Here is a 461373-nt window from a genome sequence, read left to right on the forward strand (position 1 = left end):
CCCGCAATGGTGCGAAATCCATCACGTCACCGAACACTCACGGGGCGGGCCCACCCATACCGACAACGGCGTCCTGCTGTGCTGGTTCCACCACCGCACCCTCGACACCGGCAACTGGCAGATCCGCGTGCAAGACGGCATCCCCTATGTCCGCGGACCCTCCTGGTGGGACCACACGCGACAATGGCGACCCGCCACCAAATCCCCCACCCGCACACGCGACCACATCGCCCTGCGCACCTGAATCCACGCGAGCCGGGTCACGCCGACGCGGTACACCGATATGGCTTTGCCGGTGACGCCCTGGTTGCTCACCGTCGTCGTGGCTACAGTGGGCGCAGGAGGCAACATGTCAGTGGACGACCGAGACATCCGGCCTGGATCAGAGCTCGACCTGGCCATCGAGCGCGCGCTCGAGGGAGCCAACCTCCGCGCGGGCGGTTCGGAGGGCTCGTCGGCAGCCGTGTCGCTCGAGGACCGGGAGCCCTCTGCAGTGGAGGCGGGTGGCGCGATCGGCGCCATCGACGGCGACTAGGTGTGTTGCTGCCCCGCACGTTGCAGCTCAGGACATGGTTGACGGCGCGGCGTCGCGTGGAGGTCAGGTAATCTCGAGCGCATGTCGAGTCCTGAGGCATCCAGGAAAGGGGCTATCGGTCACTCCGTTAGCCCCGGGAACCGCTGAGTTCCGAGCTCCGTAGAGCACATCGCCCGGTGCGATGGGGCTGTTCGTGGTGACCACGCGTCCCCGTTCGCCTTGTCTCCGGAGCTCTCAATGCCTTTCGTCCTCTATCTGCTCGCGCTCGTGGTCTTCGCCATGGGCACATCCGAATTCATGCTGTCTGGGCTGGTGCAAGACATCGCCGCCGACTTCGACGTCCCGGTCGGAACCGCCGGCACCCTCACCTCTGCGTTCGCAGTGGGCATGGTCGTCGGGGCTCCCTTCATGGCCGCCATCACCCGCCGATTGCCCGTGCGCGGCAGCCTGCTCGCCTTCATCCTGCTCTTCGCTGCAGCACACATCGTGGGAGCGACCACTTCGGACTTCACCGTTCTCGTCGTCACCCGCATGGTGGCGGCGTTCGTCAATGCCGGGTTTCTCGCCGTGGCGCTGACTGCCTCGTCGAGGCTCGTCGGGCCGACGAAGAAGGGCCGGGCGGTCGCCGTCCTGCTTGCCGGCACAACCGTCGCCACCGTGGCGGGCGTGCCCGCCGGCGCAGCGCTCGGCGCGGCATGGGGATGGCAGTCGACCTTCTGGGCGATCGCGGTCCTGTGCGTACCTGCCGTCGTCGGCGTCGCGATCGGCTTCAACCCGCGATTGGCCGGCGCGACCGACGAGGAGCGTGTCCCCGAGCTCACATCAGAGCTCGCGCAACTGGCGGCGCCTCGCCTCCTCGTGGTGATGATCCTCGCGGCCCTCGTCAACGCGGGAACCTTCGCTGCTCTGACATTCCTGGCTCCGGTGGCAACCGACGTCGCCGGACTCGGGCGCTCGTGGGTTCCGATCGTGCTGGTCCTCTTCGGCATCGGATCGTTCGCGGGTGTGATGATCGCCGGCCGGCTCTCTGATCGCCGGCCCCGGCCGGTACTCGTCATCGGCGGCGCCCTGCTCATCGTCGGGTGGGTGGGACTTGCCGTCACCTCATCGAGCCCTACGGCATTCCTCTGTCTGGTCTTCGTGCAGGGCGTCCTCAGTTTCGGAGTCGGCAGCACACTGATCACCCGCGTGCTCTACGCAGCCGGCGCTGCACCGACGATGGGCGGCTCTTACGCGACCGCCGCGCTCAACGTGGGTGCCGTGGCTGGACCGATCGCAGGTGCCATGGCTCTGACCACACCGCTCGGCCTCACGGGACCCGTCTGGGTGGCGGCGATCGCCTCAGGGCTGGCACTCCTCATCGCGATACCGGCAATGGGACTGATCGCACCCCGAGGCATCCGAAGTGACGGACTCGCCGAATCGCGCCCGTGATGGTTCTCGGACGCCTACTACCGGTCGAATTCCTAAACGGACGCCGCACCCCTCCACCCCAACGCCCACGCCGCGCAACGCCCCTTCATTCACATGGGCTCGGGGCGGGGAAGGGCGCGGAGATCATCGATCGCCCGTGTGAGGTCCGCCGGATCACGCCCGAGGTCGGCGAGGACATCCGCCGCGGACTCCGAGAACCCGCGAGAGTCGACGTGCAGGCGGGCAACGCCGGGGACGAGACCCTTCTCGTTGACGACCCACTCGCCGGCCGCCGCGTGCCAGGCATGCGCGATGAACATCACCGCGGTCGTCGCGCAGAGCGCCACGTAGGCCACATCACCGCGCTTGGCGCCCTTCGCCGCGCCGTCCAACAGGAAGTCCACCTGCCAGAGGTTGCGGAACATCGCCGCTCGCAGCGCGGCCGGGTAGGGCGTCATGAGAGTCCTCAGTTCGGAGAGGAGGCCCTCGGGGTCTTGCAGCGGGATGGCCACAGCCACCTCGCCGGCGTAGGCGACGTCCAGGAACCCGAGAGGATGACCAGGCTGCGCGAAGAACCCGAACTCCCCCGCGCGCGCCCGGTGACACTGCTCGCGGACGCGGCCGATGTCTCGCAGGATCCAGTCCACATCGGTGCCCTCGACCGAGAGCCACCCGCCGCCGTCGACCCACGGACCCCAGCCGCCGGGTGGCGCGATCTCGACTCGACGGCCGACCCAACGGTGCGCGAGAACCGCGAGAGCGTCGACATCGAGCAGTTCCCGGTCGTAGTAGACCCCGAGATCGACGTCGGAATCAGGCCGGTGGGCTCCGCGGGCCCGGCTTCCGCCCAGAGCCACTGCTCGCACTCCGCGCACCGCCACGAGTTCCTCCGCCATCTGTCGAAGGCGGCCGTCACTGATCACCTCAGCAACGATATGCGGACTCTCGCTCGCGGCTACCGAGCGGGTGTGGTGAGCACGCGCTTCAGGTCGTCGAGCTCATCGACCGACATGCCGCCGGTACCGAGATAGCCGGCGGCGTCGCCGTGCTCGGATGAGACCCAGTCCATCGCGGCCTCGATGGCAGACGCCGGCGACTCCGTTGCGAGCGTCTTGAGCCTCGGCGTCAACGGCACACCCATGCTCGTGATGAGGGCAGTGAGCGTTTCGGCCAAGCCCCCGGCGAGGTTCTTGCCGGTCTGGATGTAATCGTCGACGATCACTTCCCGCGGCGTGCCTGCGACGAGGAGCAACAGGGCGGCCGCAAGGCCGGTGCGATCCTTGCCGGCTGTGCAGTGGAAGAGCACGCCGGGTCGTTCGGTCTCTGCGGCATCGATCACCGCTCGAGCCAGTTCCGCGAATTGCGGTGCACTGCCGGCGAGGATCGCCAGGTAGAGCTCCTCGAGAGTCGGCACCTGATCCACGATCGCGGTGAGCTGTTCCTCGGACAGGACGGTGTCGTCGTTGGTGGGCAGAAGCTTCTGCACCATCTCGTCCATCGCGCCGCCTTGCACCGGCAGTGGGAGGAAGCGGACGCTGCCATCGGTGGGGAGGCGGTCGGCCGCCCTCGCGCGCTCTCCATCGGTGCGCAGATCGACCACGGTACCGATGTTGAGGTCGGTGAGCGACTGCAGCCCGTCGTCGGTGAGTCCTGCGAGCGCGTCCGAGCGGAACACGGTTCGCGGAGTGATGGTGCCGCCGTCATCCGCGGGAAGGCCGCCGAGGTCGCGCGAGTTGTACGTCACTTGCAACACGGCCTGCTCAGACATGAAGGCTCCTCCCCCTGGTGTGCCCTCAGCGTATCGATCTGTCACCGTGCGACCGCACCGCCACCGGCGCTGTCACGGGCGGACGCGGAAGCTGCGTCCCTCGAAGCTGACGACGTCCCCGAGCTGCAGCTGGCGCCCGCGGCGGCGGTCCACCTCGCCGTTCACGCTCACATAGCCGTCGATGATGGCCTCTTTCACGTTCCCACCGGAGTCGAGGACACCGGCGAACTTCAGGAACGGCCCGAGGCGGATGGTCTCACCGCCGATCGAGACGTCGTCGATCGGCTGCGCATCGGTCATCCCCGAATGCTAGCCGACCAGGATTCTGCCCCGAAGCCAGGCGTCCGAGACCGATTCGATCCCGCGGGCCTAGGACGGCGGGGGCTACAGCGGGAGGGCAGGACCCCGCGTGCGAAGGACCTGCCCTTCCGACGCGCGCTGCCGAGGTCAGCCGAAGCTCAGCCAGGTGCCATCGAGCTCGGCGTAGCCCTGCGGGCGCTGCGACCAATCGCACACGCCGTCGGGGAACACCGCCGACAGGCGCTGCCACTGTTCGTCGCTCATCGCCGGATAGTCGGCACGCTCGGCGTCGGTGAGCGCGCACTTGAGCCCGTCGGCCAGCAGCGGCATGCCCGCTTCGGCCCGTGGCTGCGAGTGGAACGGATAGAGCTGGTTGCACGCCGTCGTCGGGTCGTCGTAGTCCAGCACCTCCTCGATGAAGCCCATCTGGGCGTCGAAGCATCCGTCCACCAATCCGGCAGGCCGAGCCGCGATCGTGCGCTCGCGGTCAGCGGGACCGCCCGCCGCCTCGATCGCATCCAGCCACGCCTCGAGCTGGTCGAGCGCGGCAGCACGCATCGCCGCAGTGTTGGCCGGGATGTTCGCCCCGGTCCAGCTCACGTGCGTGCCGGCGTCACCGTGGGCGGCCAGCATCCGTTCCCGGATGATCGCCGAGCGGTAGCGCTCGTGGAAGTCGCCGGTCGGATCCGTGTAGTTGCGGATCTCGATCACGGGCGTCCACTCCAGGCCGCCCGTCATCATGTTGACGCGGCCGGTCTCGTAGGCTCGCTCGATCGCTTCGACACTGGCCTCCGAACGCTCGGTGGTGCGGGCGCCGTCGACGTCCATGCCGCCGATGCGCTCGTTGAGCGACACGAACTGCTCGACCGTGATCGCACCCTCGTGCAGGGCGTTCCAGCCGTACTGCACGCCGACGTTGTCGGGCTCGACGCGCAGGCCACGGCCCTCGGCATCCGTTCCGTACACGTTCTTCACCATGTCGGCGATGGTGCACCGCAGCCCCTCGGGGTTCGACGGCGACCAGCGGTCGGCGACCGGGATCGCGGCGTTGCATCCCCGGTTGGGGTCGTCGACGCCGTCGAAGAACGTGAACCCGAAGCACGTCCCCGAGAGGGCGTGCCCTGTGACGGCGACCTTCTGCGCCTCGGTCCATCCGGCACCGGCGGGCGAGTTCCAGTAGTTCTGCAGGCCGCGGCAATCGTGCCCGCCGATCGTGGTGGACCGCTCGTCGGGGTAGCCGATCTCGCCGAGCACGCCGTCGAGGATCCCCGGGTAGTTGTTCGACAGCAGCAGCTGCTGCATCGTGCCGGCCGACCCGCCGGAGCCGACCGTGTAGGTCACAGGACCGAGCTGCTCGACCACGTGCTCCTTGACCATCATCGCCGTCTCGGCGCTCGTGACGTCGTTGCAGTTCTGCGCATACACATTGAAGGTCGCGGATGCCACGGCATATCCGCGGCTGAGGAACAGGTCGTTCTGCACGCCGCCCGTGCTGCTGCCCTGCCAGTAGCCGACGCCGCACGCGCCGCCGAACGTGTAGGCGAGCCTGCCGTTCCAGCCGGGCTCGGCCTGCACCGGCGAGGGCTCGGGCGTACCGGGCTGGTGCAGCATCGCGGTCTCGTACACGGCCCGGTTGATGGTGCCGCGTTCGATGCGCACCACGTACGGCACGCTCACCCCGTCGACCGTCGCCGTCGCCACATCGGCCGGTACCGACCCATCCGTCGGATACGCCACGAACTGACCCGCCGTCGTGCGGTAGCTGTAGCTCACGACGGGCGCGGCGACGTGGCAGTCCTCGTCGACCGCCCCGAGATTCCACGGCGCCCCCGACGCGGTGCAGTACATCGGATGCTGCGGCCCGGAGAACACCGGACCCGTGATCGGGTGGTTCTCGACCTCGAGCGACGTCTGCACCTGACCGTTCTTCTTCGTCACCGTGATCTCGCTCACACCGAGCGGAAGATCGTCGACGAGTCCGACCAGGCTGCCACCCAACGGCTGGAACGACTCGGTCACATCGACTCCCGCCGCCACGATGCGGAAGTCGCGACGGGCACCCGTCACCGAGACGAGCGCGTCGCCGCCCGAGACCGAATCGGCGCGCCCCGACAGCACGTCGATCTGAACGGGCTGCGCCGCATTGCCCGCGGCGGGGGCGAGCAGCAGCCCCGCCATCAGTGCACCGGATGCGGCGAGCACGCCGACCCCGAACGCGCGCGCCCTGTACCTGGATCGCTTCATCGAATCCTCCGACATCGTCGTCAGTGGAGCGGCCCCATTGCCGCCCTCACGCCACAGAGTAGAACTCTGTGTGACGCTCGTCAATGAAAGATCAACTATCGGAGAGGCGCCGACTCGTCACGAGCTCGCGCGCCTCGGCGTCGATGCTGCCGACCACCCCGCGCACGTGCTCCTCGGCGGGCCGACCCAGCCGGTTGTACAGCTGCATCCACGCGCGACGCACCGCCACGCGGGGCCACCCCGTCGGCACCAGCTCGGCCGGCATCCCGGTGTCGAGCACACGGAACGCCTGCCACCCCAGCATGAGCCGGGTGCGCTCGACGAACGCCGCGACGGGGGACGTGGCATCCGTCGCCGCCACAGCCGCCGCGAACTCCTGGTACTGCTCTGCCACGGCCTGCAGGTCCCACGCCGACTGCGGGCCGCCCTGGATCGAGGTCTCGAGGCTCGCGCGCATCGCGGTCACATCGGCGATACCCAGCTCACGCAGCTGCGCCATCGCCTCGCCGGCGTGGTCGAGCGGCGAGAGCCATACGCCGTCGTAGAGCGGCGCGAACCCGAGCCACTTGAGCCTCGACCGCGCGAGATGGCGCGTGGACCGCTGCGACTCCGGGATCGAGAACGCCAGCACCGTCCACAGTCCGTCCCAGGCCGGCTCCTCCACACCGAAGGTGTCGAGCCAGGACGCCTCTTCATCGACGATGGATGCCGCGCGCTCGGTGAGGCGATGCGTCGTGCGCCGGCCGGTGCGGTCCGCGACCAGCAGGCCGCTCTTCGACATTCGGGCGAGAGTGGCGCGGGCCGCCGCCTCTTTGAGCCCCAGATCGCCGAGCACCCGCACGAGCGCACCCGTCGGCATCGGCTCGTCGATGTGCCACCAGTAGTCGCCGAAGATCGTCAGCACGTGCCGCACCGGAGACGCGCGGCGGATCCCGGGCCCGCCGGGCCCCTCGTCGGCGAGAGTCATGGCCTACATCATGGCACCCGCCGGATCCGGGCCGGCGGTCAGTGCGCCATCGCGGCGAGAGCCTCCGGATCGATCGTCGCGATCGAGCGGGTGTCCTGGAAGGCGCGGACGCCCTCGATGCCCTGCTCCCGGCCGAAGCCGGACTGCTTCATACCGCCGAACGGGGCGCGCAGGTCGAGACGGGTGGCGCCGTGGTCGTTGACCCACACGTACCCGCACTCCAGCTGCGAGCCGACGCGCTGCGCGGCCTCGGGCGACCCCGTCCACACCGACCCGCACAGGCCGCCCCACGTGTCGTTCGCAAGCCGCACCGCCTCGTCCTCGGTGTCGAACGGGATGATCGGGATGACGGGACCGAACTGCTCCTGCGTCACGACGCGCAGCTCGAGCGGAGGGTCGACCACGAGCGCGGGCCGCACGAAGTTGCCGCCGGCGAGGTCGCCGTCGGGCATCGAGCCGAACTCACGGACGTCCGCTCCGGCATCCTTCGCCTCCTGGATGATCTCGTCGACGAACGCCTTCTGCGCAGGCTGATGCAGCGGGCCCATCGTCGTGCCGTCGTCGAGACCGTAGCCGAGGACCGTCTTCTCCAGCCGTTCCGTGAGTCCCGCGACCACCTCGTCGAGGCGGGACCGGTGCACGAAGACGCGCTTGGCGTTCATGCAGATCTGCCCGGTGGTGTCGTAGATCGCCGCGAACAGCCGGTCGTGGTGCGTCTCGTCGAGGATCGCGTCCTCGAGGAAGACCGCGGCGTCGTTGCCGCCCAGCTCGAGCGTCACCCGCGTGAGGGTCTTGGACGCCATCTCCATGATGCGCTTGCCACCGTTGACGGAGCCCGTGAAGCACACCTTCGCCACGTCGGGGTTCTGGATCAGCCCCGCCATGTTCTCGTCCTTGCCGGTGACGACGTTGAGCACGCCGGGCGGCAGCTTCTCGGCCACCCGCTGCACGACGCGCGTCGTCGCCAGCGGCGCCGAGGGCGGCGGCTTGACGATCGCGGTGTTGCCGGCGAGCAGCGCGTGCGGGAGCGAGGCGCCCAGGATGGCGATCGGCCAGTTGAACGGCACGATCACCGTCACCACTCCGAGCGACTGGTAAGAGACCTCGGTCGACACCGGGATCGCGCCGGGCACGACGGGCAGCGTCTTGGACGCGTCCACCTCGTCGACCAGCATGAGGGCGAGGTTCCACCGGATCTCGAACACGAGCGCGTCGACCCACGCCTCCATCCGCACCTTGCCGTTCTCCTGCGACAGGATCGCGGCGTCCTCATCGCGCTCGTCGGCGATGCCGGCGACCGCCTCGGTCATGAGTCGCGCCCGCTCCTGCGGACTCAGCGCCGTCCAGGCGGGGTAGGCGGCCTTCGCAGCCGCGACCGCATCGGCCACGTCGTCCGGCGATGCCGCCGCCGCCTCGCCGACGATCGCGCCCTTCTTGCCCGGGTCCGCCACCGCCAGCACATCATCGGTGAACCGCTCTTCACCGCCGATGAACAGTCCCGTCCGGACTCCGGTCTCCGTCGCAGTGCCGCTCATGGCACGACCACCTCTCTGTGCGTCTGTTCGCCCGATTCCAGGGTGCATCTTCCATGCGTGCGAATCAAGATTGTCGACGATATTCGCGTGAATCTCGTATGAAATACCCTGGCCACCGGATAGTGTCGGAGCACGGACGACGGCGTCGAAAGGGGACAGCAGAGATGACGGATGCCGCGGCGACGGAGGCGGAAGAGGCCACCGGACGCCTCGACCTCACGCAGCAGATCCGGGACGCCATCCTGGACGCGCAGTTCGCTCCCCACCAGCGTCTGATCGAAGCCGATCTGAGCGAGAAGTACGGAGCGTCGCGCGCGGCCGTTCGAACGGCCCTGCTCAATCTCGCCGGCGAGGGCCTGGTCGAAAGGCTCCCCAACCGGGGCGCGCGCGTGCGAGCGATCAGCGTCGATGAAGCCATCGAGATCGTCGAAGTGCGCATCGGGCTCGAGACGTTGTGCGCCCGCAAGGCGACCGAGAATCTGACCGATCAGGATGCCGCCGAGCTGCGCAATCTGCGCGCCGCGATCGAGGTCGCCGTGACGACCGGCAACCTCGTCGAGTACTCGCGGCTCAACCAGGAGCTCGACCGGCGGATCCGCGACCTCAGCCGCCACGCGACGGCGACGCAGCTGCTCGAGCGCCTGCGCGCGCAGTCCGCGCGCCATCAGTTCCGGCTGGCTTTCCATCCCGGCCGGGCCGCGCGCTCGGCGCCCGAGCACATCGCGATCATCGACGCGATGCTCTCGCGCGACCCCGACGCCGCCGAGGCCGCGACCCGCGCGCACCTCTCGGGCATCGTCGACGTGCTCCACGGCATGGAGTGACGCGGCGAGACGCCGCACGCACCGCACGCCTGGACCCACACGAAGGAAGGGGCGACCGGATGCCTCCGGCCGCCCCTTCTTCATGTCTTCAGCTCATTCGCCCCAGGCCTCGGCCGGCGCGTAGCCGCTGCCGTTGTACTTGACCACCTGCAGCGACGAGACCGCCGGCTGTCCGTCCTCGGTCGTGTCGACCGCGGTGCCCTCGAGCATCAGCGGCGCCTGGAAGTCCGAGATCGTGCGCAGCTGCTCCATGAAGTCCTCGCGGGTCGGCTCGGTCATCTTGGCGAAGACCTGCTCGAGCGTCGCGCCGATCATGTAGCTCCACATGCAGTGCGGGAAGGCCGGCACCTCGGGGTAGTTCGCGTACTCGGCGAGGCTGTCGAGGAACGCCACGACGTCCTCGTCCTCGGCGTACGCGGGGCTCTGCGGAGCCTTCGCGAACGACACCGTGTACACACCGGGGAACGCGGTCGCCCCGCCGGGCTCGAGGATCGCTCCCGGGCTGGACGTGTTCGACGGCAGGAACCAGCTGGGCAGCCAGCCGAGCTCCTGCGTCTTCTGCAGCGACGAGATCACCAGCGGCGTGATCGACATCGCGTTGAAGAACACGTCGGCGTCGGTCGCCGCCAGCTCGGTCAGCTGCGCGTCGACCGAGGCGTCGGTGGCCTCGTACGTGAGCTCGCCGACGATCTCGATGTTGTCGGCGCCTTCGATGGCCGACTTGAAGCCCTCGACGTAGCCCTCGCCGTAGTCGTCGTTCTGCGACAGGATCGCGACCTTGTGGTCTTCACCCGAGGTGGCCAGCAGCTCGCCGAAGGCTTCGCCCTCGTTCTGGTAGATCGGCACGAAGCCGAGCTGCCACGGGCTCTCCTCCGCATCGCTGAAGATCGGGTCGCCGGTCTGGATCAGCACCTGGGGCACCTCGTCGGCGATCGCCGCCTCGCGCCACGCGCGGTTGGTCGGCGTCCCCAGGCCCGAGGTCATCGCGAACACGCTGCCCTTGAGCTGGTCGTAGTTCGCCTTGGCCTTCTGCGGGTCGTACTCGTCGTCCAGCGCCTCGATCTCGACGGTGCGGGTCTGGCCGTCGCCGAACTCGACGCCGCCCTCGGCGTTGCGGGCGCCGAAGTACGCGGTGATGCCGGCGACCGTGCAGGTGCCCGGCCCCGCGGTCGGACCGCTGAGCGGAGTCGTGATGCCGAGGGTGATGGACGAGTCGGTGATGCCGGGGCTCGCGGCCGCTTCGCCGCCCCCGTCTCCGCCGCCATCGCCACCCCCGCCTCGGGCGCATCCGGCAGCGAGGACGGCGATGACGCCGATCCCCGCGACGACCGAAGCGATCCGCATCCTCTTGCGGTTGATGCTCATGGGTCCTGCCTCTCTCTTGGTTCTGACTGTGTGGTGTGTGGCTGTGTGGTCGGCGACTCTGCGACCGGCGAGTTCGTGGTCGGCGGCTCTGCGACCGGCGAGTTCGTGGTCGGCGAGTCCGAACGCGGCGCCGACGGGCCCTTCCCCGACGAGTGCTGCCCCGACGAGCGGCGGCGGCGCCACAGTCTCGGAAGCGAGACGAGACCGCCGGGAAGGACGAAGAGCACGACGAGCAGGATCGCTCCCTGCAGGACGGCCGTGATGTTCGGATCGATGATGTTCGTGATCTGCGGCACCAGCACGTACCACGCGCCGCCGAGCAGCGAACCGAGGATGCTTCCCGCGCCGCCGATCACCATCGAGGCCAGCAGCTCGATCGAGTGCCCGAAGTGCAGCGTCTCGGGGGACGTGTACTGCACGACCACCATGTAGAGGAAGCCGCTGACGCCGCCGATGAGCGAGGCGATCGTGAAGGCGAGCACCTTGTAGCGGTACGGCGAGACGCCCATGGATGCCGCGACCGCCTCGTTGCCCTTCACGATGGCGAAGGCGCGCCCGTACTTGCCCCGTACCAGGTTGCGGGTGAGCAGGAACGTGATGCCGCCGATGAGGAAGACCAGGTACAGCTGCCACTGATCGTCGTACAGGCCCGTCCATTCCGGGGCATCCGTGAATCGCGCGGAGGTGCCCTGCGAGCCGCCGGTGAAGTCCGACAGCCGCTTTGCCAGTGGCACTCCGACGATGGGAAGGGCGATCGTGACCATGGCGATGGCAAGGCCGCCCAGCCGGGCGGCGGCGAGGGCGATGAGCAGTCCGACGACGGCGGGCACGAGGCACGCCAGCACGAAGACGAGCACGACGTTCCAGTCCTGGTCGACGCCGTACGCGGTGACGTACGCGCCCAGCCCGACGAAGAAGATCTGGCCGAGCGAGACCTGGCCGGTGTAGCCCATGACGACGTTGAGGCCCAGAACCGCGACGGCGAACACCCCTATGCGCGCGATGGTCTGGTTCGCGAACTCCGGCAGCAGCAGGGGCAGCACGAGCAGCAGCACCACGATCAGCGCGACGCCGGTCCATTGCACCCAGGGCTTGGAGAAGAAGCCGGATGCCGCGGCGGGGCGGGTGCGATTGAGATCCGTTGTGGTCGACATCAGACGCGCACCACCGCTTTCCGGCCGAAGAGGCCCTGAGGCCGGATGATCAGCACCACGAAGATGAGGATGAAGGGCACCGCGATCTTGAGGTCATGCCCGATGAAGGGCACGTAGACGGCGGCGAGGTTCTCGAGCACGCCGATGAGCCAGGCCGCGACGACGACGCCGACGGGACTCGACAATCCGCCCAGGATGCAGGCGGCCAGCGCGTACACCAGCGCGGAGTCCATCATTCCGGGGGTGAGAGTGAGCTGCGGAGCGACCAGCACGCCGGCGACCGCGCCCAGCACGGCCGCGAGGCCCCAGCCCACCATGAGGAGGCGTCCGACCGGCAGCCCCGAGAACGCCGAGGACTGCGGGTTGATGGCGACCGCGCGCAGCGCCAGTCCGAGCTTCGTGCCGATGAACAGGGCCTGCAGCACGCCCATCATCGCCACGATCACGATGAACGTCCCGAGCGAGCGGACGCTGATCACCGCGCCCGCGATCTGCAACGTCTCGAGCGGGAACAGCGATGGGAACAGGCGGTTGTTGTAGGTCCAGATCCACGCGCAGATGCCGGTGATCAGGGTCAGCAGGCCGATCGTCACCACGACGGCGGTGTCGGGGTCGCCGCCTTCGAAGCGGCGGATGAGGTAGCGCTCGATCACCGCGCCGAGCAGGAAAGAGAAGACGATCGCCACGAGGATCGCGACGATGAGCGGTACGCCCCAGCCGTAGACGGCCCACGCGACGTAGGCCGACAGCACCGCCATGCCGCCCTGGGCGAAGTTGATGAGGCCGGTGGCCTGATTGACCAGCACGATCGCGAGCGCGAGCGCCGCGTAGATCGAGCCGGTCGACAGGCCGTCGACCACGAGCTGGATGAAGGTCCCCATCCGTCAGCCTCCCAGGTACGCGCGGCGGATCTCGTCCATGCCGCGAAGCTCGGCGGACGTGCCGGTGAGCACGCTGCGGCCGGTCTCGAGCACGGTCGCGGTGTCGACGAGCGTGAATGCCAGATTCGCATTCTGCTCGACCACGAGCATCGCGATGCCCGACTCGCGTCGCAGCCGGCCGATCGCGTCGTACACCGACCGCGCGGTGCTGGGCGCCAGGCCGAGCGACGCCTCGTCGAGCATCATGAGCCGCGGCTTCGCCATGATCGCCCTGGCCACCGCGAGCATCTGCTGTTCGCCGCCCGACAGCGCCGAACCGTTGGACCGGATGCGCTCCTGGAGCTGCGGGAACAGGTCGAGGCAGTAGTCGATGTCGGACGCGATGCCTTTGCGATCCTTGCGGAGGTACGCGCCCACCTTGAGGTTCTCGCGCACAGTCAGATCCGACAGCGTGCCGCGTCCCTCCGGCACATGGGCGATGCCGAGGGCCGCGACCTGGTCGGGCCGGAGCCCCCGCAGGTCCTTGCCGTCGAAGCGGAGCGTGCCCGTCGAGCGGACGGCTCCCGAGATCGCGCGGAGCGTCGTCGTCTTGCCGGCGCCGTTCGCGCCCAGGATGCCCACCGCCCCGCCGTCCGGGACGGTGAGCGACACGCTCTCCAGCACCTGGATGGGTCCGTACGACGCGGTCAGGTCGACGAGCTCAAGCAGCGTCATCCGCGGCGTCCTTTCCGATGTAGGCCTCGATGACGCGCGGGTCCGCCTGCGCCTCGGCCGCGGTGCCCTCCATGAGCTTGCGCCCGTGGTCGAGGACCATGACGCGATCGGTGAGCGCCGAGATCAGCCCCATGTTGTGCTCGACGATGATCACGGTGATGTCGGCATCCCGCACGCGACGCACGGTCTCGATCAGCGTCTCCACCTCGCCGTGCGGCAGACCGGCCGCCGGCTCGTCGAGCAGCAGCAGCCGAGGCTTCATCAGCAGCGCGCGGCACAGCTCGACGCCTTTGTGCAGGCCGTGCGACAGCTCGTCGGCGCGCGTGCCCGCGGCCCAGCCGAGTTCGTGCGCCTCGAGGAGGTCCATGGCCTCGGCACGCAGCTCACGTTCGGCGCGTGCGGTGCGCGGCAGGCGGAGCGACCACTCCGCGGGGCCGCCGGGCAGCCGGCTGTGGGCACCCAGCAGCACGTTCTCGAGCACGGTTTCGCGCAGCTGCAGCGCCGGGTGCTGGAACGTGCGGGCAAGTCCGTGCCGTGCCAGCGTCGCCGGCCGCGCGCCGCGCACTTCGGCGTCGTCGATGCGAATGGATCCGGAACTCGGCCGGTAGTGGCCGCTGATGCAGTTGAACAGCGAGGTCTTGCCTGCGCCGTTCGGTCCGACGAGGCCGAAGATCTCGCCGGGAGCGACCTCGAACGAGACCTCCTGCAGGACCTTCACGCCGCCGAAGTGAAGGTTGACGTCGCTCACCGTCAATCGCGCGCCCATGCTGCCCTTTCGCTTCGTTGCGTCGTCGCGGTCGACGACATCGCCGCCCAGCGGCGTCGCGTCGACAGGGGACTCGAGTCCTCCCCTGCTGGGAAAACTACGGACCCCCAGCCAGATTGTCAACGATTTTGGTGTGAACCGCGCGACTGTGCGCGAATTGTGACCGTTCCGCTCCCGCGACGCCGCGAGGTGCTTGTTCGATGGTCGCCCCGCACCTCGCTCGCCGCATCCCGTAGTTCCGTTCAACGGAATCTTCCACCAGCCATTAGAAACCTCGACCTACGCTGACCGCAACGAACAGGAGGGTCGACGATGACCAAGACGATGACCGAGACGGGCACGGAATCACTGGCCCAGGCGATCGAGCGTGCGGGCAGCCCCATCGAGCTGCTGCGCAACCAGAACTGGCCGGCATTCACCTTTCCGGTGGCGCCCGAGTTCACCAACTGGCGGGACGAACAGCGCGCATGGAGCACCACGGTCGCGCTCATGGACCAGTCGCACCATATGACCCAGCTGTTCCTGGACGGAGCAGATCTCATCGCCGTCCTCAGCTCGATCTCGCCGAACACGTTCGCGACCTTCCGGCCGGGTGTGGCGAAGCAGCTGATCTCGGTCAACCAGGACGGCTACATCATCGGCGACGGCATCCTCTTCTACAACGCCGAGGGACCGGAGGGCCTGGTGCTCATCGGCCACCACATCCTCATCGACTGGGTGCGGTTCAACATCGAGAAGGCGCAGGACGCCGGCAAGGACGTCCGCTACCGCCTCGAGGCGAATTCGCACATGCGCCAGGGGCCGCCGACGTTCTACCGTTACGAGCTGCAGGGGCCGAAAGCCGACATCGTGATGGAGAAGATCTTCGGCGGGCCGCCCCCCGAGATCAAGTTCTTCCACATCGGCGATGTCACCATCGCGGGACGCCCGGTCAAGGCGCTGCGCCACGGCATGGCGGGTCAGCCCGGCTTCGAGTTCTACGGACCGTGGGAAGACAACGAGGTCGTGCTCGAGGCGATCCTCGAGGCAGGCGCCGAGCACGACATCCGACGCGTGGGCGCCAAGGCCTATTCCTCGTCGCCGCTCGAGTCGGGCTGGGTGCCGACACCGTTCCCCGCGGTGTTCGACGAAGACTTCGCCGAGTACCGCGAGTGGCTTCCGGCGGCCCGCATCGGCTCGGTCGCGGGGTCGCTGCACTCCGACGACATCCACGACTTCTACATGACCCCGTTCGACATCGGCCTCGGGCGCTCGGTGCGCTTCGACCACGACTTCCACGGTCGTGAGGCGCTCGAGCGCCACGCCGAGAACCAGCAGCGTCGCAAGGTGACACTGCTGTGGAACTCCGAGGACGTCGCCGCCGTGGTGCGCTCGCAGATCGAACCCGGCACGCCCGCGAAGTTCCTCGACTTCCCCAAGGCCCGCTACGGGCTCTACCAGATGGACGAAGTCCTGCGCGGGGGCGAGCGCGTGGGGATCTCGACGGATGCCGGATACGTGGCGTTCGACCAGCTGTACATGTCGCTGGCGACCCTCGACACCGGCATCCGCGACGGCGAAGAGGTCGAGGTGGTGTGGGGCGAGGACCCCATCTCGCGCAAGGACTCGGTGGACCGTGTCCATCGGCAGGTTCGCATCCGCGCGACCGTCGCCCCCGCGCCGTTCCACGACTACGCCCGCACGGTCTACCGCTCCGATTCCTGACCCCCGGTCGTTGAGCGAGCGGAACGAGACGAAACGCCCCGACGTTCCACTGAACGGAATTGCGGGTTAGCATGGCGGCGTCATCGAGGAGGATGCCGTGGCACGAGGATCAGCCGGCGAGTCGGTGCTGCACCGGCACTTGCGCGTGCTCGAGACGTTCGACGCGTGGCATCCGTTCCTCACGCTCAGTGAGATCGCCGACGGCGCCGGCATCCCGCGCTCCAGCGCCCACCGGCTGATCGCCGAACTGGAGCAGGAGGGCCTGCTCGAGCGCCTGCCCGACCGGACCTATCGCCTGGGCGTGCGGCTGTGGGAGTTCGCCAGCCGCACGCCCGGCGCCCTCGGCCTGCGCGAGATCGCACGGCCGTGGCTCGGCGCGGTGCACGAGCGGGTGCGTCAGCATGCGCAGCTCGGCGTGCTCAGCGGGCGGGACGTGCTGTTCATCGACCGGATGTCGACGCGCGACGCCGTCATCAACGCGACGCTGATCGGCGGCCGGATCCCGCTGCACGCGTCCTCGAGCGGACTCGTGCTGCTCGCGTACGCCGACGCGTCGGTGGTCGCCGACGTCGTCGCCCACGGTCTGCGGGTGTACACCGAGAACACCATCCGCACCGCGGCCGAGCTGCGCCAGCGCCTGCGCCAGGTGCGCAGCGACGGGCACGCGGTGGCCGACGGCTTCATCCACCTCGAGTCGAGGGGAATCGCGGTGCCGGTCAACGGCCCCGGCGGCACGGTGTACGCAGCGATCGGCGTGGTCATCCCCAACGACGGCTCGTCCGCGCATCCGTACGTCGAGCTGCTGCGTCGCGCAGCCGCCGGCATCTCGCGCGACCTCGCCGCCGCCTACCGGCCCGATGTCGACGAGCGCACCCACGGCATCCGCTCCGTGGTGAGCGGATCGCGGCGATCGCTCGAGTACTTCGAGAGCCTCGAGACGGACCCGCACGACGCCGGCGTCCTGCCAGACGAACTCGTCGAGCCCGTGAGCGAGCTTCGATGACCGCCGCATCGATCACGAGGATCGCCGTGCTCGGGCTCGGGGAAGCGGGCCGACGCTACGCGAGCGGTCTCGCCGTCGCCGGCGCCGAGGTCCGCGGCTTCGACCCGGCCCACGAGCTCGGTGCGCCCGAGGTCGCACAGTTCGCCGACCTCGGTGAGGCCCTCGAGGGGGCTGATGTCACGCTCAGCCTGGTGAGCGGCCGGGTTGCGGCATCCGTCGCCCGCGACGCCCTGCCGCACCTGCGACGGGGCGCCGTCTACGCCGACCTCAACACCGGTTCGCCCGAGGTCAAGCAGCGGATCGCCCGGCTGGCCGCCGACCGCGACGTGCTGATGGCCGATGCCGCCGTGCTCGCGCCGGTCGTGCGCGCGGGACACCGCACGCCGATGCTCGCGAGCGGCCCGGGTGCGCGGGCACTGGCCGACCGGCTCGCGCCCTTCGAGGTGCCGATCGAGGTGCTGGACGGGGATGCCGGGGAGGCGGCGAGGCTGCGGCTGCTGCGGAGCGTCTTCATGAAGGGGCTCGGGGCCCTCGTGATCGAGTCGCTGGACGGAGCGCGCGCGGCCGGCTCGGAGGACTGGATGCGCGAGCAGATCGCGCGCGAGCTCGGGCCCGACGGCGACGCGCTCGTTCGCCGGCTCGTCGACGGCACGCATCGCCACGCGTCGCGCCGCGCGCACGAGGTGCGCGACGCGCTCGCGATGCTCGAGTCGACGGGGAGCTCGGCCGACATGACCCGCGCGACCCTCGCGTGGCTCGAACGCCTCGCGGCAGACGACGACGCACGCTGAGCGCGCCGTGACACGGCGATGCCCGCCCGCGGAAGCGGACGGGCATCGTGGCGTCGAGCGCGGGCTCAGAAGTCCGGGCCGCGTCCGTCCGGTGCGACGTACATCGTCGCGAGTGCGCTGAGGCTGCCCGGTGCGGCGGGGTCGTAGGCGAAGATCGACGACGTGTCGGGCTGCAGCCGGTCCTCAGCGGGGCCGTACGTCATGTCGCCGTTGAGGCCGAGGTAGCTGACCTTGTCGAGCTCGACCATCGCGTTCATGATGCCGGGCCCCGACAGGTCACCCAGTTCGACGGCCTTCTCGAGGATCGTCGACGCGGTGATGGCCTGCATGAAGCCGTACACGTTCTGCATCGTCGGCGTCGTGCCCAGCTGCTCCGTGAGCAGCTCGATGCCCTCGATCGAGGTGTCATCCAGGTTGCCGGCGAGTCCCGTGATGAGGAAGTTCTCGGCGAGGTAGCCGGCGATGTCGGTGTCCTTGAACGACTGGGCGATCGCGAAGAACTCGGCCAGCCACACCGGCGCGTAATCGAGCTGCGTCGCGGCGGCGACGAGGTTGGGCACGTTGTTCGTGGCGCCGCCGAAGACGACGACCTCGCACTGGGCGTTCTTGAGCGTCTGCACCTGCGCGGTGAACGCGGTGTCGGTGGGCGCGAACTCGGTCTTGGGTCCGAGCGTGAACCCGAGCTCCTCGCTCGCGTACTCCAGCGCGATCTGGCGCGCCTCGCCGGACTGGTCGGCCTGGATCATCGAGCACACCGTCGAGTCCGTCGTGATCTGCCCCTCTTCGAAGAGGTAAGACAACGTGTTCCACGTGTTCGACTGGTACGAGGTGAACGTCATGCCGAGGTTGGGCTGCTTCGTGAACCGCGAGCTCTGCGTCGAGGGCAGCGCCACGGCGTCGTCCTGCTCGAGGATCGGCAGCAGCGCCTCGGTCGAGGCGTCTCCGAGCACGCCCGACAGCATGACGACCTGATCCTTGATGCGCTGATACTCCTGGACGGCCAGCTGCGGGTTGTACTGGTTGTCGGCGGTGATCACCTCGACCGGGTACTCCCCCGCGATGCCGCCCTCGGCGTTGACGATGTCGTAGTACGCCTGCTGGCCGGCGACCTGTTCGTTGGACGAGGGCGCCAGCGGGCCGCTCAGCGCGGTCATCTGCCCGACATGGATCACCCCGTCGGACATGTCGAAGCCGGGGACCGTGGTCAGCTCCTGGGCTTCTTCGGGGGCATCGCCGGTGGGGGCGGTCTGGACGGCGCACGACGTCAGCAGCAACGCTGCTGCGGCCATGCTGAGGACGCCGAGAGTGCGGATTCTCACGAGCTGGGTCCTTCCTTCTGTGTGGTGGATTCCCCTGGTGCGGGGTCGGATGCCGCGGCCCGCGCGGCGGGCGCGCGCGGGGCGCGTGCGGGTCGGTGGAAGAACGAGATCAGTCCGCCGCGGCGGAACAGCAGGAAGACGACGATGAGGATGCCGTAGACGATCAGGCCGAAGCCCGACACGCTCACCCCGCTCTGCTCCCCCGGCTTCGCGATGAACGGGAGGTAGTCCGACAGCCAGATCGCCATCACCGGCACGAGGCCGATGAACAGGGCTCCGAGAACCGGTCCCCAGATGCTGGCGAGCCCGCCGATGACGATGATCGCGACGTACTGGATGGACAGGTCCAGGCCGAAGTTCTCGGGACGGATGTACTGCAGCTGCACGCCGAGGAGCCCGCCGGCCAGGCCCCCGAGCACCGACGAGACGATGAAGGCGTTCATCATCGACGGCAGCCGCCGCACGCCCAGCACCTCGGCGGCGAGGTCATGGTCGCGGATGGCCTGCATGGCCCTGCCCGAGCGCGAGCGCACGATGTTCGCCGTCGCCAGCAGCACGAGGGCGAGGATCACCCAGCACAGGATGAACATGCCCTGCTCGCGAGTGAGCAGGAACGGTCCGATCTGCAGCGAGGTGAAATCCAGCGGTCCGATCGCGACGGGCGCCGTCACCACGGTGCCGTTGAGGCCGCCGGTGAGCGCCGGCAGGTTGCGGGCGGCGTAGATCCCGATGTACACGAGCCCCAGCGACACGATCGCGAGATAGGGACCGCGCAGTCGCAGCGCGAACGGCGCGACGAGCGCACCGAGCGCCCCGGCGAAGAGAGCGGCCAGCGGCAGCCACAGCAGGAACGGCAGACCGAGCTGGCCGCCGAGCACCTGCCCGCTGAACGCCCCGGCGCCCACGAAGAACGCGTGCCCGAGCGAGATCTGGCCCGCGTAGCCGGTCAGCAGATTGAGGCCGGTCGCCGCGATCGCGGCGATGGCAGCTGTGGTCAGCACGGTCAGCACGTAGCTGTCGCCGATGTTGAGAGGCACGGCGAAGATCGCGACGACGAAGACGATCGCGAGGATCTTGGCGGTCAGCGTGCCGAACAGCCTGGGGGCGCGTGCCCGTGTGCTGCGGCCGAGCACGGCGTCGGCCGAGCCCGGGTCGGCGGAGTTCGCTTCTGCGTGGGGAGCGGCGGTGGTCATGCGCGTCTGATCTCCTTGCGTCCGAAGAGGCCGGCGGGCCGGATGAGCAGGATCACGAGCATCACGAGGTAGGGCACCACGTCGGCGAAGCCCGACCCCCAGCTCTCGGGCACGAGCGACACCGCGAACTGCTGCACGACGCCGATGATGAGGCCGCCGACGACGGCGCCCAGCGGCGATTCGAGCCCGCCCAGGATGATGACCGGCAGAGCCAGGAACGCGTAGACCTCGAGGCCGGGCCTGACGCCGCCGCCCACCGTCGTCGAGAGCACGACGCCGCCGAAGGCTCCGAGGGCCCCGGCGATGCCCCACGAGATGCCGAAGACGAACCGCGTGCTCACCCCCTGCGCCATGGCGGCCTCGCTGTCGATGGCGGTGGCACGCAGGCTCAGCCCGATGCGCGTGAACCGGAAGAACAGGAAGAACGCCAGCAGCAGGACGGCGGTGATGGGGATCAGCGTCGCGTCCCGGGCTGTGATGCCGATGCCGGCGACGCGGATCACCTCGAGCGCCCACGGGTCGTCGAGGTTGAGGGAGTCGCCCGGCCAGATCGCGGTGACGATCGGGGCCACCGCGATCGTGATGCCGAAGGTCACCAGCAGCGCCGCGAAGTGGTCGGTGACGCGGTGCACGACGAGGGCCTCGAGAAGCACCGCGAAGACCGCGACCGCCGCCATCGCGATGACGACCCCGACCCAGAACGGGAGCCCGGCCTGGTGGATCAGCGCGTAGGCGAGGTAGGCGCCGAGGATCACGAAACTGCCCTGCGCGAGATTCAGGATGCCGGAGGCCCGCGCCACGACGACGAAGCCCAGGGCCAGCACGGCGTAGAGGCATCCGAGCGCGATACCCGAGACCAGTGTCTGCAGGAAGTCGGTCATCGGCGGGCCCCCTTCTTCGCGAGGCGCTTCGGGATCTTCAGCGCGATGGTCCCCGTCACGGTGGGGTCGTCGACCTCTTCGGACTCGTCACCGAGGTAGGCCGCGATGACGCGCGGGTCCGAGATCGCCGCGCGCGGCGATTCGATCGTGATGGTCGTGCCGAAGTCGAGCACGAGTGATCGGTCACCGAGGCGCGTCACGAGGCCCATGTCGTGCTCGATCATCACGATGGTCAGATCGAGCTCACGCTTGGCCACCAGGATCCACTCGGCGAGCTCATCGGTCTCTTCGTCGTTCATGCCTGCGGCCGGCTCGTCGAGCAGGAGCAGTCGCGGCTCGACGGCGAGCGCTCGCGCGAGCTCGATGCGCTTCTTGATCCCGTAGGGCAGGTCGCGGATCGGCCGGCTGAGGTAGTCGCCGAGGCCCATCAGATCGATGAGCGGCTCGCACGCCTGCCGAGCGATCGTCTCTTCGCGGCGGGCCCGGCCCCACCACACCGCCCCGCTCAGCACTCCGGAGCGCATCAGGCGCTGACGGCCCAGCACGACGTTGTCCATGACATCCATGTGCTCGAACAGCGCGAGGTTCTGGAAGGTCCGGGCGATGCCGAGGTCGGCCAGCGCCGTGCGCTTCGCCTCGAGCAGCGAGCGCCCGTCGAACGACACGGTGCCCGAGGTGGGGCGGTAGATGCGGCTGATCACGTTCAGCAGCGACGTCTTGCCGGCCCCGTTGGGACCGATGACGGTGAAGAACTCGCCCTCGGCGACATCGAAGCTGATGCCGCGGAGGATGTGGAGTCCGCCGATCGACAGCTCGAGATCGCGCACCTCCAGCAGCGGCGGAGGGGCGGGTGCCGGAGCGCTCATGCGACCTCCTCCGATCCGAGTCCCAGCAGCAGTCGCTGCAGCCCCTCGTCGGAGCGCAGGTTGGCCGCGGTGTCCTCGTGGATGATGCGGCCGTGCTCGAGGACGTAGCCGCGGTCGGCGACGGCCAGCGCCATCGTCGCGTTCTGCTCGATGAGCAGGACGCTGGTGCCGGCTTCCTGGATCGCGCGGATGGCGTCGCCGACGAAGGTGACCAGTTTGGGCGAGAGTCCGAGCGTCGGCTCGTCCAGCACCAGCAGCCGCGGCGACGACATCAGCGCACGAGCCACCGCGAGCATCTGCTGCTCGCCTCCCGACAGCAGTCCTGCCGCTTGATCACGACGCTCCGCCAGGCGCGGGAACAGCTCGAACATCTGCTCGCGATTCGCGCGCAGCTCGGCCCCGCGCACCGTGACGCCGCCCATGTCGAGGTTCTCGCTGACGGACATGCCGCCGAAGATGCGCCGTCCCTCGAGGGTCTGCGCGACGCCGTGCCGCACGATCGCCCGCGGGGAGCGGTGCGCCAGATCCTCGCCGAAGCTGCGGATCGAGCCTGCCGCGATCGACCCGCCCTGCGCCGGCAGCAGCCCGGTGATCGCGCGCGCGAGCGTCGACTTGCCGGCGCCGTTCAGCCCCATCAGGGTGACGACCTCGCCGTCTCCCACCCGGAGGTTCACGTCGCGCAGGGCCGTGATCGAGCGGCCGTACCGCACGCTCAGGCCGGCGACATCCAGCGCGTCCTGGGTCGTGGTGCTGTCGTCCTTGCCCACTGTCATCGCTTGCTCCCGACGGCGATCTCGTCGAGGTCGTGGCCCACGACGAGGCGGCCCGCGAACCCCTTGCCCGCCTGACGCCAGCGCGAATCCGCGTTGTCGCCGGGCGCGAGGTGGTTGAGGACGAGGGTGCCGGCACCGGCGGCGGTCGCGACGCCGCCGACGTCCTCGATCGTGGTGTGCGATTCGATGAGGTGACGCAGCGTCGCCTCGGCGGCCGGCGTGCGTGGCTCGGGAAAGCGCGCTTCGGCCCATTGCCGGTCGATCACCTCGTGCACCAGCACGTCGGTGCCCTGTGCGAGTTCGATGAGGTTCTCGGACGGCGCGGTGTCGCCCGAGAACGTGATGGATCCCTCGTCGGTGTCGAAGCGGAAGGCGAACGACGGGAAGACCGGCGAGTGCTCCACGAGCGTGGCGGTGACCCGCACCCGCGAGTCCTCGTGCACGGGGATGGGGCTGATGCGCGGCATCGGCGCATGATCCACCGGTCCGGCGGCGCCGGCCGGCAGCGCGATGTCGTGCGGTGCGAACGCGGCACCGGGGTCGACGCCGCCGCTGCCGCGGAGCCGCTCGTTGAGATCCGCCGCGAACCCTTCGATGATCCGAGCGGTCATGGCCACCGTGCCCGCGGTCGGCGCGTCGGGCGCGATCACTGGTGGCTCCGGCCGATCCCCGAGCACAGGCGGCAGCCCGCCGCGATCGCCGGGGCCGTAGACGGGCACCGGTCGCGACGGGTCATTGACGCCGTTCCACATGCCGTTGATGACGAGCGAGGCGTACTCGGCCAGGTGGTCGGAGTGCACATGGGTCAGGAAGACGCCGGCGAGCCCGGTGAGCGGCCGTGCGCTCGGCGCCGTGGAGGTGCTGAGCTGAGCCTGCGCGACGCGCCCGAGCGCGCCGTGACCGAGATCGACCAGATAGAAGGCGTCCCCGACCACGACGGCCGACGAGACACCGGCGCGGTCCCCGTAGAGCGTCGGACCGCCGGCCGTGCCGAGAAGCACCAGCGTGGTGCCGGCGCCGCGGGGCCGCTTCATCGGAGATGCCGCGAGTGCGGGTGCAGCTGCTGCGCCGGTCGTCGCGACGGCTGCGAAGCCCGCCAGTGTCGACACCCCTGCGGCCTGAATGAGATTGCGGCGCGAGAAGGTGAATCCACGAACGTCGTCTTGCATGGGGTTCCTCTCATCATTGAGATGGCTGACATCATTATCAGGCAACCTGAAAAGCAAATCAAGAGATCCCGCCGGATCGACCCGCAGGATTCCACTCAGCGGACGAAGGCGCTGTGCCCCGTCAGGGCGCGGCCGACGATCAGGGTGTTGACCTCACGTGTGCCTTCGAAGGTGTACATCGCCTCCGCATCCGCGAAGAAGCGCACCACGTCGTGATCCAGCAGCACGCCGTTGCCGCCGACGATCTCGCGCGCGAGCGCCACGGACTCGCGCAGCCGGTCGGCCGCGACGAGCTTGATCAGGCTCGGCGAGACGTCATCGTCGATGGGATGCGTGGTCGTGCGCACCGCGAGCGCGAGCGTCTGCGCGATGTTGGCGACGATGCGCACGAGCTTGTCCTGGATGAGCTGGAATCCTGCGATCGGGCGCCCGAACTGCTCGCGCCGCTGCGCGTACTCGACCGCCGCGGCGTACGCCCCCAGCTGCATGCCCGCCGCACTCCACGCGATGTCGGCGCGCAGCGAGCGGAAGGCCCGGTTGATGTCGCGGAAGCTCTCGATCCGCGGCAGCCGGCGCTCCTCGGGAACGACGACGCCGTCCAGCCGGATGTCGGCGTTGTGCACCATGCGCGCCGCGCCCTTGTGCGGGATGACCGAGCGCTCGACGCCGGGCGTGCCGGAGGGGACGACGAACGCGAGCACGCGATCCCCGCCCTCCTCCCGCGCCACGACGACGATGTTGTCCGAGATCGTGGCGTTGCCGATCCAGCGCTTGGCGCCGTCGATCACCCACCCGTCCTCGGTGCGTCGTGCCGTGGTCGACATGCCGCCGGCGACATCGGATCCGTGGTCGGGCTCGCTCAGGGCGAAGCATCCCGTGAACGAGAAATCCAGGATGCTGGGATCCCAGGCCGCGATCTGCTCCGGGCTCCCGCCCGCGTGGATCAGCGTGCGGAACATGCCCACCTGGCCGCCGTACGTGATCGACATCGCGAGGTCGAGCCGGCACAGCTCGAGTGTCACGAACCCGCGGTACAGCGGACGCAGGCGGCCGTTCGCGCCGAGCAGCTCGGGATCGTCGAGCAGATGCAGGTCGGCCAGGGGCCGGCGGAAGTCGGCGAGCGACTCGCCGCTCTCCCAGCGCTCGACCAGCACCGGCCGCACGTTCTCGTCGAGGTAGGCGCGCAGTCGTGCGAGCTTCGCCCGCTCGGCCGGCGCGAGGTCGTCGGCGAACCCCAGCAGATCGCCCGGATACTCCAGCGCGGGGCTCGTCATGCCGGCGCCGCCCCGTCGAGACCCAGCAGCCGGACGGCGTTCTCCTTCAGCACGAGCCGCTCGACCTCTTCGGGCAGCTCGAGACCCGCGAAGTCGCGCAGCCACCGATCCGGCGTGAGCGCCGGGAAGTCCGAGCCGAAGAGCATCTTGCGCTTGAGATAGGTGCGGGTCGCGCGCACGAGGGCGGGACTGAAGTACTTCGGCGACCAGCCCGAGAGATCGATCCAGACGTTTGCCTTGTGCGTGGCGATCGAGATCGCCTCGTCCTGCCACGGCACGCTCGGGTGCGCCATGATGATCGACAGTCCCGGATGCCGCGCCGCGACGTCGTCCAGCAGCATGGGGTTCGACAGGCTCAGGCGAAGGCCGAGTCCTCCGGGCACCCCGGCACCGACACCGGTCTGGCCGGTGTGGACGACGATGGGCAGCCCGAGCTCCTCGATGGCGCCGAACAGCGGGATGAAGCGCTCCTCGGAGGGATCGAACCCCTGCACGGTGGGATGGAACTTGAATCCGCGGACTCCCAGCTCGGAGGCCTGCCGGCGCAGCTCGTCGATCGCGGCCTCGCCCTGCAGCGGGTCGACCGAGCCGAACGCGATGAGCGTGTCGGCGTTGCGGGCGGCGCCGGCGGCGATGTCGTCGATGCTGTTTGGGGCGTGCCCGGAGTTGGTGGTGGCATCCACCGTGAAGACCACCGCCATCATGTCGCGCTCGCGGTAGTACTGCGCCGTCTCGTCAACGGTGCGCACCGGCTCGGAGCTGCCGAAGTAGCGGTCCATCGCCTCGCGCTGCTCGGGCGACGCGCCGAAGCGGCCGCTGTCGTCGACCTGGATGTGGACGTGCGTGTCGATCGCGCGAATGCGCTCGAGGCCGGTCATGCGGATCCCTTCTGTGCGGTGTCCTTGAGGGCGGTGTCCTTGATAGCGCGGTCCTGATGGGCGCGGTCCTGATGGGCGCGGTCCTGATGGGCGCGGTCGCCCACGACCTCGGCGCGCAGGCTGCCGACGTCGACCTTTCCGGTGGGCGTGCGGTCCATCGACGCGCGGAACAGGATGTGCCGCGGGCGCTTGTAGCCGGCCAGCAGGGTGTCCACGTGGGCGAGGAGCTCATCGGCCGAGACGTCGTCGGCGCGTTCGACGACGGCGGTGACGATCTCGCCGAACCGCGGGTCCGGTGCACCCAGCACCACGACGTCCGCGACGGCGGGATGCGTGAGCAGCGCCTCCTCGACCTCGAGGGGGTATACCTTCTCGCCGCCGGTGTTGATGACGCCGCTGCCGCGACCGAGGAACTCGATGTGCAGGTCGTCCTCGACCCGCACCCAGTCGCCCGGCACGACGTGGCGGACGCCGTCGATCACGGGAAAGGTCTCGGCCGTCTTCTCGGGATCACCGTGGTAGCCCAGCGGCAGGGCGCCGCGCTGGGCGAGCACTCCGAGCGACCCGGGCCGGTTCTGCACCTCGTTGCGATGCTCGTCGAGCACGACAGCGGTCGGGAACAGCCGCGGACGCCCAGGGAGGTCGTCCACGCCGGTCGTGGTCGTCACGGCGAAACCGCCGCCCTCGGTGGAGGCGAGCAGATCGAAGATCGACAGGTCGCCGAGGGCGTGGAGCCGGCGCTTCGATTCAGGGCTGAAGCGCATGCCCGAGCTCATCACCGACGTCACGGTCGGCAGGCCGACCCCGAGCCGCTCGGCAGCTTCGACCAGCGGGATCGTGACAGCATCCCCCGCGACGATCACCCGCGTCGCGGCGGCCTGGTTCGCGAAGCGCAGCGCGGCCTCGGCATCCAGCCGTGCCGAAGACGTGACCAGCACGGTGCCGCCGAGGGTGAGCGTGTTCATCGACGTGGTCAGCGCGGTGCCGTGCATGAACGGCGCCAGCGGCAGGTTGACGATGTGCGGTGTCGCCGGATCGCTCGCGACGGCCACTGCCTCATCGAGCGTCTGCGGCCACGGCAGATCGCTGAGCGAATAGGTGGCGAACATCTGCACCTCGAACATGTCCTGCTCGTCCCAGCGCACCGCCTTGGGTCGTCCGGTCGTGCCGCCGGTGTAGATCCACAGCTCGGTGCCGTCGGGCGTGGCCTCGGGGAGCGGGTCCTCGCCGGCGACGGCTTCGGTCCATGGGATGCCGGGGGGTGGCGGCGTCGCATCGTCGACGATGGCCACCAGGGTGACATCCGCCGCGGCCCGTTCGACGGCCTCCGCCGCGACGCCCGAGAGCGAGGTCGGATGGATGAGGACCTTCGCCTGCGAGTCGTCGAGCAGCGCGGTGACCTCCGCCGCCCGGAACCGGAAGTTCAGCGGCACCGGCGTGATGCCTGCGGCCAGGCAGGCGAAGAACGTGATGAGGAACTCGGGGCGGTTGTAGAGCAGGATCGCCACCCGGTCGCCCGGCACGACCCCGCGTGCGGCGAGCGTGCCGGCCAGCGCGCCGGCTTCGCGGGCGAAGCGGGCGTAGGTCCAGGTCTCGCCGTCGATCGTGCGGATCGCGGTGCGGTCGGGCAGAGCGCGCGCGACCGCCTGCCACAGGTCGGCGTAATGTCCGCGCATGCTCAGCCCTTCGAAGGACCCGAGTGCTGCGCCTGAGCCGCGAGCTGCCCGTGCCAGGCCTCGTCGATCTGCTCCGGGCTCCAGCCCCCGTCCTGATCGAGCGTACGCAGCACCGCCGGGTGCGCGTACAGCGTCAGCCGGTCGCCGCCGATGCCGATGGCCTGTCCGGTCACGTCGGCCGCGGCATCCGACGCCAGCCACACGATCAGCGAGGCGACGTCCTCGGGGGTTCCGAGCGCGTGATCGCGCCGGTACTCGACCGGGATCGGGGCACCCCCGACGTAGTCCTCGTACACCTGGGCGTAGGCGGGGATGGTCGCCGTCATCGGCGACAGCGCGGTCGGGACCACGGTGTTGGCGGTGATGCCGGCGCGCGCGAGCTCGAGCGACCACGTGCGGGCCATCGCGACCAGGCCTGCCTTCGCGGTGGCGTAGTTGGTCTGGCCGAAGCTGCCGAACTGACCCGCGGGCGACCCGATCAGGATGATCCGCCCGCCTTCGCCCTGCTCACGGAGATAGGTGGCCGCAGCCCGGCCGCACGTGAACGATCCGCGTAGGTGCGTCGCGATGACGGCGTCGAAGTCGTCGTCGCCCATCTTCCACAGCACACGGTCGCGCAGCACGCCGGCGTTCGCGACCAGGATGTCGAGCCGGCCGAACTCGTCCACCGCCGCAGCGACGAGCGCGTCCGCCGTCTCGGTGGGTCCGACCGGTCCGACCGACGCGACGGCACGGCCGCCGGCGGAGCGGATGTCGGCCACGGTCTGCGCCGCGGTCTCGGCGTCGACGTCGTTCACGACGACGGCAGCCCCTGCACCGGCGAGAGCGAGCGCGTACGCGCGGCCCAGGCTGCGGCCGGCCCCCGTGACGATCGCGACCTTCCCGTCGAGCCTCACTTCGGCCTCGGGTAGCGGGGCGCTCACTTGTAGTACCTCAGGACGAGCTCGGCCACGCAGGCCGGCTTCTCGACGCCCTCGATCTCGAAGGTCACCGGCACCTCGACCTGCCAGCCGCCCCCGATGTCGGTGACCGACTTGATGTGGCCGTGCACGCGCACGCGCGCGCCGACGGGGACCGGCGCAGGGAAGCGCACCCGGTTCATGCCGTAGTTGATGCCCATGCCGACGCCCGTGACCTTGAAGATCTCGCGCATATGCGGCACCACGAGGCTGAGGGTGAGCAGCCCGTGCGCGATGCGTGTGCCGAACGGCGTGGATGCCGCGAAGTCGGCGTCGAGATGAATGGGGTTGTCGTCGCCCGAGACCTTGGCGTACAGGTTCACCTCGTCCTGCGTGATCTCTCGCCAGCTGGAAGGACCGAAGGTCGCCCCCTCGAGATCGGGCAACTCGTCGATCGTCACGGAGACAGCCGTAGCGGTCATGACACTCCTCTTTCGCATCCTCGCGTCGCGCAGCGCGCGCAGCCCTCGTCGGCTTGATTCTCAGGTTACCTGAAACAGCACGCCGGCGCACCCGTTCCTTTCCACCACATGGAAGCCGGCGGCGGCCGCCTAGGATGAGGCCGTGACCGCAGAGCGTACAGATCGTTCACGCGACCGCGTGCAGAGCATCGAACGGGGCATCGCCGTGCTCCGCGTCTTCGACGGCCGCCCCCCGCAGCTGTCGGCCGGCGAAGTGGCGGCGCGGGCGGGCCTTCCGCGCCCGGTCGTGCGCCGCATCCTCCTCACGTTCGAGCACCTCGGCTATGTGCGCGGCGACCGGGGCGTGTGGGGGCTGACACCGCGCATCCTCGAACTCGGCGCTGCCTACTTCGCGGACTCGTCGCTGCCGGTGATCGCCCGGCCCGCGATGGAGGACGTCGTGCAGCAGCTGCGCGAGACCTGCAGCCTCGGGGTGCTGAGCGGCGTCGACGTGATCCACGTCGCCCGAGTCGAAGACCACCGGCCGCTGCCCGGCTCGGTCCGCGTGGGTGAGAGCCTGCCGGCCTCCGCGACGGCCATCGGCAAGGTGCTCCTCGCCGCGCTCGACGACGCCGCCCTCGACGCAGCGCTGCCGCTCATCGACTGGGAGCCGCACACCCCGCACACGATCTCCGACGCCGCGTCGTTCCGCGACCGGATCCGGCTCGTGCGCGAGCGCGGCTACGACATCTCGATCGAAGAGCTCAATCCGGGCATGGTCGCGGCCGCAGTGCCGATCCTCGTGAGCGGCACCGCGGTCGGGGCGGTCGGCGTCTCGTCCACGACCGTGCGCCAGGACGAGGCATCCCTCGCCCGCGACGCGGTGCCGCTGCTGCGCACCGCCGCCCAGCGCATCGCGCAGGGCTACCTCGGCGCGAACCCGCACCTGCACCGGACCGCGGTCGCGGGCGCCGTCGGCTGATCCCTCAGAACCGGATGCCGCCGCGGATGTTGCGTCCTTCGACCATGTCGCGGTAGCCCTCGTTGATCTCGTCGAGCGTGTACATACGCGTGATGAGCTCGTCGAGTTTGAGCTGGCCGGCGTCGTACATCTGGATCTGGCGCGGAACGTCGGCGCGCGGGTTGGCGTGCCCGTAGATCGTGCCCTGGATGCGCTTCTGATAGCGGGTGAGCTCGAGCGGACTGATCGGGATGCTCGTCTCGCTGTCGGGCGCGATGCCCGTCACGACCACGACGCCGCCCTTGCGGATCGCCGACACCGCTTGGGCGACATGCGCACCCTCCACGACGCTGACCGAGACGATCGCGCGATCGGCGCCCTGCCCGTTCGTGACCGACCGCGCGTAGTCGGCGGCCTCGTCCATCGTGGCGAATGCGTGCGTCGCCCCGAGCTGGAGCGCCTTCTCGAGCTTGAACTCGACGGGGTCCACGGCGATGACCGACACCGCGCCGGCGTGGTGGGCGCCCTGCACGGCGTTGATGCCGATGCCGCCGATGCCCATCACGATCACGACGTCGCCGGGCCGGGTCTCAGCCGCGTAGACCGCGCTCCCCCACCCCGTGCCGACACCGCAGCCCAGCAGCCACATCTTCTCGAGGTCGGAGCCTTCGGGCAGCTTGATCGCCGAGTCCACCGACACCAGCGTGTACTGCGAGAACGAGCCGACCTGGCACATCTGCCCGATCGGGGTGCCGTCCGGCAACGCGAAGCGGTAGCTGTCCTCGTCGTCGAAGCGGTGACCCGCGAGGAGGTAGCGGCCGCGATCGCACAGGTTCGTCATGCCCGTGGTGCACCAGCGGCACTTGCCGCAGCTGGGGATCCAGGTGAACACGACGGCGTCGCCGACCTCCCAGCCGGGGGTGTCGGGCCCGACGGATTCGACGATGCCGGTGCCCTCGTGCCCGCACACCATGGGCAGATGACCGGCCACGCTGTCGCCGGTCATCATGTGGTAGTCGGAGTGGCACATGCCCGCCGCGACCATGCGCACGCGGATCTCGTTCTGCCGCGGATCGCCGACCTCGACGTCGGCGATCTCGAACTCCCCAGGAGCCTGACGGACGATGGCGGCGCGGGACGTGATGGGCATGATCCTCCTTCGGAGCAGTGCGGGTGAGCGTCGTCGCTCATTATCAGGTTACCTGTAATTGACATGCCACGTCGAGGGCGATCCCGACCGGAGGCGGACTCAGCGGAAGATCGAGGTGCTCTCGCGGTAGTTCTCGATCGCCTCAGGTCCGAACTCGCGGCCGAGGCCCGAGTCCTTCACGCCGCCGAAGGGTGAACCGAGATCGGGCCGGTAGCCGTTCAGGCCGATCGATCCCGTCCGGACGCGCCGCGCGACTGCGAGCGCGGCGTCCTCGTCGGCGCTGAAGACCGCACCGCCCAGGCCGTAGCGCGTCGCGTTGGCGATACGGATCGCGTCGTCGACATCGGCGTACGGGTGCACCGTGATCGCCGGCCCGAAGATCTCCTGCTGCGCGATCATGCTGTCGGGGGCGGCATCGGTGATGATGCGCGGGGCGAAGAAGTGTCCCACGTCGTTCGGGGCGGCGGTGTCGCCGGCGAGCACGGTCGCACCGTCGGCCTGCGCCTGCTCGACCATGCCCGACACGCGTGCGAGCGCGCGTGCCGAGACCAGCGGACCCACCTCGGTGGCGGCATCCTGCGGGTCTCCCATCCGCAGGTCGCGCGCGAGGTCGACCAGCGCGTCCACGATCTGGCCGTAGCGGGATGCCGGAGCCAGCACCCGTGAGAGCGAGACGCAGTTCTGCCCGGTGTTGGCGAACGAGGCGACCCGCAGGCCGGCGATCACCTGCTCGAGGTCGGCGTCGTCGAGGATGATCGCGGCCGACTTGCCGCCGAGTTCGAGCGTGGCGGGGATCAGCCGCTCCCCCGCCGTCGCGGCGATGTGCCGGCCGGCGGCGGTCGAACCCGTGAACGCGACCTTGTCGACGCCGGGGTGCGCCACCAGCGCACGGCCGGTCTCGGCGCCGCCCGAGACGACGTTGATGACCCCGGGCGGGAGTCCGATCGTCTGCGCGGCGACCGCGAGGTTGAAGATGTCGAGGGGCGACTCGGCGGCCGGCTTGATCACGACGGTGCATCCGGCGGCCAGCGCGGGTCCCAGCTTGAGCGTCGTCGAGGACTGAGGGTGGTTCCACGGCACGATGAGCGCGGCGACGCCGAGCGGCTGCCGCAGGTGCAGCGACGACCCGTCCCGGTCGACGTTCGGGCGCACCTGCTCGCCCTCGAGCCCGCGCGCCAGGCGCGCGTAGTAGCGCAGGTGCTGCACGGGCCGCATGCCGTTCATGAAGCGTGCGACCGAGATCGGCTGCCCGATCTCGTCGGTGACGAAAGCGGCGGTCTCGGCGGCACGCGCCTCGAGCTCGTCGGAGAGGCGGTCGATCCAGTCCCCGCGCTCGGCCGGAGACAGACGCGGCCAGGGACCGCGATCGAACGCCGCGCGGGCGGCGAGCACCGCCCGATCGACATCCTCCGCGGTGCCGTCGGGCGCATGGCCGATGAGCGATCGATCGAAGGGATTCTCGACGGCGATCAGCTGGGAGCCGGTCGACTCCGAGAACTCTCCGGCGGCGAAAAGGCGTTCCTGAACCTGCGTTGCTTCGGGCACGGCGTCAGGCTAACACCGCCCCTCCGACCTTGTCACGCATTGCGACCACGCGACCGCAATGCGTACACTCGAAGACAGCGGTCTCCTCCGCGCACGTTCGCCGACGACGATGAGGATGCGATGACGCACCTGCGCAGCAACATGTCCGACACCTCCGCGCTGGGAATCGCCCGGCGGGCTCAGTGGAAGGCGCTCGGCATCGGCGCCGACGAGCTGACCAAGCCCAAGATCGCGATCGTGAACACGTCGTCCGATCTGGCGGCCTGCTATGCGCACCTCGACGACATCGTGCCCGTGCTCAAGGAGGAGCTGCGCGCGCTCGGCGCACTGCCGTTCGAGATCCGCACCACGGCGCCGTCCGACTTCGTCACGAGCGTGGGGCGCGCGGGCCGCTATATCCTGCCCAGTCGCGACCTGATCGTGAACGACATCGAGGCCGTCGTCGAGGGCGCGCGGCTGGACGCCATGATCTGCCTCAGCTCGTGCGACAAGACCACGCCTGGGCACCTCATGGCGGCGGCACGGCTGAACATCCCGACCGTCGTGATCGCGTGCGGCTACCAGCACAGCGGACTGGCCGAAGGCCGCGAGGCCGACGTCGAGGAGGTGTTCCTGCTCGCTGCGCAGGCCGCCGTCACGGGTGAGGCCAGGGACGACCTCGCCGAGCTCGCCGACGACGCGATCCTCGGCCCCGGCGTCTGCGCCGGGCTGGCCACCGCGAACTCGATGCACATCGCAGCCGAGGCGCTCGGCATGGCAGTACCCGGATCCACGCCGGTGCGGGCGAACAGCGAGCGCATGTGGGATGCCGTGCGCCGGTCGGCCGCGGCGCTCATGTCGGCCATCGAGAACGGCATCCGCCCCCGCGACATCATCACCGCCGGCTCGGTGCGGAACGCTGCCCGCGTGATGCTCGCGATCGGCGGGTCGATGAACACGATCAAGCACCTGCAGGCGGTCGCCGTCGAGGCCGGCGTCGACATCGACGTGTGGGAGACCTACCGCGAGCTCGGCCGGCAGACGCCGCTGCTGTGCTCGGTGCGCCCGAACGGGCCGCGACTCGTCGAGGAGTTCGAGGATGCCGGCGGCGGTGCGACGATCATCCGGGAGCTGCTGCCTCTGCTCGACGGGGACCAGCTGACGATCACGGGACGCACCCTCGCCGAGAACGCCGCCGGCGCCCGCCCCGCCGACGGCGAGATCATCCGCACGGTCGCCGACCCGTTCGGCACCGATCCTGCCATCACCGTGCTGCGGGGCACGCTCGCCCCCGGCGGCGCCGTCGCCAAACGGCCTGTTCCCGACACCGGGCGCAAGCGCTTCACCGGGCCGGCCCGCGTGTTCGCGAACCGCGAGGAGGCCATCGCCGCCATCTCGAACGGACGCCTGCGCCCGGGCGACGTCGCGGTGATCCGGGGCATCGGCGTCTCCGGCGGTCCGGGGATGGGGCTGACGTCGGCGTTCATCTTCGCGCTGCACGCCAAGGGCCTCGCACAGAGCGTCGCGCTGGTCACGGACGGCCAGTTCAGCGGCCTCGTCAACCAGGGCGTCACGATCGGCGAGGTCTCCCCCGAGGCCGCGGCCGATGGACCGCTCGGTCGCCTGCGCGACGACGACGTGATCGACATCGATCTGGGTGCGGGCACCGTGGATCTGCTCGTGAGTCCCGAGGAACTGGCGGCGCGCGCGCCGTTCGCACCGCCCGCCGACCTCGATACCGGCGGCGGCTATCTCGACCAGTACCGCGAGCTGGTGCAGCCCCTCGCGTGCGGGGCCGTGCTGTGCCCCCGGCCCAGCAGCGCGTGTCATCCCGGCACGGGCGAGGCATCCCTCACGTCGACAGCAGCCACCGCAGGAGGAACCCGATGAGCGACCCCACCGTCCACCTTCCCGCCCGTGACGTTCCGGTCCTCGGCGAGTACGACGTCGTCGTCATCGGGGGCGGCCCCGCCGGGATCATGGCGGCCACGGCCGCCTCGCGCTCGGGGCGCTCGACGCTGCTCATCGAGCGGTACGGCTTCCTCGGCGGCGCCGGCACGATGGGCGGCCTCAGCACGTTCTGCGGCCTGCACGCCCGCGTCTACGGCGAGGACGTGCGGGTGATCCGCGGCTACACCGACGAACTGCTCGACCGGCTCGAGAAGCTCGACGGACTGAACGCGCCGCACCTGTCGGTCGACAATCGCATCATGGCGCAGGCGTTCGACATCTCGGCCTACAAGATCGCGGCCGACGACCTGGTGCTCGCCGGCGGCGCCGACCTGCTCTTCCACGCGAGCGTGCAGGGCGTCGTCATGGACGACGCGCGCCTCGCCGGCGTCGTCGTCGAGTCGAAGTCGGGCGCGGGCGTCGTGCGGGGGCGCTTCTTCATCGACGCGTCCGGGGACGGGGATGTCGCTGCCTGGGCCGGCGCACCGTTCGAGCGGTCACCGCACCTGCTCTATCCGTCCCTGATGTTCCGCATCAACGGCGTCGACTTCGTCGAGGCCGGCGAGGCCTGGAAGACCATCCGGCGCCTGATGGAAGACGCCGAGGCCGCGGGCACCCACCGCTTCCCCCGCAAGAAGCCGATCGTGCGGCCGCAGCGCAACCCGCTCGAGTGGCGCTCGAACCTCACGCAGCTCTCGAACGACGACGGCTCGGCGATCGACGGCACCGACGTGCGTCAGCTGACCCTCGGCGAGATCCAAGGGCGGCGCCAGGTGCGCGAGACGTTCGACTTCATCCGGCAGGTGACGCCCGGGTTCCAGGACTCGTACGTCGTCGACATCGCGCCGCAGATCGGCATCCGCGAGACCCGGCGCATCGTCGGCCCGTACCAGCTCACCGAGGACGATGTTCTCGGCTGCGCCGACTTCGACGACACCATCGGCGTCAACGGCTGGCCCGTCGAGGCGCACGTGCAGGGCGACGTCGAGTTCCGCTTCGCGCCGGCAGACTCCCGCGGCTACAACCAGCTCCCCTTCCGGATGCTGCAGCCCCAGGGTGTCGACAACCTGCTGGTCGCGGGCCGCTGCGCGTCGATGACGCAGCTCGGCCAGTCCTCCGGCCGGGTCACCGGTCCCTGCTTCGTCATGGGCCAGGCCGCCGGCACCGCGGCCGATCTCGCACTGGCCGGGAACGGGGCATCCGCGGCCGTCGACGTCGCCGAGCTGCAGCGACGGCTCGAGCGCGACGGCGCCTATCTCGGCAGCAGCCTGCCGGTGCAGGCGGCCGAGCCCGTCGAGATCACGCGCTGAGATCACGCGCTGAGATCACGCGGAGAGCGGCACCCGGCGTTACCCTGAACGCGGGGGCGAAGGGGCCGGATGGAACACACCAACTTCACATACGTCATCAAGCAGGTGGAGCTCGCCCTGCGCCCGTACATCGAGGGCGCGTGCGCCGCGGCCGGCATGACGACCGCGCAGTACACGGCGCTCACGGTGCTGGAGCGCCGGCCCGGCATCACCAGCTCGGAGCTGGCGCGACGTTCGTTCGTGCGCGCGCAGACAATGGCGCAGACGATGGACCCGATGCTGGAGACGGGCCTGGTGCGGCGCGAGCGCGACCCGGAGCACGCCCGGCGACTGCTGCTCTACCTCACCGACACCGGGGCCGCGGCGATCGCGCAGGCGCGGCCTCGCGTCGACGAGCTCGAGCAGCTGCTCATGAGCGAGTTCACCGACGAGGAGGGCGCGGCGTTCGCGGACTATCTGCGTCGCGTACGCCACGCCCTGCGCTCGGGGACCCCGGCCCTCGCGGAGAAGAGCTGACCAGACGGCTCGATCGGCTGCTCAGGCCGTCGCGGTGCGCAGACCGTACACGGACTCGTGCCACGGGATCACGAAGCGCTTGGCCTCGTTGACGATCAGGTACAGCACGAGGCCGATGAGCGACAACAGCAGGATCAGGGCGAACGTGCGCGCCGCGTCGAGAGAGTTCATCGCGCGCACGACCATGGCGCCCAGCCCCTCACTGCCGCCCAGGTACTCGCCGACGATCGCGCCGATGGTGGCCAGCACGATCGCGACCTCCATGCCGGCGAACAGGTAGGGCTGCAGGCTGCGCAGCTCGAGCTGCGTGAACGTCTGCGCGCGCGTCGCGTTGAGGCTCGTCATCACCTCGTGCTGGCCGCGCTCGACCGAGCGCACCCCCAGCAGCACGTTCAGCATGACCGGGAAGAACGCCAGCAGCGCGGCCAGCAGGATCTTCGAGGTCATGCCGAACCCGAACCAGATCACGAACAGCGGGATGAACGCGACCTTGGGCGCCACCTGCGCGATCACGATCAGGGGGCGGATGCTGACCTCGAGCCACGGGAGCTTGCCGAGCACGACGCCCACGATGATCCCGAGGACGACGGCGATCGAGAACCCGGCGAGGATCTCGATGACCGTGATCCCGGCCTCCTCCCACGTGGCGGGGTCGGTGACGAGCGTCACGAACGCCGCTCCGACGTCCGCCGGCGGCGGGAAGACGAACGGGTTGACGTTGCTGATCGTGACGAACAGCTGCCACGCGATGATCAGCAGGATGACCAGCGACGGCGTGACGATCCAGGGCAGCAGTTTGGCCATGCGGGTGCGCGGCACGTCATTCCTCCTCGTCGAGGTCGTGCCGGAGGGCACGCACGATGTCGTTGAACTCGGGCGTCGTCTGCAGGTCGACCGTCCGGGGCTTCTCGAAGTCCACCGGCAGGATCTGCCGGATGCGTCCGGGCCGGGGCGTCAGGTGCACGACGCGGTCGGCGAGGAACACCGCCTCGGGGATGTCGTGGGTGACGAACACCACCGTCGAGTTCGTCTCCAGCACGATGCGCTGCAGCTCGAGGTTCATCCGCTCACGGGTGAGCGCGTCCAGCGCCCCGAACGGCTCGTCCATGAGCAGCAGATCGGGCTCGGTGCTGAGGGCTCTGGCGATGGCGGCGCGCTGCCGCATCCCGCCCGAGAGCTCACGCGGGTACGAGTTCTCGAAACCCGCGAGCCCCACGAGGCCCGCGAGCTCGGCGGCGCGTGCGCGCCGCTCCGCCTTGCGCACGCCGCGGATCTTGAGCGGCAGCGCGATGTTGTCGAGCACGCTGAACCACGGGAACAGGTTGCTCTCCTGGAACACGAACCCGAGCCGCGTGACGGCGGATGCCTCGACCCTGCCGTCGCGCCACAGCTGACGGCCGTCCACGGCGATGGTGCCGCTGCTCGGCGCGAGCAGGCCGCCGATCATGCGCAGCAGCGTCGTCTTGCCGCATCCGGATCTTCCGATCAGGGCGACGAACTCGCCGATCCTGATGTCGAGGTCGATGCCCGACACCGCGTGGGTCACGCCGGCCTTGGTGTGGAAGTCCCGCCCGATCCCGCGGATCTGCAGCCGTGGGATGGGACGGTCGACCTCGGTGTCGGTCACGGGCGGAGCGAGAGTGTCGTTGCTCAAGGTGGGGGCCTCTCTTCGTCGGATGAGGATCACTCCGCGGGCAGCAGCTCGTCAGTGATCCAGTCGGTCGGGTCCTGTCCGCCCTCGAGCATGCCGGCGTCGACGTAGGCGTCATAGGTCGCCTGCCACGCGTCGAGGTTGTTCTCGAGCAGGCTCGCCTCACCAGACTGGTCCACCCACGTCTCGGTGGTGTAGACCTCGAGCGCCGCGGTTGCGACCGCGTCGTCCTCCAGTGCGGGGAATGCCCAGTCGCCGCTGTCGCGCAGCGTCTTCAGCACGTTCTCGAAGTCGTTCGGGGCGTCGTCGATGACGTCTTGCACCGCCTCCCGGATGGCCGCGAGGAAGGCCTGGATGTTCTCCGCCTTCTGCGGGTCCTCGATGTTGGACGCGGTCGTGAGCCAGGTCTGGATGTCGGGGGCCTCGCTGAGACCTGCGTCGTCGATCACCGCATCGTCGTTCTGCGCGCCGATTCCGATCGACGTGTCCAGGCTCACGATGTAGCCGTCGAGCTGACCCTGACGTACCACCTCGAGTGTCGCGGCCGTGACGGGAACCGCCTGCCGGGTCACCGAGTCCTGCGGAATGTCGGCAGCGCCCAGCGTGAGGTCGAGAATCTTCTCGCTCGTGCCGCCGACTGAGCCCATGCCGATGGTCTTGCCCTCCATGTCTTCGGGCGATTCGATCGGCGCGTCCTCCACCGACACCATGCGCAGGTTCGACTTGTACGCCATCGTGCCGACCGACCGGATCGGCTGCCCGTCCTCCATGGCGGGGAACACGTCCACGGTGCTGGCGCGCGTGATGTCGGCGGCGCCACCGAGCAGCGATTGGATCGCGGCGGAGGTGCCCTGCACCGGCTGCAGCTCGACATCGAGGCCGTGCTTCTCGAAGTAGCCGCCCGAGTACGCGAACATCTCGGGGGTGAACGTGAAGGACTCCAGCGGCAGGAAGGTGACGACCGTCATCGGCTTCAGCTCGGCGGGCTCGTCGCCTCCGCCGGCGGAGGCGGTGTCGGGCGTGCCGCCGGCGCAGCCGCTCAGAGCGAGGGCGCCTGCGGCGAGAAGTGCCGCCGCGGTGCGGATGATGCGCCGGCGAGACCGGGTTGCCGGGTGTGCGGTTGCCGTGGTCATATCTGACTCCTGTGTCGGATCTGCGTCCCCGCCGTTGCGGACGACGGCCTCGAGTCTTGTCAGTGCCGTCCGCGCTCTCCAGCGGGCTTTTCACTCATCGAAAGGGTGTCTCCGGCTCGTGTGAGGACGGCGACGGTTCCGGCATCCCCGTCCACGCGTACGAGGTCATCGGTGCGCACCGTGACGACCGGATCCGGCAGTGCTCCCACCACGGTGGGCACGCGCGTCACGATCGCGCCGAGGGCCGCCTTCGTGGTCATCACCGTGAACACCATCGCCGCGGGGGCGGTGCCGAGCAGACGGGTGCTCTGGAAGAACCCCGACCACCCCGACGACCCCTTCGCACCCGGAAACACCAGCACCTTGCCGGTGAAGCATACGCCGAACAGCTCGTGGCGCGGCTCGATGACGGTGCCCGTGGCGACGTCGATGCCGCCGAATCCCGAGATCGGCTCGCTGGTCACCAGGGCCGGCGCCTCGACGACGCCTCCGACGATTCCTCGCCCCTGCATCAGGATCATGCCGACAGTGCCCCGTGCCAGCGACCGGTGATGGCGGCGTCGATGCACTCCTGCAACGTGCCGAACCAGGCCTCGATGCCGAGGATCGCGGGCAGGTAGTGCGCCTGCTTCGCCGAGTCCGTCGCGAACACCCGCGTTCCGGGAGGCGCGGCGCGCGACATCGCGGGGCACGAGTCGGTGAGCACCTTGCCGCCGGCCGCCGTGATCGCGCGCGTGTAGCCGCTGCGGTCCGCGACCGAGCGCAGGGCCCGCGGCGTCATGACCCACAGCTCGGTGCCGGCGTGCAGGCGGCGCCCGTCGAGCAGCTGCGCGATCTCGGCCAGCTGGTCGAGCGACGCGTGCGGGCATCCGAGGAGGATGAAGTCCACGTCGTCGCTGTCGCCCTGACTGTTGAGCGCCTCGTACACCTCGCGGCGTGCCGCGCGGTCGTAGACGAGCGGCTCAGGCACGGCCGCGCCGCCGAACGCCGCGTCGAGGTCGGGCGCCTCGGGCGTGACTCCGGGCAGGTGGTACAGCTCGACCCCGCCCGAGGTCGCGGCCGCCGCGCCGAAGTGCTTGAGGTCCGCGAGGTCGGGCTGCCCGAGCGCACCCACCACCGCGGGTCGCGCCTCCTGCACCACGTCGCCCACGAAGTACCCGAGCATCCCCCAGTCCTGGAAGCTCTCGACGTCCACATCGGCGCGCACCAGGTGCGTGGCCGAGCGCTGGGCCGGATCGTGGTTGCCCCAGTAGGGGATGCGGCCGGTCAGCGCTGCGGCGCCGGTGGAGGCCGCGCCCTCGCAGTTCGTGCGGGCGCCCAGCACCGAGTTGCAGTAGACGACGGCCGAGGACTCCATCCACGCGCAGTGCTCGCCCCGGACCGGCAGATTGCCCACCTGGTAGGGCGTGCATGTCGCCAGGATGTTGACGCCCCGCTCGCTCACGAAGGCCTCGGCGTCCTCCTGCAGCGCGATGGACGAGTCGGGGTACGGGGTGAGTCCCGACGCATCGGTGCCGAACCCGTGCTGCAGCTGACACGTCGGCACCTTCATCCGCGGGATGTCGAGATCACGGTCGCAGTCGAGGTTGGTCACGGCGTACACCCGCGACCAGCCGCCCTCGGCGAACAGTGCCGCCTTCGCCGGAGACGGCTGCGTCATGGTGCCGGCGACGTTGCGGGTCTCGACGAGCCGCTCCGCCCCGAGCGCGTCGGCGTATCGGATGAGCAGGTCCATCGCCGCGGCGACCGCGTCGCCCTCGGCGCCGTCGCGCATCCGCTTCTCGTCGTCGGTCAGCAGCATGAGGCGCTCCCGTCAGTGGCCGCCGTCCGGCAGTTCGACCCGCTCCAGCGCGTACGGCGTCGGCTCGAGCGCCGTCGACATGATGGCCTCCATCACCCGCGTGGGCACCAGGCAGTCGGCGCAGGCCTCGGCCGTCGCGTCGATGCGCACCACGATGCGGTCCTCGGCGGTCGGCTCCCAGCTGAGCAGGTAGCCGTCCGCTGCCATCATCTCGGTGAACGGCGCGAGCGCGGCATCCACGTCCTTCTGCTTCGTCGCCTGCGGGCTGGTCGACTCGGTCATGAGCGGGCTCCGATCTTGCTGTACGAGTACGGGTTCTCTCGCGGCGGGTTGAGGGTGAACACCTCGACCACCGCCGAGACGCCCGCGTTGTCGGCGCCGGCGACCATGATCTGGATCGAGGTGGGGTGGCTCAGCACCCGTACGAGCGACGGATCGTCGGTGGCGCTGGCGGTATCGGGCATCGAATCCGGATGCTGCGACGACAGGCGCCACCTGCTCTTGCGCGACAGCGCGTCCTTGCCGACGGCCGAGAGCTCGTCGCGCGTGCGGGTGGCGTGCGCGAAGACGAACTGTCGCAGGTCGTCCTTGCTCCAGCCGGCCGTCGCGAACACGTCCGCGTGCTCGGGGGTGAGCACGAGCAGCGCGCTGGTGTACTCGTGGATGAGCGCGCCGGTGCGTCGGACGGTGTCGGCGAGGTCCAGCGCCAGCTGCTCGGGCTCGCTGGTGTGACGCGCCTCGATGTGCACGACCGAGCGGATGACGTACGCCGTCACGACGCTGTCGGACGCGTCGAAGCCGTAGTCCGTGTGCAGCGGCGCCCACGGGCTCTGCTCCTCGTTCTCGGCGATGCACGCCGAGTACTTCGCGGGTGTTCCCTGCGTGGCCTGGTCGAGGCGGTGCGGCTGCAGGCCGAACACGTTGATGCAGCCCAGCCGGATGGCGCGGCCGATCGTGGCGTTCGCGCGGAAGCCCGAGCCGAAGATGTTGCCCTGGCTGTTGAGGCCGATCTCGTCGCGGATGGGCCCGTTCACGACCAGGAACGGCGCCGTGCCGGTGGTGGACTGCCAGATGCCGCGCGCCGGGTGCGGCTCCTGCGCGATCGCCTCCCAGGCCGCCACGACGACCGGGAAGTACTCGGGCAGGCATCCCGCCATCGCCGCATTGATCGCGGCGAGACGCACCGTGAGGCTGCGGTTCAGGTGCGGGATGGTGAACAGCACGTCCGCGCTGTCGTGGGGCACCGTCGCAAGGAAGCGCTCCAGGTACGACTCCGTCACCGGGACGACGGGCAGGCCGTCGGTCCAGTCCTTGGCCCAGTAGTACTCCAGCACCTCCCGCACGCGGTCGGCGTCGACATCCGGTGCCGTCGTCACATCAAGGGTCGTCGACATGTCAGTCCTCCACTCCCAGGATCCGCAGTACTTCGGGCAGCGCCGCCAGCGCCCGCTCGCGCACCTGCTCGGCGGTCAGGCTGGCCATCGGGTGCGCCACGGCGTGGAAGTCGAAGCCCGGAAAGCCCTGAACAGCCGCCATGGCCCGGCCCGACATCAGGAACGAGTCCGACGTGATGCTCACGGTGGGCACGCCGGCGCGTTCGAGCAGGATGCCGTCGGCCACGGTCGCGGCGCTGCACGATCCGCAGTCGCCGACCGCCGTGATGACGACGTCGCACTCGTCGGCGATCCGCTCCAGCAGTTCCGCGGTGGCCGGGGTTCCGAAGTAGTCCTTCGTGTACAGCCGCGTCTCGCCCGCGCCGTACCGGCTCTGCAGCTCCGCGCCGATCTCCTCGAGCAGCAGCGTGGCGTTGGGCTTGGTGTTGTCGAGCAGCCCGATCCGCAGGCCGTTGAGCGTGACCGGGCGCGGGGAGAGCGTGCTCTCCTGCCCGGCCTCGTCGGTGCCGGTGGGATCGAGAAGCAGTTCGTGTATCGCCATGGCGAGTGCCTTCCGTCTTCGAACGTCGCGTCACTGTGACACGCGGCATCCGGGACGGTCCCCTGTGGTTTCCATACAGCGAAAAGCCGCGTCGCCGCCGGCCCAGCGGCACGGGATGCTGGAGACCGCAGCGCGCGCGGCCCCGGCCCGCGCGCACGGGACGAAGACGCCCAGGACGAAGACGGAGACAACGTGTCCACACCGCACTACAGCGACCTCTGGCAGGCCATCGCGCAGGCCGAGCCCGACCGTCCGGCCGTCATCACGCGCGACGAGACGGTGACGTACGGGCGCCTCGCCCGCGAGGCCGGGGCACTGGCTCGTCATCTGGTCGAGCGCGGGGTCGGCCAGGGGGACGCGGCGGCGATGCTGCTGTACAACAGGCCCGAGTTCCTCGCGTTCATGTGGGCATGCCTGTCGATCGGCGCGGCCCCGGTCGCGATCAACTACCGCTATCGCGCGGGCGAGGTGCGCGAGCTGCTGCAGGACTGCGAGACGAGGGTCCTGCTGACCACCACGTCGCTGTCCGAGATCGCGCACGACGCGAGCGACGGGCTCGACGTCCAGGTCGTCGAGATCGACGACGGTGACGGCGTGCACGGCGACGCCGTCGACTACGCGGACGTGATCGCCGCCGGCGGCGCCCTGCGGACCGTCGCCCCGCGCGGCGCCGAGCTGCGGCTGTACACCGGCGGCACGACGGGCCGGCCGCGCGCCGTGGTGTGGGACATGGACACGCTGCTCATCGCACGCCGGCAGTCGACATGGGGCATCATCGGCCTCACTCCGCCCGACGACCTCGACGGTGCGATCGCGATCGCCCTGGATCCGCAGACGCCCCGCGTGGTGACGCTGCTGCTGCCGCCGCTGCTGCACGGCACCGCCCAGTCCACGACCATGGCGACACTCGCGCTGGGCGGCACCGTGCTCATGCACGCCGCGCCGCGCATGGACATCGACGAAGCACTGAGGCTCGCACTCGCTCACCACGCGACGCGCATCGTCGTCGCCGGCGACGCCCTCGCGCTGCCGCTGGCCGAGGCCGCCGAGCGCCTGGGAACCGGGCTGCTCCACGTGCGCATGGTCATCAGCTCCGGCATGCGGTTCAGCGACGAGACCAAGCGGCGGCTGCACGCGCTCGGCGAGCTCACGATCGTCGACATGCTGGCCTCCAGTGAGGGTGGGCCGTTCGCGTTCGGCATCACGAACGGCGAGCAGGATCTGCCCACGCGACTGACCATGACGCCGGGCACCGTGCTGCTGGATGAGGACCTGAACGAGATCCAGGCGGATGCCGGTGCCCTCGGCATCCTGGCCTTCCGAGGGGTGCTCCCGAAGGGGTATCACGGCGACCCCGAGCGCACGGCGCAGGCGTTCCCCACGATTCGCGGCCACCGTTACGTGATGCCGGGCGATTGGGCCCGCGCCGACGGGACCGGCGGCATCGAGCTGCTCGGGCGGCTCAGCGCCGTGGTGAACACGGGTGGCGAGAAGGTGTTCCCGGGCGAGGTCGAAGAAGCGCTGCTCGCGCACCCCGCGGTGGACGATGCCGTCGTGTTCGGGCTGCCCGACTCCAGATTCGGCGAGGCTGTCAGCGCGATGGTGGCGCCGCGACCGGGTGCCACGATCGACGTGCCCCAGCTGCTCGCCTCGGTGTCGGAGCGCCTGGCGGGCTACAAGCGCCCGCGGCACCTGTTCGTGCGCGAGTCGCTCGAGCGCACGCCGACCGGCAAGGTGGAGCTGGCGCGCGTGAAGGCCGACGCGGCGAGCGAACTGGCCGCACGCGAGCCCGCGGCCCGCGCCAGCTGACTCACGCGTCGGCCAGGCCGAACCCGGCGGCGACGAGGGCGCGCGAGATCGACGTGGCGGTCAGCCGCACGAGGTGGATCACGTTCTTGGCGTCGACGCCCTGCTCGTCCAGCGCGAGCGACACCGCCGCCACGACGCTGCCGTCGGCACCGCGCACCGGGGCGGCGAAGCCGACGTGCACCTCGTCCACCTGCCGGTCGCTGACGGCGAAGCCCGTCCGCCGGATGTCGTCGAGGACGCGACGCAGGACGTCCGCGTCGGTGTAGGTGCGCGTCGTATAGGCGTCCAGGCCACGCGCCATGACGGCATCCTGCACCTCCACCGGTGCGTGGGCGAGCAGGACCATCCCGATCGCCGTCGCATGGAGGGGATACCGGCCACCGACGAGGGGGCGTCGGACGGGCCGTCTCGGGCTCTGGAAGCGCTCGATCGAGACGAGCTCGAGACCCTCGCGGATCGCCAGATGGCAGGCGTAGCCGGTCGTCTCGTACAGGTCCTGCATGTACGGGCGTGCGAGCCGCTGCAGCCCCACCGACCGCGGCGCCATGGACGCGACCTCCCACAGGCGCAGCCCGATGTTGTAGCGGCCGTCGGCGTCGCGTTCGAGCGCGCCCCACTCGGCGAGCCGCTGCACGATGCGGTAGCACGTGGCGATCGGCAGGCCGGTGCGACGGCTGATGTCGGACAGGGTCTGGCGCACGCGCCCACCCTGGAAGGTGCCGATGATGCTCAGCGCGCGATCGATGACGGAGCGGGGCGGACCGGCCGGATCGCCCCGCTCCGTCTCGTCATCGGGCGCGGTAGTTCTGTCGGGCATATGCCGAGTATGGCGCCGGCTGCACCGTCGCGCGGATCTGGACCTGCCGGTGCGGCTCGACCGCCGGCTTGAGCGAGTTGGGCTCCTCGCCCCACACCACGACGACGTCCGTACCGGGCTCGGCGTGCTCGGCATCGACACTGGCGAGCGAGACGAACGCGTGCTCGTTGGTGATGTAGCCGCAGTCGTGCGAGATGCCCACATCGGCGCCGTCGCGCAGCACGCGGTCGACCTGGTACTGGCCGTAGCGGGCCTTGGGGAACTCGAGGTACTTCGCGGGCAGGCCCGGCTCGAGGAGCGAGCGCTGCGCCGCGGCGACGTCGTCGGCGTCCCATACCAGCGTCACCTTCACTCGCTGCGCGGCGGCCGCGTGCTGCTCCAGGGCCGCGCGTCCGATGAACTCGTGGTCGAACGACACGCTGCGCCCGTATCCGAGGTCGTACGGCGTGAGGTAGTAGTCCTCGATGTCGTCCGAGACGAAGCTCCCTGCCAGCGAGCCGGCGCGCGTGGCCGGCAGCCACGCGAGGTACTCGGCCGACGCCTGCCCGGTGAAGATGGCGGGGAGCGGAGACGGCACCCACGCCGACTCGAGGTTCGCCGACGAGTACGCCTTCGCACCCACGCGCACGAGCCCGAACTCCTCGCCCGCGGCCAGGATGGCCTCGCGCACGACTTCGCCGTCGGCCCACGGTCCGAAGAGCTCGAAGCCGGGCTGCCCTGCCATTCCGTGCCGCAGGGAGCGCACGCGGACGCCGGCGATCGCGAAGTCCGCCATCCCGAAGAACTTCGTGGCCGGCACCGGGGCGCCGGTGAGCTTCTCCATCAGCGCGAGCGCGTTCGGACCCTGCAGCTCGTAGCGATAGAGCGTGGGGTCGCCCTCGCGCACCAGCGAGCTGCCGTCGCGCTCGAACGCGACGTCGTAGCCTCCGGTCTCGCCGTGGAACTGCAGCCAGTCGATCACCATGTGCCAGCCGACGAGGTCGTACGAGTCCTCGTCGAGGCGGAACAGGATCGCGTCGCCGATCAGGTAGCCCTCGTGGTTCACCGCGATGAACTGCTTGGCCGAGTTCACCGCGAAGTTCGCGAAGCTGTTGACCCCGACGTCCGAGAGCAGGCGCAGGGCATCCGGGCCCGAGACGAAGAGGTCGGTCATGTGGTGGGACTGGTCCAGCAGTGCCACCGATTCACGCCAGGACCGCTGCTCCGAGCGCCAGTTGGTGAACTCCGGTGTGACGGGGAACACCGTGGGGCGGGCCGGCGCGTTGCGCAGCAGCTCGACGGCCCCGCCGGTTCGGGCGATCGCCTCGGCGACGGACTCGGTCATGTGAACTCCTTCGGTCGGAGTCCACCGTAGTAAACGCTGGATAGAGAACAAGGCCTGAAAGATAATCATTGATTATGACCGTCGAAGGGATGCTTAGCCGATGGACCTGAACCTCATCCGCGTGTTCGTGGCGGTGTACGAGTCGCGCAGCCTGACGACGGCGGCACGGCGGCTCTACGTCACGCAGCCCGCGGTGAGCCAGGCGCTCGGCCGGCTGCGGCGCGAGCTCGACGACGCACTGTTCCGGCGGGCCGGCCGGACCATGGAGCCGACGCCGTTCGCCGACGCGGTCTATCCCGGCTTCCGCGAGGCGATCGCCGGCATCGACCGCACGCTCGACGCCGTCCACCGCTTCGACCCGGCGGATTCGCGCCGCCTGTTCCGCATCGCTCTGTCGGAGCTGGGCGAGATCGGATGGTTCCCCTCGATCCTCACCACGGTGCGGGCCGAGGCGCCCGACGTGCGCCTCGAGGTCGTGACCCTCGATCCGGCGTCCCTTCCGGACTGGCTGGCGCGCGGCACCGTCGACCTCGCGATCACGACCGCGACGATGCCGGCCGCATTCGATCGGGTGCTCGTGAAGTCACAGCCCTATGCCGCCGTGATGTCGACGCGCAATCCACTCGCCGGCGGCACGCTCGACCTCGACACGTACGCGCAGGCGGCGCACGTCACCGTCGCGAGCGATTCCGGCCGGCCGATGCTCGAGGCCGCCCAGCGTCGCGCGGGCGTCGTGATCCAGCCGCAGGTCGCGGTGTCGCACTTCGCGACGCTTCCTCCGGTGCTCGCGGCCGATCCCGGACTGGTCGCCACGCTGCCCGACATGATCGCGGCCGGGTGGGCGCAGACCTGGCCGATCTCGCTGACGCCGCTGCCCTTCGACATGCCGCCCGTCGAGCTCTACCTCTATCGCCGCGCGACCAGTCAGCAGACCGGCGCGCTCGACTGGCTCTTCTCCACCGTGGCCCGTGCCGTGCGCGGCTCGACGGGCCAGTTCTTCGTGATCCACGGCGACTCCGGCGCGACGCCGCGTTGACGGAAGCAGCACGCACGGATGCCCCGGCTCGGCCGTGGTCGACAGGCCGGGGCATCCGGTCTCCCGTCAGTCCGTCACGCAGGTGAAGCTGGACGCGGCGGCCGGGTCAGTACCGGTGTACTTCGGCCACGCCGGATACTCGCACATCGGACGCGTGCGTCCCGCGGTTGCGGCGTTCGCGTCGACGCTGACGAGGTTCTCGGGCGCCTGCCTGTTCTCGACCCAGTCCATGAGTGCAGGAAGGGCGTCGTAGGTCGCGGAGTACGGGCCGAACCCGTGCGAGAACCCGGGCATCTCGTAGTACCGCAGGAAGCCGTCGAGCTTCTTCTCGCTGAATGCCGACACCTGCCTTTCGTAGAACGCGCGGGTGTTCTCGGGCAGCACGCCGTCATCGGCGAGCCCGGTGGTGAGGATCATCTTCCCGCCGCGCCGGGCGAAGGCCGACAAATCGACGGACGTGCTGTCGAGCACCTCGCCGACCTCCTGGATGCGATCCGACCACTCGTCGAGGTCGAACGTCCGCACGTCGTAGCCAGGATCGCGGGTCACGATGTTGGTGGCGATGGCACTCAGCACCGAGTAGTGGAAGGCCTCTTGTCCGCTCGCCGGATGCGCCGGCTGAGGCACTGTGCCGAGGGTGAAGCGGTCGTATGTGCCGCCGTAGTAGATCGGGCTCGCCGGAACGATGCTGTTCCCCTCGATGGCGAACCCGAGGTCGTGCTCGCTCGCGATGGCATCTGCCGTCTCGATCTGCTCGTCCGACAAACAGGTGTCGCCGCCGTCCGCTCCGTCGGGACAGCGCAGCGTCGTGATGTCGAACGTCTCCAAACAACCGCCGGTGTCTGAGATGACGCCATCCTCGAGGCCGTCGAGGCCGTCGCAGGTGTCGTACACGGACTGCACGATGAGCTGCGTTTTCGCGGGGTTGAGCCAGCCGGCGCCCCCGTCCCGATACAGGTTGTCGCGGAACGTCGCGCCGATCCCCGCGTGCATCATCGCGACGTTGTAGGCGGGCGTTCCGGCGACGACACCGTCGTAGTCCTCGGGATACAGACCTGCGGCATTGATCGCCTCATGACCGCCCTGCGAGAACCCGATGAAGTAGAAATAGCGCGGCTTCGTCTTGTATGTCTCCTTGATGAGCGCGACCGCCGCATCGTGCGTCTTCTTGATCGAGTCCGTGCCGTAGTTGACGAGAGCCTCGTCATTCAGCCCGAAGGAGGAGTCGAATCCCGCGCCCTTGTGGCCCCCGTCGGACCCGAGGGTCACGAAGCCCTGCTCGAGGGGCGACGGCTGACCCGCTGGCTGCAGGCGGTATGGTCCGAGCCCGGTGACGAGGCTGCCGTTGTAGCCGCCCCCGCCCATCTGCAATGCGCGCTGATTCCAGTTCGCCGGGAGGTTGACCTGGAACTCGATCGGCGGAGCCTCGGGATCGACGGGATGGATGTCGCCGACCACACGGCAATGCCCGCCGCCCTCGTCGACCCACGTGGCGCTCGTGACCTCGGCGCCGGTGGTGGGCAGCTCGATCTTGCGATCGGGCATCGTGAGACCTGCCAGTGCGGCGCACTTCTCCGCGGTGATTCCGGGCCGGTCCCGGTGGGTTGCGGGATCCAAACCCGCCCCCGCCGTCAGCATGGTCGCTCCGAGCACGAGGGCTCCGATTGCGGCCGTCGTGATCGTGATCCTTCTTCGCATGACAACTCCTCACTGAGTTCCACTGCGGGCCTTCATAGCCCCGCGGCCGAGCCTAGGGCGGATGCCACGCAAAATCGTTAACAATTCTGGAGATGAGAGTGGTCTCACCTTTCGCACTGGTGCACGAAGAAGGCGGGGCCGGATGCCGCAGCAGCCGTCGCTCATCGAGCGAATGGAGTTATCCACAGGTTCGACGGTGAGTCTGCCGAATGTCGGGCGTATCTCGTACATTTGTTCTATGACAGATCACCTCGCTCCCCTCGCTGCGGCGGTGGATTCCGCGCGCGGAGTGTGGGGCGAGCAGGCGATCGAGTCGCTGCCGCCCGGCGCGTTGATGAAGCTGATGGAAGGGCTGTCCGAGGCACAGCGGCTGCTCGACGCCGGCAGGGCGCGCGTCGCGGCCGAGATCGCCCGGCAGTCGCGACCCGAGCTCGGGCCCGCCGGGCTGGCGAAGACGCAGGGCTTTCGCAACCCCACGGCGCTCATCGCCTCGGTGACCGGCTCCGGTTCGGGCGAAGCGTCCCGGCTGGTGAAAGTCGGCGAGGCCACCGCGCCGCGCATGACACTGTCGGGCCAGCAGAAGCCTGCCCGCCACCCGTTCGTCGCCGAGGCGCTGGCGGCCGGGCGCATCGGCTCCCCCGCCGCGAGCGCCATCGTCACCATGCTCGACCGGGTCGCGTTGCGCGCCGACCCTACGGCCATCGCCGAAGCCGAACGCACCCTCGTTGAGAAGGCGCCGGGACTGGGGGCCGACCAGTTCGCCAAGCTCGTCACCCGCGCCGAGGCGTTCCTCGACCCCGCCGGCGTCACCCGCCGCGAAGACGAACTGCGCGCCGACCGGGCCACCCACATGTACGAAGACCGCCACGGCATGCTCGTGGTCAACAGCAAGTTCGACCCCGAGCACGCCGCTCCCGTCAAGGCCTATATCGACACGTACGTCACGGCCCAGCTCGCCGCGCAGCGGGATGAGAACGCACCGGATGCTGCGCGCCCGACGATCCCGCAGATGCAGGCCGACGCGCTCACCCTTCTGGCTGCGCATGCGCTCGGCTGCGCGAGCAGTGACCTCCCCGTCCAGGGCGCCACCGTGGTCGTGCGTATCGACCACGCCGACCTCGTGAACGAGACCGGATACGCCGCCATCGACGGGCTCACGCAGCCGGTCTCGGTGGCCACCGCGCGGCGCATGGCGGGTGGTGGCGGCATCATCTCCTGCGTCCTCGGCAGTGAGAGCGAAATCCTCGACTGGGGACGCCGTAAGCGCCTGTTCACCGAGCCGCAGAAGCTCGCACTCGTCGAACGGGACGGCGGCTGCGCCATGTGCGGCGCCCCACCCTCTCATACCAAGGCCCACCACCTCAGATGGTGGGCCAGGGACGCTGGACCCACAGACCTCTCCAACGGGGTACTGCTCTGCGAGTCCTGCCATCACCGGATCCACGACAACGGCTGGGACATCCGCATCGCCGGCGCCGGAACTCGTGCAAAGGTCTGGTTCCTCCCACCCGCACACGTCGACGCCGCCCGAACCCCTCGCCTCGGCGGCCGGGCCCGCTTCGACTACGCCGCGTAACCCGTGTGCAGTTGAGCGAGCGAGATGAGCCGAACCCCCAGCCCGCTCGTTGAGCGAACGATGGACCTATGCGGCCGGAGGATCTGCGGATCGCGCCTGCACCCACGCGGCCGGAGGATCCGCTGATCGCGCCTGCACCCAGGCGGCCGGAGGCTCCGCCCGACGCGCGAGCGGCGAGGGGATGGAGCGTGGGGACGAGACGAAATGCCCCGAACCACCGGTCGACACCACGCTCAGGGCGTTCGCCTCTTCGCTGCGGTCCGCGCCCGACGACCGGGGGCGACAGTCTCCCCCACACGGCCCTCGGTCCTGAAACGAAGGGCGGATGCCTCGGCCCGCGGCTTCGCCGGGTCGAGGCATCCGCCCTCGTTCGTATGGTCAGGCAGCGCCGGTGGTGCGCCAGCCGCCGTGGTACTCGGTGCGGGCCGTCTCGGCGTACGGCACGGGGCTCACCACGGCGCGCACGGCGATCTGCTCGTGCGGCTCGACGGTGGCCTTGCCCGAGCCGCCGTCCGGCTCGCCCCACACCACGCGCACCTCGGCGCCGATCGGCACGTCGCGGTCGACGGTCGCCAGCGACAGGCCGCGCTTCTCGTTCGCCGTGACGCCGGTGAACAGCGACAGACCGACGTTGTTGCCGTCGGCGTCGATGACGGCGTCGTAGTTCGATGAACCGTAGTTGGCGTTCGGCAGGTCGAAGAACTGGTAGCCGGGGCCCTCACGGTCGATGACGGAGGCGAGGATCTTGGCGAGGTCCTCGTCGTTCCACGCCAGCGTGACCTTCTTGCGCTGCTGCTCGGGCTCGATCTTCTCCAGCGCGTCGCGGCCGATGAAGTCGTGGTCGAACTTCACGAACGACCCGTAGCCCAGCTCCCAGGGGTTGAGGTAGTAGTCCTCGATGTCGTCCGACACGAACGAGCCGGCGAGCGCGTTGATCGCCTCGTAGCTGTTCGCGGGCAGCCACTCACGGTATGCGCGCTCGGCCTCGCTGGAGTAGATCGCCGGCAGCGGCGAGGGGATCCAGCCCGACTCGAGCGTGTTCGACGAGTAGGCGCGCGAGCCGCACGGCTCGATGCCGAACTCGCGACCGGCCTCGAGGATCGCGTCGCGGATCTTGCCGTGCTGCTCGTACGGACCCCACAGCTCGAGGCCCGGGGCGCCGGCCATGCCGTGACGCAGGGTGCGCACCTGCTCGCCGGCGATGGTCATGTGCCCCATGTGGAAGAACTTGACCTTGTCGACCGTGCCGCCGGCGAGCTTCTCGATGATCGCCCACGCGTTCGGGCCCTGGATCTGGAAGCGGTAGTACTCGCGGTTCACCGCGGCGCCGTAGGGGCGCGACGGGGAACGGTCGTCGTAGCGGGTCTCGACGTCGTAGCCGCCGGTCGCGGCGTGGAACTGCAGCCAGTTCGCACCCGGCGCGCGGCCCACGTACACGTAGTCGTCCTCCGCCTCGCGGAAGAGGATGCCGTCGCCGATCACACCGCCGTTGGAGGCGGTGGGCACGAACTGCTTGGCCGTGTCGACGGCGAAGTTCGCGAACGAGTTGATGCCGGTGTCGCTGAGCAGCTTCAGCGCGCCGGGTCCGGACATGAAGAAGTTGACCATGTGGTGCGACTGGTCGTAGAGCACGGCGGCTTCGCGCCAGGCCTTCTGCTCGCGCCGCCAGTTGGAGAACTCGGCGGGAACGACGGGGTAGATGTACGTACCCAGCTGCGAGTTGCGCAGCAGTTCGACGGTGTTCCCGGAGTCGTCCAGCAGCTCCTGGAGGTTCTCGGCCATGTAGGTCTCCTCGACTTCCTTGTCTTTCACGTGCATGAGATCGTACGGGCCTCGAATACCTATGTACAGAGGGAAATTTCCCGTCGCCAAGATTGTAGACATAATCTTGACCATTGCGCCAGAGGTGTGGTTCGCTGGGGCCCATGTCAGACAGCGCCAACACTCTCCTGGTCGTCAGCGCGCACGCCGGAGACTTCGTCTGGCGGGCCGGTGGAGCCATCGCGTCCGCGACGATGCGCGGCGAGCGCGCCGTGGTCGCTTGCCTCTCCTACGGCGAGCGCGGTGAGTCCGCCAGCCAATGGCTGCAGGGCAAGAGCCTCGACGAGATCAAGGCGATCCGCCGCGGCGAGGCCGAGGCGGCGGCAGCCGCCCTGGGCGCAGAGATCGAGTTCCTCGACATCGGGGACTACCCGCTCGTCGAGTCCCGAGAGTCGGTCTCGCGGCTGGTCGACGTGTACCGGCGCGTGCAGCCGACCATCGTGCTGACCCATACGCTCCACGACCCCTACAACGGCGATCACCCGGCGGCCGCCCGCATGGCGCTCGAGGCCCGCGTGCTCGCCCAGGCGATCGGGGTGGCGAACTCGGACGGCTCGTTCCCGACCAAGGACGACATCATCGGGGCGCCCCCGGTCTTCTTCTTCGAGCCGCACCAGCCCGAGCAGTGCGACTTCACCCCCAACGTCCTCCTCGACATCACCGACGCCTTCCCCCGCAAGCGCGCCGCGATGGAGTGCCTGCCCGCACAGAAGCACATGTGGTCGTACTACACCGACCTCGCCGTCCGCCGCGGCGTGCAGGTCAAGCGCAACGCCGGCCCGAATCTCGGCCTGCCGCACGAGACCATGGGCGAGGCGTACATGCGCTACTTCCCCCAGGTGACCGGGGTCCTTTCATGAAGGCGGTGCGCGCATGACCGGCCCGGTCGTCGTCACCGACATCGAGAGAGCGGATGCCGCGACCGCGGCCGCGCTCGGAGTGCACGGCGTCGCGACCGTCCACGAGGCCATGGGCCGCACGGGCCTCGTCGGCCCGGGCATCCGCCCCATCCAGGACGGCGCGCGCATCGCGGGCACGGCCGTCACGGTGCTGTGCTGGCCCGGCGACAACCTGATGATCCACGCGGCCGTCGAACAGTGCCGCGAGGGCGACCTCCTCGTCGTCACGACGACCTCGCCCTCGGTGGACGGAGCGTTCGGCGAGCTCTTCGCCACCGCACTGCAGGCCCGCGGGGTGCGAGGTCTCGTCACGACGACCGGCGTGCGCGACGTCGTGGATCTGCGGGCGATGAGCTTCCCGGCGTGGTCCGGCGCAGTGTTCGCCCAGGGTACGGTCAAGGCGACACCCGGCTCGGTCAACGTGCCGATCGTGGTCGGCGGTGTCACCGTCCACCCGGGCGACGTCATCGTCGCCGACGACGACGGCGTGCTGTGCGTGCCGCGCGCCTCCGCCGCAGACGCCCTGACGGCGTCGGACGCACGCGTCGCCAAGGAGGAGGCCGACCGCCAGGCGTATCGCTCGGGCGAGCTGAGCCTGGACCGCAAGGGTCTGCGGGGTCTGCTCACCGACCTCGGCGTGACGTACGTGACGCAACGCGAGCACCTCTCGGCGGCCGGCGATGAGCCCCGCTGACCCGAGCTCTGCGGATGCCGTGCGCGACGGCATCCGGTGCATGCTCATGCGTGGCGGCACCTCGAAGGGCGCGTTCTTCCTGGCGAGCGATGTTCCGGCCGACCCGGCCGCGCGCGACGACCTGCTGCTGCGGATCATGGGCACGCCCGACCCGCGGCAGATCGACGGGATCGGCGGCGCCCACCCGCTCACGAGCAAGGTCGCGATCGTGGCGCCGTCGACGATGGACGGCGTCGACATCGACTACCTGTTCCTGCAGCTGGGCGTCGAGCAGGCGACCGTGGCAGACGCGCAGACGTGCGGCAATCTGCTGGCCGCAGTGGGACCGTTCGCCGTCGAGCGTGGTCTGATCGCTGCGACCGGCGAGCGCACCACCGTCCGCATCCGCCTGCTCAACACCGGCGACATCGCGACATCGCAGTTCGCGACCATCGACGGGCGTCCCGACTACGACGGCGAGCCCGGCACCGAGGGGACCGTCGCGATCGACGGCGTGCCCGGGTGGGCATCGGCGATAGACCTGGAGGTCGGCGGCGGCCCCGAAAAGCCGCTGCTGCCGACCGGGCGCGCAGTGGACGAACTCGACGGGCATCGCGTCACGCTCATCGACAACGGGATGCCGGTGGTGCTCGTCCGCGCGGATGAGCTCGGCGTCACCGGCGTCGAGTCGCCGGCCGAGCTCGAAGCGGACGCGGCCCTCGCCTCCCGCGTGGAACGGATCCGACTCGAAGCCGGCCCGCTCATGGGACTCGGCGACGTCTCGGGCCAGACCGTGCCGAAGGTGATCCTCGCGTCACCGGCGCGCGGCGGCGGGGCGATGTCGACGCGGGCCTTCATCCCGGCGCGCGTGCACACCTCGATCGGCGTCCTGATGGCGGCATCCGTCGCCGCGGCCGTGCAGGTTCCCGGGACCGTCGCCTTCGAGATCGCCGCTGACTCGGGCGCCGACGTGAGCGGCGGGACCACGCCCATCGAGCATCCGGGCGGCACCTTCCCCGCGCGCGTGCACGTCACCCGCGACGCCGGTGGCACGTGGCGCGCGACGTCACTGTCGCTGCGCACCGCCCGCAGGCTGTTCGACGGCGTCGTGTTTCCGCGAGCGCGCCGCTAGACGGCATCCGTCCCTTCCCGTCCAGCGCAGATCCCAGACCCGTCACTATCGTCACCGTCAGAGAGGACGCCCCATGACCGCTCACACGTCGTTCGACGTCGCCCACCTCGCCAACGTCGAGCTGCTCACCCCCAAGCCCGCCGAGAGCCGCTGGTTCTTCGAAGAGCTCCTCGCGATGCGCGTCGTCGCCGAAGAGGGCGACTCGGTGTACCTGCGCACGTGGGACGAGTACCAGCTCTACACGATCAAGCTGACGGCGTCGGATGCCGCGGGCATCGGTCGCACGTCGTTCCGGGCCTCCTCCGCCGATGCCCTGGAGCGCCGGGTGGCGGCGATCGAGGCGGCCGGGCTCGGCGAGGGATGGGTGGACGGCGAGGTCGGCACGGGTCGCACCTTCCTGTTCCGCGACCCCGACGGCCACTCGATGGGCATCTACTACGACACCGAGCGCTATGTCGCCGGCGACGAGGATCGCCCGGCGCTCAAGAACCAGGCGTCACGGTTCCCCGGTCGCGGCGTGAACGCCCGGCGCCTCGACCACATCAACTACCTCGCGAAGGATGTCGAGGCCAACGGCGAGTTCCTCGCCACCGCACTCGGCATGCGCGAGTCCGAGCGGATCCGCCTCGACACCGGCAAGTTCGCCGCGTGGTGGTTCCACTTCTCGCTGAAGTCATACGACGTCGTGTACTCCGACGACTGGACCAAGCACGGCAACCGCCTGCACCACATCGCGTTCGCGCCCGACACGCGCGAGGACATCCTCAAGGCCGCCGACATCTTCCTCGAGAACGGCATCCACATCGAGTCCGGCCCGCACAAGCACGCCATCAACCAGACGTTCTTCCTGTACGTGTGGGAGCCGGGCGGCAACCGCATCGAGTTCGCGCAGGCCGGCGCGCGCCTCCTGCTGGACCCCGACCAGCCCGTCGTGGAGTGGTCCGAGGCCGAGCGCAAGAAGGGTCAGGCCTGGGGCATGAAGACCATCGAGACGTTCCACACCCACGGCACGCCGCTCGTCTGACCGGCTCCGGCGTCCGCCAGGACCCTCAGGCATCCGTCGACGGACGAGACCGTGGGTGACTCCCACGGTTTCGTCCGTCAGTCGTCGGCCTGCGAGCGCGGGACGGGCCCGGGCGCGTCTGGCTCTGGGATCAGGACGGTCGCGAGGCTCACACGGCGCTGACCGTCGCCGCGCTCCGAGAGGTAGGGGGCGAGGAGCTCCGACAGGCCGGCCTGGATGGCGGCGAGCCCCGGGGCGTCGACATAGAGGGGGACGCGCCCGAACCCGACGAAGTCCCTCAGCGACGGGTCCGCCCCGTCGACGAACCGGTCGAAATCGGCCGAGACATCTCCGAGGAACGCGAGGAACGCCGACCGCAGTTGCGCATCGCTCATGGCGCGCAGTTCGGTCTGGTCCACGTGCGCCATGCGGTCGCCGAGCGCCAGCGTCCGCTCCACCGCGCCGCGCACCTTCCGTTCTTCGGTGACGGTCAGGATGCCGGCATCCACCAGGGTCGCGACGTGCCGGTACAACGTCGCCTGAGTGACATCCGGGAGCGCCGCGCGCAGCTGCGCCGTCGTCAGGCTGCGCCCGCCGAGCTGCTGGATGATCCGCAGCCGCACCGGATGCATCACGACGTCGGCGATCGAGGAGTCGTCGGCCACTCGGGCCTCCCATCCATTATTATCAACGTGATAATGTTCTCTTCGTTAGAACGATTCTACTGATGATGAAGGTGCAGCCGATGACGACACAGACAGCGATGAGCGATCGCATGCGGGGTGCGCACGCGCCACGGCCGGTGATCGAGGTGAGCGGCCTGACCAAGCGCTTCGGCGAGGTGCCGGCGGTGAGCGACGTCAGCTTCTCGGTGAAGAAGGGTCGCGTGACGGGTTTTCTCGGTCCGAACGGAGCCGGCAAGTCGACGACCTTGCGGATGCTTCTGGGCCTGACCCGCCCCGACGCGGGAACGGCTCGCGTCGACGGCCGCGACTACCGCGACCTCGCGTCTCCGCTCCGCACCGTTGGCGCCGTCCTCGACATCGCCGGCACGCACCCGAGGATGACGGCCCGGTCCCACCTCCGCACGTACTGCGCCCTCGCCGGGCTACCCGGCCACCGTGTCGACGCGGTCCTCACCGCTGTCGAGGCTCAGGGGTTCACCGACCGCCGGATCGGCACGTTCTCGACGGGGATGCGGCAACGCCTGTCACTCGCGACGGCATTACTGGGCGACCCCCGGGTGCTGGTTCTCGACGAGCCGTCCAATGGGCTCGACCCCGCCGGTATCGCCTGGCTGCGCGGCTTCCTGCGGGACTTCGCCACCGAGGGCGGCGCCGTGCTGATCTCGAGCCACCTGCTCAACGACCTCGAGCACAGCATCGACGACGTCGTGCTCATCGAACGCGGTCGCGTGTCATGGGCCGGCGCGCTGGTCGAGCTGCTCGCCACGAGCTCTTCCCTCGAAGCGGCCTTCCTCCACCTCACCCAGAAGGGCGCACACCGATGAATGCGATCCACGGCGAGTTCGTTCGCCTCTTCTCGACCCGGCTCCCGCTGTGGGCGATCCTCGCAGCGGCCTGCGGCGGCGCGTTCACGGGCATGCTGGCACTGATCGGGCCCGAGAACTCGACGACGCCGATGCCCGGCATCGACACCGCGGAGGGCGCAGGCCTCGTCGTCGGCCTGGGCACCCTCCTGCTGTTCGTGCCCGCGCTCATCGGCACCATCGCGATCACCGCCGAATACCGGCACCGCACGATCGGCACGACCTTCCTCACCGTCCCGCGTCGCGGCCGGGTCCTCGGGGCCAAGCTCGCCGTCTACACGGTGCTCGGCCTGCTCTACGGGCTGGTCGCATCCACGGTGTCCGGCGTCTCGCTGACCGCGGCGGCCTCCATCCGCGGCGTCGATCTCGGAGTCTCGAACGAGGACCTCGTGGTGACGCTTGCCCAGCTGGCGCTGGCATCGGCCGTCTACATGCTGCTCGGCGTCGGCATCGGCGCCCTCGCGCGCCACCAGTTGCTCGCGATCGGGATCGTGCTCGGCTACTTCTACTTCCTCGAGCACGTCCTGATGCTGATCCCCGGGGTCAACGCGGTCTACCCGTTCCTGCCCGGAGGGGCCACGGCATCCCTCACCCGGTTCACCTTCCTCAGCGACGCCATCGCGGACCAGACCCCGCTAGGCGGAGCACCGCTGGCCTCGCCTCTGCTCGGCGCGGCGATCCTCCTTGCCTACGCTCTGCTCGCCGCGGTGATCGCCGTCGCCGCGCCGCTCCGGCGCGACCTGAGCTGACGACCGAGTGCCGAGAATCGGCCCCGAGAGCTCGCGCCCGGAGAGCCGGGCCGCGATGAAACCGCCCGGGATCAGCGCCAGACGTCGGCGGCGATGTCGACGACCTCGCGCACCTTCGCCCACTGCTCGTCCTCGGTGAGGACGTTGCCCTCCTCGGTCGAGGCGAAGCCGCACTGCGGGCTCAGCGCGAGCTGCCCGAGCGGAGCGAACTTCGAAGCCTCGTCGATGCGCTGCTTGACGGCATCCACGTCCTCGAGCTCTCCGCTCTTGGACGTGATCAGGCCGAGCACCACCGTCTTGTCACCCTCGGGGAGGAACCGCAGCGGCTCGAAGCCGCCCGCGCGCTCGCTGTCGTACTCGAGGAAGTAGCCGTCGTACGCGGTGTTGCCCAGCAGCTGCTCGGCGACCGGCTCGTAGCCGCCCGACGAGATCCAGGTGGAACGGAAGTTGCCGCGGCACACGTGCGTGGTGACGACGAGATCGTCGGGCTTGCCCTCGAGGATCCGGTTCAGCATGGTCGCGTAGCGCTCGGCGATGCCGTCGGTGCGGATGCCGCGGTCGCGGGCTTTCTCGAGTTCGACGTCCGAGCAGAGATAGGCCCACGCGGTGTCGTCGAACTGCAGGTAGCGCGCGCCGGCGTCGTAGAAGGCGGCCACCGCGTCGCGGTACGCCTGCACCAGGTCGTCGACGATCGCCTCGCGGCCGTCGTACGCCGACTCGGCGATGTGGCCGGGCTCGAGGCGGAAGTCGAGCACGGTCGGTGCCGGGATGCTGAACTTCGGAGTCGCCCCGGTGGTGCGCTCGAGCAGGCTCTTGAGCGAGCGGAAGTGCTCGAGGAACGGGTGGCTGTCGCTGAACCCGATCTTGTCGCTGATCTCGATGCCGCGAGGGCGGGTCTGCACCCCCTGGAACTGGATGCCGTGATCGAGCTCGACGATGTCGACGCCGTCGAGCAGCCCGAAGAAGTCGAAGTGCCACCACGAGCGACGGAACTCCCCGTCGGTCGCGAGCTTCAGGCCGGCGTCGGCCTCCTGCACGACAAGCTCGGCGATCGCCGTGTCTTCCGCGACGCGGAGTGCATCGGCATCGATCTGGCCGTCGGCGAAACGGCGGCGGGCTTCGGCAAGGGCGGTCGGGCGGAGGAAGCTGCCGACGATGTCGGCACGGTACGGCGGCGTAGACACCATGCGAGGCTACTCGATGCCTTCCGGCCACGCGAACGGCGCGTCATGGCCCGTCACCTGACGTCTTGGCCTTGCCGACCCGTCAGAACACGTACTCCATGAGGTCGACGCCGAGCGTGCGGAACGCGTCGTGCGCGCGCATCCGGTGGTAGATCGACAGGTCGTCGAAGCACACGATGAGCGCGTACGAGACCCCGGCCCGCGGCCCGGCGAGCACGCCGGCCTCGACCCGGATGCCGGCATCCCGCCCCGTCTTGTTGATGAAGAGCAGTCCGTGCTCGTCGTTCTCGTGCGAGAACGGGTCGAGACCGGTCGCGGATGCCACGAGGGACAGGTCGTGATTGAGGCTCAGCCACTCGGCGACCTGCGCGCTCACACCCGGCGACACGACCTGCGAGTTGACGAGGGCGGCGAACACCTCGGCGAGCTCGCGTGCGGATCCGAGCGCGAAGTGCGGCGCGTCGTCGGGACCGCGCTCGTCGCGGAAACGGTCCAGCAGCGCCGACCGGGCGAGCCCGAGCTGCTCGATGCGCGCGCGTACCGCGGGCAGACCCACACGCGCGAGCAGCGCGTTGGCGGCGAGAGCGTCGCCGGTGGATGCCGTCAGCACCGCGAGATCCGACAGCGGCAGCGCCGGCGCCTTGAGATGCTGCCACACCCCCGCCACGGTCACGGTGTCCAGCTGTGCGCGGTCGATGATCTCGAGCGGCTCGAGCTGCCCGGACTCGAACGCCGCGGCGACTTCGATCAGGAGCGGCACGACACCGAGGCCCGCCACCGGAAGCGTGACGAAATCGTCACCGGCGAGCACCGACGTCCCGCGATCGAGATCGGTGATGCGCACCGAGATCTTCGCTCCGGATGCGGCGAGATCGTCGAGCGCCTTCAGCGTCGACGTGAACGATCGGCGTCCGGCTGCCGCCCTCCTCGGCACCCTTCTGCTGGTGCTTCGTCGCGACCCCCGCAGCGACTCCGCATCCCTTCTGGGCTCAGTGCCCACGGGTTTCCCTTCCGGTTCTGTGTCCCCAGGTGGTCTCGGGTTCGGGGTGGTTCAGCGGGTCGAGGTCACCAGATGGTGACGCGCTGATCGGCGTCGAGCCAGAGCGCGTCCGACTCGGTGACACCGAAAGCATCGTAGAACGCGTCGATGTTTCGCACGATCTGATTGCAGCGGAATTCGTTGGGCGAGTGCGGGTCGATCGTCAGCAGGCGGATGGTCTCGGCATCGCGTCCCTTCTGCTGCCAGATCTGGCCCCAGCTGAGGAACAGCCGCTGCAGGCCGGTGTACCCGTCGATCTCGGGGTCACCGGCGCGTTCGGCGTGGAGCTGATACGCCTTGATCGCGATGCCCAGGCCGCCCAGGTCGCCGATGTTCTCACCGATCGTGAGCGCACCGTTGACGTGGTGCTCGTCGGCGAGGCCCTGCGGCACGAGGGCGTCGAACTGCGCGATGAGGTTCTTCGTGCGGTCCTCGAACGCGGTGCGGTCGGCGTCGGTCCACCAGTCGCGCAGCGATCCGTCGCCGTCGAACCGGCTGCCCTGGTCGTCGAAGCCGTGACCGATCTCGTGCCCGATCACGGCGCCGATTCCGCCGTAGTTGGCGGCCGCGTCGCGGTCGGCCTCGAAGAACGGGTGCTGCAGGATCGCGGCCGGGAAGACGATCTCGTTCATCAGCGGGTTGTAGTACGCGTTGACCGTCTGCGGCGTCATGTACCACTCGTCGCGGTCGATCGGCTGGCCGACCTTCGCGAGCTGCCGGTCGTGCTCCCACACGTGGGCGCGGCGCACGTTGCCGACGAGGTCGTCCGCGGCGATCTCGAGAGTGGAGTAGTCCTTCCACTTCACCGGGTAGCCGATCTTCGGCGTGAAGGCGTCGAGCTTGGCGAGCGCCCGCTCGCGGGTCTCGGGGCTCATCCACTCGAGGTCGGTGATCGACTGACGGTAGGCCTCGATCAGGTTCGCGACGAGTTCGTCCATCGCCTCCTTCGCGGCCGGCGGGAAGTGACGCTCGACGTACACACGGCCGATGGCCTCGCCCATCGCGGCCTCGGCGAGGCTCACGCCGCGCTTCCAGCGCTCGCGGTTGACCGGCACACCGGTCAGCTGCGTGCCGTAGAACGCGAAGTTCTCGGCGACGAACTCCTCCGACAGGAACGCGGCACCGGAGTGCACGACGGCGAAGCGCAGCCACGCCTTCCAGTCGTCCAGGCGGTCTTCGGTGAGCAGCGAACCGAGGCCCTCGAAGAAGCTCGGCTGATACACGTTGACCTCGGCGAACGCGTCGGCGTACTCCTTCGCGACCCCTTCCAGCCACGGTGCGAGGTCCGCTCCCGCGAGCGTCAGCAGGTCGGCCCACGGCATCAGGTTGTACGTCTTGACGGCATCGCGGCTGGCGACGTTGTCCCAGTGGTGCGTGGCGAGCTCGGTCTCGAGCGCGAAGATGCGATCAGCGGATGCCTCGGCCTCGGGCACGCCGGCCAGCTCGAGCATCTTCTGCACGTGCGCGCGGAAAGCGGTGCGGGTGGGCTCGAAGTTGTCGAGGCGGTAGTAGCTCTCGTCCGGCAACGACAGTCCGCCCTGGATGAAGAACGGCACGTAGCGCTGCGGGTTGCCCGGGTCGGGCTCGACGTAGAGGTGGATCAGCGCAGCGACGCCGTCACGCTCGAACTCGCCCGTGGTGCGCAGGAAGCCCGCGATGTCGGTGATGGCGTCCACGCGGGCGAGGACGTCCGCCAGCGGTGCCGCCCCGAGCTCCTCGATGCGCTCGGTGTCCATGAAGCTGGTGTAGAGATCGCCGATCTTGCGGGTCTCGGTGCCGGCTTCGGCATCCGTGGACTCCACCACGATCGCATGCACGTCCTTCTCCGCCTGCTCGGCGATCAGGTGGAACGAACCCCACCGCGCCTTGTCGTCCGGAATGTCGGTGCGGTCGAGCCACGCGCCGTTGACGTGGCGGAAAAGATCGTCCTGAGGGCGGATCTCGGCGCTCAGCTCATCGAGCGCGAGACCGGAGCGGGGGGCGTCGGTCATGCGTTCCAGGATATGCGCCCGCCAGAGTCGCTACGGCCGGGCCTCGTAGGCTCGGGAGTGTGACGAGTTCGCCAGACACGCTGAACCGCGACATCCTGCGACTCGCGGTCCCCGCGCTGGGTGCGCTCGTCGCCGAGCCGCTGTTCCTCATCGTCGACTCGGCACTGGTCGGGCACCTCGGTGTCGAGCCGCTCGCGGGCCTCGGCATCGCCTCGGCGGTGCTGCAGACGATCGTCGGGCTCATGGTGTTCCTCGCGTACTCGACGACTCCGGCGGTCGCGCGCCGCTTCGGCGCGGGCGACCCGTCGCGGGCGGTGTCTGTCGGCATCGACGGCATGTGGCTGGCGCTCGGCATCGGCGCCGTGCTGGCGCTGGTGGGGTACCTCTCCACTCCGGTGCTCGTCGGATCGTTCGGCGCCTCGCCCGGGGTCGCCGAGCAGGCCGAGACCTACCTCGGCATCTCGATGTGGGGCCTGCCGGCGATGCTCGTGGTGTTCGCGGCCACCGGCCTGCTGCGCGGCATGCAGAACACCGTCACGCCGCTGTGGATCGCCGGGCTCGGCTTCGCCTCCAACGCCCTCCTGAACTGGCTGTTCATCTACGGCTTCGGCTGGGGCATCGCGGGCTCCGCCGTCGGGACGGTGGTCGCGCAGTGGGGCATGGTCGCCGCGTTCGTCGTGGTCGTGGCGCGGCTCGCGCGCCGGCATGAGGCATCCGTCCGTCCTCAGCGCGACGGCGTGCGGGGCTCGGCCCGCGCCGGCGGCTGGCTGTTCGTGCGCACCGTGTCGCTGCGCATCGCCCTGCTCGCGACGGTCGCCGTGGCGACCGGCCTGGGCACCGACGAACTCGCCGGATGGCAGGTGGCGTTCACGATCTTCTCGACGGCGGCGTTCGCCCTGGACGCGCTCGCGATCGCCGCGCAGGCGCTCATCGGCAAGGGCCTCGGCGCCGAAGACACGCACACCGTGCGGCGGGTGCTCGGCCGAACGGTGGCGTGGGGCGCGTGGTTCGGCGTCATCGTGGGCGCCGCCATCGGCGCGCTCTCGGGCGTCATCGGACTGCTGTTCACGGGGGATGCGGCGATCGCGGCCCTGGTGCAACCCGCGCTCATCGTGCTCGCGGTGGCGCAGCCGGTGTGCGGCATCGTGTTCGTGCTCGACGGCGTGCTCATCGGCGCCGGCGACGCGAAGTACCTCGCGATCGTGGGCGTGCTGAACCTGGTGCCGTTCGTGCCGGCGCTGGTCCTCGTCGCGGTGCTCCACCCCGCCGGCGCGGCGGGGCTGGCGTGGCTGGCCGTCGCCTTCTTCGGCGTCTACATGCTCGCGCGGCTGCTCACGCTCGGCTGGCGGGTGCGCGGATCGGCCTGGATGACGGCGGGAGCCTGATTCGTCAGCCGGTCACGCCCAGCGGCGGCACCACTCGTACATCACGACGGCGCCCGCGGCGCTGGCATTGATGGAGCGCGTCGAGCCGTACTGGGTGATCTCGACGACACCGGATGCCGCGGCCACCGCCTCGGCAGAGAGCCCGGGCCCCTCCTGCCCGAAGAGCAGCACGCAGGCCTCGGGCAGCTCGGCGTCCTGCAGCGGCACGGAGCCGGAGACGTTGTCGATCGCGATGATCGGCAGGGACGCGGCATCCGCCCACGCCTTGAACGACGCGACGTCCTCGTGGTGGCGCACGTGCTGGTACCGGTCGGTGACCATCGCGCCGCGACGGTTCCAGCGCCGGCGGCCGATGATGTGCACCTCGGCGGCGAGAAACGCGTTCGCGCTGCGCACGATCGACCCGATGTTCATGTCGTGCTGCCAGTTCTCGATCGCCACGTGGAACCCGTGGCGGCGGGTGTCGAGGTCGGCGACGATGGCGTCCATCGTCCAGTACCGGTATTCGTCCACGACGTTGCGCGCGTCGCCGTGCGCGAGCAGTTCGGGATCGTAGCGGGGGTCGTCGGGCCAGGCTTCCGCTCCGCCCGGCCACGGCCCGACTCCGACCGGCAGAGTGGGCTCGGGGGTCTCGTCCGGCGCGTTCGGGGCGGGCGCGTTCACCGGTTCAGGCTATCGGCGCCTGACCGGCGCGGGTCCGCCGGCCGGGGCCGACCCCGCGTTTCGAATCGCGCACTTTGCAGTCTCCGACCCCGTGGAAGTGAAAAGTGCGCGATTCGAAACGGGTCAGGGCCGCGCGACCCGGGCCCGACGAAACGACCGGAACGGATATTTCGGTGTACCGAAATATCCGGTAGGGTTTCGGCATGCCGAAAGATTCCGGGATCATCGCCGACCCGACCGCGCGTCCGTCCCGGCGCGAAGGCGTCTCGACCGTTCCGCGCGTGGCATGGCTGATCGGCCCTGCACTGGTGGCGGGCGTCGCCTACCTCGATCCCGGCAACGTCGCCAGCAACATGACCGCCGGAGCGCGCTACGGCTACCTGCTGGTGTGGGTCGTGGTGCTCGGCAACGTCATGGCGTGGCTCATCCAGTACCTGTCGGCCAAGCTCGGCATCGTCACCGGGCGCAGTCTGCCCGAGACGCTCGGCATCCGGATGCGCAACCGCTGGGGTCGGCGCGCGTACTGGCTGCAGGCCGAGCTCGTCGCCATGGCGACGGACATCGCCGAGGTCATCGGCGGTGCCGTGGCGCTCAACCTGCTGTTCGGGGTACCGCTGCTGTGGGGCGGTGTCATCACCGGAACCGTGTCGATCGCCCTGCTGCTGATCCAGTCGCGGCGCGGAGCTCGGCCCTTCGAGTTCGTCGTGATCGGCCTGCTCGCCATCATCGCGATCGGCTTCTCGTTCGGCGTGTTCGTCGCGCCGCCCGATCCGGCGGGCGTCGTCGGCGGTCTCGTCCCCCGGTTCGAGGGCACCGACTCGGTCCTCCTGGCGGCGTCGATCCTGGGCGCCACGATCATGCCGCACGCGATCTACGCCCACAGCGCCCTCGCGAGGGACCGCTTCGCTCCCCCTCGATCGCACGACTCCTCTCCCGGCGCCCGCATCGAGATCCCCCTCGAAGAGCTGCGCGGCATCCCGACCCGGCGACTGCTGCGCGCGACGAAGTGGGACGTCACGATCGCGATGCTGATCGCGGGCACGGTGAACCTGTGCATCCTGCTGCTCGCCGCGGCCAACCTCGCCGGCGTCCCGGGGACCGACTCGCTCGAAGGAGCTCACGCGGCCCTCGCCGCCGGTCTCGGCCCGCTCGTCGCGACACTGTTCGCCGTGGGTCTCTTGGCCAGCGGCCTGGCCAGCACGTCGGTCGGCGCCTACGCCGGCGCCGAGATCATGCACGGACTGCTGCACATCCGGGTGCCCCTTCTGGCTCGGCGCCTGGTGACGCTGATCCCCGCGCTTGCGATCCTCGCGATCGGCTTCGATCCGACCGTCGCCCTGGTGCTCAGTCAGGTCGTGCTGTCGTTCGGCATCCCGTTCGCCCTCATCCCGCTCGTCGCCCTCACCGCCAAGGCCGACGTGCTGGGTGGGTACCGCAACCGCGTGTGGACGACGGTCGCCGGGGTCGCGGCATCCGTCTTCCTCATCGCCCTCAACGCGATCCTGCTGTGGCTCGTCCTCACCGGCGCGTGAGGCCGCCGGTACCCTGAAGCGTGCCCTCCCCCGCCATCGACGACTATCTCAAGACGATCTACCACCACACCGAGTGGCAGACCGAGCGGATCACGCCGTCGCAGCTGGCCGCGGAGCTGGGGCTCGCACCGTCCAGCGTGACCGAGATGGTGCGCAAGCTCGCCGCCCAGGGTCTGGTGACGCATCGGCCGTACGGGCCCATCGCGCTGACCGAGGCGGGAGAGCAGCGGGCGGCCGCGATCATCCGCCGCCACCGCCTCATCGAGACGTGGCTCGTCGGCGAGTTCGGGTATGCATGGGACGAGGTGCACGACGAGGCCGAGGTGCTCGAGCACGCGATCAGCGACCGGCTGCTCGAGGGCATCGACGAGCGCCTCGGACGCCCGCGTTTCGACCCGCACGGCGATGCGATCCCGGATGCCGAGGGCCGTGTCCACCGCGAGCCGTTCGTGCTGCTCGGCCAGGCGCCGGCAGGCCACGTCGGACGCGTGCTGCGGGTGAGCGATCGCGATCCGGATCTTCTCCGGGCCGTCGAAGCGGCGGGTGTCGCCGTCGGCGCGACGGTGACCGTGACCGATGCCGGCAGCATCCGCGTCGACGGCGCCGACGTCCCGCTCCCCGAGGCCGCCACGGCCGCGGTATGGCTCAGCACCTGACCCCTTGACGCGGGCTCTCGGCGGGAGGACAATCCGCGGTGGGGGAGCCCTGGGGAGGGCTAATCATTCACCGCTCGTCATCGACGGACTGAGCGAGAACGCGGTCGTACCCGATCGGCCGCGCCGACATGCCCACCGCTTGGCGACGAGCTGCATGACAGCGCCTGCTCGTCGACGACGGCGGCGCGCATGGAGGGGAACATGTTCAGGAAATCACTGGCGATCGCGGCTGGGGCCGTGCTCGTCGCAGCGGGGATGCTGGTCGCGCCGGCAGCATCCGCCGACATCACCACCGGCAATGCGAAGACCGAGTGTCAGTCCGCCGGCTTCGGCGACGGAGTGAAGCTCAACACCGGCGCGGACGGCGTCTACGACTACGGCACCGCAGGGCAGCCGTGGGAACCGGACGACATCGTCGGCCTCACGCTCCACGTCGAGATCGTGGACGACGTCATCTCGTGGAACTCGAACACATTCATGGACGCAGTCCTGGTCAAAGCGGGTCCCGCATACGACGTCTTTCCGGGCGGGTTCGAGGGAGAGGGTCTGACCCCCTCGAGCGGGCAGGACATCAGCCACGTGACCTGGTGCTTCGGCGAAGCGCCGCCCGAGTCGCTCTCGGTCAGCAAGACCGTCGTGACGACGTACGATCGCGCCCACCACTGGGATCTCGACAAGTCGGTCGCACCGGCTGAGGTCTGGCTGTATGCACCCGGCGGCGTGGGATCCGGCGAGGCGCAGGTCGACTGGCAGGTCGACGTGACCTACGGCGGATACACCGACTCGGGTCACACCGTCTCGGGCGTGATCACCGTCCTCAACGACGGAGCAGGCGCGGCGGCGGTCACCGGTGTGACCGACACCATGACGATCGACGGGAGCCCCGTGGGCGTCGCCGTGGATTGCGGCATCGACTTCTCGCTCGACATGGTGTTCCTCGAGCCCGGCGGCGAACTCGTCTGCACGTACTCGCAGGCGGTCACCGGACAGGTCGAAGGCTTCAACACCGCGAGCGCGACGACGCTGCTCGGCAACACCTACACGTCGGGCGACGAGCCGATCACGTGGGGTGCACCGGCGAACGAGTCCGACGAGTCGGTCACCGTGACCGACGTCAGCGAGGTCGGCGACGTCACGCGCGAAGACACCTTCACGGCTCCCACCGGCGGCTCGATCCTGTACTCCCACACCTTCATGTGGGAGGACTTCGAGGTGTGCGGCGACTACGCGTACGACAACACGGCGACTCTCACGGGCGACGGCGGGACGGTGCTCGAGCAGATCACCAAGACGGTCGACGTCCACGTGCAGTGCCTGATCTTCGACGGCGAGACCGCCTGGGCGGCGAACGCCGGACCGGGCACCCTGTCGTACAACAAGAAGGGCGGCGGCAACTGGGCCACCTACGTCCAATACCCGAACACGGCACCGGTCGTGAAGGTCTACGACGTCTACGCCGGGCAGACGATGCTGGCCGGCACGGTGACGGTGACTCCGATCGGAGGCGGCAAGGTCACCGTGACCGCCGACCTCATCGGCGACTGGGAGTTCGCGGACGCGGTGTCGAACATGAAGATCCAGACGTACTCGAACGCCCCGAGCGGCAACCCGTCGCCCGGCCAGTTCGCCTACAAGACGACCTGCACCATGGACCCGTGCACGTCCGGGGCCATCCCGGTGGCCAAGTTCTACGGCATCCACCTGGATGTCGGGATCTGGATGCCCGACCCGGTCTTCGGACCGTGACGCCGCGCCGGTGACGGCTGCCCGCTGTCGGGCCTGCCGTCACCGGCCGTACACAGCTTCGGATCCGCAGGTGCGGATTTCCGGCCCGGCACGCCGCAGGCGAGGCCCCCGACCCAGCGTGTCGAACGACCCGCCCGCACCTGCGGATCCGAGTGTGTGTGTGAGAGGCCGCCGGAGCCGTCAGAAGAACCCGCCGCCCGGGCTCAGCCGGAGGCTGGACCGGCGGCCGCCTTCTCGAACGGCCAGTGCACACCGGTCGCGGACTCGGCCACGTCCCACAGCCGCGCGGCGATCTCGGCGTCGCGGGTGATTTTGGGCGCCGTGCGGCGGCGGGGCGCGCCTCGGGTCCCCGACGCCGGGCCCCAGAACTCCCCGCCCTGCACCTCGGGGTCGACCAGGGCCCGCACCAGCGGCCACGCGCCGTGCTCCTTGGACTGGGCGACGGCGGCCTGCAGGTTGTCGCGGAACCGCTTCATGCGGGAGGGCTCGTTCACCCCGGCGATGCCGGGCGTGCGACCGCCGGTGGAGTAGCCGGGGTGGGCGACGACGCTCGCCACGGGCACGTCGGCCGCCCGCAGCCTGCGGTCGGCCTCGAACCCCAGCGCGGCCGTCGCGACCTTCGACTGCACGTACGAGCGCCACGCCGTGTAGCGGTCCTCGAGGTGAGGGTCGACGGGGTCGTACGGGCTGATCCGGGCCGACATGCTGCCCACCCACACCATCCGGCCGGATGCCGCGGCCAGCGCCGTCAGCAGCTCGCCGCCGAGCGCGAAATGCCCGAGGGCGTTCGTCGCGAAGACGACCTCGTGACCGTCGATCGTGGTCTCACGGGCACGCGGAGCGTGAACGATCCCCGCATTGAGGAGGACGCCGTCGAGGCCGCCGCGGCCCCGCACGCTCGCCGCAGCGGAGCGCACCGAGCCCAGGTTGGACGTGTCGAGGATGAGCGGCTCGGTGGCGTCGGGCGCGGCCTCCGGGACCCGGCGCCGGATCGCCGCGCGCGCCGCCGACAGGCGGTTCGGGTGCCGGCCCGACATGAGGACGGATGCCCCGGCGCGCACCAGCTGCTCCGACGCGAAGTAGCCCAGCCCGGCGTTGGAGCCGGTCACCAGGTACACGCGGCCGGAGAGGTCGGGAAGGCTCCGGGGGTCCCAGGTCACGGCTTCGACCCTACGCCCGCGACACCTAGTCTTGACGCATGCGCACCCGTGCCGAGATCGAATGCTGGCTGACCGACATGGACGGCGTGCTGGTACATGAGAACACACCCGTCCCCGGGGCATCCGCTCTCCTCCAGCAGTGGCGTGATCAGGGCGTGCCGTTCCTCGTGCTGACGAACAACTCGATCTTCACGCCGCGGGATCTCTCGGCCCGGCTGCGGGCCTCGGGGCTGCTGGTGCCGGAGGAGTCGATCTGGACCTCCGCGCTGGCGACGGCGGACTTCCTCAAGTCGCAGATGCCCGGCGGGACCGCGTTCGTCATCGGCGAGGCGGGCCTGACCACCGCCCTCCACGAGGCCGGATTCATCATGACCGAGACCGACCCCGACTACGTCGTCGTGGGCGAGACGCGCAACTACTCGTTCGAGGCGATCACCAAGGCCATCCGCTTCATCGGCGGGGGTGCGCGCTTCATCGCGACCAACCCCGACGCGACCGGCCCGTCGACCGAGGGCGTGCTGCCCGCGACGGGCGCGATCTCGGCGCTCATCACGAAGGCGACGGGCATGGAGCCGTACGTCGTCGGCAAGCCGAATCCGATGATGTTCCGCTCGGCGATGAATCGGCTCGGCGCGCACTCCGAGAACACCGGCATGATCGGCGACCGTATGGACACCGACGTCGTCGCCGGCATCGAGGCGGGCCTGCACACGGTCCTGGTGCTCACCGGGATCAGCGACTCCGCCGAGATCCAGCGCTACCCCTTCCGTCCCGATGAGGTGCTCGACTCGGTCGCCGACCTGCTCGACGGTGAACCAGTGGAGTCCGAAGACCCCGAGCTGCTCTGACCCCGCTGCCGTCGCCGCCGGCCCCCACCGCCGGTACGCGAGCCGTCGCGCATGGCTGCGTCGACCGCGTGCGGAGCGACCGTTCGCGAGCGTTCGCGCCGCCGGCGTCGGCGGGCCCCGGTAAGTTCATCGCATGGGTGCGCTCGACGACGGCGAAAGAGTGGAAGCGACGGATGCCGCGGCCTGGCGTGCGTGGCTGGCCGAGCATCATGCGACCTCGAAGGGCGCCTGGCTGATCCGGCCACGTCCGGGCTCCGGGCTCGACCTGATCGGCTATGAGGACGCGATCCTGCAGGCGCTGTGCTTCGGGTGGATCGACGGCCCGGTGCGCTCGTTCGACGAGCTCCGCGGAGGCCTGTGGTTCGCGCCCCGGCGGCCGACCAGCGGCTGGGCGGCGACGAACAAGGTGCGGGTGGCGAAGCTCGAGGCCGAGGGCCTGCTCACCGACGCCGGCATCCGTGCGATCGAGATCGCCAAGGCGAACGGCTCGTGGAGCGTGTTCGACAACGCCGACCAGCTGCGGGAGCCCGACGACTTCGCGGCCGCCCTCGATGCGGTGCCGGACGCGCGCACGGCCTGGGATGCGTTCCCGCCCTCGACGCGCAAGATCGGGATCTCGCACGTCGACATGGCGCGCCGCCCCGAGACGCGTGCCTCGCGCATCGCGAAGCTCGTGGCCGACGCCGCCGAGGGACGGAGGCCGCGATGAACGAGCTCGAGCAGACGCTGGTGCTGTCGCTCTCGGCCGTGGTCGTGCTGACGACCCTGGTGATCGTCGCGTGGCAGCTGTGGCGCGGCCGCGGGCGGGGCGACGACGACTGACGCCTTCGATCGTTGAGCGCGGCCCCGGACTTCGCGACTACTGCGGTTCGAGTCCGAGGTCGTCCAGGTCGATCGCGGCGAGCCACTGCAGCCCCTCGGCCTCGACGGCTGCCTGCGCCCCGGTCTTGCGGTCGACGATGACGGCCACCGCGACCGGCTCGGCGCCCTCGCGGCGCAGCGCCTCGACGGCCTTGAGCGCCGACTGACCGGTGGTGGAGGTGTCCTCGACGACGACGACGCGCTTGCCGGCGACATCCGCTCCCTCCACCTGGCGCCCGCGGCCGTGGTCCTTGGGCTCCTTGCGCACCACGAAGGCGTCGAGGGGGGCGTTCGTGCGTGCGGACTCGTGCATCACGGCGTTCGCGATCGGGTCGGCGCCGAGCGTCAGGCCACCGACGGCGACGATGCCGTCGACGTCGCGCACGAGGTCGAGCATGATGCGGCCGATGGCCGGAGCGGCACGGTGATCGAGCGTGAGCTTGCGCATGTCGACGTAGTACGTCGCCTGCTTGCCGCTGGAGAGCGTGAAGTCGCCGTGGAACACCGCCTCCGCCTTGATGAGCGCGATGAGGTTCTGGCGATCGAGCTCGAGCTCGGACGTGGAGGCGACGGTCATGTCTCCGAGTCTACGGACGGGGTCTGCGGTGGCCCGGCGCGCCCTCCCACGTCGGCGGCGGCGAATAGGCTGGAGCAATGCGCCTGGCCACGTGGAACGTCAACTCCATCCGCGCCCGGGTCGACCGCATCGTCGACTTCGCGGTGCGCGAGCACATCGATGTGCTCGCGATGCAGGAGATCAAGTGCAAGGTCGACCAGTTCCCGTTCGACCGGTTCGAAGAGGCCGGCTTCCACGTCGAAGCGCACGGCTTCTCGCAGTGGAACGGCGTCGCGATCGCCAGCCGCGAGCCCGTCACCGACGTGCGCACCGCCTTCCCCGGCATGCCGGGGTTCGAGAAGGGACACACCGGGACGGATGCCCCGCTCGAGGCGCGCGCGCTGGGCGCGACCGTCGGCGGTGTCGAGGTGTGGAGCCTCTACGTTCCCAACGGCCGCTCGCTGGGTGACCCGCACTTCTTCTACAAGCTCGAGTGGCTCGAAGCGCTCCGCGAGTACGTGTCGGGCACTCTGGCGTCGCAGCCCGACCTGCCGCTCGCCCTCGTGGGCGACTTCAACATCGCCCCGACGGATGCCGACAACGGCGACCCCGCGGTGGTCCAGGGCTTCTCGACGCACGTGTCGCCGCCGGAGCGCGAGGCGTTCGCGGCGCTCGAGAGCGCGGGCCTTCACGACGTCGTGCGCCCGCTCGTGCCGTCGGGCTACACCTACTGGGACTACAAGCAGCTGCGCTTCCCCCGCAACCAGGGCATGCGCATCGACTTCATCCTCGGGTCGCACGCGGTCGCCGACGCGGTCGCGGGCGCGGCGATCCACCGTGACGAGCGCAAGGGCGAGGCGCCGAGCGACCACGTGCCGGTCGTCGTCGACCTCGACTTCGACGACGCGGACGACGACGACCGCCCGATGATCTTCTGACCGCCGTCAGGAACCGGTGGGGTCGGGGGTGCAGCCCCGCGGCTCGGAGTTGCCGCTGATCGTGAAGTCCTCGCACGTCAGGAAGTGCTCCTGGTTCAGGCCGAGCACGAACGACGCGATCGCGATCGCGAGCACCACGACGGCGATGAGCCATTTGGTTCGGCGGCGGGTCTCGGACGCGAAGTCGGGCCACACCACACGCACGAGCACCCACAGGGTGAACGGAATGCCGAGCAGGACCGCCAGCAGCGCCGCGAGATCCACGATCGCGACCGCCAGGTCGGTGGTCTCGCCCGAGATCACGAAGTTGAGCACCAGCCAGACCGTGGGCAGCAGAAGCACGAACGCACGAGCGAGCCTTCCTCCCACGGGGCGCCGCTCGACCAGCACGAAGACGAAGGCCGCCGTCGATGCCGCCCACAGCCCGAGGATGTCGTCGAAGAAGATCTCGCCCCACGCACCGAGCGTGAACGCCGGCCACCACGCGACCGCGGCGATGCCGACCATCACGACGCCGACCGGAACGTCCCGCCGTCGACGGGATGCCGGCTCCGGATGCGGGTGGCTCACAGCCGCACGCTAACGCGTGTGGCCGCGGCATCCGTCCCTCCACGCCGACACCGATTGCGAACTTTTTTCACCGGCCGCGTCATGAACGCGCCCGGATCGCGTCTTGACGTACGGAGCGCGTGCTCCACCCGAACCCGGGACCACCCCTCACCAGGGGTTTCCCAGCACGCATCGCTAGCCTGGCGCCGATCCGCGCCGCCGGTGAACGAGTGAGCCCGAACACGCCGCCCGGCGAGGAGAAGACGTGACCACCCCGAACGCCGCCGTCAGCGACGACTCGCTCCTCGAGCCGTCCGACGACGACCTCGTCGAAGCCGCGCGCGGCGGGGACGACTCGGCGTACGCGACGCTGTGGCAGCGTCATGTGGCCAGCGGGCGTCGCGCCGCCCGTGCGGTGAGCCCGTCGGTGGACCCGGATGACCTCGTCTCGGAGGCGTTCACCTCGATCCTCGCGACGATCCGCGGCGGTGGCGGGCCGCGGGACGGCTTCCGGCCCTACCTGTTCAGCACGATCCGCAACATCGCCGCATCCTGGGGCCGCCGTTCCAAGGAGCAGCCGCTCGACGATCTGGACGAGCGGCCGGCGGATGCTCCCGTCGATCTGGCCGAGGCCGTCGCCGATCGGTCGGTGCTGGCGCAGGCGTTCCGTGAGCTTCCGGCGCGCTGGCGCACCCTGCTGTGGTACCTCGAGGTCGAGGGGATGAAGCCCCGCGAGGTCGCACCACTGCTCGGCATGTCGCCCAACGCCGTGTCGGCGCTGGCCTATCGCGCTCGAGAGGGCTTCCGCCAAGCGTGGCTGCAAGCGCACATCAGCGATCCGCGCCGTCCCGCTGAGTGTCGTTGGGTGTGCGAACTCCTCGTCGCGCAGGAGACCAAGAAGGCGGTGCGCCGCGCCGACCGCAAGCGACTCGACGCGCATCTGCGCGAATGCCAGGCGTGCCGCATCGTCGCGGCCGACATCGCGGACGTCTCGCACAAGCTGCGGATGATCCTGCTCCCACTCGTACTCGGCGGTGCTGGGACCGTCGCGTATACCGCCGATGCCACTCCGGCCGTGGCACTGGCGGTGACCGGGACGCCCGTCTGGGGCGGCGCGTCCGGAACCGGGGGACGCGGCGGGGGGGGCGCCGGGGCGGGTGTGGCCGGCGGGGGGGGCGCCGGCACCACTGCCCTCCCGATCGTGGGGATCGCCGGTGGCGTCGCCGCCGCCGGCCTGGCGGCCGCGGCCGCCGTGGTCATCGCGATCGCCCCGTGGAATCCTCCGGCCGATGAAGGTCCCGCCACGGCCGATGTCGGCGCACCGGCGGTCTCGGACGACGCGCGCGAACCGGCGGACCTCGAGACCGACGACCTCCCCGCGGAGGCCGCGCTGCCGGCGCCCGATCCGGCCCCGCCGGTCAAGCCCGTCGTCTTCCCCGAGGAGGGCACGACACCGGATGCCGCAGCCCCGGCGCCCGCTCCGGCTCCGGCTCCGGCTCCCAGCCCGACACCGACACCCGTTCCACCGCCCGCACCGACCCCGACTCCGACGCCCACCCCCGAGCCGCCCGCACAGACGGCGGCGCCGGCGCTGGACGCGCAAGACCCCGACGCCACGGTGCCGGGGGCCATCACGGGGACCGGCGTCCCCGGCGCCCTGATCGAGGTGATCGACGAGCGCGGTGCGGCTCTGGCCGAGACGACCGTCGGCGAGGACGGCCGGTTCCGCGTCGAGATCCCCGCGGATTCCCTCCGCACGGGCATGACCGTGCACGCGGTGCAGACGGCGCCCGGCCTGCTCGCCTCGGCGGCGAGCGCGCCGACCGGACCGTTCCTGGCGCCCGTACCGACGGTCACGTCCGACGACGGCACGCTGGAAGCCCTGCTGGTCGACGCGGACTTCGATGGCGCGGCCGACGACATCTTCCTGCTGCTGGACGGCGTGTCCGGCGAGACCGCCGTCGTGTCGGTCGACGGCACACCGACGGGCAACCGGCACGTCCTCGAGGACGCGCCCCTGCGCCGGGTCGTGTACGACATGGCTCCCGGCGAGCACGTAATCAGCATCCGGTATCTCGATCCCGCCACCGGCCTGCTCGGCCGCCGTGCCGACGTCACGATCGTCGCGATCGCTCCGACGGCCTGACCCTCCGGACCGGCGCTCGAGCAACGCCTCCCCCGTGAGACGGATGCCGGCGCCCCGCGCACTCCGTACCGTTGAGGTATGTCCGACCACCCGCCCGCGCGCGTCACGCACCGGCCGCCACCGAGTCCCAGCGATCTGCGCAACGACGTCTGGCTCGCCGGAGCGCTCTTCGTCGGCGCCGTTCTCAGCGCCGCGCTCGGGAACGTCGTCGGCTTCTTCGGCTCGGAGGACGCGCCCGGCCTGCAGTGGGCGCTCGTCTACGCACTCGGCATCACCGCTCCGCTCGCCGTGCGGCGCCGCTACCCGAACTCGGTGGCCGTCGTCGTCGCGCTCGTGTTCTTCGTCGGCATGTCGGCGCGCGTCCCCGAACTGTACGTCGGCAACATCGCGGTCTTCATCGCGATGTACACCGTCGGGGCGTGGGTCGATGACCGCCGCCGCGCGGCACTCGTGCGGGTCGCGGTGATCGTGGGCATGTTCGTCTGGCTGCTCGCGACGACCTTCCAGGCGGCGATCGACCCCGGTGACGGCGGGCCGTCACGGGCGGGCCTCTTCTCGCCGTTCGCGGCGTACATGCTCATCCAGTTCCTCGTGAACGTGGCGTTCTTCGGGGGCGCGTACTACATGGGCGACCGGGCGTACGCCGCGGCGCTGTCGCGGGCCGCCCTCGAGGAGCGCACGCGCGAGCTCGAGCGCGAGCGCGAGGTGACAGCCGCACAGGCAGTCGCCCTCGATCGCGTCCGCATCGCACGCGAACTCCACGATGTCGTGGCGCACCATGTCTCGGCGATGGGCGTTCAGGCCGGCGCAGCCAGGGCCGTCCTGGAGAAGGATCCGGATGCCGCGCGCACCGCACTCGTCTCGGTCGAGGCATCCGCTCGCTCCGCACTGCACGAGCTGAGGCAGCTGCTCGAGACGCTGCGCACCCCCGCCGGCGACTCCGAGGGCGGTTCGACGGTGCACGTCTCGGGCCTGCCCGATCTGGTGCGCCACGCGAACGCGAACGGACTGCCCACGACGCTGACGGTCGTCGGCGATCCCGTCGAGCTGCCCGACGTGGTGCAGGTGAATCTGTACCGCGTCGCGCAAGAGGCGCTGACCAACGCGCGCCGCCACGGCGGGCCGGATGCCACGGCGGACGTGCGGCTGCGCTACGGCGCCGACACGATCGAGCTCGAGATCTCGAACACCGGGCGGTCGGCGCTCGTGATGCGGGCGGGGCTCGGGCTCGTGGGCATGCGGGAACGCGCGATCGCGTCCGGCGGTACGCTCGACGCCGCTCCCCGCGCGCGCGGCGGGTTCCTCGTGCGGCTGCACGTGCCACTCGGCGCGCCGGCCGAAGCCGCCACCGGAGCCCGTTCGTGAGCGGCTCGCCGATCCGGGTGCTCCTGGTGGACGACCACGCCGTGATGCGCGCCGGGTTCCGCATGATCCTCGAGTCCGCCGGCGACATCGTCGTGGTCGGCGAGGCGTCGACCGGTGCGGAGGCCGTGGCTACGGCATCCGCTCTCCGTCCCGACGTGGTGTGCATGGACGTGCAGATGCCCGACATGGACGGGATCGAGGCGACGCGGCGCATCATCGCCGACCCCACCGCCTCGCCCGCGATCGTGGTCGTGACGACGTTCGACCGTGACGACTACCTCTTCGACGCCCTCGCCGCCGGCGCGAGCGGCTTCCTGCTGAAGAACGCCGGCCCCGAGGAGCTGATCTCGGCCGTGCGCGTGGCCGCGGCCGGCGACGCCCTCCTGGCCCCGGAGGTGACCCGGCGCGTGATCGCCCGCTTCGCCCGACCGCCCCACTCCCCAGCCGCAATCGGTCGCCCCGACCCGCCGGTCGTGACGAGCGAGCCCCGTGCGGTCGGGACGAACGGTGTCGAGCTGACCGACAGGGAGACGGAGGTGCTGCGGCTCGTGGCGCAAGCGCTGAGCAACGCCGAGATCGCGCGGCGGCTCTACATCGGCGAGGCCACCGTCAAGACGCACGTGTCCAACGTGCTGCAGAAGCTCGGGGCACGTGACCGAGTCGCGGCGGTGGTGTACGCCCACCGCCACGGCCTGGCCTGACGCCCCGTGGCGGCCGGGACGACGGATGCCCCGGCCCGTGGCCTGCGAGAGGCGCACGGTCGGGGCATCCGATCGGGAGGAGGTCAGGCAGCGACGGGCACCTGCGCGTAGCGGTCGACGAGTGCACCGAAGGCCTCGAGGTAGCCGACGAGGAACTCGGCGGTCTGGTCGTTGGTGACCTCACCGGACTCCGCGAACAGTCCCGGGCTCGCCTGCACGTAGCCCTCGGGCTGGCCGAGTGTCGGGGAGTTGTAGTGGACGAGGATGGCCTTCAGGTGCTGCTGGGCGGCGGCGGTGGCGATGCCACCCTGAGAGGTGCCGATCACGGCGGTGGGCTTTCCGTTGAAGGACATCCGACCATACGGACGTGCCGACCAGTCGAGGGCGTTCTTGAGCACGCCAGGGATCGAACGGCTGTACTCGGGCGTCACGATGATGACGCCGTCGACGTCCTCGATCGCCTGCTTGAAGTCGCGGGCGACCTGGGGGAAGTCTCCGTCATGGTCGGGCGAGTAGAACGGCAGGTCGGCGATCGGGATCTCGACCAGGCGCGTCCCCGCGGGGGCGAGACGCTCGAGGGCCTTCGCGAGACGACGGTTGATCGAATTCGACGAGATGCTGCCGACGATGTAGCCGATGGTCCGGTCGGTCATGTGTTCCTCCAGATAGAAAAGGTCCCCGGCGGGGACCACCGTGGACATTCCATTTCCATGCAAGAACATGCACATGCGGTCTATTCCCGCGCATGGAACCCCATCCCCTCCCCTGGGCGGAGCAGAGTCCGTCTCCAGGGGGAGGTCCTGTCGGGCACGGCTGCCTAGCCTGGTCTCGACAGGCTCGACCACCGGGCGGAGAGGAGACGCGATGCTGCAGCTGAGCGGTATCACCAAGAGCTACGGCGGACGCCGCGTGCTCGACGACGTGTCGTTCGAGGTGAGGCCGGGGCGCCTGACCGGGTTCGTCGGGGGCAACGGCGCGGGCAAGACCACGACCATGCGGATCGTGCTGGGGGTGCTCGCTCGCGACGGCGGCACCGTGACGCTCGACGGCACCGAGGTGACGGCATCCGACCGCCGCCGTTTCGGCTACATGCCCGAGGAGCGCGGCCTGTACCCGAAGATGAAAGTGCTCGAGCACATCGTCTATCTGGCGCGGCTGCACGGATTCTCGAAACCGGATGCCACGGCCCGCGCGACCGCGCTGCTCGAGCAGCTGGGGCTCGGCGAGCGCCTCGAAGACAACGTCGAGACCCTGTCGCTGGGCAACCAGCAGCGCGCCCAGATCGCAGCCGCACTCGTGCACGATCCCCAGGTGCTGATCCTGGACGAGCCGTTCTCGGGCCTGGATCCCCTCGCGGTGGACGTGGTGGCCGGCGTGCTGCAGCAGCGCGCGGCGGAGGGCGTCGCGGTGCTCTTCTCCTCGCACCAGCTCGACGTGGTCGAGCGCCTGTGCGACGACCTCGTCATCATCGCCGGCGGCACGATCCGCGCGGCCGGCCCCCGCGACGCGCTGCGCGCGCAGCACTCGACGCGCCGGTTCGAGCTCGTCTCTGCCGGCGACGCCGGCTGGCTGCGCACCGAGCCGGGCGTGGACGTGCTCGACTTCGACGGCGGCTACGCGGTGTTCGACGCCGACAGCGACGAGACCGCCCAGCGCGTCCTGCGCCGGGCCGTCGCGCAGGGCGACGTCGCGAGCTTCGCGCCGCAGCATCCCACCCTCGCCCAGATCTTCAAGGAGGTGATCCAGTGAGCACCACGACCACCACGCGCACGCCGGCGGTCAGCGCCCCGAGCTTCGCGCAGAGCACGTGGCTCGTCGCCGAGCGCGAGATCGGCACGAAGCTGCGCAGCAAGTCGTTCCTCATCTCGTTCGCCATCTTGTTCGCGCTCGCGCTCGCGGGTGTCATCTGGGCAGGCTTCGCGGCGAGCGACACCTCGGGCACGCCCGTCGCGGTGACCTCGGACGCGCAGGAGCTTCTGCCTTCCACGGCCGGCCTGGACATCACTGAGGTCGCCGATCGTGCCGATGCCGTGGAGCTCGTCACGGCGGGCGATGTCGACGTCGCCATCGTGGGAGACACCTCCTCGCCCACCGGCTTCACCGTCATCGCCGAGAGCGACGTCTCGTCGTCGCTGCTGCTTGGTCTGTCCGTGCCACCGACCGTCGAGTTGCTGGACCCCTCTGGCGCATGGAACGTCCTGGGCTATGTCGTCGCGATCGCCTTCGGCGGGATCTTCTTCTTCGCAGCGCAGACCTTCGGTCTGACGATCGCCCAGAGCGTCGTCGAGGAGAAGCAGACCCGCGTGGTCGAGCTGCTCATCTCGGCCATCCCGACGCGGGCATTGCTGGCGGGCAAGGTCATCGGCAATACCGTGCTCGCGATGGGCCAGATCCTCATCCTCGCCGCGATCGTCGTCGTCGGTTTGACGATCACCGGGCAGGCCGAGCTTCTTCAGGGGGTCGGCGCCCCCATCGCATGGTTCGCGATCTTCTTCCTGCTCGGCTTCATCCTGCTCTCGGCGCTCTTCGCCGCTGCAGCGGCGATGGTGTCGCGCCAGGAGGACATCGGCTCCACGACGTCGCCCCTGCTCCTGCTCGTCATGGCGCCGTACTTCATCGTGATCTTCTTCTGGAACAACCCCGTCGTGCTCACCGTGATGTCGTACGTGCCGTTCTCGGCACCCGTGGGCATGCCGATGCGCATGTTCCTCGGTCAGGCGCAGTGGTGGGAGCCGCTGCTCTCGCTCGTGATCCTCGCTGCCACGTGCGTCGCGGCGATCCTGGTGGGCGCGCGCATCTACGAGAACTCGCTGCTTCGCATGGGCGCCCGCGTGAAGCTCACAGAGGCGCTGGCCCGCTGACAGCCGTTTCGAATCGCGCACTTTGCAGTCTTCGGCCCCAGGTCGTGCAAAGTGCGCGATTCCAGCGCCGGCGGGATTCGGACGTCGCATCGACAGCGCGAGATGCGGCGTCGATTTTCCGCCAGCGCTCGACGTGCGCCATCGACAGCCTGAGAGCATGCCAACAGTGCGACTCAAGCTCCCCGGTTCGTTTTTTCGAGTCGGATGGTCCAGCGTTCTCGTCCAATTCGCGGAGCAGATCGCGCTCACCGCGGCGCCCCTTGTCGCCGTCCTCCTCTTCGCGTCGACACCCACGGAGACAGCACTCCTGCAGGTGGCGCACACCCTGCCGTTCCTGCTCTTCGCCATCCCCGTCGGCCTCATCGTGGACAGGACCGCTCACAAGACGGTGCTGATCGTCTCGGAATCACTGCGCGCCGTCACATTGGGCGTTGTTGTCGTGCTCCTCGCCCTCGACGCGCTCACCTTTCCCGCGCTCGTCGTCATCGGATTCGTCGGCGCCATCGGGACCGTGGCCTTCAGCGTCACCGCTCCCGCAGTGGTGCCCCAATTGGTCGCACGCGACCAGTTCACTCAGGCGAATCGGTGGCTCGAGCTCGGGCGCAGTGCGGCGTTCATCGGCGGACCAGCGGTCGCCGGTCTGCTGGTGTCCTGGACCGGAGCCCCGGGGTCCTTCGTCGCAGCGGCGGCCCTCTGCGTGTTCGGCGTGCTCTTGCTCATGCGCTTGCACCTGCGCCGAGAACCGGCGGCCGATGCTCGCCCGGTGCTTCGAGCGCTCAGAGAGGGTGCCGGCTTCGCGTGGTCGAATGCTCTGCTCAGACCGATCATCGTCACCTCGTTCGCATTCAACGTCGGCTGGTTCGCCGTTCAAGCCGTGTTCATCGTCTACGCGATCGACAACCTCGCCATGGGATCCGAGGGAGTGGGTGTGACCCTTGCCGTCTACGGGCTGGGGATGGTGATCGGGGCAGGCCTCGCGCCGGCGATCACACGGCGGCTCCTGGTCGGCCGGGCAACCCTGCTGGGGCCGGTCTGCGGGTTCGCCGCTTCCGCGGCGCTGACTCTCACACTCCTCAGCCCGACACCAGTCCTCGCCGGACTGGCCTACTTCCTGCTGGGGCTCGGCCCGACCATCTGGGCCATCACGACGACGTCCATCCGTCAGGCGGTCACTCCGATGCACATGCTGGGCCGCGTTTCCTCGCTCCTCGTGATGGCGTCCTACGGTGCTCGACCGTTCGGCGCCGCCCTTGCGGCAGTGGCGAGCGCGCTCTGGGGCAGCGCCGGGGCACTACTCCTCGCAACGGTTCTCTTCGCCGCACAGTTGGCCTATGTGGCGCGGTCGCAGCTGGTGCGTCTTCACGCACTGCCCGTGTGAACAAACGGACGATCGCGGACGCCTCAGTTCCGGGCCGCGGCTCGCCCCGCGTGCCCGCCGAGCGCGTCTGCCGCGCGCACGAGCGCGAGGTGGGTCAGCGCCTGCGGAGTGTTGCCGGCGTGACGGCCCGCTTCGACGTCGTACTCCTCCGACAGCAGGCCGAGGTCGTTGGCCAGCGAGCACAGGCGGTCCATGAGCGCACCGGCGTCGTCGGCGCGGCCGCTGCTCGCGTACTGTTCGACCAGCCAGAACGAGCAGGCGAGGAACGGATGCTCGCCGCCGGACAGGCCGTCGACATCCGACTCGGTGCGATACCGCCGCACCAGCCCGTCACGCATCAGGGTGCGCTCGATCTCGGCCACGGTGCCCAGCATGCGCGGATCGTCGTACGCGCAGAAGCCCACCTGCGAGATCAGCAGCAATGACGCGTCGACCTCGGTCGAGCCGTAGTGCTGCACGAAATGCCCGCGCTCGGCGTCGTAGCCCTCGCTCTCGACCTCGGCGCGGATGCGGTCGCGCATCTTCTCCCACGTCTCGGCGTCGCCCTCGAGCCCGTACTCCCGCACCGCCCGCACGCCTCGGTCCAACGCGGCCCAGATCATCACGCGGGAGTGCGTGAACATGCGCTCCTCGGCGCGGATCTCCCAGATGCCGTGATCGGGCCGGTCGATCCACTCGATCACCTGCGTGAGCAGCGCACGCTGCAGCGGCCACGAGAACGAGTCCTCTTCGACTCCCGCCGCACGTGTCGCCTCGAGGGCGACCATGACCTCGCCGATCACATCGGCTTGGTACTGGTCGACCGCGCCGTTGCCGATCCGCACCGGCGAGGCTCCCTCGTAGCCGGGAAGGCTCGTGATCTCACGCTCGGCGAGGTCGCGCTCACCGGCGATGCCGTACATGATCTGCACGTCCGCGGGGTCACCGGCGATCGCGCGCAGCAGCCACCCCCGCCACCGCTCGGCGGCGAGCGTGAAGCCGTGCTCGAGCAGAGTCTCGAGCGTGAGCGCGGCATCCCGCAGCCATACGTACCGGTAGTCCCAGTTGCGCGAGCCGCCGAAGTCCTCGGGAAGAGACGTGGTCGCCGCCGCCACGATGCCGCCGGTGCTCTCGTGTGTGAGCGCCCGCAGCACCAGCAGCGACCGCACGACCGAGTCGTGGTGCGGTCCGTGATGATGGATGCGGTCGGCCCAGTCCTGCCACCACGCGCGGGTCGCGGCGAGCGAGCGGTCCACGTCCAGCGGCTCGGGCACCTCATGGTGCGACTTGAACCACGTGAGCGACAGGTCGACGACCTCACCGGCACCGACGGGAATCCGCGCCTGATGGGCGTGATCGATCGGACGAAGGGGCGCACCCCGCAGCACGAGGGCGTGGGGTCCGGCGATCGCGAGGCCGGTCAGCGGCACCCCCGGCACCTGGCGAACCCACGGGATCGCACGCGCATAGTCGAAGCGCAGGCGCACCGTATCGGTGAAATCGACCGTGCCCGAGATCCCGACGATCCGGCGCACGATGTCGACGCGATTGCCGTCGATCGGCATGAAGTCGTGCACCTCGGCGACACCCTCGGCGGTCTCCCATCGCGTGACGAGGATGAACGTGTCGCCGTCGTAGCGCCGGGTGCTCGTCGCCTGCGGGTCGCTCGCGCGCAGGCTCCAGCATCCGTGATTCTCATCTCCGAGCAACGCCCCGAAGACCGAGGGCGAGTCGAAGCGCGGCACGCAGAACCAGTCGATGCTCCCCTCCCGCGACACGAGCGCCGCGGTGCGGCAGCTGCTGAGAAGGGCGTAGTCCTCTATGGGTGACGGCATCGTCCCGATTGTGGCAAACCCGCGCACCGAAGGACAGCAGCCGGCAGACATCCGCTTCGAATCGCGCACTTTGCAGGCTTCGACCCCGAATACCCGCGAAGTGAGCGATTCGAAACGACGCCCCGGTAGGTTGGGCGGCATGGCGACCGAGACCACGCTTCTGATCCTGGGCGCCACGGGCGACCTCACCTCGCGGCTGCTGCTGCCCGCGCTCGGGCAGCTGCTGACTCTCGAACCCGACCGGCAGGTCCGCCTACGCGGCTCGGGTATGGAGGACTGGGACGACGCCCGGTGGCGCGAGACGGTGCGCACCGCGTTCGCCTCGGGCGGCTTCGAGGAGGCGTTCGACCGGGTCTCAGAGACCACGTACGAGCAGGCCGACATCACCGCGCCGGCCGACCTCACCCGTCTGCTGTCCGATCCCGGCGCGCGCATCGCGCTGTATTTCGCCGTGCCGCCGGCGGTCGCCGCGGCGGCGTGCGAGGCGCTGGCCGGCGTCACGATCCCCGACGGCACGGTGCTCGCCCTGGAGAAGCCGTTCGGCGTCGACGAGGCCAGCGCACGAAAGCTCAACGAGACCGTCGCACGGCTCGTGCCCGAGGAGCAGGTGTTCCGCGTCGATCACTTCCTCGGCAGGTCGACCCTGCTCAACGTGCTGGGCGTGCGGTTCGCGAACCGCGTGTTCGCCCCGGTGTGGTCGGCCGAGCACATCGAGTCCGTCGTGATCCGCTATGACGAGACCCTCGGACTCGAAGGGCGCGCCGGGTACTACGACCGGGCCGGGGCGCTGGTGGACATGATCCAGAGCCACCTCCTGCAGGTGATGGCGGTGCTCACGATGGAGCCCCCGGCAACGCTGCACGAGCGCGATCTGCGCGATGCGACGGGCGCGGTCCTGCGCGCGACGCACGTGTGGGGCGACGACCCCGTGGCCTCGTCGCGACGGGCGCGCTACACGGCTGGAACCGTCGGCGACCGCGAGCTGCCGGCGTACACCGACGAGCCCGGCGTCGACCCGGCGCGCGGCACCGAGACGCTCGCCGAGCTGACATGCGAGGTGCGCACCGACCGCTGGGCGGGCGTTCCCATCACGTTGCGCTCGGGCAAGGCGCTCGCCGGCAAGGACGGCGAGATCGTCCTCACGTTCCGCCCCGTCAACCACGTGCCGGCCGGTCTCACCGGCCTCGCGCCGGGGTCGGTGCTGCGCTTCTCGCTCGGTCCGGACCGCATGGAGCTCGAGCTCAACGTCAACGGCGGCGACGACCCGTTCGAGCTCGAGCGCGCGATCCTCGAGGCCGACCTCGGCGCCGGCGCCCTCAAGGCGTACGGCGAGGTGCTGTCGGGCATCCTCGATGCCGACGCCGCGCTGTCGGTGCGCGGCGACGCCGCCGAGCAGTCCTGGCGGATCGTCGACCCGGTGCTCGCCGCGTGGCGCGCCGGCGACGTGCCGCTGGACGAGTACCCGGCGGGCACCCTCGGGCCGGACGGGTGGCCGCGCCTGCCGTGAGCTGCGCCCTCACCCGGAGGGGTCGGGTCAGCCCGAGACAGGTCCGCCCGACATCACCGAGATAACGTTGCCCGCGGGGTCGGTGAACCACGCGATGTCGGGCCCTCCCTCGAAGCCGCGCGAGATCCCCTTCTGGTCGGTGCCGTAGTCCGGATCACTGTAGATCTTGGTCACTACTCCGCGGGAGTTGAGGTCGTCGACGGCAGCCTCGACGTCGTCGACCGCGAAGTTCAGCACAGTGAAGACGGCGGGCTCATGGTCGGGCTTGGGGTACACGAAGATGTCGCCGCCTCCGGGCAGCGCGATCGTGAAGCCGCCCACGTCGTCCACGGTGACGGCGAGTCCGAGGGTGTCGCGGTAGAAGGTCATGGCCTCGTCGACGTCGGGTACGGCGAAGCTCGAGAACGGCCGGTCTGGTGAGAACATGTCCGCCTCCAATGGTCGGTGTCGGGATCAACCATCCTCCTGGGCGAGGAGCGTGTCCAGGGCGTCGCGCGCAGCCGTCCGATCCGCAGGCGTTCGTCGGAGGTCGGCTCGGTCCGGTGACGGGCCGCTCAGCGTCCGGCAGGTGGATTGTGGTCGGGGTGGAACGCGAAGAAGAGCGAGTACGTCTCGCCGTCGGCATCCGGCCCGCGTTCCTTGAACTCCTGGGCGAGGTCGTAGAGCCGCTGCTGCAGCTCGGCCTTGTGCTCGTCGTTGAGCTTCAGCCCCAGCCACGTCGTGTCGAGGTCCTCGTCGTCGAGGCCCTCGATCTGCTGCAGGAAGGTCTCGACGAGCACCGCACTTCCGCGGGGCATCGACGTGCGCCACGAGAGGCCGGTGGCCCGGTACGGCACCTCGCGCGCCCCCTGTGCGCCGGCGCGCTCGGCCTCGGCGGCGAGGTAGCCGGTCGAGACGAGGGTGCGCACGTGGTGGAGCATCGTGCCGGGGTTCACGCCGAGAAGCTCGGCGAGCTCTTTGTTGGTGCGCGATTCGAACGCGCACAGCCGCAGCACGCGCAGCCGCAGCGGCGAACTGAGCGCCTTCATGCGTGCTTCGGCCTCGGGATCGCCGGGGCGGAGCTCGATGCGCTCCTCGTGAGACTTCCCCATGCGCCGAGCCTAGCGAACCGATTGACAAGTCTCAATCAGTGGCGCACACTGATTGACATGTCTCAATCAGAGGAGCCGACGGACGTCGCCGGCGTCGACACCGGAGTCCTCGCCGAGGCCCGCGCGGAGGCCATGACGCCGGTGTCGAGAGCGAGTGCCGAGGACGCCGTCGAGGCGGATCAGGATGCCGCGGCCACCGCCGGTGCGGCTTCCGAGCCGGCTGGACCCGCCGCGCCCAAGGGCTCGCTGTGGCGTGACCGCAACTTCCTCACGATGTGGAGCGGCCAGGCGCTCAGCCAGTTCGGCGCACAGATCACCGAGTTGGCCCTCCCCGTGCTCGCCGTGCTCACGCTGCAGGCGACGGAATGGGAGGTGGGCCTGCTCGGCGCCGCACAGGTCGCGGCGTTCCTGATCGTCGGACTGCCTGCGGGTGCGTGGATCGACCGCATGCGCAAGCGGCACGTCATGATCTGGGCGGACGTGATCCGCGCCGTCGCTCTCGCACTGCTGCCGCTCCTGGCCGTCCTCGGGGTCCTCGAGATCTGGCACATGATCGCCGTCGCCCTCGTGATGGGCATCGCGACGGTGTTCTTCGACGTGTCGAACCAGAGCATCATCCCGTCGCTGGTGCGCACCGACCAGATCGCCGAGGCGAACGGCAAGCTGCAGTCCACCGAGCAGCTCGCGGGTCTGGCCGGGCCCGCCGCCGGCGGCTGGCTCGTCGGCGTCCTGGCCGCCCCGATCGCGATCCTCATCTCGGTGGCCACCTACATCGCGTCGTTCATCGCCCTGCTGTTCACCAAGGACCACGAGGTGCGCCGCGCTCCCGAGGACCATCAGCCCCTCCACAAGGAGATCGGCGAGGGGCTCTCGTGGGTATTCGGCAACCCGCTGCTTCGCCGCATCGTCGGCACCACCGGCATGGCGAACTTCTTCGGCACCATCGCCACGACGCTGCTGCCGATCTTCGTGCTGCGCGAACTCGGGCTGACCCCGGCGATGCTCGGCATCGTGTTCTCGCTGTCGGCGGTGGGCGGACTGCTCGGCGCGATCGCGACGCCGCGCATCGTGGCCCGGATCGGTGAGGCCCGCGCCATTCCCCTGAGCGCGATCGCCTTCTGCCTCGTGCCGTTCTTCCTTCCAGCGATCTCGCTCGTGCCGGCGCTGGCCTTTCCGCTGCTCGTGGCGCAGTTCTTCGTCATGAGCTTCACCGTGCTGCTCTACAACATCACCCAGGTCACGTTCCGGCAGCGCATCACCCCGCGGCGGCTGCTGGGCCGCATGAACGCCTCGATCCGCTTCGTCGTGTGGGGCGTCATGCCGATCGGCGCGCTCATCGCGGGCGCCCTCGGCACCTGGATCGGCACCGTCCCGACCCTGTGGATCGCCGCCACGGGCGAGCTGCTGGCGTGCCTCTTCGTCGTGATCGGGCCGTTCTGGGGCATGCGCGATCTGCCCGACGTCACGGAGGAGGCGCCCTCCGGCGCCACCACGTGAGCGCGAAACCCAGGCCCGGCACGTGCGCAGGGCGCGCGCCGGGCCTGGCCCGCGCGCCCGGCGGCTCGGTGCGACGCGTCGGCGGCCGGACGGGTATGGGATCGTCCCGCTCCCTACCCGGCGGGCAATCATCGCGCAACCACTGCCGTGAGGGGGCTCGGCGTGATTGGGTGGCACCATGACGGCCCGCATTGTCTCCATCGGCACCGCGGTCCCGGCCGCGCGCATCGGGCAGGATGCCGTGCGCGAGCTCTTCGCGTCGCAACCGGGTGTCGATCGGCTCACGAGGCGGCGCATCCAGGGCGCGTTCGGCGCCTCCGCGATCGAGCATCGCCACACCGTGCTGGGCGAACTGGCGGGCCTGCCGCCGACGCCCGGCGCCCCCGAGTTCCTCGACGCTGACGGCACCTTGCGTGCCCCGACGACGGGCCCGCGCAACGACCTCTACACCGAACTCGCGCCCGGGCTCGGCGCCGAGGCGGCGCGCAATGCGCTGACGGATGCCGGGCTCGCGGCATCCGCCGTCACCCACGTCGTGACGGTGTCGTGCACGGGCTTCTTCGCCCCGGGCCCCGACTACCGGCTGGTGCGGGATCTGGGGCTGCCGACCACGACCGAGCGCTACCACCTCGGGTTCATCGGGTGTGCGGCGGCGCTGCCCGGACTGCGGCTGGCCTCCCGGATCACCGACTCGCAGCCCGACGCGGTGGTGCTCGTGGTGTGCGTCGAGCTGTGCTCCCTGCACATCCGCGCCTCGGCCGACCCCCAGCAGATCGTCGCGGCGTCCGTGTTCGGCGACGGCGCCGCGGCCGCGGTCATCGCGGGGCCGACGGCGGTGCAGGATGCCGGCGGCCTGGATCTCGACCGTTTCGGCACCGCGCTCACCGACGAGGGTGAGGACGACATGGTGTGGACGATCGGCGACCACGGCTTCGAGATGGTGCTGTCGGCCGAGGTGCCGCGCATCATCGGGCGCGAGATCCGCGCCGCCGTGGACCGGTTCGTCGGCCCCGACGCCCCGGACGCGTGGGCCGTGCACCCCGGCGGTCGCAGTGTGCTCGATCGCGTCGAGGCGGGGCTGGACCTGGATCCGGCGGCCCTCGACGCCTCCCGTGCCGTGCTGCGCGAGTACGGCAACATGTCGAGCGCGACCATCCTGTTCATCCTGCGCGGGCTGCTCCACGACGACACCCTGGCCGAGGGCGCGAGAGTCGCCGGCCTGGCGTTCGGCCCGGGGCTCACCGTGGAGTCGGCGCTCATGACCCGCCGCCTCGGTCGCGGACGCGCATCGGGCGACGATGCGGTGCGCCGTGGCCTCGCCGAGGCGGCACCGGCCCTGGCTGCGCGGGCATGAGCCGGACGGCGGCCCGGGTGGTGGGAGCACGGCGATGAGCCTCGCCGTGCGCGACGACACGCTCGTCGAGCTCATGGACGACCCGCACTGCGACCCGCGGCGGCTGCGGGCGACGCTGCGGCGCTTCGGCACCGTGAACCGCCTCGTCTCGGGATGGGGCACCGTGTACCGCACCCGGCTCAGGCCGCATCTGGCGGCGCTCGGCCGACCCGCCCGCGTGCTCGATCTCGGCTCCGGCGGCGGCGACCTCGTCGCGCGCCTCGCGGGCCTGGCCCGACGCGACGGCCTCGACGTGCACTGGACGGGTGCCGACCCCGACCCGCGCGCCCACGCCGTCGCGACGGAACGCGAGGTTCCGCCGGCCGTCGCCTTCCGGTGCACGGATGCCGCCGCCCTCGTCGCCGCGGGCGACAGCTTCGACGTCGTGCTGTCGAACCATGTGCTGCATCATCTCGGCCCGGAGCTTCCGGCGTTCGCGACGCAGTCGCTCCAGCTCTCGCGCGGCCTCGTGCTGCACGGCGACATCGAGCGCAGCGGCTTGGCGTACGGCCTCTACGCGGTCGGGATCACGCCCTTCGCGCCCGGAACCTTCCTGCGCACCGACGGCCTGCGGTCGATCCGGCGCAGTTTCACGCAGGACGAGCTCGACCGTGCGCTCGGCCCTGGTGGGCCGGGCACGTGGCGGGTCGAGCGGCCCGCGGCGTTCCGCCTCCTGGCGGTGGGGGACGGGCGTGGCTGAGGTCACGGGGATGGGCCGCGGCATCCGTCCCCTTCCGTCGTCCCGTGACCGCGCTCGGGTGGCAGTTGCTGCGGCATCGGCGCCGCGGTTGCGACACGAACTGCCTCCCGAACGACGCCGGTCCGACGCTCAGGTGGCAGATGCCGCGGATTCAGGCGCACGCAAGGGACGCGAGCTGCCCCTCGAACCGATCGACGTGGGGGGCGGGCGTGGCTGAGGTCACCGTGGTCGGTGCGGGGCCGGTCGGGATGCTGCTCGCCGGCGAGCTCGCGCGCCGCGGCATCGAGGTCGATGTGCTCGAACGGCGGCCGGCATCGGGGGACGGCTCTCGCGCGATCGGCGTGCACGCCCCGGTGCTGGCCGCGCTCGAGGCATCCGGGGTTACCGAACGACTGCTCGCCCACGCCGTGCGGGTGCGCCGGGGTGAAGCCCGCTCCGGTGGCCGGCTGCTCGGAGTGGTGCGGTTCGACGAGTTGTCGACGCGCTTCCCGTTCGTGGCGACACTCCCCCAGGCGGCGACCGAGGCCGTGCTGGCCGACGGCGCGCCCGAGCCGCTCCGCGGCGCCAACGTGATGGCGGTCCTGCCGGGCGCCGACGGCGTGCTCATCCGCACCGGCGTCCTCGGCCGGCCCGTCGAGCAGACGAGCGGGCTCGTGGTCGTCGCATCCGGATCCGGCGGGCGTGATCTCGCCTACCGGGCCGGTGCGGTGCCGGTGCGCGAGTACCGCGACCGGTACGTGATGACGGATGCCGAGACAGGCCCCCGTTCGGACGGCGAGGTCGCCGTGGTGCACCTCGACTCCGTCGGCGTGCTCGAGTCGTTCCCGCTCCCCGACGGACGGCGGCGGTTCGTCGCGTGGGATCCGCCGGGCCGCGATCCCCGCCCCGACGCCCTCGTCGCACGCATGCGCACGGCACTCGAGGTGCGGGAGGAGAGCGCGGCGTCCGCTGTGACCGAGGCGACGGCGTTCGGCGTGCGCCGGGTCGTCGCGCCCCGCATGCGCAACGGGCGGGTGTTCGTGATCGGGGATGCTGCGCACGAGGTCAGCCCGATCGGAGGGCAGGGCATGAACCTCGGCCTGCTCGACGCAGCGACGCTGGCCCCGCTGCTGGCGCAGTGGGTGCGAACGGGCGCAGCGCCGGAACCGGACCTGCGCCGGTGGGAGGCCCGTCGTGTCGCGTCGGCGCGGACGGCCGCGCGTCTCGCCGCCGTCAACACCGCGCTCGGCCGTGCGCTGCCGCGCGGCCTCGACCCGATCCGGCGGACCGCGGTGCGCTCGATGCTCGCGCCGCCCGTCGCCCGCCTCTTCTCCCACGCCTACGCGATGGGCCTCGACGCCGACGCCTGACCCGCCCCGGCCCCGCGGCGCGGTGGCCGCGCGGCGTCGTCGGTCCTGAGTCGAAGTTGAGAAACCACACGCAGGTTGAGAAACCACGCGCCGGGGCGAGTATCAACCTCTACGCGGTTTCTCAACCTCAAGTGGCGCGCGACGCGACGCGCGGCCCGACGTGGCGCGGCGGCGCGGCGGCACGGGGGCGTCAGGCGGCGAGGGCGCCGCCGGAGGCGACGAGCTGCGCGGCGAGCAGCAGCGCCGCGAGCATCACGAGGCGGAAGAGTGCGCGCGAGGGCGGACGCACCATCGCCCTGACGACGGTCACGACAGCCACGAGTGCGACCCCGGCGAAGAACGCCCATGCGATCGACGGAACCGCCACGAGGGCTCCGCCGGCCGAGCCGAGCAGCACCGCGACGGCACCGGCGATCACGCCGAGCGCCGCGATCACGGCCGACGCCCGGGCGCCGAGCCGGTGCGGCAGCCCGCGCACGCCGGTGCGCTCGTCATCGTCCAGGTCGGGCAGCACGTTGGTCAGGTGCACGGCGCCGCCGAGGGCGGCGCCCGCGATCCAGGCCCACCCGGCGGCGAAGGCCGGCTCCGGCGCCGACAAGGTCGCGAGTGACGGGAACACGCCGAAGCTCACCAGGAACGGCGCGATCGACAGTGCGGTGGATTTCAGCCCGGCGTTGTACGCCCACGCGGAGCCGAGCGTGAGGGCATGTGCCGCCAGCATCCGCCATCCCAACGGCGCCGACAACACCAGCGCGAGCGTGAGGCATACGGAGGCCGCCACCCACGCTGCCGGCAGGCTCACGTCGCCGCGGGCGAGCGGCTTGTCGGTGCGGCCGACCGCGCGGTCACGGGCGGCGTCGAGGGCGTCGTTCGAGATGCCGATCGACAGCTGCCCGGCGAACACCGCCATGGTCAGCAGGGCCAGACGCCAGGCCTCGAGCCCGATGGCGATGCCCAGCGCGAGCGCCAGCGCCGTCACGACCAGCGTGGGCCCGGGGTGCGATGACCCCCACAATCCCCGGACGGTGCGCACGCTCGATGCTCTCACGCCACGGTCCGGTCCAGGTTTCGCAGCATCCGCCGCCCGCAAACCTGCGCAACCCGGACCGCACCACGAGCGCGCATGCCGCAGACCCCGCTCGGCCACGCGCACGACGCTGCGGTACAGGTTTCGCAGCCTCCGCCGTTCGCAAACCTGCCCAACCCGGACTGCACCACGAGCGCGCATGCCGCAGACCCCGCTCGGCCACGCGCACGACGCTGCCGCGCCACGGTCCGGGTTTCGCAGCCTCCGCCGCCCGCAAACCTGCGCAACCCGGACCGCACCACGAGCGCGCGTCCCGCAGACCCCGCTCGGCCGCGCGCACGACGCTGCCACGCCACGGTCCGGTCCAGTTTTCGCAGCATCCGCCGCCCGCAAACCTGCGCAACCCGGACCGCACCACGAGCGCGCGTGCCGCAGAGGGCTCAGTCGTCGAGCAGCTCGGCCTCGATGACCTCGTCCTCCTCGACGGGAAGGTCCGGCGAGGGCGCGGGGCCCTCGCTGACCAGCGTCAGCCCCGAGCCGTCGGCCGCGACGTCCACGCGCACGACGTCTCCGTCGCGCACTCCGCCCCCGAGGATCGCCATCGCGAGGCGGTCCTGGATCTCGGACTGGATCAGCCGGCGCAGCGGCCGCGCCCCGAACACCGGGTCGTAGCCGCGCTCGGCCAGCCACGCGCGCGCGTCGGGCGTCACGGCCAGAGCGAGGCGGCGGTCCTTCAGGCGCCGCTGCAGCGCGAACACGGCGAGCTCGACGATCTGCGCGAGGTCGTCCTCGGTCAGCGCCTGGAAGATCACGATGTCGTCGAGGCGGTTGACGAACTCGGGCTTGAACGCCTGGCGCACGAGGCCCTGAACCTGCTCGCGCTTCTGCTCCACCGACAGGGTCGGGTCGATCAGGATCGGCGAGCCGAGGTTCGAGGTGAGGATCAGCACGACGTTCGTGAAGTCGACCGTCCGTCCCTGTCCGTCCGTGAGCCGTCCGTCGTCCATCACCTGCAGCAGCACGTCGAAGACCTCGGGGTGGGCCTTCTCGACCTCGTCGAGCAGCACGACCGAGTACGGCCGGCGACGCACGGCCTCGGTCAGCTGACCGCCCTGCTCGTAGCCGACGTAGCCGGGGGGAGCGCCGACCAGCCTCGAGACGGTGTGCTTCTCGCCGTACTCGGACATGTCGATGCGCACCATGGCGTGCTCGTCGTCGAAGAGGAACTCGGCGAGCGCCTTCGCCAGCTCGGTCTTGCCGACGCCGGTCGGGCCGAGGAACAGGAACGAGCCCGTGGGCCGGTTGGGATCGCTGATGCCGGCACGAGAGCGGCGCACGGCATCCGACACCGCCTTCACCGCGGCCTTCTGCCCGATGAGCCGCTTGCCGAGCTCGGCCTCGAGGTGCAGCAGCTTCTCGGTCTCGCCCTGCAGCAGGCGACCGACCGGGATGCCGGTCCATGCGGCGATGACGGCGGCGATGTCTTCGTCGGTGACCTGGTCGTTGACCATGCGGTCGCCGGCGGGCTCTTCGCGCTCGGCCTCGACGAGTTGACGCTCCAGGGCAGGGATCTCGGCATAGAGCAGCCGTGACGCCTTCTCGAGGTTGCCCTCGCGCTGCGCGCGGTCGGCCTCCATGCGCGCGGCGTCCAGCTTGGTCTTCAGATCGCCGACGCGGTTGAGCGACGCGCGCTCGCGCTCCCAGCGGCCCTGCAGTTCCCCGAGCTTCTCCTGCTCGGTGCGCAGCGTCTCGCGCAGTGTTGCGAGCCGCTCCTTCGACGCGTCGTCCTTCTCCTTCTTCAGCGCCAGCTCCTCGAGCTTCAGCCGGTCGACGTGGCGGCGCAGCTCATCGATCTCGAGCGGCGCCGAGTCGATCTCCATGCGCAGGCGCGACGCGGCCTCGTCGATGAGGTCGATGGCCTTGTCGGGCAGCTGACGGCTCGGGATGTATCGATGCGAGAGGGATGCCGCGGCAACGAGCGCGGCATCCGCGATGGCGACCTTGTGGTGCGCCTCGTACCGCTCCTTGAGTCCGCGCAGGATCGCGACGGTGTCTTCGACGTTGGGCTCGCCGACGTAGACCTGCTGGAACCGGCGCTCGAGCGCGGCATCCTTCTCGATGAACTCGCGGTACTCGTTCAGCGTGGTCGCGCCGATCATTCGCAGCTCGCCGCGCGCGAGCATGGGCTTGAGCATGTTCGAGGCGGCGACGGATCCCTCGCCGCCGCCGGCGCCCATGAGCACGTGCAGCTCGTCGATGAACGTGATGATGCGCCCGTCGGACTCGGTGATCTCTATGAGCACGCTCTTGAGGCGCTCTTCGAACTGGCCGCGGTACATCGCGCCGGCGACGAGTGCCGAGATGTCGAGGGTGACGAGCTCTTTGTCCTTCAGCGACTCGGCGACGTCGCCCGCGACGATGCGCTGGGCGAGCCCCTCGACGACGGCGGTCTTTCCGACGCCGGGCTCGCCGATGAGGACGGGGTTGTTCTTGGTGCGGCGGGTCAGCACCTGGCTGACGCGCCGGATCTCGCTGTCTCGCCCGATGACGGGGTCGAGCTTGCCCTGGCGGGCGCGGTCTGTGAGGTTGATGCCGAACTGCTCGAGGGCGCTCTGCGCGTCCTCCTGTCCGGGCTGCGGGGTGGCGTTCATGTGTCTCCTGAAATCTGCTCACGTTCAAAGTTGAGTCGTGATGACTCAAGTTTACCAGGCAGTGGATGCCGCGGCAATGCGTCGAGCGCAACGCACATCATCCGCGGGCGATCTCCTCCCGCGCATCCGCGTAGGCGCGGCGCAGCGTCTCGCTCACCCATTCGCCGCCGCGGTACAGATTCGCCGCACCGATGTCGTCGACCACGCCCCCCGCGGTCAGCTGATGGATCACGCGCTCCTCGCTCGCCACGATCTTGAGCGAGGCATCCGCTGACGCCAGCTCGTGGGCGTACCGCCGCAGGACCTCGATGAAGGCGAGCCCCACCTCGTCGGTGCCGCGCAGCCGCACGATCACGACGGCGCCGCGCGAGTCGGCACCCACCCGCGGGAGCTGCCGCTCGAACGTCGGTGCACTGGCGAAGAACAGGCTGCCGTAGGGCTGCAGCACCAGGACCTCGCCGGGACGGACGGATGCCGGCGGGTCGGACTCGCGCAGGCGCCCGTCGTCGGTGATGTGCACCTGACGCACCCGCACCCGGTTCGACTGCTGGGCCACGAACATCACGATCCCGAGGCCGACTCCGACGAGCACCGCGAACTGCAGCGGGATGATCAGGGTCAGCACGAACGTCACCGCCATGATCGTGGTCTGCAGGGCTCCGCTCTTGACAACCGAGAACACCCGGCTCGGCTTGATCGCCGAGATCCCCACCACGATGAGCAGCGCGGCGAGCGCCGGCATCGCGACGAAGGCGACGAGGCCCGACGCGAGCAGGATCACCAGGGCCATGACGCCGCCGGCGAAGACGAGCGACCAGCGCGTGCGCGCACCGGCGGCGACGATGAGCGCAGACGCCGACATCGACCCGCCGACCGGCATGCCGCGGAAGACCCCGGCGACGACGTTCCCGACACCCTGACCGATGAAGTCGCGAGAGGCATCGGCGGGCTTGCCGTCGGGAGTGGGGATGCCGGCCGAGACGCCGGCACCCTGCACCAGTCCCACGAACGCGAGCGAGACGGCGGGGATCGCGAGGTACACGATGTCGTCGAAGCTGGGAAGGACGGGAGCGGGGAGCCCCCGGGGCACGTCGACCATGTCGTCGAGGACCACCACGGGGCCGGCCACCCACGCATTGAGCAGCCATGCCGCGATCGAGCCGAGCACGACCGCGACGACGAGGCTCAGGCTGCCGACGCGCGTGGGCTGCAGCACCACGATCGCGAGCACCGTGATCGCCCCCACGACGACGGCGGGGATGCTCCACTGACCGATGTGGAGGAGCAGGTCGATCGTCTTGACGATGCGGTTGGCGCCCTGCGCCGCATATCCGGTGAAGTTCGACAGCTGCCCGAGCACGATGTTGACGCCGACAGCCGTGATGAACCCCGTCATGACCGCTGTCGGCACGAACCGCACCAGACGCCCGGCGCGCGCCAGGCCCGCCACGATCATGACGACGCCGGTCAGCATCGCGAGCGTGTAGAGCGCGCGGTCAGGGTCGGGTCTGCTCTGCAGGTCGGCGTCGGCCACGACCAGCGCCATCGCGCCGGTGGCCTGCACCGCCATGAACGTGCTGCTGGTGAAGAACGCGGCGCCCACCATGCCGAAGAGGTAGCCGTAGAGGCCGGCGAGCGGGTTCACGCCCGCGAGCAGGCCAGAGGCGAGGCCGTCGGGCACGCTCTCCACACCGAGTGCGATGCCCGCCTTGACGTCTTTGCCCAGAGTCTCGCGCGAGAACCACGTCTTCGGATTGAGGCCCATGGGCCCACGGTAGCGAAGCGCTCACGCCGAAGGCCGCCCTGCGCCGGCGTCCGGCCGGGTCAGCGGCGGTTTTCACACGACCTGCGTGATGTGGGCATCCTCGCCGTTCCCGAAGTTGGATAGCGCCGCGCGGAGTGGCACCCGACCCCACGCCGAGTGCGCTCGACGCTCCGCCGGCGAATCGAACGGCCCCGTGCCGACACGAAGGGAACCTCGCATGACCGACACCGACACCACCGTCACGGGATGGGTGGGATGGGGCGTCTTCGCCGCCGTCGTCCTCATCATCTCGGGCATCATCGACGCCTTCCACGGGCTTCAGGCACTCATCGGGCCCGATACCGCCTATTTCCTCGGCGAAGCCGGCCTGTTCTCGCTCGACATCCAGGCCTGGGGATGGTGGCACCTGATCTCGGGTCTTCTTCTCCTGCTCGTGGGCATCGCGCTTCTCGGCGGAGCGACCTGGGCACGCGTCATCGCGATCATTCTGGTGACGCTCAACGCCGTCGGTCAACTGACGCTCATGGCCGCCCAGCCGTGGCTGTCGATCGCCGTGCTGGCGCTCGACGTCCTCGTGATCTACGCGCTCACCGTGCACGGGCGCGAGCTCAAGGCTCGCCGCAGCTGAGCCGTCAGGCCACCGGCTCGAGAACGGATGCCCCGACACGCGCTTCGGCGGATGTCGGGGCATCCGCCATCTCTCGCTCGTCGGTCGTGCACGAGAAGCGGGCACGGTAGGCCGTCGGCGTCGTGCCCAGCACGCGCGCGAAGTTCTGGCGCAGCACCGCGGCCGATCCGAAGCCGCTCTCGTACGCGATGCGGTCGAGTCCGAGATCCGTGGATTCGAGCAGCCGCTGGGCGTGGATGATCCGCTGCCGCGAAAGCCATGCCGCGGGCGTGGCACCGAAGTCCGCCTTGAAGCGGCGCGCGAACGTGCGCGGGGACATGTGGGCCTTGGACGCGAGCTGCTCGACCGTGAGGTCGAGGCGCAGATTGTCGAGCATCCAGTCCGTGACCGGCGCGAGCGACAGCGATGTGGTGGCGGGCAGCGGCTTGTCGATGAACTGGGCCTGGCCGCCGTCGCGCTGCGGGGGCACGACCATACGGCGCGCGATCTTGTTGGTCAGCTCGGCGCCGAGCTCCTGCCGCAGCAGGTGCAGGCAGGCGTCGAGTCCCGCAGCGGTGCCGGCGCTCGTGATGATGCGGCCGTCCTGCACGTAGAGCACGTCCGGGTCGACGTCGACCTTCGGGTACATCTCGGCCATCTTCTGCGCGTACATCCAGTGCGTCGTCGCCTTGCGGCCGTCCAGCACGCCGGCGGCCGCGACGACGAACGAGCCGCTGCAGACGCTCAGCACCCACGCATCCCGGGCGACGGCGTCACGGATGACGTCGAGCACCCGCTCATCGGTGCGCGCCCAGTACTGGTGCGGAACCGGCGACACGACCACGAGGTCGGCCTCGTACGCGAACGCGAGGTCGTTCTCGACGTTGATCGAGAAGCCCATCTTCGACGACACCGCTCCGGGTTCGGGCGTGACGATGCGGAAGTCGAAGTTCGGGATGCCGTCGTCCGAGCGATCCAACCCGAACGCCTCGCAAGCGACACCGAACTCGAACGGCGCGAAACCATCTTGGACGATGCAGGCGACGGTCTTCATGGGCGGTTCTCCCGACGTGGCAGTTTTCATACGATGTGTGTCCATCCTGCCACTCGTGGCAGTCATGACGCAAGCGTAGCGTTTCTGCCATGTTCATCGCCATCGCCTTCGCCGTACTCTCCGCCTTCGCGCTCGCGTCGTCGGTCGTCGCGCTTCGCACCGACGGCCACCGCCGCATCCCGACCGACCGTACGCGCCTCCCCTGACACCGCTCCGCGACCCTAGACTCGCGGCGGACGACTCCCTCGAACTCGCCCACGCCCGACGCTTCGCTTCCGGCTGCACCGCCCCCCGGTGCGGCGTACAACGTCCCTTCGCGGCAGCTCGAGCCGACCGAGCGCCCGGCCCGCAGCCCGCTCGGCATCATCGCCTTGGTCGTCGGCATCATCGTGCTGCTCACCTCGACCATGTCGCTCGTCGTCCAGGCGTCCATGCTCCGCACCGGCGACTACGCGGCGATCGGCGCGATCCTCGGCGTCTTCGCCCTCGTGCAGGGGGTGCTCGCCCTGGCGGCGATCGTGTGCGGCAGCATCGGGCTCGCGATGCGCGGACGTGCCAAGGGCACCGCGGGCGTGGGGCTCGGCATCGGCGTCACTGCCCTGTGGGCCGTGCTGGGCAGCGTCTTCTACGGCAGCCTCGTGCAGATGCTCGCGTGATCACGCGCTGACGCGCTCGTATACCTCGATCATCGCCGCGGTCCGCGAGGACTGGCGGAACCGCTCGCGGATCGTGGGGTCGGGAACGGCCGGTGCGCCCGCGGCGATGTCGGATGCCGCGGCGCGCAGCGCGTCCGCGAGCGCGTGCACCGAGGCATCCGCGATCCCGTTCGGGAACGCCTCGCCGACCGGCCAGTACCCGTCGCCGAGCTCGGCTGCAAGGTCGGGGTCGCTCACGACCGACGGCGTACCGAGCGCCGCGGCCTCGAAGATCGTCATGCCCTGCGTCTCGAAGCCGATCGAGGTCTGCACCACGGCGTCCGCGCGCGCGATCTTGCGAAGAGTCTCGGCGTACGGCACCCGTCCCGCGAAGACCACCGTCGCCCTCGGACGGAGCTTCTCGATGAGCCGGCGTGCGGCGCGCAGCTGACCCCCACCCCCGATCAGCTCGACCTCGGCGTCGACACCCGAGGCGGCGACCGCCTCGAGGAACGGCAGCAGACGCTTCTCGGGGCTCATCCGCCCGAGCCACACGAACCGCGGCCGCCCCTCCCTTGCGAAAACACCAGCCCGCGACGCCGACACGCCGGGGACGGATGCCGCGGGCCGGCGTGTCGCGTCACCGACTGGTGTTTTCGCATCGGGACGGGCCGGGGCGGGGCGGCGGCCGTCGGAGCGGCCGGCATCGGGGTGGGCCGGCTCGGGGTGGGCCGGGTCGGGGTGGGCCGGGTCGGGGTGGCCGGCATCGGGATGGGCCGGGTCGGCGAGGATCCCGTCGAGCAGGTCGTCGTCGATGCCGTTCCAGATCACATCGACCGCCGGTGCGGACTGCGGGACGACACCGTGCTGCTCGAGGCGGCGTGCGAAGTGCGCCGACGGCGCGGTCACGGCATCCGCCCGCTCCGCGAAGCGGCGCAGGTACGACCAGCCGTCCCGGCCCGGCGTCGATTCGGACGCGACGCCCAGCACGCGACGCTGCCACGCGTTCAGCACGCGCAGCACCAGCTTCGGGAAGGGAGCCGTCGCCTCGATGCCCACGTCGAGGCGGTTGTGCATCGTGTGGACGATCGGGGTGCGGTGACGCCGCGCGAAGCGATACCCGATGAGCGCGCCCCAGAAGTCGGCCTGGACGTGCACGACGTCGACCGGCGGGCGGCCTTGCAGCGCGGCATCCACCCATCGGTCCGTGCGTCGGCCCGGCCACGACATCGAGTACTCGCGATCGAGGGTCACCGGGATCGACGGGACGTCGAGATACGCCGAGTCGGCGGGGGCCGACCGGCCGCGTGGTACGTGCATCGCCGGCGCGACGATCGTGACCGTGTGACCGGCCTTCTCGAGGAAGCGCCGCTGCAGCCTCATCGAGACCTGCGCCCCGCCGAGCGTCTCGGCGTGCTGGTCACCGAACATCACGACGTGCACGGGCGCCTACTCGGGGAGGGGTTCGTCGCGGTACAGCGCTTCGAAGGTGTCGAGCGTGCGACGCATGTCGTGCACCTTGACGCCCTCGAGCGAAGCCCGCTGCATGCGCAGCCGCTCCTCGGGCGCCTGCGTGAGGACGGCGGTGATCTTCTCGGCGAGATCCTCGACGTCGCCGGGACGGAACAGATAGCCGTTCTCGCCGTCGTGCACGAGGTGCGGCAGCGCGACGGCGTCGGCGGCGACGATCGGCAGTCCCGACGCCATCGCCTCCATCGTTGCGATGGACTGCAGCTCTGCGATCGACGCGATCACGAACGCGCTGGCGCGGGAGAGGAAGCCGCGCAGCTCTTCGTCCGTGGTGTGACCGTGGAATGTGACGCGTCCGTCGAGCCCGAGCTGACCCGCGAGCTCTTCGAGGTTGCGGCGCTGGTCACCGTTGCCGACGATGTCGAAGGTCACATCCAGCGCGGGATCCAGTGTCGCGAGCGCGCGCAGGATCACGTCGATCTGCTTCTCGGTCGTGAGCCGGCCCACGAAGACGAGGCGGTGCGCGTCGCGGGGCGTGAGGTCGGGCGTGTAGTTCGCCGCCTCGATGCCGCAGCTGATCGGGATCACGCCCTCGATCGCGATCGTCCGCTCGAGGAAGTCCGCGGCGCGGCGCGTCGGCGTGGTCACGGCGCGTGTGAGGTCGAAGGTGCGCTTCGCGTCGTCCCACGCGAGCTTGATCGCGATCTTGTCGAGGAACGGCGGCAGCGTCGTGAAGTCGACGATGTTCTCGGCCATCACGTGGTTGGTCGCGACCACCGGGATGCCGCGCTTGTGCGCCTCGCGGGCGAGACCGCGGCCGATGACGATGTGCGACTGGATGTGCACGACGTCGGGCTTGACCTCGTCGAGCACGCGGCGGGCGTAGTGCTTCGACATCCACGGCAGCACGAAGGTGAGCCAGTCGTGCGGGGGCCAGCGCCACGACGGCAGCCGGTGGATCGTCATCCGGCTGCCCTCGATCACCTCGGTGAAGGTGCCGTGGTTGCGGTGCCCGGCGCTGGGCGCCATGACCTGCACGTCATGGCCGCGGACGACCAGGCCGGCGGCGAGGCGCTCGGCGAACCGCGCGGCCCCGTTGACGTGCGGAAGGAAGGTGTCGGCGCCGATCAGGATCTTCAGCGGGCGCGCCGACGGACTCGTCGGCCGGGCCTCGGCGGGTAGGTCGGCGGGCGTCGCAGGATCGGTCACGGGATGGGGGCCTGTCTCTGACGGCGGGGGCGCGGCGGTGGGGTCGGTGACGCGCGGATCCACTGTACCCGAGGGGGATGCGAAGCCCCGGGAACGCGCAGGCTCGCCCCGTACGCTGGTGGCATGCCCCGTCTTCAGGCCGATGCCGACCCGAATCTGTGGGTCCCGGTGACAGAGTCCCTCGGCTTCCGCGGCCGCCGGCACCGCAAGGCGGCGATCCGGATGCTGCTGACCCAGGCGAGCGGCGCGCTCGGCGGCGAAGCCCGCCCGGGCAGCGGCGTCGCCGCGTGGGCGATGAGCCAGGCGGCGCCGTTCCTGATGCGCAAGGCCGCGGGACGCGTGCTGGTGTGGGTGTGGAAGGCCGACGCCGAGCTGGTCGTGGCGATGGCGCAGCTGCAGCAGGCGACGATCGAGCTGCGGACGGCCCGCGCCATGATGCCGATGGAGTACGACGACACGCAGTCCTTCCGCAACCCCTTCCTGGGCGTCGGCGAGAAGCTCGAGATGCCGCTGCCGCCGGATCCGCGCCAGCCTCCGTTCGCGACCTACACGTGGGACATCGGGACGCATTTCGTCACGCTCACCGCGGTCTGCTCCGATCGGGAGCGCTTCGGCACCGTGATCGGCTCGGTCGACGACCTGGCACGCACGCTGCGCGTCAACGACGACCTGACCCTGGGCGAGTCCCCCGAGGTGCTGCGGATCGAACCCGGTCACTGATCCGGCGACGGCGGCACGAATGCCGCTAGCCTCGGGATCGACATCCAGGAGGCGCCGTGCAACGACCACTCGCCGGGCTCACACGGAAGAACGTCGGCCGCGAGCTGCTCGCGGGCGTGACCCTGGTCGCGATCGCGATCCCGCTCAACATCGGCTACGCCCAGATCGCAGGCCTGCCGCCGACCGCGGGCCTCTACGCCCTGGTCGTCCCGACCATCGTCTATGCGCTGGTCGTCTCGTCACGGCAGCTGGTGGCGTCGCCGGATGCCGCGGCCGCCGCCCTCGTCGCCTCCTCGATCGGCGGCCTGGCAGCCGCGGGGTCTGCCGACTACGCGACCATGGCCCTCGCGCAGGCGATCATCTGCGGCGTCATGTTCATCCTGATGTCGGTGTTCAAGCTCGGCTTCCTCGCGAACTTCCTCTCCAAGCCGATCCTGATCGGCTTCGTCGGAGGCCTCGCCCTCGACATCCTGGTGTCGCAGATCGCAAAAATGCTGGGGATCAGGATCGACTCCGGCGGCGAGTTCGTCGAGAAGACGATCGGCCTCGTGACCGGGCTCGGCACCCTGAACGTCTGGTCGCTGCTCATCTCGGTGGGGTCGATCGCCATCCTGCTGATCGGTCGCCGCCTGCTGGCCGTGGTGCCGTGGGCGCTCGTCGTGATGATCGTCGCCACGATCCTGGTGGTGGTGACGGATGCCGACGGCGCCGGTGTGGCGGTGCTCGGGGAGGTGCCCGCCGGGCCGCCTCAGCTCACGTGGCCGATGCTGTCATGGACCCAATGGCTCGCACTCGTCCCGTCGGCGCTCGCCCTGACGATGGTGACCGTCGCCGAGGGACTCCTCGTGATCCGCTCGTACGCCGAGAAGCGCCACTACCCGACCAGCCCCAACCGCGACCTTCTCGCGTTCGGGGTGGGCAACATCGCCGCCGGCGCGAGCGGCAGCTTCGCGATGGGCTCGTCGACGTCGCGCACCGCCGCGATGGATCAGGCAGGGTCCCGCACGCAGCTCCCGTCCTTCGTCCTGGCCGGAGGCACGCTGCTGCTGCTCCTGTTCGGCACAGCGCTCCTGGCCGAGATCCCCTCGCCCGCCATCGGCGCGATCGTCGGGGTGGCCGTGCTGCCGCTGCTGGGCATCCGTGAGTTCCGCGAGCTGTGGCGTCTGGACCGCTTCGAGTTCTGGATCGGCGTGGTCTGCTTCCTCGCGACGCTCTTCATCGGCGCGATTCCCGGCATCCTCGTGGCGTTCGTGCTGGCCCTGGTGAACATGGCCAAGCGCGCCGCCAACCCCGCGATCGACGTCCTTGCCGCCGACGGCGAGCCGAGCGGCTCGCTGCTCGCCGACGCACCCGCCGGCTCGGTGACGGCGCCGGGCGTCGTCGTCGTCCGGATGGCGGCGCCCCTCTTCTTCGCGAACGGCGATGTGTTCGGGACCGCGGTCAAATCCGCCGTGACCAGCGCTCGCGACAGTCAAGATGTGCACCACGTCGTGATCGACCTCGAGGCCGTGACAGACGCCGACGTCACCGGGGCGGAGGCGTTCGCGGCGCTGCGGGACTGGCTCGATACCAGCCAGGTGTCGCTCGGCTTCAGCCGCCTGCGCGCCGATGCGCGGCCTCGCCTGGAAAGACTCGGGATCATCCGCGACGGCGACGCCGTCTATCCGACCAACCGCGCGGCCGTCGCCGCGCTCACCGAGAAGTAGGAGGCATCCGCCATGGGTTCTGTCATCGGAGACATTCTTCCCCTCGCGCTCGGTGTGGCGATCAGCCCGGTGCCGATCATCGCCGCGATCCTGATGCTCCTCTCGCCGAGAGCGCGCGCGACCGGCACGGGGTTCCTCCTCGGGTGGGTGATCGGCATCGTCGTGGCGGTCACGGTCTTCACGCTGCTGTCGTCGGTGCTGCCGATGGGCGACGAGGACGCCTCCCAGCCCATCAAGGGGGTCGTGCAGCTCGCGCTCGGCGTGCTCCTGCTCCTGCTCGCGCTGCGCCAGTGGCGCGGGCGACCGAAGCCGGGCCAGGAGCCGGCCCTGCCCAAGTGGATGCAGGCGATCGACACCATCACATTCCCGAAGGCGCTCGGCCTGGGCTTCCTGCTCTCGGCCGTGAACCCAAAGAACCTGCTGCTGGCGGCGAGCGCCGGCGTCACCGTCGGCGCGGCGGCACTCGACGGCGGGTCGACCGCGCTCGTGATCGCCGTGTTCACGCTGATCGGGGCATCCACGGTCCTCGTCCCCGTCGTCGGCTACCTGGTGGCCGCCGACAAGCTGCGAGGGCCGCTCGACGCGCTGCGCGGCTGGCTGGCCAAGGAGAACGCGGTCATCATGGCGGTGCTGCTGCTGGTCATCGGCGTCGCGGTGATCGGCAAGGGCATCGGCAGCTTCTGACGCCACCGGCTCCGCGCCCGGTTACGGTGGATGGCGTGATCTCTCCCGCAGTCCGAGCCGACCACGATCAGGTGCTTCTCGAGGGCGGCGTGTTCCGGATGGGGTCCGAGGACTTCTATCCCGACGAGCGGCCGGTCCACGAGCGCGAAGTCGCACCGTTCTGGATCGACCGCTACGAGGTCACCAACGAGCAGTACGCCGCGTTCGTCGACGACACCGGCTATGTCACCGTCGCCGAGCGGGCCCTCGATCCGGCCGACTTCCAGGGCGCCGATCCCGCCGATCTGGTGCCGGGGGCCATGGTCTTCACGCCGACACCCGGCCCCGTCGACCTGCGCGAGTGGCGCAACTGGTGGCGGTGGCAGCCGGGCGCCCACTGGCGCCGGCCGTTCGGACCGGAGTCGTCGATCGACGGCAGGCTGCGGCATCCGGTCGTGCACATCGCGTTCGAAGACGCGACCGCGTACGCGCAGTGGGCGGGGCTGCGCCTTCCCACCGAGGCCGAGCACGAGTACGCCGCGCGCGGCGGGCTCGACGGCGCGCGGTTCGCGTGGGGCGACGAGGCCTACCCCGGCGGCGTCGCACAGGCGAACTCGTGGCTCGGGCGCTTCCCCTACGACAACCAGGGCGTGGGGGATGCCGCACCCGTAGGCTCCTACCTTGCCAACGGCTTCGGCCTGTACGACATGACCGGCAACGTGTGGGAGTGGACGAGCGACTACTACACACCGCGCCACCTGCGCCTGTCGGACACCCCGGTCGATGCCGGCAAGCGCACCAACCTGCTGGCCGCCGCGAGCGCCCAGGAAGGGTTCCCGGCGATTCCCCGCCGCGTCCTCAAGGGCGGCTCGCACCTGTGCTCGCCCGACTACTGCCTGCGCTTCCGCCCCGCTGCGCGCTCGCCGCAGGCCGAGGACACCGGCATGTCGCACATCGGTTTCCGCTGCGCGCGCGACGCCTGACTCTCCCCCCTCCCCCGAGCGAGGGCGCCTTCTCGGTGCACCGGACGGGAATCGCGCCGCACCTCTAGCCAGCGCACCGGCGGAACTGTTTGGATCAGGAGGTACGCCGCAACCTCGCCGCTCGACAGGAGCCCCTCATGGCAGACAAGCCCAACATCCTCATCATCTGGGGCGACGACATCGGGATCTCGAACCTCAGCGCCTACTCCGACGGGCTCATGGGATATCGCACGCCCAACATCGACCGCGTGGCGAACGAGGGCGTGAAGTTCACCGACTACTACGGCGAGCAGAGCTGCACGGCCGGCCGCGCCGCCTTCATCACCGGGCAGAACCCGTACCGGACCGGCCTGACGAAGGTCGGGATGCCGGGAGCCGACGTCGGGCTGCGGCACGAGGACCCCACCATCGCCACCGCACTGAAGGCGCAGGGCTACGCGACCGGCCAGTTCGGCAAGAACCACCTCGGCGACCGTGACGAGTTCCTGCCGACGGCGCACGGATTCGACGAGTTCTTCGGCAACCTCTACCACCTCAACGCCGAGGAGGAGCCGGAGCACCCGGACTACCCCACCGACGAGGAGTTCCCGGGATTCAACGAGCGCTTCCGCCCGCGCGGCGTCATCCACTCGTGGGCGAACGAGGACGGCACGCAGCGGATCGAAGACACCGGGCCGCTCACGAAGAAGCGCATGGAGACGTGCGACGAGGAGTTCCGGGATGCCGCGGCGGACTTCATCCGCCGGCAGGCCGAGGACGACACCCCGTTCTTCGTGTGGTTCAACTCGACGCACATGCATTTCCGCACCCACACCAAGGAGGAGAGCAAGGGCCGGGCCGGACGCTGGCAGTCCGAGTACCACGACACGATGCTCGACCACGACGACGTCGTCGGCAGCCTGCTCGACCTGCTCGACGAGCTGGGGCTCGCCGAAGACACCATCGTCATGTACTCGACCGACAACGGTCCGCACATGAACAGCTGGCCCGACGCCGGCATGACGCCGTTCCGCAACGAGAAGAACTCCAACTGGGAGGGCGCCTACCGGGTGCCGTGCATGGTGCGCTGGCCCGGGCACATCCCCGCGGGCACGACGCTGAACGGCATCGTCAGCCACAACGACTGGTTCGTCACGCTGCTCGCCGCAGCCGGCGACACCGACGTCGCCGAGCGGCTCGCGAGCGGTACCGAACTCGCCGGCTCGGAGTACAAGGTCCACCTCGACGGGCACAACCAGCTCGACTACATCACCGGCAAGGCCGAGATGAGCCCGCGCCGGCACTTCTTCTACGTCTCGGACGACGGCGATCTCACCGCGCTGCGCTTCGACAACTGGAAGATCGTGTTCCTCGAGCAGCGGGCGCCCGGCACCCTCAACGTATGGCTCGAGCCGTACACGGAGCTGCGTGCGCCGAAGCTGTTCAACCTGCGCACCGACCCGTTCGAGCGGGCCGACATCACCTCGAACACGTACTTCGACTGGATGCTGGATCGCGTCTTCCTGTTCGTCCCGGCGCAGGCGTACGTGGCACGGATGCTGCAGACGCTGGTGGAGTTCCCGCCCCGTCAGGAGCCCGCGGCGTTCAACCTCGACCGTGTCATGGAGAAGCTGAAGGCGACCGCGGGCAACTCATAGGGCACACTGTCCACGTGGATCCTGCTTTCGGAGCGAACCTGGGGTGGACGCTCGGCGCCCTCGTCGTCCTCGCGATCAACGTCGTCGCGCTGATCGTGATCCCGCGGGGGCGCAAGCCCACCGCGGCGATGTCGTGGCTGCTGCTGATCTTCCTGCTGCCCGTCGTCGGCATCGTGCTGTTCCTGCTGATCGGCAACGTCAAGCTTCCGAAGAAGCGGCGCGCCGAGCAGACCCGCGTCGACGGGATCATCCGCGCCGCCGTCGACCGGGCGGGTCTGGACGCCCCCACCGACGACGAGCCGCGCTGGTTCCGGCGGGTCGTGCAGCAGAACCAGGCGCTCACGGCGCTCCCGGCGACCACCGGCAACGAGGCGACCCTGTACGGCGACTACCAGGCGTCGATCGACGCGATGGCGGCGGCGATCGATGAGGCGCAGCATCACGTGCACGTGGAGTTCTACATCGTCGGGTTCGACGACACCACGCGCGGCTTCTTCGCGGCGATGGAGCGTGCCGTCGCCCGCGGTGTCACGGTGCGGGTGCTGCTGGACTACATCGCCTCGCGCAAGGTGACCGTGAGCGACGCGACAGTGGCCGAGCTCGACCGCATCGGCGTGACGTGGGCGTACATGCTCCCCGTGCAGCCGTTGAAGGGCAAGTACCAGCGCCCCGATCTGCGCAACCACCGCAAGATCGTCGTGGTCGACGGCCGCGTCGGCTTCCTCGGCTCGCAGAACCTCATCGACCGCACGTACGACGCGCCCAAGAACATCAAGCGCGGCCTCAAATGGCAGGAGCTCGTGACGCGCGTCACCGGCCCCACCGTCGCCGCGATCGACGCCGTCTTCCAGTCCGACTGGCTGATCGAGACCGGCGAGGAGCTGACCGCCGAGCGCGTGCCCGTCGGTCAGCTCGATCGGTCGGCCTCGCCGGACGCCCTGCTGTGTCAGGTGGTGCCGAGCGGCCCTGGTTACGAGACCGAGAACAACCTGCGGCTGTTCCTGTCGCTGATCCACGGGGCCACCGAGAAGGTCATCCTGACGAGCCCGTACTTCGTGCCCGACGAGGCGATGGTGTACGCCATCACGACCGCGTGCCAGCGGGGCCTGGAAGTCCAGCTGTTCGTGTCGGAGATCGGCGATCAGGGCCTGGTCTACCACGCGCAGCGTTCGTACTACACGGCGCTGCTCGAAGCGGGTGTGCGGATCTTCCTGTACCCGCCGCCCTTCATCCTGCATTCCAAGCACTTCTCGATCGACGACGACATCGCGGTGATCGGCTCGAGCAACATGGACATCCGGTCCTTCAGCCTCAACAGCGAGGTCTCGCTCCTCGTGCGCGGCGCGTCGTTCGTAGCGGCGATGCGCGAAGTCGAGCAGGGCTACCGCGACGCGGGGCGTGAGCTCACGCTCGAGGAGTGGCGCCGGGAGCCCGCGAAGGCGACCTTCCTCGACGGCGTCGCCCGGCTCACGTCCGCGCTGAACTGACGCGGACGGTCCCCCGGCCCGCTGAGAGCGGGCCGCTGCGGCATCCGTCGTCAGATCTTCTGATCCTGCCTCGGGATCACGACCTCGCGGATGATCAGGAGGATCGACGCCATCACGGGCAGCGCGAGGAGCACCCCGAGGATGCCCATGAGCGTGCCGCCCACGAGTGCGCCGATCAGCACGAGGGCCGGCGGGATCGAGATCGCGCGGTTCATGACGCGCGGGCTGACGACGTACGACTCGAGCTGGATGTAGATCAGGTACGCGACGCCGAAGATCAGCGCCTGCACGGGGCTCGTGAAGAACGCGACGGCGGTGGAGAGCACCCAGAAGATCACCGATCCGAACAGCGGGATGAGGGTGATCACGAACGCGATCACGGCCATCAGCGCGGGGAACGGCAGTCCGATCAGCAGGTGCAGGACGAAGACCACGCCCGCGTTGATCGACGACAGGATCACCGACCCGATGAGCGAGCTGCCGACGGACGCCGTGATGCGCTCGGTGAGGTCCTCCACTCGCGGGCGGCTGCGCGCCGGCGACAGCGCGTACATCGCGCGCTTGGTCGCCGCGAGCGATGCCAGGAAGTACAGCGTCAACGCCACGACGATGAAGCCCGCCGAGATGCCGCCGACGATCCCGGCGCCGACGGCGAGCACCCCCCCGCCGAGGAGCGCGATCGTCGACGGCGACGCGATCCAGTCCGAGAGCTGCGCAAGACCGGCCAGCGCCGCTGCCTGCGCCTCGGGCGTCAGTCGCGCGAACCATTCCGAGTCGGGGAGAGCGGCGATCGCCTCGGGGAGGGCCTCGACGAGTTCGATGATCTGCGCGATGACGGGAGGGAGCACGAAGACGAGAAAGGCCGCCATCAACAGCGCAAACCCGCAGAAGACGATCGCGATCCCGGCACCGCGATGCACCCCGCGGCGTTCGAGCAGCCGCACGATGGGGTCGAGGGCGACGGCGAGGAAGATCGCCAGGACGATGTAGACGAGGATCGTCGAGATCGCACCGAGTGCGGAGCCCAGCAGCAGCGCGCCCAGCACGCCGAGCGTGACGAGGAAGCCGGTCGCGAGCGGCCGGTCGAGCCCGGCGAGGACGCCGGCGAACCGGCGCGGGGGCGAGACGTCGTCGTCGGGGGTCATGCCCTCATGATCGCGGCATCCGCCGCCTTCACACCGCACCACGCGGAGGATCGGCGGCGGAGAAGTTCACCTTCCTTTCACGCGGATCAGGGGATGCCGAGCGGAAGGCCGACCGCTAGGTTCATAGCAGCGGCGGGCATTCGGCCCGTCCTGACGATTGGCACCTCGCACATGGGCTTCTGGGATCTCTTGCTCTGGATCTTCTCGATCTTCGTCTTCGTCGCTTATCTGATGGTCGTGTTCTCGATCATCGGCGACATCTTCCGCGACCATTCGCTGAACGGCTGGCTGAAGGCGCTGTGGATCCTCTTCCTGATCTTCGTGCCGTTCCTGACGGCGCTCGTCTACCTCATCGCCCGCGGTGCGGGGATGCAGAAGCGCTCCATCGCGCAGGCCGAAGCACTGCGCTCCGCGCAGGACGCCTACATCCGGCAGGCCGCCGGCGGCGGCGGCGGGACCAGCGCCGCCGACGACATCACCAAGGCCAAGTCGCTGCTCGACGCGGGCGCGATCTCACCGGCCGAGTTCGACGCGTTGAAGGCCAAGGCGCTGGCGGCCTAGCCCGCGCAGGATCAGGAGGAGACATGACGACATTCGACTACGGCCCCATCGAGTTCTACGCGGTCGCGTTCGACGGCGACCGGCCTGGACCGGCGGTGCTCAAGGCGGTCGACGACCTCGTCGCCGCCGGCACGGTGAACGTGCTCGACCTGGTGTTCGCACGGCGTTCGCCCGAGGGCGAGCTCGAGATCCTGGAGCTGTCGGACACGATCGATGACGGCGACGTCCCTCCGCTCGACATGGCGGGTCTGGCCGGCGAGGACGACATCGCCGAGCTCGCCGCAGGGCTCGAACCGGGCACGTCGGCCGCGATCATCGTCGTCGAGCTGCTGTGGGCGAAGGCCTTCGCGTCGGCGCTCTACGACGCGGGCGGCGCTGTCATCGCTCGCGAAGGCGTGCCCGCACCGATCGTGAACGCGTTCCTCGCCGAGCACGCCGACTGAGCCGAGAAGGATCAAGGAGGAAGACATGCCACTGAGAAGATTCGGACGCCCCGGACTCATCGGGATGGCCGCCCGCACCGCGGTCGTGGCCGGTACCGCCACGGCCGTCTCGGGCGGAATCCAGCGCCGCCAGCAGGACAAGGCCTACCAGGCGCAGGAGGCACAGGCCTACGAGGCTCAGCAGCAGCAGGCCGCGATGCAGGAGGCGGCCGCGCAGGCAGTGGCTGCTCAGCAGGCCGCCGCACCGGCGCCTGCTCCGGCGGCCCCTGCCGCGGGCGACGACATGATGGCCAAGCTCACGCAGCTCGCGCAGCTGCACGCGCAGGGCATCCTGTCGGACGACGAGTTCGCCGCCGCCAAGGCGAAGCTGCTGGCCTGACCGGCCGCTCACGCTCGACGAGGCCGCGCCCTACGGGGTGCGGCCTTCGTCGTCTCGGCGCTCGCCACCCGCCGACAAGGCGTCGATCTTCGCCATGAGCTCACGCACCTGCGCCCGGGTGGCGGGTTCCTGATCGTCGTTGCCGCGCCCGGCACGCTCCAGCACCCACGACGCGAGGGTCGCGGTGATCACACCCGCCAGCGCGACACCGCCGAACATGAGCCCGACACCGACCCAGCGCCCGGCATCCGTCACCGGTGTGTAATCGCCGAAACCGGTCGTGGTCACGGTCACGCAGGCCCACCACAGGGCGATCCCGAACGTCGTGATCGTGGCGCCGGGCGCATGACGCTCCACCTCGAGTACGGCGAGCGACGAGATGTAGATGAGGATCGCGGCAGCACCCGCCCCGTACACGAGGATCTGCGTGCGAAGAACACGTCCCGCACTGGGCCGCAGTCCCGGTACGCGGGTGAGCACACGCAGGAGCCTCACGAGCCGCAGCACCGGCACCAGGGCGAATGCCAGTGCGGACAGGTGGGATCGGAACCACTGCCACTTCTGCCGCGCGAGCATCAGCCGTACGAGGTAGTCGACGATGAACATCGCCCACGTCACGAAGATCACGACCGTGGCGACCATGCGCACCGGACCCGTCAGATCCGCGATGACGCGCCACGAGTAGGCCACGAGATACAGCAGCGACGCGACCATGAGCGCCGTCCGGGTGTGCTGGTGCCAGGTCGACTCGTCCACAGGCGCATCATCCCGCATGCCACGCGGCGCGTCGCGAACGGCGCGCGGGGTGAATCGGCCGCTAGGGTTGCGCCATGACCGGCACCTCCGCCGCCTCTCCGCCCGAGGCGCCGCTCACCGTGGGCCGGCTGGCGCTGCTGTCGATCCCTGCTCTGCTGATCGGCGTGCTGTCCGCGCTGTCGCTGTGGGCCCTCGAGGCACTCGCGGGACTTCTCGAAGACACGCTCTGGACCAACACTCCCGGCGCCCTCGGCATCCAGCCCGACAACCCCTGGTGGATCTTCACCGTCCTGACCTTCACCGGCGTGGCCGTAGGGCTCGTGGTGTGGCTGGCACCTGGGCACGGCGGTCCCGACTCGGCCACCACCGAGCTCGAGCCGCATCCGCTCAAGCTCTCGGTGCTCCCCGGCCTGGCCATCGTGCTCATGCTGGGGCTGGCCGGCGGCGTGAGCCTAGGTCCAGAGAACCCCATCATCGCGATCAACGTGTCGCTCGCCGTGGCGTTCGTCGCGCGAATCGCCAAGGCGGTGCCGCCCGCGCTCGTGGGTGCGCTCGCGATCGCGGCCACGATCGGCGCGCTGTTCGGCACGCCCGTCGCGGCAGCCCTGGTCTTCACCGGCGTGGTCAGCCAGTTCCGGGCGAAAGGCTCGCTGTGGGACAAGCTGTTCCTCCCCCTCGTGGCCGCCGGCGCCGGCTCGATCACGACCCATTTCGTGGGCGGCGGACTCCAGACGATGCAGCTCGGCGCCCCCTACGGCTCGCCGCAGCCGCTCGACCTGCTCCTCGGAGCGGTCGTCGCCTGCCTCGCGGCGGCGTTCGCGCTCGTCGGGGTGTACCTCTTCCCGCTCGTGCATCGCGCGTTCCGCGCGCTGCGGCATCCGATGCTCTACATCGTGGCCGGCGGGATCGTCCTGGGGCTCCTCGGCATGCTCGGCGGACCCATCACCCTCTTCAAGGGCCTCGAGCAGAGCGCTGAGCTGCTCTCCCACCCGGACGACTACTCGCCCGGTGAGCTGACCGTGATCCTGCTCGTGAAGCTCGCGGCGCTCGTCGTCGCGGCATCGGCCGGTTTCCGCGGCGGCCGCATCTTCCCGGCCGTCTTCATCGGCGTCGCCGCCGGGATGCTGGGCGGCGCGCTGCTCCCGGCGCTGCCCTTCGGCCTCGCCGTGGCGTGCGGGGTGCTCGGGGTCGTCCTGGCGGTCGCGCGCGACGGCTGGATCGCGCTCTTCGTCGCCGTCGCGGTCGTCGGCGACGTCACGGTGCTGCCGATCCTGTGCCTCATCGTGCTTCCGGGCTGGCTCACCGTCACGTGGGCGCGCGAGATGCTGATCACCCCCGACGACCTGGCGCGCGAGCGGGGATTCGATCCGGCAGGATCAGTCCGCTGAGCCGGGCCGGGCGTCCTGCTCGAGCGCGGCACCGTTGCGGATGAACAGCACGATCCACGTGAAGACCAGGATGCCGGCCACGAGCTCGACGGCCGTGAGTGTGTAGTAGCCGACCGCGAACAGGACAGCGAGCACCAGCGTGACCGCGAGGAACAGCCACCCGAGGACGACGAAGGGTCGCGGCATCCCGGTGATCCACGTCGGAAGCCCGATCACCAGCACGCCGAACGCGACCACCATGCCCGAGGCCACGCCGGTGTGGACCGCGAAGAACTGGTCGACGGGGAACACCCCCACCAGGCCGAGGAACACACCGACCACGATGAGGCTGACCCGCACGCGACCGATGCCCTTGGGGTTGCCCGTCGGGATGCCGCGCGTGGCGTAGCGCGCCAGCGTCGTCACGAGGAATCCGGCGACGATGATCGTGATGTTGAACGCGAAGGCAGACACGTTCGACGACATGCCGAGCGCGCTGAGGTTGTCTTTCCACCAGTCCGGATCGCTGGCCGTGAGCATGCTCGCCATCACCCCGAACACGAGGAAGACCGCGAGCACCACCGCCAGCAGCTGCAGGTCCATGTGGGTCGCCGAGAAGAACGAGACGTAGCCGCTCATCGCGGCGGCCGCGCCGGAGAGGATCAGCACGGGCAGCGCGAACACTTCGGCGCCGATGAATGCGTGCTCGAGGATGACCGCCAGCAGCGTCCAGCCGAGCAGAGCGATGACCCCGTGCGCGAACGAGAGGGCGGCCAGGTCGAGGTAGCCCAGGATTCGTGCGCGGGGGGCTTCGCCGCGCACCCGCAGCAGGATCCTGCCGGCGATGACCGACAGCATCGCGGCGATGCCCGAGGCGATCGCGGCGAACTGCCCGACCGATCCCGGTCCGGCGATCGGCGCCGCCTGGAAGCCGAACGCGACCAGCGCGACGAGCGCCACGAGCACGAACGAGGTCGCGCCGACGGCGAGCGCGAGCGACTCGAGCGATCGCTGGCTCGACGTGTCGAACACTCCGGGATTGACCGGTTCGCGGCGCTCGGCCGCCGAGTCGAGGGAGGTCTGCGTCATGGCCGTCTCCGTGACGGGGCGAGGGGTGGGGCTGCGGATGCCGCGGCTGCGGCGTTCGCAGTCGTCGCGGAGTGATCGCCCGAGAGCCAGCGCAGCCACAGTGCGCCAGGATCGCCCTCGAGGACGAGCGCCCGCACGACCAGGGTCAGCGGAATCGAGAGGATCGCGCCGAGCGGTCCGATGATGAAGGTCCAGAACACGACGGAGAAGAAGCTCAGCGTGAGGCTCAGATCGACCGCGTCGCTGACGAACTTGGGCTGCACGAGCACTTGCAGCACGACGTTGACGACGCTGTAGATCGCGATGACGGCCAGCAGCATGGGCCAGCCGCCCACCACGAAGGCGAGCACGGCCGGCGGGATGAGCCCCAGCACGAAGCCGATGTTGGGCACGAAGTTGGTGACGAACGCGAGGATCGCCCACACCAGCGGCGCGGGCACGCCCAGTGCCCACAGCGCGAGGCCGTCGATGACGGCCACGATCGCGCCGAAGCTCGCGTTGACGACGTAGTAGCGACGGATGCCTGAGTTCAGGTGGCCGATCCGCGCCAGGACGGGCCGCTGCTCGGCGCCGAAGAGGCGATCGGCGCTGCGGTAGCGCGCAGCGTCCGCCGCCATGAAGATCACGTAGGCGAAGACGAAGAACAGGGCCGTCGCCACGGCGAGGATGGTGCCGCCGAGGCTCGACGCCAGATCGACCAGGGTCCTCGGATCGAGCACCGCCGCTGCGGCATCCGTCGCCTCCTGAGCCAGGCCCGCCGACGCGAGCCAGGCCAGCAGCTCGTCCACGTTGGCGCGCAGCTCGTCCACGTAGTCGACCACCAGGCGCGCGAACTGGGTGCCGGCGAGCCACAGCAGAGCAGCCATGCCGATGAGCACGAGGTAGGCGACGACGATGACGGCGGTCGTGCCGCTCCACCGCGGCCAGCCGCGCCGTTCGAGCGGCCGGCGCACCGGCTCGCAGATCACCACGAGGACGATCGCCAAGGCGAGCGGTCCGAAGATGTCGCGTGCGAGGAACACGCCCGCCAGCACGACCACCGACGCGGCGAGCCCCAGCAGCACGCGCAGGCTCGGCGAGAGCAGAGGCGGCGGTGCGGCGGGCGCGGCGCGGGTCACGAAGCCAGGCTAGGGCCAGGGTCGGTCGTCGGCACCCGGACGCGCGGAGGCGACCCGGCTCAGCCTGCCGCCGGGAAGACCTGCGACCAGTCGTCGCGCACGCTGACCACCGCGAAGCCGTGCGCCGTCGCCACGTCGAGCGCCTTCTCGGCACCCTTGTCGTAGGGCGCGTCGCCGCGGCCGGTGTCGTCGTCGTGATGGATCAGCAGGCTCAGGCTGCGGGGGTTGCCCTGCGCGAACCGCAGCATGGGGATGTCGCCGTTCGAGTTGCCGGCCGCGAGGATCGGCCGGCGACCGGTGCGCATCCAGATGCGCACCGGCTTCTCGGGCCCGTCGTCGAAGAACGACAGGGCCTTGCCGTAGCGCACCACGTTGGCCTCGGCGTCGTACTCCAGCGACAGCCCCGTGCCGATCACGCGCTGCACCGGGATGCCGTAATAGTCCATCGTCATCGGGCGCATGAAGTCGCGCTCGCCCCCCGACACGATGTACGTGCGGAAGTCGTGCGAGTCGAGCAGCCGGATCAGCTCGACCATCGGCTGGTACACGGTGTGCGCGTACGAGCTGCCGAGCGTGAGGTGCCGCGCCTCGCGATAGAACGCGGCGACGGATGCCTCGTACTCCTCGACGCTCACGCCCGTGCTCGACTCGGCGACCGCCGCGATGAGCAGGCCCAGGTCGGCGTCGTCGCCGGCGTAGTGCTTGTCGACCGCCGCGCCGAGCCACGCGTAATCTCCGCTGACGGCGGCGCGGTAGGGCTGGCGCTCGGCGAGCGAGGGATCCGCGGTCGCGGCGAGCTTCCACTGCTCCAGCAGGTAGTGCAGCTGCGTGGGCATCGGCTTCTCCGTCCAGAGCGTGCCGTCGTTGTCGAACACCGCGACCCGGCCCTCGTGGGGCACGAAGTCCGGCGACCCTTCGTCGGTGACCGCGGCGACGAACTCGAGGAGCGCGGCACGGGTCGGTGTCTCTCGCCACGAAGGCAGGATGTCTGTCACGGATGCCGTCCCTTCTGCCCGCTTCCGGATGCGTCGGCGAGCGCTTCCTCGACCGTAGCGTGGACCCGGCCCTGCTTCTCGAGGCCGGCGTACCAGATCGTCTTGCGGGCGACGCGGCTGGCGGCCTCGGGCAGCCGAGCGAGGTGCAGCGCGATGCCGAGCTCCTCGAGCTCGCTGTCGAGGTCCTCGAGGATGTCGAGGACAGTGATGCTGAGCACCGTGAGGCGCTCGGCATCGAGGATCAGCGCCGTCACGGCGGGGTGCTGCGACGCGGTCAGTGAGAGGATCGCGCGCTCGTTGGGCTGCGCGTTCGCGGTGTACATCCCGCGCCCGAGGTGGATGGCGATGACTCCCGGCTCGCGGCCGACGATCGACAGCTCCGGGGTGTTCACCTCTTTCAGCACGAGGACCAGTGTCACGACGATGCCGACCGCGAGCGCAGGCAGCAGCCCCGCGCTGAGGCCGAGCACGGCGACGCTCGTCGCGACCCAGAAGTCCATGCGGCTGATGTGGAACCACCGCACGAGCTCCGGGATGTTGATCAGGCCGGCCACCGCGACGAAGACCATCGCCGCGAGCGTGGCCTCGGGCAGCATGCTGAGGACCGGTCCCAGGAACAGCGCCACCAGGACGGCCAGGCCGACGGTGACGAGCGTCGACACCTGCGTCTTCGCGCCGGCACCCTGATTCATCGCACTCTGCGAGAAGCCGCCCGCCGCCGGCATGGCGGCGAAGAACGCCCCGGCGACGTTGGCCGCACCGACGGCGAGGAGTTCCTGGTCGCTGTCGATCTGCGGTTCGCCCTTGCGTCGAATGCTCCGCGCGACCGCGGCCGATTCGAGGAACGACATGACCGCGATCGCCAGCGCGCCGGGGACGAGGGAGACGGCGTGAGAGAAGTCGGGGATGCCGGGCAGGGGCAGGCCCGACGGCACCGCATCGATCAGCGCGATGCCGGCAGAGGCCGTGACCCCGAAGGATGTCAGCAGGATGCCTCCGGTCACCACGATCAGCGCGCCCGGGACCCTCGGCGCAAAGCGCTTCAGCGCGAGCAGCACGAGGATCGAGGCCACCGACAGTGCGACGGTCGGCCAGTTGACGCTCTCCCACGCGCCGCCGACGGCGATCAGGGCGTGGATGAAGCCCTGGCCCGAGACATCCGTGGACTCGCCGAGCAGCTTCGGCACCTGCCCGACGGCCACCGTCGCGCCGACCCCGATCTTCAGTCCGAGCGCCGTCGCGCCGCTGATGTTCTCGACGAGAGATCCGAGCCGGAAGAGCCTGGCGAGCGCGAGGCACGCGCCCACCAGGAGGGTGAGCATCATCAGCGAGCCGAGGGGGTCCTCGGACCCGGCTGCGACACCCGCCGACACCAGCGTCGTCGCCGTCAGCGTCGCGATGGTCGAGGTCGTCGACACGCTCATCGCCCGGCTCCCGCCAAGGAGCGCGTAGACCAGCATCGGCACGATGCACGTGTACAGACCGACCTGCACCGGCAGGTTCGCGATGGTCGCATACGCCATCGCCTGCGGCACGACGACCGCTCCCGCCGACAGTCCGGCCAGCAGATCGGGGCCGATCCACGCGCGGCGATAGCCGGTCAGCGTGGGAAGCAGCCGGCGAGGCCGTGGCGCGGTCGTCGTCACAGCCCGAACCTACCGGCCGCCGCGAGCCGCGGCATCCCGCCGCTCGCGGTGATTTCGCGAGCCGTTCCCTTTTGCCGCCGCCGCGCACTCGCTAGCGTCGAGGTGGCGCCGCTCCCTCGCGCGGCGATCCAGGCGATAGGAGTGACGATGGCCAAGGAGTTCACCGGGACGATCAACCTCGACGTGCGGGACTCGGTCCCGGACTGGTCGCCGTACGAGCTGCCGCGCGCACCCGAGGGTGCACCGAACGTGCTCGTGGTGCTCTACGACGACACCGGCATGGCGTCGTGGTCGCCCTACGGCGGCCGCATCAACATGCCGACGCTGGACCGGCTCGCCGAGAACGGCCTGACCTACACGCAGTGGCACACGACGTCGATCTGTTCGGCCACACGCTCGACATTCCTCACCGGGCGCAACCACCACGCCAACGGCATGGGGGTGATCATGGAGGCCACGAACGGCTTTCCCGGATACTCCGGACGTCTGCCGAAGGAATGCGCCACGCTGGGCCAGGTGCTGCAGGACAACGGCTACTCGACGTTCTGGGTCGGCAAGAATCACAACGTCCCCGAGGAAGACCTCTCATCCGGCGGCAGCAAGTCGCAGTGGCCGCTCGCGATCGGCTTCGACCGCTTCTACGGCTACCTCGGCGGGGAGACCAACCAGTGGTACCCCGATCTGGTGGAAGACAACCGGTTCATCGAGCAGCCGTATACACCGGAGGAGGGCTACCACCTGTCGAAGGACCTCGCCGATCAGGCCATCCGGATGATCCGTGACCAGAAGGCGTCGAACCCGTCGAAGCCGTGGTTCACCTGGTACTGCCCCGGCGCGAACCATGCCCCGCACCAGGCACCGCAGGAGTACATCGACAAGTACAAGGGCATGTTCGACGACGGCTACGACGCCTATCGCACGTGGGTGCTGGAGCGCATGGTCGACCGCGGCATCCTTCCCGCCGACACCGAGCTCACCGAGTTCAACCCGCTCCCCGACGACGCGGCGAATCCCGCCGACGACGTCAAGCCGTGGGATTCGCTGTCCGACGATGAGAAGCGACTGTTCAGCCGCATGGCCGAAGTGTTCGCCGCCTACAGCGAGTACACCGACGTCGAGATCGGACGGGTCATCGACTACCTCGAAGAGTCCGGCCAGCTCGACAACACGCTCATCTTCTACTGCGCCGACAACGGAGCGTCGGGCGAAGGCAGCCCGGACGGTTCGGTCAACGAGAACAAGTTCTTCAACGGGTTCCCCGACGACCTTGCCGAGAACCTGTCGATGATCGACAAGCTGGGCGGACCGGAGGCGTACAACCATTACCCGACCGGGTGGGCTGCGGCGTTCTCGACGCCGTTCAAGATGTTCAAGCGCTACGCGCAGTTCTCGGGCGGCACGTGCGACCCGATGATCGTCCACTGGCCCGCCGGGATCAAGGCCAAGGGCGAGATCCGTCACCAGTACCACCACTCGGTCGACGTGGTCTCGACCATTCTCGATGTCATCGGGATCGATTTCCCCGACGAGTACCGCGGGGTGAAGCAGCGGCCACTGCCGGGAGTGTCGATGAAGTACTCCTTCGACGCGGCTCCGGATGCCCCCACCGAGAAGCACGTGCAGTACTACTCGATGCTCGGCACGCGTGGCATCTGGAAGGACGGCTGGAAGGCGTCGACCATCCACGCGCCGTTCACCCCCGGCCGCTTCGAGGATGACCGCTGGGAGCTGTATCACGTCGATGAGGATCGCTCCGAGTCGAAGGACCTCGCGGCGGAATGCCCCGAGAAGCTGGCCGAGCTCATCGAGCTGTTCGACAAGGAGGCCAAGGAGAACCACGTCTACCCGCTGGACGGCCGCCCTGCACTGGAGCTGGCGACCACGCCCCGGCCGGTGCCCGAGCCGCCGCGCACCCGCTACATCTACTACCCGGGGGCCACGGCGGTTCCCGAGGGCGTCGCCGTCAGCGTGCGCGGCCGCTCGTTCAAGATCATCGCGGACGTGGTCGTCGAGGAGGGAACGCAGGGCGTGATCTTCGCGCATGGTTCGCGCTTCGGCGGTCACACGCTGTTCATCAAGGACAACAAGCTCAGTTACGTGTACAACTTCCTCGGCATCCCGCCGGAGCAGACGTTCACGTCCGGCCCGTTGACCGCGGGACCACACGCGCTCGGGATGGAGTTCATCCGCGAGAGCGCCGGTGAGCATGGCGAGTCGATCGGGACGGCGAAGCTCTACGTCGACGACCAGGTCGTCGCCGAGGGGCCGATGCGCGCGCAGGTGGGCAAGTTCACGCTGTGCGGCGACGGCCTGTGCGTCGGCTTCGACAGCGCGGATGCCGTGAGCAGCCAGTACGCCAACCCGTTCCCCTTCACGAACGGGAAGCTGCTCGGCGTGGGTATCGACGTCAGCGAGGAGCAATACCTCGATCTCGAGCTCGAGGCTCAGGCGGCATTCGCCCGCGAGTAGTCCGGGCGGACGAGACAGCAGGTTCCGAGGGGGCCGGATGCCGCGGCATCCGGCCCCCTTCCTGTCAGGCGCGGGGAGGGTGGGCGGCGAGCCACTCCTTCGCGGTGCGCTTGGGCACCTTGAGAAGCCACGCGTCCGTGATGACCTCCCGGAGCAGGTCCGGCTCGATCGTCTCGAGCCGGACCAGCACGGCCGGGTAGCCGTCGAAGTGCGGGATCGTGAAGAAGACGTCGGGGTAGGTCTCGAGCAGGGCTTCCTTGACCTGCGGCCCGTCGACCCTGACGCCGACGACGACCCCTGCCGGCCACGACCGCCCGAGCGCGGCGAGCTGCTCGTCGTCGCGATGCGTGGCTCCGCGTTCCCACACGAACATGCCCGCGGGAGTGCGCCACGAGGCGCCGCCGCGGTGTCCCTCCACGCGCTCCTCGGCACCCGGGAGCGCCACCGCGATGGCGCGGACATCGTCGAGAGTGGCCACGCCACCATCATCGTTCCCGGGTCGCCGTGACGAAAGAGCGACCGTGGAGCTTGGAAAGCCGCTGTGGTGTACTGGCATGAGTTGCCCCGACGCTCTCGAACGGATCCCCTGACATGAGCCGCAATCGACGACTGTCCCTCCGGCGCGCGGTGGCCTCTGCTGTCGCCGTCCTCATGGCAGCCACCGGTGCCATAGCCCTCGACGCGACGCTGGCCACGCCGGCCCATGCGGCATATCCCGACACGTTCAACCCGTTCAGCATGAACGGCGGGTTCACGGTCTACGCCCGCGAGGACGCGCTGCTGCTGAACCAGGAGACAGAGGGCAGCATCGCCGTCGGCGGCACCGCGACCGTGCAGGGCTCGAGCGGCACGTACTCGATCATCCACGTGGCGGCGGGAACGGGCGACTACACGCTGCCGACCGTCGACGGCGACCCCACGAGGTTCCTGGTCGGCAGTTACGACGAAGCCAGCACCGGCATCCTCGCCATCACGAGCGCGGGCACCACCGAGCCGTCGCTGCACGGCGACCTCAAGATGGTCGAGCGCGACGGACCATGGCAGCCGTTCGCGCGTGCCGACTGGCTGCGGCTCAACACCGACCCCGCCAACCCCGACCAGACGCCGCTCATCGATGCCACGAGCCAGCAGTACCCGGCGGATGCGTCACCACCCGCGGGAGCGGTCGGCGGCGGCAGCATCTACACCTCCGACACGTCCGGTACGGCGGTCGCGGATTATGTGGAGGCCAATGCCGAGGCCTCGTACGCGGCGGCCGCCGATTGCCTCGCGGGCCTGCCCACGGGCGCGGGCCACCCCGTCGGTGTGGCAGAGGATGCCGGGTCGCGGGTGGTGCTGGAGCCGCTGAGCCCGGATCAGCCGAACATCGTGGACTATGCCGACATCGCCGGAACCGCGCTGATCCAGTACTCCCCCGGCCCCACCCCGGGCCTGGCCAACCCCCTGATCATCCAGGTCGCCGCCGGGACCACCGAGGTGACGGGTGCTCGCTCCGATCCCGCGGGCAGGTACTCCCCGTACATCCTGTGGGATCTCTCCGCCGTCACCGGGCCGGTCTCGGTCACCGCCGCCGAGGGCGGACGCATCGACGGATCCATCTACGCGCCGACCGCCGACGTGACCGTCACCGCGGCGCCGCTCGAGGGCCAGGTGCTGGGCCAGAACGTCACGATCGCGGGCGGAGAGGTGCATTCTTACCTGTTCGCGGGTCAGCTCAGCTGCACCGCGGACAGCGGCAGCTTCGCGGTGCGCAAGTCGCTCGATGGGATCGAACCGGCTGAGCTGCCCGCCGGCACGACGTTCACCCTCAACTACACCGCCACCGAACCGGACAACACCGTGGTGACAGGGACGTTGGAGCTGCCGGCCGACGGCAGCCCGGTCGCGGCGGGGGCACAGTTCCCGCTGGGCACGAGCATCGAGTTCGAAGAGATCGCGCCCGAGAGCGTGCCGGGCTTCGAGTGGGGGACGCCGACGATCTCGCCGAACCCGCTCATCGTCGGAGCGGGCACCGCCGAGATCGTCGTGAGCAACACCGCGACGCCCGTCGTCGAATCCGGGACCTTCAGCGTGTCCAAGACGATCGAGGACGTGTCGGGCGGCGCCGGCGGCGACCCGTCGCAGGCGACCGTCCCCGTCACGTGGACCGCGGTCTACGACGGCGTCGACATCGGCGCAGGGACGCTGGACGTGCCGTTCGACGGCACGCCGGTCGCCGTCGGGCAGGACTTCCCCGTCGGCACCGAGATCAGCCTGACCGAGGATCTCTCGGGCATCGACCCGCCGGCCGGGTACGAATGGTCGGGCGTCGCCTGGAGCCCCGGTCAGACGTTCACGATCGACGAGAACGGCGCAGTGGTCGCGGTCGGACTGACGAATGCGATCTCGCCGGTGGACGAGCGCACGATCACGATCGTGAAGTCGGCGGAGGGCGAGGCATCCGATCCCGCCTACGGCTACACCGTCACCTACAACGTGGACCCGCCGGGAACGCGCAGCGAGCCGGTGGACCTGCCCGTGGGCGACCACGTGACGATCCTCGACCTCGAGACCGGCAGCGAGACCCTCGACCTCGCCGAGCAGGTGCCCACGCTGAACGGTGAGCCGACGGATGCCTCGGCCTGGGCCGAACCGGTGTTCATCGTCGACGTCGACGGCGTGACGACCGAGTACCCCTCCGGAGGGTTCGACCAGATCGTCGAGATCCCCCTCGGAACCGAGGGCGATGTCGTGATCGAGGTCGCGAACAGCCTCAACGAGGGCACATTCGCCCTGTCGAAGGCGTTCGAGGGCGAAGCCGGCGAGAACCTCCCGCCGGGTACCGAGTTCTCGGTCGAGTGGACCGCCACCACCCCGCTCGGCGGCGTCTCGAGCGGCGTCGTGCGGCTTCCCGCGGACGGCACGCCGGTGAGCCCCCTGGATGAGAACGGAGAGCCTCTCACCTTCCCGTACGGCACCGTCGTCACATTCACAGAACTCGAGCCGCCGCGCCTGCGCCACGTCGCGTGGGGCGATGCGACCTTCGATCCCGCTCAGCTCGTGATCGGCGCCGGCGGGGAGCCGACGGTCTCGTCGACGCTCACGAACAGCGCCGTGGTGACGACGGGCACCTTCCAGGTCGCCAAGGACCTCGTCGGCATCGAGGCTTCCCAGCTGCTCGTCGACTCGTTCACCATCGAGTACACGGCACTGGTCCCCGGTCAGGGGCTGCTCACGGGCAGCTTCGAGATCCCCGCCGACGGCACGCCGGCAGGACCGGTCGATGAGGCGGGCGATCCCCTGGAGTTCCCGGTGGGAACGATCGTTCGCCTCGACGAGGCGGCTCCGGATGCCTCGGCCCTGCCGCCGGGCAACGAATGGGCGGGCACGACCTGGAACCCCGGCCACTTCCTCATCGTCGGGGCGGACGAAACACCCCTCGTCGAGGTCACCAACACGGTCGAGCACCTGACGCGCTGGGCGGTGACGAAGGTCGTCGACGGGGATGCCGCGAGCGGCCTGCCCGCCGGCACGACGTTCCCGCTCGAGTGGTGGTGGGACCACGTCGCCCAGCCGGACGTCGCGCTCGAGCCCGGCGTCCCGGTCTACTCGCCGTACTTCGCGGTCGGGTCGATCATCCAGGGCCGTGAAGGCGCGCTGCCCAAGATTCCCGGCATCGAGTGGGGCGACCCGGTCTGGACGGTGAACGGTGAAACGCTGGTGCCGGATGCCGACGGCATCGTGACGCTGCCGATGGAACTGGTGCGCGACCAGGACCTGGCAGAGCTCACGCTCACGAACACCGGCGATGCACGTGATCTGCCCGCCACCGGTGGTGGCGGCATGTCACCGCTGCTGCCTGCGGGAGCGATCGCGGTGATCCTCGCCGGCCTCGGCATCGTCCTGGCACGACGGCGCGTCAGGATCAGCTGACGTCGCCGGCACGGGTGCGCTCGCCTCAGCCCTCGAGGGGGTCGACAGCGAAGGTGAATGCGCGACCCTGACGGAAGGGCTCGACGAGCTCGAAGTTCTCGAAGGCGATGCCTCCGGGAATCGGGGCCTCGCTCATCCAGTAGGTGTACCGACCGTTCACCTGCGCGACCAATCCGGGATCCGGATCGGCCGCGCGCCAGGACTGCCTCGCGCGGGCGCCCACGTAGTGCCAGTGCTCGCGCGTGCCCGGGGCGTAGACCGCACGGTGCGGTGCGGCCTCATCGGGCGTCGCCGACACGATCACGGCGTCGCCGTCGCGCGCGAGGTCGTCCAGGCCGAACGCGGCATGGTCGGCGAAGTGGACGTCGCGATACTCCGGCCACAGCGCGGATGCCGTCACCTCACGTCCCTCGAGGTGCAGCGTTCGCAGCCGCGCCCAATTGCCCATCGTCGCGGTGAGCACGCAGGCATCGAGCGCGGCGGACGTGTCACGACGGTAGGTCGCGACCGAGATCTCGTGCGGCCGGTCCGCACGGAAGACGGCGCGCACCCACACGTCCGCGCCGTTCGCGAACGGTTCCACGAGCACATCGACGGTCAGCGTCTCGATCCCGTCGGCGACGGCCACTCGTCCGCGCGAGGGGTCACGGGTGTCGCGGGGCGTCGCATCGGCGGGGTCGTCGGCCGACCACATCCGCAGCCCGGGCAGATCGTCGAGACGGCTGCGTTCGAGCTCGGAGTACCCCCGCTCGGTCGTGCCGGCAGGGATCGGTTCGACCGCGATGAAGTTGAGCAGACGCTCCCTCGGCTGCTCGAGGTACGGGGTGTAGACGCGCAGCAGCCCGCGGGGTCCCGACAGGGGATGCAGCCCGAGCTGCATGCCGTCCGGGTGCCCCCAGCGCGGCTCACGCGGACCATCGGCGGCGGCCGGACGCAGCCAGCCGCGCTCCGTCACGGCCTCGGCCCACTCCCGGCCTTCCGCATCCACGGGCATCGCTCGGCTCACAGTCCTTGGACGCGACCGGCGAGGTTAACCTTGATGCCGATGCGGTCGAACATCGCGGCCTTCGCGATCAGCGCCTTGTCGGCGGTCTCGGCGTCGGGTGCATAGACGAGCTGGGCGTGGTTGGCCTTGTGGCGCGCCATGAACTGGTCGCGGCTGACGTCGTGCAGCACCACGTGGGCGATCGGCCACTCGGGGTTGGTCGCGTCCTTGCGGCGCTGCGTCTCTTCGGCCGGCAGTTCGATCACGGTGCCCCGGAAGACATCCGCCTGCAGGATGCCGTCGGCGATGAACACGCGCGACAGCACGATCTCGCCGGGCTTCGAGACGCCGTTGATCGTCGAGCCGCCCGCGGGGAAGAAGACCGGATGCTGCCGCCAGCCCTCGGCCTTGTCCCAGCCGCCCAGGTGCGAGGCCGGCACCGACCCCGAGATCTCGTACACCCACACGAACTGGCCGTTGTAGTCCTCGCCCCAGCGCACGTCGTGGAGCGTGTTGTCGGGGAGCAGTCCCATCGCGCGCCACACCCGGTCGGTCACGAGCGCGTCGACCGCGACGCCCTCGTCGGCCTCGTTGAAGTGCGGGAACGCCCGTCTTGCGAACAGCTCGCGTGAGCCGTCGCGAGAGAGCACCGGCGGCCGCTCGGTCGAGTTGAGCATGCCTTCGGCGAGGTCGGATGCCGGAACCAGATCCTTCAGACCCTGCTGATACTGGATGCCCACGGCGTCGAGCCCGAAGTCGTCGGCGATGCGCAGCGCCGCAACATACATCTTCATCTGCCAGCGCACCTGCGACTCGGTGAGCTCGGTCGCCTCGTCGGTACCGAAGCGGAACACCATGCCGCGATCGGTCAGCCAGTCGCGTGCCGCGTCGGCCTCGGCATCCGTCACCGTCAGCATCTCGGCGTACAACGCCGACTGCGAGAGACGCTCCTTGTAGATGCCGGTGCTGTTGAGCAGCTCGTCGTCGAAGATGGCGTTGTACATGCCCATGCAGCCCTCGTCGAAGACGCCGATGATGGCCTTCTCGGTGAGCAGCTGATCGCCGAGAGCGCGGCCCAGTTCCACCTCGGGGGTCGGCGGCAGGTCGCCGAGCGGGCGCACATGCGAGGCGTCGTGCGTGATGCGGCCGGTATCGGTCCACTCCTTCAATCCTGCCGCGAACCAGTCGTCGGTGAAGTCCACCGACCAGATGGTGGCGTAGTCCTTGCCCATCTTCGTGAGCCCGGCGTTCAGCCCGAGGAGTCCGACGAGGCCCGGCCAGTCACCCGCGAAGTTCGCGACCGTGAGGATCGGACCCTCGTGGGTGCGCAGGCCCGCCAGCACGTGGTGCGAGTACTGCCACACGGCCTCGGCGACGATGAGCGGCGCGTCGGCGGGGATCGTCTTGAAGACCTCGAGCCCCATGCGCTGGCTCGAGATGAAGCCGTGCCCGGACTCGGGGTCGACATCGTTCGCCCGCACGACCTGCCAGCCGAGATCGTTCAGCACCCGCGTCACGCCGGCCTCGAGCTCGACCTGCGTCGGCCACCCCGCGACGTTGGCGGATTCGCGCAGGTCGCCCGACGCGATCAGGTACGCGGTCCGCGCGGGGGTGCTGCGCCGCTCTCGAGGGGTGGGAAGGGTGTACGTCATGTCGTCTCCTGGAGTGGGTGGTCGGTGGTCACGGCGACGCGAGTGGTGAAGCTCTCGCCGGCCGGCAGTCGAAGGGGGCCGGATGCCTCGTGCCCGTGCACGACGAGGCGGTCGATGTCGAGGAGTCCGCCGTCCACGTGCACGGTGACCCTCCCGGGGGCGATCTCGACGCGCCCCCATGCCTCACCGGCGGTGAACAGCGCGCGCAGCTGGGGCGCGGCAGGGGCGAACGAGAGCGTGCGAGCCGGAGCATCCCATTGCACTCCGCTGACGGCGAGCAGCAGTCCCCACGACGCGAGTGAACGGGCGTAGTGGTTGCCGCATTCGATCTCGTTCCACGGGCTTCGGGTGCGGCCGTCGTATCGGGCGCGCAGAGTTCGTTCGATCAGCAGGGCCTCGTCATCCAGCCCGGCATAGACGAGGGATGCCGCGACCTGGTGCTCGACGCCGGTCCACACCTCGTCGGAATAGACGAAGGGGATGGCCGGACGTCCGCCGCGCGGCCACGACGCCAGCAGCAGTCCTCCTTCATCGCCCAGCGCGTAGACCCGCTGCGTGCTCTCGTGCGTGGTCAGGTCGGCGCGGAAGTTGTGCCGCACGACGGCGCCGAGCGCGGAGCGCAGCCGCTCCCGCGGGACGAGATCGCCCAGTCCGTTGGTCCACGCGTGGAACTGTCCGAGCAGCTGGTCGGAGAGCACGCCCTCGCCGTACTGATAGCGGTGCGCGTCGGCGTCGTCGATGACTTGCCGGTAGTACTCGCCGTTCCACAGGAGCTCGTCCATGCGTCCGGCGACGCGCTCCGCACGCGCGAGCCAGTCTGTCGCACGATCGGTCTCGCCGAGGTGGGCCGCCATCCGAGCTCCCGCGCGGAGCGCAGCGGCGAAGAATCCGTTCGCGAGGGGCTCGGTCCCGTGGAACTCGATGTCGTACGTGTTGTGCAGCTCTCCGCTCAGCAGGCCGGAGGCGGGCTCGCCACTGCCGGCGCCCCACTCCCGGATCGCGTACTCGAGACTGCGCGCTGCCGAGGGCCAGAGCTCACGCAGGAACTCGTCGTCTCCCGAGAAGCGCCACTCGCGATGCAGGCGCAGGAACGTGCCGAGCTGCCCGTCGACGGCGGGACCCATGAACCACGACGGACCGCCGAACACGCGGTTGGAGCGGAACTTCTGCGCCCCCGCGTCGTCGGTCTCGAGCAGGAACTCCACGCGGCGAGCGCTGCGCTCGAGGGACGGGAACAGCCACGCCGCCGTCTGTGCGTACGACCAGACATGCGTGCAGGTCCCCTCGCACGACCCGCCATGATCGAACGAGCCCTCCCATGCGGCGAACACCGGACCGGCGCCCAGCTCGGGTGCCGGCGACTCCACGACGAAAGCGGTCGTCGACCTCAGGGCCGCGATGTTCGCGCCCACCGCATCGGCGATCACCGGGTCGAGGGTGCCGCCGTAGAGCGCGTCGACGAACGCGAGGGTACCGGACTCGAGCGTTCCGAGCTCGCGATGGAGATGGGATGCCGCGCCCCACGCGTCCGGCCAGAGGGTCGCGTAGTGGTTGCGCACGACACCTTCGTCGTCGCGGCCGTCGGGCACGATATGCCCGCGCCACGAGCGGTGCCGGTTCGGGAAGCTCCACGCGAGGACGAACTCGAAGTCGCGGGTCTCGCCCGGCGCGAGCTCATGCACGATGCCGAGCGAGCCGGTGCGCAGCCGCGGCAGCTTCTCGAACAGCTCGGCCTCGGTCATCTCGCCGGCGGAGGCGGAATCGGCGAACAGGCCGCGGGGGCGATCCTCGAGGGTGAGTCGTGGCTCCGGCTGCAGCATCCCGTCGTCCGAGAGGTCGTTCCAGAAGAGGCGCGGGCCATCGGGCCAGAAGCCCGTGACCCACTGCGGCTTGGCCGTCGTCGAAACGTCGGTCGTGGTGAGGCTCAGGGTGCCGTAGCCGAGGTCGTCCGCGGGCAGGTCGATGCCGAAGTCGAGGCCGCGCACGCCGCCTTCGTCGCGCCACCGGACCGTCTGCGCGGCGCGCATGCCGAACGGCCCCTCGCCGCGGCCGGCCGTGTGGCTGACGCTGCCCACGACCGTGACATCGACGGCGCGCTCGCCGGGATTGCGCACGCTGTACCGCAGCACCGCGGCCGGGATGCCCGACGCGTCGGGATCCAGCGGGACGAGCGGAGTGAAGGCGCGCAGCGACACCTCCACGGGCAGGACGTCGTCGTCGAACTCGATATCGACCACCGGGTACTCGCCGAACATCGTCGCGCCGCGCAGTCGCGGCAGGCCGGCCTGCCGCTCGAACGGGAACCCGGCATCCCAGTCCCGCCGGCCCGTGGACTGCGCTTCGAGGACACGCGTCACGGCCTCGCCGCCGCGTGGCGCGGCGTGGATGGCGAAGAACGTGTACGGATTGACGCGTCCCTTGTCGGGGAGATTCTCGAGCTCCCAATCCCGCAGCTCTCCGCGCGCGCCCAGCGACACGTTGCCGGTGCCGATCCCGCCGAGCGGGAAGGCGGCGCGTTCGGAGGTGTGCGGGATGCCTCGCGCACGACGCGTCATGTCGATCCTCCTCGATCGGGTCACGGTGCCGGTACAGCGTCCACTGGGACTCGGCTCACTCTAAACGAAATCGATTTCATGATCAACCGCGCGAAACCGGCCCGATCATGAAACGCCGTGATCAGGGACGCACGGCGGCGCGCGCGGCGTGCAGCTCGTTGCGCAGGACGACGGTCCGCGCCGGCTGGTCGTCGCCGTTGATCCGCTCGAGCAGCATCTTCGCCGCCGTCACACCCATGTGCCGCGCGGGGAGCCGCACGACCGTCACCGCGCTGGGTGACAGCGTGGTGAACGGCAACGATCCGACGACCGCGACACCGATGCGCGGCGGCGTCAGGTCGTGCTCCGTGAGCACCTGGATCGCCCCGACGCCCAGCAGGTTGTTGCCGGCGACGATCGCGTCCGGAGGCTCGGGCAGAGCGAGGAGCTCCTCCATGACCTCACGGCCACCGTCGACGCGGAACGTCGAGTAGCGCAGCAGCTCGTCGGCGTCGACGTCGGGGAAGTGGCGGGCGAGCACGGCGCGGTAGCCCTGCGCGCGCTCGTACGCGGTCTCGATGTGCTGCGGTCCGGTGATGCACGCGATGCGGCGATAACCCGCTTGCACCAGGTTCTCGGTCGCCGCCTGACCCGCCGTGCGGTTGGCCATGACCACACCGTCGATGTCGTAGCCGGTGCCACGGTCGACCGCCACGACCGGGCGGTCGATCGCCATCAGGTCGTCGAGGTTGGTGTGATCGGACGCGGCGGCCAGGATCACTCCGGCCATGTGCTCCGAGATCGCGATCTGCAGGTACGTCGCCTCTTTGTCGATGTCGGCGTCGGTGTTGCAGAGCACGACCGAATAGCCGGCCTGCGATGCCACATCCTCGACACCACGCGCCATCTCGGTGAAGTAGGGGTTCTCGATGTCGGGGATCACCAGCGCGATCACCTCGGATGCCTGCTTGCGCAGCGTGCGCGCCGTGCGGTTGGGTGTGAACCGCAGCTGCCGGGCGGCTTCGCGCACCGCGAGCGTCTTCTCATCCGAGACGCCGATGCCGTTGAAGACGCGCGAAACGGTCGCGGGCGACACGCCCGCGAGCTTTGCGACCTCGTAGATCGTCGCCATTGCGCTCCCGTCGGACTGCGGGCCGAGCGCGTTGACACGCCGGTCAGGCCACAATACAGTGTTGAAATCGATTCCAGAAGTCCGCCGTGATCCGGCGCGCCGACACGAGGATGTGCACCCAGATGCCCGCCAACCCCTTCCCGCCCGACCTGTCGTCGATCTCCGGCCTGCGAGGGCTGCAGACCCGTTCGATCTCGCCGGAGAACTTCGACGGCGCGCCCGGAGGCGGCGGCCGCGCGACCGAGGGCACCGGCGCCTCGTGTGCGCGCGACCTCGGCCCCGGCTGGAAGATCTCGCCCAGCGTCGACGTCAAGGCGGGCGAGACCTTCGACCTGGCGAACATCCAGGGTGCCGGGAAGATCACCCACATCTGGATCACGACGCACACCGACAACTGGCGCACATTGATCCTGCGCGCGTACTGGGACGGCGCCGGGGAGCCCGCTGTCGAGGTGCCCTACGGCGACTTCTTCTGCAACGGGTGGGGCGTGTTCGCCCAGGTCAACTCGCAGCCGATCGCCGCCAACCCCCACGGCGGGTTCAACTCGTACTGGCCGATGCCGTTCCGCGATGGCGCACGGCTGACGATCGAGAACACGTCGGTCGTCGACGTGCGGGTCTACTACCAGGTGACGTACGAGATCGGCGGCGACTACTCGCGCGACGGCTACTTCCACGCGCAGTGGCGCCGGTCGAACCCGCTCGACGAGCTCGTGCCGCACACGATCCTCGAGGGTATCGAGGGCCAGGGGCAGTACGTCGGCACCTACATCGCGTGGGGCGTCAACTCCAACGGCTGGTGGGGCGAGGGCGAGATCAAGTTCTACCTCGACGACGACACCGACTACCCGACCATCTGCGGCACCGGCACCGAGGACTACTTCGGCGGCGCGTGGAACTTCGACATCCCGGGCAAGGGGTACACCGAGTTCTCGACCCCGTACCTCGGGATGCCCCAGGTGATCCGGCCCGATGGGCTGTACGTCAGCCAGCAGCGCTTCGGCATGTACCGGTGGCACCTGGTGGACCCGATCTTCTTCCGTTCCGGCATCCCGAAGGTCGACATCCAGGCGCTCGGCTGGCGCAGCGGATGGCGCTACCTGCCGCTGCGCGACGACATCGCCTCCACCGCACTGTTCTACCTCGACCGGCCCACCGCGCGCCGACCGAAGACGCCGACCGCCGACGACATGGAGGTGCACCTGGGCACCGCGCCGGTGCCCGACATCGGCGCGACTCCCCCGCGCGCGCCGCAGGACTGAGGTCGTGCCGGCCTCTCGTGCGAGGCGGATGCACGTCGCGACCGCGGCGGTCGCGGCATCCGTCCTCGCCCTCTCCGCGTGCGCGCCGGCATCGCCTGGCCCGGACGTGACCTTCGTCGACGCGCTGCCCGGGGCGTCGCTTCGAGCGAGCGTGGCCGACGCGGTCACGGCGGTCGGCGTCTCGGACGGCGATCTATGGCCGAGCTGCTGGTCGGACGACGACGCGCTGTACGCCGCGAACGGCGACGGGGCGGGATTCGGCAACGAGTTCTTCGACATCGCGGTGAACCGCGTGACCGGCTCCCCCACCGACGAGGACGGGCTCGAGGGCGAGTTCCTGGCGGGCGGCGACGACGTCGGCCAGGTGTGGTCGGGCGAGGGCTTCACCCGCAAGCCGACCGGGATGCTGTGCGTCGACGGCACGATCTACCTCGCGGTGCAGGACCTGCGTCTCGACTTCAACGAGGCCCCGGCGGCGACCATCGCGCGCAGCGACGACCACGGCCGCACCTGGACGTGGGACCCGAGCGCGCCGATGTTCGACGACGGCGTGTTCACGACGGTGTGGTTCGCCGACTACGGCGAGGATGCCGAGCACGCCCCCGACCCGGCGTATGCGTACGCGTACGGGCTCGACGGCAACTGGCGCGACTCGTTCGACGACTCGGTGCCCGACCCGACCGAGCTGTTCCTCGCGCGCGTGCCGCTGGATTCGGTGCAGGATGCCGCGGCCTGGGAGTTCTTCGCGGGCGAGCCGGGCGACGCCGAGCCGACGTGGACCGACGACATCGCCGCGAAGCGGCCGGTGCTGATCGACGAGCGGCTGCAGCATCCGGGCGACGGCGCGGCCGAGGCCGGGCAGACCGTCGGCGCGCAGGACCTCACCGTCATCTCGCAGGGCGGAGTCACCTACCTGCCGAAGCTCGATCGCTACGTGTATACATCGTGGACCGAGCTGACCTTCGAGTTCTACGAGGCGCCCGCGCCGTGGGGTCCGTGGACCCTGTTCCTGTCGGAGGACTTCGGCCCGTACCCGTGGACCGACGAGCGCTACGGCGGCTACGGCACGACGATCCCCTCGAAGTTCCTCTCGGACGACAACCTCTCGATGTGGGTGCAGTCGAACGTGTGCCCGTGCGCGCCCGCCGGCATGTCGTCGTACTGGTTCGGGCTGCGGCCCCTGTGGCTCTCGCCGGTGGACTGATGACGGCATCCGACTTTCCCGTCGTCGACGGCGCGCCCGTGAACCCGGATGCCGCGCCGCTGCGCCTGCGCGTCGCCCACGTCGCCCAGGCCAACACGGTGTGGGCCGACGGCGACGGCGACCTGTGGCCGGCGGCCTGGGCCGACGACGACGGGCTCTACACCGCGGCCGGAGACGGCACCGGGTTCGCACGTCACGGCTGGCACGACATCCTCGTCGGCCGCGTCGACGGGATGCCGCAGACCGGGCTCTGCGGTGTGCCCCTGGCGGCGGGCGACGAGGTCGCACCGACGTGGGATGCGCCGAGGTTCAACCGCAAGCCGACGGGCATGGTCGCGGTCGACGGCGACGGCGACGGGCGCGACGAGCTCTATCTCGCCGTGCAGGACCTGCGCTGCGGCGACGAGCCCGGCATCTTCGACGAGGCGCCGATTGCCACGGTGGTGCGCTCCGCCGACTACGGCCGGACGTGGGCATGGCCGACGGACCCGATGTTCACGGACCACGTCTTCACGACCGTGATGTTCCTCGACCTCGGTCGCTCGAACGACGGCAGCCCGTGGGTCTACGCCTACGGCATCGACGGCAACTGGCGCACCTCGTTCACGCGCATCGTGCCCGATCCGACCGCGCTGTTCTTCGCGCGGGTGCCCGCGGCATCCGTGCAGGACCGCTCGACGTGGGAGTTCTTCACCGGGCGCGACGGCGACGGGATGGCGCGCTGGACCCGCGACATCGGCGATCGCTCGCCCGTGCTCGTGGACGAGCGCGTCATGTACCCCGAGCCGGCGCCGTACGGCGGGAGGTCGGGCTTCACCGCGATCGCGCAGGGCGGCGTCGTGTGGAACCCCGGCCTCGGCCGCTACTTGTACTCGTCGTGGAGCGAGTACACGCACGAGTTCTTCGAGGCGCCCGCGCCGTGGGGTCCGTGGCACCACCTGCTTTCGGCGGACTACGGGCACTTCCCGTGGCAGGGTCCCCGGTCGCCGCTCGCAAGCCACGGCGGCTACGCGCCGACGATGCCGTCGAAGTTCGTCTCGACGGACGGCCGCGACCTGTGGCTGCAGAGCAACTGGTTCTTCGGCGCCGCGTCGCGCGGCGGGCGCGCGTACACGTTCGGCCTGCGCCGCGTGCGCTTCGATCCGGGGACGGATGCCGTCGCCCCGGACGCCGACGGCAACCTCGCGCTGTCGCCCGACACATGGCCGCTCGCCTCGCGGGTCGCCGACGGCCAGACCTCGGTGCTGAACGACGGCCGCCGCGACCTCGCGGAGGACTCGAGCCGTGGTCCCGGCACTGGCGACGACGTGTGGGGCTACCAGTGGCCCGCGCCGCGGCGCTTCGACCGCGTCGTGTACATGCCTGGCCCGCAGGACTCGATGGGCGGCTGGTTCGCCGCCGGACCACGAGTCGAGGTGCGGGTGGACGGCGAGTGGCGGGCGGTCGAGGCATCCGTCGCCCCGCCTTATCGGAACGACTTCACGGCGCTCGAGGAGGACGAGTACGTCTTCGACTTCGCCGAGGTGTGCGCCGACGGCGTGCGGCTCATCGGTGAAGCGGGCGGTCCACTGCGGTACACGTCGATCGCCGAGCTCGAGGTGTGGCTGGTCCGCGGCAGAGCCTGAGGCATCCGTTCTCGGTGGCGCTGCCGTCCGTCGCGGGCGCTAAAGCTTCCTGCACTCGCGGCACTTCGCGGCTCGCGCTGCACAGGCGTCGCGGCAGCAAAGACGACACCGCCGGCTGGCTCACGCGAGCCGGCCGGCGGTGTCGTGACCCTCAGGGCTTGCCCGGCTTGTCGGGCTTGCCCGGCTTGTCGGGGAACTCGGGCCGCGGCGGGCGCGGGTCGTAGTGCACCGCGGTGAGCCTCGATTCGCAGCCCTCGCATGAGGTGAGGATCGCGCGCTCGGCCGAGGCATCCGTGGTCACGATCAGCTGCGAGTCGGTGCGGGAGGCGTCGCGTCGCACCGTCGCCGCGAACGAGACGGTGAGCGTCTCGCCCGCGGGGATGGCGCCCGTCCACCGGAGTGTCGAGCCGTCGAGCGCCGGCGTCCCGATCGACGAGGACACCGATGCGCTGTCGAGGGTCGCGTCGTCCACGAGCCCTGTCAGGTCGATCGCGAGGTCCGCGGTCTCGGCGGTGACGCTGTCGGTCGCGGCCGTCACCGTGTACGTCACGACGTCTTCGCGAACGACCTTGCTGCCGGCGACCGGGTCCGAGGTCATCGACACCGACAGACCCGGCAGCTGCTCCTTCGCCTTGACCAGTGACAGATCGTCGATCTGCACCCAGCGGTCTCCGTTGAGGTGGCTGCCGACGAAGGCCTGCACCTGGGTGCGGTCGCCGCTGTGGAACGTGACCTCGAATCGCGTGTAGGCGCCCAGCGCCTCGAACGTGGTCTCACCGATGGTGGCGGCACCGGCGCCGAGTTCACGCACTCCGATCGACCCTTCGGCGGGCGTCCCGCCGGTCACCGCGAAGCCGGTCAGCGTATAGGTCGTGTTCGGCTCGACCGCGACGTCCTGGTGGATGTCGATCCAGCCGGCGTTGGAGCGCATCCAGCCCTGCTTGTTGCCGCCGTGCGCCCACGCGTGGTTGGTGTCGATGCCGCAGTTGCCGGTGCACGCCCATGGGGCCGGCATCGTGCCGTCGACGGCTCGCTCGAAGCCGCCGTTCTGGATGAGGTTGGGATTCACGACGGTGCCGTCCTCGTCGATTTCGGCACGCATGAGATACACGTTGTAGGGATCCCACTGCGACAGCGCGAAGTACAGGTCGCCACCCTCGGACCACGGGTGGATGTAGCCGCCGTACAGTCCGGGATAGTCGGCGAAGCTGGCGAGCCGCTGCCGCTCGCTCCACGGTCCCTCGGGCGACGACGCGGTGCGCAGCACGATGTCGAGGTTCTCGTCGAGGTAGGTCATGAGCCACCCGCCGGTGTGCTCGCTGTACTGCACCGACAGCTCCGCGACGTTTGGCGGCACGATGGGCGCCGCCGCGGCGTCGTCACCGAGCGCCCACCACGAGCCGTCCCAGTACGAGTACGCGGCCTTGTCGAGCACCTGCGCCTCGGGCACACGGGCGACATGGGCCGCGCCGAGTCGCCCGTTGGGCGTGCCGAACATGTACACGTATCCCTCGTGGCGCTCGAAGGCGACCATCTGGAACGGATGCTGTCCGTCGGCGGTGTTCGTCCACTCCGGGCCGTCGGTCGAGTTCCACGTCTCGCCGTTGTCGTCGGAGTAGGCGATGCGGCTGAAGTTGGTGTCCCACTCGCCCGGAGGCCCCCACTGACGCACCGACATGAACGCAAGGTACTGACGCTCGCCGACCGCGATGCCGGCGGTCGGGATGGTCGTCATCTCCTGGCCGTTGACCTTCAGCGACGGAATGATCTCGGCGGCATGGCCGGGAGCGTCCTCGACTGCCGAGTCGAAGGCCATGCCGTCCGAGAGGTCGGTGTCGGTGCTGCGCAGCAGCACGTTCGAGCGCCAGTCGCCTCCCCCGCCACCCGGGCCGCCCCAGTCGCCGAACGTGTCTCCGAAGGCGGTCAGGATCTCGCCGTGCCCGTTGTCCCACATGATGCCGAGGTCGGTTCCCGTCACCCGCCAGCGGGTGTCGGTCGCACTCAGCGACTTCGGCCCGGTCATCTTCTCGACCAGTACCGCCGGAGAGTGGTCCGTGGGGGGCGGGGTCACGGCCGTGGGTGCCGGGCCGGCGGCTGCCGCGCCGATCGGCATCAGGGCCCCGAGCGCGAGCGCCCCGATCGTCGCGATGGCGGCGGTTGTCGTACGTCCTTGTCGCATGTGCGCGCCTTCCTCTCGTTGGACTCGTTCGTTACTTGATGCCGGCCAGACGGACGCCGTTGACGATGTAGCGCTGGAAGATCAGCACCAGGATGATCGTCGGCAGCGCCGCGAGCGTCGAGCCGGCCATCAGCAGGCCCCACTCGTTGCCTCGTTCGGATCGGAATCCGGCCAGGTACTGCATGATCTGCTGCAGGCCCGGGTCCTGGATCGTCAGGATCGGCCACACGTACGCGTTCCAGTACGCCAGGTACGACCCGACCCCGACGACCACGAACACGCCTTGCGACTGCGGCAGGAAGATCGACCAGAAGATGCGCCAGCGCCCGGCCCCGTCGATGAGCGCTGCCTCTTCGATCGCGATCGGCGTGTTCAGGTAGAACTGCCGGATGAAGAACATCTGCGCGGCCGCCGCCACGCCGGGGATGATCAGCACCGCGAGGGTGTTGAGCATGCCGAGGTTCGATACGACCACGAACGAGGTCAGCAGGATCGCCATGCCGGGGATGAACATCGGGGTGATGCAGTAGATCCACCAGAACCGCTTGAAGCGGAAGTCCAGGCGAGCGAAGACATAGGCGGCGAGCGAGTTCACGACCAGGCTCAGCAGCGTGAAGATGACCGCCCCGATGAACGTGAGCACCATCGCCTGCACGAAGGCGGGGTCTTGCAGGATGTCGGCGTAGTTCTGCCAGATCCAGATGTCGGGGAAGAACTGGAAGGGTGTGCGCACGACCTCGGTCCTGCCCTTGAAGCCCGAGATCAGCATCCACGCCAGCGGAAGCATCGTGGTGACCACGATGAGCGCGGCCAGGATGTAGGTGGCGACGCGGCGCCCCATGGAAGTCGTCATGTGATCGGGTTCCCTATGCGTCGATCGCCTTGTCGGAGCGGATGACCCGGAAGATCAGCACGCTGATCGTCCCGAGGACGAAGAAGAGGATGAGCGCCGCCGTCAGCGAGAAGCTCGTCGCGTACGGCGTCGGGTCCTTGAACGTGTTGAAGATGAAGAGGTTGGGCGTCATCGTCGAGTTGGTCGGACCGCCGCCGGTCATGATGAGCGGCAGCTCGAACTGCTGCATGCCCGCGATGGTCGCCGTCACCAGGAGGTAGAGCAGCACGTTCTTCATGAGCGGGATGGTGATGAACCACGTGCGCTGCAGGTAGTTCGCGCCCTCGAGCTGAGCCGCCTCGTAGTAGCTCTGCGGGATGTCGTACATGCCCGCGAGCATGATGAGCGTCGTGATGCCGAAGGCGAGCCAGATCCCCGGGATCGAGATCGCGGGCAGCGCCAGGTTCGGATCCGAAAGGAAGGCGTACGGGCCGAGGCCCACGAATCCGAGGAGCCAATTGATGATGCCGCCGTCGGCGCGGTACATGAAGATGAAGACGATCGACGCGATGACCGCCGAGACGACCGTCGGGATGTAGACGGTGGTCTTGAGCAGGCCTGCGAGGCGGATGCCGCACGAGCGGATGAAGCTGGCCATCAGGAACGCGATGATCATGATCGCGGGGACCGTGTAGAGGACGTACATCGCGCCGATGCCGATCGAGCGCCAGAACTCGGGATCTTCGAGCACGTACTGATAGAACTGCAGGCCGACGAAGACCGGTTCCTCGTAGAAGCTGATCTCGAACGTCGACAGATAGAACGACCACATCAGCGGCCACCACACGAAGATGCCGAGCAGCACGATCATGGGCGCCAGCATCAGATACGCCGTGCGGTTGGCCATCATGTGCTTGCTCACGCGCTCGCGCACGGGGCGACGGCGACGCCCCTTGATGGGCTGTTCAGCGGCGAGCGTGACGTTCGCTGCCGTCCCGAGATGAGTCGTCGTCTGCGGCGACATCGTCATGGTGGTCTCCTTCGAGGGGTCCAGCGGGTCGAGGTGAGGGGTGGGCCGCGCGGGCCCACCCCTCACGGGCGTCAACCGCCTGCGCCGGCGAGCTTCTGCTTCTCGATGATGTCGTCGATCGCGGCCTGCGCCTCGGCCATGGCCGCGGGGATGTCGCCACCCCTCATCGCCTTCTCGATGCCGGTGGCGAAGGCCAGGCTCACATCCCACGGGTACGCGGGCTCCGCCTTCGCGAAGGGCACGATCTGCTCGGTGATCGTCGCGAGGAACGGGCTGGCGCCCGCCTCCTCGGTGGCGGCGACGGCCTCGGTCACCGAGGTGCGCGCCGGGTACTTCGAGAAGCCGGTGGCCGTGAAGAACTCGACCAGGCGCTCGGTGTCATCGGCGAGCAGCCACTCCACGAACTCCGCGGCCCCCTCCTGCGCCTTGGACTTGGAGTCGACGGTGAGCGTCCATCCGCCGAGGGTGGACGTCGGCAGCGTCGGGTCGCCGTTGTGCGAGGGGAACGGCGCGACGTTCGTGTTCTCCCACACCTGCGCCCAGTCCGGGTTCTGACTGAGCTGGCCGAGCGCCCACGAGCCGCACGCGCTCATCGCGACCTTGCCCTCGCCGAAGAAGGAGCAGTCGGCATAAGGGTACGTGGCCTCCTGCGGCATCAGCTTCTCCTGGTAGAGCGTCTGATACAGCAGGGCGAGATCTTCGTAGGCAGGATCGTCGGCGGATGCCTCGGACCAGTCGCCGCGCAGCGGCAGGTCGCCGGCCACGTTGTACTGCAGCCCCCAGCTGGACCAGCCGAGATCGGGGGCGGTCTGGGCGATGTTCATGCCGAGGACGTCACCGCTTGTGAGGGCACGGGCGTCCTCGATCAGCTCGTCCCAGCTCGCCGGCGGAGCGTCGATGCCTGCCGCCTCGAACAGATCGGTGCGGTAGAACAGCACCGTCGAGGGCTCGACCAGCAGCGGGTAGCCGTAGACGCCGTCATCGACCGTCACGAACGGCTGGATGTTCTCGGCGATGTCGTCGAACGCGCTCTCGTCCATGAACTCGGTGAGGTCGGCGAGCTGGCCGTTGGCCTGCATCGGCTTGATGTTGCCGTAGTTCGTGGTCTTGACGTCGGGAGCCTTGCCCGCGGCCTGTGCCGCCTTGAGCTTCTGGTCCCACGTGTCGGCGGGCACCACGAGAAGCTCGACCTGGACGTCGTCGCTCTGCTCGTTGAACTCCTTGACCTGCTCCTTGAACCAGGCCTGCTGATAGTCCTCGAACTGCTGCTGCCAGAAGATCACCTTGGTCTTGCCGTCCTCGGTGGTGGGCGCGCCACCGCCGCCGGCGCAGCCCGCCAGGAGCGTGCCCGCGGCCGCCGTCGCGACGGCGGCGAGCATGAGCCTGCTGTTTCTCTTGTGCATTCGTCCCTCCTCAGGAACACGACTCTTCGGTGAGTCGGAGCTGTGGCCGGTCAGGGGAGCCGGTCTCACGGATCCAGCGATCGGCGGCCTGCGCGGATCACCACTGATCTCGTCTCGGGTCAGAGTAGGCGAAATCGATTTCAAGTGCAATGGGCGCAGCGAGGATCCTGTTGCGCTTCTGCGTGGCACAGGCCATCACCTGCGAGCGGAAGGCGCCGAATTCCGCGCCCCGTGGCGGCGCGGCGCACTTCGGGAGCACCCGAAGCCGTCTGTATCGATTTCACAACGCGCGATCGCACCGTGGGTCACGACGCCTTCTCCAGGTCGACGGAGAACCAGAACACGTTGTACGGTCCCCACAGCGACAGCGAGAAGTGGATGCGTCGGCCCCCATCGGTGGCGTAGCGCGGGTTCATGTAGGGCGAGTACAGCCCAGGGTAATCCGAACGCGACACCAGGAGGATCGGATCGTTCCAGGGCCCCCACGGGGTGAGGCCTTCGCGGATGTACGCGTTCCCATCGTCTGAGTACGTCATCAGCCATCGGTCCAGATGCTCGGAGAACATCACCGAGAGCTCGCCGATCGTTCCTTCCACCACGAGCTCGGCGTCGGTCATGGCGGTGGACCAGAACGGCGCCCCGTCTTCGCCGGTGCCGGCGAAGTACGAGTATGCCGAGAGGTCTTCCACCGACTCCTCGGCCGCGGGAACGCGCATGAGCGCCACGCCCCCGAACCGCCCCGAGGGGATCGTCCAGAAGTACACGTACTCCTCGCCGCCGTCCGACACGATCACCGGCGCGACCTGGACGAAATTCGAATCGCCTGGCCAACGCGGGCCATCCAGGGCCGTCCACGTCTCGCCCTGATCGGTCGACTTCGCGAGCCCCGCGTAGTTGGCGTCCCACGCTCCCGGCTCGCCCCAGTACGACACTGACATGTACGCGATGTAGAGCGTGTCGCTGATCGCGAAGCCGTGCGTGGGAATCTTGGTGACCTCGCCCTCGCCGTCGTTCGGGTCGTGGTCGCCCTCGACGAGCGCCTCCGCCCAGCCGAGGTCGTCGGCCGGTGCCCATCCGTCGAACGTGATGCCGTCGGCGGGGTCGTCGTCGGTGGTCCACGCCGATACGTTCGAGCGCCAGATACCGCCCTGCCCGCCGATCGATTCCGGGTCGCGCTGCCCGAAGGTGTCGCCGAAGAAGAAGTAGGTGCGGTCACCCAGGTTGGTCATCGATCCGAGGTCGGTTCCCGCGACAGCGGCGGCCTCGGTGTCGTTCATCGCACCTGGCCCGGTGAGCTGAGCGACCTCGGTGAGATTCGACACGTCCGTCAGGACGAACGGCTTGTCCTGGTCGGCGTCCACCTCGGGGGCGGCCGGCGGTCCCCCGGAGCACGCGGTGAGCGCCACGGCGAGAGAAGCGGATGCCGCAACGGCGGCGACACGGACCCGGGAGCGTGCAGCAGACATGATCCTCCTCGATCGTCGGTGCCACCATACGGCGATGAGCACTCAATCCGAAATCGATTTCAGGGTAGTCTGTCCCGGGTCTTGCCCCGTGTGAGCTGCGCGCTCCCCGCCGAAAGGACCGACATGCACGATGACCTCAGCTTCGATCCCCGCGACCCATACATCCCGCTCGAGGACGGCGACGGCATCCGGTGGGCCGTCCAGGTCTTCACGACCTCGAACGGCTACGGACTAGACGGGGCCGACCGCGCCACCGACCCGGAGAGCAGCCGCTTCGGATTCGCGCGGCTCGGACAGCAGCGTCGCGTGGACGCCGGCGAGGCCTCGATCCGCGTCGAGCGCGACGGCGACGCGTGGACCTTCCGCATCGAGGTCGCGCACGTCGAGCCCGTCAAGTCGGTGAAGCTCATCCTGCGCGGGCTACCCGCCGCCGAGCTCGCGAAGGGGTGGTGGAGTCCCACGACACCGCGGGGCACCACGGCGCAGCCGCCGCTGCAGTGGAACTACCCCGGGCCCACATGGGCCACCCGGTGGGCGGCCGCCGGTGCGGTGTCTGTCTCGATCCGCTCCGCCGTCGTGTCGGGCACGGTGCTGCACGTCGCCGCGCCGCCGTACGGCGAGGGCACGGAGGTCGAGATCGTGCATGCGGTGCCCGCATCGGAGTGGAGCACGCACGTGACGGTGCCGCCCATCCGCCTGGCGATCGCCGCCGACGCCGCCGACGCCGCCGAGCGCGACCTCGGGGCGCATGTGCGCGCGATGCGGGCGGCATTCGGCGTCCACGGCTGGGACGAGAGGCCCGATGTGCCGGCGTGGGCGCGCGACCTCGACCTCGTGGTGACACTCCACGGCCAGCACTGGACCGGCTACGTCTTCCACACGTTCGACGACATGGGCCGGCTGCTGGCGGAACTCGCCGCCGACGTCGACCCGACGCGCACCCTCGTGTATCTGCCGGGCTGGGAGGGCCGGTACTACTTCGACTACCCTCACTACGCCCCGAGCCCGGAACTCGGCGGCGACGCCGGGTTCCGCAGGCTCGTCGATGGGGCGCGCTCCCTCGGATACCGGGTCATGCCCATGTTCGGCGCCAACGGTGCGAACGCAGCGAGGTACCCGGAGTGGCAGGACGCTGCGATCCGGAACCCGAGCGACCGATACCCCGTCATGCTGAACGCCCCGGACTGGGACGGCGACCGCTACCCGGAAGGCGACCAGGTGTTCCTCAATCCCGGCGAGCCGCGCTTCCGCGCGCACCTTGTCGACGCCGTCAGTCGCACCGTGGAGCGCTACGACGTCGACGCCGCCTTCTTCGACACGGCATCGTTCTGGTTCGACGATCCGCGATACCCGCTGTACGAGGGCTACCGTGCGCTCACGACCGAACTGCGGGCGCGGCATCCGGGTCTGCTCCTCGTCTCGGAGGGGTGGTGGGATGCCATGACCGCGCTGTTCCCGATGAGCCAGCAGTGGCTCGGCATCGAACGCGACATCTGCGCACCCGGCCTGGTCACGGACGTCGCTCGCACGACGGCCCATCTCGCAGACGGCACGCCCGTCTCCGGGAGCACCGGCGTGCACGAGCAGGGCTTCCGCTCCCCCGCACCGCCGCGTCGGCTGGCCGGCCACCTTCCGGTCATCGCCTACGCGGGCGGTGACGGAGCGGCGCAGCGCGCGGCTGCACGCGAGCTACGGCTCACGGCCTCACCTGCCGGGTCGGACGGCTGACCGGACCGCGTCATCCGGGCCGCACCACCACCGCTGCGCCGCTGCGGGCGGAGCATCTCGTCAGAGGCGAGATCCTCAGTCATGCCCAGCGAGGAGATGGCGGGCGACCGCCTCGGCGACCGCCTCCTCGCGTCCCGCGACGCCGAGCTTGCGGTAGACGCTCTTGACCTGGGTCTTGACGGTGTTCGGCGAGACGCCCAGGTCCGTCGCGATCGCCGTCAGCGGCCTGCCCGAGGGGAGGGCGCGAAGCACGATCAGCTCCCGCTCTGTCAAGGCAGGTCGCGCCGTCGAGTGCGGCAGGGCGGATTCGACGGGCTCGATGGCTGAGAGTGCCCGGCTGTGCAGCAGTGCCCAGACGGCCTGCGCATCCGTCGGTGGCAGGAGGGCCAGCGGCAGACTCAGCTCCCGGTCATCGAGCAGTGCACCGAGATGCCGCGCCTCTTGATCGGCGGCCCCATCGTTGCCGGTACGGAGCAGGGCTGCCGTGCGCAGGGCGGCAGCCTCGGCACGAACCCTGGCAGCGGTCGTGCGGGGGCGGGGCTGGCTGAGGATGCGGAGCGTGTCACGGGGCCGATCGTCCACCAGTGCGATCCGGGCTCGCTCGACCACCGTCTCGAAACGGTCTTCGGGTGCGTCCTTGTGAAGGACCGCCTTGGCGGCCTCGGGGTTACCCTGAGCGAGATGGAGGATGGCACGGGGCCGACTCAGCACGCGTCGCGCGCTCGCTCCGTGCCCCTCACGCCCGCGCAGCTGCACGAAGGACTCCAGCCGCGCCGACGCCATCGCCGGACGGTCGAACCGGAGCGAGACCAGCATCTCCACAACAGCCATCGTGAGCCAGTGCTCGCTCGTCGCGCGATGCGCCTCGAACGCCGCGACATGTTCTGCCGCACGCTCGATATCACCCTCCTCCAACGCCAGAACGGCCTCGGCGACCCGATAGAACGTTCCCCGATAGCCGTCGAGATATCGTGGCCCCCACCCGCCGTCGCGGATGAGCTGGACGTAGTGCCTCGCCTCGGGCAGGTCGCCGTCCAGAGCGTGGATGCCGCTGAGCATGGCGAGGTTGCTGATCGCATGCTCGTGGACTCCGGCCGCGGCGAGGGCGGCGCCGTACGCGAAGCACTCGATGGCCTGCCGTCTGCTGCCGCCGTAGTAGAGCGAGATGCCCAGCTGTGCGCACAGCAACGGCACCTGCTCCGCATACGTCTCCTGCTGGTCCTCCGGGGTGTCGACCAGCAGACGCAGCGCCCGCACGGCGACGGTCGCCGCGCGCTCGTGCATGCCGAGGACGCGGAGCGCCACGCTCTCTGCGACCCAGATGAAGAGACGGTCGGCGGCGTCGAGATCGGAACGTTGAGAGTTCGCCGCCGAGACCGCGAGGCGGAAGAGCTGCAGACCGCGGACGCGCCTCACGCGAACCCCGTTGTAGCAGATCGCCAAGAGCATCACGAGCAGGGGCTCTTCGCGCAGGCGTGCCAGCGGGATCGGTCCGAGGATCCCGCGCACGCTCATGCCGTGGTTCAACAGCTCGTACCACGACGCCATCACGACCCGACGAGCCAACGGAAGTTCGCCGCCCTCGACGGCCACTCGCAGCGCCACCACCGGTCTGCCGTGGCCGAGTGCCCACTCGGCATAGGTCTGCCGGAGCCGGGGAAGCTCGCTCGCATGTCGCCGCTCCAGCTCCCGCCGAAGGAGCTCTCGCGCGAAGGGCGCGAAGCGGAACATGCGCCGTGAGTCCTGCCGCGACCAGGACCCGAAGCCGTAGGTCTCGGCATCATCGAGGAAGCTCTCGACCCGCGCGTCCCCTGCAAGGTCGCGTGCGAGCGGCACGTCCACGGCGTCAGCGAAGCTCACCTTGAGAAACGCGGAGATGAGCGCGGGGTCGTAGCCGGATCGCGCGATCCGGATCCTCATGTACTCGGCGACAGCCTCGAGCGCGGCGTCGGCCAGCGGCTCTTCGCCACGCGGGCGGTGTCGCGCCATGGCGTGAATGATGGCGGGGAAGCCGTTCGTCGCGCTGAGGATCTTTCGCCCCACCTCGGCGTCGACATCGAGTGCGCGACGGATCTCGTCCTCGTCGAACATCAGCTCTAGCGGCCCGATGACGGAACGGTCCACCAGTAATGACAGGCCGTCGGAGTCGAGCACGGTCTGGCGGTTGGAGGCGGCGACCACCCGAAGCTGCGGGTGCGCGGCGACGGTCGCGCACAGTTCCACGAGCGCGTCTCGCTCGAGGATCGCAGCGTCGTCGAGGACGATGGTCACCGGCTCATCCAGGTCGGCGAGGACATTTCGCACCGCATGCCAGCCGGCTGTGACATCGAGCTCGTGAGCATCGGCTCGTCCCAGACGCTGAAGGATCACGCTCGCCAGCCCCGCCCTGTCGGCTCGGTCGGTGGTCGCGGTGATCCACATGAGGCGCGACCCATCCCGGGGGCCTCGCTGCGCCCACTCCCGGAGAACGACCGTCTTACCCGCGCCGCACGCGCCCCGCAACACGGTGAGCGGCGCACCGGCGTCGAGAAGCTCGAGCACTCGTCGCCGCGAGATGACATCGCTGGGCACTCTCGGCACTCCGACATCGAGCCGCTGGGTCAGCCACACTTCGAACACATTCTTTCGTCAGGCCCCAGCCCAGCCATTCTGTCAGTCGCCAGACGCACGAGGCGCGCGTCCGGCTGCATGTCCGTCCCCCACCGGATCGTCGTTGTGCCCCGCCTCGCGAAGGCGAGGCACAACGACCCGGGCCGATCCCAGGCGAATCAGGTCACCGGCTCACCTCACCCGACGCCGTCGGGAGGCGCCGGCGGTGGTGAATCAGCAACGCGGCCGCTCCGATCAGCAGCAGCAGGCCGGCGATCCCCGCGCTGGTCCACGCGATGGTGCCGCCGGTGACCGCAAGTCCTGGTGGCGGTGCGGGCACATCGTGCTGGGTCAGGCAGGCGCCGTCGGGGTCGCAGATGGCTCGCTCGTCGGGGCTGGTCACGACATTGCGCAACTGGGCCGGACCGGCGGCGGTGACCTCAACGGAGTAGGTGATCGTCACGACCTGGCCCACCGACAGGTCGCCGGTCCACGTGAGCGTGCTGCCCTCGCGGGCGACAGTCCCGGCGCTCGCGGCGGCATCGTCGTTCCATGTGGCGTCGTCGAGCACTCCGGACAGGTCGTCCGTGACGACGGCGTCGATGACCGCACCCTCGCCGCGCTGCGTCACCGTGACGGTGTAGGTCACGGTGTCACCCGCGCGGACAGTGGTTCCGGATGCCGGATCCGCCGTCTTGGCGTAGACATACCCGCCGGTCTTGTGGATCGTGCGGCACTCCTCGGTGCCGTCTTCCGCTGTCACGCACTCCCCCGCCGGCGAAGTCGTGGTGACCACGTTCGCCAGGGTGGTGTTGCCAGCTCCGGTCACGGTCACCGAATAGGTGATCGCGACCTCGTCGCCGGGGGCGAGATCGCCGCTCCACGACAGCGCGCTGCCGTCCACGACGGCTGTCCCGGCGGTTGCCGCGACATCGCCGTTGTACGTGGCGTCATCGAGCACGTCGGTCAGGTCGTCGGCGACGGATGCCGCAACCGCTGCCGGGCCGACCTGCACCACGGTGACGGTGTAGGTGACGACGTCGCCGGCCTGCACGTCGCTGTTGTGAATCGGGTCGGCCATCTTCGAGTACTCGAACCGGCCCGTCTCATGCGTCGTCTCGCACAGGGGATCCCCGCTGGAATCGAGCTCGCACTCGCCGTTCTCACCCGGCGTCACCACGTTGGCGAGCGTCATGTCGCCGTCCCCCGTGACGGTCACCGCATAGGTCACCGTCACGCTGCCGCCCACCGCGAGGTCACCGGCCCACTCCACGACCTCGGTATCCGGGTCGAAGGTCGCCGTTCCCGCCGTGGCGGCGAGGTCGTCGCTCCATGTCGCGTCGTCGAGCACGGCCGACAGGTCGTCCTCGAACGACGCGCCGGTCACGGCCCCGGGCCCGTACTGCTCCACGGTGACCGTGTAGGTGATCGTGGAGCCCACGGCCACATCCGTGCCGGATTCAGGGTCGGACGATTTGGCCACCGCGTAGGCCCCCGTCTGGTGCGTCGTGGTGCAGTCGACGGCATCCACGCAGCCGTCGCTGGTCACGACGTTGGTCAGCGTCATGTCGCCGGTACCGGTCACCGTGACCGAATAGGTCACCGTGACGACGGCATCCACCGCGAGGTCGCCGCTCCACGTCACCGTCGGTGCGCTGTAGTCAGCCGTCCCCGCGCTCTCGGCGAGATCGTCGTTCCACGTCGCGTCATCCAGCACCGCGGTCAGGTCATCGGTGAACGACGCGTCCTCCACCGCCGCCTCACCCACCTGGCTGACGGTGACGGTGTACTCGACCGTGTCACCGATCTGCACATCGCTCCCCGACACCGGATCCGACGTCTTCACCGTCTCGTAGCGACCGGTCTGATGCTCGGTCTCGCAGTCCGCGGCCGACTCGCAGCCGGGCGACTGCACCGTGTTGCCGATCAGCGTGTCACCGGCGGCGGTCACCGTCACCGAATACGTCACCGTCGCCACATCACCCGCGCCCAGGTCACCGGTCCACGAGATCACCCCGTCGGTGTATGTGAACGTGCCGGCCGAGGCGACGATGTCGTTGTTGAACGTCGCATCATCCAACACACCCGTGAGGTCATCGTTGAAGAACTGCGCCACCACACGACCCAGACCCGACTGCGTCACCGTCACCGTGTACTCGATCACATCCCCGATCTGCACATCGGAACCGGATGCCGGGTCACTGGTCTTCACGGTGGTGTACGAGGCCGTGTAGTGCTCCGTCTCACACACCTCCTGCGAGACGCAGCCCTCACTCGAGACCACGTTGTGCAGGTGGGTGTCGCCGTCCCCGGTGACCGTCACCGAGTAGGTGAGGGTCACCACCTCGCCCACAGCGAGATCACCCGACCACGACAACACCTCCGTCGCGGCATCGAACGACAGCGTGCCGCCCGTCGCCGTCTCGTCCGAGTTCCACGTCGCATCATCCAGCACGTCGCTCAGGTCATCCACCAGCGACGCCCCGAGGTATGCGGCCTCACCCTGCTGCGCGATGGTGAGGGTGTACTCGATCGAGTCACCCTCGTCGACATTCGACCCATCCACCGGATCCGACGACTTCACCACCGAGTAGTCCGCGATCGTGTGCTCGACCGGGGGACATCCCGCCTCCGGGCAGCCCGGACTCGTCACCCCGTTCTCGAGGAAGTAGCTGCCGCCCTCGGCAAGAGCCGCGGAGTCCTTGATCGTCACGGTGTAGGACACCGTCGCCACTCCGTCGACAGGCACCGTGCCGTTCCACGACAGCACCCCGTCCGTGATCGCCGCGGTGCCGATCGAGGCGGTCGGCCCGGACGTCAGGTCGGCGTCGTCGAGCACCTCGGACAGATCGTCGGAGAAGAGCGCCTGGGCGGGCGCCGCCCCCTCCTGCGTGACCGTCACCGTATAAGTGACCTCGTCACCCGGGTGAAGCACCGTTCCCGACACCGGGTCCGACGACTTCGCGACGGAGTAGTTCACCACGTCGGCGCCTGCCGGATCGCAGTTGATCGTCGGCGCCACGCCCGAGTCGGAGGGGATCGCCGCCGACCCGCAGGCGGTGTTCACCACGCTGCCGCCGCCGGTCATCGTGACGGTGAACTCGTGCGTCTCGGACGCGCCCGGTGCCAGCTCATCCACCGTGAACGAGCCCTCCGGGAACAACGAGTCCGTGACCTCGAGGTCTGTCAGCGTGCCCTGACCGGTGTTCTCGATCACGATCCGATACGGCACCTCGTCGCCGACGCGGTACGTCGGGTAGTCCTCGACCGTGTTGGCGTCGCGCCAGGTGCCCGCGGCATCCTGCACGTACTTCTTCAGCGTCGCCGAGTAGTAGTTCGCCACCGTCATCGACGCGGATGTGCGCATGACCAGTTCGGTGTGCTCTGCACGCGCCTGCGCACGGTTCACGAGTGTGTCGCCACCCTCGACGCCGTCGGTGGCGACGTGGACCGTGAAGGCCTGTGTCGCACCCGCCGGGAGCTCGGGACCGATCACGCGGACCGCCGTGGCATCCGTTGTGAAGGTGGTCGACCAGCCTGCCGTGCCGCCCGTGGGATCACCTGCGGCGCCGTTCGAAGGGTCGGCCGGGTCATCGGTGAGGGTGGCCGGGTCGGCCGTCGTGTAGTAGACGGTGGCACCCGCTGCGGCCTCGACCTCGGTGAGCTCGTATGAGCCGGCGAAGCTCGTGCCGCGGCTGTCGCCGACGTACGGGAGGATGTCGATCGTGTCGGTGAACGCCTGCGGCAGCGGGTCGAAGGATCGCAGCGTCACCGTCCACGACCCCTCGCCCACCCCGTCACCCGCCAGGTTCGGGATGAACGGCGTGTCCGCGACCTTGGCGATGCTCGTGTAGCCGTCGGTGCTGACGGTCACCTGCGCGGCGACAGGGGCCGTCACGACGCCACCGTATGCCGCGGTCGCGGTGTTGACGAGCGCCTGGCCAGGGGGCACGGATGCATCGGCGATCGCCTGATAGGTGAGCGCGTTCTGCGTGTTGGTCGCGACGCCGTTCAGGGTCCAGCTGAGCACCTGACGGCCCTGCAGGTCGGTCGTCACCGTCGGGGCGGGCGACGCCGAGCCGGGCACGTAGGTCATCCCGACCGGCAGGGTGTCGGCGATCTGATAGCCGTCGACGGTCGGCGGCACCTGTCCGGCGCCGTTGGCGGCGTAGGTGAGCGTGAAGGTCGCGGGGACACCCGGGGTCACGGCGCTGCGATCGACCGACTTCGCGATGGCCGGAGCCGCGTCGACGATCCGCAGGACGTCACGGAACCCCGTCGTGCACGGATACCGCCAGCCCGGGGTGTTGGTGATGCAGCCGGCGTAGTCGGGGCCGGTCCACGAGTTCGGCGCCGGCGAGTCGTGGATGCCGGAGAAGAAGCTCCACACCTCGGTGCCCGCGGGCGTGCCGGGACGGATCCGCAGGTTCGCGACCGGCGTGATGCTGGGGTCGTCGACGTGCGCCTCGGCCTGGCCCTGTGTCATGACGACGCGGACCGCCTTGACGTCGGCGAGGTTCGCCGGCGGCGTCGTGCTCCACCCCGCCGCGGGGGCGCAGTCGAAGGCACTCGGGTTGTAGCCCGGGCTCGCCGGATCGAGGTTGGGGCTCGTGCCGGTGTAGTACTCGAAGGGCGCGCCTGGGACGCCGCCGAGCGGCGTACCCCAGTAGAAGGCCTCGAGAGTCACGTACCGGGTGTCGAGCGGTGCGCACATTCCGACGAGGAGGCTGTCGTCGCGATGTGCCCAGCGCTGCCACCCGGTATCGAGGTACTGCCCGACGAGAGTCCCCGCCGCGACCCGATAAGTGTCATCCCACGTCGTGCCGCCGCTGCCGGTGTAACCGCGGCCCCACCCGGAGGAGTACGTGCCCAGCGGCTGCCAGGTCTTGGTCTCGCTGTTGTTGGACGGGTCGTCCTGCGCGGTCAGCCCGGTCGCCGACGTGTACACGGGGGCGCTGGAGGTGACAGTCGTCGATCCGCCGGGGACGTTGAACGTCCGGACGAAGAGCGATCCTGATGCCAGAGCCACCTGGTCGGTCGGCAGCAGGTTGCCGGCGGAGTCTCGAGTCGGGATGTTCGCCGGGTCGTAGTCGATCCCGTTCAGTGTCATCTGGAACGTGTTCGGGCCGGTCTGCGCGACCGAGCAGCTTCCGACGAACGACGTCATGTGGGTGGACGGATGGCTGCCACCCGACCACGGGTGCCCATCGGATGCGATGTTCATGTCGTACGGCGTGCATCCCTGCGGCGCGATCTGGATCGCCCCGCCCTGGGGTGAGGCGATGGTGAGGTCATATGTGATCGTCTGCGGTCCGGCGTCGCTGCCGAGCCCCTTGCTGAGGGTCCACTCGTAGCTTGTCTCGAAATAGTTCGCTCCGCTGGCGACATAGGCCGCGCCGGTTCCCCAGCGGATGTCCATCGCGAACTCGTTCGTGATCTCGATGGGATCCAGCGCCGCCGCCTGATCGCCGATCGTGCCGGCCGCCGACACCTGCGACCCGGTGGAGCCGTCCACGGTGATCGGCGCCTGGATCGCGACCGCGGTGCCCTCGGCCTGGGTGCCGAGATTGCACACGAGGGTGCGGCCGTCAGGAGAGATGCTCGACACGGGGTCCACCGCGGTGGTCACGCACATGTTCGGGACCGAGGCGAAGCGCCCGTTCTGGGCGACGAGCGTGACGGTGACGTTGTCGACGGGGTCGTTGACGGGCGCGGCCGCGTCATCGTTGAGGTTCAGATGCCACAGCCCCGTCACGACGTCGCCGCTCTTGACCGACGTGGCGGTGCCATCGACCCACCGCGCGGTGAGCTCGTAGACCGTCGCCGCCTGAGCGGCCGTCGCAGGCAACAGCGCCATCATGAGCGCCGCGACGGTCGCGGTCACCACCGAGACGGACGAGATGCGGCGTCCTGCAGACCGTCGCTTGGATGTGGAACCGGCCGAGATTCTGGGCACGAAGAGACGACTCAAGATTTCCCCCCTGGGAACGTCACGAGCGCGGCGCCGAGATGACGACGCACTCTTGAATCGTTCCTACCGGGATTCTGAGAACCTTCTCACGAATTTCACCCGGTCCTTCACCCCATGGAGCAGAGCGCCCGGGTCACGGGGTGTCGTCGTCGTCCTCTTCGGCCTCAGGGGCCGCGGGAAGGGGGTGGCGCGGGCGCCATACGACGAGCTCGGTCGCACGGCGCACGCGAGTTCCGTGGCGCAGCGTGACGACCGCGCCGGTCGATCCCGCCGCGAAGACGCGAGCTCCCGGGCGCTTCTCGAGCTCAACACGGACCCGCTCCTCGAGATCGCGCACGCGCCCGTGGAGTTCGCGTACGCGGTCCTCGAGTTCGAGGATGCGCGCGATCGCGGGGAGCCCGATGCCGTCGGCCGACATCCGCGCCACTTCGCGCAACTGAGCGACATGGCGCAGCGAGTAGCGGCGCGAGCCGCCCTGGGTGCGCGCAGGGACGACCAGGCCCAGCCGGTCGTACTGCCGCAGGGTCTGCGGGTGCATGCCCGAAAGCTCGGCGGCGACGGCGATCGCGAAGATCGGCGTCTCGTCGTCGATCTCGTGCTGCTCGCCCATGGTCATCACCTCCTTGTACCCGGTCGTTGAGCGAGCGAAGTGAGACGAAACGCCTCGAGTACACGCCGAACGTCGGCTCGACGCGTGTCGTCTCGCTCGTTCCTCGCTCGCTCAACGACCGGAATCCGGACCATGGTCTAACCTCGTGCCTTGCTCATGAGGTCGGCGCGCGGGTTCTCCTTCGGCTCCAGATCGTGGAAGCGCTGCAGCGCCTCGCGTGCCGCGTCGTCGAGGTGCGACGGGACCGCCACCTGCACCTCTGCCAGCAGATCCCCGGTGCCCTTCTGTGTCTGCACACCCCGGCCCTTGACGCGCAGCACCCGCCCCGACGGCGTGCCCGGCGCGACCCGCAGCTTGACCGGATCACCACCGAGGGTGGGCACCTCGATGGTGGCGCCCAGCGCGGCCTCGGTGAAAGTCACCGGGACGACGACGCGCAGGTTGAGCCCCTCACGCGTGAAGACCGGGTGCGGGCGAACGGCCACCTGCACGACGACGTCTCCGTTCTCGCCGCCGTCCGGCGAGGGGCGACCGCGGCCGCGCAGACGGATCTTCTGCCCGTCCGAGACGCCCGCGGGGATCTTGACCTTGAACGGCTTGCCGTCCTCGCCCTGCAGTGTGATCGTCTCGCCCTTGGTGGCGGTGATGAAGTCGATCGTGGTGCGCGCCGTGACGTCCGCGCCGCGGGTGGGGCCGCCGTAGCCGCGGAATCCGCCCGTCGGCTGACCGAACCTGCCCGACCCGAAGCCGGCGCCGCCCTGCTGCTGATTGAACATCGCGAAGATGTCGTCGAAGTCCTCGGCGGACTGGTAGCGCGCGCCACGGCCCTGGTTGAACATGCTGAAGACGTCTTCGAAGCCGCCGGCGCCGCCGGCGCCACCGGCCGTGAAACGCGCCCCCGAGCCCATCGCCCGGATCTGGTCGTACTCCTTGCGCTGCTCCGCGTCGGAGAGCACCGAGTACGCCTCGCTGATCTCCTTGAACTTGGCCTCGGCCGCGGCGTCACCCGGATTCGAATCGGGGTGGTACTTGCGGGCGAGCTTGCGGTACGTCTTCTTCAGGTCCGCGTCGGAGACGTCCTTCGAGACGCCGAGCACCGAGTAGAAGTCCTTGTCGAACCAGTCCTGACTGGCCATGCATGTCCTCCCGGTGCTACTCGGCCGGCACGGCGACGACGACCTTCGCGGGCCGCAGTTCGACCGAGCCGAGGCGGTAGCCGATCTCGACGACCTCGAGGATCGTCGGCTCGGTCACACCAGGAGTCGGCGCCTGGAAGATCGCCTCGTGCTGCTGCGGGTCGAACACCTCGCCCGCTTCGCCGTAGGTGCGAAGGCCCATCTTCTCGGCGACGCCGCGCAGCTTCTCGGCGATCGCGGTGAAGGGCGAGCCCTCCTCGAGATCCCCGTGCTTCTCGGCGCGGTCGAGGTCGTCCAGCACCGGCAGCAGGCCCTTCGCGACCGCGCCCTGGGCGCGCTCGATCTCGAGCTCGCGCTGCTCCTCCGTACGGCGGCGGTAGTTGGCGTACTCCGCCTGCAGTCGCTTGAGGTCGTTCAGCAGCTGTGACTCGAGGTCGGCCAGCACAGCGTCCTCGGCCGCGGCGTCCGCGTTCTGCGATGCCCCGAGGATGTCGTCCACCGTGAGCTCTTCGCCCTCGGCGCCGGTGTCGCCGGCGTTCTCCTGGCCCTCCTGCGGGTCGGACCCGGAAGCCTGCGCTTCCGGGTCCTCGCCACCGGGGACCTCGTTTTCGTCGAAGTCCTTGTCGGCCATGGTTACTTCTTCTCGGTCTCGTCTTCGTCTTCGACGACCTCGGCGTCGACGACGTCCTCATCGGGGCTCGTCGGCTGCGAGCCGTCGGCCGATGCGTCCGCTGCGGCATCCGGCGCCGCCTGCGAAGCCTGACCGGCGGAGTAGATCGCCTCGCCGAGCTTGCCCTGGCTCTGGCTGAGCTTGTCGAACGCCGTCTTCACGGCCTCGTCGTCATCACCGGCGAGCGCCGACTTGAGCGCGTCGACGTCGGCCTGGACCTCGGTCTTGACGTTCTCGGGCAGCTTGTCGTCGTTGTCCTTGATGAGCTTCTCGATCGAGTACGACAGGGTCTCGGCCTGGTTGCGCACCTCGGCGGCCTCGCGACGCTTCTTGTCGTCGGCGGCGTGCTCCTCGGCCTCGCGCACCATGCGCTCGATGTCCTCCTTGGGCAGCGACGAGCCGCCCGTGATGGTCATCGACTGCTCCTTGCCGGTGCCCTTGTCCTTCGCAGAGACGTGGACGATGCCGTTCGCGTCGATGTCGAAGGTGACCTCGACCTGCGGGATGCCGCGGGGCGCGGGGGCGATGCCGGTGAGCTCGAAGGTGCCCAGCGGCTTGTTGTCGCGGGTGAACTCGCGCTCGCCCTGGAAGACCTGGATCGCGACAGACGGCTGGTTGTCGTCGGCGGTCGTGAAGGTCTCGGATCGCTTGGTCGGGATGGCGGTGTTGCGCTCGATCAGCTTGGTCATGATGCCGCCCTTGGTCTCGATGCCGAGGCTCAGGGGGGTGACGTCGATGAGCAGCACGTCCTTGCGCTCGCCCTTGAGGACGCCGGCCTGCAGGGCGGCGCCGACAGCGACGACCTCGTCCGGGTTGACGCCCTTGTTGGGCTCCTTGCCGGCCTCGCGCTGCACGAGCTCCGACACGGCGGGCATGCGGGTCGAGCCGCCGACCAGCACGACGTGGTCGATGTCGGCCACCTTGATGCCGGCCTCGCGGATGACGTCCTCGAAGGGCTTCTTGGTGCGGTCGAGCAGGTCCTTGGTGAGGTCCTCGAACTTGGCGCGCGTGATCGTCTCGGACAGCGACACGGGGCCGGAGTCGGTCAGCGACAGGTACGGCAGGTTGACGCTCGTCGAGGTCGACGACGACAGCTCCTTCTTCGCCTGCTCGGCGGCCTCCTTGAGACGCTGCAGCGCGATCTTGTCGCCCGACACGTCGACGCCCGTGGTGTCCTTGAACTGCTTGATGAAGTAGTCGACCAGGCGCTGGTCCCAGTCGTCACCGCCGAGGCGGTTGTCACCGGCGGTGGAGCGCACCTGGATGGTCGAGAAGTCGTCGTCCTTGCCCACCTCGAGCAGCGAGACGTCGAAGGTTCCGCCACCGAGGTCGAAGACGAGGATGAGCTCGTCCTCCTTGCCCTTGTCGAGGCCGTACGCCAGAGCGGCGGCGGTGGGCTCGTTGATGATGCGCAGGACGTTGAGGCCCGCGATCTCGCCGGCCTCCTTGGTGGCCTGGCGCTCGGCGTCGTTGAAGTACGCGGGAACCGTGATGACGGCATCCGTCACCGTGTCGCCCAGGTACTGCTCGGCGTCGCGCTTGAGCTTCTGCAGGATGCGCGCGGAGATCTCCTGCGGCGTCCACTTCTTGCCGTCGACGTCGAAGCCCCAGTCGGTGCCCATGTGGCGCTTGACGGACGAGACGGTGCGGTCGACGTTGGTGACGGCCTGGCGCTTGGCGGTCTCGCCGACGAGCACCTCGCCGTCCTTGGTGAACGCGACCACCGAGGGGGTCGTGCGGAAGCCCTCGGCATTGGCGATGACCTTGGGCTCGCCACCCTCGAGGACGCTCACGACCGAGTTGGTCGTACCGAGGTCGATTCCAACAGCACGTGCCATGTGATTTCTCTCCTTCTCAGGGGCGAGACGGATGCCTCGGCCCAGGGTTTGCGGGAAGTCAGCTCGCGCCCACCAAAGGTGAGCCGCGATGACTCAACCCTACTCCCACCCCTTCGAAGGTGTCAAATGAACTTGATATGACTCGACTCAAGTTCGGGCGAAGGTGTCGTCGAGCCAGTCGAGAACGCGCCGGTTCAGCAGTGAGCGGTTCATCATCTCGCAGTGGCCGCCGGCGCCCTCGGCCGCCGTGAACCGCAGGACGGTCGCATCGCGAAGCGCCTCCGCGAAGGCGGGCACCCCTGCGGCGAGGGCGTCGTTCTCGGCGTGCGTCAGCAGCACCGGACAGCGGATCTCGTCCACGCGGTCGATGCGGTACTCGGCCGTGCGCTCGAGGAAGGACTTGAAGTCCGTGACGCCGTTGACCCAGAACCCGCGCTGGATGATCGACCAGCGCATCTTGCGGTCCTGCTCGATGACCCCCATGATGCGCTGCACGGTCTCCTCGTCGAGCGCCGAGAGGTCGCTCGCCTCCTCCTCGGTCGCGCCCAGCCGCCGCGCGAACACCGACAGTCCCGCGCCGAGATCCTGCTGGCCGGGATCGGCGATGCACGCCGCGATCCGGGAATCGCCCGAGGCGGCTCGCGGTGCGAGATAGCCACCGAGGCTCCAGCCGCTGACCGCGATGCGGTCGGGGTCGACCAGCGGGGAGGTGAGCGCGTGGTCGATGACCGCCGAGACGACGACTTCCCAGTCCGGCCGCATCGGCACGCCCTGCTCGTACAGCACGGCGCCCTGCCCGGGTCCGTCGAAGAGCAGGCAATGGTAGCCGCGGCGGAGGGCTGCCACGGCCGATGCGAAATACGAATCCGTGACGGTCGCGTCGTAGCCGTTGACGAGGATCAGGAGGGGGCGCACCTCGGTCTCATGACCGAACGCGGGGATGAGATACACGGGCACGTGCGCATCGTCCACGGTGACGGACGCGGGAAGGACGCCGCGCAGGGCCAGTCCGGTATCGAAGGCGTCGATCTGCCGGCGGAAGCCCTCGAGCAGTCGCGGGTCCACGGGCGTGCCGTAGAGCGGGTGGTACGAGCTGGCGTAGAAGGCGCTGGCCCGCAGGTAGAGATCGGACGCACCTGCCCGACCGGCAGCGGCCGCGGCCTCAGCATCCGCCCTCACCTGGTCGCCCGCGGCCATCCAGGCGTCGAAGAACGCTCCGTCGTCACCGTCGCCCACAGCCGCTGCGACGGTGGCGACTTCACCCCAATCGCCACCGCCGAACGGTGTGTACCCCAGCATCCACATGCCGAACTCGTCGTGGAACTCGTCGGCGAACAGTCTCCCCGGCGACATGCTCATATGGGAACGCTAGGGGTCCGCCTGCACGGTGTCATCAGAATCGGCCCGATTGGGGACCTGAGTCCACACGCACGGATGCCTTCAGCCGCGGTTGAGGTACTGGATCACCGCCCGCACGCGTCGGTGCGAGTCGCCGTCAAGAGCCAGCCCGAGAGCGTCGTAGATCCGCGAGACGTGCTGAACGACGGCCTTCTCGGTGAGGAACAGCGCCGCCGCGATGCTCGCGTTGCTGCGCCCCTCGGCCACCAGCGACAGCACCTCCTGCTGCCGGGACGTCAATGCGCTGATCGCGGCCTCGGAGTGGCGGGCGCGACCCATCATCACTGCCACGACGTCGGGGTCCAGCGCGGTGCCGCCTGTCGCGACGCGCTCCAGGTCGCCGAGGAAGGTGCCGACGTCGGCGATCCGCTGCTTGAGCAGGTATCCGACACGCTCGGCTCCGTGGGCGAGCAGATCCTGGGCGTACCGGCGCTGGACGTGCTGAGACAGCACCACGACACCGATCTCGGGGTGCTCGCGGCGGATCCGGAGCGCGGCGACGAGGCCCTCGTCGGTGTGCGTCGGCGGCATGCGGATGTCGGTGATGACGAGGTCCGGGCGCTCGCGGCCGACGGCATCCGTCATCTCTTCGGCGTCACCCACGGCGGCCACCACGTCGTGACCTCCCTCGCGCAGGACGAGCTCGAGACCGCGGCGGATGAGCGCTTCGTCCTCGGCGATGATCACGCGCATGGCACCTCCGCCTGCACGCGGGTGCCTTTGCCCCGCGGGCTCGAGATCGTGATGACCCCACCGATCGCCTCGACGCGGTCGGCGAGGCCGCGCAGGCCGGAACCGGCACCCATCGACGCACCGCCGACGCCGTCGTCCTCGACGTCGAGATGCACGCGGCCGTCCTCGACGGCGAGACGCACCCGCGCGAGCGTCGCGTGGGCGTGCTTCACGACGTTCGCGAGCGCCTCGGTGAGGACGAAGTACGTCGTGGCCTCCACGAGGTCGCCGATCGCGCCGTCCTCGACGTCCGACTCGAACTGCGTCGGGATCGGCATCCGGTCGGCGAGGTCCTCGGCGGCCGCGGCGAGACCGCGCTCGACCAGCGCCGCCGGCACGAGATCGCGTACGAGCGTCCGCACGTCGGCGGCCGCGGCGTCGATGTCGACGCGCAGGCGCGTGGCGCGCTCGGGCACCGCGGCAGACGGCGCGGTGGCCAGCTGCTGCGCCTCGAGCGCGAGCAGCACGAGCCGCACCTGGAGTCCGTCGTGCAGGTCGCGGGCGATGCGGCGCCGCTCGCGGTCGGCGGCCTCGACGAGCCGTTCGCGCGACTGCATCAGCGCCCGCTGGCTCGCCCGCAGCTCGGCCGTGAGCCTCGCGCGTTCGACCTCGATCGCGACGATACGTCCGGCCGTGCGCACCAGCTTGCGATCCGCCAGCAGCGCGGAGTCGTAGTCGATGGCGCCGATGATCCTGCCATCGAGCATGATCTTCTCCCAGCCGCGTCGGCTGTCAGCGGTGCGGGCCGGCGCCACCCGCCCGTCGGCGTCGAGGAACTCGCCGCGGTCCCCCGCCCAGAAGTACAGGCGCAACGAGGGGTCGCCGAGCGCGTGCGCGAGCGCGGTCGTCAGCGGCTCCTTCGAGGCACTGGCCGTGCCGAGCCAGGTGCCGAGCTCCTCGAGCTCACCGGTGCGCGCGAACCCGCCTCGGAGCGTGCCGAGCGCGAACGCGATGGGCACACCGGCGAGGACCGCGAACTGGATGTATCCCCGCACGTAGGGATGGACCAGGAGCACGCGATCGAGCACGATCGCGATGAGCGGCATGAACAGCACCGCGAAGATGCCGTAGGAGAACAGCGGGATCAGCACCCGCCGGTGTGCGGCATCCGCCCGTCTCAGCCGCCCCCACAGGACGACCGCCACCCCCACGCTGAGGGCTGTCGCGACCGCCGTCTGGAAGAGACCGAAGAGCTCGGCGACTCGCGGCAGATCGGCCACGGCGAACGGCGGGAACGGGCCCTGCGGATCGAGCAGATAGAGGGGCGCCTGGAACACCAGCGAGACGACGTACACCGACGCGACGAGCAGCTTCGACGTCCGGTCGGGCAGCCGCCCCGTCGGAAACGCCAGGAGCAGATGCACCAGGGCAGGGGCGACGATCGTCGCGCACACCGCGCCGATGCCCACGAGCACCGGGACGCCGGTGTTCTGCAGGGTGCCGAGGTAGAGCGCGAACCCGGCGACCACGATCAGGAATCCCATGCCGTTGGACGGGCGGCGCTTCCACGCGATGAGCCCCGCGATGACATAGACCGCGAAGATCGCCGGAAGCATCACCAGCAGCGGCCCCGCCGGACCCGTGAGCGGGAAGAGGGCGAGCTCGACGACGACGAGCATCAGCGCAAGCAGCGCCACCAGCACGAGCGCGCGGTCGAGCGATCGCGAGAGCGCGGAGCGCACGCGGGGGGCTGCAGGCATCGAACCCCCTTCGTACGGTCGTCGTCACCTCATTGTGTCGTGCGTGGGGCCGCGTCCACGACGACCCAGGTCCTCAGTGCGCCGCGCAGGGACGCGGCTGGTCCTCGAACGCCGGTGGCACGCAAGGTAGCCTGGCCGAGCGTCACGCCGAAGTGACGAGCGCGGCGGCGGCACCCGCCGTTCACCGAAGGGTCCTACTTTGCCGACCATGGGCAACGAGCACGAATCCCCTGCACCCCCGCCCGCGACGGCCACGACCGGCGCCGTCGCGATGATGGGCCTCGACCTGCAGGAGGGCGCGCAGATCCCCCGCAAGCGTGTGATCTCGTGGGCGCTGTGGGATTGGGCGACCCAGCCGTTCAACACGGTGCTGCTCACGTTCGTGTGGGTGCCGAGCTTCCTGGTGTCGCCGTTCTTCCTCGATCCCGCCGTCGCGGCGAGCGGCGTGGTCGACGGCGAGACGATCGACTGCGACACGCCCGCCAGCACGGCCACCGAGTACTGTCAGGCCCTCGGCACGCTCGACGCCAATCTGGGCTGGGGCATCACCATCGCGGGCGTCCTCATCGCGCTGCTCGCGCCGGTGCTCGGCCAGCGGGCCGACGCCGCCGGCCGCAAGAAGCTGATGCTCGGCATCTTCACCGCGCTGCTCATCGCGTGCCAGTTCGCGATGGTGTTCGTCGGCGGCGTGCCCGCCCACTTCTGGTTCGGCGTTTCGATGATCGCGGTCGGCAGCATCGTCGGCGAGATCGCCGGAGCCAACTACAACGCGCTCCTGGTGTCGGTGTCGACCCCGAAGACGGTGGGCAAGGTGTCGGGCCTCGGCTGGGGCTTCGGATACCTCGGCGGCATCATCGCGCTCGCCGTCGTCGTCGGCCTCATCCTCGGCGGCGTGCTCGACGGCACCGACCCCCTCACGTTCCAGTTCATCGCCGCCGGCGCGACGGTGTGGACCCTCGTCTTCACCATCCCGATCTTCCTCAACGTGCCCGAGCCGCCGCCGGCGCCGGATGCACGCCGGGTCGGATTCTTCCGCGGCTACGTCGAGCTCGCACGCTCGATCGCCCGGCTGTGGCGCGAGACGCGACCGACCTTCTGGTTCCTGCTCGCCTCGGCCGTGTACCGTGACGGACTCGCCGCCGTCTTCACGTTCGGATCCGTGATCGCGGGCCGCGTGTTCGGCTTCGGCTTCACCGACCTCGTCGTCTTCGGCATCGTGCTGAACCTCGTCGCGGGTGTGTCGACGATCCTCGCCGGCCGCCTGGACGACCGGTTCGGCCCGAAGCCGGTGATCCTCGTGGCGATCGGCGTCCTGGTCCTGTGCTGTCTCACGGTGTTCTTCGGCGCGGGGGCGGGCCAGGGCCTCTTCTGGGTCGTGGGCATCGTGCTCGCCGCCTTCGTCGGCCCCGCACAGGCGGCCTCGCGCTCTTTCCTGGCACGCGTCACGCCCGCCGGGCACGAGGGCGAGGTCTTCGGCCTCTACGCGACGACGGGTCGCGCGGCGAGCTGGATCGCCCCGCTGCTGTGGGGCGTCTTCATCGCGGCCGCCGCCCACCAGACGCTGTACGGCATCCTGGGCATCGCGCTCGTGCTGGCCGTCGGCTTCGTCCTGCTGCTGTTCGTCAAGGCTCCGAAGAAGGTCGCGCAGCGCTGACCGCGAACGGAAGGCGCGGGCGGGCCGGTCTCTTCCGCTACCCTCGCTGTGCGGGTGAGGTTCCACACGCGACGGGGGGTCGTCGCACACCCGATCGCTTTCCTACCCGAGGACACCGTGACGACCCCGCTCATCGAACGACGCCGCGCAGCGCGCCATCGCCGCGCCATCGCGTATTGGTGCGTCCTGCTCGCGATGTACGTGTCGCTCTGGGTCGGGGCATCCGTCGTCCCTTCGGACTGGCTGCGTAGCCCCGCCTTGTTCGCACACCTCGCGTCGGTCATCGTGGGCCTCGGCGCTGCGGTGCTGCTGGAGACGACCGGATTGCTGTGGATGCTGCGGCGCGCGACGCTCGACGATCTCCGGCGCGTCGAGCGGACGGTCAGCGGCCTGGCATGGCTGGGCATCGCGGGCCTTCTCGCGACGGGTGCGTTCCTGCATCCGGATCTCGCCCAGCCGCTCACGGCGCTCAAGATGGCCGCGGTCCTCGTCGTGGCGATGAACGGCGTCGGGATGACCAAGCTCAACGCGGAGCTGGCGCGCCTGCCGGGGCGGGTGCGGTTCGGCGCGCTGCCGCGGAGCCTGCGCGTGTGGTGCGTCTGGAGTGCGCTGGTCTCGCAGGCCGGGTGGTGGACCGCCGTCCTCATCGGGATGCTGAGCACGGCGTCGCACTGAGTTGACCCTCGCGCGCATACACGGTATGCGGTTAGGCTCTGACCAGCGCCGGAACCCGATCCGGCTCAGGTACCCCCCGACCTGAGGTCCAGCAAATGCCCGATTCCGCCTGCGATCGACGCAGCGCCGTGCGGCGCGCCCCGCGTTCCCGGCAGGGCAGGGAGCGCCGTTGGTGAGCGGCGCCGCAGGCTCGGCGATCGAGGAGCGCCGGCTCCGTCGCCGTCGGAGACGGCGGCGGGTCATGGTGTGGACCTCGGTGGCCGGGATCGTCATCCTCGTCGCGGCCATCGGCACGGTCTCGACGATGATCGTGTCGGCCATCGCCGCTCCGGAAGAGGTCGCGACCGCGCCCGAAGAGGCGGAGGCGGCGCCCGAGCCCGAGCTCATAGAGTTCCCTCAGGACGAGCCGGCCGCGACCTCCGGCACGGAGCCGTGCGCGACGGTGCGCGTGCTGTCGTCGCATGAGAATGCCGAGATGGTCGAGAACCTCGCCACGGCGTACAACAGCGCGCCCCGCAACGTCGGCGGCTCGTGCGTGACCGTGACGCCCGCCAAGGAGAAATCCGGGGTGTCGGCCACGATGGTCGCGACCGGATTCCCGACGCTGGCCGACGAGCAGAAGCCGACGGTCTGGCTGCCCGACTCGTCGACGTGGGTCGACGTCGCGCAGTCCCAGGGCGCGACGGCGCTGCGCCCCGAGGGCACGAGCGTCGCGACATCCGACATCGTGCTGGCCATGCCGCAGCCGCTCGCCGAGGCCGTCGGCTGGGATCAGCAGGCGCCCACGTGGACCGAGGTCTTCGAAGCGGCGGGGGATGCCGACCTCTGGAGCGGACTCGGACACCCGGAGTGGGGCAGCTTCAAGCTGGGCAAGACGAGCCCTCTCATGGCCACGTCCGGCGAGGCCGCCATGTACGCCTCGTTCGGGACCGCAGCGGGTTCGCTCGAAGCACTCTCCGTGCAGGACATCGCCGACCCCGCCGTGGTGACGGCCGTGCACGAGAACGAACTCGCCACCAGCCATTACATGGCCACGCCCGAGCATTTTCTCTGGCACGCGCGCCAGGCCGAGGCATCCGGAACCGCCGCCGACTTCCTCTCGGCCGTGATCGTCGATGAGAAGTCGGTGTGGGACTACAACCGCGGCATCACCAGCCGCGACGGCGTCACGCGCACACAGGAAGCACCACCCGCCGAGCAGCTCGTGCCCATCTACCCGGCGGACGGGTACTACGCCGCCGACAACCCGGCGATGCGGCTCACCGGAGCATGGATCGACCCGATCGAGTCCGAGGCCGCGGCCGACTTCATCCGATTCACCCGTACCGCCCAGGGTCAGGAGGCGGTGCGCGCGTCGGGATACCGAGACCTCAACCGACAGCTGGATGCCGGTGTCGAGAGCGTCGGCAAGCTCGCGGCCGATCAGGCCGGAGTCATCCCCTTCCCCGCGGCGGATGTCGTCACCGCCGTCCAGGGCGCGTTCCCCGAAGTGCGCAAGCGCGCCAACGTGCTGTTCCTGCTGGATGTGTCGGGCTCGATGGACGAGCCCATCTCTCCGAGCGACACCAAGCTCACGCAGGCCAAGAAGGCGATCGAAGCCGCCCTCGGCCACTTCACGACGGGTGACGACGTGGGCCTCGCGGGCTTCGCGCAGGCGCCCGACGGAGCCATGGTGCCCGGCCTGATCTCGCCCGTCGCCGACATCGGCGGTGCGCGGGACGGGTTCCTCGGCGCCCTCGGCGGAATCGTGTCGATGGGCGACACCCCGCTCTACCAGGCGGTCGACGCCTTCACCGCGCAGCAGGCGGCCGCGTGGTCGGCCGACCGCATCAACGCCGTCGTGCTGCTCAGCGACGGCGAGAACGACGCGCCGAACGCGCCGACGATCGGCGCCGAGCAGATGCTCGAGAATCTCCGCAACCTGCACCACTCGACGCCGGTGCTCGTGTTCACCCTCGCCTACGGTGCCGACGCCGATGTCGCCACACTGCAGTCGATCTCGAGCGCGACCGGTGCGCACTACTACGACGCAACCGACCCCACGAAGCTGCAAGCCGTGCTCGGCGACCTCGTCACGAGTTTCTGACGCGACCTGCTCATCGGGACCGGCAGCGCGGGCCGGTTGTCAGCGCGGATGCCGCAGCCAGCGCGGCAGCTGCGGCCACTTCACGCCCCGCTGATCCGGTTCTTCCACTTCGAGCCCGTAGTAGTCGCCGATGCGCTCCACGAACGCGGCGCGGCGGGCGTGCTCGTAGGCGCTCCGCTCACGCCGGAACGCCACGATGGTCGACCAGCACATCAGCAGCATCACGACGCTGAACGGCAGCGCGATCGTGATGGCGGCCGTCTGCAGTGCCGTGAGTCCGCCGGTCAGCAGCAGCGCGATCGCGAGCACCGCGGTCACGAGCGTGAAGAACGTACGCACCCACTTCGCCGGCTCCTGATTGCCGCCGGTGGCGATCATGCCCATGACGAGCGCGCCGGAGTCGGACGAGGTGATGAAGAAGATGCTGATGAGGATGATCACGCCCACTGTGAGCACGGCGCTGCCCGGGAAGTGGCCCAGCAGCTGGAAGATCGAGCCCTCGAGGTCGACGGTGCCGTCGGGGAGCGTCATCGAGCCGGGATCGTTGAGTTCGAGGTACAGGGCTGACCCGCCCAGCACCGCGAACCACAGGATGCCCAGCATCGTCGGAACGATGATGACCCCGAGCACGAACTCTCGCACGGTGCGCCCGCGCGAGATGCGCGCGATGAAGATGCCGACGAACGGCGACCACGAGATCCACCAGCCCCAGTAGAACGACGTCCACGCCGCCTGCCAGGCCTCGCCCTCGGCGCCCTGGAACGCGCTCACCGTGAACGACAGGCCCACGTAGTTCTGGATGTAGCCGCCGATCGACTGGACCCATTCGCGCAGCAGGAACTCCGTCTGCCCGAACACCAGGATGTACGCCAGCAGCAGGCCGGCCAGGATGAGGTTCGCCGACGAGAGCCACTTCATGCCCTTGGTGACCCCCGACAGCACCGACAGCAGGACGAACAGCGTGATGACGCCGATGATGACGACCTGCATGCCCACGCTCGGTTCGCCGAGCCCGGCCGATTCCAGTCCCGAGCTGATCTGCAGCACGCCGAGGCCGAGCGACGTGGCGACGCCGAAGAGCGTGCCCGCGAGCGCAACGACATCGATCGCGTGGCCCCAGGGGCCTTCGACGCGCTTGCGCCCGAGGACGGGTTCGAGCGTCCAACGGATCGAGATCGGTCGGCCGCGGCGGTGGATGGCGTAGGCCAGGCCCAGTCCGACCACGACGTAGATCGACCACGCCTGCACGCCCCAGTGCAGATAGGTCTGGGTCAGCGCCTGCTGCGCGAGCTGCTCGGGCGTGCCCTCGACACCCGGGCGCGGATCGACGAAGTGGCTCAGGGGTTCGCTGACCCCGTAGAACACCAGGCCGATGCCCATGCCCGCCGCGAAGAGCAGCGAGAACCACGCACCGACCGAGAACTCGGGCTTGTCGTCGTCGCGGCCGAGCTTGATATCGCCGAACCGTGAGAACCCCATGACGAGCGCGAAAGCCACGAAGAACGCGGCGATGAGGACGTAGTACCAGTTGAAGGCGTTGACGATCGTCGACTGGATCGCGGCGAACATCGCCTCTGCCGCACGGGGCGCGAAGATCGCGAAGGCGCTGAACGCCAGCACCACGGCGGCGGCGGGCCAGAAGACCCAGCGCTGGATGCCCGGTCCCGGCGGGGGCGGCGCTGCGGCAGACGCGGGCGGCAGGGCGGGGGCCACCGGCGTCGAGCCGGTGGTCTGGTGTGTCTCGGACGGAGGTGATTCGTCGTCGGTCACCTGTTCACGGTATCCAGCGAACCGCGCTCGCCGTAAGGGCTATCGCTGCGGCCAGGAGTCCGCGAGCTTCGTCAGCAGCCGGGCCAGCTCAGCGCGTTCATCGTCGGTGAAGGCCGCCAGCGCGGCGTCGATCGCCTCGCGCCGCTCACCCCGGAACCCACGGACCAGGCGGGCTCCGGCATCCGTCAGCGCCACACGCGTGCGCCGCGCATCGTCGGGGTCCGCCTCGCGCCGAACCAGGTCGAGATCGACCGACTGCTGCACCAGACGCGAGGCGCGCGGCTGATCGACACCGACCGCATCGGCGATCTCGCCCACCGAGAGGGGGTGGGATGCCGCCGCCAGCGCCTCGAGCAGCCGCATGCGTGCCGGGCCGCCGATGCGCGGGGCACCCCAGGGCGGACCGCCGTGTCCCCTGCCCCAGGGCGGGACGCCGTGGCCGGCATGCGGACCGTGCCCGTGCGGACCGCCGTGACGGGCCGCGCCGTGGGGACCGCCGTAGGACGGGTCCACGGGCGGGATGACGCCTTCGCTCCACGGTGGCCGCGGCATTCGTCGCCCTCTCAAGCGTGCCAGGGCGGCGGCGATGGCGTCGGCGGGATCATCGGGACGAGAAGGCATGCACCCAATTTACATGCGAGTTGACATGCATCTAGATTCCATGTCACACTGCATGTACATGCACTTCGACATGTAACTCCGGCGGCCCTCCGCGCCGCCCCAGAAAGGACTTGTCATGAACACCGAGAACGAAGACAACGAGAACGACCACCTCCCCACCGACAAGCGACCGCTCGGCTACTGGCTGCGCGCCGTCGACGGGCTGCTGACGCGCGAGTTCGCCCAGGCGCTCGAGGCCGAGGGCATCTCGCGACGCGACTGGATGCTGCTCAACGTGCTCTCGGGCGACGTCGACGCCCCCGGGCTCAGCGAGCGCCTCGCCCGCAAGGGCAAGCGTCTGCGGAACCTCGGGGACCGCGGCTGGGTCGAGGAGGCCGGAGACGGCACCTGGACCCTGACCGAGGCCGGCCGTGCCGAGAAGGAACGCATCGGCGGCATCGTCGACGGCATCCGCGCCCGCCTGGTCGACGCCGTCGGCGCCGAGGCGTTCGCCACCACCATGAGCTCGCTCGAGGCGATGGCCCGCGAGCTCGGCTGGGACGAGGCCGAGGGCTTCGGCCGCGGGTTCGGCCCCGGTCCGGGCTTCGGCCGCGGCTTCCCTGGCTTCCCCGGCGGTCCGGGCTTCGGCCGTCCGTTCAACCCCGAGATCCGCTTCGGCTGGGGACCGAACCGCCACCGCGGCTTCGCCCCGGGTCGCCCGGGCCACCCCGCCGAGCGCGGCGACGAGCCGTTCTCGGGACATGTCCCCGGTGACGGATGCCACGGCCACCGGCCCCACGGCCACGGTCACGGCTTCCCGCACCACGGCCACGGCCACGGCGAGCGCGACGCGCAAGGCGCGTACGAACGCGGCTTCGACGCCGGGTACGCGCGCGGCCGCGAGTCCGGCGCGGCCTGACCCGCGGCATCCCCGTCCCGTCCCCTCGGGTTCGTTCGTCACATATGTACGCGACACGCCGCTCTCGGCGTACACAGGTGACGAACGAACCCCGGGGGCGGCGACCGGCGTAACGCGCGCGCCACACGGGGCGGGCACAATGGGGCGCGTGACTTCGACGCCCGCCCTCCTCGCGATCTCGCACGGCACGTCGTCCGCCGAAGGGCAGGCAGCGGTGTCGGCTCTGGTGGATGCCGTCGCGCGGCAGCTCCCGGACGTCACGGTGCGACTGGGACATGTGGATGTGCAGCAGCCCGACGTCGCGGCATCCCTCGACGCGTTTCCTCCGGGGCAGCCCGTCGTGATCGTGCCGCTGCTGCTGTCGGCCGGGTACCACGTGCGGGTAGACCTCAAGAAGCAGACCGCGGGGCGTGAAGGCGTCGCGATCGCGCCGGCAATGGGTCCTGATCCACGACTCGTCGAGACGCTGATCGAACGACTCTCGCCGCTCGATGTCGCGCCCGGCGACGCCGTCGTGCTCGCGGTCGCAGGCTCGAGCGACGACCGCGCGAACGAGGACTGCCGGGAAGTGGGACGGATGCTGGGCGCCCGACTGGGCCGGCAGGTCGACGTCGGCTTCCTCGCGGCCGCCGACCCGAGGCTCGACGTCGCGGTCACCTGGGCGGCAACCGCAGCAGAGCGAGTGGTCGTCGCGAACTACCTGCTGGCACCCGGCTACTTCCATGACCTCGCCGTGCGGCTCGCGGGATCAGCACCGGTCGCGCGCCCCCTGCTGGACGACGACGAACCCGCGGCGGGACTGTCCCAGCTCGTGATCGACCGGTACCGGGACTCGCTGTAGCGCCTGCTACCCGAAGCGGCCGTTGACGTAGTCGTAGGTGCGCGGGTCGATCGGGTCGGAGAACATCGCGTCGGTGTCGCCGTGCTCGACGATCGCGCCGGGCGTGCCCTGGGATGCGAGGAAGAATGCGCACTGCTGCGACACGCGCTGTGCCTGCTGCATGTTGTGCGTCACGATGACGATGGTCACGTCCTGCACCAGCTCGAGCATGGTCTCTTCGATGACGCGCGTCGAAGTCGGGTCGAGAGCGGAGCACGGCTCGTCCATCAGGAGCACCCGCGGCTTGATCGCGAGCGAGCGAGCGATGCACAGGCGCTGCTGCTGACCGCCCGACAGTCCCGCGCCCGGCGCGCGGAGGCGGTCCTTCACCTCTTTCCACAGGCCGGCCTTGGTGAGGCACGACTCGACCAGCGCGTCCTTCTCCGACCGCGAGACCCGCGTGCCGGTGAGCTTGAGACCCGCCACGACGTTGTCGTAGATCGACATCGCCGGGAAGGGATTGGGCTTCTGGAACACCATCCCGATGTGCTTGCGCGCCTCGACGAGCTTGCGAGAGGCGTCGTAGATGTCCTCGCCGTCCAGCAGCACCTCCCCGGCGAGCGAGGCCGACGGAATGAGTTCGTGCATGCGGTTGAGGATCCGCAGGAACGTCGACTTGCCGCATCCGGAAGGGCCGATGAGGGCGGTGACCTGGCCGGCCGGCATCGTGAGCGACACCCGGTCGAGCACCTGGTGATCGCCGAACCACGCCGTGATGTTGCGGCCCTCGAGCGTCGCGAGCGAGGACGGCGCGGGGTGCGCGGCCGGAGAGAACGAGAGCGACTGCGCGTTGCCGTCCTCGGCTACGAGGGCTTCGGCTCGCTCGCGACGGCGGTCGTCAGTCCCCCGCATCCAGCTGTCGTCTGCCAGGCCCGCGGCACCCGCGGTGGCGGCCGGAACCGCGACGAACTCCGTGATGTCCGACGGTGGTGTGGCCGTGGGGATGAATGTCGTCACGTCGTCGCCTGCCACCGCGGGCGCCACGTCACCGGATGCCGCGGAGGGAGTGGCGTCCAAGGGCGGACCGACGACCGCCGTGACGTCGACCGCCGGAGCATCTGCCGGCACTTCGCCCACCGCGCGGGCGTGCGCCGCGGCGGCGGCCTGGGCGGCGGCGGCACGAGACTCGAGTTCCGCGTCGGGGGTCCCGGCCGCGGTGGCTGCGAGAGTGTCGGCTGCGGCATCCGTCTCGTCCGCCGCCGCAGGAACCTCGGCTGCGGCATCCGTCTCGTCCGCCGCCGCAGGAACCTCGGCTGCGGCATCCGTCTCGTCCGCCGCCGCAGGAACCTCGGCTGCGGCATCCGTCTCCTGGGTCTCCGCAGTGGTACGTGCCTCGTCTTCCGCAACGGCGTGGGCCTGGGCCTCCGCGGCCGCGGCGGCTGCAGCATCCGCCTGCTTCAAGGCTTCCTCGGCCGCGAGCTCGGCGGCCCGTACCGTCGCTGCGGCCGCTTCGAGCCGGACCGCTTCGGCCACCGCCGCGTCCTCGGCGGCGCGCGCCGCCTCTGCCGCGGTGAACTCTGCGAGAGCTGCCGCGGCGGCAGCCTCCGCCGCCCGCGCCGCTTCTGCGCGCCGGGCTTCGTCTGCCTCGCGTGCCTTGGCGGCCAATTCCATCGCCTCGAATTCGGCTGCTTCTCGCGCTTGTGACGCCGCGATCTGCGCGTGGACGGCCGCCTCTTCGGCTGCCGCTGCGCGCGCTCGCGCGACCTCGGCCGGCGTCAGCGGGCTCGGCTCTTCAGCGTCCCTCGCCTCCGAAGAAGCCGTGGCATCGGGCGTCGAGGGAACCGTGGCTTCGGTGGACAGCGGCTCTTCGGATATCGCGGTGGTGGGGGCATCCGTCGAAGCCACCGTTTCTCGGGCGGTCTTCGGCTTGTCGGCGCGGGCGAAGGGACCGAAGATCCTGGTCACAGACTTTGCCATGGGTTGCTTCCGTTCTGAGGTGCGGGGGCCGTCGGGGCGGCCTCACATGAGGTTCGGGAGGAGCCGGACGATCTCGCCGGTCACCCAGAGTCCGGCGAGAAGGGTGAGCGGCGCGAAGACGATCCAGGTGCGGCGGCTGCCGACGTTGCGGTAGGCCCACACGGCGGCGACTTCGACGAGCACGAGGAACTGCAGCGCGAACACGAGCGCCCACGCCATCGAGGTGTCTCCGCGCATCTCCTGGTGCGCCCCGGGGAGGGTGGCGAATCTCGTCTGCCGCACGCCGGCCGGCTGCGTCTCGCTCGTGAGCTCGGCGTCGACGCGCGCGATTCCGGAGGGCGCATACGGCACGCCGCGGGCCGTGGTGAGGATGACGCGGCTCTCGCCGGCTCGCAGGCGCGGCGGGGAGGGGTCTCCGGCGTAGCGAAGCCCGATCACCTCGAACGTGTGCTCGCCCTGACCGGTGGTGATGGTGAACTCGTCACCGGGCGCGAGCTCCTGGATGCGGCCGAACGGGCCCCCGTAGCCCGCAGCGCGGCCCATGATCACACTCACGCCGGCCTGGCCCGGCAGGCTGGTGTCGCGGCGGTGACCCGGCCCCATCTGCGTCGCCTCAGAGTCCGTGCCCTCCACGATGACCTCATGCACACCGAGCTTCGGGATGTCGATGATGCCGACGGGTACCCCGTCCGGGAGCAGCACGTCGTTGAAGTCGCCCTCGCTCACGGGTGCGATGCCCTCCGCGGCCTGCGAGCGGAAGGTATCGCTCAGCTGCTGCTGCGCCACGAGGTGACGCACGTGTCCCACCACCGTGACGTTCAGCGCGAGGGTGAGCAGAAGCGCCGACAGCACGAGGAGCGCTCCGCGGACGGCCTGTTCCCGCGGCGACAGCGGCCGGAGCGGCTGCTGCGGCTTCGGCATCCGTCGCGGCGGCTGCGGTGGACGCTGCCCCTTGGGCAGTCGCGGCGGCTTGGGGGGCTTCGGCGGACGGGGAGGCTTCGGAGGCTTCGGCGCGGGCGGCGCGGGAGCCTCTTCGACCGCCTCGACCTCGGCGGTGTGCCGGTCGTCGCTGGTCAAGGTCACCAGGCATCCCCCCGCCGCACGCGAGGACGAGCGCCCCGCTCATGCGCATGAGAATGCGAGGTGAGGGAAGGCACGGCCAATTTCCGCATGCGACTGCTACGGAGCGGATGCGCACCACTGAACGAGGCGTGAACGTGGCGCACACGGCGAGTGGATGGCGCGACCCGCGGCACGACGACACTCATCTGCCGGGCAGGCGGAGGGCGAGTCCGAGCCCGCGACGGCTGAACAGCCACCACAGCAAACCGCTCGCGGCACCGATCCCGCTGACGAGGGAGAGCACGAAAAGCGGCGGCACGGCGATCGTGGTGTCGCGTGTGATCGCGTCGAGCTCGACGCCCTCGACCGTGCCCGGGGGCGTCAGCGTGACGTGCGCGTGAAGCACGAGGTGCTGGCCCAGACCGTCGATGCGCACCTGGACGCGCCTCGTCTCGTCGGGTTCGAGCGCCGCCACCGCGACGTCGTCGACATCCGCGATCCGTCCGCCGAACGCGTTGTCGATCCAGAAGCGCGCGGTCGAATCGAACGCGGTGGCCGACGTGTTGCGCACGACGAAGTCGAGGGTCACATGGCCGTTGCCGATGGCGATCGACGGCGATGCGGTCGCGGTGAGCCCGCTCATCGCGAGAATGCCGCCCGCCACAGCCGGATCGTCGCCGAGCGCATCGTCCGCCGCGCTCGGGTCGGGGATGGTCGCCTGCGTCACGTCGGCGGCCACCGGAGGCCCGGGACGCGGCGGAATCACGGGCGGTCGCCCGGGCGGCGGTCCCGGCGGTGTGAACGTGGGGCGCGGAGTCGGTTCGACCCCGTCGGTGACGTCGACCGTGAGGTTGCCCTCGTCGATGGTCTCGGCGGCGGCATGCTGCACGGGGAGGCCGATGACGTCCGTCGAGAGCAACGCGGTGAGGGCGAGGCACAGTGCGCCGGCGCGCAGCCATCGGGTCCGCCGCATCCCCTCGCCGCCCTGATCGATGAGCGGGCGCGAGCCGGTCACGTCGCCGGTCCCGCGCCGGCCCCGACGACCTCACGCTCGGCCTCGGCCTTTCGCTTCGCCTCGGCCTCGGTGTAGGCGACCCACTCGGCAGCCCGCTTCGCATCGACGTTGCGGCGCCAGCGGCGGAACAGCACGAACCCGATGATCAGAACGAGCGCGATGAGCACGATCCACGGCGGCGCGATCAGGATCGTGTCGCGCGATGTCGCAGGCACCCCCAGGCGCTTGGTGTCGTCGTCGCCCTCCACGAACGGGGTGAGGGTGACGTTCGCGCTGAGGTATCCCCAGCTGGCGATACCGGGAAGGTCGGTTTCATATGTCCGGGTGCTGCCCGGGAGCAGTTCCGGGATGCCGTCACCCTGCTTGCCGCCTGTGGGGATGCCGAACCACGTCGACGCCGCGACCGTCACGTTCGAGGCGAGCGCGATGTTGCCGGTGTTCTCGACGGTGTAGTGCACGCGGACCGCCCCGGTCAACGGGTTCCACCAGTCGCCGACGTACGACGCGGTGAGCCCAGCGATCGAGAGCCCTGCCTGGATGTCGCCCGAGACGCGCAGGTACATGCGGGTGCCGAGCCGGCGATCGAGTGTGACCTGACCGCTGGGACTCTGCACGGATGCCGCGATTCCGCCCGCGTGGTCGCCGGGAGTGGCTTCGGCGGGAATGCTGATCGTGAAAGGCACGACACGCGACTCGCCGGGTGCGAGGTCGAACTGCAGCCGGTTGGCGCCGTTCTCGAAGGTGACCCACGAGCCGACGTCGACCGGTGGGGCACTGGTCTCGAGGAGCGCGAACTCGCCATCGTCGTCGTTGAACGCGTCCGTCGAGAGGATGGTGAATGACTGCGCCGTCGTACCCGTGTTGCGTACGAGGTAGTGGTCGGCGACCTGCTGACCCGGATCGGCGCTGTAGCTGAAGCGCGTGCGGCCATCGGGATTGCCGGCCGCGTCCGACGGGACGCCCGAGATGCCGATGGTGTCTTCCGCCGCGGCGCGTCCGGGGTTCGGGTCGAGAAGACTCAGCCCAGCGCCGGCCAGAAGGGCGACCAGGGCGACGGCGAAGGCCCGGCGCACACCACGGGGGGCGCGACGGGCGGAAGGGGCGGGAAGGGCTGCTGCGGTCACTGGCGGAGACGTTTCGTTCGGGCCGGCTGGCGTACGGAGGGGAACCGACACGCCGTGTGGGAAAGACGCACACGGCGCCTTTCCCACACGGGTGTCACATGGTGGTGACGATGTCTCGAGACTTACTTCGAGACGAGGTCCAGCGTCAGGACCGCGTTGTGCACGCCCTTGGCCGCGTTGATCGGAGCCTTGAAGGTGAGCTCGGTGTCGACGACCGCACCCTCGAACTCGCCCGTGGCCGAGCCCGGAGCACCCTCGGCCAGCACACCGAAGGTGCCCTCACCCGCGAGCTTCGGGGCACCGGCGGTGATGCCGGGGAAGAGCGTCGTGCCGACGGGGGCGTAGCCGAGCGCGCTCGCCTCGACGGTGGTCGCGCCGGGGCCCGTGAAGGCCGACGACGTGATGTTCAGGTTCCACCCCGACAGCACGTCGCGGTCGTCGAACACCGTGACAGCGCCGAGGTCGACCGGAGCCGACACGCGGTTACGACGGACGTCACCGAGGTCGATCGACTGCGCCGCGGGAGCGACGAGCGCGAACTTGCCCGAGTTGGTCACCTCGACCGAGAGGTCGGTGGTGTCCTGGTTCGGCGGCAGGGTCGCGGTCAGGGTGAACGCGTCCCAGCCGACGAGGATCTCGTCGCCTTCGCCATCGAGCTCGTAGAGGAAGAGCTTGTGCGCGGCGTTGGCGGCAAGGCCCTCACCGGCGACGTCGACCGAGCCGTTGCCGTCGGCATCCAGCGTCACGGTGCCGAGGTCGATGCGCGCACCGGCCGCGTAGACGCCCACGTTCAGCGTCTTGTTGGCGTTCGCGGTACCACCGGCGATCGGAACCACGGTGGTGTCGACCGCGGGCTCGGCGCTGCCGAGCTCAGCGCCGACGAGCTCAGCCTCCTCGATCACGTCGACAGGAGCGGCACCTTCGAGAACGCTCGGGGTGACCGTGTAGTTGCCCGTGCCCGGCTCGATGGTGATCTCACGGTAGACCGCGCCCGCCACCTGAACACCGTTGAGGTTGGTGTACGCGATGCCGTACCAGTAGGTGCCACCCGCCGCGATGTCGTCTGCGATGCCACCGGGGCCGTCGACGAAGGACTCGAGGGTCAGCGACGGCTGCAGCGTGCCGCCGTTGGGACCGGCGGCCGCGTCCACGTGGTAAGCGTTCCACGTGTTGATACCGCCCATGAGGTCGGTCGAATTCTTCTCGGAGATGAAGGCGTACACACCGGTGAACGTCGTCGCACCGGTCACGGGACGCGTCGCTGCCGCGTTGATCTCGGCATCGACGTTCGTCGCGCTGGCCGATCCGATGATCGTCTCGTCCTTGGCGTAGCTGCGGGTCCCGTCGCTGTCGGCGGGCTCCCCGGTGTTTCCGTCGAAGAGGAAGAAGCCGCCCTTGGAGCCCGCCGCAGCGGAGCCCTCGGGCTGAGGGTTGATCGGGTCGCCGGGAGCGGCGTTCGCGGCACTGGCGCCGCCGCCGACGAGAGCGAGTGCGATGGCACCGGCCGCGGCCGCCTGCCACTTCTTGCTGATGTTCATTTCAGTCCTTCGTTTGGGGTGAATCTCGGATGATGCGGGAGGTCAGGAGCGGAGGTTGGCGCGCACGGGCACGGTCGTGGACGGCGCGAGGAAGCCGAACTTCTTCTTCACCGCACCGGCCTGGCTCGAGAGCGAGCCGTGGTTGCCGAGCTTCGGGCCCTGGTTGCTCACGAGATTCGCGAGCTTGGCGTCGAAGGCGGCGTTACCGGCGGTGATGCGCGCGTTCTCGACCACGATGTACGTGTCGCGTCCCCACGTGGTGTCGGCGTAGAAGGCCGCGTTCGGAGCCATCGACGTCCCCGTGCCGGTGACAGCGGGCACGCCGGCGATCGGCGAGCCGATCTTGACGCCTGCTCCGCGGCGGTCGATGCCCGCACCGGTGTTCTGGGCCACCCACTGCGCCGCCGACATCGCGGTCACGCCGTTGGCCGGGAACGCAGTGCCGTCGAAGAGCTTGGAGGTGTCGTGCTCCTGGCCCACGACGACGCAGTCGCCGAGGGTCGCGTCGGTCACGCCGATCTTGGACATGAAGTCCGAGCGCGTGCCCGAACCAGGCTGCGGGATGACAGGAATCGCAGTCACGCCGCCGATGGTCGTCGCCGTGCACTCGAAGAGGCTCTTCAGCGCCGCTTGGCTGATGTTGTCGAACGCCGCGTTCGCGCCACCCGAGTGCGCGTAAGAGAGCGCATCGCGACCAAACGGGATGTAGGCGAGGGGTCCGGTCGGGTTGGCGAGCGAGCCGGCTCCCGACGACGAGCGTGCGACGTCGACCTGACCGGTGATGGCCGTGCCCTGGTACGCGGCACCGTCGATCGAACGGCTCAGCGCCGACACGCCGGAACCGGACCCGTTCGGGCGCACGAACCGCGGGCCGTTCACCTTCGTCTGGATCTGCGCGGAACCGGTGGCGTCGAACGAGCCGACGGGCGAGTCGCCGGCAGTCGAGCGCACCGAGCCGCCCGAGATCGTGGTGCCGTTCGCGAGTGCGTTGAGCACATCCTGCAGGGTGTCGGAGCCGACGATCGCGTAGTTGGAGACCGGCTCGGCGTGTGCCGCGGGAGCGACGGCGAACAGCGTTGCCGCCAGGCCGACAGCGGCACCGGCAGCGATAAACTTCCTCTTGTTCACAACTTTCCTTTTCTCATGAGGGTTGGTGTGACATCCGGTCGCTCCGTGAACGACCGTCTTGGCGGCTCCCTGGCAGGGGAGCCGTCAAGTCTTCGGGCAGGTCCGGGTGGTTTCCTGCCCTGTCCTCAGGCTCCGAGCCGCAGGTGAACGAAAGGGGCTTGGCCGGGTAAGGACCGCTGTCCCGCTGCTGTGCGAGAGGATCACGCGCGCCGCCGGATGCGTGACACGAGCGGTACGGCGAGGCCTGCCACGATCCCCGCGCCGATGCCTATCGGCACGGCCGCGGCGATAGGCCCCGCGTCGGGGTCTTCGGGCGTCTCCGCGCCGGCCAGAGCGCCCGCAGGCGCCCCGGTGGCCGCCGGCGCTCCCGCGGCGGGCGCGTTGGCACCCGGCACCGGAGCCGGAGCCGAGGATGGCGGCGGTGCCGGCGGTCCCGACGTTCTCGGAGCGCCACTCGACCCGCCGGGATTTCCGCCTCCCTGTTGAGGAAGGCTCCCGCGTTCGATCGAGTCGGCCATGACCAGCGCCTGCTCGACCCACGAGCCCGGAAGCGGGGCGTACCCCGGAGGCAGCTCTCCGACATCAGTGCCCGGGCTCTGGCCTTCCTCGACGGCGTATCGGATGAGGTTCGCGTAGACGCCGCGGAGCTCTTCGTCGGTCTGCTGAGGATTCAGCGCGGCGTAGACCGGCATGGTGAGCGGGTACGACGTGGTGGCCCCCTTGACCGTGTCACCGCGCAGGTCGTACTGAAGGACCCTCGGCTGCGCGGGGGTGGGCGTCATCGCAGCGGCAGCCGCGGCCAGGCCGTCCTGTGTCGGCGCCACGAACTGCCCCGCGGGATTGCGCAGGGACGCCGTCACCGTGTGGTAGAGGCTCGCGGCCGGGGTCGACGTGAGCCCGATCACGCGCTGACTGCCGAAGAGATTGCGCTGCGACTTGCCGAACTTCGCCGGTTCCGGGAGGGGTTCCCAGTTGCCGAGGATCAGACCATCGCCGCGGAGCACGTGGTGGGCCCCTTCGGCGAGGCTGGGGGTGTACGGGCGCCACGTCACGAGGTTGATCTCACCCGTACCGCCCTTCGTCGTCTCATCGGGTTTGGTCACCGGGTCGGCCTTCGGGAAGTCCTCGGCCGGAAGAGCGAGACCCACTCCCAGCGGCTGGACGTCGGGGTTCGTCGAATACCACGGGTTGACGAACATCCCATGGCCGTCATCGGCACCGTCGAGCCACGCGCGGGCATCCGGGTCGGCGAGCACGTACTCCCACAGGCGAACCGCAGCGTCCGACCGGCCGGACGGCAGGAGCGCGTCGGCGATCGACGCTCCGATGATGACCTGCTCGCTCCACTCCGGATCGTTGATCTTCCGGAACTCCGGATCCCACACGATGGTCCGCGGATTCCATTCGATGTCGCCGTCGCCGTCGATGTCTCGGCCGAGGTGGTCTTTGTCGGCCCGGTTCGGGAGCGCGTCCAGATAGGAAGCAGTGAGCAGTTTCGCGACCAGCCGTGGAGTGAGCTTCATCTCAGTGAAGGGCAGCCCTGCGCGATCCCGATACTGCGGGTTCTCGGTGTTCGGGTTCGGCTCCCGGTCGATGGCGAAGGTGAGGGCGACGCCCGCGATCGCCACCGGCGCGTAGGCGAGGGGGTCGGTCGCATCACCGATCGCGGCCAGATCGAGTGGTCGCGACGTGAACGCGAGCGGGCTCGGTTCGGTCCCGGCGGCGCGGGCCGCGGCATCCGCCTCACTGCCCTCGCTCAGCACGAACGGCGCACCGTTCTCTCCCCGGCACAGTCCAGGCTGCCACGAGGCGACGGCGCCGGCCACGAGTTCGCTGCCCGCCAGCTGCCGCTCGGCTTCGCCGATCTGGCAGCGCACGCCCAGCGGCTTGAATTCGAGTTCGACAGCCAGATGGTGCTCCCACGCGTCCCAGTAGAGCCCCGAGCGCGTGATGTTCGACACACCCGTGTCTCCTGTGCCGCGCGGGATGATCACGAGCCAGCACGATTGACCGACGGCGGTGCCGTCCGGCTGGGGGATGGGGGTGCCGCAGCCGAGTGCAGTCGACTCCATCGCAGTCTGGACCTCGAAGGGCACCGATCCCGACCCATCGGCTCCCGCGCCGGCCCATCGCACCTCGTTCGTCGTGTACGCACTGAAGAACTGGTTGTTCGCCATGTCGGCCCGCTGGTCTTCCGGCTTCACGACACCCGGGGCGCTGAAGTTGTTCAGCACGCGGTCGGCGGGTGCGGCGTACTCGTCGACGATGCCTTCGGAATTGCTGGCGACGAAGGGAATCCCGCTGTACGCGTATCCACCGACGTCGGCCGAGTACTTCTGGTCTTCGGGATGCAGCGCCTCGAGTTCGATGCTCCCGTCGCGATCGCTGCCCGGCGCGCGCCCGCCGCCGTACTGACACGTGCGGCGATCGGGGTGACCTGGGTTGTCGGGATCCTCTCCCCAGCACTGCGCGATCTGCAGGAAGTTCGCACCACCCTGGTTCTGGTCCGGTTTCGCGGACTTCTCGCCGCCCGTCCAGCTCACCCGTATCCCCTGCGACACCATGTCCTTGGTCTGCGAGATCGTGACCTCGAGGTCGGGGAACGGCGCCCCCTCTGGCTCCAGCGCGTCGTCCTTGTTGGTGAGCGTGACGGCGCTCGAGGTGGCATCGTCCTCGGCCGCCGCGGCGGGCTCGGCCTGGAGCACCGCCCCTCCGGCGCCGATCAGCGATGCGGTGATCACCGCCACGACGAGGCCGGTCAAGCTGGCGCGCGCAACCGAGTGGTGGGTTGGCTCGAGACGTTTCGTCTCGCTTCGCTCGCTCAACGACCGGAGGGTTCGCCGGCTCAACGAGCGGAGGGTTCGCCGGCTCATCGCCCAGCCTTCCGCGGGAGTCGGGGCGAGAGGAAGGGTGGCACGGCGACCACCGCGATGAGCAGCAGCACCGCGCCGAGCATGACCGACTGCTGCCACCCCCATGCCTCCGGCTCGACAGTGAACGGTGACGACACCGCCGCGCCCGCCACGGCTCCGTCGCCCGAGATGAGGTTGCCGTCGGCGTCGTAGACGGCCGCGCCGCCGTCGCCGCCCGCGGCCGCGGCATCGCCGCCGCCCGCACCGCCGGCCGCATCGCCGCCGCCACCACCGGGCGCGTTCGATGCCGCTCCGCCCCCGCCCGTACCCGTCGTCGGAGTGTCTTCCTTCGCGCCGGCCGTGCCGGTCGTGCACTGGTTCGGCCCGCGCTTGTCACAGTCGGCGGGCTGCGGCGCCGTGAGGGCGAGCTGGTTGCTGCTGGGCGAATCGCCGGGCTTGAAGGTCGGATTGTTGCACGTATTCGGGTCCACCGGCGCGGATCCTGCGCCAGGGATCCGCCGGATCTGCTCGAAGCCCGCCAGCACGAGGTTCATCGGCAACGGTGAGTAGCCGAGGTTCTCGGCCTGTTGCTGGCCTTCGCACAGCATGTAACTGGCGAAGGTTCCGAGCGTCGCTCCCTTCGCCTCGGTGAACGTACCGCCGACCGCAGTCGGCACGATCATGTACGAGTAGCTCGACAGCGGATACGTGCGGGGGTCTCCGTCGTTGTAGACGCCACCCAGATTCTGCGTCAGGTCGGGGTTGATCTGCGCCTTCATGAGCGCCACGGCAACCGAGTCCGCCGTCGGCTCGACGTAGTAGTCGGCGCGGTTGAGCACCTTCGCGACGGGAAAGCCGGCCTCCATGGCGTACGAGTACTCGACGTACGTGATCGACCCCTCGCCGTAGCCCTGCTTGACGTAGCCCGCCACGCCGTCAGAGCCCTTCTGCGCCTTGCCGTTGGCCGGGGTGGGGAACTGCGACCTCATGCCGTGCGGCCACAGGTCGCCGTGCTGGTTCGACATCCACAGCGTGAACTGCGCCGACGTGCCCGACCCGTCGGACCGCACGATCGGGATGATCGCCTTGTCGGGCATCGCGAGACCGGGGTTGTCGGCCTGGAGCTCCGGGTCGTTCCACTTCGTGATCGCGCCCGTGAAGATCTTGGTGATCACGGCGCCCGACAGGCGCAGGTTTGTGACGCGCTTGCCGCCGATGACGAGGTGGTACATGAAGGCCGTGCCGCCGGCGACGATCGGCATGTAGGCGAAGCCGCGCGGCGGGGTCTCGGGCGCCGAGCCGTCCTCGGGCTGCTGCTGGAACGGGATCTCGCTGACGGCGAAGTCGACACTGCTGTTGATGTAATCGCGTCGGCCCGCCGTCGAGCCGACGCCCGAGTAGTTGACCCTCATGCCGTAGTTCTGTGCGACGTTGGTACGCCACTGGTCGAGCGCGTTCTGCGACCACGTCGATCCGGTGCCGGTGATCGGCTCGTAGGTCGCTGCGTGCGCCGGCAGCGCGATGCCTGCGACGATGAGAAGCGCGCTGAAGGCTGCGATCACGCTCATGCGGCGACGGTTCAGCCGGGTCATTTCGATTCCTCCAGGGGACGAGCGGAGTGGGGGTCGCGCTGGTAGCCGAATCCGGCGTACCCGGATGTCTCGATCGTGCGGGCCGCGACGGCGGCGTCGAACCGCTCCACGTCGCGGCGGGAACGGGCCAGAGCAGCGCGACGCTGGCGCGGCGACAGCTCGCCGGCGCCGCGTCCGCCCAGCACACGGGCGATCGCGAAGAGCGAGACGACGAGCAGCATGAGCACGGCGGCCGTACCGAACCCGCGCGCGATGAAGTTCGGCTCGGGCGACGCCACGAACGTGAACACCTGCAGCGGCAGCGAGATCATCGGACCCTCGAACGGGTTCGTGTTCATGGCGCTCGTGATGCCGGACGTGAGCAGCACCGGTGACGTTTCGCCGATGCCGCGCGCCGTGCCGAGGATGATCGCCGTCACGAGACCGGACCTCGCCGTTGGCAGCACGACGTGCCACACCGTACGCCAGCGCGATGCGCCGAGCGCGTAGGAAGCCTCTCGCAGGTTGCCCGCGACGAGCCGGAGCACGACGTCGGACGCCCGGATGATGATGGGGAGCATCATCACCGTGATCGCCAGCGCCGCGGCGAAGCCGGAGCGCTGGTTCGTGAACACCAGGATGAAGGCCGAATAGATGAACAGACCGGCCACGATCGACGGCAGCGCCGTCATGGCATCGACGATCGTGCGGACGAACCGCGCGAAGCGCCCGCCGATCTCGTTGAGGAACAGCGCGGTGACGATGCCCAGCGGGATCGAGATGGCCAGCGCGATGCCGATCTGGATGAGCGTGCCGACGATCGCGTGCGCGATGCCGCCCACGTCGAGGCCGTCGAGGGGCCCGGCGAACTCCATGTCCTGGAAGAAGAAGTTGACGTTCATCAGCGCCGGCCACCCGCGCACCATCGTGAAGACGACGACGAACAGCAGCGCGCTGAACAGGATGACGCCGGAGCTGGCGAGCACCACCGTCATGACCCGGTCGACGACTTCGCGCCGGTCAGCGGTGGTGCTGATCAGCAGCGCGTAGAAGATGATGAACGCGAGGAACGCGACCACGACGAATCCCACGACGCCGCTGAGCGGCGCGATCCAGCCGAACAGCAGCGCGGCGAGCGCCAAGGCTCCGGCGGCTGCACCCAGGAGGGCGTAGCGATCGTCCATCCGGGCCGAGCGGATCTGGCGGCGAGCGCCGATCTCGCTGGCCGATCGATCCGGGATGCTGGTGCGCGCGGCCGACTCGGAGCCCTCGGCTTCTGCAGACCCTTCGTCGGCGGTTCCGGATGCCGCTGCGCGAGGCGGCTCGATGGTGAGCGTCATCACGCCTCGGTCTCTGCGCCCGAGCGCGATCGGGCGACGATCGACGACGCGGTGAAGTTGATGACGAGGGTGATGAGGAACAGCACGAGGCCCGCGGCCATGAGCGCTGACAGCGCGAACTCGCTCGCCTCGCCGTAGCGCAGCGCGATGAGCGCCGACACCGAGTTGCCGCCGGTCTTGAGCACCTGCCAGTTGATGGCGAAGATCGGCGAGATGATCATGTAGACCGCGATGGTCTCGCCGAGGGCGCGGCCGAGCCCGAGCATCGTGCCGCCGATGATGCCGCCGCGACCGAAGGGGAGCACGACGGCGCCGATCATTCCCCACCGTGTCGATCCGAGGGCGTAGGCCGCCTCCCGCTCCCCCGAGGGCGCCTGCATGAACGCCTCGCGCATGATCGAGGTCTGCGTCGGGACGACCATCAGCGCGACGACGATGCCCGCGATGAAGGCCGACGACGTGAACGCCGACGCATCGGTGAGGGCGTTGCCCTCGGCATCCGTCACCGCCAGCACGGGGATCCAGCCGAAGTAGGTCGAGATCCAGCGTGAGACCGGGATGATGGCCTCCTGCAGGAAGTACACGCCCCACAGTCCGAAGACGACACTGGGTACTGCGGCCATGAGATCGACGAGCGTGATCGCCCACTGCTTGAGGCGCCCGCGCAGCACCTCCGAGATGAGCAGCGACGTGCCCATGGCCAGCGGGACCGAGACGCACATCGCGATCACCGCGATCGTGATCGTGCCGAAGAGCACGGCCGCGATGCCGAACTGGCCCGTCTCGGGCGACCACTCCTGCGTCGTCAGGAAGCTGAAGCCCACGCCGTCCGGCGGCAGGAGCGCCTGACCCGCGCGCAGCGCGAGGAAGAGGCCGACCGCGAGCATGATCGCGACCGTGATGCCGCCGGCCGCGAACGCGGTGCGACGGAAGATGCGGTCGGCGAGTGTCGGCGCCGACGTCAGGGCGCGAGGGCGGGCCACGGTGCGGGCGGGCGGGGGCGGCAGCACCACCGTCTCGTCCGTGACCGCCGGCTCGCCGGTGAGCACCGCAGTGGGTGCCTCGACGGGCGCCTCGGCGGGCGCGTCGCCGCCGGGCGCTGAGGCGGTCGGCGGGTCGACGCTCATGCGAGCACCCCGCGACACGACGAAGCAGCCATGCGTCTCCCTCGTGCAAATGCGGAAAGGCAGTTGAAGACTGGATGGAAGCGGAAGTCGGGTACGGCTCCCACTGCCTACGACAGCGTGAGCGCGCAATGTGAACGAGGGGCATCCACCCGGCCAAGGACGGCTGTCGCGGGTATTGAGGAGCGATGCGAGGCGGTCATCCGTCGCCGGCGCCGGGAGTGGGCGTCGATGTCGGTGCCGGACGACTCGGGGTCGGCGTGGGCGTGGGAGTCGGTCGCCGGGGCTCGGGCGCGGCCTCGAGGATCGTGACGGTCCCTCCCACCGCGAGCCCGACTCCCGCGGCGGGGGCGGTGCCCATGATGAGCCCGGGCATCGTGTCGGCCGGCGCGGAACGCGTGGCGAACGAGGGCATGAAGCCCGCGGCTTCCAGCGCCGCCACGGCCGCCGCGCGGTCCTGCCCCGCGACCTCGGGAATGATGTTCGATCCCGACGCGACGGTCAGCGCGACAGGCGCCCGCGCGCTGATCCTGCGGCCGGCGGCGGGCTCGGACCCGAGCACCACGTCCTGCGGCCACGGGGAATCGACGAGTGTCACCGCGCCCAGCACCAGTCCGGCGTCCGCGAGGGCGCGCGTGGCCTCGGCCACCGAGAGCCGTTCCAGCGCGGGCACCGTCATCATCGACACGACGGGTTCGAACGTCGACGGCTCCGGTTCGGGCTGCGGCGCGATGGCGGTCGGCGACACCGACGGTGCCGCGGACGGATTCGCCTCGATCGAGGTGATGGGAGCGCTCGTGGCGGCGAGTGCCAGCACGATCCCGATCGCGAGCGCGCCACCCGTCGCCGCGAGCCATGTGCCGGCCCGCGACCGCGGCCGGCGCGCGCCGCGTGATCGCCCCGTCGCCGCCGATACGGCGGCGTTCGCGCCCGCCGTCACCACGGTGCGGCCGAGCACGCGAGTGACGGTGTCGGGTACGGACGCAGACAAGGCGAGGATGGATGCCGTGGGCACCGGAGCACCGGAATCCACGGCGCCGGGGTTCACGGCGGCGACCGCCGCACGCATCGCGATGGCGGATGGGTAGCGGTCGCCGGGGTCCTTCAGCATCGCCTTCACGACGATGCGGTCCAGTCCGCGCGGGATCCCTGGCCGCAGCGCCGACGGCGCGAGCGGCGCCGTGTCGAGGTGGGCGCGCATCGTGCGCCCGGTGGTCTCGCGTGGGAACGGGGGTCGCCCGGTCAGTGCGAAGAAGAGCACCGCGCCGGCCTGATACACATCGCCGCGCGCGTCCACCGGCAGGCCGCGCACGTGCTCGGGCGACATGTAGTTGACGTTGCCGATGACGCCGGCGCGACCGTGGGCCTCGACGCTCAGCAGGTCGTCGGTTCCGAGCGCGGCCGTGCCCGCGGCATCCGCCAGTCCGAAGTCCAGCAGTCGCACACCGGCCGCGTCGAGCGCGCCGGCGTCGCCGGGCGCCACCATCACGTTCGACGGCGAGACGTCGCGGTGGATGAGGCCGATCGCGTGCGCAGCCTCGAGAGCACGCAGGACGCCGTCGATCATCACGACCGCGTCTGCCGGCGCGAGCGGGCCCCGCGCCGCGACGTGCTGCGACAGCGTCATGCCGTCGGCGCGCTCGAGGGCGATCCACGCGATCGGCGCTTCTCCGCTCTCGTCGACGCCGACTCCGAGCACGCCGACGATGTTCGGATGACGCAGCGGCCTCGCTCGCCGGGCCTCGGCGAGGAACGCCCCACGCGCCGCGGGTCGCTCCGACAGGTGGGGGTGCAGCACCTTGATCGCGATGCTCGCCCCGCTGTGCTGATCGGTGGCGGCGAAGACGGACGCCGAGCCGCCGGTGCCGAGCAGCTCTCCGAGCCGGTAGCGACCCGAGAGGACGCGCGGGGCCACCGGTGGATCGACCATCCCGCCCTCCCCAGGTTCCGCGAGGATCGCGAGCCTCCGCGGATAGTAAGCCCGCGCCGACGGTGCGGACTACGACAGCGCTCTGTGAGACGAGCGTCAGGGGTCGCCATGAACGGCGGGCGCGCGCGACCCGATCGAGAGGTGTCCGCCCGGTTACCGGCGAGGGCGCGCACGTCGACGGCGACGCGACCGCACGGCGTGGTCGCATGCGCGACACGCGTACTGTGCCGATGCGACACCGGCACGAAACCTTCGCCCCGCATCGTCGGGGCGTGAAGCTGCACAGCCGTTTCGGACCCGCCCGCCGTGCGCTGCTGCTCGCCGGCGCGATCGCCGTCGCCGCGACGGGCGCGAGCGTGCCGTCGGTCGCGTATGCCGTCACCGACGCGCGCACTGAGGCGACGCCCCCCGCGATCGAGCCCGTCGCGGGCGAGACCGCCCCTGCCGAGCCCGCACCGACCGACCCGGCACCGTCTCCATCCCCGTCGCCGTCGCCGAGCGACCCCGCACCTGTCAACCCGGTGCCGACCCCGACAGGGCCGGTCGTTCCGACGCCGGAGCCGACGGCATCCGTTCCGCCCTCGTCGGGTTCGTCGCCGACGCACCCCGCGCCCGGCGGCTGGACGCCCGCCCTCCCGGGGCTCGTGCCCGGGGCAGGGCCCGCCGCACCCTCGTACGCCACCGCGCCGGCCGGCTTCGGCCTGGTGTTCCCGACGAACCCATGGATCTACAACGACCAGCCGGGCACCCGCTACCTCGATGTGCGCGAGCAGTCTCGCGGCCTCGTGACGCGCCGCCACATGGGCATCGACGCCCAGGGCGGAGTGCGGCAGCCGATCTTCGCGGTCGCGGCGGGCATCGTCGTCGACGGCACGTGGGGCACCACCAGCCGCGACCGTCACGGCTTCGGCAATCAGGTGGAGCTCGCGCACGCCGACGGGTTCGCGACTCGCTACGCTCACTTCGCCACGGCACCCCTGGTGCAGCTCGGCGACCACGTCGAACAGGGACAGCTCATCGGCTTCATGGGCGGCAGTCAGCGCGGCGACCTGCACCGGCTCGACCGGCACCTGCATTTCGAGGTGACGAAGGACGGCCGCCACATCGACCCGATCGCGTTCCTCACCGGCGCGGGTACGGTGGCGGATGCCGCAGCCACGGCCGCCCCCGCCGCCGACGCACCCACTCCCCTGCCTTTCAGCGAGATCCGGCCGACCGCCGACGGCTACGTCTCGATCTCGACCGGCGTCACGGTCACGTCGCAGGTGTTCACCGCGGTCGACATGGGCGGCGAGTCGGCTGAGCTCTTCGTGAGCGACGCCGGCCGGCTCCTCCAGGTCTCGGTGACCGGCGGCGCGTGGACCGCGGTCGACACGGGGCTCGCGCTCGCCGCGACGAGCCTCGCGAGCGCGAACACCGGCGGGGAGCATCCCGAGCTGCTCGCCGTCGAGGACGGCAAGCTCGTCCACGTCGCCCACGACGGCTCGGCGTGGACCAAGACCTGGACCGGCCACGACTTCTCGGGCACGGTGAGCGCGGTCGCCATCCCCGGCGGCGGGCTGCACGGGATGCTGCAGCAGGCCGGCTATCTCTACCACCTTTCTCCGGCCCAGGGCGGGCTGTGGAACATCACCGACACGCGGCTCGAGACCGGCGTGCAGGTCGACGCCGTCTATGTCGACGGCCCGGCCCCCCAGGCGATGACGGTCATCGACGGCGAGGTCCATCGGATCACGCGGGGCGACATCGGGTGGGATGCCGCCGGCACCGGCCTGCCGGCATCCGGTCCGCTCGCAGCCACGTACGAAGGTGCCGGGTGGCCGATCGCCGTCAGCGCCGAACCCGGCGTGCTCGGGGTGACGCGCGTCGTCGACCGCGTGTGGACGCGCTATGCCTACGACCTGACAGTGACCGGGCCGATCGACGCCGTGGCGATCCCCGGCGTCGGCACCGTCCTCTACTCGATCGGATGAGACCCACCGTGCGCACTCGCTCCCTCTTCGTGCTGTCGGCCGTCGCCGTCGCGACGCTGACCCTCGCCGGCTGCACCGCCGGCACCGACACGCCGGTCGAGCCGCAGCCCGAACCCGTCGACCTCTGCGCGATCGCCGCGCCCTCTGGCGCCGTGTCGGATGCGGTCGCGGTGACGGGACCGGTCGGTTCACCGGCATCCGTCACCCTCGCCGCCCCGCTGACGATCTCGAGCACGGAGCGCACCGTGGTCGTCGAAGGTGAGGGTGAGCCCATCGACGGCGCGAGCCTCGTCGATTACGCGATGACGGTCTTCGACGCGGCCACGGGGCAGCAGGTCCGCGTGCAGGGATACGACGCGACATCCGCGCTCGCCGTGCCCGCAGCGACGGTCGGGCAGTTCCTCGGGTGCGCGACCGTGGGATCGCGCCTGGTGGTCGCCGTCCCCGAGACCGACCAGGACGCGGCGAGCGTGTGGGTGCTCGACGTGCTCGGCGCGCAGCCCGGCAGAGCGACCGGCGCGGAGCAGGAGCCCGTCGAGGGGATGCCCGAGGTCAGCCTCGACGAGAACGGCGTCCCCACCGTCACCGTGCCCGGCGGCGAGCCGCCGACCGAGACCGAGGTCGCGGTGCTGAAGAAGGGAGACGGCCCGGCCGTCGCGCCCGGCGACACCGTGATGCTGCACTATGCCGGTGTGCGCTGGTCGAACGGGGTCGTCTTCGATTCGAGCTGGGCCGCCGGATCGCCCACCGCGGTCGTCACGACGGACCTCATCGCGGGATACCGGGAGGCGCTCGAGGGGCAGACCGTCGGGTCGCAGGTGCTCGTGGTGATCCCGCCGACGGACGCCTACGGCGAGGGCGAGATCAACGACGAGGACCTCACCGGCGAGACACTCGTCTTCGTCGTCGACATCCTCGCGACGTCGCCCGCGGCGTAGCCAGGCCCGAGGGCGCAAGGCCCGCGGCGGTGCGGCGGGTGCGCTCGCGTTACCGGCTGCCGGCGCCCTCGACGCGGCGCAGGAAGCGCCCCGAGGGCCCGCTGCGATCCGGCGTCTCGGCCACGTGCGCGGCGGGCAGAGCCGCGAGCGCCACCGTCGCCGCAGCGGCGCGCGCCGACGTCGAGTCGTACCAGCGGCTGCATGTCATGACCGGCGTGCCGTCGAACGTCACGACCCAGCCGCGCGGTCCGCCGCCCGATCCACCGCGAGGCCCCGACACGAAGGCGACCGCGAGGGCCTGCGGATCCGACTGCACCTGGCCGACGTGCGAACGCGCATGGTCGAAGCTGCGGTACAGCAGGAAGCTTCGCCCCAGCTCGCGGTTGTTCGAGGCGAGCAGGCGCCAGAAGCCGGGCTCAGCGGCCGCGTCGCGGCGATCTCGTCGCGCGGGATCCTCGGCGGTCGCGCGCCCGAGCGTCAGCACGTCGTCGGGGGTCGATCCCCCCACGAGCGGCGAGCGGAAGCGCAGCCAGGAGCGGAGCATGGGGTCGTCGGAGGATCGGAACACCGTGAAGGTGATTCGTGGCCCGACACTGGCGGCCGGCTCCATCGCGACGACATCCGTCATCACGCCACTCTTTTCCGCGCCGCACGGCGCAACTCCCCAAACCCCGGGCGGCACCGCAGCCGCCACGTCAGACCTTCGGCCCCGCAGGTTAAATGCGTGCCCGCCGCACAGGATGGAAGGCTGTCCGTCCGGTTACGGAACAGTGTCGGCTCGCGCCACCCTCGGATTTCTCGGACGCCGTCCAGCAACCGGCGATCGCCGCAACTGTGTGACGCCGCGTTACCGCGGTTAACGCACCTTGACACTCGGGTAGGTCAGACCGGCGGCCGCTTCTAGCCTCACGGAATGGACTCGATAGGGTCCTGCCCGGGGACGCCCGGGTCATCCGGAGGCCACCGTGACCATCAGCGACACCGAACCCCGCCCCGCCCCGCGGCGTGAGGCGGCCTCGACGCGCCCGGGTGGCGCGACCGCCCGGCCGCCGCGCCCCTCGTCCAAGCCCAACGGCCAGTGGAAGATCGACGGCACCACGCCCCTCAACGGCAACGAGGAGTGGAAGCAGGTCGACGACGGTCTGAGCGTGCGCGACCGCATCGAGAGGATCTACTCGAAGGGCGGCTTCGCCTCGATCGACCCGACCGATCTGCACGGCCGCTTCCGCGTGTGGGGCCTCTACACGCAGCGCAAGCCCGGCATCGACGGCGGCCGCACCGCGACCCTCGAGCCGCATGAGCTCGAGGACGAGTACTTCATGCTGCGCGTCCGAATCGACGGCGGGCAGCTGACCACCGAGCAGCTGCGCGTGATCGCGGGCATCTCGACGGACTTCGGCCGCGACACCGCCGACATCACGGATCGCCAGAACATCCAGCTGCACTGGATCCGCGTCGAAGACGTCCCCGAGATCTGGCGGCGCCTGGAGGCCGTGGGCCTGCGCACGACCGAGGCCTGCGGCGATGTGCCGCGCGTCATCCTCGGCTCGCCGGTCGCGGGCATCGCCGCCGATGAGCTGATCGACCCGACGCCCCAGATCGATGAGATCAGCGAGCGGTTCATCGGCGACCCGACGCTGGCGAACCTGCCCCGCAAGTTCAAGTCGGCCATCACCGGCCACCCCAGCCAGGACGTCGTCCACGAGATCAACGACGTCGCCTTCGTCGCGGTGGAGCATCCCGAGCTCGGGCTCGGCTACGACCTGTGGGTGGGCGGCGCGCTGTCGACCACCCCGCGCCTCGGCGAGCGCCTGGGCGCGTTCGTCCGGCCGGATCAGGTGGCGGATGCCTGGCACGGCGTCACGCAGATCTTCCGCGACTACGGCTATCGCCGGTTGCGCAACAAGGCCCGCCTCAAGTTCCTGCTCGCCGAGTGGGGCGTCGAGAAGTTCCGGCAGGTGCTGCAGGACGAGTACCTGGGCTACGCCCTTCCTGACGGCCCCGCCGCACCGAAGCCGAAGTCGCAAGGCGACCACGTCGGTGTGCACCGGCAGAAGGACGGGCGCTTCTACATCGGCGTGACCCCCGTCGTCGGCCGGGTCTCGGGACCGACGCTCGCCAAGCTGGCCGACGCGATCGAGAAGCACGGATCGACGCGGCTGCGCACGACGCCGCACCAGAAGCTGGTGATCCTCGACGTTCCCGAAGAGAACGTCGAGCCGCTGATCGCCGAGCTCGACGCCCTCGGCCTGCAGGCCCGGCCCAGTCTGCTGCGTCGCGGCACGATCGCGTGCACGGGCATCGAGTTCTGCAAGCTCGCGATCGTCGAGACCAAGGTCAACGCCACGGCGGCCGTGCTCGACCTCGAAGAGCGTCTGAAGAGCTTCGAGCTGCCGCATCCCATCTCCCTCCACGTGAACGGATGCCCCAACTCGTGCGCCCGCATCCAGACGGCCGACATCGGGCTCAAGGGCCAGCTCGTCACGATCGACGGCGAGCAGGTGCCCGGCTACCAGGTGCACCTGGGCGGCGGGCTCGCCTCGCAGAACCGGGAGGACCCCGGCCTCGGTCGCACGGTGCGCGGTCTCAAGGTCGCCGCCGACGGCATCGCCGACTACGTCGACCGTGTCGTGCGGCGCTTCCTCGCCGACCGCGACGTCGCCGCCGACGAGACCTTCGCCGAATGGGCCCACCGCGCCGAAGAGGAGGCCCTGCAGTGACCGTGTCACTCGCGCCCCGCGTGACCGTCAAGCGGTCGCGCGAAGAGCTCAAGGCCCTCGCCGAACAGGGCAACCTCGAGCTCGGCAGCCTGACCGATCACGAGGCTTCTCCCGCCGAGGTCGTCGCGTGGGTGGCCCGGAACTTCGGAACGGATGCTGCGGCCGTCGCGTGCTCGATGGCAGACGCCGCGCTGCCCCACCTGGTGGCCGAGCAGCTGCCGGGGGTCGACGTGCTGTTCCTCGACACCGGCTATCACTTCGCCGAGACGCGGTACACGCGCGACGAGGTCGGCCGCGTGCTCGATGTGCGCATCGTCGATGTGCTGCCCGAACAGACCGTCGCCCAGCAGGACGCCGAGTTCGGCGCCAAACTGCACGACCGCGACCCCGCCCTGTGCTGCGAGCGTCGCAAGGTCGGACCCCTCAAGGACGCCCTCGGCGGGTACGAGCTGTGGTTCACGGGTGTCCGCCGCGAAGAGGCGCCGACCCGCACGAACACGCCGCTGGTCACGTGGGACGAGCGCAACGGACTGGTCAAGGTCAACCCCGTCGCCGCCTGGACGTTCGATGACCTGCTCGACTACGCCGGCGAGCACAACGTGCCGGTCAACCTGCTCGTGTCGAACGGCTACCCATCGATCGGCTGCGAGCCGTGCACCAAGCCGGTCGCCGCCGGCGAAGACCCCCGGTCCGGCCGCTGGGCCGGACTCTCGAAGACCGAATGCGGACTGCACGTATGACTCTCTCGAACGTTCAGGACATTTCGTCTCCCTTCGCTCGCTCAACGACCGAAAGCCCCCGGTCGTCGAGCGAGGCGGTCGTTGAGCAAGGGAGCGCAGCGACCGAGTCGAAACGCAGCAGCGACGAGACGAAGCGGGGCGTGACACCCCTGTCGACGCTCGACCTCCTCGAGGCCGAGGCGATCCACGTCATCCGCGAGGTCGTCGCCGAGTTCGAGCGGCCCGTGCTGCTGTTCTCCGGCGGCAAGGACTCGGTCGTCGTGCTGCACCTCGCGACCAAGGCGTTCGCCCCCGGCCGCGTGCCGTTCCCGGTGCTGCACGTGGACACCGGGCACAACTTCCCCGAGGTGCTGGCGTTCCGCGACGAGACCGTCGCGCGCCTCGGCATCCGTCTCGAAGTCGCCCGCGTGCAGGACTACATCGACGACGGCCGCCTGCAGGAGCGGGCGGACGGCACGCGCAACCCGCTGCAGACACTCCCCCTTCTCGACGCGATCGCTGCAGGCCGCCACGACGCCGTCTTCGGCGGGGCGCGCCGCGATGAAGACAAGGCGCGCGCCAAGGAGCGCATCATCTCGCTGCGCGACGAGTTCGGGCAGTGGGATCCGCGCAACCAGCGCCCCGAGCTGTGGAGCCTGTACAACGGGCGTCACACCCCCGGGCAGCATGTGCGTGCGTTCCCGATCTCGAACTGGACCGAGCTGGACGTGTGGCGCTACATCGAGCGCGAGGGGATCGCCTTGCCGCCGCTGTACTTCGCCCACGAGCGCGAGGTGTACCAGCGCGACGGCATGTGGCGTCCGGTCGGGCCGTTCTCGCCGCCGCGCGAGACCGAGACCGTCGAGGTGCGCACCGTCCGCTACCGCACGGTGGGCGACATGAGCTGCACCGGAGCAGTGGATTCGGATGCCGCATCCCTCGCCGACATCGTGGCCGAGGTCGCCGTCTCGACCCTCACCGAGCGCGGGGCGACCCGCGCCGACGACCGCCTCAGCGAGGCCGCCATGGAGGACCGCAAGAAGGACGGGTACTTCTGATGTCTCTCGATACTCAGAGCGTTTCGTCTCGCTCCGCTCGCTCAACGACCGATACGACGCAGCCGACCCTGTTCCGGTTCGCGACGGCCGGCTCGGTCGACGACGGCAAGTCCACGCTCGTCGGCCGCCTGCTGCACGACTCGAAGGCGATCCTCGCCGACCAGCTCGAGCAGGTCGCGCGCACCTCGGCCGACCGGGGCTTCGCACACGGCGAGTTCGACTTCGCCCTGCTCACCGACGGCCTGCGAGCGGAGCGCGAGCAGGGCATCACGATCGACGTGGCGTACCGCTACTTCTCGACGGGTGCCCGCTCCTTCGTGCTCGCCGACTGCCCCGGCCACGTGCAGTACACCCGCAACATGGTCACGGGTGCGACGACGGCCGATGCGGTCGTGGTCCTCGTGGACGCACGCAAGGGCGTCGTCGAGCAGACCCGGCGGCACCTCGCGGTGGTCGCGCTGCTGCGCGTGCCGCACGTGATCGTCGCGGTGAACAAGATCGACCTGATCGGCTTCGCTGCCGATACCTTCGCCGACGTCTCGGCGCAGGCCCACACTGTCGCCGCCGAGCTGGGCATCGGCGACCTGCACGTGCTGCCGGTCTCGGCGCTCGAGGGCGACAACATCGTCGACCGCTCCGACCGGACCCCCTGGTACGGCGGCCCGGCGCTGCTCGAACTGCTCGAGACGCTGCCCGGTGCCGACGCCCTCGACCGCGAGCTCGAGCCGCTGCGCCTGCCGATCCAGCTCGTGCTGCGGCCGCAGGGCGGACTCGCTCCCGACGTCCCCGGCGACGAGGCCGAGCGCCTGCGCGACTACCGCGCAGTCGCCGGGCGCATCGCGAGCGGCGTCGTCCGCGTCGGCGACCCGGTCGAGATCTTCCCTTCCGGCATCACGACCACCGTGACGGGCATCCGTGCCGCCGGCGCCGAGGTCGACGAGGCGTTCGCTCCGCAATCCGTGTCACTCGAGCTGGCCGACGACGTCGACACGGCACGTGGTGCGCTCGTCGTGGCGGCGGGAACGCTTCCCGCTGCGCAGCGCGAGTTCGACGCGGAGCTGTTCCAGCTCGACGCGCGGGCACTGACCCCCGGCATCCGGGTCCTCGTCAAGCACGGCACCGCGACCGTGCAGGCCATCGTCGCGCAGATCGAGTCGCGCTACGACCTCGACAGGCTCACCCACGAGCCGGCGCCGGCTGATGGACCCGCACTGTCGCTGCAGACCAACGACATCGGCCGCGTGCGGATCCGGCTGGCTGCAGACCTTCCGCTCGAGCCGTACCGCTCGAGCCGCCACGGGGGCTCGTTCCTCGTGATCCATCCGTCCGACGGCGCGACGCTCGCCGCCGGCATCGTGCGCTGACCCCGGCGCACACCGCTCCACCCCACCAGCACCACTCATACGAAGGAGGCGACACCGTGAACAACATCCGCACTGCGACGACGATCACCACCCTGGGACTCGTGGCCGTCATGATGGCCGGCTGCGCCTCCGCCTCGGCAGATCCCGGCGGTACCGCAGAGCCCGCCAGCGAGCTGCGGCTCGGCTACTTCGCCAATGTGACGCACGCACCCGCCCTGGTCGGCCTGGAGGAGGGCCTCTTCGAAGAGGCGCTCGGCGACGTCGACGTGACGACGCAGGTCTTCAACGCGGGGCCGGCCGCCATCGAGGCGCTCTCGGCAGGCGCGATCGACGCGACCTACATCGGCCCGAATCCGTCGATCAACACCTTCATCCAGTCCGGTGGAGAGTCGGCGCGCATCGTCGCCGGCGCGGCAACCGGCGGCGCGGCACTCGTCGTGCGCGAGGGCATCGACGACCTGGCCGACCTCGAGGGAACGACTCTGGCCACTCCGCAGCTCGGCAACACGCAGGACGTGTCGCTGCGCACGTGGCTCGCGGACCAGGGCTTCGAGACCGACACGTCCGGGGGCGGCGATGTGCAGATCACCCCGACCGACAACGCGCAGACGCTGACACTCTTCCAGCAGGGCGAGCTCGACGGCGCGTGGCTGCCTGAACCGTGGGTCTCGCGCCTCATCGAGGACGCCGGGGCGCACGTGCTCGTGGACGAGGCGGAGCTGTGGGAGGACGGCGCGTTCCCCACGACGGTGCTGCTCGTGCGGGCCGAGTTCCTCGACCAGCATCCCGACGCCGTCGCCGACCTCCTCGAGGGTCACCGCGCCGCCGTGCAGTGGATCGCGGACAACCCCGAGGACGCCCCCGACGTGATCAACGGCGCGATCGAGGCCGAGACCGGCAAGCCACTGGCCGATGCCGTCATCGTGCGCGCGCTCGAGCACGTCACCTTCTCGGTCGACCCGCACGCCGAGACGTTCGAGACGCTCGTCGAGAACGGCATTCAGGCCGGTACGCAGAAGGAGGGCTCGATCGAGGGCCTGTTCGACCTGCGCCTGCTCAACGAGCTGCTCGAGTCCGACGGCGCCGAGACGGTCTCGGCCGGCGGGCTCGGCGAGGACTGACATGGCATCGCGATCGACACCCGCGACCGGGGCAGCGCAGGCTGCCCCGGTCTCGGGCGTGCCGTTGAGCCCGAGCTTCGACGGGTTCACGCCGGTGCGCGTCCCGGCCGCACCGGCTCCACCGGCCGTGCGGATCGACGGCGTCTCCAAGCGCTTCGGCACGGGCCCCATCGTGCTCGAGGACGTGTCGCTCGACATCGCCCCGGGCGAGTTCGTCTGCCTGCTCGGAGCGTCGGGGTGTGGAAAGTCGACGCTGCTCAACCTCATCGCAGGCCTGGACCGGCCGACCGCGGGCAGCATCGAGACGCCCCCGGCCGGGTCGGCGGTGATGTTCCAGGAGTCCGCGCTCATGCCCTGGCTCACCGCGCGCCGCAACGTCGAGCTCGCGCTGCGCCTGCGTGGCGTGCCGCGAAGCGAGCGTCGCGAGAAGGCGCTCACGCTGCTCGACGCCGTGAACCTGGCGGATGCCGCCGAGAAGCGTCCGCACGAGCTCTCGGGCGGCATGCGTCAGCGAGTAGCGCTCGCCCGGGCCCTCGCGCAGGACCGGCCGGTGCTGCTGATGGACGAGCCGTTCGCCGCGCTCGACGCGATCACGCGCGACCTGCTGCACGAGGAGCTCGAGCGGGTCTGGCGCGCCACCGGCCGCACCATCGTGTTCGTGACGCACAACGTCCGCGAGGCCGCACGGCTCGGGCAGCGCGTGGTGCTGATGGGCAGCCGTCCCGGCCGCATCGTGCACGAGTGGACGATCGCCAAGACCACCGGCCGGCGCATCGAGTCGCCCGAGGTCGCCGCCCTCTCGGTCGAGATCACCGACCAGCTGCGGAAGGAGATCCGCCGCAATGCCGCGTGACGCTTCCACCATCCGGTCGTTGAGCGAGGACCGCAGCGACGAGCCCGGCTCGTTGAGCGAGCGAGGATCGAGCGAGACGAAACGGGCCGAACCGTCGGACGACCTCCGGTCGCTCGAGGCCGGCCTCGACCGCCTCCAGACCGACGCCGAGGCGGGACCCGGCCGCTGGCGCCGATTCGCCGCGAGCGTCGTACCTCCGATCGTCTTCCTGGTGCTGCTGATCGTGGTGTGGCAGCTCTACGTCGTGATCGCCCAGCCACGGCCCGACATCGTGCCCGGCCCGCTCGCGGTGATCGGCGCGCTCGGCGACGCGTGGGATGCCGGCCGTCTTCAGGAGGCGGTCACCACGAGCCTCGAGCGCGGCATCGTCGGCTTCCTCATCGCGATCGTCGTCGGCACGCCGATCGGACTGCTGCTGGCCGAGGTGCGGCCGATCCGCCGCGCGGTCGGCCCGATCATCTCGGGCCTGCAGGTGCTGCCGTCGGTGGCGTGGGTGCCTGCCGCGATCATCTGGTTCGGCCTCTCGGACGCGACCGTCTACTTCGTGATCCTGATGGGGGCGATCCCCTCCATCGTGAACGGCCTGATCGCGGGCATCGACCAGGTACCGCCGCAGCTGCGGCGCGTGGGCACGGTGCTCGGCGCCACCCGGTGGCAGCTCGCGACCGCCGTCATCCTTCCCGCCGCTCTGCCCGGCTATCTCGCGGGCCTCAAGCAGGGCTGGGCGTTCTCGTGGCGCTCGCTCATGGCCGCCGAGATCATCGCGACCGGCGGCACGATCGGCTTCGGCCTCGGCTCCATGCTCGACCAGAGCCGCGAGCTCGCGGATCTCGCCGGCGTGCTCGGCACCATCATCGTGATCCTCGCGATCGGCATCCTCATCGAGCTCGCCTTCTTCGGTCCGTTCGAGCGTCGCATGCTCAAGCGCCGCGGCCTGCTCCTCACCGGAGGTGCCCGATGACCACCGACCCCCAGCCGTTGAGCGAGGAGCGCCTGCGACGAGACGAAACGCCTCAAGCCTTCGCGCGCGCTCGGGACGATTCGTCTCGCTACGCTCGCTCCTCGAACGCAGACGGAGGCAAGGTCTGGCTCGTCGGCGCGGGGCCCGGCGATGCCGGCCTCCTCACCGTCAAGGGGCTCCGCGCGCTCGAGGCGGCCGACGTGATCGTCGCAGACCGGCTCGGCGCGCGTGCCGTGCTCGACGATCTCGCAGCCGACGGCGTGACCCTGCGCGCGGAAGTGGTCGACGTGGGCAAGCGCCCCGGCCATCACGCCGTTCCGCAGGACGCGATCAACGCGCTTCTGGTCCACCTCGCGGGCGAGGGCAAGATCGTCGTGCGGCTCAAGGGCGGCGACCCCTACATCTTCGGGCGCGGCGGCGAGGAGCTCGCCGCGTGCCAGGAGGCGGGAGTGACCGTCGAGGTCGTGCCCGGGATCACCAGCGCCGTCTCGGTACCCGCGATCGCCGGCATCCCGCTCACCCATCGCGGCGTCGCGACGGCCTTCACCGTCGCGACCGGCCACGACCAGATCCGGGCGCTCGGCGGCGGGCGCGACCACACGGTCGTGCTGCTCATGGGCGTCGGCACACTCGCCCACTCGGCGATCACCCTGGCCCGCGGCGAGCGCGGCGCCGACTGCCCGGTCGCGGTCGTCGAGGACGGCTACGGGCCGCGGCAGCGAGTCACGATCGGCACGCTCGCGACCATCGCCCAGCAGGCCGCCGAACGCGGCATCCGCTCGCCCGCTGTCGTGGTCGTGGGCGACGTCGTGCGCCTCAGTCCCTACGCACCGAGGGATCTCGCGACCCTGAGGCCCGGAACGTACGACCCGCTCGCCCTGCCGGCCGAGCCCCTCTCACGAAAGAGCACCCTGTGACCTCCTCGTCGAACCTCCAGAATCTCCGCGTCGCGATCGTCGGGGCGGGCCCCGCGGGCATCTACGCCGGCAACATCCTGACGGGCGCGGTGCAGGCCGCGGGCGGTGCCGTCGCGATCGACCTGTTCGAGTCGCTGCCCGCGCCGTACGGACTCATCCGCTACGGCGTCGCGCCCGATCACCCGCGCATCAAGGGCATCGTGAACTCGCTGCACGAGATGCTGCATGCCGGGACCACGCGGTTCATCGGCAACGTCGAGGTCGGTCGCGACATCGCGCTGGACGAGCTGCGCGAGCGCTACGACGCCGTGATCCTCGCGACCGGCGCGATCCGTGACGCCGCGCTCGACGTCCCGGGCATCGACCTGCCCGGCTCGTTCGGCGCCGCCGACTTCGTCGCGTGGTTCGACGGGCATCCCGACGTGCCCACCGAGTGGCCGCTGGACCAGCGCGAGGTCGCGGTCATCGGCAACGGCAACGTGGCTCTGGATGTCGCCCGCATGCTCGCCAAGCACGCCGTCGACCTGCGCTCGACCGAGATCGCCGACAACGTGCTGGCCGGGCTCGAGGCATCCGCCGTCACCGACGTCCACGTCTTCGGACGGCGCGGACCCGCCGACATCAAGTTCACGCCGATCGAGCTGCGCGAGCTCGGTGAGGTGCCGAACGTCGACATCGTCGTGCACGACGAGGACTTCGCCCATCTCGAAGGCCTGGTGCCGGCGAACAACCAGCTCAAGGTGATGCTGCGCATCCTCGACAGCTGGCGCACGCGCAAGGCGTCGGGCGCCAGCCGCCGCCTGCACCTGCACTTCTACCACTCCCCGGTCGAAGTTCTCGGCGAAGACCGCGTGGAGGGCCTGCGCTTCGAGCGCACCGAGCCGACCGGCGAGGGCAACGGGGTGCGGGGCACCGGCGAGTACCGCGAGATCGCCGTGCAGCAGGTGTACCGCGCCGTCGGGTACTACGGCACGCCCGTCGTCGACGCGCCCTTCGACGAGCGCGCCGGAGTCGTGCCCAACGTCGAGGGACGGGTTCGGGATGCTGTCGTCACCGGCGACGCGGGGGCCCCCGTCATCCCCGGCCTCTACGCGACCGGCTGGATCAAGCGCGGACCGGTGGGCCTCATCGGCCACACGAAGTCCGACGCCATGGAGACGATCGCGCACCTGGTCGCCGACGTCGAGGACGGCGCCGTCCCCGCTCGCACGGTGGACGGCGACGTGCTCGAACTGCTCGACGAGCGCGAGGTCGAGTACACGACGTGGGACGGCTGGCTCGCGCTCGATGCCCACGAGCGGGGACTCGGCGCGGCGCACCAGCACACGCGTGAGCGCGTCAAGGTCGTGCCGCGCGACGAGCAGGTGCGGATCTCGCGGTCGGGGGCCCTGGTCCTGTGACGTATGTGATCGCCCTTCCCTGCGTCGATGTCAAGGACCGCGCCTGCATCGACGAGTGCCCGGTGGACTGCATCTACGAGGGCGAGCGGTCGCTGTACATCCACCCCGATGAGTGCGTGGACTGCGGTGCGTGCGAGCCGGTGTGCCCGGTCGAGGCGATCTACTACGAGGACGATCTGCCCGACGAGTGGCAGGACTACTACAAGGCCAACGTCGAGTTCTTCGACGACATCGGCTCGCCCGGCGGCGCCGCCAAGTCCGGGGTCTTCGCCACCGACCACCCGATCATCGCCGCGCTGCCACCACAGGGAGAAGGCCATGCCTGACGCGCTCGCCGGCGGCACCGAGGTGGACGTCGTGATCGTCGGCGGCGGGCCCGCCGGGCTCTCAGCCGCGCTCAACCTCGCCCGCGCGCGGGCATCGGTCGTGGTCGTCGACGCCGGGCGCCCGCGCAACGCCGCGACTCTGCGCTCGCACGGGTTCCTCACGCGCGACGGCGTCTCGCCGCTCGAGCTGCGCAAGCTCGCCCGCGCCGAGCTGTCGGCCTACCCCACGGTCCGCTTCTTCGATCGGACCTCGGTCACGGCGCTGCTCGAGCAGGACTCCCGCGACGGGGGCCGCTTCATCGCGGCGCTGCAGGGCCGGGGTTCCGGCATTCCGCCCGCCATCGCGGCACGCTCCGTCGTGATCGCCACCGGACTGCGCGAATCACTGCCGCCGATCCCCAGCCTGCGCGCGTTCTACGGCATGTCGATCTTCAGCTGCGCCGCGTGTGACGCCTGGGAGCTGCAGGACAAGGCGCTCGCGCTCATCGGCGAGACGCCGGATCTGACGGCGCGAGCCCGCCTGATCGCGCGGTGGACCGACCGGCTCACCGTCTTCACGAACGGGTCGGACGCGGTCGACACCGTCGAGGAGGCCGAGCTCGCGGCATCCGGGATCATCGTCGAGCGCCGGCCGATCGAGGACCTCGAGGGCGACCGGGGCGCCGTCAGCGCGGTGCGCCTCGCCGGCGGCGATCGTGTCGAGATCGAGGGCGGATTCGTGCGGCCGCAGTGGCACCCGGTGCTCGACTTCCTCGGCGGCATCGTCATCGAGCGCGACCGGTTCGGCAATCTCGAGACAGACCGCTCGGGCCGCACCTCCGTGCCGGGGCTGTACGCCGCGGGGGATGCCGCATCCCCCGGTCCGCAGCAGCTCATCGTCGCCGCGGGCCAGGGTGCGCGTGCCGCCGCCGTGCTCGTGCACGACCTCGTGGGCGTGCGCACCGCGCACTGAGCGTCCCACTCTGCGCCGCGCGATTTCGGCGCGGCATAAACATGAACCTTCAGTGAGAAGCCGGGCGGATGCTTCCCAGGCGCGGAGTCCATGCGCTGGCATGTGAGGACCACGTCATACAGAACTGGAGACATCGTGCAACGAAGCAGAAGAATCACCCTCGCCGCCCTCACGAGCGCCGTGCTGGTCGGCACCGCGGGGATCGTCGCTGTGCCGGCCGCCCAGGCCATCCCCGTGAACTCCCACTGCGGCACCGAGTCCGCCGGCAACCGGTCGGCGTTCGTCACCCACGACCAGCTCACGCGGCAGCTCGAGCAGATCGAGAGCACGACCGGCGGCATCGTCGATGTCTCCGTCGCCGGTCTCAGCAACGAAGGCCGTGAGATCTACCAGGCCCGCGTGGGCACGGGCGACACCGTCGTGCTGGTCCAGTCGCAGATCCACGGCAACGAGAACCACGGCACCGAGGCGCTGCTGTCGCTGCTGAAGGAGTTCGGCGGCAACACGGCCGCCGCCGCGGAGATCCGCGAGAACATCACGATCGTGGCGATCCCCCGCCTCAACGTCGACGGCGGCGAGCGCGACACGCGACAGAACCACATGAGCTGGGATGAGGTCGTCGAGGACTTCCCGCAGCTGGCCGGCGTCGACCCGGCGTGGAACTACCGCGCCGACGTACCGGGCTTCGACGTCAACCGCGACTTCAACCCCGACCTCGACTACGTGCCGCAGCCGGAGGACTTCCCCGGCGACAGCGCCGACACCGGCTGGTACATCACGCCCGAGGCCCAGACCGTGCGTGACGTCTACGCGGGCCTCGAGGGCGAGTTCGGAGTGGTCGACTACTTCGTCGATCTGCACAACCAGTGGCCCTGCTACGCCCAGGAGGGCACCGGTGACATGTCGCCGCTGTCGATCTCGGCGCGGTTCATCGCCGACCCGTCCGAGTTCGGCGACTGGCCGAACTTCGACTACGACGCGTCGCGCCGCGCCAACGTCGCGGTCTACGACGCGCTGCAGGGTCAGGGCGAATCCGCGTTCGGCGACCTGACGCTGTACCCGCAGGACACCAACCTGCCGGGAACCGCGCTGGGGTCGTTCGCGCTGCGTGGCAGCGCCACCGTCCTCTTCGAGACCTCGAGCAACACCCAGTCCGACGGTCAGAAGCGGAACGGATTCCTGACGAAGCAGGTCGAGATCGGGCTCAGGGGCCTGATCACGGCGGTGGCCGACGGGTCGATCGAGTCGCTCGACCCCGAGGCGTACGAGGCCATCCCCGAGCGCATCTACCTGCCCGCGGACTGATCCGCATCCGCAGCGAGGCCGTCCGGGATCCGTCCCGGGCGGCCTCGCCGCATTCCGGGCGCGTGCGACGGCGCTTTTCGGTGTGGCACCGTGACCCGCCTCGCCAGCGGCACGGCGTTTCCGGAACGAACCGGCACCGGTCAGACTGGGCGGATGCCGATCATCGACAACGCCGTCTACGTCGACGGCAAGCGGATCACCAACCCGGGCAGCCTCGAGCAGACCTTCGAGTACATGCGCGCCCAGGGCGGGATGGCGTGGATCGGCCTGTTCCGCCCGACCCCCGAGGAAGTCGCGCAAGTCGCCGCGGAGTTCTCGCTGCATCCGCTCTCGGTCGAGGACGCCCTCAGCGGCCACCAGCGCGCGAAGCTGGAGCGCTACGGCGACATCCTGTTCGCCGTGCTGCGACCGGCGCGCTACATCGACGAGACCGAGACCGTCGAATTCGGCGAGTTGCACGTGTTCGTCGGGCCCGACTTCGTCGTCACGATCCGGCACGCCGAGTCGCCCAACCTCGCGCGTGTGCGTCGCCGGCTCGAGGGTCAGCCCGAGCTGCTGGCGCGCGGACCCGAGGCCGTGCTCTACGCGATCCTCGACGAGGTCGTCGACGAGTACCACCCGGTCACGGAGGGCGTGCGGAACGACCTCGACGAGATCGAGGACGCCCTGTTCGGCGAGGCCGACAGCGGCCTGTCGCGCCGCATCTACGAGCTCTCGTCCGAGGTGATCTCGTTCCAGCGCGCCACCGAGCCGCTCACCGGCATGCTCGAGTCCCTCCTGCACGGCGCCGACAAGTACGGCGTCGACATCGAGCTGCAGCGCTCACTGCGCGACGTGCTCGACCACGCGCTGCGCATCAACGAGCGCCTGTCGTCGTTCCGCGCGATCCTCGACAACGCGCTCACCGTCAACGCGACGCTCGTCACCCAGCGCCAGACCGAGACAGCCCTGACCCAGAACGACCAGGTCAAGAAGATCTCAGGCTGGGCGGCGATCCTGTTCGGACCCACCCTCGTGGGCACGATCTACGGCATGAACTTCACGTACATGCCCGAGCTCGACTGGCCGTGGGGGTACCCGCTGGCGCTCGCGCTCATGGCCGCGACGTCGGTCACGCTGTACATCGTCTTCAAACGCCGCCACTGGCTCTGAGCCGTGAGGGCCGGTCGGGTCCGCGGTGAGGCAGGATGGCATCGATGACCGATCAGCCCGACGACGAACTGCGAGCGCTGCGCGAGCGCGCATACGGTCGCCACGCCGACATCCACGAGGACCCGGCGGCGATGGCGCGACTGCGCGAGCTCGAGGCGAGAGCGCGAGTCAGCGGGGCCACTCCCGAGAGCGAGCCGGTGGACGCCGCGGCCGGGACGGATGCCACCTCTCAGCTGACTGCGACGGCTCCGGCCCTGGATGGCACCGGCGCAACGCCCGCGTCGGCATCGTACGGGGCGGCTCCCGCCGTCTCCGTGCTCGCGACGCCCTTGCCGGCCGCTGCACAGACCACCACGCTCACCGCTCCGCCGGATGGTGCTCACCCTGATGCGGCTGAGGCCGTCGACGCGACAGCGAGTCCCGCGGCTCCTTCGCCGGAGGCTCTCACGCCTGTCCGGCCGTGGTGGAGACGACGGATGCCGCTGCTCTGGGTGGGATCCCTCGCCGCCGCCGTGCTGCTCGGCGTCGGCCTGACGCTGGCGGTGCAGGAGCTGAGCAGCGGCACCGTCGCCGTGCTGCACGAGGACGCCGAGATGGAGTGGCCCTCCGAGATCGGGGGCTCGCGCACCGACGGCTCGCGGGGCTTCGATTCGTTCTACGGCCTGGCGGTCATCTCACAGCTGCAGCAGATGGGGCCCGCCGAAACCGACGCCATGGAGTGCCTCTCGGTGTTCTCCGGCAGAGGCGACAGTCTGTTCTACGCCGGCGGGGCGTGCGGGACCGGACCCTTCCCCGCCACCGCGACCGCGATCGTCGGCGCGCAGTCGCCGGAAGAGCTCCGCGGCCGGTTCGCCGACGGCACCGTGCTGCAGTTCGTTCTCGATGGCGACGAGGTCCGCGTCTTCGCCGCGGCTCCGGCACCGGTGCCGGCCCTGGACGACGGCGATGAGCCGCGAACCGGATGACGAGCTGCGCGCGCTGCGCAAGCGCGCGTACGGTCGCGACGCCGACATCGACGGCGACCCCATCGCCCTGCGGCGTTTGCGTGAGCTCGAAGAGGAGGCGCACCGGCGGCTCCCCGACGGACCGGAGCCCGGCGAGCGCGCGGCGACCCCGGCAGACTCGGACGCCCCCGCGACCACGCCGGCCGCCGGCATCCGCTCCCCCGTCGACCCGCTGACGACGGAAGACGCCGCCGTGCTTGTTTCGGCGCAGGACGACGGGCCCGACTCCGCGCTCGTCGATCCTGCCGCCGAACGCGCCGACGGCGTCGCGGAACCTGTCGATGGCGCAGGCGAGTCTGCGAAGTCTTCGAGTCCGGCCTGGTGGCGCCGCCGGTCGACGCTGCTGTGGAGCGCCGCGGTCGTCGGGGCACTGGTCGTCGGCGCTGCCGCCGCGCTGTGGGTGAGCCAGCAGCAGGGCCGCGTCGCGGTGCTGCAGCAGGCCGACGTCGAGGACTGGCCACGCAACGTCGTCGGTGAACCGCCGGACGGCTCGCGACTGTTCGAGGACTTCCTCGGGCTGACGGTCGTCATCATGCCGCAGTCATTCGGCGGGGGCGACGAGACCGAGTGCCTCTACGTCCTGGAATCAGGCGGGCAGGGGTTCATGTCGACGATCGGCTGCTCGGCGGGCGGCTTCCCCGCTACCGCAGCCCTGGCTGTCACCGCGCGTGCCCCCGACGAGCTCCGCGAGCGGTTCGCCGACGGCACGGCACTGCAGTTCGTGCTGACGGATTCGCAGGTGCACGTGTACGCCGACGAGCCGTGAGCGCTCAGGCGCCGCGGCTCCCGGCATCCGATGCGCTCACGTCGGTGCGGTGGAAGTTCTGGAACGAACGGGATGCCGTCGGCCCGCGCTGCCCCTGATACCGGTTGCCGTACGGGCCGGAGCCATAGGGGTTCTCGGTCGGCGACGACAGCCGGAAGTAGCAGACCTGGCCGATCTTCATGCCGGGCCACAGCTTGATGGGCAGGGTCGCGACGTTGGAGAGCTCGAGCGTCACGTGTCCCGAGAAGCCGGGGTCGATGAAGCCGGCCGTCGAGTGCGTGAGCAGTCCGAGCCGGCCGAGCGACGACTTGCCCTCGAGGCGGGCCGCGACGTCATCGGGCAGCGAGATCAACTCGAACGTCGACCCGAGCGCGAACTCGCCGGGGTGGAGGATGAACGGCTCGCCCGGATCCACCTCGATGAGGCGCGTGAGCTCGGGCTGATCCTCGGCGGGATCGATGAACGGATACTTGTGGTTGTCGAACAGCCGGAAGTAGCGGTCGAGCCGGACGTCGACGCTCGATGGCTGCACCATCGCCGGATCCCACGGGTCGAGCCCGATGCGTCCCGCGTCGATCTCGAGCCGGATGTCGCGGTCACTGAGCAGCACGCAGCCAGCCTATCGGGGCGGTCGTTCTCGTTCGCCGGTCGACGTCACACGCCGTCAGCCGGCCTGGTCAGCAGCGCGTGGTCCTTCGCCGATCTCGACCATTTCTGCCAGGGCAGCGGTGACCGAGCCCCACCCGTCGAAGAAGCCCAGCTCTTCATGCCGATCACGGTCCGCGGGGTCGGCGTGACGTACGATCACGCGGTAGTCCGTCCCTTCGGGATGCTCCCCGAGGATGATCTCGGCGGTCATCGGCACAGGGCTGGGGCTGGCGGGCCGCCACGAGCTCGTCACGGCGTTGGTGAACACCAGCCGCTGCGCGGGTTCGACGACCAGGAAGATCCCGTCCGTGTGTGGCAGAAACTCGCCGTCGTCGTCGCGCATCGTGGTGACGAATCCGCCGCCGGGGCGCACATCGAGCTGTTCGGCGCGCGCTTGCGTGGGCGCCGGGACCCACCAGCGCTCCAGCTCCGCGGGATCGGTCCACGCGCGCCAGATCGCCTCGGGCGAGGCCCGGATGACTCTCTGCAGGGTCAGGTCGAGGGTCGGATCGATTGCTATCGCGGTCATCAGTTCACTTTCGGATCGGTGACGGATCGTTCGAGACGGTCGGTGCGCGACTCCCACAGCGTGCGCTGCTCCGCGAGCCAGTCGTCCAGCACCGCAAGCCGTTCGCGGTTCAGGGCACACGTGCGGACCCGGCCGAGCTTGCGCGTTCGAATCAGCCCGCTCGTCTCGAGGGCACGCACGTGCTTCATGAACGACGGAAGCGTCATCCCGAAAGGACGCGACAACTCTCCGACGCTCGCAGGGCCTTGTCCAAGGCGACGGACGACTTCGCGGCGAGTCGGGTCGGCGAGAGCTTCGAAGACTCGATTCAGCGCATCATGGTTAGCCACGAGGGAAAGTATTACAGCTCACGACACTTAGCGCAACGGCTAAGTGTTGGAATGAGCCCTCTCGAGCGCGACGTGGGCACTCGAACACGCTCGGGCCGAGCGGTACTTGCTATGCTGGCGCGTGGCGCTCCGTCAGGAATGCCACGAAATGTGAACACCGATGTGTACACCCGGCCTCGGTCGGCGGCGATCGAGCCGCCTCTCCAGGCCGCGGGGCTGTAGTTCAATGGCAGAACTTCTGCTTCCCAAGCAGACAGCGCGGGTTCGATTCCCGTCAGCCCCTCCATGTCCCGCTCAGTCGCCGCCCATGAGTTCTCACCGTGGGATTTCTGGCGCGACGCCGACGACGAGGCGCGTGAAGCGCAGCTGGAGTGGCAGCAGTCCGTCCGTGCCGGCAAGAGCGACCACGAGTTCGGCGTGCAGTGCTTCCTGTCCGAGCTCGCGTCGATCGACAACGACGTGCTGCTCCTGGGCGACCGCACGTATGTCGCCGCCGGTGCGTATCTGACCGGCGACCTCCGCGCCGGCGCCGACTGCAGCATCAATCCGTACACCGTGATCCGCGGTCGGGTCGAACTCGGCGACGGCGTGCGCATCGGCGCGCACACGTCGATCCTCGGCTTCAACCACTCGATGGAGCCGGGATCCCCCGTCTTCCAGCAGCCGCTCACCTCACAGGGCATCGTCATCGGCGACGATGTCTGGATCGGCTCGCACGTCGTCATCCTCGACGGCGTGCGCGTGGGCTCCCACGCGGTGCTCGCGGCCAGCGCCGTGGTCACCAAGGACGTGCCCGAGGGCGCGATCGTCGGAGGGAACCCCGCGAAGTTCATCCGCTGGCGCGTCGAGCCCGACGACACCGGCGTCGCACCCGACGCAGCCGCCGAGGCGGCCGCACGTGCGCTCGACGGCGATCGCGATGACCGGCACGGGACGGATGCTGCGGCCTCTGGTCCGATCGCGAACCGCGCCGATCGGCGCCCCGCGCCTGCGTCGGAGGCTGAGGGTGAGCCGCAATCTGCACCTGCGTCTGAGCCGGCGCCCGAGCCGCGGGCCGGTGTGAGCGCCGGCTCGGCGATACGTGAGCCGCGGGTCGATGTGAGCGGGGGCGCGGCGGTACGTGAGCCGCGGGTCGATGTGGGCTCCGCCCCGACGGAGCCCCGGCCCGAGCCGGGGGTCGATGTGAGCGCCGCCGCGGCGGTACGTGAGCCGCGGGTCGATGTGGGCTCCGCCCCGACGGAGCCCCGGCCCGAGCCGGGGGTCGATCTGAGCGGGGGCGCGACGCAGCCGTCGACCGGATCCGACGCCCGATCCGAGGGACGCCGCTCGACGTGGGGAGACGCCGCATCCGCCTCGGACGCCGTCGCCGGCCTCGCGGAGCGCGTCGCGGGTTTCGCACAGCAGGCGCGGGCCCAGGCATCCGTCATCCTCGATCGCGCATGGCGCGACGACCTCGGGCTCTTCACCGACCGGCCCGGCGTCGATCCCACCGTTCGCGCGCAATGCGACGCCGTCGAGATCGCCGACCTCCTGCTCGGCACGGCGCCGACACAGGCACCCGCAGAGGTGCAGATCGCGCGTCTGCACGCATGGCAGGATGCCGCGACCGGCGCCGTCGCGCCCCTCGACGCCTCGGGGGCACAGGTGGCCGGCGTGGGCTTCTCGAACGACGACGCCGCCTACCACGTGCTCAGCGCGGGGTATGCGCTGGACCTGCTCGGATCGGCATTCCCGGCTCCTCTCACGTGGGTGACCGCGGCGACCCCCGGACGGGTGATCGACTTCTGCGAGAGCCTGCCATGGGGCTCCGACGCCTGGGGCGCCGGGCATCACGTCGACGGCTTCGGCACCGCGCTGCTGTGGACACGTCGTGCGGGGCATCCGATTCCCGCCGGTGTGGAGGAGGCGCTGTTCGGGTGGCTCCTCACCCACGCCGACCCGCAGAGCGGCATGTGGGGTGCCCCGAGCCCGACGGAAGGGCTGCTCCCCGTCGTGAACGGGTTCTATCGCGCGACGCGAGGCACGTTCGCGCAGTTCGGGATGCCGCTCCCCTACCCCGAACGGGTCATCGACACCGTGCTGCGTCACGCGCGCGACCCGCGCTGGTTCTCGCCCGGCGCCCGCAACGCGTGCAACGTGCTCGATATCGCGCATCCGCTGTGGCTGACCCGCGCGACCGGATATCGGGGCGACGAGGTACGGGAACTCGCGGGACGCCTGCTCTCGGATGCGCTGACGACCTGGGCGCCCGGCGCCGGCTTCTCCTTCCGCGAGCCGAGCGCCGCCGCGCACGGCTTGACCGAGACCGAGCCCGGACTGCAGGGCACCGAGATGTGGCTCGCCATCCTCTGGTACCTCGCCGACCTCGCGGGCGTCTCGGATGCTCTCGGCTACCGCCCGCGAGGCGTGCACCGGCCGGAGCCGGCCTCGGCCCTGCGGTAGCTCCGACGAATGCCTCACGTGGTGCTCGTTACACTGCGGGCAGGAGCCGTGCCGCTGTGAAACGCCGCGAGTGGGTGCTGCTCGGCGCCGTGACGGGCGCGGTGCTCCTCGCGCTGGCCTGGGCGGCGCGGATGCCGGCCGTGTGCGCGGCCGCGCTGCCATGCAGCCACGACTCGCGGCTGCTCCCTGCCATGCTGGGCGCGATCGTGGTGGCTCTCCTCGCGATCGCGACCGCTGTGCTCGCTCACGCCAGCCGGGAGCGGGTGACGGAGGGCGTGCGGCGGAGCGAAGGGCTCGTCGCGCTCGGCGTGACGGTCATCGCCGTTGTGGGCGTGGCGTCCGTCGCCGCCACACTCTTCAGCGCGGGATTCGCGTTGCGCCTCTGACGCGGAGCGACGGGCTCGGTCTCATCGGACCCCGCGAAAACTACTCACCACTCCTCCGGGATGCCGCCTCCGGGCGCCGCGGGAACCACACCTTGAAGCGGTGTGATCGCCTGCCAGCCTCCCTCCGACCCGGTCAGGAGGACGATGGAACTCTCGTGTTCGAGGGCGACTTCGAACGGGTCCGACCCGAAGTACGGCTCATTCGGACCGCAGTTCTCCGGCGGGGAGACAACCTCGATCCGCTCGGGGCCATCGCCGGAGATCCAGTCCTCCACCTCAACGGACCACACGTTCGCGTCGGTGCCGAACATGGGAGTCGTACGCACCTTCCCGCGGACGCCGCCCTCGACGACCGCATCTGCGTCCGCGGCGGCTTCGCGAGGGGTGTCGTATGCGGCCCAGCCGGGGCATCCCGCGCTCTGGACGCATCCGGTCAGCGGTGCTGCCGCGAACCCGAGCGCGAGCGCGGCCGCAGCCCGAGCGGTCCTTCGCCGAGAGGACAAGAGGAGTATGGATGACGCCTGATCCGCCGCGATAGCCGGAAAGCGAGGCGCGGAGTGCCGGGCTCGAACCGTTCCCTATTCGTGATATGCCACGGCCGCATGGCGCCTTCTGCGGGTCAGGAATGTCGGAGGAGGTTCGTATCTTTGTTCTATGAGCTCTTTCGGGTCGATTTCGCCGGTGGTGCGGTTGACGGATGCCGTCACCCGCGTTTCCACGCGGCTCGGCACCGGTCCGGCGGCGGTGGCGAGTCTCGACGACGAGGATCTGCTGCAGCTGCTCGGCGACGCCGGGGACGCGCGAAAGGCTCTGGATCTGGTCGTCGCTGCCGCCTCGGCCGAGGTGTCACGCCGCTCCACTCGTGATCTCGGGTACGGCGGATTGGCGCAGCGGAAGGGCCTGCGCACCGGCACCGCGCTGGTGCAGCAGATCACAGGACTCGGTCGCCCGGATGTGACCCGCGCCGTCAGGGCCGGCGAAGAGCTCGCGCCACCGCCTCCACCCGTGAACGACCGGCCAGGGGTCGACGAGATCGGGACGGATGCGACGGCTCCGACCGAACCGATGGTCGCGGGGTGGCTTGACCGCCTGCGTGGCGCCCTCGCCTCTGGGCTGCTGTCGCAGGCGCAGTTCCAAGCCATCCGGACAGGGCTGGACGAACCACCGGTCGACCGCTACCCGGACTTGGACCCCGACTTCCTCCCGCAGGCATGGGACCAGGCCGTGGTGATCCTGCTCGACGAAGCGACGACACGGACCGTGGAGGATCTCCGCGATCAGGCCCGGATCGCGAGGGACCGGTTGGACCCGATCGGTGTCACGATGCGATTCGAGGAGCGGTTCGAGAACCGGTCGTTCCGGGTCTGGACCGACCCCGAAACCGGGCAGCGGCACGGCCGGTTCGCATTCGACGATGATGCAGCCGCATGGGTCGACACCATCCTCCGCGCGGCGCTGCGTCCGCGGCGAGGTCCTCGATTCGTCGGCGCCGAGGCGGTCGAGAAGACTGCGAGCGCCGAGGCCGACGCTCGCAGCAACGAGCAGCTTCAGTACGACACTCTCGTCGCGATCCTGCGCACCGGCGCGAACGCCGACCCGTCGCAGGCGTTCGGCGACCGGCAACCCGGAGTGCGGATCGTCGCCGAGGCCACCGCCATCTCCGAAATGGACGACCGCGGCGCGATGAAGGTCGTCGGCGTCGGACACCTTCAAGACGGCGGCCAGGCGCTGCCGCCCGGCGTCGTCGAGAAGTACCTGTGTGACGCGGGCGCGATTCCCGTGGTCTGGGACGCGCCGGGCCGTCCGCTCGACGTCGGGCGGGAGCTGCGGCTCTTCACCCGCAAACAGCGGATCGCGATCGCCGCGCGTGACGGCGGCTGCCTCTGGCCAGGCTGCGACCGGCCGCCCTCCGAATGCGAGTATCACCACAGCGACCATTGGTGGGAGCATCACGGCAAGACCGACGTCGACGACGGTGTGCTCCTCTGCCGCAACTGCCACATGCGTCTGCACAATCAAGGCTGGCGCATCACGAGGGAACGCGATCCTGACACCGGCATCGACACCTACTGGTTGCACGCGCCGCCCGACCTGAGCACCGGGGCGATCGGCGACCCTGTCGAACTGCGCTCGAAATCATCGCGGCGGTTTCGTGCAGCGTGAAACTCGTGTGTGCGTCTCGGGAGCGCTCGGCTTGGGACTCGAGTAGACGAGCGCTCGGCAGAACGATGCGAGCAGGAGGCGCGGGGTTTGGAGTGCTGCGGGGGCTCGCGCCGGACGAGACCGGAGCGAGACCGCGACGCGCGGAGTCACAAGGCAGTTCGCATCGACGGAGGCTCACCCCAGCCGCGCCCGCCGGGACTCGCGCCCGCCGGGACTCTGATCAATGCAGCGATCCGGGCTCGGATCATTTCAGCCGGACAACAGTCCGGGTCAAGTCTGTCGGTCGTCGGAGCCTCGGATGATCGCTTCCGGCGTGAGACTGCGGATGCGGCGGATACGGCCGACCGCCAACGCGGCGCCCAGGAATGCCACCAGCCCGAGACTCACGGCCGCCAGGGTATAGCCGCCGTTCGAGAGCTCCGCGAGCACCATCAGCCAGACCGCTCCCGCGAACGCGGCGACGCTGACGCAGAGCAGGACGATCGAGGGCCAAGAGCGCATCGCCCTACTCCTGCAAACCGCTCCGGGCGGCGAAAGCATCACGCCCTGCTGCAAACCGCTCCGTCCCGCGAAAGGCTCACCCTCCTGCAAACCGCTCCGTCCCCCGAAAGGATCGCCCTCCTGCAAACCGCTACGGGCGGCGAAAGCATCACGCCCTGCTGCAAACCGCTCCGTCCCGCGAAAGGCTCACCCTCCTGCAAGCCGCCGCTCGGTGCGGCGAAAGGATCACGCCCTCCTGCAAACCGCTCGGTGCGGCGAAAGGATCACGCCCTGCCCGAGGTCGCGACCGCTGGATGCAGGTGCTCCGACGAGAGGGCGACGACCGCCTGCCGAGCGCCGGCATCGAGACATGCCTCGAGCGACGCACCCGCGAGCGACGCGGCCAGGAATCCCGCGAAGAACGCGTCGCCGGCACCGTTCGTGTCCACCACCGACACCGGATGCGCCGGCACGGACGCCCGCTCCCCCGACGCCGTGAGCGCGACCGCGCCGCGGCTCCCGAGCGTGCAGACCGCAAGCCGCGGGCCGCGGTCGAGGCATCCCGCCATCAAAGCCCACGGATCGTCGATGGCATCGTCGTTCATGAACACCACGTCGGCGGCGCGCACGAAGGGCTCCTGAAAAGCGGACACCCCGTCGTAGTCATGCAGGTCGGTCCAGATCGGAGCACCCACCTCGCCTGACCGTCGGCGCTCGACGAGCTGGACGCCAATGCCGCTGAGGTCGACGACCGCGATATCGGCCGCAGCGATCGCTTCCGCCATCAGGGAGACGGTCGGATCGGATGCCTCCGACGGCGTCGCCACGTACAGGCTCACACGCTCACCGGCCGGCGTCATCAGATTCACGTGCCGCTCCGTCTGCGCGGACGGATAGCTCTGGAACCGCACGCCGGCGGACGACAACGCCGCAACCACCTGGCGGCCGGCGTCGTCGTCACCGACCAGCGCGTGCAGGGTGCTGTCGGTGCCCAGATCGGCAAGATGCAGCGCCTTGCCCGCCGACGTGCCGCCGAGCGTGTGCACGTCGCCGAGGGCGAACTGCATATGCGGCACCGGCTCGGGCAGCCGGTCCAGGGTGATGAGGTGGTTCCACGAAGCAGCGCCGCAGACGACCACCGTGGCACGCGAGGAGTCAGTCACTCCAGAAGTCAACCACCTCTCCCCTCGCCCCATCGGTGGAGCGTCACGCGACTCGACGCAGCGACCACGCAGACCACACCCGCGCTGGTATCAGCAGTGGACGGACCCGGGGGCGAGGAGGACTGCCGGTACGCGTCCGCGCGGCTCGAACCACCTTGCCGGCCCTCCGGGCGAACAGCGGAACCACACGAAGAGCCCGGCATCCGGCCACGAAGCCCACCGAGACCCGCCACCGATCACCATGCCATCCGGGGTCGAAGCGTCACGCGGTTCCACGCCCCCCGCGCGAGCGAGACGGAACCACACCCGCGCCGACATCAGCAGCGGACGCACCCGGGCGAGCAGGTCTGCCGGAACGCGTCCGCGCGGCTCGCGTCACTGCGCCCGCCGCCCGCGCGAACGAGACGGAACCACACCGGGAATTCGGCACCCAGCCCGATGCCGTCCGAAAGCGGCCGCCACCTCGCCGATCACTGTCGGCGGAGCGTCACGCGACTCGACGCGGGGGCCACGCAGACCACGCCCGCGCCGGCGTCAGCAGCGGACGGACCCGGGTGAGGAGGTCTGCCGGGAACGCGTCCGCGCGGCTCGAGCCACCGCGCCACCCGTCCGGGCGAACAAGACGGAACCACACCGGGAGCTCGGCATCCGGCGCGTACGCCTCCGAGAAGCCGCCGCTGACCACCGCACCCACCGCACGCTCCAGTTCGGTCGCGGTGCTGTCCCATTCCTCGTCGCACGCATCGCAGCCGCACGACGGGTAGCGGTCCTCGAAGAGGAAGCCGGCGTGCACGAGGATGCCGGGGAACGACGCGAAGACGAACGTCAGCGGTGCGGCGGCCTCGGCCGACGGAGTCACGCGGACAGCGCGGACGACATCCGTCGGCGGGTGCAGGAAGTCGGCCGCGACCTCCGCAGACTCCTCCGCGACCGCGTCGAACTCGTGGACCAACCACGCGACGAGAGCGTCGCCGACCGCGTGCAGAGGCCCGAACCGCTCGGGATGACTCACGACGGAATACGAGTCCTCCGGAGGGGAGCCACTGCCCCAGCGGCCACCATACGGCCGCCCCTCGTCGTCGAGGAAGGGAGGCACCGCGATCGCAGGCCGCACGTACGCGGGCATCCAGCAACCGTAGCGCGGCCACTATCCGCGACCGACGTGCCGGAAGACCCCGCGGGTCAGCGCGTCGCGGCCGCCCGCTCCTTCAGCACCGCGGCGAGTCGCTCGAGCTGCGACGGGTCCTCGAGCGCGGAACCGACCGCAGCGACGCGCACGCCGGCATCCAGGAACTCCTCGACGTTCGACGCGTCGAGCCCGCCGGTCGCCACGAACTTCACGTGCGGGAAGGGTCCGCGGATGTGCTTGAACCATCCGCTGCCGAGCCACGTCGCGGGGAAGGCCTTGAGCCACGACAGCCCCAGCGAGACCGCGAGCTGAACCTCACTGGGCGTCGCGACGCCGGGAAGGATGGGGATGCCGGCATCCTGCGCCGCGCGCACGACCGCCGCGGCGATGCCCGGCGACACCAGGTAGGCGGCTCCGGCATCCCGGGCGACCGCGACCTGCTCCGGCGTGATGATGGTGCCGGCCCCGACGCTCTTGCCACGCGACGCCCCTCGCGCGACCAGCTCGCGCAGGGCCCGCTCGTCCTCTGGGGTCTGCAGCGGCACCTCGACCGAGTCGATGCCCAGATCCCACGCGGTCTCGGCCAGGGCGAGGGTCCGCTCGACCCCCATCCCCCGCAGGATCGCCATGAGCGGCGCCCCCGCGAACGCGGTCTCGAACCAGTCGCTGTCGCCGGTCGTCGTCATCAGTCGTCTCCTTCGTCCACGGAATCCTTGGTGGTCCGCAGCGTGCGGGCCGCACGTGCGTGGCCGGCACGCAGCCGCTCGGCGACCGCGTCGCCCGACAGTCGCCCCGCGAGGTACCCGCCGGCGAACGCGTCTCCGGCGCCGACCGCTTCTACGACCTCGACGACGAGAGCGGGCTCGAACACCTCGTCCGTGCCGACGAACGCTGTCGCGCCGACGTCGCCGTCCTTCACCACGAGCTCGCCGACGTCGGGCAGCAACGCGCGCACGTCGGCGGCAGCATCCGTCCCCCACAGGTTCTGCGCCTCGTCGCGGCCGACGAGCACGATGTCGGCCTGCCGCGCCAGATCGAGGAGCGCGGGCGCCGCCGCCGAGGCGTCCCACAGCGGCGCGCGATGGTTCACGTCGAACGACACCGGCACCCCGTGGTCGCGCGCCCGCGCGATCACTCGCGACAGGAACGCCGCCGCCGACTCCGAGATCGCAGCCGTGATGCCCGATACGTGCAGCAGATCCACACCGTCGAACGACACCGTCTCGGCGTCGGTCTCGGAGAAGTGCGAGGCGGCCGAGTCACGCCGGTAGTAGAGAACTCCGCGCCCCGGGTCCTTCACATAGAGGCCTGTGGGATGCGCCTCGTCGAGCACGACTCGAGAGACATCGACGCCCCGCTCGGACAGCTGCCGCATGATCCTGCGGCCGAGCGCGTCCGCGCCGAGGCGGCTGAACCACACGGCGTGGTGGCCGAGGGCGGCCACGTGCGCCGCCACGTTCGACTCCGCGCCGCCGGCGTCCAGCAGGAACGTGTCGGCGTCGGTGGCGGAGACGGCGACAGCCGGCGTGACCATCGCCATCGTCTCGCCGATGGCGAGGAGGGTCGGGGGCATTCCTCCAGCGTAGTCAGGCCGCGGCATCCGTCAGCGGAGGTCGGTGACGGGCGCGGCATCCATGTCGTCGAACGCCTGGTTCTCGCCGGCCATCGCCCATACGAACGAGTACGCAGCGGTGCCCACGCCGGAGTGCAGCGACCACGACGGCGAGATGACCGCCTGCCGGTCGGCGACGAGCAGGTGGCGGGTCTCTTCGCGCTCGCCCATGAGGTGCACCACGCGGGCGTCCTCGGGCAGGTCGAAGTACAGGTAGCACTCGGTGCGTCGGTCGTGGGTGTGGGCGGGCATGGTGTTCCACATCGACCCCTCGTGCAGCTGGGTCACACCCATCACGATCTGGCAGCTCTTCACGCCGTTCTCGTGGATGTACTGGTTCAGCGTGCGACGGTTCGAGGTGCTCTGGTCGCCGAGCTCTCGCACGGTCCCCTCTCCGGGTGACACCAGCGCGGCGGGGTAGGCGGTGTGCGCCGGAGCCGAGAAGAGGTAGAACTGCGCGCCGGTTTCGCCGTCAGCATCCGCGAATGACACCGAACGGATGCCGCGGCCGAGGTACAGGCACGCTCCGGTGACGAGGGTGTAGACCTCGCCGTCGGCGGTCACGGTGCCGGTGCCGCCGACGTTGATGATGCCCACTTCGCGGTGCTCGAGGAAGTAGTCGCTGCGGATCTCGGGGTAGCCGCCGAGTGACAGGTCCGATCCGGCAGGCACGGCGCCGCCGAGGACGATGCGGTCGTGGTGGGTGTACGTGAGCCGGATCTCGCCGGGCACGAACACGTCGGGGATGAGGTAGGTCGCCCGCAGTTCCTCGGTCTTCATGCCGGGGATCTGCGCCGGGTTGGTGGCATAGCGCTGGGGGATGTGCGTGTCGGTCACGGTATGTCTCCTGTGGATTGTTCGGGTCAGCGGACGAGCCAGCCGCCGTCGACGGGGATGATCGCGCCGGTGACGTAGGCGGCGGCGTCCGAGGCGAGGAACACGAAGGCGCCCTGCAGATCGGAGGCCTCGCCCCAGCGGCCCGCGGGGATCCGGCTGAGGATCGAGGCGGCCCGGTCCTCGTCGGCGCGCAGCGGCGCGGTGTTGTCGGTGGCCATGTAGCCCGGCGCGATGGCGTTGACGGTGACCCCGCGCGCCGCCCACTCGTTCGCCAGCGCCTTCGTCAGGCCCGCGACGGCGTGCTTGGACGCGGTGTATGCCGGAACCAGAATGCCGCCTTGGAACGACAGCATCGAAGCGACGTTGATGATGCGGCCGCTCCCCTGTGCGAGCATGTGGCGCCCCGCCGCCTGCGACAGGTGGAATACGGCGTCGAGGTTCACCGCGAGCACGTCGTCCCAGTCCTCGAGGGGGAACTCGGCCGCCGGCGCCCGGCGGATCGTGCCGGCGTTGTTGACGAGGATGTCGAGCCCGCCGAGTTCGGCGATGACCTCGTCGACGGCCGAGCCGAGTTCTTCGGGAGTGGCGCTCACGAGATCCCGCTGCAGGCGGAGGACGCGCCGGCCGGTCGCCACGACGAGGTCGGCGGTCGCGGACGCGTCGCCGCGGTCGAGCAGCGCGATGTCGGCGCCCGCCTCGGCGAGCGCGAGCGCGGCACCCTGGCCGAGTCCGCGACTGGTGCCGGTGACGAGCGCGACCTTGCCGTCGAGCCGGAAGGAATCGAGGATCATGCCGTGGCCTCCTGGTCGGGTGCGGCGGTGGTGAGACCGCTGGTGAGAGGGCTCGTGAATCGGGTGGTGAGCTCGCCGATGCCGGAGATGCGCACCATGACGGCGTCGCCGGCGGCGAGCGGCCGATGCGCCTGCTGCGCGGCGGGAAGCTTCTGCGGTGTGCCGGTCGACACGATGTCGCCCGGCTCGAGGGTGAGCACCTGGCTCAGATGGTGGATGACGAACGCGACGCTGAAGATGGTCGTCGACGTCGACTGCGAGACGGTCACCTCCCCGTCGCGCACGACCTCGACCAGCAGATCCTGCGGGTCGGGGATCTCGTCAGCCGTGACGATCCACGGCCCGATCGGCGCGAAGCCGTCGGAGCACTTGCCCAGCGCCCACTGGCTCTGGCGGCGCTGCCACGCCCGGTCCGACACGTCGTTGAGGATCGTGTACCCGGCGACGTGATCCAAGGCGTCCTCGATCGAGACGCGCTGCGCCCGGCGGCCGATCACGACCGCCACCTCGCCCTCGTAGTCCACGTCGGTGGCGCCCGGCGGGATCGCGACGAGATCGTTGGGGCCGCCGAACGTGTTCGGCGTCTTCACGAAGACATCCGGATACTCCGGCTCCGCCTCGGGCTCGGCACCGTCCGGCACGTGCCCGCGGTAGTTGTAGCCGAGGCACAGCATCTTGCCCGGCACCACCGGAGCGAGGAGCGCCGCCGGATCGAGTGCCGGCAGGGAGGACGGATCGGTCCCCACGCCCACTCCAGGCGCCGCTGGCGCGTCGCCCGGAGCCTCCGGGCGCGTGGGCCCAGCCGCCACCGCCGCGCGCGCAGACGCCATCGCCACGTCATCCGACAGCAGCGCGGTCACCGACCCGCCCACGTGGCCGAGATCGAGCAGCCGGTCGCCGTCCGCCGCCGCGACGACGGCCCCGGGCCGCGGGCCGTCGGGCGTCGCGTACGTGACGAGCCTCACCAGTACTTCCTCCACTCGGGCCGCGCGACCCGCATGAGCGCCTCGAGATAGAAGTAGTCGCCCCACAGCGTGCCCTCGTCCACGCCGTTGCCCTTCGGCAGGTCGTAGACGCTGTGCAGCAGCAGGGCGTCGGCCTCCTCGGGCGCCGCGGGCGTGTAGTTCGCGATGAGCGACGCCAGGATCGCGTGCGCCCGGGACGTCCATTCGGCGGCACGCGCAGCATCCGTCTCCACCGTCGCCAGCTCCAGCAGCCCGCACACCGCGATCGCCGCGGCGGAGCTGTCGCGCGGGGCGTCGCTGCCGTCGGTGTAGACGAGGTCCCAGAACGGCACGTCGTCAGCCGGCAGGTGCCGCAGGAAGTACTCGGCACAGCGACGGGATGCCTCGAGCAGCTGCTCGTCGCCGACCACCGCGTAGTTCATGGCGAACCCGTAGATGCCCCACGCCTGGCCGCGGGCCCAGCAGGACTCGTCGAAGGCGCCCTGCTCGGTCGCACCGCGCAGGGGCTCGCCGGTCTCGGCGTTCCAGTAGAAGGTGTGGAACGTCGAGTCGTCCTCGCGCATGATGTGCTCGCGCAGCTGCGCGGTGTGCCGGCGCACGGCGTCGGCGAAGCGCTCCTGACCGGTCTGCTCCCCAGCCCACGTGAGCAACGGCATGTTCATGAGGCTGTCGATGATGGTGCGGCCGCGCTGCGCCGGGTCGGACAGGTCACCCCATGCCTGGATGATGCCGGCCGGCTCGAGGAAGCGGCGCATCAGGTGGTCGGCGGCCAGCAGCGACGCCGAGCGGGCCGACTCGTCGCCGAGCAGGCGCCAGGCGGCCACCGTCGAGAGCGTGTACAGGAAGCCGAGGTCGTGGGTGTCCAGGTCCTCGCCGTCGCGCACGCGACGCTCGAAGTCCTCGGTGTCCACGAGAGCGGCATCGCGGAACGCGGCGTCCCCGGTCAGCTCCCACGCGAGCCACAGCATGCCGGTGCGGAAGCTCGTGGTCCACCCGCGGTTGCCGCCTTCGCCGATCGCGCCTTCCGCGGGGCGCAGCTCGTACCGGTCGCCGACGGTCGTGTCGCCCGGAAAGCTGCCCCCGAAGGTGGCGATGTTGCGGCGGACCGTCGCGAGCGCCGCCGCGATCGCGGCGTCGGTCTCGCGGGGGGATGCTGCCGCGCTGGTGCCCTGCACGGGCGAGGTGGACGTCATGGAGAGGGATCCTTCGTTGGGGAGCAGACGGGACGCGCGCCGTTCAGGCGCGGGCGGTCTCGTCGAGATCGAGGTCGAGGACCGGACGCAGCGTGTACCGCGAGTTGGTCCAGGCGAGATAGAGGGCTGCGGATGCTGTGAGCCCGAGTCCGATCGCGGGTGCCGCCGCGAACACCGCGGCCTGCACCACGAGCACCGCCAGCGAGACCGCGGTGAGGTACCAGCGGCGCAGGCCGAGGTATCCGCTCGCCCGCAGCACATCGCGAAGGGGCGCCGTCGGCGCCTCGGCGATCGCGACCAGCGCGATGAGGCCCACCGCGACCGCCAGGACGGCCAGCACCGCGAGGAGCGGCACGGTGAAGACGGCGGCCGGCGTGGCCGACAGCATCCGGACGTCCACGAGCAGGACCACGACGAACGCCGTGACACCCGCACCGATCAGGAGCGCACGGCGCCAGGTGTCGCGAAGGCCCGCACCGAAGGCGCGGATCGGGCTGCGCCCGCCCTCGCCATGCTCACGGAAGGCGCGGAAGGCGGCGGCGAGGCCCGGCGCCGCGAGCGGCGCGGCCACCGCGAGAAGCGGCCATGACCGCGCCGGATCGGTCGTCGCCAGCAGCACCACGAGCGGGAGCGACGCGAGCAGGAGGAGGAGGTTCGTGATCAGCCCGAGGTACAGCATCCCGATGAGGGATGCCCACATCTCGTGCGAGACCAGACCGTTGAGTCTCTGGAGGGCACCGGTTCGCTTCATGGCTCAGCCCTTCAGTCCGCTGGTCGCGATGCCTTCGACGAAGTACTTCTGGCCGAGCAGGAAGATGATCGCGATGGGGATGACCGAGATCGTCAGGCCCGCGAACAGCAGCGCGTAGTTGGTGTCGAAGAGGTTGGACACGAAGCTCTTCAGGCCGAGCTGAATGGTCCACAGGTCGGGGTTGCGCAGGTAGATGAGCGGCCCGAGATAGTCGTTCCACGTCGTAACGAACGTCAGCAGCGTGAGGCTGGCGAGTGCCGGGATCGACAGCGGCAGCATGATGCGGCGCCAGATCCCGTACTCGCTGAGTCCGTCCAGGCGGGCCGCCTCGGACAGCTCCTCGGGGATCGTCTCGTAGAACTGCTTCATCAGGAACACGCCGAACGCGCCGAACGCCTGCAGCAGGATGATGGCCCACAGCGTGTTCGAGACCTTGAAGTTCGACAGCAGGATGAACTGCGGGATCATGTATGACTGCCACGGCACGGCGATCGTTCCGACGTACAGCAGGAACAGGACGTCGCGTCCGCGGAAGCGCATCTTCGCGAAGCCATAGGCGGCGAACGAGCCGGTGAGCACCTGGAGGAAGGTCACGACGACGGCCAGGAACAGCGTGTTGCGGATCCACGTCAGCATGTCGGACTGGGTCCAGATGTCGATGTAGTTCTGCCACACGATGGTCTCGGGGAACCACTGCACCGGCACCGAGAACACCTCGTTGGCCGTCTTGAGCGAGCTCATGACCATCCAGGCGAACGGCGTGAGCAGGCCGATCGCGAAGACGACGAGCGCGAGGTACATCGCGATCCGCGCGACGCGGCGCCCGGGGGTCATCTTCTCGGTGTCGGTCGGGCGGGGGGCGTCGCCGGTGAGCTTGCGCAGGCCGCGGCGAGGCGCCGGGGGCGCGACGATCGCGACGGTCCGCATGTCTGTCTGGGTCTGGCCGGCCATCAGATGCTCCGCTTCTTGTTCCACAGGAACTGGAGGATCGTCACGATGATGCACATGAAGAACAGCGCGACGGCCGCCGCGGAGGCGTAGCCGAACTGGCTCTCTTCGAAGCCCTTGCGGTAGATGAACTGCGACAGCACGAGCGTGGACTGTCCGGGCCCGCCATCGGTCATGACGAGGATCAGGTCGAAGATCTTGAACGAGTTGATCGTCAGCATCACGGTGACGAAGAACATCGTGGGCCGCAGGCACGGCAGCGTCACGTTGACGAATCGCTGCCAGACACCGGCACCGTCGACGCGGGCGGCCTCGTGCAGCTCACGCGGCACGGTCTGCAGGCCGGCGAGGAAGAGGATCATGTAGTAGCCCATGTCGCGCCACGTGCCGACGATGACGACGGCGGGCATCGCCCACTCGGGCGACGTGAGCCAGCCGGGCGGGTTCTGGATGCCGATGAACCGGAGGAACTCGTTGATCGGGCCGAACTCGGGGCTGAAGAGCAGGTTCCACACCACCGCGATCGCGACGATCGAGGTGATGTAGGGGAAGAACGCCGCCGTGCGGAAGAAGGCGACGCCGCGCAGCTTGTTGTTCAGGAGCAGCGCGAGACCCAGCGAGACGACGATGGTCAGCGGGATGTGCAGCACCGAGTAGTAGAGCGTGTTGACGACCGAGATGCGGAAGCTGCCGTCGCCGATGAGCCGCTCGAAGTTGGCCAGGCCGATCCAGTCGGCCTTGCCGAAGACGTTCCAGTTGGTGAAAGCCATGTAGAACAGCACGACGATCGGCACGAGGGTCAGCACGCCGAAGCCGATGAAGTTCGGGAGGATGAAGCTCCAGCCGATCAGGGTGTTGCGCAGGCGCAGCTTCGAGCGCCGGCGGCGCGGCGGCACCGACGGCGGTGCGGCGTCCGTCTCGGTCGCGGTGATGGTCGCCATGGCGGACCTCCGGTGGGGTGAAGAAGACGTGGGGGGTGCCCGGCGGCGGGCTCAGGTTCGGGTCCTGAGCCCGCCGCGGGACGGCGGCCGGCGAGTCGCCGACCGGTCGTCAAGCGCGGGAGTCGTCTAGACGATCGCGTCGCTCAGACGATCGGGATCAGTCCAGGCCGACCTCGTTGGCGACGCGCTCCTGCGCCTCGGTGATCGCGTCGGCGACCGGCATCGAACCGGACATGATCGCGGTGTGCATGTCGTTCAGGATGCCCTGGATCGCCGCGGTCTTGTTCGACGTCGGGTTCTCGGGGAACACCTCGTGCGTCGAGTAGGCGAACTTCGACAGGTCGTCGGCGGGTGCGCCGTCGACGGCGAAGTACGTCTCGACGACCGAGTCGCTCAGCAGCGCCGGCGTGATGCCGATGCCGGCGAGGATCTGCGCGCCCTCTTCGCCCGCCGCGAAGGCGAGGAAGTCCTTGGCCGCCTGCACCTTGGAGTCGTCGATCGCGGCGTTGATGCCGAAGCCGGTCGGGTCGCCGAAGGTCACCGGGGTGTTGTCCAGGCCTGCGGTCGAGTCATCGACCTGCGGGATCGGCGCGATGCCCCACTCGAAGTCGTCCGCATCGCCCGACGCCTGCTGTGCGATGAGCGTCGCGACGAACCAGGTGCCCATCGGCAGCATCGCGGCGTTCTGCTTGCCGAACTCGCCCTGGTAGGTGAGCTGGTTCGCCTTGGCGGTGTTGAAGTCGACCTGGTAGCCGTCGCCCTGGAGCGCGAGCACGTTCTCGTAGAACGGCTCCATGTACTCGTAGTCGCCGGTCAGGACGTCGGTGTCGGACTGCGCGCTGGCGAAGCCCTGCACGGTCGACTGCCAGTTGTGGAGGTAGGCGCCCTTGGCCGTGCCGCCGGCGGCGGCGATGCCCTCGGTCAGCGCCGCAGCGGCCTCGCTGTAGTCGTCCCACGTCCACGAGCCGTCGGGGTGCTCGACGCCCGCCTGATCGAAGAGCGCCTTGTTGTAGAACAGCACCCACGAGTCGTTGCGGTAGGGAACCGCGTAGGCGGTGCCGTCGACCTCGTACGAGGCGGCGCCGCTGATCCCGTCGGGCAGCTCGACGTCCGACACGTCGAGGAGCTGGCCGCCCTCGACGAACGTCGGGACGAACTTGACCTCCTTCTGCGTGATGATGTCGGGGCCGGAGCCGGCCGCGAGGTCGGCGGTGAGCAGCGTGTTGTACTCGGCCGGGTCGTAGCCCTTGAGCTCGATCGTGACGTCGGGGTTCTCTTCCTGGAACGCGTCGGCCAGCGCCTGGAACTCGGGCGTGGTGTCGAGGCTCCAGCCCGACAGGGTGAGCGTGACCGGACCCGACTCCTCTGCCGGGGTCTCGGAGCTGCCGCTGCAGGCGGCGAGCGAGAGCGTCGCCACGACGGCGACGCCGGCCGCGGCTGCGAACTTGCGCTTCATGGGGGGTACTCCTTTGTGATTGCCGGACCCGTCATCGGGCCCTTCGGGGTTACCGGATCGCGCCGGGCGCTTCGCCGGGGTGTGCGAGGCGACTCGTGGTCGCCGTCCCGTCCGGCCAGGTGACCGAGACGGTGGTCTGGGATGCGTCGCCGCTCAGGGCGACCGAGGTTTCGGTGGCAGCCGCGGACGGGGCGCCGGTGAGTTCGATGAGGGTCGCGATCCACTCGCCGACGGCGACCGGATACTCGACGACGGGCACGGCCGCCTCGGCGCCGAGCGGGCTGGCGTCGCGGCGCACCTCGATGCGGGGCTCACCCTGTCCGAGAAGGGGACGGATGCTGCTCCGCAGGCCGTTCGCGACGGCCACAGGCGAGGCATCCGATGTCGACTTCTCGACGGTGCCTCCTGCCGCAGTGTCTCCTGCCGCAGTGTCTCCTGCCGCGGTGTCTCCGGCCAGCGCCCAGCCGCCCACGCGCAGGCGCAGCGACGCGGGGTCCGCACCGGGCTCGAGCGACTCGACGCGCGCCAGCCGCACCTCCCACGGCCCGCGGACGAGCGAGTGCACGGTGACGACGCCGGCGAGTTCGACGTCGCCCGCCAGGCCCGACCCGTGGCGGTGCGGCGAGGGCCGCGGCGTGAGCCAATGCGCGTGAGAACGGGACGCAGCGATGCCGAGCCGGCCGTGCTCGTCGTCCTGCACGCGCACGTCGACGAGCTCCATCGCGGCGCGATGGGTCGCCCGGCCGGTCGCGTCGACGAGCGCGACGGACTGCTCGAGCGGCTGCTCCCATGCTCGCTCGTCGGCGAGAGGAGCGGTGGCGGTGGAGTACCCGATGCGCGCGTACAGCGGCGAGTCGCCGACGAGGCTGCCGGCGGCCGCCTTGTCGGTGCCGTGGTTGACCACGCGCACGATGCCGTCCGCCTGCGTACCCGAGACCACCCAGCCGGCCGAGCGGACGACGCGCAGCTGGTCGGCCGCATCGACCGGCAGCGGCACCGCCGGCGCTGCCCACACCGGGTGATCGGCGGGCAGTGCGACGCCGAGCAGCCCCTTGACGGCCCAGTAGGGCGATCCCGGACCGGAGTAGGACTGCGCCAGCTCGCGCCACTCGTGGTGCCAGCCGATCGTGAGCACACCGTCGTCACCGGGCACGTCGTGCTCGTCGAAGTGGGCGACGACGGCGTTCGCGGCGCGGCGCAACTGGCCGAGCGGTACCGAGGGCACCTCGGCGAACGCGCCGACCCAGAACGGCGCCGCGGCGGCGAAGCGGTAGATGAGGCTGCGGCCTTGGATGAGCGGCGAGCCGTCAGCGCCCACGAGGGCAACGGCATCCTGCAGGAACCGGTCCAGGCCCGCGACGTCGGCGGCCGTGCGGCCGGCGGCGAGCTCTTCGGCGCCCTGCATGCGCGACCACAGCACCGGGTACACGTGCAGCGCCCAGCCGACGTAGTGGTCGTAGGCGCGTTCGGGACCGTCCGAGATCCAGCCGTCCTCACGCACCAGCGAGTCGTGCAGTGCGAGATCGTCGGCGAGGTCTGCCGCCGACCAGGGTCCGCCGACCGAGCGCAGGAACGTCTGCACGACGACGCGGAACCACAGCCAGTTCGTCTTCGGGTAGGTCGAATCCCCCACGACGGGCGCGAGGTAGTCGATCACGCGCTGCTGCGTGAGCGCGTCGAGTCGGTCCCAGATCCACGGGCGGGTCATGTCGAGCACGAGCGCGAGCGAGGCCGCCTCGACCTTGGCCTGAGCGTGCTCGTCCAGGCGGACCCAGCGGTCCGCGGCATCCGGATCCACTCCCGTGACCACACCGCGACGGTAGAAGTCGGCCAGCTCGTCGAGGCCCTCGCCCCGAGCGCCGACCAGGCGGAACCCGGCGAGCAGGAACGTGCGGGCGAAACCCTCGAGTCCGTCGACGGCGCGGCCGTACCCACCCTCTTCGCCGGGGAACGTGATGCGGGCATTGCCGGGCGACGCGTAGGATCGCGCGGAGTCGAGCAGTCGGTCGGCGTAGGCGAGCCACTGCTCACGCGACCAGTCGGCGCTCACGGCGGAACGCCGCGATGTTGCTGCCGGCTGCTCGATCGTCACGGGATCTCCTTCGATTCGTCACCGCCCGATGCCTGAGCGGGAGGGCGACCGTTTGGGAGCGTAGCAATCCGTTTCGGTCATTGCAAGGCTGATTCAGATTCGTTATGATCGTTTCTGATCGCTTTACCGAGCGACTCGACGCTCGCCGAATCGATGAGGAGACGCTGTGACGACGACGGTCCCGACGCCCGCTCCCGTCTTCGAGGGCGTGCTGGCGGCGCGGTACCGTGCGCAGACCGGCGTCGGCGCCGGCGGATTCGAGTCGGCGCTCCCGGCGCTCCTCGCCGCACCCGACCAGGCGCTCCCCGTCCCGCCGGCCGACGTCCGTACGGTGTGGGGTCAGGGCGGCAGCGCCGATCCGGTCGCCGTGGCCGAGATCCTCCACCGCGCCCGAGCCGACAGCGCCCAGCCGTGGCCTGTCCCCCTCGCAACCGCCGCCGCGCGCCTGCACGACGACGGCGATCGCGAGGGCTGGGAGTCGGTCGCGTTCGAACGCCAGCGGCGCCTCTCGCGCGCCGCCCTCGCCGCCACGCACACTCTCTCTGCCACGGCGCTCGGCGAGGTGCTCGACGGCGTGTGGCTGCTGTGCGAGCAGAGCTCGTGGTGCTGGCCCGCGCACGACGACGCGCTGCGCGCGCACGGCTCGGTGCTACCGGTCGTCACCGATCCGTACCTCGACCTCGGCGCGGGCGAGGCCGTCGGCCAGCTCGCCTGGATCGACCACGTGCTGGGTGCGCGGCTCGAGGCCCGGTATCCCGGCATCCGTTCCCGCATCCGGCACGAGGCGCGTGTTCGCGTGTTCGACCCGTTCACACGGCGCCGCGACTGGCACTGGCTCGGTCTCGACGGCGACGTGCACAACTGGAACCCGTGGATCCACGGCAACGTGCTGGTCGCCGCGCTGCGTCTGCTCGACGCGCCGGGCGACGCCGCCGAGCGGGCTCGTGTCGTGGCGCTGGCGATCGAGGGCATCGACCGGTATGTCACGGCCCTGCCGCCCGACGGCGCGATCGACGAGGGGTACGCGTACTGGTGGAACGGCGCGTGCCGGGCGCTCGAGGCCCTCGACATCCTGCGCCACGCGACCGGCGGCGCGCTCGACGCCGCAGACATCCCCGCGCTGCGCGAGACGGTGGCGTTCCCCCACCGCATGCACCTCTCGGGCGGCTGGTACCTCAACCTCGCCGACGGCCAGGCCCGCCCGCTCGCCGCGCAGCCGTGGCACGCGCTGCATCGAGCGGCGCGTGCCGTCGGAGATCCGGATGCCGCGGCCCACGCCGCCGCGCATCGAGTCGCCGGTGCACCCGCCGCCAGTGAGCACGAGGGTCTCGGACGCCTGCTGCGGGCCATCACCGACACGGAGTGGGTCGGTGCGGTCGAGGACGCGGCGCCGCTCCCCCGGGACGTGTGGCTGCCGTCGACCGAGGTGCTGCTGGCGCGCCCCCGCGGCGGATCGGCCGCGGGTCTGACGCTCGCCGCGAAGGGCGGCCACAACGACGAGCACCACAACCACAACGACGTCGGCTCGTTCGTCGTCGCCTCCGACGGGGTGCCCGTCATCGTCGACGCAGGCCGGCCGACGTACACCCTGCAGACGTTCGGCCCGGATCGCTACGACATCTGGACGATGCAGAGCGGATGGCACAACGTGCCGGTCATCGGCGGCGCCGAGCAGGGCGCGGGCGCCGGGTTCGCGGCATCCGGCGTCGAAGCGCTCATCACGGATGCCTCGGCCTCGCTGTCGATGGACCTCTCGGGCGCCTACCCCGGCGTCACCACGCCGTGGCGGCGCACCGTGCGCCTCGACCGCGAAGCCGGCCGCGTGACCGTCGAGGACTCGTGGCCCTCAGCCGGCTCGGCCGAAGGCTCGCCGACGTCGATCCGGATGCTGCTCGCCGGCGACGTGCGCCTCGGGGATGCCGAGACGCTCATCGTGACGCCCCTGGACGGCGCGTCGCCGGTGCGGATCTCGTGGCCCGCCGGCGTGCCCGCGGCCCTCGTGGTGCGCGAACTGGACGACCCGATGCTCTCGGAGGTGTGGGGGCAGAGCCTGACACGCCTCGACCTCGACGTGACGACGCGCGACCACGTCGTGGTCACGGTAGAACTGGACCAGACGAACGCGGAGGACGCACGATGACCGACCAGAACCCGGCGCTGCTCGCCGCGGAGCGGCGTGCCTTCGTCCTCGCCGCCCTCGAACGCGACGGCGCGGTGCGGGTCGCGCAGCTGATGGACGAGCTCGGGGTCGCCCCGGTCACGCTGCGGCGCGATCTCGCGCAGATGGAGCGCGAGGGTCTGCTGGTGAGGGTGCACGGCGGGGCGGTGCCCTCCGCCGACGGCCCGGCGCATGCCGGCGACGGCGGCTCGCCGCATCCGGTGCTCGCCACCCGCACCGGCTCCATCGCGCTGCTCGTGCCGTCGCTCAACTACTACTGGCCGGGAGTCGTCCGCGGCGCCGAGGCCGAGGCGAAGCGCATCGGCATGGACGTCGTGCTGCGCGGCGCGTCGTACGAGCTGCAGGACGAGCGGCCCGTGCTCGACCGGCTCGTGCACAGCGACAACGTGCGGGGCCTCGTGGTCGCGCCCAACACCGACACTCCGCACGCGCAGGACGTCGTGCAGTGGATGGCCGAGTCGGGATTGCCCAGCGTGCTCGTCGAGCGCGATGCCGTGCTGCTGCCCGACGGCGCGCCCGTCGAGTCCGTCACGACCGACCACGCCCTGGGGGCGGTGCTGGCTGCCCGGCACCTCGCGGCGCTCGGCCATCGCCGCGTGGCGCTCATCATCTCGCGCAACTCCCCCACGTCGCGCAAGATCACGGCGGGCTGGGAGGCGGCCTGCGCCGAGCTCGGCCTCACGCCCAGCGATCACTTCGAGTCCGTGCTTCCGCCGCGGACCAGCCCTGACTTCTCGTCCGTCGTCGACGCGACGCTGGATTCGGCGCTCGCCAACTCGGTCACCGCGATCGTCGTGCACTCCGACCCCGAAGCCATGGCCTTCGTCGATCTGGCGCTCAACCGGGGCATCTCGGTGCCGGGCGACCTGTCGGTCATCGCCTACGACGACGAGGTCGCCGAGCTGTTCACCCCGGCCCTCACCGCCGTCAGCCCGCCTCGGGCGAGCGTCGGCCAGGCCGCCGTGGATCTCATCGCGCGGCGCCTGGACGACCCTGGCCGGCCGGTGCACCGCGTCGTGCTGAACCCCCGCCTGAACGTGCGCGGTTCGACCGCTCCCCCGCGCGGCGCCTGAGCTGCGCGGCGGGCTCAGCCGGCGAGGGCGACCGCGCGCCAGTCGGTCAGTACTCGCGCGATGGCCCGCGAATGCGACCACGGCATCTCGGGCACCTCGAGCCTGCCCTCGGCGAGCGCGAGCGAGAGCGCGTCGGCCTCGGCGGCCATCGGCTGCACGACCGGCACCTCGATGACGCGCTCCGCGCCGCCCCGGCGCACCACGATGGTCGAGGCACTCGCGGCGCGGCCGCCCCACACGTCGGGAAGGAACAGCTCGCCGCCGGAGAAGCGGATGAGACCGGATGCCGGGAGCTCTCGTTCGATCGACGTCGAGACCGCCGCGGCCAGAGGCCCGAGGGCGACCTCGGCCGACGCGGACCCGTCGACGCCCCCGATCAGCTCGGCGTCGACCGCGCTCACCGCGGGAGCATCGATGGGCGCGCCGGCGGCTGCGGCGATCTGCACCGCGAGGGCGACCGGGTAGCAGCCGACGTCGAGGATCGCGCCACCGCCCAGCGCCGGGTCGAACAGCCGGCCGTCGCGCGATCCCGCGGCGAAGCCGAACGCGGCCTCGAGCCACTTCGGCTCGCCCAGCTCACCGGCGGCGGCGAAGTCGTCGAGCGCCTGCGCGAACGGCCCGAAGCGGGTCTTGAACGCCTCGAGGAACGGCCGCTGCGTGCGCGCTGCGGCGGCGAGGATGCGCTCGACGTCCGCGGCCTCCGGGCTCGCCGGCTTCTCGCACAGCACCGCCTTGCCCGCGTCGAGCGCCCGGATCGCGAGCTCGGCGTGCGTGGTGTGGACGGTGCCGACGTAGACGGCGTCGACATCGTCACGCGCGAGCATCTCGTCGTAGGTTCCGGATGCTTCGGCCCCGAACTCCGTGGCGAAGGCCGCGGCCCGATCGGCGGACGAGCTGCCGACCGCGTGCAGCACGCCGGACTGCGAGCTGCGCAGCCCTGCGACGAAGTCCCTGCTGATCGCTCCCGGACCGAGCACGGCCCATCTCGTACGCTGCACGCCCCGACGGTACCAGCGCCGCCCCACCACCCCCGGATCCCCCGGGTTCGTTCGCCACATATGTACAGCGATTCCCGCGTATCGCGTGCATAGGTGACGAACGAACCAGAGGATCGTGGGGACCGCGCGGGGACGAAGCGTCATTTCACCGTGACGGTCAGCCCCTTCGACGTCGCCGTGCCGGCGGCGTTCGTGAACTCGACGACGTAGACGTACGCTCCCGCGGGCTTGCCCGAGACGGGCAGCTTGGCCTGCTGCGCACCTGGGCTCGCCGCCACGAGCGATCCCGCGCCGACCTCGACGCCGTTCTCGAGGAACCGGTAGGAGGTGGCATTCGTCCCCCACCACAGGTCGGCGACCACGGTGTAGGTGCCGTCGCCGTCCTTGTTCGCCGCCGAGATCGCCGGCTTGCCGGGTGCGGCATCCGTCACGGTGACGGTGAGCGGCCGCGTCGCGGTCGTCCCCTTCGAGTTCAGCAGTTCGCCCGTGAACACGTAGGTGCCGTTGGGCAGGCCTTCGATGTCGACGACCGCGTGCTGCATTCCGGGCGAGCTCACCGTCAGCGGCACCTTCGCAACGAGTTCGCCGTCGCGGTACAGCTTGAACAGCGACCCGTTCTCGCCCCACCACAGGTTCATCGTCACCTGGAACGTGCCGTCCTCGAGGCCGGTGTCCCAGCCGTCGTTCGAGGCCAGCGAGGCTCGGGCCGGAGCCGTCTTCGCGCCGTCGTCGGACGGCACCTCGGGAAGAGTGACGGGCGCCGTGGCCGGCGACCGCTCCCCCTCGCCGAGTTCGTTGACCCCGGCCACCTCGTAGGAGTGGGTCGTCCCCAGCTCGAGCCCCTCGATCACGCAGGCCGTCTCGGTCGTCTCGCAGACCGCCTCGGTGCCGCCGGCCTCGTACACGCGGTACTCCGCGAATCCGGGGCCCGTCAGCGCGGGGGCATCCCACGTGACCGTGATCGACGTGTCACTCGCCGCCGTCGCGGCGGCGTTCTGCGGCGCGCCGGGCAGGGTCGTGTCGGACACCGCGAGCCACGAGATGACCGGCTTCTCGCCGCCGGCGCCCTCGTTCGTCACGACGTACTCCACGGTCGCCGGTGCCGTGAGCGTGAACGTCAGCGGCGCGGCGAGCGGCGTGTTCGAGCCCGACAGCGGGATGTTGCCCTTGGCCAGCTCGGCGCCCGCGACGGAGACCGTGTGGTTCATCGTGCGGTTGAGACTCCACCATTCGGTGAACCCGCCGGTGAGCGTGTAGGTGCCCGCTTCGAGCGGCAGGCGATAGGTCAGCCGCGTCGTGTCCTGGTAGAGCCCGGTCGAGTACTTGTCGTTGATGTCGGTGGATCCCTTGACCTTCATGCCGTCTGCGACATATCCCCATTGGTCGACGGATGCCGACACCTGGTCCACGGTGTCGTTGCGCAGTCCATCGACAGCCTGCGCGACGGCCGAGTACTGCGGCGAGGCCACACCTCCGGTGCCAGAGTCGATGTAGTACACGAGCGCCGGCGGGACGATCTCGAAGCTGGCGACCACGCGCTCGTCGCTATCGCTGAGCCGACCGGTCACGGTGAGCTTGCCGAACTCGGAGCGCGGCTGAGCGGCGGATTCGGCATCCCACTCGACCGCCCGATCGGCGCCGGCGACCTGGACGGTCCCGGGCAGCTCGTCGTCGAGACCCAGCGCGCCCTGCACTCCGAGATCCAACGGAAGTCGCTGCACGTAGACGAGGGCCAGGCGGGCGTTGTAACCGCTCGTGCCATTCGTGCCGAACTCGACGTCGACGACGGCCTCCGTCTCGAGCGTCAGCGTCTGCGCCACCGGCGTGGCGGCACCCGTCGACACCGCGGTCTTCGTCGTCGCCTCGGAGCCGGCCGCGCGCACGGTGGAGTACACGTTGGTGGTGAGCCCCGCACGGGGAGCCTGCACGGCGACCAGGTGGTAGTTCCCGGCCGGAAGGCTCAGGTGGTAGGTCACCGGCTTGTTGTAGTCGGCCCCCACGAACGACGAGCCCCAGTCGCCCGGGTTGCCGGACTGCAGGGTCGTCGCCGCGGTGGAGTAGCCCCACGTCGTCCCGGCGGTCGAGCCATCCCATTTCTGGTCGGCGACGCTGTTGCGCAGATCGGGGAAGGATGCCTTCGCCGCGGCGAATGCCGAGCCCTCGGCCGCGCCGCCCGAGCCCGAGTCGATGAAGTACTCGAGATCGGCCGGCACGACGAGCACGGTCGCGCTGAAGCGCTGGTAGTAGCCCGACGCCAGCTTTTCGGTCGAACGGCCGGTGGCCGCGAACGAGCCGAGCTCCGCCGTCGTCCCGGCTGCGGCCGTCGACGGCAGGCTCCACGTCACCTCAGCATCCGTGCCCGCCAGATCGAGTGTCGCGGGCAGCGTCCGCTCGCTCGAGACGATCGTCACGACCCCGAGCTCCAGCACGTCGGGGCTGACATCCTTCGGAGTGAGCGCATCGGCTGCGGCCGCGAGTCGGCCGGCGATCGCGGCAGCGCCCTCGGCGTCCAGTCCGTAGGCCACAGGGTCGCCGACCGCCTGCCGCGCATCCGCAAGCACCGCGGCGAAGACGGCCCACGTCTCGGCGCTGTAATCGCCCTCGTCGAATCCGGCGACCGAGTCGATCGCTGCCGACAGCGGCGCGGTGTCGACACTCGCGGAGTCCGCGGTGGCCGTGATGACGCCCACGGCGTCGACGTTGATGGAGTTGTCGTTCGCCGTCTTGACGACGACCGTGTGCGGGGCGTTCTCGAGGCCGCGAAGGATGAACGCGGTCTTCTCGCTGCCCGCGGCGAACGTCGGAGCGGCCGCCGCGACGGTGACGCCGTCGACGATCACGTCGAGGGTCGTCGCCCCGTTGTTGGTGCCGATGATGTCCAGGCCGGTGCCCGTGAACGCGTACGTCATCGCCGCGCCCTTGGCGGTGCTCTTGGATGCCGTCCGCTGCCATTCGAACATGCCCTGCCCGTTGACGTGGCTCCAGCTCCCGTCGAACTCCAGGACCGGCACGGAGGAGTCGTCCCAGCTGGTCTGATGCATCCCGTCGATGACCGACGCGTAGTACGGCGTGTAGCCGGGCACGCCCTCGACCTTCAGGTTGTCGAACTGCACGAAGTTGAAGCTCGACCCGAGTTGCACCCGGCCCGCAGCCTGCGGCGCGGCATCCGTGTACGTGGCCACTTCGACACCATTGACGAGCGCGCTGTAGACGTTGCCGGCGACCTTCACGGCGATGGTGTTCCAGGCACCCGGCCCGGTCTGGAATGCCGCCGCCGGCGTGGTCGCCACGCTCCCGGCCGAGAGCGTCGTGCCGTAGCGCATGAACGTCCACGCACCGGCAGGGTCGATCTTCAGCTCGGCGGCAGAGACGTTCTGGCCGTTCGCCGTCCCACCCTGCTCGCGCGCTCCGATCGACGCGTACTGTGCGCCATCGGCCTCGAAGAGCACGTCTGCCGAGACGGTGTAGTTCGCCCAGCGGGCGTCGCCGATCGTCGTCTTGGGGTCGCCTGCGTTCCACGCGCCGCCGGCCATACCGGGGCCCACCTGCTGGCGCAGCACGCGGCCGTGCGCGGCATCCGCGGTCTCGACCGACTCGAACGCGCCGTTGGTGTCGTTCGTATAGCGCGGGGTCACACCCTGATCCTCGGCGTGCACGGCGGGCGTGCCCTCCGGCTTCGCCTGGGCGCCACGCGCGTCGAGGAACGGCTCACCGGTGTCGACGAGCTGGCCTGTCGCGGGGTCGTAGCCCTTGATCGCGCCCTGCTCGCGATAGTCGAAGTCGTCGCCGTACAGGATGCCGTCATCGGTCACGCCGTTGACAGCCCCCGACGCGTCGGTGTCGAGCACGTCGCGGCCGCCATCGGGCGCCGTGTACTCCTTCGAGCTCGGGAGTGAGCTGCCGTAGCCGTCCTTCGCGGTCAGAGTGCCGTCGGCTGCGGCGGTCGCGTGGTCGAGCGTCGTGACGGTCAGGGCCGACCACGGCTTCACCGTCACCGAGTACGAGCCGTCCGCGGCGGGCGCGAGCTCGCCGATCGGCTGCAGATAATTGGCGTCGTAGGCCTCGCCCTCGTCGGCGGCGCGTGTCTCCCACAGCTCTGCCGTCGCGTCGGAGCCCAGGCTCAGCCCGTTCGCGGCGATGCGATAGGTCTTCTCGAACTTCGAGTCGTTGACGATGACCGTCGAGAAGTCGGAGGCGTCGGGGGCGGCGAGTGTCGTGTACGACGCGCCGCCGGCTCGCGCCCCGCCCGGCGGGTTGCCGGTCCCGAGCTCGCTGTGCGAGGCCTGCGGGATCGCCCGCCAGATGCCGGCGGTGTTGTCGGCGTTCTCCCACCCGAGCTTCGCGAATTGCGTGAACTGCTCGATCGCGGCCAGGCCACCGTCGTAGTACATCCAGCCCGACCACGGCTCGCGGGCGTTCACGAGCTCTTTCGACGAGTACTGGAACCCGTCGTAGAACGAGCCGATCGCGGGCTGGAAGATGTTCATCGTGCGGCGTGACGCAGCGAAGCCGGTCGTCACCCAGTTGGCCATCTCGAGTGCACTGTTGGTGCCGCCGAACTCGGTGCCGAAGCCCCCCTGCTCATCGCTCGCGTTGTTGTTCGGCCGGTCCGCCGAACTCGAGAAGGTCGATTGGCCCTCGGAGTTCCACACCTCGAGGTCGAGCTGCTCCGCGATCTCCTTCATGTTCCCGGCGCTGTCGTCCGCACTGGAGTAGTGGAAGCCGACGATGTCGACGGCGTCACGCAGCGACGAGTCGGTGGGCGAGGTCATCGCGTCGCCGAACGACACCGGCGGGGTTCCCACCGTGTCCGCGGCGATGGTCTGGATGGCGTGGAAGAGGTCCTTCTCCTCCTCGGATGCGAAGCCGTTGTTCGGGTCGGAGGCGGTCGCGCCCTCATAGCCCGTGGTGTCATTCGCCACCCACGCCGAGAAGTCCTTGTAGAGCTGGATGTCGGGAGTGCGCGTCTCGTTCGTGTCGGGGTTGATCGAGTCGACCATGACGCCGAGCTCGCGATAGGCCGCGAGCACGGTGTTCTTGTACCAGATGTACTGGTCCGCGTGGCTCGTGACCCACGTCGGGCGGTTCCACCGCAGGATGCTGACGTGCAGGTCGCCGTGCGCCACGAGCTGGGCGTCGGCAGCCAGCTGGAACCCCGGCTCGCGCAGCACGTTCGGGTACTCGTCGCGCGAGCGCATCGTCGCGGGGTTGGGACCCGTCGAGGTGTTGCGGTCGTTGCCCATCTCGATCTTGACGGTGTTCATGATCGGGTGATCGCCGCCGAAGAGCGTCTCGATGAGCTCCCAGTACTTATCCGGATGCTGCGCCTTGTAGTCGAGCAGCAGCGCGCTCGTCGAGTTCGCCGAGAGCACGCCGAAGCCCTTGAAGGTGAGCCCGTTGCGATTCTCCGCCGCCGCCGCGATGTCTGCGCCGTCGACGGTGACGCTCACGGGGTCGGCTCCGGCGGCTGCCGCTGGAGTGAAGGGGATCGCGACCGTGGCCAGCGTCACCGCGGCCGCGGTGAGTGCGGCAGCGATCCGGGCCGATGACATCTTCGCCATGGAGTTCCTCGTCGTCGAAAGAGAGCCCACTCGGGTCGCCTGTCAGGGAACCACCACCGCGCCACGCCGGAAAGCCAACCGACCAGACTCGAACACGTTCGCACTGAATAACACAACCGGTGCGCCGCACGGGCGCGATTCCGCGGCATCCGTCCCGTCCCGCTATCGTCAATCGAACACGTTCGCACGCACGGGTCGAAGGAGATCGTCGTGGAGCCCCATTCGCCGCCGCCATTCGGCCTGTCGCGGCGCGAACGCATCATGGACGAGCTGCGGCGCGTCGGATCCGTCCGCGTTGCCGATCTCGCGCGAGAGTTCGGCGTCGCCGAGCTCACCATCCGGCGCGACATCGGCGCTCTCGCCGATCGCGGCCTGCTCACCCGGGTGCACGGCGGAGCGACCCTGCGCAGCCGGCTCGACACATCGGTGCCGCGCGCGGCGCCGACCTCCGGGCCGCCGCGGTTCCGGGTCGGCATGGTCGTCCCATCGCTCGGCTACTACTGGCCGCACATCATCGTCGGCGCTCGAGCAGCGGCGACGGATGCCGGGGTGCAGCTCGTGCTGCGCGGCGCCAGCTACTCCCCCGCCGACCAGCGGCGCCAGATCAGCTCTCTGGTCGAATCGGGCACGCTGCACGGGCTGATCGTCGCAACCGAGACGCAGGGGCCCGAGGGCTCTGCCCTGCTGCAGTGGCTGGACTCGCTCCCGATCCCGGTCGTGCTCGCCGAACGGCGAGTGCCGTCCGCCCTCGCCCTCACACGGCTGGAGTGGGTGACGACCGACCACGTGTTCGGCGGGTCGCTCGCCGCGAACCACCTCGCCACCCTCGGCCATCGCCGCGTGGGGCTGCTGGCTTCGCCCGGATCGCCGACGTCGTGGCAGCTCCGCCGCGGCTGGGCGCGAGCGCTCGACGAGCTGGGCATGACGGGCACGTTCGACCTCGACACGGCACTGGACGCACTCGACGGCGGCGAGCGCGAGAGGACGATCGACGGACTGCTGCGCACCTGCCGCGACACCGGCACGACGGCCGTGCTCATCCACTCCGATCCTCAGGCCGTGCTCCTGCAGCAGCACGCCCGCGATCACGGCTGGTCCGTCCCCGACGACCTCGCCGTCCTCGCGTACGACGACGAGGTGGCAGAGAGCGCCGAGCCGCCGATCACCGCGCTGCGGCCCCCGAAGCCGCAGGTGGGGCGACTCGCCGTCGAGACGATGGTCGGACGCCTCACCGACGGACCGCGGCGCCCCGTGCAGCGCGTGTATCTGCTGCCCGAGCTCCGCGTACGGGATTCGACGGCCCTCAGCCGATGAGCGATTCCGCGAGGTGGTCGTTGCGCCGGCGGATGAGGCGGCGCAGGTAGGGCACGAGCACGAGCCGCTCGACGAGCGCCCCGAGCACCGGGGACCCGACCGTGATCTCGTCGGTCATCCGGGTGCCCGCGGCATCCTCCTCGAACTCGTGCACGTGACGGAAGACCCGGAACGGCCCGCGCACCTGCTCGTCCACGAAGCGGTGAGGACGCTCCAGCTCGCTGACGCGAGAGGTCATCGTGAACCAGACGCCGAAGTGCCGTGCCCGCCACGTCACCGTCTCGCCGAGGCCGATCAGGCCGGACGTCACGCCGGCGATCGCGCGCTCGCGCGCTCCGGCCATCGAGTCGACGTGCGCGTCGATGCTGAGCGAGGCGTCGAAGAGCACCTCGGGGGACGCCTGCGCGTGCGTCACGAGACGGAAGACCGACGGCATCCCGCGATCATCTCATCCGGCGCTCCCGCGGCATCGATCACGCGACCGGCTCAGCCGCCTCGCGCGCCGCACGCGAGGACGATCGAACCGCGCCAATGCTCGCGGTGATCACCAGTGCGATGCCGGCGACCTCGAGCCACGTCATATGCTGACCCAGGAATACGAAGCCGGCAAGAGCAGCCGTCGCGGGCGCCAGGCTCATCAGGATCGCGAATGCCGCGGCGGGGAGCCGCCGCAAGGCCACCAGCTCGAACGCGTACGGGATCGTCGACGAGAGCAGGGCCACCGCCGCACCGAGCGCCACCAGTTCGATCCGCAGCAGGGCGGCTCCGGCATCCGCGATCCCGAAGGGCAACGCGATCACGGCGCCGATCGCCATCGCGAGCGCGAGCCCGTCGAGCTTGGGGAAGGCTCGGCCGACCCGCGCCGACGACAGGATGTAGAACGCCCAGCTCGCGGCGGCGCCGAGCGCGAAGAGCACGCCGAGCGGGTCGAGGCGATCCCAGCCTCCGCCGCCCAGCGCGACGACGCCCGCCAGCGCGAGCGGGGCCCACAGCCACGCCGAGGCACGGCGGCTGGCCACGATCGACAGCACGAGCGGTCCGAGCACCTCGATCGTGACGGTGACGCCGAGCGCGAGCCGCTCGAGCGCGAGGTAGAACAGCCCGTTCATGACGGCGAGCACGAGGCCGAACAGCACCACCCCCGACCAGTCCGCGCGGGAATGCCCGCGGAGCGCCGGGCGGGCGATGAGCAGCAGCACGATCGCCGAGAACACCAGGCGCAGCATCACCATGCCCAGCGGCCCCACCTCGGGGAACAGCAGCACGGCGAGCGAGGCGCCGACCTCCTGACAGGCCAGCCCGACGACGACCAGCATGATCGCCGGAGTCGTGCCGGCTCGACCCATCAGCCGCGTCACTGAGGTGCGGGCGGCGTGCACACCGCCGCGCCGGCGATGGCGTCGCGATACTGCTCCTGCGTCCACGGCAGGCCGGCCTCGGGCATCTCCTGGCCCTCGGCGGCGGGCGCCTTCGACGCGATCGCCGCCAGCTGCCACGCGAGGTACCCGCCGACCGCGCCGTCCGCCGCCGAGTTGTTCAGCACCACGGCGACCGTCAGCCCGCTGTCGGGGTCGGAGAAGGCGGCGGTGATGTACCCGGGGACCTTGCCGAACTGCCCGACGAGCGGCCCCGCCTGCATCGCCCCGCCCGCCGCGGTGTACCACGACGGCGCGTCGGGTGACGGGGGGAGCGCGTCGGCGAACCGGTCCTCGTCGGTCACGATCGCGCCCGCGGCGAGCGCCTGCACGTAGCGGCCGAGGTCGTCGATGTCGGTGACCACGCCGGCGTCGGTGAAGCCGATCGTCGAGGATGCCCCGGTGAGATCCAGCGGCGCCGCACAGTCCAGCACACCCTCGGCGCCCGGCATCGCCTGCGAGCCGTCCATGGCCATGCCGGCGTCGAGCGGCCCGAGGTGAGTCGCCTCGAGGTCGAGCGGATCGGCGACGTAGGCCTGGATGAGGTCGGCCGCCGACCGTCCGGTCGCGCGCTCGAGCGCGAGCCCGAGCAGGAAGTAGCCGGCGTCCGAATCGCGATACGCCACGCCCGGAGCCGCTTCGCGCGGCTGGCCCAGGCCGAAGCTCGCCAGGTAGCGCGGGTCCCACGTGCGGGTGGGGTTGGTGAGCCACGTGGAGTACAGCTGACCGGTGAACGAGCCGATGCCCGAGGTGCCGTCGCACAGCTCGGCCAGGCTCACCTCCGAGAGGTCCGGCACGCCGGCGACGTAGTCAGAGACGCTGTCGCCGAGCTTCACCGTGCCTTCGGCCGCCACCTTGTAGAGCACGTCGCACGTCATCGCGCGCGTGACCTTGCCGGCACGGAACTGCAGCTCGGCGGTGACGTCGCCGCCGCCGTCGGGGCGCTCGGTCCCGAGCCCTGCCACCCAGCTGCCGCTCCACGGTGCCCACACGCCCACGATCGCGCCGGACGAGCCGGTGACGCCCATGGCGTGGGTGACGGCATCCTGAAGCTGCTGGATCGTGTCGTCGGGCAGCGGCGCCTCAGCCTGCGGGGGGATGTCGACGTCCACCTGCTGGCCGAGCGAGCATCCCGCGAGCACGAGGAGGCACGCGACCACGCCGGAGACCGCCGCGACGGCGCGGTGTCTTCTGGAGCGGGTCCGCATGATCACCCCCCGATGCTCGTGCAATGAATTCAAACACACCGCGGTGGTCTCTGCCGTCCGGCGATCCGTAGGGTGTAGGGATGCCGCACCTCTTCGACGACGCCGTGCTCGCGGCGGTCCTCGGCCACATGAACGGCGATCACGCCGACGACAACCTGCTGATCGCCCGCGCGTTCGCCGATGCCGATGCGGTGAACGGCGACGGAATCGCCTCGGCATCGATGACGGGCTTCGACGGCGCCGCCGGACGGTGGGTCGCGACGCTCGCCGACGGCTCGACCGTCACGGTCGAGGTTGCGTGGCCTGGCGGCCCGATCACCGAGCGTCCGGAAGTGCGACGCGAGATCGTCGCCCTGTACGACGAGGCATGCCGGCGTCTGGGCGTCGAGCCGCGTCCGCACGCGTGACGCCCGCGCGAATTCAAGGTTAGGTCCACCTAACCTTTTCGCTACACTGGGCCCATGAGCGACCCGATCCCCTTCTCCGCAGCGCTGCGTGAGCGCTCGAGCCGGGCCCACTCGTCGAGCGAGCACGCCGGCTTCATGGCGGACCTCATGAAGGGCGAGGGGACCCGCGAGGACTACGTCAACCTCGTGGTGCAGCACTGGTTCATCTACGAGGCGCTCGAGCGCACGGCCGGGCAGATGCGCAACGATCCGGTCGCGCGGGTCTTCATCAGCGACAAGCTCACCCGGCTCCCCGCGCTCGAGGCCGACCTGGACTTCCTCATCGGTCCCGACTGGCGCGAGCGGATCGAGCCGCTGCCGACCACTCGTCGCTATGTCGAGCGCATCGATCAGGTGGGCGCGACGTGGCCCGGGGGCTTCGTCGCGCACCACTACACGCGGTACCTCGGCGACCTGTCGGGCGGACAGTTCATCGGCCGCCTCATGTCGCGGCGATTCGGCTTCGAGACCAATGGGATCGGGTTCTACCTCTTCCAGGACATCGCCGACCCCAAGGCCTTCAAGGACGTCTACCGCGAGCAGCTCGATGCGGCCCCGTGGGACGCCGCGGAGCAGGAGCGCGTGATCGACGAGGTGCTGCTGGCGTACCGGTTCAACACCGAGCTCTTCGACGACCTCGCCGCCGCGAAGGCCGCCCAGGTCGCCTGACCGCACGGTGGCGCCGTCCCGAGGCCCGGGATGCGTCACCGTCACCGTCGTCCTCCCCAGCTCGATCGGTGCGAAAACACCAGCCCGTCGCTCGACACGCCGGCCGCTCGACGAGCCCCACGGCGTGTCGCCGTCACCGACTGGTGTTTTCGCACCATGTGCGGGGGGACGGAGAGGGCATGGGGATGCCTGAAGCCGCTCAGCCCTTCGGGAGGACCGGAGTGGATGCCTGCGCCCGCACTCCCGCCATGAACCGCTGCACGTCGGGGTCGACCTGGATGTCGCGCGGCCGCAGCGGCCGCGACAGGTAGAGGCCGTCGAGCGAGGTGAGCCGCGAGAGCGCGACGTACGTCTGCCCGGGCGCGAAGGCGCCCGAGCCGAGGTCGATGATCGCGCGGTCGTAGGTCTTGCCCTGCGACTTGTGGATCGTGACCGCCCACGCCAGGCGCAGCGGGAACTGCGTGAACTCGGCCACGATGTCGCGCGTCAGCTGCTTGGAGCCGGGGTTGTAGGAGTAGCGGTACTTCTCCCACACGGCCGGCTCGACGTCGAATTCTTCGCCCTCGACGTCGACCCGCACGCTCTCGCCCGCGATCCGCGTGACCGTGCCGATCGTCCCGTTCACCCACCGCGGCGGCTCGCCGAAGGAGCCGGTGTCGTTGCGCAGGAACATCACCTGTGCGCCGACCTTCAGCTTCAGCTCGATGTCGGCCGGATAGGCGGCATCCCCGCGTCCGAAATCGCCGTTGACCTCGGCCATCGCGGTCTGCTCACGCCCCACGAGCTCGTTCAGGTGACGCCGGTTGATGTTGTTGACGATGTCGTTGCGGGTCGCGAGCGTGATGATCGGATGCTCGCCGTCGGCGGGATCGGGCGGAGTGCGGGCGCCCGTGTCGTTGAGCACCTGCGCGATGTCGGCGGTGACCCGCCCGTACCGGACGGCGTTCAGCATCGATTTGAAGGCGGGATCGGACTGCCGGTGGATGTCGACGAGCTCGCGGATATGCAGGTCGGCGCCGTACGAACCGACATCGAGGATGCCGTCGGTCGCGGTCTCGCCCACCCACACCTTCGCGTCGAAGAACCAGAACGAGCGGTAGTGGTCGCGCACATAGCGCAGCTCGTCGCCGCGGGGCGGCACCGGGGCGAGCTGGTACGGATCCCCGAACATCACGATCTGCGTGCCGCCGAACGGCTCGCCGCGGCGTCCGCGCGCGAGGCGCAGCGATCGGTCGATCGCGTCCATGAGGTCGGCGTTGACCATCGAGATCTCGTCGATCACGAGGGTGTCGATCGCGTTGAGCAGCTTGCGCGTGGCGTCGTTCTGCGGCTCGTCGTGGGAGCCGATGATGCCCAGCGGCAGTTTGAACAGCGAGTGGATCGTCTGGCCCTCGACGTTCAGCGCCGCGACGCCGGTGGGCGCGCACACGGCGATCTGCTTCGACGTGTGCCACGCGAGGTGCTGCAGCAGCGTCGACTTGCCGGTGCCCGCGCGCCCGGTGACGAAGACGTGTTCGCGCGTGTCTTCGATGAGCCGGAACAGCGCCTCCTGTTCGGCCGACAGCGCGACGGCGGCGGACGGAGGGGGCGTGGTCACCGATTCATGCTAACGACCGGATGCCGGGCTGCGGCGCCCCTCGCCGCCATCGGTGGACGGGATCCGGCTCTCCACAGGCGCCACGAGCCACGGCTCCGCGCCCGGGGGCGGCTCGGCATCCCGCCACCGCCCCGTGCCCGCGACGACCTCCGCCATGATCGAGCGGAATCGAGGACACGTCGTGATGTCGTGGGCGGTGCAGCGCAATGCGTGCTCGGTCATGCGGCGGGACCGTTCCATGTCGGCCATGCGCTGCTCGAGGTCGGCGATGTGCTCCTCGAGCACCCGGTGGCGTTCCGGCGCCTTCTCGTCCAGCAGCACGCCGATCTGCTCGAGGCTCATGCCGGCGCGCTTGCTGCGGACGATCACGGCGATGCGCACGAGGTCGTCGTCGCCGTATCGCCGACGGTCGCCGCCGTCCCGGACGGGACGCAGCAGGCCGACGTCCTCCCAGTGGCGCAGCACGTGGGTGGGCAGATCGAACCGCGCCGCGGCATCCCCGATCGAGAGCTGACTTGACTTCATGTCGACATGAAGTCACACGATCGTCTCGGACGCAAGTCCAACCGAACGAGAGGGGACACCCATGTACGACGCGATCGTGATCGGCGGCGGCCCGGCCGGGCTTCAAGCGGCACTGACTCTGGGGCGCATGCACCGACGTGTGCTGCTGCTCGATTCGGGCGAGTACCGCAATGCGACGGTCGAGCACGCCCACAACCTGCTGACCAACGACGGCCGCGATCCGGCCGAGCTGCGGGCTCTGGCGCGCGCGGAACTCAGGGAGTACACCACCGTGGAGGTACGTCAGGATGCCGTCGAATCGGTGTCGGGCACCGCGGGCGACTTCTCTGTCACCACGGCGCACGGCACCGAGCGCGCCAGACGGCTGATCCTGGCGACGGGCGTCCGCGACGAGCTGCCGCCGGTCCCCGGCCTCGCCGAGCAGTGGGGACGGCGGGTGGCGCAATGCCCGTTCTGCCACGGGCATGAGTTCGCCGGCGAGGTCATCGGGGTCGCCGTCGCGGGGGAGCACGCGGAGATGATCGAACGGATGCTGCGCCCCGTCGGATCTGCGGTGGTCCTCGTCCCGCCCGCCGAGCTCGCGGCGGTGCACACGGTGGACGACGGGCTGGAGCTCGAGCGCACCGACGGCACGCGTGAGCACGTGGCGGGTCTGTTCATCTCGCCGACCCCGCACCAGCGCGCACCGTTCGCCGCCCAGCTGGGCTGCGGCATCCTGCCCAGCGGCGGCGTCGAGATCGACGGGTTCGGCCGCACGACGGTGCCGGGCGTGTACGCGGCGGGCGACATGGCGCACACCTCCGCGATGCCGGGACCGCTGGTCTCGCTCGCCGCCGCGATCGCCGCAGGGCAGGTCGCCGCGGCGGCGGTGGTGCGCGAACTCATCGCGGACTAGGCGGGCGGGTTCGAGACGCCGGCTGCGGGCGAAGATTACGGCCGCACAGGACCTTCGCGGAACGGGTTCCTAGACTGGTCGCGTGGAGCCAGGGGCGGTGGAGACGCACGCCGGTCACGCGGGGGCGTCGCCGGGCGCCGCAGCGACCCCGCCCGCAGCCGGGTCGCCTCCGGCCCCTCGCGTCATCCAGCCGCCGCGCAAGCCCCGCCGGCGCACGCGCCTGGCCGTGGACCTCACCCTTCTGGGCGTCGTGGGGCTGCTTCTCGTGGCGGCCGTTCCGGCGACGTGGGGTGCCCTCGAGCGGCAGTTCTACAGTCCGACCGCGTTCGTGGAGCGGTATGTCGGCATGCTCGCCGACGGCGACGCCGCCGACGCCCTCGCGGTGCCCGGCGTGGCGGTCAGCTCCGCCGAACTCGAGGCGGCGGGCCTTCCGGCCACGGCGAACGAGGCGCTGCTGCGTGAGGCCGCGCTGGCACCGTTGCGCGACATCCGCGTCGTGGGCGAAGAGGTGGACGGCGACATCACTCGTGTCACGGTCGAGTACCACGCGCGCGGCTACCCCGGCAGCACCACGTTCGAGGTCGAGCGAGACGGCGCGATAGGGCTCGCACCGACATGGCGCTTCGCGACCAGTCCGCTCGCCGTCATGAACCTGCAGGTCGCCGGATCCATGCAGTTCGATGTCAACGGCTTCACGATCGACAAGCGCCAGGTCTCACCCGACGGCGCGGATGCCGACCCCATGGCGCCGGTGCCGCTGCTGGTGTTCTCGCCCGGGCTGTACTCCGTGTCGGTCGACACGGCGATCTCGAGCACCCCCGGCGTGGCCGTGCTGTCCGACATCCCGTTCGACGCGATCCCGGTGCAGGTGCAGGCGCAGGCCACGGACGAGTTCGTGGCGGTGGTGCAGGAGGAGGTCGAGAAGTTCCTCACCGCGTGCACGACGCAGGAGGTGCTGCAGCCGACGGCCTGCCCGTTCGGGTACTTCGTGCAGGACCGCATCGACTCGCTGCCGAAGTGGTCGATCACTCAGCAGCCGACCGTCGAGGTGAGACCCGACGGCGCCGGGTGGAGCATCCAGCCCGCCGAAGCGGTCGCGCACATCGACGTCGAGATCCGGTCGCTGTTCGACGGCAAGGTGCGCCCCGTGAGCGAGGATGTGCCGTTCATCGTCAAGGGGTCGATCACGGTCCAGCCCGACGGTCGGGTCTCGATCGTCGTCACCGGCCCCGACACGCGCTAGGCGCGACACGCGCTAGGCGGCACACCCGCTGCGCGGCCGCGAGCGTTCAGCCGCGCGTGCGGGCGTCGCGCTCGGCCAGGGCGGCGAGGCGCTCGTTGTAGGCCTCGAGCTCGGCGTCACCGGTGCGGTCCGCGTGCCGGTCGCGGCGCTTCGTCTCGCGCGCGTCGCTGCGACTCCACTGGATCGCGACCGTGATCGCGAGGATCAGCGTCGGGATCTCGCCGATCGACCAGGCGATGCCACCCCCGATGTACTGGTCCTCGAGCGGCGTGGCACCCCACGTGCGCCCCATCGAGCCGAACCACTCGGCGACCATGAGGCCCTCCTGCATCATGATCGCGATGCCGAAGAAGGCGTGCATCGCCATGATGCCGATGAGCAGCACGAGCCGGCCGGGGTAGGGCAGCCGGTACGGCACCGGGTCGATGCCGATGAGGGTCAGCACGAAGAGGTAGCCGGTGAAGAGGAAGTGGGCGACCATCCACTCGTGCCCCAGGTGGTCGTACAGCGACCAGCGCAGCAGGTCGGTGTAGTAGAACACCCAGAGCGAGCCGATGAACAATCCCGCCGCGACGAACGGATTGGTGAGGATGCGCGCGACCGGCGAGTGCACCGCCCACAGGATCCATTCGCGCCCGCCGCGCGTGCCGTCGTCGCGCTTGCGGATGGCGCGCGCCGCGATCGTGACGGGCGCGCCGATGACCAGCAGCAGCGGGATCGCCATGGTCAGCAGCATGTGGCCGACCATGTGCATGCTGAAGAGGTAGTCCTGGTAGACGTTGATCACACCGCCGGTGACCCACACCAGCAGCAGCCAGCCGGCGACCCAGGAGATCGTCCGCGACAGCGGCCACGCATCGCCGCGCAGCCGCAGCCGGCGCACGCCCGCGAGATAGAAGAAGATGGCGAAGCCGGCGACGATCGCCCACAGCAGGTCGATGTTCCAGGCCGTGAGCCAGCGTTCCGGCGTGAGTTCGACCGGCAGCGGTGCCTCCGTCAGGCGCTCCGCGGGCGACAGCACCTCGGGCAGCAGCACGAGGGACGGCGGGGGAGTGCGCGCCAGTGCGGCGGCCGCCCCGCTCGCGACGCCCATGAGCACGAGCTCGAACGCGATCAGGGTCCAGAAGGCGCGGGATGCCGCATCCGTCCCCAGCCGCCCGATCAGGCGCGACCGGTACCAGGCGCCGAAGAGGCCGAGCGCGATGAGGGCGACGATCTTCACGCCGAGGATCGCGCCGTAGGGCGAGATCAGCGCCGCCCAGTCCTGCAGGCCGAGCGCGGCGCGGACGGTGCCCGAGACGGCGACCACGGCGAAGGCCGCGAGCGCGATGCTCGAGTACCGGGCGACGGTCGCCGTCAGGTCTTCGCGGGACTGCAGCGGGCGCACGATCACCAGCAGGAACAGCCCGCCCAGCCACACCGCCGCGGCGATGATGTGCAGGATCAGCGCGGTCATCGCCTCGTGGTGGAAGGCCTCCTCGCCGGAGTGGCCCTGCGTGCCCATGGGCGCGAGCGAGGCCGCCGCGAGGATCGCGACGAAGAGCGTGGCCGTCCACGACCGCACGGCGAACGTGAGCACCGTGAGCGCGGCGCCGGCGATCGTGGTGATGAGCCACGTGCGTCCGCCCTCGAGCTCGACGAGATAGCGACCCAGAAGCGCTCCGAACTCGGGTCCGGCGTCGATGGCGGGATTGTACGCCGCGATGAACGTGAGGAATCCGGTGGCCGCCGAGGCGAGCGTGAAGATCGCGGCCGAGATGGATGCCGTGTCGAGGGCGACGTCGAACTCGCGGTCGCCGGCGCGGAGCGTGAACAGCGCAGTGACCAGTACGCCGACCATGCCCGCCGCCGAGAGGTTGACGAACAGCTTCGCGACGGGAAGCCCCCAGCGTGCGATGGGTCCCGGGTCGCCGATCGCGAGCGGCGCCGCGCCGCCGCCGAAGGCCAGCGCCCACAACAGGACCACGAGCGCGGCCGCGACGAGGATCGCGGGCCCGGTGGCCCGCAGCGCGCGGGACGGGCCCACGCGCCCGGAGGCTCCGCGCGACGCGCGAGGGGCGCGTTGAGTGGGCGTGGGGATCACACCTCCCAGCCTACGGCGGGCCGGCCGCGTGCCCGCCGCCCAGACCCCGCCCGTGCGATTCGAATCGCGCACTTCGCATCGAATCGGCGGTCCGGCGTGCCGGGTGCGCGATTCGAAAGCCCGGACCCGGAACGCGGGAAGCAGAAGGGGGATGCCGCGGGTCGCGGCATCCCCCTTCGAAAAGGTCTGTCGGATTACTTGACGGCAGCCTTGAGCTTCGAGCCTGCGGTGACCTTGACGCGCTTGCCGGCGGGGATCTTGATCTCTTCGCCGGTCTGCGGGTTGCGGCCGGTACGAGCCGAGGTGGCGACCTGCTCGAACGAGAGCCAGCCGGGGATCGAGACCTTGCTGCCCTTGGCGACTGCCTCGGAGACGGTGGAGAAGAGGGAGTCGAGAACGCCCGAGACGGCGGACTGGCTCTGCCCGGTCGCGCTCGCGATGCTCGCAACGAGCTCGGTCTTGGTGATGGACTTGTCAGCCATTTGGTTTGTCCTCCAAAGACGACTCATCGCCGTCTTGTCATTGCTCGGACCGGACGGCATCGCCCCCCGGCTGGTCTTGTTCGACCGGTCCCGAATGTACCCGACAACGGCGACAAATCCGCGTATTTCCGCGGTTCTCTGCGGACCGACACGGCGTGTCGTGTGACTGGAGTGACAAATGTGACGAAAGTGACCTGCGCGCGCTCCGATGTTCATTCCTGATGGGAGGCGATGACCTCGCGTGCGGTACGCGCGAAGGCCGGCGCCACGCGGGCCTGTCCGTCAAGATAGCCGCCGACGAGGGCGGCGTCCCGCAGCAGCACGAGCGCCGCTGCGACCTCGTTCGCATCCCGCAGCCCGGCGGCCGTGGCGAGCTGCTCCAGCGTCCCACGGAACCACTCGCGATGCTCCGCGATGAGTTCACGCACGGGTCCCTGGTCGGGATACTCCGCGGCGGCATTGATGAAAGGGCAGCCGCGTGTGTGCCGATCGCGGATGTCCTGCGCGATCCCCTGCACCACGAGATCGAGAAGAACGTCGGGATCGTCCGATGACTGCGCGGCCTGCGCAAACAGTGACCTCAGTCCCTCGTCCTCGCCCTGGAGGTAGGCGAGCACGAGGCCCTCCTTGCCCTGGAACTGCTTGTACATCGTCGCGCGCGTGACGCCCGCGGTGTCGATGATCCGGTCGACGCCCACCGAGTGGATGCCCTCGCTGTAAAAGAGGTCGGTCGCCGCCTGCAGCAGGCGCTGCCGGGCAGGGGAGGGGCGGGGGGTCGCGGCATCCGTCGTCGTCATGAGGGTGTGTCCTTCCTTGTCCATCGTGCCATCCCGCCGGGTTCTCGAAATTCTTTTGGGAACGGGCTTGCGTAGATAGAACGTTCGGTCTACTATCAGGATACATCAGCGGGACCATCCCGGATCTGAGACCACCACCGCAACACCGCACACAGGAGACGAAATGAACACCACCGCCAAGACCCCCATCGTCCTCATCCACGGCCTCTGGATGACCCCCAAGAGCTGGGACACGTGGGCCGAGCGCTTCCGCGGCGCCGGTCACCAGGTCATCGTCCCCGGCTGGCCCGGCATTGACGACCGCACGGTCGACGACATCCGTCGCAACCCCGCCGCGCTCAAGGGCATTGGGCTGAAGCAGATCGCCGACAACTACGAGCGCGTCATCCGCCAGCTGCCCCAGAAGCCGATCATCATCGGCCACTCCTTCGGGGGAGTCCTCACCCAGATGCTCGCCGACCGCGGCCTCGGCGTCGCCTACGTCGGCGTGGCCCCCGGGCAGACCGCGGGCGTCACCACGCTGCCGCTCTCGACGCTGTGGACCGGCACCCCGATCCTGTCGAACCCCTTCGGCATCAACGGCGCCAAGCCGCTGTCCAAGCGCCACTTCCACTTCACGTTCGGCAACGACCTCCCCCGCGCCGAGTCCGACAAGCTGTGGGAGGAGTTCGCCGTCAACTCGTACAACCGCGTGTTCTTCGAGGGCGTGACCTCGGTGCTCAACGAGAAGGGCGGCGTCACGCACGTCGACTACAGCCGCACCGAGCGTGCGCCGTTCCTCGTCATCACCGGAGAGATCGACCACGTCGTGCCGCCGGCCATCGGCAAGGCGATCGTGAAGAAGTACCGGTCGTCCGGTAGCCCCGCGATTGTGGACTACAAGGAGTACGCGGGGCGCACCCACCGCCTGGTCAGCCAGGACGGCTGGGAAGAGATCGCGGACTACGCGCTCGAGTGGGCGACCACCCACGCGGTGCAGCCGGTGCGCGAGCCCGAGGCGGTGAAGTAGACGGATGCCGCACCCGGCGCCGACGGGGAACCACTCCGCCGCCGAGGCACCAGCCGGTCTGGTGTCTCGGCGGTCGGGTGGTGTCCGACCGGTGTCCGCGGTGGGACGCAGGGCCCGGGGTTCGTGAGGATCCCAGGCCCTTCCGCGTGCGCGGGCGGCTCGTAGTCGGCGGCGCCCGCCGCGTTCGTCGGATCCGGAATTCGGAGATTCGCACGCTTTCCGGCCGGCAGGGGCCGCGGGATCCGGAATCCGTCGTGAACTCCGGTTTCCGGATCCGAGATTCGGGCAGGTTCGGCGTGGTGAGCGCGGGCGGGCTCGGGGCCGGCGACCCGCGTCAGGCGTGGAGGCGCCGCAGTGCGGCGACGACGTCGTCGTGCCAGCGCCGCGCGGCGGGCAATGCACCCGCGAAGATCGGGGTGTCGTGGGTGACGCCCTGGTAACGCACCACGCTCGCATCGACGCCGGCACGGCGCAGCGCAGCGCCGTACGCGTCGCCGTCGCCACGCAGCGGATCGTACTCGGCGGTCAGGATCACGGCGGGCGGCAGGCCATCGTGCGACGCCGCGAGCAAGGGCGACGCGTAGGCCTCTCGCGCCTGTCGCGGGTCGGCGAGGTAGGTGCGCGCCACCGAGCGCAGCTCACGCAGAGCGATGAAGCGCGGGATGCCGAGGGGCCGGGTGGCGCGCAGGTCGAGGTGGCGGCCGGTCAGGTCCACGACGGGCACCTCGAGCAGCTGCAGGCGCAGCGGGTGCCGGGTGCGGTCTCGGTTGACCAGCGTCAGGGCAGCCGCGAGGTTCGCGCCTGCCGACGTGCCGGCCACGCCGATGCGCTTGCGGTCGATGCCCAGGTCGTCCGCTGAGGCGAACAACCACTCCAGCGCCGCGTAGGCCTGCTCGACCGCGACGGGGTACGGGTACTCGGGGGCCAGGGCGTAGTCGACCGCGGCGACGACGACGCCGGCGTCGTGCGCACGACGCCGGTGCGCGGCATCCGTCGTCGGATATCCGATGCCGCCGATGCGGAAAGCTCCCCCGAAGAACGACACGACCCCCGGCAGCCCCTGCGAGGGCGGATCGTCGGGGTCGGGGTGGTACACGCGCACGCGAACCGCGGGACGGCCGTCCACGTCGACGACGTGCTCGGTGGTGCGGATCTGCGGGCCCGCCATGCCCACCTTGTGCAGTTCCCGGCGATCCCACGCGAGAGCCGCCTTGCGGTGCCGCGCCCGCGCCCGTGCGTGCGGGCCGAGCGGCGGCGCCGAATCCCCCGCGGTCTCGGATCCGGTGCCCTTCGGCTTGTGGGCGGTCGTCTTCGCGGTCCCGCCGCCGCCCATCGCCATGGCCGGTGCCGGCCCCTTGGCGAAGGGCCACAGCGCACTCAGTCGCGAGCGCACCGAGCCCAACGCCTGGTCGAACAGGTACTTGCGGTGCACGCGCAGACGCTCTTCGAAGAACGGATCGAGATCCACCGGCCCTCCCGTGTCGGTTGAGTCAGAGCATAGAGCCGCGATGTGTCGCGCGCGCCGGGCTTGACGCCGGCCGAAAGCCCGCTCGCCGTGGTTCGTTCGCCACATATGTACGCCGATTGCCCGATTCGGCGTACACGTGTGGCGAACGAACGAGGAGGACAGGGCGGGGGGAACGGCGAAGGCCCGGAGTTCCGAGGAACTCCGGGCCTTCGAGGCTTCGTGCTGGGCTTACCAGGACGACTTGGTCACGCCGGGCAGCTCGCCCCGATGCGCCATGTCGCGGAAGCGGACACGCGAGATGCCGAACTTGGTGAGGACACCACGGGGGCGTCCGTCGATGACGTCGCGCGAACGCACGCGCACGGGCGATGCGTTGCGGGGCAGCTTCTGCAGGCCCACGCGAGCGGCCTCGCGCTCCTCGTCGGTCGACGTCGGCGACACGAGCGCCTTCTTCAGCTCGGCGCGCTTGGCGGCGTAGCGGTCGACGACCACCTTGCGCTGCTCGTTGCGCGCGATCTTGCTCTTCTTGGCCATGAGATCAGCGCTCCTCTCGGAATTCGACGTGCTTGCGGATGACCGGGTCGTACTTCTTCAGCACGATGCGGTCGGGGTTGTTGCGGCGGTTCTTGCGCGTGACGTAGGTGTAACCCGTGCCCGCGGTGGAACGCAGCTTGATGATCGGACGGACGTCCTGAGCCTTCTTCGCCATTAGAGCTTCACACCCTTCGCGAGGAGGTCCTTGACGACGGACTCGATGCCGCGCGCATCAATCACCTTCATGCCCTTCGCCGACACGTTGAGCTTGATGTTGCGGCCCAGCGACGGAACGAAATAGGTCTTCTTCTGCACGTTCGGGTCGAAGCGGCGCTTCGTCCGGCGGTGCGAGTGCGAGATGTTGTGACCGAAGCCGGGAACTGCTCCAGTCACCTGGCACACTGCTGCCATAGTGATGTCTCCTTAGTACCGTGCGACCGGACGGCCACACCCAAGATCCCTTGTCTGCACCCCATGACTCAGCCCGCCGAATCCGGCGGGAGAGGGAATGGGATACGAACTGCGTGCTGGAGTGCGCGCAGACAAAGAGTCAGTCTAGCACGGCGGTCGCGAGCCGTGATTGCCGACGATCGTCTCCCGATCTCCGGCCAGGGCTACTTCACGGTCTTCAGCCGACTGCGGTCGATCGTGAGCAGCACGGCGCCGATGATGACCACGCCATAGACGATCTGCTCGTACGTGGGCGGTACACCCATCGCTGTCAGTCCGACGCGCAGGACGACGATGATGAGCGCACCGATGATTGTCCGGATCGGCCCACCCACACCGCCGGTGATCGCGGTCCCGCCGACGATGACGGCGGCGATCGCAGGCAGCTGCAGTGTGTCGGCGAGCGTCGGACCGCCCGCGTGCTGACTTGCCGCCAGGACAACGGCCGCGAAGCCCGCGAAGAGGCCGGAGAGCGTGAACGCGAGCACGCGCGCGCGCAAGGTTGAGCCGCCCGACATCAACACCGCCGGCTCGGCGAGCCCCATGGCGTGAAGCCTGTTGCCGCGGCTGAACAGCGCCAATACCAGCGCAACGATGATCGCGACCGCGATCGCGAGAATGCCCGAAACCGGCATCTGCGCGACGCGCAGGTCGGTGATCCAGCCGATGATCTCCCAGTTCTGGCTGATGCGCACCGTCGAGGCACCCGAGATCAAGAGTCCAAGCCCCGAGAGGAGTCCGAGGGTGCCAAGCGTGACGATGAACGACGGAATCTGGAAGAACGCGACCACGATCCCGTTGAAGAACCCGACGAGCGCAGCGACGAGCACCGCCAGGAGGACTCCCACGGCGCCGAGCTCGCCAATCCACAGTCCGATGAGGACCGTCGTGAAGGAGGCGATCACCGCGAAGGAGAGATCGATCCCGCCGGTGAGGATGACGAACATCTGACCGATGGCGAGCAGGAGAATCGGCGCCATGCTCTCGAGCAGGCCGCGGATCCCCGGCGCGCTGACGAAGTTCGGCTGGCGGAGCGCGACCGCCGCGACGAGTGCGACGAGCACCAGCAGGGGCACGACGCGAACGAAGAGATCCCGTGTCGCTTGCTTCCGCACGACGCTGATCATGGTCGTTGTCGTTGTCATATCGGTCATTGGTTCACACCATCTGCTCGACGAGGTCGACGGGCAGCGGCTTGCTACCCGGATCGGCGGTGAATCGCTGGGCCACCCGGCCGTCGCGCATCACGATGATGTTGTGGCTCAGCGAGATCGTCTCCTCCAGCGAGTCCCCCAGCAGCACGACGGCCAAACCCGCCGCGCACTGCTCGCGGATGAAGTTGTAGACGTCTTCCTTCGCACCGACATCGAGACCCCTCGTCGGGTGATCGAGGATGAGCACTCGCAGCTTCGGTGAGATCAGCCACTTGGCCAACACGACCTTCTGCTGGTTGCCTCCCGAGAGGTTCGAGATGTTCGCGCGCTCGTCCGGGGTGCGCACGCGCAACCGCGCGATCCACTCCTTGGCGAGGGCTTTCGCCTTGCGCCTGAGCAGGATGGGCCCGGCGCTCACCGGGCCCGGATCGGCCAGGAAGACGTTGTCCTCGACGCTCATGCCCTCGGCGATGCCCTCTATTCGACGCTCCGCGGGAACGTAGCCCAGGCCGGCTCTCACCGCAGCGACGGGGGAGCGGAACGATACGGCCTCACCATCGACGACGATCCGGCCGCCATCTTGTGCCTCAGCACCGAAGAGGACACGACTGAGTTCCTCGCGGCCCGAGCCGACGACGCCGGCAATGCCGAAGACCTCGCCCCGGCGCACCTGGAACGACACATCCTCGAAGGAGCCGCGACGGGTCAACCCCTGCACTTCGAGCACGACGGGATTTCCAGCGACCGATCGTTGGAGGTCCTCGCGGTAGAACTCGGCCGAACTCGCACGACCGACCATCAGCGTGTGGAGGGTTTCCAGGTCGGCGTCGGCGGCGTTCATCTCACCCACGGTGCGACCGTCCTTGAGGACGTAAACGCGGTCGGACACGCGAAGGACTTCATCGAGACGATGTGAGACGAAGATCACGCTGGCGATCTTGCGCAGGCGATCGATTTGGTCGAAGAGGGTCTCGAGGTCGGCGCCCTCCAGCACGCTTGTCGGCTCGTCGAGGATGATCACGGGCGCCGAGCTGGACTCCTCCTCGACGTGCAGGGCCTTGGCCAACTCGACCATCTGACGTTCCGGAAAGCTGAGTTGGTCGACCACGGTCGAGGGCGATATCGGCGAAGAGATGCGGTCCAGCTGTTGCTGGGCGTCCCGATGAAGCCGGCGCCAATTGTAGAAGCCACCACGTATCGCCGCCCCTTCGGCGCCGAGCAGGATGTTCTCGGCGACTGAGACGCTCGTGACGAGCGACTGCTCCTGGTGCACCATGCCGACACCGGCCTTGGCGGAGTCTCGCGCCGTGCGGAACGAGACCACATCCCCGTTGCGCAGGACCTGCCCGGCATCGGGCTGGTAGATCCCCGTGAGGATCTTCAGCAGGGTCGACTTGCCGGCGCCGTTCTCTCCGATGAGTCCCACGACCTCATGCGGTCGTACCTCGAAGCTGACGCCGTCGAGCGCGACGACGTTCTTGAACCGCTTGGTGAGGTCACGGACCTCGAGCGCGGGAACGCTCACTTGATCACCCGAATCCTTCTGCGAAGTCGCCATCCGGTAGCGGCGACGGCGACGATGATCACCGCGCCCTGGACCGCGATCTGAACCGACGAATCGAACCCGACGAGGATCAGCCCGTTGGCAAGCACGACCAGAATGCCGACGCCGACGAGGCTGCGAAGTACGCCGCCACGCCCGCCGACCAGGAGCGTGCCGCCCAGCACGACGGCGGTGATAGCCGCGAACAGCGCATCCGCGCCGATCTGCGGCGAGCCGACACCGAGCTGCATCGCCGAGAGCGCCCCGGCGAGACCGGACGCGAGGCCTGCGAGTACGAAGGCGGCGATCTTGTAGGGGCCGACCGCGATTCCGGACAGTTTCGCGATGGGCTCGTCGCCGCCGATGACATAGCCGTAGCGCCCGACCTTCGTATAGCGCTGCACTGCCCACGCGATGGCGATGACCGCGATCGACATGAGGAACAGCAGGGGGATCGGGCCCCATGAGCCCGTTCCGAGAGCGCGGAAGCTCTCGTCGAGGAGGCGTGGCGCGCGCCCGCCGAAGAGCACCGTGGCCACACCGATGCCGATCGCTCCAGTTCCCAGAGTCGCCATGAAGGAGGGGATGCCGAGCCGCACGTTGAGCAGACCGTTGAGCACACCGAACGCTCCGCCGACGAGCGTTGCGATCAGCAGTGCACCGAGCCCCAGGGAAATGTCATTGCGATCGTTCTGGGCGAGGAGGACGAACACCAACGACGACGTTGCCATGACGCCCGAAACCGACAGATCGATGCTGCCGAGCAGGATGACGAACGTCATGCCGGTGGCTACGACGATCGGGATGCTCAGTTGGGTGAGCAGGATCGAGACGTTGCCCTGTGACAGGAAGATCGGGCTCACGACCGCAAAGACGGCGATGAGCACGATCAGAGCAATGAGAGGACCGGCGTCGGCGAGTCGATGGCGCCAGACCGATGTGAGCACGGACTCGGTCGCCTTCGTATGTGACATGGGTATTCTCCTGTGAACCTGCGCGACGAGCCGTGTGGAGGCCGCCGTCGAGCGGCCTCCACACGGCAACCGACTACTCGATCGGGCCTTGGCTGCGCGACCACGGGTCGTCGAAGTCGGGCTGGATCGTTGAGAGCTCGGGCGCCTGCTCGAAGTCGGCGACGTTGTCGGCGGTCACGACGGTCTGCGTGCCATAGAAGGCGCGCTGCTCGTGGCTCAGTTCGGCGACATCGATCTCGCCCGTGGCCGCTTTGTAGGCGAGCGACAGCCCCGCCCCGCCTTGCCACCACGGGTCGGTCGACACCGTCGCGAGGTACCCGGTGGACTCGTCCTGGATCGCTTCGAGCGCCTCCGGCACGGCGTCGAAGCCGACGATGGGGACCTGACCCTGCAGACCAGCGGCGCGCAGCGCCTCGAGCGCGCCGAGCGCCATCTCATCATTGGCAGCCCAGATCCCGTCGATCTGGTCTCCGTACTTGGCGATCAGGGTTTGAGCGACGGTAAGACCTTGAGAGCGGTCGAAGTTGCCGGCCTGGTCTTCGAGCAGCTTGATACCGGGGTTCGCCGCGAGGGCGTTCTGGAGACCTTCGAAGCGCTGTTGCGCGGCGACGTTGTCGAGAATGCCCTGGATGGCGATGATGTTGCCCGACCCACCCATGTGCTCGAACAGGGTGGTGGCGACGTCCTCGCCACTGACGCGGCCGTCGAAAGAGATGTGCGCGACCCAGTTGTCACCGATGTCCCACGGGTTGAGGTCATCAGGCTTGCTCCACTGCGTCACGACATAGCCGCCGGCATCTGCGACGGCGCGCACGATGGCCTCGGTGTCAGACGATGTATTGGGGTCGACGTTCAGCGCGTAGACCTGGCCGGCGGCACCGAGTGCGCGCACTTGCGACAGCTGACGCTGCGAGTCCGCCTCGTCGGTGATGACGTTCACCTCGAGTCCCACTGACTCCCCGAACAAGTCGCCGCCGTCGACCCAGTTTGCGTGGTACGAGTTCGACAGACTGCGCACGCCTTGATACAGAGCGACATCACCGCCCTCGGCGGTGGCGCCCGGGTCATCCGATGCCGAACTGCAGCCCGCGAGCATCAGCCCCGCGGTGGCGGTTATGGCGGCTGCGGCAAGCGCGAGCCGCCTGCGGCGCGTGAATCCAGACATCTTCATCGATTCTCCTTGTGATCAGTGACACCCGTGTCACCTCGGGGATGCGAGAACCTCCTCGCGGCCCGAGTTCTCGGCCCATCCTTCGGGTGATCAGGACGTGCGGCCGTGGTGCATATCGTTGAGAGCGACCCGTGAGCGGACGATCTCCGTCGGGGCCGAGCGAGCACCCCACATCACGTAGTTATACTACACAAACCCTGCATTGGCGCAAGCCGCCGGGCCAAATAGGACGCATCATCGGCAGGGATAGGTAGTCATGCTACATTCTTAGAGATCGAAAGCCTCGGCCCTCGCGCCATCCGCAAAGGAGCAACCATGTCCGGGAACCGTCGCCGCGTGCTCATCCCCAGCCCCGACGTCGTCGAAATCGTCACCGAGGCGCGGGCCGAACTCCTCCCCGGCGAGGCGCTCGTCTCGTTCCGCCTGGCGGGAGTGTGCGGGTCCGATACGCACGCGATGCATGGCCACCACCCGCAGATGACGCTGCCGTACTACCCCGGCCACGAGGTTGTCGGGATCGTGGAAGAGGTGGCCGAGGGAGTCGATGCGTCGCTCCTCGGCGCCCGGGTCACCCCCGAGCCGACCCTGCCGTGCGGCCAATGCAAGACGTGCCGCCGCGGCAACGAGAACGTGTGCGAGAACCTGGAGTTCTTCGGCTGCGGCTTCCGCGAAGGCGGCATGGCAGACACCTTCACCGTGCGGGCCGACCGTCTCCACATCGTGCCCGAGGGCTTCACCGACGAGCAGGCGATCCTCATCGAGCCGCTCGCCACCCCCGTGCACGCGACCCGGTTGGCCGGCGACCTGACCGGCCGCGCAGTGCTCATCCAGGGGTGCGGCACCATCGGGCTTCTCATGCTGGCCGCTGCCCGCCACGCAGGTGCTCGCCGCATCGTCATGAGCGACGTGCTCCCTTCCAAGCGTGCCTTCGCCGAACAGCTGGGCGCCGACGCGACCGTCAACGCGCTCGCAGAGGACTTCCCGGAAGCGGTGCTCGAAGCGCTCGGCGAGACCGCCGACGTCGTCTTCGACTGCGTCTCGATTCCCTCGACCGTCGAAGCCGGCCTCGCCGTTCTCGCCAAGGCCGGGAAACTGGTGACCGTCGGCATCCCGACTCGGCCGGTGACCATTCCTCTCGCGCAGGTGCAGGACGCCCAGCAGTCGATCCTGGGAGCCGCGACCTACGTGGCCGAGGACTACCGCATCTCGGCCGAGATCATCGGCAGCGGCGCCGTCGACACGAACGTCATGGTTTCGGCGTCATACCCCTTCGAGCGGGCCGCCGAGGCTTTCGCCCAGGCAGCGACCGGCGAGCAGGTCAAGGTCGTCATCACTGCGTGATCAGGTGGGTGGTGTGCTCGCGCCGCCCGGTCGTCGGGAAGTCCCGACAGAGGAGGAAGACATGAAGGCGATCGTGTTCCGTGAAGGCTCGCAGTGGGCCGTTGAGGACGTTCCGACGCCCGAGCCCGGCCCGGGTGAGGTGCGTCTGCAGATTCTGCGCACCGGCGTCTGCGGCACCGACGAGCACCTGCTCCACGGCGGATTCATCGCCACGCTTCCGCTCATCCCCGGTCACGAGATGCTCGGCCGGGTCGACGCGATCGGCGACGGCGTCGACAGTCGCCTCCTAGGGTCGACCGTCGCCGTCGACAACACCATCCACTGCGGCGAATGTGAACCCTGCCTCTCTGGGCGCCATTTGTTCTGCGAGAATTTCGTATCACTCGGCTGCAACGCGCCGGGCGGTTTCGCCGAGTACACCGTCGTGCGGGCGGCGAAGACCTTCGTCGTGGACGACCTCGATCCGGTGGCGTCGACCTTCGCTGAGCCGACCGCCTGCGCGATGCACGGCGCCGACGTGCTCGCGCTCCGACCGGCCTCCGACGTGCTGATCTTCGGTGCCGGCCCTACCGGATTGATCCTCGCGCAGCTCCTCAAGGCATCGGGCGCTGCCCGCGTGGTGGTTGCGGCTCCCACCGCATCAAAGCTCGAGCTGGCCGAGTCGCTGGGCGTCGACGTCACCGTGCAGGTCGACCGCACCGATCCCACCGGCGCGGAGGCCGAGCTTCGCGCGCTTGCCCCGCGCGGGTTCGACGCCGTGGTCGAGGCGACCGGTTCCATCTCGGTGCTCGAGTCGGCGGTACGCCTCACGGCGACCGGCGGCACGGTCCTCGTTTACGGCCTCGCGGCCGAAGACGCGCGGGCGGCGATCAGCCCATACGAGATCTTCAGTCGCGAGCTGACCCTCAAGGGCTCCTTCGCTCAGGCGTTCACGATGCGCCGCGCGATCGACGTCCTGCGCTCCGGAGCCGTGCGCACGGACGGGATCATCACGGACACCGTGGGTTTCGACGACTTCGGCCGCGCACTCGCGAACCTCCACGACTCATCTCAGATCAAGACCGTGTTCGTGCCCTAACGGCGCCCGCCGCGGACGAGCGGATCAGACGCGCTTGGTGCCCCGGAAAACCGCGAGCTCGTCCTTCATGCGCGAGAGTCGTTTCGCATGATCGGCGCCACGGCGAAGTGAGACCGCTGTGGCGAGCACATCGATGACGACGAGGCCCGCGATCCGGCTCACCGTCGGGGTTACCATGTCGGTGTCTTCGAAGGTCTTGACGACGATCGGGATGTCGACGAGTTTGGCGAGCGTGTTGTCGTCGTCCCCGGTGATGCCGATCACGACGAGGCCGTGATCCTTGCCCTGTCTCACGATGTCGAGGAGGGCCTTCGTTCGTCCGGTGTTCGAGATCGCGACGAGCACGGAGCCGGCCGGCGCCATGGCCACGGCCATGAACTGCTGGTGCGGGTCGGGCGGAGCCGTCGCGGGGATGCCGAAGAGGACGCCCTTCTGCTCCGCGTCGCTCGCGATCAGGCCCGATGCGCCCAGACCCGCGAGGAGCATCGCCGGTGCGGCCAGAATCGCGTTCACGGCCTGCTCGAGCCGGTCGGAATCGATGTAATGCCGTGCGCGATCGAGGCTGGCGATCGTGTGATCGAACATCTTGGTCGCAACGAGCGAGACGGGTTCGTCGGCGCCGATCGCCGAGACGGTGGCAGGACGGCCCAGAGCGACCGATTGCGCGAGGGCGAGCTTGAACTGCTGGAAGCCGTCGAATCCGAGATTCGTGCTGAATCTCATGACAGTCGGTTCGCTGACCCCTGCCGCCTCGGCGACGGCAGCCATCGTCGAGCCCACGACGAATTCTGGATTCTCCATGACGAGGTCCGCGACGGACTGTTCCGATTTGCGCAGCCGCCCGCGCTCTCCGGCCACGTACTCGCGCAGAGGCACACCTGGATCGAACGCCACCCGTTGCCCCTCGCTTCCACGGCCGCCTCGCCGCGGCGCCTCGTGCCTCAGGCTATCGCGTGCGCGCGGCGGCTCCGGCCGTGTTCTGCCCGATCTCACCTGCTGGCCGAATCGCCGGAAAGGGCGAGCAGGCGCGCCGGATTGCGGCTCACGATGTCACTGAAAGCATCGTCGCTCACGCGCTCCGCGAGGCGAGGGAGGAAGCGCAACGGAAGGTATTCCAGTCCCGGGATGCCGCCGTACGCCCGATACCGGGTACTGCGCGCGACGTCCCCGCCGATCACGATCCTTGTGCCGCCGCCGCGCGCGACCACGTCGGCGATACACGCGATGATGGCGGAGTCGGGAGACTCGCGGTGCCGTGCCGGTCCGTCGAAGCCTAGGTAGGCGCCGCGGCGGGCGAGCTCGGCGTGAAGCCCGGCGTCGAGGTTGCGATCGATGTGCGCGAGCACGACGCGGCGCGGCGCGATGCCCTCGGACTCCAGGTGATCGAGAACCTCGTGCGCGGCCGAGCCGTGCTCGAGGTGCACCATGATGGAGCAGCCGGTCGCGCGCGAGGCGATCGCTGCCGCGATGAGCCCCTTCTGCTCGAATTCTCCGATGCTCCAATAGCGTGCCGCAGCCTTGACCACTCCCGCACGGATCGGGTCTCCGTCAGGCGTGCGGGCCATCCCTCCATCGTCGGTGCGCATGCCCTCAGCGATCTCTGCGGTGAACCGCTCGCCCAGGTCCTCGGGCGTCGCATCCCGCAACGGGTGGTCGGCGGCGTAATGCCCGCCGTGGTGCAGGCCGGTCGTGTGCACCAGGTGCATACCGATGGCCGCACTGATGCGCGCAAGTCCCTCGGGATTGCGGCCGAGCCCGAGGGGCGTCGCCTCGACCATGGACGTCACCCCGGCGCGCAGCATCCGTCTCGCCTCCTCCGCCGACAGGGCCTCGTCGCCGAGTTCGTCGCCTGAGAGGAGCGGGGTCGCCTGGAACAGGTGCTCGTGGTAGTCGACCACTCCGAGTGCCGACGGTGGGATGTCGCCGAGCACGGTCCGCACGACGTTCATCCGCGCCTCGCGTCGGCCGTGGTGTCGAACCAGGGCTCGAGCCGCGCGTACGCATCCAGGAATTCCGCGTACTCCGCCCTCGATGCCGCGTGACGCGCCATGTCGGGAGTACGCGAGGACGCGCGGGTGGAGAAGCCGAGGGTGGCGTCGAAGTCGTCGAAGACGCCCACACCGACACCCGCGACCACCGCGGCGCCGACGGAGCCCGCCTCGTCGATCAGGTCACGCGCGCTCACCGGCACACCCCATGTGTCGGCGAAGATGTCGAGTAGGAGGCCCGCGTTCGCAGCACCGCCAATGGCGTCGATGTGACCGACGGCGACGCCGTTGTCGAGGAACGCACGGATGCCCGTGTAGAGGTTGAAGGCGACCCCCTCGAGCACGGCGCGCGTCAGATGTCCGCGTCCATGGTGCATGTGGATGCCGACGAACGCGGCGCGCGCGTTGGGGTTCCAGTACGGCGAGCGCTCGCCCAGCAGATGTGGCAGGAAGTACAGCCCTTCTGACGCCGCCTCGGCGGCCGCCGCCTCGCCGAGCAGCTCGGCGTAACGATCTGCCTGCGCCGGCGAGAGCGTGTCGGTGATCCACTGCAGCGAGGCGCCGCCGGTCTGCATCGTGGCGGTGGGCACGAACCGCCCGGGGATGACGTGGTTGAAAGTCATCGACCGCATGAGCGGGTCGAGCAGCGGAACCTCGGCGCTGACCGAGACCCACGACGACGATCCGAGGTATGCGTAAGCGCCCGAGCTCGGATCGATGATCCCGGCGCCGAGGGCGGCCATCGGTCCGTCCCCGCCGCCGATGACGACAGGAGTGCCCGCGGCCAGGCCTACCTCGGCGGCTACGTCAGCGCGAACCGTGCCGATGACCGTGGTCGATTCGACGATCTCGGGAAACAGGGCGCGATCGACTCCTGCGGCGGCGAGGAGTTCGTCCGACCATTCGCCGCCGAGCTGGTCGTAGGCGTTCGTGCCCGACGCGTCTGAGCGGTCGGTGATCTGCACCCCGGTGAGCCGGTACGCCAGGTAGTCCTTCGCCTGCAGCGTCTTGTCGATCCGCGCGAACGCTTCGGGCTCGTTGTCGCGCAGCCACATGAGCTTCGGCAGCGAATACGTGGGATTCAGCCGGTGTCCGGTGACCGCATAGCCCCGATCCATCCCGACACGATCGATCAGCAGGGCGCACTGCGCGCGCGATCGCGTGTCGGCCCAGATCATCGCCGGACGCACGAGTTCGCCGTGGATGTCGACGGGCACAACGCCCATCATCTGGCCCGAGAACGACACTGCGTCGATGGATGTTGCGGGCGTGCCGGTGCGCTCGAGCAGTTCGCGGCCCGCCTCGCACATCGCCCGCCACCAATCGTGCGGATCCTGCTCTGCGCGTCCGTCGGCGCCGAAGTCGGCGTCGTAGCGAGCCGTGACCGACGCCACGAGCACTCCGTCGTTCGACACGAGCGTGGCCTTGTCCCCGGTCGTGCCGAGGTCGTGCGAAACGATCATCCGAAACTCCTCCGTGTTCCCCGGCGTCGCGATAGTGAAACTACAAGATTGGGCGTTACGTCACGATTCTAGGGCGAAGATTCCGTTCGGGTGGTCCAGTTCATGTAGTCTTACTACATGGCTACGCATGACCTGGGCGTTCTGCCCGCGTTCGACCTGGACATCCCCACGCTTCTCGACATCTCTCGTGAGGGCGGCATCGGAGGGCGCACGAGACGCTACGAGAAGTTCGCCGGAGATATGGGTGGGGTCTACCGCGACGGCGACGCGTGGCGGGCGGATGTCGAGGCGCGCGGATCCGATCGGCTCGTGTACTGGGTCGACGACCACCGCTACCAGGAGGGCCCCGGAGCGCTCGTTGTCGGCACCAGCACTCTGCTGCCCGGACGCGTGGGCGATGAGTTCGCATTCACCCGCGGTCACCTGCACGAGGTCGCCGACCGCGCTGAGCTCTACTACTGCCTGAAGGGGCGCGGTGTCCTGCTGCTCGAGACCATCGATGGTCGCAGCGAGGCCATCGAGCTCTCCCCCGGCAAGGCAGTCGACGTCCCAGGGCACTGGATCCACCGCAGTGTGAACGTCGGGGACGAGCCGTTCGTGACGCTCTTCTGCTACGCCGCCGATGCGGGGCAGAATTACGCGATCATCGGTGATGCGAATGGCATGAAGAGCCTGGTGGTGACCGACGGCGCCGGCGGCTGGACCACGGTCCCCAACTCCGACCACCGGGGATACCGCGCGTGAGCGCGGTGTTCGAGACGATCCGAGGCATCGGAGTCGTACCCGTCGTCGAGATCGAGAACCCCGACGACGGGGTACCGCTCGCGCGTGCGCTGCGTGCCGGTGGTATATCGACCATGGAGGTGACTTTTCGCACCGCGGCCGCCGCGGACGCGATCCGCCTGGTGAAGGCCGAACTCCCCGACTTCGTCGTGGGCGCCGGCACGCTTGTCACGCCCGCCGATGTGGCCCAGGCGGTCGCCGCCGGCGCGGCGTACGGGGTGTCGCCCGGCTTTCGGGCGGACCTCTCCGCAGCCGCTGCTGCCGTCGGCCTGCCCTTCATCCCCGGCGTCATCACGCCGTCGGAGATCCTGGCCGCGGTCGATGCAGGTCACCGGCATCTGAAGTTCTTCCCGGCAGCGCATTACGGCGGAATCGATACCCTCCGCTCGCTCGCGGCCCCGTTCTCGCGCCTGAGTGTCAGTTTCATGCCGACGGGCGGCGTGCGCGCCGCTACGCTCGCCGACCATCTCGCTCTGCCGCACGTCTTCGCGGTGGGGGGCACGTGGATCGCCTCTCGCGCCGATGTCGTCGGAGGACGATTCGGCGAGATCGAACTGGCCGCACGCGAGGCCCGCACCACCCTCGACGCCCTCTGACCCGGACCAGGAGACGCATATGCCTCGCACATACACGTGGGACACCCTCGAGCCCGCCGATACCCCCACCTTCTACTTCATCGGAGTGACGACCGACCGTTCATCGATCCGCAAGGTCTTCCCGCTGTGGGCGGCGCACCTGGGGCTCGGCGACGTCGAGATGGTCGGGATCAACCTGGGGCTGCATGCGCCGGCCGACCACTATCGCACCGTTGTGGAGTTCCTCAAGGACGACCCGCTGAGCCTCGGCGCCCTGGTCACGACCCACAAGCTCGACCTCTACAGCGCGGCTCGTGACCTCTTCGACGAGATCGACCCGCTCGCCGAGCTGATGGACGAGGTCAGCTGCCTCTCCAAGCGCGACGGGCGCTTCCGCGCCCACGCCAAGGATCCGATCACGGCTGGTCACGCACTGGAAGCCTTCATCCCAGTGGGCTACTTCGCCGAGAACGAGGTCGATGTGGTGGTGTTCGGCGCCGGCGGGTCGGCGATCGCGATCGACTGGTACCTGAGCCGTACCGAGCGCGGCGTCGACCGTCCGCGGCAGGTCACCGTGACGAACCGCAGCCTCCCGCGCATCGAGACGCTGCGCGCGGTGCACGACGCGTCGAACACCGACACACGACTCGAAACGCATCTCTGCCCGGCGCCGGCCGACAATGACGTCGTCATGGCGGCCGCGCCCGCCGGGTCGATCGTCATCAACGCAACGGGTCTGGGCAAGGACGCACCCGGTTCGCCGCTCACGTTCGACGGGGTGTTTCCCGAGCGCGCGCTGGTGTGGGAGCTGAACTACCGCGGAGACCTGGTTTTCCTCGACCAGGCGCGCGCGCAGGAGCACGAGCGATCGCTCACGGTTGTCGACGGCTGGGTCTACTTCATCCACGGGTGGACGCAGGTGATCGCCGAGGTCTTCGACATCGAGATCGCCCCGTCCGGCCCCGCGTTCGACGAACTCGCGGCGATCGCCGAGTCGGTCCGATGAAGATCCTCGTCACGCCGCGATCGATCACGACACGCCCGCTCGACGACGTGCCCGAACTGGACCCGCTGCGTGCACGCGGCTGGACGCTCGTCGCCGGTCCTGCCGGCCGCCTGCCGACCGCCGACGAGCTTGCCGCACTGCTGCCGGGGGTCGACGGCTGGGTGTGCGGAGTGGAGAAGGTCTCGGCACAGACTCTCGCCTCGGCCGACCGGCTGAAGGTCATCGCCCGCAACGGCGTCGGGGCCGACGCGATCGACACGGATGCGGCGGCAGCCCGCGGCATCGAGATCGCACTCGCCCGAGGCGCCAATGCCAACGGCGTGGCCGAGCTGGCCGTGGCGCTCATGCTGAGCGCTTTGCGCGACATCCCGGCGACCGACGCGGCGCTGCACGGCGGCGACTGGAGACGACGCCTCGGCAGTGAGCTCGCGGACTGCAACGTGGGCATCGTCGGCTACGGCGCGATCGGACGCATCGTTTCACGCCTCGTGCGCGCCTTCGGCGCTCGCGTGTTCGCGTACGATCCCATCGCCGATGTGAGCTCTGACGGCGCTGAGGCGGTATCCCTCGCCCAGCTCTTCGCGCAGAGCGACATCGTGACGTTGCACTCCCCGAAGCCGAAGAGCGGGCACCCACTGGTCGACTCGGCGCTGCTGGAGTCGATGCCTCGGGGCGGTGTGCTCGTCAACACCGCCCGGAGCGCCCTGGTCGACACCGGTGCGGCGCTCGACGCGCTCCGGTCCGGTCGTCTCTCGGCCTATGCGGTCGACGCGTTCGACCAGGAACCGCCAGTCCTCGACGAGCTCCTGCGTCATCCACGCACGATCATGACCGCGCACCTGGGCGGTTATACGGACTCGAGCACCCGACGGGCGACCGAGCAGGCGGTCGCCAACGTCATCTCTCGCCTGACGGCTTAGCCGCGGCCTGCGCGCCCCGTCCCCAGCGGAACGGCGACACCGTGGGGTCGCCCGGCACCCAGTACCGCCAGGGGAACGCGGCCGTGCCCGCGACTCCGGCCACGCCCACGCGCGGGCCGGAGGCGATGTCGGCGAGGGGGTCGGCGAGGAGCTCCAGTCGCGCCACGGCGCCGTGCCAGGGCGCGGCGGTGATGGCGTCGATGCCGTCGTGGATCGGATGCCGCAGCCCCACCGCGTCGCCGAGCCGTCCCGGTCCGCGGGCCAGGTCACGTGCGGTCCGGGCCGCGGGCCGGCGGCGGGCCGCGGCATCCGTCCCCTCGATCACCTGACCCGCGCGCAGCAGGATTCCGCCGGCGACACCCTCCGGACCGCAGACCACATTGACGCAGGAGTGGATGCCGTGGCTGAGGTAGACGTACAGATGCCCCGGCTCGCCCCACATCGTGGCGTTGCGGGCAGTCGGCCCCATGCGGGCGTGCGAGCCCGGGTCGGCGATGGGGCCGGTGCCGCGTCCGTGATAGGCCTCGACCTCGGTCAGGCGCACGGTCACCGTCTCGCCCGCCACCATCGTGGTCAGGTGCGCGCCGAGCAGAGTCGGCGCGACGTCCGAGGGGAGGCCCATCAGATCGGCACGGCTCGCGGCGCGCAGCCGGGCCGGGGATCGGGCGGTCATTGCGGCGGCACCTGGCACCACGAGATCGAGGCGCCGCTCAGGGCCACGACGGGCTCGCCGTCGGCGATCTCGAGGATGCGGGTCTCGGGTCGTTCCGGCAGCGGCAACTGGTACGTGTCGTAGTTGTTCGACACCGCATCGGGGGCGACGAGCACTGCGACGTAGCGGGCGCTGGGCGACACGCACACCTGCAGCACGGCGTCCGTTTCGGCGATCTCGGTGAGCATGCGCGTCTCGCCGTCCGCGCCGACGAGAGCGACCGACGTGCGACCGGTCGGCACGCCGCTCGCGAGCCCGTCGCCGTTCAGCCCCCCGCCCTCGAGGACCGCGGCGGTGCGGATCGTCGAGCCGTCCGGCAGCGGCGTCACCGAGCTCACGCCACCGAGATCGGTGGACGGAGCCACGAGCGGCTCTTCGCTCGCGTCGGTGAGGTCGACCACGGCGGTCTGCTCGGCGCGGTCGACGACGGCCTCGCTCGAGCCGCGCGCGATGCCCTCGATCGTCATCGCGGTCCCCAGAGCCGTGGCCCCGTCGCCGCCGGACCCGGTCAGCAGCAGCGACCCGTCGAAGGAGAGGAGCAGGATGCTGTCGGTGTCGGGCACGAACCGCCATTCGGCCACGCGGGGGTCGGCGCCTTCCACGGCGATCTCGGTGGGCTCGGCATCCGGCTCCTTCAGCGACGCGGTGTAGAGCCGGCTCTCGCGTCCGGATTGGGCGGTGAGCTCGGCGTCGGAGAAGGTGTATCCGATCAGCTCGCCGCGGTCGGCGCTCTGCAGGTTCGAGACGAAGCCGTCGCCCGGCAGCGCCAGCTCCCGCTCGTTCGAGCCGTCGAGATCGGTCACGATCAGGCCCGGGCTGTCGTCGTCGGTGCGCACCGACACGACGAGATGCGACGCCGTGGCGCGGAAGTCCTCGATGTGTCCGTGGCTGAAGACGGGCACGGCGTTCTGCCCGGTGAGGTCGGTGCGGTAGATCAGGTCGCCGCCGTCGGGGGCGCCGGCCCGCTGCAGCAGGAACATCTGCGCCGCCGGGGTGCGGAAGGTCTCCGAGATCGTCGCGGCCGGACCACCGGCCACCGACGCGACGTCGGCGATCTCGACGGAGTATTCGGTGTCGTCCCACAGGGGCAGGGTGAAGCGCACCCCGATGCTGCGGCCCGACGTGTCGACCTCGAACGGGGTCGCCGGCGTGATCGTCACCTGCGACGGGTCGACATCGGCCAGCGTCTGCGACGTGGTGACGATGAGACGGGATCCGGATGCCTCGGCCGCCGCCGCCGGATCGACCAAGACCTCGGTGATCCGCGGCCCCTGCGCCACGCTCGCGGCCGCACCGGCGAGGCCGAGCACCGTGAGCGCGCCGACCACGATCGCGAAGGCGCCCGCGAACGCCCGGCCCCGCCGCCGGCGCGAACGTGCGCGGCGCGAGCCGGCGTCAGTACTCATACGGATCCTCGGGCTCGGGGATCGACTGCACCGACGCCGCGTCGATGGCCAGGCGCCCATCCGACGAGGAGCGCACGGTGCCCGTGATCGTGACCCACTGGCCCGTGTCGGGCACGGCCGCGGTGGCGAGCACCGGCACGCTCGCCGGCTGCGCGTCGATCACGCAGTGGGTGATGATGAGCCGCGTGAGGTCGAAGCCGCCGTCTTCGGACGGCGTCACGAACCCGGTGAGCTCGACCGGATCGCCGTCGAACGCGTCCGGGTTCGTCGCGGTCGCGAAGGCGGTCGACCACTCGCCGACCCCGAACGAGGCGGTGTCGCCGGTCGAGGCGAGCTGGATCGTGTCGGCGCCGCCGAACAGCGGCGTCGCCCCCACGTCGCGCGACATCGCCAGCTCGGCCGACAGCGACGCGGGCGGCAGCACCAGGGCGAGGACGACGACGCCGGATGCTGCGACCCCGCCCACGACGCTGGCTCCGACCGCCATCGGGTGCCGCGCGTGCGCACGCGCCGGCTCTTCGGCATCCGCGTCGCCGTGGTCGTGGCCATGGTCGGCCTCGGCGCCGAGCGGAAGCCCGAACGACGCCACGGTGCCCACGAGCACCAGCACCGCCATCGACACCGCGAACCATGCCGAGTCGGGGTTGATGTACAGCCCGAGCCGGCCGGTCACCGCGAGCGAGATGGTCACCACCGACAGCGCGGCGGCCAGGCCGACGCCCAGCCATCGTGTGCCGAGGAATCCTGCATTACGCAAAGAGGTTCACCGCCGTCCCGATGGCGAAGGCGGCGAGCACGACCACCACGACGATCCCGCCCAGCGTCCGCCACGTGAAGGTGGTGCGCATGAGGGCCAGCATCTTGACGTCCACGAGAGGCCCGACGAGCAGGAACGCGACGATCGATCCCGGCGTGAACGTCGACGCGAACGACAGCGCGAAGAACGAGTCGACGTTCGAGCAGATCGATACGACCATCGCCAGAGCCATCATCGCCACGATCGACAGCGCAGGGTTCGAGCCGATCGCCACCAGCGCCTCGCGCGGCACCAGCACCTGCACCGCCCCCGCGAGCGCCGACCCGATGATGAGCGCCGGCATGACGGCGCGCAGCTCGATCACGAACTGCGCGATCGTGCGGCGGCCCCGGCCACCGGGCTCATGCGTCACGAGGGCGCACGTGTCGCGGAAGCGGTCGGTCAGCAGTGCGTCCGGAGACGGATGCCGGTTGTACAGCCAGCCGATGAGGTTGGCGATCGCATATCCGCCGAGCAGCCGTGCGATCAGCACGCCGTCGCTGAAGCCGAAGGCCTGGTGCGTCGTGATGATCACGATGGGGTTCACGATCGGCGCCGCGATGAGGAAGGTCAGCGTCTCGGGCACCGAGAACCCCCGCATCAGCAGGCCGCGCGCGAACGGCACGTTGCCGCACTCGCACACCGGCACGATCATGCCCAGCAGCGACAGCACCGCACGCCGCGCCCACGCACGGCGCGGCATCCACCGCTCGATGACGCCCGGCGGCACCCATACCTGCACCACGATCGACAGCACGACGCCCAGTGCGATGAACGGGAGCGACTCGATGAGCACGCTGACGGCGAGGGTCAGTCCGTCCTGCGCGCGCGTGGGGAGTGGCGCGGGGAACAGCTGCGGCGCGAGCCAGTCGACCAGGAACAGCCCGGCGACCACGAGCAGGCCGGCCCCGACCCACAGGAGCGTGCGGGCCGAGGACGAGGGCCGTGCCGCGGCATCCGGAACCGTCTCGTGACGGTGGGAGTGAGCGCGGCCGGCCGGCAGGCGGGGGTCAGCCCGCGTCACGCTTCTCTTCCCGGGCTCCCGCGCAGGACGCGCACAGCCCGAAGATGTCGACGATGTGCTCGGCGTCGCGGAAGCCGTGACGCTCGGCGGTGCGCTTGGCCCACTGCTCGACGTCGGTCGCCTCGATCTCGACCGTCAGCCCGCAGGAGCGGCAGATGAGGTGGTGGTGGTGGCCGCTGCTGGCGCATGCGCGGTAGAGCGCCTCGCCGTCGGGGCTCTGCAGCGAATCGGCGTCGCCCTGGGCGGCGAGCCCGGCGAGCGCACGGTACACCGTGGCCAGGCCGATGCCGGTGTTGTCGTCGCGCAGGGTCGCGTGCAGAGACTGTGCGCTCACGAAGCCACGGGCGTCGGCGAGCGCTTCGCGCACGCGTTCGCGCTGCCAGGTGTTGCGCTGGACCATGCCCGGGAGTCTACCGGCGTGTCCTGGACGTCGGCCGGGCGTCCGGCTCGACCTCGCCGCGGGTGACGCGGCCCCGGCGAGCCCCCACGGCGCGGCACACCAGGTAGATCACGAACGAGATCGTGGTGATGTACGGACTCACCGGCAGGGTGCCCATGATCGCGAGGAGGATGCCTCCGACGGCCGACACGAAGCCGAACAGGGCCGACAGCAGCGGCACGGACAGCGGTCCCGACGCCACGCGCATCGCGGCGGCGGCGGGCGTGACCAGCAGCGCCATCACGAGCAGCGCGCCGATGATGTGCACGGCGACGGCGACGATCAGCCCGAGCAGCAGCATGAACGCCAGCGACACCGCGGTCGTCGGCACTCCTCGCGCGGCGGCGGACTGCGGGTCGAGCGAGTCGAAGCGCAGCGGACGCCAGATGAGCAGCAGCCCGAGCAGCACGACCGCGCCGATCGCGATCAGCCAGCCCAGCTGACCGGACTGCACCGACACGATCTGCCCCGTCAGCAGGCTGAACCGGTTGGCGCTGCGGCCGTCGTAGAGAGACAGGAACAGGATGCCGAGACCCAGACCGAACGGCATCAGCACGCCGATGATCGAGTTGCGGTCGCGTGCACGCGCGCCGAGCCATCCGATGATCGCGGCGGCCACGAGCGACCCGATGATCGACCCGGTGACGACGTCCCATCCGATGAGCAGCGCCGCAGCGGCGCCGGCGAACGAGAGCTCGCTGATGCCGTGCACCGCGAACGCCATGTCGCGCTGCATGATGAACACGCCGATGAGCCCGCCCACGAGCCCGAGCACGGCTCCGGCCCACACCGAGTTCGACACGAGCGCGAGGATCTCGCCGTAGTACGGAAGGCCGCCGAACATCGCGTCGGCGACGTCGTCCCAGTTCACTCGTGCACCTCGTCGTGATGGTGGTGGGATGCCTCGGCGTCGGGCGCGCCCACGACCACGAGCCGATCACCCGCCCGCAGCACGAAGACGTGGGCGCCGTACAGCGCGGTCAGCACGTCCGAGCGCAGCACCTCCTTGGGGGTGCCCAGCGTGAACCGGCCGTTCGCGATGTACAGGATGCGGTCGACCTTGCCCAGCAGCGGGTTGATGTCGTGCGTCACCAGCAGCACCGCGGCATCCTTCTCGCGCCGGTGCCGGTCGATCAGACCGATCACGGCCTGCTGGTTGGCCAGGTCGAGGCTCGTGAGCGGCTCGTCGCACAGCAGCAGGCGGGGGTCGTCGGCAAGCGCCTGGCCGGCACGCAGCCGCTGCTGCTCGCCACCCGACAGCTGCCCGACCGGGCGATCCGCGAACGCGCGCGCGCCGACGGCGTCGATCAGCTCGTCCACGCGGGCTCGATCGCCGCGCCGCGGGATCGGCAGCCCGAAGCGATGGCCGTCGACGCCCAGCGTCACGAGGTCGCGGCCGCGCAGCGCGGTGTCGCGCGGCAGGGGACGCGACTGCGGGATGTAGCCGATGCGGCGGCTGCCGCGACCGCGGACCTCGTTGCGGAGCACCCTGATGCTGCCGCTCGAGAGGTCGTCCAGCCCGAGGATCGCCCGCAGGAGCGTGGTCTTGCCCGACCCGCTCGGCCCGAGCACCGCGATCAGCTCGCCCGCGTGCACGTCCAGATCCAGGCCGGACCACAGTTCGCGGTCGCCGCGCCGGAGCGCGGCATCCCTGATCGTGAGGATCGGCTCGCCGGAGCCGGCGGTCACTCGTCCAGCGCCGCGCTCAGCGCCTCGATGTTCGCCTGCATCCACGAGATGTAAGTCTGGCCCTCCGGCAGCGTTTCTGAAAACGCGATCACCGGGATGCCGCCGGCCTCGGCCGCATCCACGATCTGCGTCGTCTCGGCACCGCCGGTCTGCGTGTTGGTGATCACGACGCCGACGTCGCCCGATTCGATGAGGCCGAGGGCCTCGAGAAGAGTCGCGGGTGCAACATCCTGTCCCTCTTCGACGGCCTCGCTGAAGGCCTCGGGCGTCACGTTCTCGAGGCCGGCGGCAGCCGCGAGGTAGGCCGGAACCGGCTCGGTGACGAAGATCTGCGCGCCCTGGTGGGCCGATGCGATCTCGCCGAGCGAGCCCTCGAGCCCCTCGATCTCGGCGTACAGCGCCTCGGCGTTGGCGGTGAACGTGCTGGCGTCGTCGGGGCTCAGCTCGCCGAGCTCCTCGGCGATGGCCTCGCCGACGTGGGCGATGGTGTGCGGGTCGTACCAGACGTGCTCGTTGAAGCCCTCGACGTGCTCGTGGTCGTGGTCGTGGCCCTCCTCGGCGTGCTCGCCGTCGGCGGCCTCGTCCTCGGCGTGCTCGTCGGTCGCGGCTGGGCCCACGCGCCCGGAGGCTCCGGGCGACGCGCCAGCGGCGCCTGGAGGGGGCGTGGGGACTGTCTCGTCGGTGTGCTCTTCGTCCGCGTGCTCGTCCTCGTGACCGGCGTTCTCGGGCCAGTCGTGCGAGAACTCGACGGCGGTGATCACGTGCGCCTCGCTGCCGCTCGACTCGATCAGCGCATCGATGAACGAGTCGTACCCGCCGCCGTTCTCGATGATGAGGTCCGCGTCCGACACCGTGAGCTGGTCGCGCGCGCTCGGCTCGAAGGAGTGCGGATCCTGCGAGTCGCTCGTGACGATCGAGGTCACCTCGACCAGATCGCCGCCGATCTGCTCGGCGAGCTGCCCGTAGACGTTCGTCGATGCGACCACGCTCAGGCGCCCGTCCGATTCGCCGCCCGCCGCCGGGGTGCCGGCACAACCGGCGAGAGTGACAACGGATGCCGCGGCCAGGCCGAGCAGAGTCAGTGAGCGTCGATTCGGGGTCATGCCGCCCAGTCTAACGCTATTGATAATCGTTCTCGACTCGCCAGGGAACGGCGGCTCCTTCCCGCCGGAATGTCAACCCCCGGGGCGCCTGGTGCGGCGCCGCCTACCGTGGCGTGTCATGGCCGTTGAGTTCGACGACACCGCGACCGGCGAGGCTGTGCTGCCCCGCCGGCGCCAGCTCGCGGTCACGTGGGGGATCCCCGACCAGTACGGCGGCATGACGGCGGCGCTCCTGCACCGTTCACGCACGTTCGTCCGGCGGTCGGGCGCCGCCGTCGACGTCCTCACGTTCGAGTCCCGCCCCGACTACGAGGACGTGCGGCAGCGGCTGCGGGGGCGGGGTGAGCTCATCGACGGCATGCGCTTGCGCAACATCTACGAGGACTTCCGCGCGGCGGCACGGGCGCCCGTCGACGTGCCCCGGCGGACCGGGTCGCCTTCGCGGCCGCACGACGACGAGACGGCCACGGTGGCCGGATCCGTGCGCCGGTGGCGCAGGGGCGAGTCGGACGAGCGCGTCGAGCACCGGCGATCGGACGGCAGTCTCGCGGTCCTCGAAGAGCAGCGCCGCGGCGGCCGGCTGATCACGTCGTTCGACCGCGCCGGCCGGCCCACCGGACAGTGGACGTCGGCGTCGGCGTTCCGCTTCGCATGGATCGACGACGTGGTGGCCGGGGACGAGGCGGTGGTCATCGCCGACAGCAAGACCGTCGCCCGCTTCCTGCAGCGGTACCGGCGACCGAACATCGCGCTGATCCACATGGTGCACGGGTCGCACCATGACTCCGAAGGCCGGCTCACCGCATCACGCCGGCCGATCTTCGAGAACCTGCACCGGTGGGACGCCTTCGTGTTCCTCACCGCCCGCCAGCGCGCGGCCGCCGCGGCGCTGCTGGGCGACACCGGCAACCTGCACGTCGTTCCGAACGGCGTGACGTTGCCGGAGCGGATGCCGCGGCTCCCGCGCGACCGCCTGCACGGCGTGATCGTGTCGAGGCTCAGCGGCATCAAGCGCCTGGACCACGCGCTCCGGATCATCGCGGCCGTCCGCGAGCTCGGCATCCCCGTGACCGCCGACATCGTCGGCGAGGGCGCTCAGCACGCGCGCCTCGAGGCACAGGCGAAGCGCCTCGGCATCGCGGATGCCGTGCGATTCACCGGCTACGTGCCCCGGGCAGCGGAGCTGTACGCCCGAGGATCGTGGACGCTGCTCACCAGCCGCTCCGAAGGCGAGTCGCTGAGTCTCGTCGAGGCGATGGCGGCCGGATGCCTGCCGGTGGCGTACGACATCCGCTACGGGCCCGCCGAGGTCATCGCCGACGGACGCAACGGCCGCCTCGTCCCCGACGGCGACATCGATGCGGCGGCCCGTGCCCTCGTCGCGCTGTGCGTGCTCGACGACAACGCGCTGGCCGCTGCGCGTCGGACCGCCCGCCGCACGGCGCAGCAGCACGGCGATGAGGCCACCGTCGCACGCTGGGCTGCCGTGCAGCGGGCCGCGGTCGGCCGTGCCGAGCTGCGCGAATCGCTCGACGACACCGCGCTGCAGCGGGTGCGCGTGCGGCGCCTGCGCGGACGCCTGCTCGTGACCGCGCGCGTGCCGTCGCGCCGCCGTCGCGCCCGCGTGGACGTCCGCCTCTCGACGCCGGAGCGCACCGCTGCCCTGGCCACCATGCGGCGGTTCGGCCGCTGGCGCTTCGTGCGGCTCGACCGGCAAGGCTCGGAGCGACTGGGCGGCATCGACGCGAGCGAGACCGTACGGACGCGCTTCCTCGTCCATGTGGACGGCGGGGTGGTCGCGGTGGACGCCGGGTCGCGGCATCCGGATCACCGTTCGCTGGTGCGCCGCGCGGCCGATCGTCTGCGGCGCTGACCGCGGCCGTCAGTCCAGGAGCAGCGCGGGCTCCTCGAGGATCGACGCGACGTCGGCGATGAACCGCGACATGCCGTCACCGTCGATCACGCGGTGGTCGAACGACCCCGACACGGTCGTGACGAAGCGCGGCCGCACCTCACCGTCGACGACCCAGGGCTTCTGGCGGATCGTGCCCATCGCGACGATGCCGGCCTCGCCGGGGTTGATGATCGGGGTGCCGGCATCCATCCCGAACACGCCGATGTTGGTGATCGTGATCGTGCCGCCCTGCTGGTCGGCGGGCGTGGTGCGACCCTCGCGTGCGGTGAGCGTGAGCTTCTCGAGCGCGCGGGCTAGGTCGCGCATCGACAGATCCTGCGCGTCCTTGATGTTCGGCACCAGCAGGCCGCGCGGTGTGGCCGCGGCGATGCCGAGATTGACGTACCGGCGCACCCGGATCTCGGCGCCGCCCTCGGCGTCGACCCACGCCGCGTTGACCATCGGCGTGCGGCGTACCGCCCAGATCACGGCACGCGCCATGATGAGCAGCGGCGAGACCTTGACGTCGGCGAAGTCCGGCGACGCCTTCAGCCGCTTGACGAGCTCCATCGTGCGCGTCGCGTCGACGTCGGTCCACACCGACACGTGCGGCGCGGAGTACGCCGACTGCACCATGGCCGACGACGTCGCCTTGCGCACGCCCTTGACCGCGATCGTCTCCTCGCGCCCCTCGGCGTCTGGTGCGGGCGTGGCCGGGGCCACGGTCCCCACGGCCCCTCCCGGCCGCGTGGGCGCCGCAGGCCGGGTCGGGCGCTGCGGCGCCGGCACCGGGATCCTCTCTTCGCGCACGTCGCCCCACTCGGGCGTCTCGATGTTGCGGAACACGCTGGCCTGCGAGGCGTGGCGCACGACGTCGTCGCGCGTGACCTCGCCGGCAGGGCCGCTCGGCGAGACCGCGGCCAGCTCGACGCCCAGGTCGCGTGCGAGTTTGCGGATCGGCGGCTTGGCGATGACCCCGACGGATGCCGCGACCCGCTGCGCGGCCGGAGCCGCGGTCTTGCGGCGCCGCGACTGCACGTGTCCGCCGCTGCCGTAGCCGACCAGGACCGCGCCCTCGCCGGCTTCCGGAGCCGGCTCGGGCTCGCCGTGCTCGGACTGTCCGACGGTGGCGGGGCCGGTGGCATCCGTCGCCGATGCGATCGTGATGATCGCCGCCCCGACGTTCACCGTCTCGCCCTCGGGCACCAGCAGCTCGCCCACGGTGCCGGCGAACGGAGAGGGCAGCTCGACGAGCGACTTCGCGGTCTCGATCTCGACGAGCACGTCGTTGACGGCGACGCTGTCACCCGGCGACACCCGCCACGCGACGATCTCGGCCTCGGTCAGGCCCTCGCCGACGTCGGGGAGGAGGAAGGTCTGCGTGCTCATGTCGTTCCTCACGGGTCAGTAGGCGAGGGCGCGGTCGACGGCCTCGAGGATGCGGTCGGCGTCGGGGAGGTAGGTGCCCTCGAGCTTCGCGGCGGGGAAGGGGGTGTCGAAGCCCGACACGCGCAGGACGGGGGCCTCGAGCGCGTAGAACGCCCGCTCCATGACGGTCGCGGCGACCTCGGACCCGAGCGACGTGAAGCCGGGCGCCTCCTGGGCGTAGACCATGCGGCCGGTGCGGCGCACGGAGTCCAGGATCGGGCCGTAGTCGACGGGCGACAGCGAGCGCAGGTCGACGACCTCGCACGACGTGCCCTCCGACTCGGCCAGCGAGGCGGCCTGGAGCAGCGTCGTCACCATGGCGCCGTGGCCGACGAGCGTGACGTCGGTCCCGCGGCGCACGACTCGCGAGGCGTGCAGCGGCAGCGCCCGGGCCGACGTGTCGACCTCGCCCTTCTGCCAGTACTTGCTCTTGGGCTCGAGGAAGATCACCGGGTCGGACGACGCGATGGCGTCCTGGATCATCCAGTACCCGTCGTTCGGCGTCGACGGGCTCACGACGCGCAGGCCGGGGGTGTGCGTGAAGTACGCCTCGGGGCTCTCCTGGTGGTGCTCGACCGCCCCGATGTGCCCGCCGTAGGGGATGCGGATGACCACGGGCATCTGCAGCGCGCCCTCGTGGCGGTTCGTGATCTTGGCCAGCTGCGTCGTGATCTGGTCGAACGCCGGGAAGACGAAGCCGTCGAACTGGATCTCGATCACGGGGCGGAAGCCCGCCATCGCCAGGCCGATCGCGGTGCCGACGATGCCCGACTCCGCGAGCGGGGTGTCGAGCACGCGACGCTCGCCGAACTCGGCCAGCAGGCCCTCGGTCACGCGGAAGACGCCGCCGAGCTTGCCGATGTCCTCGCCCATCAGCAGCACGCGGTCGTTCGCTGCCATCGCCGCGCGCATGCCGGCATTGAGCGCCCGGCTGAACGGCATGGTCTGGACAGCGGATGCCTCGGCCGCGGGGTTTCCGGACAGCTCGGGGCGTTTCGTCTCGTCGCTGCTGCGTTTCGTCTCGGTCGCTGCGCTCGCTCGCTCAACGTCCGCCTCGCTCAACGATCGGCTCGTGTCGGTGCTCATGCTGCGCCTCCCTCGAACGATGCCTCGTACTCGGCGAGCCAGCGGCGCTGCTCGTCGATCAGCGGATGTTCCTCGGAGTACACGTGGGCGAACATCGCCTCGCGGTCCACGCCGCCCAGGGCGTTGGTGCGTGTGCGGGTGTCGTCGGCGAGCGCCTGGGACTCGGCCTCCACGTCGGCGAAGAAGGCATCCGACGCACCGCGTGCCCGCAGGTACGCCTCCATGCGGGCGATCGGGTCGCGGCGGCGCCACGACTCCTCCTCGTCCGAGGTGCGGTACTTCGTCGGGTCGTCGCTCGTGGTGTGGGCTCCCAGGCGATAGGTCATCGCCTCGATCGCGCGGGGGCCCGCGCCGGCCCGCGCCTCGTCGAGAAGCGCCCGCGTGACGGCCCAGCTGGCCAGCACGTCGTTGCCGTCGATCGGGATGCTCGGCATGCCGTACCCCTCGCCGCGCTTGTACAGCGGCGAGCGCGACTGCGTCGCGACCGGCACCGAGATCGCCCACTGGTTGTTCTGCAGGAAGAACACCTCGGGCGTACCGTAGCTCGCCGCGAACACCATCGCCTCGTGCACGTCGCCCTGGCTGGAGGCGCCGTCGCCGTAGTACACGATCACGGCTTCGTCGCGCTCGGGGTCGCCGGTGCCGCAGCGGCCATCGAAGACGAGCCCCATGCCGAACCCGGTGGCGTGCAGCGTCTGCGCGCCCAGCACGAGCGTGTAGATGTGGGTGTTGCCGTTCTTCGGGTCGACGGGGTTCCACCCGCCGTGCGTCAGCCCGCGCATCAGCCGGATGATGTCGATGGGGTCGACGCCGCGGATCTTGGTCACGACGTGCTCGCGGTAGGACGGGAAGATGTGGTCCTGCGGGCGGGCGGCGCGGGCCGAGCCGACCTGCGCGGCCTCCTGGCCGTAGCTCGGCGGCCAGAGGGCGAGCTGACCCTGCCGCTGCAGGTTCGTCGCCTGCACGTCGAACGCGCGGATGACGGCCATGTCGCGGTAGAACTGCTCGAGGTCGGCGTCGGGCAGGGCGTCGACGAGGTGGCGGTAGCGTTCGGCGGCCGGTGTCGGCGCGAACGTGCCGTCCGCGTTCAGGAAGCGGACGGGGGCAGTCGTCGCCGACTCTTCGGGAGGCGTCACCGTTCTACGCTAGCCCGCGCCCCGAGTGGCCCTGTGGGAGGTCCTTCACAACGGATGCCGCGATCCGTAGGACCTTCTCGACAGATTCCTCCTCGCCGACAGAGATCCGGATGCCGTCACCGGCGAACGGGCGGACGATCAGGCCGGCGGCGTCGAAGGCCGTGGCGACCTCGATCGTCTCGGCGCCGCTCGGCAGCCACACGAAGTTGCCCTGCGCCTCGGGAACCCGCCAGCCGGCCTCCCGCAGCGCGGCGGCGAGGCGGTCGCGGCGCTCCGCGATCGTGCGCACGCGCTCGATCAGCTCGGCCTCGGCGTCGAGGCTCGCCAGCGCCGCCTCCTCGGCGTGAGCCGTGACCGACAGCGGGATCGCGGTGCTGCGCGCCGCGTCCAGCACGCGCGGATGCCCGATCGCGTAGCCGACCCGCAGCCCCGCGAGACCGAAAGCCTTCGAGAAGGTGCGGAGCACCACGACGTTGGGGTGGGCGCCGCCGGCGAGCACGCGGGCGCCGTCCACCGCGTCGGGAGCGGTGACGAACTCGGCGTACGCCTCGTCGAGGACCACCAGCACGTCCGACGGCACCCGCTCGACGAACGCGTCGAACTCGGCCTGCGTGATGACGGGCCCGGTCGGGTTGTTCGGGGTGCACACGATGACCGCGCGCGTGCGCTCGGTGATCGCGGCGGCCATCGCGTCGAGGTCGTGCCGCGCGTCCGGGGTCAGCGGCACCTGCACGGCCGTCGAGCCGGCGACGACGGCGAGCCACGGGTAGGCCTCGAACGAGCGCCACGCGTAGATGACCTCATCGCCCGGTCCCGACGTCGCCTGCACGAGCTGCGCGAGGATCGACACGCTTCCCGCGCCGATGTGCACGCCGTCGACGTCGACTCCGAAGCGCTCGGCCAGGCGCGCGCGGAGGCGGTTGGCCGCGGCATCCGGATACCTGTTCAACGCGCTCGCGGACTGCATGCGGGCGAGGACTCCAGGCAGCGGATCGAAGGGGTTCTCGTTGCTCGAGAGCTTGAACGCCTCGGCGCCGGCCTGCTTGCCCTGCTTGTACGGGGGCAGCGCGGCGACCTCGGCGCGCACGCGGACAGGGATCTCTGGTGCGTCGGTCACGCCCCGAGTCTAAGAGCGGGGGACGGATGCCGCGCGCCCTTCCGGCCTGTCGCACCGGCGTGCCAGACTGACGCGCATGGGCTTCCTCATCCGCGTCGTCGTCAACGCGTTCGCGATCTGGGTCGTGACCCTGATCCCCGCACTGCAGGTGTTCGTCATCCCGTTCGCGCCCGGCGAGACGCTGCAGCTGGTGCTCACGCTGCTGCTCGTGGCGGTGATCTTCGCCCTCGTGAACACGATCATCGGCACGGTCATCAAGGTGCTGGCGTTTCCCATCTACATCCTCACGCTCGGGCTCATCGGCCTCATCATCAACGCGTTCCTGCTGTGGCTCACGGCCTGGCTCACGCACTGGTGGAACTGGGGACTTCGCGTCGAGGACTTCTGGTGGGGCGTCGTGGCGGCGATCATCATCTCGCTCATCAACTGGATCTTCGGCATCATCCTGCGCCCCCGGAAGAGGGACTGACCGCGCGCTCTCCGCGCGTCGCGGCGTACTCGGTCACCTCGACCGACTGCGCCGTCGCCAGCTGATCGAACACGGCCTGCAGCTCGCCGACCCGCGGGTCGGACGAGGCGTCGACCATCGCCGCGGTCTCGGCGTACGCGGTCATCCGATGCGCGGGCACGTCGGCGTCGGCGAGACCGATCTCGGTGTGGGCGACGCGCTCGGCGATGAAGCTGCCGGGCGCACCGACGGCGGCGTTGTGCCCGCCGCCCGCGAGCGCGGCCACCGGATCGTCGGTGTGACGCAGCGTCACGCTGAGCGTGCCCGTCCCGACATCGGCGGCGACCGGATTGCCGAACGTGACCAGAGTGCGCGTGTCGTACTCGCCCTCGAGCGCGAGGTGCGAGCCGATCATGGCGCCCTGCGAGTGCCCGAACGCATGCACGACGTCACCCGGCCGAGCACCGGCCTCGGCCAGCGCCTGCGTGGTCGCCGCATACGACTCGGACTGCCGGCCGGTGTAGAGCTCGTGGTTGGACTGGTTGTCCCACGGGTCGTCGCCTCCGTAGGCGAAGGACTGCATGCCGGCGATGTACACGGCGTACTGCTGGCTGCCGTCGGGCATGGAGTACTTCTCGACGCGCACACGCGAGTCCCCCGCGCCCGGCATCCGCTGCGTCACCGCCGTCAGGCTCTGCGGCGCCCCGGCCGCCTGGACCGGCGCCACCGAGGTCAGAGCGACGGGCCCGGCCTGCCCGCTCAGGCGCGCGTCACGGGACAGGCGGCCCTGGCCGCCGATGCCCAGCATCGCCGCGCCCGCGATGGTGCCGAGACCGAAGACGGCACCTGTGCCGATCCCGACGGGACCACCGAACTCGGAGCCGACGACGAGCCCGCTCTCGGCGGCCTGCCGGGCAAGCTCGCCCGGCCAGTTCACGGTCCGGTCGAACTCCGATCGGAGCGCCGTCGACCACGCTTCGGGGTGTTCCTGGCTCAGCCTCGTCACGCGCGCGTCGATCCGCGCCGCGCGCTCGGTGTCGCCGGCCGCGAAGGCGGCGCGATGCTCGGCGTTCAGCTCGACCAGCTCGTACGCGATCGCGGCTTCACGCAGCGAGTCCGCGATGCGCTCGGCCTCGGCCCGCACCTCCACCAGCCGCTGGAACAGCACGGTCACCGACGAGAGCGCGTGCCACGCCTGGTCCCGCAGGCCCAGCAGCGTGCCCTGCGGATCGCCGAGGCGCCGGCAGATCCCCTCGAGGTCCGCCTGTGCCGTGAGGAAGAGCGCCGCGGTGTGGCGCAGGGTGCTGGTGTCGACGGCGACGGCACCGCCCCCGCGGATCTCGAGTCCCGTCCCCGCCCGCGGCCATGTCGTGGGCAGCCCGCTGAAGCGATCCCGCCAGTGGACGTCGACCGTGCGGCCCTCGTCGAAGGGGAGCGCGCCGTCGGGCAGCGGCGGGAGCCCGTCGCCGTTCATCGCGCAGCCGCCGGGGTGAGGGCGGCCGCGAACGCATCGGCTTCCCGTGAGGCGGCGCGGTCGCGCGCATGAGCCGCGTCGAGCCGGGCGGTCTCGGCCAGGCAGATGAGCCCCGAGACCTCGCCCGCCCACGACTCGGCCTTCTCATGGAACGCCGTCGCGGCGCGGGACTGCCAGTCGGTCGCGGCGGCCAGCCCACGAGCGGTGGACGCGGCATCCGTCAGCTGCTCGATGATCATCACGAGGTCGCGCACGACGGCGGCCAGCTGGTGCGAAGCGGGAGCGGCGGGGTCGATCACGCGTCCATGCTCGTGCCGGCGGCGGAGGTGATCGACCCGCTGCGCCCGATCTGTGCATGGGCGCCCACGGTGTCCCGCCTGGGGAGGAGCCGACGGATGCCGCAGCCGCAGTCGGACGGACGACGAAGCGCCGCCCCCTTGCGTGAATCCACGGTCGGGAGCGGCGCTTCGTGCGTGCGCGGCTAGAAGAGCTCGAGGAGGCCCTTGACGCCGACGATCACCTTGGCGGTGTCGGTCGCGGTGTTGCCTGCGGCATCCGTCGCCGTCCAGGTGAAGGTGTACACGGCGCCGTTCACGGCCTTGACCTCGAACGTGCGGTCGCCCGTCTGCTCCCACTCGGCCTTGGTGCTGCCGGTGACCGTGACGCCGGTGAGCTCGACGGTCACGTCACCGCGGTCGTCCTCGGCCTCGACGAACAGCTTCACGGTGCGCATCTTGTTGTTCGGCACCAGGATGAACGACGGCAGCGCGACCGCCTCGACGGTCGGCGCCGTCGTGTCGGGCGGCGTCAGGTCGAGCCCGACGATGACCGGGTCGTGGTCGCTCGAGCGGTACGCGTCGGGCGCGTAGAGCGCGTCCTGGGCGGGCTGCTTGAACGTCATGTCGTAGTCGATGAGGCTCGGCTCATCGGCGTTGACGTTCCAGGTCGTCGCCCCGGTGACCTCGTCGAGCACGTCGCCGCCGGCGAGCGCGTAGTCGAGGTAGCCGAGCTGCCCGTCGAACACGTACGAGTAGGCGTCCTGTCCCTGGAACTGCGCGAGCAGGTCCGTGTAGCCGGCGCCCGCGAGCAGCTGGATCGGGTCCTCCTGCGCGTAGGAGTTCAGGTCGCCCATGATGAGCTCGCGGCCCGCGCCCTGACCGGACGGGTCGGTGGCGAGCCAGTCGGCGAGCGCGGCGGCTGCCTGCGTGCGCACGCCGTTGCAGTTGCCCTGGCCGTTCGGGTCGGTCGGATCGTTCACCGCGTTGCAGTCCGAGCCCTTCGACTTCAGGTGGTTCACGACGACGGTGAAGGTCGCGCCCGCCGCGTCGGTGAAGCTCTGCGTGAGCCCCGGACGGTTGAAGTCATCGAGCCAGCGGGCGTCCTTCGACTGGTCCATCAGCTGGAACGCACCCGCCGGCGTGACCGACGCCGGCTTGTAGATGAGCGCCGTCGTGATGACGTCGGTGCCGATCACGCCGGTCTCGATGTGGTCGTAGACCTCGGCGCCGAGACGCTCGTTGAGCGCCGCGGTGAGGGCGGCCACCGCGGTGCCGTTGTTCTCGATCTCGATGAGGCCGAACACGTCGGCGTCGATCTCGGCGAGCGCCGTGACGATCTTCGCCTCCTGGCGCTCGAACTCGACAGGGTCGTTCGCACCGCGCGCATCGGGGCCGGTGAGCGTCGTGAAGTAGTTGAGCACGTTGAAGCTCGCGACCTTCAGCTCGCCGCCGACCTCCGGCGCGGGCGTGCGGGGATTGCCGACGGCGAAGTCGGCCCCCTCGGTCGGCTGGACTGCCCACACGTCGAACCGGTAGTCGAGCACGCCCGTCGCGTTCGTGACGAGGTCACCACTGCGGAACGTGTTCTCGAGCGTGAAGACCTCGCCGTTCGGGTGGATCGCCGGGTCGGGGTTCTGCGACCCGCGGCCGTCGTCCACCGTGATGCTCTCGGCGATGTTCTTCGCGGCGAGAGCCACTGCCTCGGGCGAGCCGGCGTCGTACAGCCCGGTCGGCTGCGCCTGACGTCCGAGCGACAGGCTGAACGTGCCGAAGCGGCCGTACTCGAACGTCTCGGCCACGGTCAGCTGCTGCGGCAGGGTGACGTACATGCCCTCCGCGGCCTCACGCTGCTCCTCCGAGAGCGGCAGGCTCAGCGCCGTCGGCGCCGGCAGTTCGCCGGTGCCGCACAGCTCGACGTCGGCTGCGACGACCTGCGTCATGCCGAAGTGCTCGGTCGCCTCGCCGGCGACCGAGACGACGTCGCCGACAGCGACCTCGGCGCCGCCCGGCGCGTAGACGAAGACGCCGTCGGATGTCGCGGCGTCACCGTCGCCGGCGTCCTGCACGTAGTACCCGTCGAAGCCGCCGGTCTGGAAGTCGCCGACGACCACGCCCTCGATGAGCACGTCCTCGCCCGCGACGGGTGTCGCGGCGCCCGCGCCCTGCACGGCGCCGATGGCGACCGGCTCGAGGTCGCACCCGGCTTCCACAGGGTCGGTGCCCGGGTCGGTCGCCGGCGGCAGTGCGCAGTCCGCGTCGTGCACGCCGAGCCCGTCGAACGTGTCGGTGGCCAGGCCCGTCCAGCCGGCGGCCGGGTCGAACCCGTCGTTCGCCGTGACGTCGCCGACGCAGGTGTCGGCCGCGCGGCGCAGCGTGTTGTCGGCGGTGGACGTCAGTCCGGTGCCCCACTCGGCGCCGGGATCGACGCCGACCTGGCCGAACACGTCGACGATCGCGCCGTTCTTGGCCAGCGCCACGGCGTCGTCGCCGTTGAACAGGCCGGACGACGTCGTCTGGTCGGCCTGGGCCAGGATCGCGGCACCGGACGACGCGTGCGCGAAGACGAAGACCTCGTCGGGCGCGATCGTGCCGTTCAGCGGCACCGTCAGGCCCGCCGACGCGCTGCCGTTGAAGAAGACCTGCAGGGCGTAGCCCGACGCGGCGAGGTCGACGGCCGCGGTGCTCGGGTTGTAGACCTCGAGGGCCTTGTTGTTGGACGAGCCTTCGATGTACTCGCTGATGAGCAGATCTCCGGATGCCGCGGCCGCGGGCGGTGCGGCGACCATGACGGCCGCGGCCGCGAGCGCTGCGGCGCTGACGGCGGCCGCCAGGCGGCGGGGTGAACGGGACAGGGGCACAGATCCTCCAGTGACAGTCGCAGCGACGAGACACGCGAGATGACGGGATAGGGAGGCGGGCAGCCTCCCTCGATCCTCACAACGTAGGGGAGTGGCATCCGTCCCGGAAGACCGCGAGGAAGAGAGTTCCTTAACGTGAGGTTGCGGCTGGGCGCCGAATCTCCTCTTGGGCGCTCGCGGTGCCCGCGCGAGAATGGAGCCCATGACCTCGACCGCCGTGGAGCCCTTCCGCGTCGTGTTCGTCTGCACCGGCAACATCTGCCGTTCACCGATGGCCGATGTCGTCTTCCGCGGCTTCGCGGATGCCTCGGGTCTGGGGATGCGCGTCGCCTCGACGAGCGCGGGCACCGGCGACTGGCACGTCGGCGAGCGGGCCGACCAGCGCACGATCGAGGCCCTTGCCCGGTCCGGCTACGACGGCACGCGTCACCGAGCACGGCAGTTCACGCACGCCGACTTCGCGCACAGCGACCTCGTGGTCGCGCTGGACCGCAGCCACGAGCGCATCCTCCGCGGCTGGGCACGGACCGAGACGGACGCCGACAAGATCGCGCTGCTGCTGTCGTTCGACCCGTCCGCACGAACGATGGACGTGCCCGACCCGTACTATGCCGGGCCCGGAATGTTCGACGAGGTGCTCGGTATGATCGAGAGCGCGAGCCGGGCGCTCTTCCGGCAGCTCGAACCCGCCATCCGCCCGGTGCACTGACACCGGACTGGCGCCTGCATCCCGATGGGAGCACCGTGACCTCTCTGCCTCCGCAGCCCCTCAGCCCGCTCGACGGCCGCTATCGCGCCGCGGTCGGCGAGCTCGCCGACTACCTCTCCGAGGCCGGACTGAACCGCGCGCGCGTCGAGGTCGAGGTCGAGTGGCTCATCGCCCTCACCGATCGCTCGCTGTTCGGCACGGCGCCGCTCCATGACGACGACAAGTCGCGTCTGCGGTCGTTGTACCTCGAGTTCGGTCAGGCCGAGATCGACTGGCTCGCCGAGAAGGAGTCGGTGACCCGCCACGACGTCAAAGCCGTCGAGTACCTCGTGCGCGACCGGCTCTCGACCCTCGGTCTGGACGGCATCGCCGAGCTCACGCACTTCGCGTGCACCAGCGAGGACATCAACTCCGCCTCATACGCCCTCACCGTGCAGCGCGCCGTGCAGCGCGTCTGGCTGCCGAAGCTGCGCGCCGTCATCGCCGCGCTCACCGAGCTGTCGGTGGCGCATCGGGATGCCGCGATGCTCAGCCGCACCCACGGTCAGCCTGCCACCCCGTCGACGATGGGCAAGGAGCTCGCCGTGTTCGCGTGGCGCCTTGCGCGCGTGGCCGACCAGATCGAGGGCGGCCAGTACCTCGCGAAGTTCTCGGGCGCCACCGGCACGTGGTCGGCGCACCTGTCCGCTGCTCCCGACGTCGACTGGCCGGAGCTCTCCCGCTCGTTCATCGAGGGGCTCGGGCTCGACTTCAACATCCTGACCACCCAGATCGAGTCCCACGACTGGCAGGTCGAGCTCTACGACCGCGTGCGGCATGCCGGCGGCATCCTGCACAATCTCGCGACCGACGTGTGGACCTACATCTCGATCGGCTACTTCACGCAGATCCCCGTCGCGGGTGCGACCGGTTCGTCCACGATGCCGCACAAGATCAACCCCATCCGGTTCGAGAACGCCGAGGCCAACCTCGAGATCGCCGGCGGCCTGCTCGCGACGCTGTCGCAGACGCTCGTGACCTCACGCCTGCAGCGCGACCTCACCGATTCCACGACGCAGCGCAACATCGGCGTCGCCTTCGGGCACTCGCTGCTCGCGCTCGACAACCTGCAGCGCGGACTGAAGGAGATCTCGCTCGCCGAGGACGTCCTGCTGGCCGACCTCGACGGCAACTGGGAGGTGCTCGCCGAAGCGATCCAGACCGTGGTGCGCGCCGAGATCGCCGCGGGCCGGTCGCAGATCACCGACCCTTACGCGCTGCTGAAGGACCTCACCCGCGGCCGCCGCGTCGGCGCCGCGGAGCTTGCCGAGTTCGTGCGCGGGCTCGACATCGGCGATGCCGCGAAGGAGCGCCTGCTGGCCCTCACCCCCGCGACGTACGCGGGCCTCGCCTCGCAGCTGGTCGACGAACTGGGCTGAGCGCCCGGTGAGGCCGGCGTCAGGCCTTCGGGTTTCCGGTCCCCGCGGCATCCGGATTCTCGTCGTCGTTCCCGTCGTCCTCATCGGAGTCGGGAAGCAGCACGGGCCTGTCGACCTGCTTGGCGACCTGCGCGGGGTCGACCGCCAGCAGCAGCAGGGCGACGACGACGAGCACGGTGATGAACGTGACACCGGCGATGATCAGCGCGAGGACGACCGCGGCCTGCGCCTCTTCGCTCGTGCGCTGCTGGAAGAAGCCCATCGACACGAGGGTCACGATGCCCGCGAAGGCGGCGGCGCCGAAGGCCATCCCGAGCAGCTGCACGGGCTTCATCAGATCGCGGCGGGTGGGGCGGTCGTCGCTCACGCGGAGTCCTTCTGGTCGGCCGGTGCGGGTGCGTCCGTGACGGCATCGGCGCCTGCGGGGCGGGGGGAGAATCCGGCGATGCCGAGGTACACGGCGACGATCGCGGCGTAGCCGCCGAAGATGCCGACGCCGATGATGGTGCCGGTCAGCGTGAAGGTCTGGCCGGCCTCCTCGACGGTGTAGTCGAGCGCGTACTCGGGCTGGACGAACAGCAGGACGAGGCCGAGGATCATCGTGACGGCGCCGACCACCACCGCGTCGCGGCTCTCGGACCGCGGCGCGAGTGGCGCCGCGGGGCGGGCGTCGGCGACGCCGGGGACGATCTCGCGGCGCGAGGTGCGCCCGCGCAGTCCGAGTGAACCGGCGATCAGCTCGACGGCGCCGCTCAGGAGCGCCCACACGATGACGACGGTGAAGAAGCCGCTGACCGTGCGCAGGGGAGCGAGCCCGCCCGCCATGCCCGCGACCAGGGTGATGCCGCCGATCGCGACGGCCGGCCAGCGCCGGCCGGCGGGGTACACGAGCCACACGGCGAGCAGGAGGACCATCCCGGTCGCGATCGCGAAGCCGCTGAACACGGCCGCGCCGACGGCGGCGGAGTGGTCGGGAGAGAACGTGATCATGACCGCCGCGATCGCCGCGAAAGCGGCGCGCGCGAGTTGCACGTGGCGCACGTCGAACGTGCGGGCGGAAGCTGAGGTCACGGTGTTCCTGCGGAGCGGCGGGTTCCCGGATGCGGGAACGGATGCCTCCATCCTACGTGCGCCGTCGCCGGGGCCTCCGGCGACGGCCTCAGCGCAGGGTGTCGAGGATGCCGGTGAGCAGCTCGAACGTGGTCAGCGGCGACACGATCGCGAAGCGGAGTACCGGCTCGCCGGCGTGGGAGCTGGGCACCACGAACGCATGCTGCTCCTCGAGAAGGCGACTCGACCACGCGTCGTAGTCGGCGAGCGTCCAGCCCTCGCGGCGGAACACCACGACCGACAGCTGCGGGTCGCGCACCAGTGAGAGCTCGTCGCGTTCGCGGATCTCGTCGGCGATGCGAGCAGCCAGGTCGACGCCGTGGGCGATCGCCGCGCGGTACGGCTCGGTGCCGTGCGTCGCGAGCGAGAACCACAGCGGCAGGCCGCGCGCACGGCGCGTGAGCTGCACCGCCAGGTCGGAGGGGTTCCAGTCCGGCTTGCCGGTGAGGGTGTCGAGGTACTCGGCCTGCTGCGTGTGCGCCGACAGCGCCAGAGAGGGCTCGCGGTAGATCAGCGCGCACGCGTCGAACGGCGCGAACAGCCACTTGTGCGGGTCGACGATGACCGAATCGGCGAGCTCCACGCCCGCGAAGGCGGGGCGCATGCTCTCCACGAGCATCGCCGCCAGCCCGTACGCACCGTCGACGTGGAACCAGACGCCGTGCTCCTTCGCCGCGGCGCCGACATCCGCGATGTCGTCCACGATGCCGAAGTTCGTCGTGCCGCCGGTGGCCACCACGGCGAACACCGCGTCGCCGTGCTCGTCCAGCACGCGCGACACCGAGGCGCCGTGCAGGCGCCCGTCGGCGTCGACGTCCGCCGTGACGACATCGACGTCCATGACGGCCGCCGCCGAGGCGATCGACGAGTGCGCCTCGGCGCTGCACACCACGAGCCAGCGCCCGGGGTCGGCGCGACCGGCGTCGCGGTTGCGGCGCCGCGCGGCGTCCCGCGCGGTCACGAGGGCCGACAGGTTGCCGATCGTGCCGCCCTGGACGAACACACCACCCGAGCCCTGCGGCATCCCGAACTCGCCGGCGAGCCAGTGCAGCACCTCGTTCTCGGCGAAGACGGCCCCCGCGCCCTCCATCCACGAGCCTCCGTAGATGGCGGATGCCGACACCACGACATCGAATGCGAGCGCGGCCTTGGTGGGGGCCGAGGGGATGAAGGAGAGGTAGCCGGGGTGGTCCGTCGACAGGCAGGCCGGCGCCAGGACGTTCTCGAACAGAGCGATCGCCCGCCGAGCGCCGATGCCGTCGGCGGTGATCGAGCCGGAGGCCAGCCGCGACAGGTCCCGCGGCGTCATCGGCTTGTCGAGGGGCACGTCCTCGTACAGAGCCCGGCGCCGCGCGTAGTCGAGCACGTCGTCGACCGTCGACCGGGTCTCGGTCGAGATGGCGTGCATCTGGGTGGGAACGGATGTCGCGGTCATGGCTGCTCCACGTGTCGGGGACACCTCACGCTAGGGGCGCGCGGGCGGGCGTTCAAGACGCGCGGGCTCGGCATCCGCTCACGACCGACCCGATCGGGCAGGAATGGAGAAGCACCCATCACAGCGCTCCGCGTAGCGTGAGGGCCACGGGCCAGGAGGCCCCCAGCGTGAAGGAGGAAGACATGGCCGGCAAGACGACGTCGGACGGACTGACCGAGGAGGAGCGCGACGCCGTCAAGGCGCGCGCGAAGGAGCTGCGTGCGCAGGCGAAGGCGGGCAAGAGCCGCGAGGCAGGCACCAAGCAGGTGCTCGAGGCGATCGGCAAGCTCGACGGGACCGACAAGGAACTGGCCGAAGGCCTGCACAAGCTCGTCGGCGAGGCCGCACCCGACCTGGTGCCGAAGACGTTCTACGGCTTTCCGGCATACGCGAACGAGGCGGGCAAGGTGGTCGTGTTCCTCCAGCCCGCCTCGAAGTTCAAGACCCGCTACGCGACGATCAACTTCGACGACCCGGCGGCGCTCGACGACGGCGACATGTGGCCGATCGGCTTCGCCGTCACGGCGTGGACCCCCGCTGTCGAGAAGACCCTCTCCGCGCTGGTGAAGCAGGCGGTCTCCTGACGAATCCGAGGCCGCCCACCCGGCCGTCGGCGGCACAGGTTACGCCGCCGACGGGCCGTTTGCAACGGGATGAGCGGATCACCGCCGGTCGCATAGCTTTTCGACATGGCTACCGACTACGGTTCGAACGACCCGAGGCGCGCGGACGGCGCCCACGCGGGCGATGACGACCGCACCGTTCCGGTGGAGCGCTCCGTCCCGGCCGACCGCACCGTGCCTGCAGATCACGCCGACACCATCGACGAACGGCGGTCGCTGCGCGAGGAAGTGCTCAGTCGCGAGAACGAGCGCTTCGGCGGCTTCAAGTTCGGCTCGGCGTTCTTCGGCTGGCTCACCGCGATGGGCGCGACCGTCCTGCTGACAGCCCTCGTGGCGGCGGTCGGCACGGCGCTGGGCCTGGCGTCTCCAGAGGCGATCGACGACGCGGCCGCGGCCGCCGAGCAGAATCTGGGAGTCGCCACCATCATCGGAGCCGTCGCCATCGGCCTGGTGCTGTTCATCGCCTACTTCGCCGGCGGCTACGTCGCCGGTCGCATGGCGCGCTTCAGCGGCCTCAAGCAAGGTCTGGCGGTCTGGCTGTGGGCCATCGTCATCGCTGTCGTGCTGGCGATCATCACCGCCATCGCGGGCAGTCAGTGGGACGTCCTGACCGCTCTCGAGGGGTTCCCGCGCATCCCCGTGACGCCCGAGACGGCAACGACCACCGGAATCCTCACCGCCGTCGGCGCAGCCATCGTGACCCTGGTGGGAGCGATCCTCGGAGGCATCGCCGGCATGCGCTACCACCGTCGAGTCGACCGCGTCGGACTGGGCGCCTAGGCGCCACGCGGTGACCAGGGCCCGGCGACGCCGGGCCGTCACAGAGAGAAGGGAGATCGCCCATGGGCATGGGAGACGACATCAAGCACAACGCAGAGGACATGAAGGGCAAGGCCAAGGAGGCCGTCGGAGACGCGACCGACAACGAGCGTCTGCAGGCCGAAGGTCAGACCGATCAGGCGAAGGCCAACCTGAAGAAGGCCGGAGACGACGTCAAGGACGCCTTCACCGGCGACCGCTGAGCCCGCACTGCCCGATGCCCCCGGCCGGATGGCCGGGGGCATCGGCGTGTCAGGGCTCAGACGGCGAGCAGCGACTCGATCGCGCGCTGGCGGAACACGCGCGATCCTGGAGTGTTGAAGTGGTGCCGCCCCGGGATCTCTTCGAACGTGCCGTGGGGTGTGCTCGCCGCGAGGGCGCGCGAGCGCTCGAGGATCGCATCCTCGGAGCCCGTGGCGAAGAGGACCTGCTGCCGCGGCGGCCGCTCGGGGTCGGGGTCGGCATCCCCGAAGCGCATGCCCTCGGCGAGCGCCACGAGGGCGCTCAGATCGTTGCCGGGCACACGCTCGGCGAGGGTCACGTAGTTTCGCGTCACCGGGTCCTCCACCGCTATGCCTTCTTCGGCATACGCCCGTGCCTGGTCGATCTGCAGGCGCGCCAGCGGACGTCCGTCCGGGATGCCGCCGAGCACCGCTCGTGACACGTGCTCGGGGGCGTCGACCGCGAACTGCCAGCCGACGCGTGCTCCCAGCGAGTAGCCCACGTAGCGGACCTCATCGACGAGGTAGGTGTCCAGCACCGTGATCAGGTCGGACACGAACGATCCCATCGAGTACGCCCGCGGGTCGCGCGGCTTGTCACTCGCCCCGTGCCCCCGCTGATCCACCCCGATCACGCGGAAGCCGGCCCGCGTGAGGTCGCGCACCCATCCGGTCTCGACCCAGTTGTCGCGGCAGCTCGACGCGAACCCGTGCACGCACAGCACCGGGTCGGCGTCGGGCTCACCCCAGACGTACGTGGCGATCTGATAGCCCTCTTCCGTCATGACGAAGCTCGGGGCGGGCATCTCGGTGCGGGCGAGCGGGGCTGCAGCATCCATCCCGCCATTCTGCTCCTGCCGCGGCGGGGAGGCTCAGAAGGAGTCCCAGCCACGGGCGGCATCGACGAGGGCATCGATGACGCGCGCCGTGGCCGGGGCGGGCGGACGCCCGGCCGGGATCGCCAGGTGGAGGGTGTTGATCGGCGCTTCGTCGGGCCGGTGCAGGACCTCGACGGAGCCGGACCCGATCGCCGGATCGGCGAGATAGCGGGGCAGCGCTGAGACGCCCGCGCCGGCGACGACGGCCGCGAGGATTCCGCGCAGGTCGGGCACGATCACCGCGACCGGGTTGGACGGACGGTGCCCGAACTGGCTTCGCCAGTACCGGCGGACGATCGAGAGATCGGCGTCGTATGCCACGAGCGGCAGATGCAGCAGCGCCGCCGCCGCATTGTGCGCCAGTCGTTCGCGGTCGATCGTCCTCGCAAGAGAGGGCGCGCCCACCAGCACGAACTCCTCGTCGACCAGACCTCGATACCGGATGCCGCGCATCGGCGTCCGCACCGACGACACCACGATGTCGAGCCCGCCGCCGTCGAGCCCGCCGCCGTCGAGCCCGCCGCCCTCGAGCCCCTCGCCGTCGTGACCACCCGCGCCGAGCCGCGCGAGCAGGTCGGCCGCGAGACCCAGCTCGAACTCGAGCCGCACGCCCGCCGTCGTGAGCGGGGCGAGGGCGGGGATCACGCGCGTGGCCACCACGTCGCTGGCCCCGCCGATCCGCACCGTCTCGGGGGCTGCGGGCGTCGGCTGCGTCCAGACGGCGCGCAGCCTGTCCACCGGCTGGGCGATCCGCGCCGCAAGGCGATCGGCTTCTGCCGTCGGCGCGGCGCCCCGCGCCGAACGCACGAACAGGGGCGTTCCCAGCTCGGTCTCGAGGCGCGTGATGCGCTCACTGACCGAAGGCTGGCTCACACCGAGACGAGACGCCGCAGCCGTGATCGAGCCGGCGCGATGCACCTCGAGAAACGTCCGGAGCAGGTCGAGCTCTTGCATGCGGCATCCGTTCTATCAAGAAATCTATGGCTCGACACGAGTCTATGAAATGTCGCCGATGGATACCCGGTTCCACTTCGCAGCGGCCGGCTCCGGCCGCGACTGATACACAGGGAGTGGACATGGCGAAGGTTCTCATGGTCGTGACGGGCGTCGACAGCATCGAGCTGGCGGACGGACGCGTACACTCGACCGGGTTCTGGGCAGAAGAGCTGGTCGAGCTGCACCGCGGGCTGCGCGCGGCCGGGCACGCCGTCGACGTGGCGACGCCGGGTGGCGTGCAGCCGACCGTGGATCCGGGCAGCCTGGCCGGTGCGTCCGAAGAGATCACCGGCTACCTCGCCGGGCTCGCGCCCGTCCTCGCGCAACCGCGAGTGCTCGCCGAGGTACGCGACGGCGAGTACGACGCGATCGTGCTGCCGGGCGGCCACGGACCCATGGCCGACCTCGCGACCGATCCGGATCTCGGGCGGCTGCTCGTGGACGCCGCGGATCGGGATGCCGTGGTGGGAGTGCTGTGCCACGGACCGGCCGGACTGCTCAGCGCCGTGCGCGCCGACGGCCGTTTCGCCTTCGCGGGCCGCAGGCTCGCGGTGTTCACCGATGCGGAGGAGCACCAGGGCGGCTTGGGCGACGCGTCGCCGTACTTCGTCGAGGCGCGCCTGCGCGATCTCGGCGCGGTGATCGCCTCCGCCGAGCCGTGGAGCTCCACCGTCGTGTCGGACGGCTCGCTCGTCAGCGGCCAGAACCCGCAGTCGAGCGTCGCCACCGCGGAGCGCCTCGTGGAAGTGCTCGCCGGACGCTGACCCCCGGGCGGCGCATGAGCGGATTCTCACGCGCCGCTCGCCCGGCGTTCACCGATTCGCCCCGCGATCGTCGGAGACCTGTCATCGCGACGAGTGCCGGCACCGGTTGGGTCATGGCCATGAGTCCAAACCGATCTCCGCGCGCGCTGACGCGCCTGCTCGCCGTGACCACCGCGACGGTGGCCGCCGTCGCCCTTCTGCCGGCAGCCGCCTCCGCGGCCTCGCCGGCCGCGAATCCGTCCGACGGGCGTTCGCAGTCGCCGTACGTCCAGACCCACGTGCCGACGCTGGTCGCCCGGGCGACCCTCTCGGCCGACCACCTCGAGGCCGGCCCGGCCTCCGGCGCGCTCGCCTCGCCGGCGAACGGCCGCACCGGCCCGTGGCAAGGGCAGGTCATCCCCGGTTTCTCGGCGATGCTCGACAACGGCGACGGCACGTTCTGGGCCCAGCCCGACAACGGCTTCGGCAGCAAGGGCAACTCGGCGGACTTCCTGCTGCGCAACTACCTGGTGCGTCCGGCATGGCAGACCGCCGAGGGCGGCGAAGGCGCGATCGAGATCGAGCGGTTCATCTCCTACAACGACCGCAACGGGGTGCTGGACTTCCCGATCGTGAACGACGGTACCGATGAGCGGCTGCTCACCGGCGCGGACTTCGACATCGAATCGGTGGTGCGGGCGAAGGACGGCTCCTTCTGGGTCGGCGAGGAGTTCGGTCCGTTCCTGCTGCACTTCGACGCGGACGGCACGCTCCTCGAGAAGCCGTATGCGCTGGACGGCGCGAAGTCGCCGCAGAACCCCTACCTGCAGCCGGGCGAGACCCCGCGCGTGCGCGCGAGCCGCGGCTTCGAGGCGATGGCGTCGTCGGTCAACGGCCGCTACGTCTACCCGGTGGTCGAGGGCTCGTACGCCGACGACACCGACCTGCGGCGCCGCGAGATCCTCGAGTTCGACACGCGCGCCGGCCAGTACACCGGCCGCACGTGGAGCTACCAGACCGACCAGGAGGCGAACGTCATCGGCGACGCCTTCACCGTGCGCAACGACGTGCTGATCTTCATCGAGCGGGACGACTTCGAGGGCGAGCAGGCCGTCACCAAGCGCGTCTACGAGGTCGACCTGCGCCGCGCCGACGCCGACGGCTACCTCGAGAAGTCGCTCGTGCTCGACGCGCTGCGCATCGCCAACCCGCACGGCATCGGCGCGGGCGACGGGTACGGCACCGGGGAAATCTTCTCGCTGCCGGTCCAGTCGTTCGAGACCGTCGTGCAGCTGAAGGACGGCAGCCTCCTCATCGGCAACGACAACAACTACCCCGGCAACGACGCGCGCATCCCCGGCACGCCGGATGACACCGAGTTCGCGATCGTCGACCTCGACAAGACCAAGCTCGAGCCGTCGACGGTGAGCCTCATCGGTCACCGCGGCGCCAGCGGGTCGCGTCCCGAGCACACGCTCGCGGCCTACGAGGCGGCGATCGTGCAGTGCGCCGACTACATCGAGCCCGACGTCGTCTCGACCAAGGACGGCGTGCTCGTCGCACGTCACGAGAACGAGATCAGCGGAACGACGGATGTGGCCACCCGGCCCGAGTTCGCCGCGCGCCAGACGACGAAGCTCATCGACGGCGCGTCGATCACCGGCTGGTTCACCGAGGACTTCACGTTCGCCGAGCTGCGCACCCTGCGCGCGAAGGAGCGGCTGCCGCAGGTGCGGCCGGGCAACACCGCCTTCGACGGGCTCTACCTGATCCCGACCCTCGACGAGGTCATGGACCTGGCCCGCCACTCGGTCAGCTGCGACGGCCGCCCCGTCGGCGTCTACCCCGAGACGAAGCATCCGTCGTACTTCGACTCGATCGGACTGTCGCTCGAGGAGCCCCTCGTGGCGGCGCTGCAGGCCAACGGCCTCGATCGCGCCGAGGCTCCTGTGATCCTGCAGAGCTTCGAGGTGTCGAACCTCCAGGACCTCGACACGCTCACCGACGTGACGCTCGCGCAGCTGGTGAACTCGTCCGGCCGTCCGTACGACTTCACGCTCGCCGGCGACGCGCGCACGTACAAGGACCTCGTGACGCCCGCGGGTCTCGCCGAGGTGGCGACGTACGCCGACGGCGTCGGCCTCGAGAAGTCGGTCATGATCCCGCGCACCGCGGCGGGCACGCTCGGCACTCCGACCTCGGTGATCGCCGACGCGCACGCGGCCGGCCTCTCGGTGCACGGCTGGACCTTCCGCGCCGAGAACCAGTTCCTGCCGGCCGAGTTCCGCTCCAGTGCCGACCCGGCCGCGTACGGCGACCTCGCCGGCGAGCTGCAGGTGTTCATCGACCAGGGCATGGACGGCGTCTTCAGCGATCACCCCGGCATCGCCGCGGTGACCATCGACACGGTGACCATCGACACCGTGACGCTCGGCGGCTGAGGCCGCAGACCCATGACACACGACGGGGGGATGCCACGGCATCCCCCCGTCTTCGTCGTCCGGGCACCCGTCCGCGAGCGGTCGGCTAACGTGAGGGCGGTGCACTCAGGAGCCGATGAGAAGACGGATGCCGCGTCCTTCGCTGAAGAGGCGCTGAGGAGGTATCCCCTCACCGGTGTGCAGGTCGAGCACCTGGCGGACTCGTTCAACACGATCTACCGGATTCGCTCCCTCGAGGGCGATTTCGCGCTGCGGGTGGGGCCGGCCGACGGCATCCATCGTGCGGGCGCCGGCGAAGCCGAGACCGGCTGGACGGCGCAGCTCGACCGCGCCGGGCTCGCCGTCCCGTGCGTGGTCCGTACGACGGACGGCGCCGACACGGTGATCGCCCCCGATCGGTCATGGCGGGCGACGCTGCTCACGTGGCTGCCCGGGACGCCGGTGCCCGTCCCGCCGACCCGTCGCGACATCGAGGACCTCGGCGAGCTGAGCGCTCGCCTGCACGAGGCAGCGCCCTCGACCGCCACTCTTCCCCGCGGTGTGCTGGACGCGCGCGACCCGTTCGCGTTCGTCGTGCCGGTCGCGCTCTCCACAGCTCCGGAACCGCACCACGCCCTCCTCGGGCGGGGAGAGGACGTGGCACGCGAGGCGGTGGCGGAGCTCTGGGCCACGGCGGACGAGCCGCCGCGCGTGATCCATTTCGATCTGACTCCGCGAAACGTCGTGCGGATGCCCGACGGTGGACTCGGCGCGATCGACTTCCAGGACATGGCCTGGGGCCACCGTGCGCACGACATCGCCCACTCGCTCTTCGGAGCCACGCGGGGCGAATGGTCCGTGGCGGCGCTCGAGGCCTTCCGTGCCGGATACTCTCGGCACGCACCGTGGCCGGCGGTCGATGAGGCCCATCTGCGCCGACTCTTCGTCGCCCGGCGCGTCAGCATGATCAATCTCACGCTGGCGCTTCGTCGTCCGGGTCACGACGAGACTCTCGCCCGGCATCTGGCGGCGCTCGCGGCCGCGCTCGACGCGCTCTGACGTCGCAACCGCGGGACCCGCGGGACGGGGGATGCCCCAGCATCCCCCGTCCCGGGTGTCTCGCGTGCCGGCCTGCTCAGCTCCGGCGCCGCGCGCCTCCTCGGGCGGCGAGCAGCCCACCCGCCGCGGCGAGCACGCCCGCGGCGACGACCCACAGCGGCCACGAGGAGCCCCCGCCGGTGGCAGCGAGACGGTCGGGCAGCTCGGACTGGGGCGGATTCACGCCCGGTGCGGCGGGGTTGGCCGGCGGGCCCACGGGCGGGTCTGCCGGCACCTCGACGGTGCGCAGGATGACGTCGCTGCCGTCCCACACGACATCGAAGACGGTGTCGCCGGCCGTCGCCTGAGACGCCGGCAGTGCGGTGCCGCCGTTCGCGGTCGAGACGACGACGAACTCGTCGCCGATACCGGGCTGGAAGCCGTCTGTCAGGGCGACGGCCCACGTCACGGTCGCGAGATCCTGGGTCTGGCTCAGGATCTGGTCGTGCGCGGTGCAGGGCTCCGCGCCGCCGAGTTCGACGGCGATCGTGCCGCTCCCCGACACTGCGCCTTCGACGGTCAGGCAGCCGGGTGAGGTGCCGGGCGCCACCGTGCCGCCGTCGATGACGATCTCGCCGAGAGTACCGGCACCGGTGAGGGTGCCGAATACCTCGGCCGTCGTGAACGGCATCGAGCCGTCGACGATCACGGTGCCGGCCTCGGCGTCGAGCGTCGAGTCCAGCGCCGCCTGCGTCCAGTCGCCGGTCAGGTGCAGCGTCCCGGTGCCCTCATGGGTGAGATGGCCATGGCCCATGAAGTCGCCCTCATAGGTGGTCGCCGCAGACCCGGCGACGGTCAGTCCGGAGTCCGGGTGCACGACGTGCACCACGCCGGACGGGCCGGCGAGCGAGGCGATCCGCTCGTTGTCGTTGACGACGAGCGACCCGGCGCCGTCGATCGTGACCGCGGAGGTGTCGGCGATCAGGTCGTGGAGATCGTCCGGCAGTGTGTGCAGAGTCGTCACGGCAGCGTCGACGATGCGGAAGTCGCCGGGAATCGAGAGGTCGCGGTCGAGCTGGACGGCGCCGCTGGAGGCCACGGTCGGCCCGGCATAGTCGCTGAGTCCGTCGGCGCCGAAGATGATCGGCGCGTCCGCGCCGGCGCTGCTGAGCACGACGGAGCTGCCGTCGGAGCTCGACAGCTGCTCGATGACGAGACTCGTCGCCGCCGCGCGCGTCTGGATGTTCACTCCTCCGCTGAACGAGGCGTTCACGAGCGTGAGGGATCCCCCGGACGAGAGCGCCGCGACGGCGGAGCCGTCGACCAGCTGCACCTCCTCGGCGAGGGTGATCACCGAGTCGGTCCCGAGCGTCGCGCCCGCCTCGAGCGTCGTGCCGGGAAGGGCGTCCGGACCCAGCGCGAACGCGTCGTCGGCGACGATGACGGAACCCGCTCCGGTCGCTGCCGTGCTCCCGTTGTGATCGAGCTGGCCCTCTTCGATCCGGATGCTGCCCGGAATGTCGGCCGAGCCGATCTGCAGCCCGCCGGCCGCGGAACTCGTGAGGTCCGCGAAGAGCGGGACGGCAGTCGCGCCGTGCACCGTGAGCCGGTGGTCCGCGAGCGCGATGCCGCCGGAGAACAGCATGGGTGCGCTGTCCTGCCCGCCGCGCACGGTGGCGGGTCCGGCGAGGCTCACCGGCCCCTGCAGATCGACTGCATGCCCGGCGGCATCGACGGCGTAGCCGCTGCCTGGTCCGACCTGCATCGATCGCGCGAACGCCGTGTCAGCGGTGAACTCCAGGCCCGCGGCATCCGTGATCGTCACCGGATCGCCGGCGAGGCCGCACTCGATCCCACCACAGCGCACACGTGCGTTGCCCGAGAGCTCGAGCGATCCCGGGTACGACAGGCCGCGCGCATGCACGACGCCGTCACCGCCGATCTTCAAGAGGTCGCCCGCTCCGTCCAGACGCGCGTCGACCACGGCTCCGCTGCTGAGCTGAAGGGATGCGACCGCGAGCGGCTCCTGGTCGAACTCGATCTCCCACGGAATCGGCACGGTGAGCGGCGCCGAGATCTGGTAGGCGGTCTCTCCCGCCGCGACGGGCAGGACCACGTTCACCTCGAGGGTCGTCGAGCCGGCCACCGTGAGACCGTCGGTCCGCAGTGGCGTCCCGCTCACCGAGTACCCGCCGATCGCGAACTCGACGTCCTCGAACGAGACCCCGACGAGATCGTTCGTCGTCGCGAGCGTGGCGGCTCCGGCGCCGAACCGCAGCAGGTCGCCCTCACCGGGCGCCGCGTCGGCGCAGTTCGTCCAGTTCGCGGCATTCGACCACAGGCCGTCAGCGCCGGCGCCGGTCCAGTCGCAGGTCAGCCCGAGGGCAGACGCTGTCGGAACGGTGAGGAGAGAAGTCACGAGGATGCCGCCTCCGACGACGGCGGCGGCCAGCTTTCTGGCAGGAGTCATGGCAGTCACCCGGTCGACGCTAGGGATCGCCCGGGTGTGGCGGTATGGGAGTTCCTACGCATTTCGTTCCGCCGGGCGCTCATCTTCTCTACGCTGACCCCCGGGGAGCTGGGGGAAGGAAGCTGGATGACAGACACCGCGGATACGACCAGGGCCGCAGTGATCGAATCGGAACGACTCGGGTCCGACAACGTATGGGACTTGGTGACGGGGCCCGCGGGGCGCGGGCTGGCGGAATCAGCCGATCCGCGCGACCGCATCCGGCTGGCCCGGTACGAGCAGCTCGCCGGATTCGAGAGGCAGGCCCATAAGCGCCTCGCCGACATCCTCCGCACCGTGGACGATCCGGCGGTGCGCGCCGAGGCGCGGGGCCAGCAGTTGGCGGGCGCCGCGTTCGAGCCGGGTCTCGAGACGGTGGACTGGCTCGCGCACCGATGGCCGGAGGGCGAAGACGTCACAGCACTGCGCACCAAGCTGGCGATCTCGTACGCCCTGCTCATGAACGACGGCGTCGAGCCCCCCGAGGGATGGCGCGAACCGCCGACCGAACGCGACTGGAACCTCCAGCTCGCCCGCGTGCGGGAGGTCCACGACGGGTTCCTCGCCTACATCGGACAGGCGGATGTGGCGCAGATCCTCTCGGCTCTGGACCTCGTCGTGCTTGTCCCCCTGTTGATCCTCACCCACTCGATGCAGGACGAATCCCTGGCCGCGGCAGGCCGGATGAGCCGGCTCGCCGAGCGCGCCCGCATCCGGGGTCTGCAGCCGTACGTGGATTACGTCGAGGGGGTGTCTCTCACGGCGGCGGCCCGCGTCGACGAGGCGGCCGCGCCGCTCGAGCGCGCGGCCGCCGGTTTCTCGGATGCGCCGAACCTCGGCTGGTGGATGACGGTGCGGGGGACGCAGTACGTGCTGTCGGTGATGACCGCCACGACGCCGCCCGACGACGTGGAGCGGCTGGAGCGGGAACTGCTCGCAGGCACCTGGAGGGACGGACGTCGCTCGCTCGGGCACGGTGTCATCGCGTCGGTCGCCCTCATGCTCGCGGGCCACGGCGACCTCGAAGCCGCCCGCCGGATCGCGCTGTCGGAAGGCGACATCGACGACCTGCAGGTCGGCAGCAGCAACCGCTGCTGGCTTGCCGAGGTCATCTTCACCGCCGCGCTGGCGGAAGGTGAGACAGACGAGTGCGATCGGATGCTGCGCATCGTGGAGCACATGATGCCCTCGCCGTGGCAGCAGGCGACGCTGCACCGCATGCGAACCCGGCGCGACGGCGGCCCGGTCGACCCCTCCGACGGGGTGCCCGAGATCCCCGGCAGCATCGACTCCGAGATCCTCCGCACGCGATGGGTCTCGCTTGCCGGTGCCGTCGAGCATGGGCACCGGTCGTCGGCGTACCGCGCGCTCGCCGCGCTCGACGAATTCGCCGCGCAGTCTCGCGCCGCCGCTTTCCGCGTGCGAGCGGTGCAGCTGTTCCGGCCGCCACGGACGACGACAGGTGTGACGCTGTCGACGCGGCAGCTCGAAGTGGCGACCCTCGCCGCGGCCGGGCGCACCAACCGGGAGATCTCGCAGGAGCTGTTCCTCGGCATCCGGACCGTCGAGGGCTACGTGCGCGGCGCGCTCGCCGCGCTCGGCCTGTCGCGACGCGAAGAACTTGCCACCGTCGAGCTGCCCGTCGACGTTCCGCCACCGGCCGGCGAGGTGGTGCAGCTCACGCTGCGACAGGGGCAGGTCGCCGCCCTGGTCGCGGCCGGGGCCACGAATGCCGAGATCGCCTCGGCCCTGGAGATCAGCGAGAAGACCGTCGACAAGCACATGGCCGTGATCAAGGACCGCACGGGCGTCGCCACCCGCACGGCTCTCGTGACGCTCTTCCGCACCGCCATCGCGCCCAGCCGGCCGTCCCGCTGAGCGAGCCCGGCCGCCGGCATCCGGAATCAGACTGTCAACAGGACCTTCGTGGCACGTCGCTCGTCCATGGCGCGGTAGCCCTCGGCGGCCTCCTCGAGGGGAAGCGTGAGGTCGAACACGACACCCGGGTCGATCTCGCGGTCCCAGATCAGCTGGATCAGGTCGGGCAGGAACCGCCGTACCGGCGCGGGTCCGCCGTGGAGGTGGACGCCGGAGAAGAACAGCTTCAGGCCGTCGATCGAGACATTGTGGGTGACGCCGACGAAGCCGATGTGCCCGCCGGGGCGGGTGGCGCGGATGGCCTGATCCATGGACTCCTGCGTCCCGACCGCCTCGACCACGGAGTGCGCCCCGAGGCCGTTGGTGAGCTCCTTGATCTTGGCAGCCCCCTCGCGACCGCGCTCCTCGACGATGTCGGTCGCACCGAACCGGCGGGCGAGCGCCTGGCGGTCGGCGTGGCGCGACATCGCGATGATCCGGTCCGCGCCGAGCTGCTTGGCGGCGAGGATGGCGAGCAGCCCCACCGCGCCGTCGCCGACCACGGCGACCGTCTTGCCCGGTCCCGCTTCGGCCGCCACGGCCGCGAACCATCCGGTGCCGAGCACGTCCGATGCGGCGAGGAGCGAGGGGATCAGCTCGGGGTCGGGCGTCCCGGGGGTGGCCACGAGCGTGCCGTCGGCGAGGGGGATGCGCGCGTACTCGGCCTGCGTGCCGACCGAGCCCATCATCACGTGGTGCACGCAGCGCGACTGATAGCCGGCCTGACAGATCTCGCACGTGTTGTCGGAGGCGACGAACGAGCCGACCACGAAGTCGCCGACCTTGACGTTCTTCACGTCGGCTCCGATCTCGGAGACGACGCCGACGTATTCGTGGCCCATCGGGGTGTGATCGACCTTCTCGACGCCGCGGTAGGGCCACAGGTCCGACCCGCAGATGCAGGTGGCGGTGACCCGGATGATGGCGTCGGTCGACTGCTCGATGGTGGGCATGTCGCGATCTTCGACCCGGACGTCGCCGGGCGCGTGCATGATGACTCCGCGCATGGGGTTCTCCTTATCTGGTGAGAGCTGGGGACTGAGGACTGGTCTGCAGGGGCGGAGTCGCCGGGCGTCCGCCCGGAGCGCGCCCGCCGAGAAGGTGAGCGACACCGGCGAAGAGTACCGCGGCGACCGTGACGATCCCGAGAGGAAGGATGCTGGCGGCCCCGGCGAGGCCGACGAGGGGCGCCGCGATGCCGCCGAATCCGAACCGCACCATGCCGAGCAGGGACGAGGCGGTGCCGGCGATCTGCGGGTAGCCGGCGAGGGCCAGCGTCGTGGCGGGCGGTGACGAGACGGCCACGCCGCTGGCGAGGACGAACAGCGCGACGATCACGAACCACAGCGGCATCGTCGTGAGTCCCGCCACGAGCAGGCCGGCCGCGCCCGCGCCTGCCACGACGACTCCCAGCGTCAGCGTTCGGCGCACACTCCACCGCTCGGCGGCCCGGCCGGCGAGGTAGCCGAACACCATGAAGCCTGCAGAGTTGAGACCGAACGCCGCCGCGTACCCGAGCGGGGAGAGGCCGTAGATGTCTTGGAGCACGAAAGTGGCGCCGGCGAGGTAGGCGAACAGCGCCGCGTACAGGAAGCCCTGGTTCAGCACGGCTCCGACGAACTCGCGATCCGACAGCAGCGTGCGGAAGTCCCGCATCGTGTGTACGAACCCACCCGACGTCCGATCTTCGGCCAGCAGGGTCTCGCGGAAGACGAGCAGTGTGATGATCAGGATGCCGGCGCCGATCGCCGCGAGGAAGACGAAGAGCCCACGCCAGTCGGTCACCGTATTCAGCAGGCCGCCCAACAGGGGACCGACGATCGCGGCGAATCCGCCGATCACGGTCAGCCGGCCGTAGAAGCGGATGAGCCCGCCCCCGACGAAGATGTCGCGTCCGGCGGCCTGTGCGATCACGATGCCGACGCCGCCCGCGAGGCCCTGCACGAGACGGGCGAGGATGAGCAGGTCGACCGTCGGACTGAGCGCGCACAGCAGGGACACCCCGACGTACGCCGCGATGCCGATGAGCAGGATGCCGCGACGTCCGAAGCGGTCCGACAGCGGACCGGCGATGAGCTGGCCCGCGGCAAGTCCGATGAGGCATGCCGTGACGGTGAGCTGGGCCACCGACGTGGCAGCATCCAGTTCCGCCGTGAGGGCGGGGAGCGCGGGCAGGTACAGGTCCATCGAGATGGGCCCGAACACCGTCAGCAGCAGGAGCAGGGTCGGCAGGAACCGACGTGCGAGCTGAGGGGGTGAGTCGTGAGCGGCCATGTCATCGATGCTCCCGTCGCGCGCGCCGGGGCGGGAGTTCCTGACGAGACGTGTACTGGCAGGGCACCCCTGGCGACGCGACGCCGATCTACCCTGGAGCGCATGGACAACAGGGCCGAGGTGCGTGAATTCCTCATGACGCGCCGCGCACGGCTGACGCCCGAGGCTGCAGGCATCCCCGCCGGCACCGGACGACGAGTCGCCGGGCTCCGACGCAGTGAGGTGGCGATGCTCGCCGGTGTGAGCGTCGAGTACTACGCGAAGCTCGAGCGCGGCACGATCGCGGGCGCCTCGGCATCCGTTCTCGATGCCCTTTCACGCGCGCTGCAGCTCACCGACGCCGAGCACTCCCACCTGCTCGATCTGGCCCGCGCCGCAGACGGCGTACCGTCTTCGGGCAGGGCGCGACGCCGTACGGTCAAGCCCGGACCGCCCCGCGCGAGCCTGCAGTGGGCGCTGGAGGCGATGACGGATGCCGTCGCGGTCGTGCGCGATCAGCGTCAGGACATCGTCGTGTTCAACGATCTCGCGCGGGCCTTCTATGCGCCGTTGATCGGCGATGGCGGACGCACGCCGAACCTCGCCCGATTCCAGTTCCTCGATCCGGCCTCGCACGACTTCTACCCGGACTGGGAGCTGTTCGCCGAGATGTGCGTCGCGGTGATCCGCGCCGAGGCGGGCCGCGATCCCCACGACAAGGGCATCCAGGACCTGGTCGGCGAGCTGTCGACGCGCAGCGAGCTGTTCCGCACGTTGTGGGCGGCGCACGACGTGCGCACGCACGGGACCGGAACCAAGCGGTTCCACCACCCGATCGTGGGTGAGCTGACACTCGTGTTCGAGCAGCTGGCCATCACGGCAGAACCCGGTCAGGTGCTGCTGATCTACACCGCCGAACCCGGCTCTCCCTCGGCAGAACGGCTACGGCTGCTCGCGTCCTGGGCCGCGGCTCGCGGCGTGCCTGAGTCGCAGGAATCGTAGATTCGTTCTTGTCTTCGAGTTGATGAGTCGGTAGACTGGGGTTCAGAGATTCGATAAAGAGTGCCCGCCGTCGAGGTGGGCTGTGGATGGGCCGCGACGGAGTCGCGAGGACGTCGGATGGATGAGAGCGCGAGAGCGCTGGATCTCTCCCTGATTCCTCCTGTCTGCGAGCCTCATGTCTGCGAATCCCGATCTCGAGCCCGGGCGGCCTCTCGACTCCGCCGAGCGACTCGTCGACGCGTTCGAGGCCGGCCGTCGCCGACGCGCCGCCGAGGACGCGGCCGAGATCCGTCTTCTGGCGCACGCCGCCGCGTCTCTCGCCCCCTCCGCGACCGCGACGACCGAGCAGCTGCGCAGGGCCGAGCTCGATCGCCGGGCGCTCGTCGCAGACCTCGCCACGTCGAACCACCTCTCGGAGTGGACGGTGACGCGCCTGCTGTCGGAGGCCGCCGATCTGTGCCGCCGCTTCGGGGCCGGGGTCGACGCGCTCGAGCGGGCCGACATCTCCCGTCAGCACCTGAGCGTCATCCACGACACCGGCGCGGCGATCCTCGATGACGACGCGCGTGCCGAGTTCATTTCCATCGCCATCGAACGGGCGACCGAGCTCACACCCGGCCGGCTGACCTCTGCGCTCCGGGTGATCGCCGAACGCTACCTCGAGCGCACCCTCGACGAGAGGCATGAGGATGCTGTCGCCGAAAGGCGCATCGAGACGTGCGACCTCGACGACGGCATGGGCGCCCTGACCCTGTTCGCGGCGGCGACGCTGATCCACGGCATCCGGGATCGCCTCACTCAGCAGACGCACTCCGTGATCGCCGCGCGCGAGCCGGACGACGAAGACACGCGCACGACGGCGCAGATCCAGGCCGACATCGTCACCGATCTGCTCCTGACAGCCGGACCCGACCGCTGTGTCGCGGGCGATGGTCTCGACGCGATCCGCGGCAGGGTGCAGGTCTCGCTGCCGGTTCTCACGATGACCGGCGCCTCGAACGAACCGTGTCTGCTCGCCGGCTACGGTCCCATCGACGCCGACACCGCGCGGGCGCTCGCCGCGGGCGCCGCCGGCTGGGAGCGGGTCATGACCTCACCCGTCACGGGGGCTGTGCTCGCGGTCGACCGCTACCGAGCTGGCAAGCGGCTGGACCGGTTCCTGGCGGCCCGCGACGAGCGATGCCGTTTTCCCGGCTGCCGCCGGCCCGTCTGGCGCTGCGACATCGACCACACGATCGACCATCAGCTCGGCGGTGCCACGCGCCACGACAATCTCGCGCACCTGTGCCGGCGGCATCACACCATGAAGCACCATACGGCGTGGACTGTGGAGCAGACCTCGCCGGGTGTGCTCGTCTGGACCAGCCCGACCGGTCGTAAGCACACCGATCGCCCCGAGCCAGTCGTCCGGTTCGTCCTCGACGAAGAACGGGAACGACGGCGACGGATGCTGCGTGAGCCGTGGCTGGTGACCGCCGACGACCTCACCGCGGACGGCGACCCGCCTCCGTTCTGACCCGCGACCCCGTTCGGGATCACGCCCCGCATGCGAAACCGCCGCACACGCGAAACTGCCGCACGCGTGCAACCGCCGCACGCATACAGCCGCCGTCGGCGTGAACCGAGCGCCGCCGGTGAAGCGGGGTCAGGCTCCGGGTGGGCCTTCGAGCACCGTCGGGACGTACTCCAGCAGCTGGCTTCGCCGATCGAACGTGCGCGCCTCCACGAGATCCAGACGCACGTCGGGGTAGCCGTCGAAGATGCGGTCCTGCCCGGTGGCGCCCGTGATCACCGGGAACACGACGACGCGGTACCGATCCACGAGTCCGGCACGCAGCAGCGAGCGGCACAGCGCGACGCTGCCCAGCGTTCGCAGCGGCAGGTCGGACTCCTCTTTCAGCCTTCGCACGAACTCGACCGCGTCCTCACGGACCAGTGTCGAGTTCTCCCACGTGAGCGGTTCGTCGAGCGTCGACGAGAAGACGTACTTCTGCACGCCGTTCAGCACGTCGGTGCCTTCCTCACCGCTGGCCGTCAACTCCGACATCAACCGGTAGGTCGTGGCTCCCATGAGGATCGGGTGGTCCTGTTCAGGCAGCTCTTCGAGCCATCCGAGATAGTCGGGGCCCTCCAGGCCCCACCAGCCCGGCCAGCCCTCAGCCGCGCCGTAGCCGTCGAGCGACATGATGAAATCCACCGTCAACGTCTGCATTCGAGCTCCTTCGCGTCAGGTCCAGCACCCCCGAGCGTAGGCTCGCGAGCGCGACAGCAGAAGGTACCCGTCAGCGCGCGCCCGAGCGTGCCTTCCGGCGCAGCGTGCGCTTCGCGAAGCGAGGCAGCGGGATGGGTGCCGTCACCACGGCATCCACGGTCATCGAGCCATCGGTCGGCCCGATCACCGGGATCGGGGTCGTCGGGGTGACGGCGACAGGGGCCACCGGCATCCGTCCCAGTCGACGGTGCGCATGCACGTATGCGGGCACGAGCAGCACGACCGCGCCGGCCCACGCCAGCGGGTTCGACCAGACGACACCGACATACCCGAACGCCGCGCCGAGGACGATGGCCGCTCCGACGCGCATGATCAGCTCGACCACACCGGTGAGCGTCGGGATCATCGCGTCGCCGAGACCCTGCAGCGCGCCGCGCACGACGAAGAGGACGCCGAGCACCCAGTAGGTCGTGCCGTTGATCACCAGCATGAGCGCCGCCATGTCGACGACGTCGTCCGATCCTTCACCGACGAACAGACGCACCAGCGGCGCACCGAACGCGACCAGCAGCCCGCCCAGCGCGACGGCGGCGATGACGGCGATCCATGTCGCCTGCACGACGCCGCGACGGATGCGGTCGGGCCGGCCGGCGCCGAAGTTCTGGGCAACGAACATCGACGCCGCCAGGCCGATCGACTGCAGCAGTGCGACGGCGAGCCCGTCGACGCGTGAGGCCGTCGTGTACGCGGCGACCGCGTCGGCACCGAGATCGTTGAGCGCCACCTGCACGACCAGAGTGCCGATGGCGATGATGGATGCCTGGAACCCCATCGGCAGGCCGAGTCGCAGGTGCGCGACATAGTCGGTCTTGGTCACCGTGAAGTCCGCGCGCCGCACGTGGAGGGCGGGGATGCGGCGGCGGACGTATTCGAGGCACAGCACCACCGACACCGCCTGAGAGATGACGGTCGCCAGCGCCGCACCACCCACGCCGGCCTCGAGCACGCCGACGAAGAGGAGGACGAGTGCGACGTTGAGCAGACACGCGAGCGTCAGGAAGACCAGCGGCGTGCGGGAATCACCGATGGCGCGGATGACGGCCGCGAGGTAGTTGAAGAACAGCATCGTCGCGGCGCCCAGCAGGCTGATCTGCGCGAACACGGTGGCGTCGGCCATGAGTTCGGGCGGCGTGTTCATGAGCTCGAGCGCCGGGCCCGCGAGCAGCGGGCCGCCGACGGTCAGCGCCGCGCTGGCGATCGCGGTGAGGATCGTCCCGGTCGCGACGGACCGCCGCACCCCGGCGGCGTCACCCGCCCCGAACGCCTGCGCTGTCGGGATCGCGAAACCGCTCGTCATGCCCCAGACGAAGCCGAGCAGCAGAAAGAGGAGGCTGCCGGTCGCGCCCACCGCAGCGAGCGCGTCGACGCCGAGGTGACGCCCGACGACCACGGCATCGGCGAACTGGTACAGCTGCTGCACGACGTTGCCGACGAGGAGCGGGACCGAGAAGGCCAGGATGACGCGCCACGGGCTGCCGGTGGTGAGGGAACGGGACATGCGGGTGCTCTCGAAGAATGAGGGAAGCGGCGACGCCGTCACGAACGCCGAATCGATTCGAGTGACGACGTTCCATTCTCTCGCAGAGCCCTGGCCCGGCGAAATCGGCTCAGCGCGCCCCGTCGACGCGGGGTCGCGCCCGCCACGCGACGGTCGCGGTGATCGACGCGCTGAGCACGACGAACGCGCCGAACAGCGGTGCGCCGGTCAGCGAACGGGTGCCGCGGGCACGGGTTCGCTCGTCACGGCTGTGCGCTCGGGCGCAAGCAGCCGGGGTGAGGCGCTCTGCCGTCCGTAGGTCTCGAGAAGGCGCAGCCAGATCTCGCTCATCGTCGGATAGGCCGGGACGGCGTGCCAGAGACGGGCGAGAGGCACCTCCCCGACGATCGCGAGCGTGGCCGCCTGCAGCAGCTCAGCCACATCCGGCCCGACGAAGGTCGCACCGATGATCACCGAGCGGTCCTCGTCGACGACCATGCGGGCCTGCCCGCGATAGCCGTCCGCGTGCACGCTCGCGCCGGCGACCCAGCCGATCTCGTAGTCGACCGCGCGAACGCGGTAGCCGACGGCGATCGCGGCATCCGCCGTGAGCCCCACCGAGGCGACCTCGGGATCCGTGAACGTCACCTGCGGCACCGCCGCGTGGTCGGCGCTCGCCACGTGGGCGCCCCACGCTGCATCAGACACCACGGTGCCGTTCGCCCGAGCGGCGATCACATCACCCGCCGCGCGCGCTTGGTACTTTCCCTGGTGCGTGAGGAGGGCGCGGTGGTTCACGTCGCCGACGGCGTACAGCCAGTCGAAGCCGGGAACGCGCAAGGTGTCATCGGTGTCGAGCCACTGACCGGGGGTGAGCCCGATCGTCTCGAGCCCGAGGTCGGTGGTGCGCGGAGTACGTCCGGTCGCGACGAGCAGCTGCTCGGCGCCGATCGCGTCACCGGCCGAGGTCTCGACGGTGAATCCGGACTCGCCGCGGCTGACGCGGACGGGCTCGGTGCCGAGCAGCACGTCGACACCCTGCTCGCGCAGCGCCTCCGTGACCCGCTCACCCGCGAAGGGCTCCATACCGGCGAGCAGCGTGCCTCGCGAGATGAGCGTCACCAGCGTGCCGAAGGCGGCGTAGGCGGTGGCCATCTCGGCTGCGACGACGCCGCCGCCGATGATGGCGAGGCTCCTCGGGACCTCCCGGACGCTCGTGGCCTCGCGGCTCGTCCACGGACGGGCATCGCGCAGGCCGTCGATGTCGGGAACGTAGGCGTCCGATCCGGTGGACACGGCGACTGCATGGCGGGCGACCAGCATAAGGGTGCCCCCGTTGGGCGTCGTCACCGTGACTTCGCGGATACCGCTGATGCGGCCGTGGCCGCGCACCAGGTCAATCCCGGCGCTCTTCACCCAGGAGACCTGGCCGGCGTCCGACCAGTGGCTCGTGAACGCGTCGCGACGGGCGAGCACCGCCGCGACGTCGAGGTCACCGGTGATCGCCTCGGCGGCGCCGGGGACGCTGCGGGCAGCGCGGAGTGCGGCCGACGAGCGCAGGAGCGCCTTCGAGGGCATGCACGCCCAGTACGAGCATTCGCCGCCGAGCAGTTCGTGCTCGACGATGACGGCGCTCAGGCCGCCCTGCACGGCGCGGTCGGCGATGTTCTCGCCCACCGCACCGCCGCCGAGGACGATGAGGTCGTATTCCTGGATGAGGGTGGTGTCGAGGGTCTTCATGATGCTCAGCGCTCTTCCTGTGCTTCGCTCGTTGCCGGGGTGTCGGTGTCGGATGCTGCTCGGTCGGCGGCTCCGGCGCTCGCGCGCAGGAGCGCCGTCGCGATCTCGCGACCGAGCAGCTGTTCGTAGATCCACATGGTGGTGATCTCCCTGATGGCGGTCGCGGGCTCAGGCCGCGCCCGTGGTCGCATCCGCGACCAGCCGGTAGCCGAGAGCCGCGAGCGCATTCGTCATGTGCGCGGCGTACCACTCGGGCCATTCGTCGTCGTGCACGCCGCCGAGCTCCTCGGCTTCGAACACGCCGTGGGCCGCTGCGGCTCCCTTGAGGACATCGAGGATGACCTCGTTCGTCGTTGCGTCCATGCGTCGTCTCCGTCCGTGCGCTTCGCTCAGCGACCGGGGAGGCGGTCAGTGATCTCCTGAAGGAGCCACTCGTTGCCATCGGGATCGGCGAACGTCGCGAACGAGCTGTAGCTCGCGCGCTCGGGGTGCGCTCCGGGGATCCGGTGCTCGACGCCGGCCCGGACGAACGGGTCGGCCTCGTGGAAGATCTCCGACACCTCGATGCCGCGCGCGGCGATCTCCGCGCGGGCGGCTTCGATATCGGGCACGGCCACGAGGAGACCGCGAACGGATCCCGCCGGCGCCGTCGTGATCCCGGTGCCGAAGATGATGGACGCGGTGGATGCCGGGGGCGTCAGCTGGACGATCCGATACCCCTCGTCGACGATGAAGTCGGCGTCGAGACGGAAGTCCAGTCGCTGGTAGAAGTCCTTCGCGATGTCCACGTCGGAGACGGGGAGGACGATGACTTCGAGTTTCAGTTCCACGATTGACTCCTAATTTAGGACCATTTGGTCCGTGTGAGGGAGTCAACCGTTCAGTTGCCGTACTGTATTCCCATGGCGACGAGAAAGTACGAAGATGCCTGCGGCATCGCCCGCTCCCTCGACGTGATCGGCGAGCGGTGGGCGCTGCTCGTCGTGCGGGAACTCGTCTTCGGGCCCAAGCGGTTCACCGACCTGCGCGCCGGACTGCACGGCATCAGCCAGAACGTGCTGAGCCAGCGCCTGCGCGATCTCGAGGCGGGTGGCGTGGTCCGTCGCACGGTGCTCGGCCCGCCCGCGAGCGTCCAGGCCTACGAGCTGACCCCACGTGGCCACGCGCTCGAGCCGGTGCTCGTGGCCATGTCCCGGTGGGGCGCGCTCACCCCCGTGGCGCCCGGGTCGGAGATGAGCAACGATGCCTTCGCCCTCGCACTGAAGGCACTCCACGCGCCGACGGCACCCGGCGGCTTCCGCGGGCGTGCGCGCCTGAAGCTCGTGCGCGACGCGTTCGACGTGCGGATCGACGGCGAGACGATCGAGGTGACACGCGCGTTCGGCGCCGATCCCGAGCTCGTCATCGAGGCATCCGAATCGGTGCTGCGGGCGGTCATCTTCCACCGCCGAACACTCGACGATGCGGTCACGGCCGGAGAGGTGCGCATCGCCGGCGATCGCCGGCAGGCGGCCGCCTTCCTCGAACGCTTCGCGCTCCCGCAGCTCGCCGAGGACGGCCCCGCCGCCTGACGGGCGCCCGCGACCTGAGGGACGGGGGTTGCGCTAGCGTCGGGCATATCGCGCTTCCTCGACCGGCTCGAGCCGCGCCAGGAAAGGTCACCCGAATGAGATCCCACAACCCCGCGAGCGTCTTCCCGCCCTACCGGAACTACGCCCACGCCGTCGAGGTGCCGCCCGGAGCGCGCACCCTCTACATCAGCGGCATCAACGGCTACGACGAGACGGGCACCGAGTTGCCCGACGATTTCAGCGGCCAGGTCACGAACGTGTGGGCCCACATCGGCAGCATCCTCGCCTCCGCCGGCATGGAGTACCGCGACCTCGTCTCGTTGCGGTTCTTCCTCACTTCCGCCGATTTCGACCCCGCCAACGTCGAAGCCCTGCGGGCGCACCTCGGCGACCATCTGGCGGCACGCACCGTCGTGGTCCAGCAGCTCCTCGAACCGGGGTGGCTCGTCGAGATCGAGGCGATCGCGGCACGAGTCGATTGAGTTCCACCCACCTCGGCTGAGTTCGACGCTCACGGCGTGGCTCCAGCCTGCCGCGGTCCGGTGGTCTCAGCGAGCCCAGGACGAGCGCCCGAAGCGCTCCCAGCGCTCGACGACGCGCGGGGACGCGGCATCCGTTCCCGGCTCGTACACCGCACGACCCTCGATGAAGACGCGCTCGACGTGCGAATCGACCGCGAGCGGGTCGTCCGACCACACCACGACGTCTCCGTCGCGGCCCACCTCCAGCGCACCGACGCGTTCGTCGAGCCGCAGGATCTCGGCCGGGTTCGTCGTCAGCGCCTGCAGCGCCGTGGCTGCCGGCAGCCCCTCGCGCACGGCGAGGATCGCCTGCAACCTGATGTGGTCGATCGGCACCACGGGGTGGTCGGTCGTGATGGCGACCTTCACCCCTGCTTCGGCGATGAGCGCGAGGTTGCCGATCGCGCGGTCGCGCAGCTCGACCTTCGAGCGCGAGGTCAGCATCGGGCCGAAGATGACCGGGATCTGCTTCTCGGCCAGCACGTCGGCGATCTTGTGCGCCTCGGTGCCGTGGTTCACGACCAGCGTGTAGCCGAACTCCTCTGCGATGCGGATCGCCGTCGCGATGTCGTCGTGGCGATGGCAGTGCTGATCCCACACCAACTCGCCCGCGAGCACCGCCGCGAGCGTCTCCTTGCCGAGGTCCCGCTCGAACGGCTCTTCCTTCTCGGCGGCTGCGGCCCGCTTGTCGGCGTAGGTCCGTGCAGCGACGAACGCTTCGCGGAGGACGGATGCCACGCCCAGGCGTGTCGACGGGGTCTGCTTGCGGTCTCCGTACACGCGCTTGGGATTCTCGCCGAGCGCGGATTTCACCGACACGTCGGCGGCGAGGATCTGCTCGTCGACCGTCCGCCCGCCCCACGTCTTGATGGCGACGGTGCGCCCGCCGATCGGGTTGCCCGAGCCGGGCTTGACGACGGCAGTGGTCACTCCGCCGCGCAGCGCGTCGCGGAACCCGACCTCCTCGATGTCGATCCCGTCGAGGGCGCGGAAGCGCGCGCCGTTCGGGTCGGTCATCTCGTTGGTGTCCTCGCCCGACCAGCCCTCGCCGTCCTCGTGCACCCCCAGGTGCCCGTGCGACTCGACGAACCCGGGAAGCACCCAGCGCCCAGACGCGTCCACGACGTGCGCTCCCTCCGGCACCGGAGTCTCCGGCCCGCCGATCGCGGTGATGACGCCGTCCGTGACGATCACCGTGCCACCGGGGATGGGAGCGGAGCTGACGGGGACGAGGTGACCGCCGGTCACGGCGAGGATGCGAGCCATGCCTCCAACCTACGACGCGCCGCCTCACGCACTCGCTCGGCGCTCGACAGCACGCGCGCTGCCGGGGCACGATCGGTGGATGAGCAATCAGGCGCCGGTGATGCGCGGCTTCCGCCAGGTGGACGTCTTCGGTCAGGGCTCGACGAGCGGGAATCCGGTCGCCGTCGTCCTCGACGCGGAGGACCTCGACGACGAAGCGATGCGGCGGTTCTCGGTATGGAGCAACCTGTCGGAGTGCACGTTCGTGCTGCCGCCGACCATGCCGGAAGCCGACTACCGGGTGCGGATCTTCAACCTCAGCACCGAGCTGCCGTTCGCGGGGCATCCGACGCTCGGCACCGCCCGGGCGTGGCTCGACGCCGGCGGTACCCCGGCGGATCCCCGGCTGCTCGTGCAGGAGTGCGGCGCCGGGCTGGTGCCCGTCCGAATCGACGGCGACCTCCTCGCCTTCTCGGCACCGCCGCGCATCCGCTCCGGTCCTGTCGAGCCCGGCCTGGTCGCAACCGTGGCCGACATCCTCGGCGTCGACGCGGCGCAGATCCTCGACGCCGAATGGCTCGACAACGGCCCGGGCTGGGTGGGCATGCTGCTCACCGACGCGAAGACCGTCCTCGGTGTGCGCGCCGACTCCTCGAGACATCCGGGTCCGTGGGACATCGGCATCCTGGGCCTGCACGAGGACGGTGCGGATGTCTCGCTCGAAGTGCGCGCGTTCTTCACCGATGGCAGCGAGCCGCTCCGGGAGGATCCGGTCACCGGCAGCCTCAACGCCGCCGCCGCAGAATGGCTGATCGCGCGGGGCAGTCTCTCGGCTCCGTATACCGCAGCACAGGGCACAGCGATGGGACGGCGTGGTCGAGTGCACGTCAGTGCCGACGACGACCGCCTCTGGGTAGGCGGCCGCACCGACGTGGTCATCTCGGGCCACATAAGCCTCTGACCCGGGAGGGCCGCGCGCGGTGCCGGGATGGAAGACTCGCGGCATGTCCTCCACCCCCGTGCTGTTCATCGCCGCCGCGCTCCTGGTCGCACTCGGCCTGTTCCACTCGATCCTCGGCGAGCGGTACATCATCCGGCGCCTGCTGCGGAGGGAGGATCTGCCCAAGCTCTTCGGCGGGCGGGAATTCACCGCCGGCACGATCCGCTTCGCGTGGCACATCACCACGCTCCTGGCGCTCGGCGTCGCCGCCGTGCTCGTGCTCGTCGCGGTGGATGCCGAGCCGCGTGCCGTCGTCGCGGCGATCGGAATCACGTGCCTGGCGTGTGCCGTGCCGCCCCTCGTCTTCACGCGCGGCCGGCACCTGTCGTGGGTGGTCTTCCTGGCCGCAGGCACCCTCTGCCTCGTCGCATCGCTCGGCGCCTGAGAGGCATCCCGCGCCGTTTCCCGCCGATGTCTCGACGCGATGGCGCACGCTCGGAATTTACATCGCTTGCTATTCCCTCGTGTACTCACTAATCTGGCGCTGTCGTATCCGGCTCGTACGCCGTCGGCACCCGCGCCGGCAGGCCTCGCACACGAGGGGACTCAGATGAACCCGGACCGCAAGCCCGATGCCACCGACCAGTCGGATGCCCTGGCCGCCTTCGATGAAGTGCGGCGAAAGCTCTTCGGGATCGCCTACCGGATCACCGGCACCGCGGCCGACGCGGAGGACGTCGTACAGGAGACGTGGATCCGATGGCAGCTCTACGACCGATCCCTGGTGCGGGACGCGGCCGCGTTCCTCTCAACCATCGCCACGCGGCTCGCGATCAACGTCCTCACGAGCGCGCACACGACACGCGAGACGTACATCGGCCCCTGGCTCCCCGCTCCCACCGACACGACCGACGATCCGGCGCTCGGCGCGGAACGCGACGAGGCGCTGCACTTCGCGACACTGATCCTGATGGAGCGGCTCACGCCCTCCGAACGGGCGGCCTACGTGCTGCGCGAGGCGTTCGACTACCCCTATGCACGCATCGCCGCCATCCTCGAATCGACCGAAGCCGCCGCCCGGCAACTCGTCAGCCGGGCACGCAAGCGATTGACGGGTGAATCGGTCCGCGTGGAGGGACGCGACACCCATCGCACTTTCCTGGAGGCGTTCCTGCGCGCGGCGCGAGCCGGTGACACCGCGGAGCTCGAGATGCTCCTCGCCACCGACGCGATCAGCTACACCGACGGCGGCGGAGTCGTCCGGCACACGGCGCGACGCCCCATCTACGGCCGCGACAAGGTCGTGCGCTTCTTCGCGGGTCTCGCCCGCTGGTTCTGGACCGACATCGAGATCGTTCCGATGGAGGCCAACGGGCGCGCGGGCGCATACCTCGTGCACGGATCCGAGCTGGTCGCGGTGTTCACGGTGACGGTGCAGAACGGCGCGATCTCGCAGATCCTATGGATGATGAACCCCGCCAAGCTCGGGGCCGTCGCGAACGCCGGGCGGTGGCATCCGGCACGATCGGACTGGGTGGTCGCGAGCGCGCGGTCCCCGAAGGCGGAACTTCCCTCGCCCACGATCACCTCGCCCACGAGCGACTCGGGGTACAGTCGCGTGCATGGCTCGCGCAGATTCGAACCCGCCTGAGGTCGCTTTGGACGACATGGTCTGCTTCAACCTGCACGCGGCCTACCGTGCCGTCACCGCGGCCTACCGGCCGCTGCTCGAACCGCTCGGCGTCTCGTACCCCCAGTACCTCGTGCTCGCACTGCTCTGGCGCGACGGCGACCTTCCGGTCGGGCAGATCGTCGCCGGCCTGCGCTCCGACTACGGGACCATCACGCCCATCGTGAAGCGACTCGAGAAGCTCGGCTTCGTCGCGCGGACGCGCAACCCCGACGACGAGCGGTCGGTCGTCGTCTCGCTCACTGCGCAAGGGCAGGAGCTCGGCACACACGCACCGCGCATCTACAGCGCCATCGCCGACCGGTTCGGCTTCAGTGATGATCGAGCGGATGCCGCGCTCGACGTCCTCCGTACGATCACCGCCCGCGCGGGCACCGACATCTGAGCCCACGCGGGCGGAGACGGCCACTGGTCAGCGTTCGGCGGGCACGGCGCTCATCGCGGCGGTCGCGATGACGTCCGAGACGACACCGGACTGGGTCATGAAGAGCGCGTGGCTCGCCGACACGTTGGTGATGGCTGCTCCACTGCGCGTCGCCATGTGCTGGAGCATCGCCTGGTCGAACGACCTGTCCTCGGTCGCGATGACCGCCCACGTGGGCTTGTCGCGCCAGGCAGCGCGGGTGACCGCCGAGCCGAACACCGACATGTTGATCGGAATCTGTGAGTCGCGGAGGAACGCGGCGTCCTCGTCCGAGGCATCGTGGGCGAATCCGGCCTTGAACGATTCGGGGTTGAGGAAGCCGTAACCGTCCTCGCCGACGTCGATGACGAATTCCGGTGTCGCCGCGAAACCCTCGTACTGCTGGCCCGTCGTCTCCCCCGTGTCCGGCGCGAGTGCAGAGACGTAGACCAGGCCCGCCACCTTCGGGTGCACGCCCGCTTCGGTGATCACCGTTCCGCCCCAGGAATGCCCGACCAGGATGGTCGGCCCGTCCTGCCTGTCGAGCACGCGGGTCGTCGCGGCGACGTCATCCGCCAGCGAGGTGAGCGGATTCTGCACGATGCTCACGCGGTACCCGCGCGCCGTCAGGTTGTCGTGAACCCCGCGCCAACCGGAACCGTCGGCGAATGCGCCGTGGACCAGCACGACGTTCTTCACGCGATGGTCGGTCGATCCCGGAACGGGAACTGCCGTGGGGGCGTCGATGGTGCTCATGTCGTTGTTCCTCTCTTGCGGCTCCGGGAGCTTCCCGGGCGACTCTGCATCGGCGGCCGATCGACCGATCCGATGTGCAATATATTGCATGCAGTGTCTCAACGGAAGAGGCGGGGTTCTGATTCCCGGTTCGATGATTTTTGTGTGCAATATGTTTCATGCCCATTCCTCGTGGTACTCCCGCCGTCGACCGCACTCTGCTCCGGGACGATGTGTATCGGCGCCTCCGGGACGCCATCGTCGAGGGCACGTTCACACCGGGGGAGCAGCTCAAGGACGGCGAGCTGGCCGAATGGCTCGGCGTGAGTCGCACCCCGGTGCGCGAGGCTCTGCTGCGACTCGCGTCAAGCGGACTGGTGGTCGCGCTTCCCGGTCGGTCCACCACTGTCAGCGCCGTCGATGCTCCCGCGGTGCGCGACGCGAGAGACGTCGTCGCCGCGATGCACGAGTTGGCGGTGCGGGAAGTCACCGGCCGACTGAGCGATCGCGACGTGGAACGGATGCGGGAGGCCAACGGCCGATTCGCCGCTGCGGTCTCATCCGGTGATGTCGGAGCCGCCCTCGACGCCGACGAGGAACTGCATCGCATCCCGGTCGTGGCGCTCGGGAACCACGCCATCGAAGCGGTGCTGGAGCAGTTCGGCCCGCTCGTGCGTCGAGCCGAGAGACTGCGATTCGACCTGGATGGCCAGGCGTCCACCGAGCAGCACGAGCGGCTCATCGACCTCATCGCGGCGGGAGATGCCCCAGGCGCCGCCGCCGTCGCGTTCGAGATCTGGCGCAGCCTGCCCGCCGAACCGGAGGGCTGAGAACTCGGCTGCGGCGAAATGCAATGCCGTTCCATGCTTCTGCTTAGCCGGGAACGAGCCGTCGCTACTCGAGCCGGGACCGTGGTGGTGGCGCAACGCGCGTGTTATCAATGACCCCATGCACTCCTGCGGGATGGTGGCTGAATGAGCGCGATCCGGGATTCGGATGACTCGCGCCACACAGGATCGCTGCCGCTAGGCCGATCGACCCGCCCGGTGCCGGCCTCCGTATGGCGTGCGGCGTGCGTCGCACTCCTCGCGAACTCTGCGGATACCTTCTTGCTGTTCCTTCTTTTGTGGATCGCTCAGCCGCAGGGATGGTCCGGCATCCAGACAGCGCTCGTGGTCCTGGCGTTGCGACTTCCGACCCTCGCCGCTGGCGTCCTGATCGGCCGCGCGATCGACCGTTGGGGCATCCTCCTGCCCATGTTGATTGATCTGACGGGGCGCTCCGGGCTCCTGACGGTCCTGTTCCTCTTGTCGCGAGGAGGCGACGTACCGCTGGCTGCGGTGCTGGTGCTGGGCGGACTCGCAGGCACCCTCTCGCCCGCGACCTATGCCGCCATCCGCACCCTTGTGCCCCGGATCGTGACGGGGAGGCATCTGGTGAAGGCGAACGCGGTCGTGGCGGTCAGCGACCAGATCCCCCTCCTACTTGGAACGATACTTCTCGCACCCGCAATCGCCGCCTTCGGCGCTGCGGGTAGCCTCGCTGTCCCGGTGGTGCTGCTACTCCTCGCATTGAGCTTGGCAGTCACGCTCCCCCGCGGCACCACCTCACGCACTGCGCGCACACCCCCCACCGACGGTGGCGCGCGCCGCCGCAACTGGACGACTCACATCGTGGCAATCGTGGCGTTGTCGACGATGTACTACTTCGTCTACGGCCCCTTCGAGACCGCCGCTCCCGCGTACGTCCGCGACCAGCTCGCGGGGGATGAGACGACGTACGGGTTGCTGTGGACCCTGTTCGGCGTCGGGGCCTTGGCCGCCCTCCCGTTCGCACCGCGACTCGCGCGCCGCCGGCCGGGCGTGGTGAACGCCGTCGGGGCGATCGTGTGGGGTCTCGTCATGCTGCCGCTCGCGTTCATCCAGACACCTGTTGTGGCGGCGGCGGTCTTCCTGATCGGCGGGCTGGTGTGGGGTCCTTACACGACAGTCGAGACCAGCGCGCTCCAGCGATGGGTCGATCCGGCAAAGCATGGCGCCGTCTTCGGCCTGCAACGAAGCCTCCTCACGACCGCCACCCCGCTGGGCGCAGCCTGTGGCGCGATTGCACTGGAGGCCGTCCCGCCCGGGATCGTCCTGGGTGCGAGCGCGGCCGCCTGCTCACTGGCCGGCGCGGCCGCCCTCCTGATCCGAGGCCTGCGTACGGCCCGCTGAGTCGACACGGGGCCCGAGAGAAAACCCGGCGGGCTCCCGCTCGTGTGGGGGACTATCCGAAGTCGCCGGGGGCCATGTCGGTGAAGCGGGAGAAGTGGCCCTGGAAGGCGACCGTGATCGTGTCGGTCGGCCCGTTACGGTGCTTGGCCACGATCAGGTCTGCCTCGCCGGCGCGAGGGGACTCCTTCTCATAGGCCGCTTCGCGGTGCAGCAGCACGACCATGTCGGCGTCCTGCTCGATCGAGCCCGACTCTCGGAGGTCGGACAGTGCGGGCTTCTTGTCGGCGCGCTGCTCGGGACCACGGTTCAGCTGCGACAGTGCGATGACCGGGCACTGCAGTTCCTTCGCGAGAAGCTTCAGCGCCCGCGAGAACTCCGAGACCTCCTGCTGGCGTGACTCGACGCGCTTGCCCGAGGTCATGAGCTGCAGATAGTCGATGACCACCATCTTCAGCCCGGCGCGCTGCTTGAGCCGGCGGCACTTGGCACGGATCTCGACGAGCGTCATGTTGGGGCTGTCGTCGATGTAGAGAGGAGCGTCGTTGATGCGACCGCGCGTCGCGGCGATCGTCGTCCAGTCGCGCGAGTCGAGTGTGCCCTTGCGCATCGACTGCAGCGGCACAGCGCCCTCGGCGCTCATCAGGCGCATGGCGATCTCGCTGCGCCCCATCTCGAGCGAGAAGAAGATGGTCGGCATGTCGTGCTTGATCGCCGCCGCGCGGGCGAAGTCGAGGGCGAGCGTCGACTTACCCATCGCGGGACGTGCGGCGATGATGATCATCTGCCCCGGGTGCAGGCCGTTGGTCAGCTGGTCCAGACCCGAGAAACCGGTGGGGATGCCGGTCATCTGGCCGTCGCGACCGCGGGCCGCCTCGATCTCTTCGACCGCGGCATCCACCGCGATCGTCAGCGGCACATAATCCTCGGCGGCCTCGGCACCCGTGACCGAATAGATCTCCGCCTGGGCATTGTTGACGAGATCCAGCGCTTCGCCCTGGCCGGAGTAGCCCATCTGCACGATCTTCGTGCCGGCCTCGACGAGCCGGCGCAGCAGGGCGCGCTCGGACACGATCGACGCGTAGTAGCCGGCGTTCGCCGCCGTCGGCACGATCGAGGTGAGGGTGTGCAGGTAGTCGGCGCCCCCCGCGCGCTGCAGCTCGCCGGTCTTGATGAGCTCGTCGGTGACGGCGACGACGTCCGTCGGCTCACCGTGCGAGTAGAGGGTGAGGATGGCCTCGAAGATCAGCTCGTGCTTCGGGATGTAGAAGTCGGTGCCGCGGAGCGTCTCGATCACGTCGGCGACGGCATCCTTCGACAGCATCATCCCGCCGAGGGCGCTCTGCTCGGCGAGCAGGTCGTGCGGGGGAGTGCGCTCGTATTCGCGCGGGCCGCCCATGCGCTCTTCGGAGATGTCAGCGATCGACATAGGGTGCGAGTCCTCCTGATCGGTCGTTCACATCATCCGGGCATGGTCCGACATCGCCCTGCCGGAGGGGCGATTCAAGCGGCGCGCGCCAACGCATCACTGCCGTGGCGCACGGTATCGAAGAGGAGCGGCGCTGGTCACGCACCCGCGGACGCCCTTCCCGAGTGGGCCGCACCCCACGCTAAGGACGGCCTCGGAGACACGCAACACAGCCTGTGGATAACTATGTGGAGAGTCTGCGAGAAACGCCGACAGACCTGTGAACAACCGCTGTGGACAAACACCCGCGTTTCGTCGACATGGCACTGATATTGTCCGGCTGACCTGGTTCTTTCAGTTCCACAGCCTGTGGAGGAAGATGTGGTTGAAGTGCCGCTTGAAGGTTGTGTGCCGACGGCCCGCCTGTGTACAAAGTTCGGGCAGTCCGGCGCCGTTCCGCGCATGTGATCGCACAAAGAGCCCGCGATGCGCGACAACCCGCGAGAATGCTGGACACGGCGCGCACGGAGGCGTACTCTCTGAGGTCCAGGCACCCTCACGCACGTTCCGTCCGGAGCGTGTGGCGTTGTTCGTCGTGGGAGGTGAACGTGGAGATCGCAACCTCGGGGCAGCTGCCCAAGGTCGTGCGACTGGCCCTGATCGGGGTCGGTGCCGCGTTCGCCTGGATCGCTCTCTCGTTCGTGCTCGGCCTCGGCGCCTCGAACGCGAATGCAGCGGAGTCCGACGACGGCCTGCTCGGGGGTGCACTCGGTGCGGTGACATCGCTGGTCGATGAGACCGCGTCGACGGTCACGGGCACCGTCTCGGGCGTGACGACCGGGGTCACCGGCGTCGTGAACAGCGTCGTCGACGTGGCCCCCGCTCCCGTGCAGCAGCCGGTGAGCCAGGTCGTCCAGTCGGTGGGTGCCGTCGTCACGGCGGTCACCCAACCCGTCTCCGACGTCGTCTCCGGCGGCGTCGTGAGCGGCATCACCCAGCCCGTGGTCGATGTCGTCACCCAGGTCCCCGTCGTCGGCGGGATCGTCTCGGGCATCGGGCTCGACGACGCTGTCACCGACCTCGGCGAGACCGTCGACGACACCCTCGGCGGCGTCGTCGACGTGGTCGACGAGACGGGCGCCACCGTGGGTCAGCCCCCGACCGGCGCACCGCTTCCGGGCACGCCGGCGCTCCCGGGCATCCCGGATCTTCCACTTCTTCCGGGCGGAGCCGGCCCGGCCGACGCCGGTCAGGTCCTCACGGCCGACGCGCTCAGCGAGACGGTGGCGGATGCCGCCGCCGTGGCCTCCGCGAAGCCGAGATCGCTCTCGGCGGCATGGTCTTCCGATGGCGATTCAGCCGTCGTCCACAGCTCGGTCGCCCCTTCGGCGACCTTGCCCGGCACCTCTGGTGTGCCCGGCAACGGGGCAGGACTCTGCCTCGCCACTTCTTCCGCGGGACCCGGTGGTGCGGGTCCCGGCGCCTGGGCGATCTCGGCCCTCGGACCCCTCGATGCAGACCGTGCCTGGACGCATCGAGCCGGCCCTGAGGACGACCACGCCCCGCCGGCGCCTGTCGGTTCCACCGACGTCTCCCCTGACTGATCGGCTCACCGCCGCCTTCCTCGCCTCTGCGAGCACCGGCGGCTGAGCATCAGCGCGTCCTCACGCGCTGTCAACCGATCAATCCATTAAGGGGAACCTCATGCGCACTTTCATCAAGCGCGCCCTCTGGGGCACGCTTCTCGCCGGCGGCATCACGCTGCTCGGCGCGACGGTCGCCAATGCGGCCGAACCACCAACCGATCCCGACCTTCTCTCGTCCGTCGTCGCCGACGACGGCCTCGTCGACTCGCTCGTCGGCGACAGCATCGTCGAGCCCATCCTGGGCGACGACGGCGCCGTGGCTCCGGTGACGGACGCCGTCGCCGAGGTCGTGGACGAAGTCACGAACACCACTGCCGGCACCACCGTCGTGGACGCACTCGTAGGCGACGACAGTGCTCTCAACGACGTCGTCGGAGACAGTGCGCTCGTCGAGGGCGGCACCGTCGGAAACGTCGCGGCGAACGTCGACGCCGTCGTGAACGATGTCGCCGCCGGCGACCTCGACGCGGCGGTCACCGACCTCGGCGTCACCGTCGAGGACCTCGGTGCCGACCTCGGTGAGACGGTCACCGACGCCGCGGCCAACACCGACGACCAGGTGATCGACGGCATCGTCGACGACCTGCTCACCGACACCCTCGGTCTCCTCGACGGAGTCCAGAACGGTGACGACACGGGCGGCGACCTGAGCGATCTGGTCCAGAACCTCGGCGACAACACCGCGGACGCGACCGACACCACCGGTCTCGCCCAGGACGCACTCGAGACCACACTCGAGGGCGGCCCGACGTCGACGCCGGCCACGCCGGTCGATGACGCGGACGGCCTGCTGACCGGCCTGACCGAGGACAACGGCCTCCTCGACGGGCTGGCCGGTGACAGCGTGCTCGACCCGATCCTGGGCAACAACGGCGCGCTCGAGCCTGTCACCGACGCGGTCGGCGACCTGCTGGACGGCGTCACCGGAACGACCGGTGGCAGCGTCATCCTGGACGGCCTGCTCGGTGAGGACTCCGGTCTGAACGACGTCGTGGGCGACGGCATCCTGGTCGAAGGCGGACTCGTCGGAAATCTCGTCGACAACGGCGACAACACCATCGACGACCTGCTCGACGGAGACATCGACAACGTGATCGAGGACCTCGGCACCACCGTGTCGGACCTCGGCTCCGACCTCGGTACGACGATCACCAACGCGACGGAGAACACCGCCGACCAGGTGATCGACGGTCTCGTGAACGACGGACTCAATGACGCGGGCACGATCGTCGACGAGCTGCTCAACGGCGGCGACGTGATCGGTGCGATCTCGGACACGGTGCAGAACGCGGCGGACAACGTCGCCGATGCCACCGACAGCACCGGCCTCGTCGATGACCTGCTCACCGACCTGCTCGGCGACACCGACCCGACCGATCCGACGGACCCCACGGACCCCACGGACCCGACCGATCCGACGGACCCGACCGATCCGACGGACCCGACGGACCCCACGGACCCGACGGACCCGACGGACCCGACGGACCCGACGGACCCGACGGACCCGACCGATCCTACGGACCCGACGGACCCGGGCACTCCGAGCAACCCCGGTGACGGCGGCAACAACAACGTCACGGGTTCGAGCTCGGCGGCTGGTGACGCCTCTGGACTCGCCACGACAGGAGGAGCGGGCGCGCTTCCCGCGCTGCTGATGGGGCTGCTGCTCCTGATGGCCGGCGTGATCGCGCGCGTGTCGCGGCGCCGCTCCGCGTAAAGGGCGCGGGGCACCTTGCGTTCCCCGAACGCCCCTCGCCCCGACCCCGCGTGAGCACGCGGGAGGGCCGTCCCCAAGCCGGCCCTCCCGCACCTCTCCCTTTCGGATCGCAGCGGCTCGCCATGCCTGGATCGGGCCGCTGCGATCCGGATCAACAAGCAACGGATGCCGCGAACCGGGGGGCTCGCGGCATCCGTTCTGCTGTTCGCGCCTTACTTGGCGGCGACCACCTGCAGAGTGATCACGGCGGTGAGGTCGTCGCGCAGACGAACCGTCGCCTCGTGCTCGCCCACCGACTTGATCGGAGAGGTGATGTGGATCTTGCGCTTGTCGAGGTCACCGAGGCCCGCGGCCTTGACGGCGTCGGCCACGTCGGTGGTCTTCACCGAACCGAAGAGGCGACCCTCTGCGCCGGCCTTGACGGCGAGGCGGACCTTGTTGGACTCGAGGGCGTCCTTGAGAGCGACGGCCTCTTCGTGGTCGTGGATCGCGCGCGACTCGCGGGCGGCGCGGATCGACGCCACCTGCTTCTCGCCACCGCGGGTCCATGCGACCGCGAAGCCCTGGGGGATGAGGTAGTTACGGGCGTACCCGTTCTTGACCTCGACAACGTCACCGGCGCCACCGAGCCCGGCGACCTCGTTCGTGAGAATGAGCTTTGCCATGTCGGTACTCCTTAGCGGCCAGCGCCGGCGTAAGGCAGGAGCGCCATTTCGCGCGCGTTCTTGATCGCGCGAGCGATCAGACGCTGCTCCTGCACCGAGACACCGGTGATACGACGGGCGCGGATCTTGCCGCGCTCCGAGATGAACTTGCGAAGAGTGGCGACGTCCTTGTAGTCGATGACGCCGACACGGATCGCCTTCGCGGGGGCGGCGTTCTTCGCGCCCTTCCGCGGCTTCCGGCGATCGCCGGTTGCCTTTCCAGCCATGGTGCTTCCTTACGTTTCCTTGATCGGATGCCGAAGCCTCGGCATCCGGAATCTGCTTCTGAGATCAGCCCTTAGAAGGGTGTGTCGTCGCCGTAGGCGCCCGGGGCAGCCCACGCGTCGGCGTTGCCGCCGGCGCCTGTCGAACCGGGGGTCGACCACGGCTCGTCGGCGACCTGAGCGGGACGCGACTGTCCGCCGCCCCCACCACCGGTGCCGCCACCGCCGGCTGCGCGGGTGACCTGAGCGGTCGCGTAGCGCAGCGACGGGCCGATCTCGTCGACCTCGAGCTCGATCGCGGTGCGGTTGTTGCCCTCGCGATCCTGGTAGCTGCGCTGCTTGAGGCGGCCGGTCGCGATGACCCGCATGCCCTTGGTCAGCGAACCGGCCACGTGCTCGGCGAACTCGCGCCACACGCTCGCGCGGAGGAACAGCGCTTCGCCGTCCTTCCACTCGTTGGCCTGGCGGTCGAAGTTGCGCGGCGTCGACGCGATCGTGAAGTTCGCGACGGGGAGGCCGTTCTGCGTGTACCGCAGTTCGGGATCAGCCGTGAGGTTTCCCACGACGGTGATGATCGTCTCGCCGGCCATGACCCTTAGGCCTTCGCTGCCTTGGCGGTCTTGCGGGCGGCACGCTCGTCGGCACGCTGCTTCTCGGACGCGATCATGGCGATCGCCTCTTCGGCGCGGAGCACCTTGGTGCGCATGATCTGCTCGCTGAGCTTCAGCTGGCGGTCGAGCTCCTGGGTGGCTGCGCTCGTCGCGGTGAAGTTGACGACGGCGTAGATGCCTTCGGTCTTCTTCTGGATCTCATACGCAAGGCGGCGCTTGCCCCAGATGTCGACGTTGTCGATCGAGCCACCATCGTTGGTGATGACCTTCAGGAACTTGTCGAGGTTCGGGCCGACCTGGCGCTCGTCGATCTCCGGGTTGAGGATGACCATGAGTTCGTACTGGTGCGTCACTTACCCACCTCCTTCGGACTAGAACGGCTGTCGGGCATTTCCCGGCAGCAGGAGGGTGTGTGCACGTCGTCCGGCTATCTGCGCAGGAGCGCAGTGCGGACAACCCTCCTATGGTACCGGATGCCTCGGCCGCTGCCGAATCGCCGCCATGGTGTCACATTCGCGCGGCCGGCACGGTCATCACTAATGCGAGGACGCCTCGCCGCGAGAACGCCCATCCGTCGAGGGAGGGATGACCATGAGCACCGTCTCGTTCATCAACCTGGCGATGCACGGGCATGTCAATCCCACTCTTCTGGTCGTCGCCGAGCTGGTGCGTCGCGGGCACACCGTGACGTACTGCACGACTCCCCGGTTCGCGCGCGCCATCGAGGCGGCGGGTGCGCAGGTCCAGCTTTACGCCGATGACGACTCCGTGCTGCCCGAGCATCCCACTCCTCTCGGCATGCTCGAGTCCCTCGTGCGAGCCGCCGAGCGGAATCTGCCGACGGTGCTCGATGGACTCCGGCGCGCGCGTCCCGATCTCATCGTGCACAGCGCCGCCTGTCCGTGGGGACTCATCGCGGCGCGGACTCTGGACGTCCCGGCGGCTGCCTTGTTCACGACCTTCGCCTTCGGCAGCGGCACCCCGAGCCCGACCGGACCGGCCGGGCTCTGGACGAGCCTCGGCGCGCATCCGCGAAGCGCTGCGAGGTACTTCACCGGGCGCTCGTCGCTGGCTCGGCACTACGACACCGGAGGTCTTCCGCGGATCGATCTCGCGAACGTCACGGAGCCCCTGAATCTCGTCTTCACTTCCGCTGAGTTCCAGCCGCACTCCGAGCAGTTCGACAAGACGTACCGGTTCGTCGGGCCGAGCCTCGGCGCGCGTCCGCCCGATCCGTCCTTCCCCTCGGACGATCTGGCGGCCCCTGTCCTGCTCGCATCGCTCGGCACCGTGTTCGAGGCGCCGGTTCCGCTGCTGCGAGCGGTTGCGGACGGGCTCGCGCCGCTCGGAGGCACGGTCGTCCTCGCGACGGGACGCACCGCGCCGGAGGCTCTCGGCAGTCTTCCGCCGAACGTGATCGCGCAGCGCTTCGTTCCCCAGCCCGACGTGCTCGCCCAGGCCTCCGTGTTCGTGACCCACGGCGGCATGAACAGCGTGAACGAGGCCCTCTACGCCGGCGTGCCCATGCTCGTGATCCCGCAGGGTGCGGATCAGCCACTCGTGGCGGGGCGGGTCGTCGACCTCGGCGCGGGCATCGCGCTCGCCAACGCCGAGGCCACGGCGACGGTGATCCGGTCCCGGGCCGGACGGCTGCTCTCCGAACCGGGATTCCGTGAGCGGGCCGTCGCTCTGCGGCAGGCTCAGCGCGCGGCCGGCGGGCATGTGCGCGCGGCGGACGAGCTCGAGTCCTACGCGGGGCGAACCCGGCCCGAGCGCCGTGGCACTGTGCTGCGGAGCGGGCGATGAGCCCCGCGGTGATCGCCCTGCTGATCCTCGCGGGACTTTCGGAATCGGCGGGGCGCATCCTTCCGCTGCTCTCGCGTCGTGCGAGCACCTCGCGCGCGGAGATCCCCAAGCCGATCCTGTTCGGGCTGCTGCTCACCGGCGCGGTGATCGACGGCGCCGTCTTCGCACTGTGGCCCGTGTGCGCGTCCCTGATCGCGCCGTATCTGGGAGCCCCGGCCACCGCGACGCCGGCAGTGACGTGGACCGAGAGCCTGGTCGCCCCGCTCGTCGTCGCCGCGATCATCGCATTCCCCTTGATCGGCCCGCTGCTGCACGGTCTGCTGATCTTCGGCGTCGGGCTCGGGCTTCTCGATCAGCTGCTGGACTCGACGGGGATGTCCTGGCCGGCGGGCGCTGCATGCATCGCCGTCGCGGGCGTGGGCCTGGCGGCATCCGTCGGTCTCGTCCGGACGCTGGTAGGCCGCGTCGTCATGATCGGGCCGAAGCAGGAGCCGGCCCGATGAACCTCCTCCTGCTCGCACTGATCGTCGGCCCGATCATCCTCGCCGAAGCGCTTCTCGCACGATTCGAGGTGGTCATCTATGCGGCCGGCTGGAAGAGCCCCGTCACGCGCCTGCCGGAGGACCTGCCGTACGCACGCGGAGCACCGGCCGACCCTCCTCCGCAGAGCTACCTCGTGTATCTGGACGGCATCGGAAAGCGTCGGCTCACCGACACCCGCGACGGCGGCCGGCTCGTGCGCGCGATCCTCGACACCGCACCCGAACTGCGGGTACTCGGTCAGATCCAGCCGTACTCTCCGCTCGCACTGCCGCTGGCAGGGCGCCGAGTGTGGGACTGGCTTCGCCGGCGGCTCGGGATCCTCTTGTTCCTGCACAACGTCATGCAGACCTTCGTCGCCGCCGACCGGCGATACCGACCGCTCTACAACCGCGCCGTGGGGCAGCAGATCGCCGATCAGCTTCGCCGTGCCGGGTACCTCCCGGGCAGCGGTGTGCCGGTCGTGCTCCTGTCGTACAGCGGTGGCGCTCAGGTCGCGACGGGCGCCGTCTCCGAGCTCTTCACCCAGCTTGATGCGCCGCTGACCCTGATCGACATCGGCGGGTTCCACAACGGCGCGAACGACGTCTCAGCTGCGCAGCATGTGCATGACCTGACGAGCCGCTTCGACCGAGTATCAAGGGTCGGACGCTGGATCTTCCCGCATCGTTGGCCGCTCTACCGACAGAGCGCATGGAACCGGGCGCTGAACGCCGGCCTGGTGAGCGTGCACCATCTGGAACCCGCGACGCACGTCGGCCCTCGCAGCTACATCAGCCCGACGGCGACGCTTCCGGACGGGCGCACGCACCTCGAGCGCACCGCCGCCCTCGTCGTGTCGCTGATCCGCAGTCAGGACGTCGCCCGCCGGTAGACGTCGATCATCGCGGCGGTGCTCGCGGACTGCCGGAATCTGGAGGTCAGCACCGGATCGGGGCGAGGTGCGATGCCCTCCTCGATGTCGCCGCCGGCCCGGCGCAGCGTGCGGGCGAGCGCCTGAATTCGTGCGGCCTCGTCGGTGCGCTGTCCCACGAGCCAGTGCCCCGCGCCGACCTCTCGGGCGATGTCCGGATCGCACAGGATCGCGGGAGTGCCGAAGCACGCCGCCTCGAACACGGTCATCCCTTGCGTCTCGAACCCGATCGACGTCTGCACCAGCGCGTCCGCGTCCGCCATCCTCTTGAGCGCCTCCTCGTAAGGGAGCGTGCCGGTGAACCGCACGCGGGCGGCGATGCCTCGTCGCTCCGCCAGCCGGTTCGCAGCCGCGAGCTGGACGCCCCCGCCGATCACCTCCACCTCGCAGTCCAAGTCGTTCTCGGAGACCGCCTCCGCCACGGCCTCGAGGAAGGGCAGAGGACGCTTCTCCGGGCTCAACCGCCCCAGCCACACCAGCCGCACCGGTCCTGGACGGCGGCCGGCCGGCCGCCGTCCCGCGACCCGGTCGAGCGCGTCATCATCGATGCCGTTCCAGATGACGTCGACGTGGTCGAACACCCCATTGGCCTCCAGCCGCCGCGCGTAGTGACCGGAGGGCGCGGTCACCGCCGTGGCACCACGGGCCAGCGCGCGCAGGTACGCCCACGCGTCCACCCCGGTGTCGGCCGCGCCCCGAAGGCCGCGGAGAGCTCGGCGCCGCCAGCCGTTCAGTCCCCTCACGATGAGGTGCGGGAACGGCGTCGTCGCCTCCAATCCGGCGTCGATGCGACTGTGCATGGTGTGCACGACCGGCAGCCCGCGACGCGCCGCGAACCGGTAGCCGAGGAACGCTCCCCAGAATTCGCCCTGCACGTGGACCAGATCGGCCGCGGGACGATTCAGCAGCGCACGGTCGACGGCGTCATCGGCGTGCCGTCCCGGCCACGTGAGCGAATATTCGCGGTCGGGCGTGAGCGGGATGCCCGGCAGATCGAGATAGGCCGGGTCGTCCCCGTTCACCCGCCGCCTCGGCCCGTACCGGCGCGGGGCGACGACCGACACGGTGTGGCCGGCACGCTCGAGGAACCGGCGCTGAAGCCGCACGGTCACCTGCGCTCCGCCCAGGGCCTCGGCATGCTGGTCCGCGAAGATCACGATGTGCATCTGATGCGCCCCTTCCGGGTCCCGTCGCGCCGGCCCCCTCAACACAGATGACCGGATGGCGGCGACGGTCGTGACACGAACTCGCCGACATGTGCTCCCGCGCCGGCGAGTAGCGTGAAGGCGTGAGCGTTCCCACCCCGTCGCGGCCAGCGCCCGCCTACCCGTTCGACGCGCGCCCGCTCGTCGAACCGGTCGATCCTGCGGCGGCGCGCGCGTTCGCACACGAGCTGCGACGCACGGGACGGATGCCGGCGGCGAACGTCGTCGGGATCATCGTCATCGCGGTGGTGGGCATCGTGTTCGTCTCGGTGTTCTTCACGATGGTCGGCACCATCGTCGCCGTGGCGGCGTCCGCCGCGGGCGACGGCATCGCCTTCGTGCTGCTCTCGTTCATCCCCGTCGTGATCCTCGTGGCCATCGTCGTCGCGGTCGTGATCGTGGCGATCGTGACCCGACGCTCCGCCGCGGCGCGCATGCTGCGCCTGGACCGCTTCGCGCGGGCCAACGGCATGAGCTACCTCCCCCGGCTCGCGAACCCCGCGCTCCCCGGGATGATCTTCTCTCTGGGCAGTTCGCGCCAGGCATCGGACCTCGTGCGCGGCGACCGCCCGCGCTTCGTGGAGTTCGCGAACTACCGGTACACCACCGGGTCGGGCAAGAACCGCAGCACGCACACGTGGGGGTACGTCGCTGTGAAGCTCGACGTGCCACTGCCCCACATCGTGCTGGATGCCACCGGCAACAACGGCCTGTTCGGCTCCAATCTGCCCGCGACCTTCGACAAGGACCAGCGCCTGAGCCTCGAGGGCGACTTCGACCGCTTCTTCTCGCTCTACTGCCCCACCGGCTATGAGACCGACGCGCTCTACCTCTTCACGCCCGACATCATGGCCCGCTTCATCGACAACGCCGCGGCCCTCGATGTCGAGATCGTCGACGACTGGCTGTTCCTATATGCCAAGCGCGACTTCTCCACGCTCGATCCGGCGACCTGGGCGTGGCTCTTCTCGGTCGTGGGGGCGCTGCTCGACAAGTTCGCGCAGTGGGCGCGGTGGCGCGACGAACGACTGCGGGCGGCGGCTTCGGCGATGAATCCGGATGCCTCGACCCCGGCCGTCGCGGGGGTCGCGAGCCCCGCGGGCGCCGGTGCCGCGGCGGGTGCGGCATCTGCTGTGCCCTTCACGCCGCCACTCGAGCCGTTGCGCCCGCCGCCCGGCGTCGCGCCGCAGGGCCGCCGCCTGCAGCGCGGCGTGCCCTGGATCTCGTTCGTGGTGATGGGCGTGGTCGTCCTGTGGTGGATCCTCTCGCAGGCAGGCGTGTTCGGCATGTTCTTCAGCCGCTGAGACGGCAGAACTCAAGGAGCTCGAGTTCGTCGCGGGCGTAGGCTTGCCGCGTGCCATCACATTGCTTCGCGACGCCCGCCGGGCGTGAGGGGGTCGTCGGCGCGCTCTGCGCCGAGCGGAGGTAGCCGTGCGCGTCGCCGAGAGCGACGCCGCTGAGCCCTCCGCGGACCGCCGGTTCGCGGCATCCGATCTCTCGCCCGCCGTGGCGAGCCCTTTGTGAAGCAAGGAATCATGCACGCATTCACCGAGAAGGACATCCGCGCGTCCTTCGTCAACGCCTCGCTGCGCGAGCGCAAGTCCATCGTCCTGCCCGATCTCGCCGAGGTGGGCTGGGAGAACCTCGACTACCTCGGCTGGCGCGACCCGAAGCAGCCGCTGGCAGGCTTCATCGTCATCGCCGTCGACGACGAGCCGGTCGGCATCCTGCTGCGCCAGACCGAGCAGCGCGTGCGCACACGTGCGCAGTGCTCCTGGTGCGAGGACGTCACGCTGCCCAACGACGTCGTCTTCTTCAGCGCCAAGCGCGGAGGACAGGCCGGTCGCAACGGCGACACCGTGGGGACGCTGCTGTGCGAGCGGTTCGAGTGCTCGGTGAACGTGCGCCGGCCGATGCCGCCCGCCTACCTCGGGTTCGACGTCGAGGCAGCACGGCAGCGTCGGATCGAGGCGCTGCGCGCGCACGCCGACGGGTTCGCACGAGACATCCGCGACAGTCGCTGACGGAATCGGTCGCCGGGCGCGGGCTCAGCGACCACGGGCGCAAGGGGCTTGTGCTGCACCCCAGCCATAGAGAGCGTGGCTTCGAACAGAAGGAGCGCGCCATGAAAGCTGTGCAATACCGGAAGATCGGGGCGGGACCCGAGGTCGTCGAGATCGACGCGCCCGAGCCTGGTCCGGGGCAGATCCGCTTGCGAGTGACGGCGGCAGGACTGTGTCACTCGGACTGGTTCCTGATGGACCTGCCCGAGGAGCAGTACACCTACGGACTGCCCCTCACACTCGGTCACGAAGGGGCAGGCGTCGTCGACAAGCTGGGAGCAGGCGTCGAGGGCGTCGCCCTGGGCGAGGCGTACGCGATCTACGGACCGTGGGGCTGCGGCCAGTGTCACGCGTGCTCGGAGGGCCGTGAGAACTACTGTCCGTACGCCGCCGATCTCGGCATCGCGCCTCCGGGACTCGGCGCGCCGGGAGCGATGGCAGAGTACGTCGTCGTCGACGATCGACGGCATCTCGTGCCCCTCGGGGACCTCGATCCCGTCGAGACCGTCTCGTTGACAGATGCCGGACTCACGCCGTACCACGCGATCAAAGCCGTCGAGCACAAGCTCTATCCGGGTTCGACAGCCGTGGTGATCGGAGTGGGCGGACTCGGGCACGTCGGCATCCAGATCATCCGCGCGATCAGCGCCGCGAAGGTGATCGCGGTCGACGTCAGCGAAGAGAAACTCGCACTCGCGTCCGAGGTCGGTGCACATCACACCGTCGTGTCGGACGCGGGGGCCGCCGATCGCATTCGCGAGCTCACCGACGTGCTCGGGGCTCAGACCGTGTTCGACTTCGCCGGAGTGCAGCCCACCGTCGACCTGTCCAAGGCCGTGGTGGCCGTCGACGGCTTCGTGCACATCGTGGGAATCGGGGGTGGCGTGATGTCGGCCGGGTTCTTCCAGACGCCCATGGGGGCCGCGGTGCGGGCACCGTACTGGGGCTCTCGCAGCGAGCTCAGGGAAGTCCTCGACCTCGCACGCGTCGGGGCGGTGAGCGTGCACGTCGAGCGGTACGGCATCGACGACGCCGTCGAGGCATACGACAGGCTGCACCATGGCGATGTCCGGGGCAGGGCGGTCGTCGTGCCCTAGGCGCCCCCGTCGTCCGGCACCTTAGCGCCATGCCGAGACGGGTCCGCGCCGAGACGTCTGAGTCGCTCGCGCGTCGCTGCGACGCGCGAGCCTCAGGTGCGGACGACAGCCGCGGTGAGGTTCTCCTCAGCCCAGCGACCGAGGTCTCGAAGCACCGGCACCAGGCGCTCGCCCGCGGTCGTGAGGGCGTACGTGACGGCCACGGGTGGTCCGGGATCCACGTTCCGCGTCACGAGCTGGGCTGCCGCCAGCTCGGTGAGACGGTCGGACAGCACTGCATCACTGATGCCGGAGACCGTGCGGCGCAACGTCACGAACGACAGCAGGCCACCGCTGAGCGCGTCGATGATCATGCCGTTCCAGCGCTTGCCGAGGACCGAGAAGGCGAGCGCGACCGCTTCGTCGCATTCGGGTCCCGCCCGCTCTTCGTCCGCCATCCCCTCATTGTAGTCGTGCTAGTCTCGCGCTAGTCGCTCTTCTTTTCTTAGCGACTACGCGAATATGACTGGAGATTTGATGACCCTCTTCCGCCTCGACGCGAGCATCCTTCCCGCGTCGTCCGCCAGCCGCGAACTCGGCGACCTCGTCGAGACCGAGTGGGCGGCAGCGCACCCGACCTCGACCGTGCTGCGCCGCGACCTCGCGGCAGACCCGGTGCCCGCCACCGCGTGGCCCGATGCCGTACAGGGCGGCTTCCTCCCGGAGGAGGAGCGATCCGAGGCCCAGCGCAACGCGATCGGATTGGCGCGGATCTTCGCCGACGAGCTGACCGGCGCCGACGCACTCCTCTTCACCGTCCCGCTGTACAACTACGGCGTCTCGCAGCACTTCAAGACCTGGTTCGACCTGGCCTACACCGACCCGCGGATCGATCCACAGGGCACCGCCCTGAACGGCAAGCCGGCGACCCTCGTCACCGTACTCGGCGGGAACTACGCCGAGGGATCGCCCAAGGAGGGTTGGGACCATTCCACCGGGTGGCTGCGTCGCGTGCTTCAGGACGTGTGGGGACTCGACCTCCGCGTCGTGCACCGACCCTTCACCCTCGTCGGGGTGAATCCCGCGCTGGACGCCTTCATCGAACCGGCCGCGGAGCTCAAGCGCACGGCGGAATCGGCGGCGGTGCGTTCGGGTCGCGAGCTGGCCGAAGCCCGCCGCGCGCAGGTCGCCTGACAGGTCAGGGGCCGCCCGGCGCGGTATCCGGTCCGTGCACGTCGCGGACGGACGCCGCGTCGGGCGCTCACGAGCGCGCGGCCCACCATTCCCGCAGGCGCTCCTCGGCGGCATCCGCCCCGATGACGCCCTCATCCAGGCGCAGATCGAGCAGGAACCGGTACGCCTCACCGACCTCGCGACCCGGACCGATGCCCAGCACCTCCTGGATGCGGTTGCCGTCGAGCTCGGGACGCATCGCGTTGAGCTCCTCCTGCGCGGCGAGCTCGGCGATCCGGCGCTCAATGTCGTCGTACGCGCGTGCCAGCCGCCCGGCCTTCTTGGCGTTGCGGGTCGTGACATCGGCGCGGGTGAGGATGTGCAGGCGCTCGAGCTCGGCTCCGGCATCGCGCACGTAGCGGCGCACGGCCGAGTCTGTCCAGGCTCCCTCGGAGTATCCGAAGAACCGCAGGTGCAGCTCGATCAGGCGGGTCACGGAGCCGATCGTGTCGGAGTCGAAGCGCAGCGCCTGCAGGCGCTTGCGCGCCATCCGCGCGCCCTTGATGTCGTGGTGGTAGAACGTCACGCCGCCACCGGGCTCGAGCCGCCGCGTCGCGGGCTTGCCGATGTCGTGCAGCAGCGCCGCGAGCCTCAGCGCGACATCGGGAGCGGCATCCGGATTCCGTTCCTTCTCAAGATCGATGGCCTGGCGCACCACGGTCAGGGAGTGCTCGTACACGTCCTTGTGGTGGTGGTGCTCGTCGATCTCGAGCTGCAGCGCGGGGACCTCGGGAAGGAACTCGCGCATCAGCCCGGTCTCGACGAGCAGGCGGATGCCTCGCACCGGGTCGTCGGTCGCGAGGAGCTTGACCAGCTCGGCCTGGATCCGCTCGGGGCTCACGATCTCGAGCGTCGCGCGCAGTTCGGCCATCGCCTCGACCGTCGCCTGGTCGACGTCGAAGGCGAGCTGTGACGCGAACCGCGCTGCGCGCAGCATGCGCAGCGGGTCGTCGCCGAAGCTGACCGCCGGATCGGCGGGCGTGCGCAGCGTCGTGCGGACGAGGTCCTCCACACCGCCGGTCGGGTCGACCAGGGTGCGCGCGGGCACACGCAGCGCCATCGCGTTGACCGTGAAGTCGCGGCGCACCAGGTCGCCCCCGATGGTGTCGCCGAACTCGACGGTGGGCTTGCGCGTCACGCCGTCGTAGCTGTCGGCCCGGTAGGTCGTGATCTCGACCTGCTCGCCGCGGATGCGGGCACCGATCGTGCCGAAGGCCCGGCCGATGTCCCACTGTGCGGTCGAGATGGGTTTGACGATCCGCAGGATGTCGTCGGGACGTGCGTCGGTGGTGAAATCGAGGTCGTTCGTGGTGCGCCCCAGCAGCGCGTCGCGCACCGGTCCGCCGACGATCGCCAGGTCGAAGCCGGCATCGGCGAACGCGCGGGCGAGTGCGTCGACGACGGGTGACTCGGCGAGCGCGCCGAGGCGCGCGACGCCCTCGGCCATGTTGAGCATGGACTCCAGCCTACCGAGCGGCGCCGACGGGCTGCCGGTCAGGAGAAGCGGAGGAACCCGGTGAACAGCAGCTCCCGCACGCGCGGGATCAGGTCGGCGCGCAGGGCGGCGGCGTCCACCTCGAGCAGCTGTGCGATCGCATCGATGAGGACGCCGACGGGCAGGTCGCCGTCGCATGCTCCGACCAGGGCCGCCAGTCCGGGGTCGACGGCCAGCGCCCGGCCGAACCCCCCGCCCTGCCGCAGCTCGATCACGGTGGGATCCTCGGCTCCGGGCAGGTGGTGGCGGTTCTCGGTGACGTCGGACGCGACGATGAGAACGGATGCCGCGACGCCGTCGTCGTCCAGACCGTCGAGCCGGTCGTGGGCGGCGAGCGCATCGGCCAGGTGTGCGCCGAGGCCGTCGCCGCCGGACGTAGATCCCGACAGCCGTTCGTACCGCGCGAGGGTCGGCACGCCCGAGACCGGACGGCGCAGCAGCACGTAGCCGAAGCCGACCTCAGTGACATCGCGCGAGCCGAAGTCGTCGAGCCACACGTCGACGAGCCGTGCGAATCCGGGCGTTCCGGCCTGCGTGCCGCCGTCGCGCACCCACAGCTCGGCGTACGACAGCGGGTCGAGGCTCTCCCGCTCGACGACCCAGGCGTCCAGCGGCACCGGCGAGGCGGCGACCCAATCGCGTACGCGATCCAGGCCCGCGACACCGTCGCGTGTCTCCCAGTTGCCGAGCAGCTGCGCGACCCCGCCCGGCATCAGCTGAGCCCCGACCCCCGTGACGAAGGCCGCGACCACCGCGTCACCCACCATCCCGCCGTCCCGGTACTCGTACGCCGGCACATCGGCGACCCGTGGCGTGATCACGAACGGCGGGTTCGACACGATGCGATCGAACAGCTCGCCGGTGACCGGCTCGAAGAGGCTGCCCAGTCGCACATCGATGCCGTCGACGTCGTTCAGCAGTGAGTTGAGCCTCGTGAAGGCGAGCGCCCGGGCCGAGATGTCGGTGGCGATGACGTGGTCGGCGTACGCGCGGGCGCGCAGGGCCTGGATGCCGCACCCTGCGCCGACGTCCAGCACGCGCGTGGCCGGCGTGGGCAGGTGCAGCCCCGCGAGCGTGAGCGACGCGCCCCCGACTCCGAGCACGTGGTCCTCGGCGAGCGGGCCGCCGAGAGCGGCTTCGTCGAGGTCGCTCGCGATCCACCACTGGCCGGAGCCGTGCGTCGGGCCGACGAGCCCGGAGGCTCCGCTCGACGCGCCTGCGGCGAGTGGAGGGGCAGCGGGGAGTGGAGGGGCAGCGGGGACGGCGAGTGGAGGGGGCGTGGGGACCGTGAAGGACTGCGGCCGTATCACTGCGAGGGGACGCACGATGCCGCCGGTGACGTCGGCGAGCCCGAGGTCGGCCAGGCCGGCGGCGAGGGTACGCGCGAGAGAGCCGTCGACGGATGCCTCGGCCTGCGGCATCCCGAGCACGAAAAGCCTGCACAGCACGGCCAGCGGGTCATCGCGCGATCCCAGGGCGCGATCGGCCGGTGAGCGCAGGCCCCGCGCGATCGCGTCGTCGGCGGCGTCGCCCCACGCGGTGCGGACGGACTCGGCCGAGAATCCGGCGTCTCGGAGGTCGGCGGCGAGCGCTCGGCACAGGGCCGGATCCGGTTCGGGGAGCACGGGACCATTCAACCGCGCCGGTGATGTTCGGGGGGCTCGGAGCGTCGGACCGTAGAATCGCACTCGATCGTGCGGTCAGGCCATCGCACAGGAGCGAACCCCCCGACAGGATGATCGTGACCACACCGGGAAGCCCCGCCCGGCGCCGCGCCCGGCCCCGGGCGCCGCGCCTCATCGCGGGCATCGCCGCGAGTGCGGTCGCCCTGGTGGCGTTGCTCGCTCCCCTCGCGCTCCCCGCGGCGGTGGCATCGCCTTCGCCGGACCCGACTCCGACCCCCACCGCGACGCCCCCCGTGGCCCCGGGCACGACGGTGTTCACGCTGGCCCCCGTCGCCAACGGCATCGTGCGGCCCGGCCAGTCGCTCACAGCCTCGATCACCCTGCAGAACGGGACGGATGCCGCGCTCCCGGCCGCCGAGGTGACCCTGTCGCTGGGCCCGGCACCACTGCCCGATCGTCAGTCGCTGACCGAGTGGCTCGACGGCCAGACCGACGGCGTCGCCGTCGACCCGGTCGCGTCCGCCGCGCTGGAGCCGGTGGCTCCGCGGTCCGAGGAGGTCACGAGCGTGGGGCTCGCGGCCGACGCACCGGCGCTCGCCGGCCGCGCGCCCGGCGTGTATCCGCTCGCGGCGTCATACGCGACGGAGTCCGGCGTGGTCACCGCGACGAGCGCGATGATCGTGCCGGCCGACGACGGCCGGGAGGTCGGCGTCGGCGTGGTCGTGCCGATCACGGCCGGCACGCTCACCGACGGACTCCTGACCGCCGACGAGCTCGAAGTACTGACCGGCCCCGGCGGCGGCCTCACCGGTCAGCTCGACGGCGTCGACGGCACGGCGGCGATCCTCGCGATCGACCCGGCGATCCCCGCCTCGATCCGCGTGCTCGGCTCGTCGGCACCGGTCTCGGCCGTCGAGTGGCTCGACCGGCTCGAGGCACTGCCCAACTCGCGCTTCGCGCTGCAGTTCGGCGATGCCGACGTCACGGCCCAGTTGCAGGCCGGTCTCACCAAGCCGCTGTCGCCGACCTCCCTGACCGCCTACGTCGACCCCGCGAACTTCGCCACCCCCGACCCCGCACCGAGCCCCACGCCATCCCCGACCCCGACGCCCACCCCCGAGACCGAGACGGAGCAGCCCCCCGTTCCGGATCTGGCGCAGCTGCTCTCGATCGGCGATGCCACGCGCGAGGGCGTGTACTGGCCCGCTGACGGGACGGCGACGTCCGACGTCATCGCCGCACTCAGCCGCCTCACATCGGACGACCGCGCGGGGCTGACCGTCATCCCGTCGAGCTCGACCACGGCAGGCGCCGACGGTCGCACGGTTCCCGCGCACGGCCGCGCGGGAGAATCCGATGTGCTGGTGTTCGACGCCGACATCTCGCAGCAGCTCCAGGAGGCCTCCGTCCGCGAGAAGTCGTGGCTGCGCGGGGCGTCCCTCACCGCCGCGACCGCCTTCCTCGCGTTCGCGACGGCCGAGACCGATGGCCCGCTGCTGGTCTCGCTGGGACGCAGCGCAGACCGCGACCGTGTGGGCTTGAGCACCGCGATCGCGACGGCGGCCACGGCACCGGGCGTCGTGCCGAGATCGCTGACCGCCGTCATGGGCGGCGAGCCGAGCGGCGTCGAGCTGCGCGACATCGAGCCGCAGGCGGAGCGTGCGGCTGCGGCATCCGCTCTCCTCACGCGGGAGAGCGAGCTGTCGCGGTTCGCGACGATCCTCGACGACCCGGCGATGCTCACCGGGCCCGAGCGCGCCGAGATCCTTCAGCTGCTCGGCGTCGAGTGGGTCGCCGAACCCCAGTGGCCGACCGCCTTGGCCGAGCACCACGCCGCCACGACCGAGACTCTCGGCTCGGTCGCACTGCTGCCCGCCAGCGCGGGCGACCTGTACGGTGCGAGCGCGTCGCTGCGGTTCTGGGTGCGGAACGACCTGGAGTACCCGGTCAACCTCGTGCTGTACACGACCCCCGACAACCTGCGGCTCGACGTGCAGAGCGAGACTCCCGTCGTGGCCACGCCCCAGAGCAACACGCGCGTCGAAGTGCCCGTGCAGGCGCGCGTCGGGCGCGGTGAGGTCACGCTCGCGCTGCAGCTGCGCAGCCCCGCGTTCGTCGCGATCGGCCCGCCGCAGACCGTCGAGGTCAACGTGTGGGCCGAGTGGGAGGCCGCGGGCATCGCGGTGCTCGCGGTGATCGTGGGCGGGCTGCTCGTCATCGGCGTGGTGCGCACGGTGCTGCGGGTTCGCCGGCGCCGGCGGCGCGGCGACGAGGAGCCGCAACGTTGAGCGGGATCGGACGAGCGAGCGTCCTGATCGGCGCCGGCACGGTCGTCTCGCGGCTCACCGGCTTTCTCCGCACCATCGTGCTGGTGTCGGCGGTCGGGGCGTTCGCCGGCGCCGGCAACGCGTTCGCCGTCGCGAACCAGCTGCCCAACAACATCTACGCGGTCATCTCCACGGGCCTGCTGAGCGCCGTCGTGGTGCCGCAGATCGTCAAAGCGGCCGCCCATGATGACGGCGGCCGCGCGTTCGTCTCCAAGCTCTTCACCCTCGGCACGGTGGTGCTGCTGGTCACGACGGTGCTCGCGACGCTCGCGGCCCCATGGCTCGTGGCGCTGTACGCGCCCGAGTATCCGCCGGAGCTCCAGGCGCTGGCGACGGCGTTCGCCTACTGGTGCCTGCCGCAGATCCTCTTCTACGGTCTGTTCGCCCTCGTCGGCGAGTCGCTCAACGCGCGGCGCGTCTACGGGCCGTACACCTGGGCGCCGATCGTCAACAACCTCGTCTCGATCGCCGGCTTCCTGATCTTCATCTGGCTGTTCGGCTCCGGCACGGCCGACACCGCGTGGACGTCGGAGATGATCGCAGTGCTCGCCGGCACGGCCACGCTGGGGATCGTCGTGCAGGCCGGCATCCTGTTCGCCTTCTGGCGGCGGACAGGGCTGCACGTGCGCCCGGACTTCCGGTGGCGGGGCGTCGGCCTCGGCCAGATCGGACGGCTCGCCGGCTGGACGTTCCTCATGGTCGTCGCCGGGCAGCTCGCCGGACTCGTGCAGTCGCAGGCACTCTCGAACATCGCCGAGGGCGACCCCGGCTTCTTCGCCTCGCAGAACGCGTGGCTGCTGTTCATGCTCCCGTACTCGATCATCGTGCTGTCGATCGGCACCCCCTACTTCACCCGGCTCAGCGAGCACGCCGCAGCGGGCCGCGACGACGAGGTCCGCGGCGACATCGGGCGCAGCATCCGCACGCTCGGGATCTTCGTCGTGGCCGCCACCGCCGCCCTCGCCGTCGCGGCCGTGCCGGCATCGCGTATCTTCACCAACAGTGCGTCCGAAGCGGTGGCGGCGGCCGGAGTGCTGCTCTGCTACCTCATCAGCCTGGTGCCGCTCGCGGTGCTGTTCGTCGTGCAGCGCACGTTCTACGTCTACGACGACACCCGCACGCCGTTCTTCTTCACGCTGCTGCAGTGCGCACTGGTGGTCGCCACGGCGTGGGGAGCGGAATGGGCGCTGGATGCCGGCATCCTTCCTCCCGGCCAGCTCGCTGCCGCCGTCGCCCTCGGCCAGTCGTTCGCCACCGTCGTCCAGGTGATCGTCGCCACCTGGCTGCTGCGCCGCCTGCGCGGCGATATCGGAGTCGGATCATGGATGCTGGCGCTCGGGCGATTCGCGATCGCCGGCGTGCCCGCGGCCGGCGCCGGATGGCTGACGTTCCTGCTGCTGGGCGGCAGCGAGGGCTGGACCACGTCCGGGCCACTGCTCGGCGCGGTCGGCGCCGCCATCATCGGGCTCGTCGCCCTCGCCGTGTACGCCGGGTTCCTGGCGCTGCTGCGCACGCCCGAGCTGTCCGTGGCGATGCAGCTGGTGCGGCGGATGCTGCCCGGCGGGCGGGGAGCCTAGCCGGGCATCTGTTTCTCACCTCGTGGAAGCGCCGCGGACCGATGGAATGGTCCGCGGTTACGATGTGTTGAAGCACACGAACCATGCGAAAGGGGCGCTCGTGCGTCAGGTCATCATCATCGGGTCGGGGCCGGCGGGCTACACCGCCGCCATCTATGCGGCACGCGCGAATCTGAATCCCCTCGTGGTCGCCAGCTCGGTCGAGGCCGGCGGTGAGCTCATGAACACGACCGACGTGGAGAACTTCCCGGGCTTCCCGGAGGGCATCCAAGGGCCGGATCTCATGACCAAGATGCAGGAGCAGGCAGAGCGCTTCGGCGCCGAAGTCCTCTACGACGACGTCGTCGATCTCGACGTCGCGGGACCGGTCAAGAAGATCACGCTCGGCAGCGGCGGCACCCACGAAGCCGACTCCATCGTCTTCGCCACCGGCTCGGCACCGCGCAAGATCGGCATCGACGGCGAAGCGCGCCTTTCTGGCCGCGGAGTGTCGTACTGCGCCACGTGCGACGGGTTCTTCTTCCGTGAGAAGGTCATCGCCGTCGTCGGCGGTGGCGACTCCGCGATGGAGGAGGCGACCTTCCTCACCAAGTTCGCGTCGAAGGTGTACATCATCCACCGTCGCGACGAGCTGCGCGCGTCCAAGATCATGCAGGACCGCGCGTTCAAGAACGACAAGATCGAGTTCGTGTGGAACAGCGCCGTCGTCGACATCATCGGCGATGACGCCGTCACCGGCGTGGTGCTCGAGTCCACGGTCGACGGCACCCGTTCGGAGCTGGCGCTCGACGGCGTGTTCGTCGCGATCGGCAACGACCCGCGCACGCACCTCGTCCACGGCAAGCTCGACCTCACGCCCGAGGGCACGGTCTGGGTCGACGGTCGCTCGTCACGCACCTCGCTGCCCGGCGTCTTCGCCGCGGGCGACGTGATCGACCCGACATACCGTCAGGCCGTCACCGCCGCCGGCAGCGGCACGGTCGCCGCGCTCGATGTCGAGCACTACCTCGCCGCGCTCGGCGAGGCGGGCGCACCCGCCCCCGACGTCGCCGAGATCGACGGGCTCCCGGGCGCTGACGAGGCGCGCGCGGAGACCGCCAAGGTCAACGCCGCGTAGCGCGTCCGGAACAATGCGGGCCGCCGCAGCGTTTCGCCAAGAAGCAGGCTTCCCACCGAAGGAGACGAATACATGACCGCCAAGGCGACCACATCCGCCACGTTCGAGCAGGACGTGATCCAGGCCGACGGACCCGTGCTGGTGGACTTCTGGGCTGAATGGTGCGGACCGTGTCGCATGGTCTCGCCGATCCTCGACCAGATCCAGGCCGAGCACCCCGACAAGATCACCGTGCTCAAGCTGAACGTCGACGAGAACCCCGACCTCGCCATGAAGTACCAGATCACGTCGATCCCGGCGATGAAGGTCTTCAACAAGGGCCAGGTCGAGACGACCATCATCGGCGCCAAGCCGAAGTTCGCCCTCGAGCAGGATCTCGCGTCCTATATCGCGTAATCCGTCCGCGTCGCCCCGGCATCGGGTGCTTTCTCTGAGAGAAAGTGCTGATGGCCGGGGCTTTCGCGTTTCATGCCGATTGCGGCATCCGGTCACGCCTCTGCGCGCACGTTGGCATCCCAGCGACGGTGCGTATTGGCGTCGCCCAGCAGCCGCCATACGGCCCGAGTGAGCGGCGGGTAGTCGAGCGCGATCTGCCGCAGCACCCGGTAGTGACGGGACGCGTTCGGGCGTGCACCGCCGTTCTCGGCGATGTTCTCGGCGCGCAGCATGAACACCACGAGCTCATCGACACTCGGCAGGTCCTCCATGAAGTCCCACGGGTCTTCGCCGGCTCGCAGGCGCTCCGTCACGAGTACCGACAGTTCATCGGCCGCCTCGGCGCGAAGCAGTTCGAGACTGGCGCGGGGGCGCCTGGTCTGCTCGTCGTTCGCCACCAATCCAGGGTAAGGCCCTCGGGCGCGGGTGCGGGTCATCGCGCGCCTTACGCTGAGATCATGAGCGACGAACCCTCGCGCCGCGCCGTCGAGGCGGTGTGGCGCGACGAGTCCGCCCGGATCGTCGCCGCTCTCACCCGTCACACCGGCGATTTCGCGTGGGCCGAGGATCTCGCCCAGGAGGCGCTCGTGGAAGCCCTCGCCGCGTGGCCCCACGCGGGCATCCCCGACAACGCGGGCGCGTGGCTCATGACCGTGGCCAAGCGGCGCGCCATCGACGGCTGGCGTCGCCGCGAGCGGCTCGCGCAGCGCGAACCGCTCTTCGTCAGCGAGCTGCGCGAGGCGGAGAGGACAGACCCGGTTCCCTCGCTCGCCGACCCGGACCGCATCGACGACGACGTCTTGCGTCTCGTGTTCGTCGCGTGCCATCCCGTCCTCGCACCGGAAGCGCGATTGGCCCTCACACTGCGCACCGTCGCAGGCATGACCACCGAGCAGGTCGCCCGCGTTCTGCTCATGACTGTGGCGACCGTCCAGCAGCGGATCGTGCGCGCCAAGCGCACGCTCGGCGCTGCCGGCGTGCCGTTCGAAGTCCCCGACCGCAGCGAACGGCCGGAGAGACTGTCCAGCGTGCTGCAGGTGATCTACCTGCTCTTCACCGAGGGATACTCCGCGGCCGCCGGCGATCACCCGATCCGCCCGGACGTCGCGCGCGAGGCGATCCGCCTCGCCGGGCTGGTGCACGGGCTCATGCCGGGCGAACCCGAAGTCGGCTCGCTCATCGCCCTGATGGAGTTCCAGACCTCTCGGTTCGCCACCCGTCACAGCTCGGAGGGGCTGCCTCTGACCCTGGAACAACAGGACCGCGTGCGCTGGGACCGGGCAGCGATCGAACGCGGCAGTGAAGCGCTGCGGCGCGCTGCCGGCGCCGGGTCCGGGCTGGGGTACTACGGCCTGCAGGCGGCGATCGCCGAGTGCCACGCGGTCGCGCCCACCTACGCCGCCACCGACTGGCCGAGGATTCTCGCCCTGTATGACGCGCTCGAGGCCCTGGCGCCGTCAGCGGTCGTGCGACTCAACCGCGCCGTTGCCGTCTCGATGGTGGAAGGGCCGGCCGAGGCGTTGTCGATGGTGGACGGACTCGCACCGGACCTCGCCGGGTTCCGCCCGTGGCAAGCGGTCCGCGCCGAACTGCTGGAACGCCTCGGGAGAGCGGATGCCGCAGCGACGGCGTATCTGGAAGCGGCCGACCTGCCGGGAAACGACGCGGAAGCCTCGCTGCTGCGCCGACGAGCGGCCACGCTTCGCCCGTAGCGCCGGAACCCCTCTCCGGGAGCGGTTCGGGCTCCGCGATCAGTCCGAGCCAAAGCCGGTCTCGCCGATCTCCTCGAGGATGCGGTTGAGATCCTGAATTGTCGCGAAATCGATGTTGATCTGGCCTTTACGTGCCGTGAGCGAGATGCGGACACGAGTGTTGAGGCGATCACCGAGCTTCTCGGCGACCTCGTCGAGGTGGGCCCGACGCGATCCGGCCTGCGGTTTGGCGGCGCGGGTGCCGCCGGCATCCGGCATCTTGGCGGCGGCCTCCGCCGCACGAACCGAGAGGTCCTCGTTCACGATCTTGTCGGCGAGACGCTGCATCGCGGTGGCGTCCTCGAGAGACAGGATCGCACGCGCGTGCCCGGCGCTGAGCACGCCAGCGGCCACGCGCTGCTGCACCGGCACCGGCAGCTTGAGCAGGCGGATCGTGTTGCTGATCTGAGGACGCGAACGGCCGATCCGCGTCGCGAGCTCTTCCTGCGTGATGCCGAAGTCCTCGAGCAGCTGCTGGTACGCCGAGGCCTCTTCGAGCGGGTTCAGCTCCGATCGGTGGAGGTTCTCGAGCAGGGCGTCGCGGAGGAGATGCTCATCGGCCGTGTCACGCACGATCGCGGGGATCGACGTCAGCCCTGCCTCGCGGGCGGCGCGGGTGCGCCGCTCGCCCATGATGAGCTCGTACTTGCCGTCTTCGTTGGTCCGCACGACGACGGGCTGCAGGACCCCGAACTCGCGGACGCTGTGCACCAGCTCGGCGAAGTGCTGCTGGTCGAAGTGCGTCCTCGGCTGGCGCGGGTTCGGCACGATCTCATGCGGATCGATGTGTGCCAGGTGCGCGCCCGGGACGGCGACGAGGTTCTCCTGCGAGTCCGCGGGCGCGTCGTCGGCCGGCGGGGCCTCGTCCACCGCGACGGACCGGGGGAAGAAGACGTCCGAGGGCCGATCGTCGACCTGCTCGTTGGTCGGAATCAGTGCGCCGATTCCGCGGCCCAGTCCGGTGCGCTTCGCTGCCATCAGATGCCCCTTTCGCTCGAGGCGCTGTCGCGCCGGATCATCTCAACAGCCGCTTCGCGGTATGCGATGGCTCCGGCCGACTGTCCATCGTAGGCCAGAACGGACTGACCGAAACTCGGCGCCTCGGAGACGCGGACCGAACGCGGGATGATCGTCTCGAGCACCTCCTTGGGGAAGTGCTCACGGACCTCATCGGCGACCTGCTGCGCGAGGCGCGTGCGCCCGTCGTACATCGTCAGCATGATCGTGGAGAGCTCCAGTCGCGGGTTCAGGTGCTTCTGGATCATCCGGACCGTGCCGAGCAGCTGGCTCAGGCCCTCGAGTGCGTAATACTCGCATTGAATCGGGATCAGCAGCTCCGTCGCCGCCGTGAAGGCGTTGATCGTCAGCAGCCCGAGCGATGGGGGGCAGTCGATCAGGATGAAGTCGAGCTGCCCTTCGTGGTTCGCGAGGTACTCGTCGACCGCGACGCGCAGCCGGTGCTCGCGTGCGACCTGCGACACCAGCTCGATCTCGGCCCCGGCGAGGTGAATGGTGCTCGGTGCGCACAGCAGGTTGGGGGACTCCGGGCTCACCTGGATGATGTCGGCGAGCGGGAACTCGTCGATGAGCACGTCATACACGCTCGGAATGTCGGAGGTGTGCGGGACGCCGAGCGCCGTCGACGCGTTGCCCTGCGGATCCAGATCGATCACGAGCACGCGAGCACCGCGCTCCGCCAGGGCAGCGGCGAGGTTGACGGTGGTCGTGGTCTTGCCGACGCCACCCTTCTGGTTCGAGACCGTCAGCACCCGGGTGCGGCCGGTCAGCTGTACCTCGGCCGCGTCGAGAGCTTTGCGGCGTGCGGTCAGGTCGGCGAGTTCCCGGGCGATCGGGGAGTCGTCCTCGGCCTCCGCCGCGGTGGCGCCGTCGTGCTGCGCAATGGGGGATTCCTCTTCTTGCGTGGCGGCTTCTTCTTGCGTGGCAGATTCCTCTTGCGTGGCGGCTTCGTCACCGGCGTCGCCGGATGTGTCGTCCAGACCCGGCTCGGGCTCGGGTGCCGGCTCGGGTGCCGGCTCGGGGTCAGGTGCAACCTCGGTGCCGGACGCCGGCTGAGGCTGATCGGTGGGTGCCTGGGCGGCATCGATCTGGGACTCTGGCTCGGTGTCGGTGTCGGACGGGACATCGGCGTCCGGTTGTTCCGTGATCGCCTGTGTCAGCTCAGCGGGCGGCTCGGTGCCACCCTGCGGTGAGGCGGTGGCGGCCTCTGTCGATCCGTCCTGCCCGACGGCGTCGAGGGCGGTGACTTCCGGTGCGCCATCATCCGGACCCGGGCCCGCCAGCTCGTCCGATTCAAGGCCCGAAGCCCTCTCTTCACGGGGATCCTGCTCGCCAGGCGTCTCGTTCTGAGGGGCTTCGGACGAGTCGTCCGCGGGCACTTCGGGAGTCTCCGGCGCCGGTGAGATCGGCTGCTCGTCGGACGAGAGGGATGCCTGAGCCTCGGTCTCGTCGGGTTGTTTCACGTGAAACTCTCCCCTTTGTGCGAGCCGCTCAACATCGCCTTCCACCCTATCCCGCCTTCCCCCCATCCCCAGCCGTCGGAGCCAGTTACTCATGCGTTCCTTACTGTTTGGGCGGGACTTCCGCGACCTCCAGTCAACAGTGCCCCACCCCTCCGACGGCGCCAACCCGCCGCCCTCCAGCGAACCGCCACTCTTCCGCCGATATGAGCCGGGCGGCTGACGAGTAGCGAGCGTGTCGAGACCCGGCCGGGCACCGATGGCCCGGAGAGTCCCCGTCGGTCGAGGACTGGGGAGAGGGCGTGCCGAGACCCACGCAGGACCGCTGTGGCACGCAAGTCCCGCAGGTCGAACACTGAGGAAGGGCGTACCCACGACCCCCACAGAACCCCCACACCTGACAACCTTGGTCAAGTCGGGGAGTGAGGAACCGGCGTACCGCCCCCACAACGCGATACCCGACATCCCCGCCAGTCGGGGGGCGACGAACGAGCGTGGCGAGACACCCATAACCCCATACCCCGCAGCCCCCGGCAGCTCGAGTACCGACAATCGCGTACGGAGACCCCGCAGGACCCAAAGGCCCGCCAGTACCCTGCCGGTCGAGTAGCTAGCAACGAGCGTATCGAGACCCCACAACCCCGGCCCAAACTGCCCCGCCGGGACCCCCGCGGGCCCCGGTGACCCGCCGGTCGAATGGCGACGAACGCGCGTACCGAACCCCACAGGACCCGATGGCCGGCGATCCCTGGTCGGTCAAGTAACGAGGAACGAGCGTATTGAGACCTGACACGGAGAGCTCGCTCACGCTCACCGCAGATTCCGCGGCTCCGCTGTTCGCTTGTTTCACGTGAAACATTCGAGCGCTCTCGCTCACCGCGGCCCGCGCTGCCTGTTGCTGGGCGGCGACAGCTGCTCCGGCTTACGTTGATGAGCGCCAAGCGCTTCGCGCATTCCCACCGCTTCGCCTGCCCCTCGCGGAGACACGCGTCGTCGATTCTTGCAAACGTCTCGCCATAGACGGCACGAAGAGGGAGGCGAGATCTGTCGTTGGCCCCTTCGCCGTCGTTGTGTTGTGCGAGTCGGTGCTCAAGATCAGGAGTGCCCCCACGCAGAGAGCCGTCCGCGAATTCAAGGTTGTGCAGGCAGTGCAGGTCCGATCCTCCGCACGACCAACGCGGCCGATGTGTCTTCGGGGCGGAACTGTGAACGTGTGCGACGGAGTGGGGGTTGTGGAGGAGTCCTGCATGCCACAGGGAGGACGCCCATGGACGACTGCAGCCCACTCGAGAAGCTGCGATGTCCGAACACATCTCGCGAAGCGGCTCTCGATACGCTCGTTCGTCGCTACTCGATCGGCAGGCTAGACGCCTGGACGCCCGTCGCGCGTCAGGATGCGTTCATCGCGAGACATCGCTTGTTTCACGTGAAACATCGACCTGCGTCTACGAGCCGGCCTGGCTCAACGTGCAATGACCATGCCATCCGAGCGCGTCGCCCCTTGTGGGTCACCTCCATGGCGGGGCAAGACCCGGCCATGCGGGCAACTCGCCGGCCGATCGGGCGTGAGCCGATAGGGCTCGTGTTTCACGTGAAACATGACGCCCACGGCGGGCAGCAGTGGGAAGCGTTCAACGAGCATCGGGAATCAGCGCCTACGGGCGTCAGTATGACCTCTGCAAGCTGGTTCGGCCCATCTCGTCGGCTGGGTCGTCACTGTCGAGCTCCGACAGAAGCGTAGCGCTGGCAGGCTCGTGAGTCACTCGGGGGGAACACCAAGTCTGACGTCGGCAACGAGCATGAAGGGGAGTGATGGAACTAGCGACCGCTTCTGCGTCGTGAGGCGATAGCAGGTCGCGTCAGAACCAAGCGTGACGGGCAGGAACCATCCCGTCGATCACGTGACCATGGGCAAAATGCAACGACCTACCAGGCAAGGGGTCGAATGCGACGTCGGCGAGACCGCGGCGAGCGCGAGGGCTCAGTCTCACGGATCGGTCGCAGTCACGGCTCGATGTCCGTGGCGACCGGTCGGGTCCCGGTGGATCCGCCTTTGGTGGGTCCTCTTCATAGCCGCTTCCAGCTCGGCTGTCGTAGTCACGTTGGGCACGCGGTCGGCTCATGTTTCACGTGAGACTATCGGGACGCGCCGTGTCTCCCGAGGACGCCCGCTCTCAACTGGCCCTCGGAGAGGCGCCGGAGCGCACGAGCCAAGCGGCCCGTCCGTTGACGCGTGCGGTGTGATCGACACCACTGCGCCCTCACTGCCATATTCATACGCCCGCCCCATCGATCTCCGACAGAACGAAGCGACTCGGGGGCGGCCTCGCGCCCCGGGTGCGGCAGCCACGGACCGCACGCGATCATGAACCCAAGCCGTACAGGCCTGAGGGGCGCTGGTCGAGCTCCTCAGACTCGTGGAGCAATTTGCTGGCTAAGACCGGCTGGGCGCGCTACACGATTGGCGGGTCCACAACCACCCGGTCGCCGCCAGCCATCGACCTCTGGTCTGGGCCGATTGCCTCGAGCGCGGCTTCATGCCGCGTCGCACTTCACTTCTCTCAGCCGCTCGCCGACCCGTGACGGACTGGCCGGCGTCAAGCGACAGATCCAATCGACGTGGCCCCGATGTTTCACGTGAAACGTCAAGTCGGCCAGCGTCCTGTCGCGGGAAAGCATGCACACGAGCGCCACACCCGCGGCCGGCTCGCCTGCGCAGCGCTCATCGCAGCGCTCTCGGGATCGCTGGTCGGTCAATGGAGGTGGCGCGTCCGTGGCGCCTCCGCCGATGGGCGCACCGCGCCCCGGGCACTGCAACAGACAAATGCGGCCCGAGGGTGACAGCCACGGACCTCACGCCGTCCGTGAACCAACGCCATACAGGCCTGGTGGAGCACGTCGACCTCCCCAAACTCGTGGACGATTGCCGACTGGGACCGGCTGCTCTGACTCGCTCAGTCCGACTCCACGTCCGCGCGATCTCGGGCTATGGTTTGGGCCGTTGTCCTCGTGAGAGAGCGCGGCGAGTCGCACTTCACTTCTCTCTGCCGATCCCCTGGCCAGCGGCGAGGGCGTCGAAGCGACAGATCCAAACTTGGTCGCCATCCGATGTTTCACGTGAAACGTCGAGACGGCCAGTTCTCCTGGCACTGGAGAGCGTGCAGAGGAGCGCGAGCCTGCGTCCGGCTCGTCCGCGCATCGCTCATCGCAGCGCGCTTTCGAGATCGCTGGCCGGTCAGTAGAGCGGTGTTTGCGTGCTGCGCCGATGGAGCGCACGTTACCTGATGGGCCGCGGAGCATCTAGCCGTAACAGTCCCCGATTCAGGGGAGCCGATAGCAGTTGCCGACAAACGCGAGAACCACAGCCCAGCCCGACCTGCTGCCGGAGCCCGCGTAACGCCTCCGCTCTTTGGTGGCGCCCAAGCCGAGCACCAGGCATCTCCAACGACGTCAAGACTCGAGCCGTCGGACGTGGCGTACGCGCCTGACGGAAGTGAGCCGGGGCCGGCACGGTGTCAACATCGAGGTTGCCCGCGCGAGCGTCGTGAACAACGATGAACGTCAGGAACCAGCACGGTACCGACCGCCAATCGACCGATCGACCGTTACGAACTCAACGTTCGACCCCGTGCTGCACTTCGCGCACGTGGCGTTTCACGTGAAACGGACCTCGCCGCTGAGACGTCCTCAGCGAAGCGGAGCGGAGCCGGCACCCGACATCGACTCGCACGCACCGAGCCGCGGCGCCTGCCTACCACCAACCAACTCTCGCGCGAAGTTGCGGTCGACCGACGGTCAGCGGACCGTCGCGCGGATCACGCGCGATGGCTCGGCGAGAAGTCCCTCACCGACCACCTCGACGCGGGCGTTCGTGACCTTGAACTTGCGAAGCTGCTTCTCCGCGCCCTCGATCTCGTTCGCCGCGGTCGCGCCCTTGAGGAGGATCAACTCACCGCCATCACGCACCAGGGGAGCGGTGATGGGCACGAGTGTCCGCAGCGCGCTGACGGCGCGGGCCGTCACGGCATCGAGCACCGGGCCGCGCTTCCAGTCCTCGGCGCGTGCTCGAAGCACCTCGACGTTCGCGAGCTCGAGCGACTCGACCTGCTCCGAGAGCCACGCAACACGGCGCTCCATGGGCTCGATGAGCACCCAGTCCACGTCCGGACGCGCGATCGCCAAGACCAGCCCCGGCAGACCGGCACCCGAACCCACATCGCCGACACGGCCCGAGAACAAGGGCGCGATGACAGCGCTGTTCAGAATGTGCCGCGACCACAGGCGAGGTGGTTCGAGGGGACCGATGAGTCCACGTTCCTCGCCGTGCTTGCCGAGCGCGTCGGCGAATCGTCGGGCTACGTCGATGCGGTCGCCGAAGATCGCTACAGCTGCTGCGGGTTCCTGCTCGATCTCGATCATGGATGTTTCACGTGAAACGTGATCAAGCCCGGCGAATCACTGTGTGCCGGTCAGCGCCATCGCCGTAGGACTCCGAGACGAAGCCGCGCTCGGCGACGATGTCGTGCACGAGCTTGCGCTCGTAGCTCGACATCGCAGGGAGGGAAGCCTGGGATGCGCCCCCCTCGAGTCGATCGATGGCCCGGCCCACCAGCTGCTCGAGCTGACGCTGGCGCGTGTCGCGCGAGCCACCGACGTCGAGGATCAGGCGTGAGAACCGGCCTGTGCGATTCTGCACCGCGATCCGCGTGAGCTCCTGCAGCGCCTGCACGGTGTCGGGGTCGGCGATCAGCGACACCGACCCGCCCTCCGGCGCCTGCACCGAAACGTAGGCGCGACCGGCCCGTACATCGAGATCGAGGTCTCCGTCGATGTCGGCGATGTCGAGCAGCCCCTCGATGAAGTCGGCCGCGACGTCGCCTTCCTCCTCGAGCTGCTCGACGGTGGCGGGTGCGCGGTCGACAGACGTGTCGACGGAGGAGTAGTCGGGCGACGTGCTCATGGAGTCATCCTCGAGGTGAGTTGGGAGAGAAGAGGAAGGGATTCAGGATGCCGAGCCAGGGGCGCCGGTCGATCCAGGGCTCGCATCCTTCGAGCTCGGGCCCCCGGATTTCGGTGCCTGCTTCTGGGCCTGCTTCTTCGCGCGCTGCTTGCCCACAGGCTGCTGGCGCTTCGGAGTCGCGGCACGGGCGCGCTCGGCCTCTTCGAAGAGGCGCTGCTGCTCGGCCTGGTACTTCTCCAGCGGCACGACCTTGCCCTGTGCGTCGATCGCCTTGCCCTTGCGAGCGAGGCGCTCTTCGCGAGCCTTCGCGGCATCCGAGCCGGGCGTCGGCATCTCGCGGATCACGAGGAACTGCTGACCCATCGTCCACAGGTTCGACACGAACCAGTAGATGACCACACCGAGCGGGAAGAAGACACCCGAGAAGACGAACGCGAAGGGCAGGACGTACAGCATGATCTTCTGCATCTGGTACGCCTGGCCGGTCTTGGCCTCGGGGGAGAGGTTCTTCGAGATGATCTGCAGCTGGGTGAAGAACTGCGAGGCGATCATCAGCACGACGAGCGTCAGCAGGATGACGATCGCGGCGGTGTTGCTCGTCTCGAACGCCTGGATGAGCGTCTCGTGCAGCGACGCGACGCCGAACAGCTTCGCGTTGTAGAACTCCTGCGTCAGCTCCGGGTTGAGCAGGCCGACGCCGCCGATCCCCGCCACCGCGTGTCGCGTCACATCGTTGAGCACGCTGAACAGCGCGAAGAAGACGGGCATCTGAACGAGGAGCGGCAGGCAGCTCGACACCGGCGTCGTGCCGTGCTTCTTGTACAGCGCCATCGTCTCGCGGCTCATCGCCTCACGCGAGAGCTGATCCTTCTTGCCGCGGTACTTCTCCTGAACTTTTCGCAGTTCAGGAGCGATTTCCATCATCTTCCGCTGGCTCTTGATCTGCCGCACGAAGAGGGGGATCATCGCCGACCGCACGACGATCACGAGGCCGACGATCGCGAGCACCCACGTGATGCCGTCGGCAGGCGGGAGGCCGATCGTGGTGAAGAGCCAGTGCCAGAAGACGAGCACTGCCTCGACGAGCCACTTCAGGGGCCAGAGGATCGTACCGATGAGGTCGAATCCACCCGCCGGCGGCGGCGTCGGGGAGGGCGTGGAAGCCAGCAAGAGATCCATGCGGCGGATCAGTCCTTTCCGGTGGGGGCGGGCACGACGAAACCGTGTGGGGTCAGCGCGTGCCGGAAGTTCTTATGAGGAGGGACGTCGTCCACGCCGCCGGCCGCCCAGGGGTGGCAACGAGCGATCCGCCGCGCCGTGAGCGCCGAGCCGACGAGGGCGCCATGCTGCTGCACCGCGCCGACGGCGTAGGCCGAGCACGACGGGTAGTACTTGCAGACGTCTCCATAGGTGTGAGAGATGGTCGCACGGTAACCGTGGAGAAGAGCGAGAGCCGCGTTGCGGGGGAGCAGCGGGATGCTGCGGAGCAGATCGGATGCCTCGAACCGGGCGTCGCCGAGGGCGTAGGCCGGGAGGACGCTCATGCTGCTCTCCGTGCGAGGCACCGCGAGACCTCATCGCGCAGGTCGGCGAAGGACGCCGTCGCCGCACTGGGCAGCGCGCGGATCACGACGTCACTGCCATCGGCCACGGCCGGCAGCGACTCGGCGCACACCGCCTTGAGTCGTCGCCGGACGGTGTTGCGCACCACAGCGCCTCCGACCTGACGACTCACGATGAAACCGAACCGCGCCGGACCTTCGGTCTCGACGCGGTTCACGTAGGTGATGGTGTGCGCTCCGGCACAGCGACGACCCCGACGGACGACGGCCTTGTATTCCGTCCCGCGGGTGAGTCGGTTCGGCCTCGCGAGCACCGCTCGGGTCAGGCCGAGAGCTCGGTGCGCCCCTTGGAGCGACGAGCCGAGAGGATGGCGCGGCCGGCGCGGGTGCGCATGCGGGCGCGGAAGCCGTGCTTCTTGGCGCGGCGGCGGTTGTTGGGCTGGAAGGTGCGCTTGCTCATGAGGGTTTTCTTCCGATCAGGTGTCACCGGGACGCTCGAGACCGGGGACGCTCTTACAAAGGGACTGCCGCGAGGGCATAAGTCAACCGATTAAGGCTACGTCGAGTCGCCCGATAACTCAAACCGAGTGAGGAACGTGTCATTATGCCCCGGATCGCGAACTGGGCATGGCAGTGACACGCGGGCGAGTCCTACAGTGGAGTTTGCTCACACGACGCCCGCTGACTAGCGTGGCTCCGGCAGTTATCCACAGGCCAGTCACGGCGATTCCGCGGCACCCGGTGGAATCATCAACAACCCGGGGGGGCCATGTCACCGCACGAAGTCCCAGACGTCCCAGTCTGGTCAGCCGTGCTCGAAGAGCTCGTGAACGATGAGCGGATCACGCCGCAGCTTCACGGATTCATCAGCCTCGCCGTTCCGCAGGGGGTCATGGGCGGCACCCTCTATCTCGATGTGCCCAACGACCTGACGGCCGCGCAGTTCACCAAGCGCATGCGCGCACCCATCATGGAGGCGCTCTCGCGCGTCGACCAGGAGGGCCAGAATCCGGCATCGACGTTCCGCGTCGTGGTCAATCCTGATCTCGCCGACGCACACCTGACCGCACCCATCCCGATCCAGTCGGGCGCACTCGGCGGCAACCATCCCGCCCCCGGCCCATCGCCCGTCGGCCGCCCGCCGCTGGACGAGCCGGCCGAACCGGCATCCGTCTCGCGCAGCGACACCCGACTGAACCCCAAGTACACGTTCGACAACTTCGTCATCGGCCAGTCCAACCGCTTCGCGCATGCCGCCGCGGTCGCAGTCGCCGAAGCACCTGCCAAGGCGTACAACCCGCTGTTCATCTACGGCGACTCGGGCCTGGGCAAGACGCACCTTCTTCACGCGATCGGCGACTACGCGCTGAGTCTGTACGCCGGCATCCGCGTGCGGTACGTCTCGAGCGAGGAGTTCACGAACGACTTCATCAACTCGATCGCCAACAACAGGGGTTCGGCATTCCAGGCGCGGTATCGCGACGTCGACATCCTGCTGATCGATGACATCCAGTTCCTGCAGGGCCGTGCCGAGACGCAGGAGGCGTTCTTCCACACCTTCAACCAGCTGCATGACCACGACAAGCAGGTCGTGATCACCAGCGATGTGCCCCCGAAGCACCTGACGGGCTTCGAGGACCGCATGCGCAGCCGGTTCGAGTGGGGCCTCATCACAGATGTGCAGGCGCCCGACCTCGAGACCCGCATCGCGATCCTGCGCAAGAAGGCGCAGTCCGAGCGGCTGCACATCCCCGACGAGGTCCTCGAGTACATCGCCACGGTCGTCTCGAGCAACATCCGCGAGCTCGAGGGCGCCCTGATCCGCGTCTCCGCTTTTGCAAGCCTCAACCGCTCGACGCTCGACATGTCGCTCGCGCAGACCGTCCTGCGCGACATCGTCGACCAGGATGACGCCAACGTCATCTCGCCGACCGACATCATCACGGCGACCGCGGCATACTTCAAGCTCACCGTCGACGACCTGTACGGCTCGAGTCGCTCGCAGTCCGTCGCGACGGCTCGCCAGATCGCCATGTATCTGTGCCGTGAGCGCACGAGCCTGTCGCTGCCGAAGATCGGCCAGCTTTTCGGCAACCGCGATCACACCACCGTGATGTACGCCTATAAGAAGATCAGCGACCTCATGAAAGAGCGTCGCTCGATCTACAACCAGGTCTCCGAGATCACGACTCAGCTGGGCCGCAACGGCCGCTGACGCCGTGTGTCGGCATATGCCGCAAGAAGTCCTTGACACCCGTTGCGGACGGGGCCATTATTCGCGTTCTGCACAGTGTGGAAAACCTGTGGATAACTCTTCGGGGCTGCGGAAACGGCTGTGAAGATCTGTCGAAGCCCTGTGGATGGATTCCGGATGCCTGGAGACCCGGCATCCGGCATTCCAAAGTCCATCCGCAGCCGCTCCACAACTCACACGCGTGTGGTTTCGGTGTGCCGATTGGGATCGGGGGAGTTGTCCACAGTTTCCACAGCCGTTAACACCATGACAAAAGTCCTTCTCATTGAAACCGTCCGATCACCTTTGCGGTGGACAGACCGGTGGAAGCGTCGCTCGCCAAGAGCGGGACTGGCATTCGGCAGACGTGCCACTAGCATGAGAACCCCGAGCCCGCAGCCTGCGGGTCCGCTGCAGAGGGAGCGTTCGTGAAGTTCCACGTCAATCGCGATGTGTTCAGCGAAGCCGTATCGTTCGTCGTCAAGCTCCTGCCGCAGCGCAACCCCCAGCCGATCCTCGCCGGCGTGCTGATCGAGGCATCCTCCGACGGACTGTCCCTCGCCGCCTTCGACTACGAGGCCTCGGCGCGGACGACGATCGAAGCCACCGTCGACGAGCCCGGCACGATCCTCGTGCACGGCCGGCTTCTCTCCGACATCGCCAGCCGGCTCCCGAACGCTCCGATAGAGATCGCCGTCGATGAAGACAACGGCATCCTCCTCACCTGCGGTTCGGCTCGGTTCACCCTGGCCTCGATGCCGGTGCAGGAGTATCCGGCGATTCCCGAGGTCTCGGGCGACTCGGGACTCGTTCCCGGCGAGGATTTCGCCACGGCGATCGCGCAGGTCGCTTTCGCGGCATCGCGCGATGACGTGACCCCCGTGCTCACCGGCGTGCAGCTCGAGGTGTCGGGCACGAGTCTCAGCCTTGTCGCCACCGACCGCTACCGCGTGGCGCTGCGCGAGATCCCGTGGGATGGCGGCGGTACAGCTTCGGAGGAATCGACCACGGCGCTCGTGCCGGCGCGCACCCTGACCGAAGTCGGCAAGACCTTCGCGCACGGCGGCGACATCTCCATCGCCTTCTCGGGAACCGGCGATCGCGAGATCATCGCGTTCACGGCGGGCAACAAGACGGTCACGTCGCTGCTGATCAAGGGCAACTTCCCGCCGGTTCGCCGGCTGTTCCCCGAGCAGACCGAGCACCACGCCGTGGTCAACACCGCCGACCTCGCCGAGGCGGTGCGCCGTGTGTCGCTCGTGCTGGACCGCTCGGCACCGCTGCGGTTCACGTTCACAACGGATGCCGTGTCGATGGATGCTTCCGGCACCGAGCAGGCGCGCGCGACCGAGTCGGTCGATGCCAACCTCGTCGGCGAGGACGTCACGCTCGGTCTGAACCCGCAGTACCTGCTCGAGTCACTCGGCGCGGTGAAGAGCGAGTTCGTCCGCATCACGTTCACGTCGAGCGAGAACGCCAACAAGCTCAGCCCCGTGCTCATCACCCCGCAGACGTCGGTGGACCGGGCCGGTGAAGAGTCGTTCCGCTACCTCCTGCAGCCCAACCTGCTGCTGCGCTGACCTCCGGGAGCGCCCGCATCGCCGGGGCGACGTCGGGCCGTCGAACTAGGCTTGACCGGTGATCGTGGAGCAGCTGAGTCTCGTGGACTTCCGCAACTATGCGGCGGCCGATGTGACTCTCGTTCCCGGTCCGAACGTCTTCGTCGGCCGCAACGGTCAGGGCAAGACCAATCTCGCCGAGGCGATCGCGTTCTTCGCGACTCTCGGGTCTCATCGCGTGTCGAACGATGCGCCGATGGTGCGCGATGGAGCGGATGCCGCGATCATCCGCGCGCGGCTCGCCCACGGTGAGCGCCGCGTGCAGCTCGAGGCGCAGGTCAACCGGCAGGGATCCAACAAGGCGCGCGTGAACGGCTCCGCGGTCAAGCCCTCCGAGCTTCCGAGGTATGCGCAGGTCGTTCTGTTCGCGCCGGAGGATCTCCAGATCGTCCGCGGCGACCCGTCGGCGCGTCGCCGCTTCGCCGATCAGCTGCTGGTGCAGCGGGCACCCCGCATGTCCGGCGTGCTCGGCGACTACGACCGCGTGCTCAAGCAGCGCACCGCTCTGCTCAAATCGGCCAGGGCGCGTGGCGTCCGTGGCGACGCGCTGTCGACGCTCGACGTGTGGGACGACAAGCTCGTCACGCTCGGCACGCAGGTCATCCAGGCGCGGCTGGCCCTCGCCGCCGACCTGGCCGCACCGCTCGCCGCGGCCTACACCTCGATCGCCGGCGCCGACCACGATCCCGAGATCGAATGGGCGCTGTCGATCCGCGGGAACGACCCCGACAGCGATGACGCCGGCACGCCGGCTGTCGTCACCGCCGACGTCGCCGACATCGCCGCGCAGTTCCGTGAGGCGCTGGCCGCCCGCCGCGTTGCTGAGCTGGATCGGGGACTCACACTCGTCGGTCCGCATCGCGACGATCTGCTGCTGCGGATCCGCGGACTTCCGGTCAAGGGGTACGCGTCGCACGGGGAATCCTGGTCGGTGGCGCTCTCGCTCCGGCTGGCGTCCGCCGAACTGCTGCGGGAAGAGTCTCTGCTCGGAGATCCGGTGCTGATCCTCGACGACGTCTTCGCGGAGCTCGACACCGATCGCCGCGCGCGGCTGGCCGGACTCGCCGGAGACTACGAGCAGGTCGTGGTGACCGCGGCCGTCGAAGGCGATGTTCCCGACATCCTGCGCGCGCGCATGGTGCGGGTGGAGGCGGGCCGGATCGTGGAGGAGGCGACGGATGCCTGAGGGCACGGGTGCCCCGGAGGGCGAGACCCCGCGCATCCCCGAGACGATCGCGACCTATCTGCGGCTGCGAGGGCTCGAGCCGTCGGCGCGCACCTTCCGTAAGAAGCGACGTCGTGTCGTCGACGACGAGAACGCGCCGTTCACACCGGGGCGCGATCCGCGCGGAGTGGGCGACGTGCTCGCCGACCTCACGCGCGAGGCCGGCTGGGACAAGGAGCTGGCTCGCGAAGACGTCGTGCGCGCATGGGCCGAGGTCGCCGGCGAAGACACCGCGCGGCACACGCGCCCGGTCGCCTTCTCGGAGGGTTCGCTCACCGTCCAGGCCGATTCGACGGCGTGGGCGAAGCAGCTGCAGCTGATGAGGGCGCACATCCTGTCGGAGATCGTCCGCCGGTTCCCCGACGCGGGGGTCACAGCGGTGCGCTTCATCGGGCCGGACGTCCCCTCCTGGAAATGGGGTCCCAGAACGATTCCAGGGCGTGGCCCGCGCGATACCTACGGTTGAGGCATCTCTGAAGGTGTCCGGAGGGATTTCCTGGCCTCAGCGGGGCGCGTACGCCGCGTGACCGGGCCGAAAACCGATAGACTGTCGAGGCCCCCATCGAAGGATATGGAGCCCTCGCGAAGATGACGCCCGACAACCCCGACAACGTTCCTGAGGAACCCGACCACCTCGTTCAGGCTCCCGGTGAATATGGGGCAGACGACATCCAGGTGCTCGAAGGCCTCGAGGCCGTGCGCAAGCGCCCCGGCATGTACATCGGATCGACCGGTGAGCGCGGTCTGCACCACCTGGTCCAGGAGATCGTCGACAACTCCGTCGACGAGGCGCTGGCCGGCTACTGCGACAACATCGAGGTCACGATCCTCAGTGACGGCGGTGTGCGGGTAGCCGACAACGGCCGCGGCATCCCGGTCGGCATCCACAAGAGCGAAGGAAAGTCGACGGTCGAGGTCGTGCTCACCGTCCTCCACGCCGGTGGAAAGTTCGGCGGCGGCGCGTACGCCGTCTCGGGCGGCCTGCACGGCGTCGGCTCCTCGGTGGTCAACGCCCTGTCGACCCGCCTCGAAGTAGAGGTGCGTCAGCAGGGTCACGTCTGGCGACAGTCCTACCGCGACGGCGGGCAGCCGCAGGCGCCGCTGGCCAAGGGCGAGGAGAGCAGCGAGACCGGTACGACGATCACGTTCTGGCCGGACGACTCGATCTTCGAGACCATCGATTTCGACTACGACACCCTGCGCACCCGCTTCCAGCAGATGGCGTTCCTGAACAAGGGCCTGCGCATCAGCCTCCGCGACGAGCGGCCCAACGCGCTGGTGCCCGACGACAACCCCGGTGACGGGGTCGACGAGCCGCAGCCGCGCCACGACAGCTTCCTCTACGAGCGCGGGCTGGTCGACTACGTCGAGCACCTCAACAAGGTGCGCCACGCGGATGTCGTCAACGACGAGATCATCGAGGTCGAGTCTGAGGACTCCGGCCGCAAGATCGCCCTCGAGATGGCGATGCAGTGGACCACGAGCTACACCGAGAACGTCTTCACGTACGCCAACACCATCAACACGCACGAGGGCGGCACGCACGAAGAGGGCTTCCGCGCCGCGCTCACGACGCTCGTGAACCGCTACGCGCGCAGCAACAACCTCCTCAAGGAGAAGGACGACAACCTCACCGGCGAAGACATCCGAGAGGGCCTCACCGCGGTCATCTCGGTGAAGCTGTCGGAACCGCAGTTCGAGGGTCAGACCAAGACGAAGCTCGGCAACACCGAGGCGAAGGCGTTCGTGCAGAAGGTCGTCGGCGATCAGCTGGGAGATTGGTTCGACCGCAACCCGGCTCAGGCCAAGAACGTCATCCGCAAGGCGATCGACGCGGCCAGCGCACGCCTCGCCGCGCGAAAGGCGCGTGAGACGGCTCGCCGCAAGAGCGTGTTCGAATCGGCAGCGATGCCCGACAAGCTCAAGGACTGCACGAGCAAGGACCCCTCGATCAGCGAGATCTTCCTCGTGGAGGGCGACTCGGCCGGCGGTTCGGCGGTGCAGGGCCGTGACCCGCACACGCAGGCGATCCTCGCGCTGCGCGGCAAGATCCTCAACGTCGAGCGCGCTCGACTCGACAAGGCCCTCTCTAACAAAGAGGTCCAGGCGATGATCCAGGCATTCGGCACGGGCATCGGTGAGGACTTCGACATCGACAAGGCGCGGTATCACAAGATCGTGCTCATGGCCGATGCCGATGTCGACGGCCAGCACATCACCACGCTGCTGCTGACGCTCCTGTTCCGTTACATGCGCGGGCTGATCGAGGCGGGCTTCGTCTACCTCGCGATGCCTCCGCTGTACCGGCTGAAGTGGACCAACTCGGCGCACGAGTACGTGTACTCCGACAAGGAGCGGGATGCGCTCCTGGAGCACGGTCTCGCCAACGGCAAGCGGATCCCGAAGGACTCGGGCGTCCAGCGCTACAAGGGTCTGGGCGAGATGAACGCCAAAGAGCTGTGGGAGACCACGATGGACCACACCACCCGGACGCTCCGCCAGGTGACCATCGACGACGCCGCCGCCGCGGACGAGATCTTCTCGGTGCTGATGGGCGAGGACGTCGAATCGCGGCGCACGTTCATCCAGCGCAACGCCAAGGACGTCCGCTTCCTCGATATCTGAATACATGGTCGTGGGCGTCTCGTCTCGCGCAGACCCGCATGGGGCGAGCGAAGCGAGCCGAAATGTCGCTCAACGACCGGCACATCCTCGCTCGTTGAGCGAGGAGCGAAGCGACGAGACGAAACGCAGAAGACGAAAGACGAGACATGGCTGACGAAGAACGTCCCGACCCCAACGCCGAGCACGAGCACGGCCGGATCGATCAGGTCGACCTGCAGCTCGAGATGCAGCGCAGCTACCTCGACTACGCGATGGCGGTCATCGTCGGGCGCGCCCTGCCGGATGTGCGCGATGGGCTGAAGCCGGTGCACCGCCGCGTCATCTACGGCATGTACGACGGCGGCTTCCGTCCCGACAAGTCGTTCTCGAAGTGCGCGCGCGTCGTCGGCGAGGTGATGGGTCAGTATCACCCGCACGGTGACGCCCCCATCTACGACGCCCTCGTCCGTCTCGTTCAGCCGTGGTCGCTGCGGTACCCGCTCGCTCAGGGTCAGGGCAACTTCGGGTCGCCGGGCAACATGGGCGCTGCGGCACCGCGGTACACCGAGACGAAGATGGCGACGCTCGCGCTCGAGATGGTGCGCGACATCGAAGAGGACACCGTCGACTTCCAGGACAACTACGACGGTCAGACGCAGGAGCCGACGGTCCTGCCGGCCCGCTTCCCGAACCTCCTCGTCAACGGCTCGGTCGGCATCGCGGTCGGCATGGCGACCAACATCCCTCCGCACAACCTTCGCGAGGTGGCAGCCGGCGCACTGTGGGCGCTCGAGAACCCTGAGGCCTCGCGCGAGGAACTGCTCGACGCGCTCATGGAGCGCATCCCGGGGCCGGACTTCCCGACGGGCGCGCAGATCCTCGGCACCAAGGGTGTGCGCGAGGCGTACCGCACGGGCCGCGGCTCCATCACGATGCGCGCGGTCGTCTCGATCGAAGAGCTCCAGGGCCGCACGTGCCTGGTCATCACCGAGCTGCCCTACCAGGTGAACCCCGACAACCTCGCGGTCAAGATCGGCGACCTCGCTCGCGAGGGCAAGATCACGGGCATCGCCGACATCCGCGACGAGACGAGCGACCGCACCGGTCAGCGCCTGGTCGTGGTGCTGAAGCGGGACGCCGTTGCCAAGGTCGTGCTCAACAATCTGTACAAGCACACCCAGCTGCAGGAGAACTTCGGCGCGAACATGCTCGCGATCGTCGACGGAGTGCCGCGCACGCTGCCCCTCGACGGCTTCATCTCGTACTGGATCGAGCACCAGATCGAGGTCATCGTCCGCCGGACCCAGTACCGCCTGCGCGAGGCCGAGAAGCGCATGCACATCCTGCGCGGCTACCTCAAGGCGCTCGATGCGCTCGATGAGGTCATCGCACTGATCCGCCGCTCGCCGACCGTCGACGATGCGCGCGAGGGCCTGAAGAGCCTGCTCGACATCGACGAGATCCAGGCCGACGCCATCCTGCAGATGCAGCTGCGTCGCCTGGCCGCACTCGAGCGCCAGAAGATCATCGACGAGGCCACCGAGCTCGAGGCGAAGATCACCGACCTCAACGACATCCTCGTCAAGCCGATGCGCCAGCGCAGCATCGTGCACGACGAGCTCGCCGGGATCGTGGACAAGTTCGGCGACGAGCGCCGCACCCACATCCTGCACGGCTTCGACGGCGACATGTCGATGGAAGACCTCATCCCCGAAGAGGAGATGGTGGTCTCGGTCACTCGCGACGGCTACATCAAGCGCACCCGCAGCGACAACTACCGCCAGCAGCACCGTGGCGGCAAGGGCGTCAAGGGCGCGCAGCTGCGCGCCGACGACGTGGTCGAGCACTTCTTCGTCACCACGACGCACCACTGGCTCCTGTTCTTCACGAACAAGGGCCGGGTCTACCGCTCGAAGGCGTACGAAGTGCCTGAGGCGGGGCGGGATGCCAAGGGTCAGCACGTCGCGAACCTCCTCGCGCTGCAGCCCGACGAGGAGATCGCGCAGATCCTCGACATCCGCGACTACGCGGTCGCCACCTACCTGGTGCTGGCAACACGCAACGGACTGGTCAAGAAGACGCGCCTGACCGAGTACGACACGAACCGTCAGGGCGGGATCATCGCGATCAAGCTGCGCGGCAACGGGTCGGACGAAGCGGAGGATTCCGATGCCGACACCGATGACGAGGTCGTCAGCGCCCTGCTCGTCGACGAGGGCGACGACATCCTGCTCATCAGCCGGCACGGCATGTCGCTGCGCTTCTCGGCGACCGATTCCGCGCTGCGTCCGATGGGCCGCTCGACGTCGGGTGTGAAGGGCATGGACTTCCGCGGGGGCGACAGCCTGCTCTCGGCATCCGTCGCCAAGGACGACGAGTACGTGTTCGTCGTCACCGAGGGCGGCTACGCCAAGCGCACCGCCGTCGACCAGTACCGGGTGCAGAACCGCGGCGGACTGGGCATCAAGGTGGCCAAACTGAACGAGGATCGCGGCGATCTCGCGGGCGGTCTGATCGTCTCGGAGGACGACGAGGTCTTGGTGGTTCTTGCCAGCGGCAAGGTGGTACGCTCTGCCGTGGCCGAGGTGCCTGCCAAGGGTCGCGACACCATGGGCGTCGTTTTCGCCCGTGCTGGTGGAGACGATCGCATCCTTGCGATCGCCCGCAACATCGAGCGAACCCTGACAGCAGAAGCCGAGGACGCCGCCGAGGCCCCCGACGAAGATCCGACCGCTGAACCCTCCACAGCGTCGGACGCCTCGCCCGAGACCCCCGAAGAGAGCACTGACGCATGAGCACGGTAGCCGACAAGCTCGCGAAGAAATCCAGCAGCAAGACCAGCGCCAAGCAGGTGCGCCTGCGCTTGGTGTACATCGACTTCTGGTCCGCAGTGAAGCTGTCGTTCCTGGGAGCGATCGCGATCGCCGTCGTCACCGTGGTGTCGTTCATCGTGGTGTACCTCGTCGTCCAGACGACGGGGCTCATCGCCGAGGCCGACAAGTTCTTCGGCAGCTTCACCGATGGCAGCATCCTGCTGTCGGACTTCGTGAGCTTCCCGCAGGTGCTCGCGTTCTCGGCGGTCGTCGCCATCCTCAATCTCGTCGTCGTCACGGTGCTCGGCGCCGTGGTCGCCGGCATCTACAACCTGGCGGTCAAGGTGACGGGTGGCCTGCTCGTCGGCTTCACTTCCAACTGAATCCACGGCCGATCCCGGTCGACCTCGATTCGTGAAATCGTCGTTCGTCGGGTAAAGTCTTGGAGGTTGCGGGGCGCGAGCGCCGCACCGAAACGGGGCTATAGCTCAGGCGGTTAGAGCGCTTCACTGATAATGAAGAGGTCCCAGGTTCAAGTCCTGGTAGCCCCACACTTTGCCCCGGGGCCTTAGCTCAGTTGGTAGAGCGCCTGCTTTGCAAGCAGGATGTCAGGAGTTCGAATCTCCTAGGCTCCACAACGTGGATCAGCCGGCCCGAAGGGTCGGCTTATTCACGTTATAGGGCACGGCGATTCGAACAGGCGGCGAAGCCGCGTTCGATGGGCCCACGGCGCAGAGGCTCCGCACGACGCGCCAGCGGCGCGTGGAGAGCGCCGGGGACTCCTAGGCTCCACAAGAAGAACGAAGCCGGTCCTGCGGGACCGGCTTCTTCGTCGTTTCGGCACCGGTGGATAGGGTGAAGCATGGATCTGCGTGTCGCAGCGTACGCGGTCATCCTCGATCAGGACGACCGGCTGCTGCTGGCGCACTGGAACGAGGGCCGGCGCGGGGCGTGGACGATGCCCGGCGGTGGGCTCGAGCCCGGCGAGGATCCCGAGGCCGCGGCACGTCGCGAGGTGAGGGAAGAGACCGGCTATCGCGTCACGGTCGACCAGCTGCTCGGCATCCACTCCCGTGTCATCCCGGCCGGCAGACGTCTGACGCCTGGGCTGACCGAGCCCCTGCACACCCTCCGCATCGTGTACCGGGCGCACGTCACCGGCGGCCGGCTGCGCAACGAGGTCGACGGCACGACCGATCGCGCCGAATGGTTCCCCCTCGCCGACGTGCGTGAACTGCAGCGGGTCAAGCTCGTCGACATCGCCCTCGAGATGGCGGGTCTGGTCTGACGATTCCGGATGCCGCTACTCGAGCGGCTGCGAGATGTCGTCGACGGTCGCGCCGTACGCCTGAATGAGGGCGTCCGCGTCGACGAAGAGGCTGTAGCCGTGCGCCCCGGCGCCCATGGCGATGCGTCGGCCGGCGATCTGGGCGTCGGCGTACACGGGCCAATCGTGGGTGCTTCCGAGCGGCACGATGGTGCCCCGCTCGTACCCGGTGGCGGCGAGAGCACGCTGCGGATCCGGCAACTGCAGCTTGTTGACACCGACCACGGCCCGCAGCTTCGGCCACGAGATCGCGCGGTCCCCAGGGATCAGTGCGAACAGATACGTGTCGTCACTGCGCTTGACCACGAGTGTCTTCACGATGTCTGCGGGACGGATGCCGAGGATCGCGGCCGCCTCGGGAAGGCTGTGGGCAGCGGGCCGTTCCCTGATCTCGATCTCGAGCCCACGCGCGGCCGCCGCCGCGCGGACGCGATCGACGCCCTCGACCGGTTGCCCGAGCGAGGGTTCGGGCAGCGTCATCACGCGTCGGGAGCGCGCAGCGGGTCGTCCGCGACCCAGAGCTCGTCGTCGGCACGGAGCGTCTGCCACGCGGCGTAGAGCACGCCGACGGCAGCGGCCACTCCGAGGATGATCGCGATCACACCACCGGCGCCCATCGCCTTCTTCTGCGGAGCCGCGCGGTCGAGCTTCGCCGACAGGAAGCGGCTCGCGTCGCGGGAGTACTTGTCGGCCTTCTTGGCGTACTTCTTCGAGTCCGGCATGGACAGACCGCGTCCACTCGCCAGACGCGAGCGGGTGTCGTTCGCGGCATCCCACACCGACAACGCCGAGCCGACGACCGCGCCGGCGGCCGGGATCAGCGTGTCGCCGACCACCTGACGGCCGACCTTGACGCCCTTCTCGACATACGGCGCGGCGTACTTCTCGTACCCCGCCTGCACCTGCGGCGCGACGTGCTCGCGGCTGTAGTGACCCAGCTGTCGTCCGGCCTCGCGAGCGACCGTCGCGGCCTCGCCGACCAGCACCTGCTGTGTCTCCCACAGGTTCTCGGCCTGCTTCTGAAGCTTGTGGAGTTCCTTCTTGCGCTTGCGGCTGAGGCTCACGGTGCCCTCCCTGTCGTGGGGATGTCGGTCTCCCCATCTTGCCAGACCGATGCCCGGACGGGAGGGGTTGCAGCGAACTCTGATTCAATGTATGAATGCCCCTTCACACCGCAGTCGCAACCATTCATACCAACCACGGCGACATCGTCGTCAACCTCTTCGGCGACCAGGCCCCGCGCACCGTCCAGAACTTCATCGGACTGTCCGACGGCACCGGCTCGTGGACGCACCCCGCCACCGAAAAGCCCGGCGACGGCCCCCTGTACAAGGACGTCATCTTCCACCGCGTCATCTCGGGCTTCATGATCCAGGGCGGCGACCCTCTCGGCCAGGGCGTCGGCGGCCCCGGCTACACCTTCAACGACGAGATCAGCCCTGAGCTCACGTTCACCGAGCCCTACAAGCTCGCCATGGCCAACGCCGGTCTGCGCCGCAACGCGATCACGGGCCAGGCCGAGGGCACCAACGGCTCCCAGTTCTTCATCACGGTCCCCGGCCAGGGCGGCCGCGGTCCGGAGTGGCTGCAGGGCAAGCACACGATCTTCGGAGAGGTCGCCGACGACGCCTCCAAGGCCGTCGTCGACACGATCAGCGAGGTGCCGACGGCTGCCGGAGACCGTCCGGTCGAGCCGGTCGTCATCCAGTCGATCGACATCGTCGCGGTCTGAGCGCAGAGACCCGAGCCTCGCCGCGTGACCACCGACGACTTCCGTCGCAACCGCGACAACTTCTGCTACCGGCACCCCGATCGTCAGAGCTTCGTGCTCTGCCAGCGGTGCCTGCGCACCATCTGCCCCGAGTGCCAGACGCAGGGCGCGGTCGGTGTGGTGTGCCCGGAGTGCCTGCGTGAGCAGCAGCAGGCTCAGTCGCCTGCGCAGCGCAAGGCGGAGCGTCGGTGGTCACGGCCGCGGGCGGTGATCGTCAACGACGGTCGTCCGATCGTGACGTACACGATCATCGGGATCACGGCATTCGCGTACCTGCTGGGGCTCATCCCGGGCGTGGGCGATGCGGTCAAGCAGGCGTTGCTCTTCTGGGCGCCCCTGCTCTACCCGAACCTCAGCGGATCGTTCGAGCCGTGGCGGCTCCTGACAGGCGCGCTCGTCCACTCCTCGTTCTGGCACATCGGCCTGAATATGCTGGCGCTGTGGATGATCGGGCGCAGCCTCGAGCCGCTCCTCGGCCGCTGGCGCTTCATCACCCTGTACGCGCTGAGCACCCTCGGCGGGTCGGTCGCCGTGACGCTTCTGTCCTTCGGCACGCCGGTGGTCGGGGCATCCGGTGCGATCTTCGGCCTGTTCGGTGCACTGCTCATCATCGGCCGGCACCTCGGCGCGAACATCGCCGGCATCGCGATCGTGCTCGGCATCAACCTGGTGATCGGATTCATCCCCGGATTCAACGTCTCGTGGCAGGCGCACATCGGAGGGCTCGTGGTGGGCCTGCTGGTGGCCTTCATCTTCACGCGCACGCGTGCGGCCCGGCAGCGGACGCTGCAGATCTGGCTGCTGGTCGCCGTCGGCGCCGGCCTCATCGCCGTGTTGTTCGTTCCGGTCTTCGCCCCGGCCCTCGTGCTGGGGTGACGACGGGGAGTTATCCACAGGTTCATCCACAGGTGGGGAGAATCACACCTGTGTAATTCACAGGTGTTAACAGAGTTGTTAACAACTCAAAAGCCCCGGTCACAAGGGCCGGGGCTTCTGCGTGGATGGGGTCGTTATCGCCAGCGCGTCGTCATCAGGAAGCCGATGAACGCGATGCCGAAGCCGATCACGAGGTTCCAGGCGTCGATGCCGGGAATCGGGTACTGCATGCCGCTCAGGTAGAAGACGAGGATCCACACCAGACCGATCAGCATGAGGCCGATCATGATGGGCTTGAACCACACCGGGTTGGGTGCAGCTTCGCCTTCTGCGCGCTCGACGAGCGAGTCGTCGTCTTTGCCGGGTCGTGCCATGCGAAGAGTCTAACTGCCAGCCGCGCCACAGCATGCGCTGACTAGACTCCCCCTGTGGAGGAAGCACTGGCAACCGCGGGGGGCGGGGACCTCCGTACCCGATCACGGCGACGCCCGCGCCGGCGAACATCGGTCATCGGCGTGCTCGGCGAGCTGCTCATCACCGCCGGCGTCATCGTGCTGCTCTACGTGGCGTGGCAGCTGTGGCTGGGCGACGTGATCTACGGAGCGCAGCGGAATGCGATGGGCCAGGAGCTCTCAGAGCAGTGGCAGCAGGAGTACGAAGCGAGCGACCCCGCGCCGGTCGCGACGGATGAGCCCGAGCCGGCCGGACCGGTCACGGCCGAGCCACCGATCCTCCCCGAGCCCGGCGACGCCGAGATCTTCGCGACCATGCGCATCCCGCGCTTTGGCTCGGACTACGTCGTGCCGATGGCCGGCGGCGTCTCACCTGCACGCACCCTCGACACCATCGGCATCGGGCACTACCCGGGCACGAGCATGCCCGGTGAGCCCGGCAACTTCGCCGTGGCCGCGCACCGCACGACGTTCGGAGCGCCGTTCAACCGCATCGCGGAGCTCCACGTGGGTGACGCGATCGTGGTCGAAACGCGCGCGGGCTGGTACACCTATCGCTTCCGCAGTCTCGAGTATGTGACTCCGAAGGAGGTCGAAGTGCTGCTGCCCGTCCCGCAGGCGATGGATGTCCCCGCGGGCACGCCGTACATCACGATGACCAGCTGCAGCCCGAAGTTCTCGCTGGCGGAGCGTATCGTGGGATATGGCGTGTTCGAGTCTTTCACTCCGATGCATGCCGGCCCTCCGGCATCCCTCCAGGCGGTGACCTGATGTACGCAGGACTGTGGCGGATCCTTCCCGGGCCCTGGTGGGTGCGCGTGATCATCCTCCTCGTGGTGGTCGCGGCGGTGCTCTACGGGCTCTTCTTCTACGCGTTCCCGTGGGTGAGCCAGTTCGTCAACCCGCAGGAAGTGACCGTCGAGTGACGGCCGCGCCGATCCTCGTCGTCGACAACCACGACAGCTTCGTCCACACCCTGGTGGGCTATCTCCACGAACTCGGTGCCGACACCGACATGGTCGAGGCCGATGCCGTCGACGACGCGGCGGCCGCGATCACGGGGCGCGCGGGCGTGCTCGTCTCGCCGGGTCCGGGCGCTCCCGCCGACGCCGGCGCGTCGATCGCGGTGGTGCGCGCGGCTGCGGAGTCCGGCATCCCGCTGCTCGGTGTCTGTCTCGGCCACCAGGCCATCGCCGAGGCCTTCGGCGCGCGCGTCGATCATGCTCCCGAGCTCATGCACGGCATGACGTCGCTCGTCAGCCACGACGGCGGGCCGCTGTACTCCGGGCTGCCCGACCCGTTCACGGCGACGCGGTACCACTCGCTCTCCATCGTGCCCGAGACGCTGCCCAGCGAGCTCGTCGTGACCAGCCGCACGGCGGGCGGCGTGATCATGGGCGTCGCACACCGCACGTCACCGATCCAGGGTGTGCAGTTCCATCCCGAGAGCGTGCTCACCGAGGGCGGCCATCGACTGCTGGGCAATTGGCTCGCGACGGTGGGATTCCCGGATGCCGCGGCCCGCGGCGCGCAGCTCAGCCCGCGCCGTTGAGCCTCCGGTCGTTGAGCGAAGGGCGCTCTGGCGCCCGAGACGAAACGCAGTGGCTGACGTATCAGGTCGGCTGGAGGCGTTTCGTCTCTGCGTTTCGACTCGCAAGCTCGCTCAACGACCGGGGCATCGTCACGTGCCGGAGCAGAACGTCAGCGTGATCTCGGAGTGCACCGGCACATCGCCCGGCGCGAGCGATTGCGCCGACACGGTGGGCGGCGACGAGGCCGGGCAGTTCGGATCCTCCTGCGTGAGGACGGTCAGCTCGACCTCCTCGAGGTCCCGCGTCGCGGCCTCGACGGTGTAGCCTCGCACGTCCGAGATCGTGACCCGACCCGAGGCGACGACGAGGTTCACCGTCGTTCCGGCGGGGACGTTCGCGCCCTCGGTCTGGTCGGCCGAGATGACGGTGCCGCCCGTCAGGCCGGGGTCGTTGCGCTGCGTGATCGTGCCGAGCGCGAGGCCGGCTTCTGCGAGGGCGGTGGTGGCGGCATCCTGCGACAGTCCTGCCAGGGGCGGGACCGTCGACATCTCCTGCCCTGTCGAGACGTAGACGCGCACCTCCTGCTCGGGGGTCACCGACGTCCCGGCGGCCGGATCGGTGCGGATGACATTTCCCTCCGCGACCTCCGTGCTCGCCTCTTCGTCCTGGATCGCGAGCAGGTCGTGCTCGGCGAGCTCCTCGTTCGCGCGTTCGTAGGTCATTCCGGCCACATCGGGCACGATGCGCACGTTGGCCGGCAGATCGTCGCCCGGCTGGATCGTGAGCACCCAGAACAGCAGGGAGATGAGCAGTACCGCCAGCAGCCCGACGCCGGCCCAGATCCACGCGACCGGCGGTCCGGCCTGCGTGCGCTTCATGGTGGTGTCGGTGCTCAGCTGCCGGAGCGAGCGGGCCGTCTCGGCCGCCTGCTTCGGGTTGGGCCCGTAGAGCTCGCTCGTGAGCGCCCCCACCTGGCGCTTGGACGGCTGACGACCGTCCACCGTCGCGTCCAGAGCCTCACGGAAGCCGCCGGCGTCCTGGTAGCGCTGGAAGGGGTCCTTGGCGAGGGCGCGCAGCGCGACCGTGTCGAGCGCGCGCGGCACCGTCTCGTTGACCTCTGACGGCGGCACCGGGGCCTCGCTGACGTGCTGGTACGCCACGGCCACCGGTGACTCGCCGCGGAACGGCTGCCGGCCGGTGAGCAGTTCGTAGAGCACGACACCCGTCGAGTACAGGTCGGCGCGGGCGTCGACGGGCTCGCCCTTGGCCTGCTCGGGCGAGAAGTAGGCGGCGGTGCCGAGGATCTGCGTCGTCTCAGCGACCGTCGAGGAGCTGTCGGACACGGCACGGGCGATGCCGAAGTCCATGACCTTCACCTGGCCGGCGTCGGTGACCATGACGTTGCCGGGCTTGATGTCGCGGTGGACGACGCCGGCGCGATGCGAGTACTCGAGCGCCTCGAGGATGCCGTCGACATAGCGGACGGCATCCGTCACCGGGACCGGGCCCGCCGAGATGATGTCCTTGAGCAGATGCCCCTTGACCAGCTCCATGACGATGAACGGCACGGGGCGCACCACGCCGTCCGGACCGGTCAGCGAGTCCTCCCCCGCGTCGTACACGCGCACGATCGTCGGATGGGCCATCCTCGAGGCGGCCTGCGCCTCGAGACGGAACCGCGTGCGGAAGGCGTTGTCGTCGGCGAGTTCGCGATCGAGGATCTTGATCGCCACTTCGCGCCCGAGGGTGACGTCGTACCCGCGATAGACGCTGGCCATGCCGCCACGACCGATGGCCTCGTCGACGCGATAGCGTCCCGAAAGCACGCGCGGCTCAGCTGTCACAGTCACTCCCCTGCGTGGAACATCAGCCAGACTATCCGAGCGCGAGCGGGCCGCACGTCAGCGCGGCCCGCCCGGACGCTCAACCCTCGTCGTCGGTCTCGGGTTGGGGTGTAGGCGTTGCGACAGGCTGGATGGTGGCCGTCGCCTCGCCGGATGCCCCGGACGTGCGGTCGCCCGAGGGGCCGCCTGTGCAGGTGACGGTGTAGGTGACGATGACCGTTCCACTCGTGACGTTCGCCGGCACGGTGATCTGCGAGTTCCGCTCCGAGCCGCCGAATGCAGAGCTCGACTGGCCGTTCGGGAACGTGCCCACCGACGTCGTGAAGTTGTAGGCGCTCGGCGACCCCTCGCCCGGAGGGCAGGTGTAGCCGGGCCAGCTGACTCCGATGGAGCCACCGGGCGCGACCGTCGCCGCGTCGAGCGTCGGGTTGCCCGGGGTCGGCATGGCGACCTGAGGCCCGTACGTCGTGAGCGTGATCGTGGTTCCCGCCTCCACGCGGCCGGTCGGGTCGACGCTGTAGACGACACCCTCCTGGTCGGCCGTGGGGGCGGAATTGCCGGCGGTGCACGTGGCGACCAGATCGTTGGCCTCAAGCACGCCCCGCGCTTCGTCGCATGTCATCCCCTCGAGCCCTAGCGAGTTCACATCCACGCGTTCCTCGGTGGGTACCGGGGTGGGCGTGTTCGACGGTGTGCGGCTCGCACTGCTCGACGGCGTCGACGGGCCCGGATTCGGGTCTCCCTGGTTGGCCAGGACGGCCCAGATCGTTCCCGCGAGCACCAGCAGCAGCAACGCGATGAGCGCAATGAGCGGCCACGTCCAGGGGCTGCGCTTCTTCTTCTCGGCGGGCTGCTCGTCCTCGGCGCCGGGCTCGCCGGGTGCCGGCATGATGGCGGTGGCGGCGCCCGTCTCGCCACCGGCTGTCAGCAGCTGCGTGGCCGCATCCGTGGCGACGACGCCCGCGGCGACCGCGGGCACAGCGGCGACGGCGGCAGCGACATCACCACGGCGCAGTGCTGTCGCGGCACGCGCGACGGCGGCAGCAGATGCCGGACGATCCTCGGGCTTCTTGGCGATCATCGCCATGACGAGGTTCTGCACCGGCGCCGCAACCGTCGCCGGAAGCGGCGGCGGCTGCTCGTTGATCTGCGCCATCGCGATCGCGACCTGCGACTCGCCCGTGAAGGGCCTCTTGCCGGCGAGGCTCTCGTACGCGACGATGCCCAGCGAGTAGATGTCGGTCGCGGGCGATGCCGGATGCCCCGACGCCTGCTCGGGCGACAGGTACTGCACCGTGCCCATCACCTGGCCGGTGGCCGTCAGCGGCACCTGGTCGGCGATGCGCGCGATGCCGAAGTCGGTGATCTTGACGCGTCCGTCCGGCGTGATCAGCAGGTTGCCGGGCTTGATGTCGCGGTGCACCAGGCCGGCGGCGTGTGCGGCCTGCAGCGCGAGCGAGGTCTGCGCGACGATGTCGAGCGTCTTGTCGGTCGAGAGCGAGCCGTCGCGCTCGAGGATGGTCGAGAGGGCTTCGCCGGGGACGAGCTCCATGACGAGGAAGGCGCTGCCGTTCTCCTCGCCGTAGTCGAACACGCTCGCGATGCCCTCGTGGTTGACCAGGGCCGCATGCCGCGCCTCGGCGCGGAAGCGCTCGAGGAAGCCCGGGTCCCCCATGTACTCGTCTTTGAGGATCTTGATGGCGACGGTGCGTCCGATGACGTGGTCGGTCGCCTCCCACACTTCGCCCATGCCGCCGATCGCAATACGCGAATCGAGTTCGTAACGGCCGCCGAAGGTCACCCCTTGCGTCGGTCTCATCTGCCCAGCACCGCCTCCATGACCTTTTTCGCGATGGGTGCGGCGATGGTGTTGCCGCTGCCCGACTGTCCTTGACCGCCACCGTCTTCGACGACGACGGCCACGGCGACCTGCGGGCTCTCCGCGGGCGCGAACCCCGTGAACCACAGTGAATACGGATCACCGGGGCCGTTCTCCGAGGTACCGGTCTTTCCGGCCACGTCGACCCCGTCTATTCTTGCACCCGACGCCGCACCGTCACTGACATTGGCGACCATCATCGACACGAGCTCGTTCGCGATGTCCTCGTCGAGTGCCCGTCCGAACTCGGTGTCCTCGAATGTCTGCTGCACCGCCAGGTCGGGTCCGATCACGCGGTCGACCATGCGGGGGTTCATCACCACGCCGCCGTTGGCGATGCCGGCCGACACCATCGCCATCTGCAGCGGCGTCGCCGTGACCTGGCCCTGGCCGAAGCCGCTGAGCGCGGTCTGCGCGTCGTCCATGATCGTGCGCGGGTAGCTCGACGCGGTCGAGAGCACGGGCAGCTCGAAGGAGCGGTCGAAGCCGTACTTCTCGGCCTCTTCGCGGATCGCCTGGTCGCCCAGTTCGACCGCCAGCTCGGCGAACGGGATGTTGCAGCTCAGGCGCAGCGCGTCGGCGATGGTGACAGTCTCGCCCGGGCCGCACGTTCCGCCGCTGGCGTTGAACACGAGGCTGCTCGACTGAGGCAGCTGGTACGACGCCGGGTTGGGGAGCGTCGACTGCGGGGTGTACTCGCCCGACGCGAGGGCCGCCGAGGCCACCACGAGCTTGAACGTCGACCCCGGCGGGTTCAGATCGCCGGCGATGGCACGGTTCGACAGCGGCTTGCCGGGATCCGCGACGAGCGCGTCATGGGCCGCGTTGACCTCGGAGGGGATGTGCGAGGCCAGCAGGTTGGTGTCGAAGCTGGGGCTCGTCACCATGGCCAGCACGCGTCCGGTCGACGGCTCGATCGCGAGGATGCCGCCCTGCAGGTCGCCGAGTGCCTCGTAGGCGGCGCGCTGCACCTGGGCGTCCAGCGAGAGCACGACGTTCGAGCCGCGCGGCGGCTGACCGGTGAAGATCCGCTCGACGCGGGCCAGGAACTGCGATCCGGCGGTGCCGCTCAGCGCGGCGTTCATCGCCTGCTCGATGCCGGTCACCGAACCTGGGCCCAAGGCGGGATTGATGTAACCGGTCACCGGCGCCCACATGTCGGCATCCGTGTACACCCGCTGCCAGCTGTAGACGTCGTTCGAGGGGACCGACGACGCGATCGCCGCGCCGCTGGCGATGATGGATCCCCGCTGCACCTCGAACGAGTCGTACAGCGTGCGCTTGTTGGCCGGGTTCGAGCCGAGCGCGTCGGCCTGCACGACCTGGATCCAGCTGGTCGAGGCGAACAGCGCGAGGAACATGACGAGCATCAGGATGCTGAGCCGTCTGAGTTCTTTTGTCATGATCGCCCCCTTCGGGCGATACGCGTTCGCAGGCTCACGCTCTTCAGGGTGTGCTCGTTCGTCATGTCAGCCGATCACCACCCGGGGACGGCTGCGGACGGCATCCGAGATTCTCAGCAGCAGCGCGACGATGATCCAGTTCGCCACCAGCGACGAGCCTCCGGCCGCGAGGAACGGTGTCGTGAGACCGGTGAGCGGGATGATGCGCGTGACGCCGCCGACCATGATGAACACCTGCAGCGCGATCGTGAACGACAGGCCCGTCGCGAGCAGCTTGCCGAAGTCGTCCTGGCCGGCCAGGCCGATGCGGATGCCGCGGCTCGTGAACACCATGTACAGGGCGAGGATCGCGAACACGCCGATCAGGCCGAGTTCTTCACCCAGCGCCGGGAGGATGTAGTCGCTCTCGGACACCGGCGTGATGTACGGCCGTCCCTGGCCGAGGCCGGTGCCGATGAGCCCGCCGTGCGCCATGCCGAACAGGCCGTTGACGAGCTGATAGCTCTCGTTGTCCATGCGCTCGGGGTTGAACGCGTCGAGCCAGTTGGTGAACCGGGCGCCGACGTAGGGCAGGATGCGCGACGCGAGGAAGGCGCCCGACACGGCGAGCACCACGCCGATGAGCACCCAGCTCGTCTTGCCGGTCGCGACGTAGAGCATCGCGACGAACATGCCGAAGATCATCACGCCCGTGCCGAGGTCTCGCTGCATCACGATGATGCCGAGCGAGACGAGCCAGATCACCAGCAGCGGTCCGAGCTCGCGGGCGCGCGGCCACGTCATGCCGAGGAAGCGGGTGCCCGTCGACGTCAGGCTCTCGCGGGTGCGCACGAGGTAGCCGGCGAAGAAGATCGCGAGAGCGATCTTCGCCAGCTCGCCGGGCTGGAACGTGAAGAAGCCCAGGTCGACCCACACGTCGGCGTTGCCGCCCGCGCTGAGGCCGGGGATGATCGGCAGCACCAGCAGCACGATGCCGACGAAGCCGAAGATGTAGGTGTACCGGAAGAGCACGCGGTAGTTCTTCAGGAACAGCACGACCGCGATCGCCGCGACGAGAGCGATCGCCGCCCACGCGAGCTGGCGGGTCGAGTACGCCTCCCACCCGTGCCGGTCTGCGGCGATGTCGAGCCGGTAGATCATCGCCAGGCCGATGCCGGTCAGCAGCGTGGCGATCGGCACGACGAAGGGATCGGCATCCCGTGCCCGAAGGCGCAGGAGGATGTGCAGGGCGATCACGAGCGCCGTGAGGCCGCCGCAGTAGACCAGGAAGGTCCAGTCGATCGCGCCCATCGCGCCGAGCTGCACGAGCGCAATCGCCGATCCGTTGATCACGAAGGCGAACAGGAGCAGCCCCAGCTCACGGTTGCGCTGGGTCTGCGGAACGCGGATGCGCCGCAGCGCCCGCACGACGGCGGTGTCGGTGGCCACGGGGGCGGTCGCCTGACCGGTCGGTGCGCTGCTCATCCGCCTCCCTCCGCGGTGTCGCTGATGCTCGCGACGATACGCCGTGCGTCTGAGAGGGAGCTCGCCGAGATGGTCTGCTCGACGGTCGCGCGGGCGAAGTCCGACAGCGAGTCGAGGGGGATCTGCGTGTCCTCGTACGGCGTGGACAGGACGATGGGACCGATGTTCTGCTGCACGCCCTGGTAGATCACGACGGTGTCTTCGTCGGCGCCCACGAAGAAGCGGGTCTGGGTCCATTGGTAGCCGATCCACATCGCGCCGGCGATGAGGGCGAGCACGAGCAGGACGCCCGCGATCCAGCCCACCCGGCGGCGTCGGGCGCGGCGGCGGTCCTCTTCGATGAGCTCCTCGAGGAACTCCGCGGCCGGCTCGAAGTGCGTGGGCTCGTTCGCGGCCTGCCGGTTCGGGTGCAGCCAGCTGGTGCGGCCCGGGCGCGCCGCGGGCACCTCGACGCCGACCGGGTTGGACGCCGAGCCCACGATCGTGGGCGTGCCCGAGAAGACGGGATGCTGTCCGCCCACGTCGACCAGCACGATCGTGACGTTGTCGGGGGCGCCGCCGTCCAGCGCCTGCTTCAGCAGGTGGTCGGCGGTGCGGCCCGGGGCGAGCCCCATGCCGAGCGCTTTCGCGGTGTGGGGGTCGTCGACGACGCCCGACAGGCCGTCCGAGCAGAGCAGCCAGCGATCGCCGGGCTGGGTCGGCATGATGAACGAGTCGAGCTCGGGATCGGGATCCATGTCGCCGAGCACTCGCATCAGCACCGAACGCCGCGGGTGGTAGCGCGCCTCTTCGGGCGTGATGCGCCCCGAGTCGACCAGGCGCTGCACGAACGTGTGGTCGGTCGTGATCTGCGTGAGCGCGCCGTCGCGGAACAGGTAGATCCGCGAATCCCCGATGTGCGCGATGACCGCGTACTCGTCGACCATGATCAGCGCGCTGACCGTCGTGCCCATGCCGGCGAGCTCGGGCCGCACGTGCACCGTGTCGATCAGCTCGACGGCGGTGTCCGAGATCGCGTCGCGCAGGGCCTTCTCGGCGGCGGCCGTGGATTCGTACGGACGGTCGAGGCGTTCCAGCCGGGTGATGGCGAGACTCGAGGCCACGTCACCTCCGGCGTGGCCTCCCATGCCGTCTGCGACGACGAACAGGTTCGAGCCGGCATAGCCGGAATCCTGGTTGTTGGAGCGCACCTTGCCGGTGTGCGAGATGGCGGCGCTCGAGCCCTGGAAGACCATGCGAAGGGAGTCCGCCCGCTTACTTCCGCAGTTCGAAGGTCGTCGCGCCGACCTTGATCGGAGCACCGACCTTGACCGGAATGGGCGCCGTGACGCGGGCGCCGTCGTGCCACGTGCCGTTGGTCGAGTCCAGGTCCTGGATCATCCACTGGTCGCCCCACAGCACCAGCCGCGCGTGGTGGCTCGACGTGTAGTCGTCGCGGATGACGAGGCCGGATTCGCTCGAGCGCCCGATGGTCAGCGGCTCGTCGCCGAGCGGCAGTTCGAGGCCGGTCTTGGGGCCGCTCGTGATCACGATGCGCGACACCGTGTCGGTGGTCGCCGGTCCTCCCGCCTCGGCCGCGCGAGCCGCGGCGGGTGCGGCGCCGACGGCGGCGGTCACGGCAGCGCCCGTCGCTCCTGCGGGGGCGCTCGGCGCGGCGGGGGCAGCGGCCACCGGCTCCGGCATCCGTCTCACCTTCACACCGAAAAGATCGGCGCGCAGGGAGTACACGACGGCGAAGACGAACGCCCACAGCAGCACCAGGAAGCCGATGCGCAGCAGCAGAAGGGTGAGCTCGCTCATGCCAGCGGTCCCCCCTCGCGCAGGTCGAACATGCGGGTGGCCTCGTCGGCGGGCATCGGCGGCTTGGGCGGCGACGCCTGTGCGACGACGCGGAACACGATGTCGGTGCGGCCGATGCGGATCGTGGAATCCGGCGGCAACGCGGCCTCGGTGATCTTGCGCCCGCCCAGCAGCGTGCCGTTGGTGGACTTCATGTCGCGGACCATGGCGCGCTCGCCGTCCCACAGGATCTCGACGTGCTTGCGGCTGGTGCCGGTGTCGGCGACGGTGATGTCGGCGTCGCTGCCGCGGCCGATGACGGTGCGGGACTTCGTGAGAGGGATGCGGCGACCCTCGACGTCGACCACTCCTCGCCACGAGACGCGCCCGCCCTGGGCGGTGCTCGACTCCACGCGCAGCGTGCCGGTCGACACGTCCTCGTCGCGACGCAGCGTGATCGAGACGGGACCGGCGAACGAATACCCCTGCGCCTTGGCGTGCTTGTGGACGAGGGTGTCGAGCTCGTGGACGAGCGCGTCGCCGAGGCCGGACATGCGCTCGTCGTCGGCGGGCGACAGTCGCACGGCGAACGTGTTGGGCGCGAGGATCCGGTCGCGGCTGACCACCGCGGCCTTCTTGTCGAGCTCGCTGCGGAGGGCCGAAGCGATCTCCACGGGCTGGATGCCGCTGCGGAAGGTCTTGGCGAACGCGCTGTTCACAGCGCGTTCGAGACCTTTCTCGAAGCTGTCAAGTAGTCCCACGGGGCTCCTCGGACGGGGGGTGCCGGTTGGTACATGCTAATTGCACAGTCTGCACCCGTCATGAACGCCATCCGAGAAAGACTGCGCCCGGCCCTCGCGAAGGCGAGGACCGGGCGCAGGCGGGTCAGCGGTTGAACCGGTCCGGGTGGAAGCCCAGGAACCGAGCCTCGCCCATGCCGAGCTCCTCGGCGGCGCGGTTGAGCTGGGTCGCGTTCGCACTGCGCCAGTGGCCGTTGTCGAGGCGATCGAGCAGCAGCTGCGTGGCCGCGAGCGTCTCGGCATCCGTGAAGTTGCAATGTCCCGCCGAGGCGACGTACGTCTGGCGTAGCAGCGACGCGTTGCCGGCCTGCGTCACGCGCTCCTCGTACTCCTGCTGCTGTGCGACGGTCGAGATCTGGTCTCCGACGTTGTTGAGCGTCACGGTCGGCACCGCGATGTCGCCGGTGAACTCGTAGCTCGCGGCGAACCGCTCCACCGCCGCCGGATCCGACTCCACGCGCTCGCCGGCGTTCACGGTGGCGAGGTCGGTGTCGAGCGAAAGTCCCGCCGCCTCATAGAGCTCCGCCACGACGCGCCGTGACTCGGGTGAAGCCTTCCGGAGCTGCTCGGCGTAGTCGATGCCCGTGTTCCACGACGGCATGCCGCCGAACACGATCGTGCTGGTGTGCCTGCTGCTCATCGCCTGGCCGATGTACGGCAGCGGGTCGCCCGCGAGCGCGCCGTACCACGCCGCCTGGTAGGCGTACGGGTCGTGCGGGTCGGGGTCGGCGATCCGCTGCGACCATGCCGGCAGCTGGCCGATCGCGGCGGCGAGGGCGATCCGCGCGCGGCCTTCAGGCGTCTGCTGCGCCTGCGCGAGCGCCGTCAGCCACGCACTGCGGGCGCCCTCGATGTCGGCCGGCACGTCCTCCACCGGCAGCTCGCCGGCCGGATCGAGCAGCTGCGCCAGGACGAACACCGTGTCCAGCTTCTGGTTCCACTGCGAGACGGTGCCCGACAGGCCGCCGCACGCCGCGAGCACGCCGTCGATGCGGTCCGGGTGCAGCTCGCCGGTGGCGGCCGCGATCATGCCGCCCATCGAGTTGCCCATCGCGATGGCGCGGTCCGGCGCGCCCACCGCCGCGGTGAAGGCGTCGAGAGCTTCGATCTGGTTGTCGACCGCGTCGCCGAGGCGCCATCCGGTCACGTTCCGCGTCGTTCCGCCGTAGGCATACCCGCGATCGACGAGCTCCTGCTGCGCACCCGAAGGCCGGCCGCCCGCGAAGTCCAGGTTCACGAAGACCGTGCCGTTCCAGTCGGAGGGAACGATGAAGCGGTAGGCCGTGGAGTCGGCGAGCCGGCCTTCGATCACCTGCTCCCCCTCGGCTGCCATGGCCGGTGCACCGATCGTCGCGAGTGCGACGGCAGCAGCGGCGGCGATGACGATCCGGGTCGTCTTGAGCGTTCTGGGCATAGTGGGTGCTCCTCATCCAACGTCGTCGTTGTCGCTTCGTAGGTTGCCCGTCCTGCGCCAAAATATCAACAAGATTGAGATAAATGTCTCTGCGAGTGCGAACCACGCTCAGTTCGGACCCTGGCGAGACGCGTGATATCCTCGGGAAGTTGAGTTTCGCGGGATCTTCGGATGCCGCGGCTCGCGCGAGTGGCGGAATAGGCAGACGCGCTGGCTTCAGGTGCCAGTGCCCGAAAGGGCGTGGGGGTTCAACTCCCCCCTCGCGCACCGAAGGTGCATGACAAGGGCTCCCGGGTGACCGGGGGCTTTGTCTTGATGTGGAGGTCAGATGCCGTCCAGCGCGGGCACGAGCGTGTAGACGATCTCCTCCGTCTCGCGGCCGAGTCCCGGAGCGAAGTCGACGTTGCGCGAGACCTCGGTGAAGCCGTTGCGCTCGAGCACGGCGCGCGAGCCGGTGTTGTGCGCGGCGACGCGGGCGAAGAGGGGCCGAGTGGCTTCGCGCGAGATCAGCAGCCGCAGCGCCTCGGTCGCGACGCCGCGCCCCCACGCGTGCCGGGCGATCCAGAAGCTGACCTCGCGGTCGCCGTCGACGGTGAACGCGGCCGCCGTGCCGGCGAAGCCGCCGTTCTCGGTCACGACGAGGCTGAGCACGTCCTCCGCTGCCCGCTGCCGGGCGATCCAGGCGTCGAACGCGGCGCGGTCGTCGGGGTCCTCCGCCGTGAACGCGGCCATCGCTATCGCCTCGCGATCGCGCATCATCTCGAAGATGGCGTCGAGATCGTCGTCGTCGAGCGGCCGCAACTCGATGTGGTTCACGATCACCACGCTAGCCACGCGGGCCCGGCGCGAGAAGCGCGATCAGCGGAATCCGTGGATGCCGCGCAATTCCTCTTCGGCACGAGCGCCCTCGCGCCGGGCGAACGCGGCGCGGAACCGCTCGTAGGCGGCCGTGCGTCCGACCGGGCACTCCAGGAACGGCTGCCACGACGCGAGGTTTCGGCGGATCGCGATCTCGTACTCGCGGATGAACTGGATCAGTGCCAGATTGCCGGTGGCGCGGGTCACCTCGCGGAAGAAGACGTGACTCGCCCGGGCCAGCTCCGCGGCTTCGTCCGCTCGGGATGCCTCGATGAGCTCGTCGAGGCGTTCCAAGGCGCTGGCCAACGTCTCGTCGGAGCACCGCGCGGTCGCCATGCGCACCGCGATCCCCATGTTGTACGCGACCAGCTCGAAAGTGTCGGCCTCGACCTTGTCGTTCGGCTGCGAGACCCGGGTGTAGCGATTGGGGGACACTTCGACGAGGCCGACGCGCTCCAGCCGCTGCAGGGCTTCGCGCACCGGCGTCCGTGAGACGCCCAGCCAGTCCGCCAGCTCGTGATCGCGCAGGCGCTCTCCCGGCGGCAGCCGGCCGTCGAGGATGGCTTCGCCCAGGCGCGCGTAGACCTCGTCGCCGAGGACGGCGCCACGCGGGACCAGCGGGGCGAGGGGCGTAGTCATGGGTGCGACCAGTGTACGCCGGACGATTCATCTGCATAGACCCGGATTTCCGGGGCTCCGAGGGCCGAATCCGACGGGAGAAAACACATCGGGAGGTGTCGCCCGACCCGCGATATATCGGTACGATGTGGGTGTCCACGCTACGGCGTGGCCTATCCGGGGGGATCCGTCGACGCCCGGGCTTCGAGTTCCACTCAGCCCGGGCGTGCGATGGGAAATCGTTGCTTCCGCGAGTGCAACATTTGTGTCACTGATCAGCAATCGCTCTCGCAGCCGACCGTCGCGCTTCACTACGTTGGAGGCAATCGCCGCAAATCGCGGCGGGATTTCCCCGAAGAACGGCGAGTAATGAGTACGCAAGGCACCGTCAAGTGGTTCAACTCGGAGAAGGGATTCGGCTTCATCGCTCCTGACGATGGCGGCGCGGACGTGTTCGCGCACTACAGCGCCATCGAGTCGACCGGTTACCGCTCCCTCGAAGAGAACCAGCGCGTCGAGTTCGACGTCGCGCAGGGTCCGAAGGGCCTCCAGGCCGAGAACATCCGCCCGCTCTGAGCTGAGCGGCCGACCGTTTCGCGCGGTCGCTTCGCCGCGGCATCCGTTCCTGCCTGTCGACAGGGCGGATGCCGCGGTTCAATCGCGTTCGCCGCGGACGAGCTCGAGGCCGGCGCCCGCGAACTGACGCAGTGTCGCGTCCGGCAGGAACGCCCGCGTGAGCGCGCCGCCGATGCGTGTGAGGTCGCTCTCGTCCCGGTAGAGCAGGTACAGCGTCTCGTACCGCGGGTGGAACTTCTGCTTGAACCGGTGCAGAGACTGGAAGCCGTACACGGGCTCGAGTGCGGCGGCCAGCTTGTCGCTCAGAGTGGCGATGAGGCCGGCATCCGGCGGGTACTCGTGCGCCAGGGGGGCGCCCGACAACGACATGACCTGCGCGCCCTCCTCGGAGAAGAGCTTCGCGGACGAGCCGATCAGGAACTCCATGACCGGGGCGAACCCACCCTCGCGGCGGCGCATGAGGTCGAGGGTCCACCCGCGGACGGTGCCGTCGCCGCCGTAGACGGGCAGCCATGAGAGGAACCCGTCGATGTTCCCCTCGGGCGAGATCGCCAATGCCAGACGCACCTCCGGGTCCTCCGCCTCGACGAGTGTGCCGAGGGTGAAGCCCATCTCGGGCAGGCCCTTGTCGCCGACCCACATCTCCGAGATGGCACGCAGCTGCTGCTGCACTCCCCACGGCTCGTCGGCGAGCCGCGTCATCCGGAACGTCATCTCCTCACGCCCGGCGCGGTTGAGCGATGAGCGCACCGAGTTCCACTGCTTGCCGGTGAACTGCAGTCCGGGCAGGTCGACGATCGTGTCGTCGGCGACGACGAGACTGCGCCACGTCGCCGGTACGGCGGCGCGCGTGGAGTCGTCGGCACTGAAGAAGCACGGCACGAGCCCGGCATGCTCGGCCATGCGGATGAATTCGTCGACGGATGCTGCGCGCGATGCCGGCGGACCCAGCGGGTCCGCGAGGGCCAGTGCCACCCCCGCGCGTCGCTGGTACGCGACGATGCCCCCGCTGGTGCGGGCGTAGCTGTTGCCGTCCCACGTGGTCATCCACGACAGCGTGCCGCCGCCCTCGTCGCGGAGCAGCTGCTTGACGTCCTCGACGGTGGGCTCCGGCGCCAGCCCGATGGTCGACTTGCGCTTGGCCCGGAACGCGCGGCGCACCCACACGAGATAGATCAGCATGAGCAGCCACAGCACACCGCTGGCCAGCGCGAGCTCGGTCTCACCGTCGATGCGGGCCTCGAGCTGCGCTTCGCTCGTGATGATGATCACGACGAGCACGAGTGCGGCCACCGCGATGTTGATCGCGGCGAGGACGACACCGAGCACCCAGGCCCAGCGCCGTCCGCGACGCAGGCCGTTGGCGATCAGCAGGATCACGATCGCATCGATCGCGAAGTCGATGAAGCCGCCCGACACCGGCTCGGTGGGGCCGAACGGGCCGTCGGTCGGGACGAGGATCGTCACGACCTGGATGACACCGAGCACGATCACCGACACGAACGCGATGAAGCGCTGTTCGCGTACGGTCGTGCGCTGGATGCGCAGCGAGCGGTCGACGAAGAGGATCAGCAGCACCGCGAGCAGATGCTCGAGGTCGGCGAGCGACCCCCAGAACAGCATCGCGACGAACACGAAGGCCAGCAGCACCAGCCAGGCCCGCACCCGCCAGGGGGCGACGAACAGCCCCACGGCGGCGGCGATGCAGGCCATCGTGCCGCCTGACGCGCCGACGTCGAGGGCGAGCGCCTCGGTCTGCGCCCACTCCCACGGCAGCTGCGACACGAGCAGCAGCGCCAGCGCGGTCGCGAGGATCGCGAACAGCTGGCCCACCCAGTAATAAGCGAGCGCGACGAGCGAGCCCCTCCGGTACTCGAGGTACGCCATGCCCCAGAAGCCCGTGATCGTGAAGAGGTACACCCATGGCTGGTTGACGAAGAAGGTGCCGGTGACCGGCGTCCACCATCGCCCGTCCGACAGCGCAGGCAGTCCGTACGCCACCGTGTCATACAGGGCCGTCTCTTCGAACGGCCGCCACAGCCCTTGCCAGGCGACGCCCGCGATGAGGATGAGCACCACCATGGCGAGGGTGGCGGGGATGCGTCGCACGACGGCGACAACGGGGTTCGGCGTGCGAGGCGAGTCGTCGCTCATGGGTTCACCCTAGCGACGGCATGAGTTCAGAGCGGGGTGGCGAGCGCCCTGGCGTCCTCGGCGTCGCGCATCGCGCGGCGGGCGGCGTCGAGTGCGGCCACCGGGTCCTCGGCCTGGCGGGCCTGGGCCAGTTCGCGCTGCGCCGACAGCAGACGCGAGCGGGCATCGGCGCCGGCGTGGGCATGCGCGACGGATGCTTCGGCCTGCGCGATCGCGCCGCGTGCGGCAGCGAGCGTCCCGGGCAGTGCCGTGCGTGCCCCGCGCAGACGCTGCTGTGCCGTGCGCGCGTCTCCGAGGGCGAGGTCCAGGCGGCTCCGCAGGCGCGCGATGGATTCGACAGCGCGAGTCGGCCGGCGCGCGGCATCCGTCTCGGTCTTCGTCAGCTCGGCCTCGATCGCGCGGAGCTCCGTGCCGAGACGCTCGGCGTCGGCGGCCTCGAGGTGCTCGCGAGTGACCGATGCCTGGCGCAGCGCCGCTCGGGCGGCCGCGATCTCGTCGGGCACGGCCTGTGCGGCCTGGAAGATCAGGCGGTGGGTCTCTTCGAGGATGCGCGCGTCGACCTCGGCCTGGCGCAGCGATCGCTCGGCCGCAGCGAGGTCGGGCAGGGCGCTCAGCGACGGATCGGCGGGCCGCGCCGCCGCGGAATCGAGCAGACGCTCGGCCTCGGCTACCTCGGCCAGCGCCGAATGGGCCGCGCGCGAGGCATCCCGCCACTCCGTCTCGTCGAAGCGCGCCGAGAGCTCGGCGACGAGCGCCGCCGGGTCCCCCATCGACGCTCGCAGCTGCGCGCGCCGATTCCGAGCAGCCTCGACCTGCGTCGCGGCCGACACGTTCGCGCGCACCCAGGCCCCATGCTCGGCACGCGCCGCCGCGATCCGGGCCAGCGCCTCGGTCGCGGTGCGGTCGATGCGGTTCGCCACGCGGCGGATCTCGTCGGGCAGGACGCCCGGCATGCTGATGGCCCGGTACTCCTCGAACGCGGCGTCGCGCGCGTGCTGCGCGGTCAGGCGCGCTCGCCGCAGCGATGCCGGCGCGCCGCCGCCGTAGAGCGCGCCCGAAAGGCCCACCTCGAGTTCGAGCTCACCGACGGCGTCGTCCAGCCGCACGAGTGAAGCGCCCGCCTTCAGCCGCAGCTGTTCGGCGGCGGCGCGGGCACGGGGCGACCGCCGCGCTCGGCGCAGTGCCCACACGAGCACCGCGATGGCGAAGCCCGCGACGACGAACGCGATCAGGGGTGGCACGAGCCAGCCCAGGATCGTGGCCGCGAGCTCAGGCATCCGTCCCCTCCGCCGGCCTCTCGAACAGAAGCAGTGAGCGAAGCTGGGCGACATCGTCGACCACGGCCTGCGCGCCCTCGGACTCGTGCGGCCAGCTGAAGCCCCAGCGCACGAAGATCACCGGCACGCCCTGGACGGCGCCGCCCTCGACGTCGTGGTGGCGGTCGCCGACGAGCACGGGCCGGCTGGTGTCGACGCCGGCGGCCTGCAGACGCCGCAGCGACTCGGCCACGATGTCGGACTTGGCGGCGAGGGTCCGCTCGTCGGCCGTGGCGCCGACGATCGCGGTGAGCGAGGTCGACAGCTCGAAGTGGTCCATGAGGGCGACGACCTGCACCTCGGGCTTGGAGCTCGCGGTCGCCTGTGGGATGTCGGCTGCCGCGACATCGCGGATCAACTCGCCCATGCCGGGGAACAGTTTGGCGCCGGCCGAGTACCCCTCGGACTTGTTGAGGCCGCGGTAGAACGTGACGGCCTCGGAGGCCTGCTCCGGCGTCATGCCGACGTTGACCTGGAAGGACTCGTACATCGGCGGACCGATCCAGTGCACGAGCTCGGCACGAGTCGGCGGGGCCTTGCCGAAATGCTCGAGCGCGATCGTCAGGCGCCGAAGGATGCCCTCTGACGCATCCACGATCGTGCCGTCGACATCCCACAGCACACAGGTCCAGGGAGATCGGCTCGGCATGCGCTCCAGCCTATTCGGGCCGGACTTGAGGTTGAGAAACCATACGTAGGTTCAGAAGGCATGCGCGGGGCGGTTTCTCGACCTGTTTGTGGTTTCTCAACCAGAGGGTGCCCGTTCGCGGCTGGGCGGGCAAGACGCGCCGCGTCAGAAGAGGCGGGGCGCGCCGGACTCGACGCCCTTCATGCCCTCGTAGTCGAGGGTGACGCAGCGGATGCCGCGGTCCGAGGCGAGCACCTTGGCCTGGGGCTTGATCTCCTGGGCAGCGAACACGCCGGTGACGGGGGCGAGGTGCGGGTCGCGGCCGAGCAGCTCGAGGTAGCGGGTGAGCTGCTCGACGCCGTCGATATCGCCGCGCCGCTTGACCTCGACGGCGATCGTGCCGCCCGCGGGGTCCCGCAGCAGTAGATCGACGGGGCCGATTGCGGTGGGATACTCGCGGCGCACCAGCGTGAGCCCGTCGCCGATGACATCCACCTGCTCGGCGAGCAGCCGCTGCAGGTCTGCCTCGACGCCGTCTTTCTGCAGCCCGGGGTCCAGCCCGAGCTCGTGCGACGAATCGTGCAGCACCTCGTAGATGCGCACGAGCAGGGCATCGCCGGACTTGGCATGCGTGACCCGCCAGTGCTCGAGCACGCCCGCGGCGGCGGATTCGGCATCCGGGATCTCGACGTCCAGCCGGCACGGCGGGCTCATCCAGTTCAGCGGCTTGTACGAGCCGCCGTCCGAGTGCACCAGCAGGCTGCCGTCGCCCTTGTGCACCAGCAGCCTGGTCGCCAGGGGCAGGTGGGCGTTGAGCCGGCCGGTGTAGTCCACCGAGCAGCGGGCGATGACGAGACGCACCCGACGAGCCTACGGCGTGAGCGAGGACCGTGGCGCGAGCGGATGCCGCAGCCCCGGGCTGCTCGCCAGGATCCGCGCGCCCTACCCGAGGCGGTCGATCATCTCGAACAGCCCGAGCTCGGTCGCCGCGCCCCGGGCGATGAGGAAGCCGACGATGCCGATGATCCACGCCGTGTTCTCGCGGCCCGTCCGTTCCATCCAGGCCGCGAGTCTGGCCAGCGGACGCTCCACGAGCGGGGCGGCGACGATGCGCAGCACGAGCAGCACGATCGCGGGCAGGATCATCACGGCGCAGTAGGCCGCGAGGGCGCCGAAGCGCAGCGGCATCGCGAGGGGCGCTTCGGCCAGCATCCCCATCGCCACGAGGTACGGCAGCATCGTGGCGACCTCGACGAGTCCCGCGGCGACCGCGACCGCCATGACCGCGCCCCGCGACGCCTTCGGTGAGAGCAGCCGGTCGCGCCAGCGTGTGATGCGCGACGGCGCCGGATCGACGGATTCCGGCGTGGCCGGTGCCGGAGGCGGCGTGATCGGGGGCGAGCCGGCCAGGGACGTCGTCGCCCACGACGGCGCGAAGCTCGCGGCTTGGGCGTCCGATGCCTGAGTGCCCGAGGCAGATGCCGCGGCCGCAGCATCCGCCCTCTTCTTGGATCCCGTGCCCATGAGGATCCCGGTCAGCAGCAGCGCGGCGCCCGCCACCAGGCGCGTGACCTGCCCGGCCGGCGACGACAGGAACCCCTGCGCGACATCGACGAGATTCACCAGGCCCAGGGTGAACAGCACGCCCACGGCGAGGTAGAACGCCGCGATCGTGACGAGGTACAGCATGACGCGACCGGCGCGCACGCGGCCCGGCGCGAGCAGCAGGAACACCGGGATCAGCAGCGTGCCGATGCTGAGGCCGTCCAGCAGCGCGAGGACGACGAGCGTGAGGGCGAGCGGGGCGTCGGCGATCAAGTCCATGATCCGAGCCTCACGCGGGCGCGGCGCGCGCACATCGGCAAGAGGACGGAGGCGCCACCGCGCCGCCTCGTTCCTTCGACGGATGCCGTCGCCCCGCCGGAGTGGTTGCATGAACTCGTGGAAACCAGCCCCGGCGCGTTCGCCGCCGCCCGGACGTGGGTGCGTGCGCATCGCGGTCCGGCCGACGCGCTCGCGTACGCGGCGCTCTCGGTGGTCGCCGCCGCCGTCGGACTGGTCGGCTTGTGGTCCATGTTCTCGCTGCTGCCCGAGCCGGTGTCGCCGTGGTGGTCCCTGATCCTCGCGCTGCCGGCCTCGGCGCTCGCTCTGGTGCGGGCGCGGGCGCCCTTCGTCGCGCTGGCGGTCGGGGTGGCGCTGTGCATCGTGGACGTGCTGACGGTCGGCGGCATCACCACCTTCATCGTCGTGCTCGACCTGGTGTACGCGGCGACGCGCGTGTCGACGCCGGCGCGGCGGCGCCGCATCCTCGTGGGAGTCGGCGTCGCCACGGCGCTCGTCACGGCGGCGGCGCTCGCCGTGTCACGCGACCTGCAGGTGACCGTGGTGGTCGGACTGCAGATCGGGGCGCTCCTCGGCACGGCCTACTGGTACGCGACCGCGGTCGCCCAGGCGCACGAACTGGTCGAACTGCATCGCCAGCGCGCCCTCGACGCCGAGCGCCTCGCCGAGCGCGACCGCGCCGAGGCCGTGCGGCGCGAGCGGGAGGACATGGCACGCGAACTCCACGACCTCGTCGCGGGGCATGTCTCAGCCATGGCGATCCGGGCCGAGGCGGCGCTCTCGGCGCCCGGTTCGGCCGACGGGTCCGGCTCGGGGGCCCCGGCCGACACGGACCGCGCCGCGCTGCGCGCCGTGCGCGATTCGAGCCTCGAGGCGCACCGCGCGCTGCGATCCATGATCGCGGTGCTGCGCAGCGGTGCCGATGCCCTGTCCGCGCCGCTGCGCCGCGACGCGCTGCCGGCGCTCGTCGAAGACGCCCGGCGCCACGGGCTCACCGTGACCCTGGACGACGCGATCGCCGGCGACGTGCCGGCCCCGGTGGATCAGGCGCTCGCCCGCATCGTGCAGGAGTCGCTCGCCAACTGCCTGCGCCACGCCGCGGGCGCCGACGTCCAGGTGACTCTCGACGCGGACGATTCCGACGTGCGCGTGCGCGTCGACTCGCGCGGCGGCGCACCACTCGAACGGCCCGCTCTGGTCGGGAGCGGCTGGGGTCTCGAGCTGCTCGCCGAACGGGCGCGAGCGCTCGGCGGACGTCTGCAGGCCGGGCCCGTGCCCGGCGGCTGGTCGGTGCAGGCCGAGATCCCACGGGAGGTGCCGGCATGACCGGATCAGTGCGGGTGCTTCTCGCCGATGACCACGCCGCGATCCGCGAGGGTCTGCGGATCATGCTCGAGTCGCATGGCCTCGAGGTCGTCGGCGAAGCGGCCGATGGAGCGGTGGCGATCCGCAACGCGGCGGCGCTGCATCCGGATGTCGTCCTGATGGATCTGCGGATGCCGGGGATCGACGGCATCGCCGCGACCCGCGAGATCGTCGCGAGCGGCTCGGCCGAGGTGCTCGTGCTCACGAGCTTCGACGAGGACGAGCTGGTCGACGGTGCGCTGCGGGCGGGCGCCGCCGGGTTCCTGTTGAAGACGACGGATGCTGCGACCCTCGTCGACGCCGTGCGACGCGTCGCCGCGGGTGAGGGCGTGCTCGATCCGGGTGTCACCCGGCGGGCTCTCGCACTCATCGCGAGAGGCGACCGGCCCGCGCCCGGCGCGGCGACGCACGGACTCGATCAGCTGACGGAGCGGGAGCGCGAGGTGCTCGAGGGAATGCGGGCGGGGCGGTCCAACGGCGAGCTCGCCGCCGACCTCGGCATCTCGGTCGCGACCGTCAAGACGCACGTGTCGAGCGTGCTCGCCAAGCTCGGCGCCCGCAGCCGCTCCCACGCCGTCGCGCTCGCCGCGGGCGACGCCTGACCGGGGCGGCTCAGCGGGCCGGGCCGTACGCTGAGGGCATGCGTGAGTTCGCCCGGGGCGTGGGTCTGCTGGCCCGCGGATTCGGCTACTGGCGGCAGCGGCCAGGAGTCATGGCGCTGGGCATGCTTCCCGCCGCGATCGTCGCCGCGCTGCTGCTGTCGGGGCTGATCGCGCTGGGCATCCTCCTCCCCGGCATCACCGAGGCGGTCACGCCCTTCGCCGACTCCTGGCCGGGGCTGTGGGCCACCGTCATCCGGGTCGCCGTCGGAACGGCGGTGTTCGGCTCGGCGCTCGTCCTCGTCGCGATCTCGTTCACGGCGCTCACGCTCCTGATCGGCGAGCCGTTCTACGAGCGCATCTGGAAGGCGGTCGAGGCCGACCTCGGCGGGGCCGAGCTCGACGCGGACTACGGCTTCTGGCGCTCCGTCGGCGACACGATCTCGCTCATCGCTCGCGGCGTCGCCGTCGCACTGCTCTCCGCTCTGCTCGGCCTCATCCCCGTGGTCGGCGGGGTGCTCGGCACGGTGTGCGGCGTGCTGCTGACCGGCTGGCTGATCGCGGACGAGCTCAGCGCGCGGGCGCTCACCGCCCGCGGCATGACCCGTACCGCTCGACGGGCGCTGATGCGCCGACATCGGGGACGGATGCTGGGGTTCGGCGTTGCGACGCAGCTCTGCTTCCTGGTGCCGCTGGGTGCGGTGGTCACGATGCCCGCCGCGGTGGCCGGAGCCACACTGCTCGCCCGTTCCGCCCTCGACCCCTCCCCGTCGATCGAGCAGGCGAGGAACAGCCCGTAGCGAGGCCGAGGCGGATCAGTGGTGGGCCTGGCCCGCGCCGACGGTCGAGCCGGCGATCGGCTTGGCCGCCGGAGAGGCGAGACCGGATGCCACGGCGAGCGCGACCAGGATGTACAAGGTGTTCAGCAGCCCGATCTGCTCGCTGATGAAGCCGAGGATCGGCGGACCGCACAGGAACGAGATGTACCCGATCGTCGCCGCGGCGCTCACGCGCGCGGCGGCCTTGGCCGGGTCGTCGGCGGCGGCCGACATGCCGAGGGGGAAGCCGAGCGACACGCCCGCGCCCCACAGTGCCGCTCCGACGAACACGAGCGGGATGCTCGGCGCGAGGATGAACAGCAGCAGGCCGCCCGCGGCGAGCACCGACAGCACGCGCAGCGTGTTCACGCGACCGAAGCGGTCGACGAGCGGCCCTCCGAACACCCGCACCACCGTCATCGAGACCGAGAAGACGGTCAGCCCGAGTGCACCGATGGCGGGTGTCGCGCCGTGCCCCTCGACCATGCCGAGCGCGAGCCAGTCGTTCGCGCCTCCTTCGGCGAACGCCATGCCGAGCATGATCACGCCCAGCGCGTACGTGCGCGGCTCGCGCCAGGCAGACAGCGAGGTGTGAAGACGCTCGCGCCAGTGCGGCTTGTCGGCCGCAGCATCCGTGTCTCCGGTGATCTCTCGCGCCGGCACGTTGGCATACGTCGCGAAGGCGATCCCGACGATCACGGCGGCCATGACGACGGTGTGCACGAGCACGTTGATGTGCCACCCGGCGGCTGCGGCCCCGATGCCGGCGCCGATCACCGTGCCGAAGCTGAAGAACCCGTGGAACAGCGGCAGGATCGTCTTGCTAGACTGCTTCTCGATCGCCGCGCCCTCGACGTTCATCATCACATCGACCGCGCCGTTGCCGAGTCCGAACAGCACGAGTCCGGCGATCACCGCGACGAACGAGTGCAGCACGTCGGTGCCGATGCCGATGATGGCGACGCCGGCCGCGAAGACCAGCATGGCCGCGAGCATTCCTCTTCGCGCACCGAAGCGGGCGAGCACGATGTTCGACAGCGACAGACCGACGATCGAGGCGATGCCGGCGCCGAGCAGCATCAGCCCGATCTGGATGTTGTCGACGTCGAGTGTGACCTTGATGGCCGGAACCCGGGACGCCCACGTGGCGATGCTCAGGCCGCTCGCCAGGAAGATGGCGAAGACGGCGGTGCGCCAGCGGACGTACTGCGAGCGGGTCAGGACGAGTTCCATCCGGACAGCGTACCGAATCGATTCGACACCGGGCGTCCGGCACGGGTTACGATCGATTCGTCATGAGCACGCGCCGCGCCACGATCTCGGATGTCGCCCGCGAGGCAGGGGTCTCGCCGTCGACGGCATCCGTGGTGTTCAGCGGCAAGACGCCTGTGTCGGACGCGACCCGTCGTCGCGTGCTCGATGCAGCCGCGGCGCTCGGCTACACCGGACCTGACCCGCGTGCGGCATCGCTGCGCCGCGGACGCTCCGGAATCGTCGGCGTCGTCTTCGAGGAGCACCTGCGCACGGCGTTCCTCGATCCGGTCAAGACGCTCATGATGGACGGCCTCGCCGACGCCGTCGCCCCTCTCGGCGCGGGCCTGCTGCTGCTGCGCGACCAGGAGCCCACCGGTTCAGGCCCCTCGCTGACCACGGCTCCGCTCGATGCGGCCGTGCTCATCGGCTGCAGCGGCCTGCTGCGCGAGTCCCTCGACGCGGTGCGGGCGCGCGGCATCCCCGTGGTCGTCATCGAGGGCGATGCCGGCGACGACGTCCCTCGGATCGGGCTCGACAACCGCGAGGCCCAGCGTCAGGCGGCCAGTCATCTGCGCACGCTCGGCCATCGCGACGTCGCCATCGTCGCGCTCCCCGCCCGTGCGGGGTGGGAACGAGGCTGGCTCGGTGACGGCACCGCCATCACGATCGACGTCACGCGCGAGCGCCTCGCGGGGGCTCTGGACGTGTTCCCGGATGCCCCGGCCTACGCCGCGGCGGGCAGCTTCATCGACGAGGGCCTGCTGGCCGGCCGCGAGCTCTTCGCCGACCCGGCGCGTCGGCCGACAGCGGTCATCGCTCAGTCCGACCTGCTGGCCGCGGGTGTGATCCGTGCCGCCGAGGAGGCCGGGCTCCGCGTGCCCGAAGACGTCAGCGTGACCGGGTTCGATGGGATCGTCGTCGACGGTCTGGCCCCGTACGAGCTGACCACCCTGGTGCAGCCGGCAACCGAGAAGGGTCGCGCCGCGGGGGCCGCGGTCGCCGCCATGATCGACGGCGGCGTGGCCGCGTCGATCAGCTTCACGTGCACCTTCCACGAGGGCAACACCACAGGTCCCGCCCCAGCTCCCTGAACGCGATGCGCGCGGGCTACTCCGGCGGAACGATCGCCGTGACGAGGTCCTCGACCAGCGCGTCGACGCCCCTCGCATCGTTGGGCAGCAGCCCCGGCAGGGTGAGGTGCTCGAGGATCAGGCCGCTCATGGCGAGGTAGAGCAGCAGCGCCGTGCGCCGATCCCCCGGGAAGCCGCCTTCGACGTGCCCGGCCGAGATGGCGTCGAGGTTCGCGGCGTACCGGTCCGCGATGGCGTCGGCGAGGTCGGGGCGCCGCACGGCCTCGAGCCGGAGCTCGTAGAGCGCGAGGAAGCCGGCACGGTCGTCGCGGGCCCGCCCGAGCAGCTCCTTCATGAGCTGCACCTCCCGGGCTCGGGTCGGAGCCTCGGTTTCGGGAACAGGGTCGGGCGTGAGGCGCTCGAAGACGAAGCGTCCGAGCTCGCGGAGCAGCTCCTCGCGATTGGCGAAGTAGTTCGACGTCGTCCCCTGCGGGACGCCGGCCGCGTCGTCGACGGCGCGGAAGGTCAGGCCCCGGGCGCCCTGGCCCGCCAGGACGTCGATGCCTGCGTCGAGCAGTTGGCGGCGGCGTTGCGGATTGGCGACCATTCCCCCAGTGTCGCACACAACCACTCCACTTGCAGTACTCCACATGTAGTGGTTACGCTTTCGGAGGTGCGACCGCCCGGGTCGCCAGGAAGGAGCCACCATGCGTGAGCTGACGTACTACATCGGCATGACCCTCGACGGATTCATCGCGGGGCCGCACGACGAGGTCGACTTCTACCCGCTCGCGGACGACCACAGCGCGCATATGAACGACGCGTACCCCGAGGTGCTGCCGACGCACGTGCGCCGGGCGGTGGGCCTCGACGACGTGCCCAACCGCGGGTTCGACACCATCGTCATGGGCCGCCGAACCTACGACCCCGCACTCGAGATCGGCATCACGAGCCCGTACGCGCACCTGCGGCAGATCGTGGTCAGCCGATCGCTGGAGGCTTCGCCCGATCCGGCGGTCGAGCTCGTCCGTGACGACCCGCGCGGTCGCATCCGCGAGCTCAAGGCCGAGGACGGACTGGGGATCTACCTCGCCGGCGGCGGACGGTTGGCGGGCGAGCTCCTGCCCGAGATCGACCGCCTCATCGTCAAGAAGTACCCCGTGGTCGCGGGCAGCGGCATCCCGGCGTTCGCGGCCGACTTCGCCCCGGTGCAGTTCGCCCTCGACGAAGCGCTGACCTTCAGCAACGGGTGCGCGGTGCTGCGGTATCACCGCCGATGAGGCCCGAGCCCCTGGGTCAGGACCGCTGCGGGCCCAGGGGCAGCCCGGCGTCGCCGAAGTCGGCGATCGTGTATCGGCCGCACGAGACGTGCCGGGCATCCTCGACGGACGCGCCACCGGGCAGATCGAAAGCGGGCGACTGATCATCCAGCACGAGGAACGACACCTCGCCGACGGTGAAGTCGTCGCGGTTGACCAGCCACGCATAGCCGCGCAACTGGTGGTCGACCTGGACCAGCGACCGCGGATCGGCGAGGTGCGCCTTGGGCAGCCGCACCGTCCAGAACTGGCCGCCGCCCGTGCGTCCGGACTGCTCGACCCAGTCGACGACGCACTCGAGGTCGGCGTCAGGCGCGCTCGCGGCGGCAGCGATCCGGGGGACGCCCACCGCACCGGCGAGGACGATGAGCACGACGGCGCCCGCGCCGGCGATGCCGGCCATGAGCGCACGGCGAGGGCTCGTGAGCGGGCTCGCAGCCGCTCCTGCGCGGACCGCCGACAAGCCAGGCAGCACCAACAGACCGAGCAGCGGCGCGAAGGCCGCGGGCTGCAGGTATCGCGCGGCATTCGTGCCGAGCACGATCGCGCCGGCCACCACGAGCAGCGGGATCACCCACCCGCAGGCGGCCACGACCGTGGCGCCCACGTCACCTCGGCGGGCGAGCACCACCGTCGCGGCGAGGCACCAGGACCACAGCGCGAGAAGGACGATGACGGATGCCGCGCCCCACGGCACGCTCCACCGCTCGGTGAGCAGGGCGCCGTAGTAGCCGAGCGAGTCGGCCCACCGCGACGGATCGGCGTAGCCCGCTCCGGTGTTCGCGATGAGCGGGGCCAGCGGCATCCGTCCTACGAAACCGACCGCCGTGCCGGCGATGAGTGCGCCGGCCAGCCACAGCGTCGGCCCGCGGCGCCTCAACGCCCACGCCACCGCGAGGACCAGACCCAGAGGGACGGTCCCCCACGCCGCGAACAGCGGATTCGTGAGGACGGATGCCGCTGCCACAACACCGAGCCCAGCGACCGACCCCCACAACCAGGCGCCGGGTCCGTCGGAGACTCCCGCTCGGGGGTCAGTTGCCGCGGCATCCGCCGGGGAGTTCCCGCGCGAACTGCCCCCCGAGCTGAGGAGCTCTTCTGTTCGGGGGTCAATAGCCGCGGCATCCGCCGGGGAGTTCCCGCGCGAACTGCCCCCCGAGCTGAGGAGCTCTTCTGTTCGGGGGTCAATAGCCGCGGCATCCGCCGGGGAATTCTCGCGCGAACTGCCCCCCGAGCCGAAGCCGCGCTGTCGTCGGTCCAGCGCCCGCCGCGCGATGCCGACGGCCAATACGACACCGATCGTCGTGGCGCTGTAGTAGGTGGTGAGCGTCAGCAGGGAGGCGAGCTCGAGTGCATCGCGCGACGGTGACGTGTCGCTGATCGCGAGCAGCCCGAACGCCGCGAGGGCCAGCAGTGCACCGGCGATGGGGGCGCGCGCACGCGCGGCGGACCCGGCGGCGACGCGAAGAGCACCGTAGAACGCGACGAGGTTGACGACGCCGGCGAGAGCGAGCGTGCCGTTGACGCCCAGGCCCAGGAGCGTCAGGAGCCCGAGCGTTGCGGCCTCGGGAAGGAAGAGGACCGTCGACATCGCCCAGTCCTGTGGTTGCCCCGTCGCAAGGGACCGGATCACAAGGGTGGTCACGAGCGAGTCGCCGTCGCGGAACATCAGCTCCGAGCGGGCGGATGCCGCCACCACGGCGACGACCCCGATCGAGATCGCGACGGCCGCGGCAAGGCCCAGCGACTCGCCGGCCCACGGGGGCATCGCGCCGCCTGGCCGGTCTCGAGCCCGTCGAACGCCCACCGCCTCACTCTGCCACGCCGCCGGAGGCACCGGCTTGCGCGGGTAGACTGGGTCCGACACCCCGATCGCCCGAGCCGCGCGCGTGAAGCCCCCGGCCGACGACCACGAGGAGGCCCGGATGCTCCTCGTGCTCGGCGCGTTCGCGGTCGTTCCACTCCTGTTGCCGTGGCTCGTCGCGCACATCGGCGCCCGCGCGTTCTACATCGCCGCCGTCCTCCCGATCGCGGGCTTCGTCCAGGCAGCCGTGTTCACGCCGCGTGTGATGGCGGGAGACATTCCGTTCGAGTCATACGCCTGGATCCCGCCCCTCGGTATCGACCTCTCGATGCGGATGGACACGCTGTCGTGGCTCATGACGCTGGTCGTCACCGGCGTCGGGGCACTCGTGATGATCTACTGCCGCTGGTACTTCCGCGGCAAGACCGAGAACCTGGGCCAGTTCGCGGCCGTGCTCCTCGCCTTCGCCGGCGCGATGTACGGGCTCGTGCTCACCGACGACCTCGTCGTGCTGGTGATGTTCTGGGAAGTCACGAGCGTGCTGTCGTACCTGCTCATCGGCTACTACAACAAGCGCGCGGCCAGTCGCCGCGCCGCCCTGCAGGCGCTGCTGGTGACGACCCTCGGCGGGCTCGTGATGCTCATCGGCGTCGTTCTGCTCGTCGTCGACGCCGGCACTTCCAGCATCTCGACGATCCTCGCCGAGGCGCCGACCGGGCCGATCGTGGACGCATCGCTGGTCCTCATCCTCGTCGGCGCGCTGAGCAAGTCGGCGATCTTCCCGTTCCACTTCTGGCTTCCCGGCGCGATGGCCGCACCCACGCCGGTCAGCGCATACCTGCACGCGGCGGCGATGGTGAAGGCCGGCATCTACCTCATCGCACGTCTTGCGCCGATCTTCGCGATCGCCCCGACGTGGCGCCCGATCGTGGTGGGGCTCGGCGTCTTCACCATGCTGCTGGGCGGATTCCAGGCGCTGCGCGAGACCGACCTCAAGCGTGTGCTCGCGTTCGGCACGGTCAGCCAGCTCGGGATGCTGACCGTCGTGCTCGGGTACGGCACCGCCGATGTCGCACTCGCCGGCCTCGCGCTGCTGCTCAGTCACGCGCTGTTCAAATCGGCGCTGTTCCTCGTCGTCGGCGTCATCGACCGCCAGCTCTCCACGCGCGACCTCACCGAACTGTCCGGTGTCGGTCGGCAGGCACCCGTCATGGCGACGTTCTCGATCATCGCCGTCGCCTCGATGGTGGGCATCATCCCCACGATCGGCTTCGTCGCCAAAGAGGGCGTGCTGGCGGCGCTGCTGCACGAAGCGGCCGGGGGTGCGGTCTGGGGCATCGTCGCCCTGGCCGGCATCGCCCTGGGCTCGGTGCTGACCGCGGCCTACGGCATCCGTTTCGTCTGGGGCGCCTTCTGGACGAAGCACGATTCTTCCGGCGACCGTATGCCCGAAACGGAATGGCCTGATCCGCCGATCGGGTTCCTCGCCGCGCCGGTGGTGCTCTCGGGGCTCACGGTGGTCGCCGGCTTCTTCGCGCCGTGGCTCGACAAGGTCTTCGCGCCGTACGCCGAGCAGGCGCCGCTTTCCACTCCCGGCGTGGCCGCGCCGGAGCATCCCGCCCACCTCGCACTGTGGCACGGGCTCGAACCGGCGCTGTGGATCTCGCTCGCGACGATCCTGGCCGGGGCTGCCGTGTTCTGGGCGAGCCGCGCGTGGCGCCCGGCCAAGCGGCTGCTGCCCTTCACCGCGGCCGACGTCTACAACGCCGCTCTGCGCGGTGTCGCACGCCTCTCGGTCGTGACGACGAGCTTCACGCAGCGCGGCTCGCTGCCGGTGTACGTCGGCACGATCTTCGTCGTCTTCGTGGCGGCCGAGGCCACGGCGCTGCTCGCGAGCCAGGAGCTTCGCGCACAGCTCGACGCGTTCCAGACGCCGATGCAGCTCGTGGTCGCGCCCATCATGATCGCCGCCGGGCTCGTCGCGATCCGCGCCCGGAAGCGCTACACCGGCGTGGTCCTGGTCTCGGTGACGGGTCTCGGCATGGTGCTGCTGTTCGCCACGAGCGGGGCACCCGACCTCGCCGTCACCCAGATCCTCGTCGAGACCGTGACACTCGTGGCGTTCGCGCTCGTGCTGCGCCGCATCCCGTCACGCCTCGGCGAGCACAACGCGTCGGTGTGGCCCGTGGCGCGCGGCGTGCTCGCTGCGGCCGTCGGCGTCACGATGGCGCTCGTGGCGCTGGTGGCGACCTCAGCGCGCGTCGAGCAGCCGATCTCGGACGCATTCCCGCGGCTGGCCTACGAGATCGGGCACGGCCGGAACGTGGTCAACGTGGCACTGGTCGACCTGCGCGGCTGGGACACCATGGGCGAGCTGTCGGTGCTGATCCTCGCGGCCACGGGCGTGGCATCCCTCGTCTTCGTCACCCACCGCGCCGACACGCTCTCACGGTTCTCACCCCTCCCGTCGGGAGCCACCCGCAGCCGCCGGCCCCTCGTCGAGACCTCGGACGGACTGCAGCAGCGGGCGGACGAGCGAGGCAGCGGCCGCACCGCCTGGCTCGTGGGTGGGCAGCGCGTGCGGCCCGAGAATCGCTCGATCGTCCTCGAGGTGATCGTGCGGATCCTCTTCCACACGATCATCATCGTGTCGCTTTATCTGCTGTTCGCCGGCCACAACCTCCCCGGCGGCGGATTCGCGGGCGGACTGGTCGCGGGCATGGCCCTGGTCATGCGCTACGTCGCGGGAGGCCGGTTCGAGCTGGGCGCCGCCGCCCCCACCGACGCTGGGCGCCTGCTGGGCACGGGCATGACGATCGCCATCGCGTGCGCGATCGTGCCGCTCTTCTTCGGAGCGCCGCCGCTGACGAGCACGTTCTTCGAGGCCGAGTTGCCGGTGCTGGGCCACGTCGAGTTCGTCACGTCCACGTTCTTCGACGTCGGTGTATACCTCGTCGTGATCGGTCTCGTGCTCGATGTGCTGCGCAGCCTCGGCGCCGAGGTCGATCGTCAGGCGCACGAAGCGCGCGAGGGGCGGCCGGGCGAGGTGGGTGTCTCGTGAACGTCTCGCTCGTGCTCATCGTCGTGATGGCGGTGCTGTTCGCGTGCGGCGTGTACGCGATGCTCGAGCGCAGCCTCACACGGGTGCTGATCGGCTTCCTGCTGCTGGGCAACGCCACGAACCTGCTGCTGCTGATCGTGATGGGTCAGCCGGGCGTCGCGCCGTTCTTCGGCACCGCGGCATCCCCCGACGAGATGTCGGATCCGCTGCCGCAGGCTCTCACGCTCACCGCCATCGTCATCACGTTCGCCGTCTCGGCCTTCTTGCTGGCCCTCATCTACCGCTCGTGGCAGCTCGGTCAAGCCGACACCGTCGTGGATGACGAGGCCGACCGCGCCGTGCGCGAAGGCACCGCCGATGTCGACGAGGCCATGGACGACGAGACCGAGATCGAAGACACCGACGACGACGCGACCACCGACTTCGTCGGCACCGACACCGCGCCGATCCGCATCGTCGGAAGCCGCGACTTCGCCGGCCTCCGCGACGATGCGCCGGTCGATCGCGCGGCGCCGCCCCGTGACCGCGATGGACGGGACGGAGGTGACGGCTCGTGATCGAGTTCGCCCCCGCTCTGGTCCCGCTCCTGGTGACTCTGCCCCTCCTCGGCGCGGCGATCGCGCTGATCGCGGGCCGTCACCGGCGCACGCAGGTGGTGGTGTCGGTCATCACCCTCACGCTGGTCTGCGCGATCGCCGCCGTGCTGCTGTATGTCGTCGACGCGGGCGACGCGCCGATCGCGGTGTCGGTGGGCGGATGGCCCATCCCGTTCGGCATCGTGCTCTACGTCGACCGGCTCGCGGCGCTGCTCGTGGTGGTGTCGAGCATCGTGCTGCTCGCGGTCCTGCTGTTCTCGGTCGGTCAGGGCGCCGCCGACGGTGACGACGAGACGCCGGTCTCGATCTTCCACCCGTCGTACCTGATCCTCGGCGCCGGCATCTTCAACGCGTTCATCGCGGGCGACCTGTTCAACCTCTACGTCGGCTTCGAGATCCTGCTCGTGGCGTCGTACGTGCTGATCACACTCGGCTCGACGGAGTCGCGCATCCGCACCGGCGTCGTCTACATCGTGGTGTCGCTGGTCTCGTCGATCCTGTTCCTCGCGGCGATCGCGATGATCTACGGGGCGCTGGGCACCGTCAACATGGTGCAGATCGCCGAGCGCATGGGCGAGTTGCCGCAGGAGACGCAGCTGGTGCTGCATCTCATGCTGCTGCTGGCCTTCAGCATCAAGGCCGCCGTGTTCCCGCTGTCGTTCTGGCTGCCCGACTCGTACCCGACCGCGCCGGCGCCGGTGACGGCAGTGTTCGCGGGACTGCTGACCAAGGTCGGCGTGTACGCGATCATCCGCACCGAGACGCAGCTGTTCCTCGACAACGACGTCAACCAGCTGCTGCTGTGGGTGGCGCTGGCGACGATGATCGTCGGGGTGCTGGGCGCCGTCGCGCAGGCCGAGCTCAAGCGCATCCTGTCGTTCACGCTCGTCAGCCACATCGGCTACATGATCTTCGGGCTCGCGATCGCGACGCCGGCGGCGATCGGGGCCACGATCTACTACATGGTCCACCACATCGTGGTGCAGACGACGCTGTTCCTCGCCGTCGGCCTCGTCGAGCGCCGCGCGGGCAGCACCTCGATCCTGCGCGTCAAGGGACTGATGAAAGCCGCGCCGGTGATCGCGGTGCTGTACTTCATCCCGGCCATCAACCTCGGCGGTCTGCCGCCGTTCTCGGGATTCATCGGCAAGTTCGCGCTCTTCGACGCGGCCGCGGCCGTGGGCACCCCGATCATGATCGTGCTGATGGTCGCCGGCATCCTCACGAGCCTGCTCACGCTGTACGCGCTGATGCGCGCGTGGAACCTGTCGTTCTGGCGCGAAGAGGACGACTCGGCCGAGACCGAGGCCCGCATCGAATACCTCGGCGACGCCCCGGCCGCCCGTACCCAGACCGAGCGTCGCGTGATCCCGAAGATCATGACGGCCTCCACCACCGGCATGGTCGCGATCACTCTGGCCCTCACGATCTTCGCGGGCCCGCTGTACGACATCTGCACGCGGATCGGCGAAGCGCTGCTGCAGCCGGTGACGCTGACCCAGCTCGAGGAGGACGTGCGATGACCGCCGACGTGTCCGCTTCGCGCGCCCGCCGTGCGCTGGTCGCCCTCTGGCGTCAGCTGCCGTTCTTCGTGTGGCTGATCGCCCTGTGGATGCTGCTGTGGGGCCAGTTCACGTGGCTCGCCTTCCTCACCGGCCTGGTGGCCGCGATCTTCGTGACCCGCATCTTCCGGCTGCCCCCGGTCGAGCTGTCGGGACGCGTGAACCTGTGGTGGGGCATGCTGTTCGTGCTCGAGTTCCTGGTCGCGCTGGTACGCGGATCGCTCACCGTGGCGTGGCAGGTGCTCGACCCGCGCCGCCAGCCCGGGGCCGCCATCATCGCGGTGCCGCTCGTGACCGACGACGACCTGATCATGACGCACACCGCCGTGACGGCATCCCTCATTCCCGGTTCGCTCCTCGTCGAGGCCGACCGTGACCGGCGCGTGCTCTACCTGCACGTCATCGGCGTCCGCGACGACAACGACCTCGAGCATCAGCGGGCCAGCGTCCGGCACTGGGAGGCGCGCATCGTGCGGGCGGTCGGCTCGCCGGCGCAGCTGCAGGCGATGAAGACGGATGCCGCCGCCCGCCGCGACCGCGTGGCCCGAGGGGGTGCGGCGTGAACCTGCTGCTGCTCGTGATCTACGTGGTCTTCGCCGTCGCGGCGCTGCTCACGCTGTGGCGGATCGTCATCGGACCGTCGATCCTCGACCGGGCCGTGGCATCCGATGTCCTGCTCACCGAGGTGATGTGCGTGCTGGGCGCCGAGATGGCGATCAACCAGCACACCAAGACCCTCCCCGTGCTGCTGATCATCGCGGCGGTGGGCGTGTTCGGCTCGATCTCGATCGCCCGGTTCGTGGCGAGAAGGGACAACGTCGACCGATGACTCTCGAACAAGGCCTCGATCTCGCCGCGCTCATCCTGATCCTGATCGGTGCGCTGCTGTGTCTCACGGCGGCGATCGGCCTGCTGCGCTTCCGCGACGTGCCGACCCGCCTGCACGCCGCCACCAAGCCCCAGGTGCTGGGACTCATCCTCATCTGCCTGGCGATCGCGCTGTCGCTGCGGTCGTGGCCGGTCGTCGCGTTCCTCCTGCCTGTGGTGCTCATACAGCTCGCGACCGCTCCGCTGTCGGCGCACATGGTCGGGCGCCAGGCCTACCGCAACGGCACGATCGACGAGAACGGGCTGTACGTCGACGAGCTCGCCGAATCGAAGCGCACGCCGCCCGCCGCGGGCGGCTGATTCCGCCGTTCCGGGCGTGAGGCGCGGACGAGCCGCGGTGATGCATGATGGATCCACATCAGCGACGGGGCCGCCATGACGACGCATCACCAGACGCCGGATGAGCTGTCCGAATTCGCGGAGCTCCTGCGGCACGAGGAGGAGTTCCCCGTCGGCCGTGAGCCGGTCGATCCGGAGCGCCGCCGGCGTCGGCGCCGGCGTGGCCTGCTCATCACGGCGATCGTGCTCGCGGTCATCCTGGCCGCATCCGGCGGGTACGTCGGCTGGGCACTGTCGGCACCGCTGAGCGCACCGGTGCTGTCGTCGCAGACGCCCGCGGCGCCGATTCCCTTCGCGGCCACCATCGCCGTCCCGATCGAAGGCATCTCGGCGGTCAGCGTGGCCGGGGCGGATGAGTATCTCGGCGCCGACGCGAGCGGGGTGTGGATGAGCAGCGGCACGGACGAGACCCGTGCGATCGCCAGCATCAGCAAGCTGATCACCGCCTTGGTCGTGCTCGACGCCAGACCTCTCGCGCCGGGCGAGCCAGGCCCCACCATCACCTTCGACAAGGCAGACCACGACCTCTACGACGAGTACTACGTGCTGGGCGCGACGATCGCCGCGATGCCCACCGGAAGCTCGATGTCGCAGTACGACGCCCTCGCGACGATGCTCGTCCCATCGGCCAGCAACTACGCCGAGGCCGTGGCGAGCTGGGCGTTCGGCTCGCAGGGCGCGTTCCTCAGCGCCGCGCGCGCGTGGCTCAACGCCCACGGCCTCACGTCCACCACGATCGTCGAGCCCACCGGCATCAGCGCCCGCAACACCAGCACGCTCGGCGACCTTCTCGCGCTCGGCAAGCTCGCGGCGGCGCACCCCGTCCTCGCGCAGATCCTCGGATCGCCGTCCGTCTCGGTGCCGGGGCTCGGTGTCATGTCGAACACCAACACCCTCCTCGGCACCGAGGGTGTCACCGGACTGAAGACCGGCAACCTCGGCGAGGGCACCTACAGCCTGCTGTACACCTCATCGCTCGACGTGGGTCTGGCCGAACCGCTGAGCGTGACCGGCGTGGTGCTCGGCGGCTCGACGCGTCAGTCGGTCAACGTCAGCGTCGCGGCGCTGCTGAGCAGCATCCGTCAGGGATTCCGGACGGTGCCCCTCGCCGAGCCGGGGCAGGTCGTCGGAACCTACTCCACTCCGTGGGGGTCCAGTGCGCGTCTGGTCGTGAGCGATCACGCGTCGGTCTTCACGTGGTCCGACACTCCCATCACGGTCACCATGGACACCACGGCACCGGCCGCCTACGAAGACGGTCAGGTGGCCGGAACTCTCACCTGGTCCGCGGGACCGGATGCTGCGGCATCCGATCTCGAAATCGAGGGCAGCATCAAGCCGCCCACGGCATGGTGGCGACTGACACACCCCGCCGAGCTGGGAGCACCCGAATGAACGCCCGCGACGCGACCACCCGCCGCATCGACCTCACCATGCACCGACCGTGGTTCGCGCTGTACGGCGGAGTCAAGCCGACACTCGTGATCGGCGGGCGCGGTCAGCCCGTGCAATGGGGGCTCGGAACGTGGCAGGTCCCGGCCGACGAGACGGTCGTGCTCGGCGTCTTCCTGTTCAACCGCATGTGGCGCTTCGGGCAGGCCGAGTTCGCGCTCGAGCCCGACCACGCGCCGGCGCTGGTGTACCGGGCGCCGGCATTGCCGTTCCTGCGCGGGCGGATCCGCCTGCTCGAATCCGCGCGGCACCGGGGCGACTGAATCGGACCGGGATTGTCGGGTGCGCGATCAGGCCGACGACGAGGCTTGACGAGAAAGGGGACACCGTGATCGCAGCTCTCAACCGACTCGTCGAGATCATCGAGCGCCAGCTCACCGATGAGATCGACTTCGCCGGCATCGCGAGCGGTCTCGGCACCACGGAGTACCACCTGCGCCGGATGTTCTCGTCGCTGGCAGGCATGCCGCTCTCGGAGTACGTGCGGCGACGCCGCATGGCTGTCGCGGCGGCCGATGTGCTCGGCGAGGAAGATCTGCTGACCATCGCCGTCCGATACGGCTACGGCTCGAACGAGGCGTTCAACCGCGCGTTCCGGACCGTGCACGGCGTCAGTCCCGGCGACGTGCGCCGACACGGCGGTCCCCTTCGCACACAACCGCAACTCAGGTTCCGCCTGACCGTCGAAGGGAACACCACCATGGACACTCGAATCGCCGACCGACCCGCGTTCGCGCTGGTCGGGCACGCCACCCGCGTGCCGCTCATCCACCAAGGAGTAAATCCACATATTCAGGAGCACATCGCGGGGCTGCCGGCATCCGCTCACGCTCGTCTCAAAGAGCTGAGCAGCACCGAGCCCGCCGGCCTGCTCCAGGTGAGCGCCGACGTCGACCCGGACTACACCGAGGGCAGCGAGCTGACCTACCTGCACGGCGTCGCCGTCGCCGAGGGCACGGACGTGCCCGACGACCTCGACAGGATCGACGTCCCGGCCGGGGCGTGGGCGGTCTTCCGCACCGAGGGCCCGTACCCCGAGGCGCTGCAGTCGACGTGGGCGGCCACCGCGGCGGACTGGTTCCCGTCCAACCCGTGGCGGCTGCGCCCTGGTCCGTCGATCGTCGCGGTCCTCGACCGCGCCGACGACTTCAGCACGGCGACCACCGAGCTGTGGCTGCCGGTGGAGCGGGCGTAATACAGGCGGGTGCTTGCAGCCGCGGATGCCTGCGGGTGTCAGGGGTGGCCCATACCCTCGAGGTGTGGCCACCCTTGACGACCTGCGGCGCGCCGCGTCGGGTCTGCCCGGCGCCGAGGAACGGGCGACGACCGGAGGCGCCGCCTGGTTCGTGCGGGGCAAGCTCTTCGCGTGGGAATGCCACCCGTGGCCCAGCATCCCCGAAGACATGCGCGAGATCATCGCGCGTGAGCTCGTCGTCGGTGTCAAGGTCGCCGACAGTGTGGACGCGCTCGCGCTCCGCGAGATGGCGCCGGACGTCTTTCTTCGTGCCACGACGCGCTGGGGCGAGCCGAAGGTCGCCTTCCGCATGGCCGGCATCGAGGACGACCATCTTGCCGAGCTGGTGACCGAGGCATGGCGCGTGCAAGCGCCGAAGTACCTGCGGCGCGAATGGGATGGGCGGGAGGGCTGAGGCTCTCTCGTGGGCGGGCGCTCAGGCGCTGCGTGCCGCCCGCGACGCCGCGCCGGCCCACTCGGCCGCGAGTTCGTCGAGCGACAGCCCGAGTGCGTCGCCGAGTGCGGCGACCACTCCGAACGCCGGACTCGGCAGCCGGCCGGTCTCGATCTTGCGCAGAGTCTCGGGCGAGATTCCGGCCTGAGCGGCCACGTCGGTCAGCGACCGGGAGCCACGCGCGAGCCGCAGCGCCTCGCCCAGCCGGCGCCCCGCGGCGAGCTGCTCCGGGGTGAGGGGTGCGCGAACCATCATGTCGGTGTTCCCTTCACGCTCATGACCGGTATTATTATACCGGTCATGATCTTCATCCATACTCCCGCCGAGATCGAGCAGATGCGCCCAGCGGGTGCCTTCGTGCGAGACACTCTAGCCACCTTGTCGAAGATGGTGGCCGTCGGCGTCAACCTTCTCGAGATCGAGGATGCCGCGCGCGCGGCGATCGCGGAGCGCGGCGCTGTCTCGTGCTACTGGAACTACGCGCCCTCCTTCGGCAATGGGCCGTTCCGTAACGTCATCTGCCTGTCGGTCAACGACGCCGCGCAGCACGGTCTGCCTCACGACTACCGGCTTCGCGACGGTGACGTGCTGAGCCTCGACCTGGCTGCCTCGGTGGACGGATGGGTTGCGGATGCCGCGGTCACGGTGATCGCCGGACGTGCCGACCCGGACGACGAGAGGCTGATCCGTTCGACTCAAGAGGCGCTCGCCGCGGGCATCGCGGCGGCCCAGCCGGGTAATCGCGTGGGCGATATCTCAGCGGCGATCGGCGCGGTGGCGGCGGAGTACGGCTATCCCGTCAACCACGAGTTCGGCGGCCACGGCGTCGGCCGCAGCATGCACGAGGACCTCTTCATCTGCAACGACGGCCGCCCCGGTCGTGGCTACCGCCTCCGGCCCGGGCTCGTCTTCGCCCTCGAGCCGTGGTGGGCCAAGACGACGGCGAGGATCCGGATGGATGCCGACGGCTGGACCGTGCGCTCGGCCGATGGCAGTCGCGCCGCACACACCGAGCACACGATCGCGCTGACCGCGGAGGGTCCGGTGGTGCTGACCGGGTAGGTGGTGGGGAGAACCCGGTCGGTCATTCCCATCTTCTGCGTCACTGCCCGCCCGATATGCGCGCGGGAAGGTCGTTCTGCCGCACAGGCCGTGGCCCGGGAGCGACCCATGGCTGACGCCAGTCGGGCGCAGGAAATGCCTCGGCGAAGTAGAGCGTCTCGCGGTCGACCCGTTCGCCTCTGAAGTGAATGATCTTGACGAAATGGATCGGGTCATTTCCGTCGTAGCTCAGCAGGCCCTCCGCGATCCACAGATCACCGCATCCCCGAATCTCCTGCGGCTGAAATTCCAACTTCGCCGGGTACAGCTCTCGCCACGCCTGCTGGTCGACCCTGCTGTTGAACCATTCGCCGGACTGTGGGAACTCCACGACCACGTCGTCGTGGTAGAGCTCGGATGCTCTTGCTTCGTTGGGGCCACCCGTGAACGTCCATTGCTGGAGCAGCAACTCGCGCACCCTTTCGTAGTCCATGTCGCGCCTCCCCTGCCTGTCCGTCACCGCGCGGATCGTGCTGATCGCGTGGTGATCGGTCGGGTTCGTACACTTCGCGCCATGAACGGCGCGAGCGCCCGGCCACTGACGCGAGTCTTTCACTGCGGTCACCGCGCCACAATCAGTTGTCCACGAGGGCCCGTGAATGCCGTCGCCGAGGACGCTACTGGTTCGCGCTTTGCCAGCCCGAGTCGAGCTGGACGAATTCGGACGCGTAGCACCGACCCTCAACGCCCGAGTCGACCGATGCTCCGCTGTTGACGTAGCGGATGACTTCTTGGGTGGTGTCGATGACGTCAACTGGGTAGCCCCCATCGGTCATGCACTTCGCGTACCGCTCGAATCCCGCCATCGATCTTTATCACCTCAACCCCGGCGCCAAGGCACCTGAAGGCGACGAAGCCAGTCTCCCAGCCGGCGCCTCGTTGAACCCGGCATGGAGTCACCCTACGTGCACGCACCGCGCAAATCGACGATCGGGCAGGGGTGGACAGTCGCGCTCGCGCCGGTGATGCTGAATGCATGACAGACCATCGCTCGGGTACGACTCGATGGCTGGGGGTCATCGGTCGCGTTCTGCTCAGGGTGATCACGGTCTTCTTCGCCGTCTTGAAGCCTGCGGAGCAGATGAACGCTCAGACGACAACGCCGCCCGAGGCTCCCCGGCAGCGACCGCGTCAGTATCGCCCGTAGCAGGATCCGCAGGCGCACTCCGGCGGGCGGTCTAAGACCCGCCATCGCGCATTGAGAACGGCCCCGACATCCAGTCCCACCTGCCACGAGCGGGCGAGACTGTCGGTCACGCGAGCGATCTCGGCAACCCGAGCCGCGCCGCGACCGAGGTGTCGAAGTGGGTGATCTCGCAGACCTTTCCGCCTGCGAATCCGACCACGAGCACGCCGACGAGGTGCAGGCCCTCCGCGACGGGGTCCCGCACGTACTCGCCCCATGCCGGCTGACGGTTCGCATCGGTCGGCACCATCCGTTCGATGGCGTGTCGACGCGGCGTGACGGCGCTGAGGACCGATCCGGCCGCCTCGATACCGTGGTATTCGAACGGGAGCGGCGGCATCCGCACCCAGACGTCGTCGGTCATCAGGGCGACGAGATCGTCGACGCTGCCTGATGTGAAGGCGGTCACGAACCTCTCGAGCAGCTCCGGGTCCGGATCGATCGGGTCGGTCGGAGTAGGCGCGTCCGCGAGTGCGGCGCGTGCCCGCTTGAGCGAGCCGTTCAGCGAATCGACGGTGACGCCGAGCAGATCGGCCGCTTCCGCCGCGCGATACCCGAGTACGTCCCGCATCAGCAGGGCAGCCCGTTGCGGCGGGGGCAGGAGCTGCAACGCGCGCGTGAACGCCAGCGAGATGGCCTCCCGCGATTCGTACCGGGCCTCGGGACCGGGAGCGTCGTCAGGGATGTCGTCGAGCAGCGCGCCCGGATACGGCTGCAGCCACACGACCTCGCCGCGAGCCGTCGGCGGTGTAGGAGCGTCCGCCGGCTGCGCTACGCGTCGGCCGGCGCGCAGCAGGTTCAGGCATCGGTTCGTCGCGATGCGGTACAGCCAAGTGCGCAGCGACGCGCGGCCCTCGAAGCCGGCCAATCCGAGCCAGGCGCTGAGCAGCGTCTCCTGCACCGCGTCTTCGGCATCCTCGACCGAGCCGAGCATCCGGTAGCAATGCACCTGCAACTCGCCGCGGTGCGGTTCCGTGAGGGCGTCGAACGCTGCGCGGTCGCCCGCCCGCGCGGCCCTGAGCAATCGCTCCGTCATCCCGCCCTCACCTTCCCGATCCACAGGGGTCCGCTTTGGTCTCATTCTTATCGACACCGCGAAGGTGCCGAATTGGCCGCACGGGACACGTTCGCCGGGTCGCGACCAATTCGTGACGCCGTATGCGTCTACACCTTCGAATCCATCAGCGAAGGAGACTCACCATGGCAACCGAGAACGTTCTTGAAGGGCGCACGGTCCTCATCACAGGTGCACGCCGCGGGCTTGGCCGTGCGCTCGTGGAAGAGGCGCTGCATCGTGGAGCATCGCGCGTGTACGCCGCCACGCGCACCCCGTTCGATCATCCCGACGCGCGCGTGATACGGCTGATCCTGGATGTCGCCGACCGCTCCTCGATCGAACGGTCGGGCGCGCAGGTGCCGGAACTGGACATCCTCATCAACAACGCCGCGGTCGGCCGGTACGACGATCTCACCGATCTCGGCGTGCTCGAGGACCACTTGCAGGCGAACGTGCTCGGCCCGCTCACACTGACGAACGCGCTCCTGCAGGCGCTCTCCGCCCGCCGTGGAGCAGTCGTGAACCTCGGATCCCTCTCGGCGTTCGCGAACCTGCCGGTCATGCCCTCGTACTCGATCTCGAAGGCGGCGCTGCTTTCTCTGTCGCAGGCACAGCGCGCACTGCTGGCGCAGCGCGGCATCCGGGTGCATGCCGTGCTCGCCGGCCCGATGGACACCGACATGACGCGCGAGCTCGCGATCCCGAAGACCGCGCCGTCGCTCGTGGCGACCGCCGTCTTCGACGGGGTTCAGCGTGGCGACGAGGAGATCTTCCCCGACCCGGTCTCGGTGCAGTTCGAGGCATCCTGGAACAGCGGACCGCTCAAAGCATTCGAGCGTGCCAACGCCACCCTCCTCCCGGCTGCGGACTACGCCACACCGAGGGGCTGACGCCGCTGCTTCGAGCGAGCGGGGATGGGCTCTGAAGGTCGTCAGCGCGCGTAGCCCGACGCGCTCGCAGTAACCGTCGCGAGATCAGCGCCGACGCTTCCAGCGCCGCCCGCGAGACTTCCCTCGTTCGATGTCGTCCAGCCGCTGGCGCTCGCGTGCCTCCGCGGCGCGCCTAGCCCGCCGTTCAGCCCATGACCGCGCTGTCTGATCGACGTCTCGGGGCATCGTCACAAGCGGCGGGCCTGCGGTGAGTTCGTAGCGAGCGCGGACAACCCGAACGTTGAACTCCTCGATCTCGCGGCGCACATCCCTCTCGCTCGACAGCCGGTCCAATCGTGCGTCCAGCGTCGCGTCCTCATTCCGCAGCTGGATAGAGGGTGGCAGCATCGTGAAGCCCTCCCGCTTCATGAGCCTCTTCAGCCACCAGTCCGGGTCGTGGCTGTCCGACAGGTCGAGCGGCTTCCCGCTGCCGGGTAGATCGTCGAAATCGCCGCGGTCGATCGCGCGACGAATCTGGAGGTCGGCGAGCAATGCGATCGCGACCTCGGCGTCGATAGAAACGGCGTACGGATTGAAGAATGCGGCGGGGCGGTCATGATCCGTCATCGTGCCTCCCGGTTTACAAGTCAGCTGTATTATCTCACCGTATCCGGAGGTGGACAGATGCCGAAACAGGTGGACCACGACCAGCGACGACAAGCGATCGCCGAAGCCTTATGGCAGGTCGTCGACCAGCAGGGCTGGAGCCGGGCAACCATGCGGGAGGTCGCTCGTGAAGCCGAGGTCTCGCTCGGGCAACTGCAGCACTACTTCTCGTCGCGCCAGGAGATGCTGACCTTCGCGCTGGACCGCGCGGCGGAGCAGACGTCCGGTCGTGTCGAGCGCGCCATTGCCGCGCATTCGCAACCTCCGCACCCCCGGGAAGCTCTGCAGATCGTGCTCACAGAGATGCTCCCGCTTCATGCTGATTCCCGCCCGACGAGCCGCCTGCAAGTCGCCTTCGTGTTAGAGGCTCTGCACGATCCGCAACTGCGCAGCCAGGCCCGTGCCGGGTTGCAGGCCGGACGCGAGCGGGTTGCGCAGATCATCCGGAGCGCCATAGCCGACGGCTCGATCCCCGCGGACCGCGACGTGGCGGTGGAGACCGACCTCCTGCTCGCCGTGACCGGCCTCGCACCACTCCTCGACCTCGGCGTGATCACGCCGGACGCGGCGCGCACAGCCATCCGGGTGCATCTCGAACGGCTCTTCTCCGCCGGGTGATCGCCGTCAGTCCTAGGGCGTGCCGCGCAGATCGATGTCACCTCTGGCGTCCGGCGAGCGTCGGCGACCGTGACGAGCGCTGCCTCGTATCACGAGGTGGGCGAGTGGCCTCTTCCACTTCGGCCGGCGAGAGCTGACCGACCGGGACAAGAAGCTGCCTGACGGGGCCGCCATTCGGGGTGGCTCATGGCGGCGATTTCAGGAGGTCATCATGGCAAACTACGTCGAAATCACTCTCCTGCGGGTGGTCTGCAACGAGATGGAGTCCTCGTCCGCGGAGCACGATGTCTTCGCGCTGACAGGAGCGGTCGTCGTCGACGGCACGACGCATCCGTTCGCCCACCCAGCGATCCCCCTCAAGACCGGGTGGACCTTCACCTATCACATGCCGCTATTCGCCGGGTGGGTCGATCAACCCACCGTGGGAATCGGCGCGCTCGGGCTCGATCTCGACAACAGCGACTGGTGGGTGAAGAACGAGGAAGACATCCGCAAAGTGACAGGCGCCGTTGCGAAGGCCGCGTCGTACCTGCCCGTTCCCTACATCGATTCGGTCATCAACGGCATACCGGAAGTCGTCGACTTCTTCACCGGCCTCGACGACGACGACGAAGTGTTCCGTTGGGCCCAAGACATACCGCTCGAGCCGCTGGGCCCGGGACAGAAGCACACCAAGGTCCTCGCACCCCGAGTCTCAGGTCGGACGTCCGCAATCGTCACCATCTCGGACTGGGACTACTCGGTCGAGTTCGCCGTCACCTGGCAAGCGCCTTACCCATCGTTCGGCCCGACCACGCCGGTCACATGGACCACCCGGCCCGACACCGACACGATGCCGGCGGCGTGGCTCGGGGGCTGGAAATCCCAGTCGGCCGGAATCGAATGCTGGATCACCCGCAGCAAAAACTCCATGTGGACCTTGGACATCCACACCAAGGAACGGCTCCCGGATGGGCAGGTGCGCGAGTTCGACACCCTGGGCGCATCGATCGCCGGGCTCAACGCGGAGGTGCTGCTGACGTCCGCGCTGACCGGAGACCACCTCTCGCTCATGAATGCTGCCCCCGCCGTTCTGGGGGTGAGCACTCGAACGGATGCCGGACTTCTTGTGGAGCGCTTCGAGCCCGCCGTTCACGCCCTCCAGCCCGAAGAGGTCGTCGGCGACGTCTGGCGCGGGCCCATCAGCGTCCTCCTGCCCGTCGCGGGCGACCGAGTGCAACTGGCCAACGGATGCGTGCTCGAAATGCGACGTACCTTCGCCGACGGCGTGGAGACCGGCGGCCGACTCCTCCGATACGCCGGACCTGCCAGCGTCGCCGACATCCTGCACAATCCGTCCATCGACGTGGAACTCGAACGCCCCACCCACATCGGATGAGCCGAAACTCTGCGACACCGACGAACTGTGCGCGAGCAGATCGACCGCGGCGGCGCGGGGGCACGCGCTACCCTTACGCGTGAATCGCTCGTGCCGCGTTCCCCGCAACGAAGGTCAGTCGTGAACCTCACCACCTTGCTCGCCTTTGCCCTCGCCGCCGCTGTCGCCATCGCGATTCCTGGACCGACCGTCCTTCTGGCGCTCGCGAACGGCGCACGTTACGGCGTGCGACGAGCGACATTCGGGATGCTGGGAGCCGTGGCGTCCGATGTGGTCCTCGTCGTCGCGGTCGGGGTGGGACTTGGCGCGCTGCTCGCAGCGAGCGAGATCGCGTTCTCCATCGTGAAGTGGGTGGGGGTCGCGTACCTGATCTTCCTCGGCGTCCGCATGCTGATGGCGCGAGGCAGCCTGCTCCATGCCGACCCGGCTGCCGATCCCCACGGCACGCGGAGAGCGCTCTTCCTCAAGAGCTTCCTCGTCGCGGTGACCAACCCGAAGGGTTACCTCTTCGTGGGCGCGCTTCTGCCTCAGTTCATCGTCGCGGGGCACCCGCCGCTGGCCCAGTTCATCGTGATCGGGCTGATCTTCTGCAGCCTCGATTTCGTCATCATGCTGGCGTACGCGCTCCTCGGCTCGCAGGCGATCCGCCTCCTCAAGCAGCGCGGTGCCGTCTGGATCGAACGCACGTGCGGAGCAGTCCTCCTCGGGCTCGCGGCCTGGCTCGCCGCATCCCGACGCGCACCGGCTTAGCCGACGGCGCGCGCCGGGAAGCTGAACAGTGGCCGTCGGATCGAACAGCTGACCACCGCGGATCGCTCCGGGGTGCCATGATCAAGCCATGGCCACCCTCGTGAACGCCGACAACTTCGCCCTCGCCGAGACCCATCGGATGATGCACGATCTGCAGGCGAACGCCGGCAGCGTCAACCGGTTCGTCCACAACCGCGAACCCGCGGCGATCGACAATCAGACCGTGATCCGCCTGAACCGTGACACGCTCTACAGCTTCGCCGTCGTCGATATCAGCGCCGGAGCGACCCTCACTCTCCCCGAGCACGGCGAGCGGTACCTCTCGGCCATGGTGGTCAACGAACTTCACTACGTCGATGCGGTCTTCCACGACGCGGGCACGTACGAGCTGACGCGCGAGCAGTTCGGCTCGCCGTATGTCGTGCTCGCCGTACGGATCCTGGTCGATCCAAGCGATCCGGCCGACGTCGCCGCAGTCGGGGCGCTGCAGGACCAGATCGGGCTCGAGGCCGGCTCACCCCAGCCGTTCGAAATGCCCGAGTATGACACCGCGACCTTCGACGAGACACGTAACGCACTCCTCGCCCTGGCACGCAACCTCACCGGATTCGACCGCATGTTCGGTGCGAAGGAAGAGGTCGATCCGGTGCGCCATCTCATCGGCACCGCGGCGGGCTGGGGCGGACTTCCCTCCGCCGAGGCGAGCTACATCGGTGTCGACCCTCGTCTGCCCCTCGGCCAGTACGAGCTGACGGTCGGCGAGGTCCCGGTGGACGGGTTCTGGTCGATCTCGGTCTACAACGCCGCGGGCTACTTCGAGCCGAACGAACGCGGCGCGTACACGATCAACAACATCACCGGCGCTCGCAACGACGACGGCACCATCACCGTCCGCTTCGGCGACTACCCCGCGGACGTTCCCAACGCTCTGCCGATCACCGAGGGCTGGAACTATCTCGTGCGGCTCTACCGCCCGCGCCCCGAGATCCTCGACGGCAGCTGGACCTTTCCCAGGCTCAACCCGTAGGCGCTCCTCCGGCGGGCGCCGTCACTCGGCTGCGACGATCCCCGCCCGATACGCCAGCACCGCCGCCTCGACGCGATTGCGCACGCCGAGCTTCACAAGGATGGCGCTGACGTAGCCCTTCACCGTGCCTTCGACGAGGTGCAGCTGCGTGCCGATCTCGGCGTTCGAGGCGCCGGCGCCGAGCAGTGCGAGCACCTCGCGCTCGCGCTCGGTCAGGCCGTCGATCGCCTCTCGAGCCTCGGCGGTTCGTGTGCGGTCGCCCGCGCGGTACGGTGCGATCACACGGCGCGCGATGTCGGGGGAGAGGTACGCGCCACCCTCCGACACGGCCCGTACACCCGCGATCAGCTCGCGCGGATCGGCCGCCTTCAGCAAGAAGCCGAGTGCCCCACCGCCGAGCGCGCGCTCGATGTAGTCGTCCTCTCCGAACGTCGTCAGCATCACGACGCGCGTGCCTGGCACGGTAGCCGCGATCTCGGCGGCTGCGCTCAGGCCGTCGAGCACCGGCATCCGGATGTCCAGCACGGCCACGTCGGGGCGGTGGCGCTGCGTGCCGTCGATCGCCTCGCGGCCGTTCGCCGCCTCGAACACGACCTCGATCTCGCTATCCGACTCGAGGATCGCCCGCACGCCCGCCCGCATCATGGCCTCGTCGTCGGCGATGAGCACGCGGATCACGCTTCTCCCAGCAGGGTTTTCTCGACGAGCACACCCTCATCGAAGCACAGCCGGTACGTCGCATCGGTGAAATGCAGCCAGCCGTCCCGCGCGGCGAAGTACTCGCACTCGGATCCGTCGGGCCTCGGCGGTTCGAAGACGATCGGCACCGGACCCGGGGTGCCCGCGGGCAGAAGGGGTGCGAGCTCGGCCCGCGTCGTGCCCAGCTCGATGCTCTCGTACACCTCGGACGTGAGCGCGGTCTGCGCGAACGTGACCGCCTGCACGACCACGAATCCGACGAGCGTGAGCCCGAGGATCACCGCCGGGACGATCGTCGCCTGCCAGACGCGGCGGCGGGCTGCCCGTGCGTTGGAGCGCAGCGCCGGATCCTCGGCGCTCAGCGGAGTCCGGGCGAGCGTCTCGGGGCGCATCGGCGCCCGCAGCCGCAGCTCGAAGCCGCCCTCCCGCTGCGGACCCGCGTCGATCGATCCGCCGAGCAGCTCGGCACGACGACGAAGGCTCGGGATGCCGTGGCCGCTGCCCTGCGCACCGGCCTCGGTCGATGCGGCCGAACTGATCGACACCGTCACGTCGCCGGCTTCGCCCCGCGCCACGCCGATCACGACGGGCGCACCGGGGGCGTGCCGTGCCGCATTCGTGAGCCCCTCGCGGACGGTCCGCACGGCCAGCTCCGCGATGAGCGGATCCGCGGCCGATACGACCGCATGATCGATCCGCGCCTCGACGCTCATGCCGGCGTCCCGCGCACCGGCGACGAGTGCGTCGATGCCCTCGCCGCCGAGGGGATCGAGCCGGCTCGGTCCGTCCTCGGGCCGTGTCATCCGCACCACGTCGCGCAGGCGGCCGCTCGCCCGGACCGCGGCCTCTCGCAACTCGCGGAACCGCTCGCGCTGCTCCGGGCTGAGGTCCCGCCCGAGCTCGAGGGCACCCGCCTGCACCGCGATCAAGGCCAGCTCGTGGCCGATCGTGTCGTGGAGGTCGTCGGCGATGCGTGCGCGCTCCTCGGACTGCGCGCGATCGGCCAGGATCGCGGCATCCGATTCCCGCTGCTCGTCGCGCAGCATCCGGTACCTGCCGAACCACCACGGAGCGACGACGGTGAGCAGCGCGATGAGCACGCTCGCCATCCAGTCGCCGAGCGGTGCGCTGCCGGGTATCAGGTACGAGACCGGGAGCGAGACGGCCAGCACGACGGAGAAGGTGATCACGGCCGGGACGAGGCCCACCATGTGACGGCCGGCCAGATAGCCGGCGACCGCCGCCGGGATCAGGGCGAGCACCAGCGCCGAGTCTCCCCACCGTGCCAGCGGAAGCGCGATGGACGTCGCGAGGAGCAGAAGCACGACGCCGAGCGGCGTGGACCACGGCCCTCGTCGGGCGCGACCGGCACGGAGCATTCCCCCATCGTAGGAAGGCAGGCGTCATCCGCAGGACTGACGAAAGTAAGGTGCAGTCCATCCTTCGGTCTGATGTGCCGGCAGGTGTCCCGCTCGTAGCGTCGCAGGCATGGACCTCCTCGCGATGCTGACGACCCTCGTGACCGACCTCGCGGCCTCGCCGTGGGTGTACCTGGTCGTGCTCGCGGTGTGCGTGATCGACGGGTTCTTCCCGCCGATCCCGAGCGAGACGGTCGTGGTCGGCGCCGCCACCGTCTCGGTGGTCACCGGCCAGCCGAACCTGCTGCTGCTCATCGGCGTCGCCGCCGTCGGCGCGATCATCGGCGACAACATCGCGTACCAGCTCGGCCGGGTCCTGGGCACGGACCGCTGGCGGTGGATGCGGACGAAGCGCGTCACGACCGCGGTCGACTGGGCCCGCCGTGGCCTCGATCGCCGCGGTGCGCTCCTCATCTTCACCGCGCGCTACATCCCGGTGGGCCGCATCGCCGTGAACATGACGGCCGGCGCGACGGGCTACCCGCTTCGCCGCTTCCTGCCGCTGTCGATCGCGGCGGGCATCACGTGGGCCGCGTACTCGGCGATCTTCGGCATCGTCGCGGGGCAGTGGCTGCACGACCAGCCGCTGCTGGCCATCGTGCTCGCGATCGTGGTCGCGGCCGTGATCGGAGCGGTAGTGGATGCCGTCATCCGGCGCATCCTCAAGCGTTCGACGGAATCGCCGGCCGCTGAGCCGGAACTCGAGCCCGTGCGCCAAGAAGACCAGCGCGTCGCCCTGGCCGCGGCGCCCTGCGACTAGCTCGCATCGCGGAGCTTCGGTCCGACGCCGGCGGGGATCTCCCCGTGCAGGTGCGGGGCGTACACGAGCTTCTGCGTACGACCGTCCAGCACGGTGGATTCGATGAGTTCCAGGTCGAACTCCGCGCCGCCGTGGAGCAGCGCGGAGCCGCCCGCACGACCTCCGACGACGGGGAAGATCATGACCTCGAGCCGGTCGACGAGTCCCGCCGCCAGGAGCGCGCGATTCAGCGAGATGCTGCCGTGCGAGCGCATGGGCACGTCGGTGGTGCGCTTCAGCCGCTCGATCGCGGTCACCGCGTCTTCCCGCAGAACCGTGGAGTTCTGCCATCCGAGCGGTTCTTCGAGCGTCCGTGAGAAGACGATCTTCGGCAGCTCGTTGAGGCTGTCGTAGTACGGCTCGTCGTACTCCTTGACGAAGCTCCGGAACTCACGGAACGTCGTCGCCCCGAACACGAGAACCTGCTCCTGCGCGAAGGTGCGCACGCGGTCCTCTCTGAGCTCGGGACCCTCCTTGCCCCAATAGCCCGGCCAGCCTTCGGCCATGCCGTAGCCGTCGAGGGTCGAGAAGAAGTCGACGGTGAACGTGGTGCTCATGGTTCTGCTCCCTTGTCGTGCTGGTTCGGTCGTCCTGCTTTTACTACTGCTACGAACGGATCCGCCGGGATCCGACAGCGTCGACCGCATTCGTCCGATTCGACGGGGAACGGATGCTGTCACCCAGTGTCCGCCCGGGCCGCCGTGGCTGACAGAATGTGGCCATGGCCAACCTCGCCCTTGACGCCCTCCTTCGCCGCATCTCCGACAGCGGGCTGCTCGACGACCCGGTCGCGGAGGACGACGTCGTCTACGGGCGCGCGCGGCTCGACGGAGCCGGCGCGGACGTCATGGTGAACGTCGACCCCGAACTCGAAGAGGTGGACGAGCCGGACTCCGAGATCCTGCTCGCCGCCGTCGCGCGCATCCTCGGGATGAGCGAAGCGCAGTGGACGAAGATCGTCGAGGCGGTCGCGACCGAGATCGAGGAGGCGGTCGCTGACAGCGGCCCGATCGAGGAGCAGACCGATCTCCGCGCCGACATCGACCCGAAGTCCGTCGTCGTGTTCGCCGACGCAGTGATGCTGTCGCTGGCTGCGCCCCGGCAGTTCCCCGACTCGCGGATCCTCGTGCAGCTCGACGAGGACTTCGAGATCGAGGACGTCCAGGTGATCGACGACGAAGGCAGCGAGACGATCGAGTTCGACTCGCTCGACGACCTCCTCGATCACATCAGCGGCCCAGGCGAGCGCTGACGACGCGCCCCGTTGCCACGCATTTGACCCTCACGCGGCGTGAGGGCCGAACATCGCAGGCATGAGTGATTTCTTCGACGCGGTCAGGATCGACCCTGCGGACGGTGGTGAGAATGGTGTCCATGGTTGATCTCGGCACCGGTGACGGTCTCGCGGTGGGCGCGACGGCCGAACTTCTCGGAGTGACGGTGCGAACCCTGCACCACTGGGATGAGATCGGCCTGGCATCGCCCTCCGAGCGGACGCCGGCCGGTTATCGGCAGTACACCGACTCAGACCTCGAGCGCCTGGATCGGATCGTCGCCTACCGCCGATCCGGCCTCGGGCTGGAAGCCGTGCGCGAGGTGCTGGATGACACGACCGTCGACGTCAGCGCCCGGTTGCGTGAGCAGCGGGCTCAGCTCGCCGAGCGCATCGAGGAGCTGCAGGAGCTGGACAGGCGCCTTGAGCGGATGACCGAGGCTCACGAACGCGGCATCCTCCTGACCGATCAGGAACAGACAGAGACGTTCGGCGACGACTGGGATCCGCAGCGCTCGGCCGCCGCACGCGATGTGTGGGGAGGCACTACCCAATGGGCGCAGTTCGCGGAACGCTCCGCTTCTCGCACGCGCGAGCAATGGCAGGAGCTCTCGTCGGCGATGTCGTCGCTCCAGCGCGATCTCGGTGATGCCCTCGGCCGTGGTGTCCTACCCGGCAGCGCAGAGGCGAACGCGCTCGTCGAACGCCATCGCGAGATCTTCTCGAACTTCTTCCCGTTGACGCGCCAGATGCAGGTCTGCCTGGGCCGGATGTTCGAATCCGACCCGGGCTTCGCCGCACACTACAACGGCATCCGCGCCGGCGTGGCCCCGTGGTTCCGGCAGATCATCGACGAATCCGCTCGCGCGCACGGGATCGACCCCGACACCGCCACGTGGCGGTGAGGGGACTCAGCCTCCGGGCGTGAGCACGAGCGTGTCGACGGTCGCGGCGTCGACCGCATCGGGCGTGAAGGCCCATGGGGCCAGCTCCGCTCGCTGCCACGCCTCGGTCTGGTCGATGTAGTTCGGGTGGAAGGTGTGGCCGCTCGCACCCGTCAGGTGGTTCCAGCCCGAGGCGTCGAAGTCCGCGAGGTCGACCACCATGCGCATCGACGGAACCGTCACCGTCGCGAAGTCGGAGCCGAGTGACCAGCCGGTGGCATTGACCACCGAAGAGCCGCCGCCGACCGCGAAGGGTCCGCGATTGAAGAGCCACTCGATGGGGGCGATGCCCGACGTGCCGAAGGTGTCGTTCACGAGCGGCAGCGCGTGCAGCGAGCCCCAGTTCCAGCGCGACGGGTTGTCGCCCTGGATCGCCGTGAGCCGCTCGCGCGCGTCGATCGCCGAGCGCTTCAGCATGTCTGTCATGCCCGCGACGCCGAGCGCCTGGTTCGTCCACCACGGCGACTCGGGGTCGTCGAGCAGGGTGTCGACGACGAGGAACATGCGGCCCTGGTCGCCGAGCGGCACCGGGTTCTCACGCTCCTCCACGAACACGTTGCGAGCCAGGGTGTCCCACAGCACGTTGGCGTACGCGGCGGCCGGTGAGTCGGCGGCGTTCTGACCGTCCCACTCACGCAGCAGATCGAGCGCGGCATCCGTCTCGTCATCTCCGGTCGTGACGTCCAGGTAGGCGGCCGTCAGCCGCACCCCGATGAAGGAGTGGTTGTCGGCCTGCACGGCGAGGAGGTCTTCGGCGGTAAGAGGGCCGTTGGCGATGCGGCGCTGCAGCATCTCGGTGATGCGCGCGGCACGCCACCCGTAGTCCCAGTCGCGAGTGAGGAAGTGCGGGTAGTCGTCGCCGACGATCGCGTTGTTCGCCGTGACGATGTAGCCGTCTTCCGGGTTGTACACGACGGGCAGCTCCTCGAACGGGATGAAGCCCTGCCATGCGTAGGTCGAGTCCCAGCCCGGCTGCGGCATCGACCCGTCGCCGGCACCGCGGATCGGCAGCTTGCCGGGCGTCTGGTACCCGATGTTCCCCTCGACATCGGCGTAGACGAGGTTCTGCGCTGGCACGTCGAACTGCGCCGCCGCGCCGCGGAAGTCGTCGAAGTCGCGGGCGGTGTTCAGCGCGAAGATGGCGGTCGCGGTGGTGCCGGGCTCGAGAGCCGTCCACTTCAGCGACACGGCGTACTCGCCGTCCGGGGCGGCCGTCGGCGCCGTCACCGTGCCGTCGGTGCCGGTGAAGGGCTCGTCAGCGATCGCCGTGAAGTCGTCGGTCAGGCCCGAGACGATGGGGCCGTTGACCGTGGAGCGGATGCTGAGCTCGACGTCTTCGCCGCCGGCGACCTTCAGCGTCTCGGTGCGCTCCTCGAGCGGCACCAGCGCGCCGTCGTACCAGTACGAGTCGCCCTCGATCTTCTCGAGGTACAGGTCGGTCACGTCGGTGGTGAGGTTGGTGAAGCCCCACGCGACGCGGTCGTTGTGGCCGATGATGACGCCCGGCACGCCCGCGAAGCCGAAGCCGGCGACGTCGAACGGGCACTCCTCCGACACGTCGCCGCACTTCAGCTGGATCTGGTGCCACACGCTGGGCAGCGATGCGCCGAGGTGCGGGTCGTTCGCGAGCAGCGGCATCCCCGACTCGGTCAGGTCGCCCGAGACCACCCACGAGTTCGAGCCGATGCCCTCGCCCACGCCTCCGACGAGGGTGCTGACGGCGGCCACGACGTCGCTCACCTCGGTCCACTCGACCGAGGCCGACGGCTCAGACTCGGTCTCGGCCTCTGTCTCGGCATCCGTCGCCTCGCCGTCTTCGGCGATGTCGGGCACGGTGCCGACGGCCGGCACGGTCGAGATCTCGGGCACGATCACCGGATTTCGGTCGAACGGGTACGCCGGGTACAGCTCGTCGATCTCGGCCTGCGTGAAGTCCGGCGCGATGACGGCGCGCTCGGTCTCGTCCTCGATGTTGGAGCGCAGGTCCCAGGCCATCGCCTTCAGCCACGCCACCGAGTCCGCGGGCGTCCAAGGCTCGATCTCGTAGCCGGAGTTCTGCAGGCCCAGCACCGCGTACTCGAACGACGCGTCGGGGCCGTCGTGCTCGGCGAGATAGGCGTTCACACCGTCGGCGTACGCCTCGTAGTAGGCGCGCTCGGTGTCGCCGAGGGCGTCGACCTCCTGCTCGGCGATCTCGCGCCAGCCGAGGGTGCGCAAGAAGCGGTCGGTCTCGAGCTGGGACTCGCCGAAGAGCTCCGAAAGCCGGCCGCTGGTGACGTGCCGGCGGAAGTCCATCTCCCAGAACCGGTCCTGCGCGTGCACGTAGCCCTGCGAGAAGAACAGGTCGTGCTTGGAGTCGGCCGTGATGGTCGGGATGCCGAGGCCGTCGCGCTGCACCGTGACCTGGTCGTCGAGCCCGGCGACGGCGACCTCCCCGCTCAGCTGCGGGAACGACCGCTGCACCGTGTAGACCACGAATCCCACGGCGATCAACGCGAGCACCACGACCCCGGCGAGCACGCTGTACAGCGTGATGCCGATCTTGCGCCCGATCGAACGTCCGCGCGGGGCGTCGTCATCGATGGCGTAAGGCGAGCTGGGCGGCTTCGACATTGAAGGTCTTTCCGGTCGGCGAGGGAGGCACGCGATACCACGCGGCACGAAACCCGGTACCGCGCGTCGGGTCGCTGGGCACCGTTCGGAATCGTAACCCGCCGCGTGCCCTGTGCCGAATCTGCACCGCCGCCAGCACGCAGGTCGGACTATGCGCCGGCTTCGGGTCAGTCGGTGCCGAAATCGAACGCGGATGCCTCGTTCGCGGCATCCGTCGCCTCTGCGAGCTCTTCTTCCTCGGCGCTGAGCTGCTCGGTGCGCTCGGTGATCTCGCCGGCCTCGCCCTGCGACAGGTGGCCGACCAGCTCGCCCGTGGTGCCGCCGATGATGCCGGCCGCGGCATAGTGCTCGAGGCGTACGCGCGAGTCGGCGATGTCGAGGTTGCGCATCGTGAGCTGGCCGATGCGGTCGGTGGGACCGAACGCGGCGTCGCCGACGCGCTCCATCGACAGCTTCTCGGGATGGTACGACAGGCGAGGGCCGGTGGTGTCGAGGATCGTGTAGTCCTCACCGCGGCGCAGGCGCAGCGTCACCGTGCCGGTGACGGTCGAGCCCACCCACTTCTGGATCGACTCGCGCAGCATGAGCGACTGCGGCTCGAGCCAGCGGCCCTCGTACATCAGGCGGCCCAGGCGCCGGCCCTGCTCGTGGTAGGTCGCGAGGGTGTCTTCGTTCAGGATGCCGTTGACCAGGCGCTCGTACGCGATGAACAGCAGCGCCATTCCGGGCGCCTCGTAGATGCCGCGGGACTTCGCCTCGATGATGCGGTTCTCGATCTGGTCGCTCATGCCCAGGCCGTGGCGGCCGCCGATGCGGTTGGCCTCCAGGACGAGCTCGACCGCGTCCGAGTACTCGACGCCGTTGAGCGCGACCGGGCGGCCGGCGTCGAACGTGACGGTGACGTCCTCGGTCTCGATCCCGACGGCCGGGTCCCAGAACCGCACGCCCATGATGGGCTCGACGGTCTCGAGCGACACGTCGAGGTGCTCGAGGGTCTTGGCCTCGTGGGTGGCGCCCCAGATGTTGGCGTCGGTGGAGTACGCCTTCTCTGCGGAGTCGCGGTACGGAAAGCCGTGCTCGACGAGCCACTCGCTCATCTCTTTGCGGCCCCCGAGCTCGGTGACGAAGTCGGCGTCGAGCCACGGCTTGTAGATGCGCAGCGCGGGGTTGGCCAGCAGGCCGTAACGGTAGAACCGCTCGATGTCGTTGCCCTTGTAGGTCGAGCCGTCGCCCCAGATGTCGACGCCGTCCTCTTTCATGGCACGCACGAGCAGCGTTCCGGTGACGGCGCGGCCGATGGGCGTCGTGTTGAAGTAGGTGCGGCCGCCGGAGCGGATGTGGAACGCGCCGCACGCCAGGGCGCCGAAGCCTTCTTCGACGAGCGCCGGCTTGCAGTCCACCAGGCGCGAGAGCTCGGCGCCGTACGTGAGCGCGCGGTCGGGAATCGACGCGATGTCGTCCTCGTCGGGCTGCCCGAGGTCGCCGGTGTACGTGCACGGGACGGCGCCCTTGTCGCGCATCCAGGCGACGGCGACGGAGGTGTCCAGACCTCCCGAGAAGGCGATGCCGACGCGCTCGCCGACGGGCAGGGACTGGAGGACCTTTGACATGGCAACCAGTTTAGTGAGGGGCATCCGGATGCCGCGGCCAGGCGGCCGCGCGAGCCCCACGCGTTCACTTCGTTCACTTCCCTCTCACCCGGCAGCCCTAGATCTGGCCCCTGATCTGGCCCTAGGCTGACCCCAACTGTGGCTCAGGGGGTCGGAACACATGCAACGTCGGCGTCGGTGGCTGGCAGGACTCACCGTGGTCGCCTTGGCGACCGCATCCGTCGTCTTCGGAGTCGCGCCGGCCGCAAACGCCGCCGCCTTCTCGATGTCGAAGACCGCCGTCGAAGCGGGACCCTTCAGTCCCGGCGACAGCGTGACCTATCAGATCAGCGTGGCGTGTTCGGCGCCGACCGAGGCGGGGTGTTTCAACACCGTGCTCAGCGACCCGCTGCCCGATCCGCTCATCTTCAACCCGGCGATCCCGAACCCCGTGACCGTGTCGATCGCCCCGCCTGCGGGTCAGCCTGCGGGGGAGTACGACCTGCAGGTCGACGCGGCCGGCAACAGCTTCACCGTGACGCCGGGCCTCGACGTGGATGTGGATCCCGTGGTGTGGCCGGGCGGCTACACCATGACGGTCACCGTGAACGCGATCGTCGACCCCGCCACCGACGGCACGTGGGACGGCGCGACGGTGACCAACACGGCGACGACCACCGGCGACAACGCCCCGGTGGTGACCGCATACGCCGACATCATCCTCGACGTCGAGACGACCCTCGTGCCGAGCATCGTGAAGACGGTCTCGCCCACGAGCACCATCCCCGCCGTTGCGGGACAGCCCGTCGACTGGACGGTCGTTCCCGGCAACAACTCGAACCAGAACGTCGACACGATCGTGGTGCAGGACCCCATCACTCCGCCGAGCGAGTTCGGCGGGTACCTCGATGTCACCGACTACGACGTGACCGCACCCACCGGCACCACCAGCACGACGACCGAGTACTACGTCGACGGCGCCTGGACCACGACCGTGCCGGATCCGATCAGCGACTCCGGCGGTATCCGCGTCACGTTCACCGGCACCTTCGCGCCCGGTGCGACCGGGAATGTCGTCGTGCATACGGTGACGAACGAGACGGTGGCCGACATCCCCGACGACACCGATGTGACCGTCACCAACGACGCGCAGTCGACCGTCGCCACCGGCGGCGAGACCAGCGACCCCGTCCCCGATGACGCGAGCATCACGATCGCCCAGCGCCTGCCCGACGTGACCGTCGAGAAGTCGTTCGCCGACAGTTCGCTCACCAGCGGCCAGAGCACGACCGCGACGATCACCTCGACCGTCGGCGCGCAGAACGTGCAGACGCTCACGGTCACCGAGCCGTCGGCCGGCACGGCCACGTTCACGGAGCAGGGCCTGACCTTCGACGGATTCGGGGACGGAATCGCCTGGCCGGTGGCGGCGACCTCGGCCGAGATCACCTACACCTACAGCGATTGCGCCGAGAGCACCGCGTCGACCACGACGCCTGACACCCTCCCTGCTCCCACCGACGGGTGCACTGTCGAGGGCTTCACGGTCGTCTACTCGTCGACCGGCAACGGGATCGTGTCGGGCGCGTACACGACGATCCCCATGGACGTGACGGCCCTCCCGACCGAGACGGCGGTCGCGAGCACGAATGTCGTCGACACCGCGGTCGAGAACACGCAGGGTCAGACCGGCGTCGACGACGCCGAGGCGCCCTTCACGATCGAACCCCTCTTCCTCGACACGTCGGTGACCAAGTCGATCGCCCCCGAGACCATCTGGGGGGTGCCGGGCACGGATGCCGACATCACGCTCACGGGCAATGTCACCCCCGAATCCAACGCGGGCTCCGAGAGGCTGGTCATCTCGGATCCGGTCGATCCCACGGCGGAGTCGGAGTTCTGGGACAACTTCACGGCGACCGAGATCGACAACACCGATATCCCCGAATGCACGACATTGACCGTGCGGTACTGGGACGAGCCGGACGGCCCGTGGACCGACTTCCCCGGTGCCACCGAAGTGCCCGGTCCGGAGCAGCTGTGGTCGTACCAGATCCCGACGGAGCTGCAGGACGACATCGGCGGCATCCAGTTCGAATACCTGCCGATGGACGCTGAGGGATGCCCGGAACTGCTCCAGCCCGGATTCACCGTCGTGACGCACATCGACGTCGAGGTGACCGATCCCCACGACGAGGAAGTCACATTCACCAACACCGCTCAGTCGCTGGTCGACAACCCGGACGCCGGTGGCGAGCACACCGCCGATGCCTCCGACGATATCAATCTGCTGCCGATCGACGGCGGTCCCGGCCCCGACTTCCTCGACAAGGAGTGGACGCCCGACGACGACGTTCCGGCGCAGTCGGGCGAAGTGCGCACCGCGCGCCTGTGGTGGTCGACCGACGGCCTCAACATCTCGGAGATGACCCTCACCGACATCTCCGAGACCGAGGATCCGCAGAACACGGTCGCCACCGTCTACGACGCGTTCGACCTCGTCCGGATCGATCCGATCACCCCCGACACCGACCCGCTGATCGTGGATGACGTCGTCACCGAGGTGTCGCTGTACCTCGACGGTGTCGGTTGGACCGACATCACCGCCCAGGCCTGCGCGAACGGCTGCGACGGCGAGTTTGGCGGTTACACGCTCACCGGCCCGCAGGCCGCCGACGCGCTCGCCGTGCGCATCGTGCTGACGGAGCGCACCGCGGGGGCCGGGGTCGGCTCGTCCTACGACCGCCGGCCGCTCGATCTCGACTTCCGGGTGCGCGACACGCTCCGCAGCGACCCGTCCCAGTGGGTGCTGGGCGATCTGCACACCTACACCTACAACACCGGTGAGCCCGGCCTGGTGGACAACACCGCGAGTGCGGGCGGTGTCAACACCGCGACCGGCGTCGACAGCGTCGACGTCGACAACGACACGATCCTGATCGTGGACGAGCCGATCAATGCCGCGCTCACCAAGGACTTCGATCAGGACCAGCTCGGTCTGCCGGACGCGGCCGCGGGCGTCGACCCGGGCGACTATCCGCTCATCAGCGCCACGCTCGTCGCGACGAACACCTCGTCCTCGCGCGTGTCGGGCATGGTGATCGATGAGCCGTCGGCGACGCAGCCGGACCCCACCGTGTTCGAGACGCTGAACCTCTATGACATCGACGCGATCCAGCGTCCGCAGGGCATCTCGGAGGCGCAGACCACGATCACCCTCGACCGCGACGGCGCGACGACCGGCTACACATACGCCGAGGCTCTCGCCCTCGCGCCGGGCGACCTCGCCGACGTGACGGGCGTGTCGGTGGCCTTCCGCTCCGGCGACGGCAGCGCCGTCATTCCGTCGACCGCCACGGGCTCGCTCACCCTGACGTGGCAGTTGCGCGACATGCTCCGCTCGGATCCGTCCCAGCCGGTCACCGTCACCCCCGACGGCGAGAGCATCGTCAACGACGCGCACACCCAGCTCGAGAGCCCCGTCCTCGACGAATGCGCCGACAACCAGTGCGGCACGGGCGCGGCCGACGCCAGCGACGAGTTCGTCATCGTGGCCGCGAGCTATGCCATCGAGACGACGAAGTCCATCACTCCGGCATCGATCTACGAGGACCAGTCCAACACCTACGTCACCGCGCTCGGCGGGCGCCCGAACGGCACCGCTCGTACGACCTTCTTCAGCCTGACCGACACGACGGCGACGTTCTGGAACACGATGGACTACGCCTCGGCGCAGATCACCGTTCCGGCGCCGGTGAACCAGGTCGCGATGGACGTGCTGGTCGACGACGACGCGGGCAGCGACGTGGTCTACACCGAAGTCGGCGGCGCGCTCGTCGCGACGTGCAACGGCCTTCCGATCACCGATGACTCGCCGTGCTGGGCCGACGGCGAGTGGACGGATGCCGCAGCCGGCAGCACCGTCACCTTCGACCTTCCCGACGGGGTCACCGACGAGGGCACCGTCGTCGGCGTGCGCTTCCGCGCCCAGCAGGTCGACGCCGAGGGCGACGTCGTGCAGTGGGAGCGGCCGTTCAACCCGCAACTCACGTTCTCGCTGACGACCGAGCGCCGCGAGTTCCTGCGCAGCGACCCGACGGTGCTGGTGTCGACCACACGTCCGGATCTGCAGCCGAACCCGGGCGAGACCGAGCTGGGCGTCATCAGCGACGACGTCCAGTCGTTCAGCACCGCGCAGTTCGGCGAGGCCCAGGAATTCCAGCAGACGGGCCAGGCCGCCGACTCTGCGGTCGTACTGCACCGCCCGAACGCGGTGAGGATCACCAAGACCCGCGGGTCGTCGACGCTGATCAGCCCGAGCGGCACGATCCCGTACATCATCGTGGTCCAGAACAGCGGGCAGTGGGACATGACGGGCTTCCACGTCGTGGACCAGGTGGAGACGGATGCCGAGGGCTCGCTGCTCGTGGAACCCGATCCGACGGCATACACCTTCGCGCTGTCCGGGCCGGGTGCGCCGGCCGACCCCGGGTTCACGGCATCCCTCAACGAAGACACCGGCGAGCTCTCGATCGACGGTCCCGCCGACTTCGTGTTCAACGCGGGCTGGACGCTCACGGTGAACGCGCCGCTGATGTTCCGTGATGACGTGACCCCGGACACGACGGTGAGCAACGAGGTCACGGTGACCTCGGATCGCCTGTTCGAGACGTGCGAGGGGACCACCGTCGTGAACGGCGTCGACCTGACCCCGAAGCCGGTGGAGAACACCCCGCCCGGCGTGGCGGCGTGCTCGGCCGACACCGAGATCACGCCGCTGGCCAGTGCGACGATCGCCGCGAAGAAGTACGTGCAGGGCAACAACGCGGGTGACCCCGCGGTCCCCGGAGACGACGACCTCGGCGTGCTGAACGTCGAGGGCGACGCAGCCGCGTGCGACCCGAGCGTCCCGGGCGTGACCGATGACGGGTTCTACTCGTACCCGTGCGCTCCGGTGACCCGCCCCGGTGGCGAGGAGACCTGGCGCATCGACTTCACCAACGCCGGCAACACCAGTGCCCGAGTGGTCGCCGCCGTCGACACGCTGCCCGAGGTCGGCGACCAGGGCGTCATCGTCCCGGCCGATCGCGAATCCGAGTTCCCCGTGACGCTTTCCGGCACGTTCTCGGCCAACCTGCCCGAGCTCGTCGACAGCGAATACGCGAGCTACAGCGTCTACCTCTCGCCGGTGCAGCTCACCCAGGCATGCAACACGAATGCCATCAAGGTGTGGACCGAGAACGCTTCGGCAGATCCCACGTGCAACTTCGACTGGGAGCTGGCGTCTCCCGCGACGCTCCAGGCGGCGCGCAGCATGATGATGGTGCTCGAGTACGAGAACCCCGATGTGCTGTCGCCCCCTCCGGGCTTGCGCCCCGGCGAGACGCTGCGCCTGACATACGAGACGCAGACGCCGTTCGTGCTGCCGGCCAACTCGGCCGTCCCCGACGGTCTCCCGGTGGCGTACAACTCCTTCGCGACGGCATCCCGCTCGAACGCGACGGTGACGCAGCCCGAGCGGCCGTCGCTCGTCGTCGAGCCGCAGAAGGTGGGCGTTGCCGCCGCGACCGGTCAACTGCTGCTGGCGAAGGATGTCGAGGCGCCCGACTTCGCCACCGACGTCGACCTGCCCGAGAGCTACCCGCTGCTCGTGACGTGCACCTCCGGCGGGGAGGCTGTCACCCTTCTGCACGAGGACGGCAGTGACGCCAGTCGTCCGTCGGTGGCCGCCGACGGCACGGTGCTCGCCTACAACAGCACGACCGGTGGTCCGGTGAACCTGCCGCTGTTCTCGACGTGCACCGTCGTCGAGGACCCGGTTATCCCGGGCGTGACAGTGACCGTCGATCCCGAGGACGGTGTGATCGCCGACCGTGACTGGAGCGAGGAACCGTCCGTCTGGGACCCCTATAGCGGCGACCCGGAGCAGTCATCGATCCAGGTCACAAACCAGTACGCGGCGGGCGGTTTCACCGTCGAGAAGAGCGTAGACAACGGCGGCGCCGTCAACCAGGACGACATCCCGATCGTGTACGACCGCACGTACTCCTTCGAGGCGAGCTGCACCTACCTCGACCAGGAGACCATCCCCGAGGTCGATCTCGAGTTCACGCTCGCCGACGGCGAGTCCAAGACGTTCTCCGACATCCCGGCGGGCGCCGAGTGCACCGTGACCGAGACGGATGCCGGCGGCGCGCCCGTCACCACGGTCCTGGTGACGGAAGACGGCGTCGCGGGCGATCCGGCGACGTCGACCGAGGCATCCTTCACGATCCTCCCGTACGCCGAGGGCTCGACGACCGCGCTCACGCTCGTCGGATTCGAGAACGCGTTCACGACCGGACCGGTCGAAGTCACCAAGGTGATCGTCGACCCCGGTGGGTGGGGAACAGCCGACTTCACCGTCGAGATGTCGTGCACGCTCGACGGCGTGACGCCGAACCCCGTCTTCGAGGACTCGGCCACGCTCAACGCGACGAACACCACGTGGCTGGTCGAGGACCTGCCCACCGGCGCCGAGTGCACCGTCACCGAGACCGCGGACGGCGGCGCGAACTCGTCGACCCCGAGCGTCACGGTCACCGTGGGCAACGACCCACAGGTGCCGGTGGAGGCCGCGATCACCAACACGTTCACGATCGGCTCGCTCGAGGTGCAGAAGCAGCTCGACGGTGCACCGGCCGACGCGCTCGACCCGGCGACGACATACGAGTACGAGGTGAGCCTCGCGTGCACCCGGGTCGTCAACGGCGAGACTGTCGACGTGGCTGTCCCCGGTGGCGCGACGCGCACCATCACCGGCGCCGGTACGGCGCTCTACGAAGGGCTGCCGACGGGCGCCGAGTGCACCCTCACCGAGACGGACGCAGGTTTCGCCACCGGCACGCCCACGATCGACCCGACGCCGGTGATCATCGGCGAGGGCGCCACCCCGGTCGTGGTCACCGTGACGAACGAGTTCGAGAACGGTGCCGTCTCGGTCGCCAAGACCGTGGACGCTCCCGACGGGTTCCCCGTCCCGGACTCGTTCACCGCAACGGTGTCGTGCACCTGGCAGGGGGCCGACGTGCCCCTCGCCGACGACGGCGCAGTCACGATCGTCCCCGGCGAGGACCCGGTGGTGATCCCGGATGTGCCCGTCGGCTCGATCTGCACGGTGGCCGAGGACGACTTCGGTCAGACCGGCACGACCGTGACGCCGGAGTCGATCACCGTGACCGCGGCAGACCAGACGTTCGGCTTCCAGGTCGAGAACACGTACGAGTGGGCGTCGCTCGAGGTGGGCAAACTCGTCGAGTCGGCCGCCCCCGAGGTGCCGACCGGCTTCGAGTTCCACGTCGTCTGCACCTTCCAGGGCGAGACGGTGGTGGACGAGACGTTCACTTTGAACCAGGACGAGACCGAGACGATCACCGAGATCCCGGCGCGCTCCGAGTGCACGGTGACCGAGACCGACGAACGCGAGGCCGACGCCACCGTCACCGAGGCCGACGTGCCGGGTGTCGGGGGAGACCTCGCGCCGATCATCGATCAGGAGACGCGCACGGTCGTGATCCCCGAGCTGCAGCCTGACGGCACGGCCGAGGTCAACACCGTGACCTACACGAACCTGTACGACGCGACGGCGCTCGTGCTCGTCAAGGAGTTCGAGGGCGCGGGCGCCGACCAGTTCGGACTCGACCAGACGTTCACGTTCACCGTCACGTGCACGTTCGCGGGCGAGACGCTCATCGACCAGCAGGTCGAGCTGAACGCCGAGAACGGCTGGAGCACACCTGTCCACGACGTGGTCGCAGGCTCGGAGTGCACGGTCGTCGAGAACGACCTCAACGGGGCCGACGCCGTCGTGATCGAGCCGAACGACGGCGAGAACACCTCGATCGGCACCGGAATCGTGCCGCCTGGGGGCGGTCTGGTCACCGTGACCGCGACGAACTGGTATCTCACCGGTTCGCTCGAGGTGACGAAGACCTTCGCGGGTGATGGCGCCGACAAGTTCGGCGGCTCCGCGTTCGAGCTGAGCCTGCGGTGCGTGCGCGACGGCGAGGTCGTCGACATCCCGGACGGCCGGATCCGCGTCGTCAGCGCCGACGTGCCGACCGCCCTGTGGGAGAACCTGCCCACCGGCTCGCAGTGCCTCCTCACCGAGGTCGACGACGGCGGGGCGAACTCGACCGAGATCCTCGACGCGCAGGGCAACGTGGTCGCCGGCGACGGCGAGGGATACACCTTCACCGTCGTGACGGATCCGACCATCCTGAGCGTCGAGGACCAGCCGCAGCCGAGCCTCGAGGTGCGCAACACGTTCAACTTCGCGCAGGTCTCGGTCAGCAAGGCCGTCGACGACAGCGGAGCGGTCGACCAGAACGGCGAGCCGATCGCGTACGGTCCGTTCGAAGTCGAGCTCTCGTGCCTGTGGAACCAGCAGCAGGTGAGCGCGGCCGAAGCGATGACGCAGACGATCGCGGACGGCGAGACGGTGACCTGGACGGAGCTGCCCGAGGACGCCGAGTGCACCGTCACCGAGACCGACGACGCCGGCGCCCAGTCGACGACCATCGTGGTCACCGAGGGCGGCGACACCGCCGATCCGCAGACGGCGACCACGACGCCGCTCGCGCCCCTTCCGAACACGGATGCTGCAGACCAGACGTCGGTCGCGATCACGAACACGTTCGGCGTCAGCGATCTCGGCATCGCCAAGGTCGTCGACGGCACGGCGGCGTCCACGGTGACACGCACGTTCCCGGTGGATGTGACGTGCGTGCTCATCGATGCGTCGCATCCGGCTCCGGGCCTGATCGTCCACGATGCCTCGTACGACATCGGCGGACCCGGCGGGCTCACGGCCGACATCGAGAACCTGCCGGCCGGCAGCGAGTGCACCGTCACCGAGACGAACACCGGCGATGCCGACCGCACGACGATGACGATCGACGGCGAGGAGCAGCCCGGTACCACCGGCACGGTGACACTGGCGTCCGGTCAGGTGGCGATCGTCTTCACCAACACGTTCATCGCACCGCTTCCGCCGACGGGTCTCGAGGCGAGGGCGACGGTGATCGCCCTCGCGCTCGGGTTCCTGGTGATCGCGGGCGGCGTGGTGCTCGTCATCGGGGCGATGCGCCGTCGCCGGCTGAACTGAGCGGACGCTGAGGCGGGGTCACGCGATGCGGACCCCGTCCTCGCGGGCTCCGGCTCGTCGGTCAGACCTCAGACGAGACCGTCGGGTCGTCGACGGGTGCGGCGGTGGATTCCTGGGGTGCCTTGGTGCGACGGCCCCACCACACCACGAGCGCACCGACGCCGATGATGGCGACCGCGATGCCGATCATGTACATGATGACCGACATCCACCCCCCAGGGTTGTTGGGGTTGAGGAAGGGGTACGGGTACCAGAACGGATCGCCGCTCACCGGGTTGGTGGTGAGGGGGCCGCGAATCATCGTGTAGATCACCCAGAGGATCGGAAACGCCACCACCGCCCACAACGCACGCCACGAAAGCCGCCGGCGCAGCGGAGCGACCAAGACGTCGGCGAGCAGGAACAGTGGCGCGACGAGGTGCAGCACTTCGTTCGACCACGGGATGGGCTCGCTGCCCTGAGGCAGCACCACGTTGCGCAGCAGGAGGTTGTAGACGATCCCGGTGATGATCATGTAGGTGCTGACGCTCGCGAGGGCCACCGCAAGACCCGCCGGCTCAGCATCCGCTCCGCGTCCCCTGGTCCAGTACCAGATCGCAGCCCACAGCAGCACGATCGCCGCCAGCAGGTTCGACAGGATCGTGAAGAAGCTGAAGAAGTTGACGAATGTCGTCGCGACGTCGCGATCGAGCTCGGTCGCACGTGCCATTGACGCCGCGAGTTGAGCGACGATCGCAGCGAGCATGATCAGCGCCATCACGGCGCGCGCGACGGACCAGACCCTGACCCCTGTGGTGGTGTTCATGCGGTCACGATATCGGGCCGGGTGGTCGCTCATCGATAGGATGGGGTGTAACCGTCCATAAACGGGGGAGTAGCCCATGCCAGGCATCGTGATCGTCGGAGTCCAATGGGGAGACGAGGGCAAGGGCAAGGCCACCGACCTGCTCGGTGAGCGCACCGACTGGGTCGTCAAGTTCAACGGCGGCAACAACGCCGGTCACACGGTCGTGATCGGCGACGAGAAGTACGCGCTGCACCTGCTGCCCTCCGGCATCCTGTCGGACGGCGTCAACGCCGTCATCGGCAACGGCGTCGTCGTCGACCTCGAGGTGCTGTTCGCCGAGCTCGAGGCACTGCACGCGCGTGGCGTCGACACCTCGCGCCTCAAGGTGAGCGCGAACGCGCACATCATCACGCAGTATCACCGCACGCTCGACAAGGTCACCGAGCGATTCCTCGGCAAGCGCCAGATCGGCACCACCGGGCGCGGGATCGGCCCCGCGTATGCCGACAAGATCAACCGCGTCGGCATCCGCGTGCAGGACCTCTTCGACGAGAACATCCTGCGCCAGAAGGTCGAGGGAGCCCTCGACCAGAAGAACCACCTCCTGGTGAAGGTCTTCAACCGGCGCGCGATCGCGGTCGACGAGATCGTCGACGACCTGCTGTCGTACGCCGAGCGGCTGCGACCGATGGTCGCCGACACCGCGCTCCTCCTCGACGAGGCACTCGACCGCGGCGAGGTCGTCGTGTTCGAGGGCGGCCAGGCCACGATGCTCGACGTCGATCACGGCACCTATCCCTTCGTGACGTCCTCGTCGGCGACGGCCGGTGGCGCCTCCACGGGCTCGGGCGTCGGACCGAACCGGCTCGACCGCATCGTGGGCATCGTCAAGGCCTACACGACACGCGTCGGATCCGGTCCGTTCCCGACGGAGCTGTTCGACGAGCAGGGCGAATGGCTGCGCTCGCGCGGCTTCGAGTTCGGCACCACGACCGGCCGTCCGCGTCGCGTGGGCTGGTACGACGCGCCGATCACGCGATACGCCACCCGCATCAACGGCATCACGGACCTGGTGCTGACCAAGCTCGACATCCTCACCGGCCTGGACCGCATCCCGGTGTGCGTCGCGTACGACGTCGACGGCGAGCGGTTCGATGAGGTGCCGGTGAACCAGTCCGACTTCCACCACGCCAAGCCGATCCTCGAGTACCTCCCCGGCTGGAAGCAGGACATCACCGGGGCGCGCACCTTCGAAGACCTTCCTGTCGAGGCGCAGGACTACGTGCTCGCGCTCGAGAAGATGAGCGGCACCCGCATCTCGGTGATCGGCGTGGGCGCGGCCCGCGACGCGGTCATCGTGCGCCACGACCTCGTCGACTGACGTCCCCCGGTCGTTGAGCGAGCGAAGCGAGACGAGACGTCTCGATCACGACGGAGGCTCATGAGATTCTGGCTGGGCGGGTACACCGCCGACATGGACGGCCACGCGAGCGGCATCGGGATGCTGCATGCCGGCGCTGCTGACGAGGTTTCGGCCGGCGGTGCCCTGGCCTTCACCGGTGAGGCCGCGACCGCCGACTCCCCGTCGTGGCTGGCGGCGCACCCGAGCCTGGACGTCGTCTACGCCGCCCTCGAGAAGACCGGTGCCGTGCAGGCGTTCCGCCGTGCGGGTGAGAACCGGTTCGCTCCGCTCGGCCCTCCGGTGCCGGCCGGCGAGGCGACGTGCCACATCGCCGTCTCGCCCGACGCCCGGTTCCTCGTCGCGAGCAGCTGGGGAGATGGGCGCGTGGTCCGCATGGCGCTGGATGCCGCGGGCCGGCCCTCCACCCCCGTGATCGCGCCGGATGCGGCGGACCCATACGCCGACCCGTCGACGGCGGAGTCCTTCGGCGTGGCGGGAGTGCCCGGGCTCGCGGCATCCGGCGGGATCGATCTCGCGGCAGCGGCACGGGCACTGCGCGAAGCCGCGGGCGAGGAGTTCGCACGGTTCGTCCCCTCGTATGACGAGCCCGCGCCGGAACCACCAGCCGCTAGAGACGAAGACGCGGATGAGGCGGCTCGCCCCTCCCGTGCGCACCAGGCCGTGTTCCTGCCCGGCGGCCTCATCGCGACCACAGACCTCGGGTTCGACCTGGTGCGGCTGTGGCGCTCGACCGCCGACGGCCTGCGCGCGGTGCAGCAGGTCGTGCTGCCGAAGGGCAGCGGTCCGAGGCACATGGTGTGGCACCCGAGCGGACACCTGTACGTCGTCACCGAGCTCTCGTGCGAGGTGTTCGTGCTCGCGCCGGCCATTGACGGCACGTGGCGCGTCGTGGGCGGCACGCCTCTCGGCGGCACGCTCCCCGGTGACGCGGCGGCCGAGCTCGCGCCCTCACGCGACGGCGAGTTCGTGTACGCCGGCGTCCGCGGAAGCAACACGATCGCGACCTTGCGCGTCCGCGGTGCCGGCGAGGCGCTGAGCCCGGTGGCACTCGTCGACGCCGGCGTGGACTGGCCTCGCCACCACCTGCTGGTGCGCGACATCCTCCTGGTGGCCGGTCAGCGCTCGGACGAGGTCGTCTCGCTCACGCTCGACGTGCGTTCCGGCGTACCAGGCCGGGTTCGTCACCGCGCTGCGGCGCCATCGCCCACCTGCCTGCTCCCCGCCCGCTGAAGCGAGTCAGATCTTCGCGTCCTGTCGCGGGATGAAGACCTGCTTGATGATGAGCAGGATCGACGCCGTCACCGGGATCGCCACGAGGGCACCCAGCAGCCCGAGCAGCGTGCCGCCGACCATCGCGCCGATCACCACGAGGGCGCCCGGCACCGCGATGGCCCGGTTCATGACCTTGGGCGTCAGGACGTATGCCTCGAGCTGCATGTAGATGAGGTAGATCACCGCGAAGATCAGGGCGGGGAGCCATCCGGTGAACAGCGCGAGGACGGTTGCCGTCATCCAGTACAGCACCGAGCCGATGAGCGGGATCAGGGTGATGAGGAAGGCGAGGACGCCCATCAGTGCCGGGAACGGCAGCCCGAGGAACAGGTGCAGCAGGAAGGCCACGACCGAGTTGCAGAACGCCAGCACCACCATTCCCATGAGATAGGCGCCGATCGAGTCCGTGATCTGCTCGGTCATGGCGGCGGCCTTGGCGCGGCTGCGAGCCGGGGCGAACCTGTTGAATGCGACCTTCATCGCCGGCAGGCCGGCGAGGAAGTACAGGCTCAGCACGAGCACGATGATCAGGCCCGAGATCGTCGTGCCGACGTTGACGGCGAAGTTGAGAACGCCGCCGCCGATCGCCGCGATGTTCGCCGGGTTGGTCAGGAACGCCTCGACCTGACCCAGGATCGTGCCGACCTCGGTGCCGAACGTGGTGTTCAGCCAGCCGTAGAACTCCGACGCCTGGAACTCGTCGACGAGCTCGGGGATGTCGCCGAAGAACTGCGAGATCTGGCCGACCAGCGCCGGCACGACGAGCAGCAGGATGCCGGTGAACACGAGTGCGAAGGCCGTGTAGACGATCACGATCGCCCACGGCCGCGCGACGTGATGACCGCCGAACCAGCGCACGACAGGGTCGAGGCCCAGAGCGGCGAACAGGGCGAAGACGATGTAGATGATGATCGTCGAGAGGTTCCAGAAGGCCAGTCCGAGAGCGATGGCCACCAGGCCGCCGAGGGTGAGGAACAGGCCCACCCCGAACGGACTGTTCAGGTTGGCCCAGAACGTCTTGCCGGCCGGAGCCTCACCGGTGAACACCGGCTGCGCCTCGAGGGCTGCGGCGTCGAGCGAATTGGGAGAAGAGGCATCCGTGGGCGCCTTCGCGGTGGCGGGCGCGGGATCGGCGGCAGAGGCGCCGACGGCACCCGTGGCGCCGGCGAGGGGCGAGGCGTCGGTCATGGTCACACTCTAGGGGCGGGGGCGCCGCGGGCACATCGGTGAATCCGAAGATCACGCGGATCGTATGACCGGCCGGGGTCAGGCGCGGGAACCGGGCTCGGGTATCGTCGGGGGCGACGAGGAGGACCGCCATGGCCGAAGATCCGATGACCACGCTGGCGCGGCTGCGCAGCAGCATCGACAACATCGACGCCGCGCTGATGTACATGCTGGCCGAGCGGTTCAAGGCCACGAAGCAGGTGGGCGTCCTCAAGGCCGAGCACGGAATGCCGCCGTCGGACCCGGCCCGTGAGGAGCAGCAGGTCGCCCGGCTGCGCCGCCTCGCGGAACAGGCGGACCTCGACCCCGCCTTCGCCGAGAAGTGGTTCAACTTCGTCGTCGCCGAGGTGATCCGCCACCACACCGAGGCGGCAGACCGCCGCTGAGACAGCGCCGGCACGAGACGGAGCTACTGCGCCCTACGCTGTTCGCATGACCCGCGAACTGCGCATCGGCTCCCTGCTCGAATCCGAGGATCGGCTCCCTGCCCACGTCCTCGCGCCCAAGCTCAATCGCCACACCTTCTGGTGCGGGCAGAGCGGGTCCGGCAAGACCTACGCGCTCGGCGTCCTGCTCGAGCAGGTGCTGCTGCAGACCCGGATGCCGCTGGTCGTGCTCGATCCGAACTCCGACTTCGTGCGCCTCGGCGAGGTCCGCGACGACGCAGCCCCCGAGGCGGCCGCCGAGCTGGCGAGCCGTGACATCCGGGTGCGCCGTCCCGGCGGCGTCGGCGGAGTCGACCCGCTGCACGCGCGATTCCTCGATCTGCCGTTGCGCTCGCGCGCCGCGATCCTCAACCTCGACCCGGTGCACGACGCCGAGGAGTACAACGGCCTGCTCCAGGTCGAGGCAGAGGTCCTCTCGATCAGGCAGGGACGCCTGATCGAGTTCCTGCGCTCCGGCGACGTGGCCGTCCGGCATCGGCTCGCGCTGCGGCTCGAGAACCTCGGTGTCGCCGACTGGGACCTATGGGCCTGGGGTCAGCGCAGCGTCACCGACGACATCGACGACCGGGCCGACGCGACCGTCGTCGATCTCGGCGGATTCCCGACGCAGGCGGAGTCGCGCGCAGCCGCCCTCGCCGTCCTCGACCATCTCTGGGAGCGCCGCGAGGAGCGCGTGGGGCGCCTCATCGTGATCGACGAGGCGCACAACCTGTGCCGCCCCGACCCGGCGACACCCATGGAGGCGCTGCTCACCGAGCGGATCGTCCAGATCGCCGCGGAGGGCCGCAAGTATGGACTGTGGCTGCTCCTGTCGACGCAGCGCCCGTCGAAGCTGCACCCCAACGCGCTGTCGCAGTGCGACAATCTCGCGCTCATGCGCATGAGCTCACCGCGCGATCTTGCCGAGCTCGCCGACGTGTTCGGCTTCGCACCGAGCTCGCTGCTGGAACGCTCCCCGGCGTTCGCTCAGGGCCAGGCGCTCTTCGCCGGCGGATTCGTGGAGTCTCCGACGCTGGTGCAGATGGGAGGCCGGCTCACCCACGAGGGCGGCTCCGACGTCTCGGTGCCGCTGCGGTGAGCAGCCCCGCCCTTCCGGAGCCGCAGACGCGGATGCCCCGACCACGCGCACGGCGTGGGTCGGGGCATCCGCTTCCCGCGCCGAAGCCTGGCGCGGGAAGCCCAGTAATGTTCAGGGCACGGCGCGGCGCAGCGTCAGGTACGAGATCCCCCCGAGAAGCAGGGTGAGGACGAGGCCCCAGAGCGCGAAGCCGAGCGGCCCCGCGTTCACGAGAGCGGTCCACACGTCGCCCCACATCGCGAAGAAGGTGATCGCCCAGATGGCCGCCACGAGCAGCAGGGCGACGCCGACCCAGATGGAGGTCAGCACCAGAGCGCCGAACCGCTTGTACACGGTCGCCGACCAGAACCCGAACATGAAGATCAGCATCGCCATCACGAAGTAGAAGAGGGCGGCGACGAAGGGTCCTGCCGACACGACCCAGTCGAGAGCGAAGAAGTAGCCGTTGATGCCCCAGCCGTCCGTCGCCTCTTCGACGAGGGCTCCGATGGCGAACACCGCGGCGAGCAGCACGGCGCACATCGCCGCCGCCAGCATGGTGCCGAGGAAGAACTCGCGTCGGGTCACGCTCATCGCCTGTGAGAACGGGAACGTGAGGGTCAGCGACGAGATCCCGACGAACAGCAGCACCCACAGCGGTGCCTGCGAGCCGCCGCCATAGAACGGCCCGGGGACGCCCGAAGTGAAGAGGATGGCGTAGATGGCGAGCGACATCGCGAACGATGCGCCGAGCACGATCAACGGCACCCACACGAACGTCTGCTTGTTGACCAGCTGCATGCGCACGACGTTGACGGTGCGGTTCATCGCAGGGCTCCTTCATCGAGGGCGGATGCCGCCCGGCCGGCATTGTTCGCGTTCGCAGTGGTCGTGCGCACGATGAGCTGCTGAAGGGAGACTGGAGCCACGTCCAGGCCGGTCGCGGCGAGACGCTCACGGTCGGCCAGCGAGAGGGCGCCGAGAACGGTGACGGATGCCACGTTGCCGAGCGTCTCGCGATGGATGACCGTGCGGCCCACGACGAAGGCCTCGACCGCGGACGCGTCTCCCACGATGTTCGCGGCGCGGTCGCGGACAGCATCCGTCGCCTCGTCCATCAGGATCCGCCCGCGATCGATCACCAGCACCCGTTCGATGAGGTTCGACACCTCGTCGATCAGATGGCTCGACAGGATCACGGTGCGCGGGTGCTCGGTGTAGTCCTCGAGCAGGCGGTCGTAGAAGATCTGCCGCGCGACGGCGTCCAGGCCCAGGTATGGCTCGTCGAAGAAGGTGATCTCGGCGCGGGCGGCGAGCCCGATGATGACGCCGACCGCCGAGATCTGACCGCGCGACATCTTCTTGATGCGCGTCTTCATCGGCAGCTGGAAGTCCTCGACGAGCCGATGCGCGAGGTCGTCGTCCCAGTTCGGGAAGAACAGACGCGCGGTGGCGAAGGCGTGCTTGGCGAGGGCGTCGTCCGGGTACTTCTGGCTCTCGCGCACGAAGCACATGCGCGAGAGCACCTTGGCGTTCTCGTAGGGGTGCATGCCGAACACGCGCACGTCGCCGCTCGTCGCGAAGTTCTGGGCGGTCAGGATGGACATCACCGTGGTCTTGCCGGCGCCGTTGCGCCCCAGCAGGCCGTAGATCGTGTCCTTCTCGATCGCGAAGCTCACGTCGTCGACCGCGACGGTGTCGCGATAACGCTTGGTGAGGTTCTTCACCTCGATCACGTGGGTCATGGATTCTTCCGTTCAGTCGGCGCGCGCCGAGGCGCGATCGTGGATGAGCAGGGTGAGGTCTTCGGGTCCGAGGCCGAGCTTGCGCGCCTCGACCAGGAGCGGCTCCACGAAGCGGTCGGCGAACGCGGAGCGGCGCTCGGCGAGCAGCAGCTCGCGCGCCCCGGGCGCGACGAACATGCCGATGCCGCGACGCTTGTACAGCACGCCCTTGTCGGTGAGCATCGCGATTCCCTTCGCTGCGGTGGCGGGGTTGATGCGATAGAAGCCGGCGAGCTCGTTGGTCGACGGCGCCTGCGCCTCTTCGGCGAGTGAACCGTCGATGATCGCGTCCTCCACGCTCTCGGCGATCTGGAGGAACAGCGCCCGGCCTTCTTCGATCACATCACGTCCCGTTGGTTGGTTAGTTACTTGAGTAATTAACCACAGAAGCGGATGCCGCGTCAACACACATCGGAGATCGACAGGCGGCGGCATGCCCGGCCCGCGCGCGCGATAGCGACGGGCCGCTCACGGGTCAAATTTGCGATGCATCCATTCGGATGAAACGTTGGATGAGGCCCTTTGCGGGCCTTCCCGACCAGTCCGCGGTCCCGCACGGCATCCTGGGGATGCCTCGCGGCGAGCGTATGGTCGGCGGTCCTTGCGCGGATCCGACATCCGCAGCCGCCGTCGCTCTCGGAGAGAGCGCATGAGTGTGACCGCCACCCGGGCGTGACCGATGCAGCCCCCTGCACCGGGCTGCCGAGGCGCACTGTGTCCACACCACCTGCCATCGTCTCCCCTGCCATCGAGGCGAAGAACCTGTTCAAGGTCTTCGGGCGAAACCCCAAGGCCGCCGTCGAGCGCCTCCGCGCCGGCACCCCACGCGCCGATGTCGCCGGCACCGCCGCGGTCATCGACGCCAGCTTCACCGTTCAGCAAGGCGAGATCTTCGTGATCATGGGTCTGTCGGGGTCGGGCAAGTCCACGATCATCCGCATGCTCAACGGGCTGCACGAGGCGACCGCCGGCAGCATCCGCGTGCTCGGCGACCCGATCACGGGTGTCCCGGCCCACCGGCTGCGTCAACTGCGGCGCGATCGCCTCTCGATGGTCTTCCAGCACTTCGCGCTGCTGCCGCACCGCACGGTCGCGGCCAACGTCGCCTACCCGCTCGAGCTCCGCGGTGTCGGCAGGGACGAGCGGCTCGCGAAGGCCGAAGAGATCCTGGCACTGGTCGGGCTCGAGGGCTGGGGCGACAAGCTGCCCTCCGCCCTCTCGGGCGGCATGCAGCAGCGGGTGGGCATCGCGCGTGCGCTCGCCGCCGACACCGACATCCTGCTCATGGACGAGGCGTTCAGCGCCCTGGATCCGCTCATCCGCCGCGAGATGCAGGAACAGCTGCTCGAGCTGCAGCAGAAGCTGCGCAAGACGATCGTCTTCATCACGCACGACCTCAACGAGGCCATGCTCCTCGGCGACCGGATCGCCGTGATGCGCGACGGCCGCATCGTCCAGATCGGCACACCCGAGGACATCCTCACGGACCCCGCCAACGACTACGTCGAGCAGTTCGTGCAGGACGTCGATCGCGCGCGCGTGCTCACCGCCGCGAACGTCATGGAGCGGCCGCGGCCCGTCGTGAGCGAGACCGCCGGGCCACGCAGCGCCCTCCGCCAGATGCGCGACGCGTACATGTCGGCCGTCTACGTCGTGGGCCGGGATCGCCGGCTGCGCGGCATCGTCACCGACCGTGATGCGGTCAAGCTCGTGCGCGGAGGCATGGCCTCGATCGAGTCGGTCATCAAGCCCGTCCCGCAGAGCGTCCGCGAGGACGAGATCCTCATGAACCTCTTCGTGCCCGCGGTCGAGTCGCCGCTGCCGCTCGCTGTCGTCGACGGCGCCGAGCGCCTGGTGGGGGTCATCCCGCGCGTCACTCTGCTGGCCGCTCTCGGTCCGGGGCCGAACGCGACAGAGGAGATCCCGCTGCCGCTCCAGCCGGTGCCGACCACGGTCATCGATGAGGTGCTCGCCGAGGCGGCCGCTGCCGCGGCCTCGGCAGCCGCCGACACCGAGGAGGTGCGCTGATGGACGGGTTCCGCATCCCGATCGGCGACGTGATCGCGACAGCGGTCGACTGGATCCGAGACAACCTGTCAGGAGTGCTCGATCTCATCGCGTTCGTCGTGCGCTGGCTGGTGGAAGGCCTGACCGACGTCTTCGTGCTCACGCCCATCCCCGTCATCATCGTCCTGGCTGCGCTGATCGGCTGGCTGGTGCGGTCGTGGCAGCTGGCCCTCGGCACCGCGGTGAGCTTCGTGCTCATCGTCGGGATGGACCAGTGGGTGACGTCCATGCAGACGCTGGCGCTCGTGCTCGTGGCGGCGCTCGTCGCCGTCGGGATCTCGATCCCGCTCGGCATCTGGTCGGCCCGCAACGACACGGTCCGGGCGATCCTCAAGCCGGTGCTCGACTTCATGCAGACGATGCCCGCCTTCGTGTACCTCATCCCGGCCATCACGTTCTTCAGCATCGGCGTCGTCCCCGGTCTCGTCTCGACCGTCATCTTCGCGCTGCCTCCTGGCGTGCGGCTCACCGAGCTGGGCATCCGCGGCGTGGACTCCGAGACCGTGGAGGCCGGTTACGCCTTCGGGGCGACCCCCCGACAGATCCTCCGCGGCATCCAGCTGCCCTTGGCGATGCCCACGATCATGGCGGGTGTCAATCAGATCATCATGCTCGCGCTGTCGATGGCCGTCGTCGCGGGCATCGTCGGCGCGGACGGCCTCGGCAAAGAGGTGGTCGGCGCGATCTCGACCGTCGACCTCGCGAAGGGCTTCGAGGCGGGACTGAGCGTGGTCATCCTCGCCGTCTACCTCGACCGCGTCACGGCGGCACTCGGAACGCCCGGCGACTATCCGTCGTCGCTGCTGGGCATCCTCTCCCGGCGGCGCAGAGAGCGTCGCGCCGGCGGGAGCGGCACGGATGCCGGTGGCACGCCGGACGCGATGACCCAGGCCGAGCGCGCCGTAGCGTCACCACGGCGGGCCCCGGTGACCACCGCCTGAAGCCACTCGAACCCATACGGAACGCAAGAGAACATACGGAAGGAAGCACCATGAAGAACCGTCACATCACAGCAATCGTCGGCCTCGGCGCCGCGGCATCCCTCGTCCTGGCCGGCTGCAGCAGCACCGAGGGAGGCGACGCCGGAGGCTCCGGAGGCGACGACAAGGGCACGATCACGCTCGGCTTCCTGCCGTCGTGGACGGACGGCCTGAGTACCGCGTACCTGCTCGAGGATCAGCTCGAGAAGCTCGGCTACACCGTCGAGATGGAGACGCTGACCGAGGCGGGCCCGCTCTACACCGGACTGGCCCAGGGCGACATCGACATCTACCCGTCGGCATGGCCCGAGCTGACGCACGCGGACTACATGGAGACGTACGGCGACGACATCGAGGACCTCGGCGCCTACTACGACAACGCCAAGCTCACGCTCGCCGTCCCGTCGTACTCCGACATCGACTCGATCGAGGACCTCGCCGGCAACGCGGATCGCTTCGACGGAAAGATCATCGGCATCGAGCCGGGCGCCGGCCTGACCGCACAGACGCAGGACGTCATGATGCCCGAGTACGGGCTCGACGGCTACGAACTCGTCACCTCGTCGACGGCCGCCATGCTCACCGAGCTGAGCAATGCGATCGATGCCCAGGAAGACATCGTCGTGACGCTGTGGCGCCCGTTCTGGGCCAACGACGCCTACGACGTGAAGGACCTCGAAGACCCGCTTGGCGCCATGGGAGAGCCCGAGGCGCTGCACTTCCTCGGCACGAGCGGATTCGCCGAGAAGTACCCCGAGGCTGCGGAGCTCATCGCGGGCATCACGCTGGACGACGAGCAGTACGGCGCGCTCGAAGACCTCGTCGTGAACGAGTACGGCGAGGGCAAGGAGGCCGAGGCTGTCGACGCATGGCTCGAGCAGTACCCCGACGCCTTCGACACCGTCATCACCGACTGACGCGCAGAGCACACCGGGGACGGGGTCCGGCTGCGGCCGGGTCCCGTCCCCTCGTGTTGCTGCTTCGCCCACGCGGCTCGCTCTTGACAAGCCAGCCAGGATTCGCCAGAGTTAACCAGTACGTTAATTCACAAGGTGGTTAAATGCTCGAGAAGGACACGCTCAGCCGAACGTTCTCAGCGCTGGCTGACCCGACAAGACGCGCCATCCTCGATCACCTGGCTCGCGCAGACGCGACTGTCTCTGAACTCAGTGCACCGTTCGAGATCTCTGCTCCCGCCATCTCTCGCCATCTGCGGGTGCTCGAAGCGAGTGGGCTTATCGTGCAGCAGCGCCACGGCTCCTGGCGTACGAACTCTCTGCAGTCCGAGCCCCTGGCCGAAGCCGCCGAATACCTCGGCCGGTACCGGGTGTTCCTCGGCGCGAGCTTCGATCGGCTCCGCGATCACCTGCAAGACCCGTCCGGCAATGAACAAGGAGAGTCATGACCGATCTGCCCCCGGAATCTGACCGTATCGACGGCGCGACGCTCACCATGGTTCGCGTGTTCGATGCCCCGCGAGAACAGGTTTTCGATGCGTGGACGAACCCAGACACCGTCACCCGATGGTGGGGACCGGCTGGACTTCATACACCGCGCGACACGGTGCGCATCGTGGCCGAGGTCGGCGGGGAGTGGACGGCCACCATGATCGACGAAGACGGAACCGAGTTCCGTAGCCACAGTATCTTCACCGTGCTCGACCGGCCGAACCGTATCGAACTGACTGCAGCACCTGGGAGCGAGATGCCTTCCACGCTCTCGATAACGCTGACGGAGGTCGAAGGCATGACGATAATGACCGTCGTCAATCGGGTGCTCACCGAGGAGCCTGGTCTCGACTCCATGGCGGAAGGATGGGCATCGATCCTCGAGAAGCTGCGTGGCGCGCTCGGGGAACGCGTTCGATGACCATCCCCCAGGGAAGCATCGAGCTGCTGGACACCGACATCGCCCAGTACCTGTTGCAGTCTACGAACCTCGCGCGCGTCTCCTACGTGGCCGCCGACGGAACACCGCGCGTCTTCCCGATGCTCTTCCACTGGACCGGCCAGGTGCTCGTCCTTGCCACTTTTGCCGGCGCACGCAAGATCGAGGCCATCCGCAGGCGCCCCGCGCTCGCCGTCACGATCGACGAACCCAGTAGCCCGCCAAAGGCGCTTCTCCTCCGTGGCACGGCGACCGTGGTCGGGATGGACGGGATCGTGCCCGAGTACCGAGCCATGCACCATCGATACGCCGGAGTCGATCAGGGGGAACGGAATGTCGCCGCCGTCGACAGGCCCGGTGTCAAGATGGCCCGGATCTCACTACGCCCCGCGTGGGTCGGCGTACTCGACTTCCAGACCCGATTTCCCGGTGGTACCACCGCAGCCGAGTTCGAGAACCGCGGCTGAGCCCTCGGACCGTCCTCGTTCAGTGCCGGGGCTTGGGGTGGATGACGCGTCCCGGAGCGGTGTCGCCGCTGCCTCGCGACGGCACCGGCCAGGGCGCTGTCTTCGGGGGCGGCGTGGTGCTCGGCCGGTTCCCCGGGATCGGCTCGGGCTCGGGCTCGGACCCCGATTCGGGTTCGGAAGCGGCGCGGGTCGCGGCATCCGTTCTCGTCTCGGTCGGCGTCGCCGCCGGAGCGATCTCGAGCATGACCTTCTTCTCGAGCACCTCGATGGCCTCGTCCGAGATCGAGATGAGCCCGTCGAGCTCCTCGCGGACGCGGCGGTAGGCGAGCTGGCGCTCGGCGGGAGTGGCGGCCTCGTCGATCGCCACCGTCAGCAGCTGCTTGGCGGTGTCGAGGCGCTTGCGCTCGACCTCGGAGAAGCTCGAATCGCGCAGGCGCCGCGCGTCGCGCTCGGCGACGTCGAACGCGACCTCGAAGTCGGCGACGGCGTTGCGGTACTCGGCGAGCTGTTCGCGCGTGAGCCGCGCCTTGGACGAGGCCGGGCGCAGTCCGTCCGCGATGCGCTTGGCGCGCAGGAACGCCGCCGTCAGCGGCTGGCGGCCATCGCTCATCGCAGGGAACGCGATCATCTTGGCGACGTCGAGCTCGTACTCGAGCCAGCGTGCGGTCACCGAGTCATGCGTGGCGAACAGCCGCTCGAGCTGCGTCGTCTGCGTGTCGCGGGCCTCGGTGGGTGCCGAGATCTGTGTCGCCGTGGGCGCCGTCACCGGAGGGAGGGATGCGGCGGCCACCGGCTTGCCGCGCGCTGCGGCCTGCGCGGCCTTGAGCTCGGCCTTCGCGTGCAGCACCTCGAGGCGCCGCTTGTGGCGCCGACGCGCTCCCCGTTCCCAGGCGCCGCCGACCGACGCCAGCACGCCGAAGAGCGGGAAGGCGAGCCACCAGAAGTCCCGAAGGAAGTCGAAAATCGGCTCCACCCTGTCATGCTAGCCGTCGCCCCCGCGCGCGGCGCCCGGGAGGTCGCTGAGGATCCCGCGGCCAGGCTCAGCCGCGGGGCGGCTCGTCGGGTCTCGACGTGCCGCCGCCCTGCCGCTTCGCGACGGCATCCCGCACATCGGCCACCACACGCGCAGCCTCGCCGATCGCATCAGCGGCGCGGGGCAGCCACGTCGTGAGCGGAGCGGGCAGCGCGTCCCACGACAGGCTCGACACGCTCTCGCGTGCGATGCCGAGGGCGTCGTCCTCGGCGGCGTCGAACGCCGCTTCGGCGGCCTGGACGGCATCGCGGTAGGCGAGATAGGTCTCGGGCGTGACCTTGTCCTGCGTCGCGGCGGCGCGCAGCGTCTGCGCCTCGCGCTGTGCACGCAGGAAGGCGAGGGTCGGCGGATGCTGCGGATCGAGCATCTGCGGAAACGACAGCGCCTTTCCGGCATCCGTCTCGTATTCGAGCCATCGCGCCGTGACCGCATCGTGGCGGGCGACGAGCTCCGCGATCGGGTGCGGCGAATCGCGCCGCATCGAGCGATACCGCAGAGCGGTGGCTCGCAGGCGGTCACGTGCCGCCCGCAGGTGCAGCGATGCCGAGCGCTCGGTCTGCTTCTTCACCGCGAGCCGGCGTCGGGCGTCGGCGAGCGCACGGGCGTCACGCCCCGCCTTCACGGCCAGCACCTCCGCCTTGGCGGCGCGCAGCTCGGCCTGAGCCGACTGCAGAGCCTGATGCGCGATGCGCTCCTCGTGCCGGGCAGCGTCGAGTTCGATCCGGCGGGCGCGTCGCCCCCGGACCGTCAGCGCGGCGTACGACATCGCTCCGACGCCCGCGGCTGCCGGGGCGACCCACCACCAGCCCGACACGATGAGGAGGATCGGCTCCACCCTGCCATGCTAGCCGCGCGCGCCGACGCCGCGGCCGCGAGTGTGCTGGGGGTTGAAGGGGTCAGTGGCCGATCTCCATCGAGCCGCCGTGCCGGCGGCGGTCGGTCGCTTCGTACACCGGGTTGCCCGGACCCTCGTCCGGATCGCCGGGGCGGGCCTGGCGGGAGTCGTAGCTCTCACGCGGCGGTGACACGAAGTTCTTGATTCGCGCCCACAGGGACTGCTTCTCGGCCATGAGGTCCTCCTGCTCGGAGGCTACCGTGCGCGGGCTCCGACAGGGTAGCCCGGCCGACGCATCCGGAATCAGCCGAAGAGGAGGGCGAAGACGGTGGCGCCGCCGCCGACGAGGATGAGCGCGACGATCGTCACCCACGCGATGATCTTGACACGCCGCTGACGGGTGTCGTTGAAACCGCTGTAGTCGTCGTCCTCCGTCGCCATGGCTCCCATCCTAGAGCCCGGCTCCGACACCGGCAGGGCCCCGGATCAGGCGACGGGCTCCGACACCGTCGCGCCGAATGCGGCGGGAAGGGTCGAGGTCGAGAGGTCGCGCAGCTCGTCGAGGGGCAGTGTGAACAGGCCCTGCACCTCGAGCGCGGGGGCGTCGCCGTCCGCGGCGGCATCGGTCACGCCGATGCGCAGTACCGGGTAGCCGCGCCCTTCGCACAGGCCGCGGAACTTCACGTCGTCCTCACGGGGCACGCTCACGATGACGCGGCCCGTGGACTCCGAGAACAGCGCGGTGGCGGCATCCACCCCGTCCCGCTCCATGATCTCGTTGAGCCAGACCCGCGCGCCCACGCCGAAGCGCATGACGGACTCGGCCAGAGCCTGCGCGAGCCCGCCGGACGACAGGTCGTGCGCCGACGAGACGAGCGCCTGCTGACCGGCCGCGTGCAGCAGCTCGGCGAGCTTCTTCTCGTTGGCCAGGTCGACCGCCGGGGGGCGACCGCCGAGGTGGCCGTGGATGGTGCCGGCCCACTGCGAGCCCGACAGCTCGGTCGCGGTCACGCCGAGCAGGTAGATGTTCTCGCCCGCGTCCTGCCACCCCGACGGGATGCGGCGAGCGACGTCGTCGATGATGCCGAGCACGCCGACGACGGGGGTCGGGAAGATCGGCTGGTCGCCCGTCTGGTTGTAGAACGAGACGTTGCCGCCCGTGACGGGAACGCCCAGCTCGAGGCATCCGTCCGACAGGCCGTCCACGGCCTGCGAGAACTGCCACATGACCTCGGGGTTCTCGGGCGAGCCGAAGTTGAGGCAGTCGGTGACCGCCGTCGGCACCGCGCCGGTCACCGCGACGTTGCGGTAGGCCTCGGCGAGGGCGAGCTTTGCGCCCTGGTACGGGTCGAGCTGGCAGTAGCGCCCGTTGCAGTCCGTCGCGATCGCGAAGCCGAGGCCGGAGTGCTCGTCGACGCGGATCATGCCGGCATCGTCGGGGAACGACAGCGCCGTGTTGCCGAGCACGTAGTAGTCGTACTGGTTGGTCACCCACGACGTGTCGGCGAGGTTGGGGCTCGCGACCAGCTGCGTGAACTGGCGGCGCAGCGTGTCGGGGTCGAGATCGCGGGGGAGAGCGGATGCCGAGTCCTCACGCAGCGCGTCGATCCAGGTGGGGTAGGCGACCGGGCGCTCGTAGACCGGGCCGTCGACGGCGACGGTCGACGGGTCGACGTTGACGATCTCTTCACCGTGCCAGAAGATCTGCAGCCGGCCGTCGCCGGTGACCTCGCCGAGCACGCTGGTCTCGACATCCCACTTGGCGGTCACGGCGAGGAACTTCTCGAGCTTCTCGGGAGCCACGATCGCCATCATGCGCTCCTGGCTCTCGCTCATCAGGATCTCTTCCGGAGTGAGCGTCGGGTCGCGCAGCAGCACGTTCTCGAGGTCGACGCGCATGCCCGAGCCGCCGTTGGCGGCGAGCTCCGACGTGGCGCACGAGATGCCGGCGGCGCCGAGGTCCTGGATGGCCTCGACGAGCTCGTCCTTGTAGAGCTCGAGACAGCACTCGATGAGCACCTTCTCGGCGAACGGGTCGCCCACCTGCACCGCAGGGCGCTTGGTCGGGCCGCCGTCGGCGAACGTGTCGGAGGCGAGGATGGACGCCCCACCGATGCCGTCTCCGCCGGTGCGGGCTCCGAACAGCACGACCTTGTTGCCGGCACCCGATGCGTTGGCGAGCTTGAGGTCCTCGTGGCGCAGCACGCCGACCGCGAGGGCGTTGACGAGCGGGTTGCCCTGGTACACCGCGTCGAAGACCGTCTCGCCGCCGATGTTCGGCAGGCCGAGGCAGTTGCCGTAGAACGAGATTCCGCTCACGACGCCGTGCACCACGCGAGCGGTGTCGGGGTTGTCGATCGCGCCGAAGCGCAGCTGGTCCATGATGGCGACCGGGCGCGCGCCCATCGAGATGATGTCGCGCACGATGCCGCCGACGCCGGTCGCGGCGCCCTGGAACGGCTCGATGTAGCTGGGGTGGTTGTGCGACTCGACCTTGAAGGTGACGGCCCAGCCCTCGCCGATGTCGACCACGCCCGCGTTCTGGCCCATGCCCACCATGAGGCGGGTCTTCATCTCATCCGAGACTTTCTCGCCGAACTTGCGCAGATAGATCTTCGAGGACTTGTAGGAGCAGTGCTCGCTCCACATCACCGAGTACATGGCCAGCTCGCCCGACGTGGGGCGGCGGCCGAGGATCTCGCGGATGCGCTCGTACTCGTCGGGCTTGAGTCCGAGCGCCGCGAACGGCTGCTCCTTCTCGGGAGTGGCGGCGGCGTTGTCGACGGTGTCGGCGGCCGGGCGTGCCGGAGCGGTGTTCTCGATGGGGGTGGTCACGCGGCTGCACTCCAGAAATCAGGGGATGCCGGACGTGACCAGTCTAGTCGGCGACCTGTACCCGGTCGGCTGCCGGGACCGCCGTGGCGGGCCGCACCGCGCTCGTCGCCCACGCGGCGCCGGTGGCCAGCACCGCGAGCGCGATTCCGGTGACGACGGCCGCCGTCACCCCGGCACTGTCGAGGGCGACGCCGCCGGCGAAGGCGCCGAGGGCGATGCCGGCGTTGACCGCCGATGCGGGGAGCGAGGAGGCGAGCGGAGCACCGGGACCGGCGAGGCTGACCACACGGTGCTGGATGGAGGCGCCCGTGCCCATGCCGAACAGCCCGACGCCGAAGACCGCGGCACCGGCGACGATCGGGTTCGCCCCGAACATGACGAGCACGGTGAGCGAGAGTCCCACCCCGACGGCGCCGACGATGAGCGTGAGCGCCGCGTTCGCGTCGGCGAACCGGCCGCCGGCGAACGACCCGATCGCGGTGGCGACCCCGTAGATCAGCAGGTACGCCGTCGCGACCGCGCCGGTCGTGCCCGTCACCTGATCGAGGAACGGGATCAGGTAGGTGATCGCCGAGAGCATCGCGGCGAACGTGAGCAGGCTCACGCCGAGCACGGCGAGAACGCGCGGCGAGAACGCGTACCGGGCCTGGCCGAGGGCACGATGCTCGCCGGATGCCGGAACCGGGGGCAGCACCACGAAGGCGATCACGAGCACGACCAGCCCGACGGCGACGACGCCGGCGAATGAGCCGCGCCAGCCGATCGCCTGGCCGAGCAGTGTGCCCAGAGGCATCCCGACCGCGCTCGACATCGCGAACCCGCCGATGATCAGTGCCATGGCGCGCCCGGCGCGCTGCGGCGGCACGATGGTCGTCGCGGTGACCATGGCGGCCGCGATGAACAGGCCCTGGACGCCGCCGATCACGACCCGTGCGATGACGAAGAGCGTGTAATCGGCGGTGAGCACCGGCACCAGATTCCCGAGGATGAAGGCGCCGATCGCGCCGAGCAGCACCGCGCGCCGGTCGAAGCGGGTGAGCGCGAAGGTGAGCAGGGGGCCGCCGATCGCAAGGCCGAGGGCGTTCGCGGTCACCAGGGCGCCGGCCGCCGACAGCGAGACGACGAGGTCGACGGCGATGAGGTCGATCATGCCCACGACGAGCATCTCGGCACAACCCATGACGAAGGCTCCCGCGAACAGGATCGCCAGGATCACGGTCGTACGTGCGGGCGCGTACAGCTCGGTCATTGCTCCTCCTCGGATATAGCAACTCTAGAGTTGCATATCAGATGAATGAATGCAACCCGGCGGTTGCGCAAGAGCGTTGCGGGGCGGCGCGGCGCGTCCCCTGCTGCACGGGCATCCGCGCACCGAGATGTTCGGCCCATGGACGTTGCGTGAGTCGTGACGCGATAGTCGGGGGAGGACCTCCCGGTCGAGAGTGGAGCCGTCTACTTCACGCACTCGAGACTGAGGAGGCCCTCGTGGCTCACGCTGACGCCGCTTCGACGCTCGGCTCCAGCCCAAGGCCGAAGCCCGGGATACACGGGGGACGCCTGCCCGTGCTGAGCAACCCAGACGACCGCGCCACCGCTATCACCCCCGCCGCCGCTGCACGACAGCGCGCATCAGAGTGATCAGCGCCGCGCCGCCCGAACCCGCCGGGTGGCCATGAAGGCTCCGAGACCGCTCAAGAGGATCACGGCGGCGACCGGCAGCAGCGTGACGGCATCATCGCCGCCCGTCGCTGCGAGCGCCTTCGGCCGGTTCTGCGTGCCGGCATCGATCGCGGGGGGAGCGGCTCCCGGCTCGGTGACCTCGGGGTCGCCTGATGACGGGCTCGGCTGATAGGTCAGCGTCAGCGAGACGGTGTTGAGGATCCGCGTGCCGTCGGCCTCGGCTTGCTGAACGGTCACCTGGATCGGGTGCGTCGTGGCCGGCTCGTCGGGGAATGCCGCGATCACGACCCACCTGCCCAAATCGGCGACGGTGCCGGTGCCGGCTTGTCGCACGTTGCCGGCGGAGTCGATGTAGTCGATGATCACCGTCTTGCCGGGCCATCCGTTACCGGCGAACTCGAGGTGCGGACCCGCGACGCCGTTGTTCTGTGGGGAGAGCACGGCGAGGTCGACGCTCGTGACCGGCGGCGTCGCGAACGTCAGGTCGAGCTGGACGTCGCCCGGTCGACCCTCTCCGCCCGGCGCGACGGCGCTCACCGTCACGCGGAACACCGTCGTCCCCACGCTTGCGCCGGAGAAGTCCGCCTGCGCAATCGTCCAGTCGCCCTCGGAGTCCACGGTCACCGTCCCCGCGGTGCCGCCCCACTCGAGCGCCGGGGTGTAGTTCACCACGATGAGGTCGCCGGGCGTGGCCGTTCCCGAGAAGGTCGGAGTCGCCGTCTCGACCACCGCGCCGTTCTGCGGGGTCGAGACGTGCAGGCTTCGCACCTCGCCGCCGGGCGGATCGGTCACATCGGCGGCGGAGGCAACCGGGGCGGCGAACAGCAGCAGGATGGCGGCCACGGCGCCCAGCACTCCCGTGCGAAGTCTTGCGCGGTGGTGCCGCGCAGCCTCATCGACTCGATGCATCACAGACCCCCCCTTGCGTCGGACGCGGTCGAACGAGCGCATCGCCATCGCGCAGTCAAACCGACGCGGCTCACGATAGCGCAGGCTCCTCGGCCAGCGCGGGTTTTTTCGGGCTCGCTCGCCTGAGCCATACCCACCAGATTCGACAACGTCGGCATCGCCGCCATCCACTTTCCAGAGGTCCCTGGGGCGATTGCGGTTGAAGGCGCCGGGTCGGGCGCCCGTGCATTCGCAGGTACCGTCTGGCTGCGCGAGGCGTTTCGCTGCACTCGGTGCAGCGACAACAGGGGCCCGTGCAGCGAAGGTCAATATGCGATGAGAACGCTCTTCCGACGAATCCGGTCTTGACATGTCGATCGGGCAGTCATAACGTACAACCAAATGGTTGTACAAATGGAGCTCAGTGATGAAGAGATCGACCGCGTGTTCCACGCACTCGCGGCGGCCACGCGGCGCGACATCCTCCGGCGCACGATCGAGGGCGAGCACTCGGTCTCTGCGCTCGCCGGTGATTACGACATGTCGTTCGCCGCGGTGCAGAAGCACGTCGCCGTGCTCGAGGCGGCCGGCCTCATCATCAAGCGCGCCGAGGGCCGCGAGCGTCTCGTCCGAGCGGATCCGGCCATGATCGCCCGCGCCCGTGCGCTGCTGGCTCGCTACGAGGAGCTGTGGCGGTCGCGCATCGACCGGCTCGACGCGATCCTCGCCGAACCACGCAAGCCCGAACCGGCTCCCTCCGAGCCGGCCGACTGAAGCAACCACACCAACGCACGCACGACAGACACAAGGAGAACGACGATGCCCGTCACCGAAGTCACCACCGACGCCGAAGCGCTCACCATGACGCTGACCGCCGAGTTCCCCGCCCCGATCGAGCGCCTGTGGGAGGTCTTCACCGACCCGCGGCAGCTCGAGCGGTTCTGGGGCCCTCCCGGATACCCCGCCACCTTCACGTCGTTCGACCTCACCGTCGGTGGCCGTGCCCGCTATCACATGACCAGCCCGCAGGGCGAGAAGTACCACGCGACCTGGGAGTTCCTCGAACTGGACGGACCGCGATCGTTCACCGTGCTGGATTCGTTCGCCGACGAGGACGGCAAGGTCAACGAAGAACTGCCCACATCGCGAATGACCCTCGTGTTCGAGCCGACCGCCACGGGGTCTCGCCTCGAGAGCGTCACGCGGTTCACGTCGGCCGAGGCGCTCGAGCAGGTCGTCGCGATGGGCATGATCGAGGGCACCACGATGGCCATGGATCAGCTCGGCCGCGTGCTCGAAGGACTCCGTGCCTATGCCCAGGGCAAAGGCACGCAGACCGAGATCCTCGATGACACGCACGTGCGCATCACCCGCCTCATCGAGGGGCCGATCGATCTGGTGTGGCGCGCGCACCACGAGCCCGAGCTGCTCAAGAAGTGGATGCTGGGACCCGACGGGTGGAGCCTCGTCGAGTGCGAGGTCGCATCCGAAGTCGGCGCGAAATACCGCTACGTGTGGGAGCCCGGCGAGGGGGTCGAGGGCGAGCGCTTCGGGTTCGACGGCGAGGCCCTCCTGATCGAGCCGCCGCGTCGCGCGGTGACGACCGAGCACATGACGGGCACCGACTACCCGGGAACGCTCAACGACCTCAATCTCGAGGAGGAGGACGGCGCGACGCTCATCACGCTGTTCATCGAGTACCCCGACAAGGAGACCCGCGACATCGTGCTCGCGACCGGCATGACCGAGGGCATGGAGTCCAGCTACGCCCGCCTCGAGGGCGTACTCGCCGCCGTCTGACCCGCAGAACGAGCAGGATCCGGATGCCGCGGCCCGCGGCATCCGGATCTTCGTCCGTATTGTTGACCCGTGGACTTCTCCTTCGCCTTCACGCCCGACCTGATCGCCGTCTTCGTGACGCTGTTCGTGCTCGAGGTGGTCCTCGGCGTCGACAACGTCATCTTCATCTCGATCCTCGCGTCGAAGCTGCCCAAGGAGCAGCAGGCGAGGGCCCGCAACCTCGGCCTGACGCTCGCGATGGTGATCCGCGTCATCCTGGTGCTCTTCGCCGGCTGGATCATCACGCTCAAGGAAGAGATCTTCGTCCTGTTCGGGATCGGGTTCTCGTGGAAGGACCTCATCCTCATCGCGGGTGGTCTGTTCCTCGTCTACAAGGCCGTGACCGAGATCCACCACAAACTCGAGGGCGCCGAGGAGGAGCACGGCGGCGCCGGCCGGAAGGCCGTGACCTTCGGCTCGGTGCTCGCGCAGATCCTCGCGCTCGACATCGTCTTCTCGCTCGACTCCGTCATCACCGCGGTCGGCATGACCGAGAACCTGGTCGTGATCATCACGGTCGTGGTGCTGTCGTTCGGCATCATGCTCTTCGCCGCCCGCTTCATCTTCATGTTCGTCAACAAGCACCCCACGGTGAAGATGCTGGCGCTGTCGTTCCTCTTGCTGATCGGCGTCTTCCTGGTCGCCGAAGGCTTCGGGTTCCACATCGACAAGGCGTTCATCTACGGTCCGATGGCGTTCGCGATCTTCGTCGAAGCGCTCAACCTGGTGTACTCGGCTCGCAAGGCCAAGCGCGCGCAGAAGGAGCAGCACGCCGTGCAGCTGCGACCGCAGTACCCGGACGTCGACGAGTCCGTCGCCGTGCACGCGGCGCTCTCGACCGACCCGCACGCGGGTTCGGTGGGCCTGTCGAACAAGCCGGTGGCGGGCGACGACGCCCCCGAGCCCGGCGAGCGCCAGGGTCTCGGCTGATCCCTCCAGCCCTCGGTCGCCGAACCATCGCAACTGGCCGGACCCGGGCCGCGTGGCCGACCGTACGAGACGGCTCGGCGCGACGAGTGGTGTGTCAGCCGAGCACCAGGCGGTAGCCCATGCCCTGCTCGGTGAGGAGGTGCGCGGGATGCCCGGGGTCGGGCTCGAGCTTCTTGCGCAGCTGTGACATGTACAACCGCAGGTATCCGGTGTCGGTGACCTGCTCGGTGCCCCACAGCTCCTTCAAGAGCGCCTGCCGCGTCACGAGGGTGCCGGGGTTGCGTGCGAGGAACTCGAGGATGCGCCACTCGGTCGGGGTGAGGTGCACGCGCTCGCCGGCGCGCGAGACCGACTTGGCGGCGAGATCCACGGTGACGTCGGCGAAACTCACGACGGGATCCTCGGATGCCGTGGCCACCCGTCGCGACAGCGCGCGAAGTCGCGCCAGCAGCTCGTCCACCTGGAACGGCTTGGTGACGTAGTCGTCGGCTCCGGCATCCAGCGCCTCGACCTTGTCGGCGGACCCTGTCCGGCCCGACACCACGATGATCGGCGCCGTCGACCAGCCGCGCAGGGCCTGGATCACGCCGACGCCGTCGAGGCGCGGCATCCCCAGGTCCACCATCACGATGTCGGGGTGCTCCTTCGCCGCGAGCGCGATCGCCGACGGCCCGTCGGGCGCCGCGACCACCTCGTAGCCGTGGGCGGTGAGAGTGATGCGCAGGGCGCGCACGAGCTGCGGATCGTCGTCGGCGATCAGCACCTTCACGCGGTTGCTCCGTCCTGGTCGGCGGCGGCAGCATCAGCTGCGGTGTCATCCGCCACCGGCAGCGAGACGACCATGGTGAGGCCTCCGCCGGGAGTGTCCTCGGGCGCGAGCGTACCGCCCATGCCCTCGGTGAACCCCTTCGACAGGGCCAGGCCGAGCCCCAGGCCGGTGGTGTTGTCGGTGTCGCCCAGCCGCTGGAAGGGCGCGAACATCTCCTCGCGGCGTTCGGGCGAGACTCCCGGGCCGCGGTCGACGACGCGCACCTGGACGGTCCCGCCCAGGCGGCTCGTCGCTATCCGCACGCGCGAGCCGTCCGGCGCGTGACGCAGCGCGTTGGCGAGCACGTTGACGAGCACGCGCTGCAGCAGCACCGCGTCGGCGCGGACGGCGGGCAGGTCGGGATCCAGGGCGAGCTCGACCGCCTCCGGACCCGCCCCCAGCTCGTCGACGGCGGCCAGCACGATCTCGTCGACGTCGAGCGGGACGAGCGAGACGGCGAGCACGCCCGCCTCGATGCGGCTCACGTCCAGCAGGTCGGTCACGAGTGTCGACAGCGTGATGAGCGACTCCTCCGCGGTCGCGAGCAGCTCACCGCGATCCTCGCTCGACAGCTGGGCTCCGGCGGCGCGCAGTCCGCCGACCGCGGCGACCGCGGCGGCGAGCGGCCGGCGCAGGTCGTGACTCACGGCCGAGAGCAGCGCGCTGCGCACCTGGTCGGTCTCGGCGAGCATCTCGGCCGCACGGGCGGCCTCCTGCAGCTCGTCCTGCTCGAGGGCGGCGCCCAGCTGCGCCACGACGACGTCGAGCAGCCGGCGCTCCGACGTGTCGAGCTCGGGTCCGTGCAGCTCGAGCCGAGCGCGCGCCCCGATCGGCGTGACGAGGTGACGATCGTCGCGCAGCGGCTCGCCGTCGGTGGCGATGACCTCACCCGAGGTGGCGATGAGTCGCACGCCCGACATCCCGAACGCCTCCCGCGTGCGCGACACCAGCGCCGGCACGGCGCCTTGGCCCCGCAGCACGCTGCCCGCGACGGTGGCCAGCAGCTCGGACTCCGCCGCCGACCGGGTCGCGGCGCGCGCGGCTCGCGCAGCCCGATCGACGATATAGCTGACGAGCACCGCGATCACGACGTAGAGGGCCAGCGCCCAGGCGTTGCGCGGATCCGAGATCGTCACGGTGTGGAAGGGCTGGACGAAGAAGAAGTTGAGCGTGAATCCCGACATCACCGCCGCAAACACCGCCGGCCAGATGCCGCCCACGAGCGCGACCAGTACGACGAGCAGCTGATACGCCAGCACATCGCTCGTGATCGTCTCTTCGCTGCGGATGGCCACGAGCAGCCACGTGAGCAGCGGCCCGCCGACGAGCGCGAGCGCGAACCCGAGCACGCGCCGCTTCACGCTGAGGGCGCCGCCGGTCAGCCGGGGCAGCGCGAAGCGCCCTCCCGCCGCGGCGTGCGACACGATGTGCACGTCGATATCACCGGATTCGCGGATCACGGTCGCGCCGATTCCCGGGCCCGTGAGGGCGGCGGCGAGTCTGCCGCGACGGCTCACGCCGATCACCAGCTGCGTCGCGTCGACCGACCGGGCGAACTCCACCAGCGCGCGCGGCACGTCGTCCTCGACCACCTGGTGATAGGTGCCGCCCAGCGACTCGACCAGCGCCCTCTGGTTTGCCAGCGCGCCGGGTGCGGCATCCCGCAGTCCGTCCTGACTCGACACGTGCACGGCGAGCAGTTCGCCCCCCGCCGCCCGCGCGGCGATCCGCGCCCCGCGCCGCACGAGGGTCTCGCCCTCGGGTCCGCCGGTCAGCGCCACCACGACGCGCTCGCGCGCCTGCCATGTGCCCTCGATGCCGTGTTCGGCGCGGTAGGACTTCAGCGCGCTGTCGACCTCGTCCGCCAGCCACAGCAGGGCGAGCTCGCGCAGCGCGGTG

The 461373-nt window shown here is 69.8% G+C and carries 407 protein-coding genes and 4 tRNA genes (1 of these 411 only partly in view); 186 read left to right on the plus strand and 225 right to left on the minus strand.

The genetic code is table 11. The annotated features are described in order from the left end of the window. The 3 genes from HF576_RS11910 to HF576_RS11920 all read left to right on the plus strand — a co-directional run. Window positions 1-244: HNH endonuclease (locus HF576_RS11910; protein ID WP_168913060.1), on the plus strand; the 244-nt coding region annotated here is incomplete at its 5' end. Between the two features lie 105 nt (window positions 245-349). Further along, entirely contained in the window at window positions 350-535 is a 186-nt protein-coding gene (locus HF576_RS11915; protein ID WP_168913061.1) for a hypothetical protein, read from the plus strand. 237 nt (window positions 536-772) lie between these two features. Next, window positions 773-1969, plus strand: a complete 1197-nt coding sequence (locus HF576_RS11920; RefSeq protein ID WP_168913062.1) for a Cmx/CmrA family chloramphenicol efflux MFS transporter — start codon at window positions 773-775, stop codon at window positions 1967-1969. An 89-nt stretch (window positions 1970-2058) separates the two neighbouring features. Here HF576_RS11920 and HF576_RS11925 read toward each other — a convergent pair whose 3' ends face one another. From HF576_RS11925 to HF576_RS11950, 6 genes are all read right to left on the minus strand, one after another. Continuing rightward, window positions 2059-2871, minus strand: a complete 813-nt coding sequence (locus HF576_RS11925) for a nucleotidyltransferase domain-containing protein (RefSeq protein ID WP_343234258.1) — start codon at window positions 2869-2871, stop codon at window positions 2059-2061. 32 nt (window positions 2872-2903) lie between these two features. After that, window positions 2904-3716, minus strand: coding sequence for a tyrosine-protein phosphatase (locus HF576_RS11930; RefSeq protein ID WP_168913063.1), 813 nt, complete (start codon window positions 3714-3716; stop codon window positions 2904-2906). 72 nt (window positions 3717-3788) lie between these two features. Continuing rightward, window positions 3789-4016 carry an RNA-binding S4 domain-containing protein gene (locus HF576_RS11935; RefSeq protein ID WP_168913064.1) on the minus strand — a complete coding sequence of 76 codons (228 nt, stop codon included), beginning with the start codon at window positions 4014-4016 and terminating at the stop codon, window positions 3789-3791. Window positions 4017-4163: 147 nt separating this feature from the next. Further along, window positions 4164-6260, minus strand: a complete 2097-nt coding sequence (locus tag HF576_RS11940; RefSeq protein WP_168913065.1) for a DUF6351 family protein — start codon at window positions 6258-6260, stop codon at window positions 4164-4166. Window positions 6261-6351: 91 nt separating this feature from the next. Continuing rightward, complete coding sequence (locus HF576_RS11945) at window positions 6352-7227, minus strand: PaaX family transcriptional regulator (RefSeq protein WP_168913066.1); 876 nt, start codon at window positions 7225-7227, stop codon at window positions 6352-6354. 38 nt (window positions 7228-7265) lie between these two features. Then, window positions 7266-8762 carry an aldehyde dehydrogenase family protein gene (locus HF576_RS11950; RefSeq protein ID WP_168913067.1) on the minus strand — a complete coding sequence of 499 codons (1497 nt, stop codon included), beginning with the start codon at window positions 8760-8762 and terminating at the stop codon, window positions 7266-7268. Between the two features lie 164 nt (window positions 8763-8926). Between HF576_RS11950 and HF576_RS11955 the strand changes: the two genes are divergently transcribed. Next, a complete protein-coding gene (locus HF576_RS11955) occupies window positions 8927-9586 on the plus strand; it encodes a GntR family transcriptional regulator (protein ID WP_168913068.1) in 660 nt (219 codons plus the stop codon). A gap of 93 nt (window positions 9587-9679) precedes the next feature. Here the strand turns inward: HF576_RS11955 and HF576_RS11960 are convergent, their stop codons facing one another. From HF576_RS11960 to HF576_RS11980, 5 genes are read right to left on the minus strand one after another with little or no spacing between them, the layout of a single operon-like run. Continuing rightward, window positions 9680-10951, minus strand: a complete 1272-nt coding sequence (locus HF576_RS11960; protein WP_240948897.1) for an ABC transporter substrate-binding protein — start codon at window positions 10949-10951, stop codon at window positions 9680-9682. Next, the gene (locus HF576_RS11965; RefSeq protein ID WP_168913069.1) at window positions 10948-12105 is read right to left on the minus strand and encodes a branched-chain amino acid ABC transporter permease; all 1158 of its coding nucleotides are present in this window, start codon (window positions 12103-12105) and stop codon (window positions 10948-10950) included. The genes HF576_RS11960 and HF576_RS11965 overlap by 4 nt, the downstream gene beginning before the upstream one ends. Then, complete coding sequence (locus tag HF576_RS11970; protein WP_168913070.1) at window positions 12105-12986, minus strand: branched-chain amino acid ABC transporter permease; 882 nt, start codon at window positions 12984-12986, stop codon at window positions 12105-12107. The genes HF576_RS11965 and HF576_RS11970 overlap by 1 nt, the downstream gene beginning before the upstream one ends. A gap of 3 nt (window positions 12987-12989) precedes the next feature. After that, window positions 12990-13700, minus strand: coding sequence for an ABC transporter ATP-binding protein (locus HF576_RS11975; RefSeq protein ID WP_168913071.1), 711 nt, complete (start codon window positions 13698-13700; stop codon window positions 12990-12992). Further along, the gene (locus HF576_RS11980; protein WP_168913072.1) at window positions 13687-14466 is read right to left on the minus strand and encodes an ABC transporter ATP-binding protein; all 780 of its coding nucleotides are present in this window, start codon (window positions 14464-14466) and stop codon (window positions 13687-13689) included. Before HF576_RS11980 ends, HF576_RS11975 begins: the two co-directional genes overlap by 14 nt. 312 nt (window positions 14467-14778) lie before the next feature. Here HF576_RS11980 and HF576_RS11985 point away from each other — a divergent pair, with 312 nt between their 5' ends. The 3 genes from HF576_RS11985 (at window position 14779) to HF576_RS11995 (ending at window position 17964) form a co-directional block, all read left to right on the plus strand. After that, window positions 14779-16170 (plus strand): aminomethyltransferase family protein, encoded by a 1392-nt coding sequence (locus tag HF576_RS11985; RefSeq protein WP_205835221.1) that lies wholly within the window; start codon window positions 14779-14781, stop codon window positions 16168-16170. A gap of 97 nt (window positions 16171-16267) precedes the next feature. Further along, window positions 16268-17173 (plus strand): IclR family transcriptional regulator domain-containing protein, encoded by a 906-nt coding sequence (locus HF576_RS11990; RefSeq protein ID WP_168913073.1) that lies wholly within the window; start codon window positions 16268-16270, stop codon window positions 17171-17173. Beyond that, window positions 17170-17964 (plus strand): DUF1932 domain-containing protein, encoded by a 795-nt coding sequence (locus HF576_RS11995; RefSeq protein ID WP_168913074.1) that lies wholly within the window; start codon window positions 17170-17172, stop codon window positions 17962-17964. The genes HF576_RS11990 and HF576_RS11995 overlap by 4 nt, the downstream gene beginning before the upstream one ends. Window positions 17965-18029: 65 nt before the next feature. On the opposite strand, the gene HF576_RS12000 is transcribed toward HF576_RS11995, so the two are convergent. The 11 genes from HF576_RS12000 to HF576_RS12050 all read right to left on the minus strand — a co-directional run bounded on the left by HF576_RS12000 (window position 18030) and on the right by HF576_RS12050 (window position 29374). After that, window positions 18030-19283, minus strand: coding sequence for an ABC transporter substrate-binding protein (locus tag HF576_RS12000; protein ID WP_168913075.1), 1254 nt, complete (start codon window positions 19281-19283; stop codon window positions 18030-18032). Beyond that, window positions 19280-20476 carry a branched-chain amino acid ABC transporter permease gene (locus tag HF576_RS12005; RefSeq protein WP_168913076.1) on the minus strand — a complete coding sequence of 399 codons (1197 nt, stop codon included), beginning with the start codon at window positions 20474-20476 and terminating at the stop codon, window positions 19280-19282. Before HF576_RS12005 ends, HF576_RS12000 begins: the two co-directional genes overlap by 4 nt. Beyond that, window positions 20473-21357, minus strand: coding sequence for a branched-chain amino acid ABC transporter permease (locus HF576_RS12010; RefSeq protein WP_168913077.1), 885 nt, complete (start codon window positions 21355-21357; stop codon window positions 20473-20475). The genes HF576_RS12005 and HF576_RS12010 overlap by 4 nt, the downstream gene beginning before the upstream one ends. Continuing rightward, window positions 21354-22223 (minus strand): ABC transporter ATP-binding protein, encoded by an 870-nt coding sequence (locus HF576_RS12015; RefSeq protein ID WP_168913078.1) that lies wholly within the window; start codon window positions 22221-22223, stop codon window positions 21354-21356. Before HF576_RS12015 ends, HF576_RS12010 begins: the two co-directional genes overlap by 4 nt. Beyond that, on the minus strand, window positions 22220-22996 hold the full coding sequence (locus HF576_RS12020) for an ABC transporter ATP-binding protein (RefSeq protein ID WP_168913079.1): 777 nt from the start codon (window positions 22994-22996) through the stop codon (window positions 22220-22222). Before HF576_RS12020 ends, HF576_RS12015 begins: the two co-directional genes overlap by 4 nt. Continuing rightward, entirely contained in the window at window positions 22993-24165 is a 1173-nt protein-coding gene (locus HF576_RS12025; protein ID WP_205835222.1) for an MBL fold metallo-hydrolase, read from the minus strand. The genes HF576_RS12020 and HF576_RS12025 overlap by 4 nt, the downstream gene beginning before the upstream one ends. A 95-nt stretch (window positions 24166-24260) precedes the next feature. Beyond that, window positions 24261-25439, minus strand: a complete 1179-nt coding sequence (locus HF576_RS12030) for an acyl-CoA dehydrogenase family protein (RefSeq protein ID WP_168913080.1) — start codon at window positions 25437-25439, stop codon at window positions 24261-24263. Continuing rightward, complete coding sequence (locus HF576_RS12035) at window positions 25436-26317, minus strand: amidohydrolase family protein (RefSeq protein ID WP_168913081.1); 882 nt, start codon at window positions 26315-26317, stop codon at window positions 25436-25438. Before HF576_RS12035 ends, HF576_RS12030 begins: the two co-directional genes overlap by 4 nt. Further along, window positions 26314-27993, minus strand: a complete 1680-nt coding sequence (locus HF576_RS12040; RefSeq protein ID WP_168913082.1) for an AMP-binding protein — start codon at window positions 27991-27993, stop codon at window positions 26314-26316. Before HF576_RS12040 ends, HF576_RS12035 begins: the two co-directional genes overlap by 4 nt. Before the next feature lie 2 nt (window positions 27994-27995). Continuing rightward, entirely contained in the window at window positions 27996-28916 is a 921-nt protein-coding gene (locus HF576_RS12045) for an SDR family NAD(P)-dependent oxidoreductase (RefSeq protein WP_425522995.1), read from the minus strand. Beyond that, window positions 28913-29374 (minus strand): MaoC family dehydratase, encoded by a 462-nt coding sequence (locus tag HF576_RS12050; protein WP_168913083.1) that lies wholly within the window; start codon window positions 29372-29374, stop codon window positions 28913-28915. The genes HF576_RS12045 and HF576_RS12050 overlap by 4 nt, the downstream gene beginning before the upstream one ends. 142 nt (window positions 29375-29516) lie before the next feature. On the opposite strand from HF576_RS12050, the gene HF576_RS12055 reads away from it, so the two are divergent. Next, window positions 29517-30335 (plus strand): IclR family transcriptional regulator domain-containing protein, encoded by an 819-nt coding sequence (locus tag HF576_RS12055; RefSeq protein WP_168913084.1) that lies wholly within the window; start codon window positions 29517-29519, stop codon window positions 30333-30335. Window positions 30336-30339: 4 nt separating this feature from the next. On the opposite strand, the gene HF576_RS12060 is transcribed toward HF576_RS12055, so the two are convergent. Further along, window positions 30340-31464, minus strand: coding sequence for an NDMA-dependent alcohol dehydrogenase (locus HF576_RS12060; protein WP_205835223.1), 1125 nt, complete (start codon window positions 31462-31464; stop codon window positions 30340-30342). Window positions 31465-31563: 99 nt separating this feature from the next. After that, window positions 31564-33009, minus strand: coding sequence for an aldehyde dehydrogenase family protein (locus HF576_RS12065; protein ID WP_168913085.1), 1446 nt, complete (start codon window positions 33007-33009; stop codon window positions 31564-31566). A gap of 120 nt (window positions 33010-33129) precedes the next feature. Here HF576_RS12065 and HF576_RS12070 point away from each other — a divergent pair, with 120 nt between their 5' ends. From HF576_RS12070 to HF576_RS12080, 3 genes are all read left to right on the plus strand, one after another. Then, window positions 33130-34878 carry a dihydroxy-acid dehydratase gene (locus HF576_RS12070; protein ID WP_168913086.1) on the plus strand — a complete coding sequence of 583 codons (1749 nt, stop codon included), beginning with the start codon at window positions 33130-33132 and terminating at the stop codon, window positions 34876-34878. After that, window positions 34875-36248, plus strand: a complete 1374-nt coding sequence (locus HF576_RS12075; protein WP_168913087.1) for an FAD-dependent oxidoreductase — start codon at window positions 34875-34877, stop codon at window positions 36246-36248. Before HF576_RS12070 ends, HF576_RS12075 begins: the two co-directional genes overlap by 4 nt. A 69-nt stretch (window positions 36249-36317) precedes the next feature. Then, window positions 36318-36764: a MarR family winged helix-turn-helix transcriptional regulator gene (locus HF576_RS12080; RefSeq protein WP_168913088.1), complete on the plus strand. Its 447-nt coding sequence runs from the start codon at window positions 36318-36320 to the stop codon at window positions 36762-36764. Between the two features lie 21 nt (window positions 36765-36785). Here HF576_RS12080 and HF576_RS12085 read toward each other — a convergent pair whose 3' ends face one another. The 8 genes from HF576_RS12085 to HF576_RS12120 are packed head-to-tail and all read right to left on the minus strand — an operon-like array spanning window position 36786 to window position 43284. Next, a complete protein-coding gene (locus HF576_RS12085; protein WP_205835224.1) occupies window positions 36786-37583 on the minus strand; it encodes an ABC transporter permease subunit in 798 nt (265 codons plus the stop codon). 1 nt (window position 37584) lies between these two features. Beyond that, a complete protein-coding gene (locus tag HF576_RS12090) occupies window positions 37585-38418 on the minus strand; it encodes an ABC transporter ATP-binding protein (RefSeq protein WP_205835225.1) in 834 nt (277 codons plus the stop codon). Between the two features lie 29 nt (window positions 38419-38447). Next, window positions 38448-39548, minus strand: coding sequence for an ABC transporter substrate-binding protein (locus HF576_RS12095; protein WP_168913089.1), 1101 nt, complete (start codon window positions 39546-39548; stop codon window positions 38448-38450). A gap of 59 nt (window positions 39549-39607) precedes the next feature. After that, window positions 39608-40069, minus strand: coding sequence for an aconitase X swivel domain-containing protein (locus tag HF576_RS12100; protein ID WP_168913090.1), 462 nt, complete (start codon window positions 40067-40069; stop codon window positions 39608-39610). Then, complete coding sequence (locus HF576_RS12105) at window positions 40066-41349, minus strand: aconitase X (RefSeq protein ID WP_168913091.1); 1284 nt, start codon at window positions 41347-41349, stop codon at window positions 40066-40068. The genes HF576_RS12100 and HF576_RS12105 overlap by 4 nt, the downstream gene beginning before the upstream one ends. Before the next feature lie 12 nt (window positions 41350-41361). After that, window positions 41362-41631, minus strand: coding sequence for a hypothetical protein (locus tag HF576_RS12110; protein ID WP_168913092.1), 270 nt, complete (start codon window positions 41629-41631; stop codon window positions 41362-41364). Next, window positions 41628-42743, minus strand: a complete 1116-nt coding sequence (locus HF576_RS12115) for a hypothetical protein (protein WP_168913093.1) — start codon at window positions 42741-42743, stop codon at window positions 41628-41630. Before HF576_RS12115 ends, HF576_RS12110 begins: the two co-directional genes overlap by 4 nt. A gap of 1 nt (window position 42744) precedes the next feature. Further along, window positions 42745-43284, minus strand: coding sequence for a UGSC family (seleno)protein (locus HF576_RS12120; RefSeq protein WP_168913094.1), 540 nt, complete (start codon window positions 43282-43284; stop codon window positions 42745-42747). Window positions 43285-43476: 192 nt separating this feature from the next. Here HF576_RS12120 and HF576_RS12125 point away from each other — a divergent pair, with 192 nt between their 5' ends. Continuing rightward, entirely contained in the window at window positions 43477-45093 is a 1617-nt protein-coding gene (locus tag HF576_RS12125) for an AMP-binding protein (protein WP_168913095.1), read from the plus strand. Between the two features lies 1 nt (window position 45094). Here the strand turns inward: HF576_RS12125 and HF576_RS12130 are convergent, their stop codons facing one another. Next, entirely contained in the window at window positions 45095-45910 is an 816-nt protein-coding gene (locus HF576_RS12130; RefSeq protein ID WP_168913096.1) for an IclR family transcriptional regulator, read from the minus strand. Then, window positions 45882-47234 carry an aminomethyl transferase family protein gene (locus HF576_RS12135; protein WP_168913097.1) on the minus strand — a complete coding sequence of 451 codons (1353 nt, stop codon included), beginning with the start codon at window positions 47232-47234 and terminating at the stop codon, window positions 45882-45884. The genes HF576_RS12130 and HF576_RS12135 overlap by 29 nt, the downstream gene beginning before the upstream one ends. A 100-nt stretch (window positions 47235-47334) precedes the next feature. Here HF576_RS12135 and HF576_RS12140 point away from each other — a divergent pair, with 100 nt between their 5' ends. Beyond that, window positions 47335-48270 (plus strand): LysR family transcriptional regulator, encoded by a 936-nt coding sequence (locus tag HF576_RS12140; RefSeq protein ID WP_168913098.1) that lies wholly within the window; start codon window positions 47335-47337, stop codon window positions 48268-48270. Window positions 48271-48336: 66 nt separating this feature from the next. Here HF576_RS12140 and HF576_RS12145 read toward each other — a convergent pair whose 3' ends face one another. Then, window positions 48337-49968 (minus strand): tannase/feruloyl esterase family alpha/beta hydrolase, encoded by a 1632-nt coding sequence (locus HF576_RS12145; protein WP_168913099.1) that lies wholly within the window; start codon window positions 49966-49968, stop codon window positions 48337-48339. 238 nt (window positions 49969-50206) lie between these two features. Here HF576_RS12145 and HF576_RS12150 point away from each other — a divergent pair, with 238 nt between their 5' ends. After that, window positions 50207-51544, plus strand: a complete 1338-nt coding sequence (locus HF576_RS12150; RefSeq protein WP_168913100.1) for an HNH endonuclease — start codon at window positions 50207-50209, stop codon at window positions 51542-51544. Window positions 51545-51922: 378 nt separating this feature from the next. Here the strand turns inward: HF576_RS12150 and ligM are convergent, their stop codons facing one another. After that, window positions 51923-53326 (minus strand): vanillate/3-O-methylgallate O-demethylase, encoded by a 1404-nt coding sequence (gene ligM / locus HF576_RS12155; protein WP_168913771.1) that lies wholly within the window; start codon window positions 53324-53326, stop codon window positions 51923-51925. Between the two features lie 143 nt (window positions 53327-53469). Between ligM and HF576_RS12160 the strand changes: the two genes are divergently transcribed. From HF576_RS12160 to HF576_RS12175, 4 genes are all read left to right on the plus strand, one after another. Then, window positions 53470-54225 carry a PIG-L deacetylase family protein gene (locus HF576_RS12160; RefSeq protein WP_168913101.1) on the plus strand — a complete coding sequence of 252 codons (756 nt, stop codon included), beginning with the start codon at window positions 53470-53472 and terminating at the stop codon, window positions 54223-54225. Between the two features lie 13 nt (window positions 54226-54238). Next, window positions 54239-54958, plus strand: coding sequence for a 4-carboxy-4-hydroxy-2-oxoadipate aldolase/oxaloacetate decarboxylase (locus HF576_RS12165; RefSeq protein ID WP_168913102.1), 720 nt, complete (start codon window positions 54239-54241; stop codon window positions 54956-54958). Next, the gene (locus tag HF576_RS12170; protein ID WP_168913103.1) at window positions 54945-56069 is read left to right on the plus strand and encodes a PrpF domain-containing protein; all 1125 of its coding nucleotides are present in this window, start codon (window positions 54945-54947) and stop codon (window positions 56067-56069) included. Before HF576_RS12165 ends, HF576_RS12170 begins: the two co-directional genes overlap by 14 nt. 73 nt (window positions 56070-56142) lie before the next feature. After that, window positions 56143-57093, plus strand: a complete 951-nt coding sequence (locus tag HF576_RS12175) for a VOC family protein (protein WP_168913104.1) — start codon at window positions 56143-56145, stop codon at window positions 57091-57093. A gap of 77 nt (window positions 57094-57170) precedes the next feature. On the opposite strand, the gene HF576_RS12180 is transcribed toward HF576_RS12175, so the two are convergent. Further along, the gene (locus tag HF576_RS12180) at window positions 57171-57737 is read right to left on the minus strand and encodes a helix-turn-helix domain-containing protein (RefSeq protein WP_168913105.1); all 567 of its coding nucleotides are present in this window, start codon (window positions 57735-57737) and stop codon (window positions 57171-57173) included. A gap of 110 nt (window positions 57738-57847) precedes the next feature. Here HF576_RS12180 and HF576_RS12185 point away from each other — a divergent pair, with 110 nt between their 5' ends. Both HF576_RS12185 and HF576_RS12190 read left to right on the plus strand, forming a co-directional pair. After that, window positions 57848-58582, plus strand: a complete 735-nt coding sequence (locus HF576_RS12185; RefSeq protein WP_168913772.1) for an ABC transporter ATP-binding protein — start codon at window positions 57848-57850, stop codon at window positions 58580-58582. Beyond that, window positions 58579-59370, plus strand: coding sequence for an ABC transporter permease (locus tag HF576_RS12190; RefSeq protein WP_168913106.1), 792 nt, complete (start codon window positions 58579-58581; stop codon window positions 59368-59370). The genes HF576_RS12185 and HF576_RS12190 overlap by 4 nt, the downstream gene beginning before the upstream one ends. Window positions 59371-59441: 71 nt before the next feature. On the opposite strand, the gene HF576_RS12195 is transcribed toward HF576_RS12190, so the two are convergent. The 3 genes from HF576_RS12195 to HF576_RS12205 all read right to left on the minus strand — a co-directional run bounded on the left by HF576_RS12195 (window position 59442) and on the right by HF576_RS12205 (window position 63584). Then, window positions 59442-60554: a 5-methyltetrahydropteroyltriglutamate--homocysteine S-methyltransferase gene (locus HF576_RS12195; RefSeq protein WP_168913107.1), complete on the minus strand. Its 1113-nt coding sequence runs from the start codon at window positions 60552-60554 to the stop codon at window positions 59442-59444. A gap of 82 nt (window positions 60555-60636) precedes the next feature. Next, on the minus strand, window positions 60637-61521 hold the full coding sequence (locus HF576_RS12200; protein ID WP_205835275.1) for a serine hydrolase: 885 nt from the start codon (window positions 61519-61521) through the stop codon (window positions 60637-60639). 98 nt (window positions 61522-61619) lie between these two features. Continuing rightward, window positions 61620-63584: a M13 family metallopeptidase gene (locus HF576_RS12205; RefSeq protein WP_168913109.1), complete on the minus strand. Its 1965-nt coding sequence runs from the start codon at window positions 63582-63584 to the stop codon at window positions 61620-61622. 59 nt (window positions 63585-63643) lie between these two features. On the opposite strand from HF576_RS12205, the gene HF576_RS12210 reads away from it, so the two are divergent. After that, a complete protein-coding gene (locus HF576_RS12210) occupies window positions 63644-64969 on the plus strand; it encodes an MATE family efflux transporter (protein ID WP_168913110.1) in 1326 nt (441 codons plus the stop codon). Window positions 64970-64981: 12 nt separating this feature from the next. Here the strand turns inward: HF576_RS12210 and HF576_RS12215 are convergent, their stop codons facing one another. Then, complete coding sequence (locus HF576_RS12215; protein ID WP_168913111.1) at window positions 64982-65632, minus strand: TrmH family RNA methyltransferase; 651 nt, start codon at window positions 65630-65632, stop codon at window positions 64982-64984. Window positions 65633-65835: 203 nt separating this feature from the next. On the opposite strand from HF576_RS12215, the gene HF576_RS12220 reads away from it, so the two are divergent. The 3 genes from HF576_RS12220 (at window position 65836) to HF576_RS12230 (ending at window position 69566) form a co-directional block, all read left to right on the plus strand. Further along, complete coding sequence (locus HF576_RS12220; RefSeq protein WP_205835227.1) at window positions 65836-67164, plus strand: Nramp family divalent metal transporter; 1329 nt, start codon at window positions 65836-65838, stop codon at window positions 67162-67164. A 20-nt stretch (window positions 67165-67184) separates the two neighbouring features. Next, the gene (locus HF576_RS12225; protein WP_168913112.1) at window positions 67185-67820 is read left to right on the plus strand and encodes an iron dependent repressor, metal binding and dimerization domain protein; all 636 of its coding nucleotides are present in this window, start codon (window positions 67185-67187) and stop codon (window positions 67818-67820) included. Between the two features lie 201 nt (window positions 67821-68021). Next, the gene (locus tag HF576_RS12230) at window positions 68022-69566 is read left to right on the plus strand and encodes a hypothetical protein (RefSeq protein ID WP_168913113.1); all 1545 of its coding nucleotides are present in this window, start codon (window positions 68022-68024) and stop codon (window positions 69564-69566) included. Between the two features lie 203 nt (window positions 69567-69769). On the opposite strand, the gene HF576_RS12235 is transcribed toward HF576_RS12230, so the two are convergent. After that, entirely contained in the window at window positions 69770-70726 is a 957-nt protein-coding gene (locus HF576_RS12235; RefSeq protein WP_343234260.1) for an SDR family NAD(P)-dependent oxidoreductase, read from the minus strand. Window positions 70727-70764: 38 nt separating this feature from the next. On the opposite strand from HF576_RS12235, the gene HF576_RS12240 reads away from it, so the two are divergent. Beyond that, entirely contained in the window at window positions 70765-71574 is an 810-nt protein-coding gene (locus tag HF576_RS12240) for an HAD-IIA family hydrolase (protein ID WP_168913115.1), read from the plus strand. Between the two features lie 133 nt (window positions 71575-71707). Beyond that, window positions 71708-72283 carry a YdeI/OmpD-associated family protein gene (locus HF576_RS12245; protein WP_168913116.1) on the plus strand — a complete coding sequence of 192 codons (576 nt, stop codon included), beginning with the start codon at window positions 71708-71710 and terminating at the stop codon, window positions 72281-72283. Window positions 72284-72433: 150 nt separating this feature from the next. Here the strand turns inward: HF576_RS12245 and pyrE are convergent, their stop codons facing one another. Further along, the gene (gene pyrE / locus HF576_RS12250) at window positions 72434-73012 is read right to left on the minus strand and encodes an orotate phosphoribosyltransferase (protein WP_168913117.1); all 579 of its coding nucleotides are present in this window, start codon (window positions 73010-73012) and stop codon (window positions 72434-72436) included. Between the two features lie 77 nt (window positions 73013-73089). Here pyrE and HF576_RS12255 point away from each other — a divergent pair, with 77 nt between their 5' ends. Further along, window positions 73090-73929, plus strand: a complete 840-nt coding sequence (locus HF576_RS12255) for an exodeoxyribonuclease III (protein ID WP_168913118.1) — start codon at window positions 73090-73092, stop codon at window positions 73927-73929. A gap of 6 nt (window positions 73930-73935) precedes the next feature. Here HF576_RS12255 and HF576_RS12260 read toward each other — a convergent pair whose 3' ends face one another. Further along, complete coding sequence (locus HF576_RS12260) at window positions 73936-74499, minus strand: hypothetical protein (protein ID WP_343234261.1); 564 nt, start codon at window positions 74497-74499, stop codon at window positions 73936-73938. Between the two features lie 244 nt (window positions 74500-74743). Here HF576_RS12260 and HF576_RS12265 point away from each other — a divergent pair, with 244 nt between their 5' ends. The 3 genes from HF576_RS12265 (at window position 74744) to HF576_RS12275 (ending at window position 78690) form a co-directional block, all read left to right on the plus strand. Further along, window positions 74744-76624: a sigma-70 family RNA polymerase sigma factor gene (locus HF576_RS12265; protein WP_168913119.1), complete on the plus strand. Its 1881-nt coding sequence runs from the start codon at window positions 74744-74746 to the stop codon at window positions 76622-76624. A gap of 78 nt (window positions 76625-76702) precedes the next feature. After that, on the plus strand, window positions 76703-77989 hold the full coding sequence (locus HF576_RS12270) for a sensor histidine kinase (RefSeq protein WP_168913120.1): 1287 nt from the start codon (window positions 76703-76705) through the stop codon (window positions 77987-77989). 44 nt (window positions 77990-78033) lie between these two features. Further along, on the plus strand, window positions 78034-78690 hold the full coding sequence (locus HF576_RS12275; protein WP_205835278.1) for a response regulator: 657 nt from the start codon (window positions 78034-78036) through the stop codon (window positions 78688-78690). A gap of 83 nt (window positions 78691-78773) precedes the next feature. Here the strand turns inward: HF576_RS12275 and HF576_RS12280 are convergent, their stop codons facing one another. Beyond that, entirely contained in the window at window positions 78774-79343 is a 570-nt protein-coding gene (locus HF576_RS12280; protein WP_168913122.1) for an NADPH-dependent FMN reductase, read from the minus strand. 211 nt (window positions 79344-79554) lie between these two features. On the opposite strand from HF576_RS12280, the gene HF576_RS12285 reads away from it, so the two are divergent. From HF576_RS12285 to HF576_RS12295, 3 genes are all read left to right on the plus strand, one after another. Further along, entirely contained in the window at window positions 79555-80439 is an 885-nt protein-coding gene (locus HF576_RS12285; protein ID WP_168913123.1) for an ABC transporter ATP-binding protein, read from the plus strand. Then, window positions 80436-81551, plus strand: a complete 1116-nt coding sequence (locus HF576_RS12290; RefSeq protein ID WP_168913124.1) for an ABC transporter permease — start codon at window positions 80436-80438, stop codon at window positions 81549-81551. The genes HF576_RS12285 and HF576_RS12290 overlap by 4 nt, the downstream gene beginning before the upstream one ends. Window positions 81552-81708: 157 nt before the next feature. Next, window positions 81709-82929 (plus strand): MFS transporter, encoded by a 1221-nt coding sequence (locus HF576_RS12295; RefSeq protein ID WP_168913125.1) that lies wholly within the window; start codon window positions 81709-81711, stop codon window positions 82927-82929. Window positions 82930-82952: 23 nt separating this feature from the next. Here HF576_RS12295 and HF576_RS12300 read toward each other — a convergent pair whose 3' ends face one another. Further along, window positions 82953-84743: a glycoside hydrolase family 15 protein gene (locus HF576_RS12300; RefSeq protein ID WP_205835228.1), complete on the minus strand. Its 1791-nt coding sequence runs from the start codon at window positions 84741-84743 to the stop codon at window positions 82953-82955. A gap of 139 nt (window positions 84744-84882) precedes the next feature. On the opposite strand from HF576_RS12300, the gene HF576_RS12305 reads away from it, so the two are divergent. Beyond that, window positions 84883-86250: a glucose-6-phosphate dehydrogenase gene (locus HF576_RS12305; protein ID WP_168913126.1), complete on the plus strand. Its 1368-nt coding sequence runs from the start codon at window positions 84883-84885 to the stop codon at window positions 86248-86250. Between the two features lie 27 nt (window positions 86251-86277). Here the strand turns inward: HF576_RS12305 and HF576_RS12310 are convergent, their stop codons facing one another. Together HF576_RS12310 and HF576_RS12315 are read right to left on the minus strand one after the other, a co-directional pair. Continuing rightward, on the minus strand, window positions 86278-86676 hold the full coding sequence (locus tag HF576_RS12310; protein WP_168913127.1) for a VOC family protein: 399 nt from the start codon (window positions 86674-86676) through the stop codon (window positions 86278-86280). Between the two features lie 128 nt (window positions 86677-86804). Then, a complete protein-coding gene (locus HF576_RS12315; protein WP_168913128.1) occupies window positions 86805-87341 on the minus strand; it encodes a winged helix-turn-helix domain-containing protein in 537 nt (178 codons plus the stop codon). A gap of 57 nt (window positions 87342-87398) precedes the next feature. Here HF576_RS12315 and HF576_RS12320 point away from each other — a divergent pair, with 57 nt between their 5' ends. From HF576_RS12320 to HF576_RS12335, 4 genes are all read left to right on the plus strand, one after another. Next, window positions 87399-88838 (plus strand): MFS transporter, encoded by a 1440-nt coding sequence (locus tag HF576_RS12320; RefSeq protein ID WP_168913129.1) that lies wholly within the window; start codon window positions 87399-87401, stop codon window positions 88836-88838. Between the two features lie 178 nt (window positions 88839-89016). Beyond that, a complete protein-coding gene (locus HF576_RS12325) occupies window positions 89017-90192 on the plus strand; it encodes a type III polyketide synthase (protein WP_168913130.1) in 1176 nt (391 codons plus the stop codon). Window positions 90193-90226: 34 nt separating this feature from the next. Then, window positions 90227-90931, plus strand: a complete 705-nt coding sequence (locus HF576_RS12330; RefSeq protein WP_168913131.1) for a methyltransferase domain-containing protein — start codon at window positions 90227-90229, stop codon at window positions 90929-90931. A 209-nt stretch (window positions 90932-91140) separates the two neighbouring features. Next, on the plus strand, window positions 91141-92280 hold the full coding sequence (locus HF576_RS12335; protein WP_343234262.1) for an FAD-dependent oxidoreductase: 1140 nt from the start codon (window positions 91141-91143) through the stop codon (window positions 92278-92280). Between the two features lie 190 nt (window positions 92281-92470). Here HF576_RS12335 and HF576_RS12340 read toward each other — a convergent pair whose 3' ends face one another. From HF576_RS12340 to HF576_RS12350, 3 genes are all read right to left on the minus strand, one after another. Next, window positions 92471-93313 (minus strand): UbiA family prenyltransferase, encoded by an 843-nt coding sequence (locus HF576_RS12340; RefSeq protein ID WP_168913132.1) that lies wholly within the window; start codon window positions 93311-93313, stop codon window positions 92471-92473. A 434-nt stretch (window positions 93314-93747) separates the two neighbouring features. Then, window positions 93748-95958, minus strand: a complete 2211-nt coding sequence (locus HF576_RS12345; protein WP_168913133.1) for an ATP-dependent Clp protease ATP-binding subunit — start codon at window positions 95956-95958, stop codon at window positions 93748-93750. Window positions 95959-96055: 97 nt separating this feature from the next. After that, a complete protein-coding gene (locus HF576_RS12350; RefSeq protein ID WP_168913134.1) occupies window positions 96056-97723 on the minus strand; it encodes a SulP family inorganic anion transporter in 1668 nt (555 codons plus the stop codon). A gap of 217 nt (window positions 97724-97940) precedes the next feature. Here HF576_RS12350 and HF576_RS12355 point away from each other — a divergent pair, with 217 nt between their 5' ends. After that, window positions 97941-98351, plus strand: coding sequence for a DUF7144 family membrane protein (locus tag HF576_RS12355; RefSeq protein ID WP_168913135.1), 411 nt, complete (start codon window positions 97941-97943; stop codon window positions 98349-98351). 4 nt (window positions 98352-98355) lie between these two features. Here the strand turns inward: HF576_RS12355 and HF576_RS12360 are convergent, their stop codons facing one another. Further along, complete coding sequence (locus tag HF576_RS12360) at window positions 98356-99384, minus strand: GlxA family transcriptional regulator (RefSeq protein WP_168913136.1); 1029 nt, start codon at window positions 99382-99384, stop codon at window positions 98356-98358. Between the two features lie 371 nt (window positions 99385-99755). Between HF576_RS12360 and HF576_RS12365 the strand changes: the two genes are divergently transcribed. Next, the gene (locus HF576_RS12365) at window positions 99756-100040 is read left to right on the plus strand and encodes a hypothetical protein (protein ID WP_168913137.1); all 285 of its coding nucleotides are present in this window, start codon (window positions 99756-99758) and stop codon (window positions 100038-100040) included. Here the strand turns inward: HF576_RS12365 and HF576_RS12370 are convergent, their stop codons facing one another. Both HF576_RS12370 and HF576_RS12375 read right to left on the minus strand, forming a co-directional pair. After that, the gene (locus HF576_RS12370; RefSeq protein WP_168913138.1) at window positions 100041-101462 is read right to left on the minus strand and encodes a glycosyltransferase; all 1422 of its coding nucleotides are present in this window, start codon (window positions 101460-101462) and stop codon (window positions 100041-100043) included. It abuts the gene before it with no gap. 6 nt (window positions 101463-101468) lie between these two features. Then, window positions 101469-102698: a glycosyltransferase gene (locus HF576_RS12375; protein ID WP_168913139.1), complete on the minus strand. Its 1230-nt coding sequence runs from the start codon at window positions 102696-102698 to the stop codon at window positions 101469-101471. Between the two features lie 123 nt (window positions 102699-102821). On the opposite strand from HF576_RS12375, the gene HF576_RS12380 reads away from it, so the two are divergent. The 6 genes from HF576_RS12380 to cls all read left to right on the plus strand — a co-directional run bounded on the left by HF576_RS12380 (window position 102822) and on the right by cls (window position 109894). Then, complete coding sequence (locus HF576_RS12380; RefSeq protein ID WP_168913140.1) at window positions 102822-103418, plus strand: hypothetical protein; 597 nt, start codon at window positions 102822-102824, stop codon at window positions 103416-103418. Window positions 103419-103474: 56 nt separating this feature from the next. Then, window positions 103475-105124 carry a SulP family inorganic anion transporter gene (locus HF576_RS12385; RefSeq protein WP_168913141.1) on the plus strand — a complete coding sequence of 550 codons (1650 nt, stop codon included), beginning with the start codon at window positions 103475-103477 and terminating at the stop codon, window positions 105122-105124. 12 nt (window positions 105125-105136) lie between these two features. After that, window positions 105137-105808 (plus strand): GAP family protein, encoded by a 672-nt coding sequence (locus HF576_RS12390; protein ID WP_168913142.1) that lies wholly within the window; start codon window positions 105137-105139, stop codon window positions 105806-105808. 35 nt (window positions 105809-105843) lie between these two features. Continuing rightward, entirely contained in the window at window positions 105844-106770 is a 927-nt protein-coding gene (locus HF576_RS12395) for a formylglycine-generating enzyme family protein (RefSeq protein ID WP_343234263.1), read from the plus strand. 137 nt (window positions 106771-106907) lie between these two features. Continuing rightward, window positions 106908-108407, plus strand: coding sequence for an arylsulfatase (locus HF576_RS12400; RefSeq protein ID WP_168913144.1), 1500 nt, complete (start codon window positions 106908-106910; stop codon window positions 108405-108407). A 14-nt stretch (window positions 108408-108421) separates the two neighbouring features. Beyond that, window positions 108422-109894 (plus strand): cardiolipin synthase, encoded by a 1473-nt coding sequence (cls, locus tag HF576_RS12405; protein WP_168913145.1) that lies wholly within the window; start codon window positions 108422-108424, stop codon window positions 109892-109894. A gap of 50 nt (window positions 109895-109944) precedes the next feature. Here the strand turns inward: cls and HF576_RS12410 are convergent, their stop codons facing one another. Further along, window positions 109945-111039 carry an AI-2E family transporter gene (locus HF576_RS12410; RefSeq protein ID WP_168913146.1) on the minus strand — a complete coding sequence of 365 codons (1095 nt, stop codon included), beginning with the start codon at window positions 111037-111039 and terminating at the stop codon, window positions 109945-109947. 171 nt (window positions 111040-111210) lie between these two features. On the opposite strand from HF576_RS12410, the gene HF576_RS12415 reads away from it, so the two are divergent. From HF576_RS12415 to HF576_RS12425, 3 genes are read left to right on the plus strand one after another with little or no spacing between them, the layout of a single operon-like run. Next, window positions 111211-111600: a PLDc N-terminal domain-containing protein gene (locus tag HF576_RS12415; RefSeq protein ID WP_168913147.1), complete on the plus strand. Its 390-nt coding sequence runs from the start codon at window positions 111211-111213 to the stop codon at window positions 111598-111600. Window positions 111601-111623: 23 nt separating this feature from the next. Continuing rightward, window positions 111624-112043 carry a DUF6325 family protein gene (locus tag HF576_RS12420; RefSeq protein ID WP_168913148.1) on the plus strand — a complete coding sequence of 140 codons (420 nt, stop codon included), beginning with the start codon at window positions 111624-111626 and terminating at the stop codon, window positions 112041-112043. A 25-nt stretch (window positions 112044-112068) separates the two neighbouring features. Beyond that, on the plus strand, window positions 112069-112422 hold the full coding sequence (locus HF576_RS12425; RefSeq protein WP_168913149.1) for an SHOCT domain-containing protein: 354 nt from the start codon (window positions 112069-112071) through the stop codon (window positions 112420-112422). A gap of 30 nt (window positions 112423-112452) precedes the next feature. Here the strand turns inward: HF576_RS12425 and HF576_RS12430 are convergent, their stop codons facing one another. Continuing rightward, window positions 112453-113178 (minus strand): ion channel, encoded by a 726-nt coding sequence (locus HF576_RS12430; protein ID WP_168913150.1) that lies wholly within the window; start codon window positions 113176-113178, stop codon window positions 112453-112455. 74 nt (window positions 113179-113252) lie between these two features. Between HF576_RS12430 and HF576_RS12435 the strand changes: the two genes are divergently transcribed. Beyond that, window positions 113253-114566 carry an ion channel protein gene (locus tag HF576_RS12435; RefSeq protein ID WP_168913151.1) on the plus strand — a complete coding sequence of 438 codons (1314 nt, stop codon included), beginning with the start codon at window positions 113253-113255 and terminating at the stop codon, window positions 114564-114566. Here HF576_RS12435 and HF576_RS12440 read toward each other — a convergent pair. The 4 genes from HF576_RS12440 to HF576_RS12455 are packed head-to-tail and all read right to left on the minus strand — an operon-like array spanning window position 114555 to window position 119393. Next, on the minus strand, window positions 114555-115634 hold the full coding sequence (locus HF576_RS12440; RefSeq protein WP_168913152.1) for a DUF998 domain-containing protein: 1080 nt from the start codon (window positions 115632-115634) through the stop codon (window positions 114555-114557). The two genes, HF576_RS12435 and HF576_RS12440, sit on opposite strands and share 12 nt — an antisense overlap. Continuing rightward, window positions 115631-116752: an AI-2E family transporter gene (locus HF576_RS12445; RefSeq protein ID WP_168913153.1), complete on the minus strand. Its 1122-nt coding sequence runs from the start codon at window positions 116750-116752 to the stop codon at window positions 115631-115633. Before HF576_RS12445 ends, HF576_RS12440 begins: the two co-directional genes overlap by 4 nt. A 59-nt stretch (window positions 116753-116811) precedes the next feature. Continuing rightward, window positions 116812-117747, minus strand: a complete 936-nt coding sequence (locus HF576_RS12450; protein WP_168913154.1) for a haloacid dehalogenase-like hydrolase — start codon at window positions 117745-117747, stop codon at window positions 116812-116814. After that, entirely contained in the window at window positions 117744-119393 is a 1650-nt protein-coding gene (locus HF576_RS12455) for a SulP family inorganic anion transporter (protein WP_168913155.1), read from the minus strand. Before HF576_RS12455 ends, HF576_RS12450 begins: the two co-directional genes overlap by 4 nt. 147 nt (window positions 119394-119540) lie before the next feature. Here HF576_RS12455 and HF576_RS12460 point away from each other — a divergent pair, with 147 nt between their 5' ends. Further along, the gene (locus tag HF576_RS12460; protein WP_168913156.1) at window positions 119541-121862 is read left to right on the plus strand and encodes an arylsulfatase; all 2322 of its coding nucleotides are present in this window, start codon (window positions 119541-119543) and stop codon (window positions 121860-121862) included. Between the two features lie 64 nt (window positions 121863-121926). On the opposite strand, the gene HF576_RS12465 is transcribed toward HF576_RS12460, so the two are convergent. Beyond that, window positions 121927-122340 (minus strand): MmcQ/YjbR family DNA-binding protein, encoded by a 414-nt coding sequence (locus HF576_RS12465; RefSeq protein ID WP_168913157.1) that lies wholly within the window; start codon window positions 122338-122340, stop codon window positions 121927-121929. 113 nt (window positions 122341-122453) lie between these two features. Between HF576_RS12465 and HF576_RS12470 the strand changes: the two genes are divergently transcribed. Further along, window positions 122454-125774, plus strand: a complete 3321-nt coding sequence (locus HF576_RS12470) for a DUF5979 domain-containing protein (RefSeq protein ID WP_168913158.1) — start codon at window positions 122454-122456, stop codon at window positions 125772-125774. 25 nt (window positions 125775-125799) lie between these two features. On the opposite strand, the gene HF576_RS12475 is transcribed toward HF576_RS12470, so the two are convergent. The 4 genes from HF576_RS12475 to HF576_RS12490 all read right to left on the minus strand — a co-directional run bounded on the left by HF576_RS12475 (window position 125800) and on the right by HF576_RS12490 (window position 132077). Next, window positions 125800-126768: a hypothetical protein gene (locus HF576_RS12475; RefSeq protein WP_168913159.1), complete on the minus strand. Its 969-nt coding sequence runs from the start codon at window positions 126766-126768 to the stop codon at window positions 125800-125802. Between the two features lie 8 nt (window positions 126769-126776). Then, window positions 126777-128411 carry a fucose isomerase gene (locus tag HF576_RS12480; protein WP_168913160.1) on the minus strand — a complete coding sequence of 545 codons (1635 nt, stop codon included), beginning with the start codon at window positions 128409-128411 and terminating at the stop codon, window positions 126777-126779. Beyond that, the gene (locus HF576_RS12485; protein WP_168913161.1) at window positions 128408-130966 is read right to left on the minus strand and encodes a GH116 family glycosyl-hydrolase; all 2559 of its coding nucleotides are present in this window, start codon (window positions 130964-130966) and stop codon (window positions 128408-128410) included. Before HF576_RS12485 ends, HF576_RS12480 begins: the two co-directional genes overlap by 4 nt. A 121-nt stretch (window positions 130967-131087) precedes the next feature. Then, a complete protein-coding gene (locus tag HF576_RS12490; protein ID WP_168913162.1) occupies window positions 131088-132077 on the minus strand; it encodes a LacI family DNA-binding transcriptional regulator in 990 nt (329 codons plus the stop codon). Window positions 132078-132199: 122 nt separating this feature from the next. Between HF576_RS12490 and HF576_RS12495 the strand changes: the two genes are divergently transcribed. The 3 genes from HF576_RS12495 to HF576_RS12505 are packed head-to-tail and all read left to right on the plus strand — an operon-like array spanning window position 132200 to window position 136168. Beyond that, on the plus strand, window positions 132200-133339 hold the full coding sequence (locus HF576_RS12495; RefSeq protein ID WP_168913163.1) for a glycoside hydrolase family 172 protein: 1140 nt from the start codon (window positions 132200-132202) through the stop codon (window positions 133337-133339). A gap of 28 nt (window positions 133340-133367) precedes the next feature. Continuing rightward, window positions 133368-134543, plus strand: coding sequence for a DUF4185 domain-containing protein (locus tag HF576_RS12500; protein ID WP_168913164.1), 1176 nt, complete (start codon window positions 133368-133370; stop codon window positions 134541-134543). Beyond that, window positions 134543-136168, plus strand: a complete 1626-nt coding sequence (locus tag HF576_RS12505) for a glycoside hydrolase family 183 protein (RefSeq protein WP_168913165.1) — start codon at window positions 134543-134545, stop codon at window positions 136166-136168. Before HF576_RS12500 ends, HF576_RS12505 begins: the two co-directional genes overlap by 1 nt. Before the next feature lie 151 nt (window positions 136169-136319). Here the strand turns inward: HF576_RS12505 and HF576_RS12510 are convergent, their stop codons facing one another. The 5 genes from HF576_RS12510 to HF576_RS12530 all read right to left on the minus strand — a co-directional run bounded on the left by HF576_RS12510 (window position 136320) and on the right by HF576_RS12530 (window position 143078). Continuing rightward, window positions 136320-138347 carry a DUF4185 domain-containing protein gene (locus HF576_RS12510; RefSeq protein WP_168913166.1) on the minus strand — a complete coding sequence of 676 codons (2028 nt, stop codon included), beginning with the start codon at window positions 138345-138347 and terminating at the stop codon, window positions 136320-136322. Window positions 138348-138378: 31 nt separating this feature from the next. Beyond that, window positions 138379-139200 (minus strand): carbohydrate ABC transporter permease, encoded by an 822-nt coding sequence (locus HF576_RS12515; protein ID WP_168913167.1) that lies wholly within the window; start codon window positions 139198-139200, stop codon window positions 138379-138381. Between the two features lie 13 nt (window positions 139201-139213). Next, the gene (locus tag HF576_RS12520; RefSeq protein ID WP_240948899.1) at window positions 139214-140209 is read right to left on the minus strand and encodes a carbohydrate ABC transporter permease; all 996 of its coding nucleotides are present in this window, start codon (window positions 140207-140209) and stop codon (window positions 139214-139216) included. Between the two features lie 71 nt (window positions 140210-140280). After that, the gene (locus tag HF576_RS12525) at window positions 140281-141612 is read right to left on the minus strand and encodes an ABC transporter substrate-binding protein (RefSeq protein WP_168913168.1); all 1332 of its coding nucleotides are present in this window, start codon (window positions 141610-141612) and stop codon (window positions 140281-140283) included. A gap of 305 nt (window positions 141613-141917) precedes the next feature. Continuing rightward, complete coding sequence (locus tag HF576_RS12530; RefSeq protein WP_168913169.1) at window positions 141918-143078, minus strand: glycoside hydrolase family 183 protein; 1161 nt, start codon at window positions 143076-143078, stop codon at window positions 141918-141920. 123 nt (window positions 143079-143201) lie between these two features. Here HF576_RS12530 and HF576_RS12535 point away from each other — a divergent pair, with 123 nt between their 5' ends. Beyond that, a complete protein-coding gene (locus HF576_RS12535) occupies window positions 143202-144806 on the plus strand; it encodes an alpha-amylase family protein (RefSeq protein WP_168913170.1) in 1605 nt (534 codons plus the stop codon). Between the two features lie 75 nt (window positions 144807-144881). On the opposite strand, the gene HF576_RS20770 is transcribed toward HF576_RS12535, so the two are convergent. The 9 genes from HF576_RS20770 to HF576_RS12580 form a co-directional block, all read right to left on the minus strand. Next, window positions 144882-147425, minus strand: coding sequence for a LuxR C-terminal-related transcriptional regulator (locus tag HF576_RS20770; protein WP_168913171.1), 2544 nt, complete (start codon window positions 147423-147425; stop codon window positions 144882-144884). Window positions 147426-147579: 154 nt separating this feature from the next. Continuing rightward, window positions 147580-153351 (minus strand): DUF7927 domain-containing protein, encoded by a 5772-nt coding sequence (locus HF576_RS12545; protein WP_168913172.1) that lies wholly within the window; start codon window positions 153349-153351, stop codon window positions 147580-147582. A 148-nt stretch (window positions 153352-153499) separates the two neighbouring features. Then, window positions 153500-153976 (minus strand): heat shock protein transcriptional repressor HspR, encoded by a 477-nt coding sequence (locus HF576_RS12550; protein WP_168913173.1) that lies wholly within the window; start codon window positions 153974-153976, stop codon window positions 153500-153502. A gap of 137 nt (window positions 153977-154113) precedes the next feature. After that, complete coding sequence (locus tag HF576_RS12555) at window positions 154114-155112, minus strand: DnaJ C-terminal domain-containing protein (protein WP_168913174.1); 999 nt, start codon at window positions 155110-155112, stop codon at window positions 154114-154116. Between the two features lie 16 nt (window positions 155113-155128). After that, window positions 155129-155743, minus strand: coding sequence for a nucleotide exchange factor GrpE (locus HF576_RS12560; protein WP_168913175.1), 615 nt, complete (start codon window positions 155741-155743; stop codon window positions 155129-155131). 2 nt (window positions 155744-155745) lie between these two features. Further along, window positions 155746-157620 (minus strand): molecular chaperone DnaK, encoded by a 1875-nt coding sequence (gene dnaK / locus HF576_RS12565; RefSeq protein ID WP_168913176.1) that lies wholly within the window; start codon window positions 157618-157620, stop codon window positions 155746-155748. A 147-nt stretch (window positions 157621-157767) separates the two neighbouring features. Continuing rightward, window positions 157768-158979, minus strand: a complete 1212-nt coding sequence (locus HF576_RS12570; protein ID WP_168913177.1) for an alpha/beta hydrolase family protein — start codon at window positions 158977-158979, stop codon at window positions 157768-157770. 81 nt (window positions 158980-159060) lie between these two features. Further along, window positions 159061-159711, minus strand: a complete 651-nt coding sequence (locus tag HF576_RS12575) for a response regulator transcription factor (protein ID WP_168913178.1) — start codon at window positions 159709-159711, stop codon at window positions 159061-159063. Next, window positions 159702-161450: a sensor histidine kinase gene (locus HF576_RS12580; protein WP_168913179.1), complete on the minus strand. Its 1749-nt coding sequence runs from the start codon at window positions 161448-161450 to the stop codon at window positions 159702-159704. Before HF576_RS12580 ends, HF576_RS12575 begins: the two co-directional genes overlap by 10 nt. A gap of 208 nt (window positions 161451-161658) precedes the next feature. Here HF576_RS12580 and HF576_RS12585 point away from each other — a divergent pair, with 208 nt between their 5' ends. From HF576_RS12585 to HF576_RS12595, 3 genes are all read left to right on the plus strand, one after another. Beyond that, window positions 161659-163104: an MFS transporter gene (locus HF576_RS12585; RefSeq protein ID WP_168913180.1), complete on the plus strand. Its 1446-nt coding sequence runs from the start codon at window positions 161659-161661 to the stop codon at window positions 163102-163104. 117 nt (window positions 163105-163221) lie between these two features. Then, a complete protein-coding gene (locus tag HF576_RS12590; RefSeq protein WP_168913181.1) occupies window positions 163222-163779 on the plus strand; it encodes a hypothetical protein in 558 nt (185 codons plus the stop codon). A gap of 172 nt (window positions 163780-163951) precedes the next feature. After that, on the plus strand, window positions 163952-165865 hold the full coding sequence (locus HF576_RS12595) for a vWA domain-containing protein (RefSeq protein WP_343234264.1): 1914 nt from the start codon (window positions 163952-163954) through the stop codon (window positions 165863-165865). Between the two features lie 39 nt (window positions 165866-165904). Here HF576_RS12595 and HF576_RS12600 read toward each other — a convergent pair whose 3' ends face one another. Further along, window positions 165905-167566, minus strand: coding sequence for a BCCT family transporter (locus HF576_RS12600; RefSeq protein ID WP_205835290.1), 1662 nt, complete (start codon window positions 167564-167566; stop codon window positions 165905-165907). A gap of 108 nt (window positions 167567-167674) precedes the next feature. Beyond that, window positions 167675-168256 carry a MarR family winged helix-turn-helix transcriptional regulator gene (locus tag HF576_RS20385; protein WP_240948901.1) on the minus strand — a complete coding sequence of 194 codons (582 nt, stop codon included), beginning with the start codon at window positions 168254-168256 and terminating at the stop codon, window positions 167675-167677. Window positions 168257-168371: 115 nt separating this feature from the next. Here HF576_RS20385 and HF576_RS12610 point away from each other — a divergent pair, with 115 nt between their 5' ends. Both HF576_RS12610 and HF576_RS12615 read left to right on the plus strand, forming a co-directional pair. Further along, window positions 168372-169154, plus strand: a complete 783-nt coding sequence (locus tag HF576_RS12610) for a MarR family winged helix-turn-helix transcriptional regulator (protein WP_168913182.1) — start codon at window positions 168372-168374, stop codon at window positions 169152-169154. A 139-nt stretch (window positions 169155-169293) separates the two neighbouring features. Continuing rightward, complete coding sequence (locus tag HF576_RS12615; RefSeq protein WP_168913183.1) at window positions 169294-169995, plus strand: sirohydrochlorin chelatase; 702 nt, start codon at window positions 169294-169296, stop codon at window positions 169993-169995. Window positions 169996-170001: 6 nt separating this feature from the next. On the opposite strand, the gene HF576_RS12620 is transcribed toward HF576_RS12615, so the two are convergent. The 11 genes from HF576_RS12620 to HF576_RS12670 form a co-directional block, all read right to left on the minus strand. Continuing rightward, window positions 170002-170751 (minus strand): phosphate ABC transporter ATP-binding protein, encoded by a 750-nt coding sequence (locus HF576_RS12620; RefSeq protein ID WP_343234314.1) that lies wholly within the window; start codon window positions 170749-170751, stop codon window positions 170002-170004. 1242 nt (window positions 170752-171993) lie between these two features. Then, on the minus strand, window positions 171994-173034 hold the full coding sequence (locus HF576_RS12625) for a sortase (protein ID WP_343234266.1): 1041 nt from the start codon (window positions 173032-173034) through the stop codon (window positions 171994-171996). A gap of 181 nt (window positions 173035-173215) precedes the next feature. Then, window positions 173216-174028: a hypothetical protein gene (locus tag HF576_RS12630; protein WP_168913184.1), complete on the minus strand. Its 813-nt coding sequence runs from the start codon at window positions 174026-174028 to the stop codon at window positions 173216-173218. After that, window positions 174025-175152 (minus strand): COG1361 family protein, encoded by a 1128-nt coding sequence (locus HF576_RS12635; protein ID WP_168913185.1) that lies wholly within the window; start codon window positions 175150-175152, stop codon window positions 174025-174027. Before HF576_RS12635 ends, HF576_RS12630 begins: the two co-directional genes overlap by 4 nt. Window positions 175153-175274: 122 nt before the next feature. Beyond that, a complete protein-coding gene (locus tag HF576_RS12640) occupies window positions 175275-176690 on the minus strand; it encodes a hypothetical protein (RefSeq protein WP_168913186.1) in 1416 nt (471 codons plus the stop codon). A 42-nt stretch (window positions 176691-176732) separates the two neighbouring features. Then, window positions 176733-177818, minus strand: a complete 1086-nt coding sequence (locus tag HF576_RS12645; RefSeq protein ID WP_168913187.1) for a hypothetical protein — start codon at window positions 177816-177818, stop codon at window positions 176733-176735. 200 nt (window positions 177819-178018) lie between these two features. Further along, a complete protein-coding gene (locus tag HF576_RS12650) occupies window positions 178019-180580 on the minus strand; it encodes a hypothetical protein (RefSeq protein WP_168913188.1) in 2562 nt (853 codons plus the stop codon). A 107-nt stretch (window positions 180581-180687) separates the two neighbouring features. Continuing rightward, window positions 180688-182238 carry a phosphate ABC transporter substrate-binding protein PstS gene (gene pstS / locus HF576_RS12655; protein WP_168913189.1) on the minus strand — a complete coding sequence of 517 codons (1551 nt, stop codon included), beginning with the start codon at window positions 182236-182238 and terminating at the stop codon, window positions 180688-180690. A gap of 20 nt (window positions 182239-182258) precedes the next feature. Beyond that, window positions 182259-183581, minus strand: coding sequence for a phosphate ABC transporter permease PstA (gene pstA, locus HF576_RS12660; RefSeq protein WP_168913190.1), 1323 nt, complete (start codon window positions 183579-183581; stop codon window positions 182259-182261). After that, the gene (gene pstC / locus HF576_RS12665; protein WP_168913191.1) at window positions 183581-184708 is read right to left on the minus strand and encodes a phosphate ABC transporter permease subunit PstC; all 1128 of its coding nucleotides are present in this window, start codon (window positions 184706-184708) and stop codon (window positions 183581-183583) included. Before pstC ends, pstA begins: the two co-directional genes overlap by 1 nt. Before the next feature lie 196 nt (window positions 184709-184904). Then, entirely contained in the window at window positions 184905-186635 is a 1731-nt protein-coding gene (locus HF576_RS12670) for a protein kinase domain-containing protein (RefSeq protein ID WP_168913192.1), read from the minus strand. A gap of 272 nt (window positions 186636-186907) precedes the next feature. Here HF576_RS12670 and HF576_RS12675 point away from each other — a divergent pair, with 272 nt between their 5' ends. Beyond that, a complete protein-coding gene (locus HF576_RS12675; protein ID WP_168913193.1) occupies window positions 186908-188608 on the plus strand; it encodes a peptidoglycan DD-metalloendopeptidase family protein in 1701 nt (566 codons plus the stop codon). Window positions 188609-188616: 8 nt separating this feature from the next. Beyond that, window positions 188617-189546 carry an FKBP-type peptidyl-prolyl cis-trans isomerase gene (locus HF576_RS20775; RefSeq protein WP_168913194.1) on the plus strand — a complete coding sequence of 310 codons (930 nt, stop codon included), beginning with the start codon at window positions 188617-188619 and terminating at the stop codon, window positions 189544-189546. Window positions 189547-189595: 49 nt separating this feature from the next. Here HF576_RS20775 and HF576_RS12685 read toward each other — a convergent pair whose 3' ends face one another. After that, window positions 189596-190174 carry a hypothetical protein gene (locus tag HF576_RS12685; protein WP_168913195.1) on the minus strand — a complete coding sequence of 193 codons (579 nt, stop codon included), beginning with the start codon at window positions 190172-190174 and terminating at the stop codon, window positions 189596-189598. Window positions 190175-190511: 337 nt separating this feature from the next. Here HF576_RS12685 and HF576_RS12690 point away from each other — a divergent pair, with 337 nt between their 5' ends. The 15 genes from HF576_RS12690 (at window position 190512) to HF576_RS12760 (ending at window position 206164) form a co-directional block, all read left to right on the plus strand. Beyond that, window positions 190512-192266: a nitrite/sulfite reductase gene (locus HF576_RS12690; RefSeq protein WP_343234267.1), complete on the plus strand. Its 1755-nt coding sequence runs from the start codon at window positions 190512-190514 to the stop codon at window positions 192264-192266. Next, a complete protein-coding gene (locus tag HF576_RS12695) occupies window positions 192263-193006 on the plus strand; it encodes a phosphoadenylyl-sulfate reductase (protein WP_168913196.1) in 744 nt (247 codons plus the stop codon). Before HF576_RS12690 ends, HF576_RS12695 begins: the two co-directional genes overlap by 4 nt. A 140-nt stretch (window positions 193007-193146) precedes the next feature. After that, window positions 193147-194043, plus strand: a complete 897-nt coding sequence (cysD, locus tag HF576_RS12700; RefSeq protein ID WP_168913197.1) for a sulfate adenylyltransferase subunit CysD — start codon at window positions 193147-193149, stop codon at window positions 194041-194043. Continuing rightward, window positions 194043-195407: a sulfate adenylyltransferase subunit 1 gene (locus HF576_RS12705; RefSeq protein ID WP_240948902.1), complete on the plus strand. Its 1365-nt coding sequence runs from the start codon at window positions 194043-194045 to the stop codon at window positions 195405-195407. Before cysD ends, HF576_RS12705 begins: the two co-directional genes overlap by 1 nt. 56 nt (window positions 195408-195463) lie before the next feature. Beyond that, a complete protein-coding gene (locus HF576_RS12710; RefSeq protein WP_168913198.1) occupies window positions 195464-196528 on the plus strand; it encodes an aliphatic sulfonate ABC transporter substrate-binding protein in 1065 nt (354 codons plus the stop codon). A 1-nt stretch (window position 196529) separates the two neighbouring features. Beyond that, complete coding sequence (locus tag HF576_RS12715) at window positions 196530-197381, plus strand: ABC transporter ATP-binding protein (RefSeq protein ID WP_168913199.1); 852 nt, start codon at window positions 196530-196532, stop codon at window positions 197379-197381. Next, the gene (locus tag HF576_RS12720; RefSeq protein WP_240948903.1) at window positions 197371-198342 is read left to right on the plus strand and encodes an ABC transporter permease; all 972 of its coding nucleotides are present in this window, start codon (window positions 197371-197373) and stop codon (window positions 198340-198342) included. Before HF576_RS12715 ends, HF576_RS12720 begins: the two co-directional genes overlap by 11 nt. Then, window positions 198339-199259 (plus strand): uroporphyrinogen-III C-methyltransferase, encoded by a 921-nt coding sequence (cobA, locus tag HF576_RS12725; RefSeq protein WP_240948904.1) that lies wholly within the window; start codon window positions 198339-198341, stop codon window positions 199257-199259. The genes HF576_RS12720 and cobA overlap by 4 nt, the downstream gene beginning before the upstream one ends. After that, the gene (locus HF576_RS12730) at window positions 199256-200659 is read left to right on the plus strand and encodes an FAD-dependent oxidoreductase (RefSeq protein ID WP_168913200.1); all 1404 of its coding nucleotides are present in this window, start codon (window positions 199256-199258) and stop codon (window positions 200657-200659) included. The genes cobA and HF576_RS12730 overlap by 4 nt, the downstream gene beginning before the upstream one ends. After that, window positions 200656-200985 carry a ferredoxin gene (fdxA, locus tag HF576_RS12735; protein ID WP_168913201.1) on the plus strand — a complete coding sequence of 110 codons (330 nt, stop codon included), beginning with the start codon at window positions 200656-200658 and terminating at the stop codon, window positions 200983-200985. Before HF576_RS12730 ends, fdxA begins: the two co-directional genes overlap by 4 nt. Beyond that, window positions 200978-201937: an NAD(P)/FAD-dependent oxidoreductase gene (locus tag HF576_RS12740; protein WP_168913202.1), complete on the plus strand. Its 960-nt coding sequence runs from the start codon at window positions 200978-200980 to the stop codon at window positions 201935-201937. The genes fdxA and HF576_RS12740 overlap by 8 nt, the downstream gene beginning before the upstream one ends. Before the next feature lie 135 nt (window positions 201938-202072). Continuing rightward, on the plus strand, window positions 202073-203242 hold the full coding sequence (locus HF576_RS12745) for a M14 family zinc carboxypeptidase (RefSeq protein WP_343234268.1): 1170 nt from the start codon (window positions 202073-202075) through the stop codon (window positions 203240-203242). 153 nt (window positions 203243-203395) lie between these two features. Continuing rightward, window positions 203396-204394: a magnesium and cobalt transport protein CorA gene (locus tag HF576_RS12750; RefSeq protein ID WP_168913204.1), complete on the plus strand. Its 999-nt coding sequence runs from the start codon at window positions 203396-203398 to the stop codon at window positions 204392-204394. A 44-nt stretch (window positions 204395-204438) separates the two neighbouring features. Next, complete coding sequence (locus HF576_RS12755) at window positions 204439-205359, plus strand: hypothetical protein (protein WP_168913205.1); 921 nt, start codon at window positions 204439-204441, stop codon at window positions 205357-205359. Next, complete coding sequence (locus tag HF576_RS12760; RefSeq protein ID WP_168913059.1) at window positions 205340-206164, plus strand: hypothetical protein; 825 nt, start codon at window positions 205340-205342, stop codon at window positions 206162-206164. The genes HF576_RS12755 and HF576_RS12760 overlap by 20 nt, the downstream gene beginning before the upstream one ends. Before the next feature lie 4 nt (window positions 206165-206168). On the opposite strand, the gene dcd is transcribed toward HF576_RS12760, so the two are convergent. Genes dcd through HF576_RS12775 form a run of 3 tightly spaced genes read right to left on the minus strand, consistent with a single transcriptional unit; the run spans window position 206169 to window position 207670 of the window. Then, the gene (gene dcd / locus HF576_RS12765) at window positions 206169-206774 is read right to left on the minus strand and encodes a dCTP deaminase (RefSeq protein WP_168913206.1); all 606 of its coding nucleotides are present in this window, start codon (window positions 206772-206774) and stop codon (window positions 206169-206171) included. Window positions 206775-206828: 54 nt separating this feature from the next. Then, the gene (locus tag HF576_RS12770) at window positions 206829-207341 is read right to left on the minus strand and encodes an SRPBCC domain-containing protein (RefSeq protein ID WP_168913207.1); all 513 of its coding nucleotides are present in this window, start codon (window positions 207339-207341) and stop codon (window positions 206829-206831) included. After that, on the minus strand, window positions 207341-207670 hold the full coding sequence (locus HF576_RS12775; protein ID WP_168913208.1) for a metalloregulator ArsR/SmtB family transcription factor: 330 nt from the start codon (window positions 207668-207670) through the stop codon (window positions 207341-207343). Before HF576_RS12775 ends, HF576_RS12770 begins: the two co-directional genes overlap by 1 nt. 212 nt (window positions 207671-207882) lie before the next feature. Here HF576_RS12775 and HF576_RS12780 point away from each other — a divergent pair. The 3 genes from HF576_RS12780 (at window position 207883) to HF576_RS12790 (ending at window position 210498) form a co-directional block, all read left to right on the plus strand. Further along, a tRNA-Gly gene (locus HF576_RS12780) sits at window positions 207883-207956 on the plus strand. After that, window positions 207956-210112 (plus strand): DapH/DapD/GlmU-related protein, encoded by a 2157-nt coding sequence (locus tag HF576_RS20125; protein ID WP_205835232.1) that lies wholly within the window; start codon window positions 207956-207958, stop codon window positions 210110-210112. The genes HF576_RS12780 and HF576_RS20125 overlap by 1 nt, the downstream gene beginning before the upstream one ends. A 56-nt stretch (window positions 210113-210168) precedes the next feature. Next, the gene (locus HF576_RS12790; RefSeq protein WP_168913209.1) at window positions 210169-210498 is read left to right on the plus strand and encodes a hypothetical protein; all 330 of its coding nucleotides are present in this window, start codon (window positions 210169-210171) and stop codon (window positions 210496-210498) included. 44 nt (window positions 210499-210542) lie between these two features. Here the strand turns inward: HF576_RS12790 and HF576_RS12795 are convergent, their stop codons facing one another. Next, a complete protein-coding gene (locus tag HF576_RS12795) occupies window positions 210543-210809 on the minus strand; it encodes a hypothetical protein (RefSeq protein WP_168913210.1) in 267 nt (88 codons plus the stop codon). A gap of 343 nt (window positions 210810-211152) precedes the next feature. On the opposite strand from HF576_RS12795, the gene HF576_RS12800 reads away from it, so the two are divergent. Beyond that, window positions 211153-212661: an HNH endonuclease signature motif containing protein gene (locus HF576_RS12800; protein ID WP_168913211.1), complete on the plus strand. Its 1509-nt coding sequence runs from the start codon at window positions 211153-211155 to the stop codon at window positions 212659-212661. A gap of 270 nt (window positions 212662-212931) precedes the next feature. On the opposite strand, the gene HF576_RS12805 is transcribed toward HF576_RS12800, so the two are convergent. The 14 genes from HF576_RS12805 to HF576_RS12870 form a co-directional block, all read right to left on the minus strand. Further along, window positions 212932-213162, minus strand: a complete 231-nt coding sequence (locus HF576_RS12805) for a DUF4175 domain-containing protein (RefSeq protein WP_168913212.1) — start codon at window positions 213160-213162, stop codon at window positions 212932-212934. Window positions 213163-213425: 263 nt separating this feature from the next. Beyond that, window positions 213426-214304, minus strand: a complete 879-nt coding sequence (locus HF576_RS12810; RefSeq protein ID WP_343234269.1) for a carbohydrate kinase family protein — start codon at window positions 214302-214304, stop codon at window positions 213426-213428. A gap of 487 nt (window positions 214305-214791) precedes the next feature. Then, window positions 214792-215430 carry a DUF6226 family protein gene (locus HF576_RS12815; protein ID WP_168913214.1) on the minus strand — a complete coding sequence of 213 codons (639 nt, stop codon included), beginning with the start codon at window positions 215428-215430 and terminating at the stop codon, window positions 214792-214794. A 56-nt stretch (window positions 215431-215486) separates the two neighbouring features. After that, window positions 215487-216119 (minus strand): bifunctional 4-hydroxy-2-oxoglutarate aldolase/2-dehydro-3-deoxy-phosphogluconate aldolase, encoded by a 633-nt coding sequence (locus HF576_RS12820; RefSeq protein ID WP_168913215.1) that lies wholly within the window; start codon window positions 216117-216119, stop codon window positions 215487-215489. Further along, window positions 216119-217006, minus strand: coding sequence for a sugar kinase (locus HF576_RS12825; protein WP_168913216.1), 888 nt, complete (start codon window positions 217004-217006; stop codon window positions 216119-216121). The genes HF576_RS12820 and HF576_RS12825 overlap by 1 nt, the downstream gene beginning before the upstream one ends. A 30-nt stretch (window positions 217007-217036) precedes the next feature. Further along, window positions 217037-217882 (minus strand): 5-dehydro-4-deoxy-D-glucuronate isomerase, encoded by an 846-nt coding sequence (gene kduI, locus HF576_RS12830; RefSeq protein ID WP_343234270.1) that lies wholly within the window; start codon window positions 217880-217882, stop codon window positions 217037-217039. A 26-nt stretch (window positions 217883-217908) separates the two neighbouring features. Continuing rightward, a complete protein-coding gene (gene kduD / locus HF576_RS12835; RefSeq protein ID WP_205835233.1) occupies window positions 217909-218673 on the minus strand; it encodes a 2-dehydro-3-deoxy-D-gluconate 5-dehydrogenase KduD in 765 nt (254 codons plus the stop codon). Beyond that, window positions 218670-219638 (minus strand): fumarylacetoacetate hydrolase family protein, encoded by a 969-nt coding sequence (locus HF576_RS12840; protein WP_168913217.1) that lies wholly within the window; start codon window positions 219636-219638, stop codon window positions 218670-218672. Before HF576_RS12840 ends, kduD begins: the two co-directional genes overlap by 4 nt. Continuing rightward, on the minus strand, window positions 219635-220831 hold the full coding sequence (locus HF576_RS12845) for a glycoside hydrolase family 88 protein (RefSeq protein ID WP_168913218.1): 1197 nt from the start codon (window positions 220829-220831) through the stop codon (window positions 219635-219637). The genes HF576_RS12840 and HF576_RS12845 overlap by 4 nt, the downstream gene beginning before the upstream one ends. A 43-nt stretch (window positions 220832-220874) precedes the next feature. Beyond that, a complete protein-coding gene (locus HF576_RS12850; protein WP_168913219.1) occupies window positions 220875-221582 on the minus strand; it encodes a ferredoxin-NADPH reductase in 708 nt (235 codons plus the stop codon). Window positions 221583-221585: 3 nt separating this feature from the next. Next, window positions 221586-222533, minus strand: coding sequence for a carbohydrate ABC transporter permease (locus tag HF576_RS12855; RefSeq protein ID WP_343234271.1), 948 nt, complete (start codon window positions 222531-222533; stop codon window positions 221586-221588). Beyond that, entirely contained in the window at window positions 222533-223471 is a 939-nt protein-coding gene (locus HF576_RS12860) for a carbohydrate ABC transporter permease (RefSeq protein WP_168913220.1), read from the minus strand. Before HF576_RS12860 ends, HF576_RS12855 begins: the two co-directional genes overlap by 1 nt. Window positions 223472-223628: 157 nt before the next feature. Continuing rightward, window positions 223629-224927 carry an ABC transporter substrate-binding protein gene (locus HF576_RS12865; RefSeq protein ID WP_168913221.1) on the minus strand — a complete coding sequence of 433 codons (1299 nt, stop codon included), beginning with the start codon at window positions 224925-224927 and terminating at the stop codon, window positions 223629-223631. A gap of 49 nt (window positions 224928-224976) precedes the next feature. Beyond that, window positions 224977-227019: a DUF2264 domain-containing protein gene (locus HF576_RS12870; protein ID WP_168913222.1), complete on the minus strand. Its 2043-nt coding sequence runs from the start codon at window positions 227017-227019 to the stop codon at window positions 224977-224979. Between the two features lie 166 nt (window positions 227020-227185). On the opposite strand from HF576_RS12870, the gene HF576_RS12875 reads away from it, so the two are divergent. Further along, window positions 227186-229159, plus strand: coding sequence for a heparinase II/III domain-containing protein (locus tag HF576_RS12875; protein WP_343234272.1), 1974 nt, complete (start codon window positions 227186-227188; stop codon window positions 229157-229159). After that, window positions 229156-230271 carry a substrate-binding domain-containing protein gene (locus HF576_RS12880; protein WP_168913223.1) on the plus strand — a complete coding sequence of 372 codons (1116 nt, stop codon included), beginning with the start codon at window positions 229156-229158 and terminating at the stop codon, window positions 230269-230271. Before HF576_RS12875 ends, HF576_RS12880 begins: the two co-directional genes overlap by 4 nt. 14 nt (window positions 230272-230285) lie before the next feature. Here the strand turns inward: HF576_RS12880 and HF576_RS12885 are convergent, their stop codons facing one another. Together HF576_RS12885 and HF576_RS12890 are read right to left on the minus strand one after the other, a co-directional pair. Then, window positions 230286-231269: a Gfo/Idh/MocA family oxidoreductase gene (locus HF576_RS12885; RefSeq protein ID WP_168913224.1), complete on the minus strand. Its 984-nt coding sequence runs from the start codon at window positions 231267-231269 to the stop codon at window positions 230286-230288. A gap of 140 nt (window positions 231270-231409) precedes the next feature. Continuing rightward, entirely contained in the window at window positions 231410-236830 is a 5421-nt protein-coding gene (locus tag HF576_RS12890) for a fibronectin type III domain-containing protein (protein ID WP_168913225.1), read from the minus strand. 210 nt (window positions 236831-237040) lie between these two features. Here HF576_RS12890 and HF576_RS12895 point away from each other — a divergent pair, with 210 nt between their 5' ends. Continuing rightward, window positions 237041-238144 carry a substrate-binding domain-containing protein gene (locus HF576_RS12895; protein WP_343234273.1) on the plus strand — a complete coding sequence of 368 codons (1104 nt, stop codon included), beginning with the start codon at window positions 237041-237043 and terminating at the stop codon, window positions 238142-238144. Here the strand turns inward: HF576_RS12895 and HF576_RS12900 are convergent. The 3 genes from HF576_RS12900 to HF576_RS12910 are packed head-to-tail and all read right to left on the minus strand — an operon-like array spanning window position 238134 to window position 240767. Then, window positions 238134-238580 carry an SRPBCC family protein gene (locus tag HF576_RS12900; RefSeq protein ID WP_168913226.1) on the minus strand — a complete coding sequence of 149 codons (447 nt, stop codon included), beginning with the start codon at window positions 238578-238580 and terminating at the stop codon, window positions 238134-238136. The genes HF576_RS12895 and HF576_RS12900 overlap by 11 nt on opposite strands. A gap of 37 nt (window positions 238581-238617) precedes the next feature. Next, window positions 238618-239490 carry an EamA family transporter gene (locus HF576_RS12905; RefSeq protein ID WP_240948905.1) on the minus strand — a complete coding sequence of 291 codons (873 nt, stop codon included), beginning with the start codon at window positions 239488-239490 and terminating at the stop codon, window positions 238618-238620. An 8-nt stretch (window positions 239491-239498) separates the two neighbouring features. Continuing rightward, entirely contained in the window at window positions 239499-240767 is a 1269-nt protein-coding gene (locus tag HF576_RS12910; RefSeq protein WP_168913792.1) for a serine hydrolase domain-containing protein, read from the minus strand. An 80-nt stretch (window positions 240768-240847) separates the two neighbouring features. On the opposite strand from HF576_RS12910, the gene HF576_RS12915 reads away from it, so the two are divergent. After that, complete coding sequence (locus HF576_RS12915; RefSeq protein ID WP_168913227.1) at window positions 240848-241174, plus strand: DUF2470 domain-containing protein; 327 nt, start codon at window positions 240848-240850, stop codon at window positions 241172-241174. A 54-nt stretch (window positions 241175-241228) separates the two neighbouring features. After that, a complete protein-coding gene (locus HF576_RS12920) occupies window positions 241229-241882 on the plus strand; it encodes a biliverdin-producing heme oxygenase (RefSeq protein WP_168913228.1) in 654 nt (217 codons plus the stop codon). Window positions 241883-242081: 199 nt separating this feature from the next. Here HF576_RS12920 and HF576_RS12925 read toward each other — a convergent pair whose 3' ends face one another. Both HF576_RS12925 and HF576_RS12930 read right to left on the minus strand, forming a co-directional pair. Next, window positions 242082-243479 (minus strand): AAA family ATPase, encoded by a 1398-nt coding sequence (locus tag HF576_RS12925; RefSeq protein WP_168913229.1) that lies wholly within the window; start codon window positions 243477-243479, stop codon window positions 242082-242084. Between the two features lie 9 nt (window positions 243480-243488). Beyond that, window positions 243489-244004 (minus strand): MerR family transcriptional regulator, encoded by a 516-nt coding sequence (locus tag HF576_RS12930; RefSeq protein ID WP_168913230.1) that lies wholly within the window; start codon window positions 244002-244004, stop codon window positions 243489-243491. A 61-nt stretch (window positions 244005-244065) separates the two neighbouring features. Between HF576_RS12930 and HF576_RS12935 the strand changes: the two genes are divergently transcribed. Both HF576_RS12935 and HF576_RS12940 read left to right on the plus strand, forming a co-directional pair. Then, a complete protein-coding gene (locus HF576_RS12935) occupies window positions 244066-244899 on the plus strand; it encodes an NAD(P)/FAD-dependent oxidoreductase (protein ID WP_168913231.1) in 834 nt (277 codons plus the stop codon). 184 nt (window positions 244900-245083) lie between these two features. After that, a complete protein-coding gene (locus HF576_RS12940; protein WP_168913793.1) occupies window positions 245084-246142 on the plus strand; it encodes a hypothetical protein in 1059 nt (352 codons plus the stop codon). A gap of 46 nt (window positions 246143-246188) precedes the next feature. Here HF576_RS12940 and HF576_RS12945 read toward each other — a convergent pair whose 3' ends face one another. The 3 genes from HF576_RS12945 to HF576_RS12955 form a co-directional block, all read right to left on the minus strand. Further along, window positions 246189-248168, minus strand: coding sequence for a cytochrome c oxidase assembly protein (locus HF576_RS12945; protein ID WP_168913232.1), 1980 nt, complete (start codon window positions 248166-248168; stop codon window positions 246189-246191). Between the two features lie 251 nt (window positions 248169-248419). Continuing rightward, window positions 248420-248707 carry an HU family DNA-binding protein gene (locus HF576_RS12950; protein WP_019180462.1) on the minus strand — a complete coding sequence of 96 codons (288 nt, stop codon included), beginning with the start codon at window positions 248705-248707 and terminating at the stop codon, window positions 248420-248422. A 212-nt stretch (window positions 248708-248919) separates the two neighbouring features. Then, window positions 248920-249528, minus strand: coding sequence for a TetR/AcrR family transcriptional regulator (locus tag HF576_RS12955; protein WP_240948906.1), 609 nt, complete (start codon window positions 249526-249528; stop codon window positions 248920-248922). A gap of 139 nt (window positions 249529-249667) precedes the next feature. Between HF576_RS12955 and HF576_RS12960 the strand changes: the two genes are divergently transcribed. Then, the gene (locus HF576_RS12960; protein ID WP_168913233.1) at window positions 249668-250513 is read left to right on the plus strand and encodes an alpha/beta hydrolase; all 846 of its coding nucleotides are present in this window, start codon (window positions 249668-249670) and stop codon (window positions 250511-250513) included. A 334-nt stretch (window positions 250514-250847) separates the two neighbouring features. Here the strand turns inward: HF576_RS12960 and HF576_RS12965 are convergent, their stop codons facing one another. From HF576_RS12965 to HF576_RS13000, 8 genes are all read right to left on the minus strand, one after another. Beyond that, window positions 250848-251981, minus strand: coding sequence for an alpha/beta hydrolase fold domain-containing protein (locus HF576_RS12965; RefSeq protein ID WP_168913234.1), 1134 nt, complete (start codon window positions 251979-251981; stop codon window positions 250848-250850). Between the two features lie 228 nt (window positions 251982-252209). Then, entirely contained in the window at window positions 252210-252515 is a 306-nt protein-coding gene (gene rpsN / locus HF576_RS12970) for a 30S ribosomal protein S14 (protein WP_127820367.1), read from the minus strand. A 4-nt stretch (window positions 252516-252519) separates the two neighbouring features. Further along, window positions 252520-252690, minus strand: a complete 171-nt coding sequence (gene rpmG / locus HF576_RS12975; protein WP_005051772.1) for a 50S ribosomal protein L33 — start codon at window positions 252688-252690, stop codon at window positions 252520-252522. Further along, on the minus strand, window positions 252690-252926 hold the full coding sequence (rpmB, locus tag HF576_RS12980) for a 50S ribosomal protein L28 (protein WP_168913235.1): 237 nt from the start codon (window positions 252924-252926) through the stop codon (window positions 252690-252692). Before rpmB ends, rpmG begins: the two co-directional genes overlap by 1 nt. Before the next feature lie 203 nt (window positions 252927-253129). Further along, window positions 253130-254119, minus strand: coding sequence for an ABC transporter permease (locus tag HF576_RS12985; protein ID WP_168913236.1), 990 nt, complete (start codon window positions 254117-254119; stop codon window positions 253130-253132). Window positions 254120-254123: 4 nt separating this feature from the next. Continuing rightward, window positions 254124-255644, minus strand: coding sequence for a sugar ABC transporter ATP-binding protein (locus HF576_RS12990; RefSeq protein WP_343234274.1), 1521 nt, complete (start codon window positions 255642-255644; stop codon window positions 254124-254126). Continuing rightward, window positions 255641-256636, minus strand: coding sequence for an ABC transporter permease (locus tag HF576_RS12995; protein WP_168913238.1), 996 nt, complete (start codon window positions 256634-256636; stop codon window positions 255641-255643). Before HF576_RS12995 ends, HF576_RS12990 begins: the two co-directional genes overlap by 4 nt. A gap of 73 nt (window positions 256637-256709) precedes the next feature. Continuing rightward, window positions 256710-257807 carry a sugar ABC transporter substrate-binding protein gene (locus HF576_RS13000; RefSeq protein WP_168913239.1) on the minus strand — a complete coding sequence of 366 codons (1098 nt, stop codon included), beginning with the start codon at window positions 257805-257807 and terminating at the stop codon, window positions 256710-256712. Window positions 257808-258122: 315 nt separating this feature from the next. Between HF576_RS13000 and HF576_RS13005 the strand changes: the two genes are divergently transcribed. Then, window positions 258123-259148: a zinc-dependent alcohol dehydrogenase gene (locus HF576_RS13005; protein WP_168913240.1), complete on the plus strand. Its 1026-nt coding sequence runs from the start codon at window positions 258123-258125 to the stop codon at window positions 259146-259148. Between the two features lie 61 nt (window positions 259149-259209). Further along, window positions 259210-260226: a zinc-dependent alcohol dehydrogenase family protein gene (locus HF576_RS13010; RefSeq protein ID WP_168913241.1), complete on the plus strand. Its 1017-nt coding sequence runs from the start codon at window positions 259210-259212 to the stop codon at window positions 260224-260226. A 24-nt stretch (window positions 260227-260250) separates the two neighbouring features. Here HF576_RS13010 and HF576_RS13015 read toward each other — a convergent pair whose 3' ends face one another. The 3 genes from HF576_RS13015 to xylB form a co-directional block, all read right to left on the minus strand. After that, entirely contained in the window at window positions 260251-261120 is an 870-nt protein-coding gene (locus tag HF576_RS13015) for an SIS domain-containing protein (RefSeq protein WP_168913242.1), read from the minus strand. A 95-nt stretch (window positions 261121-261215) separates the two neighbouring features. Next, window positions 261216-262175, minus strand: coding sequence for a phosphotriesterase family protein (locus tag HF576_RS13020; protein ID WP_168913243.1), 960 nt, complete (start codon window positions 262173-262175; stop codon window positions 261216-261218). Beyond that, on the minus strand, window positions 262172-263677 hold the full coding sequence (gene xylB, locus HF576_RS13025; RefSeq protein WP_168913244.1) for a xylulokinase: 1506 nt from the start codon (window positions 263675-263677) through the stop codon (window positions 262172-262174). The genes HF576_RS13020 and xylB overlap by 4 nt, the downstream gene beginning before the upstream one ends. Before the next feature lie 117 nt (window positions 263678-263794). Here xylB and HF576_RS13030 point away from each other — a divergent pair, with 117 nt between their 5' ends. Genes HF576_RS13030 through HF576_RS13045 form a run of 4 tightly spaced genes read left to right on the plus strand, consistent with a single transcriptional unit; the run spans window position 263795 to window position 266961 of the window. Continuing rightward, the gene (locus tag HF576_RS13030) at window positions 263795-264421 is read left to right on the plus strand and encodes a glucose-6-phosphate isomerase family protein (protein ID WP_168913245.1); all 627 of its coding nucleotides are present in this window, start codon (window positions 263795-263797) and stop codon (window positions 264419-264421) included. Then, a complete protein-coding gene (eda, locus tag HF576_RS13035; RefSeq protein ID WP_168913246.1) occupies window positions 264418-265056 on the plus strand; it encodes a bifunctional 4-hydroxy-2-oxoglutarate aldolase/2-dehydro-3-deoxy-phosphogluconate aldolase in 639 nt (212 codons plus the stop codon). The genes HF576_RS13030 and eda overlap by 4 nt, the downstream gene beginning before the upstream one ends. 19 nt (window positions 265057-265075) lie before the next feature. After that, window positions 265076-266041 (plus strand): shikimate dehydrogenase family protein, encoded by a 966-nt coding sequence (locus tag HF576_RS13040; protein ID WP_168913247.1) that lies wholly within the window; start codon window positions 265076-265078, stop codon window positions 266039-266041. Further along, the gene (locus tag HF576_RS13045) at window positions 266038-266961 is read left to right on the plus strand and encodes an NAD(P)-dependent oxidoreductase (RefSeq protein ID WP_168913248.1); all 924 of its coding nucleotides are present in this window, start codon (window positions 266038-266040) and stop codon (window positions 266959-266961) included. The genes HF576_RS13040 and HF576_RS13045 overlap by 4 nt, the downstream gene beginning before the upstream one ends. Here HF576_RS13045 and HF576_RS13050 read toward each other — a convergent pair. Genes HF576_RS13050 through HF576_RS13085 form a run of 8 tightly spaced genes read right to left on the minus strand, consistent with a single transcriptional unit; the run spans window position 266939 to window position 274130 of the window. Continuing rightward, window positions 266939-267634, minus strand: a complete 696-nt coding sequence (locus tag HF576_RS13050; protein ID WP_168913249.1) for a DNA-3-methyladenine glycosylase — start codon at window positions 267632-267634, stop codon at window positions 266939-266941. The genes HF576_RS13045 and HF576_RS13050 overlap by 23 nt on opposite strands. Further along, window positions 267631-269079, minus strand: coding sequence for a hypothetical protein (locus HF576_RS13055; protein WP_168913250.1), 1449 nt, complete (start codon window positions 269077-269079; stop codon window positions 267631-267633). Before HF576_RS13055 ends, HF576_RS13050 begins: the two co-directional genes overlap by 4 nt. Then, the gene (locus HF576_RS13060) at window positions 269069-269836 is read right to left on the minus strand and encodes a TIGR03943 family putative permease subunit (protein ID WP_168913251.1); all 768 of its coding nucleotides are present in this window, start codon (window positions 269834-269836) and stop codon (window positions 269069-269071) included. Before HF576_RS13060 ends, HF576_RS13055 begins: the two co-directional genes overlap by 11 nt. Beyond that, entirely contained in the window at window positions 269829-270899 is a 1071-nt protein-coding gene (locus HF576_RS13065) for a permease (protein WP_425523003.1), read from the minus strand. Before HF576_RS13065 ends, HF576_RS13060 begins: the two co-directional genes overlap by 8 nt. After that, window positions 270886-271299, minus strand: a complete 414-nt coding sequence (locus HF576_RS13070) for a Fur family transcriptional regulator (protein ID WP_168913252.1) — start codon at window positions 271297-271299, stop codon at window positions 270886-270888. Before HF576_RS13070 ends, HF576_RS13065 begins: the two co-directional genes overlap by 14 nt. Before the next feature lie 10 nt (window positions 271300-271309). Then, complete coding sequence (locus tag HF576_RS13075; protein WP_168913253.1) at window positions 271310-272209, minus strand: metal ABC transporter permease; 900 nt, start codon at window positions 272207-272209, stop codon at window positions 271310-271312. Further along, window positions 272206-273027, minus strand: coding sequence for an ATP-binding cassette domain-containing protein (locus HF576_RS13080; RefSeq protein WP_168913254.1), 822 nt, complete (start codon window positions 273025-273027; stop codon window positions 272206-272208). Before HF576_RS13080 ends, HF576_RS13075 begins: the two co-directional genes overlap by 4 nt. Next, the gene (locus HF576_RS13085) at window positions 273024-274130 is read right to left on the minus strand and encodes a metal ABC transporter solute-binding protein, Zn/Mn family (RefSeq protein ID WP_168913255.1); all 1107 of its coding nucleotides are present in this window, start codon (window positions 274128-274130) and stop codon (window positions 273024-273026) included. The genes HF576_RS13080 and HF576_RS13085 overlap by 4 nt, the downstream gene beginning before the upstream one ends. Before the next feature lie 118 nt (window positions 274131-274248). On the opposite strand from HF576_RS13085, the gene HF576_RS13090 reads away from it, so the two are divergent. Continuing rightward, complete coding sequence (locus HF576_RS13090; protein ID WP_168913256.1) at window positions 274249-276003, plus strand: glycosyltransferase; 1755 nt, start codon at window positions 274249-274251, stop codon at window positions 276001-276003. 9 nt (window positions 276004-276012) lie between these two features. Here HF576_RS13090 and HF576_RS13095 read toward each other — a convergent pair whose 3' ends face one another. The 4 genes from HF576_RS13095 to HF576_RS13110 form a co-directional block, all read right to left on the minus strand. Further along, a complete protein-coding gene (locus HF576_RS13095; protein WP_168913257.1) occupies window positions 276013-277413 on the minus strand; it encodes a dihydrolipoamide acetyltransferase family protein in 1401 nt (466 codons plus the stop codon). Between the two features lie 15 nt (window positions 277414-277428). Continuing rightward, window positions 277429-278394, minus strand: coding sequence for an alpha-ketoacid dehydrogenase subunit beta (locus HF576_RS13100; RefSeq protein ID WP_168913796.1), 966 nt, complete (start codon window positions 278392-278394; stop codon window positions 277429-277431). 140 nt (window positions 278395-278534) lie between these two features. After that, window positions 278535-279674, minus strand: coding sequence for a thiamine pyrophosphate-dependent enzyme (locus HF576_RS13105; RefSeq protein WP_168913258.1), 1140 nt, complete (start codon window positions 279672-279674; stop codon window positions 278535-278537). Window positions 279675-279678: 4 nt separating this feature from the next. Beyond that, the gene (locus tag HF576_RS13110) at window positions 279679-280791 is read right to left on the minus strand and encodes a histidinol-phosphate transaminase (protein WP_168913259.1); all 1113 of its coding nucleotides are present in this window, start codon (window positions 280789-280791) and stop codon (window positions 279679-279681) included. Window positions 280792-280867: 76 nt separating this feature from the next. On the opposite strand from HF576_RS13110, the gene HF576_RS13115 reads away from it, so the two are divergent. Next, window positions 280868-281260, plus strand: coding sequence for a phage holin family protein (locus tag HF576_RS13115; RefSeq protein ID WP_168913260.1), 393 nt, complete (start codon window positions 280868-280870; stop codon window positions 281258-281260). Here the strand turns inward: HF576_RS13115 and HF576_RS13120 are convergent. The 3 genes from HF576_RS13120 to HF576_RS13130 form a co-directional block, all read right to left on the minus strand. Further along, on the minus strand, window positions 281232-282713 hold the full coding sequence (locus HF576_RS13120) for a hypothetical protein (RefSeq protein ID WP_205835236.1): 1482 nt from the start codon (window positions 282711-282713) through the stop codon (window positions 281232-281234). The genes HF576_RS13115 and HF576_RS13120 overlap by 29 nt on opposite strands. Continuing rightward, window positions 282710-283012, minus strand: a complete 303-nt coding sequence (locus HF576_RS13125; RefSeq protein ID WP_343234275.1) for a hypothetical protein — start codon at window positions 283010-283012, stop codon at window positions 282710-282712. The genes HF576_RS13120 and HF576_RS13125 overlap by 4 nt, the downstream gene beginning before the upstream one ends. Window positions 283013-283194: 182 nt before the next feature. Continuing rightward, window positions 283195-285849 carry an ExeM/NucH family extracellular endonuclease gene (locus HF576_RS13130; RefSeq protein WP_168913261.1) on the minus strand — a complete coding sequence of 885 codons (2655 nt, stop codon included), beginning with the start codon at window positions 285847-285849 and terminating at the stop codon, window positions 283195-283197. A gap of 202 nt (window positions 285850-286051) precedes the next feature. Here HF576_RS13130 and HF576_RS13135 point away from each other — a divergent pair, with 202 nt between their 5' ends. Together HF576_RS13135 and purB are read left to right on the plus strand one after the other, a co-directional pair. After that, window positions 286052-286558, plus strand: coding sequence for a low molecular weight protein-tyrosine-phosphatase (locus tag HF576_RS13135; RefSeq protein ID WP_168913262.1), 507 nt, complete (start codon window positions 286052-286054; stop codon window positions 286556-286558). Window positions 286559-286593: 35 nt separating this feature from the next. Next, window positions 286594-287976: an adenylosuccinate lyase gene (purB, locus tag HF576_RS13140; protein ID WP_168913263.1), complete on the plus strand. Its 1383-nt coding sequence runs from the start codon at window positions 286594-286596 to the stop codon at window positions 287974-287976. 19 nt (window positions 287977-287995) lie between these two features. Here purB and HF576_RS13145 read toward each other — a convergent pair whose 3' ends face one another. From HF576_RS13145 to HF576_RS13155, 3 genes are all read right to left on the minus strand, one after another. Further along, window positions 287996-288343 (minus strand): amino acid transporter, encoded by a 348-nt coding sequence (locus HF576_RS13145; protein WP_168913264.1) that lies wholly within the window; start codon window positions 288341-288343, stop codon window positions 287996-287998. Continuing rightward, window positions 288340-289047 carry an acyl-CoA synthetase gene (locus HF576_RS13150; protein WP_168913265.1) on the minus strand — a complete coding sequence of 236 codons (708 nt, stop codon included), beginning with the start codon at window positions 289045-289047 and terminating at the stop codon, window positions 288340-288342. Before HF576_RS13150 ends, HF576_RS13145 begins: the two co-directional genes overlap by 4 nt. Window positions 289048-289135: 88 nt before the next feature. Beyond that, the gene (locus HF576_RS13155) at window positions 289136-290521 is read right to left on the minus strand and encodes a pyridoxal phosphate-dependent decarboxylase family protein (protein ID WP_168913266.1); all 1386 of its coding nucleotides are present in this window, start codon (window positions 290519-290521) and stop codon (window positions 289136-289138) included. A 182-nt stretch (window positions 290522-290703) separates the two neighbouring features. Between HF576_RS13155 and HF576_RS13160 the strand changes: the two genes are divergently transcribed. From HF576_RS13160 to HF576_RS13170, 3 genes are all read left to right on the plus strand, one after another. Beyond that, entirely contained in the window at window positions 290704-291144 is a 441-nt protein-coding gene (locus tag HF576_RS13160) for a hypothetical protein (protein ID WP_168913267.1), read from the plus strand. A 105-nt stretch (window positions 291145-291249) separates the two neighbouring features. Next, on the plus strand, window positions 291250-291963 hold the full coding sequence (locus HF576_RS13165; RefSeq protein WP_168913268.1) for a hypothetical protein: 714 nt from the start codon (window positions 291250-291252) through the stop codon (window positions 291961-291963). A 62-nt stretch (window positions 291964-292025) separates the two neighbouring features. Further along, window positions 292026-292205 carry a CsbD family protein gene (locus tag HF576_RS13170; RefSeq protein WP_168913269.1) on the plus strand — a complete coding sequence of 60 codons (180 nt, stop codon included), beginning with the start codon at window positions 292026-292028 and terminating at the stop codon, window positions 292203-292205. Between the two features lie 56 nt (window positions 292206-292261). On the opposite strand, the gene HF576_RS13175 is transcribed toward HF576_RS13170, so the two are convergent. After that, a complete protein-coding gene (locus tag HF576_RS13175; protein WP_168913270.1) occupies window positions 292262-293062 on the minus strand; it encodes an alpha/beta fold hydrolase in 801 nt (266 codons plus the stop codon). Window positions 293063-293095: 33 nt separating this feature from the next. After that, entirely contained in the window at window positions 293096-294055 is a 960-nt protein-coding gene (locus tag HF576_RS13180; protein ID WP_168913271.1) for a LysR family transcriptional regulator, read from the minus strand. Window positions 294056-294177: 122 nt separating this feature from the next. Between HF576_RS13180 and HF576_RS13185 the strand changes: the two genes are divergently transcribed. The 3 genes from HF576_RS13185 to HF576_RS13195 all read left to right on the plus strand — a co-directional run bounded on the left by HF576_RS13185 (window position 294178) and on the right by HF576_RS13195 (window position 298319). Further along, window positions 294178-294861, plus strand: coding sequence for a type 1 glutamine amidotransferase domain-containing protein (locus tag HF576_RS13185; protein ID WP_168913272.1), 684 nt, complete (start codon window positions 294178-294180; stop codon window positions 294859-294861). Between the two features lie 119 nt (window positions 294862-294980). Continuing rightward, window positions 294981-297281 carry an esterase-like activity of phytase family protein gene (locus HF576_RS13190; protein WP_240948907.1) on the plus strand — a complete coding sequence of 767 codons (2301 nt, stop codon included), beginning with the start codon at window positions 294981-294983 and terminating at the stop codon, window positions 297279-297281. A gap of 99 nt (window positions 297282-297380) precedes the next feature. Beyond that, the gene (locus HF576_RS13195; RefSeq protein WP_168913274.1) at window positions 297381-298319 is read left to right on the plus strand and encodes a phosphotransferase; all 939 of its coding nucleotides are present in this window, start codon (window positions 297381-297383) and stop codon (window positions 298317-298319) included. A 76-nt stretch (window positions 298320-298395) separates the two neighbouring features. Here HF576_RS13195 and HF576_RS13200 read toward each other — a convergent pair whose 3' ends face one another. Further along, window positions 298396-300777 carry an autotransporter outer membrane beta-barrel domain-containing protein gene (locus tag HF576_RS13200; RefSeq protein ID WP_168913275.1) on the minus strand — a complete coding sequence of 794 codons (2382 nt, stop codon included), beginning with the start codon at window positions 300775-300777 and terminating at the stop codon, window positions 298396-298398. Between the two features lie 117 nt (window positions 300778-300894). On the opposite strand from HF576_RS13200, the gene HF576_RS13205 reads away from it, so the two are divergent. Then, window positions 300895-302685, plus strand: a complete 1791-nt coding sequence (locus tag HF576_RS13205; RefSeq protein ID WP_168913276.1) for a LuxR C-terminal-related transcriptional regulator — start codon at window positions 300895-300897, stop codon at window positions 302683-302685. Between the two features lie 26 nt (window positions 302686-302711). On the opposite strand, the gene HF576_RS13210 is transcribed toward HF576_RS13205, so the two are convergent. After that, window positions 302712-303731: a zinc-dependent alcohol dehydrogenase family protein gene (locus HF576_RS13210; protein ID WP_168913277.1), complete on the minus strand. Its 1020-nt coding sequence runs from the start codon at window positions 303729-303731 to the stop codon at window positions 302712-302714. A gap of 10 nt (window positions 303732-303741) precedes the next feature. Next, window positions 303742-304998, minus strand: coding sequence for a multidrug effflux MFS transporter (locus HF576_RS13215; RefSeq protein ID WP_168913278.1), 1257 nt, complete (start codon window positions 304996-304998; stop codon window positions 303742-303744). A gap of 102 nt (window positions 304999-305100) precedes the next feature. Between HF576_RS13215 and HF576_RS13220 the strand changes: the two genes are divergently transcribed. After that, window positions 305101-305979 (plus strand): helix-turn-helix domain-containing protein, encoded by an 879-nt coding sequence (locus HF576_RS13220; RefSeq protein WP_168913279.1) that lies wholly within the window; start codon window positions 305101-305103, stop codon window positions 305977-305979. Between the two features lie 175 nt (window positions 305980-306154). Next, complete coding sequence (locus tag HF576_RS13225) at window positions 306155-307495, plus strand: HNH endonuclease signature motif containing protein (RefSeq protein ID WP_168913280.1); 1341 nt, start codon at window positions 306155-306157, stop codon at window positions 307493-307495. A gap of 129 nt (window positions 307496-307624) precedes the next feature. On the opposite strand, the gene HF576_RS13230 is transcribed toward HF576_RS13225, so the two are convergent. From HF576_RS13230 to HF576_RS13250, 6 genes are all read right to left on the minus strand, one after another. Next, window positions 307625-308191 carry a dihydrofolate reductase family protein gene (locus tag HF576_RS13230; protein ID WP_168913281.1) on the minus strand — a complete coding sequence of 189 codons (567 nt, stop codon included), beginning with the start codon at window positions 308189-308191 and terminating at the stop codon, window positions 307625-307627. 70 nt (window positions 308192-308261) lie between these two features. Continuing rightward, window positions 308262-309749: an MATE family efflux transporter gene (locus HF576_RS13235; RefSeq protein WP_168913282.1), complete on the minus strand. Its 1488-nt coding sequence runs from the start codon at window positions 309747-309749 to the stop codon at window positions 308262-308264. Window positions 309750-309956: 207 nt separating this feature from the next. Further along, window positions 309957-311468 carry a dihydrolipoyl dehydrogenase family protein gene (locus HF576_RS13240; RefSeq protein WP_205835238.1) on the minus strand — a complete coding sequence of 504 codons (1512 nt, stop codon included), beginning with the start codon at window positions 311466-311468 and terminating at the stop codon, window positions 309957-309959. A gap of 5 nt (window positions 311469-311473) precedes the next feature. After that, window positions 311474-311605 (minus strand): hypothetical protein, encoded by a 132-nt coding sequence (locus HF576_RS20625; protein WP_277348931.1) that lies wholly within the window; start codon window positions 311603-311605, stop codon window positions 311474-311476. A gap of 31 nt (window positions 311606-311636) precedes the next feature. Then, window positions 311637-311831, minus strand: coding sequence for a hypothetical protein (locus tag HF576_RS13245; protein WP_168913283.1), 195 nt, complete (start codon window positions 311829-311831; stop codon window positions 311637-311639). Window positions 311832-311857: 26 nt separating this feature from the next. After that, window positions 311858-312298 carry a VOC family protein gene (locus tag HF576_RS13250; protein WP_168913284.1) on the minus strand — a complete coding sequence of 147 codons (441 nt, stop codon included), beginning with the start codon at window positions 312296-312298 and terminating at the stop codon, window positions 311858-311860. Window positions 312299-312370: 72 nt separating this feature from the next. On the opposite strand from HF576_RS13250, the gene HF576_RS13255 reads away from it, so the two are divergent. Together HF576_RS13255 and HF576_RS13260 are read left to right on the plus strand one after the other, a co-directional pair. After that, the gene (locus tag HF576_RS13255) at window positions 312371-313039 is read left to right on the plus strand and encodes a winged helix-turn-helix transcriptional regulator (RefSeq protein WP_168913285.1); all 669 of its coding nucleotides are present in this window, start codon (window positions 312371-312373) and stop codon (window positions 313037-313039) included. Window positions 313040-313134: 95 nt separating this feature from the next. Next, a complete protein-coding gene (locus HF576_RS13260; RefSeq protein ID WP_168913286.1) occupies window positions 313135-313521 on the plus strand; it encodes a RidA family protein in 387 nt (128 codons plus the stop codon). Window positions 313522-313587: 66 nt separating this feature from the next. Here the strand turns inward: HF576_RS13260 and HF576_RS13265 are convergent, their stop codons facing one another. Beyond that, the gene (locus HF576_RS13265; RefSeq protein WP_168913287.1) at window positions 313588-314826 is read right to left on the minus strand and encodes an amidohydrolase; all 1239 of its coding nucleotides are present in this window, start codon (window positions 314824-314826) and stop codon (window positions 313588-313590) included. 79 nt (window positions 314827-314905) lie between these two features. On the opposite strand from HF576_RS13265, the gene HF576_RS13270 reads away from it, so the two are divergent. The 4 genes from HF576_RS13270 to HF576_RS13285 all read left to right on the plus strand — a co-directional run bounded on the left by HF576_RS13270 (window position 314906) and on the right by HF576_RS13285 (window position 317820). Then, window positions 314906-315766, plus strand: a complete 861-nt coding sequence (locus HF576_RS13270; RefSeq protein WP_205835239.1) for a PhzF family phenazine biosynthesis protein — start codon at window positions 314906-314908, stop codon at window positions 315764-315766. 43 nt (window positions 315767-315809) lie between these two features. Further along, entirely contained in the window at window positions 315810-316190 is a 381-nt protein-coding gene (locus HF576_RS13275) for a hypothetical protein (protein WP_205835240.1), read from the plus strand. A 165-nt stretch (window positions 316191-316355) separates the two neighbouring features. Beyond that, window positions 316356-317396 (plus strand): RNA polymerase sigma factor SigJ, encoded by a 1041-nt coding sequence (gene sigJ / locus HF576_RS13280; RefSeq protein WP_168913288.1) that lies wholly within the window; start codon window positions 316356-316358, stop codon window positions 317394-317396. Continuing rightward, entirely contained in the window at window positions 317368-317820 is a 453-nt protein-coding gene (locus HF576_RS13285; protein WP_168913289.1) for a MarR family winged helix-turn-helix transcriptional regulator, read from the plus strand. The genes sigJ and HF576_RS13285 overlap by 29 nt, the downstream gene beginning before the upstream one ends. 27 nt (window positions 317821-317847) lie before the next feature. Here the strand turns inward: HF576_RS13285 and HF576_RS13290 are convergent, their stop codons facing one another. After that, window positions 317848-318594 (minus strand): alpha/beta fold hydrolase, encoded by a 747-nt coding sequence (locus HF576_RS13290; RefSeq protein ID WP_168913290.1) that lies wholly within the window; start codon window positions 318592-318594, stop codon window positions 317848-317850. Window positions 318595-318752: 158 nt separating this feature from the next. Here HF576_RS13290 and HF576_RS13295 point away from each other — a divergent pair, with 158 nt between their 5' ends. Beyond that, complete coding sequence (locus HF576_RS13295) at window positions 318753-319403, plus strand: GntR family transcriptional regulator (protein WP_168913291.1); 651 nt, start codon at window positions 318753-318755, stop codon at window positions 319401-319403. A 144-nt stretch (window positions 319404-319547) separates the two neighbouring features. Continuing rightward, window positions 319548-320786 carry an MFS transporter gene (locus HF576_RS13300; RefSeq protein ID WP_277348932.1) on the plus strand — a complete coding sequence of 413 codons (1239 nt, stop codon included), beginning with the start codon at window positions 319548-319550 and terminating at the stop codon, window positions 320784-320786. A gap of 52 nt (window positions 320787-320838) precedes the next feature. On the opposite strand, the gene dnaB is transcribed toward HF576_RS13300, so the two are convergent. Further along, window positions 320839-322212 carry a replicative DNA helicase gene (gene dnaB, locus HF576_RS13305; protein WP_168913293.1) on the minus strand — a complete coding sequence of 458 codons (1374 nt, stop codon included), beginning with the start codon at window positions 322210-322212 and terminating at the stop codon, window positions 320839-320841. A 587-nt stretch (window positions 322213-322799) separates the two neighbouring features. Between dnaB and HF576_RS13310 the strand changes: the two genes are divergently transcribed. Further along, window positions 322800-323795 (plus strand): hypothetical protein, encoded by a 996-nt coding sequence (locus tag HF576_RS13310; protein WP_343234277.1) that lies wholly within the window; start codon window positions 322800-322802, stop codon window positions 323793-323795. A gap of 100 nt (window positions 323796-323895) precedes the next feature. Next, window positions 323896-325554, plus strand: coding sequence for a hypothetical protein (locus tag HF576_RS20395; protein WP_240948908.1), 1659 nt, complete (start codon window positions 323896-323898; stop codon window positions 325552-325554). A gap of 212 nt (window positions 325555-325766) precedes the next feature. Here the strand turns inward: HF576_RS20395 and rplI are convergent, their stop codons facing one another. The 4 genes from rplI to rpsF all read right to left on the minus strand — a co-directional run bounded on the left by rplI (window position 325767) and on the right by rpsF (window position 327446). Further along, the gene (gene rplI / locus HF576_RS13320) at window positions 325767-326219 is read right to left on the minus strand and encodes a 50S ribosomal protein L9 (protein ID WP_168913294.1); all 453 of its coding nucleotides are present in this window, start codon (window positions 326217-326219) and stop codon (window positions 325767-325769) included. 11 nt (window positions 326220-326230) lie between these two features. Beyond that, window positions 326231-326485 (minus strand): 30S ribosomal protein S18, encoded by a 255-nt coding sequence (rpsR, locus tag HF576_RS13325; RefSeq protein WP_013584646.1) that lies wholly within the window; start codon window positions 326483-326485, stop codon window positions 326231-326233. A 71-nt stretch (window positions 326486-326556) separates the two neighbouring features. Then, window positions 326557-327072 carry a single-stranded DNA-binding protein gene (locus HF576_RS13330; protein WP_168913295.1) on the minus strand — a complete coding sequence of 172 codons (516 nt, stop codon included), beginning with the start codon at window positions 327070-327072 and terminating at the stop codon, window positions 326557-326559. 5 nt (window positions 327073-327077) lie between these two features. Further along, the gene (gene rpsF, locus HF576_RS13335; RefSeq protein ID WP_168913296.1) at window positions 327078-327446 is read right to left on the minus strand and encodes a 30S ribosomal protein S6; all 369 of its coding nucleotides are present in this window, start codon (window positions 327444-327446) and stop codon (window positions 327078-327080) included. Between the two features lie 238 nt (window positions 327447-327684). On the opposite strand from rpsF, the gene HF576_RS13340 reads away from it, so the two are divergent. Genes HF576_RS13340 through HF576_RS13350 form a run of 3 tightly spaced genes read left to right on the plus strand, consistent with a single transcriptional unit; the run spans window position 327685 to window position 330313 of the window. Further along, the gene (locus HF576_RS13340) at window positions 327685-328899 is read left to right on the plus strand and encodes a macrolide family glycosyltransferase (RefSeq protein ID WP_168913297.1); all 1215 of its coding nucleotides are present in this window, start codon (window positions 327685-327687) and stop codon (window positions 328897-328899) included. Continuing rightward, entirely contained in the window at window positions 328896-329402 is a 507-nt protein-coding gene (locus HF576_RS13345) for a hypothetical protein (RefSeq protein WP_168913298.1), read from the plus strand. The genes HF576_RS13340 and HF576_RS13345 overlap by 4 nt, the downstream gene beginning before the upstream one ends. After that, window positions 329399-330313 (plus strand): hypothetical protein, encoded by a 915-nt coding sequence (locus HF576_RS13350; RefSeq protein WP_168913299.1) that lies wholly within the window; start codon window positions 329399-329401, stop codon window positions 330311-330313. The genes HF576_RS13345 and HF576_RS13350 overlap by 4 nt, the downstream gene beginning before the upstream one ends. Here the strand turns inward: HF576_RS13350 and HF576_RS13355 are convergent. Continuing rightward, window positions 330292-331518 carry a glycosyltransferase gene (locus tag HF576_RS13355; RefSeq protein ID WP_168913300.1) on the minus strand — a complete coding sequence of 409 codons (1227 nt, stop codon included), beginning with the start codon at window positions 331516-331518 and terminating at the stop codon, window positions 330292-330294. The two genes, HF576_RS13350 and HF576_RS13355, sit on opposite strands and share 22 nt — an antisense overlap. A gap of 122 nt (window positions 331519-331640) precedes the next feature. Between HF576_RS13355 and HF576_RS13360 the strand changes: the two genes are divergently transcribed. The 3 genes from HF576_RS13360 to HF576_RS13370 all read left to right on the plus strand — a co-directional run bounded on the left by HF576_RS13360 (window position 331641) and on the right by HF576_RS13370 (window position 334717). Continuing rightward, window positions 331641-332861 carry a hypothetical protein gene (locus tag HF576_RS13360; protein WP_168913301.1) on the plus strand — a complete coding sequence of 407 codons (1221 nt, stop codon included), beginning with the start codon at window positions 331641-331643 and terminating at the stop codon, window positions 332859-332861. A 231-nt stretch (window positions 332862-333092) separates the two neighbouring features. Further along, window positions 333093-333581, plus strand: coding sequence for an FBP domain-containing protein (locus tag HF576_RS13365; protein ID WP_168913302.1), 489 nt, complete (start codon window positions 333093-333095; stop codon window positions 333579-333581). A 101-nt stretch (window positions 333582-333682) separates the two neighbouring features. Then, window positions 333683-334717 (plus strand): NAD(P)-dependent alcohol dehydrogenase, encoded by a 1035-nt coding sequence (locus HF576_RS13370; RefSeq protein WP_168913303.1) that lies wholly within the window; start codon window positions 333683-333685, stop codon window positions 334715-334717. A 92-nt stretch (window positions 334718-334809) separates the two neighbouring features. On the opposite strand, the gene HF576_RS13375 is transcribed toward HF576_RS13370, so the two are convergent. Then, window positions 334810-335154: a winged helix-turn-helix transcriptional regulator gene (locus HF576_RS13375; protein ID WP_168913304.1), complete on the minus strand. Its 345-nt coding sequence runs from the start codon at window positions 335152-335154 to the stop codon at window positions 334810-334812. 79 nt (window positions 335155-335233) lie between these two features. Here HF576_RS13375 and HF576_RS13380 point away from each other — a divergent pair, with 79 nt between their 5' ends. Next, entirely contained in the window at window positions 335234-335890 is a 657-nt protein-coding gene (locus HF576_RS13380) for an FMN-dependent NADH-azoreductase (protein ID WP_168913305.1), read from the plus strand. 67 nt (window positions 335891-335957) lie between these two features. Here the strand turns inward: HF576_RS13380 and HF576_RS13385 are convergent, their stop codons facing one another. Continuing rightward, window positions 335958-337385 (minus strand): CCA tRNA nucleotidyltransferase, encoded by a 1428-nt coding sequence (locus tag HF576_RS13385; protein ID WP_168913306.1) that lies wholly within the window; start codon window positions 337383-337385, stop codon window positions 335958-335960. 38 nt (window positions 337386-337423) lie between these two features. Next, a complete protein-coding gene (locus HF576_RS13390) occupies window positions 337424-339049 on the minus strand; it encodes a DUF7059 domain-containing protein (RefSeq protein ID WP_168913307.1) in 1626 nt (541 codons plus the stop codon). A 116-nt stretch (window positions 339050-339165) separates the two neighbouring features. Between HF576_RS13390 and HF576_RS13395 the strand changes: the two genes are divergently transcribed. From HF576_RS13395 to trxA, 4 genes are all read left to right on the plus strand, one after another. Next, on the plus strand, window positions 339166-341337 hold the full coding sequence (locus tag HF576_RS13395; protein WP_205835242.1) for a DUF6049 family protein: 2172 nt from the start codon (window positions 339166-339168) through the stop codon (window positions 341335-341337). Beyond that, window positions 341334-342953 carry a murein biosynthesis integral membrane protein MurJ gene (murJ, locus tag HF576_RS13400; RefSeq protein WP_168913308.1) on the plus strand — a complete coding sequence of 540 codons (1620 nt, stop codon included), beginning with the start codon at window positions 341334-341336 and terminating at the stop codon, window positions 342951-342953. Before HF576_RS13395 ends, murJ begins: the two co-directional genes overlap by 4 nt. Before the next feature lie 100 nt (window positions 342954-343053). Continuing rightward, a complete protein-coding gene (gene trxB, locus HF576_RS13405) occupies window positions 343054-344070 on the plus strand; it encodes a thioredoxin-disulfide reductase (protein WP_168913309.1) in 1017 nt (338 codons plus the stop codon). A 72-nt stretch (window positions 344071-344142) separates the two neighbouring features. Next, a complete protein-coding gene (trxA, locus tag HF576_RS13410; RefSeq protein ID WP_168913310.1) occupies window positions 344143-344466 on the plus strand; it encodes a thioredoxin in 324 nt (107 codons plus the stop codon). A gap of 92 nt (window positions 344467-344558) precedes the next feature. Here the strand turns inward: trxA and HF576_RS13415 are convergent, their stop codons facing one another. Beyond that, entirely contained in the window at window positions 344559-344903 is a 345-nt protein-coding gene (locus tag HF576_RS13415; protein WP_425523004.1) for a tryptophan synthase subunit alpha, read from the minus strand. 60 nt (window positions 344904-344963) lie between these two features. Between HF576_RS13415 and HF576_RS13420 the strand changes: the two genes are divergently transcribed. Then, window positions 344964-346217, plus strand: coding sequence for an RNA polymerase sigma factor (locus tag HF576_RS13420; protein WP_168913311.1), 1254 nt, complete (start codon window positions 344964-344966; stop codon window positions 346215-346217). Between the two features lie 39 nt (window positions 346218-346256). Here the strand turns inward: HF576_RS13420 and HF576_RS13425 are convergent, their stop codons facing one another. From HF576_RS13425 to rpmH, 8 genes are all read right to left on the minus strand, one after another. Further along, a complete protein-coding gene (locus HF576_RS13425) occupies window positions 346257-347234 on the minus strand; it encodes a ParB/RepB/Spo0J family partition protein (RefSeq protein WP_168913312.1) in 978 nt (325 codons plus the stop codon). Further along, entirely contained in the window at window positions 347234-348157 is a 924-nt protein-coding gene (locus HF576_RS13430; protein ID WP_168913803.1) for an AAA family ATPase, read from the minus strand. The genes HF576_RS13425 and HF576_RS13430 overlap by 1 nt, the downstream gene beginning before the upstream one ends. Window positions 348158-352528: 4371 nt before the next feature. After that, complete coding sequence (rsmG, locus tag HF576_RS13435; protein ID WP_168913313.1) at window positions 352529-353152, minus strand: 16S rRNA (guanine(527)-N(7))-methyltransferase RsmG; 624 nt, start codon at window positions 353150-353152, stop codon at window positions 352529-352531. 22 nt (window positions 353153-353174) lie between these two features. Next, window positions 353175-353693, minus strand: coding sequence for a Jag family protein (locus HF576_RS13440; RefSeq protein ID WP_168913314.1), 519 nt, complete (start codon window positions 353691-353693; stop codon window positions 353175-353177). A gap of 42 nt (window positions 353694-353735) precedes the next feature. After that, a complete protein-coding gene (gene yidC, locus HF576_RS13445; RefSeq protein ID WP_168913315.1) occupies window positions 353736-354872 on the minus strand; it encodes a membrane protein insertase YidC in 1137 nt (378 codons plus the stop codon). Between the two features lie 8 nt (window positions 354873-354880). Beyond that, window positions 354881-355237, minus strand: coding sequence for a membrane protein insertion efficiency factor YidD (gene yidD, locus HF576_RS13450; protein WP_168913316.1), 357 nt, complete (start codon window positions 355235-355237; stop codon window positions 354881-354883). Beyond that, window positions 355234-355569 carry a ribonuclease P protein component gene (gene rnpA / locus HF576_RS13455; RefSeq protein ID WP_168913317.1) on the minus strand — a complete coding sequence of 112 codons (336 nt, stop codon included), beginning with the start codon at window positions 355567-355569 and terminating at the stop codon, window positions 355234-355236. Before rnpA ends, yidD begins: the two co-directional genes overlap by 4 nt. Before the next feature lie 8 nt (window positions 355570-355577). Next, complete coding sequence (gene rpmH / locus HF576_RS13460) at window positions 355578-355715, minus strand: 50S ribosomal protein L34 (RefSeq protein ID WP_064002918.1); 138 nt, start codon at window positions 355713-355715, stop codon at window positions 355578-355580. Between the two features lie 309 nt (window positions 355716-356024). Here rpmH and dnaA point away from each other — a divergent pair, with 309 nt between their 5' ends. From dnaA to HF576_RS13510, 10 genes are all read left to right on the plus strand, one after another. After that, the gene (dnaA, locus tag HF576_RS13465) at window positions 356025-357470 is read left to right on the plus strand and encodes a chromosomal replication initiator protein DnaA (protein ID WP_168913318.1); all 1446 of its coding nucleotides are present in this window, start codon (window positions 356025-356027) and stop codon (window positions 357468-357470) included. 446 nt (window positions 357471-357916) lie between these two features. Next, window positions 357917-359068, plus strand: coding sequence for a DNA polymerase III subunit beta (gene dnaN, locus HF576_RS13470; protein ID WP_168913319.1), 1152 nt, complete (start codon window positions 357917-357919; stop codon window positions 359066-359068). Window positions 359069-359126: 58 nt separating this feature from the next. After that, window positions 359127-360293: a DNA replication/repair protein RecF gene (recF, locus tag HF576_RS13475; RefSeq protein WP_168913320.1), complete on the plus strand. Its 1167-nt coding sequence runs from the start codon at window positions 359127-359129 to the stop codon at window positions 360291-360293. Then, complete coding sequence (locus HF576_RS13480) at window positions 360286-360798, plus strand: DciA family protein (protein WP_168913321.1); 513 nt, start codon at window positions 360286-360288, stop codon at window positions 360796-360798. The genes recF and HF576_RS13480 overlap by 8 nt, the downstream gene beginning before the upstream one ends. Window positions 360799-360920: 122 nt before the next feature. After that, window positions 360921-362957 (plus strand): DNA topoisomerase (ATP-hydrolyzing) subunit B, encoded by a 2037-nt coding sequence (gene gyrB, locus HF576_RS13485; RefSeq protein WP_168913322.1) that lies wholly within the window; start codon window positions 360921-360923, stop codon window positions 362955-362957. Window positions 362958-363103: 146 nt separating this feature from the next. Then, window positions 363104-365731, plus strand: coding sequence for a DNA gyrase subunit A (gene gyrA, locus HF576_RS13490; RefSeq protein WP_168913323.1), 2628 nt, complete (start codon window positions 363104-363106; stop codon window positions 365729-365731). After that, the gene (locus HF576_RS13495; protein ID WP_168913324.1) at window positions 365728-366132 is read left to right on the plus strand and encodes a DUF3566 domain-containing protein; all 405 of its coding nucleotides are present in this window, start codon (window positions 365728-365730) and stop codon (window positions 366130-366132) included. The genes gyrA and HF576_RS13495 overlap by 4 nt, the downstream gene beginning before the upstream one ends. Before the next feature lie 94 nt (window positions 366133-366226). Then, window positions 366227-366300: transfer RNA gene (locus HF576_RS13500), tRNA-Ile, on the plus strand. Window positions 366301-366311: 11 nt separating this feature from the next. Beyond that, a tRNA-Ala gene (locus tag HF576_RS13505) sits at window positions 366312-366384 on the plus strand. 227 nt (window positions 366385-366611) lie between these two features. Beyond that, the gene (locus HF576_RS13510) at window positions 366612-367037 is read left to right on the plus strand and encodes an NUDIX hydrolase (RefSeq protein WP_168913325.1); all 426 of its coding nucleotides are present in this window, start codon (window positions 366612-366614) and stop codon (window positions 367035-367037) included. 15 nt (window positions 367038-367052) lie between these two features. Here the strand turns inward: HF576_RS13510 and HF576_RS13515 are convergent, their stop codons facing one another. Both HF576_RS13515 and HF576_RS13520 read right to left on the minus strand, forming a co-directional pair. Then, window positions 367053-367556 carry an aminoacyl-tRNA deacylase gene (locus HF576_RS13515; RefSeq protein ID WP_168913326.1) on the minus strand — a complete coding sequence of 168 codons (504 nt, stop codon included), beginning with the start codon at window positions 367554-367556 and terminating at the stop codon, window positions 367053-367055. Then, window positions 367556-368140 carry a DNA helicase gene (locus HF576_RS13520; protein WP_168913327.1) on the minus strand — a complete coding sequence of 195 codons (585 nt, stop codon included), beginning with the start codon at window positions 368138-368140 and terminating at the stop codon, window positions 367556-367558. The genes HF576_RS13515 and HF576_RS13520 overlap by 1 nt, the downstream gene beginning before the upstream one ends. Window positions 368141-368235: 95 nt before the next feature. Here HF576_RS13520 and HF576_RS13525 point away from each other — a divergent pair, with 95 nt between their 5' ends. Beyond that, window positions 368236-368808, plus strand: a complete 573-nt coding sequence (locus HF576_RS13525) for a peptidylprolyl isomerase (RefSeq protein ID WP_168913328.1) — start codon at window positions 368236-368238, stop codon at window positions 368806-368808. Between the two features lie 24 nt (window positions 368809-368832). After that, a complete protein-coding gene (locus HF576_RS13530) occupies window positions 368833-369723 on the plus strand; it encodes a rhomboid family intramembrane serine protease (protein WP_168913329.1) in 891 nt (296 codons plus the stop codon). Between the two features lie 134 nt (window positions 369724-369857). Here HF576_RS13530 and HF576_RS13535 read toward each other — a convergent pair whose 3' ends face one another. Beyond that, on the minus strand, window positions 369858-370097 hold the full coding sequence (locus tag HF576_RS13535) for a cell division protein CrgA (RefSeq protein ID WP_168913330.1): 240 nt from the start codon (window positions 370095-370097) through the stop codon (window positions 369858-369860). A gap of 54 nt (window positions 370098-370151) precedes the next feature. On the opposite strand from HF576_RS13535, the gene HF576_RS13540 reads away from it, so the two are divergent. From HF576_RS13540 to HF576_RS13550, 3 genes are read left to right on the plus strand one after another with little or no spacing between them, the layout of a single operon-like run. Continuing rightward, a complete protein-coding gene (locus HF576_RS13540; RefSeq protein ID WP_343234279.1) occupies window positions 370152-370946 on the plus strand; it encodes a class E sortase in 795 nt (264 codons plus the stop codon). After that, a complete protein-coding gene (locus HF576_RS13545; protein ID WP_168913331.1) occupies window positions 370946-371101 on the plus strand; it encodes a hypothetical protein in 156 nt (51 codons plus the stop codon). Before HF576_RS13540 ends, HF576_RS13545 begins: the two co-directional genes overlap by 1 nt. Further along, complete coding sequence (locus HF576_RS13550) at window positions 371098-371727, plus strand: glutamine amidotransferase-related protein (RefSeq protein ID WP_168913332.1); 630 nt, start codon at window positions 371098-371100, stop codon at window positions 371725-371727. The genes HF576_RS13545 and HF576_RS13550 overlap by 4 nt, the downstream gene beginning before the upstream one ends. Window positions 371728-371856: 129 nt before the next feature. Here HF576_RS13550 and pknB read toward each other — a convergent pair whose 3' ends face one another. From pknB to HF576_RS13590, 8 genes are all read right to left on the minus strand, one after another. Next, a complete protein-coding gene (gene pknB, locus HF576_RS13555) occupies window positions 371857-373551 on the minus strand; it encodes a Stk1 family PASTA domain-containing Ser/Thr kinase (RefSeq protein ID WP_168913333.1) in 1695 nt (564 codons plus the stop codon). A gap of 79 nt (window positions 373552-373630) precedes the next feature. Further along, the gene (locus tag HF576_RS13560) at window positions 373631-375370 is read right to left on the minus strand and encodes a serine/threonine-protein kinase (RefSeq protein WP_205835244.1); all 1740 of its coding nucleotides are present in this window, start codon (window positions 375368-375370) and stop codon (window positions 373631-373633) included. After that, window positions 375367-376833, minus strand: coding sequence for a peptidoglycan D,D-transpeptidase FtsI family protein (locus HF576_RS13565; protein ID WP_168913334.1), 1467 nt, complete (start codon window positions 376831-376833; stop codon window positions 375367-375369). The genes HF576_RS13560 and HF576_RS13565 overlap by 4 nt, the downstream gene beginning before the upstream one ends. A 66-nt stretch (window positions 376834-376899) precedes the next feature. Continuing rightward, window positions 376900-378297: an FtsW/RodA/SpoVE family cell cycle protein gene (locus HF576_RS13570; RefSeq protein ID WP_168913335.1), complete on the minus strand. Its 1398-nt coding sequence runs from the start codon at window positions 378295-378297 to the stop codon at window positions 376900-376902. After that, window positions 378294-379532: a PP2C family protein-serine/threonine phosphatase gene (locus tag HF576_RS13575; protein WP_168913336.1), complete on the minus strand. Its 1239-nt coding sequence runs from the start codon at window positions 379530-379532 to the stop codon at window positions 378294-378296. Before HF576_RS13575 ends, HF576_RS13570 begins: the two co-directional genes overlap by 4 nt. A 19-nt stretch (window positions 379533-379551) precedes the next feature. Continuing rightward, on the minus strand, window positions 379552-380097 hold the full coding sequence (locus tag HF576_RS13580; RefSeq protein ID WP_168913337.1) for an FHA domain-containing protein FhaB/FipA: 546 nt from the start codon (window positions 380095-380097) through the stop codon (window positions 379552-379554). Beyond that, window positions 380094-380837, minus strand: a complete 744-nt coding sequence (locus tag HF576_RS13585; RefSeq protein WP_168913338.1) for an FhaA domain-containing protein — start codon at window positions 380835-380837, stop codon at window positions 380094-380096. Before HF576_RS13585 ends, HF576_RS13580 begins: the two co-directional genes overlap by 4 nt. A 124-nt stretch (window positions 380838-380961) precedes the next feature. Then, window positions 380962-382290, minus strand: a complete 1329-nt coding sequence (locus HF576_RS13590; RefSeq protein WP_168913339.1) for an alpha/beta fold hydrolase — start codon at window positions 382288-382290, stop codon at window positions 380962-380964. 183 nt (window positions 382291-382473) lie between these two features. On the opposite strand from HF576_RS13590, the gene HF576_RS13595 reads away from it, so the two are divergent. Further along, window positions 382474-382557, plus strand: a tRNA-Leu gene (locus HF576_RS13595). Between the two features lie 57 nt (window positions 382558-382614). On the opposite strand, the gene HF576_RS13600 is transcribed toward HF576_RS13595, so the two are convergent. Continuing rightward, the gene (locus tag HF576_RS13600) at window positions 382615-383106 is read right to left on the minus strand and encodes a GNAT family N-acetyltransferase (protein WP_168913340.1); all 492 of its coding nucleotides are present in this window, start codon (window positions 383104-383106) and stop codon (window positions 382615-382617) included. A 42-nt stretch (window positions 383107-383148) separates the two neighbouring features. Continuing rightward, window positions 383149-383787, minus strand: coding sequence for a GntR family transcriptional regulator (locus HF576_RS13605; RefSeq protein ID WP_168913341.1), 639 nt, complete (start codon window positions 383785-383787; stop codon window positions 383149-383151). Between the two features lie 348 nt (window positions 383788-384135). Between HF576_RS13605 and HF576_RS13610 the strand changes: the two genes are divergently transcribed. After that, window positions 384136-384342 carry a cold-shock protein gene (locus HF576_RS13610; RefSeq protein WP_168913342.1) on the plus strand — a complete coding sequence of 69 codons (207 nt, stop codon included), beginning with the start codon at window positions 384136-384138 and terminating at the stop codon, window positions 384340-384342. Window positions 384343-384420: 78 nt separating this feature from the next. Here HF576_RS13610 and HF576_RS13615 read toward each other — a convergent pair whose 3' ends face one another. The 5 genes from HF576_RS13615 to HF576_RS13635 all read right to left on the minus strand — a co-directional run bounded on the left by HF576_RS13615 (window position 384421) and on the right by HF576_RS13635 (window position 390264). Beyond that, on the minus strand, window positions 384421-386496 hold the full coding sequence (locus tag HF576_RS13615) for a bifunctional lysylphosphatidylglycerol flippase/synthetase MprF (RefSeq protein ID WP_168913343.1): 2076 nt from the start codon (window positions 386494-386496) through the stop codon (window positions 384421-384423). A 26-nt stretch (window positions 386497-386522) separates the two neighbouring features. Continuing rightward, on the minus strand, window positions 386523-387773 hold the full coding sequence (locus HF576_RS13620; RefSeq protein ID WP_168913344.1) for a hypothetical protein: 1251 nt from the start codon (window positions 387771-387773) through the stop codon (window positions 386523-386525). Further along, window positions 387766-388461: an HAD hydrolase-like protein gene (locus HF576_RS13625; RefSeq protein WP_168913345.1), complete on the minus strand. Its 696-nt coding sequence runs from the start codon at window positions 388459-388461 to the stop codon at window positions 387766-387768. Before HF576_RS13625 ends, HF576_RS13620 begins: the two co-directional genes overlap by 8 nt. 144 nt (window positions 388462-388605) lie before the next feature. Then, complete coding sequence (gene nucS / locus HF576_RS13630; protein WP_168913346.1) at window positions 388606-389301, minus strand: endonuclease NucS; 696 nt, start codon at window positions 389299-389301, stop codon at window positions 388606-388608. A gap of 81 nt (window positions 389302-389382) precedes the next feature. Continuing rightward, window positions 389383-390264 (minus strand): GAP family protein, encoded by an 882-nt coding sequence (locus HF576_RS13635; RefSeq protein WP_168913347.1) that lies wholly within the window; start codon window positions 390262-390264, stop codon window positions 389383-389385. A 117-nt stretch (window positions 390265-390381) separates the two neighbouring features. Between HF576_RS13635 and HF576_RS20780 the strand changes: the two genes are divergently transcribed. The 3 genes from HF576_RS20780 to HF576_RS13650 are packed head-to-tail and all read left to right on the plus strand — an operon-like array spanning window position 390382 to window position 393046. Continuing rightward, window positions 390382-391608, plus strand: coding sequence for a histidine kinase (locus HF576_RS20780; RefSeq protein WP_168913348.1), 1227 nt, complete (start codon window positions 390382-390384; stop codon window positions 391606-391608). Beyond that, window positions 391605-392249 (plus strand): response regulator, encoded by a 645-nt coding sequence (locus HF576_RS13645; RefSeq protein WP_168913349.1) that lies wholly within the window; start codon window positions 391605-391607, stop codon window positions 392247-392249. Before HF576_RS20780 ends, HF576_RS13645 begins: the two co-directional genes overlap by 4 nt. A 38-nt stretch (window positions 392250-392287) precedes the next feature. Then, complete coding sequence (locus tag HF576_RS13650; protein WP_168913350.1) at window positions 392288-393046, plus strand: EI24 domain-containing protein; 759 nt, start codon at window positions 392288-392290, stop codon at window positions 393044-393046. A gap of 15 nt (window positions 393047-393061) precedes the next feature. Here the strand turns inward: HF576_RS13650 and HF576_RS13655 are convergent, their stop codons facing one another. Then, a complete protein-coding gene (locus tag HF576_RS13655; protein WP_168913351.1) occupies window positions 393062-394297 on the minus strand; it encodes an MFS transporter in 1236 nt (411 codons plus the stop codon). 62 nt (window positions 394298-394359) lie between these two features. Between HF576_RS13655 and HF576_RS13660 the strand changes: the two genes are divergently transcribed. Then, a complete protein-coding gene (locus HF576_RS13660) occupies window positions 394360-395409 on the plus strand; it encodes a LacI family DNA-binding transcriptional regulator (protein WP_168913352.1) in 1050 nt (349 codons plus the stop codon). 16 nt (window positions 395410-395425) lie between these two features. Here HF576_RS13660 and HF576_RS13665 read toward each other — a convergent pair whose 3' ends face one another. Continuing rightward, on the minus strand, window positions 395426-395995 hold the full coding sequence (locus HF576_RS13665) for a TetR/AcrR family transcriptional regulator (protein WP_168913353.1): 570 nt from the start codon (window positions 395993-395995) through the stop codon (window positions 395426-395428). A gap of 100 nt (window positions 395996-396095) precedes the next feature. Between HF576_RS13665 and HF576_RS13670 the strand changes: the two genes are divergently transcribed. Next, on the plus strand, window positions 396096-396668 hold the full coding sequence (locus HF576_RS13670; RefSeq protein ID WP_168913354.1) for a dihydrofolate reductase family protein: 573 nt from the start codon (window positions 396096-396098) through the stop codon (window positions 396666-396668). Between the two features lie 16 nt (window positions 396669-396684). On the opposite strand, the gene HF576_RS20405 is transcribed toward HF576_RS13670, so the two are convergent. Next, window positions 396685-398475 (minus strand): hypothetical protein, encoded by a 1791-nt coding sequence (locus tag HF576_RS20405; RefSeq protein WP_240948909.1) that lies wholly within the window; start codon window positions 398473-398475, stop codon window positions 396685-396687. 157 nt (window positions 398476-398632) lie between these two features. Between HF576_RS20405 and HF576_RS13685 the strand changes: the two genes are divergently transcribed. From HF576_RS13685 to HF576_RS13730, 10 genes are all read left to right on the plus strand, one after another. After that, window positions 398633-401572, plus strand: coding sequence for a Na+/H+ antiporter subunit A (locus tag HF576_RS13685; protein WP_168913806.1), 2940 nt, complete (start codon window positions 398633-398635; stop codon window positions 401570-401572). Then, window positions 401569-402129 (plus strand): Na(+)/H(+) antiporter subunit C, encoded by a 561-nt coding sequence (locus tag HF576_RS13690; protein WP_168913355.1) that lies wholly within the window; start codon window positions 401569-401571, stop codon window positions 402127-402129. Before HF576_RS13685 ends, HF576_RS13690 begins: the two co-directional genes overlap by 4 nt. After that, entirely contained in the window at window positions 402126-403691 is a 1566-nt protein-coding gene (locus HF576_RS13695; RefSeq protein ID WP_168913356.1) for a Na+/H+ antiporter subunit D, read from the plus strand. Before HF576_RS13690 ends, HF576_RS13695 begins: the two co-directional genes overlap by 4 nt. Beyond that, entirely contained in the window at window positions 403688-404293 is a 606-nt protein-coding gene (locus HF576_RS13700) for a Na+/H+ antiporter subunit E (RefSeq protein ID WP_168913357.1), read from the plus strand. Before HF576_RS13695 ends, HF576_RS13700 begins: the two co-directional genes overlap by 4 nt. Beyond that, entirely contained in the window at window positions 404290-404559 is a 270-nt protein-coding gene (locus HF576_RS13705; protein ID WP_168913358.1) for a monovalent cation/H+ antiporter complex subunit F, read from the plus strand. The genes HF576_RS13700 and HF576_RS13705 overlap by 4 nt, the downstream gene beginning before the upstream one ends. Next, window positions 404556-404918, plus strand: coding sequence for a monovalent cation/H(+) antiporter subunit G (gene mnhG, locus HF576_RS13710; RefSeq protein WP_168913359.1), 363 nt, complete (start codon window positions 404556-404558; stop codon window positions 404916-404918). The genes HF576_RS13705 and mnhG overlap by 4 nt, the downstream gene beginning before the upstream one ends. Window positions 404919-404993: 75 nt before the next feature. Further along, window positions 404994-406352 (plus strand): D-alanyl-D-alanine carboxypeptidase family protein, encoded by a 1359-nt coding sequence (locus tag HF576_RS13715; RefSeq protein WP_168913360.1) that lies wholly within the window; start codon window positions 404994-404996, stop codon window positions 406350-406352. After that, window positions 406349-406672 (plus strand): hypothetical protein, encoded by a 324-nt coding sequence (locus HF576_RS13720; protein ID WP_168913361.1) that lies wholly within the window; start codon window positions 406349-406351, stop codon window positions 406670-406672. Before HF576_RS13715 ends, HF576_RS13720 begins: the two co-directional genes overlap by 4 nt. A gap of 65 nt (window positions 406673-406737) precedes the next feature. Beyond that, window positions 406738-407604 carry a GyrI-like domain-containing protein gene (locus HF576_RS13725; RefSeq protein WP_168913362.1) on the plus strand — a complete coding sequence of 289 codons (867 nt, stop codon included), beginning with the start codon at window positions 406738-406740 and terminating at the stop codon, window positions 407602-407604. Between the two features lie 64 nt (window positions 407605-407668). Continuing rightward, on the plus strand, window positions 407669-408058 hold the full coding sequence (locus HF576_RS13730; protein WP_343234281.1) for an MmcQ/YjbR family DNA-binding protein: 390 nt from the start codon (window positions 407669-407671) through the stop codon (window positions 408056-408058). Between the two features lie 21 nt (window positions 408059-408079). Here the strand turns inward: HF576_RS13730 and HF576_RS13735 are convergent, their stop codons facing one another. Continuing rightward, on the minus strand, window positions 408080-408349 hold the full coding sequence (locus tag HF576_RS13735; RefSeq protein WP_168913807.1) for a helix-turn-helix domain-containing protein: 270 nt from the start codon (window positions 408347-408349) through the stop codon (window positions 408080-408082). A gap of 48 nt (window positions 408350-408397) precedes the next feature. Between HF576_RS13735 and map the strand changes: the two genes are divergently transcribed. Beyond that, window positions 408398-409159 (plus strand): type I methionyl aminopeptidase, encoded by a 762-nt coding sequence (gene map / locus HF576_RS13740; RefSeq protein ID WP_168913364.1) that lies wholly within the window; start codon window positions 408398-408400, stop codon window positions 409157-409159. Between the two features lie 40 nt (window positions 409160-409199). On the opposite strand, the gene HF576_RS13745 is transcribed toward map, so the two are convergent. Beyond that, window positions 409200-409763, minus strand: coding sequence for a hypothetical protein (locus tag HF576_RS13745; protein ID WP_168913365.1), 564 nt, complete (start codon window positions 409761-409763; stop codon window positions 409200-409202). Between the two features lie 688 nt (window positions 409764-410451). Continuing rightward, a complete protein-coding gene (locus tag HF576_RS13750) occupies window positions 410452-411420 on the minus strand; it encodes an RNA polymerase subunit sigma-70 (protein WP_168913366.1) in 969 nt (322 codons plus the stop codon). Between the two features lie 164 nt (window positions 411421-411584). Between HF576_RS13750 and HF576_RS13755 the strand changes: the two genes are divergently transcribed. Further along, entirely contained in the window at window positions 411585-412331 is a 747-nt protein-coding gene (locus tag HF576_RS13755) for an SDR family NAD(P)-dependent oxidoreductase (RefSeq protein ID WP_168913367.1), read from the plus strand. A gap of 84 nt (window positions 412332-412415) precedes the next feature. Here the strand turns inward: HF576_RS13755 and HF576_RS13760 are convergent, their stop codons facing one another. Further along, on the minus strand, window positions 412416-413030 hold the full coding sequence (locus HF576_RS13760; RefSeq protein ID WP_240948910.1) for a DnaJ family domain-containing protein: 615 nt from the start codon (window positions 413028-413030) through the stop codon (window positions 412416-412418). Between HF576_RS13760 and HF576_RS13765 the strand changes: the two genes are divergently transcribed. The 4 genes from HF576_RS13765 (at window position 412995) to HF576_RS13780 (ending at window position 416749) form a co-directional block, all read left to right on the plus strand. After that, window positions 412995-413594, plus strand: coding sequence for a TetR/AcrR family transcriptional regulator (locus HF576_RS13765; RefSeq protein WP_168913368.1), 600 nt, complete (start codon window positions 412995-412997; stop codon window positions 413592-413594). The genes HF576_RS13760 and HF576_RS13765 overlap by 36 nt on opposite strands. Window positions 413595-413805: 211 nt before the next feature. Next, complete coding sequence (locus HF576_RS13770; protein WP_168913369.1) at window positions 413806-414972, plus strand: hypothetical protein; 1167 nt, start codon at window positions 413806-413808, stop codon at window positions 414970-414972. 120 nt (window positions 414973-415092) lie between these two features. Beyond that, window positions 415093-415722 carry a LysE family transporter gene (locus HF576_RS13775; RefSeq protein WP_168913370.1) on the plus strand — a complete coding sequence of 210 codons (630 nt, stop codon included), beginning with the start codon at window positions 415093-415095 and terminating at the stop codon, window positions 415720-415722. Between the two features lie 88 nt (window positions 415723-415810). Further along, complete coding sequence (locus HF576_RS13780; RefSeq protein WP_168913371.1) at window positions 415811-416749, plus strand: DUF1214 domain-containing protein; 939 nt, start codon at window positions 415811-415813, stop codon at window positions 416747-416749. 21 nt (window positions 416750-416770) lie between these two features. Here the strand turns inward: HF576_RS13780 and HF576_RS20785 are convergent, their stop codons facing one another. Continuing rightward, window positions 416771-417427: a response regulator gene (locus HF576_RS20785; RefSeq protein WP_168913372.1), complete on the minus strand. Its 657-nt coding sequence runs from the start codon at window positions 417425-417427 to the stop codon at window positions 416771-416773. Then, window positions 417424-418827, minus strand: a complete 1404-nt coding sequence (locus HF576_RS13790) for a histidine kinase (RefSeq protein ID WP_168913373.1) — start codon at window positions 418825-418827, stop codon at window positions 417424-417426. The genes HF576_RS20785 and HF576_RS13790 overlap by 4 nt, the downstream gene beginning before the upstream one ends. 109 nt (window positions 418828-418936) lie before the next feature. Between HF576_RS13790 and HF576_RS13795 the strand changes: the two genes are divergently transcribed. After that, the gene (locus HF576_RS13795) at window positions 418937-419626 is read left to right on the plus strand and encodes a DedA family protein (RefSeq protein WP_168913374.1); all 690 of its coding nucleotides are present in this window, start codon (window positions 418937-418939) and stop codon (window positions 419624-419626) included. Here the strand turns inward: HF576_RS13795 and HF576_RS13800 are convergent. After that, window positions 419623-420222, minus strand: a complete 600-nt coding sequence (locus HF576_RS13800) for a dihydrofolate reductase family protein (RefSeq protein ID WP_168913375.1) — start codon at window positions 420220-420222, stop codon at window positions 419623-419625. The two genes, HF576_RS13795 and HF576_RS13800, sit on opposite strands and share 4 nt — an antisense overlap. 164 nt (window positions 420223-420386) lie before the next feature. Here HF576_RS13800 and HF576_RS13805 point away from each other — a divergent pair, with 164 nt between their 5' ends. Continuing rightward, complete coding sequence (locus tag HF576_RS13805) at window positions 420387-420917, plus strand: cytochrome C5 (RefSeq protein WP_168913376.1); 531 nt, start codon at window positions 420387-420389, stop codon at window positions 420915-420917. A 122-nt stretch (window positions 420918-421039) separates the two neighbouring features. Beyond that, window positions 421040-421843, plus strand: a complete 804-nt coding sequence (locus HF576_RS13810) for a MerR family transcriptional regulator (protein ID WP_205835246.1) — start codon at window positions 421040-421042, stop codon at window positions 421841-421843. A gap of 6 nt (window positions 421844-421849) precedes the next feature. Here HF576_RS13810 and HF576_RS13815 read toward each other — a convergent pair whose 3' ends face one another. After that, window positions 421850-424495, minus strand: a complete 2646-nt coding sequence (locus HF576_RS13815; RefSeq protein WP_205835247.1) for a penicillin acylase family protein — start codon at window positions 424493-424495, stop codon at window positions 421850-421852. Window positions 424496-424662: 167 nt separating this feature from the next. Continuing rightward, window positions 424663-426105: an argininosuccinate synthase gene (argG, locus tag HF576_RS13820; RefSeq protein WP_168913378.1), complete on the minus strand. Its 1443-nt coding sequence runs from the start codon at window positions 426103-426105 to the stop codon at window positions 424663-424665. A gap of 160 nt (window positions 426106-426265) precedes the next feature. Here argG and HF576_RS13825 point away from each other — a divergent pair, with 160 nt between their 5' ends. Further along, window positions 426266-435229: a DUF5979 domain-containing protein gene (locus HF576_RS13825; RefSeq protein ID WP_168913379.1), complete on the plus strand. Its 8964-nt coding sequence runs from the start codon at window positions 426266-426268 to the stop codon at window positions 435227-435229. Between the two features lie 61 nt (window positions 435230-435290). On the opposite strand, the gene HF576_RS13830 is transcribed toward HF576_RS13825, so the two are convergent. Further along, the gene (locus HF576_RS13830; protein ID WP_240948911.1) at window positions 435291-436034 is read right to left on the minus strand and encodes a Pr6Pr family membrane protein; all 744 of its coding nucleotides are present in this window, start codon (window positions 436032-436034) and stop codon (window positions 435291-435293) included. A 76-nt stretch (window positions 436035-436110) separates the two neighbouring features. On the opposite strand from HF576_RS13830, the gene HF576_RS13835 reads away from it, so the two are divergent. Together HF576_RS13835 and HF576_RS13840 are read left to right on the plus strand one after the other, a co-directional pair. Next, window positions 436111-437397: an adenylosuccinate synthase gene (locus HF576_RS13835; RefSeq protein WP_168913380.1), complete on the plus strand. Its 1287-nt coding sequence runs from the start codon at window positions 436111-436113 to the stop codon at window positions 437395-437397. Between the two features lie 60 nt (window positions 437398-437457). Next, window positions 437458-438669 carry a lactonase family protein gene (locus HF576_RS13840; protein ID WP_168913381.1) on the plus strand — a complete coding sequence of 404 codons (1212 nt, stop codon included), beginning with the start codon at window positions 437458-437460 and terminating at the stop codon, window positions 438667-438669. Window positions 438670-438675: 6 nt separating this feature from the next. On the opposite strand, the gene HF576_RS13845 is transcribed toward HF576_RS13840, so the two are convergent. Further along, the gene (locus HF576_RS13845; RefSeq protein ID WP_168913382.1) at window positions 438676-439899 is read right to left on the minus strand and encodes an AI-2E family transporter; all 1224 of its coding nucleotides are present in this window, start codon (window positions 439897-439899) and stop codon (window positions 438676-438678) included. A 131-nt stretch (window positions 439900-440030) separates the two neighbouring features. Between HF576_RS13845 and HF576_RS13850 the strand changes: the two genes are divergently transcribed. Both HF576_RS13850 and HF576_RS13855 read left to right on the plus strand, forming a co-directional pair. Next, a complete protein-coding gene (locus tag HF576_RS13850) occupies window positions 440031-440324 on the plus strand; it encodes a chorismate mutase (protein WP_168913383.1) in 294 nt (97 codons plus the stop codon). A gap of 46 nt (window positions 440325-440370) precedes the next feature. Further along, complete coding sequence (locus HF576_RS13855; RefSeq protein ID WP_168913384.1) at window positions 440371-441462, plus strand: ATP-binding protein; 1092 nt, start codon at window positions 440371-440373, stop codon at window positions 441460-441462. A 111-nt stretch (window positions 441463-441573) separates the two neighbouring features. On the opposite strand, the gene HF576_RS13860 is transcribed toward HF576_RS13855, so the two are convergent. Genes HF576_RS13860 through HF576_RS13870 form a run of 3 tightly spaced genes read right to left on the minus strand, consistent with a single transcriptional unit; the run spans window position 441574 to window position 443567 of the window. Then, window positions 441574-442269 (minus strand): hypothetical protein, encoded by a 696-nt coding sequence (locus HF576_RS13860; RefSeq protein ID WP_168913385.1) that lies wholly within the window; start codon window positions 442267-442269, stop codon window positions 441574-441576. Continuing rightward, entirely contained in the window at window positions 442266-443186 is a 921-nt protein-coding gene (locus HF576_RS13865; RefSeq protein WP_168913386.1) for an ABC transporter ATP-binding protein, read from the minus strand. Before HF576_RS13865 ends, HF576_RS13860 begins: the two co-directional genes overlap by 4 nt. 12 nt (window positions 443187-443198) lie before the next feature. Continuing rightward, window positions 443199-443567, minus strand: a complete 369-nt coding sequence (locus HF576_RS13870; protein WP_168913387.1) for a GntR family transcriptional regulator — start codon at window positions 443565-443567, stop codon at window positions 443199-443201. 372 nt (window positions 443568-443939) lie between these two features. Between HF576_RS13870 and HF576_RS13875 the strand changes: the two genes are divergently transcribed. The 6 genes from HF576_RS13875 (at window position 443940) to HF576_RS13900 (ending at window position 448626) form a co-directional block, all read left to right on the plus strand. Beyond that, on the plus strand, window positions 443940-445253 hold the full coding sequence (locus tag HF576_RS13875; protein WP_425523006.1) for a quaternary amine ABC transporter ATP-binding protein: 1314 nt from the start codon (window positions 443940-443942) through the stop codon (window positions 445251-445253). Next, window positions 445253-446233: an ABC transporter permease gene (locus HF576_RS13880; RefSeq protein WP_168913388.1), complete on the plus strand. Its 981-nt coding sequence runs from the start codon at window positions 445253-445255 to the stop codon at window positions 446231-446233. Before HF576_RS13875 ends, HF576_RS13880 begins: the two co-directional genes overlap by 1 nt. A 50-nt stretch (window positions 446234-446283) precedes the next feature. After that, window positions 446284-447189 carry a glycine betaine ABC transporter substrate-binding protein gene (locus tag HF576_RS13885; protein WP_168913389.1) on the plus strand — a complete coding sequence of 302 codons (906 nt, stop codon included), beginning with the start codon at window positions 446284-446286 and terminating at the stop codon, window positions 447187-447189. Between the two features lie 143 nt (window positions 447190-447332). Next, window positions 447333-447677 carry an ArsR/SmtB family transcription factor gene (locus HF576_RS13890; RefSeq protein ID WP_168913390.1) on the plus strand — a complete coding sequence of 115 codons (345 nt, stop codon included), beginning with the start codon at window positions 447333-447335 and terminating at the stop codon, window positions 447675-447677. After that, window positions 447674-448141, plus strand: a complete 468-nt coding sequence (locus HF576_RS13895) for an SRPBCC family protein (RefSeq protein ID WP_168913391.1) — start codon at window positions 447674-447676, stop codon at window positions 448139-448141. The genes HF576_RS13890 and HF576_RS13895 overlap by 4 nt, the downstream gene beginning before the upstream one ends. Beyond that, complete coding sequence (locus tag HF576_RS13900; RefSeq protein ID WP_168913392.1) at window positions 448138-448626, plus strand: pyridoxamine 5'-phosphate oxidase family protein; 489 nt, start codon at window positions 448138-448140, stop codon at window positions 448624-448626. The genes HF576_RS13895 and HF576_RS13900 overlap by 4 nt, the downstream gene beginning before the upstream one ends. Before the next feature lie 19 nt (window positions 448627-448645). Here the strand turns inward: HF576_RS13900 and HF576_RS13905 are convergent, their stop codons facing one another. The 7 genes from HF576_RS13905 to HF576_RS13935 all read right to left on the minus strand — a co-directional run bounded on the left by HF576_RS13905 (window position 448646) and on the right by HF576_RS13935 (window position 455918). Continuing rightward, window positions 448646-449599 carry a hypothetical protein gene (locus HF576_RS13905; protein ID WP_168913393.1) on the minus strand — a complete coding sequence of 318 codons (954 nt, stop codon included), beginning with the start codon at window positions 449597-449599 and terminating at the stop codon, window positions 448646-448648. A gap of 67 nt (window positions 449600-449666) precedes the next feature. After that, window positions 449667-450494: a hypothetical protein gene (locus HF576_RS13910; protein WP_168913394.1), complete on the minus strand. Its 828-nt coding sequence runs from the start codon at window positions 450492-450494 to the stop codon at window positions 449667-449669. 61 nt (window positions 450495-450555) lie between these two features. Further along, complete coding sequence (locus HF576_RS13915; RefSeq protein ID WP_168913395.1) at window positions 450556-450729, minus strand: hypothetical protein; 174 nt, start codon at window positions 450727-450729, stop codon at window positions 450556-450558. Between the two features lie 68 nt (window positions 450730-450797). Beyond that, window positions 450798-450935, minus strand: a complete 138-nt coding sequence (locus tag HF576_RS13920; protein ID WP_168913396.1) for a hypothetical protein — start codon at window positions 450933-450935, stop codon at window positions 450798-450800. Window positions 450936-450980: 45 nt separating this feature from the next. After that, the gene (gene purL, locus HF576_RS13925) at window positions 450981-453329 is read right to left on the minus strand and encodes a phosphoribosylformylglycinamidine synthase subunit PurL (protein ID WP_343234283.1); all 2349 of its coding nucleotides are present in this window, start codon (window positions 453327-453329) and stop codon (window positions 450981-450983) included. Window positions 453330-453372: 43 nt separating this feature from the next. After that, window positions 453373-454578 (minus strand): MFS transporter, encoded by a 1206-nt coding sequence (locus tag HF576_RS13930; protein ID WP_168913397.1) that lies wholly within the window; start codon window positions 454576-454578, stop codon window positions 453373-453375. A 389-nt stretch (window positions 454579-454967) separates the two neighbouring features. Further along, window positions 454968-455918: an Ig-like domain-containing protein gene (locus HF576_RS13935; protein WP_168913398.1), complete on the minus strand. Its 951-nt coding sequence runs from the start codon at window positions 455916-455918 to the stop codon at window positions 454968-454970. 393 nt (window positions 455919-456311) lie between these two features. Here HF576_RS13935 and HF576_RS13940 point away from each other — a divergent pair, with 393 nt between their 5' ends. The 3 genes from HF576_RS13940 to HF576_RS13950 all read left to right on the plus strand — a co-directional run bounded on the left by HF576_RS13940 (window position 456312) and on the right by HF576_RS13950 (window position 458666). Beyond that, a complete protein-coding gene (locus HF576_RS13940; protein WP_425523007.1) occupies window positions 456312-456671 on the plus strand; it encodes an ArsR/SmtB family transcription factor in 360 nt (119 codons plus the stop codon). Between the two features lie 45 nt (window positions 456672-456716). Further along, on the plus strand, window positions 456717-457697 hold the full coding sequence (locus HF576_RS13945; protein ID WP_168913400.1) for an SRPBCC family protein: 981 nt from the start codon (window positions 456717-456719) through the stop codon (window positions 457695-457697). Window positions 457698-457766: 69 nt separating this feature from the next. Continuing rightward, a complete protein-coding gene (locus HF576_RS13950) occupies window positions 457767-458666 on the plus strand; it encodes a TerC family protein (RefSeq protein ID WP_168913401.1) in 900 nt (299 codons plus the stop codon). 94 nt (window positions 458667-458760) lie between these two features. On the opposite strand, the gene HF576_RS13955 is transcribed toward HF576_RS13950, so the two are convergent. Both HF576_RS13955 and HF576_RS13960 read right to left on the minus strand, forming a co-directional pair. Then, window positions 458761-459435 (minus strand): response regulator, encoded by a 675-nt coding sequence (locus tag HF576_RS13955; protein WP_168913402.1) that lies wholly within the window; start codon window positions 459433-459435, stop codon window positions 458761-458763. Continuing rightward, a protein-coding gene (locus HF576_RS13960; RefSeq protein ID WP_168913403.1) for a DUF4118 domain-containing protein crosses the window boundary here: on the minus strand, window positions 459432-461373 show its 3' portion. 587 nt of this gene lie beyond the right edge of the window; the window shows 1942 of its 2529 coding nt (coding positions 588-2529); the start codon falls outside the window, past its right edge — the gene reads right to left on this strand; the stop codon is at window positions 459432-459434. Before HF576_RS13960 ends, HF576_RS13955 begins: the two co-directional genes overlap by 4 nt.

The organism is Microbacterium salsuginis (assembly GCF_012524205.1).
GTDB classification, from domain to species: domain Bacteria; phylum Actinomycetota; class Actinomycetes; order Actinomycetales; family Microbacteriaceae; genus Microbacterium; species Microbacterium salsuginis.

Bases quoted from the DNA above. Each gene is read 5' to 3' on its own strand.
- HF576_RS13300 (WP_277348932.1), top strand. From the start codon at position 319,548: ATGAGCGCGATCCGGGATTCGGATGACTCGCGCCACACAGGATCGCTG.
- HF576_RS12670 (WP_168913192.1), bottom strand. From the start codon at position 186,635: ATGGTCGATCCACCGGTGGCCCCGCGCGTCCTCTCGGGTCGCTACCGG.
- HF576_RS13625 (WP_168913345.1), bottom strand. From the start codon at position 388,461: ATGCCGAGCCGATCTCCCTGGACCTGTGTGCTGTGGGATGTCGACGGC.
- HF576_RS12175 (WP_168913104.1), top strand. From the start codon at position 56,143: ATGACCGCTCACACGTCGTTCGACGTCGCCCACCTCGCCAACGTCGAG.
- yidC (WP_168913315.1), bottom strand. From the start codon at position 354,872: ATGGATCTCTTGCTGGCTTCCACGCCCTCCCCGACGCCGCCGCCGGCG.
- HF576_RS12280 (WP_168913122.1), bottom strand. From the start codon at position 79,343: ATGACCGACCGGACCATCGGCTACATCGTCGGCAGCATCTCGTCGAAT.
- HF576_RS13535 (WP_168913330.1), bottom strand. From the start codon at position 370,097: ATGGCACGACCCGGCAAAGACGACGACTCGCTCGTCGAGCGCGCAGAA.
- HF576_RS13295 (WP_168913291.1), top strand. From the start codon at position 318,753: ATGCCCATTCCTCGTGGTACTCCCGCCGTCGACCGCACTCTGCTCCGG.
- HF576_RS12010 (WP_168913077.1), bottom strand. From the start codon at position 21,357: ATGACCGACTTCCTGCAGACACTGGTCTCGGGTATCGCGCTCGGATGC.
- xylB (WP_168913244.1), bottom strand. From the start codon at position 263,677: ATGATCGTTTCGCACGACCTCGGCACGACCGGGGACAAGGCCACGCTC.
- HF576_RS13850 (WP_168913383.1), top strand. From the start codon at position 440,031: ATGGCCGAAGATCCGATGACCACGCTGGCGCGGCTGCGCAGCAGCATC.
- HF576_RS12610 (WP_168913182.1), top strand. From the start codon at position 168,372: ATGAACACCGAGAACGAAGACAACGAGAACGACCACCTCCCCACCGAC.
- HF576_RS12240 (WP_168913115.1), top strand. From the start codon at position 70,765: ATGCGCACCCGTGCCGAGATCGAATGCTGGCTGACCGACATGGACGGC.
- rplI (WP_168913294.1), bottom strand. From the start codon at position 326,219: ATGGCAAAGCTCATTCTCACGAACGAGGTCGCCGGGCTCGGTGGCGCC.
- HF576_RS13590 (WP_168913339.1), bottom strand. From the start codon at position 382,290: ATGCCCAGAACGCTCAAGACGACCCGGATCGTCATCGCCGCCGCTGCT.
- HF576_RS13860 (WP_168913385.1), bottom strand. From the start codon at position 442,269: ATGAACCGCACCGTCAACGTCGTGCGCATGCAGCTGGTCAACAAGCAG.
- HF576_RS13160 (WP_168913267.1), top strand. From the start codon at position 290,704: ATGGCCGGCAAGACGACGTCGGACGGACTGACCGAGGAGGAGCGCGAC.
- HF576_RS12325 (WP_168913130.1), top strand. From the start codon at position 89,017: ATGACGGCCCGCATTGTCTCCATCGGCACCGCGGTCCCGGCCGCGCGC.
- HF576_RS12360 (WP_168913136.1), bottom strand. From the start codon at position 99,384: ATGAAGACCGTCGCCTGCATCGTCCAAGATGGTTTCGCGCCGTTCGAG.
- yidD (WP_168913316.1), bottom strand. From the start codon at position 355,237: ATGAGCGTCCTCCCGGCCTACGCCCTCGGCGACGCCCGGTTCGAGGCA.
- HF576_RS13155 (WP_168913266.1), bottom strand. From the start codon at position 290,521: ATGACCGCGACATCCGTTCCCACCCAGATGCACGCCATCTCGACCGAG.
- HF576_RS12330 (WP_168913131.1), top strand. From the start codon at position 90,227: ATGAGCCTCGCCGTGCGCGACGACACGCTCGTCGAGCTCATGGACGAC.
- HF576_RS13835 (WP_168913380.1), top strand. From the start codon at position 436,111: ATGCCAGGCATCGTGATCGTCGGAGTCCAATGGGGAGACGAGGGCAAG.
- HF576_RS13605 (WP_168913341.1), bottom strand. From the start codon at position 383,787: ATGACTACGCCCCTCGCCCCGCTGGTCCCGCGTGGCGCCGTCCTCGGC.
- HF576_RS13115 (WP_168913260.1), top strand. From the start codon at position 280,868: ATGGGCTTCCTCATCCGCGTCGTCGTCAACGCGTTCGCGATCTGGGTC.
- rpsN (WP_127820367.1), bottom strand. From the start codon at position 252,515: ATGGCCAAGAAGAGCAAGATCGCGCGCAACGAGCAGCGCAAGGTGGTC.
- HF576_RS12985 (WP_168913236.1), bottom strand. From the start codon at position 254,119: ATGACCGATATGACAACGACAACGACCATGATCAGCGTCGTGCGGAAG.
- HF576_RS12850 (WP_168913219.1), bottom strand. From the start codon at position 221,582: ATGAAGCGAACCGGTGCCCTCCAGAGACTCAACGGTCTGGTCTCGCAC.
- HF576_RS13380 (WP_168913305.1), top strand. From the start codon at position 335,234: ATGACCCTCTTCCGCCTCGACGCGAGCATCCTTCCCGCGTCGTCCGCC.
- HF576_RS13930 (WP_168913397.1), bottom strand. From the start codon at position 454,578: ATGACCGAGCTGTACGCGCCCGCACGTACGACCGTGATCCTGGCGATC.
- pstC (WP_168913191.1), bottom strand. From the start codon at position 184,708: ATGAGCGTCGACCCGCCGACCGCCTCAGCGCCCGGCGGCGACGCGCCC.
- HF576_RS12890 (WP_168913225.1), bottom strand. From the start codon at position 236,830: ATGGCGAAGATGTCATCGGCCCGGATCGCTGCCGCACTCACCGCGGCC.
- HF576_RS13815 (WP_205835247.1), bottom strand. From the start codon at position 424,495: ATGTCGAAGCCGCCCAGCTCGCCTTACGCCATCGATGACGACGCCCCG.
- HF576_RS12560 (WP_168913175.1), bottom strand. From the start codon at position 155,743: ATGGCCGACAAGGACTTCGACGAAAACGAGGTCCCCGGTGGCGAGGAC.
- HF576_RS12185 (WP_168913772.1), top strand. From the start codon at position 57,848: ATGCGGGGTGCGCACGCGCCACGGCCGGTGATCGAGGTGAGCGGCCTG.
- HF576_RS13000 (WP_168913239.1), bottom strand. From the start codon at position 257,807: ATGAAGATGTCTGGATTCACGCGCCGCAGGCGGCTCGCGCTTGCCGCA.
- HF576_RS12220 (WP_205835227.1), top strand. From the start codon at position 65,836: ATGCCGAAAGATTCCGGGATCATCGCCGACCCGACCGCGCGTCCGTCC.
- HF576_RS13370 (WP_168913303.1), top strand. From the start codon at position 333,683: ATGAAAGCTGTGCAATACCGGAAGATCGGGGCGGGACCCGAGGTCGTC.
- HF576_RS13425 (WP_168913312.1), bottom strand. From the start codon at position 347,234: ATGGCAGCGAAGCGCACCGGACTGGGCCGCGGAATCGGCGCACTGATT.
- trxA (WP_168913310.1), top strand. From the start codon at position 344,143: ATGACCGCCAAGGCGACCACATCCGCCACGTTCGAGCAGGACGTGATC.
- HF576_RS12585 (WP_168913180.1), top strand. From the start codon at position 161,659: ATGGGCAACGAGCACGAATCCCCTGCACCCCCGCCCGCGACGGCCACG.
- HF576_RS13610 (WP_168913342.1), top strand. From the start codon at position 384,136: ATGAGTACGCAAGGCACCGTCAAGTGGTTCAACTCGGAGAAGGGATTC.
- HF576_RS13800 (WP_168913375.1), bottom strand. From the start codon at position 420,222: ATGAGCACCACGTTCACCGTCGACTTCTTCTCGACCCTCGACGGCTAC.
- HF576_RS12715 (WP_168913199.1), top strand. From the start codon at position 196,530: ATGGCATCGCGATCGACACCCGCGACCGGGGCAGCGCAGGCTGCCCCG.
- HF576_RS13700 (WP_168913357.1), top strand. From the start codon at position 403,688: ATGACCGCCGACGTGTCCGCTTCGCGCGCCCGCCGTGCGCTGGTCGCC.
- HF576_RS12525 (WP_168913168.1), bottom strand. From the start codon at position 141,612: ATGCACAAGAGAAACAGCAGGCTCATGCTCGCCGCCGTCGCGACGGCG.
- HF576_RS12350 (WP_168913134.1), bottom strand. From the start codon at position 97,723: ATGGGCCTCAATCCGAAGACGTGGTTCTCGCGCGAGACTCTGGGCAAA.
- HF576_RS12795 (WP_168913210.1), bottom strand. From the start codon at position 210,809: ATGTTCGGCACCGACGCGAACGTGTGGTCCGTTGAGGTGGAGGACTGG.
- HF576_RS12995 (WP_168913238.1), bottom strand. From the start codon at position 256,636: ATGTCACATACGAAGGCGACCGAGTCCGTGCTCACATCGGTCTGGCGC.
- HF576_RS12685 (WP_168913195.1), bottom strand. From the start codon at position 190,174: ATGACGGATGTCGTCGCGATGGAGCCGGCCGCCAGTGTCGGGCCACGA.
- HF576_RS12130 (WP_168913096.1), bottom strand. From the start codon at position 45,910: ATGCCCGACAGAACTACCGCGCCCGATGACGAGACGGAGCGGGGCGAT.
- HF576_RS20395 (WP_240948908.1), top strand. From the start codon at position 323,896: ATGCGCACTTTCATCAAGCGCGCCCTCTGGGGCACGCTTCTCGCCGGC.
- HF576_RS13040 (WP_168913247.1), top strand. From the start codon at position 265,076: ATGCCTCGCACATACACGTGGGACACCCTCGAGCCCGCCGATACCCCC.
- HF576_RS13940 (WP_425523007.1), top strand. From the start codon at position 456,312: ATGGAGCTCAGTGATGAAGAGATCGACCGCGTGTTCCACGCACTCGCG.
- HF576_RS12170 (WP_168913103.1), top strand. From the start codon at position 54,945: ATGAGCCCCGCTGACCCGAGCTCTGCGGATGCCGTGCGCGACGGCATC.
- HF576_RS13165 (WP_168913268.1), top strand. From the start codon at position 291,250: ATGGCTACCGACTACGGTTCGAACGACCCGAGGCGCGCGGACGGCGCC.
- HF576_RS13565 (WP_168913334.1), bottom strand. From the start codon at position 376,833: ATGACAAAAGAACTCAGACGGCTCAGCATCCTGATGCTCGTCATGTTC.
- HF576_RS12755 (WP_168913205.1), top strand. From the start codon at position 204,439: ATGACCGATCAGCCCGACGACGAACTGCGAGCGCTGCGCGAGCGCGCA.
- HF576_RS13245 (WP_168913283.1), bottom strand. From the start codon at position 311,831: ATGGACGCAACGACGAACGAGGTCATCCTCGATGTCCTCAAGGGAGCC.
- HF576_RS12535 (WP_168913170.1), top strand. From the start codon at position 143,202: ATGCACGATGACCTCAGCTTCGATCCCCGCGACCCATACATCCCGCTC.
- HF576_RS12550 (WP_168913173.1), bottom strand. From the start codon at position 153,976: ATGGGCGAGCAGCACGAGATCGACGACGAGACGCCGATCTTCGCGATC.
- HF576_RS13215 (WP_168913278.1), bottom strand. From the start codon at position 304,998: ATGGCCGCTCACGACTCACCCCCTCAGCTCGCACGTCGGTTCCTGCCG.
- sigJ (WP_168913288.1), top strand. From the start codon at position 316,356: ATGAACCCGGACCGCAAGCCCGATGCCACCGACCAGTCGGATGCCCTG.
- HF576_RS13235 (WP_168913282.1), bottom strand. From the start codon at position 309,749: ATGTCCCGTTCCCTCACCACCGGCAGCCCGTGGCGCGTCATCCTGGCC.
- HF576_RS13345 (WP_168913298.1), top strand. From the start codon at position 328,896: ATGAGCCCCGCGGTGATCGCCCTGCTGATCCTCGCGGGACTTTCGGAA.
- HF576_RS13020 (WP_168913243.1), bottom strand. From the start codon at position 262,175: ATGAACGTCGTGCGGACCGTGCTCGGCGACATCCCACCGTCGGCACTC.
- HF576_RS12040 (WP_168913082.1), bottom strand. From the start codon at position 27,993: ATGCGCGGACATTACGCCGACCTGTGGCAGGCGGTCGCGCGCGCTCTG.
- HF576_RS12460 (WP_168913156.1), top strand. From the start codon at position 119,541: ATGGCCAAGGAGTTCACCGGGACGATCAACCTCGACGTGCGGGACTCG.
- HF576_RS12005 (WP_168913076.1), bottom strand. From the start codon at position 20,476: ATGACCACCGCCGCTCCCCACGCAGAAGCGAACTCCGCCGACCCGGGC.
- HF576_RS12770 (WP_168913207.1), bottom strand. From the start codon at position 207,341: ATGACCGCGATAGCAATCGATCCGACCCTCGACCTGACCCTGCAGAGA.
- HF576_RS13580 (WP_168913337.1), bottom strand. From the start codon at position 380,097: ATGAGCGAGCTCACCCTTCTGCTGCTGCGCATCGGCTTCCTGGTGCTG.
- HF576_RS12355 (WP_168913135.1), top strand. From the start codon at position 97,941: ATGACCGACACCGACACCACCGTCACGGGATGGGTGGGATGGGGCGTC.
- HF576_RS13560 (WP_205835244.1), bottom strand. From the start codon at position 375,370: ATGAGACCGACGCAAGGGGTGACCTTCGGCGGCCGTTACGAACTCGAT.
- HF576_RS13225 (WP_168913280.1), top strand. From the start codon at position 306,155: ATGTCTGCGAATCCCGATCTCGAGCCCGGGCGGCCTCTCGACTCCGCC.
- HF576_RS12920 (WP_168913228.1), top strand. From the start codon at position 241,229: ATGAGCGACCCGATCCCCTTCTCCGCAGCGCTGCGTGAGCGCTCGAGC.
- HF576_RS12615 (WP_168913183.1), top strand. From the start codon at position 169,294: ATGGGGCGCGTGACTTCGACGCCCGCCCTCCTCGCGATCTCGCACGGC.
- HF576_RS12150 (WP_168913100.1), top strand. From the start codon at position 50,207: ATGACAGATCACCTCGCTCCCCTCGCTGCGGCGGTGGATTCCGCGCGC.
- HF576_RS12160 (WP_168913101.1), top strand. From the start codon at position 53,470: ATGTCAGACAGCGCCAACACTCTCCTGGTCGTCAGCGCGCACGCCGGA.
- HF576_RS13795 (WP_168913374.1), top strand. From the start codon at position 418,937: ATGGACCTCCTCGCGATGCTGACGACCCTCGTGACCGACCTCGCGGCC.
- rpsR (WP_013584646.1), bottom strand. From the start codon at position 326,485: ATGGCTGGAAAGGCAACCGGCGATCGCCGGAAGCCGCGGAAGGGCGCG.
- HF576_RS12050 (WP_168913083.1), bottom strand. From the start codon at position 29,374: ATGACCGCTACGGCTGTCTCCGTGACGATCGACGAGTTGCCCGATCTC.
- HF576_RS12520 (WP_240948899.1), bottom strand. From the start codon at position 140,209: ATGACGATGTCGCCGCAGACGACGACTCATCTCGGGACGGCAGCGAAC.
- HF576_RS12440 (WP_168913152.1), bottom strand. From the start codon at position 115,634: ATGACGCAGACCTCCCTCGACTCGGCGGCCGAGCGCCGCGAACCGGTC.
- HF576_RS13055 (WP_168913250.1), bottom strand. From the start codon at position 269,079: ATGAGTACTGACGCCGGCTCGCGCCGCGCACGTTCGCGCCGGCGGCGG.
- HF576_RS12075 (WP_168913087.1), top strand. From the start codon at position 34,875: ATGAGCGACCCCACCGTCCACCTTCCCGCCCGTGACGTTCCGGTCCTC.
- HF576_RS13365 (WP_168913302.1), top strand. From the start codon at position 333,093: ATGCACGCATTCACCGAGAAGGACATCCGCGCGTCCTTCGTCAACGCC.
- HF576_RS12070 (WP_168913086.1), top strand. From the start codon at position 33,130: ATGACGCACCTGCGCAGCAACATGTCCGACACCTCCGCGCTGGGAATC.
- HF576_RS13545 (WP_168913331.1), top strand. From the start codon at position 370,946: ATGTACGCAGGACTGTGGCGGATCCTTCCCGGGCCCTGGTGGGTGCGC.
- HF576_RS12800 (WP_168913211.1), top strand. From the start codon at position 211,153: ATGAGCTCTTTCGGGTCGATTTCGCCGGTGGTGCGGTTGACGGATGCC.
- HF576_RS12060 (WP_205835223.1), bottom strand. From the start codon at position 31,464: ATGCCCATCACGTCCCGCGCCGCCATCGTCCGTCAGGCTCCTGGGGAG.
- HF576_RS12100 (WP_168913090.1), bottom strand. From the start codon at position 40,069: ATGATCCTGATGCAGGGGCGAGGAATCGTCGGAGGCGTCGTCGAGGCG.
- HF576_RS13355 (WP_168913300.1), bottom strand. From the start codon at position 331,518: ATGCACATCGTGATCTTCGCGGACCAGCATGCCGAGGCCCTGGGCGGA.
- HF576_RS13770 (WP_168913369.1), top strand. From the start codon at position 413,806: ATGGCAAACTACGTCGAAATCACTCTCCTGCGGGTGGTCTGCAACGAG.
- HF576_RS13830 (WP_240948911.1), bottom strand. From the start codon at position 436,034: ATGAACACCACCACAGGGGTCAGGGTCTGGTCCGTCGCGCGCGCCGTG.
- HF576_RS12305 (WP_168913126.1), top strand. From the start codon at position 84,883: ATGGCGACCGAGACCACGCTTCTGATCCTGGGCGCCACGGGCGACCTC.
- pyrE (WP_168913117.1), bottom strand. From the start codon at position 73,012: ATGACCGTCGCCTCCACGTCCGAGCTCGAGCTCGATCGCCAGAACCTC.
- HF576_RS12915 (WP_168913227.1), top strand. From the start codon at position 240,848: ATGCCGCACCTCTTCGACGACGCCGTGCTCGCGGCGGTCCTCGGCCAC.
- HF576_RS12505 (WP_168913165.1), top strand. From the start codon at position 134,543: ATGACGGCATCCGACTTTCCCGTCGTCGACGGCGCGCCCGTGAACCCG.
- HF576_RS12900 (WP_168913226.1), bottom strand. From the start codon at position 238,580: ATGCCGTCGGTCTTCCGTCTCGTGACGCACGCGCAGGCGTCCCCCGAG.
- HF576_RS13070 (WP_168913252.1), bottom strand. From the start codon at position 271,299: ATGGTCCAGCGCAACACCTGGCAGCGCGAACGCGTGCGCGAAGCGCTC.
- HF576_RS13185 (WP_168913272.1), top strand. From the start codon at position 294,178: ATGGCGAAGGTTCTCATGGTCGTGACGGGCGTCGACAGCATCGAGCTG.
- HF576_RS20125 (WP_205835232.1), top strand. From the start codon at position 207,956: ATGTCCCGCTCAGTCGCCGCCCATGAGTTCTCACCGTGGGATTTCTGG.
- HF576_RS13190 (WP_240948907.1), top strand. From the start codon at position 294,981: ATGAGTCCAAACCGATCTCCGCGCGCGCTGACGCGCCTGCTCGCCGTG.
- HF576_RS12310 (WP_168913127.1), bottom strand. From the start codon at position 86,676: ATGTTCTCACCAGACCGGCCGTTCTCGAGCTTCGCCGTACCCGACGTC.
- HF576_RS12140 (WP_168913098.1), top strand. From the start codon at position 47,335: ATGGACCTGAACCTCATCCGCGTGTTCGTGGCGGTGTACGAGTCGCGC.
- HF576_RS13660 (WP_168913352.1), top strand. From the start codon at position 394,360: ATGAGCACGCGCCGCGCCACGATCTCGGATGTCGCCCGCGAGGCAGGG.
- HF576_RS13135 (WP_168913262.1), top strand. From the start codon at position 286,052: ATGACCTCGACCGCCGTGGAGCCCTTCCGCGTCGTGTTCGTCTGCACC.
- HF576_RS12910 (WP_168913792.1), bottom strand. From the start codon at position 240,767: ATGCGGACCCGCTCCAGAAGACACCGCGCCGTCGCGGCGGTCTCCGGC.
- HF576_RS12705 (WP_240948902.1), top strand. From the start codon at position 194,043: ATGTCTCTCGATACTCAGAGCGTTTCGTCTCGCTCCGCTCGCTCAACG.
- HF576_RS12035 (WP_168913081.1), bottom strand. From the start codon at position 26,317: ATGACCGGCCTCGAGCGCATTCGCGCGATCGACACGCACGTCCACATC.
- gyrA (WP_168913323.1), top strand. From the start codon at position 363,104: ATGGCTGACGAAGAACGTCCCGACCCCAACGCCGAGCACGAGCACGGC.
- HF576_RS11945 (WP_168913066.1), bottom strand. From the start codon at position 7,227: ATGACTCTCGCCGACGAGGGGCCCGGCGGGCCCGGGATCCGCCGCGCG.
- HF576_RS13265 (WP_168913287.1), bottom strand. From the start codon at position 314,826: ATGGCTCGCATCCTCGCCGTGACCGGCGGTCACCTCGTCCCCGTCAGC.
- HF576_RS13440 (WP_168913314.1), bottom strand. From the start codon at position 353,693: ATGAGCACGTCGCCCGACTACTCCTCCGTCGACACGTCTGTCGACCGC.
- HF576_RS13205 (WP_168913276.1), top strand. From the start codon at position 300,895: ATGACAGACACCGCGGATACGACCAGGGCCGCAGTGATCGAATCGGAA.
- HF576_RS11970 (WP_168913070.1), bottom strand. From the start codon at position 12,986: ATGGGGACCTTCATCCAGCTCGTGGTCGACGGCCTGTCGACCGGCTCG.
- HF576_RS12825 (WP_168913216.1), bottom strand. From the start codon at position 217,006: ATGCCCCCGACCCTCCTCGCCATCGGCGAGACGATGGCGATGGTCACG.
- HF576_RS12750 (WP_168913204.1), top strand. From the start codon at position 203,396: ATGCCGATCATCGACAACGCCGTCTACGTCGACGGCAAGCGGATCACC.
- HF576_RS13750 (WP_168913366.1), bottom strand. From the start codon at position 411,420: ATGACGGAGCGATTGCTCAGGGCCGCGCGGGCGGGCGACCGCGCAGCG.
- HF576_RS12425 (WP_168913149.1), top strand. From the start codon at position 112,069: ATGCCACTGAGAAGATTCGGACGCCCCGGACTCATCGGGATGGCCGCC.
- HF576_RS12190 (WP_168913106.1), top strand. From the start codon at position 58,579: ATGAATGCGATCCACGGCGAGTTCGTTCGCCTCTTCTCGACCCGGCTC.
- HF576_RS12015 (WP_168913078.1), bottom strand. From the start codon at position 22,223: ATGAGCGCTCCGGCACCCGCCCCTCCGCCGCTGCTGGAGGTGCGCGAT.
- HF576_RS13260 (WP_168913286.1), top strand. From the start codon at position 313,135: ATGAGATCCCACAACCCCGCGAGCGTCTTCCCGCCCTACCGGAACTAC.
- dnaB (WP_168913293.1), bottom strand. From the start codon at position 322,212: ATGTCGATCGCTGACATCTCCGAAGAGCGCATGGGCGGCCCGCGCGAA.
- HF576_RS12165 (WP_168913102.1), top strand. From the start codon at position 54,239: ATGACCGGCCCGGTCGTCGTCACCGACATCGAGAGAGCGGATGCCGCG.
- HF576_RS13935 (WP_168913398.1), bottom strand. From the start codon at position 455,918: ATGCATCGAGTCGATGAGGCTGCGCGGCACCACCGCGCAAGACTTCGC.
- HF576_RS12490 (WP_168913162.1), bottom strand. From the start codon at position 132,077: ATGGCGACGATCTACGAGGTCGCAAAGCTCGCGGGCGTGTCGCCCGCG.
- HF576_RS12935 (WP_168913231.1), top strand. From the start codon at position 244,066: ATGTACGACGCGATCGTGATCGGCGGCGGCCCGGCCGGGCTTCAAGCG.
- HF576_RS13175 (WP_168913270.1), bottom strand. From the start codon at position 293,062: ATGGATGCTGCAGCCCCGCTCGCCCGCACCGAGATGCCCGCCCCGAGC.
- HF576_RS12515 (WP_168913167.1), bottom strand. From the start codon at position 139,200: ATGACGACTTCCATGGGGCGCCGCGTCGCCACCTACATCCTGGCCGCG.
- HF576_RS12025 (WP_205835222.1), bottom strand. From the start codon at position 24,165: ATGCAAGACGACGTTCGTGGATTCACCTTCTCGCGCCGCAATCTCATT.
- HF576_RS13865 (WP_168913386.1), bottom strand. From the start codon at position 443,186: ATGACCCACGTGATCGAGGTGAAGAACCTCACCAAGCGTTATCGCGAC.
- gyrB (WP_168913322.1), top strand. From the start codon at position 360,921: ATGACGCCCGACAACCCCGACAACGTTCCTGAGGAACCCGACCACCTC.
- HF576_RS12820 (WP_168913215.1), bottom strand. From the start codon at position 216,119: ATGACGACGACCGGCGACAGCGACTGGTTCGAGACCGCGTTCGCGGGG.
- ligM (WP_168913771.1), bottom strand. From the start codon at position 53,326: ATGGCCGAGAACCTCCAGGAGCTGCTGGACGACTCCGGGAACACCGTC.
- HF576_RS12230 (WP_168913113.1), top strand. From the start codon at position 68,022: ATGTTCAGGAAATCACTGGCGATCGCGGCTGGGGCCGTGCTCGTCGCA.
- HF576_RS13645 (WP_168913349.1), top strand. From the start codon at position 391,605: ATGACCGGATCAGTGCGGGTGCTTCTCGCCGATGACCACGCCGCGATC.
- HF576_RS13805 (WP_168913376.1), top strand. From the start codon at position 420,387: ATGGCCAACCTCGCCCTTGACGCCCTCCTTCGCCGCATCTCCGACAGC.
- HF576_RS13230 (WP_168913281.1), bottom strand. From the start codon at position 308,191: ATGCAGACGTTGACGGTGGATTTCATCATGTCGCTCGACGGCTACGGC.
- HF576_RS12080 (WP_168913088.1), top strand. From the start codon at position 36,318: ATGGAACACACCAACTTCACATACGTCATCAAGCAGGTGGAGCTCGCC.
- HF576_RS13240 (WP_205835238.1), bottom strand. From the start codon at position 311,468: ATGAAGACCCTCGACACCACCCTCATCCAGGAATACGACCTCATCGTC.
- HF576_RS13340 (WP_168913297.1), top strand. From the start codon at position 327,685: ATGAGCACCGTCTCGTTCATCAACCTGGCGATGCACGGGCATGTCAAT.
- HF576_RS11995 (WP_168913074.1), top strand. From the start codon at position 17,170: ATGACCGCCGCATCGATCACGAGGATCGCCGTGCTCGGGCTCGGGGAA.
- HF576_RS12095 (WP_168913089.1), bottom strand. From the start codon at position 39,548: ATGACCACGGCAACCGCACACCCGGCAACCCGGTCTCGCCGGCGCATC.
- HF576_RS12105 (WP_168913091.1), bottom strand. From the start codon at position 41,349: ATGCTGCTGACCGACGACGAGAAGCGGATGCGCGACGGCGCCGAGGGC.
- HF576_RS13825 (WP_168913379.1), top strand. From the start codon at position 426,266: ATGCAACGTCGGCGTCGGTGGCTGGCAGGACTCACCGTGGTCGCCTTG.
- HF576_RS13895 (WP_168913391.1), top strand. From the start codon at position 447,674: ATGACCGATCTGCCCCCGGAATCTGACCGTATCGACGGCGCGACGCTC.
- HF576_RS12475 (WP_168913159.1), bottom strand. From the start codon at position 126,768: ATGCCCGTGGATGCGGAAGGCCGGGAGTGGGCCGAGGCCGTGACGGAG.
- HF576_RS13495 (WP_168913324.1), top strand. From the start codon at position 365,728: ATGAGCACGGTAGCCGACAAGCTCGCGAAGAAATCCAGCAGCAAGACC.
- rsmG (WP_168913313.1), bottom strand. From the start codon at position 353,152: ATGATCGAGATCGAGCAGGAACCCGCAGCAGCTGTAGCGATCTTCGGC.
- HF576_RS13615 (WP_168913343.1), bottom strand. From the start codon at position 386,496: ATGAGCGACGACTCGCCTCGCACGCCGAACCCCGTTGTCGCCGTCGTG.
- HF576_RS13885 (WP_168913389.1), top strand. From the start codon at position 446,284: ATGAAGAACCGTCACATCACAGCAATCGTCGGCCTCGGCGCCGCGGCA.
- HF576_RS13515 (WP_168913326.1), bottom strand. From the start codon at position 367,556: ATGACGCTGCCCGAACCCTCGCTCGGGCAACCGGTCGAGGGCGTCGAT.
- HF576_RS13920 (WP_168913396.1), bottom strand. From the start codon at position 450,935: ATGGCGACGGAGGACGACGACTACAGCGGTTTCAACGACACCCGTCAG.
- HF576_RS12580 (WP_168913179.1), bottom strand. From the start codon at position 161,450: ATGCCTGCAGCCCCCCGCGTGCGCTCCGCGCTCTCGCGATCGCTCGAC.
- HF576_RS13575 (WP_168913336.1), bottom strand. From the start codon at position 379,532: ATGGTCTTCCAGGGCTCGAGCGCCGCCATCTCGCACACCGGCAAGGTG.
- HF576_RS12815 (WP_168913214.1), bottom strand. From the start codon at position 215,430: ATGCCCGCGTACGTGCGGCCTGCGATCGCGGTGCCTCCCTTCCTCGAC.
- HF576_RS13375 (WP_168913304.1), bottom strand. From the start codon at position 335,154: ATGGCGGACGAAGAGCGGGCGGGACCCGAATGCGACGAAGCGGTCGCG.
- HF576_RS13420 (WP_168913311.1), top strand. From the start codon at position 344,964: ATGAGCGACGAACCCTCGCGCCGCGCCGTCGAGGCGGTGTGGCGCGAC.
- HF576_RS13510 (WP_168913325.1), top strand. From the start codon at position 366,612: ATGGATCTGCGTGTCGCAGCGTACGCGGTCATCCTCGATCAGGACGAC.
- HF576_RS12950 (WP_019180462.1), bottom strand. From the start codon at position 248,707: ATGGCTGACAAGTCCATCACCAAGACCGAGCTCGTTGCGAGCATCGCG.
- HF576_RS12145 (WP_168913099.1), bottom strand. From the start codon at position 49,968: ATGCGAAGAAGGATCACGATCACGACGGCCGCAATCGGAGCCCTCGTG.
- HF576_RS13050 (WP_168913249.1), bottom strand. From the start codon at position 267,634: ATGACCGCCCGATCCCCGGCCCGGCTGCGCGCCGCGAGCCGTGCCGAT.
- HF576_RS12480 (WP_168913160.1), bottom strand. From the start codon at position 128,411: ATGACGTACACCCTTCCCACCCCTCGAGAGCGGCGCAGCACCCCCGCG.
- HF576_RS12495 (WP_168913163.1), top strand. From the start codon at position 132,200: ATGCCCGCCAACCCCTTCCCGCCCGACCTGTCGTCGATCTCCGGCCTG.
- HF576_RS12880 (WP_168913223.1), top strand. From the start codon at position 229,156: ATGACCGACCAGAACCCGGCGCTGCTCGCCGCGGAGCGGCGTGCCTTC.
- HF576_RS13100 (WP_168913796.1), bottom strand. From the start codon at position 278,394: ATGCCGTTCAGCCGGGCGCTCAATGCCGGCATGCGCGCGGCGATGGCA.
- HF576_RS12205 (WP_168913109.1), bottom strand. From the start codon at position 63,584: ATGACCGACGCCCCCCGCTCCGGTCTCGCGCTCGATGAGCTGAGCGCC.
- HF576_RS13845 (WP_168913382.1), bottom strand. From the start codon at position 439,899: ATGACCGACGCCTCGCCCCTCGCCGGCGCCACGGGTGCCGTCGGCGCC.
- HF576_RS13855 (WP_168913384.1), top strand. From the start codon at position 440,371: ATGACCCGCGAACTGCGCATCGGCTCCCTGCTCGAATCCGAGGATCGG.
- HF576_RS11950 (WP_168913067.1), bottom strand. From the start codon at position 8,762: ATGAGCGGCACTGCGACGGAGACCGGAGTCCGGACGGGACTGTTCATC.
- HF576_RS11920 (WP_168913062.1), top strand. From the start codon at position 773: ATGCCTTTCGTCCTCTATCTGCTCGCGCTCGTGGTCTTCGCCATGGGC.
- argG (WP_168913378.1), bottom strand. From the start codon at position 426,105: ATGTCAAAGGTCCTCCAGTCCCTGCCCGTCGGCGAGCGCGTCGGCATC.
- HF576_RS13170 (WP_168913269.1), top strand. From the start codon at position 292,026: ATGGGCATGGGAGACGACATCAAGCACAACGCAGAGGACATGAAGGGC.
- HF576_RS12905 (WP_240948905.1), bottom strand. From the start codon at position 239,490: ATGGGTCGAGCCGGCACGACTCCGGCGATCATGCTGGTCGTCGTCGGG.
- HF576_RS13285 (WP_168913289.1), top strand. From the start codon at position 317,368: ATGGCTCGCGCAGATTCGAACCCGCCTGAGGTCGCTTTGGACGACATG.
- HF576_RS12855 (WP_343234271.1), bottom strand. From the start codon at position 222,533: ATGGCCGGCCAGACCCAGACAGACATGCGGACCGTCGCGATCGTCGCG.
- HF576_RS12865 (WP_168913221.1), bottom strand. From the start codon at position 224,927: ATGAAGCGCAAGTTCGCAGCCGCGGCCGGCGTCGCCGTCGTGGCGACG.
- HF576_RS12470 (WP_168913158.1), top strand. From the start codon at position 122,454: ATGAGCCGCAATCGACGACTGTCCCTCCGGCGCGCGGTGGCCTCTGCT.
- HF576_RS12930 (WP_168913230.1), bottom strand. From the start codon at position 244,004: ATGAAGTCAAGTCAGCTCTCGATCGGGGATGCCGCGGCGCGGTTCGAT.
- HF576_RS13570 (WP_168913335.1), bottom strand. From the start codon at position 378,297: ATGAGCAGCGCACCGACCGGTCAGGCGACCGCCCCCGTGGCCACCGAC.
- HF576_RS13880 (WP_168913388.1), top strand. From the start codon at position 445,253: ATGGACGGGTTCCGCATCCCGATCGGCGACGTGATCGCGACAGCGGTC.
- HF576_RS12275 (WP_205835278.1), top strand. From the start codon at position 78,034: ATGCGCGCCGGGTTCCGCATGATCCTCGAGTCCGCCGGCGACATCGTC.
- HF576_RS12380 (WP_168913140.1), top strand. From the start codon at position 102,822: ATGCCCCGTCTTCAGGCCGATGCCGACCCGAATCTGTGGGTCCCGGTG.
- HF576_RS13945 (WP_168913400.1), top strand. From the start codon at position 456,717: ATGCCCGTCACCGAAGTCACCACCGACGCCGAAGCGCTCACCATGACG.
- HF576_RS13005 (WP_168913240.1), top strand. From the start codon at position 258,123: ATGTCCGGGAACCGTCGCCGCGTGCTCATCCCCAGCCCCGACGTCGTC.
- HF576_RS13665 (WP_168913353.1), bottom strand. From the start codon at position 395,995: ATGGTCGCCAATCCGCAACGCCGCCGCCAACTGCTCGACGCAGGCATC.
- HF576_RS12135 (WP_168913097.1), bottom strand. From the start codon at position 47,234: ATGACCGAGTCCGTCGCCGAGGCGATCGCCCGAACCGGCGGGGCCGTC.
- HF576_RS13275 (WP_205835240.1), top strand. From the start codon at position 315,810: ATGTCCTCCACCCCCGTGCTGTTCATCGCCGCCGCGCTCCTGGTCGCA.
- cobA (WP_240948904.1), top strand. From the start codon at position 198,339: ATGACCACCGACCCCCAGCCGTTGAGCGAGGAGCGCCTGCGACGAGAC.
- HF576_RS12410 (WP_168913146.1), bottom strand. From the start codon at position 111,039: ATGACCCCCGACGACGACGTCTCGCCCCCGCGCCGGTTCGCCGGCGTC.
- HF576_RS12640 (WP_168913186.1), bottom strand. From the start codon at position 176,690: ATGAACATCAGCAAGAAGTGGCAGGCGGCCGCGGCCGGTGCCATCGCA.
- HF576_RS13890 (WP_168913390.1), top strand. From the start codon at position 447,333: ATGCTCGAGAAGGACACGCTCAGCCGAACGTTCTCAGCGCTGGCTGAC.
- HF576_RS12845 (WP_168913218.1), bottom strand. From the start codon at position 220,831: ATGACGTCCACCTCGCCCGTGCAGGGCACCAGCGCGGCAGCATCCCCC.
- HF576_RS13480 (WP_168913321.1), top strand. From the start codon at position 360,286: ATGCCTGAGGGCACGGGTGCCCCGGAGGGCGAGACCCCGCGCATCCCC.
- HF576_RS11915 (WP_168913061.1), top strand. From the start codon at position 350: ATGTCAGTGGACGACCGAGACATCCGGCCTGGATCAGAGCTCGACCTG.
- HF576_RS13220 (WP_168913279.1), top strand. From the start codon at position 305,101: ATGGACAACAGGGCCGAGGTGCGTGAATTCCTCATGACGCGCCGCGCA.
- dnaK (WP_168913176.1), bottom strand. From the start codon at position 157,620: ATGGCACGTGCTGTTGGAATCGACCTCGGTACGACCAACTCGGTCGTG.
- HF576_RS20385 (WP_240948901.1), bottom strand. From the start codon at position 168,256: ATGCCTTCTCGTCCCGATGATCCCGCCGACGCCATCGCCGCCGCCCTG.
- pstA (WP_168913190.1), bottom strand. From the start codon at position 183,581: ATGACGCTCACCATCGAGCCGCCTCGCGCAGCGGCATCCGGAACCGCC.
- HF576_RS11935 (WP_168913064.1), bottom strand. From the start codon at position 4,016: ATGACCGATGCGCAGCCGATCGACGACGTCTCGATCGGCGGTGAGACC.
- pstS (WP_168913189.1), bottom strand. From the start codon at position 182,238: ATGAGCGTGATCGCAGCCTTCAGCGCGCTTCTCATCGTCGCAGGCATC.
- HF576_RS12020 (WP_168913079.1), bottom strand. From the start codon at position 22,996: ATGACAGTGGGCAAGGACGACAGCACCACGACCCAGGACGCGCTGGAT.
- HF576_RS13720 (WP_168913361.1), top strand. From the start codon at position 406,349: ATGAACGCCCGCGACGCGACCACCCGCCGCATCGACCTCACCATGCAC.
- HF576_RS12295 (WP_168913125.1), top strand. From the start codon at position 81,709: ATGCCAACAGTGCGACTCAAGCTCCCCGGTTCGTTTTTTCGAGTCGGA.
- HF576_RS12255 (WP_168913118.1), top strand. From the start codon at position 73,090: ATGCGCCTGGCCACGTGGAACGTCAACTCCATCCGCGCCCGGGTCGAC.
- HF576_RS13330 (WP_168913295.1), bottom strand. From the start codon at position 327,072: ATGGCCGGCGAGACGATCATCACCGTCGTGGGAAACCTCACGGCTGAT.
- HF576_RS13290 (WP_168913290.1), bottom strand. From the start codon at position 318,594: ATGAGCACCATCGACGCCCCCACGGCAGTTCCCGTTCCGGGATCGACC.
- HF576_RS13525 (WP_168913328.1), top strand. From the start codon at position 368,236: ATGCCCCTTCACACCGCAGTCGCAACCATTCATACCAACCACGGCGAC.
- HF576_RS12720 (WP_240948903.1), top strand. From the start codon at position 197,371: ATGCCGCGTGACGCTTCCACCATCCGGTCGTTGAGCGAGGACCGCAGC.
- HF576_RS11930 (WP_168913063.1), bottom strand. From the start codon at position 3,716: ATGTCTGAGCAGGCCGTGTTGCAAGTGACGTACAACTCGCGCGACCTC.
- HF576_RS11965 (WP_168913069.1), bottom strand. From the start codon at position 12,105: ATGTCGACCACAACGGATCTCAATCGCACCCGCCCCGCCGCGGCATCC.
- HF576_RS13120 (WP_205835236.1), bottom strand. From the start codon at position 282,713: ATGAACGGCGACGGGCTCCCGCCGCTGCCCGACGGCGCGCTCCCCTTC.
- HF576_RS13735 (WP_168913807.1), bottom strand. From the start codon at position 408,349: ATGGTTCGCGCACCCCTCACCCCGGAGCAGCTCGCCGCGGGGCGCCGG.
- HF576_RS13670 (WP_168913354.1), top strand. From the start codon at position 396,096: ATGCGTGAGCTGACGTACTACATCGGCATGACCCTCGACGGATTCATC.
- HF576_RS13085 (WP_168913255.1), bottom strand. From the start codon at position 274,130: ATGACCCCGAATCGACGCTCACTGACTCTGCTCGGCCTGGCCGCGGCA.
- HF576_RS13620 (WP_168913344.1), bottom strand. From the start codon at position 387,773: ATGCCTGAGCTCGCGGCCACGATCCTGGGCTGGCTCGTGCCACCCCTG.
- HF576_RS13755 (WP_168913367.1), top strand. From the start codon at position 411,585: ATGGCAACCGAGAACGTTCTTGAAGGGCGCACGGTCCTCATCACAGGT.
- HF576_RS12285 (WP_168913123.1), top strand. From the start codon at position 79,555: ATGCTGCAGCTGAGCGGTATCACCAAGAGCTACGGCGGACGCCGCGTG.
- HF576_RS12420 (WP_168913148.1), top strand. From the start codon at position 111,624: ATGACGACATTCGACTACGGCCCCATCGAGTTCTACGCGGTCGCGTTC.
- HF576_RS13915 (WP_168913395.1), bottom strand. From the start codon at position 450,729: ATGGCCGAGAAGCAGTCCCTGTGGGCGCGAATCAAGAACTTCGTGTCA.
- HF576_RS13810 (WP_205835246.1), top strand. From the start codon at position 421,040: ATGGTTGATCTCGGCACCGGTGACGGTCTCGCGGTGGGCGCGACGGCC.
- HF576_RS13780 (WP_168913371.1), top strand. From the start codon at position 415,811: ATGGCCACCCTCGTGAACGCCGACAACTTCGCCCTCGCCGAGACCCAT.
- mnhG (WP_168913359.1), top strand. From the start codon at position 404,556: ATGACTCTCGAACAAGGCCTCGATCTCGCCGCGCTCATCCTGATCCTG.
- HF576_RS13790 (WP_168913373.1), bottom strand. From the start codon at position 418,827: ATGCTCCGTGCCGGTCGCGCCCGACGAGGGCCGTGGTCCACGCCGCTC.
- dnaA (WP_168913318.1), top strand. From the start codon at position 356,025: ATGTCACCGCACGAAGTCCCAGACGTCCCAGTCTGGTCAGCCGTGCTC.
- HF576_RS12345 (WP_168913133.1), bottom strand. From the start codon at position 95,958: ATGAACGCCACCCCGCAGCCCGGACAGGAGGACGCGCAGAGCGCCCTC.
- HF576_RS13030 (WP_168913245.1), top strand. From the start codon at position 263,795: ATGGCTACGCATGACCTGGGCGTTCTGCCCGCGTTCGACCTGGACATC.
- HF576_RS12805 (WP_168913212.1), bottom strand. From the start codon at position 213,162: ATGCGCTCTTGGCCCTCGATCGTCCTGCTCTGCGTCAGCGTCGCCGCG.
- HF576_RS12575 (WP_168913178.1), bottom strand. From the start codon at position 159,711: ATGCGCGTGATCATCGCCGAGGACGAAGCGCTCATCCGCCGCGGTCTC.
- HF576_RS12245 (WP_168913116.1), top strand. From the start codon at position 71,708: ATGGGTGCGCTCGACGACGGCGAAAGAGTGGAAGCGACGGATGCCGCG.
- HF576_RS13685 (WP_168913806.1), top strand. From the start codon at position 398,633: ATGCTCCTCGTGCTCGGCGCGTTCGCGGTCGTTCCACTCCTGTTGCCG.
- HF576_RS12530 (WP_168913169.1), bottom strand. From the start codon at position 143,078: ATGTCTGCTGCACGCTCCCGGGTCCGTGTCGCCGCCGTTGCGGCATCC.
- HF576_RS13270 (WP_205835239.1), top strand. From the start codon at position 314,906: ATGAGCAATCAGGCGCCGGTGATGCGCGGCTTCCGCCAGGTGGACGTC.
- HF576_RS12300 (WP_205835228.1), bottom strand. From the start codon at position 84,743: ATGCCGTCACCCATAGAGGACTACGCCCTTCTCAGCAGCTGCCGCACC.
- HF576_RS13350 (WP_168913299.1), top strand. From the start codon at position 329,399: ATGAACCTCCTCCTGCTCGCACTGATCGTCGGCCCGATCATCCTCGCC.
- HF576_RS11940 (WP_168913065.1), bottom strand. From the start codon at position 6,260: ATGAAGCGATCCAGGTACAGGGCGCGCGCGTTCGGGGTCGGCGTGCTC.
- rpmH (WP_064002918.1), bottom strand. From the start codon at position 355,715: ATGAGCAAGCGCACCTTCCAGCCCAACAACCGCCGCCGCGCCAAGAAG.
- HF576_RS13635 (WP_168913347.1), bottom strand. From the start codon at position 390,264: ATGGACTTGATCGCCGACGCCCCGCTCGCCCTCACGCTCGTCGTCCTC.
- HF576_RS13765 (WP_168913368.1), top strand. From the start codon at position 412,995: ATGCCGAAACAGGTGGACCACGACCAGCGACGACAAGCGATCGCCGAA.
- HF576_RS12030 (WP_168913080.1), bottom strand. From the start codon at position 25,439: ATGACGAGCCCCGCGCTGGAGTATCCGGGCGATCTGCTGGGGTTCGCC.
- HF576_RS11955 (WP_168913068.1), top strand. From the start codon at position 8,927: ATGACGGATGCCGCGGCGACGGAGGCGGAAGAGGCCACCGGACGCCTC.
- HF576_RS13180 (WP_168913271.1), bottom strand. From the start codon at position 294,055: ATGCAAGAGCTCGACCTGCTCCGGACGTTTCTCGAGGTGCATCGCGCC.
- HF576_RS12315 (WP_168913128.1), bottom strand. From the start codon at position 87,341: ATGGGGAAGTCTCACGAGGAGCGCATCGAGCTCCGCCCCGGCGATCCC.
- HF576_RS11960 (WP_240948897.1), bottom strand. From the start codon at position 10,951: ATGAGCATCAACCGCAAGAGGATGCGGATCGCTTCGGTCGTCGCGGGG.
- HF576_RS12510 (WP_168913166.1), bottom strand. From the start codon at position 138,347: ATGCGACAAGGACGTACGACAACCGCCGCCATCGCGACGATCGGGGCG.
- HF576_RS12415 (WP_168913147.1), top strand. From the start codon at position 111,211: ATGGGCTTCTGGGATCTCTTGCTCTGGATCTTCTCGATCTTCGTCTTC.
- HF576_RS13045 (WP_168913248.1), top strand. From the start codon at position 266,038: ATGAAGATCCTCGTCACGCCGCGATCGATCACGACACGCCCGCTCGAC.
- HF576_RS12110 (WP_168913092.1), bottom strand. From the start codon at position 41,631: ATGACCGAGTCGACCAGCCCGCAGGCGACGAAGCAGAAGGACGTGGAT.
- HF576_RS12955 (WP_240948906.1), bottom strand. From the start codon at position 249,528: ATGGACAAGGAAGGACACACCCTCATGACGACGACGGATGCCGCGACC.
- HF576_RS13655 (WP_168913351.1), bottom strand. From the start codon at position 394,297: ATGGAACTCGTCCTGACCCGCTCGCAGTACGTCCGCTGGCGCACCGCC.
- HF576_RS12500 (WP_168913164.1), top strand. From the start codon at position 133,368: ATGCACGTCGCGACCGCGGCGGTCGCGGCATCCGTCCTCGCCCTCTCC.
- HF576_RS13095 (WP_168913257.1), bottom strand. From the start codon at position 277,413: ATGAGCACGCAGACCTTCCTCCTCCCCGACGTCGGCGAGGGCCTGACC.
- HF576_RS12115 (WP_168913093.1), bottom strand. From the start codon at position 42,743: ATGTCGACGACCCTTGATGTGACGACGGCACCGGATGTCGACGCCGAC.
- HF576_RS13385 (WP_168913306.1), bottom strand. From the start codon at position 337,385: ATGCTCAACATGGCCGAGGGCGTCGCGCGCCTCGGCGCGCTCGCCGAG.
- HF576_RS11985 (WP_205835221.1), top strand. From the start codon at position 14,779: ATGACCAAGACGATGACCGAGACGGGCACGGAATCACTGGCCCAGGCG.
- HF576_RS12320 (WP_168913129.1), top strand. From the start codon at position 87,399: ATGTCTCAATCAGAGGAGCCGACGGACGTCGCCGGCGTCGACACCGGA.
- rpmG (WP_005051772.1), bottom strand. From the start codon at position 252,690: ATGGCGAAGAAGGCTCAGGACGTCCGTCCGATCATCAAGCTGCGTTCC.
- HF576_RS12270 (WP_168913120.1), top strand. From the start codon at position 76,703: ATGTCCGACCACCCGCCCGCGCGCGTCACGCACCGGCCGCCACCGAGT.
- HF576_RS12570 (WP_168913177.1), bottom strand. From the start codon at position 158,979: ATGAGCATGTCGCCGGGGAGACTGTTCGCCGACGAGTTCCACGACGAG.
- HF576_RS13210 (WP_168913277.1), bottom strand. From the start codon at position 303,731: ATGCGCGGAGTCATCATGCACGCGCCCGGCGACGTCCGGGTCGAAGAT.
- HF576_RS12760 (WP_168913059.1), top strand. From the start codon at position 205,340: ATGAGCCGCGAACCGGATGACGAGCTGCGCGCGCTGCGCAAGCGCGCG.
- HF576_RS13255 (WP_168913285.1), top strand. From the start codon at position 312,371: ATGGCGACGAGAAAGTACGAAGATGCCTGCGGCATCGCCCGCTCCCTC.
- HF576_RS20405 (WP_240948909.1), bottom strand. From the start codon at position 398,475: ATGCCCCCGTGGGCCGGCGAGTCGCTGGGCCTTGCCGCGGCCGTCGCG.
- map (WP_168913364.1), top strand. From the start codon at position 408,398: ATGATCTTCATCCATACTCCCGCCGAGATCGAGCAGATGCGCCCAGCG.
- HF576_RS13090 (WP_168913256.1), top strand. From the start codon at position 274,249: ATGGCCGTTGAGTTCGACGACACCGCGACCGGCGAGGCTGTGCTGCCC.
- HF576_RS12400 (WP_168913144.1), top strand. From the start codon at position 106,908: ATGGCAGACAAGCCCAACATCCTCATCATCTGGGGCGACGACATCGGG.
- HF576_RS13010 (WP_168913241.1), top strand. From the start codon at position 259,210: ATGAAGGCGATCGTGTTCCGTGAAGGCTCGCAGTGGGCCGTTGAGGAC.
- HF576_RS13715 (WP_168913360.1), top strand. From the start codon at position 404,994: ATGACGACGCATCACCAGACGCCGGATGAGCTGTCCGAATTCGCGGAG.
- HF576_RS13840 (WP_168913381.1), top strand. From the start codon at position 437,458: ATGAGATTCTGGCTGGGCGGGTACACCGCCGACATGGACGGCCACGCG.
- HF576_RS11975 (WP_168913071.1), bottom strand. From the start codon at position 13,700: ATGACGCTGCTTGAGCTCGTCGACCTGACCGCGTCGTACGGACCCATC.
- HF576_RS12435 (WP_168913151.1), top strand. From the start codon at position 113,253: ATGACCGGCACCTCCGCCGCCTCTCCGCCCGAGGCGCCGCTCACCGTG.
- HF576_RS12485 (WP_168913161.1), bottom strand. From the start codon at position 130,966: ATGACGCGTCGTGCGCGAGGCATCCCGCACACCTCCGAACGCGCCGCC.
- kduD (WP_205835233.1), bottom strand. From the start codon at position 218,673: ATGATCCTCGATTCCTTCCGGCTCGACGGCAAGGTCGCGCTCGTCACC.
- HF576_RS11980 (WP_168913072.1), bottom strand. From the start codon at position 14,466: ATGGGCGCGCGATTGACGGTGAGCGACGTCAACCTTCACTTCGGCGGC.
- rpmB (WP_168913235.1), bottom strand. From the start codon at position 252,926: ATGGCAGCAGTGTGCCAGGTGACTGGAGCAGTTCCCGGCTTCGGTCAC.
- HF576_RS13650 (WP_168913350.1), top strand. From the start codon at position 392,288: ATGCGTGAGTTCGCCCGGGGCGTGGGTCTGCTGGCCCGCGGATTCGGC.
- HF576_RS12960 (WP_168913233.1), top strand. From the start codon at position 249,668: ATGAACACCACCGCCAAGACCCCCATCGTCCTCATCCACGGCCTCTGG.
- HF576_RS12555 (WP_168913174.1), bottom strand. From the start codon at position 155,112: ATGGCCAGTCAGGACTGGTTCGACAAGGACTTCTACTCGGTGCTCGGC.
- HF576_RS12860 (WP_168913220.1), bottom strand. From the start codon at position 223,471: ATGGCGACCATCACCGCGACCGAGACGGACGCCGCACCGCCGTCGGTG.
- HF576_RS12740 (WP_168913202.1), top strand. From the start codon at position 200,978: ATGCCTGACGCGCTCGCCGGCGGCACCGAGGTGGACGTCGTGATCGTC.
- HF576_RS20625 (WP_277348931.1), bottom strand. From the start codon at position 311,605: ATGTGGATCTACGAACAGCTGCTCGGTCGCGAGATCGCGACGGCGCTC.
- HF576_RS12390 (WP_168913142.1), top strand. From the start codon at position 105,137: ATGGGTTCTGTCATCGGAGACATTCTTCCCCTCGCGCTCGGTGTGGCG.
- HF576_RS12120 (WP_168913094.1), bottom strand. From the start codon at position 43,284: ATGGCGATACACGAACTGCTTCTCGATCCCACCGGCACCGACGAGGCC.
- HF576_RS13900 (WP_168913392.1), top strand. From the start codon at position 448,138: ATGACCATCCCCCAGGGAAGCATCGAGCTGCTGGACACCGACATCGCC.